Annotated in this window: 432 protein-coding genes, 2 tRNA genes and 1 pseudogene (2 of these 435 only partly in view); 302 read left to right on the forward strand and 133 right to left on the reverse strand. The window is 61.8% G+C overall.

Annotated elements, in window-relative coordinates:
* A protein-coding gene (gene betT, locus BLR71_RS00255) for a choline BCCT transporter BetT (RefSeq protein WP_175491580.1) crosses the window boundary here: on the reverse strand, positions 1–741 show its beginning. Its footprint begins 1,332 nt before the window's first position; only the first 741 of its 2,073 coding nucleotides appear in the window; it begins with the start codon at positions 739–741; its stop codon lies beyond the left edge, outside the window.
* Positions 742–1,136: 395 nt separating this feature from the next.
* Between betT (BLR71_RS00255) and BLR71_RS00260 the strand changes: the two genes are divergently transcribed.
* The 5 genes from BLR71_RS00260 to BLR71_RS00280 all read left to right on the forward strand — a co-directional run bounded on the left by BLR71_RS00260 (position 1,137) and on the right by BLR71_RS00280 (position 6,891).
* On the forward strand, positions 1,137–1,850 hold the full coding sequence (locus tag BLR71_RS00260) for a ZIP family metal transporter (RefSeq protein ID WP_092521938.1): 714 nt from the start codon (positions 1,137–1,139) through the stop codon (positions 1,848–1,850).
* A gap of 101 nt (positions 1,851–1,951) precedes the next feature.
* Complete coding sequence (locus tag BLR71_RS00265; RefSeq protein WP_422730750.1) at positions 1,952–3,433, forward strand: TrkH family potassium uptake protein; 1,482 nt, start codon at positions 1,952–1,954, stop codon at positions 3,431–3,433.
* Positions 3,434–3,606: 173 nt separating this feature from the next.
* A complete protein-coding gene (locus BLR71_RS00270) occupies positions 3,607–4,185 on the forward strand; it encodes an antibiotic biosynthesis monooxygenase (protein WP_175491581.1) in 579 nt (192 codons plus the stop codon).
* 101 nt (positions 4,186–4,286) lie between these two features.
* Positions 4,287–5,486 (forward strand): nitric oxide-sensing protein NosP, encoded by a 1,200-nt coding sequence (gene nosP, locus BLR71_RS00275; RefSeq protein ID WP_092521942.1) that lies wholly within the window; start codon positions 4,287–4,289, stop codon positions 5,484–5,486.
* Entirely contained in the window at positions 5,416–6,891 is a 1,476-nt protein-coding gene (locus BLR71_RS00280) for a hybrid sensor histidine kinase/response regulator (protein WP_092521944.1), read from the forward strand. The genes nosP and BLR71_RS00280 overlap by 71 nt, the downstream gene beginning before the upstream one ends.
* On the opposite strand, the gene BLR71_RS00285 is transcribed toward BLR71_RS00280, so the two are convergent.
* Positions 6,883–7,563 carry a response regulator gene (locus tag BLR71_RS00285; RefSeq protein ID WP_092521946.1) on the reverse strand — a complete coding sequence of 227 codons (681 nt, stop codon included), beginning with the start codon at positions 7,561–7,563 and terminating at the stop codon, positions 6,883–6,885. The two genes, BLR71_RS00280 and BLR71_RS00285, sit on opposite strands and share 9 nt — an antisense overlap.
* A 153-nt stretch (positions 7,564–7,716) precedes the next feature.
* Between BLR71_RS00285 and adhP the strand changes: the two genes are divergently transcribed.
* Complete coding sequence (gene adhP / locus BLR71_RS00290) at positions 7,717–8,745, forward strand: alcohol dehydrogenase AdhP (RefSeq protein WP_175491582.1); 1,029 nt, start codon at positions 7,717–7,719, stop codon at positions 8,743–8,745.
* A 226-nt stretch (positions 8,746–8,971) separates the two neighbouring features.
* Positions 8,972–10,492 (forward strand): acetaldehyde dehydrogenase ExaC, encoded by a 1,521-nt coding sequence (exaC, locus tag BLR71_RS00295; RefSeq protein WP_092521947.1) that lies wholly within the window; start codon positions 8,972–8,974, stop codon positions 10,490–10,492.
* Positions 10,493–10,650: 158 nt separating this feature from the next.
* Here the strand turns inward: exaC and betT (BLR71_RS00300) are convergent, their stop codons facing one another.
* The 14 genes from betT (BLR71_RS00300) to BLR71_RS00365 all read right to left on the reverse strand — a co-directional run bounded on the left by betT (BLR71_RS00300) (position 10,651) and on the right by BLR71_RS00365 (position 29,863).
* The gene (gene betT / locus BLR71_RS00300; protein WP_175491583.1) at positions 10,651–12,687 is read right to left on the reverse strand and encodes a choline BCCT transporter BetT; all 2,037 of its coding nucleotides are present in this window, start codon (positions 12,685–12,687) and stop codon (positions 10,651–10,653) included.
* A 448-nt stretch (positions 12,688–13,135) separates the two neighbouring features.
* The gene (locus tag BLR71_RS00305; RefSeq protein ID WP_092521949.1) at positions 13,136–13,759 is read right to left on the reverse strand and encodes a DNA topoisomerase IV subunit A family protein; all 624 of its coding nucleotides are present in this window, start codon (positions 13,757–13,759) and stop codon (positions 13,136–13,138) included.
* A gap of 174 nt (positions 13,760–13,933) precedes the next feature.
* Positions 13,934–14,653 carry a response regulator gene (locus tag BLR71_RS00310; protein ID WP_092521950.1) on the reverse strand — a complete coding sequence of 240 codons (720 nt, stop codon included), beginning with the start codon at positions 14,651–14,653 and terminating at the stop codon, positions 13,934–13,936.
* A 56-nt stretch (positions 14,654–14,709) separates the two neighbouring features.
* Positions 14,710–16,146 carry an ATP-binding protein gene (locus tag BLR71_RS00315; RefSeq protein WP_092521951.1) on the reverse strand — a complete coding sequence of 479 codons (1,437 nt, stop codon included), beginning with the start codon at positions 16,144–16,146 and terminating at the stop codon, positions 14,710–14,712.
* Positions 16,143–19,316 carry an efflux RND transporter permease subunit gene (locus tag BLR71_RS00320; RefSeq protein WP_092521952.1) on the reverse strand — a complete coding sequence of 1,058 codons (3,174 nt, stop codon included), beginning with the start codon at positions 19,314–19,316 and terminating at the stop codon, positions 16,143–16,145. Before BLR71_RS00320 ends, BLR71_RS00315 begins: the two co-directional genes overlap by 4 nt.
* The gene (locus BLR71_RS00325) at positions 19,313–20,578 is read right to left on the reverse strand and encodes an efflux RND transporter periplasmic adaptor subunit (protein WP_175491584.1); all 1,266 of its coding nucleotides are present in this window, start codon (positions 20,576–20,578) and stop codon (positions 19,313–19,315) included. Before BLR71_RS00325 ends, BLR71_RS00320 begins: the two co-directional genes overlap by 4 nt.
* A 131-nt stretch (positions 20,579–20,709) precedes the next feature.
* Positions 20,710–21,762 carry a LacI family DNA-binding transcriptional regulator gene (locus BLR71_RS00330; protein WP_245696294.1) on the reverse strand — a complete coding sequence of 351 codons (1,053 nt, stop codon included), beginning with the start codon at positions 21,760–21,762 and terminating at the stop codon, positions 20,710–20,712.
* 128 nt (positions 21,763–21,890) lie between these two features.
* Positions 21,891–22,997, reverse strand: coding sequence for an ABC transporter ATP-binding protein (locus BLR71_RS00335; RefSeq protein ID WP_092521957.1), 1,107 nt, complete (start codon positions 22,995–22,997; stop codon positions 21,891–21,893).
* A 47-nt stretch (positions 22,998–23,044) separates the two neighbouring features.
* On the reverse strand, positions 23,045–24,682 hold the full coding sequence (locus BLR71_RS00340) for an alpha-glucosidase (RefSeq protein WP_092522760.1): 1,638 nt from the start codon (positions 24,680–24,682) through the stop codon (positions 23,045–23,047).
* Between the two features lie 26 nt (positions 24,683–24,708).
* Positions 24,709–25,551 carry a carbohydrate ABC transporter permease gene (locus BLR71_RS00345; protein WP_092521959.1) on the reverse strand — a complete coding sequence of 281 codons (843 nt, stop codon included), beginning with the start codon at positions 25,549–25,551 and terminating at the stop codon, positions 24,709–24,711.
* The gene (locus BLR71_RS00350) at positions 25,548–26,525 is read right to left on the reverse strand and encodes a carbohydrate ABC transporter permease (protein ID WP_092521961.1); all 978 of its coding nucleotides are present in this window, start codon (positions 26,523–26,525) and stop codon (positions 25,548–25,550) included. The genes BLR71_RS00345 and BLR71_RS00350 overlap by 4 nt, the downstream gene beginning before the upstream one ends.
* Before the next feature lie 12 nt (positions 26,526–26,537).
* Positions 26,538–27,812, reverse strand: a complete 1,275-nt coding sequence (locus BLR71_RS00355; RefSeq protein WP_092521963.1) for an ABC transporter substrate-binding protein — start codon at positions 27,810–27,812, stop codon at positions 26,538–26,540.
* A gap of 219 nt (positions 27,813–28,031) precedes the next feature.
* The gene (locus BLR71_RS00360) at positions 28,032–28,958 is read right to left on the reverse strand and encodes a LysO family transporter (RefSeq protein ID WP_092521965.1); all 927 of its coding nucleotides are present in this window, start codon (positions 28,956–28,958) and stop codon (positions 28,032–28,034) included.
* A 188-nt stretch (positions 28,959–29,146) separates the two neighbouring features.
* Positions 29,147–29,863: a hypothetical protein gene (locus tag BLR71_RS00365; protein WP_092521966.1), complete on the reverse strand. Its 717-nt coding sequence runs from the start codon at positions 29,861–29,863 to the stop codon at positions 29,147–29,149.
* A gap of 219 nt (positions 29,864–30,082) precedes the next feature.
* On the opposite strand from BLR71_RS00365, the gene BLR71_RS00370 reads away from it, so the two are divergent.
* Together BLR71_RS00370 and BLR71_RS00375 are read left to right on the forward strand one after the other, a co-directional pair.
* On the forward strand, positions 30,083–30,640 hold the full coding sequence (locus BLR71_RS00370) for a DJ-1/PfpI family protein (protein WP_092521967.1): 558 nt from the start codon (positions 30,083–30,085) through the stop codon (positions 30,638–30,640).
* Positions 30,641–30,874: 234 nt separating this feature from the next.
* A complete protein-coding gene (locus tag BLR71_RS00375; protein ID WP_092521973.1) occupies positions 30,875–31,459 on the forward strand; it encodes a TetR/AcrR family transcriptional regulator in 585 nt (194 codons plus the stop codon).
* 131 nt (positions 31,460–31,590) lie between these two features.
* Here the strand turns inward: BLR71_RS00375 and BLR71_RS00380 are convergent, their stop codons facing one another.
* Entirely contained in the window at positions 31,591–32,562 is a 972-nt protein-coding gene (locus BLR71_RS00380; RefSeq protein ID WP_092521975.1) for a 2-hydroxyacid dehydrogenase, read from the reverse strand.
* Between the two features lie 277 nt (positions 32,563–32,839).
* Here BLR71_RS00380 and doeA point away from each other — a divergent pair, with 277 nt between their 5' ends.
* The 12 genes from doeA (at position 32,840) to BLR71_RS00440 (ending at position 48,628) form a co-directional block, all read left to right on the forward strand.
* Entirely contained in the window at positions 32,840–34,039 is a 1,200-nt protein-coding gene (doeA, locus tag BLR71_RS00385) for an ectoine hydrolase DoeA (protein ID WP_092521977.1), read from the forward strand.
* Between the two features lie 10 nt (positions 34,040–34,049).
* A complete protein-coding gene (gene doeB / locus BLR71_RS00390) occupies positions 34,050–35,081 on the forward strand; it encodes a N(2)-acetyl-L-2,4-diaminobutanoate deacetylase DoeB (RefSeq protein WP_092521979.1) in 1,032 nt (343 codons plus the stop codon).
* A gap of 7 nt (positions 35,082–35,088) precedes the next feature.
* A complete protein-coding gene (locus tag BLR71_RS00395) occupies positions 35,089–35,559 on the forward strand; it encodes an Lrp/AsnC family transcriptional regulator (protein ID WP_092521981.1) in 471 nt (156 codons plus the stop codon).
* 153 nt (positions 35,560–35,712) lie between these two features.
* Positions 35,713–36,582, forward strand: coding sequence for a carbon-nitrogen hydrolase family protein (locus tag BLR71_RS00400; protein WP_092521983.1), 870 nt, complete (start codon positions 35,713–35,715; stop codon positions 36,580–36,582).
* A 184-nt stretch (positions 36,583–36,766) separates the two neighbouring features.
* Positions 36,767–38,236 (forward strand): biotin carboxylase, encoded by a 1,470-nt coding sequence (locus BLR71_RS00405; protein ID WP_092521985.1) that lies wholly within the window; start codon positions 36,767–36,769, stop codon positions 38,234–38,236.
* The gene (locus BLR71_RS00410) at positions 38,236–39,282 is read left to right on the forward strand and encodes a C45 family autoproteolytic acyltransferase/hydrolase (RefSeq protein ID WP_245696295.1); all 1,047 of its coding nucleotides are present in this window, start codon (positions 38,236–38,238) and stop codon (positions 39,280–39,282) included. Before BLR71_RS00405 ends, BLR71_RS00410 begins: the two co-directional genes overlap by 1 nt.
* A gap of 77 nt (positions 39,283–39,359) precedes the next feature.
* Positions 39,360–42,149 carry an aminotransferase class I/II-fold pyridoxal phosphate-dependent enzyme gene (locus tag BLR71_RS00415; protein ID WP_092521987.1) on the forward strand — a complete coding sequence of 930 codons (2,790 nt, stop codon included), beginning with the start codon at positions 39,360–39,362 and terminating at the stop codon, positions 42,147–42,149.
* A 312-nt stretch (positions 42,150–42,461) separates the two neighbouring features.
* A complete protein-coding gene (locus BLR71_RS00420) occupies positions 42,462–43,955 on the forward strand; it encodes an NAD-dependent succinate-semialdehyde dehydrogenase (RefSeq protein WP_092521989.1) in 1,494 nt (497 codons plus the stop codon).
* A 219-nt stretch (positions 43,956–44,174) separates the two neighbouring features.
* Positions 44,175–45,581 (forward strand): aspartate aminotransferase family protein, encoded by a 1,407-nt coding sequence (locus BLR71_RS00425; RefSeq protein ID WP_092521991.1) that lies wholly within the window; start codon positions 44,175–44,177, stop codon positions 45,579–45,581.
* Positions 45,582–45,721: 140 nt separating this feature from the next.
* Positions 45,722–46,720, forward strand: coding sequence for a hydroxyectoine utilization dehydratase EutB (gene eutB, locus BLR71_RS00430; protein WP_092521993.1), 999 nt, complete (start codon positions 45,722–45,724; stop codon positions 46,718–46,720).
* Between the two features lie 46 nt (positions 46,721–46,766).
* Complete coding sequence (locus BLR71_RS00435) at positions 46,767–47,738, forward strand: cyclodeaminase (RefSeq protein ID WP_092521995.1); 972 nt, start codon at positions 46,767–46,769, stop codon at positions 47,736–47,738.
* A gap of 218 nt (positions 47,739–47,956) precedes the next feature.
* Positions 47,957–48,628 (forward strand): haloacid dehalogenase type II, encoded by a 672-nt coding sequence (locus tag BLR71_RS00440; RefSeq protein WP_092521997.1) that lies wholly within the window; start codon positions 47,957–47,959, stop codon positions 48,626–48,628.
* 17 nt (positions 48,629–48,645) lie between these two features.
* On the opposite strand, the gene BLR71_RS00445 is transcribed toward BLR71_RS00440, so the two are convergent.
* The 8 genes from BLR71_RS00445 to BLR71_RS00480 form a co-directional block, all read right to left on the reverse strand.
* Complete coding sequence (locus tag BLR71_RS00445) at positions 48,646–48,864, reverse strand: zf-HC2 domain-containing protein (RefSeq protein ID WP_245696296.1); 219 nt, start codon at positions 48,862–48,864, stop codon at positions 48,646–48,648.
* Positions 48,861–49,481 carry a sigma-70 family RNA polymerase sigma factor gene (locus tag BLR71_RS00450; RefSeq protein ID WP_092521999.1) on the reverse strand — a complete coding sequence of 207 codons (621 nt, stop codon included), beginning with the start codon at positions 49,479–49,481 and terminating at the stop codon, positions 48,861–48,863. Before BLR71_RS00450 ends, BLR71_RS00445 begins: the two co-directional genes overlap by 4 nt.
* Before the next feature lie 53 nt (positions 49,482–49,534).
* Positions 49,535–50,161: a TIGR04282 family arsenosugar biosynthesis glycosyltransferase gene (locus BLR71_RS00455; protein WP_092522001.1), complete on the reverse strand. Its 627-nt coding sequence runs from the start codon at positions 50,159–50,161 to the stop codon at positions 49,535–49,537.
* Positions 50,151–50,861, reverse strand: coding sequence for a TIGR04283 family arsenosugar biosynthesis glycosyltransferase (locus BLR71_RS00460; RefSeq protein WP_092522003.1), 711 nt, complete (start codon positions 50,859–50,861; stop codon positions 50,151–50,153). Before BLR71_RS00460 ends, BLR71_RS00455 begins: the two co-directional genes overlap by 11 nt.
* Positions 50,862–50,921: 60 nt before the next feature.
* Positions 50,922–51,587 carry an ATP-binding cassette domain-containing protein gene (locus tag BLR71_RS00465; protein ID WP_245696318.1) on the reverse strand — a complete coding sequence of 222 codons (666 nt, stop codon included), beginning with the start codon at positions 51,585–51,587 and terminating at the stop codon, positions 50,922–50,924.
* Positions 51,588–51,673: 86 nt separating this feature from the next.
* Complete coding sequence (locus BLR71_RS00470; protein ID WP_092522007.1) at positions 51,674–53,371, reverse strand: ABC transporter permease; 1,698 nt, start codon at positions 53,369–53,371, stop codon at positions 51,674–51,676.
* Positions 53,372–53,375: 4 nt separating this feature from the next.
* Positions 53,376–54,647, reverse strand: a complete 1,272-nt coding sequence (locus tag BLR71_RS00475; RefSeq protein WP_092522009.1) for an ABC transporter substrate-binding protein — start codon at positions 54,645–54,647, stop codon at positions 53,376–53,378.
* Between the two features lie 68 nt (positions 54,648–54,715).
* Complete coding sequence (locus tag BLR71_RS00480) at positions 54,716–55,816, reverse strand: phosphotransferase family protein (protein ID WP_092522011.1); 1,101 nt, start codon at positions 55,814–55,816, stop codon at positions 54,716–54,718.
* 222 nt (positions 55,817–56,038) lie between these two features.
* Between BLR71_RS00480 and BLR71_RS00485 the strand changes: the two genes are divergently transcribed.
* From BLR71_RS00485 to BLR71_RS00505, 5 genes are all read left to right on the forward strand, one after another.
* A complete protein-coding gene (locus BLR71_RS00485; RefSeq protein ID WP_092522013.1) occupies positions 56,039–56,836 on the forward strand; it encodes a maleate cis-trans isomerase family protein in 798 nt (265 codons plus the stop codon).
* A gap of 257 nt (positions 56,837–57,093) precedes the next feature.
* Complete coding sequence (locus tag BLR71_RS00490; RefSeq protein WP_092522015.1) at positions 57,094–58,698, forward strand: NfeD family protein; 1,605 nt, start codon at positions 57,094–57,096, stop codon at positions 58,696–58,698.
* 86 nt (positions 58,699–58,784) lie between these two features.
* Positions 58,785–59,597, forward strand: a complete 813-nt coding sequence (locus BLR71_RS00495; protein WP_092522017.1) for a slipin family protein — start codon at positions 58,785–58,787, stop codon at positions 59,595–59,597.
* 474 nt (positions 59,598–60,071) lie between these two features.
* A complete protein-coding gene (locus BLR71_RS00500) occupies positions 60,072–61,562 on the forward strand; it encodes a SulP family inorganic anion transporter (RefSeq protein WP_092522019.1) in 1,491 nt (496 codons plus the stop codon).
* Positions 61,563–61,653: 91 nt separating this feature from the next.
* Complete coding sequence (locus tag BLR71_RS00505) at positions 61,654–62,508, forward strand: universal stress protein (RefSeq protein ID WP_092522021.1); 855 nt, start codon at positions 61,654–61,656, stop codon at positions 62,506–62,508.
* 23 nt (positions 62,509–62,531) lie between these two features.
* Here the strand turns inward: BLR71_RS00505 and BLR71_RS00510 are convergent, their stop codons facing one another.
* Positions 62,532–63,725, reverse strand: coding sequence for an MFS transporter (locus BLR71_RS00510; RefSeq protein WP_092522023.1), 1,194 nt, complete (start codon positions 63,723–63,725; stop codon positions 62,532–62,534).
* A 144-nt stretch (positions 63,726–63,869) separates the two neighbouring features.
* On the opposite strand from BLR71_RS00510, the gene BLR71_RS00515 reads away from it, so the two are divergent.
* On the forward strand, positions 63,870–64,229 hold the full coding sequence (locus BLR71_RS00515; RefSeq protein ID WP_092522025.1) for a RidA family protein: 360 nt from the start codon (positions 63,870–63,872) through the stop codon (positions 64,227–64,229).
* Here the strand turns inward: BLR71_RS00515 and BLR71_RS00520 are convergent.
* Together BLR71_RS00520 and BLR71_RS00525 are read right to left on the reverse strand one after the other, a co-directional pair.
* Complete coding sequence (locus tag BLR71_RS00520) at positions 64,219–64,974, reverse strand: LolA family protein (RefSeq protein WP_092522027.1); 756 nt, start codon at positions 64,972–64,974, stop codon at positions 64,219–64,221. The genes BLR71_RS00515 and BLR71_RS00520 overlap by 11 nt on opposite strands.
* Positions 64,975–65,101: 127 nt before the next feature.
* Positions 65,102–65,968: a MurR/RpiR family transcriptional regulator gene (locus tag BLR71_RS00525; protein ID WP_092522029.1), complete on the reverse strand. Its 867-nt coding sequence runs from the start codon at positions 65,966–65,968 to the stop codon at positions 65,102–65,104.
* Between the two features lie 266 nt (positions 65,969–66,234).
* Here BLR71_RS00525 and zwf point away from each other — a divergent pair, with 266 nt between their 5' ends.
* From zwf to BLR71_RS00540, 3 genes are read left to right on the forward strand one after another with little or no spacing between them, the layout of a single operon-like run.
* A complete protein-coding gene (gene zwf, locus BLR71_RS00530) occupies positions 66,235–67,728 on the forward strand; it encodes a glucose-6-phosphate dehydrogenase (RefSeq protein WP_092522031.1) in 1,494 nt (497 codons plus the stop codon).
* A gap of 49 nt (positions 67,729–67,777) precedes the next feature.
* Positions 67,778–68,443, forward strand: a complete 666-nt coding sequence (pgl, locus tag BLR71_RS00535; RefSeq protein ID WP_092522033.1) for a 6-phosphogluconolactonase — start codon at positions 67,778–67,780, stop codon at positions 68,441–68,443.
* A gap of 48 nt (positions 68,444–68,491) precedes the next feature.
* Positions 68,492–69,154, forward strand: a complete 663-nt coding sequence (locus BLR71_RS00540; RefSeq protein WP_092522035.1) for a bifunctional 4-hydroxy-2-oxoglutarate aldolase/2-dehydro-3-deoxy-phosphogluconate aldolase — start codon at positions 68,492–68,494, stop codon at positions 69,152–69,154.
* 146 nt (positions 69,155–69,300) lie between these two features.
* On the opposite strand, the gene BLR71_RS00545 is transcribed toward BLR71_RS00540, so the two are convergent.
* From BLR71_RS00545 to edd, 8 genes are all read right to left on the reverse strand, one after another.
* Complete coding sequence (locus tag BLR71_RS00545; protein ID WP_245696297.1) at positions 69,301–71,064, reverse strand: putative bifunctional diguanylate cyclase/phosphodiesterase; 1,764 nt, start codon at positions 71,062–71,064, stop codon at positions 69,301–69,303.
* Between the two features lie 77 nt (positions 71,065–71,141).
* The gene (locus tag BLR71_RS00550; RefSeq protein ID WP_092522037.1) at positions 71,142–73,736 is read right to left on the reverse strand and encodes an ATP-binding protein; all 2,595 of its coding nucleotides are present in this window, start codon (positions 73,734–73,736) and stop codon (positions 71,142–71,144) included.
* A 119-nt stretch (positions 73,737–73,855) separates the two neighbouring features.
* Complete coding sequence (locus tag BLR71_RS00555; protein ID WP_092522039.1) at positions 73,856–74,830, reverse strand: carbohydrate kinase family protein; 975 nt, start codon at positions 74,828–74,830, stop codon at positions 73,856–73,858.
* Entirely contained in the window at positions 74,827–76,521 is a 1,695-nt protein-coding gene (gene pgi, locus BLR71_RS00560) for a glucose-6-phosphate isomerase (protein ID WP_092522041.1), read from the reverse strand. The genes BLR71_RS00555 and pgi (BLR71_RS00560) overlap by 4 nt, the downstream gene beginning before the upstream one ends.
* 124 nt (positions 76,522–76,645) lie before the next feature.
* Positions 76,646–77,521, reverse strand: coding sequence for an aldo/keto reductase (locus tag BLR71_RS00565; RefSeq protein ID WP_092522043.1), 876 nt, complete (start codon positions 77,519–77,521; stop codon positions 76,646–76,648).
* Positions 77,521–78,582, reverse strand: a complete 1,062-nt coding sequence (locus BLR71_RS00570; RefSeq protein WP_245696298.1) for an aldose epimerase family protein — start codon at positions 78,580–78,582, stop codon at positions 77,521–77,523. Before BLR71_RS00570 ends, BLR71_RS00565 begins: the two co-directional genes overlap by 1 nt.
* Positions 78,579–79,547 (reverse strand): glucokinase, encoded by a 969-nt coding sequence (gene glk, locus BLR71_RS00575; protein ID WP_092522045.1) that lies wholly within the window; start codon positions 79,545–79,547, stop codon positions 78,579–78,581. The genes BLR71_RS00570 and glk overlap by 4 nt, the downstream gene beginning before the upstream one ends.
* Positions 79,548–79,620: 73 nt before the next feature.
* Positions 79,621–81,507, reverse strand: coding sequence for a phosphogluconate dehydratase (gene edd, locus BLR71_RS00580; RefSeq protein WP_092522047.1), 1,887 nt, complete (start codon positions 81,505–81,507; stop codon positions 79,621–79,623).
* Between the two features lie 221 nt (positions 81,508–81,728).
* Between edd and gap the strand changes: the two genes are divergently transcribed.
* From gap to lpxL, 14 genes are all read left to right on the forward strand, one after another.
* Positions 81,729–82,730 carry a type I glyceraldehyde-3-phosphate dehydrogenase gene (gene gap, locus BLR71_RS00585; RefSeq protein ID WP_092522049.1) on the forward strand — a complete coding sequence of 334 codons (1,002 nt, stop codon included), beginning with the start codon at positions 81,729–81,731 and terminating at the stop codon, positions 82,728–82,730.
* A 235-nt stretch (positions 82,731–82,965) separates the two neighbouring features.
* Positions 82,966–83,409 carry a hypothetical protein gene (locus tag BLR71_RS17335; RefSeq protein ID WP_139172497.1) on the forward strand — a complete coding sequence of 148 codons (444 nt, stop codon included), beginning with the start codon at positions 82,966–82,968 and terminating at the stop codon, positions 83,407–83,409.
* Positions 83,410–83,472: 63 nt separating this feature from the next.
* Positions 83,473–84,630 (forward strand): GNAT family N-acetyltransferase, encoded by a 1,158-nt coding sequence (locus BLR71_RS00590; protein WP_092522051.1) that lies wholly within the window; start codon positions 83,473–83,475, stop codon positions 84,628–84,630.
* An 86-nt stretch (positions 84,631–84,716) separates the two neighbouring features.
* The gene (gene ftsB, locus BLR71_RS00595; protein ID WP_092522053.1) at positions 84,717–85,013 is read left to right on the forward strand and encodes a cell division protein FtsB; all 297 of its coding nucleotides are present in this window, start codon (positions 84,717–84,719) and stop codon (positions 85,011–85,013) included.
* Positions 85,010–85,732, forward strand: a complete 723-nt coding sequence (gene ispD, locus BLR71_RS00600) for a 2-C-methyl-D-erythritol 4-phosphate cytidylyltransferase (RefSeq protein ID WP_092522055.1) — start codon at positions 85,010–85,012, stop codon at positions 85,730–85,732. The genes ftsB and ispD overlap by 4 nt, the downstream gene beginning before the upstream one ends.
* Positions 85,733–85,734: 2 nt before the next feature.
* Positions 85,735–86,235, forward strand: a complete 501-nt coding sequence (gene ispF / locus BLR71_RS00605; RefSeq protein ID WP_092522770.1) for a 2-C-methyl-D-erythritol 2,4-cyclodiphosphate synthase — start codon at positions 85,735–85,737, stop codon at positions 86,233–86,235.
* Complete coding sequence (truD, locus tag BLR71_RS00610; RefSeq protein WP_092522772.1) at positions 86,228–87,301, forward strand: tRNA pseudouridine(13) synthase TruD; 1,074 nt, start codon at positions 86,228–86,230, stop codon at positions 87,299–87,301. Before ispF ends, truD begins: the two co-directional genes overlap by 8 nt.
* An 86-nt stretch (positions 87,302–87,387) precedes the next feature.
* Positions 87,388–88,134 (forward strand): 5'/3'-nucleotidase SurE, encoded by a 747-nt coding sequence (gene surE / locus BLR71_RS00615; protein ID WP_092522057.1) that lies wholly within the window; start codon positions 87,388–87,390, stop codon positions 88,132–88,134.
* Positions 88,121–88,801 (forward strand): protein-L-isoaspartate(D-aspartate) O-methyltransferase, encoded by a 681-nt coding sequence (locus BLR71_RS00620; protein WP_092522059.1) that lies wholly within the window; start codon positions 88,121–88,123, stop codon positions 88,799–88,801. Before surE ends, BLR71_RS00620 begins: the two co-directional genes overlap by 14 nt.
* Positions 88,798–89,730, forward strand: coding sequence for a DUF368 domain-containing protein (locus tag BLR71_RS00625; protein WP_175491587.1), 933 nt, complete (start codon positions 88,798–88,800; stop codon positions 89,728–89,730). Before BLR71_RS00620 ends, BLR71_RS00625 begins: the two co-directional genes overlap by 4 nt.
* A gap of 17 nt (positions 89,731–89,747) precedes the next feature.
* A complete protein-coding gene (locus tag BLR71_RS00630) occupies positions 89,748–90,935 on the forward strand; it encodes a peptidoglycan DD-metalloendopeptidase family protein (RefSeq protein WP_092522063.1) in 1,188 nt (395 codons plus the stop codon).
* A gap of 120 nt (positions 90,936–91,055) precedes the next feature.
* Positions 91,056–92,030 carry an RNA polymerase sigma factor RpoS gene (rpoS, locus tag BLR71_RS00635; RefSeq protein WP_092522065.1) on the forward strand — a complete coding sequence of 325 codons (975 nt, stop codon included), beginning with the start codon at positions 91,056–91,058 and terminating at the stop codon, positions 92,028–92,030.
* A gap of 345 nt (positions 92,031–92,375) precedes the next feature.
* Positions 92,376–93,476, forward strand: a complete 1,101-nt coding sequence (gene alr / locus BLR71_RS00640; protein ID WP_092522067.1) for an alanine racemase — start codon at positions 92,376–92,378, stop codon at positions 93,474–93,476.
* A gap of 24 nt (positions 93,477–93,500) precedes the next feature.
* Positions 93,501–94,439 (forward strand): LpxL/LpxP family Kdo(2)-lipid IV(A) lauroyl/palmitoleoyl acyltransferase, encoded by a 939-nt coding sequence (gene lpxL / locus BLR71_RS00645; RefSeq protein WP_092522069.1) that lies wholly within the window; start codon positions 93,501–93,503, stop codon positions 94,437–94,439.
* A 79-nt stretch (positions 94,440–94,518) separates the two neighbouring features.
* On the opposite strand, the gene BLR71_RS00650 is transcribed toward lpxL, so the two are convergent.
* The 5 genes from BLR71_RS00650 to BLR71_RS00675 all read right to left on the reverse strand — a co-directional run bounded on the left by BLR71_RS00650 (position 94,519) and on the right by BLR71_RS00675 (position 100,229).
* Positions 94,519–95,871, reverse strand: coding sequence for a DUF2254 domain-containing protein (locus tag BLR71_RS00650; RefSeq protein WP_092522071.1), 1,353 nt, complete (start codon positions 95,869–95,871; stop codon positions 94,519–94,521).
* A 263-nt stretch (positions 95,872–96,134) separates the two neighbouring features.
* Entirely contained in the window at positions 96,135–97,796 is a 1,662-nt protein-coding gene (ettA, locus tag BLR71_RS00660; protein ID WP_092522075.1) for an energy-dependent translational throttle protein EttA, read from the reverse strand.
* A gap of 201 nt (positions 97,797–97,997) precedes the next feature.
* Positions 97,998–98,246 (reverse strand): PA3496 family putative envelope integrity protein, encoded by a 249-nt coding sequence (locus BLR71_RS00665; RefSeq protein WP_092522077.1) that lies wholly within the window; start codon positions 98,244–98,246, stop codon positions 97,998–98,000.
* A 131-nt stretch (positions 98,247–98,377) separates the two neighbouring features.
* Positions 98,378–98,809, reverse strand: coding sequence for a PAS domain-containing protein (locus tag BLR71_RS00670; RefSeq protein WP_092522079.1), 432 nt, complete (start codon positions 98,807–98,809; stop codon positions 98,378–98,380).
* 103 nt (positions 98,810–98,912) lie between these two features.
* Positions 98,913–100,229 (reverse strand): MFS transporter, encoded by a 1,317-nt coding sequence (locus tag BLR71_RS00675; protein ID WP_092522081.1) that lies wholly within the window; start codon positions 100,227–100,229, stop codon positions 98,913–98,915.
* 85 nt (positions 100,230–100,314) lie between these two features.
* Here BLR71_RS00675 and BLR71_RS00680 point away from each other — a divergent pair, with 85 nt between their 5' ends.
* Positions 100,315–100,584, forward strand: coding sequence for an Rdx family protein (locus tag BLR71_RS00680; protein ID WP_092522083.1), 270 nt, complete (start codon positions 100,315–100,317; stop codon positions 100,582–100,584).
* 170 nt (positions 100,585–100,754) lie between these two features.
* The gene (locus tag BLR71_RS00685) at positions 100,755–101,645 is read left to right on the forward strand and encodes a DMT family transporter (RefSeq protein ID WP_092522085.1); all 891 of its coding nucleotides are present in this window, start codon (positions 100,755–100,757) and stop codon (positions 101,643–101,645) included.
* Here the strand turns inward: BLR71_RS00685 and BLR71_RS00690 are convergent.
* On the reverse strand, positions 101,636–102,334 hold the full coding sequence (locus BLR71_RS00690) for an arylesterase (protein WP_245696319.1): 699 nt from the start codon (positions 102,332–102,334) through the stop codon (positions 101,636–101,638). The two genes, BLR71_RS00685 and BLR71_RS00690, sit on opposite strands and share 10 nt — an antisense overlap.
* 265 nt (positions 102,335–102,599) lie before the next feature.
* Between BLR71_RS00690 and BLR71_RS00695 the strand changes: the two genes are divergently transcribed.
* From BLR71_RS00695 to BLR71_RS00730, 8 genes are all read left to right on the forward strand, one after another.
* Entirely contained in the window at positions 102,600–103,340 is a 741-nt protein-coding gene (locus BLR71_RS00695; protein WP_092522089.1) for an ABC transporter ATP-binding protein, read from the forward strand.
* A complete protein-coding gene (locus BLR71_RS00700) occupies positions 103,340–105,982 on the forward strand; it encodes an ABC transporter permease (RefSeq protein WP_092522774.1) in 2,643 nt (880 codons plus the stop codon). Before BLR71_RS00695 ends, BLR71_RS00700 begins: the two co-directional genes overlap by 1 nt.
* Before the next feature lie 124 nt (positions 105,983–106,106).
* Complete coding sequence (locus tag BLR71_RS00705) at positions 106,107–107,546, forward strand: hypothetical protein (protein WP_092522091.1); 1,440 nt, start codon at positions 106,107–106,109, stop codon at positions 107,544–107,546.
* Between the two features lie 183 nt (positions 107,547–107,729).
* Positions 107,730–108,995 (forward strand): serine hydroxymethyltransferase, encoded by a 1,266-nt coding sequence (gene glyA, locus BLR71_RS00710; protein WP_092522093.1) that lies wholly within the window; start codon positions 107,730–107,732, stop codon positions 108,993–108,995.
* Between the two features lie 203 nt (positions 108,996–109,198).
* A complete protein-coding gene (locus BLR71_RS00715; RefSeq protein WP_092522095.1) occupies positions 109,199–109,987 on the forward strand; it encodes a FadR/GntR family transcriptional regulator in 789 nt (262 codons plus the stop codon).
* An 81-nt stretch (positions 109,988–110,068) separates the two neighbouring features.
* Positions 110,069–111,118 (forward strand): TRAP transporter substrate-binding protein, encoded by a 1,050-nt coding sequence (locus tag BLR71_RS00720; protein ID WP_092522097.1) that lies wholly within the window; start codon positions 110,069–110,071, stop codon positions 111,116–111,118.
* Positions 111,119–111,220: 102 nt separating this feature from the next.
* Positions 111,221–111,838 (forward strand): TRAP transporter small permease subunit, encoded by a 618-nt coding sequence (locus BLR71_RS00725; protein WP_092522099.1) that lies wholly within the window; start codon positions 111,221–111,223, stop codon positions 111,836–111,838.
* A complete protein-coding gene (locus tag BLR71_RS00730; RefSeq protein WP_092522101.1) occupies positions 111,838–113,139 on the forward strand; it encodes a TRAP transporter large permease in 1,302 nt (433 codons plus the stop codon). Before BLR71_RS00725 ends, BLR71_RS00730 begins: the two co-directional genes overlap by 1 nt.
* A 472-nt stretch (positions 113,140–113,611) precedes the next feature.
* Here BLR71_RS00730 and BLR71_RS00735 read toward each other — a convergent pair whose 3' ends face one another.
* Positions 113,612–114,127, reverse strand: coding sequence for a gluconokinase (locus BLR71_RS00735; protein WP_092522103.1), 516 nt, complete (start codon positions 114,125–114,127; stop codon positions 113,612–113,614).
* Positions 114,128–114,499: 372 nt separating this feature from the next.
* Here BLR71_RS00735 and BLR71_RS00740 point away from each other — a divergent pair, with 372 nt between their 5' ends.
* The 6 genes from BLR71_RS00740 (at position 114,500) to BLR71_RS00765 (ending at position 120,377) form a co-directional block, all read left to right on the forward strand.
* The gene (locus BLR71_RS00740) at positions 114,500–115,360 is read left to right on the forward strand and encodes an HAD-IIB family hydrolase (protein ID WP_092522105.1); all 861 of its coding nucleotides are present in this window, start codon (positions 114,500–114,502) and stop codon (positions 115,358–115,360) included.
* A gap of 98 nt (positions 115,361–115,458) precedes the next feature.
* Positions 115,459–116,679 carry a glycosyltransferase family protein gene (locus BLR71_RS00745; RefSeq protein WP_092522107.1) on the forward strand — a complete coding sequence of 407 codons (1,221 nt, stop codon included), beginning with the start codon at positions 115,459–115,461 and terminating at the stop codon, positions 116,677–116,679.
* Between the two features lie 86 nt (positions 116,680–116,765).
* Complete coding sequence (locus BLR71_RS00750; RefSeq protein WP_092522109.1) at positions 116,766–118,184, forward strand: MBL fold metallo-hydrolase RNA specificity domain-containing protein; 1,419 nt, start codon at positions 116,766–116,768, stop codon at positions 118,182–118,184.
* 277 nt (positions 118,185–118,461) lie between these two features.
* Positions 118,462–119,328, forward strand: coding sequence for an MBL fold metallo-hydrolase (locus BLR71_RS00755; RefSeq protein WP_092522111.1), 867 nt, complete (start codon positions 118,462–118,464; stop codon positions 119,326–119,328).
* A 174-nt stretch (positions 119,329–119,502) separates the two neighbouring features.
* The gene (locus BLR71_RS00760) at positions 119,503–119,961 is read left to right on the forward strand and encodes a YeeE/YedE family protein (RefSeq protein ID WP_092522777.1); all 459 of its coding nucleotides are present in this window, start codon (positions 119,503–119,505) and stop codon (positions 119,959–119,961) included.
* A complete protein-coding gene (locus tag BLR71_RS00765) occupies positions 119,958–120,377 on the forward strand; it encodes a DUF6691 family protein (protein ID WP_092522113.1) in 420 nt (139 codons plus the stop codon). The genes BLR71_RS00760 and BLR71_RS00765 overlap by 4 nt, the downstream gene beginning before the upstream one ends.
* 31 nt (positions 120,378–120,408) lie before the next feature.
* Here the strand turns inward: BLR71_RS00765 and BLR71_RS00770 are convergent, their stop codons facing one another.
* Positions 120,409–122,193, reverse strand: coding sequence for a sugar phosphorylase (locus BLR71_RS00770; protein ID WP_092522779.1), 1,785 nt, complete (start codon positions 122,191–122,193; stop codon positions 120,409–120,411).
* A gap of 163 nt (positions 122,194–122,356) precedes the next feature.
* Here BLR71_RS00770 and nrdR point away from each other — a divergent pair, with 163 nt between their 5' ends.
* The 14 genes from nrdR (at position 122,357) to BLR71_RS00840 (ending at position 139,056) form a co-directional block, all read left to right on the forward strand.
* Positions 122,357–122,836 carry a transcriptional regulator NrdR gene (nrdR, locus tag BLR71_RS00775; protein ID WP_092522115.1) on the forward strand — a complete coding sequence of 160 codons (480 nt, stop codon included), beginning with the start codon at positions 122,357–122,359 and terminating at the stop codon, positions 122,834–122,836.
* A gap of 42 nt (positions 122,837–122,878) precedes the next feature.
* Positions 122,879–124,012: a bifunctional diaminohydroxyphosphoribosylaminopyrimidine deaminase/5-amino-6-(5-phosphoribosylamino)uracil reductase RibD gene (gene ribD, locus BLR71_RS00780; protein WP_092522117.1), complete on the forward strand. Its 1,134-nt coding sequence runs from the start codon at positions 122,879–122,881 to the stop codon at positions 124,010–124,012.
* A 187-nt stretch (positions 124,013–124,199) separates the two neighbouring features.
* Positions 124,200–125,369, forward strand: a complete 1,170-nt coding sequence (ribBA, locus tag BLR71_RS00785; protein WP_092522119.1) for a bifunctional 3,4-dihydroxy-2-butanone-4-phosphate synthase/GTP cyclohydrolase II — start codon at positions 124,200–124,202, stop codon at positions 125,367–125,369.
* Positions 125,370–125,486: 117 nt separating this feature from the next.
* The gene (ribH, locus tag BLR71_RS00790; RefSeq protein ID WP_092522121.1) at positions 125,487–125,969 is read left to right on the forward strand and encodes a 6,7-dimethyl-8-ribityllumazine synthase; all 483 of its coding nucleotides are present in this window, start codon (positions 125,487–125,489) and stop codon (positions 125,967–125,969) included.
* A complete protein-coding gene (gene nusB, locus BLR71_RS00795; RefSeq protein ID WP_092522123.1) occupies positions 125,966–126,475 on the forward strand; it encodes a transcription antitermination factor NusB in 510 nt (169 codons plus the stop codon). Before ribH ends, nusB begins: the two co-directional genes overlap by 4 nt.
* Before the next feature lie 67 nt (positions 126,476–126,542).
* A complete protein-coding gene (gene thiL / locus BLR71_RS00800; protein ID WP_092522125.1) occupies positions 126,543–127,469 on the forward strand; it encodes a thiamine-phosphate kinase in 927 nt (308 codons plus the stop codon).
* Positions 127,466–127,939: a phosphatidylglycerophosphatase A family protein gene (locus BLR71_RS00805; RefSeq protein WP_092522127.1), complete on the forward strand. Its 474-nt coding sequence runs from the start codon at positions 127,466–127,468 to the stop codon at positions 127,937–127,939. The genes thiL and BLR71_RS00805 overlap by 4 nt, the downstream gene beginning before the upstream one ends.
* Before the next feature lie 99 nt (positions 127,940–128,038).
* Entirely contained in the window at positions 128,039–129,286 is a 1,248-nt protein-coding gene (locus BLR71_RS00810; RefSeq protein WP_092522129.1) for a DUF945 family protein, read from the forward strand.
* Between the two features lie 127 nt (positions 129,287–129,413).
* A complete protein-coding gene (gene lon, locus BLR71_RS00815; protein WP_092522131.1) occupies positions 129,414–131,846 on the forward strand; it encodes an endopeptidase La in 2,433 nt (810 codons plus the stop codon).
* Between the two features lie 101 nt (positions 131,847–131,947).
* Positions 131,948–132,961 carry a thiamine ABC transporter substrate binding subunit gene (gene thiB / locus BLR71_RS00820; protein ID WP_092522133.1) on the forward strand — a complete coding sequence of 338 codons (1,014 nt, stop codon included), beginning with the start codon at positions 131,948–131,950 and terminating at the stop codon, positions 132,959–132,961.
* A 45-nt stretch (positions 132,962–133,006) separates the two neighbouring features.
* Positions 133,007–134,725 (forward strand): thiamine/thiamine pyrophosphate ABC transporter permease, encoded by a 1,719-nt coding sequence (gene thiP, locus BLR71_RS00825; protein WP_092522135.1) that lies wholly within the window; start codon positions 133,007–133,009, stop codon positions 134,723–134,725.
* A complete protein-coding gene (locus BLR71_RS00830) occupies positions 134,725–135,471 on the forward strand; it encodes an ATP-binding cassette domain-containing protein (protein ID WP_092522137.1) in 747 nt (248 codons plus the stop codon). The genes thiP and BLR71_RS00830 overlap by 1 nt, the downstream gene beginning before the upstream one ends.
* A 270-nt stretch (positions 135,472–135,741) precedes the next feature.
* Positions 135,742–137,586: a dihydroxy-acid dehydratase gene (gene ilvD, locus BLR71_RS00835; RefSeq protein ID WP_092522781.1), complete on the forward strand. Its 1,845-nt coding sequence runs from the start codon at positions 135,742–135,744 to the stop codon at positions 137,584–137,586.
* A 402-nt stretch (positions 137,587–137,988) separates the two neighbouring features.
* Positions 137,989–139,056, forward strand: coding sequence for an oxidoreductase (locus BLR71_RS00840; RefSeq protein WP_092522139.1), 1,068 nt, complete (start codon positions 137,989–137,991; stop codon positions 139,054–139,056).
* A 35-nt stretch (positions 139,057–139,091) separates the two neighbouring features.
* Here the strand turns inward: BLR71_RS00840 and nudE are convergent, their stop codons facing one another.
* Complete coding sequence (gene nudE, locus BLR71_RS00845; RefSeq protein WP_092522141.1) at positions 139,092–139,682, reverse strand: ADP compounds hydrolase NudE; 591 nt, start codon at positions 139,680–139,682, stop codon at positions 139,092–139,094.
* Positions 139,683–139,755: 73 nt separating this feature from the next.
* On the opposite strand from nudE, the gene yrfG reads away from it, so the two are divergent.
* The 5 genes from yrfG (at position 139,756) to msrB (ending at position 144,373) form a co-directional block, all read left to right on the forward strand.
* Positions 139,756–140,445: a GMP/IMP nucleotidase gene (gene yrfG, locus BLR71_RS00850; protein WP_092522143.1), complete on the forward strand. Its 690-nt coding sequence runs from the start codon at positions 139,756–139,758 to the stop codon at positions 140,443–140,445.
* A complete protein-coding gene (locus BLR71_RS00855; RefSeq protein ID WP_092522145.1) occupies positions 140,442–140,828 on the forward strand; it encodes an RNA-binding S4 domain-containing protein in 387 nt (128 codons plus the stop codon). The genes yrfG and BLR71_RS00855 overlap by 4 nt, the downstream gene beginning before the upstream one ends.
* A 61-nt stretch (positions 140,829–140,889) precedes the next feature.
* On the forward strand, positions 140,890–141,771 hold the full coding sequence (gene hslO, locus BLR71_RS00860; protein ID WP_092522147.1) for an Hsp33 family molecular chaperone HslO: 882 nt from the start codon (positions 140,890–140,892) through the stop codon (positions 141,769–141,771).
* A gap of 241 nt (positions 141,772–142,012) precedes the next feature.
* On the forward strand, positions 142,013–143,593 hold the full coding sequence (locus BLR71_RS00865) for a phosphoenolpyruvate carboxykinase (RefSeq protein ID WP_092522149.1): 1,581 nt from the start codon (positions 142,013–142,015) through the stop codon (positions 143,591–143,593).
* Between the two features lie 282 nt (positions 143,594–143,875).
* The gene (gene msrB / locus BLR71_RS00870; RefSeq protein WP_092522151.1) at positions 143,876–144,373 is read left to right on the forward strand and encodes a peptide-methionine (R)-S-oxide reductase MsrB; all 498 of its coding nucleotides are present in this window, start codon (positions 143,876–143,878) and stop codon (positions 144,371–144,373) included.
* 98 nt (positions 144,374–144,471) lie between these two features.
* Here msrB and BLR71_RS00875 read toward each other — a convergent pair whose 3' ends face one another.
* On the reverse strand, positions 144,472–146,052 hold the full coding sequence (locus tag BLR71_RS00875; RefSeq protein ID WP_245696300.1) for a methyl-accepting chemotaxis protein: 1,581 nt from the start codon (positions 146,050–146,052) through the stop codon (positions 144,472–144,474).
* A 334-nt stretch (positions 146,053–146,386) separates the two neighbouring features.
* Between BLR71_RS00875 and BLR71_RS00880 the strand changes: the two genes are divergently transcribed.
* From BLR71_RS00880 to rsd, 4 genes are all read left to right on the forward strand, one after another.
* On the forward strand, positions 146,387–148,747 hold the full coding sequence (locus tag BLR71_RS00880; RefSeq protein WP_092522155.1) for a Tex family protein: 2,361 nt from the start codon (positions 146,387–146,389) through the stop codon (positions 148,745–148,747).
* A gap of 172 nt (positions 148,748–148,919) precedes the next feature.
* Positions 148,920–150,527 (forward strand): glutamate--cysteine ligase, encoded by a 1,608-nt coding sequence (gshA, locus tag BLR71_RS00885; RefSeq protein WP_092522783.1) that lies wholly within the window; start codon positions 148,920–148,922, stop codon positions 150,525–150,527.
* An 80-nt stretch (positions 150,528–150,607) separates the two neighbouring features.
* The gene (locus BLR71_RS00890; RefSeq protein ID WP_092522157.1) at positions 150,608–151,138 is read left to right on the forward strand and encodes a disulfide bond formation protein B; all 531 of its coding nucleotides are present in this window, start codon (positions 150,608–150,610) and stop codon (positions 151,136–151,138) included.
* Between the two features lie 139 nt (positions 151,139–151,277).
* A complete protein-coding gene (gene rsd, locus BLR71_RS00895; protein WP_092522159.1) occupies positions 151,278–151,784 on the forward strand; it encodes a sigma D regulator in 507 nt (168 codons plus the stop codon).
* 221 nt (positions 151,785–152,005) lie between these two features.
* Here the strand turns inward: rsd and BLR71_RS00900 are convergent, their stop codons facing one another.
* Both BLR71_RS00900 and BLR71_RS00905 read right to left on the reverse strand, forming a co-directional pair.
* Entirely contained in the window at positions 152,006–153,400 is a 1,395-nt protein-coding gene (locus BLR71_RS00900) for an FAD-dependent oxidoreductase (protein WP_092522161.1), read from the reverse strand.
* Between the two features lie 509 nt (positions 153,401–153,909).
* Positions 153,910–154,563 (reverse strand): histidinol-phosphatase, encoded by a 654-nt coding sequence (locus tag BLR71_RS00905; protein ID WP_092522163.1) that lies wholly within the window; start codon positions 154,561–154,563, stop codon positions 153,910–153,912.
* Between the two features lie 224 nt (positions 154,564–154,787).
* On the opposite strand from BLR71_RS00905, the gene BLR71_RS00910 reads away from it, so the two are divergent.
* Both BLR71_RS00910 and ptsP read left to right on the forward strand, forming a co-directional pair.
* Positions 154,788–155,279: an RNA pyrophosphohydrolase gene (locus BLR71_RS00910; protein WP_092522785.1), complete on the forward strand. Its 492-nt coding sequence runs from the start codon at positions 154,788–154,790 to the stop codon at positions 155,277–155,279.
* Between the two features lie 66 nt (positions 155,280–155,345).
* A complete protein-coding gene (gene ptsP / locus BLR71_RS00915) occupies positions 155,346–157,607 on the forward strand; it encodes a phosphoenolpyruvate--protein phosphotransferase (protein ID WP_092522164.1) in 2,262 nt (753 codons plus the stop codon).
* 71 nt (positions 157,608–157,678) lie between these two features.
* Here ptsP and BLR71_RS00920 read toward each other — a convergent pair whose 3' ends face one another.
* Positions 157,679–158,476 (reverse strand): NRDE family protein, encoded by a 798-nt coding sequence (locus BLR71_RS00920; protein WP_092522166.1) that lies wholly within the window; start codon positions 158,474–158,476, stop codon positions 157,679–157,681.
* 328 nt (positions 158,477–158,804) lie between these two features.
* Between BLR71_RS00920 and BLR71_RS00925 the strand changes: the two genes are divergently transcribed.
* From BLR71_RS00925 to BLR71_RS00970, 9 genes are all read left to right on the forward strand, one after another.
* Positions 158,805–160,121 carry an ATP-binding response regulator gene (locus BLR71_RS00925; protein WP_175491589.1) on the forward strand — a complete coding sequence of 439 codons (1,317 nt, stop codon included), beginning with the start codon at positions 158,805–158,807 and terminating at the stop codon, positions 160,119–160,121.
* A gap of 102 nt (positions 160,122–160,223) precedes the next feature.
* The gene (lgt, locus tag BLR71_RS00930) at positions 160,224–161,033 is read left to right on the forward strand and encodes a prolipoprotein diacylglyceryl transferase (RefSeq protein ID WP_092522170.1); all 810 of its coding nucleotides are present in this window, start codon (positions 160,224–160,226) and stop codon (positions 161,031–161,033) included.
* Positions 161,034–161,280: 247 nt separating this feature from the next.
* Positions 161,281–162,054: a thymidylate synthase gene (locus BLR71_RS00935; protein WP_245696320.1), complete on the forward strand. Its 774-nt coding sequence runs from the start codon at positions 161,281–161,283 to the stop codon at positions 162,052–162,054.
* A gap of 5 nt (positions 162,055–162,059) precedes the next feature.
* Positions 162,060–162,608: a dihydrofolate reductase gene (locus BLR71_RS00940; protein WP_092522787.1), complete on the forward strand. Its 549-nt coding sequence runs from the start codon at positions 162,060–162,062 to the stop codon at positions 162,606–162,608.
* 281 nt (positions 162,609–162,889) lie between these two features.
* Positions 162,890–164,098, forward strand: coding sequence for a ProQ/FINO family protein (locus BLR71_RS00950; RefSeq protein ID WP_245696301.1), 1,209 nt, complete (start codon positions 162,890–162,892; stop codon positions 164,096–164,098).
* A gap of 410 nt (positions 164,099–164,508) precedes the next feature.
* Positions 164,509–165,528, forward strand: a complete 1,020-nt coding sequence (locus BLR71_RS00955) for a porin (RefSeq protein ID WP_092522178.1) — start codon at positions 164,509–164,511, stop codon at positions 165,526–165,528.
* A 95-nt stretch (positions 165,529–165,623) separates the two neighbouring features.
* Positions 165,624–166,640, forward strand: coding sequence for a hypothetical protein (locus BLR71_RS00960; protein ID WP_092522180.1), 1,017 nt, complete (start codon positions 165,624–165,626; stop codon positions 166,638–166,640).
* A gap of 307 nt (positions 166,641–166,947) precedes the next feature.
* Positions 166,948–168,909: a diguanylate cyclase domain-containing protein gene (locus tag BLR71_RS00965; RefSeq protein ID WP_139172501.1), complete on the forward strand. Its 1,962-nt coding sequence runs from the start codon at positions 166,948–166,950 to the stop codon at positions 168,907–168,909.
* Positions 168,910–169,024: 115 nt separating this feature from the next.
* The gene (locus tag BLR71_RS00970; protein WP_092522184.1) at positions 169,025–169,228 is read left to right on the forward strand and encodes a hypothetical protein; all 204 of its coding nucleotides are present in this window, start codon (positions 169,025–169,027) and stop codon (positions 169,226–169,228) included.
* A gap of 35 nt (positions 169,229–169,263) precedes the next feature.
* Here BLR71_RS00970 and BLR71_RS00975 read toward each other — a convergent pair.
* Positions 169,264–169,340 (reverse strand) — tRNA-Arg (locus BLR71_RS00975).
* A gap of 59 nt (positions 169,341–169,399) precedes the next feature.
* Complete coding sequence (locus tag BLR71_RS00980) at positions 169,400–171,478, reverse strand: putative bifunctional diguanylate cyclase/phosphodiesterase (RefSeq protein WP_175491590.1); 2,079 nt, start codon at positions 171,476–171,478, stop codon at positions 169,400–169,402.
* Positions 171,479–171,709: 231 nt separating this feature from the next.
* Between BLR71_RS00980 and BLR71_RS00985 the strand changes: the two genes are divergently transcribed.
* The 3 genes from BLR71_RS00985 to BLR71_RS00995 are packed head-to-tail and all read left to right on the forward strand — an operon-like array spanning position 171,710 to position 174,390.
* Entirely contained in the window at positions 171,710–172,597 is an 888-nt protein-coding gene (locus BLR71_RS00985; protein WP_092522188.1) for a methyltransferase domain-containing protein, read from the forward strand.
* A 3-nt stretch (positions 172,598–172,600) separates the two neighbouring features.
* Positions 172,601–173,635, forward strand: coding sequence for a class I SAM-dependent methyltransferase (locus BLR71_RS00990; RefSeq protein ID WP_092522190.1), 1,035 nt, complete (start codon positions 172,601–172,603; stop codon positions 173,633–173,635).
* Between the two features lie 41 nt (positions 173,636–173,676).
* Positions 173,677–174,390, forward strand: a complete 714-nt coding sequence (locus tag BLR71_RS00995; protein WP_217629291.1) for an SIMPL domain-containing protein — start codon at positions 173,677–173,679, stop codon at positions 174,388–174,390.
* Positions 174,391–174,488: 98 nt separating this feature from the next.
* Here the strand turns inward: BLR71_RS00995 and greB are convergent, their stop codons facing one another.
* Positions 174,489–175,031, reverse strand: a complete 543-nt coding sequence (greB, locus tag BLR71_RS01000; RefSeq protein WP_092522193.1) for a transcription elongation factor GreB — start codon at positions 175,029–175,031, stop codon at positions 174,489–174,491.
* Between the two features lie 281 nt (positions 175,032–175,312).
* Here greB and BLR71_RS01005 point away from each other — a divergent pair, with 281 nt between their 5' ends.
* The 8 genes from BLR71_RS01005 (at position 175,313) to cysN (ending at position 183,177) form a co-directional block, all read left to right on the forward strand.
* Positions 175,313–176,035 (forward strand): tetratricopeptide repeat protein, encoded by a 723-nt coding sequence (locus BLR71_RS01005; protein WP_245696302.1) that lies wholly within the window; start codon positions 175,313–175,315, stop codon positions 176,033–176,035.
* A 134-nt stretch (positions 176,036–176,169) separates the two neighbouring features.
* Entirely contained in the window at positions 176,170–178,203 is a 2,034-nt protein-coding gene (locus BLR71_RS01010; protein ID WP_092522793.1) for a metallophosphoesterase family protein, read from the forward strand.
* Positions 178,204–178,288: 85 nt separating this feature from the next.
* Complete coding sequence (locus BLR71_RS01015) at positions 178,289–178,930, forward strand: NUDIX domain-containing protein (RefSeq protein WP_092522195.1); 642 nt, start codon at positions 178,289–178,291, stop codon at positions 178,928–178,930.
* A 4-nt stretch (positions 178,931–178,934) separates the two neighbouring features.
* Positions 178,935–179,381: a DUF1249 domain-containing protein gene (locus BLR71_RS01020; RefSeq protein ID WP_092522197.1), complete on the forward strand. Its 447-nt coding sequence runs from the start codon at positions 178,935–178,937 to the stop codon at positions 179,379–179,381.
* Positions 179,381–180,115, forward strand: a complete 735-nt coding sequence (locus tag BLR71_RS01025) for a metallophosphoesterase (RefSeq protein WP_092522199.1) — start codon at positions 179,381–179,383, stop codon at positions 180,113–180,115. Before BLR71_RS01020 ends, BLR71_RS01025 begins: the two co-directional genes overlap by 1 nt.
* A gap of 233 nt (positions 180,116–180,348) precedes the next feature.
* Positions 180,349–181,266 (forward strand): sulfate adenylyltransferase subunit CysD, encoded by a 918-nt coding sequence (gene cysD, locus BLR71_RS01030; protein WP_092522201.1) that lies wholly within the window; start codon positions 180,349–180,351, stop codon positions 181,264–181,266.
* Positions 181,267–181,322: 56 nt separating this feature from the next.
* The gene (locus BLR71_RS01035) at positions 181,323–181,676 is read left to right on the forward strand and encodes a four helix bundle protein (RefSeq protein WP_092522203.1); all 354 of its coding nucleotides are present in this window, start codon (positions 181,323–181,325) and stop codon (positions 181,674–181,676) included.
* A gap of 58 nt (positions 181,677–181,734) precedes the next feature.
* Entirely contained in the window at positions 181,735–183,177 is a 1,443-nt protein-coding gene (gene cysN / locus BLR71_RS01040; RefSeq protein ID WP_092522205.1) for a sulfate adenylyltransferase subunit CysN, read from the forward strand.
* 90 nt (positions 183,178–183,267) lie between these two features.
* Here the strand turns inward: cysN and norR are convergent, their stop codons facing one another.
* The gene (gene norR, locus BLR71_RS01045) at positions 183,268–184,842 is read right to left on the reverse strand and encodes a nitric oxide reductase transcriptional regulator NorR (protein WP_092522207.1); all 1,575 of its coding nucleotides are present in this window, start codon (positions 184,840–184,842) and stop codon (positions 183,268–183,270) included.
* A gap of 323 nt (positions 184,843–185,165) precedes the next feature.
* Here norR and hmpA point away from each other — a divergent pair, with 323 nt between their 5' ends.
* Positions 185,166–186,344 carry an NO-inducible flavohemoprotein gene (hmpA, locus tag BLR71_RS01050; protein WP_092522209.1) on the forward strand — a complete coding sequence of 393 codons (1,179 nt, stop codon included), beginning with the start codon at positions 185,166–185,168 and terminating at the stop codon, positions 186,342–186,344.
* A 193-nt stretch (positions 186,345–186,537) separates the two neighbouring features.
* Positions 186,538–188,613 (forward strand): LTA synthase family protein, encoded by a 2,076-nt coding sequence (locus BLR71_RS01055; RefSeq protein ID WP_092522211.1) that lies wholly within the window; start codon positions 186,538–186,540, stop codon positions 188,611–188,613.
* Between the two features lie 88 nt (positions 188,614–188,701).
* Here the strand turns inward: BLR71_RS01055 and cmoB are convergent, their stop codons facing one another.
* Entirely contained in the window at positions 188,702–189,694 is a 993-nt protein-coding gene (gene cmoB / locus BLR71_RS01060; protein ID WP_092522213.1) for a tRNA 5-methoxyuridine(34)/uridine 5-oxyacetic acid(34) synthase CmoB, read from the reverse strand.
* Positions 189,695–190,438 carry a carboxy-S-adenosyl-L-methionine synthase CmoA gene (cmoA, locus tag BLR71_RS01065; protein WP_092522215.1) on the reverse strand — a complete coding sequence of 248 codons (744 nt, stop codon included), beginning with the start codon at positions 190,436–190,438 and terminating at the stop codon, positions 189,695–189,697.
* 138 nt (positions 190,439–190,576) lie between these two features.
* On the opposite strand from cmoA, the gene pgi (BLR71_RS01070) reads away from it, so the two are divergent.
* The 5 genes from pgi (BLR71_RS01070) to serB are packed head-to-tail and all read left to right on the forward strand — an operon-like array spanning position 190,577 to position 198,446.
* On the forward strand, positions 190,577–192,334 hold the full coding sequence (pgi, locus tag BLR71_RS01070; RefSeq protein ID WP_092522216.1) for a glucose-6-phosphate isomerase: 1,758 nt from the start codon (positions 190,577–190,579) through the stop codon (positions 192,332–192,334).
* A gap of 28 nt (positions 192,335–192,362) precedes the next feature.
* Positions 192,363–193,013: a YqiA/YcfP family alpha/beta fold hydrolase gene (locus BLR71_RS01075; RefSeq protein WP_092522218.1), complete on the forward strand. Its 651-nt coding sequence runs from the start codon at positions 192,363–192,365 to the stop codon at positions 193,011–193,013.
* A gap of 55 nt (positions 193,014–193,068) precedes the next feature.
* Positions 193,069–194,949, forward strand: coding sequence for a DNA topoisomerase IV subunit B (gene parE / locus BLR71_RS01080; RefSeq protein ID WP_092522220.1), 1,881 nt, complete (start codon positions 193,069–193,071; stop codon positions 194,947–194,949).
* 7 nt (positions 194,950–194,956) lie between these two features.
* Positions 194,957–197,209: a DNA topoisomerase IV subunit A gene (gene parC / locus BLR71_RS01085; protein WP_092522222.1), complete on the forward strand. Its 2,253-nt coding sequence runs from the start codon at positions 194,957–194,959 to the stop codon at positions 197,207–197,209.
* 10 nt (positions 197,210–197,219) lie between these two features.
* Complete coding sequence (gene serB, locus BLR71_RS01090; RefSeq protein WP_092522224.1) at positions 197,220–198,446, forward strand: phosphoserine phosphatase SerB; 1,227 nt, start codon at positions 197,220–197,222, stop codon at positions 198,444–198,446.
* Between the two features lie 148 nt (positions 198,447–198,594).
* On the opposite strand, the gene BLR71_RS01095 is transcribed toward serB, so the two are convergent.
* Entirely contained in the window at positions 198,595–199,980 is a 1,386-nt protein-coding gene (locus BLR71_RS01095) for a sensor domain-containing diguanylate cyclase (protein ID WP_092522226.1), read from the reverse strand.
* A gap of 276 nt (positions 199,981–200,256) precedes the next feature.
* On the opposite strand from BLR71_RS01095, the gene BLR71_RS01100 reads away from it, so the two are divergent.
* Positions 200,257–200,517, forward strand: coding sequence for a TIGR02647 family protein (locus BLR71_RS01100; protein ID WP_092522228.1), 261 nt, complete (start codon positions 200,257–200,259; stop codon positions 200,515–200,517).
* Between the two features lie 549 nt (positions 200,518–201,066).
* Positions 201,067–202,596 carry a hypothetical protein gene (locus BLR71_RS17340; RefSeq protein WP_139172503.1) on the forward strand — a complete coding sequence of 510 codons (1,530 nt, stop codon included), beginning with the start codon at positions 201,067–201,069 and terminating at the stop codon, positions 202,594–202,596.
* Positions 202,597–202,601: 5 nt separating this feature from the next.
* Here the strand turns inward: BLR71_RS17340 and BLR71_RS17855 are convergent, their stop codons facing one another.
* From BLR71_RS17855 to BLR71_RS01165, 13 genes are all read right to left on the reverse strand, one after another.
* The gene (locus BLR71_RS17855; protein ID WP_092522230.1) at positions 202,602–203,762 is read right to left on the reverse strand and encodes a site-specific integrase; all 1,161 of its coding nucleotides are present in this window, start codon (positions 203,760–203,762) and stop codon (positions 202,602–202,604) included.
* Positions 203,759–203,974 carry a DUF4224 domain-containing protein gene (locus BLR71_RS01110; protein WP_092522232.1) on the reverse strand — a complete coding sequence of 72 codons (216 nt, stop codon included), beginning with the start codon at positions 203,972–203,974 and terminating at the stop codon, positions 203,759–203,761. The genes BLR71_RS17855 and BLR71_RS01110 overlap by 4 nt, the downstream gene beginning before the upstream one ends.
* A complete protein-coding gene (locus BLR71_RS01115) occupies positions 203,967–204,317 on the reverse strand; it encodes a hypothetical protein (RefSeq protein WP_092522234.1) in 351 nt (116 codons plus the stop codon). Before BLR71_RS01115 ends, BLR71_RS01110 begins: the two co-directional genes overlap by 8 nt.
* Positions 204,314–204,997 carry a hypothetical protein gene (locus BLR71_RS01120; RefSeq protein WP_092522236.1) on the reverse strand — a complete coding sequence of 228 codons (684 nt, stop codon included), beginning with the start codon at positions 204,995–204,997 and terminating at the stop codon, positions 204,314–204,316. The genes BLR71_RS01115 and BLR71_RS01120 overlap by 4 nt, the downstream gene beginning before the upstream one ends.
* 80 nt (positions 204,998–205,077) lie before the next feature.
* Complete coding sequence (locus tag BLR71_RS01125; RefSeq protein WP_092522238.1) at positions 205,078–205,881, reverse strand: DUF2303 family protein; 804 nt, start codon at positions 205,879–205,881, stop codon at positions 205,078–205,080.
* A 62-nt stretch (positions 205,882–205,943) separates the two neighbouring features.
* Positions 205,944–206,303 (reverse strand): hypothetical protein, encoded by a 360-nt coding sequence (locus tag BLR71_RS01130; RefSeq protein ID WP_092522240.1) that lies wholly within the window; start codon positions 206,301–206,303, stop codon positions 205,944–205,946.
* A 52-nt stretch (positions 206,304–206,355) separates the two neighbouring features.
* Positions 206,356–206,724 (reverse strand): pyocin activator PrtN family protein, encoded by a 369-nt coding sequence (locus tag BLR71_RS01135; RefSeq protein WP_092522242.1) that lies wholly within the window; start codon positions 206,722–206,724, stop codon positions 206,356–206,358.
* A gap of 10 nt (positions 206,725–206,734) precedes the next feature.
* Positions 206,735–207,037, reverse strand: a complete 303-nt coding sequence (locus BLR71_RS01140) for a phage antirepressor KilAC domain-containing protein (RefSeq protein ID WP_092522244.1) — start codon at positions 207,035–207,037, stop codon at positions 206,735–206,737.
* A complete protein-coding gene (locus BLR71_RS01145; protein ID WP_092522246.1) occupies positions 207,034–207,360 on the reverse strand; it encodes a hypothetical protein in 327 nt (108 codons plus the stop codon). The genes BLR71_RS01140 and BLR71_RS01145 overlap by 4 nt, the downstream gene beginning before the upstream one ends.
* Positions 207,357–207,692, reverse strand: a complete 336-nt coding sequence (locus BLR71_RS01150) for a hypothetical protein (protein WP_092522248.1) — start codon at positions 207,690–207,692, stop codon at positions 207,357–207,359. Before BLR71_RS01150 ends, BLR71_RS01145 begins: the two co-directional genes overlap by 4 nt.
* Positions 207,689–207,901 carry a hypothetical protein gene (locus BLR71_RS01155; RefSeq protein WP_092522250.1) on the reverse strand — a complete coding sequence of 71 codons (213 nt, stop codon included), beginning with the start codon at positions 207,899–207,901 and terminating at the stop codon, positions 207,689–207,691. The genes BLR71_RS01150 and BLR71_RS01155 overlap by 4 nt, the downstream gene beginning before the upstream one ends.
* A 91-nt stretch (positions 207,902–207,992) precedes the next feature.
* Positions 207,993–208,607, reverse strand: a complete 615-nt coding sequence (locus BLR71_RS01160; protein ID WP_092522252.1) for a BRCT domain-containing protein — start codon at positions 208,605–208,607, stop codon at positions 207,993–207,995.
* Positions 208,608–208,631: 24 nt separating this feature from the next.
* On the reverse strand, positions 208,632–209,312 hold the full coding sequence (locus BLR71_RS01165; protein WP_092522254.1) for a LexA family protein: 681 nt from the start codon (positions 209,310–209,312) through the stop codon (positions 208,632–208,634).
* Between the two features lie 106 nt (positions 209,313–209,418).
* Between BLR71_RS01165 and BLR71_RS01170 the strand changes: the two genes are divergently transcribed.
* From BLR71_RS01170 to BLR71_RS01180, 3 genes are all read left to right on the forward strand, one after another.
* A complete protein-coding gene (locus tag BLR71_RS01170; protein WP_217629292.1) occupies positions 209,419–209,658 on the forward strand; it encodes a hypothetical protein in 240 nt (79 codons plus the stop codon).
* Positions 209,659–209,841: 183 nt separating this feature from the next.
* Positions 209,842–210,363, forward strand: coding sequence for a phage regulatory CII family protein (locus BLR71_RS01175; protein ID WP_092522256.1), 522 nt, complete (start codon positions 209,842–209,844; stop codon positions 210,361–210,363).
* Complete coding sequence (locus tag BLR71_RS01180) at positions 210,356–210,571, forward strand: TraR/DksA C4-type zinc finger protein (RefSeq protein ID WP_092522258.1); 216 nt, start codon at positions 210,356–210,358, stop codon at positions 210,569–210,571. Before BLR71_RS01175 ends, BLR71_RS01180 begins: the two co-directional genes overlap by 8 nt.
* A 2-nt stretch (positions 210,572–210,573) precedes the next feature.
* Here the strand turns inward: BLR71_RS01180 and BLR71_RS01185 are convergent, their stop codons facing one another.
* Positions 210,574–211,095 (reverse strand): hypothetical protein, encoded by a 522-nt coding sequence (locus BLR71_RS01185; protein ID WP_092522260.1) that lies wholly within the window; start codon positions 211,093–211,095, stop codon positions 210,574–210,576.
* Between the two features lie 12 nt (positions 211,096–211,107).
* A complete protein-coding gene (locus tag BLR71_RS01190) occupies positions 211,108–211,431 on the reverse strand; it encodes a hypothetical protein (protein WP_092522262.1) in 324 nt (107 codons plus the stop codon).
* 34 nt (positions 211,432–211,465) lie between these two features.
* Between BLR71_RS01190 and BLR71_RS01195 the strand changes: the two genes are divergently transcribed.
* The 30 genes from BLR71_RS01195 (at position 211,466) to BLR71_RS01320 (ending at position 230,385) form a co-directional block, all read left to right on the forward strand.
* The gene (locus BLR71_RS01195; protein ID WP_092522264.1) at positions 211,466–211,726 is read left to right on the forward strand and encodes a hypothetical protein; all 261 of its coding nucleotides are present in this window, start codon (positions 211,466–211,468) and stop codon (positions 211,724–211,726) included.
* Between the two features lie 39 nt (positions 211,727–211,765).
* Positions 211,766–212,788, forward strand: coding sequence for a PriCT-2 domain-containing protein (locus BLR71_RS01200; protein WP_092522266.1), 1,023 nt, complete (start codon positions 211,766–211,768; stop codon positions 212,786–212,788).
* A complete protein-coding gene (locus tag BLR71_RS01205; protein ID WP_092522268.1) occupies positions 212,788–214,500 on the forward strand; it encodes a DUF5906 domain-containing protein in 1,713 nt (570 codons plus the stop codon). Before BLR71_RS01200 ends, BLR71_RS01205 begins: the two co-directional genes overlap by 1 nt.
* 353 nt (positions 214,501–214,853) lie before the next feature.
* The gene (locus BLR71_RS01210; protein WP_092522270.1) at positions 214,854–215,234 is read left to right on the forward strand and encodes a hypothetical protein; all 381 of its coding nucleotides are present in this window, start codon (positions 214,854–214,856) and stop codon (positions 215,232–215,234) included.
* Positions 215,235–215,486: 252 nt separating this feature from the next.
* On the forward strand, positions 215,487–216,059 hold the full coding sequence (locus tag BLR71_RS01215; RefSeq protein WP_175491591.1) for an N-acetylmuramoyl-L-alanine amidase: 573 nt from the start codon (positions 215,487–215,489) through the stop codon (positions 216,057–216,059).
* A 39-nt stretch (positions 216,060–216,098) separates the two neighbouring features.
* A complete protein-coding gene (locus BLR71_RS01220; RefSeq protein ID WP_092522274.1) occupies positions 216,099–216,464 on the forward strand; it encodes a phage holin family protein in 366 nt (121 codons plus the stop codon).
* Between the two features lie 294 nt (positions 216,465–216,758).
* The gene (gene lysC / locus BLR71_RS01225) at positions 216,759–217,031 is read left to right on the forward strand and encodes an Rz1-like lysis system protein LysC (RefSeq protein WP_139172505.1); all 273 of its coding nucleotides are present in this window, start codon (positions 216,759–216,761) and stop codon (positions 217,029–217,031) included.
* Positions 217,031–217,192, forward strand: a complete 162-nt coding sequence (locus BLR71_RS17575; RefSeq protein ID WP_175491592.1) for a YebO family protein — start codon at positions 217,031–217,033, stop codon at positions 217,190–217,192. The genes lysC and BLR71_RS17575 overlap by 1 nt, the downstream gene beginning before the upstream one ends.
* Positions 217,189–217,497: an HNH endonuclease gene (locus tag BLR71_RS01230; RefSeq protein WP_092522278.1), complete on the forward strand. Its 309-nt coding sequence runs from the start codon at positions 217,189–217,191 to the stop codon at positions 217,495–217,497. Before BLR71_RS17575 ends, BLR71_RS01230 begins: the two co-directional genes overlap by 4 nt.
* A 7-nt stretch (positions 217,498–217,504) precedes the next feature.
* A complete protein-coding gene (locus BLR71_RS01235; protein WP_092522280.1) occupies positions 217,505–217,690 on the forward strand; it encodes a hypothetical protein in 186 nt (61 codons plus the stop codon).
* A gap of 141 nt (positions 217,691–217,831) precedes the next feature.
* Positions 217,832–218,350, forward strand: coding sequence for a phage terminase small subunit P27 family (locus BLR71_RS01240; protein ID WP_092522283.1), 519 nt, complete (start codon positions 217,832–217,834; stop codon positions 218,348–218,350).
* Positions 218,313–220,046 (forward strand): terminase large subunit, encoded by a 1,734-nt coding sequence (locus BLR71_RS01245; RefSeq protein ID WP_092522285.1) that lies wholly within the window; start codon positions 218,313–218,315, stop codon positions 220,044–220,046. Before BLR71_RS01240 ends, BLR71_RS01245 begins: the two co-directional genes overlap by 38 nt.
* Entirely contained in the window at positions 220,043–221,362 is a 1,320-nt protein-coding gene (locus BLR71_RS01250) for a phage portal protein (RefSeq protein WP_092522287.1), read from the forward strand. Before BLR71_RS01245 ends, BLR71_RS01250 begins: the two co-directional genes overlap by 4 nt.
* Positions 221,363–221,377: 15 nt before the next feature.
* The gene (locus BLR71_RS01255; protein ID WP_092522289.1) at positions 221,378–222,253 is read left to right on the forward strand and encodes a head maturation protease, ClpP-related; all 876 of its coding nucleotides are present in this window, start codon (positions 221,378–221,380) and stop codon (positions 222,251–222,253) included.
* Positions 222,246–223,640 (forward strand): phage major capsid protein, encoded by a 1,395-nt coding sequence (locus BLR71_RS01260; RefSeq protein ID WP_217629293.1) that lies wholly within the window; start codon positions 222,246–222,248, stop codon positions 223,638–223,640. The genes BLR71_RS01255 and BLR71_RS01260 overlap by 8 nt, the downstream gene beginning before the upstream one ends.
* 381 nt (positions 223,641–224,021) lie before the next feature.
* Positions 224,022–224,426 (forward strand): hypothetical protein, encoded by a 405-nt coding sequence (locus tag BLR71_RS01265; RefSeq protein WP_139172507.1) that lies wholly within the window; start codon positions 224,022–224,024, stop codon positions 224,424–224,426.
* Entirely contained in the window at positions 224,398–225,051 is a 654-nt protein-coding gene (locus tag BLR71_RS17580; protein WP_175491593.1) for a glycosyltransferase family protein, read from the forward strand. The genes BLR71_RS01265 and BLR71_RS17580 overlap by 29 nt, the downstream gene beginning before the upstream one ends.
* Positions 225,045–225,365, forward strand: coding sequence for a head-tail connector protein (locus BLR71_RS17585; protein ID WP_175491594.1), 321 nt, complete (start codon positions 225,045–225,047; stop codon positions 225,363–225,365). The genes BLR71_RS17580 and BLR71_RS17585 overlap by 7 nt, the downstream gene beginning before the upstream one ends.
* A gap of 12 nt (positions 225,366–225,377) precedes the next feature.
* The gene (locus tag BLR71_RS01275; protein WP_092522295.1) at positions 225,378–225,659 is read left to right on the forward strand and encodes a hypothetical protein; all 282 of its coding nucleotides are present in this window, start codon (positions 225,378–225,380) and stop codon (positions 225,657–225,659) included.
* Between the two features lies 1 nt (position 225,660).
* On the forward strand, positions 225,661–225,789 hold the full coding sequence (locus BLR71_RS17970; RefSeq protein ID WP_281241742.1) for a hypothetical protein: 129 nt from the start codon (positions 225,661–225,663) through the stop codon (positions 225,787–225,789).
* Positions 225,789–226,124: a phage head closure protein gene (locus BLR71_RS01280; protein WP_092522297.1), complete on the forward strand. Its 336-nt coding sequence runs from the start codon at positions 225,789–225,791 to the stop codon at positions 226,122–226,124. Before BLR71_RS17970 ends, BLR71_RS01280 begins: the two co-directional genes overlap by 1 nt.
* Positions 226,114–226,332, forward strand: a complete 219-nt coding sequence (locus tag BLR71_RS01285) for a hypothetical protein (RefSeq protein WP_092522299.1) — start codon at positions 226,114–226,116, stop codon at positions 226,330–226,332. Before BLR71_RS01280 ends, BLR71_RS01285 begins: the two co-directional genes overlap by 11 nt.
* Positions 226,322–226,636, forward strand: a complete 315-nt coding sequence (locus tag BLR71_RS17725; protein WP_217629294.1) for an HK97-gp10 family putative phage morphogenesis protein — start codon at positions 226,322–226,324, stop codon at positions 226,634–226,636. The genes BLR71_RS01285 and BLR71_RS17725 overlap by 11 nt, the downstream gene beginning before the upstream one ends.
* Positions 226,560–226,808, forward strand: coding sequence for an HK97-gp10 family putative phage morphogenesis protein (locus tag BLR71_RS18050; RefSeq protein ID WP_217629295.1), 249 nt, complete (start codon positions 226,560–226,562; stop codon positions 226,806–226,808). The genes BLR71_RS17725 and BLR71_RS18050 overlap by 77 nt, the downstream gene beginning before the upstream one ends.
* A 1-nt stretch (position 226,809) precedes the next feature.
* Positions 226,810–227,175 (forward strand): DUF3168 domain-containing protein, encoded by a 366-nt coding sequence (locus BLR71_RS01295; protein WP_092522301.1) that lies wholly within the window; start codon positions 226,810–226,812, stop codon positions 227,173–227,175.
* Between the two features lie 71 nt (positions 227,176–227,246).
* Positions 227,247–227,732 (forward strand): phage tail tube protein, encoded by a 486-nt coding sequence (locus tag BLR71_RS01300; RefSeq protein ID WP_092522303.1) that lies wholly within the window; start codon positions 227,247–227,249, stop codon positions 227,730–227,732.
* Positions 227,733–228,170, forward strand: coding sequence for a phage tail assembly chaperone family protein, TAC (locus tag BLR71_RS01305; protein ID WP_092522305.1), 438 nt, complete (start codon positions 227,733–227,735; stop codon positions 228,168–228,170).
* Complete coding sequence (locus tag BLR71_RS18055; protein WP_422730751.1) at positions 228,167–228,385, forward strand: phage tail assembly protein T; 219 nt, start codon at positions 228,167–228,169, stop codon at positions 228,383–228,385. Before BLR71_RS01305 ends, BLR71_RS18055 begins: the two co-directional genes overlap by 4 nt.
* A 3-nt stretch (positions 228,386–228,388) precedes the next feature.
* Positions 228,389–230,113, forward strand: coding sequence for a hypothetical protein (locus BLR71_RS01315; RefSeq protein WP_092522309.1), 1,725 nt, complete (start codon positions 228,389–228,391; stop codon positions 230,111–230,113).
* 8 nt (positions 230,114–230,121) lie between these two features.
* On the forward strand, positions 230,122–230,385 hold the full coding sequence (locus tag BLR71_RS01320; RefSeq protein ID WP_092522311.1) for a hypothetical protein: 264 nt from the start codon (positions 230,122–230,124) through the stop codon (positions 230,383–230,385).
* Here BLR71_RS01320 and BLR71_RS01325 read toward each other — a convergent pair whose 3' ends face one another.
* Positions 230,386–230,691 carry a hypothetical protein gene (locus BLR71_RS01325; RefSeq protein ID WP_092522313.1) on the reverse strand — a complete coding sequence of 102 codons (306 nt, stop codon included), beginning with the start codon at positions 230,689–230,691 and terminating at the stop codon, positions 230,386–230,388.
* Between the two features lie 158 nt (positions 230,692–230,849).
* Between BLR71_RS01325 and BLR71_RS01330 the strand changes: the two genes are divergently transcribed.
* The 6 genes from BLR71_RS01330 to BLR71_RS01350 all read left to right on the forward strand — a co-directional run bounded on the left by BLR71_RS01330 (position 230,850) and on the right by BLR71_RS01350 (position 237,081).
* Positions 230,850–231,437: a DUF6932 family protein gene (locus BLR71_RS01330; RefSeq protein WP_422730745.1), complete on the forward strand. Its 588-nt coding sequence runs from the start codon at positions 230,850–230,852 to the stop codon at positions 231,435–231,437.
* The gene (locus tag BLR71_RS17345) at positions 231,430–232,383 is read left to right on the forward strand and encodes a hypothetical protein (protein WP_139172511.1); all 954 of its coding nucleotides are present in this window, start codon (positions 231,430–231,432) and stop codon (positions 232,381–232,383) included. Before BLR71_RS01330 ends, BLR71_RS17345 begins: the two co-directional genes overlap by 8 nt.
* Before the next feature lie 112 nt (positions 232,384–232,495).
* A complete protein-coding gene (locus BLR71_RS01335) occupies positions 232,496–232,942 on the forward strand; it encodes a hypothetical protein (protein WP_092522317.1) in 447 nt (148 codons plus the stop codon).
* A 9-nt stretch (positions 232,943–232,951) separates the two neighbouring features.
* On the forward strand, positions 232,952–234,952 hold the full coding sequence (locus BLR71_RS01340; protein ID WP_092522319.1) for a hypothetical protein: 2,001 nt from the start codon (positions 232,952–232,954) through the stop codon (positions 234,950–234,952).
* The gene (locus tag BLR71_RS01345; RefSeq protein ID WP_092522321.1) at positions 234,952–235,938 is read left to right on the forward strand and encodes a YncE family protein; all 987 of its coding nucleotides are present in this window, start codon (positions 234,952–234,954) and stop codon (positions 235,936–235,938) included. Before BLR71_RS01340 ends, BLR71_RS01345 begins: the two co-directional genes overlap by 1 nt.
* A gap of 30 nt (positions 235,939–235,968) precedes the next feature.
* Complete coding sequence (locus tag BLR71_RS01350; protein ID WP_092522324.1) at positions 235,969–237,081, forward strand: hypothetical protein; 1,113 nt, start codon at positions 235,969–235,971, stop codon at positions 237,079–237,081.
* A 413-nt stretch (positions 237,082–237,494) separates the two neighbouring features.
* On the opposite strand, the gene BLR71_RS01355 is transcribed toward BLR71_RS01350, so the two are convergent.
* Together BLR71_RS01355 and BLR71_RS17350 are read right to left on the reverse strand one after the other, a co-directional pair.
* The gene (locus BLR71_RS01355; RefSeq protein WP_092522326.1) at positions 237,495–237,791 is read right to left on the reverse strand and encodes a hypothetical protein; all 297 of its coding nucleotides are present in this window, start codon (positions 237,789–237,791) and stop codon (positions 237,495–237,497) included.
* Between the two features lies 1 nt (position 237,792).
* The gene (locus BLR71_RS17350; protein ID WP_139172513.1) at positions 237,793–238,017 is read right to left on the reverse strand and encodes a DUF1654 domain-containing protein; all 225 of its coding nucleotides are present in this window, start codon (positions 238,015–238,017) and stop codon (positions 237,793–237,795) included.
* Between the two features lie 217 nt (positions 238,018–238,234).
* On the opposite strand from BLR71_RS17350, the gene BLR71_RS01360 reads away from it, so the two are divergent.
* Both BLR71_RS01360 and leuA read left to right on the forward strand, forming a co-directional pair.
* Complete coding sequence (locus BLR71_RS01360; protein WP_092522328.1) at positions 238,235–239,062, forward strand: ion transporter; 828 nt, start codon at positions 238,235–238,237, stop codon at positions 239,060–239,062.
* A gap of 349 nt (positions 239,063–239,411) precedes the next feature.
* Positions 239,412–241,118, forward strand: coding sequence for a 2-isopropylmalate synthase (leuA, locus tag BLR71_RS01365; protein ID WP_092522330.1), 1,707 nt, complete (start codon positions 239,412–239,414; stop codon positions 241,116–241,118).
* A gap of 157 nt (positions 241,119–241,275) precedes the next feature.
* Here the strand turns inward: leuA and epmB are convergent, their stop codons facing one another.
* Positions 241,276–242,319, reverse strand: coding sequence for an EF-P beta-lysylation protein EpmB (gene epmB / locus BLR71_RS01375; RefSeq protein WP_092522332.1), 1,044 nt, complete (start codon positions 242,317–242,319; stop codon positions 241,276–241,278).
* 97 nt (positions 242,320–242,416) lie between these two features.
* Between epmB and efp the strand changes: the two genes are divergently transcribed.
* The 33 genes from efp (at position 242,417) to BLR71_RS01535 (ending at position 286,868) form a co-directional block, all read left to right on the forward strand.
* On the forward strand, positions 242,417–242,983 hold the full coding sequence (gene efp / locus BLR71_RS01380) for an elongation factor P (protein WP_092522334.1): 567 nt from the start codon (positions 242,417–242,419) through the stop codon (positions 242,981–242,983).
* A gap of 103 nt (positions 242,984–243,086) precedes the next feature.
* Positions 243,087–244,061, forward strand: coding sequence for an EF-P lysine aminoacylase EpmA (gene epmA, locus BLR71_RS01385; RefSeq protein WP_092522336.1), 975 nt, complete (start codon positions 243,087–243,089; stop codon positions 244,059–244,061).
* A 198-nt stretch (positions 244,062–244,259) separates the two neighbouring features.
* Positions 244,260–244,778, forward strand: coding sequence for an Hcp family type VI secretion system effector (locus BLR71_RS01390; protein ID WP_092522338.1), 519 nt, complete (start codon positions 244,260–244,262; stop codon positions 244,776–244,778).
* 234 nt (positions 244,779–245,012) lie between these two features.
* A complete protein-coding gene (locus BLR71_RS01395; protein ID WP_092522340.1) occupies positions 245,013–247,163 on the forward strand; it encodes a type VI secretion system Vgr family protein in 2,151 nt (716 codons plus the stop codon).
* Entirely contained in the window at positions 247,160–250,534 is a 3,375-nt protein-coding gene (locus BLR71_RS01400) for a toxin VasX (protein WP_092522342.1), read from the forward strand. The genes BLR71_RS01395 and BLR71_RS01400 overlap by 4 nt, the downstream gene beginning before the upstream one ends.
* A complete protein-coding gene (locus BLR71_RS01405; protein ID WP_092522344.1) occupies positions 250,531–251,580 on the forward strand; it encodes a polysaccharide biosynthesis protein in 1,050 nt (349 codons plus the stop codon). Before BLR71_RS01400 ends, BLR71_RS01405 begins: the two co-directional genes overlap by 4 nt.
* A 156-nt stretch (positions 251,581–251,736) precedes the next feature.
* A complete protein-coding gene (locus BLR71_RS01410) occupies positions 251,737–252,168 on the forward strand; it encodes a hypothetical protein (protein WP_139172515.1) in 432 nt (143 codons plus the stop codon).
* A gap of 140 nt (positions 252,169–252,308) precedes the next feature.
* Complete coding sequence (locus BLR71_RS01415; protein WP_092522348.1) at positions 252,309–252,761, forward strand: hypothetical protein; 453 nt, start codon at positions 252,309–252,311, stop codon at positions 252,759–252,761.
* On the forward strand, positions 252,761–253,801 hold the full coding sequence (locus BLR71_RS01420; protein WP_139172517.1) for a hypothetical protein: 1,041 nt from the start codon (positions 252,761–252,763) through the stop codon (positions 253,799–253,801). The genes BLR71_RS01415 and BLR71_RS01420 overlap by 1 nt, the downstream gene beginning before the upstream one ends.
* 22 nt (positions 253,802–253,823) lie before the next feature.
* Positions 253,824–253,979, forward strand: a complete 156-nt coding sequence (locus tag BLR71_RS17590) for a hypothetical protein (RefSeq protein ID WP_175491595.1) — start codon at positions 253,824–253,826, stop codon at positions 253,977–253,979.
* Between the two features lie 802 nt (positions 253,980–254,781).
* Positions 254,782–255,300, forward strand: coding sequence for a type VI secretion system contractile sheath small subunit (gene tssB / locus BLR71_RS01425; protein ID WP_092522352.1), 519 nt, complete (start codon positions 254,782–254,784; stop codon positions 255,298–255,300).
* A 30-nt stretch (positions 255,301–255,330) separates the two neighbouring features.
* A complete protein-coding gene (tssC, locus tag BLR71_RS01430) occupies positions 255,331–256,809 on the forward strand; it encodes a type VI secretion system contractile sheath large subunit (protein ID WP_092522354.1) in 1,479 nt (492 codons plus the stop codon).
* Between the two features lie 4 nt (positions 256,810–256,813).
* Positions 256,814–257,248 (forward strand): type VI secretion system baseplate subunit TssE, encoded by a 435-nt coding sequence (gene tssE / locus BLR71_RS01435; RefSeq protein ID WP_092522356.1) that lies wholly within the window; start codon positions 256,814–256,816, stop codon positions 257,246–257,248.
* 7 nt (positions 257,249–257,255) lie between these two features.
* Positions 257,256–259,019 (forward strand): type VI secretion system baseplate subunit TssF, encoded by a 1,764-nt coding sequence (gene tssF, locus BLR71_RS01440; RefSeq protein ID WP_092522358.1) that lies wholly within the window; start codon positions 257,256–257,258, stop codon positions 259,017–259,019.
* The gene (tssG, locus tag BLR71_RS01445; protein ID WP_092522799.1) at positions 258,983–260,002 is read left to right on the forward strand and encodes a type VI secretion system baseplate subunit TssG; all 1,020 of its coding nucleotides are present in this window, start codon (positions 258,983–258,985) and stop codon (positions 260,000–260,002) included. Before tssF ends, tssG begins: the two co-directional genes overlap by 37 nt.
* Positions 260,003–260,006: 4 nt before the next feature.
* Positions 260,007–261,332, forward strand: coding sequence for a type VI secretion system-associated FHA domain protein TagH (gene tagH, locus BLR71_RS01450; protein WP_092522360.1), 1,326 nt, complete (start codon positions 260,007–260,009; stop codon positions 261,330–261,332).
* Positions 261,329–261,898 (forward strand): type VI secretion system lipoprotein TssJ, encoded by a 570-nt coding sequence (gene tssJ / locus BLR71_RS01455; protein WP_245696303.1) that lies wholly within the window; start codon positions 261,329–261,331, stop codon positions 261,896–261,898. The genes tagH and tssJ overlap by 4 nt, the downstream gene beginning before the upstream one ends.
* Entirely contained in the window at positions 261,898–263,232 is a 1,335-nt protein-coding gene (gene tssK / locus BLR71_RS01460; protein ID WP_092522362.1) for a type VI secretion system baseplate subunit TssK, read from the forward strand. The genes tssJ and tssK overlap by 1 nt, the downstream gene beginning before the upstream one ends.
* Before the next feature lie 3 nt (positions 263,233–263,235).
* Positions 263,236–264,048: a type IVB secretion system protein IcmH/DotU gene (icmH, locus tag BLR71_RS01465; protein ID WP_092522364.1), complete on the forward strand. Its 813-nt coding sequence runs from the start codon at positions 263,236–263,238 to the stop codon at positions 264,046–264,048.
* Positions 264,049–264,089: 41 nt separating this feature from the next.
* The gene (gene tssH, locus BLR71_RS01470) at positions 264,090–266,738 is read left to right on the forward strand and encodes a type VI secretion system ATPase TssH (protein WP_092522366.1); all 2,649 of its coding nucleotides are present in this window, start codon (positions 264,090–264,092) and stop codon (positions 266,736–266,738) included.
* Position 266,739: 1 nt separating this feature from the next.
* Positions 266,740–268,476, forward strand: coding sequence for a sigma-54 interaction domain-containing protein (locus tag BLR71_RS01475; RefSeq protein ID WP_245696304.1), 1,737 nt, complete (start codon positions 266,740–266,742; stop codon positions 268,474–268,476).
* The gene (vasI, locus tag BLR71_RS01480) at positions 268,473–269,210 is read left to right on the forward strand and encodes a type VI secretion system-associated protein VasI (RefSeq protein WP_217629296.1); all 738 of its coding nucleotides are present in this window, start codon (positions 268,473–268,475) and stop codon (positions 269,208–269,210) included. The genes BLR71_RS01475 and vasI overlap by 4 nt, the downstream gene beginning before the upstream one ends.
* Positions 269,211–269,220: 10 nt before the next feature.
* Positions 269,221–270,669: a type VI secretion system protein TssA gene (gene tssA, locus BLR71_RS01485; RefSeq protein ID WP_092522368.1), complete on the forward strand. Its 1,449-nt coding sequence runs from the start codon at positions 269,221–269,223 to the stop codon at positions 270,667–270,669.
* Between the two features lie 46 nt (positions 270,670–270,715).
* Positions 270,716–274,369, forward strand: coding sequence for a type VI secretion system membrane subunit TssM (tssM, locus tag BLR71_RS01490; protein ID WP_092522370.1), 3,654 nt, complete (start codon positions 270,716–270,718; stop codon positions 274,367–274,369).
* Positions 274,353–274,979: a GNAT family N-acetyltransferase gene (locus BLR71_RS01495; RefSeq protein WP_092522372.1), complete on the forward strand. Its 627-nt coding sequence runs from the start codon at positions 274,353–274,355 to the stop codon at positions 274,977–274,979. Before tssM ends, BLR71_RS01495 begins: the two co-directional genes overlap by 17 nt.
* Positions 274,980–275,010: 31 nt before the next feature.
* Positions 275,011–275,298 (forward strand): type VI secretion system PAAR protein, encoded by a 288-nt coding sequence (locus BLR71_RS01500; protein WP_092522374.1) that lies wholly within the window; start codon positions 275,011–275,013, stop codon positions 275,296–275,298.
* 1 nt (position 275,299) lies between these two features.
* Positions 275,300–277,408 (forward strand): type VI secretion system Vgr family protein, encoded by a 2,109-nt coding sequence (locus BLR71_RS01505; RefSeq protein ID WP_092522376.1) that lies wholly within the window; start codon positions 275,300–275,302, stop codon positions 277,406–277,408.
* Entirely contained in the window at positions 277,408–278,211 is an 804-nt protein-coding gene (locus tag BLR71_RS01510) for a DUF4123 domain-containing protein (protein WP_175491596.1), read from the forward strand. The genes BLR71_RS01505 and BLR71_RS01510 overlap by 1 nt, the downstream gene beginning before the upstream one ends.
* 31 nt (positions 278,212–278,242) lie before the next feature.
* Positions 278,243–281,848: a hypothetical protein gene (locus BLR71_RS01515; protein WP_092522380.1), complete on the forward strand. Its 3,606-nt coding sequence runs from the start codon at positions 278,243–278,245 to the stop codon at positions 281,846–281,848.
* Positions 281,845–283,068 (forward strand): hypothetical protein, encoded by a 1,224-nt coding sequence (locus BLR71_RS01520; protein WP_092522382.1) that lies wholly within the window; start codon positions 281,845–281,847, stop codon positions 283,066–283,068. Before BLR71_RS01515 ends, BLR71_RS01520 begins: the two co-directional genes overlap by 4 nt.
* A gap of 308 nt (positions 283,069–283,376) precedes the next feature.
* The gene (locus tag BLR71_RS01525; RefSeq protein ID WP_092522384.1) at positions 283,377–283,961 is read left to right on the forward strand and encodes a sugar dehydrogenase complex small subunit; all 585 of its coding nucleotides are present in this window, start codon (positions 283,377–283,379) and stop codon (positions 283,959–283,961) included.
* Positions 283,962–283,963: 2 nt separating this feature from the next.
* A complete protein-coding gene (locus BLR71_RS01530) occupies positions 283,964–285,565 on the forward strand; it encodes a GMC family oxidoreductase (protein ID WP_092522386.1) in 1,602 nt (533 codons plus the stop codon).
* Position 285,566: 1 nt separating this feature from the next.
* Positions 285,567–286,868, forward strand: coding sequence for a cytochrome c (locus BLR71_RS01535; RefSeq protein WP_092522388.1), 1,302 nt, complete (start codon positions 285,567–285,569; stop codon positions 286,866–286,868).
* Positions 286,869–287,015: 147 nt separating this feature from the next.
* On the opposite strand, the gene asd is transcribed toward BLR71_RS01535, so the two are convergent.
* The 3 genes from asd to rsgA all read right to left on the reverse strand — a co-directional run bounded on the left by asd (position 287,016) and on the right by rsgA (position 289,923).
* A complete protein-coding gene (gene asd, locus BLR71_RS01540) occupies positions 287,016–287,870 on the reverse strand; it encodes an archaetidylserine decarboxylase (protein ID WP_092522390.1) in 855 nt (284 codons plus the stop codon).
* A gap of 66 nt (positions 287,871–287,936) precedes the next feature.
* Positions 287,937–288,767 (reverse strand): sulfurtransferase, encoded by an 831-nt coding sequence (locus BLR71_RS01545; protein ID WP_092522392.1) that lies wholly within the window; start codon positions 288,765–288,767, stop codon positions 287,937–287,939.
* Positions 288,768–288,897: 130 nt separating this feature from the next.
* Positions 288,898–289,923, reverse strand: a complete 1,026-nt coding sequence (rsgA, locus tag BLR71_RS01550; RefSeq protein WP_092522394.1) for a small ribosomal subunit biogenesis GTPase RsgA — start codon at positions 289,921–289,923, stop codon at positions 288,898–288,900.
* A 58-nt stretch (positions 289,924–289,981) separates the two neighbouring features.
* Here rsgA and orn point away from each other — a divergent pair, with 58 nt between their 5' ends.
* Entirely contained in the window at positions 289,982–290,569 is a 588-nt protein-coding gene (orn, locus tag BLR71_RS01555) for an oligoribonuclease (protein ID WP_092522396.1), read from the forward strand.
* A gap of 84 nt (positions 290,570–290,653) precedes the next feature.
* On the opposite strand, the gene queG is transcribed toward orn, so the two are convergent.
* Complete coding sequence (queG, locus tag BLR71_RS01560; RefSeq protein ID WP_092522398.1) at positions 290,654–291,775, reverse strand: tRNA epoxyqueuosine(34) reductase QueG; 1,122 nt, start codon at positions 291,773–291,775, stop codon at positions 290,654–290,656.
* 184 nt (positions 291,776–291,959) lie between these two features.
* On the opposite strand from queG, the gene BLR71_RS01565 reads away from it, so the two are divergent.
* The 18 genes from BLR71_RS01565 (at position 291,960) to BLR71_RS01650 (ending at position 312,493) form a co-directional block, all read left to right on the forward strand.
* Complete coding sequence (locus BLR71_RS01565; RefSeq protein WP_092522400.1) at positions 291,960–293,465, forward strand: NAD(P)H-hydrate dehydratase; 1,506 nt, start codon at positions 291,960–291,962, stop codon at positions 293,463–293,465.
* The gene (tsaE, locus tag BLR71_RS01570; RefSeq protein ID WP_092522402.1) at positions 293,443–293,928 is read left to right on the forward strand and encodes a tRNA (adenosine(37)-N6)-threonylcarbamoyltransferase complex ATPase subunit type 1 TsaE; all 486 of its coding nucleotides are present in this window, start codon (positions 293,443–293,445) and stop codon (positions 293,926–293,928) included. The genes BLR71_RS01565 and tsaE overlap by 23 nt, the downstream gene beginning before the upstream one ends.
* Positions 293,925–295,382 (forward strand): N-acetylmuramoyl-L-alanine amidase, encoded by a 1,458-nt coding sequence (locus tag BLR71_RS01575; protein ID WP_092522404.1) that lies wholly within the window; start codon positions 293,925–293,927, stop codon positions 295,380–295,382. The genes tsaE and BLR71_RS01575 overlap by 4 nt, the downstream gene beginning before the upstream one ends.
* Positions 295,383–295,483: 101 nt before the next feature.
* A complete protein-coding gene (gene mutL / locus BLR71_RS01580) occupies positions 295,484–297,466 on the forward strand; it encodes a DNA mismatch repair endonuclease MutL (RefSeq protein WP_092522406.1) in 1,983 nt (660 codons plus the stop codon).
* Positions 297,466–298,428, forward strand: coding sequence for a tRNA (adenosine(37)-N6)-dimethylallyltransferase MiaA (gene miaA / locus BLR71_RS01585; RefSeq protein WP_245696305.1), 963 nt, complete (start codon positions 297,466–297,468; stop codon positions 298,426–298,428). The genes mutL and miaA overlap by 1 nt, the downstream gene beginning before the upstream one ends.
* A gap of 127 nt (positions 298,429–298,555) precedes the next feature.
* Positions 298,556–298,801, forward strand: coding sequence for an RNA chaperone Hfq (hfq, locus tag BLR71_RS01590; protein ID WP_092522408.1), 246 nt, complete (start codon positions 298,556–298,558; stop codon positions 298,799–298,801).
* Positions 298,802–298,815: 14 nt separating this feature from the next.
* Positions 298,816–300,132, forward strand: coding sequence for a ribosome rescue GTPase HflX (gene hflX / locus BLR71_RS01595; protein ID WP_092522410.1), 1,317 nt, complete (start codon positions 298,816–298,818; stop codon positions 300,130–300,132).
* A 158-nt stretch (positions 300,133–300,290) separates the two neighbouring features.
* On the forward strand, positions 300,291–301,526 hold the full coding sequence (gene hflK / locus BLR71_RS01600) for an FtsH protease activity modulator HflK (protein WP_092522412.1): 1,236 nt from the start codon (positions 300,291–300,293) through the stop codon (positions 301,524–301,526).
* Entirely contained in the window at positions 301,526–302,410 is an 885-nt protein-coding gene (gene hflC, locus BLR71_RS01605; protein WP_092522414.1) for a protease modulator HflC, read from the forward strand. Before hflK ends, hflC begins: the two co-directional genes overlap by 1 nt.
* A 273-nt stretch (positions 302,411–302,683) precedes the next feature.
* Positions 302,684–303,865 carry an ATP phosphoribosyltransferase regulatory subunit gene (locus BLR71_RS01610; protein ID WP_092522416.1) on the forward strand — a complete coding sequence of 394 codons (1,182 nt, stop codon included), beginning with the start codon at positions 302,684–302,686 and terminating at the stop codon, positions 303,863–303,865.
* A 52-nt stretch (positions 303,866–303,917) separates the two neighbouring features.
* Complete coding sequence (locus BLR71_RS01615) at positions 303,918–305,213, forward strand: adenylosuccinate synthase (RefSeq protein WP_092522418.1); 1,296 nt, start codon at positions 303,918–303,920, stop codon at positions 305,211–305,213.
* A 351-nt stretch (positions 305,214–305,564) separates the two neighbouring features.
* A complete protein-coding gene (locus tag BLR71_RS01620; protein WP_092522420.1) occupies positions 305,565–306,032 on the forward strand; it encodes an SUF system Fe-S cluster assembly regulator in 468 nt (155 codons plus the stop codon).
* Between the two features lie 50 nt (positions 306,033–306,082).
* Positions 306,083–307,525, forward strand: a complete 1,443-nt coding sequence (gene sufB, locus BLR71_RS01625) for a Fe-S cluster assembly protein SufB (RefSeq protein WP_092522422.1) — start codon at positions 306,083–306,085, stop codon at positions 307,523–307,525.
* 81 nt (positions 307,526–307,606) lie between these two features.
* Positions 307,607–308,359 (forward strand): Fe-S cluster assembly ATPase SufC, encoded by a 753-nt coding sequence (gene sufC, locus BLR71_RS01630; RefSeq protein ID WP_092522424.1) that lies wholly within the window; start codon positions 307,607–307,609, stop codon positions 308,357–308,359.
* Positions 308,356–309,714: a Fe-S cluster assembly protein SufD gene (gene sufD / locus BLR71_RS01635; RefSeq protein ID WP_092522426.1), complete on the forward strand. Its 1,359-nt coding sequence runs from the start codon at positions 308,356–308,358 to the stop codon at positions 309,712–309,714. The genes sufC and sufD overlap by 4 nt, the downstream gene beginning before the upstream one ends.
* Before the next feature lie 3 nt (positions 309,715–309,717).
* Positions 309,718–310,959: a cysteine desulfurase gene (locus tag BLR71_RS01640; protein ID WP_092522428.1), complete on the forward strand. Its 1,242-nt coding sequence runs from the start codon at positions 309,718–309,720 to the stop codon at positions 310,957–310,959.
* A gap of 28 nt (positions 310,960–310,987) precedes the next feature.
* Positions 310,988–311,551 (forward strand): putative Fe-S cluster assembly protein SufT, encoded by a 564-nt coding sequence (gene sufT, locus BLR71_RS01645; RefSeq protein WP_092522809.1) that lies wholly within the window; start codon positions 310,988–310,990, stop codon positions 311,549–311,551.
* 48 nt (positions 311,552–311,599) lie between these two features.
* On the forward strand, positions 311,600–312,493 hold the full coding sequence (locus BLR71_RS01650) for a SanA/YdcF family protein (protein WP_245696306.1): 894 nt from the start codon (positions 311,600–311,602) through the stop codon (positions 312,491–312,493).
* Here the strand turns inward: BLR71_RS01650 and BLR71_RS01655 are convergent.
* From BLR71_RS01655 to BLR71_RS01670, 4 genes are all read right to left on the reverse strand, one after another.
* A complete protein-coding gene (locus BLR71_RS01655) occupies positions 312,420–312,860 on the reverse strand; it encodes a hypothetical protein (protein WP_092522430.1) in 441 nt (146 codons plus the stop codon). The genes BLR71_RS01650 and BLR71_RS01655 overlap by 74 nt on opposite strands.
* Positions 312,861–312,965: 105 nt before the next feature.
* The gene (gene rimK / locus BLR71_RS01660) at positions 312,966–313,874 is read right to left on the reverse strand and encodes a 30S ribosomal protein S6--L-glutamate ligase (protein ID WP_092522432.1); all 909 of its coding nucleotides are present in this window, start codon (positions 313,872–313,874) and stop codon (positions 312,966–312,968) included.
* 21 nt (positions 313,875–313,895) lie between these two features.
* Complete coding sequence (locus BLR71_RS01665; RefSeq protein ID WP_092522434.1) at positions 313,896–314,333, reverse strand: ATP-dependent zinc protease family protein; 438 nt, start codon at positions 314,331–314,333, stop codon at positions 313,896–313,898.
* A 12-nt stretch (positions 314,334–314,345) separates the two neighbouring features.
* On the reverse strand, positions 314,346–315,401 hold the full coding sequence (locus tag BLR71_RS01670) for a DUF3549 family protein (RefSeq protein WP_092522436.1): 1,056 nt from the start codon (positions 315,399–315,401) through the stop codon (positions 314,346–314,348).
* Positions 315,402–315,860: 459 nt separating this feature from the next.
* Here BLR71_RS01670 and BLR71_RS01675 point away from each other — a divergent pair, with 459 nt between their 5' ends.
* The 6 genes from BLR71_RS01675 to BLR71_RS01700 all read left to right on the forward strand — a co-directional run bounded on the left by BLR71_RS01675 (position 315,861) and on the right by BLR71_RS01700 (position 319,819).
* Positions 315,861–316,610 (forward strand): amino acid ABC transporter substrate-binding protein, encoded by a 750-nt coding sequence (locus BLR71_RS01675; RefSeq protein WP_092522438.1) that lies wholly within the window; start codon positions 315,861–315,863, stop codon positions 316,608–316,610.
* A 12-nt stretch (positions 316,611–316,622) separates the two neighbouring features.
* On the forward strand, positions 316,623–317,297 hold the full coding sequence (locus BLR71_RS01680; RefSeq protein ID WP_092522440.1) for an amino acid ABC transporter permease: 675 nt from the start codon (positions 316,623–316,625) through the stop codon (positions 317,295–317,297).
* A complete protein-coding gene (locus BLR71_RS01685) occupies positions 317,294–318,049 on the forward strand; it encodes an amino acid ABC transporter ATP-binding protein (RefSeq protein WP_092522442.1) in 756 nt (251 codons plus the stop codon). Before BLR71_RS01680 ends, BLR71_RS01685 begins: the two co-directional genes overlap by 4 nt.
* Before the next feature lie 80 nt (positions 318,050–318,129).
* Positions 318,130–318,465, forward strand: coding sequence for a YqcC family protein (locus BLR71_RS01690; protein WP_092522444.1), 336 nt, complete (start codon positions 318,130–318,132; stop codon positions 318,463–318,465).
* A gap of 23 nt (positions 318,466–318,488) precedes the next feature.
* Positions 318,489–318,989 carry a gamma-glutamylcyclotransferase family protein gene (locus BLR71_RS01695; protein ID WP_092522446.1) on the forward strand — a complete coding sequence of 167 codons (501 nt, stop codon included), beginning with the start codon at positions 318,489–318,491 and terminating at the stop codon, positions 318,987–318,989.
* Between the two features lie 191 nt (positions 318,990–319,180).
* Positions 319,181–319,819 carry an OmpW/AlkL family protein gene (locus tag BLR71_RS01700; protein ID WP_092522448.1) on the forward strand — a complete coding sequence of 213 codons (639 nt, stop codon included), beginning with the start codon at positions 319,181–319,183 and terminating at the stop codon, positions 319,817–319,819.
* Between the two features lie 177 nt (positions 319,820–319,996).
* Here BLR71_RS01700 and brnQ read toward each other — a convergent pair whose 3' ends face one another.
* Together brnQ and BLR71_RS01710 are read right to left on the reverse strand one after the other, a co-directional pair.
* Complete coding sequence (brnQ, locus tag BLR71_RS01705; protein ID WP_217629297.1) at positions 319,997–321,331, reverse strand: branched-chain amino acid transport system II carrier protein; 1,335 nt, start codon at positions 321,329–321,331, stop codon at positions 319,997–319,999.
* A 178-nt stretch (positions 321,332–321,509) separates the two neighbouring features.
* Positions 321,510–322,118: an OmpW/AlkL family protein gene (locus BLR71_RS01710; protein WP_092522452.1), complete on the reverse strand. Its 609-nt coding sequence runs from the start codon at positions 322,116–322,118 to the stop codon at positions 321,510–321,512.
* Between the two features lie 317 nt (positions 322,119–322,435).
* On the opposite strand from BLR71_RS01710, the gene BLR71_RS01715 reads away from it, so the two are divergent.
* Complete coding sequence (locus BLR71_RS01715) at positions 322,436–322,726, forward strand: cyd operon YbgE family protein (protein ID WP_092522454.1); 291 nt, start codon at positions 322,436–322,438, stop codon at positions 322,724–322,726.
* 113 nt (positions 322,727–322,839) lie between these two features.
* Here the strand turns inward: BLR71_RS01715 and putP are convergent, their stop codons facing one another.
* The 4 genes from putP to BLR71_RS01735 all read right to left on the reverse strand — a co-directional run bounded on the left by putP (position 322,840) and on the right by BLR71_RS01735 (position 329,368).
* Complete coding sequence (putP, locus tag BLR71_RS01720) at positions 322,840–324,330, reverse strand: sodium/proline symporter PutP (RefSeq protein ID WP_092522456.1); 1,491 nt, start codon at positions 324,328–324,330, stop codon at positions 322,840–322,842.
* Positions 324,331–324,638: 308 nt separating this feature from the next.
* Positions 324,639–327,830, reverse strand: a complete 3,192-nt coding sequence (gene putA, locus BLR71_RS01725) for a bifunctional proline dehydrogenase/L-glutamate gamma-semialdehyde dehydrogenase PutA (RefSeq protein WP_092522458.1) — start codon at positions 327,828–327,830, stop codon at positions 324,639–324,641.
* 258 nt (positions 327,831–328,088) lie between these two features.
* Positions 328,089–328,889 carry an AraC family transcriptional regulator gene (locus BLR71_RS01730; RefSeq protein WP_092522460.1) on the reverse strand — a complete coding sequence of 267 codons (801 nt, stop codon included), beginning with the start codon at positions 328,887–328,889 and terminating at the stop codon, positions 328,089–328,091.
* 107 nt (positions 328,890–328,996) lie between these two features.
* Positions 328,997–329,368, reverse strand: a complete 372-nt coding sequence (locus BLR71_RS01735) for a hypothetical protein (protein ID WP_092522462.1) — start codon at positions 329,366–329,368, stop codon at positions 328,997–328,999.
* 365 nt (positions 329,369–329,733) lie between these two features.
* On the opposite strand from BLR71_RS01735, the gene BLR71_RS01740 reads away from it, so the two are divergent.
* The 5 genes from BLR71_RS01740 (at position 329,734) to BLR71_RS01760 (ending at position 333,520) form a co-directional block, all read left to right on the forward strand.
* The gene (locus BLR71_RS01740) at positions 329,734–330,408 is read left to right on the forward strand and encodes a metallophosphoesterase (RefSeq protein WP_245696307.1); all 675 of its coding nucleotides are present in this window, start codon (positions 329,734–329,736) and stop codon (positions 330,406–330,408) included.
* A gap of 513 nt (positions 330,409–330,921) precedes the next feature.
* A complete protein-coding gene (locus BLR71_RS01745) occupies positions 330,922–331,152 on the forward strand; it encodes a hypothetical protein (RefSeq protein ID WP_217629298.1) in 231 nt (76 codons plus the stop codon).
* Between the two features lie 134 nt (positions 331,153–331,286).
* The gene (locus tag BLR71_RS01750) at positions 331,287–332,336 is read left to right on the forward strand and encodes a hypothetical protein (protein WP_139172519.1); all 1,050 of its coding nucleotides are present in this window, start codon (positions 331,287–331,289) and stop codon (positions 332,334–332,336) included.
* A 249-nt stretch (positions 332,337–332,585) separates the two neighbouring features.
* On the forward strand, positions 332,586–332,819 hold the full coding sequence (locus tag BLR71_RS18035) for a transglutaminase-like domain-containing protein (RefSeq protein ID WP_340147951.1): 234 nt from the start codon (positions 332,586–332,588) through the stop codon (positions 332,817–332,819).
* Between the two features lie 281 nt (positions 332,820–333,100).
* Entirely contained in the window at positions 333,101–333,520 is a 420-nt protein-coding gene (locus tag BLR71_RS01760) for a GNAT family acetyltransferase (RefSeq protein ID WP_092522468.1), read from the forward strand.
* 87 nt (positions 333,521–333,607) lie between these two features.
* On the opposite strand, the gene BLR71_RS01765 is transcribed toward BLR71_RS01760, so the two are convergent.
* From BLR71_RS01765 to BLR71_RS01780, 4 genes are all read right to left on the reverse strand, one after another.
* Complete coding sequence (locus tag BLR71_RS01765; RefSeq protein WP_092522470.1) at positions 333,608–334,696, reverse strand: DUF1513 domain-containing protein; 1,089 nt, start codon at positions 334,694–334,696, stop codon at positions 333,608–333,610.
* Between the two features lies 1 nt (position 334,697).
* Entirely contained in the window at positions 334,698–335,753 is a 1,056-nt protein-coding gene (locus tag BLR71_RS01770; RefSeq protein ID WP_245696308.1) for an imelysin family protein, read from the reverse strand.
* Positions 335,750–337,159 (reverse strand): di-heme oxidoreductase family protein, encoded by a 1,410-nt coding sequence (locus BLR71_RS01775; protein WP_175491597.1) that lies wholly within the window; start codon positions 337,157–337,159, stop codon positions 335,750–335,752. The genes BLR71_RS01770 and BLR71_RS01775 overlap by 4 nt, the downstream gene beginning before the upstream one ends.
* An 88-nt stretch (positions 337,160–337,247) precedes the next feature.
* Complete coding sequence (locus tag BLR71_RS01780; protein WP_092522472.1) at positions 337,248–338,534, reverse strand: imelysin family protein; 1,287 nt, start codon at positions 338,532–338,534, stop codon at positions 337,248–337,250.
* 702 nt (positions 338,535–339,236) lie between these two features.
* On the opposite strand from BLR71_RS01780, the gene BLR71_RS01785 reads away from it, so the two are divergent.
* Positions 339,237–340,016 carry an FRG domain-containing protein gene (locus BLR71_RS01785; RefSeq protein ID WP_092522474.1) on the forward strand — a complete coding sequence of 260 codons (780 nt, stop codon included), beginning with the start codon at positions 339,237–339,239 and terminating at the stop codon, positions 340,014–340,016.
* 79 nt (positions 340,017–340,095) lie between these two features.
* On the forward strand, positions 340,096–340,614 hold the full coding sequence (locus tag BLR71_RS01790) for an AAA family ATPase (protein ID WP_092522476.1): 519 nt from the start codon (positions 340,096–340,098) through the stop codon (positions 340,612–340,614).
* A 464-nt stretch (positions 340,615–341,078) separates the two neighbouring features.
* Here BLR71_RS01790 and BLR71_RS01795 read toward each other — a convergent pair.
* The 18 genes and pseudogenes from BLR71_RS01795 to BLR71_RS01880 form a co-directional block, all read right to left on the reverse strand.
* Positions 341,079–341,152, reverse strand: a tRNA-Gly gene (locus BLR71_RS01795).
* A gap of 137 nt (positions 341,153–341,289) precedes the next feature.
* Positions 341,290–342,300: a tyrosine-type recombinase/integrase gene (locus tag BLR71_RS01800; protein ID WP_092522478.1), complete on the reverse strand. Its 1,011-nt coding sequence runs from the start codon at positions 342,298–342,300 to the stop codon at positions 341,290–341,292.
* A complete protein-coding gene (locus BLR71_RS01805; RefSeq protein WP_092522480.1) occupies positions 342,297–342,521 on the reverse strand; it encodes a DUF4224 domain-containing protein in 225 nt (74 codons plus the stop codon). The genes BLR71_RS01800 and BLR71_RS01805 overlap by 4 nt, the downstream gene beginning before the upstream one ends.
* 1 nt (position 342,522) lies before the next feature.
* Positions 342,523–343,023, reverse strand: a complete 501-nt coding sequence (locus tag BLR71_RS01810) for a hypothetical protein (RefSeq protein ID WP_092522482.1) — start codon at positions 343,021–343,023, stop codon at positions 342,523–342,525.
* Positions 343,020–343,703, reverse strand: a complete 684-nt coding sequence (locus tag BLR71_RS17735) for a dATP/dGTP pyrophosphohydrolase domain-containing protein (RefSeq protein WP_217629299.1) — start codon at positions 343,701–343,703, stop codon at positions 343,020–343,022. Before BLR71_RS17735 ends, BLR71_RS01810 begins: the two co-directional genes overlap by 4 nt.
* Positions 343,700–344,125: a hypothetical protein gene (locus BLR71_RS01820; RefSeq protein WP_092522484.1), complete on the reverse strand. Its 426-nt coding sequence runs from the start codon at positions 344,123–344,125 to the stop codon at positions 343,700–343,702. The genes BLR71_RS17735 and BLR71_RS01820 overlap by 4 nt, the downstream gene beginning before the upstream one ends.
* Complete coding sequence (rdgC, locus tag BLR71_RS01825; protein WP_092522486.1) at positions 344,122–345,024, reverse strand: recombination-associated protein RdgC; 903 nt, start codon at positions 345,022–345,024, stop codon at positions 344,122–344,124. Before rdgC ends, BLR71_RS01820 begins: the two co-directional genes overlap by 4 nt.
* 241 nt (positions 345,025–345,265) lie before the next feature.
* Complete coding sequence (locus BLR71_RS01830; protein WP_092522488.1) at positions 345,266–346,426, reverse strand: hypothetical protein; 1,161 nt, start codon at positions 346,424–346,426, stop codon at positions 345,266–345,268.
* A 34-nt stretch (positions 346,427–346,460) separates the two neighbouring features.
* Positions 346,461–346,784 (reverse strand): hypothetical protein, encoded by a 324-nt coding sequence (locus BLR71_RS01835; protein ID WP_092522490.1) that lies wholly within the window; start codon positions 346,782–346,784, stop codon positions 346,461–346,463.
* Between the two features lie 261 nt (positions 346,785–347,045).
* Positions 347,046–347,318: a hypothetical protein gene (locus tag BLR71_RS01840; RefSeq protein WP_092522492.1), complete on the reverse strand. Its 273-nt coding sequence runs from the start codon at positions 347,316–347,318 to the stop codon at positions 347,046–347,048.
* Positions 347,315–347,653: a hypothetical protein gene (locus tag BLR71_RS01845; protein ID WP_092522494.1), complete on the reverse strand. Its 339-nt coding sequence runs from the start codon at positions 347,651–347,653 to the stop codon at positions 347,315–347,317. Before BLR71_RS01845 ends, BLR71_RS01840 begins: the two co-directional genes overlap by 4 nt.
* A complete protein-coding gene (locus tag BLR71_RS01850) occupies positions 347,650–348,030 on the reverse strand; it encodes a response regulator transcription factor (RefSeq protein WP_092522496.1) in 381 nt (126 codons plus the stop codon). The genes BLR71_RS01845 and BLR71_RS01850 overlap by 4 nt, the downstream gene beginning before the upstream one ends.
* A gap of 148 nt (positions 348,031–348,178) precedes the next feature.
* A complete protein-coding gene (locus BLR71_RS17740; RefSeq protein WP_092522498.1) occupies positions 348,179–348,445 on the reverse strand; it encodes a HigA family addiction module antitoxin in 267 nt (88 codons plus the stop codon).
* Between the two features lie 73 nt (positions 348,446–348,518).
* Positions 348,519–348,683, reverse strand: a pseudogene (locus BLR71_RS17745) (type II toxin-antitoxin system RelE/ParE family toxin); the annotation flags it as partial.
* A 155-nt stretch (positions 348,684–348,838) separates the two neighbouring features.
* Positions 348,839–349,255 carry a hypothetical protein gene (locus BLR71_RS01865; RefSeq protein WP_092522500.1) on the reverse strand — a complete coding sequence of 139 codons (417 nt, stop codon included), beginning with the start codon at positions 349,253–349,255 and terminating at the stop codon, positions 348,839–348,841.
* Positions 349,255–349,731: a helix-turn-helix domain-containing protein gene (locus tag BLR71_RS01870; protein WP_092522502.1), complete on the reverse strand. Its 477-nt coding sequence runs from the start codon at positions 349,729–349,731 to the stop codon at positions 349,255–349,257. Before BLR71_RS01870 ends, BLR71_RS01865 begins: the two co-directional genes overlap by 1 nt.
* Positions 349,676–350,071: a hypothetical protein gene (locus BLR71_RS17600; protein WP_092522504.1), complete on the reverse strand. Its 396-nt coding sequence runs from the start codon at positions 350,069–350,071 to the stop codon at positions 349,676–349,678. The genes BLR71_RS01870 and BLR71_RS17600 overlap by 56 nt, the downstream gene beginning before the upstream one ends.
* A gap of 110 nt (positions 350,072–350,181) precedes the next feature.
* Positions 350,182–350,904, reverse strand: a complete 723-nt coding sequence (locus BLR71_RS01880) for a LexA family protein (protein WP_245696309.1) — start codon at positions 350,902–350,904, stop codon at positions 350,182–350,184.
* A 106-nt stretch (positions 350,905–351,010) separates the two neighbouring features.
* Between BLR71_RS01880 and BLR71_RS18060 the strand changes: the two genes are divergently transcribed.
* Together BLR71_RS18060 and BLR71_RS01890 are read left to right on the forward strand one after the other, a co-directional pair.
* Positions 351,011–351,256 carry a transcriptional regulator gene (locus tag BLR71_RS18060; protein ID WP_092522506.1) on the forward strand — a complete coding sequence of 82 codons (246 nt, stop codon included), beginning with the start codon at positions 351,011–351,013 and terminating at the stop codon, positions 351,254–351,256.
* 47 nt (positions 351,257–351,303) lie between these two features.
* Positions 351,304–351,570 carry a hypothetical protein gene (locus BLR71_RS01890; RefSeq protein ID WP_092522508.1) on the forward strand — a complete coding sequence of 89 codons (267 nt, stop codon included), beginning with the start codon at positions 351,304–351,306 and terminating at the stop codon, positions 351,568–351,570.
* 195 nt (positions 351,571–351,765) lie between these two features.
* Here the strand turns inward: BLR71_RS01890 and BLR71_RS01895 are convergent, their stop codons facing one another.
* On the reverse strand, positions 351,766–352,272 hold the full coding sequence (locus tag BLR71_RS01895; protein WP_092522510.1) for a hypothetical protein: 507 nt from the start codon (positions 352,270–352,272) through the stop codon (positions 351,766–351,768).
* On the opposite strand from BLR71_RS01895, the gene BLR71_RS01900 reads away from it, so the two are divergent.
* Genes BLR71_RS01900 through BLR71_RS01935 form a run of 8 tightly spaced genes read left to right on the forward strand, consistent with a single transcriptional unit; the run spans position 352,271 to position 356,593 of the window.
* Entirely contained in the window at positions 352,271–353,260 is a 990-nt protein-coding gene (locus tag BLR71_RS01900) for a DnaT-like ssDNA-binding domain-containing protein (protein WP_092522512.1), read from the forward strand. The genes BLR71_RS01895 and BLR71_RS01900 overlap by 2 nt on opposite strands.
* On the forward strand, positions 353,244–353,948 hold the full coding sequence (locus tag BLR71_RS01905; RefSeq protein WP_092522514.1) for a hypothetical protein: 705 nt from the start codon (positions 353,244–353,246) through the stop codon (positions 353,946–353,948). The genes BLR71_RS01900 and BLR71_RS01905 overlap by 17 nt, the downstream gene beginning before the upstream one ends.
* A 2-nt stretch (positions 353,949–353,950) precedes the next feature.
* Complete coding sequence (locus BLR71_RS01910) at positions 353,951–354,268, forward strand: helix-turn-helix domain-containing protein (RefSeq protein ID WP_092522516.1); 318 nt, start codon at positions 353,951–353,953, stop codon at positions 354,266–354,268.
* Complete coding sequence (locus tag BLR71_RS01915) at positions 354,261–354,560, forward strand: hypothetical protein (RefSeq protein ID WP_092522518.1); 300 nt, start codon at positions 354,261–354,263, stop codon at positions 354,558–354,560. Before BLR71_RS01910 ends, BLR71_RS01915 begins: the two co-directional genes overlap by 8 nt.
* Entirely contained in the window at positions 354,557–354,823 is a 267-nt protein-coding gene (locus tag BLR71_RS01920) for a hypothetical protein (protein ID WP_092522520.1), read from the forward strand. Before BLR71_RS01915 ends, BLR71_RS01920 begins: the two co-directional genes overlap by 4 nt.
* Positions 354,820–355,500: a metallophosphoesterase gene (locus tag BLR71_RS01925; RefSeq protein WP_245696310.1), complete on the forward strand. Its 681-nt coding sequence runs from the start codon at positions 354,820–354,822 to the stop codon at positions 355,498–355,500. The genes BLR71_RS01920 and BLR71_RS01925 overlap by 4 nt, the downstream gene beginning before the upstream one ends.
* Entirely contained in the window at positions 355,497–356,015 is a 519-nt protein-coding gene (locus tag BLR71_RS01930) for a VRR-NUC domain-containing protein (RefSeq protein ID WP_092522522.1), read from the forward strand. The genes BLR71_RS01925 and BLR71_RS01930 overlap by 4 nt, the downstream gene beginning before the upstream one ends.
* A gap of 8 nt (positions 356,016–356,023) precedes the next feature.
* A complete protein-coding gene (locus BLR71_RS01935) occupies positions 356,024–356,593 on the forward strand; it encodes a hypothetical protein (protein ID WP_139172520.1) in 570 nt (189 codons plus the stop codon).
* 138 nt (positions 356,594–356,731) lie between these two features.
* Here BLR71_RS01935 and BLR71_RS01940 read toward each other — a convergent pair whose 3' ends face one another.
* Positions 356,732–359,014: an nSTAND3 domain-containing NTPase gene (locus BLR71_RS01940; protein ID WP_092522526.1), complete on the reverse strand. Its 2,283-nt coding sequence runs from the start codon at positions 359,012–359,014 to the stop codon at positions 356,732–356,734.
* Positions 359,015–359,671: 657 nt separating this feature from the next.
* On the opposite strand from BLR71_RS01940, the gene BLR71_RS01945 reads away from it, so the two are divergent.
* The 7 genes from BLR71_RS01945 to BLR71_RS01975 all read left to right on the forward strand — a co-directional run bounded on the left by BLR71_RS01945 (position 359,672) and on the right by BLR71_RS01975 (position 364,976).
* Positions 359,672–360,343, forward strand: a complete 672-nt coding sequence (locus BLR71_RS01945) for a DUF4145 domain-containing protein (protein ID WP_092522825.1) — start codon at positions 359,672–359,674, stop codon at positions 360,341–360,343.
* Positions 360,344–360,432: 89 nt separating this feature from the next.
* Positions 360,433–361,728 (forward strand): hypothetical protein, encoded by a 1,296-nt coding sequence (locus BLR71_RS01950; RefSeq protein ID WP_217629300.1) that lies wholly within the window; start codon positions 360,433–360,435, stop codon positions 361,726–361,728.
* A gap of 685 nt (positions 361,729–362,413) precedes the next feature.
* The gene (locus tag BLR71_RS01955; protein ID WP_092522530.1) at positions 362,414–362,680 is read left to right on the forward strand and encodes a hypothetical protein; all 267 of its coding nucleotides are present in this window, start codon (positions 362,414–362,416) and stop codon (positions 362,678–362,680) included.
* Between the two features lie 2 nt (positions 362,681–362,682).
* The gene (locus tag BLR71_RS01960) at positions 362,683–363,195 is read left to right on the forward strand and encodes a lysozyme (RefSeq protein ID WP_245696311.1); all 513 of its coding nucleotides are present in this window, start codon (positions 362,683–362,685) and stop codon (positions 363,193–363,195) included.
* Positions 363,195–363,593 (forward strand): hypothetical protein, encoded by a 399-nt coding sequence (locus tag BLR71_RS01965; protein WP_092522534.1) that lies wholly within the window; start codon positions 363,195–363,197, stop codon positions 363,591–363,593. Before BLR71_RS01960 ends, BLR71_RS01965 begins: the two co-directional genes overlap by 1 nt.
* A gap of 194 nt (positions 363,594–363,787) precedes the next feature.
* Complete coding sequence (locus BLR71_RS01970; protein ID WP_092522536.1) at positions 363,788–364,570, forward strand: DNA adenine methylase; 783 nt, start codon at positions 363,788–363,790, stop codon at positions 364,568–364,570.
* A gap of 133 nt (positions 364,571–364,703) precedes the next feature.
* Entirely contained in the window at positions 364,704–364,976 is a 273-nt protein-coding gene (locus tag BLR71_RS01975; protein ID WP_092522538.1) for a hypothetical protein, read from the forward strand.
* Positions 364,977–365,143: 167 nt separating this feature from the next.
* Here the strand turns inward: BLR71_RS01975 and BLR71_RS01980 are convergent, their stop codons facing one another.
* The gene (locus tag BLR71_RS01980) at positions 365,144–365,518 is read right to left on the reverse strand and encodes a hypothetical protein (RefSeq protein ID WP_092522540.1); all 375 of its coding nucleotides are present in this window, start codon (positions 365,516–365,518) and stop codon (positions 365,144–365,146) included.
* Positions 365,519–366,109: 591 nt separating this feature from the next.
* Between BLR71_RS01980 and BLR71_RS01985 the strand changes: the two genes are divergently transcribed.
* The 15 genes from BLR71_RS01985 (at position 366,110) to BLR71_RS17975 (ending at position 376,872) form a co-directional block, all read left to right on the forward strand.
* Positions 366,110–366,622 (forward strand): DUF1441 family protein, encoded by a 513-nt coding sequence (locus BLR71_RS01985; protein ID WP_092522542.1) that lies wholly within the window; start codon positions 366,110–366,112, stop codon positions 366,620–366,622.
* A complete protein-coding gene (locus BLR71_RS01990) occupies positions 366,606–368,669 on the forward strand; it encodes a phage terminase large subunit family protein (protein ID WP_092522544.1) in 2,064 nt (687 codons plus the stop codon). The genes BLR71_RS01985 and BLR71_RS01990 overlap by 17 nt, the downstream gene beginning before the upstream one ends.
* Positions 368,666–368,890, forward strand: coding sequence for a hypothetical protein (locus BLR71_RS01995; RefSeq protein WP_092522546.1), 225 nt, complete (start codon positions 368,666–368,668; stop codon positions 368,888–368,890). The genes BLR71_RS01990 and BLR71_RS01995 overlap by 4 nt, the downstream gene beginning before the upstream one ends.
* 2 nt (positions 368,891–368,892) lie before the next feature.
* Positions 368,893–370,542 (forward strand): phage portal protein, encoded by a 1,650-nt coding sequence (locus BLR71_RS02000; protein ID WP_092522548.1) that lies wholly within the window; start codon positions 368,893–368,895, stop codon positions 370,540–370,542.
* Positions 370,543–370,579: 37 nt separating this feature from the next.
* Entirely contained in the window at positions 370,580–371,818 is a 1,239-nt protein-coding gene (locus BLR71_RS02005) for a S49 family peptidase (protein WP_092522550.1), read from the forward strand.
* A 41-nt stretch (positions 371,819–371,859) separates the two neighbouring features.
* On the forward strand, positions 371,860–372,213 hold the full coding sequence (locus BLR71_RS02010; protein ID WP_217629301.1) for a head decoration protein: 354 nt from the start codon (positions 371,860–371,862) through the stop codon (positions 372,211–372,213).
* 64 nt (positions 372,214–372,277) lie between these two features.
* A complete protein-coding gene (locus BLR71_RS02015; RefSeq protein ID WP_092522552.1) occupies positions 372,278–373,309 on the forward strand; it encodes a major capsid protein in 1,032 nt (343 codons plus the stop codon).
* Positions 373,310–373,367: 58 nt separating this feature from the next.
* Complete coding sequence (locus BLR71_RS02020; RefSeq protein WP_092522554.1) at positions 373,368–373,571, forward strand: hypothetical protein; 204 nt, start codon at positions 373,368–373,370, stop codon at positions 373,569–373,571.
* Positions 373,568–373,867 (forward strand): head-tail joining protein, encoded by a 300-nt coding sequence (locus BLR71_RS02025; RefSeq protein ID WP_092522556.1) that lies wholly within the window; start codon positions 373,568–373,570, stop codon positions 373,865–373,867. Before BLR71_RS02020 ends, BLR71_RS02025 begins: the two co-directional genes overlap by 4 nt.
* Before the next feature lie 14 nt (positions 373,868–373,881).
* Positions 373,882–374,484 (forward strand): hypothetical protein, encoded by a 603-nt coding sequence (locus BLR71_RS02030; protein ID WP_092522558.1) that lies wholly within the window; start codon positions 373,882–373,884, stop codon positions 374,482–374,484.
* Positions 374,481–374,891, forward strand: a complete 411-nt coding sequence (locus tag BLR71_RS02035; protein WP_092522560.1) for a phage tail terminator protein — start codon at positions 374,481–374,483, stop codon at positions 374,889–374,891. Before BLR71_RS02030 ends, BLR71_RS02035 begins: the two co-directional genes overlap by 4 nt.
* 38 nt (positions 374,892–374,929) lie before the next feature.
* Positions 374,930–375,136 carry a hypothetical protein gene (locus BLR71_RS02040; protein WP_092522562.1) on the forward strand — a complete coding sequence of 69 codons (207 nt, stop codon included), beginning with the start codon at positions 374,930–374,932 and terminating at the stop codon, positions 375,134–375,136.
* Entirely contained in the window at positions 375,117–376,082 is a 966-nt protein-coding gene (locus BLR71_RS02045) for a phage tail tube protein (RefSeq protein WP_092522564.1), read from the forward strand. Before BLR71_RS02040 ends, BLR71_RS02045 begins: the two co-directional genes overlap by 20 nt.
* Positions 376,083–376,192: 110 nt before the next feature.
* Positions 376,193–376,537: a hypothetical protein gene (locus BLR71_RS02050; RefSeq protein ID WP_092522566.1), complete on the forward strand. Its 345-nt coding sequence runs from the start codon at positions 376,193–376,195 to the stop codon at positions 376,535–376,537.
* Positions 376,480–376,872, forward strand: a complete 393-nt coding sequence (locus tag BLR71_RS17975) for a DUF1799 domain-containing protein (protein WP_092522568.1) — start codon at positions 376,480–376,482, stop codon at positions 376,870–376,872. The genes BLR71_RS02050 and BLR71_RS17975 overlap by 58 nt, the downstream gene beginning before the upstream one ends.
* On the opposite strand, the gene BLR71_RS02060 is transcribed toward BLR71_RS17975, so the two are convergent.
* A complete protein-coding gene (locus BLR71_RS02060) occupies positions 376,873–377,136 on the reverse strand; it encodes a hypothetical protein (RefSeq protein ID WP_092522570.1) in 264 nt (87 codons plus the stop codon).
* Between the two features lie 87 nt (positions 377,137–377,223).
* On the opposite strand from BLR71_RS02060, the gene BLR71_RS02065 reads away from it, so the two are divergent.
* The 6 genes from BLR71_RS02065 to BLR71_RS02090 all read left to right on the forward strand — a co-directional run bounded on the left by BLR71_RS02065 (position 377,224) and on the right by BLR71_RS02090 (position 385,431).
* The gene (locus BLR71_RS02065; RefSeq protein WP_092522572.1) at positions 377,224–381,231 is read left to right on the forward strand and encodes a hypothetical protein; all 4,008 of its coding nucleotides are present in this window, start codon (positions 377,224–377,226) and stop codon (positions 381,229–381,231) included.
* Between the two features lie 63 nt (positions 381,232–381,294).
* Entirely contained in the window at positions 381,295–382,647 is a 1,353-nt protein-coding gene (locus BLR71_RS02070) for a hypothetical protein (protein WP_092522574.1), read from the forward strand.
* Positions 382,644–383,462: a hypothetical protein gene (locus tag BLR71_RS02075; protein WP_092522576.1), complete on the forward strand. Its 819-nt coding sequence runs from the start codon at positions 382,644–382,646 to the stop codon at positions 383,460–383,462. Before BLR71_RS02070 ends, BLR71_RS02075 begins: the two co-directional genes overlap by 4 nt.
* Positions 383,463–384,470 carry a phage tail protein gene (locus tag BLR71_RS02080; protein ID WP_092522578.1) on the forward strand — a complete coding sequence of 336 codons (1,008 nt, stop codon included), beginning with the start codon at positions 383,463–383,465 and terminating at the stop codon, positions 384,468–384,470.
* Positions 384,471–384,479: 9 nt separating this feature from the next.
* Positions 384,480–385,103 (forward strand): hypothetical protein, encoded by a 624-nt coding sequence (locus BLR71_RS02085; protein ID WP_092522580.1) that lies wholly within the window; start codon positions 384,480–384,482, stop codon positions 385,101–385,103.
* A 16-nt stretch (positions 385,104–385,119) separates the two neighbouring features.
* Complete coding sequence (locus BLR71_RS02090) at positions 385,120–385,431, forward strand: hypothetical protein (protein ID WP_092522582.1); 312 nt, start codon at positions 385,120–385,122, stop codon at positions 385,429–385,431.
* 463 nt (positions 385,432–385,894) lie between these two features.
* On the opposite strand, the gene BLR71_RS02095 is transcribed toward BLR71_RS02090, so the two are convergent.
* From BLR71_RS02095 to BLR71_RS02115, 5 genes are all read right to left on the reverse strand, one after another.
* Complete coding sequence (locus BLR71_RS02095; protein WP_092522584.1) at positions 385,895–386,314, reverse strand: thermonuclease family protein; 420 nt, start codon at positions 386,312–386,314, stop codon at positions 385,895–385,897.
* A 272-nt stretch (positions 386,315–386,586) separates the two neighbouring features.
* The gene (locus tag BLR71_RS02100) at positions 386,587–387,477 is read right to left on the reverse strand and encodes an alpha/beta hydrolase (RefSeq protein WP_245696312.1); all 891 of its coding nucleotides are present in this window, start codon (positions 387,475–387,477) and stop codon (positions 386,587–386,589) included.
* A 14-nt stretch (positions 387,478–387,491) separates the two neighbouring features.
* Entirely contained in the window at positions 387,492–389,159 is a 1,668-nt protein-coding gene (locus BLR71_RS02105) for an autotransporter family protein (RefSeq protein ID WP_139172522.1), read from the reverse strand.
* 613 nt (positions 389,160–389,772) lie between these two features.
* Positions 389,773–390,186 carry a CBS domain-containing protein gene (locus BLR71_RS02110; protein ID WP_092522588.1) on the reverse strand — a complete coding sequence of 138 codons (414 nt, stop codon included), beginning with the start codon at positions 390,184–390,186 and terminating at the stop codon, positions 389,773–389,775.
* Positions 390,187–390,244: 58 nt separating this feature from the next.
* A complete protein-coding gene (locus BLR71_RS02115; RefSeq protein ID WP_092522590.1) occupies positions 390,245–391,714 on the reverse strand; it encodes a dihydrolipoyl dehydrogenase in 1,470 nt (489 codons plus the stop codon).
* 342 nt (positions 391,715–392,056) lie between these two features.
* Between BLR71_RS02115 and BLR71_RS02120 the strand changes: the two genes are divergently transcribed.
* The 9 genes from BLR71_RS02120 to BLR71_RS02160 all read left to right on the forward strand — a co-directional run bounded on the left by BLR71_RS02120 (position 392,057) and on the right by BLR71_RS02160 (position 402,602).
* A complete protein-coding gene (locus BLR71_RS02120) occupies positions 392,057–392,356 on the forward strand; it encodes a hypothetical protein (RefSeq protein WP_175491599.1) in 300 nt (99 codons plus the stop codon).
* A 705-nt stretch (positions 392,357–393,061) separates the two neighbouring features.
* On the forward strand, positions 393,062–394,150 hold the full coding sequence (locus tag BLR71_RS02125; RefSeq protein WP_092522592.1) for an ABC transporter ATP-binding protein: 1,089 nt from the start codon (positions 393,062–393,064) through the stop codon (positions 394,148–394,150).
* 1 nt (position 394,151) lies between these two features.
* Positions 394,152–395,252, forward strand: a complete 1,101-nt coding sequence (locus tag BLR71_RS02130; RefSeq protein ID WP_092522594.1) for an ABC transporter ATP-binding protein — start codon at positions 394,152–394,154, stop codon at positions 395,250–395,252.
* Complete coding sequence (locus tag BLR71_RS02135) at positions 395,245–396,123, forward strand: carbohydrate ABC transporter permease (RefSeq protein ID WP_092522596.1); 879 nt, start codon at positions 395,245–395,247, stop codon at positions 396,121–396,123. The genes BLR71_RS02130 and BLR71_RS02135 overlap by 8 nt, the downstream gene beginning before the upstream one ends.
* A 1-nt stretch (position 396,124) precedes the next feature.
* The gene (locus BLR71_RS02140) at positions 396,125–397,018 is read left to right on the forward strand and encodes a carbohydrate ABC transporter permease (protein WP_092522598.1); all 894 of its coding nucleotides are present in this window, start codon (positions 396,125–396,127) and stop codon (positions 397,016–397,018) included.
* A gap of 12 nt (positions 397,019–397,030) precedes the next feature.
* A complete protein-coding gene (locus tag BLR71_RS02145; RefSeq protein ID WP_092522600.1) occupies positions 397,031–397,303 on the forward strand; it encodes a DUF2160 domain-containing protein in 273 nt (90 codons plus the stop codon).
* Positions 397,304–397,358: 55 nt separating this feature from the next.
* Positions 397,359–399,086: an ABC transporter substrate-binding protein gene (locus tag BLR71_RS02150; protein ID WP_092522602.1), complete on the forward strand. Its 1,728-nt coding sequence runs from the start codon at positions 397,359–397,361 to the stop codon at positions 399,084–399,086.
* Between the two features lie 130 nt (positions 399,087–399,216).
* Positions 399,217–400,725 carry a glycerol kinase GlpK gene (gene glpK, locus BLR71_RS02155; RefSeq protein WP_092522604.1) on the forward strand — a complete coding sequence of 503 codons (1,509 nt, stop codon included), beginning with the start codon at positions 399,217–399,219 and terminating at the stop codon, positions 400,723–400,725.
* A gap of 176 nt (positions 400,726–400,901) precedes the next feature.
* On the forward strand, positions 400,902–402,602 hold the full coding sequence (locus BLR71_RS02160; protein ID WP_092522606.1) for a glycerol-3-phosphate dehydrogenase/oxidase: 1,701 nt from the start codon (positions 400,902–400,904) through the stop codon (positions 402,600–402,602).
* Positions 402,603–402,700: 98 nt separating this feature from the next.
* On the opposite strand, the gene BLR71_RS02165 is transcribed toward BLR71_RS02160, so the two are convergent.
* Positions 402,701–403,174 (reverse strand): DUF6314 family protein, encoded by a 474-nt coding sequence (locus BLR71_RS02165; protein ID WP_092522608.1) that lies wholly within the window; start codon positions 403,172–403,174, stop codon positions 402,701–402,703.
* Between the two features lie 25 nt (positions 403,175–403,199).
* Between BLR71_RS02165 and BLR71_RS02170 the strand changes: the two genes are divergently transcribed.
* The 6 genes from BLR71_RS02170 to BLR71_RS02195 all read left to right on the forward strand — a co-directional run bounded on the left by BLR71_RS02170 (position 403,200) and on the right by BLR71_RS02195 (position 408,280).
* Complete coding sequence (locus BLR71_RS02170; protein WP_092522609.1) at positions 403,200–404,078, forward strand: carboxylate/amino acid/amine transporter; 879 nt, start codon at positions 403,200–403,202, stop codon at positions 404,076–404,078.
* A 73-nt stretch (positions 404,079–404,151) separates the two neighbouring features.
* Entirely contained in the window at positions 404,152–405,033 is an 882-nt protein-coding gene (locus tag BLR71_RS02175) for an NAD(+) kinase (protein WP_092522611.1), read from the forward strand.
* A gap of 1 nt (position 405,034) precedes the next feature.
* The gene (locus BLR71_RS02180) at positions 405,035–406,030 is read left to right on the forward strand and encodes a metallophosphoesterase (protein WP_175491600.1); all 996 of its coding nucleotides are present in this window, start codon (positions 405,035–405,037) and stop codon (positions 406,028–406,030) included.
* Positions 406,031–406,274: 244 nt separating this feature from the next.
* Positions 406,275–407,126 (forward strand): rhomboid family intramembrane serine protease, encoded by an 852-nt coding sequence (locus tag BLR71_RS02185; protein WP_092522613.1) that lies wholly within the window; start codon positions 406,275–406,277, stop codon positions 407,124–407,126.
* A 42-nt stretch (positions 407,127–407,168) separates the two neighbouring features.
* Complete coding sequence (locus BLR71_RS02190; protein WP_092522615.1) at positions 407,169–407,450, forward strand: YeaC family protein; 282 nt, start codon at positions 407,169–407,171, stop codon at positions 407,448–407,450.
* 32 nt (positions 407,451–407,482) lie between these two features.
* Positions 407,483–408,280 carry a DUF2797 domain-containing protein gene (locus tag BLR71_RS02195; RefSeq protein WP_092522833.1) on the forward strand — a complete coding sequence of 266 codons (798 nt, stop codon included), beginning with the start codon at positions 407,483–407,485 and terminating at the stop codon, positions 408,278–408,280.
* A 29-nt stretch (positions 408,281–408,309) separates the two neighbouring features.
* Here the strand turns inward: BLR71_RS02195 and BLR71_RS02200 are convergent, their stop codons facing one another.
* Positions 408,310–408,702 carry a hypothetical protein gene (locus BLR71_RS02200; RefSeq protein ID WP_092522617.1) on the reverse strand — a complete coding sequence of 131 codons (393 nt, stop codon included), beginning with the start codon at positions 408,700–408,702 and terminating at the stop codon, positions 408,310–408,312.
* An 85-nt stretch (positions 408,703–408,787) separates the two neighbouring features.
* On the reverse strand, positions 408,788–410,290 hold the full coding sequence (locus BLR71_RS02205) for a RimK family protein (protein ID WP_092522619.1): 1,503 nt from the start codon (positions 410,288–410,290) through the stop codon (positions 408,788–408,790).
* A gap of 171 nt (positions 410,291–410,461) precedes the next feature.
* Here BLR71_RS02205 and rimI point away from each other — a divergent pair, with 171 nt between their 5' ends.
* The 4 genes from rimI (at position 410,462) to pepN (ending at position 414,864) form a co-directional block, all read left to right on the forward strand.
* Positions 410,462–410,944, forward strand: a complete 483-nt coding sequence (gene rimI / locus BLR71_RS02210; RefSeq protein WP_092522621.1) for a ribosomal protein S18-alanine N-acetyltransferase — start codon at positions 410,462–410,464, stop codon at positions 410,942–410,944.
* A gap of 83 nt (positions 410,945–411,027) precedes the next feature.
* The gene (locus BLR71_RS02215; protein WP_092522623.1) at positions 411,028–411,513 is read left to right on the forward strand and encodes a YajQ family cyclic di-GMP-binding protein; all 486 of its coding nucleotides are present in this window, start codon (positions 411,028–411,030) and stop codon (positions 411,511–411,513) included.
* Positions 411,514–411,719: 206 nt separating this feature from the next.
* Positions 411,720–412,166, forward strand: coding sequence for a YbaN family protein (locus tag BLR71_RS02220; protein WP_092522625.1), 447 nt, complete (start codon positions 411,720–411,722; stop codon positions 412,164–412,166).
* A gap of 58 nt (positions 412,167–412,224) precedes the next feature.
* On the forward strand, positions 412,225–414,864 hold the full coding sequence (pepN, locus tag BLR71_RS02225) for an aminopeptidase N (protein ID WP_092522627.1): 2,640 nt from the start codon (positions 412,225–412,227) through the stop codon (positions 414,862–414,864).
* A gap of 200 nt (positions 414,865–415,064) precedes the next feature.
* Here the strand turns inward: pepN and BLR71_RS02230 are convergent, their stop codons facing one another.
* Entirely contained in the window at positions 415,065–416,666 is a 1,602-nt protein-coding gene (locus BLR71_RS02230) for a cation:proton antiporter family protein (RefSeq protein WP_175491601.1), read from the reverse strand.
* A gap of 153 nt (positions 416,667–416,819) precedes the next feature.
* On the opposite strand from BLR71_RS02230, the gene yegS reads away from it, so the two are divergent.
* From yegS to BLR71_RS02250, 4 genes are all read left to right on the forward strand, one after another.
* Entirely contained in the window at positions 416,820–417,746 is a 927-nt protein-coding gene (yegS, locus tag BLR71_RS02235; protein ID WP_245696313.1) for a lipid kinase YegS, read from the forward strand.
* 87 nt (positions 417,747–417,833) lie between these two features.
* Positions 417,834–418,253, forward strand: a complete 420-nt coding sequence (locus BLR71_RS02240) for a VOC family protein (RefSeq protein ID WP_092522631.1) — start codon at positions 417,834–417,836, stop codon at positions 418,251–418,253.
* A gap of 40 nt (positions 418,254–418,293) precedes the next feature.
* Positions 418,294–418,731: a nucleoside deaminase gene (locus BLR71_RS02245; RefSeq protein ID WP_092522633.1), complete on the forward strand. Its 438-nt coding sequence runs from the start codon at positions 418,294–418,296 to the stop codon at positions 418,729–418,731.
* Positions 418,732–418,799: 68 nt separating this feature from the next.
* Positions 418,800–419,453 (forward strand): prolipoprotein diacylglyceryl transferase, encoded by a 654-nt coding sequence (locus BLR71_RS02250; protein ID WP_092522635.1) that lies wholly within the window; start codon positions 418,800–418,802, stop codon positions 419,451–419,453.
* Between the two features lie 260 nt (positions 419,454–419,713).
* On the opposite strand, the gene BLR71_RS02255 is transcribed toward BLR71_RS02250, so the two are convergent.
* On the reverse strand, positions 419,714–419,920 hold the full coding sequence (locus BLR71_RS02255) for a cold-shock protein (protein WP_092522637.1): 207 nt from the start codon (positions 419,918–419,920) through the stop codon (positions 419,714–419,716).
* A 207-nt stretch (positions 419,921–420,127) separates the two neighbouring features.
* On the opposite strand from BLR71_RS02255, the gene BLR71_RS02260 reads away from it, so the two are divergent.
* The 3 genes from BLR71_RS02260 (at position 420,128) to BLR71_RS02270 (ending at position 422,186) form a co-directional block, all read left to right on the forward strand.
* Positions 420,128–420,967, forward strand: coding sequence for an isopenicillin N synthase family dioxygenase (locus tag BLR71_RS02260; RefSeq protein ID WP_092522639.1), 840 nt, complete (start codon positions 420,128–420,130; stop codon positions 420,965–420,967).
* A gap of 83 nt (positions 420,968–421,050) precedes the next feature.
* Complete coding sequence (locus tag BLR71_RS02265) at positions 421,051–421,464, forward strand: NINE protein (protein ID WP_092522837.1); 414 nt, start codon at positions 421,051–421,053, stop codon at positions 421,462–421,464.
* Positions 421,465–421,541: 77 nt separating this feature from the next.
* Positions 421,542–422,186, forward strand: coding sequence for a LysE family translocator (locus BLR71_RS02270; protein ID WP_092522641.1), 645 nt, complete (start codon positions 421,542–421,544; stop codon positions 422,184–422,186).
* Positions 422,187–422,393: 207 nt separating this feature from the next.
* On the opposite strand, the gene BLR71_RS02275 is transcribed toward BLR71_RS02270, so the two are convergent.
* Positions 422,394–424,364 (reverse strand): transglycosylase SLT domain-containing protein, encoded by a 1,971-nt coding sequence (locus tag BLR71_RS02275; RefSeq protein WP_092522643.1) that lies wholly within the window; start codon positions 424,362–424,364, stop codon positions 422,394–422,396.
* A gap of 277 nt (positions 424,365–424,641) precedes the next feature.
* On the opposite strand from BLR71_RS02275, the gene BLR71_RS02280 reads away from it, so the two are divergent.
* The 8 genes from BLR71_RS02280 (at position 424,642) to sixA (ending at position 434,041) form a co-directional block, all read left to right on the forward strand.
* Positions 424,642–424,959, forward strand: a complete 318-nt coding sequence (locus tag BLR71_RS02280; protein ID WP_092522839.1) for a YkvA family protein — start codon at positions 424,642–424,644, stop codon at positions 424,957–424,959.
* Between the two features lie 186 nt (positions 424,960–425,145).
* The gene (htpG, locus tag BLR71_RS02285) at positions 425,146–427,050 is read left to right on the forward strand and encodes a molecular chaperone HtpG (RefSeq protein ID WP_092522645.1); all 1,905 of its coding nucleotides are present in this window, start codon (positions 425,146–425,148) and stop codon (positions 427,048–427,050) included.
* Between the two features lie 267 nt (positions 427,051–427,317).
* Entirely contained in the window at positions 427,318–428,103 is a 786-nt protein-coding gene (locus tag BLR71_RS02290) for a glucosaminidase domain-containing protein (RefSeq protein WP_175491602.1), read from the forward strand.
* 252 nt (positions 428,104–428,355) lie between these two features.
* Entirely contained in the window at positions 428,356–428,955 is a 600-nt protein-coding gene (locus tag BLR71_RS02295; protein WP_092522649.1) for an isochorismatase family protein, read from the forward strand.
* Between the two features lie 389 nt (positions 428,956–429,344).
* Positions 429,345–430,916: a Re/Si-specific NAD(P)(+) transhydrogenase subunit alpha gene (locus tag BLR71_RS02300; RefSeq protein WP_092522651.1), complete on the forward strand. Its 1,572-nt coding sequence runs from the start codon at positions 429,345–429,347 to the stop codon at positions 430,914–430,916.
* A gap of 16 nt (positions 430,917–430,932) precedes the next feature.
* On the forward strand, positions 430,933–432,375 hold the full coding sequence (locus tag BLR71_RS02305) for an NAD(P)(+) transhydrogenase (Re/Si-specific) subunit beta (protein ID WP_092522653.1): 1,443 nt from the start codon (positions 430,933–430,935) through the stop codon (positions 432,373–432,375).
* A 116-nt stretch (positions 432,376–432,491) separates the two neighbouring features.
* Positions 432,492–433,547 (forward strand): NAD(P)H-dependent glycerol-3-phosphate dehydrogenase, encoded by a 1,056-nt coding sequence (locus BLR71_RS02310; protein WP_092522655.1) that lies wholly within the window; start codon positions 432,492–432,494, stop codon positions 433,545–433,547.
* 5 nt (positions 433,548–433,552) lie between these two features.
* Positions 433,553–434,041: a phosphohistidine phosphatase SixA gene (gene sixA, locus BLR71_RS02315; RefSeq protein ID WP_092522657.1), complete on the forward strand. Its 489-nt coding sequence runs from the start codon at positions 433,553–433,555 to the stop codon at positions 434,039–434,041.
* 267 nt (positions 434,042–434,308) lie between these two features.
* Here the strand turns inward: sixA and BLR71_RS02320 are convergent, their stop codons facing one another.
* A complete protein-coding gene (locus tag BLR71_RS02320) occupies positions 434,309–435,256 on the reverse strand; it encodes an AEC family transporter (protein ID WP_092522659.1) in 948 nt (315 codons plus the stop codon).
* Positions 435,257–435,536: 280 nt separating this feature from the next.
* Between BLR71_RS02320 and BLR71_RS02325 the strand changes: the two genes are divergently transcribed.
* Genes BLR71_RS02325 through BLR71_RS02335 form a run of 3 tightly spaced genes read left to right on the forward strand, consistent with a single transcriptional unit; the run spans position 435,537 to position 438,431 of the window.
* A complete protein-coding gene (locus tag BLR71_RS02325; RefSeq protein ID WP_092522661.1) occupies positions 435,537–436,394 on the forward strand; it encodes an alpha/beta fold hydrolase in 858 nt (285 codons plus the stop codon).
* The gene (locus tag BLR71_RS02330) at positions 436,394–437,278 is read left to right on the forward strand and encodes an alpha/beta fold hydrolase (protein WP_092522664.1); all 885 of its coding nucleotides are present in this window, start codon (positions 436,394–436,396) and stop codon (positions 437,276–437,278) included. The genes BLR71_RS02325 and BLR71_RS02330 overlap by 1 nt, the downstream gene beginning before the upstream one ends.
* Positions 437,279–437,315: 37 nt before the next feature.
* A complete protein-coding gene (locus tag BLR71_RS02335; protein ID WP_092522666.1) occupies positions 437,316–438,431 on the forward strand; it encodes a patatin-like phospholipase family protein in 1,116 nt (371 codons plus the stop codon).
* 92 nt (positions 438,432–438,523) lie between these two features.
* On the opposite strand, the gene BLR71_RS02340 is transcribed toward BLR71_RS02335, so the two are convergent.
* Positions 438,524–439,108 (reverse strand): Smr/MutS family protein, encoded by a 585-nt coding sequence (locus BLR71_RS02340; protein WP_092522668.1) that lies wholly within the window; start codon positions 439,106–439,108, stop codon positions 438,524–438,526.
* A gap of 170 nt (positions 439,109–439,278) precedes the next feature.
* On the opposite strand from BLR71_RS02340, the gene prmB reads away from it, so the two are divergent.
* The 5 genes from prmB to phaC all read left to right on the forward strand — a co-directional run bounded on the left by prmB (position 439,279) and on the right by phaC (position 444,611).
* Positions 439,279–440,196 (forward strand): 50S ribosomal protein L3 N(5)-glutamine methyltransferase, encoded by a 918-nt coding sequence (gene prmB / locus BLR71_RS02345; RefSeq protein ID WP_092522841.1) that lies wholly within the window; start codon positions 439,279–439,281, stop codon positions 440,194–440,196.
* A 31-nt stretch (positions 440,197–440,227) separates the two neighbouring features.
* Positions 440,228–441,313, forward strand: coding sequence for a chorismate synthase (gene aroC, locus BLR71_RS02350; protein ID WP_092522670.1), 1,086 nt, complete (start codon positions 440,228–440,230; stop codon positions 441,311–441,313).
* Between the two features lie 69 nt (positions 441,314–441,382).
* The gene (locus tag BLR71_RS02355) at positions 441,383–441,781 is read left to right on the forward strand and encodes a hypothetical protein (protein ID WP_092522672.1); all 399 of its coding nucleotides are present in this window, start codon (positions 441,383–441,385) and stop codon (positions 441,779–441,781) included.
* A 97-nt stretch (positions 441,782–441,878) separates the two neighbouring features.
* Complete coding sequence (locus tag BLR71_RS18040; protein ID WP_092522843.1) at positions 441,879–442,493, forward strand: phasin family protein; 615 nt, start codon at positions 441,879–441,881, stop codon at positions 442,491–442,493.
* A 288-nt stretch (positions 442,494–442,781) separates the two neighbouring features.
* The gene (gene phaC / locus BLR71_RS02365; RefSeq protein ID WP_092522674.1) at positions 442,782–444,611 is read left to right on the forward strand and encodes a class I poly(R)-hydroxyalkanoic acid synthase; all 1,830 of its coding nucleotides are present in this window, start codon (positions 442,782–442,784) and stop codon (positions 444,609–444,611) included.
* A gap of 168 nt (positions 444,612–444,779) precedes the next feature.
* Here phaC and lnt read toward each other — a convergent pair whose 3' ends face one another.
* The 5 genes from lnt to miaB form a co-directional block, all read right to left on the reverse strand.
* Positions 444,780–446,252 (reverse strand): apolipoprotein N-acyltransferase, encoded by a 1,473-nt coding sequence (gene lnt, locus BLR71_RS02370; protein ID WP_092522676.1) that lies wholly within the window; start codon positions 446,250–446,252, stop codon positions 444,780–444,782.
* Positions 446,253–446,308: 56 nt separating this feature from the next.
* Positions 446,309–447,190 carry an HlyC/CorC family transporter gene (locus BLR71_RS02375; RefSeq protein ID WP_092522678.1) on the reverse strand — a complete coding sequence of 294 codons (882 nt, stop codon included), beginning with the start codon at positions 447,188–447,190 and terminating at the stop codon, positions 446,309–446,311.
* Positions 447,187–447,714, reverse strand: coding sequence for an rRNA maturation RNase YbeY (gene ybeY, locus BLR71_RS02380; RefSeq protein ID WP_092522680.1), 528 nt, complete (start codon positions 447,712–447,714; stop codon positions 447,187–447,189). Before ybeY ends, BLR71_RS02375 begins: the two co-directional genes overlap by 4 nt.
* Entirely contained in the window at positions 447,711–448,814 is a 1,104-nt protein-coding gene (locus BLR71_RS02385; RefSeq protein ID WP_092522682.1) for a PhoH family protein, read from the reverse strand. Before BLR71_RS02385 ends, ybeY begins: the two co-directional genes overlap by 4 nt.
* A gap of 132 nt (positions 448,815–448,946) precedes the next feature.
* The gene (gene miaB, locus BLR71_RS02390) at positions 448,947–450,296 is read right to left on the reverse strand and encodes a tRNA (N6-isopentenyl adenosine(37)-C2)-methylthiotransferase MiaB (RefSeq protein ID WP_092522684.1); all 1,350 of its coding nucleotides are present in this window, start codon (positions 450,294–450,296) and stop codon (positions 448,947–448,949) included.
* Positions 450,297–450,703: 407 nt separating this feature from the next.
* Here miaB and BLR71_RS02395 point away from each other — a divergent pair, with 407 nt between their 5' ends.
* Positions 450,704–450,753, forward strand: partial view of a TIGR04211 family SH3 domain-containing protein gene (locus tag BLR71_RS02395; RefSeq protein ID WP_092522686.1) — the 5' end (the start) only. Its footprint extends 574 nt past the window's final position; 50 of the gene's 624 nt are visible here — the first part of the coding sequence; its start codon is at positions 450,704–450,706; its stop codon lies beyond the right edge, outside the window.

Below are 450,753 nucleotides of genomic sequence, written 5' to 3' on the forward strand. Positions count from 1 at the left end.
GATCACGATCAGCACCGCCAGCACCGCCTGGGTGGTGGTATTTTCCGGCAGGCCAAACATGTAGCTCAGGCCGAAATTGAGCTGGATAATGCCGATGCCGAGGCTGGTGGCGATACCGAACAGGGTGCCGAGCACGGCGGCGATGTCGACGCTATGGCCGATGGCGCCATGGATGCGCTTGCCGAATATCGGGTATAGCGCGCTGCGAATGGTCAGCGGCAGGCCGTGGCGATAGCTGAAGAAGGCCAATGACATGCCCACCAGCGTGTAGACGCCCCAGCCGGATAGGCCCCAGTGCAGGAAGGTCAGTTCCATGGCGCGTCGTGCCGCCGCCACGGTAGCGGGGTCGCCATCGGGTGGCGCCAGGAACTGGGTCACCGGCTCGGCGATGCAGAAAAAGATCAAGTCGATGCCGATGCCGGCCGAAAACAGCATGGCGGCCCAGGTCACTATGTTGAAGTCTGGTGTGGAGTGCGCCGGGCCGAGTCGCAGCTTGCCCAATCGCGAGGTAGCGATGGCGATCACGAATACCAGATAGGCCACCACCGCGACGAAGTAGAACCAGCCAAAGGTATCCGAGATCCAGCTCAGCACGGCATTGATGGCCGCGCTGGCGGAGTCGGTGAAGAGCATCGTCCACAGCGCGAAGGCCACGATACCGATGGCCGAGCCATAGAAAACGATGGGGTTGATACGGTCCTTGTGAACCTCTGTCTGCACGTCATCCGGGGCGGTTGCCATATTCAACTCCTGGCCGAAGAGGGAATACCCTTCAACAGCGGCGGCAGTGATGCGTTAGTGCCGGTTGGGTAGCCGTGATAACGCATCAAGGCGGCAGTGGTGGCGAAAGGGATGCCGATAAACGCCCGCGTAGCATCACCAAGACAGTGATGCCGCTCGCAGCAGTGGTCGCTCAGTATCCAATGCATCTGGCTGTTATGAGGTATAGATGCTGAGAGTGAGCACGTACAAACGTTGTGACTCTTATTCTTTCAACGTTACTGGCGGGTTCTTGCCATCGCTGTGTTGTATCTGCCATGCGCGTCGCGGCCCGCTGCGTTCGAGGCCTGACGGTGTGCCGTGATGATGTCGTATCATGCTGAAAATTCAGGTACTGCGGCGGACAAGGAAGCCTCATGATCGATTTGCTGCTGTTGGTGGTGGTCACCTTGATGGCGGGTTTGGCCATGCCCTTGGGCGCCTATCTCGCCCGTATCGAACATATCCGGCCAAGCTGGCTGGAGCAGGAGCTTCGCCATAGTGTGCTTGCCTTCGGCGGCGGTACCCTGCTGTCCGCGGTAGCGCTGGTCCTGGTGCCCGATGGCATTGAGTTCACCACCGCGCCACTGGCGGCACTATATCTGTTGCTGGGTGGGGTGATATTCATGCTCATCGACATGGCGATGCTGCGCTGGCAACTGCCGGCCAGTCAGTTTTTGGCCATGCTGTTGGACTTTATTCCAGAGTCGATCGTCGTTGGCGCTATCTTCGCCATCCGGCCAGAAGAGGCCATGCTGATTGCCGCGCTGATCGCCTTGCAGAACCTTCCCGAGGCGTTCAATGCTTATCGAGAGTTCATGCAGTCTGGGCATTTTGGCGCCCGTCGCGTCATCACCATTTTTTCCCTGATGGCGCTGCTAGGCCCGCTGGCGGGGCTTTCAAGCTACCTGTGGCTCGTTGATGATGGAGGCTTCGTGGGCGCCATCATGCTGGTGGCCTCGGGTGGCATCCTCTATTCCATCTTCCAGGACATCGCCCCGGGCGTCAGGCTGGAAAAACACTGGGCGCCGCCGATGGGCGCGGTGCTGGGATTCGTGTTGGGTGTGGTGGGGTTGATGGTGATCAGCTGACCCATAGGGTCACGATGGGCGCTTTGGGGCGGGCATTTCATGGGCGGGCATGTTTATATCGCCCATTGATTCATAAGGAGGTGAAAAGCGTCATGTCCACGATGGCGGGAGCGACCGAAACGATTCGCCAGTGGGGGCGAGGCTGGGCGCCAGTATGCAAGGTCATGGCAGTGCTGTGGCTGGTGTTGGCCGCCTTCATGACGGTGCCCTGGATCGTGCTGCTGTTCGAGCAGGACCCCGACGCCGAGGCCTTTGCGCTATCCATCGGCATCGTGCTTGGCCTGGTGGCGGTGACGGGGTTCGTGACGCGACGCACTCGGGTGTCGCTCAAGACCTGGCAGATGTTCGTGGTGACTACTCTGAGCTGGGCCTCGATCAGCGGCCTAGCCAGTTTACCGCTGGTGCTGGGCGCGCCACAGCTGAGCTTTACCAACGCGGTCTTCGAGTCGGTCTCGGCCATCACCACCACAGGGTCGACGGTGCTGGTGGGCATCGAGGGGCTGTCCGATGGCCTCAAGCTGTGGCGGGGCATCATGCAGTGGCTTGGCGGCATCGGCATCATCGTGATGGGTATCGCCATCCTGCCTTTTCTCAAGGTCGGTGGCATGCGCCTGTTTCATACCGAATCTTCCGACTGGTCGGAGAAGGTCATGCCGCGCACCGGCGGCATCGCCAAGGCAACCCTGGGCGTTTACTGCGGCTTTACCCTGCTGGCCGTGATCAGTTACTGGCTGGGAGGCATGCTGCCGGTGGATGCGGTGGTTCATGCCATGTCATCGATGTCCACGGGGGGCTTTGCCAACTCCGATGCGTCCTTCGGCGCCTATGCCGATCGGCCACTGCTGCTGTGGATGGCCAGTCTGTTCATGCTGTGTGGAGCCTTGCCGTTCGTGCTCTATATCCGCGCCTTGCGCGGCATGCCCATGGCAATGTGGCGTGATCAGCAGGTGCGAGGTCTGCTGGGCTTTCTGACGGCCGTTATTCTGCTGCTGACCGTGTGGCGCGCTTGGCATGGGACGCCGTTTTTCGAATCCTTGACCCAGGTCGCCTTCAACGTGATCTCCGTGGTCACCACCACGGGCTATGCCGCGGATGACTATACCCAGTGGGGGCCGCTGGCGGTGGTCGCCTTCTTCTACCTGACCTTCGTCGGCGGCTGCAGCGGCTCGACCAGCGGTGGACTCAAGATATTTCGCTTTCAGGTGGCAAGCGTGATGCTGCGCAACCAGCTGCGCTTCTTGATCCATGCCAGCGGCGTCTTTGGTTCACGCTACAATGGGCAGGTGCTGACCGATGACATCACCCGCGGCGTGGTCGCCTTCTCGTTTTTCTTCTTCATGACCATCGCCGGCCTGGCGCTGGGGTTGTCGTTGCTGGGACTGGACCTAGTGACGGCGCTCTCCGGGGCGGCGACGGCGGTGGCCAACGTCGGCCCGGGGCTTGGCGATATCATCGGGCCATCGGGCAACTTCGCGTCCCTGCCGGATACCGCCAAATGGCTGCTGTGCCTCGGCATGCTGATGGGGCGCCTGGAAATCCTGACCGTGTTGGTGCTGCTGACGCCGCTATTCTGGCGTGGCTGAGTGGGTAAGACCGGCAGCGAAACCGGGCGACAAACGCGGCAAATGCGTTCTCGCCCGTGGTAATGCCGGGCTTTCGGGTATACCTTTTGCATCTTTCAGGGCATAGGGCCTTACCGGGCCTGAGCTCATGTCGGCATACCCTACCCGGGCAGCCGCGTATCAGGAGATCACCCATGTCTACCGAACCCGTCACCCTGATGGTGGCACGCCGCGTGGCGCGCGGCCGCTACCGTGATTTCACCACCTGGCTCGACGAGGGCCGCGAATTGGCCTGCGACTATCCCGGCTATCTGGGCTCCGGGGTGTTGGCGCCGCCCCATGGCGACGACGAGTATCAGATCATCTTCCGTTTCGCGGATGCCCAGACCATGCGCGCCTGGGAGCACTCGGCATCGCGCCGTGCCTGGCTTGGCCGCGGTGAGGGACTCTATGAGTCGCCCCAGGAATATCGGGCCACCGGGATTGACTCCTGGTTCCAGGACGCCCAGGGCAATACTCCGCCGCGCTGGAAGCAGGCGGTAGCGATCTGGCTGGCGTTCTTCCCGGTGTCGCTGATGTTTCAGGCCTTGTTTGGGCACTGGTTAGCCGGTCTGCCGCTGGTGCCGCGAGTGCTGGTCACAACCCTGTTGCTGACGCCGGTGATGGTGTTTTTGTTCATTCCGCTTTCCACGCGTTTGCTGGCGCCTTGGTTACACGGTGAGGTGACTATAATGGCGCGGCTGGCCCGCTTGTTGCCCCATCACCGCGCATGAAGAGAGGCGGGCGGCTGCGCCATTCCGGGCGAGTTTTCGCATTGTTAGCCTGGCCAGGCGCGGCATACACTCGGGATATATGTGCCTGACGAGTGCCTGCCATGACCGAACTCTCTGTTGATGCTACCGAGGCGCGTCCCCGCTCCGCCGATGAGGAACCTCTGCGGGTTGCCTTCAGTGAGGCCGATGATCCGGGTGCCGCCGCCAACGAGCTGGCGGCGACGCTTCGTCATCCGCAACTGGGCTGCGTGCTGTTCTTTTGTAGCGCCGAGTATGATCTCGACGCGCTAGGGCAGTCCTTGGGCGAGGCCTTCGGCGTGGTGGCTGTGGTCGGCTGTACCACCGCCGGCGAGATTACGCCTCTGGGCTACGGGCGCGGCTGCATCGTGGCGATCGGCTTCGATCAGCGCCACTTTTCGGTATCCCAGGCGTTGATCAGCGATCTTGAAGGCTTCGATTTGATCGGCGCCCAGCGTTTGACGGCCCACTTACTGGATGACTGCCGGCGCCAGGCCTTGGCGCCGGTGGGCGGCCACAGCTTTGCGCTAACGCTGCTCGATGGGCTGTCCAGCAGTGAGGAGCAGGTGTTGGCAAGCCTGGATGCGGCGCTTGGCAGTATTCCGAGTTTTGGCGGCTCGGCCGGGGACGACAATCGGCTGGCGCATACCCATGTCTTCTATCAGGGGCATTTCCACAGTCAGGCGGCGGTGGTAGTGATGATCAACACCCGACTGCCTTTCGAGGTCTTCACCACCCACCATCTGCGGCCGCGAGGCGAGAAGCTCGTGGTGACCCATGCCGATCACGAGTGTCGGCGGGTCATGGAGCTCAATGCCGCACCGGCCGCCGAGGAATACGCGCGGCTGGTCGGATGTGCCGTCGAGGATCTCGACGAGCAGGTGTTCGCCCGCGTGCCCCTGGCGGTGCGTATTGGCGATAGCTACTATGTGCGCTCGATTCAGCGGGTCAACGACGACGGCAGCCTGACCTTCTACTGCGCGGTGGAACACGGCATCGTGCTGACCGCCATGCAGCCCGCACCGATTCTCGAGGACCTGGATGCGGTGTTTGCCGCCTTGCGGGAGCGCCTGGGCGAGCCTCAGCTAATTATCGGCTGCGACTGCTTCTTGCGCCGTCTCGAGATCGAGATGCTCGGCCAGACCGCCTTGGCCTCGCAACGGCTGCGGGAACAGCGGGTGATTGGCTTCAATACCTACGGGGAGCAGCACCATGGCATGCACGTCAACCAGACCTTCACTGGGGTTGTCATTGGGCGATCCGGAGGAACCCGAGGCGTCTGAGCCCGCCACGCCGCGAGAGCGGGCGCTCGCCGAGGAGAATGCGCGCCTGCGCAAGGTCTGTGGCGCGCTGATCGAGCGGGTGGAGTCCAGCGGGGCGGCCGGCGGGGCGCCCTATGCGGCCTTCGAGCATGCGGTGCTGTTGGCCGAGCAAGTGCGTGAGCGCACCGAAACCCTGCACCGCACGCTCGATGAGCTGGGCCAGGTCAACCGCCAACTGCGCGACGAGATCGCGGTGCGGGTCGAGGCCGAGCAGCGCCTGCGCGAGTCCAAGCGTGAGGCCGAGGCGGCCAATCTCTCCAAGACCAAGTTCCTCGCGGCGGTCAGCCATGATCTGATGCAGCCGCTGAATGCCGCGCGTCTGTTCACCAGTGCCCTTGGTGAGCAGGCGGTGCCAGAGGCCTCTCAGCGACTGGTGGGCAATATCGGTCGTTCGCTGCAGGACGTCGAGGCTCTGCTGGGCACCCTGGTCGACATCTCGCGGCTGGATGCCGGGGTGCTGAAGCCGGATGTCGCCGCCTTTCGCGCCGCCGACCTGCTCGACGTGATGGCCGAGGAGTATCGCCAGATCGCCGCGTCACGGGGGCTGACGCTGCATTACGTCGGCACCAGCGCGATCATCGAGTCGGACCTGGCGCTGCTTGCGCGAGTGGTGCGCAACTTCCTGACCAATGCGATTCGCTACACCCGTCAGGGTCATTTGTTGCTGGGCTGTCGACGGCGCCCGGAAGGGCTGGAGATTCTGGTCGGCGATACGGGGGCCGGTATCGACGAGTCACAGCGCGAGGCGATCTTCGTCGAATTCCAGCGAGCCGAGAGTGACCACGATGCCCAGGATCGCGGCTTGGGGTTGGGGTTGGCCATCGTCGACCGGATCGCCTCCATGCTGGATCATCCGCTGCGATTGGCTTCTCAGCCGGGGCGCGGTTCGCTGTTCTCGGTGCGGGTCCCCTATGGGCGACTGCCTGCGGCACCGAGGAGTGCCACGACCGCGGCGGCGTCCTCGCAGCGTGACGCCCTGGCGGGCATGCGGGTCTGGGTCATCGACAATGATCCCGGCATCTGCGAGGGGATGTCGGCGTTACTGGAGGGATGGGGGTGTCGGGTACGGACCGCGACCTCCCTGGCTGCCCTGGAGGCCGGGCTGGATTCGCAGGCGGACCCTGAGGCCGCCGATGTGCTGTTGATCGACTATCACCTGGACGCGTCGAATCCCGATGGACTGGCCGTGGCCGCGCACCTGCGGCGTCGCCAGCCGGGCTTGGCCGTGGTGATGATCACCGCCAATCATGACGCGGCGATCAAGAGCCTGGCCCGTCAGCTAGGCTATGGCTGCCTGCTCAAACCCCTGAAACCGCTGCGACTGCGCATGCAGCTGGTCGGCTTGTTGGGCAATCGCTCAGCGTGAGGGTTCGTGCCGCTCGGCCAGCAGGGCGTCGAGGTCAACCGAGCCGGCGGCGAGGATCGCTTGGACGCGCCCCGTTACACCGAGCTTGCGCAGAATCGCCGAGACATGGGTCTTCACCGTGGTCTCGGCAATATCCAGCTCACGGGCGATCACTTTATTGGAGGCGCCGTGGCTCAGGCGGATCAGCACCTCAAGCTGCTTGCCGGTAAGCTCGCAGAGGCGCCGTTTGGTGTCCTCGTCTACGGATACTGTCCGCTGAGCCTCGGCCGGGGGGCGACGCATGATGTCCGCGGGCAGGTAAAGCTGGCCTTCCAGGATACGGGTCAGCGCGGCGAGCAGGTCTGGGCGCGGTGTGGATTTGGTGATGTACCCCACCGCGCCCAGGTCCAGGGCATCGAGGATGGTGCGTCGGTCCTGATCGGCGGAGAGAATCGCCACCGGCAAGTCGGGGCGCCGCTCACGTAGTTGCCTGAGACCCGAGAGCCCTTCGGCGTCGGGTAAGCCTAGATCCAGTAGCACTAGGTCGACTTCCTCGTGTTGCCCCGCCTTTCGTAGGGCGTCTTCCAGGCTATCCGCCTCCAGCAGCAAGCTGTCGGGTAGTCCGGAGGCGATCACCGCGCCGATGGCCTCGCGAAACAGCGGATGGTCATCGGCGACCATCAGGGTGTACATGGGCAATATCTCCTGGCATCTCTCGCCTCCTCCCGAAGGAGGAGGACGTCTCCTGCCATCAGAGTATGTCGCAGAAGGTCCCGCTGACCAAGACTGGTGAGTGGGTCGCTACAACGACATCACTCTCGCGGCCGATAAAAAAGGAGATTCGTCATGGAAGCAACGATGAGAGCCGCCGTGGTTCGCCAGTTTGGCGAACCGCTGACCATCGAGGAGGTTCAGACTCCTCGCCCCAAACGGGGAGAAATCCTGGTCAAGGTGGCGGCGTCGGGTGTCTGCCATACCGATCTGCACGCCGCCCACGGTGACTGGCCGGTCAAGCCCGAGCCCCCCTTCATTCCTGGACATGAGGGCGTGGGCCATATCGTGGCGGTGGGCGAGGGCGTCACCCACGTCAGGGAGGGGGATCGTGTCGGCGTGCCCTGGCTGTACTCCGCCTGCGGCTGTTGCGAGCACTGCCTGGGCGGCTGGGAAACGCTATGCGAGTCGCAGCAGAACACCGGTTACTCCGTTAACGGCGGTTTCGCCGACTACACCCTGGCGGATGCCGGCTATGTCGGCCGCCTGCCCGATAACGTTGGCTTCATCGAGATCGCCCCCGTGCTATGCGCCGGCGTCACGGTCTACAAAGGGCTGAAGATGACCGACACTCGCCCCGGCCAGTGGGTGGTGATCTCCGGGATCGGCGGTCTGGGGCATATGGCCGTGCAATATGCCAAGGCCATGGGGCTCAACGTGGCGGCCGTGGATATCGATGACGGCAAGCTGGCATTGGCGCAGCGGCTGGGTGCCACGGTAACGGTCAATGCGCTGCAAACCGACCCGGCTGCTTTCCTCAAGCGCGAGATTGGCGGTGCCCATGGAGCCCTGGTGACGGCGGTTTCGCCCAAGGCCTTCGGTCAGGCACAGGGCATGCTGCGGCGCGGCGGCACCCTGGTGCTGAATGGATTGCCGCCTGGAGACTTCCCGCTGCCGATCTTCGATACCGTGCTCAATGGCATCACCATTCGGGGCTCCATCGTCGGTAGCCGCCTAGACCTTCAGGAGTCGCTGGACTTTGCCGGTGATGGCAAGGTCAAGGCGACGGTCAGCACCGACAAGCTGGAGAACATCAACGATGTCTTCCAGCGCATGATCGAGGGGCAGATAGAGGGGCGCGTGGTGCTCGACATGACCAACTGAGCCGCCATCTGCCAGTCGACGAAAAGGCGCGATGCGAATCGCGCCTTTTTTCATGGGACCTGGGGGATGTGACGCGCATTCCTGGCGGTAGCGTCGCGTCTCCTACCGAAGGAGGAGGGCGTCTCCTGCCATTGATGTATGTCGCGCCCGGCCTAAGTGGCCAACACTGAGGGTACGGTATTCACGATCCGTCCATAACGATAATAGTCAGCTCAGGAGTCACGCCATGATCTATGCCAACCCCGGTAGCGCCGACGCACTGGTATCCTTTGCCGAGCGCTACGGCAACTTCATCGACGGTCAGTTCGTGGCCCCCCTCAAGGGCCAGTATTTCGATAATGTCAGCCCGGTGAATGGCCAGGTGTTCTGCCAGATTCCACGCTCCACCGCCGAGGACGTCGACCTGGCGCTGGATGCCGCTCACCGCGCCGCCCCGGCCTGGGGGCGCACCTCGGCAGCCGAGCGCGGCAACATCCTGCTCAAGATCGCCGACCGCATCGAGCAGAATATTGAAGCCCTGGCCGTGGCCGAGACCTGGGACAACGGCAAGGCGGTGCGCGAGACCCTCAATGCCGACTTGCCGCTGGCGGTGGACCACTTCCGCTATTTCGCCGGCTGCATCCGCGCCCAGGAAGGCAGCGCCACGGATATCGACAACAATACCGTCTCCTACCACTTCCACGAGCCGCTGGGAGTGGTGGGGCAGATCATTCCCTGGAACTTCCCGATCCTGATGGCCACCTGGAAACTCGCGCCGGCGCTCGCTGCCGGCAACTGCGTGGTCTTGAAGCCGGCCGAACAGACGCCGGCCTCGATCCTCAAGGTCATGGAGTTGATCCATGACCTGCTGCCGCCAGGCGTGGTCAATATCGTCAATGGCTACGGGGCCGAGGCCGGCCAGGCGCTGGCGGAAAGCAAGCGTATCGCCAAGATCGCCTTCACCGGCTCCACGCCCATCGGCTCGCATATCCTCAAGTGCGCCGCCGAGAACATCATTCCCTCCACCGTGGAGCTTGGCGGCAAGTCGCCGAACATCTACTTCGCCGACATCATGAACGCCGAGCCGGCCTTCATCGACAAGGCGGTGGAAGGGTTGGTGCTAGCCTTCTTCAATCAGGGCGAGGTCTGCACCTGCCCCTCTCGGGCGCTGATTCAGGAGAGCATGTACGACGACTTCATGGCGAAGGTCATGGAACGTACCCTATCCATCAAGCGCGGTAACCCGCTGGACACCGAGGTTCAGGTGGGCGCTCAGGCCTCCAAGGAACAGTTCGACAAGATCCTCTCCTACATGGAGGTGGCCCGCGAAGAAGGCGCCGAGTTCCTGACCGGCGGTCATGTGGAACATGTCGAAGCGGCGTTCGACAAGGGCTTCTACATCCAGCCGACCCTGCTCAAGGGCCACAACAAGATGCGGGTCTTCCAGGAGGAGATCTTTGGCCCGGTGGTGGCAGTGACTACCTTCAAGGACGAAGAAGAGGCGCTGGCGATCGCCAACGACACCGAGTTCGGCCTCGGCGCCGGGGTGTGGAGTCGCGACATGAACGTGGCCTTCCGCATGGGCCGCGGCATTCAGGCCGGTCGCGTGTGGACCAACTGCTACCACCAGTATCCGGCGCATGCCGCCTTCGGTGGCTACAAGAAGTCCGGCGTCGGCCGTGAGACCCATAAGATGGCGCTCGAGCACTATCAGCAGACCAAGAACCTGCTGGTCAGCTACGACATCAACCCGCTTGGGTTCTTCTGAGGTCTTGAACTGCCCCCGTTGATAACGGATCCCAGGGCCGATTCAGACACCTATCGCTAACCATGAAAAACGGCGACTCCATAGAGTCGCCGTTTGGCGTTCCGGGGCTTGGGCCATGGCCCAAGCCCCGGCGTTTATGCCGCACTTGCCCGCTGATCTCAATTGGCGCTGGGCATGCTGTCCATATCGCCGATCGAGCCCGGCATGGCCGGTACGGCACCGGCTTCTCCGGCCGTGCTCAGGAACTGCAGGTGGCGCTCGTACTCGGCGAGCACGTCATGCACGACCTGATTGCGGGTGCAGCCGTTGAGATCCTGGCCCAGAGCACCCTCAGCCAGATAGACGTCCAGACGCAGGTAGTAATCGTCATCCACCTGGAGGAAGCTCGGCGTGCGCAGACGCTGCGAGCGCACCTCGTAGACGAAGCTGGGCGCCTCTTCGAGATCGACCTGCAGGGTGAGACGCGGCAGCGGTTCACCATCGATTTCGGTTTCGCTGACGTAAGCGGTCTGGCCCCGGCTCTTGAGTTCCTCGGCGAGCTGCGTCAGCGCCGGGCGAATGGCGTGCTCGATGGTCGCCGCGGTGCCGGCTCGGTTCGAGGTGTCCAATGCCCGGTCGAGGCGCTCGCGCCAGTCGCCCTGTATGCCACCGCCGCTAACCTGCTGGCGCGCGTCGGCCTTGCGGGTTTCCAGGCGCAGGGCGCGGGTCAGGCCGGCCATGATGGCGAAGATCACCAGCGAGAAGGGTAGGGCGGTGATGACCACGGCACTCTGCAGGGCATCGAGACCGCCGGCCATCAGCAGGGCGATGGTGATCAGGCCGATGACTGCGGACCAGAAGATACGCAGGCGGATCGGCGCGTCATGGTTCACGTCCGACAGGATGGTGGTGAAGTTCGCCAGCACCAGCGCGCCGGAGTCGGCGGAGGTGACGAAGAACACCACGCCCAGCACGGTAACCACCGAGGCGGTGATGCCGATATACGGATACTGCTCAAGGAAGGTATAGATCGTGGTCTGCGGGCTGTTCAGCGCCTGCTGGCCGAGCTCCACGAGCCCCTGATTCGCTACCATCTCGATGCCGCTGTTACCGAAGATCGACATCCAGGCCATCATGAAGCCGAGCGGAATCAGCAGGGCACCGGTGACGAACTCACGAATGGTACGGCCACGGGAGATGCGGGCCAGGAAGAGGCCGACGAACGGCGTCCAGGCGATCCACCAGCCCCAGAAGAAGATCGTCCACCAGCCCATCCACTGCTGAGCATCGTCGCCGGCGAAGGCATAGGTGTCGAAGCTCTTGGCCATAAAGCCGCTCAGGTAGTCACCGGCATTCATCACCAGCGCGTCGAGCAGGTGCAGGGTCTGGCCCTGGAAGAGCACGAACAGCAGCAGCGCAGTGGCCAGCAGCATGTTGAACTCGGACAGACGACGAATGCCCTTCTCGACCCCGGTCACCACCGAGATGGTGGCCAGGATCACCACCAGCACGATCAGCACGATCTGGGTGGCCAGGCTCTCCGGCACGTCGAACAGGAAAGTCAGGCCATAGTTGAGCTGTATGACGCCGATGCCGAGGCTGGTGGCGATACCGAACACCGTGGAAATGACGGCGGTGATATCCACCGCGTTACCGATCGGCCCATTGATACGATTGCCAAGCAGAGGATAGAGCGCACTGCGGATGGCCAGCGGCAGGCGGTGGCGGTAGCTGAAATAGGCAAGCGCCATGCCCATCAGCACGTACATGCCCCAGCCGGTCAGGCCCCAGTGGAAGAAGGTCTGAGGAACGGCGTGACGCAATGCCTCCGCACTCTCCGGCGCCAGGTCGGGCGGCGCGAGGTAGTGCGACAGCGGCTCGGCCACGCAGAAGAACAGCAGGTCGATGCCGATGCCTGCGGCAAACAGCATGGACGCCCAGGAGACCAGAGAAAATTCCGGGCGCGAGTGGTCAGGCCCCAGGCGAATCGAGCCGGCCCGAGAAAAGCCGATCACGACCACGAAGACCAGATAGGCCACGGCGGCCAGCATGTAATACCAGCCGAAGGTGTCGTTGATCCAGGCGAGGCCCGCATTGAAGATGGCACCCGCTTTCTCGGTGAAGGTCATGGTGAAGATCAGAAACAGCAGGATGCCGGCTGCTGACCCCATGAAGACGACGGGGTTGAGGCGATCTCGTCGTTCGGTGGCTTTCATGTCTTGCGCCATAGTGGGCAGACTCCCTTGTGTCGTTGGAGAAGGTGTTTCATTTATTTTGATTGAACGACCAATCAATAAAATAACGATAAACGTGACGTTTCCCACATCCGCGCAAGGGCGGGTGTGTTCTATACGGTTTTCGTCACGGCGTGAGTCATGCCATGACGGTTTTTTATTGATTGGTCGTTCAAATAACTTACAGGCTTATGCCAGAACCTTCAACCGTTGACGGTGACGGGGTTGAGAAATGCCAACTGACCTTGGCCTGGCAGCGGTGCCGCAGGAACGAGACGTCATCCGGCCAGTGGCGCGCTATTGGGAGGAGTGGGATGTGAAACGAGGGGCGTGCAGATGGACCATGCCCGGCCGGAGCCGGGCATCAATGTCAGTGGATATGCGTCGAACTTGCTGGCATCGAGTCGCTTTGGGTTAGCTTTCAGGGTGGCTAGCTGCCCTCGCGTTTACTCCGCCCTTCAGCATGGTGGCCGGGGGCATGCTGGGGCATCATCAAGACGACCAGAGCGTGACGCTGTGCTTCGTTGAGAACGTCGGCCAGCGCCGCTTGATAGTCCTGGCGCAGGTTCTCGACGGCGGCACGCTTATCTTCGCGGTTGTCGAAGGCCTCATCGTGCAGGCCTCGCATCTTGTCCATCAGGGTCTGACGTGCGTCTTTCAGCGTAGCGCGGTCTTCATCGCTGAGTGACCAGCTGTCGAGCAGTGCATCGAGTCTTGCTTGTTGACGCATCTGTCGCTGGTCATGGCGCCCTGCGCCCTGATGCTGCTCACGGGCCTGCATTAGGCTGGCGCGTTGCTCCTCGTTGAGGATGTCATCAATGGCCTCGCGCTCTTGCTCGCGCAGCGCCTGATGTTCTTTGCGGAAGCGCTGGCGTGTCTCCTGCATGGCATTGCGCTGCGCAGCGGTCAGATCTAGCGTTGCCATCATCGCTTGGTGCGGCCCCGGCCCCATTTCCTGAGGTGCATTCGCCGGCATGCCGGCCATGGCGGTCAGCGGCAGGGCGAGACTCGAGATCAGGCTGATGGAGAGCAGGCGGCGTTGGAAAGAGTTCATGTGACACTCCTGTCTTGATGCTGGGCGTTCCGGGCCGACCCTCGGCGCGGATAGGATGAGTATCTGCCGGCATTGTGGCGCCATTGTGCAGCGATCAAGGCAAAAATCAGCATCAGGGTGCGCCGTGCCTGATAGCCGTCTATCCGCGCGTGTCCCCACGCGTTAAGTAACGCCCTAGGGGCCGTCCAAGGGCTCGGGTTCGTATTTGTAGCCCACGCCATAGATCGAGCGGATCACCTCTCGCTCGGGCCAGATACCGGCGATCTTCTTCCTGAGCTTCTTGATATGAGAGTCCACGGTGCGCTCGGACACGATGCGGTGATCCCGGTACATGTGATCCATCAGCTGGTCGCGGGAGAAGATGCGCCCCTGAGCATCCATCATCACCTTGAGCAGCTTGTATTCGACGGCAGTCAGTGCCAGGTCCTGGCCGTCGGCTAGCGCCTGCCAGCCATCTTCGTTGAGTACCAGTTCGCCGGAGGTTCCAGCGGCGCCTGGCCGGTCCTGGGGCAGCGCCTGGCTGCGCCGTAGCACGGCCTTGATGCGGGCGACCACTTCGCGAGGGCTGAAGGGCTTGCAGATGTAGTCGTCGGCGCCGAGCTCTAGGCCCAGCAGGCGGTCGACCTCTTCGACGCGGGCGGTCAGCATGATCACCGGCAGTTGCGGCCAGCGGTCGCGTATCTGGCGGCACAGCACCAGGCCGTCGGTGCCTGGCAGCATTAGATCGAGCAGTACCAAGTCCGGCTGATGGTCGTTGAGCCAGGGGATGACCTCATCGCCGTGATCCAGATGGTCGGGTATGTAGCCGCTGCCGGTCAGATAGTCGCCGATCAGGCGAGCGATCTTGGGTTCGTCTTCGACGATCAGGATGCGGCTGGGAGAAGCCTCAGTCATGCCGGTGTCTCCGGGTTTCTGTGGGTCAATGGGGCTTGGTTCGCAGGCATTAGTGGTCAAGCATTAGGCATCAGGGGAAAGTCGATGGTCCAGCATAGTCCACCAAGGCTAGACGCCGAGGCCTGCAGGGTGCCGCCATGGGCGCTAACCAGCGCCGCGGCGATCGAGAGGCCTAACCCCGAGCCGCCGCTCTTGCGGCTGCGAGAGCCTTCGACGCGATAGAGCCGTTGGGTAAGCCGCTCGAGCTCCGTCGCTGGCACACCGGGCGCGCTGTCTTCCCAGCTGAGGCAGGCCTGTTGACCCTTCATCTTGAGCTGGACGCGTAGCTCACCCGGCGCCGTGGTGTAGGCCAGAGTGTTGTCGATCAGGTTGTTCCATAGCTGGCGCAGCCGCTGGGCATCGCCGCGAATCATCATCGGGCCTTGGATATCGCTCGCAAGGGTGATGCCGTGCTCGGCGATCCAGCCCTTGGCGTCCTCAAGGCGCCCGCTGAGGCTGTCTGCCAGGTCAAGCGGCGCCAGCGAGACCTCCAGAGCCCCGGCATCGCTCTGAGCGAGCAAGCGCAGGTCGCCGACCAGACGTTCGAGTTGGCCGACTTCCTGGGACAGCGAGGTCAGGTTGTCCTGGTCAAGCGGGCGTATGCCATCCTGCATGGCCTCGATCTCGCCGCGCAGCACCGCAAGCGGGGTGCGCAGTTCGTGGGCGATATCCGTCACCCAGCGCTGACGCGACTCGCGGTTGGCCTCCAGCGTTTCGGCCAGCACGTTGAAGTCCTTTGAAAGACGCGATAGCTCATCGCGACCGCGTTCGGTCAGGCGGGCGCCATAGTCACCTTGGGTGAGGCGGCGGGTGGCCAGCGCCATGCTCTGCGTACGCCGCCCTAGCCACCAGGACAAACCGCCGGCCAGCAGCAGGGAGGCCAGCACCAAGGAGGCGACGATGATCCCCAGGTTGCGCTGCTGCTGCTCAAGAAAGATCTTGTCCATCTGCTCCATCAGCTGGTCTGGCGGCACATAGCCCAGGGTGCCGACCTGGCGCCCTTCGTAGCGGATCGCTATCCATTCGAGCCGGGCCGGGTTGTTGTCATGGCGTGGTGGCAGGCCGATCACCGGCAGCCCGTTCTCGTCATGCAGCACGAAATCCCGGGCCCTTGTCATGTCGCGCTGGATACCCACCGGCGGTGGGTGGCCCTCGGGCCATAGCTGGTTACGGACCAGTTCGCGCCAGGCCTGTGGGTCGGTGCGCAGCCACTGCCAGTTGCCTTGGCGCCCCCATTCATCGCCGAGGGCGCTGGCGAGGTTGGTCACCAACTCCGCCTGTGTGGTCTTTAGGTAGTCGATGAAGCCGTCATTGATGCTTCGCGATACCCCGACGAAGACCAGTCCGGAAATCGCCACATTGACGATCAGTATGACCGCGAACAGCTTGAGGCCCAGTATCGAGAGAGCCGGACGCGCTAGGCGGCGTTTGTCAGGGATAGCGTCATCGGTCATGGCGACTCCAGGTAGCGGGTTTCTCCATCGGGCGATTGAGGGGTTGGCTCGTCGCTATTCTCAGCCTCTGCATCAGCGCGTCGGGACATGCCGAGCGCCCGGCGGGCATCCTCGATCAGCAGGTAAAGCGAAGGGATCAGCAGCAGCAGGATCAGGGTGGCGAACAGGATCCCGAAGCCGATCGAGACCGCCATCGGGATCATGAAGCGCGCCTGACGGGAAGTCTCGAAGATCATCGGCGCCAGGCCGAAGAAGGTGGTGAGTGTGGTCAGCAGGATCGGGCGCAGGCGTCGCAGGGCGGCGGCGGTCACCGCGCTGCGCGGATCTTGCCCGGCCCGGCGGTGCCGGTTGGCGGTATCGATCAGTACCAGGGCGTCGTTGATGACGATCCCCGATAGCGCCAGCATGCCGAGCAGGCTGATCACCGACAAGCCATAGCCCATCAGCAGGTGGCCGATCACCGCGCCGATCAAGCCGAAGGGAATCGCCGCCATGACCAGCAGCGGCTGCAGGTAGCTGCGAAAGGGAATCGCCAGCAGCAGATAGAGGGCGGCAAGGGTGAACAGCAGGGAGGTCTGTAGGCTTTTCAGGTTGTCGCTTGTCTCCTGCTGGCGACCGCCGAAGCCAATCCTCAGGCCGGGCATATCGGCGCGTAATTGGGGAAAGACTTCCTCTTCGAGGCTCGTGATCACCTGACTGACCGCCGTCGGCGGGGTGGCGTTGGCGGTGACGTCGATGACCCGCCGCCCGTCGATGCGGGTGATGGTCGATGCGGCGGTGTCGGTGATGACCCGGGCGACCCTCGAGAGGGGAACCTCGACGCCATCCGGCGTCAGCACGCTGAGCCCTTCGAGCTGGGCGAGGCTGGTGCGGTCGCGCTCGGGCAGCAGTACCTTGACCTCGACCTCATTGCGGCCTTGCTGCTGCTTGAGGGCGGTGGCGCCTTGCAGGGGGCCGCGTAGCTGGCTCGCCAGGTCGCTGCCATCGAGTCCCAAAGCACGGCCGGTGGCGGTCAAGGACAGGCGCAGCTCGCGCTTGCCGTTCTCGATGCCGCTGTCGATGTCGGAGAGCGGCTGGTAGTCGGCGAGCCGCTCGGCAACCCGCTTGGCGGCTTCCTCCAGCGAGGCGCTGTCGGCGGCGGACAGGCGTATTGTCAGGCCTGCGCCACGACCGGGGCCGCCTACGTCGGATTCGAACAGCAGGGTGTCGGCGCCGGCCGGATGGCCGACTTCCTCGCGCCAGGCCCGGCTGAGTTGGCCCGTGGACCAGTTATCGTCGACCCCGGTATCGAGAAAGGCCACCACCCTGAGGCTATCGGCATCGATGGTCGCGCTACTGGCGGCCAGTACCGGGCCATCATCGCGCTGTTCCAACCGGTTGAGAGCGCCCAACAACTGGTCCCGCAGCGCCCGGTCATCGCTGATCGGGCTACCCGCCGGCAAGTTGGCGGTCACACCAGCCTGGTGGGACTCCACCCGCGGCATCAGCGTAAAGCCAAGCCGGCCACTGCCCAGCCAGCCGAGTGCCAGAACCAGCATGGCCAGCGCCAGCGCCACGGTCAGCCCGCGGTAGTCGAGGCTTCGTTCGAGCAGCGAGCGAAAGGGGCCCTGAGTAAAACGGTCGAGGCCGCCCTGCACCCGGCGACGCAGCCGGTCCAGCGGGGCTAGTAGGCGGTTGGGCTTGCCACGGGCGTGACTCAAGTGGGCGGGCAGAATGAACACCGCTTCGATCCAGCTCAGGGCGAAGATGCAGATCACGACCAGCGGGATGATGCCGAAAATCAGACCCAGGAAACCCGGCAGGAACAGCAGCGGAAGGAAGGCGACGATATTGGAGAGAATCGCGAAGGCCAGCGGCACGGCAATCTCGCGGGCGCCGAGAATCGCCGCCTCTCGTGGGCTGGCGCCGCGCTCCCGATGAGCGTGGATGTTCTCGCCGACGATGATGGCGTCGTCGACCACGATGCCCAGCGCAATGATGAAGGCGAACATCGAGATCATGTTGATCGAGACATCCATCAGCGGCAGAAACAGCAGCGAACCCAAGAAGGCGGTGGGAATGCCAAGGGTGACCCAGAATGCCAGGCGTGCCTCGAGAAAGAGCCCGAGGAGCACCAGTACCAGCACCAGTCCCAGCCAGGCATTCTTGAGCAGCAGTTCCAGACGGTCCTGATAGACCTCCGAGTCGTCGTCGGCAACGCTCAGCGAGAGCCCTTCGGGAAGGCTCGAGCGCAGGGCGGGCAGGAGTTCGCGGGTCGCTGCCGAGAGCTCGGTGGGGGTCTGGTCACCGACCTGGTAGATATCCAGGCCGATGGCGGGTTGGCCGTCGTAGAGCACTTCGCTATCGCTGTCGGCGAAGCCATCCTTGATGGTGGCGATATCGCCGAGACGGATTACGCTGCCGTCCTGGGTCGACAGCACCGGCAGCCGCGCGAAGTCGGCGGCGCCATCGCGACGCGCCTCGTAGCGCACCATGTACTCGCCGTCCCGGGTGTCGAGACTGCCGCCGGCGAGGTTCAGGGCCTCGTTGCCGATGCGGGCCGCCAGGTCACCATGATCGAGGCCGTAGCGGCTCAGGGCCGTCTGGTCGAGGGTCACCTGTACCTGCCGGTCTCGGATCCCGGATAGCTCGACCTTGGTGATGTCACTGCCCGAGAGCAGTTCGCTGCGCAGTCGCTCGCCCACGTCGCGCAGCGTCAAGTCGTCGCTGTCGCCATGCAGCATCAGTTCGATGACCGCTCTGGAGCGGCCGCTCAGCGAATAGCGTGGCGGGTCCGCCGCGTCCGGCAGGGTGGTCAGGCCGTCGATGGCCTGCTGGATATCCTGATAGGCGCGCATCGTCTCGATGCCGTCCTGTAGCTCGATCGACAGCGAGCCACTGCCTTCCTGAGCGGTGGCGGTGATCTCGTCGGTGCCTTCGACATCCTGCACCGCCGATTCCATCGCCAGCAGCAAGCTCTGCTCGATCTCTTCGGGCGTCGCGCCAGGATAGCTCACCGAGACATTGACGTTCTCCAGCGTGAAGCTCGGAAAGACTTCCTTGGTGATCAGGGTCGAGCTCCACAGGCCACCGAGGATCAAACACAGCATCAGCAGATTGGCGGCAACTCCGTGATCACGCATCCAGGCGATAGGGCCACGAAAGCCGCGCTGAGCAGGCGCATGGCTCATGCCTTGTCCTCCTGGCCGGGGGGCGCTTTCCCAGCGTCGGGGCCGCTACCGCTAGAGTCGGCGATGTCACTGTCACTTTCACGGGCCTTCAAGGCCATGCCGGCCTCGGCATTGGCCAGGTTACCCAGTATCACCCGCTCGCCATCGGCAAGGCCGGCCTCGATCAGCGCGACCTCATCGCCGCGGTGGGCCAGCTCGACGTCACGCATTCGCAGATGATCGCTTTCATCGAGCAGCCAGACCTGGCGGTTGCCGCGCAGGGCCGAGACCGGGAGGCGAATCAGTTGGCGGGTCCGCGCGGGATAGAGCCGCGCTTCCAGCAGGTCGCCCAGACGCAGCGCCGGGGTGCCCTCCTGGTCGAGGGCCAGCGGGTCATTTACCGCCACCATTACCTGTGTCATCAGGCCGTTTTCCTCGAGGCTCGGCAGCACGCTCCACACTTCGCCTTCACGGATCTGGCCCTGAGGCCAGGCGGGGCTGTGCAGCGCCACGCGACTGCCTTGGCCATCGGCACTGTGGGTGTCGAGCCAGCTCAGCGCTTCTTGTGGCAGGTTGAGGCGCACCCAGAAGCGTTCGATGCCGACCAGGCTGAGGATATCGGCATAGGCGCCGAGCCCTGCCCCTTCGCCGACCAGCTTTTCCTGAATCACGGCATCGAAGGGGGCTGTCACTTCGGTGCGTGCCAGGTCGGCCTGAGCCCGGTCGCGCTGGGCACGCGCGGTTTCCACGGCGGCCTTGGCCGCCTTGAGCTGTGGCTCGCGAAGGACCAGGGCGCGCCGGGCCGGGGGCAGGTCGCGGCCAAACGTCTTGTACTCGGCGGCGGCGCGGATCTGCTCGCCCTGTTCGGAGGCAAGGTCCGACTCGGCGCTGGCCAGGGCCGCTTCTGCCTCGCGCAGGGCCAGTTCGTAGTCGGTGCGCTCGAGCCTTGCCAACCACTGCCCCTTGGCGACTCGACGTCCCGGCTCGACCTGGGGCGCGAAGGCCTCGAGGCGGCCGCTGATCGAGGTCGATAGGGTCGTTTCTCGGGCAGCCAACACGCGGCCGTGGGCATTCAGGACGGGGGCTTCGGCCCGATGCTCGACCTTCATCACCTCGACCTGTGGCACCGGGCGTTCGGCCGGCGCGCGCTTGGGAGCCTGGGGCCGATGCGTCAGCCAATAGCCGGCCACGGCGACGGCGACGGCCAGTATCGCGACGGCCGTCAGCCGCGTCAGCCATGGGCGGCGAGGTGGATGAGACGGCGAAGCAGGAGGGGCAGACATGAAGACTCCAATCGGTCTGAAGCGAGCCATCCATGATGCCATGCCCGCTCAAGGGAAGCGGGGAAAGAACGTGCAACCCGATGCGATCCGCAGACGCTGGCGCCATGCTTGGTAAGGCGCCGGTCAGTGTCTTACGGACAGGTTTCGCCGAGGATAAGCTCGGTGAGCAGTTGGCGGTTCTCGCGGGGCGCCAGGCCCAGGATCATGCGCGCGGCGATGCGGCCCTTCTCGACGCTATCCTGACGCACCGTGGTCAGACGCGGCGAACGATACTGGCCCTCGGCGATGCCGTCGAAGCCGGTGATGCGTATATCCTGGGGCACGCGCAGGCCGCGCTGCTCGGCCAGGGTGACCACGGTCAGGGCGATGCGGTCGGACATGCACAGCAGCAGGTCCGGGCGCTGGTCATCCGGCAGGTCGAGAATCTCGGCGATTACCGGGGCGCAGACCTCGAAGGTGTTCTCCTCGATGTTCCACATCGGCACCGTGGCCGGGTCGATGCCCTGCTCCTCGAGGGCGCGATGGAAGCCGGCCAGCCGCGAGCGGGTGATGGTCTGGCCGGCGGCCAGCAGGGTGTACTCGGCGGTGATCTTGCCGTTGCAGGGCGATTCGGTGAGGCGCAGGTTGATGATGCCGGGGCGCTTGGGCGGCGTGGCCAGTGCATGGCGGGCAACGGCGTAACTGGCGGGTTCGTTGTCGACATGCACGCTGGGACGTGACTGGATATTGAAGTCGACTGCCACCATTGGCCGCTGGGCCGGTATGTCGTTCAGCACTTTGAGGCTAGGCATCAGACCGTAGACGATGAAGCCATCTGCGATGTTGGCCGAGCCGGGGGCCTGGGAAACATGCTGTCGGCCTGAGAGTAGCAGCAGAGTATGGCCGTGGACGTCGAGGACCTCGGCGATGCCGGCCAGCAGTTCGCTGGCCACGGCATCATTTAGGCTGTAGGTCAACGTTTCGGCGAGTACCACGGCGATGATCCGCGAGCGCCCGGTGCGCAGACTGCGCGCCTTGGCATCGGGACCCGAGTAGCCGAGTCGCTGCGCTTCGCTGAGAATGCGCTCGCGCAGCTTGGGCGACAGTTGGTCGGGGCGATTGAAAGCGTTGGAGACGCTGGCCGTTGATACGCCAAGCTCCCGAGCCAAGTCTTTCAGAGTGATGCGGGGTGGGACTGCACTCACAGGCGGTTCCATGACGATAGAATCTCGGCTTGATGATACCGCTCGTGACAGTCTGGTGACAGACCGGTGAGAAGAGCGCCCGCCACCGTCAGCCGGTGGCGGGGACGCTATTGGATGGCGGCGAAGTCTCAGGCGGCCTTGGTAGCCTTGGCGAGGCCAAGGGCTCGTTCCCCTGCATCGAATAGGTGCACGTGCTCGAGCTGTGGTACCAGGGCAACCTGCTGGCCAACCTGCCACTGGCTTGGGGCTTCGCTACGATGAATCAGCAGCGTATCGCCGACCTTGGGCTCGAGATAGACGTACACTTCATTGCCAAGGTACTCGACATTGACGATTTCGAAGCGGTTGTCGCCTTGGGCCTCGGCCAGACTCAGGTGCTCGGGGCGCACTCCCAGGGTCAGGGCAGCGCCCTTGGTCTGAGTGCTTGCATCCTGGGGCAGGGTTAGCTCGCCGAGCCCGGGTGTCTTGACCCGGTAGCCGTCGCCATCGTCGCCGACCAGCTCCGCCGGCATGAAATTCATGGTCGGCGAGCCGATGAAGCCTGCAACGAACTTGGTAGCGGGCTGCTGATAGAGGGTCTGGGGACTGCCGACCTGCTCGATGCGGCCATCACGCAGCACCACGATCTTGTCGGCCAGCGTCATGGCTTCCACCTGATCATGGGTGACGTAGATCATGGTCGAGCCGAGGCGATGGTGCAGGCGAGCGATCTCGTTGCGCATTTGCACCCGCAGCGAGGCGTCCAGGTTCGAGAGTGGTTCATCGAACAGCAGGATGCGCGGTTCTCGGGCCATGGCACGGCCCATGGCGACGCGCTGACGCTGGCCGCCGGAGAGCTCCTTGGGCTTGCGCTGTAGAAGCTCCTCGAGCTGCAGGATTCGGGCCGTTTCCATCACCCGCTGCTCGATGCTCTGCTGGTCGGTCTTTGCCAGCTTGAGACCGAAGGCCATGTTCTCGTACACGGTCATGTGCGGGTAGAGAGCATATGACTGAAACACCATGCCCACGCCACGTTCGCGAGGCGGCAGGTCGTTGACTAGGTCGTCGGCGAAGCGCATGTCGCCGTCGGTGATCGACTCGAGGCCGGCGATTAGCCGCAGCAGGGTCGATTTACCACAGCCCGAGGGGCCAACGAAGACCACGAATTCGCCATCGCCGACCTCGAGATCCAGATCCTTGATGATGTGGGTGCTGCCGAAGACCTTGTTGATTTTTGAGAGGTTCACGCTTGCCATCTTGCGACTCCCTGCCGGCGCTCGAGGCGCCGGCATGTGAAAAAGAGTTAATCGAGCGAGATAAAGGCGGCCTGGTAGGCCGGCAATACCAGCTGTGATGCTTCGAGGCTCGCCTGGAAGCCGGGGCCGCCGAGCAGCCGGGCGTTGCCGTCGATGGAGACCGGCAGGGCGGTCTCCTGGGGCTTCCCGGTCAGATTGAAGACACACAGCAGTCGCTCCTGACCCTGCTGGCCGTCGGCCTTGCGGATGAAGCCGAGCAGCTCCTCGCCGACCTCGACCAGCGAGATATCGCCGTCGACCAGCGCCGGATGATCGCGGCGGAACGCCAGGATCGCGCGGGTCGCGTTGAGCACCGAGTTGGCATCATCCTGTTGGCGGGCTACCGAAAGCAGTAGGTGTCGGGTATCTACCGGCAGCCAGGGCTCGACTGGGGAGAAGCCGCCCTGGACGTCATCGCTCCAGGGCATCGGCGTGCGGCAGCCGTCACGCCCCTTGAATTCCGGCCACAGCACCTTGCCGTAGGGGTCTTGAATGCGCTCGAAGGGCACATCGGCCTCCGGCAGCCCCAGCTCCTCGCCCTGGTAGAGGCAGACGCTACCGCGCAGCGACATCACCATGGCCAGTGCCACCTTGGGATAGGCCAGCGGATCCTCATCGGCGCCCCAGCGGGTCGCACTGCGTACCACATCGTGGTTGGACAGCGCCCAGCAGGGCCAGGCATCGCCGGCCAGGCGCTGGAAGCGGTCGATCACCTCGCGGATGTAGCCGGCCGAATGGGGCTCGTTAAGCAGGTCAAAGCCATAGGCCATGTGTAGCTTGTCGCCGCCGGCGGTGTACTCGGCCATGCGTTCGAGCGGCTTGTCGTCACCGATCTCGCCCACCGTGGTGGTGCCAGGGAACTCGTCCATCAGGGCACGCAGGTCCTTGAGGAAGTCCAGGTTCTCCGGGCGGCTCAGGTCATAGACGTGGCGCTGCCAGGTATAGGGGTTGGCATCCGGCGCGCCCAACGTCTTGGCCTCGCCCGCCGGCACGGGCGGGTTGTCGCGCAGCTCGGTATCGTGGAAGTAGAAGTTGACGGTATCCAGGCGGAAGCCATCGACGCCCAGCTCCAGCCAGAAACGCATGTTGTCGAGCTGAGCCTGACGCGCATCCGGGTGGTGAAAGTTAACGTCCGGCTGGCTTTCCAGGAAGTTGTGCAGGTAGTACTGGCGACGTCGGGAGTCGAAGGTCCAGGCCGAGCCGCCGAAGATCGACAGCCAGTTGTTGGGCGGCGTGCCATCGGGCTTGGGGTCCGCCCACACGAACCAGTCGGCCTTGTCGTTGGTGCGGTCCTGGCGGCTTTCCTGGAACCAGGGGTGCTGATCGGAGGTATGGCTGATGACCTGATCGATCATCACCTTGAGGCCCAGCGAATGGGCACGCTCGAGCAGCGTCTTGAAGTCCTCGAGGGTGCCGAACATCGGGTCGACGTCGCGGTAGTCGCTGATGTCGTAACCGAAATCGAGCATCGGTGAGGTAAAGAAGGGCGACAGCCAGATGCCATCGACGTTCAGCGAGGCCACGTAGTCGAGCTTGTCGGTGATGCCCGGCAGATCGCCGATGCCATCGCCGTTGCTGTCCATGAAGCTGCGCGGGTAGATCTGATAGATGACGCCGCCGCGCCACCAGAACGTGGATTCTTGCATCTTGGATTCCATCGATGACATGAGCGTTATCCTTTGACGGCACCGGCGGTGAGGCCGGAGACGATACGGCGCTGGAAGATCATCACCAGGATGACCAGCGGTACGGTGACGGTGACCGACGCCGCCATGATCGGCCCCCAGGGCAGCTCATGCTGGCTCCCGCCGGAGATCAGGGCGATGGCCACCGGCACGGTGCGCTGGCTGTCGGTCAGGGTGAAGGTCAGGGCGAATAGGAACTCGTTCCAGGCGGCGATGAAGGCCAGCAGACCGGTGGTGGCCATGGCCGGCCACATCAGCGGCAGAAACACCTTGGTGAGCGTTACCCAGGGGGTGGCACCGTCCATGATGGCGGCTTCCTCGAGCTCTATGGGCAGCTGACGCATGAAGGTGGTCAGCACCCAGACGGTGAATGGCAGGGTAAAGATGGTGTAACTCAGGATCAGGCCGCCGGGGCTATTGTAGAGGTTCAGGGTGCGGATGACCTCGAAGAGGCCCGAGAGCACTGCGACCTGCGGGAACATCGACACGCCAAGCACTACCAGCATCACCGTGGTGCGGCCGCGAAAGCGCACCCGGCCCAGCGCATAGGAGGCGGTCACGCCCAGCAGCAGGGCGATGAACACCACGCTGATGGCGACCAGGATCGAGTTGCCGATGGCCTGAATGAAGCTGTCCTGAGAGAAGATTTGTGCGTAGTTGCCAAGGTCCACCGAGTACAGCCAGTAATCCACCTGGAACAGTTCGCTCGATGGCTTCAGCGAAGTGATCACCGCGTAATAGAAGGGGAAGATGGCGTAGACCATGATCACCGCAATCAGGGCCCATTTGCCGACTTGCTTGGCGAGCTTGATCTGCTGATAACGATTCATTCGTCGACTCCCAGTTGGCGCCGGCCAAGGTACAGATAGAGAATGGTCACCAGTGCGATGATCAGGAACAGCAGGGTCGAGGCGGCACTGCCGTAGCCCACGTCCTGGAATTCGACCAGCTGTTGGCGGGCGTAGATCGACATGGTCATGGTGTTGGTGGAGTTCGAGGTCAGCACGTAGATGACGTCGAACACGCGCAGGGCGTCGAGCAGGCGGAAGATCACCGCGACCAGCAGGGCGGGGGTGATCAGCGGCAGGGTGACGCGAAAGAACACCTTGACCGGGTGGATGCCATCGACCTCGGCGGCTTCATAGCAGTCCTTGGGCAGCATCTGCAGCGCGGCCAGCACCAGCAGCGCGACGAAGGGAATGGTCTTCCAGACGTCGACCATGATAACCGCCCACATTGACAGGGAGGCATCGGCGGTCCAGGCCAGGGGCGAATCGATCAGGCCAAGGGCCATCAGCAGATGGTTGATGATCCCGAACTGATCATTGAGCATCCAGGCCCACATCTTGGCCGAGACGATAGTGGGGATGGCCCAGGGAATCAGCACCGCGGCGCGCACCAGCATGCGGCCCTTGAATTCGGCGTTGAGCAGTAAGGCGACGATGATGCCGAATACCACTTCGAGGGATACCGATACCACCGAGAAAAACAGGGTGTTCCACACCGACTGCCACCAAACCGGGTCGGTGAGGATGCCGTACCAGTTACCATCATCAAAGACCAGGTAGTTCTCGATGCCGATCCAGGCGGCACCGGCGGTGTCCGACAGTGAGGCGTCGGTAAAGCTGAAGTAGAAGGTCCGCGCCAGTGGCCAGCCGGCGACAAGCGCCAGCGTGATCAGCATTGGAATCAGAAACATCCAAGCGGCGCGAACCCGCTGGCGGCGGACCTTGGTGCCGCGATAGCCCGCCTTGGTGGCGCGCGCCCCCACCCGGGAGGCGCTTTCGGTTGCAGGAGTGGACATCAGGACCTCCGGTTACCAGCGACGACGCTTGATGCGCGACAGCTCGCTATCCAGTTGGGAGACCGCCTCAGCACCGGTCTTGTCACCGGACAGCACGCTATGCGCGGCATTGAAGAAGCTGTTGCTGACGCGGCCGTAGTTGTCGCCGGTGGGGGCGGAGGGGCGAGCGACCGCATTGGTAAAGGTGTCGTAGAGGGTGCCAAAGAAGGGCACGGCCGCCAGCACTTCCTCGTCGTCATAAAGGCTGGCGATGGTCGGGTTGTAGGCGCCCTGGATGGCGCGGCGCTTCTGCTCGGCTTCGCCGGTCAGGAAGGCCACCAGCTCGGCCGCAACCTCGGGGGACTCGGTGTACTTGGAGACCGCCAGATTCCAGCCTCCCAGCGTCGCGGCACTCTCGCCGTCGGCTCCGTGAGGCAGCTTGACCACGCCGACTTTATTGCGCACGTCGCTGTCCTCGCTCTGGGCCAGCGACCAGGCATAGGGCCAGTTGCGCATGAAGACCGCATTGCCGGACTGAAAGACCCCGCGCGCCTCTTCTTCGGTGTAGTTGAGGGCGCCTTCCGGTGAAATGTCGCCGATCCAGCTTGCTGCCAGGTCCAGCGCTTCGGCGGCCTTGGGGTTGTCGATGGTGATCTCGCCGTCGGCATCGACGATGGTGCCGCCGCCGTTGCTCGCCACCCACTCTAGAGCGTTACAGGTCAGACCTTCATAGGCGCGGCCTTGGAATACATAGCCCCAGATTCGCTCGTTGCCTGCGGCCCGCTCGGCGTCCTGGATCTCCTCGGCGATCGCGGTCATCTCTTCCCAGGTCTCGGGCGCCTCATGGCCGTATTTTTCGAGCAGATCCTTGCGGTAGTAGAGCACGCCAGCGTCGGTGAACCAGGGCATGGCCACCAGGCGGTCGTCGATGGTGTTGTTGGCGACGATGGTCTCGAAGTGGCCGGCGGCGGCGTCCTCGCCGAGGACTTTTTTCAGGTCGAGCAGATGGTTGGCGAGTAGGCCCGGCCAGACCACATCGATCTGCATGACGTCGATGTCGCTGGACTGAGCGGACAGGATCTGCTGATAGAGCGAGAGGCGTTCGGTAGAAGAGTTGGGCGTCGAAACGATGTTGACGGTGTGGCCGGTCTTGTCTTCCCAGGCCTTCACGCCTTCCTCGCACAGGGCCAGTTCGGCGCCGACGGCACCGCAGGAGATGGTCAGCTCAGCGGCTTGAGCCTGGGTGGTGGCGGTGCCAGCGATGCTGGATAGGGCGATGGCGGACGTGATCAGGGATTTCTTGAGCATGGCGCTTCCTCGTCGTCTTGTTGTTGTCTGAATGGGCGAATCTTGGGTTAAACCAGGGTGGCTAGCGGCGATTAAATATTAACTTAATCGTTTAAGTTAATCGGTAAACAAACACTAGCCCCGGCGTTGGCCGCCATCAACCTAGACTTTGGGATTACCATGCTGGCCGGACCCTTTGTGGCCCGGCCAAGGAGGGGGAATGCTAGGAGGTAGGGTGGCTCATAGCGACAGCAGAAACAGGATCAGCGGCGGTGAGAGCAGCGACAGGATGAAGCCGCTGACCACGGCGATGGGCACGCAGGCCACGCCGCCATGCTGCTGGATGACTGGCAAGGTGAAGTCCATCGAGGTGGCGCCGCCATAGCCAATGGCGAGCGGTGTGGCACGATGAATCACCAGCGGGATCAGAATGAAGGCCAAGAGTTCCCGGGCCAGATCGTTGAAGAAGGCCACCCCACCGAGCAGCGGCCCCAACTGGTCGCCGATCAAGATGCCCGACAGCGAATACCAGCCGAAGCCGGCGGCCATGGCCAGCCCCTCGTTCCATTCGAGCGACATCAGCGGGGCGGCGATCAAGCCCGCCACCAGCGAGCTCACCGCGACCGTGGTGGCGATCGCCAGGCCATGGCGGTTGAGCAGTATCTGTCGGAGCGACATGCCGGAGTTACGCAGTTGGCAGCCGATCAGGGCCAGCAGAAGATATAGCACCCATTCGGCGAGGGTATCGGCGCCGGCGTGCAGGCCGTCAATGGCCAGCATCTTGCCGCCCAGGCCAATCAGTACGCCTGCGATCACCACCCCGACCAATAGCAGCGAGCCGCCCATGGCGGCCAGCTTGCTGGTGGGGGCGTTTTTCACCACGGGGGCGCCGCTGGCATGCAGGGCGCTACGCCGTGACAGCCACCATAGCGCGGCCAGGTTGCAGCCGGCGGTGATCAGGAACAGCAGCAGGGTCTGGCCTCCCATCCGCGATAGCTGTCCGCCTAGGTTATCCAGGCCGGCGAGACCGACGCCCATCAGCAGCAGGATGACATAGATGGCGCCGTTGACGGCGCGATTGACCGCGCCCAGCAGGCCGTCATGTTTGAGCGGCACCAGGTAGCCGAGAATCAGGGGCAGCAAGACGATAAGCAGGCCGGACAGCATCGGTTCTCCATGCGTAAATGGGTCGCCGATAGGGCAACCAGGAGGCGCTACTGTAACGAGACTCTTATATGAGGAGAAATGATTTTCGCTGATGGGGAATCAGCGAATGTAATGCTCATGGGCGCGACTCGATGCGCTTGCTTGGTCTGCCGTGGGGATTGCCGAGCTGGTCGCCACCGATTGGCGCCCTAGTTTGCCTTGGCCAGGTCATTGAATCGCAAACGCTTAAGGCTCAGGTGGCTGGTGCGCTCACCGTCCTTGAAATAGTCGGCGGCCAGCAGTAGGCCTGGGACCTCAGGCGTGAAGGTCAGTCGCAAGTCGCGATCGGGGTGCTCGCCACGCCACAGCGAAACGGTCACGGCCGAGAAGTTGCCGGCTGGCAGGTCGAGGGTGGTGGTCTCGAGGCGGCGGTAGTAGTAGTGCTTGGTCTCGCCCTTGTAGTTGGTATACGTCAGGGTGCAGGGCGCCACCTGGGGGTGCCAGCAAGAGGCTTGGCTGGCTTGTCGAGACAGTTCGAACAGTGCCGCCTGACGGTCGGGCCAGGCCGTAAGCTCACTCTCCCCGATACGGTAATCCTCGCCGATGCCCAGCAGCGAATAGCCGCCGGCGTAGTCGCTGCTGGTGACGCCGTCTTCAGCAAGGGTGAAGCGGCCACGTTCCCAGCCGTTGGCTACGGCAACGGAGGCGCGCATCTCACTGACCCAATTGCTGCCCTGACGCCTCAGGCTGTGGCTGATGTCGGCATCCGGCCAGCCGTCGATTTCCAGCCGGTAGGTGGCCTCGAAGGGGCGCGGCGCGGCCTCATTATCGGCGGCAACGGCATTGATGGGGGCGATGAGCACTAGGGCGAGGGCGGTCAACAGTCCCGCCAAGCCCGGCTGGCACCTCGCAGTGGCGAGTTTCATCTGCGTCTCTCCCAGGTCGGGTCTTAAGTCGGGGCTCAAGGTGTGATGATCAAGCGTGGTGCTGAAACCCTCATGGCTCAGATAGGCGGCAAGGAGAAAGGTTCCGCTGCTATCGTTGTAATGAATTGCGCGCTAACCTGATGGCTCGGCAACGCCGACCGTTGCGGGTGTCGGCGATTGCGTGAAGCTCTGTCACTTATGGATAAGAGGATGCGTTCTATGGCCAAGCTATTGTTGATTGCCGGCGACTTCGTCGAGGATTACGAGATCATGGTGCCCTTCCAGGCCCTGCAGGCCATGGGGCATCGAGTCGACGCCATCTGTCCGGACAAGCGTGAGGGCGATAGCGTCAAAACCGCGATTCACGACTTCGAGGGCGACCAGACCTATACCGAGAAGCCGGGGCATAATTTCGCGCTTAACGCCACTTTCGCCGAGATCGATCCCGCCGACTACGATGGCCTGGTCGTACCGGGTGGTCGGGCGCCGGAGTATCTGCGCCTGGACGAGCGAGTACTGGACCTGGTGCGCCACTTCTTCGATACCGACAAGCCGGTGGCAGCGATTTGCCACGGTGCCCAGCTGCTGGCAGCGGCGGTATCCCTCGATAAGCGGCGCGTCTCTGCCTACCCGGCCTGTGCCCCCGAGGTTCATCTGGCCGGTGGTGAGTTCGCCGATATCGAGGTAACCGATGCCATTACCTGCGGCAAGCTGGTGACCGCCCCGGCATGGCCCGCACATCCGGAATGGCTCAAGCAGTTCAACGCCCTGCTGTAAATAGGCCAGCGCCGGGCGTCTGCCTTGAGGCCTCTCGCCTCCTAGGTTTCAGACGCTAGGTCCGGTCTAGACGTAATGCCCTGGATCGCCCCGTTGGCACCTAACGACGGGGCGGTTTATTGCTTGCGGTTCCCCCCTCTGCGCTGGCTTGCGTATCATGGTGTCGAACGGTTCATCAGTGCTGTCCCTTTGCGGACATTTCCATTGTTTCACCCTTTCATGATTGCCCGTCCGATGACCTCCAAGCATGCCACTACCCGCGACACCCTGATTCAGGCCGGCGCCGAGTTGATTGCCGAACAGGGCTACCACGCCACCGGCATCAATGCCGTGCTCAAGGCCTCAGGAGTGCCCAAGGGGTCCTTCTATCACTATTTCTCGAGCAAGGAAGATTTTGGCCTTGCGGTGATCGAGGCCTTCGCCGATGCCTATGAGCAACGCCTCGATGAGCTGCTGGATAATGATCTTGCTCCCCTCGAGCGGTTGCGGCGCTTCTTCGCTGCCGGGCGTGCCGATATGTCCGACTGCGACCACAGCCGTGGCTGTCTGATTGGTAACCTTGGCCAGGAACTGTCGGCGCGCAATGCCCTGTTTCGCGAGCAACTGGATGGGATTCTCAAACAGTGGGAGCGGCGGCTCGCGGTCTGCCTGGAGCAGGCCCGCAGCGCCGGCGACATTGCGCCAGATACCGATAGCGAGGCCCTGGCGGGCTTTATCCTGGCCGGCTGGCAGGGGGCGATGCTGCGGGCCAAGACCCTGAAGTCGGTGACGCCCATGCAGCACTTCGAGGATATTCTCATCGCCCGAGTACTGCGCTGATCGCTGTGCTCCCGGGCGCTCCTGGGCGCACGTTGCCACGCCCAGGCTCGGCGGCCCGTTTCTTTCCGCTTCCTTCCTTTAGCTTACTGCCTGCGCCTTGAGGCCTCATGTGCTGGGCGGGGCTGTCTGCCTCAGTAGCCAGCTTTCGGGTCGATGCTTGGCACCTGTTCGCCGGCCAACCAGGCCTTGAGGGTGTCAATGACCTGGTCGAGGGCCGCATCACGCGGCGTGGGGGCGGCCATGTGCGGGGTGATCAGCACGCGGGGGTGTGTCCATAGCGGGTTATCTGCCGGCAACGGCTCCTGGGAAAAGGCGTCCAGCACGGCGCCACGCAGGCGCCCGGTGTCGCCGCTTACGCTTTCGTCTGCGTGCGGGGGCTCGGCGTTGACGGGCCCCAGCGCTTCAAGCAAAGCGGCCTCGTCGATCAGGCTGCCGCGCCCCGGGTTGATCAGGCTGGCGCCATGGGGCAGGGCGGCCAGGGTCTCGGCATTGATGATGCCTCGGGTCGCCGGCGTGTTGGGTAACAGGGTGACGAGGCTTTTGACCTGGCCAAGCAGGGTCGCGAGGCCTTCCTTACCGTGATGACAACGGATGCCTTCGAGCTGCTTGGGGTGGCGGCTCCAGCCGTGAACCGGGAAGCCATCAGCCGCCAGCGCTTGCGCCACTCGCGCGCCGATAGCGCCTAGGCCTAGTACGCCAATGCCCCATTCGGCCTTGGGCGTCACTGGCTGTTCCAGCCATTGGCGGTTGGTCTGCTGGCGGGCGTAGTGGTCGAAGTCGCGCTGGAAGTGCAGGACGCCGTAGCGCACGTAGTCGATCATTGGACTGGCCATGCCGGCATCGCGCAGCTTGACGATGGGGATGTCGGTCGGCAGCGCCGGGTTGTCGAGCAGGGCGTCCACGCCGGCACCGAGGTTGATGATGCCCTTGAGCGCTTGCTGTTCCTCGAACAACCAGCCAGGTGGCTGCCAGGCGACCAGAAAGTCGGCGTTTTGGCGTTCTGCCAAGGCGGCGTCGCTGGTCATTACCTTGGCCTTTGGCAATGCCTTGGCGATGGCAGCTTGCCACTGCTCGGCATCGGCTGAGTGGATGAGGATCTGCATGGTGACCGGCTCCTGTTCGATGGCTCTAATGCGGGGCTTGGCCAGGCTTTCACAATCTGGCAAGAAAAGACAATAAAGGCTTTGACGGAGGGCTCGGCGCCGGTGCTAGTATCAGCATTAGGTCAATGACCGACAGTTGTCATAATCGAGTGTCAAGCACTTGATAGCAATCGTTGTTTATCAATAGCAACGGCATGTTGGTGGCGATAATACGCCCTTTGGTCCCGGCCTTGGTCAGCAAGGCCGGTTTTGGTGATTCTTTGATGGCGAATGGCCCATGATTCAGGTATCCCTGCCCTTCACCCGTGAGGAGTACGCAAGCCGGCTGTGGAAGGTGCGTGCCGAGATGGCCAGCCGTGGTATTGACGTAATAATCGTCAGTGATCCCTCCAATATGGCTTGGCTAACCGGCTATGATGGCTGGTCCTTTTATGTGCACCAGTGCGTGCTGGTAGGGCTCGAGGGCGAGCCGGTCTGGTATGGCCGGCGAATGGACGCCAATGGTGCCCTGCGGACCTGCTGGATCGATCCGGAAAATATTACCTACTACCCGGACTACTACGTTCAGAATCCGGATATGCATCCCATGGACTACCTGGCCCAGACGATCCTGCCGTATTACGGCTGGCATCAGGGCGTGGTGGGCATGGAGATGGACAACTATTACTTCTCGGCCAAGGCCTATCAGAGCTTGCTGCGCGAGCTGCCCCACGCCCGCTTCATCGATGCCAATTCGCTGGTCAACTGGTGTCGCGCTATCAAGTCGCCACAGGAAGTCGAGTACATGCGCGTGGCGGCGCGGATCGTGGAAGGCATGCACTCGCGTATCCTGGAGATGATCGAGCCGGGATTGCCCAAGAGCAAACTGGTCTCCGAAATTTACCGGGTCGGCATCGAAGGTTGGCGCGATGACCAGGGCAAGATCTTCGGTGGCGACTATCCGGCCATCGTGCCGATGCTGCCGACGGGCAGCGATGCCGCAGCCCCCCATTTGACCTGGGACGACACCCCCTTTCGCAAGGGGGAGGGCACCTTCTTCGAAATCGCCGGTGTCTTCAAGCGCTATCACGCGCCGATGTCTCGCACGGTCTACCTGGGCACGCCGCCGCGCGACTTCATTCGCGCCGAGTCGGCATTGCTCGAGGGCATCGAGAATGGTCTGGCCGTCGCCAAGCCCGGCAACCGCTGTGCGGATATTGCCATGGCCCTGGGCTCGGCCATGGATAAGTACGGTTTCGACCGTGGCGGTGCCCGCTGTGGCTATCCTATCGGCATCAGCTATCCGCCGGACTGGGGTGAGCGGACCATGAGTCTGCGTCCGTCCGATGAGACGATCCTCGAGCCTGGCATGACCTTCCATTTCATGCCGGGTATGTGGGATGAGAACTGGGGCCTGGAAATTACCGAAAGTATTCTGATCACCGAGACGGGCTGTGAAACCCTGGCCGACTTCCCTCGCCAGCTGTTCGTCAAATAAGGAGACCTTCATGAGCATGTCAGAGAGCCGAGTGCGGCCTAGTCCCATTTCCGCCACAGTCGACTTCGAGGCCGAGGGCGTTCAGCACGGCTTCCTCAAGCTGCCGATCTCCAACGACGAGTCGGCCTGGGGAGCGGTGATGATCCCGGTGACCGTGATCAAGAACGGTGAAGGTCCCACCGCACTGTTAACCGGTGGCAATCATGGCGATGAGTATGAGGGCATGACAGCGCTGATGAAGCTGGCAAGCGACCTGGATGCCCAGCAGGTCCACGGTCGGGTGATCATCGTGCCGATGATGAATACCCCGGCCGCTCAGGCCGGCCGTCGGACCTCGCCGATGGACAGCGGCAATCTCAATCGCAGCTTTCCGGGCAATCCGGATGGCGGGGTGACGGAGCAGATCGCCGACTACTTCACTCGCTATCTGGTGCCGATGTGCGATGTGGTGCTGGACCTGCACTCCGGTGGCCGGACCCTGGATATCGTGCCGTTTGCCGCCTCGCATCAGCTCGAGGACCGGGACTTGCAGCGCCGGGCTCTCGATGGTGCCAAGGCCTTCGGTGCGCCCACGGCGATGATGATGTTCGAACTGGACGCCGAGAAACTCTTCGACACCGCCGTGGAGCGCCAGGGCAAGGTGTTCGTGGCCACCGAACTGGGCGGTGGCGGCACCACAACCCCCGAGCGCTTGAAGATCGCCGAGCGCGGCGTCAACAACTTCCTGATTCACTTCGGGCTGATCGATGGCGAGCTCGAGGGGCCGGACGAGCCTCAGATCTATGTCGATATGCCGGATGCCTCCTGCTATGTACAGAGCGAGCATCAGGGGCTGCTGGAACTGACGCTGGCGCTGGGTGAACCGGTCCGCGAGGGCGAGGTGATCGCACGGGTCTATGACATGAGCCGCACCGGCACCCCGCCAATCGAGTACCGTGCCGAGCGCAGCGGCCTGCTGGTGGCGAGACGCTTCCCGGCCCAGGTGGGTATGGGCGATACCATCGCGGTCATCGCCGATATCGTCGACGCCCTGGACGGATGAGGCCACGATGAAGCTCGATCGCTATGATCTGAAGATCCTCGAGATTCTGGCCGAGGACGGCCGTATCACCAAGTCGCGACTGGCAGAGGCGATCAACCTTTCTATCAGCCCCTGCTGGGAGCGGGTGCGACGTCTGGAGAAGGCCGGGATCATCGAAGGCTACGGTGCGCGTCTCAATTCGCGAATGGTGGTGCGCCGGACACCGGTCTGGGTGCAAGTCGAGCTGAAGTCACACCATGCAGGCGATTTCCAGCGATTCGAGGCAGAGGTCATGGCCACTCCCGAGGTCACCGAATGCGTGGCCGTTGGGGGTGGGGTCGACTATCTGATCAAGGTCGAAGCCGAAACCATCGATGCCTATCAGCGGTTGGTCGACGCTTGGTTGATGTCGGACATCGGTATTCAGCGCTATTTCACCTATATCGTCACCAAGACCGTCAAGCACACGGTGCCGCCGATTGCCCTTGCGTGTGAATAAATGACGCCCGTGTAAATCTCGTGGATTCCACTTCACGCAAAACTGACATAAGCTGGAACCGTAGCGAGCAGTTTGGCGATATCGCCTACTACGAGGGTGATTGGCGCCCAAGGCGGCCAATCGTTTTTAGGCTATCGCAATGCAGAGGTTCGCATGTCTTATTTCACTATTGCAGGGGTGCAGCTACAGGCACCTCACCACGGTGACAACACCGATGCTATGCGCGCCCGCATCGAAATGCTGGTGGCGCGCTTCCCCCACGTTCAGATGGTGGTCTTCAGCGAGCTGATGGCGCATGGCGCTTCCCCGCTGAACGCCCAGCCCATGCCCAGCGGCACCGAGGCCATGTTCTGTGAGCTGGCCGAGAAACACCGCCTGTGGTTGATTCCGGGCTCAATGTTCGAACAAGTCGGGGAGCTTGTTTACAACACCCTGAGCGTCATCAACCCGCAGGGGCAGGTGGTCAATCGTTTCCGCAAGATGTTCCCCTTCCGCCCCTACGAGGCCGGCGTTGAAAGCGGCACCGAGTTCGTGGTTTTCGACGTGCCCAACATCGGCCGTTTCGGTGTCTCGATCTGCTATGACATGTGGTTCCCGGAAACCACGCGCACCCTGGCCGCCATGGGCGCCGAGGTGATCCTGCATCCAACCATGACCGACACCATCGATCGTGATATCGAGCTGTCCATTGCCCGCACCAATGCGGCGGTCAACCAGTGCTATTTCTTCGATATCAACGGCGCAGGCGCGCTGGGTAACGGCCGTTCGATCGTGGTCGGGCCGTCTGGGGATGTCATCCATCAGGCGGGCATCGGCGAAGAGGTCATGCCGATCGAGATCGACATGAACCGGGTGCGTCGCGAGCGTGAGGCGGGGCTGCGGGGCCTGGGTCAGCCGCTCAAGAGCTTCCGCGACCGTCAGGTGGACTTTTCGCTGTACCGGAGTGAGACCCGTTCTACTCCCTTCCTCGACACCTTGGGTCCGCTTGCGAAGCCGGCGCGTCGGGATATCGAGCCATACTGATCGCCTCTCGTGTTGATGGGCGGCGTTTACTGAAAAGGAGTTCATGGTGGTAACCCCTATTATCCAAGGTTTACGACGTCTGTTTTCTCGCCTGATGAGTCACAAAAGCGCCGCCCAACGTGGTGGCGCTTCCCCCTCCGCCTCGCAAGCAGCGCAGGAACGTCACCCAAAAGGAGCCAGCTCCATGACAACAACACTGACCAGCATCTCCGATGTGCGCCGTTTCTTTCATAACAACAAGGAGCCGATCTACTTCATCTCGGCGACCAACTTCAACCTGCTGGGGATCGGCGACTGGGTGGGGAATTTCCGCCATATCAACTACATCAACTGCTTCGATGACAAGCAGAAGAACGTCTTCGTGCCTAAGGAGAAGTTCCCGCGCGACTTCGAAAGCATCGAGGACATCAACAACTACCTGCTCGAGCATAAGGAAGTCATCGACTATATCCGTTCTCGTGGCGAGCAGGGGGTGGCTGCCTTCCTGATGTTCGACGAGCACACCGAAGAAATTTGCGAACAGCTGGGGCTGCGAGTGGCCTTCCCGCCGGCCAAGCTGCGTTCGCGGATGGACAACAAGATCGAAACGGTGCGTATCGGCAACAAGGTTGGCGTACCCAGCGTGCCCAACGTGCTGGCCAAGGTGGACAGCTATCAGCACCTGATGGAAGTCAGCAAGGAGCTGGGTACCAGCGATCTGGTCATCCAGTCTGCCTATGGCGACTCCGGCCATACCACCTTCTTCGTTTCCAATGAAGATGAGTACTACCGCCACGCCGAAGAGATCGAGGCCGAAGAAGAGGTCAAGATCATGAAGCGCATCAATTGCCGCGGCTCGGCCATCGAGGCCTGTGCAACCCGCTGCGGCACCGTGGTGGGGCCACTGATGACCGAACTGGTTGGCTTCAAGAGCCTGACACCCTACAAAGGCGGCTGGTGCGGCAACGAGATGTTCGCCGGTGCCTTCACTCAAGAAGTGCGTGACAAGGCCCAGGAATACACCAACAAGTTTGGCGAGGCGCTGCGCGAGGAAGGCTACCGTGGTTATTTCGAGCTCGACTTCCTGATCGACATGGACACCAACGATGTCTATCTGGGCGAGCTTAACCCGCGGGTTACCGGTGCCAGCTCGTTGACCAATGTGGCGGCCTTCGCGCATTCGGACGTTCCGCTATTCCTGTTTCACCTGCTCGAATTCTCGGGCCAGGATTTCGATATCGACATCCAGGCCGTCAACGATCGCTGGGCGCACCCGGATAGCATCGACAGCTGGAGCCAGCTAGTGATCAAGCACACCGATGAAACGGTGGATCTGCTGACGCAGGCGCCCCAGTCCGGCGTCTGGCGGATGGCCGTGGATGGCAGTATCGCCTTCGACCACTATGACTCGCATCCGCATGCAGCAGAGAGCGAGCAGGAAGCCTTCTTCATGCGCATCAGCGGCGTTGGCGACTTCCGCTACGAGGGGGCGGATCTCGGCATCCTGATCACCCGTGGTCGTCTGATGGACGATGACTTCCAGCTTACCGAGCGCGCCAAGGCCTGGATCGATGGCATTCGTGGCCAGTATGCCGGCCAGTCGGTGCAGGATCCGGTGGTGGAGCAGGTGGCCGTGAATCATGCGGTGGGCGGCGGCAACTTCAAGATCCTTTGATGAAGAATACCGCTATGGGACGGGCCGGCCGCCAGTGGGACGCTGATTCCCACAAGCAGCTGGCCTTCCGCACCGTCCACGAGCCACAGGCTGGCGCGAAGTGGCAATCGCTTTTCGAACTCCACTGGCCGGCGTACGAGCGCTGGTTCTTGTCGGAAGGCGAGCGGGAGCGGCCAGGTTACCTGGCCGGCTTCAATGCCATACGGCGCCACATGCCCGAGCTGCTGCCGACCTACGAGCATCTTTGTGGACTCGCCGGCGGTGGTGATCTGTCCTCGCGCATGCTGAGCCTGTATCGCCCACCGGCCTACATCACGGGGTGCTCACAGGCCGTGTTGGCCAACGGCAATAGCAATGTGCTGGTGCGCAACTACGATTATCCCCCCGAGCTGTGCGAGGGCACCATTCTTTCCTCGTGCTGGAATGGTCGTCACGTGATCGCCATGACCGACTGCCTGTGGGGCGTGCTCGACGGCATGAACGACAGCGGCTTGGCGGTGTCCTTGGCCTTCGGCGGGCGGACCGTGGTGGGCGATGGCTTCGGTGCGCCCATGATCCTGCGCTATATCCTCGAGTTCTGTGATACCACCCCTGAAGCCGCCGAGGTGTTGGCGCGGGTGCCGACGCACATGGCCTACAACATCACCGTCGATGATGCTCAGGGCCGCTATATCACGGCGATGATCGCGCCTGATCGCAAGGCCTCCATCAAGCGGGTGCCGGTGGCGACCAACCACCAAAAGAAGATCGAGTGGTATGCCCACGCCCTGGCGTCGGAGACGCTGATCCGCGAGCGCCAGCTTTCGATCCTGGTCGATGACGATGCCACCAGCGAGGAACGGCTGATTTCTGCTTTCTTCGCCCCTCCGCTTTATCGCACCGACCATCGCCGTGGATTGGGCACCGTCTATACATCCGTGTACCGGCCATTGCAGGGACGCGTGCAGTTCCATTGGCCGTCGCACCACCTTGATCTGAGTTTCACGCATTTTCCCGAGACCAATTTCATCATTCACTACGGGCCCCGACACCACGGTGCCGGCTAGCCCATCGATTACGTTGCTTGCGGGCTGAAGGCCCGTAGCAGTTGCATAATGACAAGCAGCACTGCTGGGGACGCATCATGAGCGATACGATTGGAACAGACACGCCGTATACGGCTCTGGGGTTCTACCACAAGATCTCCCAGCTTCGTGCAGATACTTGGAACGCGCTCAAGCGTGACCTTGGCAAGCTGGTTAATCTCCAGGATGAGGCCCAGTCGCGTAACCTGGTCAAGGCCGTCGATATCAAGCTGACCCGGCTTGAGATCATCGAGGACTATCACGCCTTCCCCTCCAAGGAAGACTTTCGCCATCTTTGGCACCTGTTCAACCGTCAGGAATATTCGCTGCTCGAGAAAGTGGTCAAGCGCCTCGTACGGGCGATGATCAGCGAGTCCTACCGTCGTCGCCAGGTCGACCTCAGCGAGACCGACGCCGATGCGGAAGACCTCGAGACACTGGATGCCCTGGCGCAGCTGCGTCGCGGTCACCCGACCTCCAATAGCTCTTCGCAGCCTTATTTCGAGGTGTTGATCGTCGACGCCATGTCGCTGCAGGAAGAGGAAGTGGTACGCGAGGCGTTTCATAACCTGCGGCGTCCCGAAGACAAGTTCGTCTACGACGTCGTAACGGTGCGCAGCTTCGAAGATGCGTTGATCGCGATTCTGGTCAACCCGAACATTCAGGCCTGCCTGATTCGCTACGAATTTCCCTACAAGTCGAAGTACAACCTGAGTGCACTGCGCAACTACCTCGAGGGTATCTCCGAGGTCGAGTTGGAGAGCAAGTCGGAGGCCGAACGCAGCATTCTGCTGAGTTCGATGATCCGCGAGATTCGCCCTGAGATCGATCAGTTCTTGGTCACCAGCGGCGATGTAGAGGTGACCGCAAGCCGAGATATCCGTCACTTCAACCGGATTTTCTACCGGGAAACGGATTATATCGAGCAGCATCACACCATCCTGCGTGCCATCGACAACCGCTTCCGCACGCCGTTCTTCGATGCGCTGCGGGAGTATAGCCGCAAGCCCACCGGGGTCTTCCATGCCATGCCGATCTCCCGGGGCAAGTCGATCACCCGCTCCCACTGGGCGGGGCAGATGATCGACTTCTACGGCATCAATATCTTCCTGGCGGAGACCTCGGCGACGTCTGGCGGGCTGGATTCCCTGTTGCAGCCCTATGGGCCGATCAAGAAGGCGCAAGAGTACGCGGCCCGTGCTTTCGGTTCGCGACAGAGCTACTTCGTCACCAACGGCACCTCGACGGCCAACAAGATCGTCGTGCAGGCCCTGGTAAAGCCGCGGGACATCGTGCTGGTCGACCGCGACTGCCACAAGTCGCACCACTACGGCATGGTGTTGAGCGGCGCTCACGTAGCCTACCTGGACTCCTATCCGCTCAACGATTACTCGATGTACGGCGCCGTGCCGCTGCGCGAGATCAAGAAGACCCTGCTGGAATACAAGCGGTCCGGGCAGCTCGACAAGGTCAAGATGCTGCTGCTGACCAACTGTACCTTCGACGGCGTGGTCTACAACGTGCGTCGAGTCATGGAAGAGTGTCTGGCCATCAAGCCTGACTTGGTGTTCCTGTGGGATGAGGCCTGGTTTGCCTTCGCCACCTTCAACCCGACCTACCGCCCACGCACCGCGATGCATGCCGCGCGCTATCTGCGCGATCGCTATCGCAGCGAGGAGTATGCGGCGGAATATGCGGCCTGGAAGGAAGAGTTCGATCAGTTGGACCCGAATGACGATGCCACCTGGCTCGACCGGCCGCTGTTGCCGGACCCCGAAAGCGTGCGGGTGCGCACCTATGCGACCCATTCGACCCACAAGACGCTGACGTCGCTGCGCCAGGGGTCGATGATCCACGTCTATGACCAGGACTACCGCCAGAAGGTCGAGGCGCCGTTCCACGAAGCCTACATGACCCACACCTCGACCTCGCCCAACTATCAGATCCTGGCGTCGCTGGACGTGGGGCGCATGCAGGCCGAGATGGAAGGCTTCGAGCTGGTGCACTCCCAGGTCGAGGCGGCGCTTTCGCTACGCGAGCAGCTCTATACCAACCCGCTGTTGAACAAGTACTTCGAGGTGCTCAAGAACAGTGATCTGGTGCCTGCCGAGTTCCGCCAGTCAGGGGTCGAGACCTATTACGATCCCAATGCAGGCTGGAACAAGATGGAGGAGGCCTGGGCCCAGGATGAATTCGTAGTCGACCCGACGCGTATCACCCTGTCCATCGGCAAGACGGGTATCGACGGCGACGCCTTCAAGAACGACTACCTGATGAACCAGTACGGCATCCAGATCAACAAGACCTCCCGTAATACCGTGTTGTTCATGACCAATATCGGCACCACGCGCGGGGCCATCGCCTACCTGTTGGATGTGTTGATCAAGCTAGCCAAGTCCTTTGATCGCCGCTGGGAGGAAAGCAGTCGTCCGGAGCGCAAGATCATCGAGCATCAGGTCAAGTCCTTGACCCATGATCTGCCGCCGCTGCCGGACTTCAGTCGCTTCCACGATGCCTTCCGGCCACATGTGGATGCCGGCACGCCGGATGGCGATATTCGTCGCGCCTACTTCCTCAGTTACGATGAGGAAAACACCGAGTATCTGCGTTTCGACAATGGCGAGCTGCAGCGGGCCATGAACGCGGGACGTGATGTGGTCTCGGCGAGCTTCGTGATCCCCTATCCGCCGGGCTTCCCGGTACTGGTGCCGGGGCAGGTGATCAGCGAAGAGATCCTCTACTTCCTGCAGGCGCTGGATGTCACCGAGATCCATGGCTATCGCCCGGAGCTAGGCTTGATCGTGTTCACTGAAGAGGCGCTGCTGGCGACCTCGGAGTGTTCTGAGTGACGCCTGAGGGCCGCCCTTAGTTCCATCCTCTACCGTTAAGCATCCCATCGCCCCGGCCATTCGGTCGGGGCGATGGCGTTTATGGAGCCTTCTTTTCGGCTTGACCGCTGCTGACGGTCAGGTTCGCGAGCTCAGTGGACAGAAGAATCTGCAGCTTTCGGCCGGAAGACGAAAAAAACCGCATGTCGATGGCGGCCCAACAAAAAGTCTCGTTCTCCTTGTGGCCGTACCCTGTATGCATCAGACGGCATTGGCCGTCCGGTCGTATTCAAGCGTGAGCGCCCTGGGCGCTGCTTTGCCAGGAGATATTTCATGAAAGTGTCCGCGACGATGACTCAGCGACTCGACGATCCCCGCCTGTTCCGCCAGTACGCCTACGTCGACGGCAAGTGGACCCATGGCGACGCTGGCCGGGAAGAGGCCGTGACCGATCCGGCCACTGGTGAAGTCCTGGGGCACATTCCTTGGTTGGAAGCCGACCAAATCCGCGGCGCTGTGGATGCCGCCGAGCGTGCCTTCGTCCAGTGGCGTGCGCTGCGTGCCGACGAGCGCGCCGACCGCCTGCTGGCCTGGTACGACCTGATTCAAGAGAATCGCGAGGATCTGGCCATCCTGATGTCCATGGAGCAGGGCAAGCCGCTACCGGATGCCCGTGGCGAAGTGGAGTATGGCGCCAGCTTCATCAAGTGGTTCGCCGAGCAGGGCAAGCGCACCTTCGGTGAGACCATTCCCAGCCATATCCCCAATGCGGCCCTTGGCACCATCAAGGAGCCTATCGGTATCGCTGCCCTGATCACGCCCTGGAACTTCCCGCTGGCGATGATCACTCGCAAGGCGGGCGCGGCTATGGCCGCCGGCTGCCCGGTGATCGTCAAGCCGGCCGGTGAGACGCCGTTCTCGGCGCTGGCGCTTGCCGAGCTTGCCGAGCGGGCCAGCATTCCTGCGGGTATCTTCAACGTGGTGCTGGGCGAGCCTGCCGAGGTGTCCTCGATCCTGTGCAAGGAAGAGCGCGTCAAGGCGCTGTCCTTCACCGGTTCCACGCGGGTCGGGCGGCTGTTGCTCGAACAGAGCGCCGGTACCGTCAAGCGTGTCTCGCTGGAGCTTGGCGGCAATGCGCCCTTTATCGTCGGCCCGGACATGGACCCACACGAAGCCGCGCTGGCGGCGGTGGCGGCCAAGTTCCAGACCGCCGGCCAGGATTGCCTGGCGGCCAACCGTATCCTGGTGCACGAGTCGATCCACGACGCCTTCGTCGAGCACTTCGCCGAGCGCATGGCGGCGCTGACCGTGGGCAATGGCCTGCAAAGTGAGGTGGATCTGGGCCCGTTGATTCACGGCCAGGCGGTGGAAAAGGCGTCCAGCATCGTCGACGACGCCATTTCCCGGGGGGCGACCCTGGTGGCCGGCGATCAATCGGCAGCTCCCGGCCCCAATTTCTTCATGCCGGTACTGCTGACCGGTGTGACCCGCGAGATGAAGGTCTGGCGGGAAGAGAACTTCGCGCCGGTGGCCGGTATCACCGCCTATAGCGACGATGATGAAGTCATTGCCATGGCCAACGACACCGAATACGGCCTTGCCGCCTATGTCTACACCCACGACATCCGTCGCATCTGGAAGCTGATGCGGGCGCTGGAATACGGCATGGTCTCGGTCAACTCGGTCAAGATGACTGGGCCGCCGATTCCCTTCGGTGGCGTCAAGCAGTCGGGGCTTGGCCGAGAAGGCGGCGTCAGCGGCATCGATGAATACCTGGAAACCAAGTACTACTGCCTGGGCGCCTTGGGGTCCGTTTCCGGTAGCTGAGCTTTCCACGCAGCGCGGTAAGGTGCCAAGCGAACCGTCTTTTTCAGGGATGAAAAAGCCGAGCCCCCAGGGACGGGTTCATGGCGTGTTCGCGGGCATCTTGCCAGGCGTCATGCGGCGCCACTAATTCAGAACCCCTAATCCAGAACCCTTAATCCAGAACAACACAACGCCACAACCTCCCCTTTATGCAGGGGGGACAAGAAAAGAGAGAACGAGATGAGCCAGCAGCACCAGGACCTGATTGATCGCGACCGCAAGGTCACCTTCCATGCTTCCACGCACCTGCGCGACTTTGCCCATGGCGATGCGCCGGGCCGGGTGATTACCGGAGGCAAAGGCATCAATATCGTCGATATGGACGGTCGCGAATTCATCGACGGCTTTGCCGGCCTGTACTGCGTCAACATCGGTTATGGCCGCACCGAGGTGGCTGACGCCATCTACAAGCAGGCCCTCGAGATGTCCTATTACCACACCTATGTGGGGCACTCTAACCAAGCGCAGGTCGAGCTTTCCGAAAAGATTCTCGAGCTGGCCGGTCCCGGCATGTCCAAGGTCTACTACGGCATGTCAGGCAGTGATGCCAACGAGACGCAGCTCAAGCTGGTGCGTTATTACAACAACGTGCTCGGTCGCCCGCAGAAGAAGAAGGTCATTTCGCGGATGCGTGGCTATCACGGTTCTGGTATCGCATCGGGCTCACTGACCGGCCTGAAGGCATTTCACGATCACTTCGACCTGCCGATCGATACCATCCGCCACACCGAGGCGCCGTATTACTATCACCGCGCCGCCGAGCAGGAAGGCATGAGCGAGCAGGAATTCTCGGCCCACTGCGCTACGCAGCTCGAGGAGATGATTCTCGCCGAAGGCCCCGACACCGTTGCCGCCTTCATCGGTGAGCCGGTGCTCGGCACCGGTGGCATCGTGCCGCCGCCGGAAGGCTACTGGGCAGCGATCCAGGCCGTGCTCGACAAGTACGACGTGCTGCTGATCGCCGACGAGGTGGTCTGTGGCTTCGGGCGTATCGGCACCAACTTCGGCAGCCATCACTACGGCATCAAGCCGGACCTGATCACCGTCGCCAAGGGCCTGACCAGCGCCTATCAGCCACTGTCCGGGGTGATCGTCGGCGACCGCGTATGGAAGGTGCTGGAGCAGGGGACCGGTGAATACGGCCCGATCGGCCACGGCTGGACCTACTCCGGCCATGCGCTGGGCTGTGCGGCGGGTCTTGCCAACCTCGAGATCATCGAGCGCGAGGGCCTGACCGCCAACGCCGCCGAGACCGGTGCCTACCTGCAGCAGCAGATGCAGGCCACCTTCGGGGATCACCCGATCGTCGGGCAGGCGCGTGGTGTGGGCATGCTGGCCTCGCTTGAGTTTTCCGCCAATCCGGCCAAGCGTGCCCACTTCGATCCGAGCCTCAAGGTCGGTCCGCGTATCGCCGCGGCCGCCCTCGAGGAGAACCTGATCGCCCGTGCCATGCCGCAGGGAGACATCCTCGGGTTTGCGCCGCCGCTGATCACCACCCGTGATCAGGTCGACGAGATCATCGCCCGCGCCAAGCGTGCGGTTGACAAGGTGACAGACGAGCTTACCGCATCGGGCGATCTTTGCTGATCGACGATCCGGCAAGCGAAGGCTGAAAGTCGAAGGCGCCGCCCAATGGGCGGCGTCTTTGGTCATGCGCTGGTCATGACGGCGGTTACCGCTATGGTTAGGGTCATCCGCTGAAGAATGCATGCATGAAGGAAGCGCCTATGTCTCACTCTACTCATGGCGTCACCCTGGCCGAACTCTACCGGGCGCGTAAGCGTATCACCGGCCAGGTGGTGCGCTCGCCGCTGGTCCCGTCGGCGGCCCTGTCACGTCGCTTCGATGCCGAGGTGCTGCTCAAGCTCGAGACCTGCCAGCCCACCGGCGCCTTCAAGCTGCGCGGCGCCACCAACATGATCGCCGCCCTGATCGAACGCCATGGCCGCGAGGCCTTGGCCCGCGGCGTCACTACCGCCTCTACCGGCAACCACGGCCGGGCGGTGGCCTTTGCCGCGGCGCGCCTGGGCGTGCCGGCGACCATCTGCCTGTCGACCCTGGTGCCGTCCAACAAGATCGCCACCATCGAAGCCCTGGGCGCCACCGTGACCCGCGTCGGCGCCAGCCAGGACCAGGCCTTCGAGGAAGTGGCGAGGCTGGTCGACGAGGAAGGCATGACCCTGATCCCGCCCTTCGACGATCCATTGATTGCCGCCGGCCAGGGCACCATAGGTCTCGAGTTGATGGAAGATGCACCCCAGCTCGACCGGGTCTTCGTCGGGCTCTCCGGCGGTGGCCTGCTCGGCGGCATCGGGGCGGCTATGAAGGCCATTCGCCCTGAGGTCCAGGTGACCGGGGTCAGCCTCAGTCGCGGGGCGGCGATGTGGAAGAGCCTGGAAGCCGGCCATCCGGTGGCGGTCGAGGAGGCCGAGAGCCTCGGTGATTCGCTGGGCGGCGGCATCGGCCTGGATAACCGCTGCAGCTTTGCCTTGGTCGACGAGGTGATGGACGATCACTACCAGGTCTCCGAGGCGGCCATCGCCCACGCCATGGTCGATATGCTCGAAAACGAGAAACTGTTGGTCGAAGGGGCCGCAGCGGTCGGGCTGGCGGCGATCGAGGAGCACGGTATCGACATCCGCGGCCAGACGGTGGCGCTGATCGTCTCCGGCAACGGGGTGTCCCTCGAGACGCTTGATCGAGCGCGGCACCTCGTAGGACGCTAATACGTCTGATTTGCGCAATACGACATTTTCTTATCAGGAGAGGCTCATGCAGCTATTCGACCGGGCGGCGATCAGCGCGGCCGTGACGCTGGATCAGGAGGCCCTGAACGCCGTGGAAGCGGGCTTCGCGGCCCTGGGACGTGGCGAGGCGGTACAGCCGCCGATTCTGTCCATGGCCATCGAGGAGGCCAACGGCGAGGTCGACGTCAAGACCGCGCACATTCGCGGCTTTTCCCGTTTCGCCATCAAGGTAAGCCCCGGGTTCTTCGACAACCCCAAGCGAGGGCTTCCCAGCCTCAACGGCCTGATGATGGTGTTCTCGGCCCAGACCGGTCTGGTTGAGGCGGTGCTGTTCGACGAGGGCTATCTGACCATGGTGCGCACCGCCCTGGCAGGCGCCATTGCCGCCAAGTACCTGTCCCGGCCAGACAGCCAGCGGGTCGCGGTGCTGGGGGCCGGCGAGCAGGCGCGTCGTCAGGTAGAAGCGCTGCGTCTGGTGCGCGATATAAAGGCCGTGGACCTCTGGGCGCGCCGGCCGCAGGCCGCGCATGACTGCGCCGAGCAACTGCGTGCCCAGGGGCTTGAGGTGACGGTGCATGAAAGCGTCCGTTCCGCCTGTGCCGACGCTGACATCATCGTGACCACCACGCCGTCCCAGCAGCCGATTCTCAGTGCGGCGGACCTGCCCGAGGGCGTGCACGTTACCGCCATGGGCTCGGATAGCCCCGAGAAACGCGAGCTCGAGACCAGCGTACTCACCCGTGCCGATGCCTTCGTATGCGACAGCCGAGCCCAGAGCGAGCGCAACGGCGAGCTCAAGGCCTTCGCCGGGTCCGCTGACGGGGCTGCGGCCGGCGCCGATGGCGAGGTGCCGTTCAAGGTCTTCGAGCTAGGCCGCGTGATTGCCGAAGGCCAGCGCCTGCGGCTGACGCCTGCCACCATCACCGTCTGCGATCTAACCGGCACCGGCGTGCAGGACACCGCCATCGCGGATTTCGCCCTGAGCCGCCTGAGCTGAGCCTTTTGGATCAGCAACTGCGGTGCTGGCCGCCAGCCTGGGCCCTGGGCTTGTCGCTGATGCCAAATGCGGCCAAGCTGTTGATCGGGTAAGCATGCGAGGCACTTTCTACGCCTCGGGGACTCAGTGTTAGGTGCTAGGTTTCAAGCTCTCAGTCTCGAGTACTCATTTATAAGTACTCAGTTATAAGTACTCAGTATCAAGTACAAGGATGCAAGATGAGCAAACGTGTACTGGCCTTCGATGTCTACGGCACCCTGATCGACACCCACGGGGTGATCGCTGAACTGGAAGAAACGCTCGGTGAACGAGCGGCGACTTTTTCTCAGCGCTGGCGTGACAAGCAGTTGGAATACAGCTTCCGGCGAAGCTTGATGGGGGCCTATGCGCCTTTTTCCGACTGCACTCGAGAGGCGCTGGAGTTTACCGACCGGGCCTTGGGGGCGGGCCTTACTGAGGGGCAGAAGGATCGCCTGATGGCCACTTACGGCAAGCTGCCGGCCTTTCCCGACGTTGCCGAGGCGCTGGAGCGCTTTGCCCGCGCCGGTGTGACCTGCGTGGCCTTCTCCAATGGCACCCGTGAGGCGGTCGACGGCCTGCTGAGCCAGGCCGGGCTGAGAGATCATTTCGACGACATCGTCAGCGCCGATGAGGTCAAACGGTTCAAGCCCGACCCTGCGGTCTATTCGCATCTGCGCGACCGTATGGAGAGCGAGGCGCAGGACACCTGGCTGATTTCCAGCAACCCCTTCGATGTCATCGGCGCCCGCCATGCCGGGCTGCATGCCGCCTGGATAAGGCGCAGCGCCGAGGCGCCCTTCGATGCCTGGGGCGGTGAGCCCGACGTTACGGTGGGGGATCTTTGGGAGCTTGCCGATCGGCTCATCTAGGCCTTGTCGGTATGCCGTCATGACCGTGGGGCGTTGTCGCTTTTGTCAGCGTTCGGCTCAGCGTCGAAGTGATGTCCCACCCGATGCAATACATCGAACTGAGCATTGCAGTGCCGACAGGGGCGACACATGCCGAGGTGAAGGCGCAGCGACAAGCGCTCGCCAAGGCCGAGGGGCGCATCCAGGCGCTTGGACATCAGCCGGGTCGCTTCCCGGCACAGCATCATCTTGATCATTTTCCTCGCTCCGACAGGCCGTGCTGGGGGGCATGCTCTGAGAGATAGCCGCGCTCGATGCAGGCGCGCAGGCGCAGGCGAGCACGGTGCAGGATCACCCAGCAGTTATTCTCCTTGAGCCCGGTTTCTTTACAGATATCGGCGGTGGAAAGCCCCATCAGTTCGCGCAGCGAAAACACCCGGGCGATGTTGTCCGGCAGGGCAATCATGCAGGCGTCGAAGACCTGCCAGAAATGCTCGTTGGCGAAGGTGGCTTCCGGGTCACCCCAGTCCGAGGGGCGAGCGGCGACCTGCCAGTGCCCGCTTTGCTGAAACTGTCGATCGATCGCCTCGTTATCGCCGTCGTCGACGAAGGGCTGCCACTTGCCCTGGCGGCGTTGGGCGCGCAGGGCATCGAGGATCTTGTACTTGAGGATGCCGAATACCCAGGTCTCGTAACCGGAGCGCCCCGCAAAGTCGTCATCCTTCTCGATGGCCGTGGCCAGTGCTTCCTGCACGGTATCCTCGGCCAGGGCCGGCTCCCTCAATTGCAGTCTGGCGAAGGACACCAGCCGAGGCCGCACGGCCGCCAGGCGCTGCATCCTTGCATGGGTGTTTTGCGTGGTTTCCGCGGCCATGTGATTCCCTGTCGTTGATAGCGCTTCGTATCATGACCCACTGAGACGAAACATCAAGACGAGGTATCCTGACCCTGCCAGCGGGCCACATCGGCGGGGCGGTCGACGTCCCAGACCTTGGCCGGCTGCGCGATCCGCCATCCCAGGCTGTCCGCTCTGGCAAGCGTCTGGGCAAGCACCTGATCGCTTCCCCAGTCGATATCCGTGAAAAACGCCTGACGGGGCTTGCGTAGCCCTACCAGTGCATAGCCGCCGTCTTCGGCGGGTAGCAGCACGCCGTCGTGATGGGCCAGCGCCGCGTGACAGTTGGCCAGCAACTGGGCGGTCAGCACCGGACAGTCGCTGCCCACCAGCAGCCCCGGTGCGCCCATGGCCTCGAGCGCGGTGAACATGCGCAGACCCAGATCGCCCTCGGGCTGGGGGCGCAGGCCGATGCCGTGGCGCTCGGCAAATTCCACGAACAGCGGATGGTCATGCTCGAGCCCCGTCCACAGCACGATGCGATGGGCCGGGGTGGCGGCCAGCGCGACCGCCAGGGTCTGGCGCAGCAGCGCCTCGTGTAGCCTGGCCGCGGCCTCGGGGGCGAAGGTGGGAGTCAGCCGCGTCTTGACCCGCCCGGGTACCGGGGCCTTGGCGAGAATCGCCAGAGGAAAGCCGTCGTCATGGCGATCAGCGTGCATGGCGGTACTCCTCGGCCAGTCGTTGGCAGTCCTCGCCCCGCCAGTAGCGATAGCGCAGCCGCCACATCAGCAGCATGGTCGCCCAGAGGCCATTGTTCTCCCAGCGTCGCCCGGAGCTTACCACCTGCGCCCTCAGGCAGGCCGGCTTCGACAGATGTTTCAAACGCTTGCTGATCTCGATGTCCTCCATCAGCGGTTGGTCGGGGTAGCCGTCCACGGCCTCGAAGGCGGCGCGGGTCATGAACAGGGCCTGGTCGCCGGTGGCGATGCCGGTGAGTCGCGAGCGCCAGTTCATGCAGAAGGCAATCACCCCCAGCATGCTCTGCTCACCCGATAGGCGAATGTCGAAGCGCCCCCAGCAGCGTGAACCGGACAAGGCCTTGGCGATCAGCCGGTCGGCGCGCCGGGGCAGCTTGGTATCGGCGTGAAGAAACAACAGCTGCTCGCCACGACTGGCTCGGGCGCCCAGGTTCATCTGCCTGGCTCGGCCTGGCTCGCTGGATAGCACCCGGCTGGCATGGTGCTTGGCAATCGCCACGGTGTCATCCTGACTGCCGCCATCGACGACGATGATCTCGACGCCGCACACCCACAAGCCGAGCAGGGCCGTCAGCTGAGCGTCGATGCCGGCCGCTTCGTTCAGGGTGGGAATGATGATGCTCAGGCGCGGCGGATTGGAGAGAGCGGTGGATACGGGCATGGTCACAGGCTTGGATGAGGCATGGGGAGTGCACGGGATAGGGGCGGTTGATGGACTGGGTCAATATTGGGCCCCGAGCTCTATGACCGGACCGCCGGCGGCCTTGGCATCGGCTTCATCGTGGGTAACCATCAGCGTCGGGAGGCCAAGGCGCTGCACCCGCGTGAAGACCAGCGAACGCATCTCGTGGCGAAGCGAGGCATCGAGCTTAGAGAAGGGCTCATCCAGCAGCATGGCACAGGGCCGCGAGAGCAGCACCCGCATCAGTGCCACCCGGGCCCGTTGGCCGCCGGAGAGCGTGGTCGGGTCGCGGTCGGCGAAGCCGGCCAAGCCGATTTCTTCGAGTGCTGCCTCGATCGCCTCGCCGCGTACCTGGCGGGTCGCCTTCCTTTCTCCTTTGAGAGCCTTTTTTCGAGACACGTTACGCGGCATGCCGAAGGCCAGGTTGCCGCCGACACTCAGGTGAGGGAAGAGCAGCGGGTCCTGGAACAATAGGCCCAGCTGGCGCGTCTCGGCCGGCAGGCGAGAAAGGTCCCTGTCGTTGAGCAATACTCGCCCTTGGCCGCTGAAGGCGGGCGCCAGGAAGCCGGCCAGGTAGGCGAGCAGAGTCGACTTGCCGACCCCTGACGGGCCCATCAGCGTCAGCACCTCACCCGGGGCGATACGGGTATTGAGCGACAGCAGCGGGCGACTGCCCTGATCGATACGGATGTTCTCGAGGATCAGGGAATGCCCAGTGGCAAGGTCGTCGCCCGCCGAGTGTTCCGTGCTCGTCTGGGGCGTCCCGCCAGGGGAAAAGGCATCGAGAGAGGTCACGGGTTGAGTACTCCACTTCGGTGACGCATCAGCAGACGCGGCAGGGCCAGCGCCAAAGCGAAGCCCAGGGCCGGCAGCAGCAGCTGCATCAGTGCATAGACGGCGGTCAGACGGCGGTCGCCACCGCTTGCCAGGCTGACCGCCTCGGTGGTCAGCGTGGACAGGCGGCCGGCACTCATCAGTAGGGTTGGCAGATATTGGCCGACGCTGACCGAGAACCCGACCGCCGCAGCGGTGAGAATGGGGACCGTCAGCAGCGGCAGGCGTACGCGCCAGAAGAGGCTGGCCTGAGAATGGCCAAGGCTCGCCGCCACCTGCGCCCAGCGAGGATCCAGGCGCCGATAGCTCTCGGCAAGCGACAGGAAGACATAGGGCAGCACGAAGAGGCTGTGGGCCAGAATCACGGCCAGTGCTCCCGGGGCCAGCCCGGCCTGGACCTGCAGTTGCACCAGGCCGAACAGGAAGGCCACCGGCGGCACGACCAAGGGCAGATACAGCACCAGTTCCGCCCAGGCGGCCATGCCGCGGTGGCGCAGATGCTCGGCTTCCAGGGCACCGACGGTCAATAGCAGCGACAGCCCGGTGGCGGCGAGGCCGATCAGTGCCGTTTGGGTCAGCGGCTCCTTGAGCCCGGGCAGCGCTCCCTGCCAGGCGTGATAGCTCAACGGACTTGGCAGTGCCGCCGGGAAGGGCCACCAGGCCGCCAACGACCACAGCACCAGCCCCATGAGGCTGCCGCCCAGCAGAAGCACGGCCAGCAGGGTGGCGAGGCCGCCGGCACCGGCCCAGAGGCGATCACCGGCCTCACGGCGCCCACCGGTCAGGGCGGTGCGGGAGAGGCTGGCGACCAGCCGTTCGCCGAGCCACCAAAGGCCGAGCGCCGCCAGGGTCACGCCGAGCTGTAACAGCGCCGCCGCCGAGGCGACAAAGCGCATGGAAAGGTCCGGGTCATTGATCCAGCGCACCACCGCCACGGCCAGCGGCGGTGGCGTGGTGGGGCCGAGGATCATGGCCACTTCGACATTGGCGGAGGCGAAGGCTATCACCGCATAGATCGGCAGACGAATCAGCGGGTAGAGCCCCGGCAGCACCGCCTTGGCGAAGGCGGTCACCGGTGCATAGCCCAGCGACCGGGCCAGCCTCAGCCGTGCCTGGGCCTGGCACTGGGGCAGGGCGGCCAGGCTCATCAGCAACAGAAAGGGCACTTCCTTGATGACTAGGCCGATGATCAGGCCCAGTCCCCAGGGGTCGCCGGGGAACAGATAGTCCGGTGGTGTGTCCCAGCCGCTTGGCCAGGGCGAAAGCAGGCGGCTTGCAAGCCCCGAGGGCGCGAGCAGGAAGGCGATGCCGATAGCGGCGGCGGCATGCGGCACCGCCAGCAAAGGGGACAGCAGACGCCGTACCAGGGCCAATGCCCGCGTCTCGGCGAAGGCGCCGAGAAACAGCATGACGATGGCAAGCGAGATCAGCGCACTGGCAAGCCCGGCGCTCAGGCTCAGGCGCACCATATCGGCAAGCCCTGGTGTCGCCACCAGGGTGCGCCAGTGCTCGAGGGTCAGTTCATTGCCGCCGAGCGCCGGCAGCCAGCCCAGTGCCGGGGCCAGCACACCGGCGAGTCCCCCGGCCACCGGCAGGCTGAGCAGGGCCATGGCCAGCCAGGGGATGGTGCGAATGGTCGGTGAGAAGAGGCGCATCGAATCACTGGTTGCCGTAACGCTCGAGCCAGGCTGCCTCGAGGCGTTCCATCCAGCTCGGGTGCGGCTCGGGAAGCGTCTTCGACAAGGCATCGGCGGGCAGGGCGGCCGGGTTGTCACTGTCGTCGATAAAGGTCACCCGCTCCTTGTTGCTCAAGGCGCTCATGTCTAGCACCGTCCGGTCCCCCCACACGGCCGGGTCCTGCTTGTGCGCCTGGGCCTCTGGCGAGAGCAGGAAGTTGGCGGTGACCAGGGCACCGGCCTTGTGGCTGGCATTGAAGGGAATGGCCACGAAGTGGACGTTGCCCAGAGTGCCGCCATCCAGCACATAGCTGCGGGTGGTGGGCGGCAACTGGAAGTCGGCCACGGCTGCCGCAGGCTCGGAGGGAATGAAGGTGAAGGCCAGGCTCAATTCGCCATCACCCATCAGGCGCTTCATTTCGGGGCCACTGGTCGGGAAGTTGCGTCCTTCGCGCCACAGGTAGGGGTGCAGGGTGTCGAGATAGTCCCACAGCGGGGCGGTAATGGCGGCGAAGTCACTCTCCTCGACCGGCTGATAGAGCGGCGCGGTGTCTGGCGTCAGCTCGATAAGCGCCTGCTTGAGGAAGGTGCTGCCGGTAAAGTCGGGCACCAGGGGATAGGTGAAGCGACCCGGATGGGTGCGTGCCCAATCGAGCAGTTCGGTCATGGAGCCCGGTGGGGTCTCGACCCGGGCGCTGTCGTAGTAGAAGGTTAGCTGTGCCTTGCCCCAGGGCGCCTCATAGCCCTCGGTGGGAACCGTGAAGTCGACGCGTACCTCCGGGTTGGCATCGGCACGGGTCAGCGCGTAATTAGGCAGGGCCTCGGCGAAGGGGCCGAACAGCAAGTCGTTGTCCTTCATGGCGGCGAAGTTCTCGCCGTTGATCCAGATCAGATCGATGGCACCCTCATCGAGGTTGCCGGCGGCCTTTTCGGCGATGACCCGCGATACCGCCGTGCTGGTATCGCTGAGCTTGACGTGTACCAGCTCGATATCGTGGCGTGCCTCGAGTTCATCGGCCACCCAGGACAGGTAGTCGTTGGTGCGGCTGTCTCCGCCCCAGGCATTCCAGTAGACCGTCTGACCTTGGGCGGCCTGTTCGATGGCCGCCCAGTCGTCCAGTGCCAGCGCGTCGTCCTGGGCGAGGCTTGGTAGGGCAGTGGCGAGCGCGGCGGCGCAGAGGGCGGCGCTTGCAAGCGAGCGGCCGCAAGAGCGAGTGAAGGCGCCCTGGCGGGCTAAGAGAGCTGTCCGATGCATGGCGAGAGTCCTTGTGATGATCTTGTAGGATGATGAGCATTGCACAGTAAGGCGCTTGAGAAGGCGCGTCAGGCCAGGCCGCTGTCATCGGCCAGTGCCCGCCACTCATGGCGAACCCGGGCAATGACATCTGGCGACAGGTAGTGCTCGACCCGGTCGGCGACGCGCGCGATCAGCGCGGGATCACTGAGTTCCGACGACCAGTCTTCGCCTGCCGCACTGGCATCTCGGGCCCTTTGTTGCTCGACCTGCCACTTGGCGCACCAGGTCACCGACCACAGCCACATGGCGCGGCGACACTGCATCAGTTCCTCGGCATCGGTGCGTGCGTCTTGCTCGGCCATGGCGGCAGCCCAGGCACGGTGAAAGGCACGTACCTGGGCAATGCTCAGTTCGGCATGGCTGTTCGGGTCCCAGGTGGTCGAGGTGTATAAGCTCGCATGGGCTAGGTCGAAGCCGGGCAGGCTGTAGCGGCATTTTTCCAGGTCAACGAGCATCGCGCGACCGTCGTCCTGAATCAGAAAGTTGCCGGGGTGGGCATCGAAACTGATCAGCGACTGACTGGCCGGCGGCGCCTGGCGGCACCATTGCTCGAGGTCTGTTAGGTCACCGGAAAGCTGGCGGTGAACCTCGGGGGCGATCTTGGCTCGGTCGAGATAGACGGCCTGCTGATGAAGCTCCGCAAGCATGGCCGCCCAGGGATCATTCGGCGCCTGCAAGGGCGCTCGCTGAGAGGCCGGTGGCAGCGGCTGTGCGTGCAGGCTGGCAAGGGCCTTGGCGATCGCCGACAGGTCATCGGGCAGCCGGGCGTGGCGGCCGCGGATCGCCGACACCAACAGGCCGCCTCGCGGCAGGGCATCGCTCGTGGGGAGCACCGCCCTGAGGGCCGGCGTATGGCCGCCCTGGCTTGCTCGTGTGAAGCAGGCCGCCTGATAGGTAAGGTTGTCATCACCGGCCAGGCGCATCTGGCTCTGTTTGGGCAGCCGCGCTACCCAGTCCTCGCCGCTGTGGCGGGACAGCCAAAGATGGGCGTGAGCCAGGCCGGTGTCGGCCATCGGGGTCAGAGCCGTTAGCTCACCATCGAGGCCCGCCTCGATGAGGGCCTGATGTAGTGGCTGGCGCAGCGAGGCGATAGCCTCTGTCGAGGCAGCAGTGTCCGTGTCGAGCATGATGGTCTCGGCTCAGGAAAACAAAGGGTGATGGAACTTGGTCGAGCGTCGTCGCCAAAGCTTACAGTCTTTTTGTCACAGTAACTGACTCGGTGTCAGCGGGCTGGGTAGACAGTCACAACCGCTGAATGGAAATAAGTGCGGCGCTGACATGATCGTGGAAGCTTGAGCCGCGTGAAGCGACTAAGGTAATGGCATCCCCTCATGTTGATGGATGTTGCCATGTCGTCAGTCTCTTCAGTGTCTTCACTACCTAACGCTGCCGTCGCCGATGATCGCGCGCTGCCCTTTCAGCGCTATAACCGGCCGGAGCTTTTACGCATCGGCCTGGTGCTGCTCGACACCGATTACACCCTGGAGCGGGACTGGCATCGACTGGTCGGGGACGACATGGAGCTTTTCTGCACGCGCATGCCTACCCATGCCGAGGTGACCCCCGAGGCTCTCAAGGCGCTCGAGGCGGGTATCACCCCAGCGGCGGCGACGCTGGTACCGGGGCTTCCGCTTCATACCCTGGCATTCGGCTGCACCTCGGGGGGATTGTTGATTGGCGATGTGGCGATTGCCGAGCGCCTGCATGCCGTGCGCCCGGAGGTGGCGGTCACTCACCCCTGGCTCGCCATCCGTGCCGCCCTCGAAGCGCTGGAGGCGCGACGTATCGCCGTACTGACGCCCTATGTGCGTGAGGTCGATGATGCCTTCCTTGCCGCCTTCAGCGCGCAAGACATCGAGGTCGCGGCCATCGGCGGCTTCCGTCTCGATCACGATCCGGACATTCCGGCGGTGGACCCCGCCTGCCTGGGGGATGCGCTGGCGACGCTGCTCGAGGGGGCGGGGCCAGTCGATGCGGTGGTCTTGCCCTGTACCAACCTGCGTGCGCTGGATGTGCTCGACGAGCTCGAGCAGCGCTTCGGTGTGCCCTGCGTCTCGAGCAATCAGGCGCTCTATTGGCATGCGCGCTGGATCGCCGGCCGGCCTACCTGCCAGGCAGGCTTCGGCCGGCTTTTGTCTGGAGTTTGAAAGTCCGGTTTTGAAAGTAGGGTTATGAAAGTAGATGAAGGCGAGGCTATGAGGATGAGTCTTTGCAAGAGAGAGGCATGAGGACGGCGGAAATCACGCGGCTATGAGGCTGACTATTCGGCCCGGGTAGGATGGATCTTGACTATGTTGTAAGAGAAAGAGGCTAGCCGGGTCCGCGGCTCAGGCGGGCGGTGAAGGATGCCTTCGCCTGGCACGGCATCTTTGGGTGCCAGCCTACAGGGAAGGGGGCAGATGTCATGCAGGTCATCACATCCCAGCGCATACGACGCCGTTGGCTGTGGCCGAGCCTCACGGCTCTGCTGCTCGGGGTGATGCTTGCCTGGCTGGGGCCGGTTCTTGCCCAGCAGGATGCGCGTGATCGTTTGGGCCTGGTGATGACCCTGGATGGCGCCGTTGGGCCCGCCACCGCTGACTACTTCATTCGTGGCCTGCACCGGGCCCGGGACGCCCAGGCGGAACTCGCGATTCTTATCCTGGATACGCCCGGCGGGCTCGATGCCTCGATGCGCGACATGATCAGTGAGATGCTCGCTTCACCGGTCCCGGTGGTGGTCTATGTTGCACCCGACGGCGCGCGAGCGGCCAGTGCCGGCACTTATCTCTTGTATGCCAGCCATGTGGCGGCCATGGCCCCCTCGACGCACCTGGGGTCGGCCACTCCGGTGAGTATGGGCGGTGGCGGTCTGCCCGGCCTTGGCGACGAGGCCCCCGCGACCGATGAGGAAGATGCAGGGAATGCGGCGCCGGACAAGACCAAGGGCGGCGAGGCCGCGACGAGCGCCGATGCGTCCGGCGGTGCTGGTGCTGCCAAGAGCACCGATACTCAGGTTGTAGACGCCCGGGCTTCAGGCTCTGTGACTTCGAACTCTGTGACTTCGGACTCTCAGGCTTCAGGTTCTCAGTCGGCAGACGACCCCGCCGCCGACGCCCCGAAACGACGGGGTACTACCGCGATGGAGCGCAAGGTACTCGAGGATGCGGTGGCCTATATCCGCAGCCTCGCCGCGCGACACGGGCGTAACGCCGACTGGGCCGAACTCGCCGTGCGAGAGGCGCGCACTCTGACGTCTCGAGAGGCCCTCGAGCAGGGCGTGATCGATGTGCTGGCCCGCGACCTCGACGATCTGCTGATTCAGGTCGATGGTCGGACCGTGGTCATGGCCAGCGGTGAACGGGTGCTGGACAGCGCCGGCCTGACCCTCGAGCGCTTTGCCCCGGACTGGCGCACTGAGCTCTTGTCGGTAATCAGCGACCCCAACGTTGCCTACTTCCTGATGATCATCGGCTTCTACGGGCTGATCTTCGAACTGGCCAACCCCGGCAGTCTGGTGCCCGGCACCATTGGCGTGATCTCACTGTTGCTGGCGTTGTTTGCTTTTCAGGTGCTGCCGGTCAACTTTGCCGGCCTGGCGCTGATCCTGGTCGGCCTGGGGCTGATTGCCGGGGAGGCGCTGATGCCCAGCTTCGGCATTCTCGGCATCGGCGGTATCGTGGCCTTCGTGATTGGCTCGGTGATCCTGATGGATGCCGAGAATCTGAGTGTTTCGCTGCCGCTGATCGGTGGTGTGGCAGGACTCGCTGCGGCCCTGCTGCTGTGGATGATGGTCCATTTCATGCGTCTGCGCCGGCGCCCCGCGCGGACCGGAAAGGAAGAGATGCTGGGCACCGAGGCCAGAGCGCTGGAGGACTTCGACGGCGATGGTCATGTATGGCTGCACAACGAACGCTGGCGGGCTCATGCTTGCGAGCCGGTGCGTAAGGGGCAGGCCCTCAGAGTGGTGCGCCTTGAGGGCCTGACCGTTGAGGTCGAACCGATCGAGGAATCATCACCAGAGACTTAGGTGTGGTCTGAGGGGACGTCGAGCCTAGGCATTCATCAGATGAAGCCGAGCCATTGGGGCCGCTTTCATCCAAGGAGGTGTGAGCCATGTGGATTTCCTATCTAGTGCCGGTGGTGTTGCTGATCATGCTGCTGGCGGCATCGATTCGCATCCTGCCGGAATACAAGCGCGGCGTGGTGTTCTTCCTGGGGCGCTTCCAACGGGTCATGGGGCCGGGGCTGGTATTCATTATTCCCGCCGTTCAGCGGATGCAGGTGGTCGATCTCCGTGTGATCACCATGGATGTGCCGGGGCAGGATGTGATTTCTCAGGACAACGTCACCGTCAGGGTCAATGCGGTGCTGTACTTCCGGGTAGTCGATCCGGAGAAGGCCATCATCCAGGTCGAGCACTATGTCAATGCCACCAGCCAACTGGCCCAGACCACCCTGCGCTCGGTGCTTGGCAAGCACGAGCTCGACGAAATGCTTTCCGAGCGTGACAAGCTCAATAAGGACATTCAGGAGATCATCGATAGCTCCGCCGAAGGGTGGGGCATCAAGGTCGCCAACGTCGAGATCAAGCACGTCGATCTCGACGAGAGTATGATCCGCGCCATCGCCCGCCAGGCGGAGGCGGAGCGCGAGCGGCGCGCCAAGGTCATCCATGCCGAAGGCGAGCTGCAGGCCTCGAAGAAACTGGTCGAAGCCGCCAATGTGATGTCTGAAAACTCGGCAGCGCTGCAACTGCGTTACCTGCAGACCATGAGCGACATGAGTAACAAGAATGCCTCAACCATCTTCTTCCCGCTGCCCATGGATGTCATGCAGGCTTTCCGGGACATGGGCGAGTACCGACGGTCTCCGTCGCCTCGGTCCGATTCCAGGGGCGATGACAGTAGTGACGAGGTAAGTGGCTAGTAACTGATGAGTCAATCGTGAGGTTGCCCTGGCAGTCACCTTAGCCCCATCGTCGCTTCTCCCGGGGGTGCAGGCCGCACAGCCAGCTGTTAGAATTCTGCGCTTGTCGAAAAGACGTTGATAACACCAAGGTCGAGGGTCGCCGTGACGGTCCTGGCCTGCAAGTTACGGGATGATTCTCTGTGGCAGCAGATATGATAGTTACTACTTGGCATTGCCTGCCGGTCACTGGCAGTACCCCGCCCTAGCGCTCCCTTCCCATCCTGTCGCTGTCTTCATGGCAGCGTCATCGCTTGGCGTCATCCTGGCGCCAACCGTGCTGATTAGCGACACGCTTTGCTGCGTCTCCGGTCTGCCTGTGCTGGCAGGCTGAAACTAGTGTCGCGCTTAACGCAGCTCCCATATCTCGACGTCATCGCGCGCCACGCGCTTCGCGCCTCCGGGCATGACATGGACCTACGACTGGACCGCAGAATGATCCGATCAATCAAGCAAGACTGGTTTTCCAACATCAAGGGCGATTCGCTATCGGGAATCGTGGTGGCGCTGGCGCTGATTCCGGAGGCCATTGCCTTCTCGATCATCGCGGGTGTCGACCCCAAGGTCGGCCTCTATGCTTCCTTCTGTATTGCCGTGATCATCGCCTTCACCGGCGGGCGGCCGGGCATGATCTCGGCGGCGACCGGCGCCATGGCGCTGCTGATGGTGACCCTGGTCAAGGAGCATGGGCTCGAATACCTGCTGGCGGCGACCCTTTTGACCGGGGTGTTGCAGATCGTGGCTGGCTACTTGCGGCTCGCCGACCTGATGCGCTTCGTGTCGCGCTCGGTGGTCACCGGCTTCGTCAATGCCCTGGCGATCCTGATCTTCATGGCCCAGTTGCCCGAGCTCACTGACGTGACCTGGCATGTCTACGCCATGACGGCCGCTGGGCTCGGCATCATCTACCTGTTCCCGCTGGTCCCGGTAATCGGTAAGGCCCTGCCGTCTCCGCTGGTGTGCATCCTGGTGCTGACGGCGGTGTATATCATCTCGGGCATGGATATCCGCACCGTCGGTGATATGGGCGAGCTGCCGGATACCCTGCCGGTCTTCCTGTGGCCGGACGTGCCGCTGAACCTCGAGACCCTCTGGATCATCCTGCCCTACTCGGTGATGCTGACCGTGGTGGGCCTGCTCGAGTCGATGATGACCGCGACCATCGTCGATGACCTGACCGATACGCCTTCCAACAAGAACCGCGAGTGCAAGGGCCAGGGTGTTGCCAACATCGGCGCCGGCCTGCTCGGCGGCATGGCGGGCTGCGCGATGATCGGCCAGTCGGTGATCAACATCAAATCCGGTGGGCGCGGTCGCCTGTCGACCTTGGTGGCCGGCGTGGTGCTGCTGCTGATGGTGGTCTTCCTGTCCGACTGGGTCTCGCAGATTCCCATGGCCGCGCTGGTAGCGGTGATGATCATGGTTTCCATCGGTACCTTCAGCTGGGCCTCGATCCGTGATCTGAAGAAGCATCCGCTGAGCACCAATATCGTCATGCTGACCACCGTGGTGGTGACCGTCAGCACCCATAACCTGGCGATGGGGGTCTTCGTCGGTGTGCTGCTGGCCTCGCTGTTCTTCGCCAACAAGGTCGGCAATATTCTCTATATCGGCTCCGAGGCTACCGAAGACGGTCGCGGCCGTCGTTATCAGGTCGTCGGGCAGGTGTTCTTCGCCTCCGGGGAGCGCTTCATGGGCGCCTTCGACTTCAAGGAAAGCGTCGAGCGCGTGGTGGTCGATCTATCTCGGGCACATTTCTGGGATATCACCGCCGTCGAGGCGCTGGACAAGGCGGTGCTCAAGTTCCGCCGTGAAGGCACCGAGGTCGAGGTGATCGGCCTCAATGAAGCCAGCGCGACCATCGTCGACCGCTTCGCGGTCCACGACAAGCCGGACGCCGTCGACAAGCTGATGGGCGGCCACTGAGCCGCGAAGTGCGCCGGTGCTATTCAGCGCCGGCGCATTGCGGTAGAAAGGCGATAAGCCAGACGCCACACACCTGCCAAGGACCTGCACCATGACCGATCAAGTGATGGCAGCCATCGACGGCTCTCACTTCTCCACCGGCGTATGCGATTACGCCGCCTGGGCGAGCCTTGCCATGGCTGCGCCGCTGACTTTTCTGCATGTGGTCGACAATCACCCGCAGGTGGCCGAAGCCAACCTGACCGGCAATATTGGCCTGGGCTCTCGGGAGCACTTGCTCGAGGAACTGACGAGCCTGGATGAACAGCGTGCGCGGCTGGCCCAGGAGCACGGCCGTGTGACACTCGAGGCCGCCAAGGCCCGCGCCGTCGAAGACGGTGTGACGGAGCCTTCCTCACGCCAGCGCAATGGCGAGCTGGTCGAGACCCTGACCGAGCTCGAAAACGACATCCGCCTGCTGGTGATTGGCAAGCGCGGCGAAGCCGCCCATCAGGCGCCCGAGCACCTGGGGTCCAACCTCGAGCGGGTGGTGCGCAGCCTGCATCGCCCGATTCTGATGGTGCCCGATGAGTTTCGTGCCCCCAAGCGCGTGATGATTGCCTTCGATGGCAGCAAGACCACCCGCAAGGGCGTTGAAATGATCGCCCAGAGCCCTTTGTTCAAGGGCATCGACTGTCACGTGGTGATGGTTGGAGCAGAGGTGGCCGATGTGCGCTCGCAGCTCGACTGGGCCTTGAAGACTCTCTCGGATGCTGGCTTCGAAGCCCACGGCGAGATTCGCGCCGGTGAGGTGGAAGCGAGCCTGCGCGGCTACGCCGAAGAGCACGACATCGACATGCTGGTGATGGGCGCCTATGGCCACTCGCGGGTGCGCCATCTGCTGGTGGGGAGTACGACCACCACCATGCTGCGTCGCGCCAGCCTGCCGGTGCTGCTGTTGCGTTAACGGCGCTGCGCGGATTGAGAAGCTCAGGGCGTGTCGGTACCTGCCGGTAAGGCGCCCTGAGCCAGCCACCAGCCGGCCATCAGCAAAGCCAGCATGGCCCCCAGCACGCCCTCGAAGGTGACGCCGGCATCCAGCGCGAAGCCAAGTAGCGCCGGCGCAATGCCAGTGGAGAACACCATGGCGGCGCTGAGCGTCGCGCGCACGGTGCCCAGGTGCTCGCTACCCCATATGCTGACCAGCAGGCTGGTGGCGATCGGCTGTTGAGTGCCCATCGCCAGGCCTCCACCGACCATCAGCGCCCATACCCCGAGATCGCCGCCTACCAGTATGGCCAGCAGCAGCGCCAGAGCGAACGGCAGCAGGTAGAGGCGGGCAAGCAGTATGGGGCCGATATGATCGACCAAGCGTCCACCCAACAAGGCACCGGGTAGTTTGGCGAGCCCCATGCCGGTTAGTGCCAGGGCGTAGGTCGCCAGGGTGCTGCCGAGGTCTTCGGTCATGCGCGCCTGGTAGATGAAGAGTCCGGTCATCGAGACCGGCATCGTCATCAGCAAGGGCAGCAGCCGCCAGAAGCGCGTCTCGCGAAACGGGCGTGGCCCTTGGCGGCCCTCTTGAGCGGTCGGACGCACGCCCGGCGCCTGCGGCCAGGGGCCGCACAAGAGCAACGGCAGCCACAGGGCCGCAAGTGTCAGGCCAAACAGCCACCACAGTTCCTGCCAGCCGAACCATACCAGCAGCATGGCGATCAGCGGGGGCAGGGCGCTCTCACCCAGCATCACCCCCACGCTGATCAGCCCCAGTGCGCGCCCGCGTTCGGCCACGAATTCGCGCCCAGCCAGCGTATTGCCCAGATGCGTCATCATTCCCTGACCGCACAGGCGCACCAGCCCCAGGCCAACCAGGCCCAGCAGCCACCAGGGGGATAGGGTGAGCAGGGCAACGCCAAGGGTCAGGCTTGCCAGCACGAGGAGGGTGAAGCGTCGCGGTGGAATCCAGTCGATGCTCGGACCCAGTCTCAGCATGGCGAAGCCCGCGACCAGGGTGACCAGCGCATAGGCGCTGCCGAATTCGCCGGCCGTCAGGCCCAGTCGTGTACTGATGGGTGCCTGGAAGAGCCCGATGAAGAAGCTCTGCCCGAAGCTCGATGAGAACATCGCCAGAAAGGCGATGGACAGCAGGCCGCGATGATGACGCAGCAAGTCTCGATATCCCGCCATGATGACCAAAGTCCCTATCGGCTGGCACGGCGCCGAGTCACTGCACCGTGCTGAAGTAAAGTGTTTTACGCCCTGTCGCGCTGTATTAGGATGCCGTTTGGATTCGTTACTCACTTACTCACAAACTCAAGCAGCGAGACACTCATGACCATCGTTCGACATGACACCAAGGCACGCATGAGCCGCGCCGTGATCCACAATGGAGTGGGCTATCTATGCGGCCAGGTGGCTGGCCCCGACGCCCGTCACGGCGATATTGCCGAACAGACCCGCAGCATGCTCGAGCGGGTCGAGGCACTGCTCGAGGAAGTGGGCTCTGACCGTGAGCATCTACTCTCGGCGACCATTTATCTCAAGGAAGGCCAGGATTTTGCCGCCATGAACGCGGTCTGGGACGCCTGGGTGCCCGAAGGCCATGCTCCGGCGCGGACCTGCATCACGGCACCGATGCCAGCCGATGAGCTCAAGGTCGAGATCACCGTTACCTGCGCCATCAAGGGCTGAGCGACGCCTCGTCCTTCTGGGGAGCGTCTTCTTCGCTCCCCGTCTCCTCTTCCTGCTCCACTGCCGAATGGCTGGCGTCATCGCCTGTGGTTGTCGTGGCGGGCGTTTGCCCCGATGTTGCGGGCTCATTGCCTAGCCAATCCACCAGCCAGTGCACCAAGCCTTCGTTGACCACTTCCTCGGCGTCAGTCAGCCGGATGGTGAGGGTGTCGCCGCTGGAGATGGCCATGTCCAGACGTTTGACGCGCTCGCCGCCCGTCAGGGTCAGGGTCGTCAGCGGTAGCTCCATGCCCAGGGCCCGGGGATAAAGCGACACCTGCCAGGCGTCACTGTCGCCGGAAAGGTCGAGCCGATAGTCCTCGGCAAGCGCCGAAAAGTGCCCGCCGATCAGATCGCCCAAATGACGCTGAAAGCTATCCCGCTCGGGTAGCAGCGCCTCAATATCGGTGTCCACGTCCTTTGCGTCGGCTGTTGGCCCATAAGCTACCTGGCCTGGCGTGAAAGTCAGGACCTGGCGATTGGGAGAGGTGAACAGCCAGATCAGTTGGCGGTCACGCTGATACAGAAAGCGACCCTGGCTGTGCAGGCGGACTTCGGGTTCGGCGAGCCAATGGAGCTGACGGAAGTGGCCTTGCATCTGCTCGGGCGTGGTCAGGCGCGTTTCCAGTTCAACGAGGTCGAAGGCGTTTGCCGGCAGGCTTGCAAGTCCCAGAGGCAACAGCAGGGCGAGTGCTCTAACATTCATGATCTTTTCCCGGGCACGGCGTAGTTCATCGGGCGCTCTCTTTGCATCTATATTCGCAGGGCGAACAGTGTAACGCAGCAGATGCCCAACGGCCGCCTTTGGCTAGAGCAGGCATCCCGTGTGGGTCTCAGGAAGTGCCCATATCGGTCGGGAAGCGGGTCGGCTGCAGGCTTTCCTTGATCTTCTTCAGGTGGTCGAGAAAGTCCTCGCCGCGGCGAAGGGTCACGCCGGTGGCCAGCACGTCGATCAGCGCCAGGTGGATCATGCGCGAGGTCATCGGCATGTAGACATCGGTATCCTCTGGCGTGGTGACCTCGAGGGTCTCGGTGCATTCTCTGGCGAGCGGCGAGTCAGGGGCGGTAATGCCCAGCACCACGGCATTGTTGTCCCGGGCTAGCCGGGCGATTTCGACTAGCTCTCTGGTGCGCCCGGTATAGGAGATGATCACAACCACGTCGCCGGTATGGCAGGAGGCGGCGACCATGCGCTGCATCAGCACGTCTTCGTAGGCCATCACCGGCAGGTTGAAGCGAAAGAACTTGTGCTGGGCATCCTGGGCCACCGGGCCCGAGGCTCCTAAGCCGAAGAAGTGGATCTGCTTGGCCTGGATCAGGTAATCGACGGCTCGCTCGACGCGCTTGGCATCGAGCCCGCGGCGGGCTTCATCAAGCGCGGCGATGGTGGCACCGAAGATCTTGTCACCGTAGTGGGCAGCATCGTCGTCGCGCTCGACGTTGCGACTGACGTAGGGTGTACCGCCGGCCAGGCTCTGTGCCAGTTTGATCTTGAAATCTGGGTAGCCCTTGGCCTCGAAGTTGCGGCAGAAGCGGTTAACGGTCGGTTCGCTGACCGAGGCAGTCTGCGCCAGGGTGGCGATGCTCATGCCGGTGGCAGAGGCCGGGTCCTGAAGGATGACGTCGGCCACCTTGCGCTCGGAGCGATTGAGCTCGTCCAGGCGAGCGCGGATGCGGGCGATCAGATCGTGACTGGCCATGCTGAGGAAATCTCTCCGTAGCGACGAACATGACGAGGCGGCAGGATGGGATGGCGGTGCCGAACTGGCGACGTGATTCGCGGCCGTTCTCGTCATGTAGTGATTTAACTACATTATGCAGGATATGCTAGCGTGAGGGGCAGGTGCGCGCCAAATCATCCCGGTTGCCATGCTGCTCAAGTGGTAAAGTTACATATAAACGTTGCTTTTTGTCGCACGAATAACGTATTTTGTGCGTAAGTTAACCATATTTCAGGGGGCGAGGCATGACCCGCGATACCCGTTCTCAGAACACTGACCGTCTGGACGTCGACCTGGCCCTGTTCGGTGCTTTGGGCGATCTTGCCCTGCGCAAGCTGTTTCCAGCGCTCTATCAGCTCGATCGCGAGGGATTGATGCCCGCCGATACCCGCGTGCTGGGTCTGGCGCGCCATGAGCTGGCTGTTAGCGATTTCCGCGACAAGGTGTCCGCGGCCCTGAAGAAACGCGTCAAGCCCAAGGAGCAGGACGCCGAGAGCATGGCTCGCTTTCTTGAGCGCATCGATTACGCCAAGGTCGATTTCGCCCAGCCCGACGATTACCAGGCCGTGCGCGCCTGGCGAGAGGGATCGCCCCGGCCGATGGTGGTTTATCTGTCGGTGCCGGCGAAAATCTATGGCGACATCTGCCGCAACCTAGAGGCCAGCGACAGCCTCGATGACGAGTCGCGGGTGGTGGTCGAAAAGCCGATCGGTTATGACCTGGTGTCGTCTCAGGAAATCAATGACGTCATCGGCGAAGTGTTCCCGGAATCGCGGATCTATCGCATCGATCACTACCTGGGCAAGGAAACCGTTCAGAACCTGATTGCGCTGCGTTTCGCCAACCCGCTGTTCGGCACCCAGTGGAACCAGAACCATATCTCCCACGTCGAGATCACCGTCGCCGAGCAGGTGGGTATCGAAGGGCGCTGGGGCTACTTCGACCAGGCCGGCCAGCTACGCGACATGGTGCAGAACCATTTGCTGCAGCTGCTCTGCCTGACGGCCATGGATCCGCCCTCGAACCTCGACGCCGATTCCATCCGTGACGAGAAGGTCAAGGTGCTCAAGGCGCTGAAGCCTTTCACCCATGAGTCACTGGATCGGGATGTTGTGCGCGGCCAGTACACGGCGGGCACCAGTGCCGGCCAGGCAGTGCCCGGTTACCTCGAGGAAGAGGGCGCCAATACCGACAGCCATACCGAGACCTTCGTGGCCATGAAGACCGAAGTGTCCAACTGGCGCTGGGCAGGGGTGCCGTTCTATCTGCGCACCGGCAAGCGCCTGCCGGACAAGCTGTCGCAGATCGTGATTCACTTCCGCCAGCAGCCCCACTATATCTTCGACCCGGACCAGCGCAGCTTGGCCGCCAACAAGCTAGTCATCCGCTTGCAGCCGGAAGAAGGCATTGCCCTGCAGGTGCTGACCAAGGACGCTGGGCTCGACAAGGGCATGCGCCTGCGCACCGGCCCGCTGCATCTGGATTTCAACAGTGCCTTCCCCAAGACGCGGATTCCCGATGCCTACGAGCGTCTGTTGCTCGAGGTGATGAAGGGGCAGCAGTACCTGTTCGTGCGTCGCGACGAGATCGAATATGCCTGGCGCTGGTGCGATCAGCTGATCGCCGGCTGGGAAGACCGGGGTACGCCGCCTCGCCGCTATCCGGCAGGTTCCTGGGGGCCGGTGGCCTCGATCGCCATGATCACCCAGGACGGCCGTAGCTGGTACGAAGACTATTGATCTGATGCCTCGCGAGCGGGGCATTCCCTTCACTGCACGAGGATGCAACATGAGCACCAGTCGCGAACATCTGGCCCAGCAGTTGGCAGAGGCCGTGGCCGAAGCGCTGCGCGCCGATCTCGCACATCAGGATCGGGCCTTGCTGGTGGTCTCCGGCGGTTCCACCCCGGTGCCGTTCTTTCATGCGCTGGCCGCCAAGTCGCTGCCCTGGGCGCGTGTCGATGTGACCCTGGCCGACGAACGCTGGGTCGACGAGTCTGCCTCTGATAGCAATGCCCGGCTGGTGCGCGAGCATCTCCTCACGGCCGAGGCGGCTGCTGCCAATTTCGTGCCGCTGACCACCGACGATGACACCCCTGAGCAGGGCGCGGCGGCCGTCGGCGAGCGCCTGGCAGGGCTTAGCTGGCCGGCGAGCGTGGTCATTCTCGGTATGGGTGACGATGGTCATACGGCCTCGCTGTTCCCAGATAGCCAGGAGCTTCCACTGGCGTTGAGCACCGAGGCAACGGTGGTTGCTGTTCGCACTCCCAGCCAGCCCCAGGCGCGGATCACGCTGAGCGCCGACCGCCTGCATCAGGCCAAGCGCCACGTGCTGCATATCAATGGCGAGGGCAAGCGTTCCAAGCTGGCCGCGGCCCTGGGCGGCGACGATGTGCAAGCGCTGCCGATTCGCGCCTTCCTTGCCTGCCCGCTGGCGATCTACTGGGCGCCCTAGGAAACACTGAAACCGTTTCAGCGCTTCCTTGAATTTTTGGAGACCAACATGACCATCGACAAACAGCTGCCTTCTACCCGCACGACCGAACTCGACAGCATCTGTCTCAAGGCGGAGGTGATCCCGGTGATCACCATCGAACGCATCGAGGATGCCGTGCCTTTGGCCCGTGCTCTGGTCGAGGGCGGTTTGCCGGTGCTGGAGATCACCCTGCGTACCGACTGCGCGCTCGAAGCCATCCGTCGCATGCGCGAAGCCTTGCCCGGTGCCAGCATCGGCGTGGGTACCGTGCTGACGCCGGCTCAGTATCGTCAGGCCGAACAGATCGGGGCCGATTTTGTGGTGACGCCTGGAGCAACCGAAGCGCTGTATCGCTACGGCGTCGAAAGCTCGGTCCCGATGCTGCCCGGCATCTCCACCATCTCCGAGCTGATGACCGGCTGGCAGTATGGCTACCGTCGCTTCAAGTTCTTCCCGGCGGAGTCCAGTGGTGGTGCCAAGGCCATCAAGTCCTTTGGCGGGCCGATTCCTGAGGCGCGCTTCTGCCCGACCGGCGGCATCACCGTCGACAATGCCGAGGACTATCTCAAGCTGCCTAACGTGATGTGCGTCGGTGGCTCCTGGCTGACGCCCCAGGCGCTGGTCGAGGCCGAGGACTGGGACGGCATCCGCGAGCTGGCCCGTCAGGCCGCCGAGCGTTTTCACCACTGAGCCGTCCTCGCCAGAGTGCTTGATCGCTTAACGTTTCTCTCTCGACAGCTCAGCTGTTGTTCGACCCGCCGCCGGCGGGTCTTTTTTTGTCTAGCGAATCGCCTTACATCGCTATCGATAGCGACGGAGTGCCTTGCCCGGGAGAACTATCCGTAGGAGAGTTGAGCCGGCGTTGCCTGCTGCTGGCGATACCAGTCGGTGAAGGCCTCAGGCGGCAGTGGGCGAGAATAGTAGTAGCCCTGAGCGGTTTCACAGCCAAGGTCGCGGAGCAGGTCGGCCTGGGCGGCGTGCTCGATGCCCTCGGCGACCACGTCGCAACCAAAGCTGTGCGCCATGGCGATGACGGTGGCAGCGAGGTTACGGTCCTCTTCACTATCGGGCAGCGGGCTGACGAAGGCGCGATCGATCTTCAGGGTGCTGACCGGCAGGGTCTTCAAGTAGGCAAGCGACGAGTAGCCGGTCCCGAAGTCGTCGATGGCGATACGAATGCCGGCGCGACCGAGAAGAGTGAGCTGTTCACGAGCCAGGTCGACATCCAGCATCAAGCCCGATTCGGTGACTTCGAGTCCCAGCCGTGCGCCTGACAGGTCGCAACGGTTCAATCTTTCCAGCAGCCGCTCGGCGAAGCCCTGTCGTGACAGCTGCCGTGCCGCCACGTTGATAGCGAGGTGGAAGTCTTGATCGATCCGGTCTTCCCGGTGCCACGCCTTGAGGTGCTTGAGCGCTTCGTCGATTACCCAGTCGCCGATGGCGAGAATATCGCCGCTGGCTTCGGCCAGGGGGATGAAGTCAGTCGGCGAGACCGTCCCGAACTCGGGGTGATGCCAGCGCAGCAGCGCTTCGGCACCGATTGCCCGCCCGCTGGCAAGGTCGACCTTGGGTTGGAAGACCAGTGTGAGTTCCTCCCTGGCCCCCGCGCCCCGCAGAGCCTGCTGCAGTTTCAAGCGATGGCGTTGTTCTTGCTCGAGGGCTTCGGAATAGTACTGCACCATCGGTGCGTAACCAGGCGGAAGGGCTAGTGCCGCTTGGTGGACTAGGCGTTCGGGGTCGAAGCGGCTAGCCTGGCAGATGCCGACTCGTGCCTTGATGGGCAGCAACAGATCGGCGACGGGATGATCCTGGTGAATCAGGCGGCACAGCAGGTTGGCCAGGTCGACGAGCGTCGCGGTATTCACGGCATCGGGGCAAATCACCAGCCATTCCGAGCCTCCCCAAGGGCCGATCATATGAGACGGCGGCAGCGCCGCCGACAGCTGTTGGCTGAGGTGGCTGAGCAGCGCCTCTATGGTGCCGTAGCCATGCAGTCGCATGATGTCGTCGAGCCCGTCCAGGGCGATGAAGAGGATACCCGTGGAGTCGCCCTGCTGCGATAGCTCATCGAGGATCAGGGTCAGTCCATGGCGGTTGGGTAGGCCGGTCGTGGGGTTGGTGCGCGATTGCTGCTCTAGTGCCTGGGTGCGTTGTGCGACCAGGTGTTCGAGGGCTTGTGCCTGTTGGTCTCGGACTTGGAAGCGGTGATGAACCGAGAGCGCGTTGTTGATGCGCTGCAAGACCTCGTCGTGGCGAAAGGGCTTGGTCAGGAAGTCGCGTGCGCCCAGCGACAGGGCCGTTTGGCGCGTCTCATGGTCGTGCTGAGCGGTGAGTACGATCACCGGTGGCGCTTGGGCGCCGAAGCGTTCTGTGAGCGCGCTCATCACGCCATGGCCGTCGAGGCCTGGCATGCGGATGTCGAGAAGAATCAGGTCCGGACAGTCGGTCTCGCATAGCGACACCACCCGAGTGCTGTCGCTGGTACTGGTGACGTTCTCGAAACCATGCTCGTCAAGCAGGTCGAGGAGCAGCTCGATATTGGTTGGATTATCGTCAACCACCAGCAGGCGCTTATGGGTCAGGGCGGCTTCGTCCGTCAATGTAGGACTCCTTGCATGGCGGGCATCGCGTGGGCTTTGAGTATCGAGCGTCGGTGTTAAATAGCGGGAATCACGTCTCAGGGCAGTAGGCGAGCCAAGGTCTCAATGAAGCGACTTATCTTGATCGGCTTGGTGAGATAGGCATCGAACCCAGTGTTTTGACCGCCTTTGCGGTCGTCGTCGGCAGTATTGGCCGACAATGCGATCACCGGCAGGTCGGCGTTCGAAGTCGATCGGCGCAGCGTGTCCAGTGCCTGATAGCCGTCCATGCCCGGCAGATGCAGGTCCATCAGCACTAAATCCGGGGGCGAGTGGCGGATCAGTTCGAGGCCGACTTCAGCACTGGGTACTACCTGCAGCGTGAAACCCTCGAGGTCCTCGATGATGTCCTCCATGAGGCGCTGGTTGGCCGGATTGTCTTCGATATAGAGCAGCCGGCGACCTGTCTGGCGGGGAGGCGTCGGTTGTTCATGGGGCGAAGTGCGATGCGCCTGTGTCGCGTCGTTTGCCGCCAGCGGCAGCTCGAACCAGAAGTCGCTGCCCTGGCCGGGGGTGCTGTCGACACCGATGGTGCCCTGCATGTGCTCGATGAGTTCGCGGCTGATGGCCAGGCCAATCCCGGAGCCTTCTATGGTGCTATGTTCGGCGGCAAGTCGTTGAAAGGGTTCGAATAACTCTGTTTGGTGCTCAGCGGTAATACCGGGGCCGGTGTCACGGACCGTGATGCGAACGCGAGCGTCTGTCAGTGTCGCGTATAGGCTCACTGTTCCAGCTTCGCGATTGTACTTAATGGCGTTGGACACCAGGTTCAAGAGCACCTGTTTGGTGCGGGTGTAGTCGGCGAACACGGCAATATCTGGCTCGGGAGGCCTGGTTTTCAGGGTGATGCCGGCGTTCTCGGCGATCCCTGCCAGGATGTCACTGGCGTCCTTGAGAAGACTGCTAATCGAGAGAGGCTCCAGGGAAAGCTGCAGGTGTCCGGCTTCGATCTTGGCAAGATCCAGTACCTCATTGATCAGACCAAGCAGATGATGTCCGCTCTTGTCGATCTGGTGGACCTGACGCTGCTGGCGCTGGTTGAGCGGCGCCTTGCGGCTGTTGGTCAGTAGCTGAGCGAAGCCGAGAATCGCGTTGAGCGGGGTGCGCAGCTCATGGCTCATCGAAGAAAGAAATTCGCTTTTGGCCAGGTTGGCTTTTTCCGCCTGATCCCTGGCTGCGGCCAGTTCGGCGATGATGTTCTCGCGCTGTGCTTGCTGGCGATAGAAGTTGATCAAGAGGGCACAGGTCGCCGTAAAGGGCTCGATCCAGTCGAGTAGCGCCTTGTCGAAACGCTGGGGGCTGTTGGCGATGGCGTACATGCCGATCACCTTGTCGCCATCGCGAATCGGCACCCCCAGATAGTTGTGGATGTCGGGATGACCGTGAGGAAAGCCGCCGCTATGCGTGCGCTCAGCCAGGTCATTGGTCATCACCGTTTCGCCGTGGGCGAATACCTGTCCCAGCAGGCTATCGGGGTTATCGAGCGTCATGTCGCCGTTGCGCAGCTGCACCATCAGCTCACGTGACTCCTCGCTCCAGCTCAGGTCGGTGATGGCATGAATCTTCAGTGCGTGACGCTCATCGACGTCGATGACCTCGCCGATCAGCGCATAGTCGCTGCCGGTGAGTACCTGCAGGCCTTCCATCAGAAATTCCCAGAGCTGCTCTCCCGACATCAGTGCCTGGTAATCGGTGATGCCCTGGTGAAGCACCTGAAGCAGTGCCGCCTGACGCTGAGTGGACGTGATGTCGTGGGCAACGCCGACGGTGCCGCGAATCTCGCCCTTTGAGTCGCGCAATGGCGAGATGGTCACATCGAACACGACGTCGTTGAAGGGGGGGAGGATGAAGCGTTCAGGCTCACCCAGCTGGATGACGGACTGCTCTGCGGCGGCAAGGCGCTCGGCGATGGGAGCAGGTAGATGATCTTGGATAGTGCTTGCTTCGATAGTGCTTGCTTCGATAGTGCCTGGAGTCAAGGGCCCGTCATCGAGCTTGAGCGCATTCAAACAGGCGCGGTTGGCCGTGAGATAGCGACCGCTGAGGCTGCGGGCGTAGATCGGATCGCGACTACTTTCGAGAATGCCTCGCAAGAGGCTGCTGAGATGCTTGATTTCGGCATTTTTCTCCGCCTCCTCGACACGCAGCAGGTGCAAGCGAAGTAATTCATCGGCTTGGGCGGCCAGCATGGCCAGGTGCCGCTGCTGGTTGGGTCCGAAGGTGCGGGGGCGGGTGTCGATCAAACACAGGGTGCCGATCGGCATGGCATCCTGAGGGCGTAGCGGGTGACCGGCGTAGAAGCGGATATACGGGTAGCCGGTGACCAGAGGGTTATCGGCAAAGTCTGGATGGCTGGCGGCATCTTCGATGACAAAGGAAGCGTCATTGGCGATGGCATGGCCACAGAAGGAAATATCGCGGTGCGTTTCGCGGACATCGAGGCCGTAGCATGACTTGAACCACTGCCGCTGGTCGTCGACCAGCGTAATCAAGGCGATGGGAACGTCGAAGATTGCCTGGGCCAAGCGCGTCAGGCCATCAAGACCGTCCTCGGCGGGGGTATCCAGGACCTGGAGCGTTTCTAAGGCGGCGAGCCGGCGCGCTTCTTCTGGATGTTTACCAGGTGTTTTCATGGCCCAGCTCCGAGCAAGAGTTGCCAAGGGCAGAACCCCTAACAATATTATCGGAGGGGCCGTGAAAAACTTTAGGACATTTGCCTAATGTAAACGCTTTGCGTGTTCGACCCCTAGAATCAGGACCGCCAGGCGGCAAGCTCTTCCGGCCCTGGCAAGGCTTGATAGGCGCCAGGGCGAGTGACCGCATGGGCGCCGCAGCGACAGGCGATATCCACGGCGTGGCGCAGCAGGGTTTCCTCGTGCCACCAGTCATTGCCGGTGCCTTGGGCTTGCAGATTCTGCTCGGCAAGGGTGGCTAGCAGTCCGCCAATAAAGGCATCGCCACCGGCAGTCGTGTCCACTGCGGTGACAGAAGGCGGGGTGACCGTGAAACAGTCATTCACCGTGCGTACTTCGACAGCACCGGGTCCATCGGTGATCAAGATGAGCCGCACGCCGGCGCTCAGGCGTTCGGCCAGCCAGTCCTCGACGGGATGATCGCCGCGCAGGTAGTCGAGTTCCTCGCGGGCCAGCTTGACCAGCACTGCGCGATCGATCAGCTGCGTTACCAGGCCGATCTCGGCCTGGCCGGTCGGCCAGAGATTGTGCCGCAGGTTGGCATCGACGCTGACCAGGCTGCCGCTTTTGGCCGCCATGTCGGCGATGCTTAGGGTGGTCTCGGCGATACCGTCTTCGGTCAGGCTGTTACTGCACAGGTGCAGGATCGCTGGCGATTCGAAAACGCCGGCAGGCAGGTGTTCGAGGCGATACAGCAGATCCGCGGCCGGCGGGCGGTAGAAATCGAAGGTGCGCTCGCCTGCGGCGTCGCGGGAGACGAAGGCAAGTGCGGTGCGTGCCTCACGGGTGCGCACCACGCCCGAGGTGTCGACGCCATGGTGCTCGAGCTCTGCGGCCAGGAAGTCGCCGAAGTGGTCGTCGCCGAGCATGCCGAGAAACCGGCTTGGCACGCCCAGGCGTGCGCAGGCCACGGCGACATTGGCCGGCGCACCGCCGGCATAGGGAGTGAAGGTCTCGGGGCCTTGGGTATCGTCGCCAAGACGGCTTGAGAGCATATCGACGAGGGCCTCGCCGAAGGCAATGATGGGCGTCATGAGGAAGTATCCTGCTTAGCCGATGACGGGGTGGTTTTGGCCTTGGCGGTCGCTTTCTTGGCGCCTTCGGCGGCCTTGGCCTTTGCGCCGGCTCCGCTCTGGCGTTCGCCGAAGTGAGCGCGCACCAGGGCCAGCAGCCCCTGGGTCGAGGCATCGAAGTCCTGGCTGTTCTCGTCGATGCGTTCGCTGATTTCGCCGGCGATGCGTTTGCCGAGCTGAACGCCCCACTGGTCGAAGGAGTTGATGTTCCAGATCACGCCCTGCACGAACACCTTGTGTTCGTAGAGCGCAATCAGCGCGCCGAGGTTCTTCGGCGTCAGTTCATCCATCAGTAGGGTGCTCGACGGGCGGTTGCCCGGGCAACTGTAGGGGTCAAGCTGGCTGCTGTCCTGGCTGCCTTCCATGAAGGCATTGGCCTGGGCGAGCATGTTGGTCAGCAGCGCGAAGTGGTGATCCTCGAAGCCGGCTTCAGGCTTCAGCGAGGCGATGAAGTCGATCGGCACGTAGCGCGTGCCCTGATGCAACAGCTGGAAGAAGGCGTGCTGGCCGTTGGAGCCGGTCTCGCCCCAGACGATCGGCCCGGTCTTGTAGTTGACCGGCTGGCCGAAGATATCCACCGATTTGCCGTTGGACTCCATATCCAGTTGCTGCAGGAAGGCGGGCAACTGATGCAGGGCCTGGTCGTAGGGCACGATGGCCTGCGTCTCGGCACCGTGGAAGTTGATGTACCAGATGCCGATCAGCGCCATCAGCACCGGCATGTTTTCGGCGAAGGGGGCCTCGATGAAGTGCTTGTCCATTTCTTGGGCGCCCTCGAGGAGCTCGATGAAGCCCTCGAAGCCGATAGACAGTGCGATGGGCAGGCCGATCGAGGACCACATCGAATAACGTCCGCCGACCCAGGCCCAGAACTCGAAGACGTTTTCTTCGCGAATGCCAAATTCCATCGCCGCCTTGCGGTTGGTCGAAGCCGCGATGAAGTGAGCGCCCACATCGGCGTCTTCACCGGCGCCGTCGAGGAACCAGCGTCTGGCGGTCTTGGCGTTGAGCAGCGTCTCCTGGGTCGAGAACGTCTTGGTCGAGACGATAAACAGGGTGGTCGCCGGGTCGAGGCGCTTCAACACCTTCTGGATATGGGTGCCATCGACGTTGGAAACGAAGTGGAAGTTCAGCTCGGGGTGGCGATGCTTGAGGAGCGCCCGGCAGGCCATGTTGGGACCGAGATCCGAGCCGCCGATGCCGATGTTGACCACGTCCTTGATGCGCTCGCCGCTGTAGCCTTTCCACTCGCCGCTGCGCACCTCTTCCGAGAAGCGCTTGATCTGCTCGCGGGTCTGATGAATTTCCGGCATCACGTTCTTGCCATCCACGTAGACCGGCTCATCGCTCAAGTTGCGCAGGGCGGTATGCAGCACTGGACGGTCTTCGGTGACGTTGATGATGTCGCCGGAGAACATCTGCGCGCGGCGCTGCACCAAGGCGGAATGGTCGGCAAGCTCCAGCAGCGTCTTGAGCACCTCGTCGGATACCTGGTGCTTGGAGTAGTCGAGGAAGAGGCCTCCGACGCGCAGGCTCATCTTTTCGAAGCGCTTCGGGTCAGCGGTGAAGTAGTCGCTGATGCGGTCATTGGCGGTCTGCCGGTGCAGGCGTTCGAGGGCCTGCCAGGTGACGCTGCGGGTCAGTTGGAACATGCCGTCCTCCGGGGTCGTGGGTGGCGTCATTGTTGTGATGTTGGCTTGTTATCAGGGTCGCCGATTGGATGAATCGAGTCACCTGTGGCGTATGCATATGGTCGCCTGGCAGCCGACTGGCGGCTCAGGCGACGCGGTGGCTGCGCGCCTCCTCGAGCAGGGCGAACCAGGTGGGGCGCTCCAGGTTCAGGTTGGCGCCGGTCAGTAATTCTTCGATGCGGCTTGGTCTCAGCGTGCCGATCACCGGCACCGGACGCTGGGGTAGAGCCCTGAGCCAGGCGAGGGCGAGGCCGGCGGAACTAGTCTCGAGCTCTTCGGCGATCCTTGAGAGCGACTCGCCAAGCACGTCCTCGAAGACGATGCCTCCACCCAGTGGCGACCAAGCCATGGGCTGCAGGTTATCGGCGACCAGGGCGTCATAGCGTCCGTCGAACAGCGGGTCGGGATGGGCCAGCGACAGCTGCAGTTGATGGCCGACCAGCTTGTGCTGCATGGCGCGCTGCAGGCGACGCCACTGTTCGGGCAGGAAGTTCGACACGCCGGCGGCGCCGATCTTGCCGGCGTCGATCGCGGCGTCCAGTGCGCGAGCGGTGGCCTCGGCATTCATCAGCGGGTCGGGGCGATGCAGCAAGAAGTGCTCGATGCGTTTGACCCCCAGGCGTTCCAGCGCATCGTCGATGGCCTGGGTGATGTACTCGGGCGAGCTGTCGTAGTGCTTGACGCCCATCGGCGACAGGTCGCGCCCGGGCGTGACGATACTCGCCTTGGTGACGATCTTGACCCGCTTGGCTAGCGCCGGGCGGGCGCGCAGCGCCTGTCCGAACAGGATTTCGCCCTGACGGTCGCCATAGATGTCGGCATGGTCGAACCAGTGGAGTCCCTGGTCGAGGCGCGCCTCGATCCAGTCTGCCATGGCGCCGGGGCGATGCAGCGGCTCGTGTTCATGCAGCCGCATCATGCCTAGCAGGAAAGGGGCATCGCGAAAAAACTCGGTGCTCATCAATCGCTCTCCGCACGTGACAGGGTAGTACCCAGCAGGTGCTGGGCGCCGGGAACCAGCCAAACCGGGTCGAGGCGCGTGAAGGCTGATTCGACGCACAGGAAGTGGCGGCCAGCATCCGCCGAGGTATCGGCCGGCAGATCATCGCCTGGATGCCAGACCACCGTCGAGTCGCTGCCCTGCTTGGCGATGGTGAGCTGGCGCTCGCCGTCATCGAGTACCAGCGGCCGGTTGGAATGATAGATGCGATCCAGCGGCCCGCGGATGCCAAGCTCGCCTTGCTGTTCACGTTCGGCGAAGTCGGCGCGCTTGTCGAGATAGCGTGCGCCCGCCAGGCCAGTCAGGCGGCAGCCCTGTACGTCGGCCACGGCCAGGTAGCTGTGCAGGGCGGCGGTCAGCTTGACCGGCGTTTCACCGACATGCTCGCTGATCAGCTCTACGTGCAGGCGCTTGGCATTGGCCTGGACGACCGCTCGCACCAGCAGCTGAGAGTGCAGCCGCTGGGTGGGCGAGAGGTGCAACTCGACGCCTTCCTCATGTTCGTCCACGGCGTCCAGGTGCCAGTCCGTCAGCCGTGCCGGGCCATGCATGGGGCCTGAACGGTCCGGCGATTCATCGGCGGTATGCTCATCGGCGAACCAGGGCCAGCAAAGCGGAATGCCCCCGCGAATCGCCCCCGGCCGCTGCTGGGGTGTGGGCGTGACCCACAGCCAGCCACCGGGCACTAGGCCGCTGTCATCGGCTTCGGACGCGTTAGAACGCGACGCGGTTGAAGCGCCTGCGGCTTGCCCGGTTTCGGGCTGCTGAGTGGCGGGTGCTTGTCGCGCGGCATCGGGCGCGGTTGACGCGCCTGTGGCTCGCCCGGCTTCGGGCGGCTGAGTGGTGGGTGCTTGTCGCGCGGCATCGGGCGCGGTTAAAAAGTGCAGCACCTGGGCGCCTTGCAGCGATACCACAAGCTCCCCCCAAGGCTCGCGAGCCAGCCACAGGGTGCGCCCCTGCCATTCGGCTTGGCGCTGTCCATGGGTGGCGTCCAGCAGTTCGCGCAGGGACCTTGGAATCATTCGACCTCCTCGTTGTGCAATGCCTCGGCGGCTCCCAGCAGCCCTGTCCAGGGTGCGGTCACCACCCAGCTTGGGATGTCGGCATTGTAAGCGCTCATGCGGCCCTTGTCGGCAAAGGCGGCGCGAAAGCGGCTATCCGGCAGCCAGTCGAGCAGCCTAGGCAGGATGCCGCCGCACAGGTAGACGCCGCCACGGGCGCCGGTGGTCAAGGCCGCATCGCCGCAGACGTCACCGAGGATCTTGAGGAAGCGCTGAACGGTGTCCACGGCGATGGCATCGCCTTCGGCGGCACCGGTCGTGACTTCGGCAGGGCTTTGGTAGCGCGGGTTGGCACCCTTCAATGAGGCATGAGCGCAATACAGATCGAGCAGCCCCTGCCCACAGAGGATGCGTTCCACCGACACCCGGCCATAGCGTGTATGGAAATAGCGCAGCAGGTTCTGCTCCCGCTCGTCGGTGGGGGCGAAGGTCACATGCCCCCCTTCGGTAGGCAGCGGAATCCAGGCGTGCTGGCCGGGGAATACTGCGGCTACCCCGAGGCCGGTGCCGGGGCCGATCACTAGCCGGATGCTGTGTGCCTGAGCCGTGCCGCCGCCCACCGGGACGAGGTCCTCGGCCGCGACATGAGGCACCCCCAGCGCCTGGGCGGTGAAGTCGTTGATGACCTTGAACAGCTCAAGGTTGAGCGTCCGCTGTACCTCGGTCTTCGAAAAGGCCCAAGCATTGTTGGTCATCTTCACCCAGTCGTCGTGCACCGGGCAGGCAAATGCCAGGCAGGCTTCCCTTGGGGCCTGCTCGCCACTCTGTCCGACGCGGGCCAGGTAATCCTCGACGGCATCCACTAGGCTCGGGTAGTCGGCGCAGGGCAGGCTCAGAATGTCCTGGGGGGCGAAACTGCCTGGCGTCACCAGCGCAAAACGCGCATTGGTGCCGCCAATATCACCAATCAGGGCAGGGCGGGTCATGTGTCTGCCTCCGGCGTTCGAAAAAGGGTGCCGCCGTTTGCGGCGACGGCATCCATCAAGGCTGGACGAGTCACTAGGCGTCCTCTTCCTGGATCTGCTGTTGCTGGCGCGCTAGGTCGTCGGCCTCGAAGCCGCCGAAAACGCCTGCGCCTTCTTCGGCGCCCATGGCCAGGTGGCGGAAGCCGGCAAAGAGCTCACGGCCAAGGCCGTAGTGATAGTGATCCAGGTTGGCATCCGCCAGGGGGCGCTTGGCCAGCTCATCGGCTTTTATCAGCACGCTTAGCTCGCCGCGGTTGGCGTCAAGGCGTACTACGTCGCCTTCCTTGAGCTTGGCCAGCGGCCCACCGTCGATGGCTTCCGGGGTCATATGGATGGCCGCCGGCACCTTGCCCGAGGCACCCGACATGCGCCCATCGGTGACCAGGGCGACCTTGAAGCCACGGTCCTGCAGCACGCCGAGGAAAGGCGTGAGCTTGTGCAGCTCCGGCATGCCGTTGGCCTTCGGCCCCTGGAAGCGCACCACGACCACCACGTCGCGGTCGAGTTCGCCGGATTCGAAGGCGGCCTTGAGCTGATTCTGGTCATCGAAGATCCGCACCGGCGCTTCGACCAGCCGGTGCTCGGCTTCCACGGCAGACACCTTGATCACGCCGCGGCCCAGGTTGCCGTCGAGCACGGTCAGGCCGCCGGTCGGGGCGAAGGCCTCGGATACCGGACGCAGCACATCGAGGTCGTGGCTCTCGGTGGGGCCCTCGCGCCAAACGAGCTTGCCGTCCTCGAGGAAGGGCTCCTGGGTGTAGGCGCTCATGTCGCTGCCGAATACGGTGGCGATGTCCTGGTGGATCAGGCCAGCCCCGAGCAGTTCGCGAATCAGTAGGCTCATGCCACCGGCGGCCTGGAAATGATTGATATCGGCCTGCCCGTTGGGATAGATGCGCGTCATGCTGGGCACGACGGCGGAAAGGGCGGTGAAGTCGTCCCAGGTGATGGTCAGGCCCGCCGCCGCGGCCATGGCCACCAGGTGCAGGGTATGGTTGGTCGAGCCGCCGGAGGCCAGCAGGCCGACCATGGCGTTGACAATCGCCTTCTCATCGACTTGCTTGTAGAAGGGACGGTAGTCGCCGCCGGCCTCTGTGTTGCGGATCGTCTGCTCGGCCGCGTAGCGGGTCAGCGCCTCGCGCAGTGCAGTGCCCGGGTTGACGAAGGAAGCGCCGGGCAGGTGAAGCCCCATGATCTCCATCATCAACTGGTTGGAGTTGGCGGTGCCGTAGAAGGTGCAGGTGCCCGGGCCATGGTAGGACTCGGATTCGGCCTCCAAGAGGGCGTCGCGGCCGACCTTGCCTTCGGCAAACAGCTGGCGGATGCGGGCCTTTTCCTTGTTGGGCAGGCCGCTGGTCATCGGGCCTGCCGGCACGAAGGTCGACGGCAGGTGACCGAAGCGCGCGGCGCTGATGAACAGTCCCGGCACGATCTTGTCACATACACCGAGGAAGATGGCGCCGTCGAACATGTTGTGCGACAGCCCCACGGCGGCGGCCATCGCGATCACCTCACGAGAGTAAAGCGATAGCTCCATGCCCGGCTGGCCCTGGGTAACGCCGTCGCACATGGCCGGTACGCCACCGGCAAACTGGGCGGTCGAGCCCATGGCGCGGGCGGCGTCCTTGATGGTTTCCGGGAAGGATTCCAGCGGCTGATGTGCCGACAGCATGTCGTTATATGACGAAATGATGCCGAGGTTGGCACTGTTCATCATCTTGAGCCGGCCCTTGTCGGTTTCACCGCAGGCAGCGAAGCCATGTGCCAGGTTGCCGCAGGATAGCTCGCCGCGATGCACGCCCCGGCCATGCTGGTCGGCCATGCGGCGCTCATAGAGAGCCCGCCGCTCCTGAGAGCGTTCGCGAATACGCTCGGTGACCTGGCGGACGACGTCGTTCAGAGGGGTATCTTGAGTAGCCATGGGCAGCCTCGCTGAGGGGTGGTGGGTGGCAATGTTTGTAAATTTAGCAAAAAATTGCCTTGAATGTCGTCATGCTTTGGGCCAAATTGGGGCACAAATGTAAGATTACTTCACCGGGGGCGCGGCGGAATTTGACCGTCTCTCGTATGCTTCGGGCAATGTTCCTGCATATGACCCTCGATTCCAGCAGACGCCAGTAGAGTCAGTGTGAGGATGCCGTCATGACGTTACGAGTAGCTATCAATGGTTTCGGCCGCATCGGCCGCAATGTGCTGCGCGCACTCTACGAAAACGGTTACAGCGATCGCATCGAGGTCGTTGCCATCAATGATCTGGGTGATCCGTCGCTCAACGCTCACCTTCTCAAGCACGATAGCGTGCATGGGCATTTCCCGCATCAGGTCGAGCACGACGACGAAAGCATCAGCATCGATGGTCAGCGCATCAGCATCTACGCTCAGCGCGATCCGGCTCAGTTGCCGTGGAAATCCCTGAACGTCGATCTGGTCATGGAGTGTACCGGTCTGTTCGTCAAGAAGGCCGATGCCGGCAAGCACCTCGAAGCCGGTGCCGGTCGCGTGCTGATTTCCGCGCCGAGCCCGGATGCCGACGCCACTGTGGTGTTTGGCGTCAACGATGACGTGCTGACCGCCGAACACAAGGTCGTGTCCAACGCCTCCTGCACCACCAACTGCCTGGCGCCGGTGGCCAAGGCCCTGAACGATGCCGTGGGCATCGAGAACGGCCTGATGACCACCGTGCATGCCTATACCAATGACCAGAACCTGTCTGACGTCTACCACAAGGATCCGTACCGGGCGCGCAGCGCAACCCAGTCGATGATTCCGACCAAGACCGGTGCGGCGGCGGCGGTAGGCCTGGTGCTGCCGGAGCTCGAAGGCAAGTTCGATGGCCTGGCGGTGCGCGTGCCGGTGATCAACGTCTCGCTGGTCGACCTGGTGTTCACGGCGAGCCGCGATACCACCAAGGACGAGATCAACGAGATCGTCGCCAAGGCGGCGGAAGGCTCCAAGGTGCTGGCCGTCAATGCCCAGCCGCTGGTGTCGATCGACTTCAATCATGACCCCAATTCCTCCACCTTCGATGCCAACCACACGCGGGTTAACGGTCGCCTGGTCAAGGTAATGGCCTGGTATGACAACGAGTGGGGCTTCTCCAACCGCATGCTGGACACTGCGCTGGCCATGCACGCCGCCTCGTGAGGCGGTAAAGGGTACGGACATCGCGTCATCCTGCGGTTCCGGCGATCTCACGGCTCCGCTCGTGCTCGCAGGCCGGCGGGATGTCCTACTTGCAGCAGAGGGTGCCGAAAGGCACCCTTTTTTGTTGCCTTTCTTCATGACTAGGCGCTAATGGGGTCTCGCACTGGCGGCTTAGCTGCTAAGCTCTTACTTATCAAGCTCAATCATCTTCCTCAGCTTCAGGAAGCCAGTCATCATGGACAAGGCAGTAGCAGACACACATTGCCTCTTGGGGTCACGGCTGCGTGACCCGGACAGCGGGCGCCAGGGGCGCATCGTGGGTATCGATCAGTCCCGCGAGACCCCAGCGCTGCTGGTCAATTGGGGCCAGTCGGGCGTAGAGCGAGTCTCGCTCAGCACCGCCGAACTGTCTGATCTGGTCACGGCGAGCCTTGCCCATGAGCGCAATACGCGGGGAAGCGTCCGCGAAAGCGGTAGCTCTCGCGCGGACGCGGAGAGCGCCGGGTCGGAGCGACAGCCTTCCCGAGGTGCTTCTCAGGCCTCCGGGCGCTCGCGCGCTGCGGGGTCGGTGGGGCGCACGCGAGATGGCGATGCTGCCCCCGGTGTATCATCTTCATCGACGGCCTCCGGCTCGACCGATTATCGCCCTCTGGCGACCGGCAGTGGTGGTCGGCACTGAGGCGACGCGATACCTCGGCCTTTCACTTCTTCAATCGCCACTCCCTTTATTTCTGAGGTCACGATGACCGTTCCTTCCCGGTCCGATCAGACGGGCCTGTCGCTTTCCTGTGTCGATGCCGTGTCTGCTATCCCGCGTGATGACTGGAATGCCCTGGTGGGGGATGATCACCCCTTTCTGCGCCACGAGTTTCTGTGTGCCCTGGAAGCCAGCGGCGCGGTGACGCCGGAGACCGGTTGGGCACCCAGGCACCTGACGCTGTGGCGGAATGGGGCGCTGGTCGGGGTGCTGCCCAGCTATGACAAGGCACACTCCTACGGGGAATACGTCTTCGATTGGGGGTGGGCGGATGCCTGGGAGCGCGCCGGCGGGGCCTACTACCCCAAGGCGTTGTCGGCCATTCCCTTTACACCGGCTCCGGGCCCCCGGCTAGCCCTGGCAGCGGGCGAGGATCGACAGGCGGCCATGCAGCTGCTGGCGAGTAGTTGGGAGGGCCGTGATATGCTTTCCTGGCATCTGCTGTTCGCCGAAGATGCCGAAGTCGATGACTGGTGCGCCGCTCGTCCCGAGCTCATCGAGCGGCGTGGCGTGCAGTTCCAGTGGCAGGATGCGGGCTACCGGGACTTCAACGGCTTTCTTGCGGCCATGACGTCGCGCCGGCGCAAGGAAATTCGCCGCGAGCGGCGCATCGTCGCCGATCAGGGGCTGAGTCTGCATCGCCTGGAAGGCGAGGCCATCGATGCGCACGCCCTCGAGCACTTTTACCGCTGCTATCAAATGACCTATCTGGAGCGAGGCCGGCAGGGCTATCTAAATGCGGACTTCTTCCAGCGCCTGCGGGAAAGCATGCCTGAGGCACTGGTGCTGATCCAAGCCCGGCTAGAAGGCAAGCCGGTGGCGGCGGCACTGTGCCTGCAGGGGCGTCATACCCTCTACGGGCGCTACTGGGGCAGTGAGGTCATGGCGGATTGCTTGCACTTCGAAGCCTGCTACTACCAGGGCATCGAGCATTGCCTGGAACGAGGGCTCAGTCGCTTCGACCCCGGTACTCAAGGTGAGCACAAGCTGACCCGAGGCTTCGCCCCCCGCCAGTTGCGCTCGCTGCACTACATTGCCGACCCTCGCCTGCATGACGCCGTGGCTCGCTTCTGCCACGAGGAAGCGGCTCAGGTCGAGGCCTACTGCCAGCAGGCCGAGGCGGCGCTTCCGTTCAAGCATTGATCTTATTGGGCGGGCGGCGCCGCTCGCCGCTGGTCAGGAGATGATGGCATAATGCGTGCCATCGAACCCTCCTGACAGGACCCTTCATGCTCAAGTGGTTGGCCATCGTGCTGGTTGCCCTGATGATGCTGCTGCAGTACCGACTGTGGTTCGGCGAAGGCGGGCTCAAGGAATATTCCCAGATCCGGGCTCGCGCCGATGCCATGGAAGAGCAGAACCAGCCGATGCGCGCGCGTAACGAGCGGCTTGCCGCCGAGGTGGTCGACCTCAAGAAGGGGTTGGACGCCATCGAAGAGCGAGCGCGTAGCGATATCGGTATGGTGCGTCGCGACGAGCAGTTCTACTGGGTGCCGGACGTCAATGCCGGCGGGGAGCAGCCATGAGCCGCCTGTGGTTGATCGTGCCGGCTGCCGGCCAGGGAAGGCGCATGGGGGCCGACCGCCCCAAGCAGTATCTGGAGCTAGACGGTCGTCCGGTATTGGCGCATACCCTGTCACGCCTGTATCAGGCCTTTCCAGAGGCCGGTCTCTGCCTTTGCCTGGATGACGATGACCGCTGGTTCGATCCGGCCTGGGTGCCCTTTGCCGACTGGCTGCGCAGCTCTGGTGGCATAGAACGGGCCGATACCGTGAGCCTGGCCCTTGCCAGGCTCGGTGATCAGGCCGGTGACGATGACCTGGTACTGGTTCATGACGTGGCCAGGCCCTGTGTGTCCCTCGATGACCTGACCCGATTAAGGGCGGCTCTCGAGCAAGAGCCGGCCGGTGCGCTGCTGGCGACGCCGGTGGCCGACACCATGAAGCGCGCCGACGCTGCCGGGCGGATTGCCACCACCGAGCCGCGCAGCGGCCTGTGGCACGCCCAGACGCCCCAGGGCTTTCGCGTCGGCCTGCTGAGAAAAGCCCTCGAGGCTGCTCGCTTGCGGGGCGTGACTGTCACCGACGAGGCCTCCGCCGTCGAAGCGCTGGGGCTCGCACCGCGTCTGGTCATGGGCCGTCGCGATAACTTCAAGATCACTCATCCCGAAGACCTGGCACTGGCGGCTCATGTACTGGCCGCTCAGGCCGCGTCTTCGCAAGCTTTCGGGAATAGCATCACATGACGCTGCGAATCGGCCACGGTTTCGACGTTCATCGCTTCGGCGAGGGCGACCACCTGATGCTCGGCGGAGTGCGAGTCCCCTTCGAACACGGCTTCGTTGCCCACTCCGACGGCGACGTGCTGCTGCATGCGGTTTGCGATGCCCTGCTCGGCGCCTGTGCCCTTGGCGATATCGGCCGCCACTTCCCCGATACCGACCCGGCCTGGTCTGGGGCCGATAGCCGCGCGCTGCTGCGCCATGTCACGACCCTGGTGCAGGGCAAGGACCTCAAGGTCGGCAATCTGGACGTCACGCTAATCGCCCAGGCGCCGAAGATGGCGCCTCATCTGGCGGCCATGATCGACCACCTGGCTGCCGATCTCGACGTGGCGCCCGATGCCGTCAACGTCAAGGCTACGACCACGGAAAGGCTTGGCTTCACCGGGCGCGGCGAGGGTATCGCCGCCGAGGCGGTGGTGTTGCTCGAGGCCTGCCCAGCGTCCGGGGTCCGCCATGATGGTTGAAGCGACACCCTGGCCCCCGGCCTGGCCGCGAGCGCTGAGCTCGGCACCTGACACGCTGCCGGCCGGCGATTATCGCGCCGTACCCGAGGATTTCGTGGTCGAGGAATGCCTGGGGTTCAGCCCGGAAGGCGAGGGCGAGCACCTCTGGCTGTGGATCGAAAAACGCGCCCTGACGACTCACGAGCTGGCGCGGCTATTGGCCAAGCTGTGCGGCGTGAAGGAGCGCGATATCGGCTACGCCGGCATGAAGGACCGCCAGGCGGTGACGCGCCAGTGGTTCTCGGTGCATTTGCCTGGCCGTGAAGCTCCCGAGGGCATCCAGGCGGCGCTGGATACCCGCTTTGCAAGCGACGATGAGCGCTCGGTGCGCCTGCTCGATCGGGCCCGCCATTCACGCAAACTCAAGCGGGGCGTGCATCGGGGCAACCGTTTCCTGCTCCGCCTGAGTGGCGATGTCGTCGATGACCCAGCGCTCGAATCGCGCTGGCAGGGGCTGATCGACGGCGGAGTGCCCAACTATTTCGGCCCGCAGCGCTTCGGTCCCGAGGGACGCAACCTGGCCCGAGCGCGGGCGTTGCTGGCGCGGGGCTGGCGCAAGCGGGACGACCGCCAGGGCATGCTACTGTCGGCCGCCCGCAGCTATCTGTTCAACCAGCTCCTGGCCGCGCGCATCCTGGATAATAGCTGGGCCACGCCGCTGCAGGGCGAGCTTGTCATGCTCGAGGGCACCGCCAGCCAGTTTCTGGCTGAGGACGTCGACGATGCATTGCGGGAGCGGGCCGCGCGTCTGGATGTGCATCCCAGCGGCGTGCTGTGGGGGGCTGGTCGCCTAGCCAGCCAGGACCAGGCGGCAAAGCGGGAGCAGGCAATGATTGCAGCGGAGCCGGAGCTTGCTGCCGGGCTCGAGGCGGCCGAGGTGCGCATGGGGCGTCGCCCGCTGCGCCTGTGTCTCGACGAGCCGCGCCTGACGCGGGACGGCCATGCGCTTCGGCTGGCTTTCGGCCTGCCGCGGGGCGCCTTCGCCACGGCGGTGCTTCGCGAATTGATGACACACCCGACGCTTTAGGGTGGGCCAAGGATAGGAGCGGCTGTCTAGCGGCTGCTCTCTCGCCGGCGATCGCCGGTCAGATGATGGTAAGGCAAGGAGATCGGATGCATCGTTTGTTGCTGTCCAATGATGATGGCGTCCATGCCCCGGGGCTTCGGGCGCTGTATGACGCCCTGAGTGATCATGCCCACCTGCGGGTGGTGGCGCCTGATCGTGACAAGAGTGGGGCGAGTAATTCGTTGACCCTGAGTCGGCCACTGATGCTATCGGGGCTGGATAACGGCTTCTATAGCGTCGATGGCACGCCGGCCGACTGCGTCTACCTTGGCGTCAATGGCGTCTGGGACGAGCGTCCGGATCTGGTCATTTCCGGCATCAACCATGGCGCCAATCTGGGCGATGATGTCCTCTACTCCGGTACCGTGGCCGCGGCCATGGAGGGGCGCAACCTGGGCATGTCGGCGATCGCCATGTCGCTGGTCGGTCAGCGCTATTTCGAGACCGCTGGGCGGGTGGCGGCAAGCCTGGTCGGCGCCGCTTCCTCCCTGTCACTACCGCCCCGCAGCCTGCTCAACGTCAATGTGCCGGACCTGCCCTGGGAGCAGATCCGTGGCTTCAAGGTCACCAGGATGGGATATCGTGGTCCCGCCGCCAAGCCGATGAAAGTGCTCGACCCGCGCGGTCGCGAGCGTTACTGGATCGCCGCCGTTGGCGAGAATGCCGACGATGGCCCGGATACCGACTTCGCTGCCGTGGAGGCCGGATTCGTGTCGATCACGCCATTGCAGACCGATCTAACGCGCCATGCGGCGCTGGGAGACGTTCAGGGGTGGCTGGATGCCTTTGCGTGAGTTGAAAGATCCGGCCTTGCTCGGGGTCGGCATGACCTCTCAGCGCACCCGGGATCGTATGGCCGGGCGCCTGGAAGAGGCCGGCATCACCGATGAGCGTGTGCTGGATACGCTGCGCCGGGAGCCACGTCACCTGTTTCTCGACGAGGCGCTGTCGCACCGCGCCTACGAGGACAGCTCCCTGCCCATCGGCCATGGTCAGACCCTGTCTCAGCCGTGGATCGTCGCGCGGATGAGCGAGCTGGTGGTGGCCGAAGCACCGCAGCGCGTGCTCGAGGTTGGCACCGGCTCAGGCTATCAGACCCTGGTTCTCTCGCGGTTGGTGCCGCGGGTGTTCTCCGTCGAGCGTATCGCCGCCCTCAAGGAGCGGGCCGCAGAGCGACTTCGTCGTCTGTCGGCGCATAATGTCACGCTGCGCCTGGCCGACGGCGGGCACGGCTGGCGAGAGGCCGGGCCCTTCGACGTGATCCTGCTGACAGCCTGCGCCAGCGAGCTGCCATCGGCGTTGCTCGATCAACTGGCGGACGGCGGTGTCCTGATTACGCCCCTCGAGGATGATACCGGCCAGCAATGGCTGACCCGAGTGCGCCGACAGGGGCAGCATTTTGAATATCAGCGGCTGGAGCCCGTGCGCTTCGTGCCGCTCTTACAGGGAGTCATACGTTGAAGCGGTCCTATTCAGTTTTCCTAAAGGGTGCCGGCATGGGGGCCGCCGATGCGGTGCCTGGAGTCTCCGGCGGCACCATCGCCTTTATCACCGGCATCTATGAGGAATTGATCAATTCCATCAAGAATTTCGGGCCCAGTGTCTGGGGCGCCTGGCGGCGTGGTGGCCTCAAGGGGGCGGCGGTTCATCTCAATCTTGGTTTCGTGATTCCACTGGTCCTGGGGATCGGCGTCAGCCTGGTGAGCGTGGCGCACCTGGTGACCTACCTGCTCGACAATCAGCGCTTGCTGCTCGATGCCTTCTTCTTTGGCCTGGTCGCCGCCTCGGCCTGGATGGTGAGCCGTCGCCTGACCGACTGGCGAATCTGGCATGTGCTGCCATTGGTGGCAGGCCTCTTGCTGGCGGACGGCCTGCCAGCGCTGATGCCGCTGGTCAGCGGTTTGGGCAGCGAGGGCTTAATGTTTGCCGTAGCGGGGGCGATCGCCATCAGTGCCATGCTCCTGCCGGGCATTTCGGGAAGTTTTCTGCTGCTGACCATGGGGCTCTATAGCAACGTGATGGAGGGTATCAAGTCCTTCGACGTGGTGCTGATGGCGCAGTTCGGGTTGGGCTGTTTGGTGGGGCTGATGACCTTCTCCCGGCTGCTTTCCTGGTTGCTTTCGCGTTTCCATACCGGGACCCTGCAACTGCTGATCGGTTTTATTCTCGGCTCCTTGCCTTTGCTATGGCCATGGCGGGAGTTGGTCAGCTACCGTTTGGGGCCCGATGCGCAGATCATTCCCATGGAATACCGATATCTGCTACCCAATGACTATGCCCAGCTGACAGGTGATCCGTCGGCTCTATTACCGGCCGTGGCGTTGATGCTGGGCGGCCTGATTCTGGTGTTGGCGGTGGGGCGTTTCGCGTCGCCGGCCGGCAGCCACTGACAAGGAGGAAGTTTGTGATGCGCAAGGCTCTGTTGGCCTCTGCCGTGACGTTGTCCCTGGCCGCCTGTGCGGCCCAGCCCCCGGAGGGGGCGAATGGCGTACAGGTTCAGGATCTCTCGCTGACCCGTAAGCAGGCGACTACCGGCACCTATACCGTTGAACCCGGCGATACCCTTTATGGCATCGCCTGGCGTTACGAGATGGATTTTCGCGATCTGGCCCAGCGCAACGGCATTACGCCGCCTTATCGCATTCAACCTGGCCAGCAATTGAGCCTGTCAGGCAGCCAAGGCAACAATCTGCAGGGGGCGGCCATCGCTCAGGCCGAAACCGCAGGTGGGGCCCAGGCCAGCCCGGCTGGCAGTGGCGGCGGTGAAAGCCCGGATTGGCTGGCGCCGGATACCTCGGCCATCGAACGTAATCGCCGGCTGACCTCCGCGCCGCTATCCGACGCTTCGGGTGAGCAGGCCGGTCAGCAGTCCCAGGCGTCAGCGGCCGATAGTGGCCAAGGAATTGATCAAGGCAGCGCAGTGGCAGCTGAGGGCGAGCAAGGCCCTGGCCCCGTCTACAACTACGAAAGCCCAGGCGCCGATGGTGAACTTAGCGCTGCCGATCGCGCCGAGCGGCAGGCCCGTGAGAAGGCAGAGGCCGCTGAACAGCAGCAAGCTGCCAGCACCGCGGAGACCGAAACGCAAACGGCTTCAACCCAGTCTGCCCAGCAAAGCCAGTCGTCACAGCAAAGCCAGCCTTCATCTCAGCAGGCTGACGCCGGTGCCGCAGTGGCCGGGGAAAGTGAGCCGGCTTCCGAGCGGCGCACCTATCAGCCCGTCGACGAGGTGCCTTGGCAGTGGCCCGCCGACGGCGAGGTGATCAATGGCTTCGGCGAAGGATCGAGCATTACGGCAGGCATTGATATCGCAGGTCAAAAGGGTCAATCTGTCAAGGCGGCTGGCCCAGGAATTGTGGTCTACGCAGGAAATGGCGTACGGGGGTACGGCAACCTGATCCTGCTCAAGCACAATAATCAGTTCCTCAGTGCCTATGCCCACAATGATAGCCTGCAGGTGAAGGAAAACGACGTGGTCGAAGCCGGTGAAGTGATCGCCACCATGGGCGACACCGATGCCGATACCGTCAAACTGCACTTCGAGGTGCGCAAGGATGGGCAGCCCAAGGATCCCCTAGACTTCCTTCCTGGGCGGTGACCCGCAGCGCTTGACGCAGGCGCAAGCCTACGACAGAAGCTTAATGGTCAGGTCTTCGCTATCGCAGTATAAGTGCTTGGGGCGGCCTGGCCATGGCTAAGAAGATAGTGGGGTAGCGAGATGAGCATGCTTGAACGGGATATTCAGGATGTCGAGATAGAGGATGTCGACACGACAGTTGACGATGAAGTCGAAGAGGCACAAGAGAAAGATGAACGGGCGTTCGAGAAGGCCCTGAATCGGGAAGAGAACACCTATCATCATAGTCTCGATGCTACTCAGATCTATCTCAACGAAATCGGTTTCTCGCCGCTGCTGAGTCCCGAAGAAGAAGTGCATTTTGGTCGTCTCGCCCAAGCCGGCGACCCTGCCGGCCGCTCGCGGATGATCGAGTCCAATCTACGGCTCGTGGTCAAGATCGCCAGGCGCTACCTGAACCGGGGGCTATCGCTGCTTGACCTGATCGAGGAGGGCAATCTGGGCCTCATCCGTGCCGTGGAAAAATTCGATCCCGAACGTGGTTTTCGCTTCTCCACTTACGCGACCTGGTGGATTCGTCAGACCATCGAGCGGGCGCTGATGAATCAGACGCGCACCATTCGACTCCCGATTCACGTGGTCAAGGAACTCAATATCTATCTGCGTGCAGCCCGTGAGCTGACCCAGAAACTCGATCACGAGGCCACCGCCGAGGAGATCGCCGACTTCCTCGACAAGCCGGTGGCGACGGTCAAGAAGATGATGGGGCTCAATGAGCGGGTGTCTTCGGTGGATTATCCGATGGGCGGCGAGAGCGACAAGCCGCTGATCGAGACCCTGGCCGATGACAATGATCATGGCCCCGAGTCCTCGTTGGTCGATGGCGATGTCAAACAGCACGTGGACGATTGGCTGGCCGAACTCACCGAGAAGCAGATGGAAGTCGTGGTCAGGCGCTTTGGCCTGCGCGGCCATGAGGCGGCAACGCTCGAAGAGGTCGGTGAAGAAATTGGCCTGACCCGTGAGCGGGTTCGTCAGATTCAAGTCGAGGCGCTAAAGAAGCTGCGACGTGTCCTCGAAAAGCAGGGACTATCGCTGGACGCCATCTTCGAGTGACCTTGCCATTATCCGCCGCGATGCCCGCATCGCGGCGTTTTCGTATCTGCTAAGTCTTCCCCATCTGAGGGCGCATGATCCTATCGCCGTTATTGCTGGCAATCCCTTGCCAAGCACTCTCCTGACTCACTCTTTGTCCATTACCGCGCGGTTTTTGGGGTTGCCATGGTGGCTGAACGCCCCGGTGCAATATCTTTGGGCTAATGGTCTGTAATGGCGTTATTTAGTGGTTTTTTTAAGTGTTTTTAGAGCTAAAAATGGTCAAAAAATCCGTGAAAAAGCCTGCTGGATGACAAATAATCTTAGCCTCTTTTTTTGTCCTCTCTTACCTGGCCGGAGACCCCCATGGCTCGCCCCCTGATCGCCGACATCGACCTCAATGCCTTGCGTCATAACTATTGCCTGGCAAGAGACCTGGCGCCGCATAGCCAGTCGGTGGCGGTACTCAAGGCCGACGCCTACGGCCACGGTGCCGTGGCCTGTGCGCGGGCGCTCGAGGATCTGGCGCCGGCCTTCGCGGTGGCCTGCCTCGAAGAGGCGGAAACGCTGCGCGCGGCGGGGATCGAGGCGCCGATCGTGCTGCTCGAGGGCATCTTCGAGGCGCCGGAGCTTGAGCGAGTGGATGCCCTCGGCCTGTGGGTGGCGGTGCATAGCGAATGGCAGATCGAAGCGCTGCTTTCGTTCACGCCTCGTCGCCCCATTCCTGTATGGCTAAAGGTCGACTCCGGTATGCACCGCCTGGGCTTTCCCCCGGCTCAGGCCGCCGATATCTGGGCGCGCCTGCAGGCGGCGCCCGACCATGTCGCCGACCTTCATCTGATGAGCCATTTCGCTACCGCCGACGCTCTCGAGCCGGGCTATTTCCGCCGCCAGCTCGATTTGCTCAATGCGCTGGCTAAGTCCCTCGATGCGCCGACCTGTCTGGCCAACTCGCCTGCCACCCTGGCTTGGCCCGAGGCCCATGGTGCCTGGAATCGCCCCGGAGTGATGCTCTATGGAAGCGATCCCCTGGAGGGCGCCAATGACGCCAGCCGTTCTCTGGTGCCGGTGATGACGCTGCGTTCCGAGATCATCGCCGTGCGTGAGATCGATGCCGGCGAGCCGGTGGGCTATGGCGGGCGTTTCAAGGCGCCGCGCCCGACTCGCATCGGCGTGGTGGCCTGTGGCTATGGCGATGGCTATGATCGCCATGCGGTGGATGGCACCCCGTTACTGGTGGACGGCCAGCGTGTGGGGCTGGCCGGCAAGGTGTCGATGGATATGCTGATCGTGGATATCACCGATCTCCCGTCTGCCGGTATCGGCAGCGAGGTGGTGCTATGGGGCCAAGCGGCCAACGGTGAGGTGCTATCGGTGGATGAGGTCGCCCGTTACTGCGATACCATCAGCTATACGCTGCTTACCGGGGTGCTGCCGCGGGCGCCGAGGCGGTATCATGGTGGCTGATCCGCCCCTGAACTAGAGAAATGCATGTCACAGGACGACACCAAAACCGATACCAAGACCGGCACCCAGGCCTCCTTCGCCCATCCTCGCTACTGGCCGACCTGGCTGTCGATTGGGCTGATGCGCCTGATCGCCTGGCTGCCCTGGTGCCTGAAGCTCGCCATCGGTCGCCTGATCGGTCTCTTGGCCTGGCGTTTTGCCAAGCGCCGTCGGCACATCACCGAGACCAACATCCGGCTGTGCTTTCCCGAGCGGGATGAAAAGGCCCAGGCTCGTCTGGTGCGCGAGGCCTTCATCGCCAATGGCATGGGGCTGGTCGAGACCGCCACCGGCTGGTGCCGAGACCCGGAGCATCTTCGCCACCGCGTCACCTTCAAGGGCCAAGAGCACATGGTGCGTGCACAGGCCCAGGGCAAGGGAGTGCTGATTATCGGCGTGCATTTCTCGACCCTGGACCTGGGCGGGGCTTTGCACTCACTGTTCTTCCCTGCCGATGTGGTCTATCGCCCGCATGACAATCCGCTATTCGAACGTTTCATGACCAAGGCGCGCAACCGGATCTTCGGCCGAGCCATCGATCGACACGACCTGCGTGGCGTGGTGCGCCGGATCAAGGCCGGGAACAACGTCTGGTATTCGCCGGACCAGGATTTCGGGCGTGACGCCAGTGTCTTCGCGCCCTTCTTCGGTATCAATGCGGCGACCATCAAGCTCACCGCCAAGATCGCACGCATGACCGGGGCGCCGGTCATGCCGCTGATTTTCCATCGCAACCCCGACAACCGCACCTACACCCTCGAATACCTGCCGGCATTGGAGAACTTCCCGAGCGGCGACGAGGTGGCCGACGCCACCCAGGTCAATGCCGTCATCGAGGCGGCGATCCGCCGCCATCCCGAGCAGTATCTGTGGCTGCATCGTCGCTTCAAGACGCGCCCACGGGGCGAGGCGGGCTTCTACTGAGCGTTTGGTGGCTCAGCTGATGGCGTGAGTCATGCACTCCCTTGACTCATGCCCACCGCTGGATGCCGCCAGAGGCGTCTCAAGACGGCGTTACCGGTTTCTCCTTGGGCGTTGGCAGTTCGGCGGGAAGCGACAGGCGGTGCTCGCCGCTGGCCAGCCGCTCGCCGATAAATTGCCGATCCAGGATATGAGTGTCGCGCTCGGCAAGGGTGGCAATCACCCGCTCGGCATGGCGTTGGATGGTGGTGAGCTCGGCGTCTTCCGCGAACAGCGACAGTGTCTTCAGCGACTTGAGCAGCGCCAGGCCGATGCTTACATCGTCCTTGCCGTAGTGCAGGATCGGGTTGACCAGCCGGTAAAGCAGGCTGTCGAAGCGTTCGGTCTTCCAGACCACGCGCCGCTTTCCCTGCTGGTCGGTAAAGGTGTTGCAAGGATGAAACTGCAGGCGTCGGCACAGCAACTCGGTTAGCTGATGCAGGCAGAGTCGTGCCGTACCCGGGTCATTGATGCCTGGCGACAGCGCTTTGACGGCGACTTCCATCAGCTGCGTCATGCCGTTGACATAGAGATCCTCGGCGACTTCTCCCTCCACGTAGACCAGCAGCCCCAGCGCCGATGCCTCGAAGCGCTCACCGGGCGCCTCTGCGGCCTCGATCGTGAACAGGGGAAAGCCTTCCACCGTGTAGTCACCGAAGCTGAAGTTCAAATGCACCACCACATCGGCCTCGATGGCCAGGCGTGCCAACGCCTCGATATCGGCGTTCTGGATGTAGCCGCTGCGGCGGGCCTTGATCCGCGGCCAATGAGCTTGCAGCGGCTGTGATGACGGCCGGTGACACCAGCCTGGACGTTGCTGACGCGTCTCTAGCTTGGCCAGCGACTTGCGGGTGGCCTGGTGCAGGCCGCTATTCACGGCATTGATCTGCACGGATTGCGAGGCGTTATGAATGAAGTAGACGAAAAGCGCCAAGCAGTGGGTGACCATGGCCACGCCCAGGTAGGTGCTCAGCGAACGCCAGGTGCTGGGTACATCACCGCTCACGGGGACCATCAACAGCATAAGGATGAACAGGATGGTGCCGAGGTAGTGGCCGAGCACCCGCTGATGGTGACGTTCGGTGATCAGCCCGAAGACCAGCTTGTGAGAAAAGTTGCCGCCGGCCTGGGTCAGCACCGACATCACCATGGAAAAGCTGAACACGGTCAGCGAGATCATGGCGGCAATCAGCGTCGACAGCAGAGTGCGCGGCGTTTCTATATCGGCGAAGCGAATGCCTGCCAGAAGGCCCGGTAGCGGCAAGCGCTCGCCCAGCGGAAGAACGGCCAGAAGTCCTAGCACCAGGTAGAGCATGGCCAGCAGGGTCGGCAGAAAGGCAATGCTCTGTCGGAAGCTCAGAACGCGATTGATAAGCCAGCGCATGGGGGTCGTCATGAACACATCCCTATGAAGATCATGCTTGAGTTATCCCCCTTGTGCGTCTGCCATGCAAGGTCGATGAGGGGCTTAACGACGTCACGCAGCAACACCGAGCCCTGGTAGCCAGGTGAGCAGGGCTGGCGGTGGTCGAGAAGGGGGAGGACAGAGAAGGAAATGGCCCGAAGTGGCGCCAAGAATGACCTAGGGAGCATCAGCCGAGCATGAAAAACGGGCGGTGTCGCCACCGCCCGTCGGATCATCGCGCAAAGCCCTTGGCGTCAGGCGTCGATGCGCTTGTACTTCATGCGATGCGGCGTGTCGTTACCGACGCGCTTCTTGTGATCCGCTTCGTACTCGGTGTAATTGCCTTCGAAGAACACCACCTTGGAATCGCCCTCGTAAGCGAGGATGTGGGTGGCAATACGGTCGAGGAACCAGCGGTCGTGGGAGATCACCATGGCGCAGCCCGGGAAGGCCAGCAGGGCGTCTTCCAGGGCGCGCAGGGTCTCGATGTCCAGGTCGTTCGAGGGCTCATCGAGTAGCAGCACGTTGGCGCCCTGCTTGAGGGTCTGCGCCAGCTGCAGGCGGCCACGTTCGCCGCCGGAGAGCTCCGAGAGGCGCTTCTGCTGGTCATTGCCCTTGAAGTTGAAGCGACCCACGTAGGCCCGCGAGGACACCTCGTAGCCATTGATGTTGAGCATGTCCTGGCCGTCGGATACCGCTTCCCACACCGTCTGCTTGTCGTCGAGGGCATCGCGCAGCTGCTCGACGTAGGCGATGTCGACGGTGTCGCCGAGTACCACTTCGCCGGCATCGGGCTGTTCTTTGCCGGTGATCAGCTTGAACAGCGTGGACTTGCCCGCGCCGTTGCCGCCGACGATGCCGACGATGGCACCCTTGGGCACGCTGAACGACAGGTCCTCGTAGAGCAGCCGGCCGTCGAAGGCCTTGGCCACGTCGTGGAACTCAATGACCTTGTCACCAAGCCGCGGACCGGGCGGAATGTAGATTTCGTTGGTCTCGTTGCGCTTCTGGAAGTCGCCGGACTGCATTTCCTCGAAGCGATTGAGGCGCGCCTTGCTCTTGGCCTGACGGCCCTTGGCATTGCTGCGCACCCACTCGAGTTCCTGCTTGATGGCCTTGTTCTTCGAGGCTTCCTGTTTGGACTCCTGCTCGAGGCGCTTCTCCTTGGCTTCCAGCCAGCCGGAGTAGTTGCCTTCGAAGGGGATGCCCTGGCCGCGGTCGAGCTCGAGGATCCAGCCGGCCACGTTATCGAGGAAGTAACGGTCGTGGGTGATCGCTACCACGGTGCCGCTGTAGTCATGCAGGAAGCGTTCGAGCCAGGCCACGGACTCGGCGTCCAGGTGGTTGGTGGGCTCGTCCAGCAGCAGCATGTCCGGGCTCGACAGCAGCAGGCGGCACAGCGCCACGCGGCGACGCTCGCCGCCGGACAGGTGACCGACACGGGCGTCCCAGGGCGGCAACCGCAGCGCTTCGGCGGCGACTTCCAGTTTGCGCTCGAGGTTGTGCGCGTCGGCGGCCTCGATGATGTTCTCCAGACGCGCCTGCTCGCTTGCTAGGGCGTCGAAGTCGGCGTCGGGCTCGGCGTAGGCGGTATAGACGGCCTCGAGTTGCTCCTGGGCTTCCTTGATGCCGGACAGCGCTTCCTCGACGGTCTCACGCACGCTCTTGTCGTCGTCGAGTTCCGGCTCCTGGGGCAGGTAGCCGACGTTGATGCCCGGCATGGGGCGCGCTTCGCCTTCGAACTCGGTGTCGACCCCGGCCATGATGCGCAGCAGCGTTGACTTGCCGGCGCCGTTCAGACCGAGCACGCCAATCTTGGCGCCCGGGAAGAAGGAAAGCGAAATATCCTTGAGGATCTGACGCTTGGGAGGGACGACCTTGCCCACCCGGTTCATGGTGTAGACGTATTGCGCCATGGATATCCATTGGGTTGAGGGTTTCGGCACGATGATAGTGGCCGCACCCGCGAAAGGCCAGCGCTGGGCGGTGATTGAGGCGATGAGATGAGTACTTGCTGACGGTGGCGCGGGCGATGGTGCCCGCGACTTGATGTGCGTTCTGGGGCTTGCTGTTCTGTCGGTGGCTGTTATGCGGTGACTGGGCAATCGCCGGCGGTTTTATTCTTCCTCTTCCTCTTCCTCTTCCTCGCCGTCGAGCCCCCAGTCATCGTCGATGACCTGTTTGAGGCGACGTTCTTCCAGCAGGCTCTCGAGGCGGCGCCTTGCCTGCAGATTGTCTGAGCGTGACGAACGGCGGTTGTACTGGCTGTCGTTGACGGCGTCCATGAAGGCGTCGACATCCCCGTCATAGATCACATCATCCGGGGCGTCGTCTGATGTGTCGTGCACTTGGTGTTTGCGGCTCATGCGATGTCCTCCCATGACCCCATGTAAAAATGGCGACTGATGCTCGACTCAGCGAGCATCGTGCAACGCGGGTGCGTTGCTGGCTATATAACGCCAGTTGAGGATGAGGACAAGAGGGGGAAGGGAAAAAATCAGTCTGTGGCAGTGCCCCTTATGCGCTCGAGTTCGGCGATGGCCTCGACGCGTTCGGTGACATCCTTCTGCACGCCGAGATAATAGGTGATGTCTTCCCGTTCGTCGTACATCGGGGTAATCGACAGCTCGTTGTAGAACAGGGTGCCGTCTTTCTTGTAGTTGCGAAGGATCTCGCGGCAGGGCCGGTTGTCGACCAGGGCTTCACGTATGCGAGCAAGGCCGGGCTGGTCGCGGTCGTCATTCTGCAGGAAGCGGCAGTCACGGTAGAGAATCTCGTCGGTGCTGTAGCCAGTCATCCGCTCGAACCCCTGATTGACGTAAATCAGGATGTGTTCATCACCCTCACGTTCGGCAACGACAATACCGTCCTCCGAGGCGTCGATAATGCGTTCCAGAAGCTCGGAGCTGATCATGGGCGGTCTTTTCATGCGAAGCGTTCCTGTCGCGACCCTTAAGGGAGTAGGTATGGCCTAGCCACGGTGTAATGGCTCTATCATGGCTAGGCGGTCGCCAGATTTCAATGTGTTGCGCTCATTCCTCGACCTCTGGCAGCCCCTGTGCGGTGAGCGCGGCGGCAAGCGCACAGGCGGCAAGCAGGCCAAGCAGTACGGCGCTGCCGAACCACTGCGCGAGGGCGCCGACCAAACCGCCGACCAACAGCATCAAAAAGCCGGTCAGAGTATTGGACAGGGCCACATAGAGGGCGCGTTGATCGCTTCCGGCGAGATCCACCACGTAGGTCTTGCGGCCCAGGCGCACGCCGGCGTGGGCAATCACCAGCATTCCGTAGAGCAGGGCGTAGGGCCAGGGAGTGGTGGTCCAGGCGCCGGGAATACTGCCCGCCAGCGCCGCTAGGGTGCAGCATATCGCCGCGGCCAGGCCGGCATCGCGCATTACCCGGCGGCTGGAGCTGTCGGCCCGCTTGCCCCAAATGGGGCTCGCCAGCATGCCGGCAAGCCCTGAAACGATGATCAGAAGCCCCAGATCGCCCAGGTTCGAGCCGCTGCGCTGCTGAGCCAGCAAGGCAATATAGGGCAGTGCCAGGGCACTGGAAAGGAGTAGGGCGCGTGCCAGGTTGAAGCGTAGAAAGGCCTTGTCTTCGCGCAGCAGGTGAAGCCCCTGGCGCACGCTGTCCCAGGCGTTTTCACCACCTTCCACGGCCCCCGGCGTCTCCTCGATCCGCGCGGCACACAGGGCATTAAGGCCCCAGCCCAGAGCCGCCACGCTCATCAGGACCGCCAGGGCCAGCTCGCTGGGGCGATCGTCGAAAAAGACCAGCACGATACCGGCGGCCAGGGTCACGCCACCGGCGATGCTGCCGCTCCAGCCCATCAGAGTGCCGCGGCGCTGCTTGGCGATGGTCTTGCCCAGCACGTCCTTGGTGGCGATCGACGACAGGCCGCGAGCCAGGGATAGGGCGACAAGCACCACCAGCACCAGGCTGCCGCCGACACCACCCTGGCCCCACAGGGCGAGGGCGACCAGTAGCAGGGCGGCCGCGGTCTGAATCAGCCCGCCGGCCACCCAGGTCCATTTGCGCTGCGCCTGGTGGCGAATGAAACCGGCCACGAACACCTGTGGCAGCAGGGCGCCGGCCTCGCGAATTGGCACCAGCAGGCCCACCATCCACAGCGGTGCGCCGATTGCCCCCATCAACCAGGGCAGCACCAGGCGGGCGCTGGACAGCTCGTCGGCTAGCTTGTTGCCTAGCGAGGCGATCAGTTGGCGCAGAAAATTCTTGGGTTGCACCTGGCAGGCGGAGTCGGGAATATCCTTGCACATCCGGCTGTCTTCATCGCCGGTTAGCCACTCGTAGAGGCGGGTTTGTGAAATCTCGTTTGGTGGCATCTAGTGGGCTCCCTGTGCGCGCATTCCAGCCGCCATGATGCCTCAGTTATGATGCCGGGCAAATGTCCAACAGGGAGAGGGCTTCATGGCAAGCGTGCGTATCCACTTCTGTACTCAATGCCACTGGCTGCTGCGCGCCGCTTGGTATGCTCAGGAATTGCTGTCGACCTTCGGTGAGGAGCTCGATGACGTCGCGCTGGTGCCCAGTCACGGCGGACACTTCGAGATTACCTTTGACGGCGAGCAGCTGTGGGAGCGCAAGCGCGATGATGGCTTCCCGGAGATCAAGGTGATCAAGCAACGGGTGCGTGATCGGCTCGACCCCTCGCGGGATCTGGGGCATCTGGATCGCTGAGTGCTGATTTCTGCGCTGCCGGTGCTTGATCGACAGCCGGGATTTTTCAATCTAAGGGACAAGCCGAGTGGCGGCGTCTAGCGAATGACCGATGGCTCTGCATCGCCGGCCTGCTGACCGCCGCGCCGCTGCCGTACCGTCCTGGGCACATCCAACACAAGGAAGGGAGCATGACACAGGAACGTTACGCCATGCTGTGCGGCCTGGGCGCTGTCGGCCTCTGGTCCACGGTGGCCACAGCCTTCAAGGTGGCGCTTGGCGAAATGTCGCCGCTGGAACTGATGTGGATCGCCGCCCTGGTTTCCTGGGCGCTGATGGGGGTTCTGGTATGGCGCAAGGGGCTAATGCGCCAGGCGCTGGGGAGGGGTTGGCGCACGGCGCTATGGGCCGGGATGATGAATCCGGTCGCCTACTACCTGGTGCTGTTCGCGGCCTATGATCGCCTGCCGGGGCAGGAGGCGATGGCGCTCAACTACACCTGGGCACTTGCCATGGCCTTTCTCGCCGTGCCGATTCTCGGCCAGCGATTGACCCGCATCGATATCATCGCCGGCTTGATTGCCTATGCCGGTGTCTGGACCATCGCCACCCGTGGCGCGGTGCTCGATGTGGCCTTTGCCGACCCGCTGGGCGTGGGGCTGGCGCTGGCCTCGACCCTGCTATGGGCGCTCTATTGGCTGCTCAATGCCCGCGACAGTCGGCCCCCGCTCGTCGCACAGTGGCAGAATTTCAGCGTTGGCTTGCCGGTGTTCACGCTGCTGATCGCGCTGGGGTCGGGGTTCGAATGGTACGGCTGGAAGGGCGTGGGTGCCGGCATCTATGTAGGGCTCTTCGAGATGGGGATCGCCTTCGTGCTTTGGCAGTTGGCCGTGCGGGGAATTTCCCGCACGGCCAAGGTGGCCAATCTGATCTTTCTGTCGCCGCCGATCTCCCTGCTGCTGCTGCATCTGGTGATCGGCGAGCCAATCCTGATCTCGACGCTGGTGGGGCTGATGCTGATTCTCGGCGGCCTCGGTCTTCAACAGTGGCAGAAGGCCGCCGAGCCGGCACCTCAGGCCTGAGCGGGCAGAGCCCCGGGTACCGGCTGGGAAGGAGAGACGGCCGCTGAGCTATCGGGCGAGATGGCCTCTTTACCCGCCGCCGCCTCAGGCTTGGCCTGCTCGAGCAAGGGCGCCAGGGTCGGCCATACATTATCCAGAATGATTGGCTGAGCCTCGGCGGTCGGGTGCAGGCCGTCGTCCTGCATCAGCGCATCTTGCAAAGCGACTCCCTCGAGCAGGAAGGGTACCAGCGGCAGCTCATGGCGCTCGGCCAGGTCGTCGAATACGCCGGTGAACGCTTGTCGATAGGCGTCGCCGTAATTGGGCGGAATATCGATGCCCAACAGCATTACCCGGGCGCCGCTGGCCTGACTTTTCTCGATCATCGACTCGAGATTGCGGCGCATCTGGCTCGGTGCCAGGCCGCGCAAGCCATCGTTGGCGCCAAGCTCCAATAGCACTATGTCGGGAGAATGCTGTCCTAACAGCTTAGGCAGGCGTGTGGCGCCACCGGCGGATGTCTCACCGCTGATGCTGGCATTGACGACCCGCGCCTCGCCCTCGAGCCTCATGGCCAACAGACTGACCCAGCCGTCCTCCGGCCGTTCAAGCCCATAGGCTGCGCTCAGACTGTCTCCCATCACCAAGAGCGTGGGGCGGTCGGTGCGGGAGTCGGCCGAGGAGGCATCGGCCAGAGCCGGAGCCGCCATGCAAAGCGCGGCCAGCCCCATGCAGAGACCAGCCATGAGCCCGGCTAGCGGCTCGCGACGCATTGTGAGGGTGGATGTCGCCACGGATTTTTTTGCTGGGGCCGTTGCCAGTAGGCAACGGCCTAGCCTTTGCACCAGATGACTTGCGTACTGGGCGTACCGCCTCTTCCAGGCGCTCGGCTCGGCGCTCAGCGCAGCTTTTCGCTCAGCGGGGCCCTTGGCGCCGCGTTTCGACCTCTTCAGGCCAACAGGGAATCCCGTCACTATGCCTTCCACTAAGTCCTCCACTGCGTCCACCTCCTCGCATCATGATCTTGCGCCCATCCTACAGGCTAGCCGGCTTGGCAAGCAGGTCAGGAGTGGCGATCGGTCGCTAACCATTCTGAGTGATCTTTCGCTTACGGTGTTCCCCGGAGAAACGGTGGCGATTCTCGGCGAGAGCGGCGCCGGCAAGTCGACCCTGCTGGGGTTGCTGGCCGGGCTCGATGCGCCAAGCAGCGGTGAGCTCAAGCTGTTTGGTGAGTCGCTGGCCGCATTGGACGAGGACGGACGCGCCGAGCTTAGGGCCGGGCGGGTGGGGTTCGTGTTCCAGAACTTCCAACTGCTGCCGACCCTCACCGCGCTCGAAAACGTGCTGCTGCCACTCGAGCTGGCGCCTGCCGCCGACAACGATGCCCGGGCCCGGGACTGGCTGACCCGGGTGGGGCTTGGCGAGCGCCTCGATCACCTGCCCAAGCAGCTCTCCGGTGGCGAGCAGCAGCGGGTGGCGCTGGCCCGTGCCTTCGTCACCGGTGCCGAGCTGGTGTTTGCCGATGAACCTACCGGCAACCTTGACCCGGCCACCGGCGAGCGCATCATCGAGCGGCTCTTCGCTCTCAACCGTGAAGCCGGCACTACCCTGATGCTGGTGACCCACGACCATGCCCTGGCCCGCCGCTGTGATCGCTGTCTGCGGCTCATCGACGGCCAACTGGTGGACATGACCCCAGAGGAGGTCAGCGCATGATGGCAAGCGGTGATTCACGGCGCGATACGCGCCGCATCCCAGGCAATGGCCTGCACTGGCTGGGGCTCGCGGCTCGTGGCCTCAAACGCGATCTGCGCGCCGCCGACGTACGGGCACTGTTCGTGGCGCTGGCGCTGGCGGTGGCGGCATCGACCATGATCGGCTTCTTCCTCGATCGCCTCGAACGCGGCCTGACACGCCAGGCCGGTCAGATGCTGGGGGGCGACCTGGTGCTGGAGCAGGGCGAGCCTTTCTCCAGCGAGCTGAAAAGCACCCTGCGAGAGGCCGGCATGACCCTCTCGGATCAGGTCGACTTGGTGTCGATGATCAGTCGCGGCGAGCGCTTCCAGCCGGCCAGCCTCAAGGTGGTCGACAGCGCTTACCCGCTGTATGGCGCCTCACGGGTCGATGTGGGCAACGGCGTCGAGCCGCTGGCCCGCGGGCCAGGGCCTGGCGAGGCCTGGGTCGACCCGAGGCTCGAGTCGCTGATTGATCTTCAGCTAGGCGATGAGGTAAGGGTAGGCCGCACCACCCTCACCGTGAGCGGCATCATCGAGCGGGAGGCCGACCAGTCTGGCGGCTTCTCGAGCTTCAATCCGCGGCTGATGATGCACGTCGATGATCTGGCGGCTACCGGCCTGGTGCAGCCGGGCTCGCGGATCGAGTATGAGATTCTCGCCGCCGGGCCGCCGGCGGCGGTGTCGAGCCTCGATGCCCGCCTCGAGGCGCTCAAGCGCGATGGGGTCGAGGTGCGGGATGTCCGGGTCGATCGACCGGGCCTTGGGCGCGCTCTGGAGCGTGCCGAGAAGTATCTGGCCCTGGCCGGGCTTGCCGCAGTGCTGCTGGCCGGCGTGGCGGTGGCCATGGCCACTCGGCGCTATGTGGATCGCCACCTGGATACCGCCGCCTTGCTGCGCTGTTTCGGCGCCTCACAGCGTCAGCTCACCCGCCTATTCGCCCTGCAGCTCGGCTGGCTGGCGCTGGCGGCATCGGTGTGTGGTGCCTTGCTGGGCCTGGCCGGTCAGGCGGGGCTGCTGGCATTGCTGACCGCTTTTCTGCCGCTCGAACTGCCACCGCCTGGCCCGCTGCCGCTGGCACTCGGGGTGCTCACGGCGCTTGCCGTGTTGGTCGGCTTCGCCGGCCCGACGCTGCTGCGTCTAAAGCGGGTCAGCGCCCTGAAGGTGCTGCGGCGTGAACTCGATCCGCTGCCCGCCTCGGCCTGGCTGGTGGTGGCCATGGCGAGCCTGGTGTTCGGCGGCCTGATGTGGCTCTACTCCGGCGATCTCTGGCTGTCCGTGGCGCTGCTGGTCGGTGGCCTGGTGATGCTGGTGATTCTTGGTGGGGTCGGCACGCTGATCTTGAGCGGGGTGCTGCGCCTGGCCGCGCTGCTGCCCCAGGGGGCCCATGGCGCCTCATCGACCCGGGCACTGCGGCTCGGTGCCCGCCAGCTGGGCCGCCGTCGGCAGGCGAGTCTCGGCCAGCTACTGGCCTTTGCGGTGACCTTCGCGGCGATGGCGATGATCGGCCTGGTGCGCGGCGACCTGCTCACCGCCTGGCAGGACCAATTGCCCGAGGATACCCCCAACTACTTCGCCATCAACATTCAGCCCCAAGAGCGCGACGCCTTCGTCGAGACCCTGGCCGGGGCGGTGGACGACCGCACCGCGCTCTATCCGATGGTGCGCGGGCGTATCACCGCGCTTAACGGCCAACCGCCCCTGGAGGCGGTGCCCGAGAGCGGCCGGGGCAGCAATGCCCTGCGCCGCGAGCTCAATCTGACCTGGCGCGACACCTTACCGGAGGGCAACCGGTTGGTGGCAGGCGAGTGGTTCGCAGCGGGCGATAGGGTGTCGGAGGCAGAAGCGTCTTTCAGCGAGGCAGCGAATGCCGGCGGCGTGGGAGCCACTGAGCCGTCCGACGAGATCGTGCCGATATCGCTCGAAGCCGAACTGGCCGGCCGTCTCGGCTTGGGGCTTGGCGATACCATGAGCTTTACCATCGGTGCCGACACGCTCACCGGGCGAATCACCAGTCTTCGCGATCTCGACTGGGACAGCTTCCGTCCCAACTTCTATGTGATCTTCCCGCCGGGTGTGCTGGAGCGCTTCGGCCATACTTATATCACCGCCTTCCACCTGGGGGATGAGCAGAGCTCGCTGCCCGGTCAGATCGTCAAGAACTTCCCGGCCGTATCGCTGCTCAACGTCGAGGCGATCCTCGGTCAGGTACGCGATCTTCTGACCCAGGTCACCCGCTCGGTGGAGCTGGTACTTGGCTTCGTACTCTTGGCCGGTATCAGCGTGCTCTATGCGGCGCTGATCGCCAGCCGTCCGCTGCGTGCCCATGAAAGTGGCCTGCTGCGAGTGTTCGGTGCCAGTGACCGGCTGATTTCACGGGTGCAGGGCGCCGAGTTTGCCATCCTGGGCCTGGCGAGTGGTCTGATGGGCGCGCTGCTCGCCGAGCTTGCCGCTGCCGGGATCTATGCCGGCTGGCTGGATCTGGCGCCGCGCCTGCACCCTTGGCTGTGGATAGGACTGCCGCTGGGGGGCGCCCTGTTGGTGGGCCTGATTGGTCATGGCCTGTCGCGCAGCCTGCGCCGCCAGACCCCCATGGCCAGCCTTGGCCTGCTCGGTGAGGCATGAAGGTGAGACGTAAGATAGGGGCTGACCGGCCATTCACCGCAATCGGGCAACTGCTCGTCGGGCCCGGTGCTGGCAAGGGACTGCCGGCTCACAGGGAAAGCATCACACGGATGAAGGCCGACAGATGAAAACAGAGACCCTGCGCTATCAATTGCTACAAGCCCAGCTGCAGATGGCCAAGCGCGAGAACCGGGCCCTGGTGCTGATGCTAAGCGGCCAGGCGGCGAGCTATATGCATCCCATGCTCAACACGCTCAATCACTGGCTGGAGAACCGCCGCACCGAGGTTCATGCTTTGGAGCCCAGCGGCGAGGATGCCAAGCGGCCGGCACTGTGGCGCTACTGGCGGCGGATGCCGGCTCGTGGCACGACCGGCATTTTCGTCCACGGCTGGTACGGCGATGCGCTCTTCGCCCGCGCCGAGCGTCGCATCGGCGCCGGTGCTTTCGAGGATCGCCTGGCGATGATTCGCGAGTTCGAGGCCGAACTTGCCGCCGAAAATGTGGCGCTGGTCAAGATCTGGTTGGATATCGACCGCAAGACCCAGGGCGAGCGCCTGAGTGCCATGCAGGAGGATCCGAGTCGGGCATGGCAGCTCGATCCCGCCGACTGGCAGCGCCATCTCCAGCATCCGCTGATCAAGGCGCTAGGCAAGCCGCTACGCGAGATCACCCATACCGATTGGGCGCCCTGGCACTGCATTACCGGTGATGATCCGGAAGACCTGGTTCATCAGGTGGCCGAGCGGCTGCTCGATACCGCGAGGCAGCCGACGGTTGATCCCGAGGCGCCCTGGGCAAGCTGTCACCTGGCGCCGGCGGCCAAGGATGCCCCCACGGTAACAAAGCCTGACCCCGCCTCTCGGTCGGCAGGGCGCCTGAAAAAGGACGACTACCAGCAGCGGCTGGTCGAGCAGCAGGCGCGGCTGTCGCATAACAGCCGCGAGGCGGCCCGGCGCGGTATCCCGGTGGTGCTGGTCTTCGAGGGCCATGACGCCGCCGGCAAGGGCGGCAGTATTCACCGGGTGACCACGGCGCTGGATGCGCGGCACTATCGCGTGCACAGCATTGCGGCGCCTAGCGACGAGGAGCGTCTGCACCCTTGGGCGTGGCGCTTCTGGCGACGGCTGCCCGTCGATGGGCGCTTCGCGATCTTCGATCGTTCCTGGTACGGGCGAGTGCTGGTCGAACGCGTGGAGGGCTTTGCCGCTCCAGCGCAATGGCGCCGCGCCTATGGCGAGATTCGCCACTTCGAGAAACGCCTGCTCGAACACGGCACGGTGCTTGGCAAGTTCTTCCTGTCGATCAGCAAGGATGAGCAGCTCAAGCGTTTCGAGGCGCGAGCCAACACCCCGCGCAAGCAATACAAGCTGACCGAGGAAGACTGGCGTAATCGCGCTCGCTGGGACGACTACGAGGTCGCCATCGATGAGATGTTCGAGCAGACCCACCGGACGCATGCCCCCTGGTCGTTGATTAGCTGTGACGACAAGCGTCAGGCGCGCCTCGAGGTGATCGAGCGGGTCAATGAGCTGCTCGAGCGTCGCCTGGACGGGGCGCTCTAAAGCTGGCTGATAGGTGAGCCCGCCTGGTCGTCTTCTTGGTGAGGCGCACCTTGGCTTTAGTGTGACTAAAGCCAAGGTGAGAAATTATCGAGTACGGGATGACCGCCTTTCATGTGAAAGGCACCCCGGGCTGCGGTATTATGACGCCATCGTTTCACCCCCCTAGCTCGAGGACCACCGACGATGTTCAGCCGTGACATGCAGATTGCCGGATTCGATGATGCTCTGCTCGAGGCGATGCAGAAGGAAGCTGCTCGCCAGGAAGCGCATATCGAACTGATTGCTTCCGAAAACTACGCCAGCCCGCGAGTGATGGAAGCGCAGGGCTCGCAGCTGACCAACAAGTACGCGGAAGGCTATCCGGGCAAGCGCTACTATGGCGGCTGCGAGTATGTCGACATCGTCGAGCAGCTGGCCATCGATTACGCCAAGGAGCTGTTCGGGGCGAGCTATGCCAACGTTCAGCCGCACTCCGGCTCACAGGCCAACGGCGCGGTCTTTCAGGCGCTGGTCAAGCCGGGCGACACCGTGCTGGGCATGAGCCTCGACGCCGGCGGCCACCTGACTCACGGTGCCAAGCCGAACTTCTCGGGCAAGCACTACGAAGCCATCCAGTACGGCCTCGACGATCGCGGCCTGATCGACTACGAAGAAGTCGCGCGCCTGGCTCGCGAGCACCAGCCGAAGATGATCATCGCCGGCTTCTCCGCCTATTCCCAGATCATCGACTGGGCCAAGTTCCGCGAGATCGCCGACGAAGTGGGCGCCTACCTGTTGGTCGACATGGCCCACGTGGCGGGTCTGGTCGCTGCCGGTGTCTACCCGACGCCGCTGCCCCACGCCCATGTGGTCACTACCACGACCCACAAGACCCTGCGCGGCCCGCGCGGCGGCCTGATCCTGTCTGCCGAAGGCAGTGAAGAGATCGAGAAGAAGCTGCAGTCAGCCGTCTTCCCGGGCGGCCAGGGTGGCCCGCTGGAGCACGTCATTGCCGCCAAGGCGATCTGCTTCAAGGAAGCCATGGAGCCGGAGTTCAAGGCCTACCAGCAGCAGGTGGTCAAGAACGCCCAAGTCATGGCCAAGGTCTTCATCGAGCGGGGCTTCGACATCGTCTCTGGCGGTACCGAAGATCACCTCTTCCTGCTGTCGCTGATCAAGCAGGGCCTGACCGGCAAGGACGCGGACGCCGCTCTGGGCCGCGCCCATATCACCGTCAACAAGAACGCCGTGCCGGGCGACCCGCAGAGCCCGTTCGTCACCTCCGGCCTGCGCATTGGCACCCCGGCGGTCACGACTCGCGGCTTTGGTGAGACCGAATGCCGTGACCTGGCTACCTGGATCTGCGATCTGCTCGACGCCATGGCCAGCGGTGATTCCAGCGCCGCCGAAGCCGAGATCAAGACCAAGGTCGAAGCGGTTTGCGCCCGTTTCCCGGTCTATCGCGACTGAGCCTGCCCCTTGCCGACTAACTGACGGCAGCTAAAAACGCCTCGGCCATCACTGGCCGGGGCGTTTTTTTATGCCTGCGAGTCGCGTTTGGTCGCACCCAATGACAAAACGCGACCATGGTCTAAAGGCGTTATGTCCGTTGTTGGTTGATCCTATGTCAGACATAGCGATTCAACAAACAGACACGCCGGGCAGGTTCCCCAATGGGCCAAGCACCTTCCACAACAAGCAGTCGCGCCACGCGGCCGGATATTGCCGAACAGCTGGCCGAAGCCATCTTCGGCGGTGTCTATGCGCCGGGCGACTTCGTGCCCAAGGAACTCGACCTCTGTGAGACCTATGGGGTGAGCCGCAGCACGGTGCGCAGCGCTCTGCAGTCGCTTGTCGCCGCCGGCATGATCAAGCGCATCTCGGGGCAGGGCAGCCGGGTCCAGGAGCTGGCGCAGTGGCATCTGCTCGACCCAAGGGTCAGCGACTGGATGGCGCGGTTCGCCCAGCCCAATCCGCGTATTCGCCAGGAAATTTTCGCTTTCCGGGTGGCGGTGGAGCCTTTCGTGGCTCGCCTGGCCGCAGAGCACGCCACCGCCGCCGACCTCAACGAGATCGAGACCGCGTACCTGGGCATGATCAAGGCGCTGGAGTCGTCCGATCAGTGCCATCAGGACGTCAGTCATGACGATTACGACGTGGCCTTCCACGAAGCGATCTTCTCGGCCACCCACAACCTGCTCTGGTCGCAGATCAGCCATGTGCTCAAGCCGGCGATTGCGCTACTGGTCGAGACCTCGAATCACAGCGCAGACGAATTGCAGGACAGCATGGAGCGCCACCGCCAGTTGATGGAGGCCATTCGTCTGCGGCGCCCCGAAGAGGCCGAGCAGGCCGCGCTGCGCGTTCTCGAACGCACCGGGCTCGACCTGGGCATCGACAGCATATTCGCTACACCGCTTTCTCATTTGCGCCTTCCGGGTGCATTGCCGCCCGCGTCATGACGACGTGATCTGGCCGTCCGCGGTGCCTTCGCGTACCGGTAACAACAACCTCACACTCAACCGATGACGAGGAAATGCACCATGAAAAACGTCACGTCTATCAAGTCTTCCGCTCTGAAGCCTTTCGCTCTCAAGGCCCTGACGGCTGCCGTGCTCGGCTCCATGGCGTTCGGCGCCCAGGCGGCAGAATACGAATGGACCTTCCAGACCTCTGAGACCTCAGGTGAGCCGCAGTTCGAGCTCAAGAAAGCGTGGGCCGAGAACGTCAACACCATGTCTGGCGGGCGTATCGAAATCGAGATCCTGCCGGTCAACGCCGTGGTCGGCGCGACCGAAACCCTGCAGGCGGTGAGCGCCAACATCCTTCAGGGCCATATGACCGATCCCAGCTACTTCTCCGGCCAGAATCCGGCCTTCGGCATGATGGGCAACCTGGTGGGCGCCTGGGGCGACCCGGTCGAGTTTCTCGACTACATGAATTACGCCGGCGGCGAGGACATCTACAACGAGTTGGCCGAGCCCTACGGTGTGCACCTGATCGGTGCTGCCGCCACTGGCCTCGAGGCGCTGCCCTCCAAGCGTCCGATTCGCACCGTCGAGGACCTTGAAGGGCTCAAGCTGCGTGCCCCCCAGGGCATGGTGTACAACATCTTCGAGAAGGCCGGCGCCACACCGGTCAACCTGCCGGGCTCCGAGGTCTATACCGCCCTCGAGAAGGGCGTGATCGATGCCGCCGACTACACGGTCTTCGCCACCAACTATGACCAGGGGCTCTACGAGTTCGCGCCTTACCCCAACTATCCGGGCTTCCACTCGCTGCCGATGGTGGCGATTTCGCTCAACAAGGGCATCTGGGACGGTCTGCCGGATGACCTGAAGGCCATTCTCGAGACCTCCGTCGACAGCATGTCCTATGAAATGGTGGCCATGCTCAAGGCACGGGATCTCGCGGCAGTGAAAGAGGTGAACGAGGATCCGAACATCGAGATCATCGACATGCCGGCCGAAGAGCGCGCCAAGTTCCGCAACATCGCCAAGGAAGAGTGGGCGGTCTGGGCCGAGAAGAATGAGATCACCCAGAAGTACTACGACTCCGTGGTCGGCTATCTGCAGGACCATAACCTGATGTAACCCGTCCGGGGCCGGCTCTGAGTGCCGGCCCCGCGTCGACGGCATCGCCACCGAGCGCCCGGTGGTGATGCCGTCGTCCCTATTGATTTGAGAGGAAACGTCATGTCTCGACAATCCCAACGCCACGAGGCAGCCGGCGTGACGCGCGACGACGAGCTGGTCGCCGCCACCGCAGGGGAGCCCGAGCCGAGTGACCCGACCCGCAGCGCCTTCGATCGCGGCGTGACCTGGTGCGCCCGCGGGGCCGCCTGGCTGGTCTTCATCGCCATGGGCATCAGTGTCTTCGAGGTCATCATGCGCTACGGCTTCGATTCGCCGACCTCCTGGGTGCATGAGACCGTGGTCATGCTGGTGGCCGTGAGCTTTGCCCTGGGTGGTCCCGCGGCATTGGCCGGTAATCAGCATATTCGCGTGCGCGTGCTCTATGACCATGCCGGTCCGCGGCTCAAGGTCTGGCTGGATCGCTTCAATGATCTGGTGACCCTGGGCTTTTGCGTGGCGATGAGCTATGCCGCCTTCGTGATGTTCTGGGATGCCTCCCACAACCCGCTCGGCGACTGGTCGCTGGAGCGTTCGGGTACCTCCTGGAACCCGCCGTTTCCGGCCCTGGTCAAGGGCATCATCATGGTCTCTCTGATGATCATGAGCATTCAGGCGCTGATTCACTGCATTCAGTCGCTGCGTGCCAAGCCGACCACCAACGCTGAGAGGAGCCGGTAATGGATATCGCTGACGGAACGCTGTTATTGGTTACCGCCATCTTTGCGCTGCTGGTGACGGGCCTGCCGCTGGCTTTCATCACTGGTCTAGTGGCCCTGGTATTCACCTTCGGCTGGTTTGGCAGCAACGCCTTGCCGTTGGTTACCAGCCGCGTATTTGGCTTCGTGACCGAGTATTCGCTGGTGGCGGTGCCGATGTTCGTGTTGATGGCCTCGTTACTCGACCGATCGGGGATCGCCAAGGATCTCTTCAACGCCATGCGCGTCTTTGCCGGCCGTTTGCCTGGCGGTGTCGCCGTGCAGACCATCGTGGTGGCCTTCTTCCTGGCGGCGCTATCCGGCATTATCGGCGGCGAGATCGTGCTGCTGGGCATCTTGGCACTGCCGCAGATGCTGCGACTGGGCTATGACAAGCACCTCTCGATTGGTGTGGTCTGCGCGGGCGGTGCCCTCGGCACCATGATGCCGCCCTCGATCGTACTGATCATTTACGGCCTGATTGCCAGCGTGTCGATCGCCGATCTGTTCACGGCGGCCATTACGCCCGCGGTGATCCTGATGGGCTCCTACATCGCCTATGTACTGGTGCGCTGCATGCGTAATCCGGCGATGGGACCGCCGATGACCGATGCTGATCGTGAAGACGGTTTCTCCAACCGCTGGCAGGCGCTCAAAGCCATCATCGTGCCCGGACTGATCGCCTTCATGGTGTTGGGGTCTATCTACGGCGGTGTGGCCTCGGTGACCGAAGCGGCGGCAATGGGCGTGTTCGGTGTACTGCTGGCTATCTTGCTGCGCGGCGAGTTTTCCTTCAAGACGCTGCATGCAAGCCTCGGTCAGACCATGACGACCTGCGGCATGATCATCTGGATCGGTATCGGTGCCGCGGCATTGGTCGGGGTCTACAACCTGATGGGAGGCAACCGTTTCATCTCGCAGGTGATTCTCGGTATGGACGTTGAGCCGATCGTGATTCTGCTGGTGATGATGGCGATACTGCTGGTGCTTGGCATGTTCCTCGACTGGATTGGCGTGGCGATGCTGGCGCTGCCGATCTTCGTGCCGATCGTGGTGCAGTTGGGCTATAGCCCGATCTGGTTCGGCATCCTGTTCGCGGTCAACATGCAGGTCTCCTTCCTGTCGCCACCCTTTGGCCCCGCCGCCTTCTACTTGAAGGGCGTGGCGCCACCCAGTATCAGCCTCAAGGATATCTTCGTATCGCTGCTGCCGTTTATCGCTATTCAGCTCTGCGTCTTGTTCCTGCTGCTGTTCTTCCCCGATCTGGCCATGTGGCTGGTCTGATTCATGACACTGCGTTCATGAAAAACGCCTGATCGAACGCCCCAATCATGCGAATGGTTGGGGCGTTTTTTTGATTTGAATGCCTGCGGGTCGAATCAGCAGGGCAATTCTTTCTAGCGACGGCCATGATGGTCAGCCGTGGATACACCGCTCATGAAAAGTGGCATCACACCCTATGAAAAGGCTTGGCTGAGAGAAGTTAAGAAATGACAGCCCAAATGGCGAGTGATAACTGAAGCGATGATAAGAGCCAGGGAGAGCCAGATGTTGAGAGGGCACAGTGGCTATGAAAGGGGGGATGATAAGAGAAACATCAGCACATAAGAAAGGAATAGTGACGGTGGTGGCGGGAATTTAAGGCAAGCGCCACTTAGAGATTCATGGCGCTAATTGCTTGAGGCTTTCTGAGATGCCTGTCCCCGATGCTCTTCTTTTAGGTATTTTTTATAAGCGCTTCTCTCGGGATGGCCTGTCAGCGCTGAATGCCAGATCGTGAGAGAAAGTCTGCCACAATCTGTTCCGGAGGCTGGCGGATATCGAGGCGAACGGCTTCGGTTTCGTCTGGCATCTCAAGATCGGTAAGCTGGCTATTCAGCATATGTTCGCCGGTAAAGAAGTGGCCGCTACGACCGCCTAGGCGCTCCAGCAATACGGTCCGGGAGCCGTGTAGATACAGGATGTGGAGCTCGGGAGCCCCTTGTCGCAGTACATCACGGTAGCGATGCTTCAGCGCCGAGCAGCCGATGACGATATCCTTGCCCTGGGCGCGATAGTCGCGATACAGGTCGGCAAGGGTCAAAAGCCAGCCTTGACGGTCGCTATCGTTCAGCGGCTCCCCTCGCGCCATCTTGGCGATACTGTTTTCGCTGTGATGATCATCGGCATCGATAAATTCGGCATGGACCGCCTGTGCCAGCAGTTTTCCGATGTGTGATTTACCCGAACCGGAAACGCCCATAACGAGTAGAGTGAGTGGCGAGGTATTCATGCGCTTTTCTCGATAAATAATGCGGTGAACTTGAGGGAATAATAGCGAAAATTAGCCGTTGGTGGCCAGTGATAATACGACGATTTCAAGGGGTGACGCTCTGTCGCCATATTGGCTATTCAACTCCTCATATAGGCGCATGACCGGGCCTCATTTTTTTAGGAAAGCGGCACTTTGTTGTGCGGTGAACCAAAATGGTGCGCGGTGTTGCCGTATTGCAAAAAGGTCGCCTCTTTGTGGTGCTCTGGACCGCTGTCGGGTCCCGCGACAACCAGCGTTGCGCCATGCGTCATGGCGAATGCATCGGTCTGGCACGCTGCGTGCTAGGGTTTTCCATATCGGCACGCTCATGCCAGCCAGCAGGTAACGCCCATGTCACCCGTTTCGCCTTCCTTGCCTCGCCTGGTCTTCACCGATCTCGACGGCACCCTGCTAGACCACGACAACTATGGGTGGAAGCCGGCCGCCCCTTGGCTCAAACGGCTTCATCACGCAGGAGTGCTGGTGATTCCGGTGACCAGCAAGACGCGTGCCGAGCTAATGCCGCTGCGTCGCGAGCTGGGCCTGCAAGATATTCCTTTCATTGCCGAAAACGGAGCGGTAATTGGGCTTCCACCCGCCTGGCAGCATGCTCGCCTGGATCGTAATCCGAACTTTGTCGACGGTCTGGCAATCAAGACGCCGGGAATCGATATCGGTTTTCTTCGCACTCGGCTTGGCGTGATGCGCGAGCGCCTTGGCGTTCGCTTTCGTGGCATGGGGGAGCTCGGCATAGACGAAATCATGTCGCTGACCGGCCTGCCGGAGCCACAGGCCCGTCTGGCCCGGGTGCGGGAAGGCTGCGAGCCGCTGATTTGGGATGACTCCGAGGCGGCGCTAGTGGACTTTCGTCAGGCGCTGGAGGCGGACGGGCTATGCCTGCTGCGCGGCGGGCGTTTCTGGCATGCCATGGGCCAGCTCGACAAGGGCGACGGCGTTCGCTGGCTGGTCGAGCGCTATCAGGCGCTGCGGGGCCATCGCCCCCTGACCCTGGGGCTTGGCGACGGGCCCAACGACGTACCGCTGCTCGAGGCGGTGGATCGCGCCGTGCTGATTCCTGGCCGCCATGACCACTCGGTGCGGCTTACCAATGCCCATCAATATCATGCCCGACACCCGGGACCCTCGGGCTGGGCCGAAGGGCTGGATTACTGGTGGGGAAAGGAGCTGACCGCGCCGGCCAAGGAATCCTAGCCGCCCTGGCACTACACCGCACGACACGATCACCAAGCACCATGACAAGACTGATGCATTAGCCATAGTCACCAGCAGGATGATCAGGAGAATCTCGGATGAGCGACTTTTACCAGAACGGCATCATCACCAATTTTCACAACCTGATGCGGCGTCCGGTAGAGGACATCGAGGCCGATCTGGTGCGCTTTTCCCGGCGGCGTCCGATGGGCCTTATCTTGCCCTCGCTGTATTCCGAACTCGAAGGGCCGGCGCTCTCGCATATCGTCGATGAACTGGCCAAGGTGCCTTATCTCTCCGAGATCGTGATCGGGCTTGATCGGGCGGATCGAGAGCAGTTTCTGCACGCCCGGGAGTTCTTCTCCCGCCTACCTCAGCACCACCGCATCTTGTGGAACGATGGGCCACGGCTGAAGTCGCTGGACGCCGAGCTGTCGGAGGAGGGGATCTCGCCCCAGGAGCCCGGCAAGGGGCGCAACGTCTGGTTCTGTGGTGGCTATGTCCAGGCTTCTCGCCGCACCGAGGCGATCGCCCTGCACGATTGCGACATCGTCACCTATGATCGCGGTCTGCTGGCGCGCCTGATCTATCCGGTGGCTCATCCGCAGTTCAATTATGAGTTCTGCAAGGGCTACTACTCGCGCATCGCCTCGGGCAAGCTCAATGGCCGGGTCGCGCGGCTGATGGTCACGCCACTGATCCGAGCCCTGAAGAAGATCTATGGCCCTTTGCCCTATCTCGATTACCTCGACAGCTACCGCTATCCGCTGTCCGGGGAGTTCTCGATGCGCACCGACGTGCTCGATGGCATTCGCATTCCCAGCGACTGGGGGCTCGAAATCGGCGTGCTCTCCGAAGTGCACCGCAACTACTCCACCAAGCAGCTTTGTCAGGTCGACATCGCCGATGTCTACGACCACAAGCATCAGTCTGTCTCGGAAGAGGATGCCACGACCGGACTCAACCGCATGAGCCTGGATATCGCCAAGGCGCTATATCGCAAGCTGGCGACCCTGGGCATCGAGATTCATGCCGAGACCTTCCGTACCATCAAGGCGACCTATTATCGCATCGCCCTGGACCTGATCGAGGCCTACGACAACGATGCCACCATGAACGGCCTGAAACTCGACCGGCACAGCGAGGAACAGGCGGTGGAACTGTTTGCCTCCAACATCATGGAGGCGGGGGCCGCCTTCCTCGACAATCCCCGTGACAAGCCATTCATCCCCAGCTGGAACCGGGTGCAGGCGGCGATTCCCGATCTGCTCGAGCGTATGCATGCGGCAGTGGAGCTCGACAATCAGGGCAAGGTCTAGCCGCGTCAAGGCGGTTGACTGACCTGGCCTGGCGGCGCCCTCCGACTATGCTGAAGGCGTGACCCCAGCAGTTGGAGGCAGGCCCGATGTCGACACTGACGTTTCTGGGTGCGGTCGGTGAGGTGACCGGCTCGCGCTATCTGATCGAAGTCGATGCTGACGGCGAGGGCGTGCCGGCCCGGCGTGTGCTGCTCGAGTGCGGCATGCATCAGGGCGGCGAGGACGCCGAGCGCATCAATGCGGAACCCTTCGGCCGTCTGGCCGACACCCTCGATGAGGTCGTGATTTCCCACGGCCACCTGGATCACTGCGGTCTCTTGCCCAAGCTGGTGCGCGAGGGCTATCGAGGCGCCATCCACTGCACGCCCGGCACCAAGGCGCTGCTCGAGATCACGCTGGCCGACTCCGCCTTCATCATGGCCAAGGATGTCGAATGGGAGAACCGCTGGCGGCATCGGGCTGGCAAGCCGCTTCTCAAGCCGCTCTATGATATCGATGACGTCGAGAGGACGCTCGATCTCTGCCAGATCCATCCTTTCGGTCAGCCGGCGACGCTCGCCGGCGGCGTCGTCCTCGTGTATCACGATGCCGGCCATATCCTCGGCTCGGCGATCGTCGAGCTGGCGATTCCCTCGGGTGGGCGCACTCGGCGCCTGGTGTTTTCCGGAGACCTCGGCAATCCTGAATCGGCGCTGATGAAGGACCCAGACATTCAGCGTGACGCCGATCTGGTGTTGTTGGAAAGCACCTATGGAGACCGCGATCACCGTCCGCTCAAGGAGACCATCGAGGAATTCGCCGAGGTGCTCGATGCGGCCTTCGAGGATGGCGGCAATGTGCTGATTCCCGCTTTCGCCATCGGTCGCACCCAGGAAATCCTCTATCATCTCAGTATGCTCTACCATCAGGGGCGGCTGCGCCAGCAGCGCATCTTCCTGGATAGCCCGATGGCGATTCGAGTGACCGAGCTCTACGAGCGCCGTCGCTCGACCCTCGATCCCGAGGACCTGCACGCGCTCAACGTGGCGGCCCATGGCGACCCCGAACAATACTTGCCAGGGCTGCGGCTGACGCGCAGCGTCGAGGAGTCCATGGCGATCAACCGGATTCGGGGCGGGGCGGTCATCATCGCCGGTGCTGGAATGTGCAACGGTGGCCGCATCCTGCATCACTTTCGCTACAACCTTGAACACCCCAGCACCCGAGTCGTCATCGTCGGCTTTCAGGCCGCGGGGACCAACGGCCGGCGACTGGTCGATGGCGCTTCCCACCTCAAAGTGTTGGGGCGCGAGCTGAAGGTGAAGGCGCATATCCACACCATTGGCGGCTTTTCAGCCCATGCCGGCCAGACCGAGCTGGTCGCTTGGGCCGGCGCCTTTCGCGATTGTCCACGGTTCTATCTGGTGCACGGCGAGCCGGCGGCACAGCTGGCCTTGCAGCAGGTACTTGCCACCAGCGGCATTGAAGCCGAGATTCCCGTCTACCAGCAGTGCATTGAGCTTTAGCGCTGCGCACTCATGCCGTCTGTCCGTGCACTCCCTGTGCACTCCGCCGCTTGACGCAGGTCAAGCGGTGCTTGGTTATTGCCCCGTGATGTCGCCACTGGTGCCTATGCTGGTAGAAGGCGCTCGTCTTTGCCGTTGGTCGCAGCTCGGGTAGTCTTCTTTCTAATATGCCAAAAAGGTATAACGTTAGAATATTTTTTGCGTTATGCTGAGGCCAGTGACGCTAACCAGGCGCTGCCGGTTTCCCCGTGTCTTTTTGGTTGTAGAGGTATCCGCGATGAAAAGCCCGATCGTCACGTCTTTCTTTGACGAACCTACCAATACCTTTAGCTACGTGGTTCAGGACCCGGCGAGTCGGACCTGTGCGATTCTCGACTCGGTGCTGGATTTCGATTATGCCGCCGGGCACACCGATGTGAAGAGTGCCGATGCGATCATCGCTTTCATCCGGGAGCATGAGCTCGAGGTTGCCTGGGTTTTGGAGACCCATGTCCACGCCGATCACCTCTCGGCGGCGCCTTATCTGCACCAGAAGCTTGGCGGCCAGACCGGCATCGGTGCCCGCATTACCGAGGTGCAGGAGATCTTCGGCAAGGCCTTCAATGCCGGAACCGATTTCGCTCGGGACGGCAGCCAGTTCGATCGCCTCTTCGAGGAGGGCGACACCTTCGCCATCGGCGGCCTCGAGGGGCGGGTGCTGCACACCCCGGGACACACGCCGGCCTGCCTGACCTATGTGATAGGCGATGCTGCCTTCGTCGGCGACACCCTGTTCATGCCCGATTACGGCACGGCCCGCTGCGACTTTCCCGGCGGCGATGCCGCCACGCTCTTCCGTTCGATCCAGAAGGTGCTGGCCCTGCCTAGTGAGACGCGGCTTTTCCTTTGTCATGACTACAAGAGCCCAGATCGCGACACCTATCACCACGAGACCTCGGTGGCCGAGCAGCGCGCCGATAATATTCATGTCCATGAGGGCGTGAGCGAGGAAGACTTCGTCAAGCTGCGCACCGAGCGTGACGCCACCCTGGGCATGCCACGCCTGATCCTGCCTTCTGTTCAGGTCAATATGCGCGCGGGCGAGATGCCGCCCGCCGAGGAGAATGGCCAGGTCTACCTCAAGGTGCCGATCAACCTGTTGTGAGGCGGCTGATCAACGGTCTGCTGGCTATCTTGCTCTTGCAGCGGCGTGCATGGCCGCCAAGCGCGCCTAGGTTGAGTGGCATATTTGAGGGTCGACGTTGAGAACCAAGGTTGAGAACCGCAGCAGCGTAATCGCATGGGTAACGCTTTGACGAGAATCATGGAGGAGACGATGTTGGATTGGAGTTCGAGTCTGCAGGGCCTGGCCGGTGGCGTATTGATCGGTCTCTCGGCGGTGTGGCTGATGGCCGCCCTTGGCCGTATCGCCGGGATCAGCGGCATTCTCTCGGCGCTGGTGCTGGAACGGCCCAAGGGGGATACCGCTTGGCGCCTGACCTTTCTGCTGGGGCTGATCAGTGGTCCCTTGCTGTTAACGGCGCTGGGAGCCTTTGGCAACGTCGCGGGGCAGCCGGGCGCCGTGATTGGCGCACCCGCCGGCGGCGTGGGGCTGATGCTGGTTGCTGGGCTGCTGGTGGGGGTGGGGACCGGTATCGGTAGCGGCTGCACCAGTGGCCATGGCGTTTGCGGCCTGTCGCGGCTCTCTCCACGGTCATTGGCGGCCACGGTGACCTTTCTAGCCACCGGCATCGTGACCGTGTTCGTAGTGCGCCATCTGCTGGGAGGTGGCGCATGACGTCAGCGATGCTCAAGCCCATCGCGGGCTACCTTGCCGGCCTGCTGTTCGGTCTCGGGTTGGCACTCGGCGGCATGACGGATCCTGCCCGGGTGATCGGTTTTCTCGATCTGGCGGGGGCCTGGGACCCGACGCTAATGTTCGTGCTCGGCGGCGCCGTGGTGACCACCTTCGTCGGCTACCGCTGGGTGCTACGCCGCCGTGCGCCACTCTTTGCGGGCGCCTTCCAACTGCCGACCCGCCGCGACCTGGATGCCAAGTTGCTAGGCGGGGCGGCGCTGTTCGGCATCGGCTGGGGACTCTCCGGCTACTGCCCGGGGCCGGCAGTCGCCTCGCTTTCAGGTCTGAGCCTGCCGCTTGCCGCCATGCTGACCGCAATGGTGGGCGGTTGGTGGTTGGCTCGGCGCCTGGGATGAAGCGCACCGGGACGTTCCGGCCTGGCCCGGATCAGGCAAGGCCCGGCTGCACCAGCCATAGGCTGCGGTAGGGGCGCAGTATCTCGCGCTCATCCGGTGCCCAGACGTTGCCGTCGGCGAGCACGTCGAGCCATTGGCCCTGATCCAGCTCGGGCATGCTGAGCGGCTGGCGCTGGTCGCTGATGTTATAGATCGCCAGCAGTCGGCGGCCATCCGGCAGCGGGCCGCGCTCAATGGCAAAGAGCCCCGGTGGCGTCTCGAGCACCCGCTGAGGCGCCTCGGGGTGAAAGCAGGGCTCCGCGGCGCGCTGCTTGAGACGCTCCTTGAGCGAGCCGAAGGCCTCGCGGGTCGGGGTGCTGCGGCTGTCGATCAGCTCGTTGAGTTCGCAAAGCTGCCAGCGACGGCGGTTGATGGCGCGCAGCTGGCCCCTGCGCTCAACGCCCTCGTGGTCATTGAGCGTCGCGGTCAACGAATGCAGGTAGATGCCGGGAATGCCTTGGAGGGCCAGCAGCAGATTCTGGCTCAGTAGGAAGCGTTCGACCTGCCAGGCGTCGGCGCCGCGCCGGGTGCCCTTCATGGCATCGAAGTAGGCGATATTGATCTCGTAGGGCGAGTCCTGGCCGTCCGGGTTGGTCTTCATGCTGACGAAGCCGCCGAAGCGATGCATCAAATCGAGCATCACGTCGACTTCATGCTGCGGCAGCAGTCCTTCCAGGGCCCTCACGCCGATGCCGTCGTGGCTGGCCGTGAAGTTGAAATAGCTGCAGCCCGGCGGCAGGGCAGGCAGGCTCCTGGCCCATTGCGTCAGCGCCGTGGCATCGCCGCTGGTCAAGGTATGCACCAGCAGCGGTGGCAGGGTGAACTGATAGATCAGGTGCGCCTCGTCCGGCGCCGTTCCCTCCATGGCGGCTCGCTCGAGCCCCAGATAGCTCATGTTCTCGCGGTGTGGCACATTGGTTTCGGTGATCAGGCGAGTGCCTGGGGCCACGTAATCGACGATTGCCCGCAGCAGACGCACGATGGCATGGGTCTGGGGCAGGTGAATGCAGGAGGTGCCGACTTCCTTCCACAGGTAGGCAATGGCATCCAGGCGGATGGTGCGGGCCCCCTGCTGGAGATAGAAGAGCAGGATGCCGACGAATTCGATCAGTACATCCGGGTTGTCGAAGTTAAGATCGATCTGGTCTTCCGAGAAGGTGGCCCATAGGTGGCGGGTGCCGCGCCGGGTACTGACCGGCACCAGCAGCGGTGAGTTGCGTGGCCGCGTGACCTGAGACAGGTCGGTCGCCGGGTCCATCTCGATGAAGTAGTTACGTCCGGGCTGGCTGTCGGCCAGATAGTCGACGAACCACAGCGAGTCTCGCGATACGTGGTTGATCACCAGGTCGACCATCAGGTCCCGGCGATCGGCCAGCGCGCGGATATCCGGCCAGTCGCCGAGTTCCGGGTTGACCTCCCGGTAGTGCACCACCGAGAAGCCATCGTCGCTGCTCCAGGGAAAGAAGGGCAGCACATGCACGCCGCTGAAGATGTCTTCCGTTCGCTCATCCAGAAAACCCTTCAACACTTCCAGTGGCGCACGATCACCGTCGAGCAGGCTGTCGCCATAGGTGATCAGCCACTGGTCGCGCTCGCTCCACAATGGACGTGGAGTGGCGTCGATGGCACCACGCTGGTGCGAAATCAAGGTGACCAGGCGGCGCAGGATCGCGTCGCTGCGGGGCCCGTAGACTTCCTCCAGGCGTGCGCGGGCGGCATCGATGAAGCCGGTTTCGTCCAACTGGCGTGGGGGTGTGGGAGGTAGAGATGAGCTCATGGGCAATTCCTCGGAGGCCGAAATGCGCACCTGGCGGGCGGTGAGGCATATCCTTGGCTTCATGCAGGCCTCGTGCCAAACGCGAAGTGTGGCTGGGCGCCATGCGGCCAAATCGTTACAATAGAGCAAGAGTTGTTGTGTCGAACAGGCCGGAATCCAGCCGATGCATTGTCCTTTCTGCGGTACCCATGACACCAAGGTCACCGATTCGCGCCTGGTCGTCGAGGGCGACCAAGTTCGTCGTCGACGTCAGTGCGCCGCCTGCGGTGAACGCTTCACGACCTATGAGACCGCTGAGTTGGTCATGCCGCGGGTCGTCAAGGCGGACGGTTCGCGGGAAAGCTTCGATGAGGCCAAGCTGCGTGCCGGCATGCTGCGGGCGCTGGAGAAGCGCCCGGTGAGCGCCGAATCGATCGAGGCCGCCGTCGAGCGGATTCGCCAGCGCCTGCGGGCGCGGGGCGAGCGAGAGATCAAGGCGATCGAAGTGGGCCAGGAAGTGATGGATGCGCTCAAGCGTCTGGATCAGATCGCCTATATTCGCTTCGCTTCGGTCTACCGTCGCTTTCAGGATATCGACGAGTTTCGTGCCGAAATCGACCGCCTGGCCCAGGAGCCGAGCTTCTCGCCCCAGGACGATCACTGACGCTGCACTCGCCTCTTGCCTGCTCAACTGCCTAGGATGCCCATGGCCACTGCGACCCCGGAAGCCTTCATGGCCCGTGCCCTGACCCTGGCACGCCGCGGCCTCTACACCACCGACCCGAACCCGCGAGTCGGCTGCGTGCTGGTCAAACGCCGCCAGATCGTTGGCGAGGGCTACCATGTCCGCGCCGGCGAGCCCCATGCCGAGATCCATGCCCTGTCTGATGCCGGCGGTGCCGCTAAGGGCGCTACTGCCTACGTGACCCTCGAACCCTGCGCGCATCACGGTCGTACCGGACCCTGCGCCCAGGCGCTGGTCGATGCCGGCGTCAAGAAGGTGGTGGCCGCCATGCAGGACCCCCACGCGGCGGTGGCGGGGAAGGGCTTCGCCATGCTGCGTGAGGCCGGGATCGAAGTGGAATGCGGGCTGCTCGAGGATGAGGCCAGGGCCCTGAACCCGGGGTTTCTGTCGCGCATGACCCGTGGGAGGCCCTTCGTGCGCATGAAGATGGCGATGAGCCTCGATGGACGCACCGCGATGCGCTCCGGTGAATCGCAATGGATCACCGGGCCACGGGCGCGCACCGAGGTACAGCGTCTGCGAGCCCGTTCCAGTGCGGTGATCAGCGGCGTCGACTCGATCATCTTCGACAATTCGCGGCTGACGGTGCGCGCCTCCCAGCTCGATCTCGAGGATGGCGAGGCGATCGCCCGCCGCCAGCCGCTTAGAGTGATCGTCGACAGTACCCTGCGCCTGCCGCTGGCCGCGGCCTGCCTGAGTGAGCCGGGACGCACCCTGATCGCCAGCTGTTCCCGGGACGCCGAGCGCCGCACCAGGCTCGAGGCGGCCGGCGCCGAGGTGCTGTGCTTGCCGTCGGGCGCCGATGGGCGAGTCGACCTGGTGGCGCTGCTCGAGTATCTGGCCCGCGAGGAGCAGACCAACGAGGTGCTGCTCGAGACCGGGGCGACGCTTGCCGGCGGCATGCTCGATGCCGAGCTCGTCGATGAGATGCAGCTGTTCGTTGCGCCGACCTTGCTCGGCGGCGAGGCACGCCCGCTGGTGGCACTGCCCGGGCTCGAGCGTATGGCGCAGCAGCGGCCGCTGGATATACTCGACATGCGGGCCGTGGGGCGTGACTGGCGAATCATCGCGCGACCCCAGCGCCAGTCGCCCTAAAGGTCGCTTTGAGAGTGGTGGCAGGACGGCCCAGTGCTGGCGCCGCGCGGCTTGCCAAGGTACCCTGAGCGCCGATCAGCTGCCGGCATCAAGCCTCGGCAGCCCGTCGGCGCCCGTTTTTTTCAGCGGCGCCCCGGTATGCGGCGCCTACCGTTGACGCCAGCACGCACAGTAATTCGGAGACCCCATGGCGCTTTCCAATGACCTGTCTTCCCAAACCGCGGACGACCAGCACGACACCGCCAGCGACCTGGCGCGTATCGAGGACCTGATCGAGGATATCCGTCAGGGCAAGATGGTGATCCTCATGGACGATGAGGACCGCGAGAATGAAGGCGACATCATCATGGCCGCCGAGAAGGTCGAGGCCGAGCACATCAACTTCATGGCTCGCCACGCCCGCGGCCTGATTTGTTTGCCGATGACCCGCGAACGCTGCGAGCGCCTGCAGCTGCCGCTGATGGTGCAGGACAACGGCTCTGGCTTTGGCACCAAGTTCACGCTGTCCATCGAGGCCGCCGAGGGCGTATCCACCGGGATCTCTGCCGCCGATCGCGCCCGCACCGTGCGCGCCGCTTCGGCGCGTGACGCCAAGCCCTCCGATATCGTCCAGCCGGGCCATATCTTCCCGCTGATGGCCGAGCCAGGCGGCGTGCTGCGCCGCGCCGGCCACACCGAAGCAGCCTGTGACCTCGCCGCGATGGCTGGGCTCGATCCCAGCGGCGTGATCTGCGAAGTCATGAACGACGACGGCAGCATGGCGCGTCGCCCGGAACTCGAGCGCTTCGCCGCCGAGCACGGCCTGAAGATGGGCACCATCGCCGACCTGATCCACTATCGCATTCACAACGAGCAGACCGTCGATCACCTCGAGGCAACGCCCGTGGAGACCGCCTACGGTGAGCTCATCCTGCATGTGTTCCGCGACAGCATTCAGGGTGCCCATCACCTGGCGCTGGTCAAGGGCACGCCCCGCCCGGAGGAGTTGACCACGGTGCGCGTGCACCTGGCCGATACCCTGCGGGATATCCTGACGTTGATCCGCCTGGAGAGTCAGAGCTGGACTGCCCAGCAGGCACTGGCCGAGATCGCCAATGCCGACAGCGGCGTCTTCGTGCTGCTCGACGATGCCCGCCATGCAAGCGATCTCAAGGATCAGCTCGATATACTGCTCGAGCGCAAGCGCGCGCCCCGCACCAGCGACTCCGACGGCGCCGGCAACTACCTGACCATCGGCACCGGCTCGCAGATTCTGCGTCACCTGGGCGTCGGCAAGATGCGTCTCTTAAGCTCGCCCTGGAAGTTCTCGGCCCTTTCCGGCTTCGACCTGGAAGTGGTCGAACGGTTGAGCCCCTGAGCGACTGATATCGTAATATCCGGGGCGCCGCTCCAGGCGAGTGGCGCCCCGGCGATGAACGCAACATCCGAGAAGCGTCCTTCCGGACGCGTAGAAGATTCAAGCAGGAAGACAAGCATGCAACCGATCTCCCAAGTCGAAGGTAACTTCACCGATGTCGATGGCCGCTACGTGATCGTGGTCGGTCGCTTCAACCACCATGTGGTTGACAGCCTGGTCGAAGGTGCCGTGGACAGCCTGGTTCGCCATGGCGTGGACGCCGAACATATCGACATCGTCCATGTGCCGGGCGCCTGGGAGCTGCCGCTGGCGGTCAAGCGCGCCCTCCAGGTGGCGAGCCCGGATGCGGTGATCGCTCTCGGCGCGGTGATTCGTGGCGGCACCCCGCACTTCGAGCATGTCGCCGGCAGCTGCAACACCGCACTTGGCTCCTTGCAGCTACAGTTCGATACCCCGATCGCCAACGGCGTGCTGACCGTCAACTCCATTGAGCAGGCCATCGAGCGAGCCGGCACCAAGGCCGGCAACAAGGGGGCCGAGGCCGCCATGGCTGCCATGGAAATGGTCTCGCTGCTCAAGCATTTCGGAGGTGAAGAATGAGCCGTTCCTCGGATAACGAGCGTCGGGCACCGTCGAAGGGCCAGGTCGCTCGCCATGCGGCGCGCGAGCTGGCGGTTCAGGCCATCTATACCTGGCAAATGACCGGTAAGCCGGTCAGTACCATCGAGGCCGAGTTTCGCAGCCAGGTCGCCGATGAGGATCTCGAGGACCACGAAAACTGGCACAAGGTCATGCAGGTCGCCGATCTGGCGCTTTTCCATGAGCTGGTCCACAACGTGGTGCGCTTCCAGGCGGACCTTGATGCATCCCTGAGCCCGCTGCTGGATCGTCGCCTCGAGGATCTCGATAGCGTCGAATTGGCCATCCTGCGTTTAGGTACCTACGAGCTGTCCCGTCGCCTCGAGGTCCCTTATCGCGCCGTGATCAACGAAGGCGTAGAGCTCGCCAAGTCCTTCGGGGCCACCGACGGTCACAAGTACATCAACGGTCTGCTCGACAAGCTCGCGGCGCGCCTGCGCTATGCCGAGGTCAGCGCCCGTCGCTGACATGTCACTCGCGATGCAAAAGCCCACGCAACGCCTGTCCAGGGATGGCTCGCCGAGCGAGTTTGACATGATCGCCCGCCATTTCACGCGCCCCGCACGCCACACCGGCGTGATGCTGGGCGTGGGCGATGACTGTACCTTGCTGGCGCCCACCCCTGGCCATCAGTTGGCGGTCAGCGTCGACACCTCATTGGCCGAGGTGCACTTTCCCCATGCAGCGCCCGCGGCGGCTATTGGCCACCGGGCGCTGGCGGTCAGCCTGAGCGATCTGGCAGCCATGGGCGCCACTCCCCGCTGGTGCCTGATGGCGCTGACTCTCGATGACGCCGACGATGCCTGGCTCGAGCCTTTTGCACAGGGCTTCGATACGCTGTGTGCCCGCGCCGGAATCGATCTGGTCGGCGGGGATGTGACCCGTGGCCCGCTGTCGGTTAGCGTCACCGTGCACGGGGAGGTTCCTCCCGGCGAAGCCCTGACCCGTCATGGCGCCCATGAGGGCGACTTGCTCGCCGTCACTGGCTCGCTGGGCGGCGGTGCCGGGGGCCTGGCCGCCTGGCAGTCCGGCGAACGCTCGCTGGATGATCCACTCCTGGCCGCCTACCTGCTGCCCGAGCCGCGCCTCGCCGCCGGGCAGGCGCTGCGTGGCCTGGCCAGTGCGGCAATCGACGTCTCCGATGGCCTGCTCGCCGATCTGCAACACCTCTGCGATGCCTCGGGGCTTGGCGCGGCGCTGGAACTCGAAGCGCTGCCGCTGGCCCAAGGTCTTGTCGAGCGGTTGGGGGAGGGCGCCCTTCAGGCGGCGCTTAGCGGCGGAGACGACTACGAGCTGCTGGTCGGCCTGCCGGAAGGTGCCCTCGAGTCGGCCCAGCGGGCGCTCGGCGCTCTCGGAGTGCCGCTGACGGTCATCGGGCGCTTCACTGCTACGCCCGGCATTCAGGGTGTGGAAGCGAACGGCCCCGGGGGCTGGCAACACTTTTCAGGAGCAACGCCATGAATCGTGCACCGGGCAGCGTCTGGCGACGCCCCAGCCATTTCCTGGCTTTTGGCTTGGGCAGCGGCGTCGTCCCCTTCGCTCCAGGCACCTTTGGGACCCTGGCGGCGATCCCTTTCTATTGGTTGATGACGGATCTGCCGCTGTCCTGGTATCTGGGCGTGGTGGTGGTGGCCTATTTTCTGGGAATTTGGCTGTGTGATCGCACCTCGCGGGATCTTGGCGTCCACGACCATTCCGGTATCGTCTGGGACGAGTTCGTTGGCTACTGGATTACCATGGCGGCGGTGCCGTTTTCCTGGGAGGCGGCGCTTTGGGGCTTTGTCATCTTTCGGGTCTTCGATATCTACAAGCCCTGGCCGATTCGCTGGGCCGACCGACGTGTGGCCGGTGGCTTCGGCATCATGATCGATGACGTGCTGGCCGGCATTTATGCCTGGAGTACCATCCACCTTTGGCTGTGGTTGCATTAGGCGAGTAAGGCAGTTGGCCAGAGTAGGGCGCCGTTCTAGCGCTCGATGAACATTCATTCGTCATCGCCAAGCGATGACCATTGCCAGTGAGGGAACACAATGCGCAAGGGACTGTTGGCCGTGACGGCTGTCGTACTAGTGGGGGGAGGTTATCTTGCCGCTCAGGCCTACTCCAGCGAACGCTTCGACGACGAGCTGACGCGGGGCCTGAACAACCTCGAGGAAAACGAGGATCTCACGGTCGAGCGTCAGGACATCAAGAAGGGCTGGTTTACCTCCAGCGGCGAGATCATCCTCACCGCCAAACGTGACGAGCGCTTTAGCGTGAGTTTCCCCTACACGGCCAACCACGGGCTTACCAGCACGCGGCTTTCTGGCGAGATGGAAGTCGTTGCGGACGACCAGGCATTGTTCGCCGATAAGCTCGAAGTGGCACCTCCGCGCTGGCACGCTGAGATCGAGACCCTGAGCGGTGACTTCACCGGGCGTCTCGACGTCTCCGCCATGGACATCCAGGATGCCGATAATCGGCTGACCAGTGAAGGTGGCTTTTTCACCATCAAGGGCCAACCTGACGACGCGCGTCTGGACGGTGAGATTGCGCCCTGGGAGTTTCGTAACGAGGAGGGAAGCCTCGAGGTGGGGCGCCTGACGCTGACTTCTCGCTACCAGCAGGACGAAGCGGGCCAGCAGCGTGATCAGCAGGCGAGCATCTCCCTGGATAGCCTGGTCGTCGCGCGTGACTACAACCCCACGGTTGAACTCGCCGACATGGGGTATGAGGGCAACCTGAGTCTCGGTGCCGACGAGTTGCAGCTGGGCGGCACCCTCAAGCTCGGTGAAGCACGGGTCGACGATGAGCCACTGCTTTCCGGTGAACTCGCTTTCTCGCTGTCGCAGATCAATGCTGACGCGGTTCGCACGCTCGAGACGGCCATCGATGAGGCAACATCGGGCGGCACGCCCATTGAAGAGCTCAACGATGAAGAACTCGCCGCCTTGATCGAGCGTCTCGAGCCTCAGGTGTTGGCGCTGTTCGCTGACTCGCCGAAGCTGACCCTCGAGCACCTCGCCGTTAAGAGCGACTTGCTCTCCATGGACACCGACCTGAGCGGTGAACTGACCTTCGATGGTGACGGCGTCGAGAACCTGTCGCTCGATGATTTGGATAAGCCCAAGCAGCGCCTGCGTTGGATGCGTCGACTCGATGGCGAGTTCGACTGGCAGGGCGTGCCGCCGATGGCGCTGATGCAGTTGGGTCTGCCGATGACCACCGAGCGCCTGGAGATCCTCATCGAAAACGGCCGACCGAGCGTCAATGGTCAACCCCTCCCGCCGCTTCTGTAAGACATCCGGGCCCAGCAAAATGCTGGGCCCGGTTGGTTTTGGGCATAGCCTACGACTTGAAGTTCGTCGCCGCCGCCCGCATTCCATGGCCTAGGGTCATATGGCCAACTGGATCACAGGATGGATCATGAGCGAGCGCGACGACGATCTCCAGCAAGTCTTTTACGAACGCGATGACCGGGCCTCCGATCAGGAGACCCCGGATGAAGATGCTCACATCGAGAGTGGCGCTGTGGTGCCTACCCGGGACTATCTCCCCGAGCGTATCTACCTGCTGCCGATCCACAACCGCCCCTTCTTCCCGGCACAGGTACAGCCGCTGGTGATTCATCGCCCGCGCTGGGAAGAGACCATCAAGCGCGTGGGCAATACGCCGCATCATACGGTTGGCCTTGCCTATGTGGGCGATACCGAGATCGACGAGCTGGATTATAGCCACTTTCCGGTCACCGGCACCGCCGTGCGCATGCACAAGGTGCAGGGCGAGGATGATCAGATTCAGTTCATCGCCCAGGGCATGCGGCGCTTTCGCATCCAGCGCTGGCTATCGAAAAAGCCGCCCTATCTGGTCGAAGTCAGCTATCCCAAGGAGCCGGTCGACGCAGACGAGGACGAGACCCGCGCCTACGCCATGGCGATGATCAACGGCATCAAGGAATTGTTGCCCATCAACCCGCTGTACGGCGAAGAACTCAAGCACTACCTGAACCGCTTCAGCCCCCATGAGCCGGGGCCGCTGACCGATTTCGCCGCCGCCATGACCTCCGCCAAGGGCCCAGAGCTGCAGTCCATTCTCGAGACCTGGCCAGTGATGGAGCGCATGCAGAAGGTGCTGCCGCTGCTGCGCAAGGAGATCGAGGTCGCCCAGCTTCAGAGCGAGATCAGCGATCAGGTCAACGCCCAGATGCAGGACCGGCAGCGCGAGTTCTTCCTGCGCGAGCAGTTGAAGGTCATCCAGCGCGAGCTCGGCATCTCCAAGGACGACCGCGACAATGACGTCGACACCTTCAAGAAGCGTCTCACCGAGCTCGAGGTACCCGAGCGGGTGATGAGCCGCATCGAGGACGAGCTCGATAAGCTCTCGGTACTCGAGACCGGCTCGCCGGAGTACGGCACCACCCGCAACTATCTCGACTGGCTGACCTCGCTGCCCTGGGGCATCACCAGCCAGGATCAACTCGATCTCAAGCACGCCCGGACGGTGCTGGATCGCGACCATGACGGCCTCGCTGATGTGAAAGAACGCATCGTCGAATTCCTCGCCGAGGGCACCTTCAAGGGCGACGTGGGCGGCTCGATCCTGCTGCTGGTGGGTCCGCCCGGGGTCGGCAAGACCTCGGTGGGGCGCTCGATCGCCGAGGCACTCGGCCGCGAGTTCTACCGCTTCTCGGTGGGCGGCATGCGCGATGAGGCCGAAATCAAGGGTCATCGGCGCACCTATGTGGGGGCCATGCCGGGCAAGCTGGTCCAGGCGCTCAAGGAAGTGGAAGTCGAGAACCCGGTGATCATGCTCGACGAGATCGACAAGCTCGGGCAGTCGTTTCAGGGCGATCCGGCCTCGGCGCTGCTCGAGGTCCTCGACCCCGAGCAGAACGTCGATTTCCTCGACCACTACCTGGACGTGCGGCTGGACCTGTCGAAGGTGCTGTTCGTCTGCACCGCCAATACCCTGGACTCGATTCCCGGCGCGCTGCTCGACCGCATGGAGCAGATTCGGCTGTCCGGTTACATTGCCGAAGAGAAGGTGGCCATCGCCAAGCATCACCTGTGGCCGAAGCTTCTCAAGCGCGACAAGATTCCCAAGAAGCGTATCAATCTGACCGATGCGGCGCTGCGCCAGGTGATCGAGGGCTATGCCCGCGAGGCTGGCGTGCGGCAATTGGAGAAACAGCTGCACCGCATCGTGCGTAAGGCGGCGGTCAAGCTGCTCGAGCACGACCAGCAGACGGTCAAGGTCTCGGTCAACAACCTCGAGGAATTCCTCGGCGCGCCACCGTTCCGCAAGGAGACGGTGCTGAAGGGGGAAGGCGTGGTCACCGGGCTTGCCTGGACCTCGATGGGTGGCGCGACCCTGCCGGTGGAGGCCGGCAAGGTGCATGCCCTGGATCGTGGCTTCAAGCTCACCGGTCAGCTCGGCGATGTGATGAAGGAGTCTGCCAACATTGCTTACAGCTATGTGCAGGGGCATTTGGGCGAGTTCGGCGCCGATGCCGACTTCTTCAACGACGCCTTCATTCACCTGCATGTGCCGGAGGGGGCGACGCCCAAGGACGGCCCCTCGGCGGGGGTGACCATGGCCACGACGCTGCTCTCGCTGGCACGTCATCAGTCCATCGATCGCTCGCTGGCCATGACCGGTGAGCTGACCCTGACCGGCCAGGTGTTGCCGGTAGGCGGTATCCGCGAGAAGATCATCGCCGCCCGGCGCAGCGATATCTTCGAGGTGATCCTGCCCGAGGCCAATCGTCGCGACTACGACGAGCTGCCGGACTACCTGCGCGAAGGCATGACGGTGCACTTCGCCAAGCAGTACAAGGACGTGGCCAAGGTCGTCTTCTAGAAATCGGCCTGCCATCAAGCGGCCGCGGGCAACCGTCGGCCGCACTATCACCATGAGAGGGGCCCCGATTGGGGCCCTACGCATGAGGAAACGACACCATCATGAATGCCAAGCCGATCCGCACGGCGCTGGGGCTGGTGGCCGGGCTCGCCGCCGCGTCCGCGATGGCCGACGAGCCGCGCACCCTGACGGTCTACACCTACGATTCTTTCGTCGCCGAATGGGGGCCTGGGCCCGGCATCAAAAAGGCCTTCGAGGCGCGCTGCGGCGACTGCCGACTAGAATTCGTGGCGCTCTCGGGCGGGGTCGACCTGCTGCAGCGGCTGCGCCTGGAAGGCGAAGACAGTGCCGCCGACCTGTTGCTGGGCCTCGACATGAACCTGATGGCCGATGCCCGCGACCTGGATCTTCTGGCCCCGCACCAGGCGGATCTGTCGCGCCTGGCGCTGCCGATCGATTGGGACGATCCTGTCTTCCTGCCCTATGACTGGGGGCGCTTCGCCTTCGTCTATGACAGCGAGGCCCTACCCAACCCGCCCAAGAGCTTCGCCGAGCTACTGGCAGCACCGGATGATCTCAAGGTGATCATTCAGGACCCACGCACCAGCATAACCGGCCTCGGGCTCCTTTTGTGGATGAAGCGAGTCTACGGTGACGAGGCCCCGGCGGCCTGGGAAAAGCTCAACGACCATGTGCTGACCGTCACCGGGGGCTGGAGCCAGGCCTACTTCTCGCTGTTCATGAACGGCGAGGCGCCGATGGTGCTGTCCTACAGTACCTCGCCGGCCTATCACATGGCCGTCGAGAATACCGAGCGCTACCAGGCCGCCGAGTTCGCCGAGGGCCACTACCTGCAGGTGGAGACCGCAGCGATGCTCAAGTCCAGCGAGCACCCGGCGCTGGCGAGAGACTTTCTCGATTTCGTGCTGAGCCCCGACTTTCAGCGCCATATTCCGCTGGGCAACGTCATGTATCCGGCCATCGATCTCGGCGAGGAGCGTCCAGCGGTCTTCGATCGGCTGATCGAACCCGAGAGCTTCACCTTCAGTCCCGAGGAGGTGCAGGCGCATCGGCGCGAGTGGATCCGTGAATGGCTCAATGCCAGTGCCCGGTGATGTGGCCAAAGAAGACCAGGCTCCTCCAGGCCTTGGCCGCGTGCCATGGCTTCTGAGGCGATAACGGCGGGCAAGGCCCCGCCTCATGACCGGCGGCGGCTGACTCATCTGCCGCTATGGGCGGGACTTGCGGCGCTGACGGCACTGGTTGGGCTGGGGCTTGGCAGCCTAGGTGCGCTGCTGGTTCAGGCGCCCGGCGTCTCGCCGTCGGGCCTGTGGCGGGAACCCTATCTGGCCGGCGTGCTACGCTTCAGTCTTTGGCAGGCGAGCCTCTCGACCCTGGCCTCGCTGGGTCTGGCGGTACCGGTGGCGCTGGCCCTGGCCCGTCGGCCCAGTTTCGTCGGTCGCCGCTTGCTGCTGCGTGCCATGGAGCTGTCGCTGGTGATCCCCAGCCTGATCGCCCTGTTCGGGTTGGTGGCCGTGCATGGCCGTCAGGGCTGGGCGGCGCCGCTGTGGGAGGCGTTGACGGGCACGCCGGCGGGCTATCTCTATGGCCTCTCCGGCATCGTGCTGGCTCACGTCTTCTACAACCTGCCGCTGGCCGCGCGACTGCTGCTGCAGGAACTCGAGCGCGCCCCCGCCGCCCACTGGCGGCTGGCAGCACAGCTTGGCCTGTCGCGCCGGGCCATTTGGGGCACGCTCGAATGGCCGGCGGTCAAGCGGCTGCTACCGCGACTGGCGGCACTGATCTTCACCCTGTGCTTCACCAGCTTTGCCATTGTCATGACCCTGGGCGGTGGGCCCGCCTCGACGACCCTCGAGGTGGCGCTCTATCAGGCGCTGAAATTCGATAACGATCTGGCGCTGGCCGCCCTCTTGGCGCTGGCTCAACTGACGATCTGCCTGGGGCTCTGGGCCCTGGCGCTGAGCCGCGGCGGAGCCCCCTCGCTGGTAGCCGGCGACGGCACCATGCCAATCAAGGGGCGCTGGCAGCGCCGCGATGCCCTGGGTGTTTCCCAAATCACGGACAGTCTCTGGCTGGTGGCCCTGGCGCTGCTGCTGTTGCCTCCCCTGGTGGCGGTGGTGGTGGCGGGCCTTGGCGGTGTGACCGATCTCGCCGCTCAGGCGAGCCTGTGGCCGGCGCTGCTGCGCAGTCTGGTGATGGCGGCCGGGGCCGGGGGGCTGGCACTGGTGTTAGGGCTTGCCTTGCTTGCCGGCCGGGGTTGGCTGGCCGCTCGCGGGCGGCGCTTGGCGGCGGGGCTGATGGAGGGCAGCGGCCAACTGATCCTGGTGCTTCCGGCGCTGGTGCTGGGGACCGGGCTCTTCCTGCTGCTGCGCCCGCGCCTTGGCGGCGGCTGGCAGGGCTATGGCCTGGTGGTGCTGGTCAATGCCTTCATGGCCCTACCATTCGTCATGCAGGTGCTGCGCGGGGCGCTGCTTGGCCTGCCGTTGGCGCAGCGGCGGCTCGCGGATCAGCTCGATATTCAAGGCCTGGCGCGTTTTCGCTGGTTACTCTGGCCGCGGCTGCGACGCCCTGTGGCGCTGGCCCTGGCCTATGCCATGACCCTGTCGCTGGGGGACTTCAGCGTTATCGCCCTGTTTGGCAGCCCGTCGGCGCCGACGCTGCCGATGCTGCTCTACCAGCAGCTTGGCAGCTACCGCTGGCAGACCGCGGCGGCCACTGCGCTGGTGCTATTGGCAACGGTGGCGGCGCTATTCATGCTCTTGGCCTGGCTGACCCGCCAGCTGCCGCATTACCCCCTCTCTAACTCGCATCGCCCGGGGGCTTTTTGGTCCCATGCGGACGACCGCCAGGAGCCTTGATGCTTGTCGCCGATCATCTGAGTTTTCACTACAGCCGCTGCGACCCGGGGGAGACGCCGGACTTCTCCTTTACCTTCCGTTTGGCGCCTGGCGAGTGCCTGGCGGTATCCGGGCCCTCGGGGGCGGGGAAGAGCACTTTGCTTAACCTCCTCGCCGGCTTCCTGACGCCGAGCGCGGGCAGGCTCTGCTGGTTAGGTGATGAGCTATGTGAGGGGCCATCAGAGGAGCCATCAGAGGAGCTGTGTGAGGAGCTTGGTGACAGGCCGGGCGAGAACGAGGCTCAAAGGGAAAGCGAAGACTTGGTCGCGCAACCGCCCTGGGCTCGCGGCATGACCACGGTCTTTCAGGATCATAACCTCTTCGAGCACCTGCCGGTCTGGATCAACGTCGGCCTGGGGCTTGCGCCGGACCTCAAGCTATCGGACGCCCAGCGAGCGCGCATTGTCGATGGCCTGGCCGACGTCGGCCTGGGCGGGCTGCATGATCGCTTGCCCGGCGAGCTCTCTGGCGGGCAGCAGCAGCGGGTGGCGCTGTTGCGCTCGCTGCTGCGCGAGACCCGAGTGCTGCTGCTCGATGAGCCATTCAGCGGCCTGGATCGCGACAATCGCGAGGCGCTTTGGGGCCTGGTGCGCCGCCAGCAGGCGGCGGGGGTCGCGGTCCTGCTCGTCAGCCACGATCCGGAAGACGTCGACGCCCTGGCCCAGCGTCGTCTGCAGTTGCTGGATGGTCGGCTGGTGGCGACCTAGCAACCTAGCAATGGCTGCAGGTCGTGTTTGCCAAGGCCGTTGAGCAGCCTGGTTGATACCGTCGTTAAGAGCGTCGTTGAGACCATCGTTGAGCGCGCACTGGAGAGTGCCGTAGAAAGGGGCGGGGGGCTCCCTGCGGCTTCCATGCGCTCCGGGGTCATGTAAGAATTGATGGTTCACTGGACACCGAGCGCCCGGCAACGACCGTGGCGCCAGGACGACGAAAACGACGTCTCGACACACGAGATGCGCAAGAAGACAGAGGACCGCATGCCCGAATATCGCTCACGTACCACCACTGCCGGCCGCAATATGGCGGGCGCCCGAGCCCTGTGGCGCGCCACCGGCATGAAGGACGACGACTTCCACAAGCCGATAATCGCCGTCGCCAACTCCTTTACCCAGTTCGTGCCGGGCCATGTGCACCTCAAGGACATGGGGCAGCTGGTGGCTCGCGAGATCGAGAAGGCCGGGGGTGTGGCCAAGGAATTCAATACCATCGCGGTGGATGACGGCATCGCCATGGGCCACGACGGCATGCTCTATTCATTGCCGAGCCGCGACATCATCGCGGATAGCGTCGAGTACATGGTCAACGCCCACTGTGCCGATGCCCTGGTGTGTATCTCCAACTGCGACAAGATCACGCCGGGAATGTTGATGGCCGCCATGCGCCTCAACGTGCCGGTGATCTTCGTCTCCGGTGGCCCCATGGAGGCCGGCAAGACGAAGCTTCTGGATCACGGCCTGGATCTCGTCGATGCGATGGTCATGGCCGCCGATGACAGCGTTGACGACGAGACCTTAAGCGAGGTCGAGCGCAGCGCCTGCCCGACCTGTGGCAGCTGCTCGGGCATGTTTACCGCCAACTCCATGAACTGTCTGACCGAAGCACTTGGCCTGGCGCTGCCCGGCAACGGCACGGTTCTGGCCACCCACGCCGACCGCCGCCGCCTGTTCGAGACTGCGGGCCACCGCATCGTCGAGCTGGCCAAGCGCTACTACGAGGGTGACGAGGCGCATCTGTTGCCGCGCGCCATCGGTGCCAAGGCCGCGTTCAAGAACGCCATGACCCTGGATATCGCCATGGGCGGCTCTACTAACACCATCTTGCATCTGCTGGCGGCAGCGCAGGAAGCCGAGATCGATTTCACCATGGACGATATCGACCGGCTGTCCCGAGAAGTGCCGCAGCTGTGTAAGGTGGCGCCCAACACCCAGAAGTACCATATCGAGGACGTGCACCGGGCCGGCGGCATCATGGCGATTCTCGGTGAGCTGGACCGGGCCGGGGTGCTCGATACCCGTGTGCCGACCGTCTACGGCGACAGCCTGGCCGAAGCCCTCGAGGAATGGGACATCATGCGCGCCCCGAGCCCGGAGGTCGTGGAGTTCTTCCGCGCCGGCCCCGGCGGTATTCCCACTCAGACCGCGTTTTCGCAGAGTGCCCGCTGGCCGAGCCTGGATGGCGATCGCGCCACTGGCTGCATTCGCGATCTCGCCCATGCCTTCTCGACCCAGGGCGGGCTTGCGGTCCTCAAGGGCAACATCGCCGTCGATGGTTGCGTGGTCAAGACCGCCGGCGTCGATGATTCGATCCTGGTCTTCGAGGGCCGCGCCCATGTGGTCGAGTCCCAGGATCAGGCGGTCGAACACATCCTTGCCGACAAGGTCAGCGAGGGTGATGTGGTGGTGATTCGCTACGAGGGACCCAAGGGTGGGCCGGGCATGCAGGAAATGCTCTATCCGACCTCGTATCTGAAATCCAAGGGGCTGGGCAAGGCCTGTGCGCTGCTGACCGACGGGCGCTTCTCCGGCGGGACCTCGGGCCTCTCCATCGGTCACGTCTCCCCTGAGGCGGCGGCCGGTGGCGCCATCGGTTTGGTCGAGCAGGGCGACCCGATCCGCATCGATATCCCCAATCGCCGCATCGATGTGCTGCTGGATGATGCCACTCTGGCATCGCGTCGCGAGGCCATGGAGGCGCGCGGTAAGCAGGCCTGGAAGCCGGCCATCGAGCGGGTGCGTAAGGTCTCGGCGGCGCTCAAGGCCTATGCGCTGCTGGCCACGTCAGCCGACAAGGGGGCGGTGCGCGACCTCGACAAGCTCGACTGAGACCCTCGCCATTCCTGAATGATAAGGCCCGCGCCGGAAGACGCGGGCCTTAATGAAATTCGCCCTATGCTGGGGTTCACCGCCGGACTGTCGTTTACGCCGCCTCGGCAATCTTCTCTTCCGTTTCCGGTGGCGCATACTGCTCAGATTCCAGTTCAAACCACAGCACAAGCAGTGAAAGACTTTCCTCGCTATAGCACATCAAACTCGCCTCCCTCGATCATGGAACACCACGATGGTGGATAAGAACCGCCACTCTTCAGTATGGTTGACTCGACCAAGGTCGATATGACGTTTCTCTGACCGTTTGATGATATGCATGGGCGCGATGGCTCTATACAGTCGCGACCTCTTCAGGCCCATAAGGGCGCTTATCTTCCCGACATACTCCAAGGATTCTCGATGAAGCAGAAGTTTGCGGTCGGCGTGGTGGGCTTCGGCTTTGCCAGTCAGACCTTTCACGTGCCATTGATCCAGGCCACGCCCAATCTCGAACTGGTGGCGATTTCCTCGAGTGACGCTGACAAGGTGCACGCAAGCCTGCCCGAGATGGACGTGGAGGCGAAGCCTCAGGCGCTGTTTTCGCGCGCTGACATCGATCTGGTGGTGATTCCGACCCCCAATCAAAGCCACTTTCCGCTAGCCAAGGCAGCACTCGCCGCCGGCAAGCATGTGGTCGTCGACAAGCCATTCACGGTGACGCTGTCCGAGGCGAAGGCGTTGCGTGGCTTGGCTGACGAGAGCGGTCGGCTGCTGTCGGTATTTCATAACCGCCGCTGGGATAGCGACTATCTGACCCTGAAGGCGCTGCTGGAATCTGGCGACCTGGGCCGCCTGGTATCACTCGAATCACGCTTCGACCGCTTTCGTCCCGAAGTGCGCGATCGTTGGCGGGAGCAGGCCCAGCCCGGCGGTGGTATTTGGTATGACCTAGGACCGCACCTATTGGACCAGGCGCTGGAGCTGTTTGGCATGCCGCGGCGCATCCTGCTCGACCTGGCGGTGAGCCGTGACGGTGCTCAGACCGATGATGATTTCGTGGCCCTGCTCGACTATGAGGAGCGCCGCGTGACGCTCAAGGCCAGTGCCTTGATCGCCGAGCCGACGCCGCGCTTCGCCGCCCACGGAACCCAGGGCAGCTACCTCAAGTATGGGCTCGACCCACAGGAAGATCGCCTCAAGGCCGGCGAAACGCCTGGGCCAGCGTGGGGCGTCGATACCAACCACGGCACGCTGCGCACATGGGATCAAGCATCGCAGGCACTGGTGGCCCAGGAGCATCCGACGCAGCCCGGTGACTATCTGGCCTATTATCAGGGCATCGCTGATGCGCTGGCGGGCCAGGCGGAGAACCCTGTTGATGCCGGCTCGGCCATCAAGGTGATGATGCTGCTGGAAGCGGGCCTCGACAGCTATCGCCAGCAGCGCTGGGTCAAATTGCGCGAGGGCACTGGCATGCGTCAGCGCTAGTCTACGGGCAGCTACGCCGTCCTGAGGCGTCAGGGCTACCAGAGGTCCATCGACGGGCTGTCGTCGCGCAGCCGGTCTCTGGCAATGTACAGCGCGGCGATGGCGCGGGCTTCATGAAAATCCTCTCGGGCGAGCAGGCTGGGCAGTGATTCGATGGCGTGTGTCTCGACCATCAGCGGCTCCGGCTCGTCGCCGGGCAAGCGGTGGGGGTAAAGGTCGCTCGCCAGCATCACCTGCATGCGGTGATGCATGTAGTTGGGCGCCAGCGACAACTCGACCAGCGGTTCGAGGCGACGAGCCCCAAAGCCGCATTCCTCCATCAGCTCGCGATTGGCCGCCCCGACGATATCCTCGCCGGGGTCGACGACCCCTTTCGGCAGCGTTAGCACGTAATCGTCGAATCCGGCGGCATATTCGCGAATCAGCAGTACATGCTCGGGATCGGGCATGGCCACGATCATCACCGCGCCTATACCGTTGCCGCGTGGCATCAGTCGCTCGAAGGTGCGTTCGGCGCCGTTGGAAAATCGCAGCTCCATTTCCTCGATGGCGAACAGTCGGCTCCTGGCCACCTCGCGGTGTGCCAGAGTGCGGGGTTTCTGTTGCCGGTCGGCGTCTTGTGGCATGGGGGCTCCGTGGGCAGCGGTGGCATGAAGGGGTACAATAGCACTCTATTCATTGCTGCGGAGCCCTTGGCCGATGATCGACTGGCGCGCCATCGATACCGTGTTGCTGGACATGGACGGTACCCTGCTAGATTTGCATTTCGACAGCCATTTCTGGCTTGAGCATCTGCCGCGGCGCTATGTCGAGTTGCATCGCTTGGATGCCGCCAGCCAGGAAGACATTCGCGCGCGCATCATCTCCGAGCAGGGCACGCTCAACTGGTACAGCCTGGCCTACTGGAGCCGTGAGCTGGGCGTCGATATCGTGGCGTTAAAGCGTGAGGTGCAGCACCTGATCGGGCTGCGCAGCGACGCGCTGGACTTCCTCACTTGGCTCAAACAGGCCCACCCGCGGGTGGTGCTGGCGACCAATGCCGACCGCGAGAGCCTGGCGCTGAAGCTGCCGCTGACCGGGCTCGAGGATTTTCTCGACGCCATTGTGTCCTCGGCGGATGTCGGCGTTCCCAAGGAGGCGCAGGAATTCTGGTTCGCCCTGCAGGAGGTCGAGCCCTTCGATCCCGCCCGGACGCTCTTCATTGATGACAACCCGGCGGTGCTGGAAAGCGCGCGTGAGTTCGGCATCCGTCACCTGCTGGGCATCAAACAGCCCGACAGCCGCCGCCCGGAGCGCGACCTCGAGGAATTTATCGCCCTGGACCGCTTCGCGAGCATCCTGCCAGGTGAGCGGCCCGACGATCAGCAAGATCAGGAGGGGCGAGCATGAGCGACGTACGACTCGATAAATGGCTGTGGGCGGCGCGCTTCTTCAAGACTCGCCAGCTCGCCAAGAAAGCGATCGAGGGCGGCAAGGTGCATTACAACGGTGGCCGCGCCAAGACCAGCAAGACGGTGGAGGTGGGCGCCCTGATTCGCGTGCCGCAGGGCTTCGACACCTATGAGGTCGAAGTGCTCGAGCTCTCCGGTCAGCGTCGTGGCGCCCCAGAGGCACGCACCCTCTACCGCGAGACCGAAGAGAGCGCTGCGCGCCGTGCCAAGGAAACCGAACAGCGCCGGCTGGCCAATCAGGCCATGCAGCACCCCCTCAAGCGGCCCGACCGGCGAGATCGGCGCGAGATCAAGCGCTTTATGCGCGACTCCGGCGACTGAGCGGCGCCAGCCCTCGCCATCGCCCGTATTCCCCAGATTCGACGTTACCGGAATTCTTCATATGACCGACCAGATACAACGCTTCTTGCTCGACGGCACCAACGTTCGCGGCGAGCTGATGACCCTCGATGCGGCCTACGCGGCAGTGCTCGATACCCAGGCCTATCCAGCGCCGGTTGCCCGGCTACTGGGTGAGCTACTGAGTGCCGCTGCGCTGCTTACCGAGACCGTCAAACTCGACGGCACGCTGAGCCTCGAGGTGCGCGGTGACGGCCCGCTAGGCCTCTTGATGGCCGAGTCCAACCCAGGCGGCGAGCTGCGCGGTATTGCGCGCCTGGCCGAGGACCAGCCTCTTCCCGATGACGGTTCGGGTTTCCGCGAGCTGCTGGGCAGCGGTCGCATCGTGATCACCCTCGACCCGAAAGAGGGTAACCGCTACCAGGGCATTGTCGAGCTGAGCGAAGACAGCCTGGCCGGCTGTCTGGAAGATTACTTCGCCCGCTCCGAACAACTGCCGACCAAGCTCTGGCTGGCGGCGGATGCCGAGCAGCACCGTGCTGGTGGGCTCTTGCTGCAGCGCCTGCCCGATGAAAGCCAGAACCAGGACCAAGACGCCTGGGAGCGCTCCGTGCATCTGGCCAGCACCCTCAAGGATGAAGAGCTTCTCGGCCTCGAGCAGCGTGAGCTGCTGCATCGGCTCTATCACGAGGAAACCGTGCGGGTCTTCGATCCCAAACCCTTGTATTTCGCCTGCAGCTGTTCTCGGGAGCGCATTGCGCGGGCTCTCCACAACCTGGGTGAGGAGGAGCTGCGCAGCATCCTCGAGGAGCAGCAGGCCGTCGACACCCAGTGCCATTTCTGCCATACCCGCTATCATTTTGGTGCCGCAGAAATCGAGGCGTTGATCGAGTCGCCTGACGCTCCTGCGCCGACCCTGCACTGAGCGATACGCGCCATCGTCGTATAAGTGCCTCTATGTAGTAGAAAAACTACACGAAAGATGGCGAAACGGGACGTTTTCCCAGGCGTCCCTTTTTGCCATAATACCCGCCCATTCAAACCGCCCGGCGCCGCTTCCCTAAAAGAACAGGCCCACCTGTCATCGGCGCTGGCGCGAATACAGAGGGCGCGTCATTACGCGCCGGCCATCGAGAGAGAAACGCCTTCGGGCCCAGGACACCTAAATGACCACGAACCAAGCCGCCCCTCGCGTCGACGCGACCGTCAACAATCAGCAATTCACTAACCTGAGCAGCGCTGAACTGGTTGAGCATGCCCTGCTTCGCGGTGAGGGGCGCCTGGCCGACAACGGCGCTCTGGTGGTGAATACCGGAGCGCGCACCGGTCGCTCACCGGCGGATCGCTTCATCGTCGACGAGCCCTCGACCAGCACGCAGATTGATTGGGGTAGCGTCAACCGCCCCTTCGATGCGGCTGCCTTCGAGGCGCTGTGGCAGCGGGTCGAGACCTATCTGGGCGAGCGTGACAGCTTCTTCGCCGAGCTGCACGTGGGGGCCGATCCGCAGTACTACCTGCCGGTGCGCATGACCACCGAAACGGCTTGGCAGAATCTTTTCGGTCGTACCATGTTCGTGCGTCCCGAGGGCTATAACCCGGCCGCCAAAGCAGAGTGGACCATCCTCAATGCGGCTCACTTCGCTTGCGACCCCGCGCGGGACGGCACGAACTCCGAAGCGGCGGTGATTCTGGATTTCGCCAATCGTCGGGTGCTGATCGCGGGCATGCACTATGCCGGCGAAATGAAGAAAGCCATGTTCTCGGTCCAGAACTTCCTGCTGCCGGCCCATGATGTGCTGCCGATGCACTGCAGCGCCAACGTGGGTGAAGACGGCGAGACCACGCTGTTCTTTGGCCTGTCCGGCACCGGCAAGACCACTCTATCAGCCGACCCGGCGCGCTATCTGATCGGCGATGACGAGCATGGCTGGGGCAAGGGCACGGTGTTCAACATCGAGGGCGGCTGCTATGCCAAGTGCATCGATCTTTCCGAGAAGAACGAGCCGGTCATCTGGCAGGCCATTCAGTTCGGTGCGGTGCTCGAGAACGTGGTGCTCGATGACCGTCGCGCCCCGGACTATGCCGATGACGGCCTGACCCAGAACTCTCGTGCCGCCTATCCGCTTGAGCACATCGAGAAGCGCGTGCCGGAGAACCGGGCCGGCGAGCCCAATGCCATCATCTTCCTGACCTGCGACATGTCTGGCGTGCTGCCGCCGGTGTCGCTGCTGTCCAAGGAAGCCGCAGCCTACCACTTCCTGTCTGGCTACACCGCCAAGGTCGGCTCGACCGAGATGGGCTCTTCGGCAGGCCTGGAAGCGACCTTCTCGACCTGCTTCGGTGCGCCTTTCTTCCCGCGTCCGGCTCGCGAGTACGCCGACCTGCTGATCAAGCGTGTCGAAGAGAATGACGCGCGTGTCTACCTGGTCAACACCGGCTGGACCGGCGGTGCTTATGGCGAGGGCGGTTCGCGCTTCGCGATCCCCACTACTCGCGGCATCATCAGCGCCATTCAGTCCGGCGTACTGCGCGACGTCGAGACTCGCACCGTCGAGGGCCTGAACCTCGAGGTGCCGCTGGCCGTACCGGGCGTCGACTCCAGCCTGCTCGACCCGCGCCAGACCTGGGAAGATCGCGCCGCCTATGATCGTCACATGCAGGACCTGGTGGCCAAGTTCGTCGATAACTTCAAGAAGTTCGCCGGCGTTGATGAGGCGATCGTGAAGGCTGGCCCCAAACTGGCGTAAGTGTCCATAGGGTCAAGCGATAGGCTTGAAAGGTCGGCTCGAAAGGTCGGCTCGGAAGGTCGGCTCGGAAGACAGTGCGCTGGGGCGAACCCCGGCGCGTATCGAGAGTCAGAGAAGGGAAGCCGCGGCTTCCCTTTTTTGTGGGTGCCGCCTTTCTGGCAGCAGTAGTTGGATGCCCGTCTTCAAGTGCTGACTCATATTCAGGCACTCGAGTTAAGCACCGGCTCTACCTGGCGAACCGTCGCCATCTTGGGTGAACCGGTGCCATCAGTGGAGGTAGTGATGAAACGTCGACACTTTATCGGTCTGCTTGGCGCCGGCGGCATGGCAAGCCTGTTTCCCGCTCTGGCCAATGCCAGGCCCAAACCGAACCTAGAGCGCGCTCCGGGCCTCGAGGTGCTCGAGCTCAGCGAGGCGCAGTGGCGTGAGCGGCTCAGTGAAGCGCAGTTTCATGTGCTGCGGGAGGCGGGTACCGAGCCTGCGCATTCGAGTCCCTTGGACAAGGAGACCCGAAAAGGGGAGTTTCGCTGTGCGGGGTGCGAGCTGCTGCTCTTCAATAGCGACATGAAGTATGACTCCGGCACCGGCTGGCCGAGCTTCTTCACGCATGTGGAAGGCCATCTGCTCACCGAGGTCGACTATTCAGCGATCTGGCCGCGCACCGAGTATCATTGCGCCCGTTGCGGTGGGCATCAGGGGCACGTATTCGATGATGGCCCAGAGCCGACTGGCTTGCGCTGGTGCAACAACGGCCTGGCGCTGACCTTCGTTGCAGCTTGAAAAGGCCAGTGTGACGCAGGAGGCTGAGAGCGGAGTATGGGTCTGAGACAAGACGGCCAGAGCCAATGGCTCTGGCCGTTTTTTGGCTAGGCGGGTGGTTAGAATTCCTCCCATTCCTCGGCCGGCATTCTGGTCGGCGCCGGTGATGTCGTTTGCGCTGACCGGGTGATGGAGGGCGGAGCCGGGGAGTGAGCCGTCTTGGCTTCGTTAGCCGAGCGAGAAGGCAAGCCCTCGCTCAGATCATTGCCCAATCGGAATGAGGCGATCAGCTCGTTTAGGCGTTCGGCTTGCTCCTGCATGCCGGTTGCGGCGGCGTTGCTCTGCGCAACCATCGATGCGTTTTGCTGAGTCATGGCATCGAGTTCACTCACTGCCGTGTTGACTTGGCCAACGCCGATACTCTGCTCCTTGGCACCGGCGCTGATGTCGCCGATCACATCGTTCACGCGGCTGATGCTGTTGACGATCTCCTCCATGGTCTTGCCCGTTTTCTTGACCAGGTCGGCACCGTGCTGAGTGTGCGCGACCGAGGTGTCGATCAACTCGCGGATGCTTTGAGACGCATCGCTTGAACGGCTGGCCAGGGTGCGAACTTCCTGGGCCACGACGGCGAAACCCCGGCCGTGCTCGCCGGCGCGCGCCGCTTCGACAGAGGCATTGAGTGCCAGGATGTTGGTCTGGAAGGCGATCCCATCGATCAGGGCAATAATGTCCTTGATCTGAGCCGATGAGGCGCTGATCTCGTCCATGGTCTGCTCGACCTGGCTCATCGCTTGCTGACCCTCATGGGCGACGTTCGACGTTGACTGTACGAGCTGATTGGCCTGCTGTGCTGAGTCCGCGGTGTTGTTGACGGTGGAGGTGATCTCTTCCATCGAGGCGGATGTTTGCTGCAGGTTGGCGGCCGCTTGCTGACTGCGCGAGGCCAGATCATGGCTACCCCTGGTGATCTCCTTGGAGGCCTGTTGCACGCTATGGGTGTTGGCGCGAACCGCCTGCAGGGTCCGGTCGATGCGGGTCACGAAGGCATTGAATTGAGAGGCGAGCTCGCCAATTTCGTCTTTGCGTTTGGAATTGATGCGTGCGGTCAAATCGCCATCGCCTTCGGCAATCTCCTTGATGCGATGCGTGATCTGGCGGATCGCCCTGGACATCATCAGCGGCCCTCCTAGCGCAATGGCGATGGCGACGATGGCGACCAGCAGCGTAAATATCATGACCGCAAATTGCTGCGCTTTGACGTCTTCGAGGGTCGCCGCTTCAAGCGCTTGGGTCTTGTTGGCGATTGCCTCTCCACCCACATCATAGACATCGCGCAGAGCGCCGAAAGCCGCACTCATGGGGCCGTTCAATTGGGCTTCTGCGTCATTCTGTTGGCCGCTGTCGTGCAGGGCGATGGCTTGATCAGCCTCACCTTGCCAACTGCTGAAAAGCTGCTCGAACCCATCCAGCTTGGCGATGATATCGGGGTAGTTGGCCAGCAATTCCTGGGCGCGGTGCATGCGGTCATAGGCCTGCTGGGCATTTTCACGATAATCGCCGAGTTGGGCCTCGGCTGATGTAGTGCCCGGCTCCTCGCCAAGGTACTCCAGGATGGCGACATGCGCTTGATAGAGGTCGCGGTCGGCGTTGAGTACATTAGACGTTGCTTTGTTGAAGGTACTGCTGAATTCGGTCATGCGCTCCTTGACCGTATTGACAAGCAAAGAGTCGATCGTAACCACGACGATCAACGACAGCGCCACGCCGATGAAAGCAATCGCGTACTTTATGCTTATTTTATTCAGTCGCTCTAACATAGGCTTATGCATCCTGAACCGACAGGGGAAGGGATATGTGGAAGGCTCGACCACATATCAATTCGTATCGGCCTGCCCCGTGCCAGCTAAAGGATGTCTTTAGTCGCATAGCACCCTCGAGGCGTCATCCGACTTGGGGCGCCGGATCTCAGCGATGTCCAAGCGTTTATGATACCTTGTCGCGATCTTTCGTCGGTCGAACGTCAAGGACTCCATGGACGCACAAGCCAAGATCAATGCTCGCCTCGCCGAAGAACTCGCCGTTCGCCCCCAGCAGGTGGCGGCCACGGTGGAGCTGCTCGACGGCGGGGCCAGCGTGCCCTTCATCTCCCGCTACCGCAAGGAAGTCACCGGCGGGCTGGACGACACCCAACTGCGCCAGCTCGACGAGCGCCTGCGCTATTGTCGCGAGCTAGAAGAGCGCCGCGAGGCGGTGATGGCCGCCATCGATGAACAGGGCAAGCTCGATCCCTCGCTTGCCAAGCAGATTCGCGATGCCGATACCAAGCAGCGACTCGAAGACCTCTACCTGCCCTATCGCAAGAAGCGCCGCACCAAGGCGCAGATCGCCCTCGAGGCCGGTCTGGAGCCGCTGGCGGATGCGCTGCTGGCTGATCCGTCTCTCGACCCTCAGCAGGAAGCCCAGGGCTACCTGCGAGCCGCCGAGGGCGATACCCCGGCCATCGAGGATGCCAAGGCGGCCCTCGACGGCGCCAAGCAGATTCTCATGGAGCGCTTCGCCGAGGATGCCGAGCTGGTCGGGCGCCTGCGCGAACGGTTCTGGGAAGAAGGCGAGCTCAGCTCTCGCTTGATCGAGGGCAAGGCCGAGGAGGGCGCCAAGTTCTCCGATTACTTCGAACATGATGAGCGGCTGGTGAAAGTGCCATCGCATCGCGCGCTGGCGATGTTCCGTGGCCGCAACGAGGGCGTACTGGCACTGGCCCTCAAGCTGCCTGGCGAGGATGAGGCGCCGGTACACCCGGCCGAAGTGGCGATCGCTCGCCAGGCCGGTATCCAGGACCATGGCCGCCCGGCAGACCGCTGGCTGCGCGAGGTGGTGCGCTGGACCTGGCGGGTCAAGCTCTATACGCACCTCGAGACCGAGCTGATGGGGCGGCTGCGCGAGCGCGCCGAGCTCGAGGCGATCAACGTCTTCGCCGCCAACCTGAAGGACCTGCTGCTGGCGGCCCCGGCGGGCCCGAAGGCCACCTTGGCCCTCGACCCTGGCCTGCGCACCGGCTGTAAGGTGGCGGTGGTAGATGCCACCGGGCAGTTTCTCGAGCATGCCACCATCTATCCCCATGCGCCCCAGAACCGCTGGGATGAGTCGCTTGGAGTGCTGGGCAAGCTAGTCCAGAAGCACGACGTCGAGCTGATCGCGGTTGGCAACGGCACGGCCAGTCGTGAAAGCGACAAGCTGGCCGGCGAGCTGATCAGCCGCCTGGGCGGCCAGGGAGGCCGCAAGATCAGCAAGGTGATGGTCAGCGAGGCCGGCGCTTCGGTGTATTCGGCCTCCGAGTATGCGGCGCGCGAGTTCCCGGATCTCGATGTCACCATCCGTGGTGCCGTCTCGATCGCCCGTCGTCTGCAGGACCCGCTGGCCGAGCTGGTCAAGATCGAGCCCAAGTCGATCGGTGTCGGCCAGTATCAGCACGACGTCTCTCAGGTTCAGCTCTCCCGCAGTCTCGAGGCGGTGATCGAGGACTGCGTCAACGCCGTCGGCGTCGACCTCAACATGGCGTCCAGCGCGCTGCTATCGCGGGTCTCGGGGCTCAACCCTGGGCTTGCCGAGAACATCGTCGCTCGCCGCAACGCGGAAGGCGCCTTTACCAGCCGTCAGGCACTGCTTGAGGTCAGCCGGCTGGGGCCCAAGACCTTCGAGCAGTGTGCCGGCTTTTTGCGCATCATGAACGGCGACAACCCGCTGGATGCCAGCGCCGTGCACCCTGAGGCCTATCCGCTGGTCGAGCGCATCGCCAAGGCCGGGCGTCGCGAGGTGGCGAGCCTGATCGGTGACAGCGCGACACTCAAGGCGATCAAGCCCGCCGAGTATGCTGATGAGCGCTTCGGTGTGCCGACCATCAGCGATATCCTCAAGGAACTCGACAAGCCCGGCCGCGATCCGCGCCCGGAGTTCAAGGCCGCTGAGTTCCGGGAGGGCGTCGAGACCCTCAAGGATCTCACGCCCGGCATGTTGCTCGAGGGCACGGTAACCAACGTCACCCACTTTGGCGCCTTCGTCGATATCGGTGTGCATCAGGATGGCCTGGTGCATATTTCGGCGCTGTCGCACAGCTTCGTCGAGGATCCGCGCAGCGTGGTCAAGGCCGGCGACATCGTGCGGGTCAAGGTGATGGCGGTGGATATCCCGCGCAAGCGCATCGGTCTGTCGATGCGGCTGGACGATGAGCCAGAAGCGGCCGACGCGGAAAGCAGCGGCGGACGCGGCAGTGATTCGCGGCGCAGCAGCCGTGAGCGCAAGCCTCGTCGCCAGGGCGGAGAGGCGTCGCGCAGCGAACAGCCGGTGGGCGCATTGGGTGCGGCCCTCCTGCAGGCCAAGCACAAGACCAAGTGATGGCCGCATGACGGCGCCTTGAAAGCTGCCGTCGAGGCCGCATAATTAGTTGTTTATGCCCCCGATTGTGGCAATCCGTATCGTGCGAGCGCCAGGCCTATGGCGCTCGCCCCGTTATCCAGAGCGAAGAGAGGGGCCCGGCCCCGCCCTTCCATGACATGGGGTGTTCACCTTGTCCGAGCAACTCGCCACCGTTCTCTCCCGTCTCAAGGGGCCTGCCCGCAAAGGGCTGATCGGCCGACTGCGTCGTGGTATCGAGAAAGAGGGCCTGCGCGCCGATGCCAGCGGCATGATCGCCGCGACGCCACATCCCCGTCGCCTAGGGTCCAAGCTGACGCATCCGTACATCACCACCGATTACTCCGAGGCGCTGCTCGAGTACATCACACCGGTTCATTGTCGGCCGGCGGATGCACTGGCCTTTCTCGGTGACTTGCATCGCTATAGCTATCGCTATCTTGGCGAAGAACTGATCTGGCCGGCCAGCATGCCCTCACGGCTCGATGGTAACGATAGCGTGCCCATCGCCGACTATGGAGACTCCAACGTCGGCACCATGAAGCATGTCTATCGCAAGGGCTTGGACGTGCGTTACGGCCGGATCATGCAGGCCATTGCCGGGCTGCACTACAACGTCTCGCTGCCGGATAACCTTTGGCCACTGCTCAAGGAACTCGACCGCCAGGCGGGCCGCGACACCGAAGGGGATTATCAGTCTCTGCGCTACTTCGGTCTGATTCGACATTTTCGCCGCAACAGCTGGCTCTTGATGTATCTGTTCGGTGCGTCGCCGGCCATCGATGAGAGCTTCCTCGACGGGCGTCCCGCCTCTGACAAGCTCCATCGGCATGGCCGCCATACGCTGCTGTCCGACTACGCGACGACGCTGCGCATGTCCGATCTGGGCTATCAGAACAAGGTGCAGGAACAGCTCAAGATCTGCTTCAACTCGCTGTCGAACTATGTCGGTACGCTTCGCCATGCCATTTCGACGCCCTGGCCTGCCTATCAGGAAAAGGGCGTGAAGGTGGACGGTGAATGGCGGCAGTTGAATGCCAACATTCTGCAGATCGAAAATGAGTACTACAGCGACATTCGCCCCAAGCGGGTGGCGCGCCACGACGAGACCCCGACCCAGGCCCTCGAGGCGCGGGGCGTCGAGTACATCGAGGTCCGCTGTCTCGACCTCAATCCCTTCATGGCACTGGGCGTCGACGAGACGCAGATGCGCTTCCTCGATACTTTCCTGATGTGGTGTCTGCTGGCCGAAAGCCCGTGGATTTCCGATGAAGAGTGCGATCGGCTCGATGACAATCGCCGGCTCGTCGTCGAGCGCGGCCGTGACCCCGAGCTGCGCTTGACCATCGACGGCCAGCCTCAGCGTCTTAGCGAGCGTGGTCACGAGATCTTCTCGGAGCTCAGCGGCGTGGCCGAGTTGCTCGATATCATCGAAGGTGGCGATGCACATGCTCAGGCGCTGAGTGCGATGAAGCCGCGGCTCGACGATCCGAGCCTGACGCCTTCCGGCCAGCTGGCGGCGCGTTTGCGCGATAACGACGAAGACTTCGTCGAGGCGATTCTCGAGCTGGCCCGTGAGCAAGCAGAAGCCTGGCGCGCCGAGCCGATGGACCGCGCCCGCGACGCGCTGCTCGAAGAGCTTCGCGAGACCTCTCTGCAGCAGCAGGGCGACATCGAGGCCGCCGAAGTGGAAAGCTTCGACGACTTTTTGGCTCACTATTTCGCCCGGGCGCGGGAACCTCGCCCGATCGGTGAGGCCTGACTCCTGTTGGGGCGCGCCATCTCTGCATGTAGAGCGGGCGAGCCCCTTGGTCTCTGATTCTCTTTAAGGATGTTGTCTGCATGATGCGATCACTCGAGGCGTGGACGCCGCGTCGCTTTGCGTTGGTAGGGCTGGGGTTTTGTGTGCTGATGATGGGCGTTGCGCTGTTTCTTGAGCACGTCATGGGGCTCGAACCCTGTCCGCTGTGCATCTTCCAGCGTGTCGCGGTAATGGCCACTGCGCTGGTGCTGGCACTGGCCGCACTGCATGGGCCGCGGGGGTGGGGAGGCATCGTCTACGGAGTGCTGGGACTTCTTACGGTGGCCGCCGGAATAGGGCTTGCCGGTCGCCATCTGTGGCTCCAGTCGCTGCCGCCCAGCGAAGTGCCCAGCTGTGGCCCAGGGCTTGATTACATGCTGGAGATTCTGCCGCTGCAGAAGGTGTTGAGCATGGTGCTGGTAGGTTCTGGCGAATGTGCGGAAGTGGGTGGGCGCTTGCTTGGCCTCTCGCTGCCGGGCTGGACCCTGATCGGCTTTGTCGTGCTGGCACTGTCGCCGCTTGGCATGCTGCGCGCCGCCTTGAACGGGCGTCGTCGTCAAGTGGCTGCTTGAAACGCTCGTACGTTGACTAAGAGTTGTTCTGGATCAAAAGGCGCGGCATCTTTGCATTGACAGGCAATCCGCGGAAGCGGAGTCTTGCTCACAACGGAGTTACGTCAGTGGGCATAGAGCCCGGGCTTGGGAGGCCACTATGCTGGAAGATTGCCAAACCGCACTGGAGCGATGGGGGGGAGTCCATCGGTTGATCGATCGGTGGCTCGAAGAGCGTCGGGTGATGCTCAATAGCTTCGTCGCGCTCAGAAAAGATTGCGACGACGCTCTCGAGTCGGTTGAAAAGTCTCAGATCGATGGCTTCAGCGAGCTGCTCATGGACTACATCAGCGCCGGCCATTTCGAGATTTACCCGCAGCTGCGCGAGGAGGCCAAGGCCTTCAGCGACGACGAGGCGCTGACCATTGCCGATCAGTTGCTCGAGCGTCTCGAGATGTCCACTGAGCTGGTGCTGTCATTCGATGCTGACTACGCCACTCCGGATCGCTGCGAGTACTATCTGTGTCGCTTGCCGGCTTGGTTAGACCGCTTGGCAAAGGGGTTGGAGTCGCGGTTCGACCTGGAAGACCAGCTCATTGGTCGCCTGCACGCCGCGCACTCGCCGCCAACAGAGGTTCAGCGCTCTATCGGCATGACCAGCTCCTGAGCCTGATATTGAGTGAGCCTGTCGGCTGGCCTTGCGCTGGCCGCGATATCTTGGTTCGGGTGCCTGCGGGGACCGTCTCACTGTCAGCAGGCCCCTCTTGATTTCAGGTCATTGGCTCAACATCGCTCAACGTCTGAAGCCAACGCAAACGCCCCGGCCTATGACCGGGGCGTTTTGCGTTCTGGGCTTGTTGTCCAGAGACTGATGTCCAGAGCGATGGCTTACATCAGCGACGTGGCTTCGGGGCGCTCGATATCCGTCAACGGCACTTCGCCGGTCAGCAAGTCACGCTCGAAGGCCTCAGTATCGATGTTGAAACCGAGGAATTCCTGGGCCAGGAACATGTCTTTCTCGGCATTGCCAAGGCAGCTGGTGCCGCCGGGTGAAGGTGTCATATTGAAGACGATACCGGTACCCGGGTTGATCTTGGCCTCGCCCATGACCAGCTTCTGCTTCTCCTTGTCGATCAGCTGTGGCCGCACGCCACCGAAGCCCTTGGCAAAGCTCACGTCCTTGACGGTCAGGCTAGGCACGATCTTCTGCACGTCCTTGAGGAACAGGCGCTCGCGCAGCCAGGGCACCTCGAACATGAAGTTCTTGAAGATGTAGTTGCGAATGTCGCGCACCTTGAGCAGATCCCACAAAGCCTTGACCACGTTCTGATCCAGGCGCAGCACCTTCAGAAACTCGATGAACGTCTTGCCGTTGTAGCGCTCGAGCAGCGGCAGCATCAGGGCGGTAGGGCCGAAGCGGGTCTTGTTCTCGACCAGTACATCCGGGTCGCCGTGCACGGCGGCGAAGGGCAGGTTCTCGTTCTGGACGGTGTAGACCTTGCCGTTGAGCACCTTGGGCGTGAAGTAGAAGGAGCCGGCCATCGGCAGGCAGGACTTGTCCAGGCCATAGCCCATCTGATGGGCGAACAATAGCGAGTGGCCGCCGGCGCTTACCACCACGTAGCGGGCCGTGAGGGTGCCCTTGTTGGGCGTCTCTATCTTGAAGAGATCCCCTTCCTTATGGATCTTCTCGACGGCGGTCGAGAGGTGCACGTCGAAGTCCATGCCCTTCTCGTCGGCGGCCTTCTGGCCTTCTTCAACGAAGGCTTCGGAAAGGGTGGTGTAGTTGACCGCGGTATATTCGCCGGTAGAGCCCATGGCCACGATCGGCTCTTCCGGGCGACGGCCTTCCACCAGCTTGGGCTCGAGCTCGGCGATGTCGTCGCGCTCGAGCAGCCTCATGTTGGGGAAGAGTTCGGAGAACTTGGTGAAGCGGTTGCGCAGGAAGTCGACTTCGCGGTCGCCCACGCCCAGCACCATCTTCGGATACTTGTAGACGACCTTGTCGCGCTTAACCGGGGTCAGCTTGGTGGCGAAATTGATCACCATGCCGGCGGTCCGCTTGGTCACCTTGGCTTTCTCGAGGGTGTAATTGGTTTCGATATCGCCGCAGTGAATGGTCTGGCTGTTGTTGCGACCGTGGGAGTTGACGATCGCCACATGATCGTACTTCTCGACCAGACCGACGGCCTTGAGGTCGGTGTAACGGGCCAGTTCATATAGCAGGGCGGTGCCGGAAACGCCGCCTCCTACAATTAGCACATCGTAGGTCGGGGTAGTCATGGGGTCTCTCGCTTGTCTTGGTGCGGGACGAACCCTCCGAGACGGTCTCGGAGGCCCTGAGCCTGCAGGCGAGGCGCTGTCGCCGGCAGGGTCGACATGAAGCATTGCGCGCATTATAGCGCCTTCGTGGACAAATAAAATCCATCCCAAAGCTCGACTTTATGCTGAAGGAGAACCCCATAAGGAATTCCTTGGGTATGTGGGGCGTCATTTATTGCATAAAAATCAATGATTTGGATGGATGTCGCGATTGGCAATATTTGCTGCGTTGCACCAATGGATAAGATCCATCATAGCCATGAATTGTCGAAATGCCATGCCGGTTGGCGTCATCTGAGGCCGGGGAGGGGGCTGGGGGCACCTGAGCGTCGGGGCGAGCTAGGGCCTGAGGGGTGAGGCGGGGCTTGATCTTGTTGCGTGCCCATTAGCGGATAACACCCTGTTTGGCCAGTGAGTGGAATCATGGCCGAACAGGGCGGAGGGGAAAGGTTATTGAGGGTGGCGTAGGCTCAGCGCAGGCTGATCAGGCGCCAGCCATTATCCAGGGCGTGTTGGCGCAGCTTGGGGTCGGGGTCGACGGCCACCGGGTGGTCCACCAGCTCCAACAGGGGGAGGTCGTTATGCGAGTCGCTATAGAACCAGGCGCCATCCATGGTCACACCGCGCCCTTCGAGCCACTGCTCTAGACGCACGACCTTGCCTTCTCGATAGCTTGGCGTGCCGGTGACGCGGCCGGTGTAGCGCCCTTCGTGAACTTCCGGCTCGACGGCTATCAGGTTGTCGATCCCCAGCCGCTCGGCGATAGGGCCGGTAATGAAGCGGTTGGTCGCTGTAATGATCAGCAGGGTGTCGCCCCGCGTGCGGTGACGTGCCACCAGTTCCTCGCCCCGCGTCAGAATGGCCGGCTCGATCTTGCTGGCCATGAACTGCTGGTGCCAGGCGACCAGTTGCTCGGGGGTGTTTTCGGCCAACGGTTTTAGCGCGACTTCGAGAAAGGCATGCATGTCGAGCGTGCCGTTCTCGTAATCGCGCATGAAGCGCTCGTTGGCCTCCCGGTAGGCAACCGGATCGACCGCGCCCTGTTCGAGCAGGAACTCTCCCCAGGCATGATCGCTGTCGATGCCGATCAGAGTATTGTCGAGATCGAAGATGGCCAGGCTCAAGGCACACTCCTTGTAGTGTTGGCAATGGACGTCAGGATCTGCGCCATAAGGGCTTGTGCCGCAGGTCATAAAGCTGTCGCCGGAAGGCGACTGGATCAGAGGCGAATTATTGCAGAGTGGTTTGGCGTTGAACACCGCTGCAGGCAGGCGCTGTGAAGTGTATTGATGCCCTTTCCAGCTTTGTGGAAGAATGGCTTCAATATTGGATTCATAAGGTGATGTCCGTGATCGACGCTGACGGCTTTCGCCCCAATGTTGGCATTATCATTGCCAACCATGAGGGCCAGCTGCTTTGGGCGCGTCGGGTAGGACAGAATGCGTGGCAGTTTCCCCAGGGAGGCATCCAGGCCAACGAGACACCGCAACAGGCCCTGTACCGGGAGCTGGAAGAAGAGATCGGCCTTACCGAGGCCGATGTCGAACTGCTCGCCTGTACCCGAGGGTGGCTGCGCTACCGTCTGCCACGACGCATGATACGAACCCATTCACGGCCGGTATGCATCGGCCAGAAACAGAAATGGTTTTTGCTGAGAATTCGCTGTACCGACAGTCGGGTCTGCATGGATACCACCCCCAAGCCTGAGTTCGATGGTTGGCGCTGGGTGAGCTACTGGTATCCCTTGGGGCAGGTGGTGCCCTTCAAGCGAGAGGTCTATCGCCGTGCCCTGCGTGAGCTGGCCCCACGCGCGCAGCGACTGGCCCTGGGGGGTGATTGACCCCGGGTCGGGCGCCGACACTCAAGCCGGCTGCAATTCAAACCGACAATGACAAGAAGAACGCTCATGCTCGACGTGTTACGTCGTATCGTCCAAGAGGTCAACGAGGCGCGCAATCTGGATGCGGCGCTCTCGACTATGGTGCGCCGCATTCGCAAAGCGATGCGTACTGACGTCTGTTCTTTCTATCTCTACGACGTCGAGCTGGAACGCCTGGTGCTGATGGAGACCATCGGCCTGCATTCGCGTGCCGTGAAGCAGGTCAGCATGCCCCTGGGTGAAGGCTTGGTAGGGCTGGTCGGTCAGCGTGAGGAGCCGCTTAACTTGGAAGATGCGCCGGCGCATCCGCACTTTCGCTATTTCGAGGAAACCGGTGAAGAGCGCTTTTCGAGTTTTCTCGGTGTGCCTATCATCCACCAGCGACGCATGCTGGGTGTGTTGGTCGTACAGCAGCAAGACAAGCGGCGCTATGACGAGGGCGATGAAGCCTTTCTGGTAACCATGGCCGCGCAGCTGGGCGGGGTGCTGGCCCATGCATTGGCCACCGGCGCCTTGAGTAGCCCGGTGAGGGCCGATGGCCAGGCCGTTTTTACGGGGGTTGCCGCTTCGCCGGGCATGGTGATCGGCGACGCCGTGGTGATTGCCCCACCTGCTGACCTGGACAGCGTGCCCGACCTGATTCCTACCGATATCGGCTACGAAATCGACAGGCTCAAGGAAGCGATTCTCAAGGTGCGCGATGAACTGCGTGCCACGGGGGAACGCCTGGCCAGCCGGATCAGCGCTCAGGAGCTGGCGCTGTTCGAGGTCTACCAGCAGATGCTCAGCGAGGCGGCTCTTGGGCAAGAAGTCGAAAAGCGCATCCGCGAAGGGCAGTGGGCGCCCGGCGCGCTGGCCGACGTGGTGCGCCGCCACGTGCAGTACCTCGAGCGAGTCGACGACAACTATTTGCGTGAGCGCGCGGCAGACGTGCGCGACTTGGGGCGGCGGGTGCTGGCGCATCTTCAGGAAGAGAGTGCCGAGACACCCTCTACGTATCCCGAGCGGACCATCCTGGTCGGTGACGAGATCAGTGTGGCGACCCTCGGTGAAGTGCCTCGCGACAAGCTTGCCGGTCTGGTATCGATTCGCGGGTCCAGTACCTCCCACGTAGCGATCTTGGCCCGGGCGATGGGCGTGCCGACGGTACTCGGCATGGTCGATTTGCCATTGACGCGCCTCAACGGGGCGCCGGTGATTCTCGACGGCCATCGTGGCCGACTGTTCGTGCGTCCCGGCGAAGAACTCAAGCGGCACTACCAGATACTGATTGCCGAGGAGGATGCGCTGGCCGAGGTGCTCGAATATGAGCAGGATCTGCCCAGTGAGACGCCTGATGCCCATGTGATGAAGCTCATGGTCAACACCGGCTTGGCCGTGGATGCGGTAGCGTCACTCAAGCCACGTGTCAGCGGGGTGGGGCTCTATCGCACCGAAGTGCCGTTCATGATCACCGAGCGATTCCCCGGCGAGCAAGAGCAGACCCGCTTGTACCGCGACCAGTTGGAGAGCTTTGCGCCGCTACCGGTGGTGATGCGCACCCTGGATATCGGTGGCGACAAGGATTTGCCCTATTTCCCTATCGAGGAAGCCAACCCCTTCCTCGGTTGGCGTGGCATTCGCGTGACGCTGGATCATCCCGAGGTGCTGATGGTCCAGCTGCGGGCCATGCTTCGGGCGTCCCATGGTCTGGATAATTTGCAGATCCTGTTGCCGATGATCACCAATATCGAGGAGGTCGACAGCGCCCTGCGTCTGATCGATCGAGCTCAGGCCGAGCTGGAAGAGGATGGCATGCTGATCGAACGCCCGAAGATTGGCGTGATGATCGAAGTGCCGGCCACGCTCTTCCAGCTTGGGGCGCTGGCGGGGCGCGTGGATTTCTTCTCGGTGGGCAGCAATGACCTGACTCAGTACCTGCTGGCGGTAGACCGCAACAACCCTCGAGTGGCTGAGCTCTATGACCCTTGCCATCCGGGGGTCTTGTCCGCGCTGGCACGCTTGGCCGATGAAACCGCTGCGCTTGCCGTCCCGACGTCGGTATGTGGCGAGCTGGCGGGTGACCCGGCCGGTGCACTGCTGTTGATGGGGATGGGCTTCGATACCCTGTCGATGAATGCCCCCAGTTTGCCGCGTGTGCGCGCCGCCATTCGCCGCGTGTCTTTACCGGCGGCCCGTGAGCTGGTTCAGGAAACGCTGACGCTGTCGACACCGTCGGCGGTGCGTGCCCATCTCAATGCCCGGCTAGGTGAGTGGCAGCTTGCTCACCTGCTTCCCCCCAGAGACTGACTCGGCTTGTCGAGTGGATAACGAAGTATCCTGTCGCGCCAGGCAGTGTGGTGCTTCCTGGGCGCAAGCTTCTATGTCTGCCGCGTGCTGTCCCAGTTCCCGTTAAAGAGCGAGAGGTGTGTCACGCCCAGATCGCTGGCGTTGGCGCCAAAGCGACGTTCGCTTAATTCGAGTGGGCCATTCTGGCGCCATTCCAGCCAGGTGGTGGCCCGGGTGCCATAGGTCTCGCCGCGAATGAAGGGAGGTGCCAGTTGGCGCTCCAGGGCGAGGCCGACGCCGGTATCGGGTAGAGCCTGGTCGTCGATATCGAGGCCTGGTTGGAGCATCGCCGCCAGTGCCGATTGTGGCCACCTGTCAGCAGCTAGGCTGTCGGCCAGGCCCTGGCGCGCAAAGGTTAGCTTGGGCCAAGGGGTGTCGAGCGTCGCATTGGAAAGGCCGTAAAGGCCTGCACTCAGGCGCTTGAGCTCAATGGCATCTCTGCCGCGATGCAGGTGCCAAAGCGCGGAGTGATCGCCTACTAACAGATTGAAGCCCGCATAACGATAGGCTTTGCCACCCGCCAGAGTCTCCAGCCAGGCCGATAGATCATCGGCCTTGAGTGCCTCGGGGATCAGGTGGCCTCGGCTAGGGCCGTCGGGTGGGGCGTCGATGGCGGGGTCGCGGACATTGGTGACGGCGGCAAAGCGTCCTCGGCGATGCACCGCTAGCCAACTGCCACCGGCGACCAAATCGCGGCCGCCAATGATGTCTGGCTCGTCGGTCCACGCTCCCAGGGGCGCACTTTGTCGCGCAAAGAATTCATCCCGGTTGGCCACCAGGCGCAACCAAGCGGCGGTATGGGGTCGGTAGTCGAAAACGATCAAGCACATTGCGCTACCTTACCCTTCGGTGTCGAAGCCGCAAAGCCTGATACGCGCATGGCGAGCTTGTTATCGCAGCGCAGACTCTGCTCCCCAACGTAACCTTAGCGGTGATTGGCAAAGGCAAAGAGGGCAGGAGTCGCTCATTGGATGTAGGCGATTGCCGACAGCATCGCTCGGTTTCATGACAGGGTTCCCGCAGCCACGTACACTCACCCTATCTTGGTCAGACGAACCGAAAAGGCAGTCAATGCGAGTGGAAACGCGCCCAGATAGCTTGTGGCGGCGGCTGATATGGCCGGTGTTATGGCCACTGTTGCTAGCAGAAGCATCATTGGTGACGCTATGTGCCGTGGCTTGGTTCACGATATGGCCTGCATCGCTCTCGGTGCAGAATACGTCGCTTGCCTTAACCGTATTGCTGCTGGTGCTGTTGGTGGGCACTGGGCTTATCGTCAGTATTTTTCTCGTCATGATTCGCCACCGTCTGCAGCGCTGGGAAACCCATCTCAGCGTGCCCTATGAGCGCCTCGAAAGGCTGCTACGCGAAGTCCAGAAAGAGCTACCTAACTGGCTCAAGCCCAAGCGCGTCCGCTTGGGGGCTGTGCCGGCGGGAAGCCCTGTGACGCGTTTGGAATCCCTTCTCGATAGCCTCGATACCTTGCTGAGCAGGCTGACCGAGCGCCCTCAATTGGAGCAGATGTTGGCAGGCTTGTCGGTCCCGGCCTTCATGATGCGTAATGATGTATTGGTAGATGCCAATACGGCCTTTGAGCAACTGATGGGGTGTAGTAAGAGCGATATCAAGGGCCTGAGCGCCCAGTGCATGTTGCGCTGCGAAGCCTCCAGTGCCGGCTGGGCCAAGGTGCGGCTGCATGATAGCAAGGGCGGTTGGCATGGCCTGCGCATGCTGTCACTGCGCGACCATCATGACCATGAACTATGCATGCTCGAGCCCCTGGATAGTGCGCCGGACTATGCCGGTCAATTGGTCCAGGCGCGTGACCGCGCCCGCGAAGACTCGCGACTCAAGTCGACCTATATGACCTTGTTGCAGCGTGAGCTCGAGCCCATGATTCAGGAGCTCAATCAGTACTTCAGCGACGCTGGCGCGCCTCCGGGGCAGGAGAGCTTGCGTGAGCGCTTGGCCGATATTACCGCCTTGGTCACGAGCCTTTCGGAACCAATGGCGGAGTTGTTGGGTCAGCCTGCTGGGTCCGCTGAAAAAAATGACAAGGGGCCGCATTGGCCCAAGGTACTGGTCGTCGATGATGGCCCGGTTAATAGCATGCTGGCGCGTAATGTGCTCGAGGCCGAGGGCTTCGACGTCGATGTGGCCGAGAGCGGCGAAGAGGCGCTAAAACTTGCCGCCGAGCGGTTCTACGACCTGGTGTTCATGGATATCTACATGCCGTCGCTCGATGGCTTGGAGACCAGCCGTCGCTGGCGAGCACGTGAGACGCTACGCGAGACCGAAAGTGGCGAGAGTGAGCGAAGCGTATTGATCGCCCTGACGGCAAATGCCAGCGAGGCCGACTGCAAGAACTTTAAATCCGCCGGCATGGACGACTACCTGGCCAAGCCCTATCGTCCGCAGGCCCTGGTCAAGATGATCCGGCGCTGGCTGCCGGAGCTGGGTCGAGCGTCTGGCTGACGTGCCATTCACTCTCCGGCCTTTCTCTGATATCAAGCCCTGATATCAACTCCTGATAACCACGCCCTGACACATCACTCCCTTAATTCACCTGGATGCATGATGCTGAATTACCCCTCGATCGACCCAGTCGCCATCGCCCTAGGCCCTTTCAAGGTTCACTGGTACGGCCTTATGTATGTGATCGGCTTTATTGCCGCCTGGTGGTTAGGCCGCCGTCGTGCCAGCCGAGTAGGACTGACCGGTGATGATGTGGGTGATCTGATCTTCTATGCCGCCATCGGTGTCGTGGTGGGTGGTCGACTGGGGTATGCCTTCTTCTATGGCCTTGATCGGCTGCTCGCCGACCCGCTTTGGCTGTTCCAGGTCTGGGACGGCGGTATGAGCTTCCACGGCGGACTGCTTGGCGTACTCGTGGCGGCCTTGTTGTTTGCCCGCAAGCACCGTCTGGCCTTCTTCCAGCTGACCGATTTTGTCGCGCCGCTGGTGCCGATTGGCCTTGGTGCCGGGCGCATCGGTAACTTCATCAATGCCGAGCTCCCCGGTCGCTTGACCGACCTCCCCTGGGGGATGCCTTTCCCCGGCATGGGGCCGGCGCCTCGTCACCCTTCGTCTCTCTACGAGGCCCTTCTCGAAGGGGCGGTGCTGTTTGCCATCATGTGGTGGGTGTCGGCGACACCGCGTCGTCGCGGCCTGGTGTCGGGACTCTTCCTGGCCTGCTACGGCTGTTTCCGCTTCCTGGTCGAGTTCGTGCGGCTACCCGACCCACAGCTTGGCTTCATTGCCTGGAACTGGCTGACCATGGGGATGCTGCTGTCGTTGCCGATGATCCTGGCCGGCGGGTTGCTGATGCTGTGGTCACGCCATCGCCCGGTGGATGATGCCCGCCAGACCGAGCCGGCGAGCGCCTGAGTGGCGTGCGCCTTAACCTAGGTGCAGCCGCGAAGGTGCTTCATTCTGGCGAGGCTGCTTGCCCTGGGGTTGGCGGCGGATTCGCGGACTCAGTACACTACGCCCTTTTGTCACAACCTTTGGCGATACCGTGATGTCAGACGACGCGCATGAGCCGGCTCTTCAGACTGAGCCGAACGATCAAGCACAACCGCACGATCCAACCGGCGGTGGCCCCGTGGCGCTCGAGCAGCCTTACCTGGATTTGATGCGTCACGTGCTCGATCATGGCGCCATCAAACATGACCGAACCGGCGTGGGCACCAGGAGCGTTTTTGGCCATCAGATGCGTTTCGATCTGGCCCGCGGCTTCCCGCTGCTGACGACCAAGAAACTTCATCTGCGCTCGATCATTCACGAGCTACTTTGGTTCCTGGCCGGCGACACCAACATCGCCTATCTGAAAGAGAATGGCGTACGGATCTGGGACGAGTGGGCCGATGAGAACGGCGACCTGGGCCCGGTCTATGGCTACCAATGGCGCAGCTGGCCGCATCCCGAAGGAGGGCACGTCGATCAGATCGCCAAGGTGATCGAGCAGATCAAGCATAACCCTGACTCGCGCCGCCTGATCGTCTCGGCATGGAACCCGGCGCTGGTCGATGAGATGGCCTTGCCACCCTGCCATGCGCTCTTCCAGTTTTATGTCAGTAATGGCCGCCTGTCCTGCCAGCTCTATCAGCGCAGCGCCGATATTTTCCTGGGGGTACCCTTCAATATCGCCAGCTACGCGCTGCTAACCCAGATGATGGCCCAGGTCTGCGGCCTGGCGCCGGGAGAGTTCGTGCATACCCTGGGGGATGCCCACCTGTATTCGAATCATCTAGAGCAGGCCGAGCTGCAGCTGTCCCGCACGCCCTTGGCTGCTCCCACCTTATGGCTCAACCCCGAGATCGATGACCTGTTCGCCTTCCGCTTCGAGGACATTCGCATCGATGGCTATGAGGCACACTCCCATATCAAGGCCAAGGTGGCAGTATGAGCGATATGGCCAACAATGACGCCAGCAAGGCGGTAGACCCCATCGATACGGTAGTGCCGATTGCGATGATCGCGGCCATGTCCCGTAACCGGGTCATCGGCGTCGATAACCAACTGCCCTGGTACTTGCCTGAGGACCTCAAGTTCTTCAAGGCCATGACTCAGGGTAAGCCGTTGGTCATGGGCCGCAAGACCTTCGAGTCGATAGGTCGGCCGCTGCCGGGGCGTCGCAATATCGTGATTACCCGCGACCCGTCCTTCGAGCATCCCGGGGTGAGCGTCTGTCATGACTTGGCCAGTGCCCTGGACCTCGCCGACCAGCAGGCGATCATCGATGGCGTTGAGGAAATCATGGTGATGGGCGGCGCCCAGATCTATGCTCAGGCTCTGCCGTACGCCAGTCGGCTCTACCTGACCGAAGTCGATATCGTTCTCGAGGGCGACGCCATCTTTCCCGAGTTCGAGGGGCCTTCGTGGCGGCGGGAGCAGACTGTCGAGGGCACGCCTGCAGAAGGGCAGCCGGCCTATGCCTTCTGCGAGTATCGGCGCGTCTAGCGCTGCCGTTCAGTGTCAGCACCTGCCAGCGCGGGCATTGTCGGTGTAAGGCTGGCATGGCAGAGCCTGACGATTAGCTGTGAGAACGCGTGCATCGGCTTGTCGTCGAGCCCTGCATCGTTTGTCAGAAAGGCCAGGGTGGCACACACTTGCCCAGAGTGGCCCTGGTCAGCGTCGGGCCGGGTTTTCCAGGTCCGCCTTCGAGCGGCCGGCATACGGCCTCTCTGGTCGGGTCAAGTGAACTGGCCCATTACCGTGAGCCGCGCATGGAGGGGCATGCCTTGAACAATGAACGTACCGCCACCTTGCTGGCGACGCTTGAAGCCTGTGCCACAGCCCAGGCCAACGAGTTGGCGAGCGCGCGAGGTCGGGTGGCGGCGCTTCGGGAGCAGAATCGCCGGCTCGAAGCTCGCAATCGTGAGCTCGAAGATTACAGCCATGAGCTTGAGCGCCAAGCTCATGAGCTGGAACAGCAGCACCATGAGTTAGCCCTCAAGCACCAGGCGCTTGAGGCCAAGTGTCGCGAGCTGGAAGAGAAGTTTGCGCGCGCACCGCACACCGCCGATGGCCATGCGCACCCCCGCAGCCAGGGGTTGGCCGCCTTGCTTTCCCACCGCGTTCGGCCGGCGCCCCAAGAACCACCTTCACAGGAAGCGGCTTTCCAGGAGCCGTCCTTCCAAGAAGAGGCGCCTTCGCCGGTCTTTCATGCGACACCTGGTCGAGCCGCTTCATCTGGCGGTGCTCCTGACGTCTCCGACACTTTTCCTTCAAAGCAAGAGCCAGCCGCGGAAGAAGTCGACGCAGCTGACCAAGTTGGCGATGCGCAAGCCGACGATGGGAGTGCTCAGACCTCTCTGCCGATTGGCGAGGCTCCATCCCCTCAAGCGCTTCTGAGTCAATGGTACCGCCGCTACCCGGATGCCTTTTTCAAAGGCCACACCCGGCCTCTGAAGGTCGGTATTCACGAAGATCTGCTGGACCGCGAGCCCTGGCCGGAAAAGTTGGTGCGTCGCGCACTGGCTTGCTACGTGCATCTGCCCCGCTATCTCAAGGCGGTGCGAGAAGGCGCCGAGCGGGCCGGGCTTGACGGCGAGGCCGCAGGCCCGGTTTCCGAAGGCGAGGCCCGCTATGCGCGCAAGAAGCTCGAAGAACTACGCGCTCAGCAGCAGGCAGAGCGCTCAGGCAAAGCCATGTCGTCTGACGGCAAGCCGCGGGTCGATAAGAAGGGTGCTGATAACAAGCGTGCCGATAAGAATGGCGCCAACAAGAAAGGTGGCGGGAAAAAGCGCCAGCCGCCAGGGCGCCAGCAGGGGGGGGCGGGCCTAGGAAGCGCGCCGGCCGGCGACGCTGCTTCACACCAGGGCGCCCCGCGCCAAGAGGTTGCTGCGGCGTCATCTGAAACCGCCGTTGCCGGCTCATCATCAGAGGCTCCCGCCGAGCGCCTGGAGCGCAAGCTGGGGGCGCTGCTTGCCAAGCACTCTTCACGCTAAAGTCCCGCGAGCCCGTGAAAAAAGTCCCGCGCAAAGTCGATAAAGCGTTGATGAGCACGACTTTGCGTTGACGTGATCCCTGTGCATGATGGGCGCCGCTGAACGTCATCGGGTTGTCACATCGGCGTGCCACCCTCAAGCCGCTGAATGACCCGCGAGAGGACAGCAGTCAGCAGAAAGCGTTCCATATACTTTGTGCATCGAGATTAAAAACAGTGTTTTTTCTTGTTGCACTCCGCAAAATCCCGGTATATGGTTTGCCTGCGAGCATTGGATTATAACAAGGCCAATATCGGATAGACGCTTGGTGTTTGAGCAATAAGCCCGGGCGAAAAAAACCGAAAGGCCGGCTGCATTAAGCAGCACTCACGATCGAAACCTGAAGCTAGTCACACAAAGGACTTATCGCGATGAAAAAGACACTCTTAGCGACTGCTATCGCCGGCGCCATGGTAGTTTCCGCCTCTGCCTCCGCTGCTACCGTCTACAACCAGGACGGCACCAAGCTGGACATCTACGGCAACATCCAGATGGTTTACACCAACATCAATGATGCTGCTGGCGATTCTGAAGACGAAATCACCGATAACGGCACCACTTTTGGCTTTGCCGCCGAGCACGCCATCACCAGCGACGTGACCGGCTACATGAAGCTCGAGTTTGACGGCATCCAGGCAGACGAGAAGAAGACCACTGGCTTTGACGATGGCGGCGACCAGGCCTACGTCGGTGCCAAGGGTTCCTTCGGTGATGTGCGTCTCGGCTCCTACGATCAGCTGATCGACGACTGGATCCAGGATCCGATCACCAACAACGAATACTTCGACGCCTCTGACTCTACTTACGACCGCACTAACGACAATAATGTCGGCAGCATTCGTGAGACCGATAAGGTTACCTACACCTCTCCGTCCTTCGGCGGTCTGCAGTTCGCCGTTGGTAGTCAGTACAAGGGTGACGCAGAAGACGAGAACGTCACCGATTCCGGTGAAGCTTCCTTCTTCGGCGGCGCCAAGTACACCGTTGGCGCCTTCTCCATCGCGGCTGTCTACGACAACTTGGATACCTTCGACGCTACCACTACTCCGGAAACCGATTTTGGTGACCAGTATGGTGTGACCGCTCAGTACACCGCTGGTGCGCTGCGCCTCTCTGCCAAGTACGAGAAGTTCGACGATGGCAGCTCCGCTGAAAATGATGTCGATTTCGCCGCTCTGGGCGCGCGTTACGGCTACGGCATGGGCGACGTCTACGGCGCCGTGCAGGAAGTCAGCTACGACGAATCTGGTCGTGATGACCGTACCGAAGTTATCGTCGGCGGCACCTATAACATCTCCAGCGCCATGTACACCTACATCGAAGTGGCAAACTACGATGCAGATGAAGACGCTTACGACGGCGTTGCTACCGGTATCACCTACCTGTTCTAAGTCTTTGGCTTTTGGGGTTTGACCCCGCAGCCTCAGGCTTATATAACGAAAGCCGGCCCCTTGGGCCGGCTTTTTTCGTCTTGATGAGAGGTTCCATGAAACAGCCCATTGTCAGCGGGGTGCTGGTCGCCCTTGGCCTTTCGCTGATCAGCAGTGTCAGCCTGGCCAGCGCCGTCGAAGATCGCTTTCGTGAGGAAGGCAAAGCGATGGATTTGACCGGTTTCCTGCAGTCGGAGAGCGACGCTCGCAGCCAGAGTTTTCAATATGACCGCGTGTACGAGCATGCCTTCAGCGTCGATACGGCCGGCGACTATCGGTTCGAGAGCGATGTGCCCGGTGGCCAGTCGGAAGACTATCGGCTCGAGGCGACGTTGCTCGATAGCGATGGGGGGGTGATTGCCCGCGCCGATGCCCTGGGCCAGAACGGTGGCTTGGACATGCGCAAGCGTCTCGAGCCCGGTGACTATGTGCTGCGGGTCGAAGGGCAGAAGTATGGGTCCAAGAGCTCTCGGGGCAACAGCTACTATGTCACCGTGGTCGGTATCGACGATCAGGGCAATCGCACCAATGTGCTGGATGATGGCGGCACGGTCACGACGAGCGTCGATCGCGATGGCAATCGCAGTGCCTTCGTGAATGACGATGATGCGGTGACTGCCCTGGCGGCGCCAGCCGCGACGGCTGCTAGCCAAGCGGGCCGGCCGAGCCAGCCTGAAGCCCCGGAAGCTTCCGCGACGCCTGAAGCGGCGTCAGAGCCGGCTGAGCCTGCTAAAGCTGCCCAGGCACAAAGCTTTCAGACCATCGTCACCGACGTGAAGATTCGCGCCCGCGGTGAGGTGCTGTCGTTCGAAGTGCAGAACGCGGGTGCCGTTGCGATTACCACCTCGACCTATCCGACCGGTTATGAAGGCACCTATCGGATCGAGCTCGAGGTGCGGGATCAGGCCGGTAACGTGGTGGTTCGTGATGCGGGAGAGGGTTTCGATGGCGATGTCGATCTCGAAACGCGCCTCGAGCCCGGCCAGTACCGTATTTGGGTCAATGGCCAGAAGTTTGGCTCGGCGATGACCGGCGTCAACAACTACGAGCTGCGCGTCAAGCAGCTCGACTGAAGCCCAGTCGATGCATCTTGCGCTGATTTATAGTGCATCAAGGTGAATGCAGTGAAAGATTAAGGCCTGCCATAGTGGCAGGCCTTTTTATATGACAAGCACCCAGCATGTGGCGAAGGCGTTTAGTCAGCCATGCTCTTTATGGTAGCTAAGGCGCCATTAGGTTACTCGAAGTGTCAGCCTTTCAGCAGGAAGGCGGTATTTCATCTGCGCTCTCATCAGCTAGCATGAGGTTGTGGGAGAATATTTCATGATGGTGTTCATGATAAAGTGCCAGTTTGATTGATGATTTGTGGGTGGTGCCGGCATGATGCGAATCCTAGCTACGCTTCATTCCCGCCTCATGCTGTGGATTGGCATTGGCTGGAGTGTTCTTGTTATTGCGACGCTGGCGTTCACTTATCTGACCGGTAGTGAGCTAATTCGTCAGGCCAATATCAGCCACCTCAACTATGAAGCCAGTTTGATCGCGCGTCAGGTCGACCGCTCGATTGAGCAGCGTATCGAGGCGCTGCAACATCTTGCCGATCAGGTCAGTCCTCACCTTCCCGCTCGGTCAGACGAGTCCTTGATTGCCAATCCGCCGCTGTTGGCCTTGTTCGACCGACTGGCCCTTATCTCGCGCGACGGCAAGATCACCGCCAGTTATCCCCACCTTGAAAGCCTGAGCGATGTCGACGTCACCGATCGTGAATATTTTCGCTTTGCACGCGCTCTGGGTAGGCCCTATGTCAGCGATCCTCTAGTCAGCCGCGGCTCGGGTAGGCCCTTCGTGATGGTGACCGTGCCCATTAAAGATGCCGAGGGTCGTTTCAACGGCCAGCTCGTGGGTGCTGTAAGCGTCGAGACCAGCAGCTTCTTCGATAGCCTCAGGCATATCCGCATCGGCACTGACGGCTTTGCTTCCCTGATCAGTGCCTCAGGCACCGTGCTGTCGCATCCAAAGAATAGCCGGCTCATGGATGTATACGAGAATCAGAATGGGGAAGGGCTTCTCGACATGGCGCTGTTGGGCTGGCAAGGCGCCGGCCAGGGCGTCATGGCCGATGGCCGGCAATCCCTCGAGGCCTATGCCCAGGCATGGAATGCGGGGTGGGTCGTCAAGGTTGTCCGGCCGATGTCTCAGGTGCAGGCACCCATTGGGCAACTGGTGGAAAAACTATGGTGGGTGGGCCTGGTGACCATCTTGCTGATGCTGCCACTGCTGTGGTGGTTGCTGAAGCTGGCGCTGGGTTCCCTGCATCGTCTGGAGCATCAAATCGGCCAGGTAGCCTCGGGTGACCGCAAGCGGGTTGATATTCATACCCGCATGAGCGAGCTCAGCCAGTTGGCCACGACCTTCAATCGGCTCGAGGTTCAGCGAGAAGAGGCGACGGCCAGTCTGAGCGAGCGCCAAGCTTTCCTAGATGCGGTGCTGGCTTCGTCACCGGTGGGTATGTTCGTGGCGTCTCCCGCTGGCGAGATCCAGTACATCAATCCCGCGCTGGCCGACTTGATTGGCTATGAGGGCGAGAATCATCCGGATATCGATTGGGTGAGTCATATTCATGCTGAGGACCGCAACGACTTCGTCGATCTATGGCGCGATGCCATACGTTACGGGCGTGATTTTTTGCGCCAGGTGCGTTACCTGCCATCTCAGGGTGAAGTGCTCTGGCTCGAGGTCCATGTCGGCCAGGTGCTCAAGCAGGGAGCTTTGCTTGGCCATGTGGGTACGGTCAAGGATATTACCCTGCGCCGCGAGCAGGAGGCGTTACAGCTATGGGAAGCCGAGCATGACCCCTTGACGGGGCTGCTCAACCGGCGTGGCTTCGAGCGTCGCCTTGAAGAGGCCTTTATTGAATGGCAGCAGCGTGATCAGCAGTCTGTGCTGATGATTTTCGATCTCGACCACTTCAAGCCGATCAATGACGAAGGCGGGCATGCGTTAGGCGACGAGATGCTGAGGGCCATTGCTAATGCGATAACGCCGCTGGTGCGCAAGAATGATTATGTGGCGCGCCAGGGCGGGGATGAGTTCGCCATCCTGATGCCGAGCTGCACCCTTGTTCAGGCCAGGACGGTGTCAGGGCGGCTGCTGCAAACGGTCTCTGATCTCTACGTATCGGCGGAGGGTAAAGACTACCGTGTCACCTTGAGTCTGGGCGCTGCTTCCTTCCTTGACACCGATGCGGCGATCGATGAGATTCTGGTGCGTGCCGATGATGCTAGCTATGAGGCCAAGCGCAAGGGGCGCAACCAGATCATTGAGAGCCTTGCATCAGCCTGATTGGCCAAGTTGAGGTGATGTCGTTGAGCTGACTTCGTTGAGTTGAATGAATGAGGCTCAGGCGGCATCGCCTGCCATACTGGTATCGAGAGTTCAGCCGCTAGGGACGTATTCAATGCCTGAGTACACCAGTATTGAGCCGCTGCCCGACGGTAGCTATCGCATCACCTGCCGAAACGATCACCACGGCCACCCTGTCGTTGAACGTATACACGACATAGATGGCGGTGAGACGCCGGGATTCATGATCAAGAACGAAGACGGCCAGCGCTGGGTTCAGTGCAAAGAATGCCAGCGAGGCAATTACTGCGATATTTGAGGCGGGTATCAGGATGAGGGCTCTGAGAGCATAAGTGGCGCCCCCTGAAGGATTCGAACCTTCGACCTATCCCTTAGGAGGGGATTGCTCTATCCAGCTGAGCTAAGGGGGCGTCGTTAGAGCGATCATTATAAGCGTCTGATGGCACGAGATAAACCCGTATCTTGAGGCTCATAGCTTGCGCAGCGGGTAGCGGGGCGAGGCCGTTTCACTCAAGTAGCTTTGATGTAACTCGTCGAGCGGCATCGGCTTGCCAATCAGGTAGCCTTGGGCCATGTCGCAGCCTAATTCTCGAATGCTGCTCAGTTGAGCTTCGGTTTCGATGCCCTCAGCCAGTACTTCGCGCTGCATGGCGTGACCCATGGCTACAATCCCGCTAATGAACAGGCGTTGCTCGGGGCGCGTATCCAGGTGTTTCACTGCGCTGCGATCGATCTTGATGGTGTGCAGAGGCAACTGGCTGGCGTAGGTGGTCGAGGAAATGCCGGAGCCGAAGTCGTCCAGGGCAATGTGTGCCCTTTGATTGCGTGCTTCGTTCAGCAGGCTGCACGCCAGGTCCAGGTCATGGAAATGGGTGGATTCGAGTACTTCGGCAATCAGGAATGGCGCGCTGAGGTCATAGCGTTGGCGAGTGGCCGCCAAGGCTTCAATGAAGGCTCCTGTTTCAATCTGATCCTGACTCAGGTTGACCCCGATCAAGGCATGACATCCTCGGCGACGCAACATGCTGGCCATTTGGCCCGCTTGGTCGATCAGCCAGCGTCCGAAAGGCAAGCTCATCGATGAATGGATGATAGTGTCGATAAAGTGCTCGGGGCCGAGAATGCCTTTTTCGGGGTGTCGCCAACGGGCCAAGGCCTCGAAGCTGATGATCTCATTCGTCGCTAGAGAGAGAACGGGCTGGAAAAAAAGCTCGATTTCGCCTCGCTCGAAGGCGGCTTTGATCCGCATATGCGCATCTTCGGCTATTGCTTCGGTGAGCTGTGTGTCGGCGATAGCAATGCGGTTCTTGCCCTGCTGCTTCGCGTCATACATGGCGGCATCGGCGGCGTCTAACAGCGCCGAGCTTGTCGTTTCGCTACTGGTCGTAAAGGCGATGCCCACCGATGCGGAGATCGTTACCTGTTCGCCGCTCTCGAGAACATGGGGTTGGACAATATCGTCGAGCACCTTTTTAGCGACCTTGCGCGCCTTTTCGGCCGTGCCGAGCCCGCTCAGCGCAATGACGAATTCGTCACCGCCGAAGCGGGCCGTCAGGTCATTGGCGCGCATGAGGTGCTTGAGCCGACGGCTGATCTCCACCAGCAGTTCGTCACCGCTGGCATGGCCAAAGGTGTCGTTGATTGGCTTGAAGTCATCGAGGTCAAGAAACAAAACGGCAATGCCGGTTTGGGTGAACTCCAGGCTCGCGAGTTGGCGCTCCAGCAAGATATTGAAATGGCCGCGATTGAACAGGCCCGTCAGGGTGTCGTAGCTTGCCATGCGCTCCAAGCGTGCCTGGTTCAAACGACGCTGGGTAATATCGCGGAACACGCCTATGTAGTTGATGATCTCGCCATCGTCATTGTGAATAGCCGAGATAGTGGTGTTCTCGATCAGTTGGCTGCCATCCTTGCGCGTATTCCAGATGTCTCCGGTCCAGAAGCCTCGCTCTTCGACGGCGGCAAACATGCTTTGATAGAAGCCCGAGTCGTGCTTGCCCGACGACAGCAAGTTGGGGCGCTTGCCCAATACCTCTGCCTGGGTATAACCGGTCAGGCGAGTGAAGGCAGGGTTGGTATCGATGATGCGCTTGTCGGCATCAGTGACCAGAATGCCGTCGTGAGTGTTATGAAAGACCGCCTGCGTCAGCTCCATTTGCTTCCAGGCCAGTTCGCGATGACTGACATCGCGCTGAACTCCCACCACGTAGCGACGACCCGACTCGGTGTGTATCGTCGAAAGGCTAAGCTCGTTCCAGAACTCCGTTTTGTCTTTGCGCCTGTTTTTCAACGTCAGCGTGATCGGAGTGCCTCGTTCAATGGCGATGCTTAGCTGTTTGATCGCTTCCGGATCGGTATCAGTGGCTTGCAGAAACCGGCAGGAGTGGCCAATTACTTCGTCGCGATGAAATCCGGTCAGGCATTCGAAAGCGTCGTTGACGTAAATCAAGGGGTTATCCTGCACGTCGCCGTCGGCTACTGAAATGGCCAGGCTAGGCAGTTCCAGCAGCTTGGTCAGTTGGTCGGGCAGGGTGGCAAGCTGAGTCAATGGTGGTGTTCCCGGCGTAGGAAAGCACATCGATCCCTTGCCCTTAGTGCAAGCGATTGATGATTATTGATTGTTAGCTAATTAAAAAATATGAGGTTTTGGTTATAATTAATCAGTGCCCGAATCATATCGCATCCCGTAGATGTCGACCATGTATGTCATCCAGTGCGATGAGTCAGTGGGCGTTTCCAGATAGAATGAGCGTCTGATTTCTTCTTGTTCGGAGCCCTGATGGTCGCCAACTCTTCCTCTCATCCCCCGGCGGCGTATCTGTCCGAGCATGGTGATCGCTACTTTGACGGTTTGGCCGATAAGTTCGCTGCAGGGCTATACGGCAGCGTACGGGGCGATATTCGCCTCGCCGTGCTTGACCATTGGCTACCACGCCATCTCGAGCTCGCTCGCCAACCGGTGCTGGATGTAGGCGGGGGGCTTGGGCAGATGGCGCGCTGGTTCGCTCAGCGCAACCATCCGGTAACGCTGCTCGAGCCGTCCAGAGAAATGCTGGCACACGCTCGGCAAGCATTGGCAGACACCCAAGTCGAACTGATCCAGGCCCCGCTGCAGGCCCTCTCCGAGCGGGCGCCAGGCCCCTGGGGCTTGATCGCCTGTCATGCGGTGCTCGAGTGGCTGTCCGATCCCCATGACGCCTTCATGCGCTTGGCGAGGGCGCTTGCTCCCGGTGGCCAGCTATCGTTGATGGTCTTCAATCGTGATGCCCTGCGACTCTCCAACGTGGTCAAGGGCAATCTCGACAAGGCGTTGGCGGATCGCCTCGCCGGTACCGGCCAGCGGCAGCGCCTTACACCGATTTCACCACTGACGAATGAGCAGATAGAGGCCTGGGCGAGCGAAGCGGGGCTCGACATCCAGGCTCGTGCCGGCGTACGTGTCTTTCATGATTACCTCAAGACGCGCGAGTTAGCGCCCGAGGCCTTGGACAAACTGGTAGAGCTCGAGCGTCGCTACTGCGACGCAGAGCCCCACTGGCGACTGGGCCGCTACCTGCTTTACACCCTGACTCGGCCGATCGCTGACGTCGACACCATTTCAACTTCCTCTTCATCACACTCTTCATCACCTTCTTCATTACCCTCTTTATCACCCCAGGGAGCCTGACAGATGCCTGCCGAGACTGCTGTTTGCCAGCTGCTGGAACGCCAACGCATGGATTATCGTGACTGGCTGTGGGTGGCGCCCCCCAGGGATGCTTGGCTGGAAGGCGGGGAAGGGCGTCTGCTGTCGGCCGACCATGGCGTCGTGGAAGCCTGGCGGCAAGGCGGCAAGATGGCGTCACCGCCCTTCGCGGAGACCCTGGATGCGCCGCCTGGCGCCGTGCTGTTCTGGCCCAAGAGCCATGCGCTGGGGGAATGGTGGCTACTCAGGCTCTGTGACGCCCTGCCGGCTGGCACGCCTTTGCAGGTCGTGGGCGAGAACAACGGCGGTATCAAGCGCGTTCTGAAGGTGCTGGCGTCTCTGGGGCTTGGCTGTCGCAAGCGCGATAGTGCTCGGCGCTGCACCGTGTTTGAAACGCGAGTCGAGCCGGTCGGTATCGACCCGGACCTGGCGTGGACGCGTTTCGAGGCCGAGGGGCTGACGCTTGCCAGCCACCCCGGCGTGTTTGGTCATGGCAAGCTCGATGATGGCACTCGGCTGCTGCTCGAGACCCTGCCGGAGGTGTTGCCGGCTATTGGCGTCGACGCCAATAGCCAGAGCATGGCAGAAACAGCAGGCTCGGTGCTCGACGTGGGCTGTGGCGACGGCATCCTGTCTGCCTGGCTGGCACGTCGCGGCGCGACAGTCACCGCGGTGGATGTCAACGCCTTTGCCGTGGAAGCAACCCGCCGCACGCTTGCTGCCAATCACCTGAGCGGTGAAGCGCTCGAGAGCGATGTTTACTCCCGGCTCGAAGGTCGGTGCTTCGATACCATCGTCAGCAATCCACCCTTTCATCAGGAGCGGGCCATTGACTATGGCCCGGCGGCGCGGTTGATCCGCGAGGCGCCGGCGCATCTGGCCGCCGGTGGGCGACTGGTGTTGGTTGCCAATGCTTTTTTGCCTTATCCGGACCTGCTCGAGGCCGCTTTCGGCAACTTCCAGATTCTCGCCGGTGACCGGCGGTTTCGGGTTTATCTGGCGAAAAAAGCCAGCGGGTAGCATGCTTAGGCGATCCGTTTATCGTGCAAGGAGTGCTCGTCATGACCATGGGTCGGATCATTGGGGCCTTGATTCTAGGCTGCCTGTTGATGCTGGGGCTGGTGTGGGGTGGCAGTTATATTCGCGCCGCCGCTCAGGTGTGGAAACAGGCCGATCGCGTCGTGACGGTCAAGGGGCTGGCCGAGCGGCAGGTACCCGCCGATCTCGCCCTGTGGCCGCTGCACTTCAGCGTAACGGGCGATCAACTGGGGCCCTTGCAGGCGGAAATGGCGGCCTCTGAGCGGCGCATCCGTGACTTCCTGGTCGCCGAAGGGTTTGACGCCGGCAACATCAGTGTCACGCCGCCCAATGTGCGCGACCTGCAGGCCGAGAGCTACGGTCAGCCGCCTCCCGAGGAGCGCTATCGCGGTGAGGCCACCGTGCTGCTGCGCACGCCCAAGGTGGCAAGGGTCAAGGCTGCCATGCCCAAGACCGGCACCCTGGTGGGCAACGGGGTGTTGTTGTCACCCAACTACGAGTATCGCATCGAGTTCTTGTTTACCGGGCTTGAGGCCATCAAGCCCGAGATGATCGCCGCTGCTACCCAGGATGCACGGCGTGCCGCCGAGCAGTTCGCCAACGATGCTGGCAGCGCCGTGGGGCACATTCGAAGTGCAAGCCAGGGGTATTTCTCCATCAACGACCTGGACAGCTATACCCCGGATATCAAGCGGATCCGGGTGGTCACGACGATCGATTACGCCTTGGACGACTGAGGCACCCGATCAAGTCGTTAATACGACCTGCAAAGCAAGGCTGAGCGCTTCAAGGAGCGCCCCATTTCAGTGGTAGAGGGCGCCGTTTCGCAGGCGCCCTAGCTTGGCTTGGGCGTGCGGTACTGGATCGCGGTGATGACATAGGTGGTCTGGCCAGCGGGGGCGGCTACCGTTGCTTCATCGTCCAGCGACTTGCCGATCAGCGCCTTGGCCAGCGGGGCGTCGACGCTGATCCAGCGCAGGTCGCTGCGGGTTTCGTCGTGGCCGACGATGCGAATCTCGAGCTCCTCTCCCTGCTCATCTTCCAGGGTCACGAAGGCCCCGAAATAGACCTTGTTGGTATCGGCCGGCAGGCGATCGACCACCTGCAGCTCATCCAGCCGTTTGGTGAGGTAGCGGATACGCGCAATGACGCGGTTCAATTCCTTCTTGTTGTAGGTGTAGTCGGCGTTCTCGCTGCGATCGCCGAGCGCTGCCGCTTCGCCGACCTTGGCCGAAAGTTCAGGGCGCTTGACTCGCGAGAGATGATCGAGGATGCCCTTCAGGCGGGCATGACCCTCGGCGGTGATCAGTTGGCTCTTGGGTTCCTGCCGCGGATCCTTGGCAGGGTCCCGCCAGCGCGTCATATTGCGACCCTTCATGGCATGGCTCTCTTCAGGTCTAGCTTCAGATGCCTCTTCATCTCTTTCTCCATTGCTAGCTACACGGCTCTCTATTGGAAATAGTGCTCGTGGGTAGGCTCTCGGGCACCCTAATCATGACATGTCGATACGCCAAGCCTCGTTTAGCTTAGGCCCGGGGGCAGACAATGCCATGCAAAGAGCGCGACTACGACGCAAGTCGAGCAGGCATAAAATCAAACGTTCGTTAGAATGCAGTGAAGACAGTATCCCCGCCATCTGCTCGTTTGAGGATGTTTGCCATGCTAGCTCGATCGTCTCGCTTTGCCGCCCTGCTACTGTGTGGCTGTCTGGTTGCACCGCAGCTTGCCCAGGCCGACGTCGTTACTCAAGACCCAATGGCGGCCAGTAGTACCAGTACGCAGGCATCCCAGCTCGATACTCAAGCGACAGCTGATACCTGGAAAGCCGACTTGAGTGCGTTGGTCGAACGCTTCGAGCGTGTCAGTACCGAATTGCCCGAGTCAGAGCAGGCCAAGGCCCTCGAGAGCCTTGCCGCCGATGCCCGAGCGCTGAGTGAGCGCTACCCCAACCAAGCCGAGCCGCTGGTATGGCAGGGGATCATCCTGGCGTCCCAGGCGCGCGCCGAGGGCGGACTTTCGGCTCTGGGGCTTGCCAAGGACGCCCGAGCGGTGCTCGAGCGCGCCGTCGCGCTGGACCCAGATGGGCTCCAGGGCTCGGCCTATGTGACGCTGGGAGCGCTCTATGATCGGGCGCCGGGCTGGCCGCTGGCCTTTGGCGATGACGCCACCGCCGAGCGCATGTTCAAGCGTGCGCTGACCATTCGTCCCCAGGGCATCGACGTGCATTTCTACTTTGCCACCTTCCTTGAGGACCAGGGGCGCATGGATGCTGCCCGCATGCATCTCGAGCAAGCCGTCAATGGCCAGGCTCGTCCGGCGCGCGCCGCCACGGATGCGGCCCTGCGCGAAAAGGCCCGCCGCCTGCTTGCCGATCTGGGATAGCAAGTTGAGATGGTGAGTTGAAATAGCGAGTTGGGATAGCAAGCAGCACCCGGGGCATGATCTAGGCAACAAGGTGTAAACGCCATTGCGGGCAAGACGCGGTGCCAGTGGCTGCGCTACTCTTGGTGCCCATGATGACGACTGATGACCAACCCCCTTTGCCTGATGTACTCGCCGGCCCGCTGCTGCGTCGCTCTAGCCCTGAGCGGCTGGTGCTGTGGTTGGTGGGCAGTCGTGAGTTGCCCCTAGAACTCATCCTGATTCCATCCGACGAGAGCGAAGAGCGGCGGCTGCTGCTCAATGAATCCTGCTGCCGCTGCCTGCCGGTGGGCCGCCATGCAGTCGTGCACCTGATCGACGTGACGCTCGTGACGCCACTGCCACAGGACGTGCGCATCGACTACGACCTGGTGATTCGGGATGCGCCGGCCAACGCCCGCAGTATCACCGAGTGGGCGCCTCACCTCGGTTATGAAGATACCCGTTGTGCAGCTGCCGGCCATCGAGGTAGTCGTGATGGAGCCGGGCTGCCCGGCTTCGTGATCGCGTCCCGTATTCGTCAGCTGCTGCACGGTTCCTGTCGCAAGCCTCACCATCCTGGCGGTGACGGTCTCGTGCGTGCCGATGAGTGGCTGGGCGAGCGCTGGAATGAGGCCGACGAGCGGCCGGCCTGGCTGTTGATGACCGGCGACCAGATATATGCCGACGATGTCGCGGGGCCCATGCTCGCCGCCATTCATGCGCTGATCGCACGTCTGGGGCTGGTCGATGAGACCCTTGAAGGCGCCGAGGTGAAAAACAGTGAGGATCTCTATGCCTCGTCCAAGGGCTACTATGCCCGCGAAGCGCTGCTGCCCGACGTTTACGCTACCGAGGCTCTGCGAGAGCGCTTCTTCGGTGGGGTGCGCAAGCCGATCTTTACGACCGCGAATGCGCACAATCATCTGATCACCTTCGCCGAAATGCTGGCCATGTACCTGCTGGCCTGGTCGCCGGTGCCCTGGCGGTTGATCACTCCGGCCGTGCCAGCCCTCGAGGCAAGTAACCGCGAGCAGTACGACCAGGAAGCGTCAGTGATCGAGTCGTTCGTGGCGGGTTTACCGTCGGTGGCACGGTTAATGGCCAATGTGCCGACCCTGATGATCTTTGACGATCATGACGTCACCGATGACTGGAACCTCACGGCGGCCTGGGAAGAAACCGCTTACGGCCATGACTTCTCGCGTCGCATCATCGGTAACGCGCTGCTGGCCTATTTGCTCTGCCAGGGCTGGGGAAATGACCCTGACCGGATGGCGACGCCAGTCGATGACCTAGCCAATCTGCTGGCCAAGGCAGAGACGCCAGGCGACGGCCAGGATGCAAGCCCTGGGGTATCAACCGAGATACCGGCAAGCGCTAGCGTGGGCTGGCTGGAGGCCGCGTCTCAGGATGCGGTCATCGCGCGCTTGCTGCGCTTCGAGGGCTGGGAGGTGATCGTTCCCGGTACGCCGAAGCTTCTGATGCTCGACACCCGCACCCGGCGCTGGCGCAGCGAGGTGCGTCGCCACCGTCCCTCGGGGCTGATGGACTGGGAAGCCCTGTGCGATCTGCAGCAGGAACTGCTTGATGAACCCTCGGTATTGATCGTGTCGCCGGCGCCGATGTTCGGCGTCAAACTCATCGAGGCGGTACAGAAACTCTTTGCGCTGGCCGGCAAACCACTGCTGGTGGATGCCGAGAATTGGATGGCCCATCGCGGGGCGGCCAGCGTCATGCTCAACATCTTCCGCCATTCGCGCACGCCGGGTAACTACGTGATTCTTTCCGGCGACGTGCACTACTCCTTTGCCTACGATATCGAAGTGAGGCATCGCCAGCGCGGGCCGCAGCTTTGGCAGATCACCTCGAGCGGGTTGAAGAACACCTTCCCCGATACGTTGCTCGACTGGTTCGACCGCCTGAATCGCTGGCTATATGCGCCGTACTCGCCGCTCAATCGACTCACTAAGCGTCGTGCGCTGCGGATTCGTCCTCGCGATCCAGACCGCGCCAAAGCCGGCGAGCGGCTGTGGAACGGCGCCGGCATTGGCCTGGTTCGCCTCGATGACCAAGGGCGTCCCCAAGAGGTCCGCCAGCTCGATGCCCGCGGCTTCGACGTGCGCTTTCCACCTCGCGACGAGCGCTGAATGGCGTCGCTTAGGTCATGACCAAGGTTGGCAGGGCGTGGTCGGGTCAGGATAATGGCATCTTTGATTTCAACGTGGAGGCCTAATGGGCGAGCGTCATGACCCGACTCCCGAGCTCGACCCGCCGCGCTTCGGCCCGGCCGACGTCGAGCGACTGGAAGACGAATGCCTCCACCAGGGCTTCTTTCGCCTCGAACGCCGGCGCCTGCGCCATCGGCAATTCGAAGGTGGCTGGAGCCAGGAAGTGGTGCGCGAGGTGCATGTGCGCTTCGATGCCGTGGGCGTGTTGCTTTACGATGTCGAGCGCGATGCCGTGGTACTGGTCGAGCAGATACGCGCTGGTGCCCTGGACGATGCGGTCAGCCCCTGGAAGCTGGAGCCGGTAGCGGGGCTGATCAAGCCGGGGGAAAGCCCGGCCGAGGTGGCCAGGCGCGAAGCCATCGAGGAGGCCAATTGCCCGATCGGCGAGCTGATCGAACTCCATAGCTATTACCCGAGCCCTGGCGCCTGCAACGAGCGAGTCACCCTGTTCTGCGGCCTGGTGGATAGCTCGGGACTTGGCGGGGTGCATGGCCTCGACGAGGAACATGAGGATATTCAGGTGCATGTGATACCGTATCTGAAGGCGTGGGAACTGCTCGATGCCGGCCGACTCGACAATGCCATGTGCCTGATCGCCTTCCATTGGTTGGCGCGCGAGCGAGCCTCACTGCGCGCACGGAGGTAACCCTGTGGCCAGAACCGCTTATGTCACCGATCTGAAGACCCTGCAGGGCGAATGCAGCGCCAACTACCTGCGGCTCAGCCGCCTGCTGGGCGAGCTGGGTGCCGGGGAGCGCCGCGAGGTCGCCCTGTCCGGTCGCGAGCAGCGGTTTGGCACCCTGCACCTGGAGGTGCTCGAGTGCGCTCCCTACACCACCATCGTGCGTGTCAGCCAGTCGGGTGTACTCGACGCCGTCATCGACCCGCCCTGCATGCGGGTTCACCTCTACCATGACGTGCGCATGGCCGAAGTCACCGATTTCCAGCGTCATCGCCATTTCCATGGCCGCTATCGCTACCCCAACGCGCGCATGCACCAGCCCGACGAAAAGCTCCAGCTCAATCGCTTCCTGGGTGAATGGCTCGAGCACGGCATGGCGCACGGCCACTCCCTGGATGCGACGGTGCTGCGCTGATGCGACTGGTTCAGGTCACCGATACCCACCTTCACGCCGATCCCGGGGCGCGTTCACGCACCGGCTTCCCGCTGCGCCAGCTGCATACGGTGCTTGAGCATGCCCGCACAAAGCGTCCGGACGTGCTCTTGGTGACCGGTGATGTCAGCCAGGATGAAACCCTCAAGTCCTATGAGCATGCCCAGCAGGCCTTCGCGTCTATGGGCTGCCCCTGGTTCTGGTTGCCCGGCAATCATGACCAGCCTGAGCTGATGGCCGAGCATCGCGAGCTCAACGTTGAAGTCGATTTGGGCCACTGGCGCTTGCTGCTGCTGGACACGCGGGTCAACGGTCAGCCCCACGGCGAGCTCGGTCAGGCCAAGCTTAAGGCCCTGGCGGAACAGTTAGAGGGGGACGACCGTCCCACCATGTTGGTGATGCACCATCCGCCGGTGGCCATCGGCTCAGAGTGGATGGATGCCATCGGCCTGCATGATCGTGAGGCGCTATGGCAGACCCTCGCCGCCTATGGGCAGGTGCGGGCCATCCTTTGTGGCCACATTCATCAGGCCTTTGCCAGTCGCGAGTCGCTGGCCGAGGGCGAAGTGGCCGTATTCGGTTGCCCGTCCACGACCGACCAGTTCCTCGGCGGCTCGCCGCATTTCGCCGTGGATGAGGCCTCTCGGCCCGGCTATCGAGTGGTCGACTTCCACGGTGGTGAGCTGACCACCTGGATCGAGCGGGTCGACCTGTAAGTCTCAATCTCTCGTCTTATGTCGTTGCCTCCTCTATGAGCGGCCGCTCATGGGGTCGCGCAAGGTGGGGCGTGCGAATCTCTTTATAGCGAATAAAGCTTAAAAGATAGTTCTTCATTCTTTGACGTTATCAGCGTCGCCTCGTTACCCTAGCGCTATTACGCTGCCGCGAGTCCGCCACAAGCGGAGCTTTACCGGCCGTTCGTCTGCCATCAATAGAGCCCGAAACGCCGATGACTGAGTTAACCCCTGAACGCTTGACCCATCTGAAGCAGCTCGAAGCCGAGTCGATTCATATCATCCGTGAGGTGGCTGCCGAGTTCGCCAACCCGGTAATGCTCTACTCGATCGGCAAGGACTCCTCGGTGATGCTGCATCTGGCGCGCAAGGCCTTCTATCCGGGCACGCCGCCGTTTCCGCTGATGCACGTCAATACCACCTGGAAGTTTCGCGAGATGATCAAGTTCCGCGACCGCATGGCGGAAGAGGCGGGCATGGAGTTGATCGAGCACATCAACCAGGAAGGCGTCGCGGCGAACATCAACCCGTTCGATCACGGCAGCTCCAAGTACACCGACATCATGAAGACCCAGTCGCTGAAGATGGCGCTCGACAAGTACGGCTTCGACGCCGCTTTCGGCGGTGCGCGTCGCGACGAGGAAGCCAGTCGCGCCAAGGAGCGTGTCTACTCCTTCCGTGACAAGTTCCACCGCTGGGACCCCAAGAAGCAGCGTCCCGAGCTTTGGAACATCTACAACGCCAAGGTCAACAAGGGCGAGTCGATCCGCGTCTTCCCGCTCTCCAATTGGACCGAGCTCGACATCTGGCAGTACATCTATCTGGAGTCGATCCCCATCGTGCCGCTGTACTTCTCCGCGCCGCGCCCGGTGGTGCATCGCGATGGCATGGACATCATGGTCGATGATGATCGCCTGCCGCTCGAAGAAGGCGAAGTGCCCGAAGAGAAGTGGGTGCGCTTCCGGACCCTGGGCTGCTACCCGCTGACCGGCGCCGTGGAATCAAAGGCCACCACGCTGCCCGAGATCATTCAGGAGATGCTCTTGACCCGCACCTCCGAGCGCTCGGGGCGTGCTATTGACCACGACCAGGCCGGCTCGATGGAGAAGAAGAAGCGCGAGGGGTACTTCTAACGCGCTGGAAGCGCGTTAGGAAGACGGAAGAGGGAAGTTGGAAGAGGGAAGAAAGCATGGACTTTGAGCAGCTTGATGTCTGGAAGCGGTCGGCACGGTTGTCGGCATCGTTGTACCGGCATTTTGCTGATTCCCGGGATTTCGGCTTCAAAGATCAGATCACGCGATCCGGCTTGTCGGTGCCTAGCAATATTGCCGAGGGCATGACGAGGCCTTCCGTCAAGGACCGAACCAAGTTTCTCTATATCGCCAAAGGGTCTTGTGCCGAACTCCGGACGCAGATCTATATCGGCGTCGAAATTGGCTACATCGAACGCGAGAAGGGGCATGATTGGGTTAAAGAAACCAAAGAGATCGCTGCCATGCTAACCGGGCTGATTCGCAAGCAGGGTGACTTCGGCACCAGGTAAGCGGGTTTCCTTCCTTCTTCTTTCTTTCTTCTTCACTCTAATATCTACAGGCTTTGTCATGTCTCACCAATCAACTCTGATCGCCGACAACATCGAGCAGTACTTGCAGGAGCACGAGAACAAGGATCTCTTGCGCTTCATCACCTGCGGCAGCGTCGATGACGGCAAGTCCACCCTGATCGGTCGGCTGCTGCACGACTCCAAGATGATCTACGAGGATCAGTTGGCCGCCATCACCCAGGCCTCCAAGACCAGCGGCACCACCGGCGATCAGGTCGACCTGGCGCTGCTGGTCGACGGCCTGCAGTCCGAGCGGGAGCAGGGCATTACCATCGATGTGGCCTATCGTTTCTTCTCCACCGATCGGCGCAAGTTCATCATCGCCGATACGCCGGGCCACGAGCAGTACACTCGCAACATGGCCACCGGTGCCTCCACCGCGAGCCTGGCGGTGATCCTGATCGACGCCCGTTACGGCGTGCAGACCCAGACCCGCCGCCACAGCTATATCGCCGACCTGCTGGGTATTCAGCACCTGGTGATCGCGGTCAACAAGATGGACCTGGTCGACTACTCCGAAGAGCGCTTCAACGAGATCGTCGCCGAGTACCAGGCCTTCGCCGAAAACCTCAACGCCCCGGACATCCGCTTCGTGCCGTTGTCGGCGCTGACCGGCGACAACGTGGTCAACGCAAGCGACAACATGCCTTGGTACCGTGTTGATGGAGAGCCGGGCACACCGCTGCTCTCGTTGCTGGAAACCGTCGAGGTCGCCCACGACTCGAACCTTAGTGATCTGCGTCTGCCGGTGCAGTACGTCAACCGCCCGAACCTCGACTTCCGTGGCTACTGCGGCACGCTTTCCGCCGGTATCCTGCGCCCCGGCCAGGCCGTTAAGGCGCTGCCCTCGAACAAGACGAGCAAGATCGAGCGCATCGTCACCTTCGACGGCGATCTGGAAGCGGCCTATCCGGGACAGGCGATTACCGTGACCCTGGAAGACGAGATCGATATCTCTCGCGGCGACTGGATCGTTGCCGCCGATGCCGAGGTGCCGATGTCCAACGCCTTCGAGGCCGACATCGTCTGGATGCACGAGACGCCGCTCGAAACCGGCCGCCCCTATGATCTCAAGCTCGCGACTCGCGATCTGACCGGTCAGGTGAGCCATATCGACTATCAGGTTGACGTCAACACCCTTGAGCACAAGGATGCCGAGCACCTGGAGCTCAACGCTATCGGTCGCTGCCAGGTGGAGCTGACCGCCGAGGTGCCGGTGGATGACTATCGCAAGAGCCCGGGCACCGGCAGCTTCATCGTCATCGATCGTCTGACCAATGTCACCATTGGGGCCGGCATGATTCGCGGCACGGCCAAGGGCAGCGGTCAGATCGGCGGCGACGTTGACTGGAAAGGCTTCGAAGTCGAGCTCAACGCCCTGGTGCGCAAGTATTTCCCGCATTGGGAAGCCAAGGATGTGAGCAAGCTGCTGAATCGCTGAGGCGTCGCCAAGGCCAGCATCCTGCCAGCCAGAAGCCCCGTCACCCTTGGGTGGCGGGGTTTTTTCATGCCCTATTCGTGCCCTTGGAAGCTAGTCCTTCAAGCCCAGGCGCCTGGCCAGGCGGTGCAGGTTGCCGGGATCTATGCAAAGCCCGCGGGCGGTGGCTGCCCAGTTACCGGACTTCGCCTCGAGATGGGCCTTAATGTGGCGACGTTGGAAGTCATCGGTCGCTTCGCGCAAGGGAGTCGTGTCCGCCGAGCTGTACGCAGATTCTAGGTAAGCAGCAGGGGAGGTGAGTGTCTCGCCGGTAGGAATCGGGGATGTGTTCATGCCGGGCAGCGCCAGATGATAGGGCGAAAGGCGTAGCACCGTCTGTCGCCTCACCTGGGGGCTGATGACACCCTGCTCGCCAAGGGCCCTAAGTGCAGCTCTGCCCAGGGTGTGTTCGAGCTCGCGTATATTGCCAGGCCACTGCCAAGCCGTCAGCGCGGCCATGGCGTCGGCATCGAGGCGCAGGTTGGCAATACCGAGCCGTATCCGGTTGTCCTCGAGGAAATGGCCGGCCAGCAGCGAGATGTCTTCGGGCCGCTCGCGCAGCGGCGGAACGGCAAGCGGAAAGGCATTCAAACGGTGGTAGAGGTCCTCGCGGAAGCGGCCCGCTGCGACCTCGCTCGACAGATCGCGATTGGTGACCGCGACGATACGCACGTCGATACGCTCAGCGCGTTCGCTGCCCAGCGGTTGAATCTCGCCTTCTTGAAGCGCTCTCAGCAGCTTGGGTTGAAGCGCCAGTGGCAGCTCGCCGACCTCATCGAGCATCAGGGTGCCGCCATCGGCCATGGCGAAGTGGCCACGGCGCTCGGCGTGTGCGCCCGAAAAGGCGCCGCGCCGGTGGCCAAACAGCTCGCTTTCGATCAGGTGCTCGGGGAGTGCCGCACAGTTGACCTGTACGAGTGGGCCGCGATGGCGTTGAGAGCGGGCATGCAGGGCGCGCGCCACGGCTTCCTTGCCGACGCCGGTTTCGCCATGCAGCAGCACGCTCATATCGGTAGGTGCCACCAGTGAAAGCGCATTCATCAGACGCTCCATGGCGGGGCTGTGCCACTGTTGCAGCGGAGCGCTACGCTGCTCTTCTTCCAAGGCTTCGCTGAGTTGCAGGCGGGTGGTGCTGAGCTGTTCGGCCACGCGTAGGCAGGTGCCTAACAGGCGCGCGGCGGCCAGCAGTTCACCCTCATCCAGGCTCGCCAGCCCCTGAACGTTCAGCGCGTCGAGGGTCAGCAAGCCGATGAGCCGGTCGCCGTCTCTCAGCGCGACGCCAAGGCAGTCATGGACCTGGCTCATGTCCTCGTCGAGCAAGCCATCGAAGGGGTCGGGAAGTTCGCTGTCTGGCGGAAAGCGACAGACCCCGGGGTGGGCGGCGATGGCCGCCAGCCGAGGGTGGTCCTGCAGGCGAAAGGGGCGGCCGCGAACGTCACCGGGCAGTCCCAAGACCGCCACCGGTCGCAGGCTACCCTGGTCCATCACCATCAAGGTGCTGGCATCGGCTTGGGTATCCCCCACCAGCGTGTGTAGCAGCCTGGTCCAATCATCATGATAGCTATCCTCGCCACCGCCTTTGGAAAGCCGAGCAAGCAGGTCGCGAAGAGCGTCGAGGAAGTCAGCCATGACGATGTCCTTATGACACGTTAATTGTCATAAGGACATCATTGGTACTGTCAAAATGTCAATGACGGCCGGTGTCTAGCATGCCTGGAATCTGCATCGAGCAGGGCTGCGGCATGGCAGATAGTGCCGCAGGCGGCTTGGGGCCTGGCCGGCGAAGGCGAGAGTAAGGTCGGGCGCACTTCTGGCGCACTTTTGGCACGCGGCTTGCTCATTGATAAAGGAGGAGGGCGCGGCGTGTTGCCTCGATGCCCTCGCCAGGCGGTAAACAGCGGATTACCGCCAAACATTGTTATCAACCGCCTTTATCAAGAGTGAGAGCCTGCATGCTGACGAAAGACCAGGAACGTCTGATCGATGCGACTGCGCCGGTGGTAGCCGAGCACCTCAATACGATTACATCACGCTTCTACCCGTTGATGTTCGAGCGTTACCCGGACGTTGCGCCACTATTCAACCAGACCCATCAGACCAATGGAGCGCAGCCGCAGGCGCTTGCCGGGGCGGTGCTGGCCTATGTGCAACTGCGCCGCGAGCCGGCTCGTGCCCGCCAGGTGTTGGCCACGGTGGTCAGCAAGCATGTGTCGCTGGGTATTCGGCCCGACCAGTACCCGATCGTCGGCGAGTGCCTGATGGCAGCCATCGGCGAGGTGTTGGGCGATGCCGTGACGCCGGAAATCGCCGATGCCTGGGGGGCGCTATACGAGGAACTGGCAGGGCTGCTGATCGAGCTCGAGGACCATCGCTATCAGGAGTTTGCTCAGCGTGAGGGCGGTTGGCGCGGCACGCGTACTTTCCGCATCGACACGACACACCAGGAGAGCTCGGTGATTCGCTCCTTCGTGCTCGTACCTGAGGATGGCGAGCCCGTGGCCGATTTCACGCCTGGGCAGTACATCGGGGTGAGGCTCATGATCGAGGGCGTACCTGTCTATCGTCATTACAGCCTTTCAGCCTCGCCCAACGGCAAATATTATCGGCTATCGATCAAGCGCGAGCCTGAGGGACGGGTCAGCCGGCATCTGCACGATGTGCTTGGTGTCGGTGACACCCTCGAGTTGCTGCCGCCGGCGGGGGAACTGACCCTCGGCGAGGGCAATGCGCCGCTGATGCTGATCAGTGGCGGTGTCGGCCAGACGCCGATGTTGCCGCTGGCAGCGCAGGCGCTGGAGCAGGGGCGTGAAGTCGTCTATCTGCACGCCGCCCAGGAGCGCGCCCAGCATGCCTTCGCCGATGAGCTGGCGTCGTTGCAGGCGAGCTATCCGGAGCATTTGACCAGTGCGGTCGTTTGCGAGCGTGTCGAACCGGGTGATACCACCGCCGATCATGTCGGCCGTATCGATCGCGACTTGCTGGCTCGTTACCTGCCGGCGGGGCAGCCGCACTGCTTTTTCGTCGGTCCCCAGGGCTTCATGACGGCAATGGACCAGTCGCTTTCATCACTAGGGGTTGGCGTTGACCGTCGCCACTATGAGCACTTCGGGCCTTCTCGCCCACTGAAATAGCTGATCAGTCTTTGGCGGGGCGAGGTGATTGCCTTGCCTACTTCCCATCGTGTGTTGGCCGGCCTGCGTTGATCACGGCTTTTCGTTAGGCCTTTCGAAGGGGCTCTCGAAGAGGCTTTCGAGAGCCCTTGAGGATCGTCAGGCCTTAAGTGGGCCGTTATAGTACGCGTCGCCTAACACGATGGGATGACAAATGATTGACACTGGAATGACCGTCTCGCGCTGGGAACATTGGCGCGAGATCAATCGCCAGCTATGGCGCCTTGGGCTGATCGGGGTGGCAACCTTGACCCTGATGCGTGGCCTGCTGCTATGGATGAATGTCCCGACGCCCCTTACCGCTCCTACCTCAGACCTGCTGCAGGCGTTCTGGATGGGCCTGCGCTTCGACGCCAAGATCATGGCGGTGTTGCTCGGCCCCTGGCTGCTGATCGCGACCCTGCTGTTGGCGCTGCCGCGTCCCTTCATCGCCCTATGGCGGCGGCTGTGGTTGCCCTGGGCACTGGTGTGCATGGTGCTGGTCAACTTGTTGTCGCTGGTCAATCACTTCTTCTTCAGCTTCTATCAGGGGCCGATCAATTCACTGATCTTTGGCCTGTTCGAGGACGACACTCGGGCGGTGATCGATACGGTGTGGAGCGATTACCCCCTGCTGGCATTGCTGGTGGCGCTGGCTGGCATGACCGGCGCCCAGCTGGCCTGGATGCGCCGTGGCGGTCGTCGCGCCTCGCATCGCCTCGGCTGGCCGCGAGCGAGTGCGCTGGTCGCCGTGAGCCTGATCGCCCTCATCGGGCTGGGGCGCGGAAGTCTCGGCACCTTCCCGCTGCGTGAAATGAACATGGCCGTTTCGGCCAATGCCTTCGTCAATGATCTGGTGCCAAGCGGCCCGCAGGCGCTTTACTTGGCATGGCAGGAACGCGAACTCAATAATATCGGTGACAACCCTCAGTCAGGGCTCGAGCACTACGGCTTCTCATCTCCGGTCGAGGCGGCTCGGGCGCTGGGCTGGACGGAGGTCGACGATGCCGAGGATGTGCTTGAGCGCATGACGCTGACCACGCCTCGCCGTTCGGCGGCCGAAGAGGCTCCGCCCCATGTGGTCGTCAGCCTGATGGAAAGCTGGGGACGCCGACCGTTGGATTTCGATGATCCCAATAACAACGACCTGCTGGGCCGTTTGCGGCCCTGGCTCGAGGGTAAAGCAGACTATTTCCCCCACGCCCTGTCGTCCGAGAATGGCACCCATCCGAGCCTCGAAGGGTTGCTGTTGGATACGCCGATCAGCCCGCTGACCCAGAGTCGCTATGGCTATCGGCGCTTCTCGACCTCGGCGGCCTTACCCTACCAGCGAGCCGGTTACCGCACGGTGTTTCTGACTGCGGGTTCGGTGCAGTGGCGGGACCTCGACGATGCGCTCAAGCGTCAGGGCTTCGATGAGGTGCTCGGTTCCAGTGCGATTCGCGAGCGCTTCCCCGAGGCGACCGGAGGTACCTGGGGGCTGGACGACGAGTGGATGTTCCGCACCGGCGCCGAGCTCTTGCGCGAGGCAGACGCCAGGGGCGAGAAGGTGATGCTGGTGATGCTCTCGATCACCAATCACCCTCCCTATCATGTGCCCGATCACTATGCGCCGGCGCCGCTGGATGTCTCGGCGCTGGGGGATGCGTTGGCGGTATCGCCCGAATTTGGCACTTCAATTCTCGAAACCTACCAATACGCCAACGATGCCATGGGCGGCTTTCTGAATCGTCTCGAATCACAGGGATTGCTGGACCACACGCTATTCGCTGCCACCGGCGATCACAATTCGCGCTCGATCATCCAGTACCCGGATGCCCATGATCTGTTTGATCAGTTCGGGGTGCCGATTCTGATGTGGCTGCCGCCGCGCTATCGCGAGGGTGGCACCGCTCAGCGCGATGACTGGACCAGTCATCGGGATATCTTTCCCACCCTGTGGGCGCATTCGCTCTCCCAGGCCGAGATTCCCTGGGAAGGGCGTGATCTCTTCGCCGCGGCCGAGTCGCCAATGGCGTTGTCGTTCAATCGCCAGGACGGCGGCGCGGGCATGATGGTGAGCGAGCAGGGCGCCGCGACCAACCTGGCACAGCCGACCTTTTACGCCTGGCAGGATGGGCGCGAGCTTGCCGCCACCGAGACACCTGCCGATGCCCTGCGTGAGCAAGCGCGTCAGGCCCGGGCGGTGCTGGCGCTGAAAGATTGGCGAATTCGCCGTCAGGCCTTGGGCGAGGCCGGCCCCGCAGACTGAATAGCTTGGGCACCCGGCCCCTGTGCGTCGACGGGGCCGGGGTAAGCACTATGCGTGTTGGGCGGAGGCTTGACGATAGCGCGGCGTATCAGGCCGGCTTGGTGGCGATCAGCACGGCGCGTCTTGGGGCCGGATAGCCCTCGATGGTGCGGCGCCGATCCTCAGGGTCGAGGAAGTCGGCCAGCGATTGGAAGGTCATCCACTCGGTCGAGCGCTGCTCGTCGAGGCTGGTCATGGATTCGTCGACCACCCGCACGTCCCGAAAGCCGCAGCGTTCCAGCCAGTGGCTCAAGGCGGCGGAAGAGGGCAGAAAGTAGACGTTGGGCATCGCCGCGTAGCGCTCGCCGGGCATGAACACGGTCGTGGCATCGCCCTCCACCACCAGGGTCTCCAGCACCAGCTCGCCGCCGGGTCGCAGGGCATCCTTCAACTGCTGAAGATGCTCGAGAGGCGAGGGGCGGTGATAGAACACCCCCATCGAAAACACGGTATCGAAGGCCTCGATCCGCTCGGGCACGTCCTCGATGCCCACCGGCAGGAAGTGGGTGCGGCCGCCATCGGCGTCGCCGACAAAGTGACGCACCGCCTGGAACTGGTAGAAGAAGCGCGGCGAGGGATCGATCACCAACACGAAGGCGGCGCCGGCCCCGGCCATCCGCCAGGCGTGGTAACCACTGCCGCCGCCCACATCGAGTACCCGGCGACCGGCCAGCGGCGAGAGGTGCGGCGCGACTCTCTGCCACTTCCAGTCCGAGCGCCATTCGGTATCGATATGGATGCCGCCTAGCGCATAGGGGCCCTTGCGCCAGGGCGCGAGTTTCTTCAGCAGGTTATGGCATTGGCGTTGTTGAGGCTCGGTCAGCGCCACCTCAACGCTGACCGTGTCGCGGTCCAGGTCTGCCCGGCGTTCATCGGGCAGCGTGGGCAGTTTGGCCACTGCCTTTTCCCAGGCGGGCAGGTCGCCGTGGCGCTTGCGGTCAAGGCCACGGGCCAGCTGTTCGGGGAGGCGGGCCAGCCAGGGCTCCAGGCCTTGGTCAATGAAAGCGTGATAGAGGCGGCGATGGGAATCCGGTGACAACACTCAGGCGTCCTTGAAAGCGATGATCGAGGCGAAGTTCAGGTACTGGAACCAGGTGTGGCTGCGCTGGAAGCCGGCGCGGGCCAGGCGCTGGTGGTGGGCGGCGAGGGTATCCGGCACCAGCACGTTTTCAAGCGCGGTACGTTTCTGGCTGATTTCCATGTCGCTGTAGCCGTTGGCGCGTTTGAAGTCGTGGTAGCGTTCCACCAGCCAGGCGTTTTCCTGCTCGTCATCGGCGACGATCTTTTCGGAGAGTACCAGCACACCGCCGGGCTCCAAGGCATCGAAAAGCGCCTTGATCACCGCTTCACGGTCGGCGGGTGGCAGAAACTGCAGGGTGAAGTTGAGCACTATCATGCCCGAGGGTCGGTAGTCCAGGGTGCGGATGTCGCCCTCGACGACCTCGATGGCATGCTCGGGGCACTCGGTGGCGAAGGTCTCGCCGGCGCGGCTGACCATCGCCGGCGACAGGTCGACGCCGGTCAGGCGGAAGGCGTCCGCCGGCAGGCGCCCGGCCAGCGCCAGGCCTACCGCGCCCAGCGAGCAGCCCAGGTCATAGACATGGGCGCCATGGCGCAGATGGCGCTCGGCGATCACCCCGAGCATGCCAAGTATCTGGCCATAGCCCGGCACTGAGCGACGGATCATGTCGGGGAAGCAGGCCACCACCTGTTCGTCGAAGGAGAAGCGGGCCACCCGGTCCAGGGGTGTCGAAAAGATCGCGTCACGGTAAGATGCGTCACTCATGGCGTCATGTCAGGGTCATAGCGGAATTTCCGGCATTCTACGCCCCGCGCCGCCCGGCTGCACCCGCTGCACCGGGAGGTTGCTGTGTTCGTCAACGGTGTTCGTCAAGGCGCCGCGCTCGTCAAGGAGAGAGAGTTCATGAGCCACCCGACCCCGATCGATCAGCGGCCCGCCTGGAAGGCACTGGCGGAGCATGCGCGGCAGATGCGCCAGGTGCATCTGAAGACCCTGTTTCAAGAGGCCGCGACGACGGGTGAGCCCCGCTATCCGCGCTTCTGCCGTCGGGCCACGGGCCTGACGCTCGACCTTTCCAAGCAGCGCTTCAGCAACGCGACCTTCGAGGGGCTGATGGCGCTGGCCCGCGAGGCGGATCTGCCGGCAGCCATCACGCGGCTACTGGCCGGCGAAAAGGTCAACCATTCTGAAGATCGCCCGGCGCTGCACACCGCTTTGCGCCTGCCGGCGGACGCCCATCTGGAGGTCGATGGCCAGGATCTGGTGCCCGCCGTGCACGAAACGCTCGACCGCATGGAGGCGATCGTCAACAAGTTCCACGCCGGCCAGTGGCGTGGCGCCACCGGCAAGGCGGTCAGCGATGTCGTCAATTTGGGGGTCGGCGGGTCGGACCTGGGTCCTCTCATGGTCACCCATGCGCTGGCCGACTATCGGCCCCGCGACGTGCACGAGGTCAAGGTGCATTTCGCCTCGACCATGGATGGCTCACAGCTTGCCGATTACCTGACGCGGCTGAATCCCGAGACCACCCTGTTCGTGCTGTCATCGAAGTCCTTCACTACCATCGATACCCTGTCGAATGCCCGCACGGCGCGGGATTGGCTGCTGACCCGGCTGGTCCATGACGATCACGAGGAGCCCAGTGCCATCGACCGAGCCCTGGTAATGCGGCAGCACTTTATCGGCGTTTCGGCGAGCCCCGAGAAAATGGCCGAGTGGGGCATTGCGCCGGCCAATCAGCTCGAGTTCTGGGAGTGGGTCGGCGGGCGTTATTCGCTGTGGGGCGCCATCGGGCTGCCCATTGCGCTGGTGGTTGGCATGGCAAACTTCCGCGCCCTGCTGGGCGGCGCCCACGCCATGGATTGCCACTTTCAGGAGGCGCCACTCGAAGACAACCTGCCGGTGCTGCTGGGCCTCGCCGGCATCTGGAACGTCAACTTTCTGGATATCCGCGCGCACTCGATCCTGCCCTACGACGGTCGGCTCGAGTATTTCGCGAGCTATCTCGAACAGCTCGAGATGGAGTCCAACGGCAAGTCGGTGACCAACGAAGGCCAGGTGACCGCTTACTCCACCTGCCCGGTACTCTGGGGCCAGCTCGGGCCCAATGCCCAGCATGCCTTCTATCAGCTACTTCACCAGGGCACCCAGGCCGTCGAGTGCGATTTCATCGCGCCGCTACGTCGCTATGACCGCGTCGAGGACGCCGAGACCCGCGCGCACCTCAAGGCCCAGCACCGCCTGACGCTTGCCAACTGTTTCGCCCAGTCGCGGCTGTTGATGCTGGGCGATGATGCCATCGAGGATGATGCCCCCCGACCTAGCCACAAGCGCTATCGCGGTAATCAGCCTTCCAGCACCGTGCTGCTCGACCGCCTGACGCCTCATACACTGGGTGCGCTGATTGCTCTGTATGAGCACAAGGTGTTCGTGCAGGCCACCGTCTGGGACATCAACCCCTTCGACCAGTGGGGCGTGGAGCTTGGCAAGCAGATCGCCGGCGAGACCGAGCGTATCCTGGGCTCCCGCGAAGGCCTGGAGACCATGGACGATTCCAGCCAGGGGCTGATTCAAGCACTGTGGGCCGCCGAGGACCAGGCGAGCAGCGAAGCCAAGTCAGCAACCTCAACGGCAGGCACGACTCGGCGCGAGGTGTCTTGATGCTGGATGTGTATACAGGATCTGCGTTATGCTGAGCCTCGTCATCGACCGAGAGGCGGCCCCGGCCAGTGGCTTGCTTTACCTGCATGGCTTCAACAGTGGCGTCAGTTCACCCAAGTCGCGGTTGATGCGTGCGGCCTGCGAGGCCGTGGAGGGCGCGCCGCTGCCCTGTGAGGCGCCGCAGCTCTCGCACCGCCCCGACGAAGCCCTGGCTACCGCCATGGCGTCACTCGACGTCTTGGGCCCACGGCCATTACTGGTGGGCAGCTCCATGGGTGGGTTCCTGGTCAGTTGCCTTGCCGAGCGGCTGGGGCTGCCGGCGGTGGTCATCAACCCGGCGGTGCGCCCGGCGCGGTTGATGCAGAGCTGGATCGGCATGGACTTCGTCAACGACGACACCGGCGAGCGCTTCGTCATCGACCGTCGTCACCATGAGGCGCTCGAGGCCCTGACGCCGCTCCGGCTGACCCCTGCGCATTATCTGCTGCTGCTGGGCACTGCCGACGAGACGCTGGACTGCCGGGATGCCTTCGCGGCCTACGCGGGGTGCACAACGATACTGCATCCCGGCGGCGATCACGGCTTCAGTGCCCTGGCCGACTACCTGCCGGCGGTGCTGGCCCATGGCGGTCGCCGCCTGCTACCGGGCCGGGTGACCACGATCTTTCATCACGCGTGACGAAGTCTGGCGGTGTGCCGTCCGCCTCGTTCACTGCCAAACACCTGGACAACGCATGACGCAATACAGTGCTAGTTCCATCGAGGTTCTTTCCGGTCTCGAACCGGTGCGAAAGCGCCCGGGGATGTACACGGATACCTCGCGACCCAATCATCTAGCTCAGGAAGTCATCGATAACAGCGTCGACGAAGCCCTGGCCGAGCATGCCCGCCATATTCAGCTGCGCCTGTTGCCCGATGGTGGCATCGAGGTCTCCGACGATGGCCGCGGCATGCCCATCGATATCCATCCCGAGCACGGTGTCTCGGGTATCGAGCTGATCCTTACCAAGCTGCATGCCGGCGGTAAGTTCTCCCAGTCCAGCTACCGTTTCTCCGGTGGTTTGCACGGCGTCGGCGTGTCGGTGGTCAACGCCCTATCGCGACGCCTCGAGGTCGAGGTCTGCCGTGATGGCAGCCGCCACGCCATCGCCTTTGAGCACGGCGAGAAAGTCTCGGACCTGGCCGTTATCGGCAGCTGCGCCAAGCGTGCCACCGGCACCCTGGTGCGCTTCTGGCCTGACGAGAGCTATTTTGATAGCCCCAAGCTGGCCCTGCCGCGCCTCAAGCATCTGTTGCGTGCCAAGGCAGTGCTCTGCCCGGGGCTCAAGGTGACGCTTACCGAGACCGACGGTAGCCAGAGCGAGTGGCAGTACGAAGATGGCCTGCGTGACTATCTGGCCCAGGCCACCGATGGCTTCGAGGTATTGCCGGCCTCGCCGTTCGTTGGCCACTTCGCCGACGACGAGCAGGGCGTCGACTGGGCGCTGCAGTGGCTGCCGGAGGGCGGCGAGCCGCTGATGGAATCCTACGTCAACCTGATTCCCACGCCACTCGGCGGCACCCATGTCAATGGTCTGCGCTCGGGGCTGCTCGAGGCATTGCGAGAATTCTGCGAGTACCGGAGCCTGCTGCCCCGGGGCGTGAAGCTGACCGCCGACGATTTGTGGGAGCGGGTCAGCTATGTGTTCTCGGTGAAAATGCTCGACCCACAGTTCGCCGGCCAGACCAAGGAGCGGCTGTCCTCTCGGGCGGTGGCGGCCTTCGTCTCTGGCGTGGTCAAGGATGCCTTCTCGCTGTGGCTTAACCACCATGTCGATCAGGCCGAGGCCCTGGCGGAGCTGGTGATCAGCGCCGCCCAGCGCCGCCAGAAAAGCGCCAAGAAGGTTGCCCGCAAGAAGGTTACCTCCGGCCCGGCGCTGCCGGGCAAGCTTGCCGACTGTGCGGGTCAGGACCCGGCCGCCAGCGAGCTGTTCCTGGTCGAGGGCGACTCCGCCGGGGGCAGCGCCAAGCAGGCCCGCGATCGCGAAACCCAGGCGATCCTGCCGCTGCGCGGCAAGATCCTCAACACCTGGGAGGTGGAGTCCCACGATATCTACGGCTCCCAGGAGGTTCACGACATCGCCGTGGCCATCGGCATCGATCCGGGCAGCGATGACCTCTCGAAGCTGCGCTATCACAAGATCTGCATCCTCGCCGATGCCGACTCCGACGGCCTGCATATCGCCACCTTGCTCTGCGCGCTCTTCGTGCGCCATTTCCCAGCGCTGGTGGCTGCCGGCCACGTCTTCGTCGCCATGCCGCCGCTGTATCGCATCGACCTGGGCAAGGAGGTCCACTATGCCCTCGATGAAAGCGAGAAAGCGGCGATTCTCAAGCGCCTGGAAGGCAAGCGCGGCACCGTCAACGTCCAGCGCTTCAAGGGCCTGGGCGAGATGAGTCCGCTGCAGCTGCGCGAGACCACCATGGCCGCCGACACGCGCCGCCTGGTGCAGCTGACTCGTGAGGATGACGACGGCACCCTCGAGATGATGGACATGCTGCTCGCCCGCAAACGCGCCAGCGATCGCAAGAGCTGGCTCGAGGACTACGGCAATCTCGCAGACATAGAGGTTTGATTCCCCGATGACCATGGATATTCAGGTGGCGGAGGGGGACGTCGAGCGTCTGTCCCTTCGCGAGTACACCGAAAAGGCGTACCTCGACTACTCGATGTACGTGATTCTCGACCGTGCGCTGCCCCACATCGGCGACGGCATGAAGCCGGTGCAGCGGCGCATCGTCTACGCCATGCGCGAGCTGTCGCTAAATGCCAACGCCAAGTACAAGAAGTCGGCGCGTACCGTCGGCGACGTACTGGGTAAGTTCCACCCCCACGGTGACAGCGCCTGCTACGAGGCGATGGTGCTGATGGCGCAGCCGTTCAGCTATCGCTACCCATTGGTGGATGGCCAGGGCAACTGGGGTAGCCCCGACGATCCCAAGTCCTTCGCCGCCATGCGCTATACCGAGGCGCGTCTGTCCAAGTTTTCCGAGGTGCTGCTCAGTGAGTTGGGGCAGGGCACCGTCGACTGGACGCCCAACTTCGATGGCACCATGAACGAGCCGGTGGTGCTGCCGGCCAAGTTACCCCATGTGCTGCTCAACGGCGGTACCGGCATCGCGGTGGGCATGGCCACCGATATTCCGCCCCATAACGTCAACGAAGTGGTCGAGGCGACTTGCCACCTGCTGCGCAACCCAGAGGCGACTACGGCCGACCTGCTCGAATACGTGCCGGCGCCGGACTTTCCCTCCGCTGCTGAGATCATCACCCCGCGTTCCGACCTGCGTAAGCTCTATGAGAGCGGCCGTGGCTCGGTGAAGCTGCGCGCCCGCTATAGCCTGGAAGAGGGCAAGGTGGTGATTACCGCGCTGCCCTACCAGGTCAGCGGCGCCAAGGTGCTCGAGCAGATCGCCGCGCAGATGCAGGCCAAGAAGCTGCCGATGGTCGCCGACCTGCGCGACGAGTCGACCCACGAGACCCCGACCCGGCTGGTCATCGAGCCGCGCTCCAACCGGGTCGATATCGAGTCGCTGATGGCGCACCTGTTCGCCACCAGCGATCTCGAGAAGAACATCCGCGTCAATATGAACGTGATCGGCCTCGACGGTCGGCCACGGGTCATGCCGTTGCCGGCCATGCTCGGTGAATGGCTTAACTTCCGGCGCGTCACGGTGCGCCGGCGTCTCGAGCATCGCCTGGGCAAGGTCGAGGATCGCCTGCATATCCTCGAGGGCCTGCTGACGGCCTACCTCAATATCGACGAGGTGATCCGCATCATCCGCGAGGAGGACGAGCCCAAGGCCGCCTTGATCAGCGCCTTCGATCTCTCCGAGCGCCAGGCAGAAGCCATCCTCGAGCTGCGCTTGCGCCACTTGGCGAAGCTCGAGGAATTCAAGATCCGTGGCGAGCAGGACGAGCTGGCCGCCGAGCGCAAGCAGCTCAAGACGTTGCTGGGCAGCGAGGAAGCGCTCACCGACCTGATCGAGGATGAGCTGCGCGCGGCGGCCAAGGAACATGGCGATGAGCGTCGTGCGCCGTTGGTCGAGCGCACCGAGGCCAAGGCGCTGTCCGAGGTCGAACTTCTCGGCGCCGACCCGATCACGGTGGTGCTGTCCGAGAAGGGCTGGATTCGCTCGGCCAAAGGGCACGAGATCGACCCCGCCGGCCTCAGCTACAAGTCCGGCGACCGCTTCCATTTGGCGGCCCGCGGCAAGACCAATCAGCCATTGGTACTGCTTGACGATACCGGGCGTGCCTATACCCTGGCCGCGCATAACCTGCCCAGCGCCAGGAGCCAGGGCGAGCCGATTACCGGGCGCGTCAACACCACTGCCGGAGCACATATGGCCGGGCTGATGCTGGCTCCGCCCGAGACTCGCTACCTGCTGGCCTCCGACGGCGGCTATGGCTTCATCGCCCGCCTCGAAGACCTGATCGGCAAGAACAAGGCCGGTAAGGCCGTGCTTTCGGTGCCCAAGGGTTGCGCCGTGGTTCCGCCGCTGCCGGTGCCGAGCGGCGAGGGAGTGAAGGTGGCCGCCGTCTCCAACGAAGGGCGCCTTTTGGTGTTTGCCCTCGAACAGCTACCGGAAATGGCCAAGGGCAAGGGCAACAAGATGCTCGATATTCCCGGCACCCGAGCCGCCCAGCGCGAAGAGTTCATGCGCGACCTGGTGATGCTGCCGGAAGGGGCCGCGCTGGTGGTGCATGCCGGCAAGCGCAAGCTGACGCTAAAGCCGAGCGATCTCGATTACTATAGCGGTGAACGCGGCCGTCGCGGCAGCAAGCTGCCTCGCGGCTTCCAGAAGGTCGACCAACTCGCCATTGAAGACTGAGGGAAGACTCATGACACGACGACTTTTGATTCGCGCCACGGGTCAGTCCCATCCCGGCCAGCTCGCCGGTCTCGGAAGCGCCCTGGCTCGCGCTGGGGCGCGACTGCTGGACATCAATCAGAGCGTGACTTTCGATATCCTGTCGCTTGAGGCGCTGGTTGGGCTTGATCATGACAGCGACCTGGAGGCGATTCTCGCTGAGGCCGGCGATGCCCTGGGGCTAGACGTTCAAGCGGTCCAGGTCGGCGCCGAGGACTATCAGCGCTGGAGTGCCCAGGAAAGTCGGCCGCGGCTGATCCTGACGCTATTGGCGCCGCACCTGCCTGCGGGCATACTCGCCGAGGTCGGTGCGCTGACCGCCGAACATGGCCTGACCGTCGAGCTGATCCATCGTCTATCAGGACGTGAACCGTTGGATGGCAGTGTGGCCGGCGAGGGCGATGATCGCCATCCCATGGGCGCCTGCGTCGAGTGCTGGCTGCGCGGAGACGATATCGACCTACCGGCCTTGCGCGAGAAGGCCCTGGCACTGGGCGCCATGCATGGCGTGGATATCGCCATTCAGGAAGACTCAATCTGGCGTCGCCACCGCCGGTTGGTGTGTTTCGATATGGACTCGACGCTGATCCAGACCGAGGTGATCGATGAGCTGGCTCGGCGCCATGGGGTGGGCGACGAAGTGGCAGCGGTCACCGAACGGGCGATGCGCGGCGAGCTGGATTTCCAGCAGAGCTTTCGCGAGCGGATGAGCAAGTTGAAGGGCCTGGACGAGGCGGTGCTCGCCGACATTGCCGAGAATCTGCCGCTGATGGACGGCGTCGAACGCTTGATGGGCCATCTCAAGCGGCTGGGGTATCGCACCGCCATCCTCTCCGGCGGCTTCACCTACTTTGCCGATTACCTTCAGCAACGGCTTGGCTTCGATGAAGTGCATGCCAACGAGTTGGTCATCGAGAATGGCAAGGTCACTGGGGAAGTACGCGAGCCGATCCTTGATGCCGAGCGCAAAGCCTATCTGCTGCGCGAGATCGCCAAACGCGAAGGGCTGACGCTTGAGCAGACCATTGCCGTAGGCGATGGCGCCAACGATTTGAAAATGCTGGCGACAGCAGGGCTCGGTATTGCATTTCGCGCCAAGCCATTGGTCCGCGAGCAGGCTAGCCATTCGATCTCGACCCTGGGGCTCGATGCGGTGCTTTATCTGATCGGCTACCGGCAGAGCGATCTTGAGGAGTGAGGCTAGGGGGTAGAAGGTTGGGGCGTCGGGCGCGAGCCCCATCCTTTTATGTGTCATGGCTAAGCCGCTCGGTTGGCGGTTAACGAGACCCTTATCCTAGACAGTCATGCCTGAGCTTTCAGGCTCGACTCAGCTCCCAATAGGACCATCAGGCGCCGTCGGAAAAGCTCTCCACGCGATTTCGCCCCCGCCGTTTGGCTCGATAGAGTGCCTCATCCACGGCTTTCAAGGACTCCGCTAGTGTCATGCCGCGCTGGAACTGGGCCACCCCCAGGCTGACGGTCAGATTGCCGATGACATCGAAGGCTGTCGCTTCGACGCTGGCGCGGATCCGCTCCGCCAGCGCGACAGCGCCCTCCAGCTGAGTGTGGCCGGTCAGCAGCATGAATTCATCTCCTCCCCAGCGACCGACTTTATCGCTGTTACGCAACTGGCGGGTGATGACATCGCTGAGCGCCTTGAGCACGTTATCGCCGGTATCGTGGCCGTGCGCATCATTGATGTGCTTGAAGCGGTCGATATCGAGCATGATCAGTGAAAAAGGCGTGTCGTAGCGCTCGAGGTCGGTGATGGCCTGTTCCTGCAGTCGCGAGAGCCGAGTGCGGTTGCAGATGCCGGTCAACCGGTCGTGTTCGGCGAGGTGCTTGAGTTCTTCTTCCAGCATTTTCTGCTTGCGGATGTCATGGAAAACGTAGATGTAGTGCTCGATCTGGTCTTGGCTATTGTTCAGCGTCGAGATCGACTGCCATAAAGGCAGCGTTTCGCCGTTCTGATGTCGGTACCAGTACTCGCCCTCCCAGTATCCGCTGACCGACAGGGTGAATTGGATGCGCTGGTAGAAGGTGGCATCGTGCTGATCGGATTGCAGCAGCTGAGCAGGCTCGCCAACTACTGCTTGCTGCGGATAGCCCGTAATCGTGGTGAAGGCGTCGTTGACGCGTTCGATGATTTGTTGCCGGTTGACGATCATGACCCCTTGGCCAGTATGAAACGCCGCAGCCATCAGTTGATATTCGGCGTCGTGGGCGGCCAGTTGGGCTTCTGCGTTGGTACGCTGGGACACATCATGGATGATGGAATGCAGCAACTGGCAACCGTCGCGCATTATCGGACTCGTGTACACCTCGACATCGCGCACCTCGCCGCAGGCCAGACGATGCTGGAAACAGAAAAAGCCCCGCTCTCCGCGCTGCACTGATTGTCGTTTTCGCCTAAGGACCTCTTCATCCAGCGTATTGATGTCACCAATATTCAGGCGCTTGATCTCTTGTAGAGAATAGCCGTAGAAGGTAAGTGCCGAATCATTGGCATCGACGATCCGACCGCTATCGGCCTCTATCAATAGTTTGGGTGCCGTATTTTGTCGGAACATGGCGTCGAAGAGCTGATTCGACTCCTTCTGGCAGGTGTCGCGCTCATGTTTTGTATCTTCGAGGGCAACTTGCAGCCGCCGTAGCCGACTCTCATCATCGTGCTGGTCTGCGTCGACGAAAGCGCCATTGCCTCGGTTCTCGTGTTTCCCTGGGGGTTGCACGGCACCCTCCTTGATATCAGGTTCGCCTCGGCATCGTCGTTTTTTCTATTTCCAATGCGTTGCCGGCATGCTTCAAGTGGACATCTTCATACAGATAGCTTGGCGCATTCCGTACATCTTTACCTGCATAGCGTGTCTATTGCGTTGAAGGTTAGTCTGCGAGTAATGGCGATCTTGAGCGATGTCAGGATTACGGCATCTGAATATCATCTGGCTCTGGTGCCGCGACGGAAGGCAGGCTAGGTTGTGAGGGTCACTTACCTTTATGAGGTCGCCATGCCCACATCCCGTTTCTCGCCGGAACTGTTCGAGGAAGTGAAGATCCTTGGCCTGTTTAACCTGACTACGACCCAAGAGGGCATCAAGGTACATTCGAATGCTGCGCCGGAGGCCATTGCGGCTGCCCGCCGACTTCATGACAAGGGCCTGATTACTCAGGATGACGGCGGCTATCTGACCAGTCTTGGCCACGAAGCCGCCCAGCACGCCCAGGACTTGTTGACCATCCTCGTGACCGAGAAGCAGCTGGCAAGCTAGTTCGCTTCAGGTGTCTCCATGCGCCCCGCCCTGCCACGCTGCAGGGTGGGGCGTTTGGTTGTGATCGCGGCATCTTCAGGCCTGCAGCCGGCTGTGACTCTCTTGCTTGGCATCGCTTGGCCATGCGCAGCAGCTGATTAGTTCGCTTGGAAAGACGTCGATATCGTCGTCCTGTCGTCGAGGTAGGACCTGCTCGCCATTAAGCCGCCGTGCTATGCTCGCGTGCGTTCTGCCCAAGGCCGGTTGGCCTGGTCGATGATGACGCCGATGCATGATGCCAAGGCCCGTTCGAGCCGATCGCCTTGGCAAGAACCGCCGATATTGCGTTACCAAGAAAGAGTCCCCGGAAAGAGATCCCATTCCCGATGAGCGAACCCTTCATCACCTGGCAGGCCCGCTTCGAGCGGCTGCGCGCCAATAAAATATCTTCCTCATATAAAACAGAAGGTTATGTTTTTTTATTGTATGCATGAGAACCCACTCATTTTTTTTCATATCAACATATTATACCCTCTTTGTACGTCGTATTTTCCACGTTGAGGAGCAGTTATGGACGACATGCTTTTATACCCCACTTATGAGGAAGTGGTGGGGGCTTTGGGAGAAAAAGGAATTCATCACAAGTTGATGGAGTTTGTCGAGCCAGTACGTGAAGATGAGAGTCCTATATCTCTAGTTGCTAGAAATTGCAGAATTTCAGGTAAGCTTTCTTTTGTCCTAGGAGCGCCAGGAAAAGGTAAGTCAACATTTATAAATTCACTTCAGTGGAAGAGGCATGTCCGTATATCTTCCGTTGTTAATATTGACGCAACTGATTGTTTTGAGAGTCTGGCTGGCTTGTTTCAGAAAATCAGAGAATTTGGTGGCCAAGCTAAAAGTGAATCTTGGAAAGGGCCGCTATGTATATCCATTGATTATCTGGAAGATTTGAGTGGTTTTGATGAAGGCGAGATTCGTTCTTTTTTTAGAAATTTGAATGGTTTTTTGCGGAATCATCCAGTCATGATGTTGTGGCCGGTTACGGAAGAAGATGCGGCGCGTGAGATGGTTAGGTATACGCAAGAGATTTCCGGGACTCTTTTTGTTCAAGGGCAAGAGGTTACACGTTTAAATGGTCCAAGTTTTTATAATTTTCCAGAAATAGTTTCGCGAAGTATATCGATACTTAACGATGGGAGAGATCTCTCCGATTTTGGTTTGACTTTTGATGATCTAGTTGATGTTCAGGAACAGGTGATGAATGATTATCCTTATCAAAAGCGTACGATGAGGCTTTATATACATCATGTGATTCAAAGGTGGCAAAAAAATAGTGAATACCATCAAAGGGTTAAATCGAAGCTACCCAAGCCGACAGAGATATGGTTCGTTTTCCCTTACCCTGATGCGGAGAAGGTGGTTGGTGGGTTCGTGAAGCGCTCCAAACGAGTGCAAGATAATTGGGGGGTTGTATTTGACAAGCTTTATGAATATTCGGTTGATGGTCAGCGGAGTAGAGATTGGACCCCTAGCCGTCTTCAGATGGCTATATCTGGTGCATTTAAAACACGTATAATGTATCTACCAACTAACGCAATTGTTTCATGTGTATATGCTTATTCTCCTTCGGAGGCGTTGAAGAGAGAAATTTCTTTTCCGAGCACACCACGGCAATGGGCTCAAAAGGGTCAGGCGAAAAAATTTTTCAAAAACACTCCTGTCTATAAACAATTGATCGATGAGCCAATTACAGCCGGTATGAGGCGAAGTGGCCCAGCTCTCAAAGCAGTAGAGCTGTCAAGTACTGGGTACGATAAATTAGTTTCATGGGCTGCTTCTGGGAGCTCTGGGAGTGATAAACATATTAATTGGGCTGTTGCCTCTTTGCTCTCTGATATTGTCGGTCACCCTATGTCTAGTGATAAGGCTCATCCTTGGCTGGATAATATAATTCCTGATATTTTTGTTGACCTTCCCGATAAGCAGGTGTGCATTGAGTTCCACTATACTGGTAAAGATGCTTCTCATGTTATTGCCAATTATGTATTGAAAAAGCTTCATGTCTATATGAAAGAAATTGAGGCTTTGTCCGCAGAATAGGCCCTTTATATTGCGGATGGATCCACTTTCGGAATGCTCAGGTCATACACATCCAGCATTCTCGCACTCCGGTGCCCACTGGCTTCCTGCTTATCATGCCGGTTGCCTTGGGTGTCGGTGATCCCCCGGCGCTTCAGATCGTGAAGCCCGAATTTCTCCTCAGCGGTAATGACACCGCTTTCCACCGCAGCTTTCATCATTCGGAACCAGGCGCTATCCAGCCCGTAACGGGTCAAGGCGTCGCCGCCCTGGGCAACGAATAATGGTCGGTACTCTGCTGATAGCGGTACCGCGCGGCCGCGCTTTTCCCACCGGGCGTTGCGAACTGCGACGGCTGCATCCCATGCCGCGCGCAATCGTGGCGACCAGCGCACGACGTTATCCCGTGACCCTTTCCTGCGGTTGGTCAGAATGCCTTCTTCCAGGGCGTTGGCGTCTGTGAGGGTGATCACCTCGATCGCGCGTAGGCGACAGAGGTAGGCGATCTCGATCAATGGCCACATAAACGGGGCGACTGCACCGGTTTCTGTGCTGCGGCCTTGGCTGCGTTCTTGGCAAAAGGCCGTGATGCGGGAAAGGGTCAGCTTCTCTGGTAGGCGCCGGCGCTTTCTCTCTTGAGCCGATTCAACGGTGGTGGCTGGATTCGACTGGCAGTGACCACGATTGATGCCCCAGCGATATACACGTCTCAGGTAGGCGGCGACATGGTTGGCGGTTGAGGGCGTGCCCTTATCAGCGAGCGAGTCGACCAGCCGTTGGACAACGGGGGCGGTGATCTTTCTGCGCTCGAGGTCGACAAAAGGCATGCCGAGCCGAGTGGTGGTCTTTTCCAGTACAGAGAACGAGTATTCGTAACTCTTGCGGGTCTTCACCGCCAAGCGCTTGAACTGGACGCTGGCATGGAACTGCTCACACAGCCAGCGCAGCGTGTGGTGCCCGGTATTCTTCCGTTCCTGCATGATCTGATGCAGGTCGGCGAGGGTGGCCCGGTGGGTCGCTACGTTGCTGCGACGCCGGCGGCCTGTCTCATCGGTGGAGAGGGTGTACCAATTGCCGCGCCCACGGTGATCGAAATAGACCGAATCCGGCAGCTTGGTCTGATCGATGTGGCTGGGTATATGGGGGTTGTGGCCGCGCTTACGGCCACGTTTGGCGGGTGGTTTCATAGGATGGTGTCGGGATCATAGACGTTGTCATTCTGCGCCTGTGGTGTCAGGCCGCCGGCCTTATTTATCAGGTCCAGCGTCGTCCAGGGACCAAGGCGCCCCCGAAAGACCGTTACCCCCTGTTCAACCAGGCAGCGTTCGATGTCGGCCGCGCGCTGGTAGCCCGTAATCGTGCGCAGCTCTTCACAGCTTAATACAGATGAATTAGCCACGGCTTGGCATCTCCTGTGCCGTAATGCCAACGCAGATCCTGTTCCCGTAATCCTTGAATAGTGCGCAGCTAAGCCGCCCGGCGGGGGTGGCATGTAGCTGCGCAATCACGGCACGGCGCTCGGTGTCGGTCAGCGGCCTGGCTTTCGGGCGACGGCTAGCGGCACGGCGGCAGCCTTCCTGACGCGCGGCGTTGACAGGCTTGACCAGGTCGGCACCGCGCAAGCCTTTGCCATAGCGGGTGCGCAGCACGCTCACCTCGAAGTCGTGGCGGTCGGCAAGCTCGGGGATCGAGACCTGGTCGCCGGTCTCAGGGTCGACGACGAAGATGCGAGCGGTGGTCATGCAGCACCTCCGACGTCACTTGCCCCGACCGGGATTTCGCCCCCGGAAAGTTTCGTGTCCGCGCGATCGAGCCGCTCGATTTCGGCGAGGATCAGAGCGCCGGCTTTTACCAGGTTGCGGCGAGGGTCGCTGGGCTTCCACCAATTCTTGTCCCACGGCCAATGCTCGTGGCCTGGGCCGTAGCTAGCTTCAGCAAATTTCCTATCTAGGGATTGGCATGCCGCCATTTCGGCATAGCAGCATGCCGCTATGGCTATATCACCATCGCGGTACCCATCATCCCGCTCGCGGCTGAATCCCTCGGTGGAGAGCTGCCGCATGCGTTCCTTGTAGACGTCGATATAGGAACGGCTGGTGTTGCTGGATGGGCCGGCAAACGACGAGTCGGCGCACAGCAGTAGTTGGGCAAAAGCCGTCTTGGCGCGAACGGCGACCAGCACGATCTCCGAGTCTTCGGTATCGAACCGTGCTATTTCGGTGAAGCCCTGGAGGATATCGAACTCTAGGCCGTCCAGGTAGGCGGATGGGGTCTTCTCGAAGGCCTCGAATCCCACAGGGTCTTCGTGTGGGCAGGGCAGGTCGAGGATCTCGGTATGCACCTCGAAGCCGAACGGCTCAAGGACCTGATCAATGCGGGTTTCCTCGAATAACGGGTGTTCGAGTAGTTGGTGGGTTTGCATGTGGTTGCTCCTGTGGTGAGCCCCGCCGCCGTGGTGGGCGGCGGCGGGGTGAAGTGGTAAGCGTTGCTTACAGGTTGAGGTCAGCCTTTGCTGAAGTTGCCGAGTAGCAGGGTTGCATGCTCGAGCAGTTGGCCTTCGAGCACCTGCTTGAACTCGGTGGCCATCTCTTCCTGGATGCCCTCAAGACCGATGATGCGAAGCTTGATCTTCGGCTTGGTGTCGTCGGTGAGGATCGAGACGCGCAGCTCGAAGCTGCGCACGCTTAGCCCTTCATAGGGCAGGCAGTGGAAGCGGATAAACGCGGGCGTGGCCTGGCCGGCGCTCGCGTCCAGGGCGTCGAGGCCGCTGCGCTTGGTGTTCCAGTCGCCTTCCTCGTGGGTGCGTTCGCTTGTCGCTTTTACCTCGATGCGGCGCACGGCGTTGGCGAGCTGCTTGGCAGTCATTTCCTGGCCATTGCTGTCCTCGCCGGTGATGGCGTGGTGCCAGTCCTCGATGAAGTGGGCGAGGTCTTTCTGGCCGAAGGCGGTGCCGTGGGCCTGCAGGCAGGCAGCGTAGGGCGCGGTTTTTTCGAGCTTTAGGCGGGCGCGATGCTCGCCGTGACCGGGCTGGTCGGCGCTGCCCAGGTCGAAGTAGGCCATGGCGTCCATGTCGTCGGTGTCGACGAAGACCTGGGCCGCAGCCTGGGTGTTGATATACGCCGCGTAGTCGGTGATGGACTGGGTAACGTAGGTGCCGCGAAAGCGGCTGGGGGTGGCCTCGTACTTCTCAAGCGATTCAAGCGAGTAGCCTTGCGGGACCAGCATGGTTGGCACGTCGGTACCGGGGTGGCCGATGGCACCGGCGTGGGTGAGGGCGATGATCTTCTCGAGTGCTTGGGCTTCCATTTTGATTCCTTATCGCGTGTGGTTGCGGTGTTTCGTGGTGAAGGTACGTGGTGTGGGCGCGCTTAGGCGCCCTGGGTGGATCGTTGCTCCTGGCTGTCGAACTCGAACTTGCCCTGGTTCTCGGGGAACAGGCTCAGCTTGCCGCCACGGCCGACATATAGCGGGGTCTTGGTGGTGTTCTCCTCGCTGCGCTTGCCCTTGGCGGTGGGCTGCACATAGCTGAGCTTGTGGGCGACATCGACCTGGCGGCTGTCGGCGATCTGCTTGAGGTCCAGGGTGATGTTCACCTTGCCGGCTTTGCCGGTCTGGACGACGCCGGCGGCCACGTCGGACAGTGCGCGTCCGATCTTCTCGGCAAAGACGCCGGCGTCCATATCCGGCAGCAGGTCGGCGAACTGAGTGGTGGTGGGTTGATCACTCATGGTCTTGCTCCTTGTGGTTGCATCGTGGTGTTGGCCGGTAGTTCCGGCCGGGTCAGCCAGACGAGGCGTCTGGATAGTGAGTGGTCGGTACCGCCGCGATCAGGCGGCGGCGAAGCTGGATGTCGCTATTCGAGGTGGTAATCATCACGTCTCGCTGGGCGGCGGCTTCGCGGGCCTGGTGCTCAATGAAAGCGGCAAGCTGATAGATGCATACATATCCCTGGCCTTTGGCGCTGTCGTCGAGCCGCACCACTGGCAGCGGGATCACTCCCTCGCGTAAGCCGCGCCGGAAACGCTCGCTCGAGCGGTTGCGGAAGTAGGCTTTTCGCACGGCCTCGAGCTCTATCAGCACGTCGCCAAACTGCTGATAGAGCAGGGCGACGGTGCTGGTGTCCGGCGCCTCGTCGCCCCATGCAGGCATTGGCGCTGCCTCAGGCATGGCGGGCTACCTCGTCGTTTGCCGCCTCGCGGTGGGTGACGATCTCTTTCTTGAGCACGTTGGCCAGCCACAGCAAGCCCCGGTCGGTGACTAATGTCTTGCCGTAGGGCTGTTCCTCGCCGAGTCCGGGGTGCTTGAAGGCCTTGAGCTGTACGTGAAAGCGCCCGGCCGTGACGTGGTGCCGAAGCGGCAAGTTGTTGGCGTCGAAGATGCCTTGCTCGCGTAGCTCGGCGCACAGGGTCGTGCGGCCGGTGCCGAGCAGGGTGGCGGCTTGTTGCAGGCTGTAGCGGTTCATGAAGCCTCCTGTTGCAGGTCGTCGATCAGGCTCACCAGCGCCTGGAATACCTCGGCGAGGCGCGCGGCGGTGGCGTTGATTCGCTGCTCGCTCTGGGCATCGATCATGTGTAGGTGATAGCCGGTGGTGGTCAGCTCCACATAGCCGCTGGCCAGGGGCGTATCACTTGCGGGCGACACGATGCGCAGCGGGTGATAGGTGCCGTGGCGCAGCGGCTCGAGCAGCTGGGCCACTGTTGTGTGGGCGTGGCCGTGCACCGGCAGTTGGCGGGCTGGCCCCTCGCGGCTGAATAGCGAATCGGGATAGGCGATGGCGGCAGTCATGCAGCACCTCCTGCGGGAGGTAGTAGCCCCTCGAGGTGCTCGGCGGCGGCGGTGAGTTGCCGCAGGCTGTCAGGCTGAGCGTTTTTAGATGGCGGTAGATAGATCTCGCCGCTGCGCCAAGTCGAGGTGTAGTCGCCGCGCTCGACCGACTCGCGGGAATACAGGCTGATGCTGACCGTATGCACGTGCCCTGAGTACATGCTCATGGCATAGAACTCGGTGCGCTGACTGACGTCGATGCACAGGTCTTGGATACGGGCAATTAAGCAGCGATGGGCTGAGGTGAGACGCTGATGTTTAGGCTGGGCGGATGGCAGGAGGATAACGCTCATGCCGACACCTCCTGCCCGGCATTCTGCTGGGCATAGAGGTGATGGGCTTCGCGCTCAGTGATCAGGCGAATCCCGCAAGCAGGCCGCTCACGGTGGGCTAGTCGGCCGGTAACGCGCTCGATAGCACGCACGGCGATGACGCTGGTGGCGGCGGCCGGGTGCAGATACACCCGCGCCGGCCGGGGTGATGCAGTGGTGTGTGGTTGCATTGTCCATACTCCGTGGTGGGCGGGTATGGCAATGATCTTTGAACACCTATAGGTGTTTGTCAACCTCTCAGGTGAAAACCTTTAGGTGTTATTAAAGTGCGAATCTCATGAAATGGTCTTCATTCACGATCGCAATGTTATGGCCTTGGTCGCGCAACTCGACGGCCCGCTGAATCTTTCGGCCGTAGCTGCTGTATAGCCAGTGCTCGTTTGCGATAGTGCCGATCACGAGGTAATTGACCTTCTTTGACGGTCCTCCTTTGCTGAATCCACCGAGGTCGGCAACTAGCTGCTGACACTCTTTTCGAGGGCCGTAGGCCATCACGCCCGTGAAAACGAAACCACGATCAGCGATTGAGATATCAGGTAAAGGGTTGTCCAAAGGTAGATCAGACGGGCGTTTGTAGTGGTGAATTTTCCCATCTTCGCCCGTCAGGGCCTGGAGCATCTGCAGTAGTTCGGCGGACTCATCTTGATCTAGCACGCCATCTTCCATCATGTCGCCAATGCGGCTGACCATCATTTTGAAAATAGGATCTTCACCCATGCTGCTGGCTTGCTCGATCCAGCGCAGTAAAAACTCAGCCTCGGCCTGTACGATCTGCCCGTCAGCAATGAGGCCTCGAGAGATGCCGATCAGTTCATCCATGTTCCGGTCGTTGACACGGGCTTGGCTAAAACGGCGTAGATGTGCGAACTCATCCATGATTTTCTCCGTCGTTGTCTTACCTCAAAGAATCTTCACCTGATAACGGGCCTTACCCACAACCTGCCAGTCCCCGTTGAGTCGCGTATATCGTGGGGTCCAGTCTCTGTTAATCGCGCACAAGTAATATTCGCCTTCCTCATACACGATCTTTTTGAAGGTGCCAGCTGGCAGTCCGGTTGCAGTGTTGGTGCATCGGGCAAAGACGTAGTCGCCACTGACCCAGTCAATCTCTGGGTCAATGACAATGCGGTCACCCGAGTGGAACTCGGGTTCCATGCTTACCCCTTCTAGTCTCAGCACGAAGGCTCTTGCGCTGCAAGGGCCGGGGGCTGGGACGAATTCTTCGATTTCGGCGTCTGCAATGTTGTCGATGAGCTTCCCTGCTGTCGTCATTCCCACGACTGGCAACAGGTGCTGAATGTCGCCGAGTACGGAGGCGTTCTCTTGTTCCGGTGGATGGTCGAAAGGGGCCCTGTTATCGCTTAGGTGGCGAGGATCGTCTAGGTAATGGGGGGGGAGCTTTAGGCTCGCTTCGATATGGCGGGCCATGCGCTCACCGATGTTTTTAGAAGGGTTGGCACCGGCGAAACTGCTGACCTGGCTCTCGCTGCGGTCGATGGCATTCGCCAGACCTCTGAGATTGAGGTGCCGGTCTGCCATGGTGGCTTGCAGGATGCGGTAGCGCGTCGAGTGGATATCCATATCCCGATTATCTGTGCCTTAACCTCTCAGGTGAATCACCTGATAGGTGTTGCAAATAACACCTGCGGGTGTAATCTGTGGGGTGAAACAGCATAGAGAGATCGCCATGATGAAACTGCGCGACTACCTGAAGTCATTGAGCGATAGCCAGATCGAGGGATACGCGGATCGTGTTGGCACTTCCTCTAAGTATCTCAGAAGCCATGTGATGGGAGCATCCCGCGGAGCGAGCCTGAAGTTCATGCGTGCGTTGGCTAATGAGAGCGGAGGGAAAGTACAGTTGCTCGAAGTGCTCGAGCACTACGGCGTGCCACCTGAAGAACTAGGAAAGGGGCAGGCCGCCTGACGCGCTAACGTCGGCGGCCTGCAGGGTGCCGGGGTCTGCCCACCACAGACTGAGCCCCGGCGGTGTCGAGGAGTTACGCCCACCACAGGCCTCCTCGACGTGTGACGCAACCACATGCGGTCACGTTGATGATCTTAACTGATCCATCGGCGCGACGCATGGCAACGTTGGGAGCTTAATGCCATGTCGAAACGCTGGCCCACCTCTCTTGAGCGCGCGCAGCGGGAAGTTCTTCCCCTGCATCTGGCGCTCTACCACGCTGCACGGGAGTATCCCGGCGGTACCAAGGCCGTCGCGGCTGTGCACGGCATCAATGCGACGACCCTTCAACACAAGCTGAGCCCCACCCACGAGCACCATCGCGCCAACATCGACGACCTGGAGGCGGTGCTTGCCGCCACACGCGATCCCCGCATTCTCGACAGCCTCGGCGAAATCGCCGGTGGCTGCTTGTGGGTGTGTCCTGTCGACCGCCGCCATGCAAGCCGCGACGATGATCAGCGCGATGTGCTGGAAACATTGGCCAGCCTGCATGAACGCCTGGGCGAGATGATCACCAGCGTACGGACCAGCATCGAGGATGGCGTCGTCGACGAGCGTGAGCAGGCCGAGTTGCGCCTGCGCGCTCGCCGGCTGATGGAGACGGTGCTGGTCCTCGAGCATTCCGCGTGCCACGTCGGGGAAGGGGAGGCGTGCCATGGATAAGGCGGATATAGCGCAGGATTACATCGACTGGCGGATGGAGCAGGCGCTGGCCGCTCGCCAGAGGGCGGCGGATATCAATACTCAGTCGGTTGGTGAGTGTCAGGAGTGCGTAGACTGCGGTGGCGAGATCCCCGCCGCCCGGCGCGAACGCCTGCCGGGCGTGCGCACCTGCGTGCCGTGTCAGACGGCAAGGGAGGCGCGGCGATGATGTTAGCTCAACATTTGCAGCAAGCTCTGCCAGGCGCCAGGCGCGCTGGACAGGCCCTCATCAATGAGTCTGGTGGAAAGCCGCTTGAGACCCTCTTCTGGCATTCTCTTGAGGGCATCCAGCAGCCTTCTCTTCTCCGACGGCGGTGTGTCGCTATCCGCGATCTTTGCGGCAACCAGGTCTCTTATGGTGTCGGCATGCAAGCGAACAGTGACGGTGCCGAGGATCGCCGAGAGACCACCATCGTCCTCGAGGAAGTCTATGCCGGCTGCTGTGATGGTTCCTTGGACTCTAGGTCCAAAAGGTTCATCTGGTGGCTCATCGTCCATAAGATCAACAATAGATGTGAACAACAGCCCATCTTTTATGAGCCCAAGCTCGTTCAAATATGCCAAGTTAAATTTAAGGCTCCTTTGGTCTGCGTTGAAGCCTATGTGGTCATGTCGAACCGAAAGTTGATCGGGAAACTCATCTCGCATGAGCTTCAACAGGTGTCGTTGCAGGTCTCGGTTGAGCAGGTTCATGGGGCAGCTACCTTATCTCTCGATTTTCAGGCTCATGAGCACCGCCAGGCGCTCGAAGTAGGCCTGTGCCTCCGCTTTGCCACGTTCCGGATTACTACCATCGCCATAGAGAAAAATGGCATCCAGGTCGTCGCGGCCGCGATGGTCGAGCTTGCTGGCAACCTTGGGTGTCAGGTTTTTGATGCTAACGCTGACTGGGTAGTCCTCGTAATGGACGAACTGGCCGGTCATAAAGCCAATGGGCTCGTAGTTGCGGTTGGTGATGACGTACCCCCCGTCTTCCTGGCGCTTGAGGCAGTAGGGAAGATGGGTCTGTCGAAGAGTGTCGGCCAGCATGCTGGTCTCCCGTTCTATGTGAGAGGTGAAGGCAATGAGCGTAGTGATTGTGTATGGCGAGCAGGGTTCCGGCAAATCGCCGTTGACCGAGTCGCTGACCCGATTGTATCGGTTGGCGAATGTGGTGGACGAATGGGACGGGAAGTCGCCTTCGGTGACGGATATGGGAAATCTACCCGGTGGGTGCTTGGTACTGACCAACGCCGAGGTTGCTGTGTGCCAGGAACACAGCACGATTTATCTGCACGTCGAACAGGCAAAGGCGCTAGTGGCCAAAGTTCGGTCGGCGGCGTAACGCTGGCGGAATGCTCAATGATGGGGCCGGAGGTGCGAGATGCAGCATGACCCTTTGACCCATGACGAGTTGCGCCTGGCGCTCTCCTATATCCCCGCCGATGATCGCGAGACCTGGATCAATATCGGCAATGCGCTCAAGACCGAATACGGTGATGAAGGCTTTCCGGCCTGGGATAAGTGGAGCCAGGGCGGCCAGAGCTACAACGCTGCCGATGCCAAGTCAGTATGGCGCAGCCTTAGCCCTGGGCATGTGAGCATGGGCACGGTGATCAAGCTAGCGACCGATGCCGGCTGGACGCGGGCTAAGCATGAGTTGAGCGCGGAAGACCGCTGCCGGCTCAAGGCTGAGGCGGAAGAGCGGCGTCGCCGGTTGGCCGAGCAGGTGGAGGCCGATCAGGCGAAGCTGGCCCGCATGCAGGCGGCGGTGGCCGATGCGTGTGAGAAGGTGCTGGCCCTGCACCTGACGGATCAGGGCAGCTCCAGTTATCTCGATCGCAAGGGAGTCGGCGCCTACGGAGTGCTGTTCCCCAAGCGCTCGGTATTGATTAGCATCGATGCTCAGCGGGAACGAGCAGATGTGTGGGTCGGTAGCGAAGTGCGTGACTGGTTCGCGCAGCTGCCGACCCCTCGACCGGATCACCTGCATATGTTCCACCTCAAGACCGGAAGCGTGGTTCTGCCGTTGCGCGATTACCAGGGCAAGCTGTGGGCCTTCCAGTCGATCCTGCCCAACGGTACCAAGCTGTTCCCCCGCTTCGGCCGCAAGGCCGGGTGCTGCCATATCATTCCGGGATCTCGGGAGGTGATTGGTATTGCTGAAGGCTATGCGACCGGCGCAAGCGTTCATGAGGCAATGGGATGGACTGTTGCCGTGGCGTTGGACGTAGGCAACATGACTCGCGTGGTGCCGCAGGTTCAGCAGTGCTGGCCGGATGCTCGCCTGGTTATCTGTGGCGATGACGACCCGGAAACCGAGGGTAATCCGGGGCGGGCCAAGTCGGAGGCGCTGGCAACCGAGCATGGCTGCCTGCCGGCGTTCGCTGATCTGGAGGCGAGCTAATGGCTGACTGGAACGATCTGCATCAGACCCGTGGTCTGGACGAGGTTCGCAGGCAACTTAATGCCGCCTTGGAGGCGGCGAACGATGGACATCTCTCCCCGGTCCCCTCTGGGTGGGAGCCGCCCGCCCCGGCGGTGGCTGCAGCTTCGGGGGGCGCGGGGGAGGGCCAGGAATGGACCGAGGTCGCGCTGCACCAGCGTTTCGCGCTGCTTGAGGGCGAGAAGAAGGTGTTCGACCTGGTGAAGCGCAAGATCATCAACTGGGGGGCGTTCGAGGCGCTCGTCACCAAGGCCAAGGCACGCGACTGGCTGGATCGCGACGACAAGAAGTTGATCGATGCCGAGGAAGCGCGCCACCAAGTCGCCGAGGTGAAGCTTTCCCACAAGCTGAAGGGTGAGCGCGGCACCATCGGCATGGCGCCCACCGAGCGCTATGTGTACCTGGACGGCACACAAGACATCTGGGATCGCCAGCTCAAGCAGCGGCTGCCGTCCCGTGCCGTGCAGCTGGCCTTGGGCGATGCATGGTCGTTGTGGGTCAACTCGCCGGATCGCCGGCAGGTGCCCTATGACCGGCTGGTGTTCGACCCGAGCATGACGCTGGACCCTAGCGAGTACATCAACACCTTCGAGGGCCTGCCCCTGACGCCGATCGACGACCCGGAGCGGTGCAAGTGCATTCGCTACCTGATCGATTGGCTGTGCAGCTTCGACAAGGATGCCATGCACTGGCTGACGTGCTGGCTGGCGTACCCGCTGCAGCACATGGGCGCCAAGCTGGATACGGCGGTGCTGGCTCACTCGACCATCGAGGGCTCGGGCAAGTCGCTGCTGCTCTCCGACATCATGGGTGAGGTATACGGTGCCTATGGCGCGACGGTTGGCCAGACGCAGCTAGAGTCCAACTGGAACCAGTGGCAGGAAAGCAAGTTGTGGGGCGTGTTCGAGGAAGTGGTCAGCCGGGACCAGCGCTACAACCAGGTCGGTAAGATCAAGCACATGATCACCGGCAAGACGATGCAGGTAGAAGCGAAGTTCATGAACGGCTGGGAGCAGGCCAACTACATGAACGCGGCCTTCCTCTCGAACGAAATCATGCCCTGGCCGATCAGCGAGCACGATCGACGCATGCTGGTCATCTGGCCAGAGAAGACGCTACCACCTGAGGCCAGCAAGCAGCTGGGTCAGGAGCTGATTAATGGCGGCGTGGCGGCGTTCTATCACTACCTGTTGAGCTACGACACCGGTGACTTCGACGAGCGCACGCGGCCACCAAAGACGAAGGCTCGCGAGCGCTTGGTGGCCCTTAGCCGGTCGGCCTGGGAGAACTTCCTAGTGGCCTGGCGAGAGGGCTTGCTGGGGGTGCCATTCACTGTGGCGCGCACTCAGGACGTGCACGACCTGTTCCTAGAGTGGTGCAGCAAGAACCGTGAGCACGCCATGAGCGAGACGAAGTTTTCGCTGTTCCTGAGTACCCAGGTGCCGAAGTCTGCCCAGCAACTGGGTTGGTACGACATGGAGGAGCGACGAAAGCGCTCGATGTTTTTCCTCCCCGACCCACCTGGTGACCTGGACCTTAGCGACGGCAAGGCGTTGGGTGCAGCGGTGAAGGCATTCCGCGACGCGGCATTCGAGGCCGACTGGAACCCGCTGGGATGGGATAAGTGCAAGGGCTGGATGAAGCCCATGGGCGGTTCGCCCACCGACGACTGAGGTGTCTAGGGTGTCTAGGCGCTGGATAGGGTCATTTTCCAAGGGGTAGACAATGCAATTCCATGAAATGAAAGGGAGTTTTTGCCCTTGTCTAGGGTGTCTAGGGTTGTTCGCGCCCGCGCGCGCCTCCGTGCCTCACTACTGTGCCTATTCTTTCTCGACGGCTAAAAAATCTCTTACGCGTAATAAACCCCTAGTAACCCTAGACACCCTAGACACAACAAAATAAATAACTGAGATATATAAGGTTTTTAGTGTCTAGGGTGTGGTTAGGGTAAGGCGTTTTCTGTCTAGGGTTGGTTTACCAGTCCATCAGGCCCCCACCAGGCCTGACCACCACGAGGAGCAACCACATGATCAAAGAAATGGACGAGCTGCTGCAGCATTGGGCCGATCAACACCGCCGGCGGGGCGGGCGGCAGAGCTCGCCGCTGGGTCAGGTGGCAGAGTGGGGCGGCATTCCGCCCCGTGGTACCGGACCCAAGGGCAGCCGTGACCCGCTAGGCCTGGGCGAAATGGACGATGCTGCATGGCAGGTAGAGTGCGCCCTCAAGCGGCTCGGCGATCGCCACCAGGTGATGGCACATGAGCACTATCGGCATCATGGCTACAACGATCAGAAAGCGCAGCGGCTGGGGATGGCTCGCCAGACCTATTACGATGCGCTGGATCGGCTGCACAAGCTGCTGAAAGCTGAATTGCGAGAGGTCTATCGCCGTCGGCGTAGTGCGTAACCCTGTGTATTGAGGCGCCCTGCCGGTCGATCACCCCAACATTACGGCGGTGGCATTACCAACGCGTTGATGCCACCGGAGTCGAGGACCATCATTCCGATACCGTCAAACAGTTGCGCCTGGTCTCGACCGTTCCCTTGCTTACCCCGGCCCCGTGCCGGGGTTTTTTATGGCCACTCTGACGCACCTTGTTGCTCCCGCCGTGGTGGGCGGCGCCCGGCCTGGCCGGGCACTTTTTTTGGAGGGGTCGCGATGCGCTGGATCACTGAAGTTGACGCGGTCCCGCAGGCGGCCCCTCAGGCGCGAACTGTTATGGTCTCGGCGGGCCACAGCGACACCACGCCGGGTGCTGCCGCCAATGGGTACCGCGAGGCTGACCTGGTCTGCGAGTTTCGTTCCCTGACCAGCCAGGCGCTGGCCAAGCGTGGCATCCGCCACCTGACCGATGGCGAGGGCATGATCAATCTGCCGTTGCGTGAGGCGGTCGACATTGCCCGCCGGGCTGATATCGCCATCGAGTTCCACTGCAACGCTGGTGGCCCGAAGGCATCCGGCGTTGAGACGTTATCGCGGCCTGAGCATTACCGGCTCGGCGAAGCGCTGTGTGCGGTGACTGCCGACGTGTTGGGCATTGCGAATCGTGGTGCCAAGCCTGAAGACGCTGGCCCACATTCGCGGCTGGCGTTCGTCAGCGATGGCGGTGGGCTGATCCTGGAGCTGTGCTTCATCACGTCAAAGCATGACCTAGCGTCGTTCCTCTCTGGAAAGCGCGGGCTGGCTGACGAGATCGCCCGCGTGGTTGCCGATGCTGCTCGCATCCAATAACGAGAATCCTTATTCGCAGGGTGGCCTAACGAGGTGCCCATGACCCGACGTCACAAACCGAGCGCTGATATGCCGACTCGAGACCCCAACAATTGGCAGCGACTGATCGAGCTGTGCATTGCGTATGCGCCAAATGTGCTCGGCGCGCTGCTGACTTTTGCTATCGCCCTGGCGCGTGGTCTTCAGGATGGCGGTCCATGGCGTAAGGCACTGCTGGGTGCGCTGGTGTGTACCTTGCTGGGCATTGGGCTGTTCCCGCTGTTCCAGGCACTGGCCGTTCGCTATGAGCTTCCAGGGTCGGTGGCCTTCGCGCCTTGCGTGTTCTTAGCGTTCCTGGGCACCGAATGGCTGCGCAATAAAGCTGATGACATCTATGAGTTGATCATCGGCAGGTGGCGCCCATGATCTCGTGGCTGAGGGTATTACCGGCTTGGCTATGGCCTCTGGTTGCCGCCGTTGGCTTCGGCGGCTGGCAATGGTGGCAGGCCAGTCATATGGAGGATGCCCTTACAGTCAGCCAGGCCGAGACTGCTCGGCAAGAGCAGCGTGCCGAGGCATTCGGTGAGGTGATGGATTGGCAGCGTGACCAGATGCGCCGGCTGTCCTCAGCATTGGCAGAGCGTGAGCAACAGCTAGCCGATGATGATCAGGCCATCGACCAGCGCCGCCAATCAGCCCGTGCATTGGAGAGCAACGATGATGAGACGAGTGATTGGGCTGGCCAGCCTATTCCTGGTGGTGTCCGCCAGTGGCTGCGCGACCTCACAACCGACGCCACCACCGGAAGTGGTGACGGCAGAGGTGCCGAGTTACCTGCTGCATCCGCTGCCAGCCCCGCCGGTTCAGGTAAAGCACAACCGGGATCTGCTGCAGCTGCTGGCGGACTATGAGTCGCTGCGCCGGCGAGCCAATGCTGACCGGGCGGCTGTCGTCGATCTGCTGGGTCAGCCGCGTTCTGCTGGAGATATGTGATGGCTGGCAACAGCGTGCATGACGATGGGTTGCTCCAGCAGCTTTTGGAAGAGCAGCGCAGGACCAACCACCTGCTGGTAATCCTAATTGAGGCACTGGCAGAGGATGAGGGCGACGAGGACAGCATTCCTGCCACCTACCTCGACGGTGCGTCGCGATGAAGGCTCGTCCGTGGCGTCGGCTCTACAACACCAAGCGCTGGCATCGAATGAGGACGGCGCAGCTACGCGACGAGCCGCTGTGCCGTTATTGCAAGGCCTTGGGTAGGGTAACGCCGGCAACGATAGCCGATCACATTAAGCCTCATAAAGGCGACGAAGACCTGTTCTTCGATCCGGAAAATCTTCAGTCCTTGTGTAAGCTGTGCCACGACTCGGCCAAGCAGTCGCAAGAACGTACCGGCAAGCTCCCGGGGTGCGGCTCCGACGGCTGGCCGCTCGACCCCAACCACCACTGGTCAAAGTGAGAATGGAATGAATAAGGCAAAGGTCGCGGCGGCATTCAACCGCTGGATGGATGAATACATTGCGGATCCCCAGGCGTTCGAGCAGGAGGTCGCCACCGTTCTTCGACACCAGAAGGAGAGGTCAGGCGATGGTGCCCCGACCTATGGCGACGACTGCGCTGCTCTCCTCGAGCACTACATGGATGCCGAATAGGGGAGGGGTGGGTCCAAACCTCAGCACTACCCCGCGAAGACCGCTGCCATATCTTTCCTTGTTAAAGCGGGAAAAATGGGAGGGGGGTACCTCAATGCCAGAGGTGCCCATGACGATTGATTGAACCAACTGGAGGTTCGCATGGCTGGCAACCGGAACTCCGGACGTAAGGCGTTGCCGGCGAACGTCCACGCACTGCGCGGCAACCCGAGCAAGAAGGCATCGCACGAGCTGACCGGCGGGCATGGCGACCAGCCCCAGGTCGCGGCGGAGATTCCGCCGTGCCCGGCGTTCCTGACCAAGGACGCTAAGGGCGAGTGGAAGCGAATAGCCAAGGATCTGCAGACCCTTGGCCTGATAAGCAAGCTCGATCGCGGCGAGCTGGCCGTCTACTGCCAGGCCTGGGCTGACTGGAAGGTCGCCCGGGAGAAGATCGCCGCATTGGAAGACTCTGGCTTCGTCGAGACAACTCCCAGCGGCTACAAGCAGATGAGCGCCTGGATGCAGCTGGCGAACCGTGCCGAAGAACGCATGCGCAAAGCGGGTAACAGCTTCGGCCTGAACCCGTCGGCCCGAGCCAGCCTGGGCGCCGGTACGGTGACACAAGGAGAGCTGTTCCCCAATGAGCAAGCGGAGACCGCCCGAAAGTACGGCCTGTGATGACCGTGTCACAGCCTACGCCCAGGCGGTGGTGGCCGGTGAGTTGATTGCCGGTCACCAGGTTCGCGATGCCTGCGCTCGCCACCTGCGCGACCTGGAAAATGGCCCGGATCGTGGCCTGCATTGGGACCTCGACGCTGCCAACCATGCCATCGGTTTCTTCGAGGACATCCTGCGACTCAACGGCGGCCAGTACGAGGGCCAGCCGTTCGAGGTGCTGCCCTGGCAGGCGTTCATCGTCGGCAGCCTGTTCGGCTGGATGGGCGAAGATGGGTATCGCCGCTTCCGCGTCGCCTACGTGGAAACGGCCAAGGGCTCCGGAAAGTCGCCGCTCGCAGCCGGGATCGGCCTCTACGGCCTGGTCGCAGACAACGAGCAGCGCGCCGAGATCTACGCCGCGGCCACCAAGAAGGACCAGGCCCAGATCCTGTTCCGTGATGCGGTGGCCATGGTGGACCAGTCGCCGTACCTGGCACCGGTGGTCCCCAAGAGCGGGGCCACTGGCAAGGAATACAACCTCGCTTTCCACAAAACTGGGTCGTTCTTCCGCACGGTGAGCGCCGACGACGGCCAGTCTGGGCCTCGGCCGCACATCGCGCTGCTAGATGAGATTCACGAGCACAAGACCCCGCTGGTCGTGGAGATGATGCGGGCCGGTACAAAAAGCCGGCAGCAAGCGCTGATCTTCATGATCACCAACAGTGGCACCGACCGCCTCACGGTGTGTTGGGACTACCACGACTACGCCTGCAAGGTGGCCAACGGTGGACTGGAAGACGACAGCTTCTTCGGCTTTGTCTGTGCACTAGATCAGGGCGACGACCCCTTCGAGGATGAGCAGTGCTGGTACAAGGCCAATCCGTCGCTTGCCTATGGCATCCCCGGCCTGAAGTACCTGCGCGAGCAGGTCACCCAGGCGAGAGGCATGCCCAGCAAGGAAGCCACTGTCCGGCGCTTGAATTTCTGTCAGTGGGTGCAGGCCGACAACCCGGCAATAAGCCGCGATGCCTGGCTAGCCACCCAGGACGCCGACTTTGATGTCGCGCTGCTGGCGGGCCGACGCTGCTGGGCCGGGCTAGACCTCTCCAGCACCCAGGACCTCACGGCCCTGGTGCTGATGTTCGAGCCCTGCGAGCACGACCCGGTGTGGCGCATGGTGCCCTGGTTCTGGCTGCCCGAGGAGGGCCTGGCCAAGAAAGGCGAACAGGACCGCGTGCCCTACCTAGCCTGGCTGAAAGCCGGCCACCTTGACACCACCCCAGGCCGCGCGATCAACAAGCGACACGTGCTGCATCAGCTGGTCGACGTTGCCGAGCGCTTCGACCTACAAGGGATCGGCTTCGATCGCTGGCGGGTCGAGGACCTGATCGCCCTGATCGACGACGAAGGCCTGAGCCTGCCCCCGCTGGTACCCGTGGGGCAGGGCTTCAAGGACATGAGCCCGGCGGTCGACGAGTTCGAGCGCCGGCTGATCAACGCGGAGCTGCATCACCAGGGGCACCCGGTGCTGACCTGGTGCGCCGCCAACGCCATTTACTCCGAAGATCCTGCTGGCAATCGCAAGGTGGATAAGAAGAAAGCCACCGGCCGCGTCGACGGGGTCGTCGCTGCGTTGATGGCAACGGCACTGACGCTGGGCGAGCAGATTGATAACGACGACATCACCGACTTCCTAAGGGCGCCGATCATCGCATGAGCACTCAGACGAAAAAGCCGGGCCGTGTGAAGTCGGCAATCTTGGGCTGGTTGGGCGTGCCGCTCGATCTGACCAACGACGCCTTCTGGAAAGCGTGGGCCGGTAGCGCTAACGCCGCTGGCCAGACGGTCAATCAGGAAACCGTGATGTCGCTCTCGGCGGCCTGGGCCTGTACCCGGCTGATTTCCGAAACGGTCGGCACACTACCGCTGCATCTTTACGAACGCACCTCGAGCGGCCGGCGTCGCGCAGTGAACCATCCGCTCTACTCAGTATTGAATCGCAGCCCCAATGCCGAATCCACGCCGGCCACGTTATGGGAGTCGATGACCGCCTCGATTCTCCTGCGAGGCAACGGCTTCGGCGAAAAGCAGCGGCTGGGTAACCGGGTGGTTGGCATCCGATTTCTGACGCCGAGCCGTCTGGGGGCCCAGAGACTGGCCAACGGCGACTATCGCCTCCATTACACCGAGGAAGGCGGTAGGCCGAGGCCTGTAGCGGAGCGCGACCTAGTCCACATTCCTGGCTTCTCGCTGGACGGCAAGTGGGGGCTCTCCGCTATTCAGTACGGCGCCGGCGTGTTCGGCAGCGCATTGGCCGCCAACAACGCCGCCAACAGCACCTTCGAGAAAGGGCTGTCGCCGACTGTAGCCTTCAGCATGGACAAGGTGCTGAACAAAGAGCAGCGGGCCGAATTCCGCGAGAATCTTCAGGACATCACCGGCGCCATCAACGCCGGCAAGAGCCCGCTGCTCGAGGGTGGCATGAAGGCCGATACCATCGGCATCAAGCCAAGCGATGCCCAGTTGCTGGAGAGTCGGTCCTTCTCGGTCGAGGAAGTCTGTCGCTGGTTTCGCGTCGACCCCTCGATGGTTGGCCACGGCAGCAAGGACAGTAACTGGGGCACCGGCCTCGAGCAGAAGCTGATTGCCTTCCTAACCTTCACACTGAGGCCCTGGCTGACGCGCATTGAGCAGGCCATCAACAAATACCTGCTTAGCCCGCAGGACCAGCTGCGCTATTACGCCGAGTTCTCCATCGAGGGACTGCTGAGGGCTGATAGTGCTGCTCGGGCCAGCTTCTACTCGGTGATGGTCAACAACGGGATCATGACCCGCGACGAGGTTCGACAGTTGGAGAACCTGCCGATCATGGGCGGCAACGCCGACGTGCTCACCGTGCAGACCGCGATGGCACCGCTCGACAGTCTTGGCCAAGCCAACGACGGCGATACCGCACGCGCCGCCCTGGCGGCCTGGCTCAACCAGGGCCAGCACGCTCAGCCGAGCCAGCACGACAACACCGATAACGACTGACCTCCGGAGTTACCCATGACGCTCAAGACGCTGCCCACTCTGCCGGCGGCTCGCCCGCGCGCGAACGTCCAATTCGACCTCTCGCCCCGGGCGATGCAGGCCTGGAACCCCGGCATTCGCTCGGCGATGGATGACGAAGAATCCACCATCACCATCTACGACCCCATCGGTGAAGACATGTGGGGTGACGGTGTCACCGCCAAGCGCATCGCCGGCGCTCTGCGCCGCATCGGCAGCGGCAACGACGTCACCGTCAACATCAATAGCCCGGGCGGTAACTACTTCGAGGGTCTGGCCATCTACAACCTGCTGCGCGAGCACCAGGGCCGCGTGGTCGTCAACGTTATGGGCATTGCCGCCTCGGCAGCCTCGGTGATCGCCATGGGTAGCGACGAGCTGCGCATCGGTCGCGCCGCCTTCTTGATGGTGCACAACGCCTGGGTCGGGGTGATGGGTAACCGCCTCGAGCTGCGCGAAGTCGCCGATTGGCTCGAGCCTTTCGACGCTGCGGCCGCCGATCTTTATCACGTTCGTACTGGAATACCGCAGGAGTCCATCGTCGCTCAGCTCGACGCCGAGACATGGATCGGCGGCGGTGAGGCCGTGACCGCCGGCTGGGCCGATGGACTTCTTACGGCGGACGAGGTCGAGGAAGGCGGCGCCCAGGCATCCCATCGCCTCGCTGCAAAGGAGCTGGACTTGGCCATGGCCAAGGCCGGCATCCCGCGCAGCCGCCGTCGCGAGCTGATGCAAGAGTTCAAGTCCGGCACGCCTAGCGCTGCCGGCGGCGGTACGCCGCGCGCTACCGCGACCGATACGCCCAGCGCTGTCGAACACGACCTGGAGCCACTCCCGAAACTGGAATTCCCTGGAGGAATGTCTAATGCGTAACCTGAAACTCACCCCGGCTCTGGTGCTGGGTATCCTCGCGCTGGCGGCCGCCATCCCCATGGCCTTCGGCGTTTCCCTGCCTACCGTCGGCGGGGCGGCCGCGCTGGTCGCCCTGACCGGCCTGCTGGTCGAGCCCGGCCAAGCCCGTTACCACGGCATGCGCGGCCAGCTCGGGCAGGTCGGTGGCGCCAATGTCGAGCAGGAATATAAGAAGGTCCAGCAGGATCTGAAGGACGTCGGCGACCAGCTCAAGCAGTTCGCCGAGCAGTCTCAGGCCGACCTCAAGCAGCATCGGCAACTGTCCGAGGAGTCCAAGGAGAAGGTCGATCAGCTGCTGACCACCCAGGGCGAACTGAACGCACGCCTCGAGGCCGCCGAGCAGGCCATGGCCAACAACCGCGGCGGCGCCCCTGCATCCATCCTGACCATGGGCGCCCGTGTGGCCCAGAGCGAGGAGTTCACCACACGCGCAGCTCAGTTGGCGCAGGGCGGCAGGGGGTCGTTCAGCGTCGGCGTGCAGCAAGCGCTTACCACCGCCGAGGCCGGCGGTGAGCTTAGCCAGCCCGAGCGTGTACCCGGCATGGTCACTCCACCGCAGCAGCGACTGTTCCTGCGCGACCTGCTCAACTGGGGCGACACCGCCTCCAACTCAGTGGAGTTCGTGCGCGAAACCGGCTTCACCAACGCTGCTGATGTGGTCTCTGAGAACCCCTCCGCCGGCAAACCGGAGAGCAGCATCCAGTTCGAGATGGCCCAGGCGTCCGTGGCGACCATTGCCCACTGGATTCCCGCCTCGCGTCAGGTGCTGTCCGACGCCGGCATGCTGCAGAGCTACATCGATGGCCGCCTGCGCTATGGGCTCAAGCTCAAGGAAGAGGCGCAGTTGCTCAAGGGCAGCGGCGTGGGGCTTAACATCAACGGCCTCTACACCCAGGCGTCTCAGTACGCCAACCCCGGTGTCACGGTCAGCGATGACTCGATGATTGATCGTCTGCGCATCGCCATGTTGCAGGTGCAGCTGGCCGAGTATGCCGCCGACGGCATCGTGCTCAACCCCATCGATTGGACCAGCATCGAGCTGACCAAGGATAGCCAGGGCCGCTACATCTGGGCTAACCCCAACGCCGTGAACGGCCCGACTCTGTGGGGCATGCCGGTGGTGGCCACTCAGTCGCTGGACCAGGACGAGTTCATGACCGGGGCTTTCCAGATGGCGGCGCAAGGCTGGGATCGCGAGGATACCACCGTCACCGTCTCCACCGAGGACCGGGACAACTTCATCAAAAACATGGTCACCATCCTCTGTGAAGAGCGTGTGGCGCTGACCGTGTATCGCCCCGAGGCCTTCGTGAAGGGTGACTTCACCATTGGCTCATCCGGCGCCTGATCCGGTGAAATAGGCAACCCACCGGGGCCCGTCGACAGTCAGGCCCCGGCTTTTTGAGGATGACTCCATGCCAACTCAAGTTGAAGCCCTGACAGGGTTTGATCACCACGGCAGTCGTCGCCGGGGTGACAAGTTTCCCACGTCTGACCAGACGGCAAAGGATCTAGTACGTGCGGGCCTGGTTCGGATTGTCACCGACCGCCCCGAGAAGGCCGCGGGCAAACCGTCGTCTGCATCGCCAGCGGCCCAAGCCTCACCGCAGAAGACGTCCAGCTCGTCAAAAGGTGGCGGGAAAAAGCAGCCGCAGAAGCCGGCGGGCGCTGCGTCATAGTCACCAACAACACCTATCGGATGTGCCCCTGGGCCGATGTGCTCTACGCCATGGATCGTAAGTGGTGGCAGGTGATGCAGCCGGTATTCCACGGCGAATGCGTCAGCATCGCCGGCAACATCATCGGGGTGCAAAAGACCCGCGCCCCCAAGGGCGGCAACAGCGGCGCCGGCGCGATGCTGCTGGCCCGACACCGGGGGGCCTCGCGCATCATTCTGCTGGGTTACGACTGCCAGTATGGGCGGGATGGCAAACGCCATTGGCACGGCGACCACTGCAAGGGGCTCGGCAATGCCAACAGCCTACCTAAGTTCTACGGCCAATTTCAGGAAGCCGCCGGCATGCTGGCCGACGTTGAGGTGATCAATGCCAGCCGGGAGACGGCGTTGGATTTGTGGCCGCGTATGAGTCTGGAGGAGGCCCTGGATGGTGAGGCGCGTGTGTGTGCTGCGTAGTGGCGGCGAGTTCGGCCCCGAGCATGTGCAGTGGCTGGCCGGCAGGGTCGACTTGAACCACTGGCTGGCCCGGCACGACGACAATGACATTCAGTGCCTGAGCGACGTGGAAGTTCGCGGCGTGCCTACGATCCCGCTGGCCCATGGCTGGCCGGGATGGTGGGCCAAGATGGAGCTGTTCCGGCCTGACCTGCCCGGCGACCTGATCTACCTAGACCTGGATACCGTGGTGCTGTACGACCTTGAGCCGCTTATCGCCGCCGCCGCCGGGCGCACCACGCTGCTCTCTGACTTCTACCGCCCGGCCCAGCCGGCCAGCGGGCTGATGTACATCGCCGAGCGCGATAAGGCGCGGGTATGGGCGCACTGGATGCGCGACCCCGCCGGCCACATGGCTCGGGCGCGCACCACCGCCTGCTGGGGCGACCAGGGCATCCTGCGCCAAGTGCTGGGCGATGGCGTGCAGCGTTGGCAGGACGTGGCCCAGGGCCAGGTGGTCAGCTACAAGGCGCATTGCCGCCAGGGCATCCCAGCCGCCGCCCGCGTCGTCTGCTTTCACGGCAACCCGCGGCCCTGGGCCGCCCGAGACAGCAACCGGAACAACTGGATACCGCCGCTATGCTGATTCCACTTTCGACCATCAAGACGCATCTGCGGCTCGACCCAGACCCAGACTCCGAGTTGGATCCCGAGCTCGAGCGGCTGCTGGCCGTGGCCATCGACCACGCCTCGCAGTACCTCGGCCGCTCGATACCCTGGGATGACCCGGCCACCAGCAGTTCCGAATCCATTCTGCCGGCTAGCGTCGAGCAAGCCCTGCTAATCCTGGTCGCCGAGTATTTCGAGAACCGCGAGCAGCACGTGACCGGAACCATCGTGCAGGAGAACCCCACCGTAGAGCGGCTTCTGCACTTCTACCGCATCGGGCTGGGCATCTAAGGAGACCGACCCATGGCACAAGCCACCGTATTGGCCGCCGGCACCGCCGCGGCCACGTCCTCCGATATTGTCGTCGCCGCAGGCGAGAGCGTGACCGTGGCGATCTTCGCGGCCAGCGGTCGCCTACCGACCAGCGTGGCCTTCGCCGTCAAGCAGGACACCCCCGGCGGCGACAACGTGGTGGCCCGGTTGACCAACGTCGACCGGGCCACCGTGCTGGCCGGCCCAGGCACCTACCGCGTGCAGCGCCCGGCTTACGCGGGTACCGCCTTCGGCGTGTTCACGGAGACCTGACATGGTGACTCGCAAGCCAACTCGCAAGCTGGCCAATCGCCCCGCGCACCGCCCCCCGGGGCCGGCCCGTAAGATCAGCGTGCCGGTGGTGCTGGCCAAGCCGACCAACCTGCAGGCCGAGGTCATCTGATGCAGACCGGCAAGCTACGCCACCGGGTGACGATCGAGCGCCCCATGAGAACCCAGGACCCGACAACGGGCGAGATGGTCTCCGGATGGTCAGCGGTGGCCACGGTTTGGGCGTCGATCGATCCGCTCAGCGCTCGCGAGTTCATCGCCGCACAGGCGGGGCAGTCGGAGATCTCGGCGCGCATCATCATCCGCCACCGCGAGGGCCTCGATGCCAGCATGCGCGTGGTCCAAGGCACGCGGATTTACAACATCCAGGGCGTGTTGGCCGACCCAAAGAGTGGCCGACACTACATTACCCTGCCAGTGAGTGAGGGCGTTACCGATGGAATCTGATCACATACACGTGCCGGAAGATGGACGTGGCCCGCGAGAGGTGTTCGTTGATGGTCACAAGATAGACAAGGTCTGCTATGCCGACACCCGCCGCGGAATCGTCGATTACTATCCGCAGCCCATCAAGGTCGACAAGTGGGGTAAGCGTGTCATCTCGCGGCGGATGCGTGGACGGGTCGAAGTCGTTCAGGTGAGCCATGGCAACTGACGGCCTGGCCGGCGATATCCAGGGCCTCGAGGAAGTGCTGGGCAAGCTCAACGCTCTGGAGCAAGAACCTCGCAAGAAGTCGACGCGATTTGCCCTGCGCAAAGCGGCCAACATAGTCCGCGATAGCGTGCAGTCGCGAGCTCGCGAACTCGATGATCCCAATACATCGGAAAGCATCGCCGACAACGTCGTGGTGCGCTTCGACGGCAAGCACTTCCGGCAGACCGGTGACCTCAAGATGCGCGTCGGTATCCGCGGGGGGGGCTGCCTCCAAGGCCAAGAACGCCAAGAACCCGGGCGGTGATACCTACTACTGGCGCTTCCTGGAGTTCGGCACCGAGCATATGGCCGCCCAGCCCTTCATGCGGCCCGGCATGGACGAGAGTGTCGCCCCGGCGACTGATGAATTCGTCACGCAATTCGATAAGGCCATCGTCCGCGCGATACGCCGGGCGAACAAGACGCTAGCGAGGTGACATGCTGCCACCCATCTTCACTATATGCGCCGCCGATGCGGCGGTCACGGCCCTGCTGGGCAGCGATCCGACGCGGCTCCACCCGTTTGGTAAGGCGCCCCAGCGGGTGGCCTTGCCCTATGCCGTGTGGCGCATCCCCACCGGTGCGCCGGAGAACTACCTGGACAGCGCCCCGGACGTGGATCGCTGGCGGTTGCAGGTGGACGTGTACGCCGGGAATGGTAACGACGCCACGGCGGTGACCGAAGCCCTGCGCGATGCCATCGAGCCCCATGCTCACATCGTGCGCTGGGGGGATACGGACACCGACCCCGAGACCGGCAATCGCCATATCAGTTTTGACGTGAGCTGGCACGTGCCGCGCTAACCAGCCGCTGACCCGAGCCCATTTGCCCGCCATCGCGCGGGCTTTTCTATGCCTGCAGTAGGAGCAACACAATGAGCGTACTGGCCCAAGGCACCCACGTGTTTTTCATCGACGACAGCGGCAGCGTTCCTGTTGTGGTGAGACTCAAAAAGGTGACCGCCCTAAACCCTGGCACTGCGCCGGCGGCGCAACTCGACAAAACCAGCCTAGAGGACGAGCTCTATCGCCAATACCGTGCGGGCCTGCGCAACCCCGGCCAGGGCAGCATGTCGATCAATGCCGACCCGTCCGAAGACAGCCACATCATCCTACACGGCCTCAGTGAGATGACCCCCTCGCCGACACTCAAGTGGGCCATCGGCTGGTCGGATGGCACGGGCGAACCGAGCGTGGACAGCGCCGGCGACTTCGACCTTCCCACGTCCCGCACCTGGTGCTCTTACGAAGCCTATGTGTCGGACTTCCCATTCGACTTCCAGCTCGACGCGCTGGTCGCCACCGAGGTCGGCCTGCAGCGCTCTGGCGGTTTGACCTGGCAAAAAAAGGAAGTCGCTTAAATGAGCACCCTCAGTCTCGACTCCCTTCAGCAGCAGGGCGCCTTCACCGGCGCCCCGGTGGCGAAGACGATCACCTGGATGGTCGACGATCAGGAATACACCGCCACCGTCTACGTGCGCCGGCTAAGTTACCAGGCCGCCGTCCAGGACGTGCGTGCCTACAATGGCCAGGTGGACGGCATCGCCGGGCGCATCGCGTCCTGCATCTGCGACGAGCACGGCGCGTCGATCTTCACCCCCGAGGACATTACCGGTGAGGCCGACCCCGAGCGGGGCCCCCTGGGTCGCAGCCTGACGCTGGCCCTGCTCGGTGTTATCGGCGAGGTGAACCCGTCGGGAAAGACGCCGAGCCGCTCAGCGACGAAGAGGAAATCTGGCACGAGCTCGTCCTCAACGGCATCGGCGGGCGCACGATCGCCGAGGCGCAAGCGCGACTGAGCTATGTCGAATTCCTGCGCTGGGCGGCTTACCGCCGCAAGCGCGGCAGCTTGCACCCAGGGCTGCGCGCCGACCGAGCCACTGCACCACTGACTCTGATGTACGCCAACACCCACCGCAATAAGGGTACCAGCGCGCACCAGATATGGGACTTCCTACCCCATGAGGAAGAACCGCCGATCACGATGGAACGGGCGATGGAAGCCTGGAGGTAGCCGATGAGCACGAAGTCGCTGGGCACGTTGACGCTAGACCTGGTGGCCAAGACTGGCTCATTCGTGCAGGGCATGACCAAGAGCCAGCGCAGTGCCCAGAAGTGGCGGCGCGGCGTGGAGCGCGACATCCAGCGCGTGGGTACGGCGATGGCCGGGCTGGCCACGGTTGGGGCGGGCGTCTTTTCGGCCATGGTGGTACAGACCGTTAACCAGGCCCACGAGCTTGAGAACCTCGCAGACATCTCCGACGCCAGCAACCAGAGCTTCCAGCGCCTGGCCTACGGCGCATCGCGGTTTCGCATCGACCAGGAGAAGCTTGGCGAGATACTGAAGACTGTCAATGAGCGCATTGGCGAGTTTCAGCGCGACGGCAGCGGTGAAATGGCCGCCTTCTTCGAGAATATCGCTCCCCGGGTCGGGGTGACCGCCGACCAGTTCGCCAGGCTGTCCGGTCCCGAGGCTCTCCAGCTCTACGTGAGCAGCCTGGAAAATGCCGGTGTATCTCAGAAAGAGATGATCTCCTACATGGAGGATCTGGCGTCAGACAGCTCGGCACTGATCCCCCTGCTGGCCAACAATGGCGAGGAGATGCACCGGCTCGGTGACGAAGCCGAGCGCACCGGCAACGTCTTCTCCGAGCTGGAATTCGAGCAGCTAGCAGCCATTAAGCAGGGCATGGATGAGCTGACCGGGGCGGCCACCGGCATGAAGAATGAGATGGTGGTGGCCGCGCTGCCAGCCATCGAAGACATGGTGGACCTTCTCAGCGACCCCGAGACGCTGGCCGCCGCTCAGGAACTGGGCCGAGCCATTGTCACCGCAATGGAATGGGCGGTTGAGGGCATCAGGGACACGATCAGCTTCGCCCGCAACCTCGGCACCGAGCTGGGTGTGATCACCGCCGGCATCGGCGGGCTGGAACTAGACGAACAGCGCCGCCGCATCATGAGCGCGCTGGAGAATCCCAGCGAGCGGATGCGCTTCTTCGGCCCTGGCGGCGTGGTGGAATACTTCAGCGAGGCCGAATTGCGCGCCGAGCTCGAGCGCATCAATGGGTTGATCGAGCAGAACGCCGCCAGCCTCTCGGTTGACATGGAGCGCCGCGAATCCGGAGACCTCACCCTGGGCGGGGCGATCTCTCAACAGGCGCTGGACGCCGCGGAGACGGTATCCAACGGCCTCACGCGTGTCGCCGAGTCTGCCAACGATGCCGCCAATGCCCTAGACGGCTTTAACCCATCGATGAGCGACGAGGTGCAAGCCATCCTCGATCGCGCCGGGGATGGTGCCACCATCGACGCCCAGGGCCAGATCCGCGATGCCTGGGGTAATACTCTTCCCAGCCTGCAGCGCGAGCTGGATGCCGAGCTCAAGCAGCAGATCGCCGATTTCCAGAGTGCCGAGAACCTGCAGGCCGGCCTGGACGCGGCGGCCCAGGCATTCACCGATGGAGCCGGTGCCGCTGCCAAGGCCGCCTGGCAGAGCATCCAGCCGGCCAACGCCGGAACGTCCGGCCAGCCCAGCCGCGGCGCGACGGGCTGGAGTACCGACCTGGGAGCAGAGAAAGTCAGCCAGGCCGCCGGCCAGGTTGGCGGCGGAGCCGGCCGGCACCTAGGCACACTGACGCTGACCAGCGAGAAGGGCGGTGGCGTCGAGGTGCAGGGTGATGAGAACGAACTCACTCAGTGGCTGACGAACACCCTCAGTGGTGTGGCGTCCGCGGTATAGGAGGCATCATGGCCTGGACCCGCGACAAGGCCGAGCATGGCCGGCGCCTGGCGATCTGTGCCGAATGCCCGCATGCCGTCCTGACCATCGTCGGCAAATGCAGCCAGTGCCACGTCCCCGGCGTCGTCACCGCCCAGCGCGACGACGACGCCCGATGCAAGCGCCGAAGCTGCAGCGGCACGATGCAGGGTAAGGAGATCGCCCGCTGCGGCGCATGCGGCTGCCCACTGGCGAGCCGTGTCTATGCGAGTTGCCCCAAGGGCAATTGGTGATCAGCGAGGCATGTTGGCGTAATCCTCGCGGGCGCACGCGGTCTGCATAGAAGCAATGACGCCTGACGGGTTCATCGGGCTGCCGCTGTAGTATTGCCGAACGGCTTCATGCCAGGCGGCACGTATGGGGGAAGGCGAGTCGCTGAAGGTATTCATCAACTGTCGCTCATCCATCCCATTCTGTTTTGCCTTTTCTGCTGTGGCGGACATCTCCGCAAACGCCTCCCATAGCGTAACGCTGTAGCAGTCGCTCTGACCCCACGCCACAGCCGGCAACAGCGCCAGGGCTGCAATCCAATTGCGCATAAGAACCTCCTTTTGAACCTGGAGGGTAGCACGTCATTTCGCCCGGTAATGCCGGGCTTCTTTGCGCTCAACCATAGAAGGCTATAACCTGAGCTGCTAATGGAAGCCGCCCGCTAGAGGCGGCTATGCTTTAGGTGCATGCAGAGGCAGGGAAAGGAATGACGGTACCAGCATGGGATAGCAGGGGAGTGTTGCCGCCGGTGTACCCTGGTGAGCGTGGCGGTAGCCGTTCACGATCACCTTACAGGTGCTCACTCGAAGAATTGATTAACCTTTTTGGCTTCAGCAGTCCTAGGCTCTTGTTGCTGAAAGGTTTTTTGGACTATCGAGCTGCACTGCATCGTGCTGGAGTTGTGAGGGGTTTCCAATGGATCAACGGTAGCTTTGTTCAAAATATCGAGAACACTGAGTCTAGGAACCCAAGAGACATTGACATTGTTTCTCACTTCCACCTCCCCCAAGGCGAAACTCAGCTGACATTCATGTCTAAACACCATGATATTATCGCCCCTCAAAAGGTTAAAGCCGTTTACGGAATGGATGCCTTCCCCAACATCCTAGGAGGAGAAGCTGACGAAAGCTTTACTCAAGAAATAACCTATTGGTATAGCATGTGGTCTCACCGAAGATCTGACAACATTTGGAAAGGGTTCCTCGAAGTCGATCTCGCGCCTTCAGATGATGTGAGTGCATTGGGCGTCCTGCGCAATGCTCTCGCAGAGAAGGGAGGGGAAAGTGATGAGTAATGAACACTTTTCTCTTCAGGCAGAAATAGCAGAGCTTGAAAACATACTCCGCACAATACCTGAAGAAAAAGCAATATCTCGACTAAGTTTCGAGAGCAGGTTGGAAGAAGCAAGGTCTCGCCTAGCCGAGCTTGGTGAGCCAGTAGTCAAAGAAAAACTGCAGCTAACTTTCCGTGGACAACCAGTAGATGGAACCAGCGGAATACTTGCCGATTTTGGTGGCAAGGCAGTCGAGGTATTTTCAAGCGCAGTAAGCACAGTCATGGCATCAATCAACGGCGATATAGGTGAGAGAGGACCTGTTGCTAAAAAAGATGCTGATAAACTTATGATAACAGGAACTGCTGTTGGCTCCTTTGGCTTTGAGTTAGAAGTGGCTGGAAACTCTAACCCTCTTTTCGAGGAAGATGACGTAACCGCTGGCGGTGTCGTGGAAATTATACAAGACCTGCTGGAAACAGCTGCTACTGGCACGGATGATGAAATCACAGAGGTTGTGGATGTTATACATCCCCGTGCGTTAAAAAAAGTCTCAGAGTTTCTTGGCTTCTTAGAAAGTCAGAAAGCTTCATGCGGTATATCATTTAAAGGAAAAAGCTTTAAGTTTAGCAATAACTCCCAGCTTTCAAACGCAGCACTTAAGTTAAAAGATCAAAATGTTAAAGAAAGGCCGGTAGAGTTTGAGGGTAAGTTCGTAGGATTTCTTCCGCATAGCCGAATGTTTGAATTCTCTATCAGGGAGACTGGGGAAATAATTAAAGGAAAGATTGGATCTAAGAAAATTGACATAGAACAATTATCTGACAACTTCCTCAAAGCCCCTGTTGGTGTGACGTTGAACTCGGTAAGTGTTGGTGAAGGCAAGCCAAAATATACTCTTACTTCTGCCAGTGACATCAGAGCAAAAGCAGGTGGAGGCTCGCAGCCGCCATTAACACAAGAGTAGCCGTACGGCCCTGATGCATATTTCCATCAGGGAGATTGACGCAGAACAACCATCATTACTCTTTCAGCCCCGCCACCGTGCGGGGTTTTTTCATGCCTGAACGGAGGCCCCCATGGCCGGATGGAAGCTCTACACCGACGCCGCCTGCACCAACGAGTTCGGCGGCACCTTGCAACTCGTCCATCGAACCGACCTTTCAGATAACCCTCAAGACAAGCTGCTCTATTACGCGAACATCGACGACGATCCTGGGGATAACGGCGTCATTCAAAAGCAAGCCGAGTCGAACCCTGGCACCGACAACATCACCCTTGCGATTGCCGACACCGACGTGGGCTCAGGCCACGAGGCCAGCGAGATCACCCTCGCGACCAGCGCCGCTGACCTCGATACCAATACTTCCGGCGCCTCGCTGTCGCTGGGCACGCAACTGCTCTCAGGCGTCAGCAACAAGCAAGAGATTCATATTCGCGTCGAAAATGCAGTTACCACTGTTGGCACAAGCACCGAGCTATCAGTCGACATTGTTGCGACCGTCGACTCGACCGTAACCGTATAAGAGGCTGACATGGCGCTATCCGCACCCACTAACTTGGCGGTGCAGGTGCTTGAGACGCTGCTACCGGTGGCGCAGACCACTGAGCGCCAGGTCGACGCCGGCCCGCTGGTCACACTTGAGCAATGGACCGGCGGCGCCAACCCGCCTCAGGCGCTCTTCATAGTTGAGCAGCAGACAGAATCGCACCATGTTGCTGGCCCGCTGATTCCGCTCGACCAGGGCGTCTATCTCTATTACCCGCCGGCCACTCTGGTCACGTTCGACCAGGCGACGATCTACCGGGTCAACAACGTCGCGCAAACGCTGGCCACGATCAGCCAGACCGCCGAGGCGCACCGCTCGGCCCGCTCTCTGGTCCGCGCCCGCCAGACGGTGCAGACGGCCTCCCGGGCGGCGCAGCCGCGCACCCTGGTCTATCTCGACGGCGCGGACGTGACAGCCCAGACTGCCCGCGCCATGTCGATCACCGCCAGCGAGGGCGACAATCGCACGGCCTCTATCGCCCTTATGCTGCCGCCCGGCCCGGTCAACGTCACCGCCTACCAGGGTCGTGGCGTGGAAATCGTGCGCCTGATCAATGGCGCCCCGGTGCCTCTGTTCACCGGCAGCGTGGATCGCCCGGTCTATGACCACCAGGCTCGGCGTCTGCGCCTGGAGTGCTCCGACCTGCGTAGCGAGCGCCTCAATGGCGAGGATGCGGCGCAGATCCAGGCAATGACTGGTGGGCTCTACTCGCCGATTACCCAGCGCGAGGACGTCAGTGGCGCTGATTACGTCGCCGAGCTGATGAAGACCGTGGCCGGCACGCTCGACTACGGCGGCGATGGGGGGCTGCGCTATCGGTCGTGGGCTGCCGGCCCGCCCCGCTACACCCTGACCGATGCCGACGTGCATCACCAGGGCGTGCGCCTGGAGTTCGCCACCCGCTCGGAGATCATCAACACCATTACGGGCACGCTCGAGTATCGCTATTACCAGCGTAATGATTTCTCAGAGTCGATAACGGTGCAGGTTGAGCAGAACGCCTACGGCCTGCCGGCCTCTCAGGTGGTTGATCCCGAGACGGCGGTGATTGGTCGCACAGGTAGAGTCAGCGGTACCAAGGTGGCGCAGATCCTGCCCACCAAGGAGGCTCTGCTGTCGGCTGCCAACGGCGTCGAGAATTGGGAGCTGCTCGACTTCGAGTTTATCGAGCTACCCGCCAACGGCTGGTACCGAGCGAATGCGGGCAGTAGCCCAGTGGCCTATTCAGCCAGTCAAGTCGTGCGAGAAACGCGCGCAATGGGGGCCAGTGCAGAGCTGGTGCGCTACGTCAGCCAGCCGAAGCGTGAGCGGTATCAGCTCACAATCTCAGCCCCTGAATCTGTCGACCAGTTCGGCGAGGTGCGAGGTTCATCGTTTCGCCATGCGGTCGAGACGCGTGTGGACCCATCAGTATTCGAAGAGCGTGGCTGCGCGGTGATCGCAGATCCTGACGACCGCCGTACCGATGTCGATCGTGCAATCCAGTGCCTGCAGCGCATTGCTGAGCGGGAAATTCTGAAAGGGCATAGGCAGAACTACGTCGAGCTCGTCTACAAAGCCGACCTATTGCCGGTCGAAATCGGCGACACCATCGGCGTGAACACAGCCCCGATCAGCGCCGTCGGGAACGTTGCCGAGCTATCTCATACTCTTACCCGCGAGGGTGACTACTACACGACGCTAAAACTGGCCGTTAGCCGCGTGGATTCGGCCGTCAGCGTTAGCGAGAACTGGGCCCTGCCGGCAGCGCCGGCCCGCTGGGTACTTAACCCTGATAGTCAGGTGCTGCCCGAGACGCCTTCATGTCCGTTGCCCACGGCGACGCTGGGCACAAATGCTGGTCAGTCGCGCATCGAGCCCGACGGCACGGTGGTGATGACCGCACCGAGTATCGGGCGGGGCAAGATCGACGAAATCATCGGCACGCGAGTGCACCGCTACGACATCGCTATTCCGACCAATCCATTTAATATAACGGTGACATGATGAGCGTTCGACTGACCTGGACAAACAACTCGAGCGGACACGACGGCACGCGCATTTATCGTGACGCAGCGCCCCTCGAACCCGAGGCACTGCCTATGCCGATTGGCGAGGTGGCGGCAGGCGTGGAGGAGTATATTGATACCGGGATGGCTGCTAGCACTACCTATTACTACCGCGCCGCCGCTTATCGCGGTGGCGAGGAGTCGGTGAGCGAGGAGATTAGTGCGACGACCGAGGAGGAGCCAGCGGAGATTGACGAGATGTCACCTTCGGGCTCGACGTTTGCCCATCCTGATCCCTATAACGGCACCATTGCGTTCAGCTCAGATGGATTGCAGCTCTATGTGTTCGGGAAGAACCTGTTGCGCCAGTATGAACTGAGTGCGCCATGGGACATCACTACGGCATCGCAGAGGGCCACGGTAGAGTCGCCTTACCTCGCATACGGAGGGTGTTTTTCATCAGATGGGCTTTCCCTCCTGTTCGCCGAGACAGGGTTGTCGGCTGTGAAGAAATATAACTTGGCAAGCGCCTGGGATGTGTCGAGCATCACCGGCTCTGATGCTAAGGAGGATCTTCCCGGCATGGGCAGGCTTCGCCACATTGAGCTAAGCGACGACGGCAGCAAGCTCTATGCCTTAGATTACAATGGCACAAATTCGGTTGTTGAATACGATCTGGCATCTCCGCTGGATTTCGGCACGGCAACAAAATCATCATCGCTACCACTTACGGGCGATCCGCGCGTTTTCGCCATCTATGACGGCGGCACCAGGCTGGTGACGGCAAACAAGGAAAACTCCGTGTTAACCGAGTGGGTTATGTCAACCCCTTGGGACTTGTCTACCGCGACTGAGTCGGGCGCCTCTCTCGACGTAAAAGCCGTACAGGATGATGTTTATGGCCTGGTATTTGTTGATAGCGGCCAGCGCATGTTCGTTTCTGGCTATACCCCTGCCGAGATCGCTGAATACACGCGAGCCTGAATGATGTGTTTATGATGGAGATATAAGAGCATGAGCGCAGACAGGCAGCGGTTAGTGGCCGCCATCCGCCGAATCGCCAAGACCGATCCCGAGATCAGCAGTGCCTTGGCGGCCACAGGGGTCCGCGGCGATCAGCCTGCGACCTCCGGTATCGGCGTGTCGTCAGGTGCAGATAGCCGGCAATGCTGCGGCGGCAGCGAGGCATCAGGGGGTGGTGATGGTGACGCCAACCCTGGAACTGAGCAGACCGACTCGGGCGCAGGCGGGCAGTCTGGTGGCCTGGATAGCGACGACCCGGCGCGACTGAGCGGTGAGGATGGCAAGCCCGCGACCTCGCTCGATGGACTGACCGACTGCGCCACCGGGCAGCCGGTCAGCATGCAAATGGGTGGCGGAGATTGGGTGCCGCCCGAGGGTTGGGGTGACGCTAGCCAGCCTCCAGCATCATACAAGCCTATGGATTACGGTGACGCCTACGAGGAGGGAATGACCGGCTATGTGGACGACCTTTCAGACCCAGGCCTAAACACTGTCAACCCGATTTATGGCTGGATCGGAAGTGTCGGCGATGTAAAAGGCGGAACGGCTGCCGAAGCACTGGCGCGCCTGCCTTCGACTTATGTTTCGGAAAGCGGTTGGAAAACATTTGTGTGCTCGATTAGTGCATCAGAATATGAGGTGCAGAGGTATGGCGCTATAGTCGATGAGGACGGAGAACTGAGGGTCGAGTGCCCTGGAGCCGGTGCTTTTTATAAGGTGGTGCGCGTCCTGTGTTCTAACTACTCCCCGGAAGAGTTCCCCAACTGCGGGCAGGCGTTCGACTGGCCTACTGAGGAGGCTTGGCCCGAGGATGGCGCCGTGAACCTGGCGATCAAGAGCGGTAGCATTGTCGGAAGCAAGTACGACCCCGAGAATGATGGGTCATACTCGATGCCGCGCAACTCAATAGAGCTCTGCGATGGCGACGGGAACTCGATACTGCTTGAGCCCACGCAGAGTGGCGGTTGGCGTTCAATCAAATCCCTGGGCGGCGAGCCCGACCCCGACACCGTAGGCTATGAGTACAACGGACGGGGCGAGATCGTGCGCGTCCTATCGACAGGAGAGTGGAAAGCTACTGGTCAAGATCCGCGCAATTTCTAGTGGCTATCCATTCATCGCTTGCTGCTGCACGCCGCGATCGGTGACGTGCCCACACTCTAGGCACATTAGCCGATAGTGGCGCTTGTCTAGCCAGCGCAACTCGAATGTTTTCCAACGTGTTGCTTGCCTTCCGTGAATCTCTTTTGCCCCACATGGACATATCATAATCCAGCCGCCGGATGGCTCTGGATACATATCTATCTCTTCCATAGCTCTGGCCTCCTTGCCTTAAGTGCACTTTAGGCATAGGTAAGCCAAACGCGATGTAAGCGAATTACCACAATAGCTGTGCGGTTTTGGCCTCACTGTCAGGCCTTGGCACTTATTAAATCGCCCCATTGTGTCGTCCAGTGGGGAGAAGCCCGCAGCTTGAGGATGTCACGGTGGAGGTGTGAGGTAGGCAGGTAGTCTCGTCAGTAATCCGGGGTCGAATCTTGGGGCATTGGGCGAATGGCTCGCCGATCCACCTTTCTCCATACCACCTCCTGCACGTTATGCCTCCGCAGTAGCAGATACACATGGGTACCGGGGCGCCACCAATCCGTATGATCGTAGTCAGCTAACCGGCCGCGCCCGCTGTAGATGCGCCCTTTCCATACGGCGTGGTACTCGACCATCTCGTGCTTAGGTGGCGAGAATCTATTGCCGTTGTACCAGCCGCGCCGCTCGAGGCGTTTTCGCCACTGAGTGATATCCAAACGCGTGGCCACCTCAGGCCTCCACTGGCACCCAACTGACGAGCCATCCGGTATCGGAGCGTGTGATGTCCACGTTCTCGTTTTCGTCGATCTCGGAGATGATGCGATGCCAAGCGTCGATGTTGTCGCCGTCTTCCGGCCGCAGGTGCACCTGGCGGCATTTCCTACGGTTTGCTCCTTGTATAGCAGTTTGGATGCGTTGCGACAGTTGATAGTAGCTACTAAATGGGTTTGGCATGACAGATCTTTGATTTCTGTAATTTTATACAGTATCAGGTAGAGGGATGCGGGCTGCAAGGCCTGGATGGCGTGGTACTATCGGCGCGACTCAGTGGCTGGTTTGTACGTCTAATTGTACGTGTTGGATCAGGCCCTTCCTTTATTTAGATGCGCGGTTACCTTGAGTTCGTCGCGAAAATTGCGGTGCATCAGATAGTTGTGAGAGAAATAGGAACATGAGCGAACCCTTCATCACCTGGCAGGCCCGCTTCGAGCGGCTGCGCGCCAACAAGCTGTTCGAAGCCTGCGTAATCGCCATCATTCTCGTCTCGGCCTTGTTGATCGGTGCCAAGACCTACGAAGAACAGACGAGCCGCTTCGAGCAGGCGCTGTATTATTTCGATTGGGCGGTGACACTGTTCTTTCTTGTCGAGATACTGATTCGCCTGGCCGCCGAGCGGTCGATCAAGGATTTCTTCAAGAATGGCTGGAACGTCTTCGACACCGTGATCGTGGTGGCGAGCCTGATTCCGCTGGATGACTCGGAGATGGTGCTGCTGGCGCGCCTGCTGCGGGTCTTCAGGGTGTTACGACTGGTCTCGCTGATTCCCGAGCTGCGCATTCTGTTGGCGGCGCTGATCAAGTCGATTCCCCGCATGGGCTACGTGGCCCTGCTGATGTTCATCATTTTCTACATCTATGCCGCGCTTGGCAGCTTCCTCTTCCATGAGGTTGATCCCTTCCTGTGGGATAACATCTCGGTTGCCATGCTGACGCTGTTTCGTATCGCTACCTTCGAGGACTGGACCGATGTCATGTATGCGACCCAAGAGCTATATGCCTGGAGCTGGATTTACTATCTGACCTTTATCTTCCTGACGGCATTCATCTTTCTCAATATGATGATCGGTATCGTGCTTGACGTGATGCAGAAGGAAAGCGTGCAGATGGAGATCGAGAATGGCACTGGCGAGGCCGGTGAACTGCATGCCTTGCGGCGTGATGTCAGGGCGCTGAGCGAGCAGATCACTCGCCTGGAGGAGGGGTTATACCGAGACCGCTAGTTGACAAGCGCTCGCCAGGCTGATTTGCTATGGGCATGAATAAGATATCTTTTGCCCTTCGACTAGACCTACGACTACTACTAGCAGGCCTTTGAGCCCGCCGGGCGACGCCGCGCGTCGCAATGTAGAGTCCAGAAAGTTCAGGTCGTTGAGGTAGCAAGATGTCATCCAGTCACATGTTTTCAAGCGTATGCGTTATCCCGTCCTCTTGGGGCTCTTTCCCTCGAGGCCAGCGCATCGCATCTGTACCTCATTACCCATATGAGACCGACGCCCCGGCTTGCCCACAGCAGCCGGGGCGTCGTCGTTTGTGCACGCCATCACCCACCCCGCGCCAGGAGTTCACGCCATGATGCTCGCCGACCCGTCCAGTAAATATCGTCCTTTTGTTGCCGTCGATCTGCCCGATCGCCAGTGGCCCAGCAAGCGCATCGAGACACCGCCGCTGTGGTGCAGCGTCGACCTGCGCGATGGCAATCAGGCACTGATTGATCCGATGGATCTCGAGCGCAAGAGGCGTTTCTTCGATCTGCTGGTTCAGGTGGGTTTCAAGCAGATCGAGATCGGTTTCCCGTCCGCCTCGCAGATCGACTTCGATTTCGCCCGCGAGCTGATCGAGGATGACCTGGTGCCGGACGACGTGACCATCCAGGTGTTGACCCAGGCGCGCCCGCACCTGATCGATCGCACCTTCGAGGCCCTCAAGGGCGCGAAGAAAGCCATCGTGCACGTCTACAACGCCACCGATCCGGTATTCCGCCGCGTGGTGTTCAACGTCGACAAGAGCGACTGCATCAAGATTGCCTGCGACGCCACCGCGCTGATTCGCCAGCGCATGGAAGAGGCGCCGGAGACCGACTGGACTTTCCAGTACTCGCCGGAGCTGTTTACTACCACCGAGATGGATTTCGCCGTTGAGATCGTCGATGCGGTCATGGAAACCTATGGCGCCACGGCCGAGAAGCCGATGATCGTCAACCTGCCGGCAACCGTGGAGTGTGCGACGCCCAACAACTACGCCGATCAGGTGGAGTGGTTCTGCCGACACATCAGCCATCGTGATCATCTGATCGTCAGCGTGCATCCGCACAACGACCGGGGGACCGGCGTGGCCGCCGCCGAGCTGACCGTGATGGCCGGTGCAGACCGGGTCGAGGGCACCCTGTTTGGCAACGGCGAGCGGACCGGTAACGTCGATATCGTTACCCTGGCCATGAACCTCTACACCCAGGGCGTGCATCCGGCACTCGATTTCTCCAACATCACGCCGATCATGCGTGAGGTCGAGCACTGCAACCAACTGCCGGTGCACCCGCGCCACCCCTATGTCGGCGACCTGGTGTTCACCGCCTTTTCCGGGTCCCACCAGGACGCGATCAAGAAGGGCATGGCCGTGCGCCGCGACAACCCCGACGCGGTCTGGGAAGTGCCTTACCTGCCGATCGATCCGATGGATGTCGGCCGCAGCTACGAGGCGGTGATCCGCGTCAACAGCCAGTCAGGCAAGGGCGGCATCTCCTATCTGCTCGAGCAGGAACACGGCATCGAGCTGCCGCGTCGCCTGTCCATCGAGTTCAGCCAGGTGGTGCAGGAAGTGGCCGACCGCACCGGTCGCGAGATTACGTCCCAGATGATCTACCAGGCCTTCAGCGACGAGTACCTGGACAAGACCGCGCCTTTTGCCCTGATCAATCATCGCCTGTCGTCCGAGCCGGATAGTCCGCGGGTACATCTGGAAGCGGTGATCGAGCACAAGGGGCAGCGTCAGACCATTCAAGGCGAAGGTAACGGGCCGCTGGCCGCCTTTATCAAGGCGCTCGTGGCATACGGCGTGGATGTCGAGATCATCGACTATCACGAGCACTCCCGCGGCCAGGGCGCCGACGCCGAGGCCATCGCCTACGTCGAAGTGCGGGCTGGCGAGGAGTCGATCTTCGGTGTCGGCATCGACGAGAGCATCACCTCCGCCTCCATGAAAGGCGTGATGGGCGCGCTCAACCGTCACCTGGACGATGAGCCGGTAGCGGCTAACGTCACCGCTGAGAGCTTGGCTTGAAGCCTGAAGCCTGAAGCTTGAAGAAGAGACACCCCCATCGAAGGCCTCGGTGGGGGTGTCTTCATTGATTCTGACCTCAGGCTGTGATTCGAGCTTCGAGCTTCGAGCTTCGAGCTTCGAGCTTCGAGCTTCGAGCTTCGAGCTTCGAGCTTCGAGCTTACAAGGGCGTCTTGCTAGCCGCGCCGGGTACTTCGCGCACCAGTCGCGGCATCAAGAAGCCGGGTAGGCGATCCCGCAAGGCGTCCACCAGCGAGCGCGCTTCCTCATCGGGCACGTCAAAGTGGGCGGCCCCGCTCACCGGGTCGAGCACATGCAGGTAGTAAGGCAGCACGCCGGCCTCGAAGAGTCGCTCCGAGAGATCGGCCAGGGCCGATACGCGGTCGTTGACGCCGCGCAGCAGTACGCTCTGGTTGAGCAGAGTGACGCCGGCCGCCTTGAGTCGCGCACAGGCTGCCGCCACTTCCCCGTCGATCTCCTGGGCATGGTTGGCGTGTAGCACCACCACCTTCTGCAGCCGGCTGCTACCCAGCCATTCGAGTAGTGCGTCATCGATGCGGGCGGGGATCACTACCGGCAGCCGGGTGTGAATACGCAGCCGCTTGAGATGCGGGATCTCCTCGAGGCGTGCCACCAGCCAGGCGAGTTGGCGGTCGCTGGCGGCCAGCGGGTCGCCGCCAGAGAGAATGACTTCCTGAATCGAGGTATCGTCGCGCAGGTAGTCTAGCGTCGCCTGCCACTGCGCCCGGGAGGGCGAGTTTTCCTGGTAGGGGAAGTGGCGGCGAAAGCAGTAGCGGCAGTTGATGGCGCAGGCGGGGCTGGCGATCAGCAGCACGCGGCCTGCATATTTGTGTATCAGCCCCCGGCGCGGGGTGTGGTCCGCTTCCTCGAGGGGGTCAGCGACGAAGCCGTCCACGGCATCGGTCTCGGCGACCAGCGGTAGGACCTGACGCAGCAGCGGGTCGTCGGGGTCGCCGGGACGGATGCGAGAAAGATAGGCCTCGGGGACGCGCACCTCGAACAGGGCGTGACCGTCTCGGGCGCCGGGCAGGGCGCTCTCGCCAAGCCCTAGCCGGCGGCATAGCTCGACGGGATCGCGGACCACCTCGGCCAGCTGGCGCTGCCATGCAGGCGCGCTGGATGAAGATGAGGGCGGGGAGAGATCGCTTGCAATCTGCACATTGGCAGGGCTTCGGGTTATCATGCGCGCACACTATCATAGGGCGAGGGTCTGAGCCCGCGTCACATTTTCGATTCACGCCCGCCTCGTGGCCAGCGTGACCAACTATCGGTGAGGAATCATGGCGAACTATTCTACCAACGAATTCAAGGGCGGTCTGAAGGTGATGCTCGATGGCGACCCCTGCGCGATCGTTGAGAACGACTTCGTCAAGCCGGGCAAGGGCCAGGCCTTCAACCGGGTCAAACTGCGTAACCTGATGACCGGTCGCGTCTGGGAGCGCACCTTCAAGTCTGGTGATTCCCTAGAGGGTGCCGACGTACTCGAGCTGGAAATGGAGTACCTCTACTCCGACGGCGACATGTGGTACTTCATGAAGACCGACGGCTCCTTCGAGCAGTATGCGGTCGAGAAGCGTGCCCTGGCAGACACCGAGAAGTGGCTCAAGGAGCAGGTGCCCTACACCGTTACGCTGTGGAACGACAACGCCATCAGCGTAACGCCGCCGAACTTTATCGAGCTCGAAGTCACCGAGACCGATCCCGGCCTCAAGGGTGATACCGCCCAGGGCGGCTCCAAGCCGGCGACACTGTCTTCCGGCGCCGTGGTGCGCGTGCCGCTGTTCATCAACGAAGGCGAGGTGCTGAAGATCGATACCCGCTCCGGCGAGTACGTCTCCCGCGCTTGATGTCGAGCTCTGCCTGCGCTCGTAGCGGGCGCCAGGTTAGTGAGCCGCGTCCATTAAAGGCCACACTCTCGGGTGTGGCCTTTTGTTGTCTGGAGAACTATCGATGAGCATTGATTGGCAGCCTACCGCCGAGATCGCGACCCTACGCGAGCGAGCCCGTCTGACAGGGCAGGTGCGGGCCTTCTTCGCCGCCCGCCAGGTGCTCGAAGTCGAGACCCCGATGCTTGGCCATGGCGGCAGCACCGACGTACACCTTGACTCTTTGTCCTGTGAGGCGACGACGCCCTCAGGCCAAGAACGACTATGGCTGCAGACTTCTCCGGAATTCCATATGAAGCGGCTGCTGGCGGCCGGCAGTGGGCCAATCTTCCAGCTCGCCCGCAGCTTTCGCGATGGCGAGGTGGGCAGCCGCCATAACCTCGAGTTCACCATGCTCGAGTGGTATCGCCCGGGCTTCTCGCTTGGCGCCTTGATCGATGAGACCGATGCCTTGATTCGCGAGGTGCTGCCGGGTGATCCCGGTCCGCAGCGCCGTCACCGCTATCGCGATCTGTTTCGCGAGCGGCTTTCCATCGACCCCTTCACAGAAGCGCTCGATGGGCTGCGCAGGATGGCCAGTGATAAAGGTGGGCTCGACATGGAGGATGCGCAGAGAGATGACTGTCTGGACCTGCTAATGAGCCTGGTCATCGAGCCGACCCTGGGCCGCGAAGGGCTTGACGTGGTGATTGACTACCCGGCCAGCCAGGCCGCGCTTGCCAGGCGCCACCAGGACCCGGAAGACGGTGCTTGGGTGGCCTCGCGCTTCGAGGTCTATCGTAACGGGCTGGAACTCGCCAATGGTTATGACGAGTTGACCGACGCCAGCGAACAGCAGGCGCGTTTTCACGAGGACAATAGCACCCGCCGGGCGCTTGGCAAGCCAGAGGTGAATGTCGATGAGCGCCTTCTGGCGGCACTTCGCGCAGGCATGCCCTCGGGCAGCGGAGTGGCTCTGGGCCTTGATCGGCTAATTCAGCTGGCGCTTGGCAAGGGTAGCGTTGCCGACGTAATGGCATTTGCCGCGCCTCGCGCTTGACGGCGAGCGGGCAAGATCTTGCCCGCTGGGCAACTTCTTGCTCGATTCCAGGCAAGATCTTGCCCGCTCTTGTCATGGGTTAATTGGCTGAATTTTAATAAATGATTGATTCCTAAGGGTTGTCTTTAGTATGGCATTGGGGTTGCTCTAATCTGGCTGTCCACCGGACATCGCCACTCAACGTCAAGGAGCAGACACATGCCTACACCATGTTATATCAGCATCGAAGGCCAGACTCAGGGCAACATCACCGCCGGTGCCTTCACCCCTGAGTCCGTCGGCAACATCTATGTCGAAGGTCACGAAGACCAGATGCTGGTGCAAGAATTCAAGCACATCGTCACTGTGCCGACCGACCCGCAGTCCGGTCAGCCTTCCGGTCAGCGCGCTCACAAGCCGTTCATCTTCACCGTGGCCCTCAACAAGGCCGTGCCGCTGATGTACAACGCCCTGGCCTCCGGCGAAATGCTGCCCAACGTCGAGCTGAAGTGGTACCGCACCTCTGTTGAGGGCAAGCAGGAGCACTTCTTCACCACCAGCCTGACCGACGCCACCATCGTCGACATCAACCTGCGCATGCCCCACGCCCAGGACACCAACAAGTCTGAGTTCACTCAGCTGATGGATGTGTCGCTTGCGTACCGCAAGATCGATTGGGAACACACCGTCGCCGGCACCTCCGGTTCTGACGACTGGCGCGCCCCGGTCGAGGCCTAAGGCCTTGCTCTGACGGTGCCTCTCCAATGCTCGCGCCGGCGGGCACCGTCTTCGTCGCCAGGGCCTTGGCCCTGGCGGCGGCATAGGTAAGCGTTTGCCTATAGATGTTGTCAGCGATCACTTACATATGCCGTCGACGCCTTGTCATGGCGAACCGCACGCGTAACCTATTGCTGCCGCCAGCCATTTGCGCTGGCGGTCTGCGTAACGGACACGGCCTCCAGGAGGGATGCCATGCGTCAGCCCAAGGGACTCCAGTTTACTCTGAGCCTTGCCGGTCTTCCCCGCGAGCCGGGCCAGGCCGAGCTTGCGGTAATCGACTTCGCTTTTGAAGAAGCGCTCTCGGCGCCTTTCCATTTGCGGGTGCGCTTTGCCAGTCGTGCCGCCGATCTTTCCCCCGAATCACTGCTGGATCGCCCGGCGAGCCTCACCGTGTGGCAGGATGGCGAGGCCCAGCGCCGCGTCCACGGCATCATCAGTGAGTTTGGCCGTGGCGACCGTGGCCATCGCCGAAGCCACTACGAAGCGATCATTCGTCCCTCGCTGTGGCGCCTCTCGCTGCGTCAGAACTCGCGCATCTTCCAACACGTCTCGCCGCTGACCATCATCAACACCCTATGCGAAGAGCACGGCCTGACCGACGTGGCCTTCGCCGTGACTCGCGAGCCCGAAGAGCGCGAATTCTGCGTGCAGTATCGCGAGACCGATCTGGAACTCATCGAGCGCCTGGCTGCCGAGGAAGGGTTGTTCTACTTCCATGAATTTGAAGATTCTGACCTTGGCGCCCATCGGCTGGTGTTCGCCGACGACCCCCAGGTGCTCACCGGGCTTGGCGAGCGCAGCTATCACCATCGCGCTGGCGGCAGCGCGCCCAAGCGCCACCTGCGGCGGCTGACCCAGACCGCCCGGGTGCGCCCGGCCCGCGCCCAGCTCAAGGACTATTCGTTCAAGCAGCCGGCTTACGCCCAGCTCCACGACCACCAGGGCCAGGGGTTGGAGCAGCACAGCCAGCGGTCGGACTACGAGCACTACGATTATCCCGGCCGCTACAAGGCCGACGCCTCCGGCCAGGCTTTCACCCGCCACCGCCTCGAGCACCTGCGCCACGACGCCTTGACCCTGGATGGCGAGAGCGACCTGCCCGAGCTTTCCCCGGGCGCGCGCTTCACCCTGGCCGATCATGACGTCGGCGAGTTCAATCGCGGCTGGCAGGTCATCAAGGTGGTCCACGAGGGCGAGCAGCCCCAGGCGCTGGGCGAAGATGCCGCTCAGGCTCAAGGCCGGCAGTCAGGCGCGCAAGCCATGACGCGCTACCACAATACCCTGAGCCTGACCCCTGACGACGCCGCCTGGCGCCCCGCGCCCCAGCCCAAGCCGCGAGTCGACGGCCCCCAAGTGGCTTTCGTGGTCGGCCCCGAAGGCGAAGAGATCCACTGCGACGAACACGGCCGGGTGCGCTGCCAGTTCCCCTGGGATCGCTACGCCGAGCCCAACGAGACGGCCAGCGCCTGGCTACGGGTCAGCCAGGACTGGGCCGGCGGCGGCTACGGCATGATGGCGATTCCGCGTATCGGCCACGAGGTGATCGTCTCCTTCCTGGAAGGCGACCCCGACCAGCCGCTGATTACTGGCCGCACCTACCACGCCGTCAACACTCCACCGTATTCGCTGCCGGAGCACAAGACACGCACCGTGCTGCGCACCCAGACCCACCAGGGCGAGGGCTTCAACGAACTGCGTTTCGAGGACCAGCACGACCAGGAACAGATCTGGTGGCATGCCCAGAAGGACCTGGAACTGCTGACCGAGAACGACCGCACCGAAGAGGTCCGCCGCGACAGCGATCTCAAGGTCAAGCGCGACCGCATCGCCGAGATCGACCGCGACGATCACCACAGTGTGCACGGCGAGCGCCGCGAGAAGAGCGACGGCGCCCAGCACCTGACCATCGACGGCAGCCTGCACCTCAGCGCCGGCCAAGCCTGGCTCACCGAGAGCGGCCGCGAGCTGCACATCAAGGCAGGCCAGAAGGTGGTCATGGAAGCCGGCAGCGAACTAACTCTTAAGGCCGGTGGCAGCTTCCTCAAGATCGATGGCAGCGGCATCACCATCGTCGGCCCCAGCATTAAGGTCAACGCCGGTGGCAGCCCGGGTAGCGGCACCGGCCAGGGCGCCCAGGCGCCGCTGTTGCCGGAGGAAGCCACTGAGGTCGGACACAATCGCATAACGGCGTATCGCCAGTCGCCAACTGAGGAAAGTGAGTTGGTTCCCTTCGAGGAGTTGGGGCCGAAAGAATTGATTGTCGACGTGATTGGTGGTGGCGAACCGGCCGGACAAGTACGGCTGCACAAGGGCCGCTCGCATAGCGAAGGAGAGCCGACATGAGCGAAGAGCTGAAATCGCTCGAGGACGAAGAGATCGACCTCGGCACTCGCCGTCGCACCGAATACAGTGATGATGAGAACGGCTCCCTGGTACTGATGATCCCCAAGCGCCAGGGAGGTGAGATTCTTATTCCCTTGCTGGAAGGGGCCAGAACCACCCAAGAAAAAGGCAGCTACCAGGACAATACACTGATACGTGTGCGTCCCCTGGCCGAGCTGAACGGGGAAGTGCCATCTAAGCAACAGGGCGTCACGACCTATACCGGTAAGTCAGTGGCCATGCTGCGGCCTGGATTTCTCTATGTCTTCTTTCGTGGCAAGCTGTGGAGAGAGCTGGAAGTCGATGACATGGGGCAACTGAGCGATGTCGATGTCTCAAGGTATCGCCGTGAGGCTGAGAACGGGGCGGTGCCCAACGACCGCGACAGTGAGGGGCAATGGCTCTCCGACATACTGCTACCGGTGCTGCTGCAGGGCCAGTCGACGCTTCAGGAGGTGCGCTTTGCCTATAGTGAGATCGCCTGGAGTTGGCCGCGAATTGAATGGCTTGAGCAGCATGAAGGCGATTTGACGAAACGCACTGATTCTGTGGGTCAGGCTTACGCTGCCGCTCTTGCGCCATCTCTTACCTTTGCCAACGGTTCTTCCGCGCAACGTGTCGAGTCGGCCCCAGAGGTACGGCAGCGTGACCTGGGCATCGAGTTAATGCTTGCCGACCCTGCGAATTTCACACCGGACTATACCGCTCCGAATGACGATGATCTCTGCCAGCGTCTGAAGATGCTTTGGGCGCAAGCCGGTGAAACCCAGCGTTCTGAGACCCTGACTCTCGAGGCCGAAGGCGGTGAAGATCTGCTTGAGAGCCTGCGCTCCACGCACGGCATAGTGGCGTTGGCCTTGCCTGACCCTTTGTTCGAGCTGCGCCATGCCTTGGTCCAACTCCACCTGGCCATGCACTATCTGGACGGTCTGGACAGCACCCTACAGGACAAACCGCTAGGTCACTCGGCCAAGCTGGTTCGGCAGGCGCTCTTCGAGGAGCGTCCGAATGGCCAAGCGAGTGAGCTTGAGAAGTATCGAGAGGCCATAGATCAAGCCGAACTGGATAAGGTGCTTGATCAGGCAGAGCGCGAACAGGCACTAGCCAGCATCAAGCAACGAATCGATGCTATCGAAATGCTGGTTCAGGGGCGTCAGCTAACATCCATACTGCGCGACTTCACCAGTCACGAGGGGCTTGGGGTTTGTGAAAGCTATGCCCTCTGTGGAGACCTGCTCGGCGTCCTGCAGCAACTTCCCGGTATCCTGCGTGATCAAGGAGATCGAGATATCGCAGGAAGGATACCTGACCTCCTCAATAGATTGCTGACCGATGAAGAGATGCTTGCCCTGTGGAGTGAGGCTGAGGCATCCCGGGGCGGTTCTGATGCGGCTAACGCCAACGATGGCAGTGGTCGTTTCCGTCAAGATTTCCTTGAGACGTTGGCCAATGATGATAGCGAGATAGATGACCAGCAGATCGAGGGGCTTGGCCTACAGTCACTCGGCATCATCGCGCAGTCAACCGAGGATGAAGGCTCATCTGCTTCTCCTTTGGCACATGTTTCCGTGGTTTATGCAGGCAGGGTCAGTGGGCTGCTAAACAATGTGCTGGACAAGTGGAGCCAGGCAGTGCTGAAGGCCGCCAGTCAACTTGCGGAAGATGTAGAGGTCATCAAGTTTCAGCGTGTTTTCACGGCCGTCGGGTTACATGCCAACCTGATCAATCGTAACCTGAACGGTGAGCTTCGGGTTATGCCTCGCGGTGCCGTGGATCATTCGCGGTATGTCATCGTGGGGGTGCACGGCAAGAATTTGCGTTGGGGGCTTACGCCCTCTGATCGTCAGAGCAGTGCAATGACCCGCAACCAGCACTATCTGTATGCCGATCAGCGTGGAGCAGGAGGCAGGCTGCTGGCTTCCACCAGCCCTTCACGTATGGCTGATGAACTTGAGGAAGCCATTCGCAGAGCGGCGGGTCATACCCTGGTATTTGTGCTGCCGGTAGAGCACCCAGAGGCGCTAAAATTCAGTGCCTTACGCTTACACTTGGCTGAGGGCGCCAGGACTGTGGTCGATGGCCCGGCGATGTCTGGAGTGCTGGTGGGGCTAGCAATTTATAATCTTATCGTTGAATCAACTCTCACGATAAAAGCATTGCGCGACGATAAGTTTACCGCATTACAAGGCACCAAGAGCTTTGGCGCATTAGTTGATCTCAGTGCCGCGACAATGAAATTACATACAGTTCTCTATCCAGAAGCGAGCTCGGCGGCAGGACACTTTGTCCAGCGAACTTGGTTCGATTTGAAGCGTTGGCCATTGATCGGCGCCAGGCTGGCTAGGGTCGGTGCCGGTACTATTGCCAAAACTATTGGCTTGGTCAATTTTGGTGCCGGTTTGATCACAGTTGGCCTCAGCGGTTGGGAGCTTCGCAACAGCCTCGTCCGGGGAGATATTGACGCTGCCTTAGGACATGGCATCGCCATGGCGGGTGGGGCTCTCTTCCTGGCCGCTCCATTGATGGCTGGCTTGTTAATGGTGCCAGGCTGGGGTTGGGTGTTGCTTGGGCTTGGGATGGCCCTAGGCGGTGGTAGTTATGCCAGCTTTGCTCAAGATGATCCCTTGGAGCGACTACTCAAGCAGGGGCCGCTTGGCACCTACCCTGATCAAGACGTCGTGGGCGTTGATGATCAGACTTATTATCCACAGCTACTGACTCGGTTCTGTCCGATTCGGATACAGGCACAGAGTGTTGCCAATATGCCTAGAGACGAGGTTGACGCCCTGCGCCATGATGGTGCCAGACCGGCAGATGATATCTCGCCTCAGGATTATGTGGTGACGGTGACCACGCCGCTGATCAGTCGTTTTCGTATTGGCGAGTCTATGCGTCTGCAGGTTCAAGAGTTGGAGTACAGCCTGAGTACTACCAGTGCTGGCGGTAGCTCCACCAGCTCGCTGTTCGTCGACAAGGTGCGGGAGTTGCGCCGTGTCGAGAAACGGCAGGTGTTACCCGAAAAAAGTGCCGTACGCTTTCTTGCGCGTCGCGAGGTGATGCCCTCGCATAGTTCCGGTATCTTTGGCAGTAAGATGAGCAATGGCGCACTTAGAGTAGCCGTGCAGGCTCATATCGATACTGAACTGGGCTCAATGGTATTGCCGACACCCTCTCTGGAGAAATATGAAACTTTTCAAGCAGGAGATCATGGCCAGCCGCCTGAAGTCGAAACCGGCTACCAAAACCCGATAATAGACATGATGGCATCAATGTTTATGGGCCAAGATACGACTCCTTATTGGTCGATCACTGAGGTAGAGGTAAGGCTATGAGTCTACAAGCATCGTCCTATGAGACGGCGCCCTATCGTGCCGATGCTGTACCGCCGTTGCCCGCACCTCAAAAGGCCCGAGAACGGGTAGGAGAGGATCTGCTTCCATTTGGTGATTACGCGAGCATAAATCCCTACCAGCAGATCTGCGACGATGCGGAATTGGTGCAGCATCAGGAAAATGAGGAACCGAATTTTTATAAATCCCAAGATTGGTGGTGGGACCATCAGCGAATTCGGTTTCTTAAGAGCCAGACAGGATTATCCATTCTCCTTATGACTGTTCCTTTTATATGGTTCTTTATTTTGCTTGTTTCTGTGCTAATGATTGGTCTAGAGGCTGCGTTTTTTTTTGAAAATGAATATGTTGCAACATTTTCAATGATGGCGATTTTTGTGCTTGGTTTGTTTTTAGTTTTTCTCTATGGACCGACTTCAACTCAGTGGATAATGAGTAAAATGGCTTGGCTTATTAAGCCATTAAGGTCTTTTGTTGAGCAACGCTTAGATCACTACACTGAGGATCGCTGCAGTGAATTTAGCCGCCAAACTGGGTTTGTCAGCATGGCCCAAGGAAAAAAGAAAGCTCCTCTTGTGGCCCCCTTTATAGAGTTCGATGGTTATGTCGAGCGCGTTATTCAGCGTGGCGGGGTGTTCTACAAGCTAATGCTGGTACATCGCTACACAGGGAAAGAGTTCCACCATACGTCGTTCAGCCAGACGGTGATGCACAAGCAGGAAGTGCACGCCCAGTGGGATATGCTGCAACGCTACATGGATGTCTCACAGCCCCTGCCTGATGTGCCGCGCCTGGAGCCCTTCCGGGATCGCGACCCCGTGACCGCAGAGCATGACCGCAAGACGGGGCGTAACCCGCGTTACTGGCGTGATCTGGATATCGAGGCCTGGAAAGAAGGAGAGGGTGCCGACCTGCTCAAGGCTCAGATGGACTACCCCTGGCAAAAGCAGCAGTGCCGGTTGACGCCGATGCTTGGGAAAATCGAGATGTCACAGTATCGCGAGCAATTTGCCGAGGGGGCGGTATAACGGCTTCAGCTTCTACACCTGCTTCTGGCGCCTATTGCGCGAAGGACTTTCCTGCGCCTTTGACCGACCCAAGCGATATCCCGGCCGGAGCACGTAACGTGCCTGATTTTACCGAGGTCGACCAGACCTACTGGGCCGACGAGACGAACGATAAGGATGAAGCTGAAGATGGCTGAGACGCCCCAGTACTATGCCGAAGACGCCTATACCCCGGATCGCCTTCGGCGGCGCCTCGAAGGCGAGTGCCAGCACTCCCGCAAGTTTCGCACCTTCGCTGCTGGCGGCGAACGCCTGGCGCACCGCAATCCCAGTGTAGATATCAGCCCGATGCACGAGTGGCAGCACAATAGCCCGCAAAAGCTGCGTGAATACGAGGCTGATCCGACCGTAGCCAAACTCAAGGATCCTGAATATCGGGTCGATCAGCCGTTGCGTTGGGATGAGGAGTGTATTCGCTTTACCAGCCATACCAAGCGGGCCTTTATCTTTGGCATGGCAAGAGCCTTTGGGTTGTGCCATTGTTTTTTGTTGGTTCTATTATTTTCGCTTCCATCGATGCTAACAATGCTAGGTATGGGGGTTGGGTAAGTAATTTTTTTAAATTTTTTGATTTGTTTTTCCCCATCCTGTTTTTTTTGGTTTTTTTTGGTTTTTTTTGTTTTGTGGGGGGAGCATCGCTAGTACAGCGCCTTGCCCCCAACTTCGCCGCCGGCATGCAGCCTGGCCCTATGTGGGAACTGAATCGTCGCACCGGCCTGGTGACCGTCTTCACCGATCCCAGCAAGAAGCGCACCGCCTGGCAGGTCGCGGATGTGCGGCCTTTTTACGAGTTCGACTGCCACCTGCTGAGCACTCCGGACCCGCAGGGCTCGCCCCAGTACTCGCTAAGCCTGGTGCACCATCTCGACGAGGTGCAGGTGCGACTGGTGGGGATGTTCGGTGCCACCCAGAGCCACCTCGAGCAGCGCGCCAACTGGGACATGCTGCAGCGCTATATGGACGTGTCCCAGCCGCTGCCGGACTTCCCCATGCTGGAGCAGGATAGACCGGCCGACCCCACCACCCGCGAGCATGACAGCGAAGCCGGTCGCGACCCGCGCTTCTGGCGTGACATGGACGACGCCACCTATGAGCGTTACGTCGAGGATCAGCAGGGCAAGATCAACGCGGTCTATCTGTGATGGTGCCTAAGGAAGCGATAGCGGTGCCGGAGGAGGCCTATGCCGAAGTCGCCTATACCCCGGATCGCCTTCGCCGGCGCTCCGAAGGCGAGTGCCACCACTCCCGCAAGTTTCGCACCTTCGCCGCCGGCGGCGAGAGCCTGGTGTATCGCAACCCCAGCGTGGATATCAGCCCGATGCATGGCTGGCAGCACAACACGCCGAAAGAACTGCGTGAGCGCGAGGCAGATCCAGCCATGGCGAGGTTCGAGGATCCCGAATACCGGGTCGATCAGCCGTTGCGTTGGGACGAGGAGTGTATTCGCTTTACCAGCCATACCAAGCGGGCTTTTTTCTTTGGCATGGCAAGAGTATTAGGTCTAGGAGGGTTGTTTTTTGCTTTTCCGGTTTTTTTAGCCACCACAACATTCTTGGCTATTGATATGGCTAATCAGGCGAGGTACGGAGGTTTTTTCTCCAACTTTTTTAGTTTTCATGGCTGGTTAATTCCCTTTATTGCGTTTGCTATTTCTTTCATTCTCTGGAGTGGGGCTGCGCTGGTACAGCGCTTTTCACCCTATTTCGCCGCTGGTATGCAGCCAGGCCCCATGTGGGAACTGAATCGCCGCACCGGTGAGGTGACTGTCTTCACTGATCCCAGCAAGAAGCGCACTGCTTGGCAGGTCGAGGATGTGCGGCCCTTTTACGAGTTCGACTGCTATCTGCTTAGCACCCCGGACCCGCAGGGCTCGCCTCAGTACTCGCTAAGCCTGGTGCACCATCTCGACGAGGTGCAGGTGCGCCTGGTGGGGATGTTCGGTGCCACCCAGAGCCACCTCGAACAGCGTGCCAACTGGGATATGCTGCAGCGCTATATGGACGTGTCCCAGCCGCTGCCGGACTTCCCCATGCTAGAGCAGGATAGACCAGCCGACCCCACCACCCGGGAGCATGACCGCTACACCGGCCGCGACCCACGCTTCTGGCGAGACATGGACGACGCCACCTATGAGCGTTACGTCGAGGCTCAGCAGGGCAAGATCAATGCGCTCTATCTGTGATGGGACGAGGGAGTTGGTGACGATGCCGGAGGAGATCTATGCCGAAGACGCCTATATCCCGGATCGCCTTCGGCGGCGCTCCGAAGGCGAGTGCCGGTACTCGCGCAAGTTTCGCACCTTCGCCGCTGGCGGCGAGCGCCTGGCGCACCGCAATCCCAACGTGGATATCAGCTCATAGGCAACTCTAAGGCTTGCTGGATAGAAAGCCTTAGAGGTGCACTTAGCCCAAGTGATGTTCGCTTTGATATTGCCGTCCCTTCCCGGCGTCTCCGTTGGCGAATACCTGGAGCATGATGTGGATGGCGGTGATAGGTTCGCCATCTAGAGCCGTCATCCCTCAGCACCACTAATCCCCTTCCTTACACCGCCGATTTAAGCACGTTGGCTGAGATCGTTTGCTGGTCTCTTCCGTTTATTCACTGGTCCCCCATGGCGCAGTCTGTTGCCTCAAGCTCCCAGGCGCTGCCTTTGAGTGGCCAGCAGGCCCAAGCAGAACGTGAATGCAGCACAGAGCACATCTGTCGTGTTGCTTGGCTTTCCACTCTATAACGTGCGGCCTTGAAGACCCTGAGGGCACTTCTCATTCGCGAACGTCCTACATTTAGATTATCTCATGTGCGACGTTTCAGTCACTTGGCGTGAGATATCTCTTACAAAAAGGCATGGCGCTTACAAACGCAGCTGCTTATCCAGTCGGTTTTTTAGGAGTTCGTGAGCGTTGGAGGATTTTCGATCTCATGGTGTGGTTTGCTGGAGCCAGGAATTCCTGCTGCAAGTGGATTAGGCGCCCTCGACAGTTAGTCGAATGATGGTAGCCTCGCGCCACTTATTTGGGCCTGTCGAGCGAAACATCTTCGCCATTCGACGGGCAGAGGTACGTTTGCTGTGGCTCGTGCGCCTTGATTCGGTGAGTTGCCGTATCGAGGGGCTAGCTCTAGCAACCTCAACTTGAGTCGCCATTCGTAGGGAGAAGCTTCGCCATGTCCAAGGAAGGGTCCGTCGCGCCTAAAGAGCGCATTAATATCAAGTACGTTCCTGCCACCGGTGATCAGCAGGCTGAGACCGAGCTGCCGCAGAAGTTGCTGGTGGTTGGCGACTTCAAGGGCGGTGCCGAAGAGACGCCGATTGAAGAGCGCGAAGCGGTCTCGGTAGACAAGAATAACTTTCAGTCGGTGATGCGCGAGGCCGGTCTTGGCCTGCAGACCAGTGTGCCGAATCGTCTTGAAGAGGGTGCCGAAGAAGAAGGCCGTGACCTGGCAGTGGAGCTCAAGTTCAACTCCTTGCAGGATTTCGCGCCGGATAACGTGGCGCGCCAGGTGCCCGAGCTTCGCAAGCTGGTTGAACTGCGCGAAGCCTTGGTGGCACTGAAAGGCCCGCTCGGCAATGTGCCGGCTTTCCGCGAGCGCTTGCAAGCGCTTATCGAAAGCCCCGAGGCTCGGGATCAACTGTTGAGCGAGCTCGAGCTGTTCGACAACGACGCTTCTTCAGACGAAACCTGATAACCCACGCACGGAGGCGAGGCATCCATCATGACCGAATCCACACTTTCCAAGTCCCAGGCCACTGAAAGCACCGAGGAAGCCTCCCTGCTCGATCAGGTGATGGCGCAGACGCGCATGGCTCCTGCCGATGAAGGCTACGATGTGGCCAAGCAGGGCGTGGCAGCCTTCATTGGTGAGTTGCTCAAGAGCGATGATAAGCAGCAGGTCAATAAGTCGGTTGTCGACCGGATGATTGTAGAGCTGGATCGCAAGATTGGCCATCAGGTCGATGAAGTCCTGCACGACAAGGAATTTCAGCAGCTGGAATCGGCCTGGCGTGGCCTCAAACTGCTGGTTGATCGCACCGATTTTCGTGAGAACATCAAGCTCAACGTGTTGCACGCCACCAAGGAAGAGCTTCTCGAGGACTTCGAGTTTGCCCCCGAAATCGGCCAGAGCGGGCTGTACCAGCACGTCTATGCCGCCGAGTACGGCCAGTTCGGCGGCGAGCCGGTAGCGGCGATGATTGGGCACTATGAATTCACGCCCTCCACACCGGACATCAAGCTGCTGCAGTACACCGCGTCAGTAGGGGCCATGGCTCATGCGCCTTTCCTCTCTTCGGTGGATCCGAGCTTCTTCGGCATCGACAGCTTCGAAGAACTGCCCAACATCAAAGACTTCAAGTCGATTTTCGAAGGGCCCAAGTACGCTCGCTGGCGCAGCCTGCGCGAGTCCGAAGACGCTCGCTACCTGGGCCTGACCGCGCCACGTTTCCTGCTGCGCATGCCCTATGACCCGGTGGAGAACCCGGTCAAATCCTTCCACTACGAGGAATCGGTCAGCGAGAGCCACGAGCATTACCTGTGGGGCAATACCGCGAACCTGCTTGCTGAACGCCTCAATGACAGCTTCGCCAAGTACCGCTGGTGCCCGAATATCATCGGCCCGCAAAGCGGCGGGGCAGTAGAAAACCTGCCGGTACATACCTTCGAAGCACTGGGCCAGGTGCAGAGCAAGATTCCGACCGAGGTGCTGATCACCGACCGTCGTGAGTTCGAGATGGCCGAAGAGGGCTTCATTTCGTTGACCATGCGTAAGGGTAGCGACAACGCCGCCTTCTTCTCGGCCAACTCGGTGCAGAAGCCCAAGACCTTCCCCAACACGCCAGAAGGGCGCGAAGCCGAGACCAACTACAAGCTCGGCACTCAGCTGCCCTACATGTTCATCGTCAATCGCCTGGCCCACTACATCAAGGTGCTGCAGCGCGAGCAGATCGGTTCCTGGAAGGAACGCCAGGACCTCGAGCGCGAGCTCAACACCTGGATCCGCCAGTACGTTGCTGACCAGGAGAACCCGCCGGCAGACGTGCGCAGCCGCCGTCCGCTGCGTGCCGCTTCGGTGAAGGTCTCTGACGTCGAGGGCGACCCGGGCTGGTATCAGGTGTCGCTGGCGGTGCGTCCGCACTTCAAGTACATGGGCGCCAACTTCGAACTGTCGCTGGTGGGACGCCTCGACAAGGACTGAGCCCATGACCGCCTTCAGGGATCGAAGCGGACCACTCGGCGCCCGGTTGTTCGAGCGCCTGTCGGCACCGGGGCGTCCGGTGCCGACAGGCGACGAAGCCATCGAGGCCACCCTGGTCTCGATCAAGCGTCACTTGGTCGACCTGCTCAACAGCCATCCGGGGCACAGCGAATCCGCTCCGGCGCTGGGGTTGCTCGACTTCAACGATGCCACCCTTGGCGTGCTGGACCTGGAACTCAAGGTCGAGCGCGCCATTCGTGAGTGCATCGAGCGATTCGAGCCCCGTGTAAGCCAGGTCGATGTCGAGACGATGCCCAACGAGGGCGCGCCGCTTCAACTGCGTTTCCAGGTCCATGCCACCTTGGCGCTGGGCCGCGACTCGACGCAGACCACCATCGATCTGCTGCTCAATGACAAGCGCTACCAGTGCCTGAACTGAGACCGATATGCTGAACCGCTACTACCGGGACGAACTGGACTTCCTGAAGCGTCAGGGCCGGGAATTTGCCGAGAGCAATCCTGGGCTTAGCCGTTTCCTGTCCGAGCAGAGCACCGATCCCGACGTTGAACGTCTGCTCGAAGGCTTCGCCTTCTTGTCCGGGCGGTTGCGCGAGAAGGTCGACGATGAATTCCCTGAACTGACTCACTCGTTGATCGGCATGCTGTGGCCTAACTACCTGCGCCCAGTGCCGAGCATGACGGTCGTGCAGTTCACTCCGCACTGGCACAGCCTGAGCGGCGCCCAGGCCGTGCCCCGCGGTACCACGCTTGCGAGTCGTGAAGTGGAAGGCACGGCCTGCGGCTTTCGCACTTGCCACGAGCTGGCGCTGTATCCGCTGGCCCATGACGGTGTCTCTGCGCGCCATTCCCGCGAGGCGTCGGTGGTCGAGCTGGATTTAGCGGTTCACAGTGATCAGCCTCTGGATGCGCTGGGTGTCGACGACCTTCGCCTACACCTGGGTGGCAACGGTTATACGGCGCGCACCCTTTATCTGTGGCTCAGTCATTATCTGGCCGGAATTGAGCTTGAGATCGACGGCCAACCCCTGTCGCTGCCCACCCGCCTGCTGGCGCCAGTGGGGTTTGGCGCAGAGGATGCGCTGCTGCCGTATCCGCGCAACGTCTATCAGGGCTATCGGATCCTGCAGGAATACCTGTGTTTTCCCGAGGCCTTCCATTTCTTTGATCTCAAGCGTCTTGGCGATTTCCTGCCCGCGCATGCGGCCGAACGGATCACGCTGCGTTTTACCTTTTCGCGCACCCTGCCGGCGGATGCCCGAGTGGGCGATGAGAATCTGGCGCTGTATTGCGCGCCGGCGATCAACCTCTTTGACCATGATGCCGACCCGGTCGATCTGAGCGGTGAGCGCAGCGAATACCGTATCCGGCCGAGTAGCCGCTTTCCCGCTCACTTTGAGGTGTTCAGCGTCGACAGCGTGGAGGGCTGGCTTGAGAGCAGCAGTGGTCGCATTCGCGGTGAGCCGCGTCGCTACGTGCCCTTCGAAAGCTTCGAGCATCAAATCGAGCGTGACCGGGGCCGTGAGGCCCGTTACTACCGAGTGCGCGTCCGCGACAGCCTGCGCGGCGACGGCTTCGATCACGATATCGCCTTCGTGCGGGGCGACGAGAAGGCGTGCCTGGGGCTGCGCGAAACTATCTCGTTGAGCCTGACCTGTTCCAACCGGGAGTTGCCCGAGCGACTAGCGGTCGGGGATATCTGCGTGCCCACTGAAGATAGCCCGGCCTTCGCCGAATTTCGCAACATCACCCGGCCGACGCCCGCCATGCGGCCGACGCTCGACGGCAGCCTGCTGTGGACGCTGATCTCCAACCTGTCGCTGAACTATCTGTCGCTGCTCGACCGGGATGCGCTTTGCTCGGTGCTGCGGGTCTACGACTTCCGCGCCCTGGTCGACCGCCAAGCCGAACGCATCGCCCAGAAGCGTCTGGCTGGCATTATCGATATCCAGACTCAGCCGGTGGACCGGCTACATCGGGGCCTGCCGGTGCGCGGTCTGCGTTCCGAGATGACGCTGGACCAGGAAGCCTTCGGCGATGAGGGCAGCCTGTTCTTGTTCTCGAGCGTGCTGTCTCGGTTCTTCTCGCTTTATGCCAGCATCAACTCCTTTCACGAGTTGCGTGTCACCAATCTTCATAACCGCGAGCGCTACACATGGACCTTACAGTCGGGCCAGCAGCCCCTGATGTAGCGCTCGCCCCCCTTGTCGACGGGGCTCGGCGCTACGATTTCTATCAGCTGGTGGAGCTGCTCCACCGGCACCACGGCGATGACCTGGAGGGCGACCGCGAGGCCGACCCCGGCGCCGAGCGTGTGCGTTTGCAAGCCTCGGCGTCGCTGGGTTTTCCGGGCAGCGATATCGTCGCCCTAAAGCCCCGGGAAGCCGGGCGCTATGACATGCGGGTCAGCTTCTTGGGGCTGCAGGGCGCCCAGTCGCCGCTACCGGGCTACTACCTGGAATCCATGGCTCACGCCGAAGCTCATGGCGAAGGTGCCGCCGGCGACTTTCTGAACGTCTTCAACCACCGGGTGCTGTCGTTACTGCATCGCGGCTGGCGTAAGTATCGCCATCACGTGCGCTATCAGGACGGTGCGGAGGACGGGTTTTCGGCGGCCATCTTTGCCCTGGTAGGCCTTGCCGATGAGCGGCTTCGCGGCGATACGCCGATCAACTGGAGCAAGATGCTGGCCTTCGCAGGCCTGCTGGCCGGCCGCTCACGCTCGCCGGATGTGGTGTCGGGCATCGTCGGTCACTGCTTCGATCTCGATGGGGTCGAAGTCGAGTCCTGGGTGCACCGGCAGGTCGAGATTCCGCCCGACCAGCGCAGCCGCAGCGGCCTTGGCGGCGTGACGCTCGGCGAAGACATGGTCATCGGCAGCAGGGTCGATGACATCAGCGGCAAATTCGCGCTCTGCCTGCGGGGCCTGGACTTGCCCCGTTTTAGGGACTTCCTGCCCGATGGCCGCGACCACCAGGCGCTGCGCACCCTGATGGAGTTCGTGCTGCGCGAGCCCCTGGCCTATGACCTGGAGCTCGAACTGCTGGAGCGCGAAGTCCGCCCCATGCGCCTGGGCGAAGGGGGCAGTTGCCAGTTGGGCTGGACCACCTTCGTTCAGCCCGAGGCCGACGGCGAGGCCCGGCGTCGCCGGGTACGTATTCAGATGACACGGTGAACCCATGAACGTGACGCTCTCCCAGCAGCAGGCCATCACCCTGGTGGTCACCAACAGCGAACGGCTCGAGGGCCGCTCGACCAGCAGCCACGTCTTTTCCGCCGGGGGCGGCACCCTGGGCAGTGCGGCAACCGATGACTGGCTGCTGCAGGATCACGCCGGCCGGGTGCGTCCCGGGCACGCCGAGATCCAGCGCCTCGACGGTCGCTTCTGCCTGATTGACCGCTGCGGCCAGACCTTCGTCAATCGCGCCACTCTGCCCATCGGTCGTGAACGCCGGGTGGCCCTGCGTGACGGCGATGAACTGCAGGTGGGTGAGTACCTGCTGCGGGCGCACCTCGGCGATCGTCAGGCCGATACCGCCGGCGTCCAGCCGCTGGCGACCCTGGTCGACGAAGAGCACGAGGCGCTCGAGGACGCAGAGCTGGCGCCGACGCCGGCCAGGGTGACCCGCCCACAGCATGACCCGCTTGAAGCGCTGGGCGAGGCTTCGCCGGCACAGCGCCATCAGGACCCCATGGCCGCTCTGGCTGACGATGCCATTGCTGGCGAGAACGATCACCACGAACTGCTCGATGCCCTGGACGGGCAGGGCGGACCGGCCAGTGAGCCGGCCGCACCGAGGAACCGCCGCTACGAGGAACCTGACATGGATGAACGCTTGTTGAACGACCTGGAACGCTCCGTCGGCGAGCAGCTCGAAGATCGCTGGCAAGATGAGCCGGCGGTAGCGGATGCCAGCCACATCGGCGCTTCGCCGCTGCTGCAGACCCTGGGTGGTGAGCTGCGTTTTCGCGACAGCGCCGAACAGCATGCTTTTCTGGAAGAAGCCGGGCGCACGCTCAAGGCCGCGGTGGATGGCCTGCTGACGCTGCATCAGGCCCATGACGGCAGCCGTTATCCGTTGCGCGACCGTCGCCTGCAGCCTATCGAGGATAACCCGCTGCGCCTCGGCCAATCCTACGAGCAGACCCTGACCACGCTGTTCTCCGCCCAGCGCAGCCCGGTGCACCTTTCGGCGCCGGCGGCGGTAGCGGAATGTCTCGAGCATCAGCACCAGCACCAGGCCGCGGTGGAAGAGGCCATTGGTGTTGGTCTCAAGTCGATTCTCGATGCCTTCTCACCGGATGCCCTGCTCAAGCGCTTCAATGCTTACCGTGGTGCCGGGCGTCAGGGCGAGGACGAGGGCGGCTGGGCCTGGGAGATGTATCGCCATTACTACCAGGAGCTCAACTCCGGCCGTCAACAGGGCTTCGAGAAGCTGTTCTGGGAAGTCTTCGAACAGGCCTACGACCAGTCGGTCCGTCGCCAGCAGCGGGAGGAGGCATGAGGCGCTCCTTTTCCATGGCGGCCTGGCTGGTCCGAGGCCTGCCGTTACGTTGTCTGGTGCTGGGTGTGCTGCTGATGGCACTTTCCGGTTGCGCCTCGACCTTCGAGGCCGCCGGCAAGACCTATCAAGTGATGAAGGATCCCTCGATCCCGGTGGGTTACCCGGAAGACCGTCCGTCGCAGGTCGACTTGAGCATGCTGGCCGAAGCCAACATCAACCCCAACGCCGAGGGGGAGGGCACGCCAGTGCGCTTCCAGATCCTGCAGCTCAAGGACGATTCGATGTTGATGTCGGCCGACTATCGCCAGCTGCGCGATGATCTCGAGGAAGCGCTGGGCACCAACTACCTGACCCACGACGATTTCACCCTGCTGCCCGATCAATTCAAGTTCTATGAGCCCTTCGAGGTCGAAGAGGACACCCGCTATATCGGCATCATCGCCTTCTATGCCGAACCGAACCAGGCTCAGTGGAAGAAAGTGTTGCCGATTGACGCCCAAGGACGCGATTACCACCTGCTGGTGCATTTACTGGAGCGCGAAGCCGTGCTGAGGAAGGAGACCTGATGGCCAGTCGTAACCCTGTCGTCTGGAGCGAAGGGCTGTTTATCAAGCCCCAGCATTTCCAGCAGCAACAGCGCAGTATCGAGGGGCTGGTCGACACCCGCCTTCGCGGCGTCGGCGGCCATCTGCATGGTTTTTTGACCCTGACGCTCAACACCGAGTATCTGAGCTTCGGTCGCATCGCTCTGAGCCAGGCCAGCGGGGTCATGCCCGACGGCACGCCTTTCCGCCTGCCTGACGATGACCTGGAGCCGCCGGCCCTGGAAATTTCCGACGCCTCGGTCGCCAACCAGGTGGTCTTTCTCGGTGTGCCCCTGGCAACCGACGGGGTCGCCGAGGTGAGCTGGGAGGCCTCGTCGCTGTCTTCGCGCTACCGGGCCGCGCAGCGCGGCGTGCGCGACCTGCATTCGCGGGCCGGCGACCTGGCCGACCTGGACTTGGCGCGGGTGGCCCCACGACTATTGCTCGAGAACGAGGATCGCAGTGCCTATGCCTGCCTAGCCGTGGCGCGTGTCCTCGAGCGGCGGCCGGATGGCAGCCTGGTGCTCGATGAGGAATTCCTGCCGACCCTGCTCAATGTGCAGACGGCCCCAGTCCTGCAGCGTTTCGTCGGCGAAATGGCCGGGCTGATGCGCGAGCGTGCTCGCAACCTGGCCCAGCGCCTGGCAACTCCCAGCCAGTCCGGCGTCGCCGACGTGTCCGACTTCATGCTGCTGCAGTCGCTCAACCGCGCTCAGCCACGCTTTCAGCACCTGGCGCGGCTCGGTCATCTGCATCCCGAGCGCCTCTATGCCGACATGCTCGAGACCTGCTGCGAGCTGACCACCTTCACCGCCGAGTCGCGGCTGCCGCCGGAATTCCCGGCCTACGATCACGACCGGCCCGAGTCCGCCTTCCGGCCGCTGATGGAGAGCCTGCGCCAATCGCTGTCCACGGTGCTCGAGCCCCGTGCCATGGCCATCGAGCTGCAGTCGCGGCGCTTCGGCCTCAAGGTCGCCACCCTGGCCGACCGCAGCCTGCTCGACGATGCCGACTTCATTCTGGCGGTGCGCGCCGACCTACCGCCGGAGCGACTGCGCAAGCTGTTCGTGCAGCAGACCAAGGTGGCGAGCGTCGAGCGTATTCGCGACCTCATCAGCCTCCAGTTGCCGGGTATTCCGCTCGAGCCGCTGCCGGTGGCGCCGCGCCAGTTGCCGTTCCATGCCGGTTACACCTACTTCCGCCTGGACCGCCAGAGCGAAGCCTGGAGCATGCTACGCGGCGCCAGCGGCTTCGCTTTCCACGTCGCCGGCGATTTCCCGGGACTTGCCATGCAGTTTTGGGCGATCAGGAGCTAAGCCATGAACGAACTTGCCAACCGCGACGATACCCGTCGTCACGAGGACAGCATCGACGTCCAGGGGCTGGATCGGCTGATCCACAGCCATGCCGGCCACCTGGATGCCGACGAGGATTACTGGTTCCGCCTGCGTGGCCACAACCTCAATCCGCTGGTCGACGCCTCCGGTTCTCTGTTGGGCATGGTGGTGCGGGTTCGCCAGCTCGACCGGCTCGACGACATCGACCGGCTCTACCGCCAGGTGGTCGACGAGATTGCGGCCATCGAGATCGAGCTGACCGAGCAAGGCTACGACCGTCCGACCCTGCTGGCCTATCGCTATGTGCTCTGCTCGTTCATCGACGAAGCGGTGATGAGCACCGACTGGGGCCAGCAGAGCCAGTGGGCGGGCCACTCCTTGCTGACGCGCTTTCACAACGAGACCTGGGGCGGCGAGAAGGTCTTCTCGATTCTCGCCCGGCTGCGACAGGAACCGCGTCGCTATCGCGACCTGCTGTCCTTTATCTACCTCTGCCTGTGTCTGGGCTTCGAGGGCCGCTACAAGGTGATGCCGCATGGCCGCGAGGAATACGAGCAGATGCTGCGCGAGCTTGGCGATCAACTGAGTTCGCTGGATGACCCCGTCGAGGACAGCCTGACTCATCCGCTGGACAATGTGCTCGTCGCCGCGCGCCGGAAGGGTGACGGCATGCCGCTGTGGGGCATCTTTGCGCTATTCGCGCTGGCCGTGGCCGCCATCTATACCGGCTTCTCCTGGTCGCTGGAAGAGCAGGCCGACCAGGTCGGCGTGCTGCTGGAACGCATCATTAACTGACCGCTCAACACGAATTTTCGGACAACATTCAGGGAGAGATCATGCTCAGGGTAGAGCTACCGGCACTGATCGGCCGACTCAACGCCATCGCCCGCCAGGGATTGGAAGGCGCCGCAGGGCTGTGCGCCGAGCAGCAGGCGCCCGAGGTGGGCGTATCCCATCTGCTGATGGCCTTTCTCGACCAGCCGCTGTGCGATTTGCGGGTATTGCTCGACGCCGAGAATATCGAGCCGGAAGCGCTGCGGCGTGCACTGGCCGAAGATGCGCGGCCGCCGCGCGATCTCGAAGTAAGCACCCCGAGCTTCTCGCCGCTGCTGGTCGAACTGCTGCAGGATGCTTGGTTGCTGGCGAGTGCCGAGCTTGAGCATCGCGAGCTGCGTAGCGGCGTGATCTTCACTGCCATGCTGCACCATGCCGGGCGGTATCTGGGGCCGCGCGGCGAGCGCATGCTGGCCGGTATCAATCGCGAGCGGCTGCGTCGCGACTTTACCCGGCTGACTCGTGATTCGGCCGAGGCCGGAGCGCCGGAAGGCGAACGGTCAGCGCCTACCCGCGCCGCTAGCGGCGACGAGAGCGCCCTGGCACGTTTTGCCACTTCGCTGACCGAACAGGCCCGCCGCGGTGAACTCGACCCGGTGCTGTGCCGCGACCCCGAGATCGATCAGATGCTGGATATTCTCGGCCGTCGTCGCAAGAACAACCCCATCGTGGTCGGCGAAGCCGGCGTGGGTAAGAGCGCCGTCGTCGAGGGCCTGGCGTTGCGCATCGTCGAAGGCCGCGTGCCTGCGGCGCTGGCCGGCGTGGAGCTCGTTTCGCTGGATCTTGGCGCCCTGCAGGCTGGGGCCTCGGTCAAGGGCGAATTCGAGAAGCGTCTCAAGGCGGTGATCGAAGAGGTCAAGGAAGCCGCTACCCCGACGCTTTTGTTTATCGACGAGGCCCATACGCTGATCGGTGCCGGCAACCCGGAGGGCGGCGCCGATGCCGCCAACCTGCTCAAGCCGGCGCTGGCGCGTGGTGAACTGCGCACCATCGGTGCCACCACCTGGCGCGAATACAAGAAGCACATCGAGAAGGACCCGGCGCTCTCGCGGCGTTTCCAACCGGTGGCCCTGGACGAGCCGAGCGTCGAGCAGGCACTGGTGATCCTGCGCGGCCTGCGCGATGTTTATGAGTCGACCCACGGCGTATTGATCGGCGACAGCGGCTTGCGCGCCGCCGCCGAGCTCTCGGCTCGCTACCTGGCCGGACGTCAGTTGCCCGACAAGGCCATCGACGTGCTCGATACCGCCGGCACCCGGCTGGCTCAGGCATTGGATACGCCGCCGCGCCGGCTGAGCCACTTGATGAGTGAACAGCTGGCGGCGCAGCGCGAGCACGACCAGCTCGAGCGCGAATTGCTGCTGGGTCGCACCCCCGATGCCCACCACCGCGACGCCCTTGCCGAGCGCCTGGCGTGGCTTGGAGACGAGCGCGAGACCCTGGAAGCCGCTTGGCAGGAACAGCGCGACTGCGTCGAGGCCATTCTGTCGCTGCACCGCGAGCTGCTCGATGGCGAGCCCGAAGGCACCGATGCCGACCAGCAGGACGACGTCGATGTCGTCGACAGCACCGAGGAGCGCGAGCGGCGGACCTCGGAACTCGCCACACACGAGGCGCGCCTCGCAGAGCTGCAACGCGAATTCTCGCTGGTCAACGCAAGCGTCGAGGAAGCCCAGGTCGCCCAGGTGATCGGCGACTGGACCGGTGTGCCGGTGGAGCGCATGACCCGCGACGAGCTGGCGCGGCTCACCGAACTGCCTGAAGAGCTGGGGGGGCTGGTCAAGGGCCAGGATATCGCCATCGAACGCCTGCACCGCCACCTGCTCACCGCCCGGGCCGACCTGCGTCGCCCCGGCCGCCCACTGGGCGCCTTCCTGCTGGTCGGCCCCAGCGGGGTCGGCAAGACCGAGACCGTGGTGCAGATCGCCGAGAGCCTCTACGGCGGCCGTCAGTTCCTTACCACCATCAACATGTCCGAGTATCAGGAGAAGCACACCGTCTCGCGGCTGATCGGCTCACCGCCTGGCTACGTGGGCTTCGGCGAGGGCGGCCTGCTGACCGAGGCGATCCGCCAGCGGCCCTATTCCGTGGTGTTGCTCGATGAGGTCGAAAAAGCCCACCCGGACGTGCTCAACCTCTTCTATCAGGCCTTCGACAAGGGCGAGCTGGCCGACGGCGAGGGGCGCTCGATCGATTGCCGCAACGTGCTGTTCTTCATGACCTCCAACCTGGGTTATGAAGCCATCGTGCACCACGCCAACGACCGTGAGGCCATGGACGAGGCGCTGTATCCGGTACTGGCGGACTTCTTCAAGCCGGCGCTGCTGGCGCGCATGGAAGTGGTGCCTTACCTGCCGCTGTCGCGGGAGATTCTCAACGACATCGTCACCGCCAAGCTCGAGACCCTGGCCGGCCGCATCCGCGATCGCCACCGTCAAGCCGAGGTGGTATTGGACCCGGCGCTGGCCGAGGCCATCTGTGCCCGGGCCACCCGCAGCGAGAATGGCGCCAGGATGCTCGAATCGGTGATCGACGGCGAGCTGCTGCCGCCGGTGTCACGGGCACTGCTCGAACGGATGGCACGACAGGAACCGGTGACCCGGGTGCTGCTGGGTGTCGATGACCACGGCTTTACCGCCGAGGTGGCATGACGTGAGGGATGACGGCGTGCTCGACATGGGGAGGGCGGCTGCACCTGTTTCAGGTCCGGCATCGGCTCAATCCCCTGACTCGATCTCCGACCCTGGCACGGCGTTGGCCGGCATGGCCGAGGCCATGCGATTGGTCGAGGGGCACTCGCCCAGCGAACTGCGCTGCCGAGGCCTCGCGCTGCTGCGCGAGCGCCTGGCGCTGCCCTGGGCACGCTGTCTGGCGCTGGACCTCAGCGGCCGCTGGCTAAGCGATGACGAAGCCGAGGATCGCGCCGAGGGCCATGACGATAGCAGCGTCCAAGCGCTGCGGTTGGCCTGCGACGACTTCCGCCATCCCTATGCTCATGCCATCCGTCGTGGCGAGTCGTTGTCCATGGGGCTCGGCGAGGCTCGCTCGCGCCTGGACCATCCGGTCTTCCAGGCATCGATCGCCGGGCTGCCTGCCGCTTGGCGGCTGGCGGTGCGCCCGCTGCGTGCCAGGGACGGCCGGTGCGAGTGGCTCGGCGTGCTGGCCTTTGCCGGCCCCGCCGAGCGCCTCGACTCGCTCAGCGCCTGCGACGACTTCATGGCCTTCGAGGCCTTGCTGTGCAGGCTCTGGGCCTGGCTTGCCCGCCAGCACGATGAGCGTCGCGACCAGGCTCGGTTGCGCGACTCTCTGGCCAAGCTCAACGATGGCGCCCGGCGACGCACCCTCAGCGAGCGGCTGGGCCAGCGCATCCTGGGCGACTCGCCGGCCATTCGCAGCTTGCGCAGCCAGATGGTGCGTGCCGCCGAAACCAATCTGGCGGTGTTGCTACAGGGCGAGACCGGTACCGGCAAGGAACTGGTGGCACGCGGCATCCACGAGGTGTCGGCGCGCCATGAGGGCCCGTTTCTGGCTATCAACTGCGCGGCCATTCCCGAGACGCTGCTCGAGGCCGAGCTGTTCGGTCACGTGCGGGGGGCTTTCTCCGGCGCTGAGCGCGCCCGAGAGGGGCTGTTCGGCGAGGCCAATGGCGGCACCCTGTTTCTCGACGAGGTCGGTGACATGCCGCTGGCGCTCCAGGCCAAGCTGTTGCGGGTGCTGGAATCGGGCCGCTATCGGCCGCTGGGCGGTGATCAGGAGCGCCAGGTCGACCTGCGGCTGGTGGCGGCGACCCATCAGCCCTTGCATCGGCGCATTCGTGAGGGCGCCTTCCGTGCCGATCTTTACTATCGGCTCGGCCAGTTCCCGATCACGCTGCCTGCGCTGGGCGAGCGTCGCGAGGATATTCCGCTGTTGTCGCAAGCCTTTATCGATGACTTCTGTCGGCGCGAGGGACGTGAGGATATCGGCCTTGGCCGTGCCACGCTGCGTGCCCTTGCCGAGCGCGATTTTCCTGGCAACGTGCGCGAACTCAAAAACCTGATCGACTATGCCTGCGCCATGACCCGCGACGGTGAGGATATCGTCCCGGACGTCCTGCCCACCGCCAGCGTCGAAGAACAGGTTGAAGAGCAGGTCGACGAGAAGGGCGAAGAGGGCGACCCGGAGGCCGCTTCACAGGCAGGTGCAGAGAATGGCGCCGGCAAGGCGCAAGGTACGCAGGTCGACGACGTCGTCGACCTGCGCCGGGCGCTGCGTGACTACGAGGCGACGCTGATCCGTCAGCGCCTGGTCCGCTACGACGGCAACCGAACCCTGGCGGCCGAGAGCCTGGGACTGCCCAAGCGCACCCTGGCCCACAAGTGCCGACAGCTTGAATTGGATACTCCATGAACGCGATTGACATCATCCGTGCCTTCGAATGCAAAGCCGCGCGGTCGGCCCGTCACGGGTCAGGCGCCAGGCTGCTGATGCTGGCCCTGGTGGTTGGACTTGCCGCTGCGCCTGCGTCGGCTCAGGTAACGACCCAGGATCGACCCCAAACGCAGTTGCCGCATCAGACTCAGGCCGCGCGGCTCAAGGCCGCTGAAGCCTGTGCCGACTCACCCTCGCGGCTAGGGCGCCTCGAGTGCTACGACCGTCTGTTTCGCGATCAGGAGGCGGCCGAGACGGAGCAGACGCGCTCGCCGCTTTGGCAGGCCGTGGCGGCTCAGGAGGCCGAACGCAGTGCCGAGGATTTCGGTATCCGGGTGCGCGAAATGCCGGACTCGGTGCTGATGAGCGCGCCGGCGCTGGGCACGCTGCCGCCGCGCCCGCTGTTGGTGATCAGCTGCGACAACGCCATCACCCGATTCCAGCTGCATTTGAGTAAGCCGCTCGAAGCCACGAGAGCCCCGCTCGAGCTGCATGGTGGCGGTGTCACTCTAGAGCAGACCTGGCGAGTGCTGGATGACGGCCACGTGGTCAGTGGCGGTCGCGGCCTGCCGGCGATTGGCACCTTGAAGCGCCTGCTGAGGGGCGAAGAACTGCGCCTGACCAGCGAGCGGCCCGCCATCAATGGCCTGCGTTTCGATCTCGAAGGCTGGCGCACGGCCATCGAGCCGTTGCGCGCCATGTGCCGCTGGTAGCGAGGAGCCTATGCAGATTACCCAGTCCGTCCATCTCAAGCCGGTGCTCGCCCTTATCGATGAAGGGGTCGGCCAGCCGGTCACGGACCGTCAGGATTATGACTGGCTCGACGAGGAGATGATGAAGGTCGGCTCGCTGCAGCATGGCGAGGTGAACTGGCATGAGGCCGAAACCCGCGCTGCAGGGCTGCTCAGCACAACGGGTAAGGACCTGAAGGTGCTTGGCCACCTGCTGCATTGCTTGCAGCACGACGGCGACCCGGCACGCTTCGCGCTGTCGCTCGAGCTGCTGGCCGGCACCCTGGATACCTGGTGGGCCGAGGCGTATCCCTTTGCCGGGCCGCGTGGCAAAAGAGCCAGGCCCAAGCTGTTTCAGCAGTTTGCCCAGCGGGCGGTCAAGCTGGCCGGCGCCCTGGACTTCATCGGTGCCGCCGAGGCGCACACTGCCTGCCACGAGGCGCTGGAGGGCCTGCGCAAGCGCGCCGCCGACCATGAGCTTTCTGACGAGTCTCTGGCCGAACTCGCGCGGTTGCTCAAACAGGTCACACCCACCGCCGATTCGCCGTCGTCGTCCGGCACATCCCGGGGGAGTAGAGGCGGTGGCAGCGATGGTGATACGACCCGCTCGGGGGCATCGGCTACCGAGGCCGAGCCCAGCGCTCCGCGAGCGCCGGAGGCGCGTCTCGAGAGCGGCAACGATCGCAGCAACCGCCAGGCGCTGTTGAAGATGGCCGACTTTCTCAACGAGCAGTCTCCCGGCGAGGCGCTGGGCTATCGACTGAGGCGGCATGCCGTTTGGCACGCCATTCATAGCCTGCCCTTGACCCGAGATGGCCAGCGTACCGAGCTGGCGCCGGTATCCGCCGACCGCGCCGCCGAATATCGCGAGGCGGCGGCGGGCCGGCCTACCCATGAACACTGGCGGCGCATCGAGAACAGCCTGGCGCTGAGCCCTTATTGGCTCGAGGGGCACCGCTTGAGCGCCGAGGTCGCCCGCCGGCTCGAGCATCCACGCTGCGCCGAAGCGATTCGCGATGAGGCGGCGCGCTTCGTTGAGCGATTGCCAAGCATCGAGGCGCTGACTTTCAGCGATGGCACGGCCTTCCTCGATGCGGAAACCCGCACCTGGCTCGCCGACAAACCCGGGCCTGGAGCGCCGGGTGGCGCCATGGGGGGCGGCGATCCCTGGCAGGAAGGCCTGGAAACCGCGCGCGAACGCTTGGAAGAAGAGGGCTTGGCGCCGGCACTTGCGGTGCTGGACGAGGGGCTGGCGTCTGCGGACTCACCCCGCGAGAGCGTCTATTGGCGACTGGCCAGCGCCGATCTGCTGTATGACGCCGGTCTCGCCGCCCTGGCCCGGCAGCACTATCAGGCATTGCATGACGCCGTCGAGAGCCTCGAGTTGGAACACTGGGAGCCGGCGTTGCCGGCCCGGTTAGCGGCAGCACTCGACGCTTAGAGCATGGCGATATGAAGGAATCGACAGGAACGAGGGAGCAAGGCGCATGTGGAAACAACTGAAGGCTGGACTGAGCCGCTGGATGCCGGGCATGTCCCAGGCTGACAGCCAGCTCAACCAGGCACGCGGACACGCCAACAAGGCGAAGGGTCTGAAGCGCCTGGGTGTCTGGCTGTGGTGGCTGCTGGTGGTCGCCCTGCTGGTGGCAATCTGGTGGCTGGGGCCGCAGTGGCAGGCATTCGGCGGTCGTCCGCTCGAATCATGGGTCAACCGGCTGCTGGCAAGCCTGGCGCTGCTCGGGGTCGTGGCCGTGGTATGGGGCATTCGTCTGGCCCGGCGCCTGCGCTCCCTCAATGACGAGCGTCAGCACGAGACGCAGCGCCAGCTCGACCCGGTGCTCGGTCAGATCGAGCGCCAGGAGGAAAGCCTGGATGCCACGCTGCATGAGATCACCGACAGCCTGGGTGGCGGCAACAACGCGCGCTACAAGCTGCCTTGGTACCTGATCATGGGCGTCGAGAACGCCGGCAAGACCAGCCTGGTCAACCGTTCCGGACAGGATTTCTCGCTGACTCATGTCATGAAAGCCTCCGGCCAGGGCAAGCGTGGCCGGCTGGGCTTCGACTGGTGGATCGGCGACAAGGCGGTGCTGATCGACCCTGACGGCGAGCTGCTGACGCAAGGGGCGCTGCAGGGCGGCGAGCCCGCTGAGCTTGAAAGCCGGCTGTGGGATCACTTCGTGAGCTGGCTCGAGCGCAACCGCTCGCGCCGCCCGTTGGATGGGGTGGTGCTGGTGCTCGATCTAGCCCGGCTCAGCGATGCCCAGGTGGCGGTGCGCAAGGCCTATGCCTCGCTGCTGCGTGCGCGACTGCGCGAGCTGATGGAGCGCCACGGCAGCCGGCTGCCGGTCTACGTCACCTTCAGCAAGATGGACCTGCTGCACGGCTTCGACGATTTCTTCCGCCATTACTCTCGTGCCGCCCGGCGGGCACCGCTTGGCTTCACCTTCTCGGCGGCTTCTCTCGACCACCCGGGACGCTGGGAAGAAGAGTTCGCCGACGCCTATGACGGCATGCTCGAGCGGCTCAACCAGACCATGCCCAGCCTGCTCGCCGAATGCCGCGATCGAGAGGAGCGTGAGGCGGTGTTCCGCTTCGTGCGCCAACTCGCCGGCCTGCGCGACGTGCTGCTTGGCTTCCTCGGCGAGGCGCTATCCAGCGACCGTTTCTCCACGGCCGCCATGGTTCGCGGTGCATACTTCACCTCGGTCTATCAGCAGGGCGTGCCGGAAGATCCCTTCGTCGATGCCGCCGCGCGGCGCTATGGCATGACCGATGGCGTGCAGCCGGCACACCGAGCGACGCGCTCGGCGCTCTATTTCACCGAGGAGCTATTCGAACGCGTCATCTATCCCGAGTCGGGGCTTGCCGGCGACAACGCTCGGGCAGCGCGGCGCCAGCGTCGCGTGCGCCGTGCCAGCGCGCTGGGCTGTGTCCTCGTCGGTACGGCCTTGACCGGCGGCTGGTATCACTTCTACGAGAAGAATACTCAGGCGCTGGCGGCGGTCGAGGACAAGGCCGAGGCCTTCCTCGACGTGCGCCCCAGCCATTGGAATAGCGACGACCCCACCGGCTATTCACTGCTCGAGCCACTGGATCGCCTGCTCAGCGCCACCAGCGAGTTTGGTGACTACCGGTCGCGGCCCTGGTTGCTGGCCGATATGGGCCTCTATCAAGGCCACGCCCTGGGTGTCGAAGTCGATAACGCCTATCTGCGGCTGCTCGAGGAGCAGTTCCTGCCGGCGCTGATGGTCGGCATCATGGATGACATGAACCAGGCCCCGGCGGGCAGCAACGAAAAGCTCGCCCTGCTGCGCATCCTGCGCATGATGTCTGACGCCAGCGGTCGACAGCCCGAGCGCGTGCATGACTTCATGGAAGAGCGCTGGCAAGAAGACTTCCCGGGTCGCGGCGACGTGCAGCGCCGCCTGCTCGGGCATCTCGATTACGCCATGGAGTATACCGACCTGGCCGGCCACGCCGAGGCCGGCAAGCCGGGCGCCCGTCAGGCCATGGCGCCGATGCAGGGCAGCATCGAAGCCGCTCAGCAGGAACTGGCCCGCCAGCCCATGTACGAGCGAGTCTACGCCACGCTCAAGGCCGGTATTGCCCGGCGCAGTGCGGCGGTGCTGGACCTGCGCTCGAGCGTTGGCCCGGCCTTCAATCTGGTCTTCATGGCCAGCAACGACAACCCGGACAATGTGCGCATTCCCCCGCTGCTGACCCGCACTGGCTTCGAGGGCTATTTCCTCGACAAGCTGGATCAGGCCACGCAGCTGGCGCTGGTCGATACCTGGGTGCTGGGGCAGCGTGACGATATTGACTTCAGTGATGCCGATCGTCGCCGGCTGCAGAATGCCCTGCGTGAGCGCTATATCAGCGACTACCATGTCACTTGGCGCGAAGCGCTGGCCGATATTCATCTGGTGCCGCTGCCCGATATTCATCAGGCCGTAGTGGTCGCCGATGGGCTGCTCGGTGCCAGCCGTCCGCTGGATCGCCTGCTTGGCGAGGTCTCTCAGCAGACCCAGCTCTATCCTGAGCTGCCCGAAGGCGATGATGCGGCTCGACAGGCCCTGCAGCGCTCGCCGCGCTATAAGCTTGCCAGCGAGATCGAGCGCCACTTCGCCGCACTCAATGAGCTGACCAAAAAGCGGGGCGACAACCCCTCTAACCTCGACGAGATCAAGATCGCCATTGCCGATCTGCGTGACTACCTGCGCCAGGTGGACGAAGCCAGCGATCGTGGCAGCCGCGCCTTCCTGCTGGCCCGCGACCGTCTGTCTCTGCAGGGCGAGGATCCGATCGCCCGGCTCAAGCGCATCGCCGAGGATACCCCAGCGCCGGTGGGCGGCATGCTCGAGAGCCTGGCCGATCAGAGCTGGCAGTTGCTGATGGCCAGTGCGGTTCGCCACCTGGAAAGCCAGTGGATCGACGAGGTCGTGACACCCTTCCAGCAGCGCCTGGCCGGTCGCTATCCGCTGGCGCCCCAGGCGTCCCGCGAGGTGGCACTAACCGACTTCGAGGCCTTCTTCGCTCCGGATGGCATCCTCGATGCCTTCTACCAGCGCAACCTCAAGCCCTTCATCGAAGGCGCGCCTGAGGCGCTGCGCAGTGAAGAAGGCGACTCGCTGCTGCGGCAGGGCGTTCTCGATGCCATGCAGCGCGCCGAGCGGATTCGTGAAGCCTATCTCAACCGCGACGGCGTGCTGGATGTGCCCTTCAGCCTGGAGCCGATCAGCCTCAGTGCCGACAAGCGTCGCGGGGTGATCAGCGTCGACGGTCAGTTGATCGACTATGCCCATGGCGCCAGCCGCCGGGTGCCGATGATCTGGCCCAACGGCCTGCGCGACAGCAACGAGAGCCGAGTCACCCTGGTGCCAAGCGAGGTCAACCGCTCGCCGCGCACTCTTCGCGAGGATGGTCCCTGGGCCTGGTTCCGTCTGCTGGACGACGCCCAGTTGACTGGCGCTGGCGAACGCGAGCTGGAACTCAGCTTCAATGTCGATGGCGGCAGCATGCGCTATCGCCTGGTCGCCGATGGACCCCGTAACCCCTTCACTCGGTCACTGGTGGCGGGCTTTAGCCTGCCCACGGCCCTGTACGCCGAAGGAGAGCAGCACGATGCTGGCGACACTTAAACGATGGATGGGCGCGGCACCCACCCAGCCGGCGACAAAAGACGCTGGCGAAACGCCGCAGGATGACAGCTCACGGCAGGAGGCACCCGCGCTGGTGCCCGCCGGCCCCGACGATATTGCGTTGCTGCTCGATGCGGCGGAGCGCGCCGAGCGAGAAGGGCTTTCGCCTTGGGTACTTCGTGACGAGGCGCGTCTTGAGACTCTGCGCCGCTCGCTGGAGTTCGTGGTCCACCGTGGGCTCTGGCTGCAGCGCGAAGATGGCAAGGTGGCGCATTGGCAGGGCCGGCTACTGGCCCTGCGCCACGGCGATGGGCCAGTGCTTGGCATGGTGCTGGTATGTCGGCGTGACGACGAGGCCGCCTGGCAACTGCGTTTCTTCTTCATCGCCCCGGAATGGCAGGGCCGTGGCCACGGTGCGCGGTTGCTGATGGCCGCCCGTCGCGAGCTGATGGGAACGCCGCTGCAGACCCGCCTGCCGCTGGTCGGCGCGGCGCCTGCGAGCCTTGAGGCGGCGGGGTTTCGGCGCATGCACATGGATGCCGGCGGGGTGGTGAGTTTCGAGGCCCCGGCCCAATGGAACGATCAACGCGAATGCACAAGCGGCGCCTGAACGGCGACGCCTATTGGCAGGAGGACGACGCATGGGAAGCAAGTTCGTATTGCTGGGAGACAAGGGGACCGACCACGAAGGCTTTCCCCCCACACCGGTGACCGCCGGCAGCCCGACGGTCACCATGGATGGCAAACCCGTGGCACGCCAGGGCGACCCTCTGGCGCCTCATGACAAGCCGAACCATGGCCCCCACCCACGTGCCATCGCCGGTGGCTCGGGCAGCATCCTGGTCGACGGCAAGCCGGTGGCACTCACCGGCCACGCTGTGGATTGCGGCGGCGTGGTCATTGGCAGTGGCAGTGGGGAGGGCAGCTGACATGGCCGATCAAACTGGACTGCAGTTTACCCTGAGCCTGACGGGAGCCGCCGAGGTTGACCTGGCCGTCGTCGACTTCACTCATGAAGAAGCGCTTTCAGCGCCCTTCGCACTGCGGGTGCGGTTCGCCAGCCGTGCCGCCGATCTCTCCCCCGAGGCGCTGCTGGATCGCCCGGCGAGCCTTACTGTGTGGCAGGACGGCGTGGCCCAGCGTCGCGTCCACGGCATTATCAGTGAGTTCGGTCGCGGTGATCGCGGCCATCGCCGCAGCTTTTACGAAGTGGTGATCCGCCCGTCGCTGTGGCGGCTCTCGCTGCGCCAGAACTCGCGCATCTTCCAGCGCGTCTCGCCGCTGACCATCCTCAACACCCTGTGCGAGGAGCGTGGCCTGACCGACGTGGCCTTCGCGGTGAGTCGCGAGCCCGTCGAGCGCGAGTACTGCGTACAGTATCGCGAGACCGATCTCGAGTTCCTCGAGCGCCTCGCCGCCGAGGAAGGGCTGTTCTACTTCCACGAGTTCGAGGACAGCGACCTGGGTGCCCATCGGCTGGTGTTCGCCGACGACCCCCAGGTGCTCACCGGGCTTGGCGAGCGCACCTATCACCATCGCGCCGGTGGCAGCGCACCCAAGCGCCACCTGCGCCGCCTGACTCAGACCGCCCGGGTGCGCCCGGCCCGTGCCCAGCTCAAGGACTATTCGTTCAAGCAGCCGGCATACGCCCAGCTCCACGATCAGCAGGGCAAAGGGCTGGAGCAGCACAGCCAGCGTGAGGACTATGAGCACTACGACTACCCGGGCCGCTACAAGGCCGATGCCTCGGGTCAGCCCTTTACCCGCCACCGGCTGGAGCACCTGCGTCACGACGCCTTAACGCTCGATGGCGAGAGCGATCTGCCCGAGCTTTCCCCGGGCGCGCGCTTCACCCTGGCCGATCACGATGTCGGCGAGTTCAATCGTGGCTGGCAGGTCATCAAGGTGGTCCACGAAGGGGAACAGCCCCAGGCGCTGGGCGAAGATGCCGCTCAGGCTCAAGGCCGGCAGTCAGGCGCGCAAGCCATGACCCGCTACCACAATACCCTGAGCCTGACCCCTGACGACGCTGCCTGGCGCCCCGCGCCCCAGCCCAAACCGCGAGTCGACGGCCCCCAGGTGGCCTTCGTGGTCGGCCCCGAAGGCGAAGAGATCCACTGCGACGAACATGGCCGGGTGCGCTGCCAGTTCCCCTGGGACCGCTACGCAGAGCCCAACGAGACGGCCAGCGCCTGGCTACGGGTCAGCCAGGGCTGGGCCGGTGGCGGCTACGGCATGATGGCGATTCCGCGCATCGGCCACGAGGTGATCGTCTCCTTCCTGGAAGGTGACCCGGACCAGCCGCTGATTACCGGCCGCACCTACCACGCCGTGAATACCCCGCCGTATTCGCTGCCGGAGCACAAGACCCGCACCGTGCTGCGCACCCAGACCCACCAAGGCGAGGGCTTTAACGAACTGCGCTTCGAGGATCAGCACGACCAGGAACAGATCTGGGTGCACGCCCAGAAGGACCTGGAACTGCTGACCGAGAACGACCGCACCGAAGAGATCCGCCGCGACAGCCACCTCAAGGTCAAGCGCGACCGTATCGAAGAGCTCGACCGCGACGACCACCTCACCGTGCACGGCGAACGCCGCAGCCAGATCGACGGCGACGACCACCTCAGCGTGGGCCAGACCCGCCACGAGAAGATCGGCCGTTCCCAGCTCGTCGAGGCCGGCAGCGAGGTCCACCACAAGGCCGGCATGAAGGTGGTGGTCGAGGCCGGCGCCGAGATCACCCTCAAGGCCGGCGGCAGCTTCGTGAAGCTCGACCCCAGCGGGGTGACCATCGTCGGCCCGAGTGTGAAGATCAACTCCGGCGGCAGCCCGGGCAGCGGCACCGGCCAGAGCGCCCAGGCGCCGAAGTTGCCGGGGGAGGTCACGGAGGAGAGCCATGAGGCAATCGAGCCCGTCAGCCACGAGGCGCTGCTGTCGGCATCGGCCGAGGAGGCCAGCGTCGTGCAGCTTTGCCAGAAGCAGACCGACGGCAGTTGCCCCTTGTCGGATTGCCCGTGTCGTAACAGGGCAGGATGATGCGCTACTCGCTGGGTCTGCCAGAGTCGTCAGGTCAGCGTTATTGGCTGTTGGAGACCGCCAGCCTACCGGAGCATGAGGTGCTGCGGCGATGCTACGAGGCGATCGAGAATCCTGAGTTTCGCTGGCTCTATGAGGCAACGGCTCACGATGCCTTGAAGAGCGCTGGCCCGGTACTACTGGACGTGACCGAAACACCGGATTTCCTGGCCGAGCGGCTGGATGCCTGGGGGGATCTAGCGATGGTCGTCATCGATACGCCGCTGTCGATCGACGAGGTTCAGGCCCATCTGGCTAGTTTCGTTACGGCACGACTCGAACCAGAGGGCGAGGGACTATGGCGCTTTCATGAGCCGATGGCCTTGCACCTCTTGCTGGGTGAGGGACTGTTGAGCCACGGGCAACAGGCCGCCATCTTGGGGCGCGAGACGCGCTGGCATTGGCCGATCTGCCGTTGCCGTGATGGCTGGCTGTTCGAGTCTGCTGAGTCGGGCCAGGCAGAGACGACAAGCGTGCCCTTGCCACTGACGATTGACCCAGAAACGGCAAGAAGACTGTCCGGCCTTCAGCAGTTGAAACGCCTCATGCCGGTGCTGGCTGGGGCGCTGGACCGCCATGCGCTTCACGATGATCACGATAGCATCTCCGCGCTGTGGCGAGAGCTGGAAAGCTATTGGCACAACGTGAGTGCAAAACGCCTTCCATCACGCAAGGCGGCTCAAGCGCTGGCCGAGGCCGAGCGAGACGCTGCCACGCTGCACGAATTTCGCGATTGCATGCAACGGCTGGCATCCACGGAATAGCCAGACCATCAGGGAATGAGGGAAACAGGGAATGTCATCGAACCACGCCTGCCGGCCCCGCAAGCTCTATCTCGAGATCACCGGGCATCACGGAGATAACGATCAGAACGCCTATGCGCTCTACCGCGACGATCAACTCGTCGAAGCTCTAGCCGAAGACAGCGCCTCCGAGGGGCGCTACGGACCCATCGTCGAGACCGCCGCCGAGTATCTGGAAGACGAGCTGGCCGATGTCCGCCTGGTTCAGAGCGTCGGCGAGATCGAGATCGAGCTGTTGTCAGAGGGAGAGGTCACCCGGACCGGGCTCGTCCCCAAGCAGCGGGACTTTCAGCATCACCTGATGGTCTCCTGCGTGCCGATGCAGTACCTGGATCACGAAGAAATCGCGGCTGGCCCCTGCCGAGGCGGCTTCCTGTACGTGTTCCTCAACGGGCGACTGATCCGCGAATTGGCCGTTAGCGTCGCGCCGGGCAAGGCGCCGGTGTTTGTCGACAGCGACGTGGCGAGCTATCGCGAGCAGGGAGAGGTGCCGGTGGTGCGCGAGTACACCGGGCCGGAGCTGGCCAGCCTGCACCTGCCGCTGCGGTTGGATGGCGAAGCCGCCGACGTGCGCCTGGCCTATTCGGATCACCCCTGGCCCTGGTCGCACGTCATCGAGCTCGAGGCCGAGCCGGCGCGCATCCAGCAGCGTGCCCAGCCGCTGCCGCTGAATACCGCCGCCGTGACGGCCATGCTAGACGGTCATCTGCGTAACCAGTACGCGCATGGTCTGGAGATGGGCCGCGATGAGACGCAGGGCAAGGCGGCCCTGGAATGGCTACCGCCCATGCGCGATCGCGATCCGCTCTATGAGCAGGCCCGAGGCAGCGCGCGTGACTATCTGGAAGACGTCTCGGGTGAGCAGTGGGCCGGATTGGTCCAGCAGCTGCAGGATGAACGGGGCTTCTTCGAGTCCGACGAGCAAGAGGCGTCGGTGCCGGATCTCGATATGCGCCGCCGTCAGCGGGACTTTGCCCCGGCTCTGCGGACGACCCTGGTACAGCAGTGGAATAATCCTCGTCGCAGTGACGAGGATCGCGCGGATGACGCGCTGCTCGAGCTGATCCCGGCGCCGGCCGCCGGTGAGGACGTTCTAGCTTCGCTCAAGGATCAGCAGCTATGCGCGATCTTCCTGCGCGATCCCAAGCGGGCGGTCGATCAACTGATCGACGACATCCAGGCGAACCAGGAACTGCTCTGGGTGCTTTCCGAAGGCATGAAGTACCATCCTCATGGCAAGTCGGCGGAACTGGTGCTGGCCAACTGCTTCATGCCAACTGGCCCCGATGGCCAGGAGAACCCGGTCTATCTCGACGAGTGGTTCGACCGTCGCCTCGACCGTTCCCGGGAGAGCCTGTTCGCGCGCTTGATCAAGGAAGAGGAGCGTCGTCTGGCCCGGCTGCGCCTGGACGAGCGACTGACGTCGCTGGCCGAGATGCTCGAGGACGCCTCCCCCGGCGCCTTTGGTGCGGCGCTGCGCGATGCCATGCCGTTCGACGACCTTAACCACCTGGAGCCCTATGCTCTGCTGTCGCAGTGCCTCGAGCCGCTGATGGCGGGCATGGGCTGCCTCGACCCCAAGGCCACGCCCGCAGAAGCCCAGCAGCTCCAGGCGCCAGCCAGATGTCGCCAGACCCTGGATGCCTTGTTTATCGAGGCCTCTCATCCCTTGGCTTATCTGCTGTATGCGCCTGAGCATCGAGAAGATGATGGCTGGGGCGAGAGTCATGCCCGCGATCTGGCTAAGATCACTCAAGGCGGTACCCGAGTGGCCGACCAGGCGAGCAAGGTGGCCACGCACACCGGCGATATGTTGATAGCCCAACAGCAGCGCCTCGACGAGGAGGAAGAAGGGCTGGAACTTGGGGATGCCATGGGACTGTGGCGTATGGCCATGAATGGAATGGAAGCCTTGGCCAGCAGCGTTTTGCCCAGCCTCCTTAATATATGGTCTCTTAACAAGCTGGGCGAAGACCGTATTTCGCTGATATTGGCCTCGGATCTTGCTGATCTCGAGGGAGCGATGATGGGTAAGCCCATTCGGGTGACTGACCAAAATGGCCGTATCATGATGATATTGCCCGACGAGGTTCTCCCGCTGACTCACGAAATGGCCGCGGGAGGTGTCGCCCTTCAGGTAGCCGCGTCGGCGGAAAATGCCATGGGTGGCGAAGCCGTCGCGAGTAGTTCTGCCACGGCACAGAAATATCGCGTATCGGGGCAGGTTACCACTGAACGAGCCTTTCGCTGGACCCAGAGTAGTTATATGGGACTCTGGTCGGCATTGGCCGGGCTTGAGCTATGGAATCTTTATAAGAATGTTCCAAAAGTCTTTGCTGAAGATAGTAGTGAACTCGATTATTACAATGCTGGTAGTGCGTTAATTGATGCTTCGCTACTCACCCTGCAAGGTCTCAAGTTGGCTAATGTGCGTTGGGGGTTGGCCACAAAGTTCAATCAGTTTCTAGATATACGCATGATAAAAAGCCCAGGGTGGAAGGAAGCCTTGGGCGAGGCGGGCCAGGTTCGAGGTTTTGCGGGACTTAGTGCTGGGCTCTTTACCTCAGGTTTGGTGGCGATCGAGGGGTTACAGCTTTACCAGAAGGGCTTGAAGCATGCGGCCTTGTGGAAATGGGGCGCCAGCGGCAGCATCGCCGTGGGAGCCTATGTGGGGACCGGTTATGGTCAGGCGGCGGCCAATATCGCGGCAGCCAATCTGGCACGAAACCGCTTTCTGAATGGCCTGCTTGGTCTGATAGGCACCCCGAGACCGGTGCCCGTGATGGTGGGCAGCCTCGTGGTGGCACTGGTCTGCCAGTATATGGCTTCTGAGGCGCGTGACGATCGCTTCTCGCTCTGGGTGCACTATGGTCCCTTCGGACATGATCGAGACAGTCTCGGTAATCGACTCGAAGACTTGACGGAAGAGGCCGAGGAAGATGCCACAATGGTGGACAAGCGGGATTATCTTGATTCTCTCCGCTCGTCCTCGCCCGAAGAGGCCTATTTCCAGTTACTGCAGGGGATCTTCAAGGCACATTTCGACCTGGTGACGCCCGGCAGCCTGCTCGATATTGATCCCAGGTTCCGCGATTGCGATATTGCCGTTCGCATGACCTGTCCCGCCTTGCGTCATGGCGAATTTACCCTGCCGATCCCTAACCTGATGGCAGAGCATTTGGCGCCGGTACCGGATATGGTGCACTTTTCTCAGTATGCGCCCATGGATCGGCGGCGACTGCTGGTGCGACCCGATGCTAGAGACCCGGAGGACAGTGCAATTCGCTATCTAGGTCTGCAACTGCATGACGGATGGGGGCGAATGGCAGTGCCTGAGGTCTCTGGGCAAGACGTCGTACCAGCCGACTGGTACCTGGCAAACAAGGACTCGTTCCGAGATATGCCTGGGTTCTCCCGTGCCCATGCCCGAGGAGAGCATCTGGTGCGGCTGGAACTGGAGGCCATCAACGGTGAGGGAAGCATCGCTTACTGGGACGCCGCCGAGCGCAAGAATCGACAATTTAATGATCAGGTCAGTCTGCTGGTGAAGCCGACGGCCCTGATCTGGCCCTGGAACAAGCAAGGAGGCAGGACATGAGCGACGCTGAGCAACCGGAACAGCAGGATGGGTACGAAGACACGGCCTTCACGGCCGAACGCATTCCGCATCAGGCACCGGCGCCTCCCAAGAGCACGCTCGGCAAGCTGGGTGACGCCTTCGATATGGCGCGCCTACCATGGGGGAATTATATCGGCATCAATCCGTCGGAATTCGAATATGAATATTCCGGAGGGTGGTATCGTGACTACGAGTACATGGGCGAGAAAGATTTTCATGATTACAATCACCTAAATGAAGTGCGCTGGTCGAAATTCGTCGATGAAGATGTCAGTCTGATTTACCGTTTTTTTCGCTTCTGGTTCGTTATTTTTAGTCACGGCTTTAGTTTTATTGGACCTGGCGGAGGAAAGGGGGGGGGGTGGTTTTTCTCTGGAATTGCTTTTGTTTTGTTTTTGTTTGTTGTCATTGGCCAGGTTTTACATCCAGAGCGAGATGATTTTTTTGATCTGGCCTCTGTCCCTTTTTCGTTTTTTGCAGTTTGTGGAGTGGCTACGATATTTAAGTGGCTGTTTGAGAAATACAGCATTCGTTTTTACAAGAGTAACCAGAACTGGTCCGATGATATCGCTTTCTGCCGCCGCTCCGGGTTGGTGAAGACCTTCCGTGGCAACTTTCCCTTCTATGAGTTCGATGCCTTCATCGAGATGGCAGCGGACATGAAGGGCAACCAGCGTCATACCCTCAAGGTACGCCATCGCTATCCCCAGCACAGCCCGCATCCAAACACGGCGGTCAAGGGGCCATTGGAGTTCACTTTTTCCACCGATACCGGCAGCATCGCCGAGCGCTATGCCATGTGGGATATGCTGAGCCGCTTCATGGACGTCAGCCAGCCGCTACCGGACATTCCTCGGCTCGAGCCCTTCCGTCATCTCGACCCGACCACCAGGGCTTTCGACGAGGCTGGCAAGCGCGGCCGCCCGGCCACCTACTGGCGCGACCTCTACGCCAAGGTGGACGAGAAGGAATTGAACCGACTGCGTGATGAGCATCACGAGAAGGTGAACGCCGCCCCATGGGGCAGCCGCCCTGATCTGATGGCCCAGTCGGTGCCGGGCTATGAGGGCAGCTACACCGCCGAACCCGAAGACGTGAACGCCTACGCCCATGCACCCACAAAAAACGTGCGCTTTGTGGAGCGCCCCGCGGCGGCATCTTCGAATGAGGCTTCGGAACGAGACGATACCCAACGCTGAGTTTCGTGTGTCTCGGCGGATGCCTGTTGTCGAGGCACTGATTGAGTTAGACGATATAGCGCACGGCAAGGATGCCGTGCCTGCATATTCTCGCTAGGGAAGGCGCGCTGGCATCTATCCGACTATTTTTAGCTGGCGCATGGCAATTACTTGGCATGCTCGTACGTCCTACCACTGAGCGCCTTGCAGCAGAGAAGAGTCATGGAAGTTCACCACTTACTCTGATAGCATGCTAACGACTAATGCTTTAGTCGTATGTGCCTTCCCGGCGTGAACTCCCCACCGCATCTCAAATAGAGGACGACAGGATGACGACCTCGACTGGCTATATGCCGCCTGCCTCGAGCGACGGCTCCGCATCGCGGTTCGTGCTAAGCCGCCGTAGCCTGCTCAAGCATTCTCTCGGTGTCGGCGCCATTCCCCTGATGCCCGGCCTGGCGCTGGCTCAGCAGGGGAATGAGGCGGATGCCCCCTTTGAACGCTTCATGCGCTTGTCGCGCCAACTGACGACCCGTGCTGGGCTCGATGAAGAGCAGGGCAAACGGCTCTTCGAAGTGCTGTCGCGTCACTGGGTCACACTCGATGACGATCTCGCTTACCTGGATGAGGCCTTTCAGGCCGACACGGTAAGCCTGACAACGGCGCATCGCAGCGTGGCCAATCGTCTGCTTTCGGCATGGTATACCGGCGTGGTCGGCCAGGTGCCGAAGGCCGAACTGGTCACCTACCAGCGGTCGCTGATGTTCGATGCCGTTTCCGATGTCTTGGTGATTCGCAGTTATTGCCCCAACCGGCCGGGTTATTGGGCCGAAGAACCGCCATCGGCAGCCCTGAGTGCCAGTGCAACGACCGCCTCGACCACTATCTCGACCACCACCAAGCAGGGAGCCTGAGCATGGCTGAAACAGCATCCGCCGATGTCGTCGTGATCGGCTCTGGCGTGGCCGGGGCGCTGATCGCCCATCGCATGGCCGAAGCCGGCAAGTCGGTGATCATGCTCGAGGCGGGGCCGCGCATGCCGCGCTGGCAGATTGTCGAGCGCTTTCGCAACCAGCCCGACAAGATGGACTTCATGGCGCCTTATCCGTCCAGTGATTATGCGCCGCATCCGATGGCGAGCCCCGACAACGGCTACCTGGTGCAGAAGGGCGAGCAGGCCTACGACGCTCAGTACATCCGCGCCGTCGGCGGTACGACCTGGCATTGGGCCGCAGCGGCCTGGCGCTTTCTGCCAAGCGACCTGAAGCTCAAGAGTCTGTATGGCGTCGGTCGAGACTGGCCAATCGATTACGACACCCTGGAGCCTTACTACCAGCGGGCCGAGGAGGCACTTGGCGTTTGGGGGCCCAACGATATCGACCTGGGTTCGCCGCGGAGCGCTCCCTACCCGATGGAACCGCTGCCGTTGTCCTACAACGATCAGCGGGTGTCCGCCGTGCTGAACGGCAATGGCTTCAATATGGTCACCGAGCCGGTGGCGCGTAACAGCCGACCCTATGACGGCAGGCCGACCTGCTGCGGCAACAACAACTGCATGCCGATCTGCCCGATCGGGGCCATGTACAACGGCATCTTCCATGTCGAAAAGGCCGAACGTGCTGGGGCCCAGTTGATCGACCAGGCGGTGGTGCATCGTATCGAGGCGGGCGATAACGGCCGCATCACGGCGGTGCATTACAAGGATCCGCAGGGTGCTGAACACCGCGTGGAAGGCAGCGAGTTCGTGCTGGCCGCCAACGGCATCGAGATTCCCAAGCTGATGTTGATCTCGACCAGTGCCGCCTACCCGGATGGCATCGGCAATTCTTCCGGTATGGTCGGCCGCAATCTGATGGACCACCCGGGCACCGGGGTGCGTTTCTTCGCCAACGAGAAGCTGTGGGCGGGGCGTGGCCCGCAGGAAATGACCTCGATCGTCAGCTGGCGCGATGGCGATTTCCGCAGTGACTTCGCCGCCAAGAAACTGCATATGTCGAACATCTCGCGCACGACGCCGATGACCAAAGAGATCCTCGCCGAGGACACCCTGCGCCTGGGGCCGGAACTTGATCAGGAGATCCGTGATCGGGCCTCGCGCTATGTGCAGTTCGACAGCTTCCACGAGCTACTGCCGCATCCTGAAAATCGCATTGTGCCGAGCAGCGAGACGGACGCATTGGGCATTCCCAAACCGGAATTCCACTACGCCATCGATGATTACGTGAAGCGCAGTGCTGCGCATACCCGCGAGCAGTACGCCCGTATCGCTGAGCTGATGGGGGGTACCGATGTGCAGTTCCGTGACGACTATTCGAACAACCAGCACATCTGCGGCACCGTGCTGATGGGTGATGACCCCTCGGATTCAGTGGTCGACGGTGACTGCCGTTGCCACGATCACGAGAATCTGTCGATCGCCAGCAGCGGCACCATGCCGACGGTGGGCTCGGTGAACTGCACCCTGACCATCGCCGCGCTGGCCCTGCGCATCGCCGACCGTCTGCAAGGGGAGGTATGACATGACGCGCTTTGCCAAGTGGAGCTCCGTCCTGCCGCCCCTGGCGCTGGCCGTAACGACCGCTCACGCCCAGCAACCGGTCGATGATGCCCAGGTCAAAAAAGGCGCCTACCTTGCCAAGGCCGGCGACTGTACGGCCTGCCATACGGCGCCGGAGGGTGAGCCTTTCGCCGGTGGCCTGCCGATGTCGACCCCTATCGGCACCATTTATTCGACCAACATCACGCCGGACAACGAGACCGGCATCGGCCGCTATACGGTGGAAGACTTTGCCAACGCCTTGCGTAACGGCGAGGCAAAGGACGGTCATCAGCTCTATCCGGCCATGCCTTATCCTTCCTTTTCGACCCTCACCGACGAGGATGTCGAGGCGCTTTATGCCTATTTCCAGCATGGCGTCGAGCCGGTGGCAAAAGAGAACCGCGACAGCGATATCTCCTGGCCGCTGAACATGCGCTGGCCGCTGAATATCTGGGCTTGGATGTTTGCCCCGGATGAGGTCGGCTTCACGCCGGACGACTCGCAGAGCGATGAGTGGAATCGCGGCGCCTATCTGGTCGAAGGGTTAGGCCACTGCGGCACCTGCCATACCCCGCGTGGTATGGCCTTTCAGGAGAAAGGCTATGAGGCCGGGGATGAAGACTACCTCGCCGGCGCCGAGCTTGACGGCTGGTATGCCTTCAATATCACCGGTGACGAGGACCATGGGGTGGGGGGCTGGAGCGACGAGCAGCTGGTCACCTATCTCGAGTCTGGCAGCGTGCCCGGCAAGGCTCAGGCGGCTGGGCCCATGGGCGAAGCCATCGAGCACAGCCTGCGTTTCCTGACGCGCGATGATTTAAAGGCCATCGCCACCTACCTCAAGTCGGTGCCGGCCGTCAGCGAGCCAGGGCCGAGCCGCTTTGCGCAGGGAACGCCAGCCGATGACGTCGATAGGCTGCGCGGTGTCGCGCTTACTGAGGATGCACCGCAGGACCAGGCGGCGCGGCTCTATCTGGGCGCCTGCGCAAGCTGTCATGGAGCCTTGGGGCAGGGGTCCCAGGATGGGCATTATCCGCCGCTGATCAACAACAGCGTGATGGGCAGTACGCAGCTGGGCAATCTGACCCAGGTGGTGCTGCACGGCATTCATCGCGAGACCAATGAGGGCGAATTGCTGATGCCGGCGCTGGATCAGGACATCAGCAATGATGAGGCGGCAAGCCTGATGGCGTACTTGGTCGAGCAGTTCGGTCATCCGGATGCGCAGGCGCCGTCGGCAGAACGAATCGCCGAGTTGCGTGGTCCGAATCCGGAGCACTAGGCGCTTCTTCCAGGCCAGCAACTTCCTGGCCAGCAACGAAACGCCCCCGCAGATGCCTCTGCGGGGGCGTTTTTGATGATTATGGCGATGCTTCACCAAGCTGCGCCAGGGTGCGTCGGCACGCCCGGCAGTCTCACCGGGGCGTCTTCAGGAGGTCTGAGTCGCGTGATGCGGAATCTCGCCGAGACGCTCGCCCATGCGCACGCTGGCATCGAACCCGGCCGCATCGAAGCTGGCCTCGTGGCCGAAGCACATCACGACCGTCGAGCCGAGCTTGAAGCGGCCCATCTCGGCACCTTTTTGCAGGGTGATCGGTTCATCGAAGCGGATGCTTTGCACCTGATCGCTCTGCGGGGTGATCTGGCCGGCCCAGACCGTCTCGATGGCCGCAACGATCATCGCGCCCACCAGCACCATGGCCAGCGGCCCTTCTTCGGTATCGAAGATGCACACCAGCCGTTCGTTGCGGGCGAAGAGCCCCGGTACATGGTCGGCGGTGGCCTGATTGACCGAGAAAATACGTCCCGGCACATAGACCATCTCCCGCAGGGTGCCGGTCAGCGGCATATGCACGCGATGATAGTCGCTGGGCGACAGGTAGACGGTGGCAAAGCTGCCCTGGCGGAAGGGCGCCGCCAGGTGGGTGTCGCCGCCCAGCAGGCTCGTCAGCGAATAGGCCTGGCCCTTGGCCTGAATCAAGGTGCCGTGATGGATGCGACCGAACTGCGATAGGGTGCCATCGGCGGGCGAGACCAGCCCTTCGGCCACCGGGCGTGCGCCCTTGCGCAGTGCGCGGGTGAAGAAGTCGTTGAAGCAGGCATAGGCGGTCGGATCTGGCTCAGCCGCCTCGTCCATGTCGACCTTGAAGCGCTTGATGAAGGCGCGGATCAGGGCATTCTTAAGCCAGCTCAGGCGAGTCTCGGCAAACCAGCCCACCACCCGGGAAATCAGGTGGTGGGGCAGGGGGTACTGAATAAGGGCAAACAGCTTGTCGCGTGTCACGTAGGGCGTCCGTTGGTGTTCGATAAGGCGTTGATCAGGCTTTGATCGGTCCCCTAAGGGGATAGATCAGTGCTCGATCGGGGTGTCGTCGCGATTGCCCCAGTCCTTCCAAGAACCGGGATAGGCACGAATCTTGGTAAAGCCCAGGGCTCTGCCGGCAAGCCAGGTCAGGCCGCTGCGGTGATGGCTCTGGCAGTGGGTCACAATGTCCATGTCGGGCGTCAGGCCCAGGGCCTCGAGCTCGGTGACAAGCTCCGCATAGTCGCGGATGCGCAGCGCGTTGTCGCGATCCATGACATCCAGCCAGTCCAGGTTGACCGCGCCGGGAATATGGCCCAAGTGCTTGTTCTGGCCCTTTTCACCGTCATATTCGGCGCGGGAGCGGGCATCCCAGACGGCGAAATTCCTGTCGTTCAGACGCTCTTGGATTCCCTCGGCGTCGATGCTCACCTCGGGGTGGCGTATCTCGGCCTCATAATCGCTAAGCCGGGGCTCGTTGGGGGTGCTCTCGGTGTCCAGGCCCTCTTGGCGCCAGGCATGGATGCCGCCGTTGAGATAGGAATAGCGGCTGTGGCCGATCAGCTCCAGGGTCCACAGCAGGCGTCCGGCCCAGCCGCCGCCCTCATCGTCGTAGGCCACCACATGGGTGTCGCGATCAAGGCCCAGCGAGGAGAACAATGCCGATAGCTGCTCGACGCTCGGGGTGTCGTTGGGCACCTCACCGCTGCCTAGCAGCAGGTGTTGGAAATCGAGAAAGACCGCGCCGGGCACATGGCCTTCCAGGTAGCTCTCTGCCTTCGACGCAACATCGATGATCAATAAATCCGGGTGGCCAAGCCGCGCCTCGAGTTGCTCGGGTTCGACGATCAACGGCAGCAGGTTGTCTTCGGAGCTCATGGGTCACGCCTCATGGTGAATTAGGGAATGCCAGGATCATGTCACAGCCGCGGGGCCAGTTTCTAATGGCGCGACGGGCAAGCGGGCTCACCCAGTTCATTGCATCGGTCTGTTTCCTTGGTCAGTGGCGCTAGGTACTGAGGCTGGCAAGGATACGTCGGTAGCTGTCGAAGCGCGCCGCGTCTATATCGCCGCGCTCAACGGCGGCCAGCAGGGCACAACCGGGCTCCTGGCGGTGGCGGCAGTCACGAAAGCGGCAGTGGCCGAGATGGTCGCGAAACTCGATGAACCCTTGGGTGACCTCGTCCTCGCTCAGGTGACCCAGGCCAAATTCGCGAATGCCCGGCGAGTCGATCAATTCGCCGCCGTCATCCGCGACAGGTGAGGGCAGCCGATATAGGCGGGCGGTGGTCGTGGTATGGGTGCCCTTGCGGGAATCCTCGGACAGGGCGCCGATACGCAAGGCTTCATCGGGCAGCAGACGGTCAATGAGCGAGGACTTGCCGACCCCGCTCTGGCCGACGAATACCGAGGTTCGCTCGGTCAAACGGGCGTGTAGGGCATCCAGCCCGTCCTGGCGCTGGGTGGTTGCCTCGACCACCGGATAGCCCAGTGCTTCATAGCGGTCAAGCAGTGCCTTGAGCTCGCCGCCGTCGTCGGGCAGCAGGTCGATCTTGTTGAGTACCAACACCGGGGTTATGCCGGTGGCCTCGGCGGCGACCAGGTAGCGGTCGATCAGGTTGGCATGTGGCGCGGGCTCGACGGCAAAGACGATCAGGATCTGGTCGATATTGGCCGCCACTGGCTTGAGCAAGCCGCGGGCATCCGGGCGTTCGAGGACGTTTTCCCGCTCGCGCCGGGCGACCACCACGCCACTGCCTTCCTCTCCCAGGCGCCAGATCACCCGGTCGCCGGTGACCAGGCTTTCCAAGTTGGCGCGCAGGTGGCAGCGGGTGTGAGTGCCGTCTTCGCTAGCAGCGACATCGAGGCTGCGACCGAAGTGGGCGATTACCCGGCCTTCGCGCTCGGGGCCGTATTCGCCGGCGCCTAGGGCGGCGTCGTCATCGACGTCGTGGCGACTGGCACGCTTGGTGCGCTCGGCCTGGATCTTCTCGATGCGCCAGCGCTGCTGGCGGGTTAACTTGCGTTTGCTCATGCGGGCCCATGGGTCTGTACAATGGCCTTCATTGTACCCACCCAGGAGACACCCCACCATGGCCGATGAGCAAGGCGCGCCGCGTAATGACCTCTTGATCTGGATCGATCTGGAAATGACCGGTCTGGACCCTAATCGTGAGCGCATCATCGAGATCGCCACCCTGATCACCGACAGCGAACTGAACCTGATCGCCGAGGGCCCGGCTTTGGCCGTTCATCAGCCGGATGCCTTGCTGAACGGCATGGATGACTGGAACCAGAAGACCCATGGCGCCTCGGGGCTGATCGAGCGCGTCAAGCAGAGCCCGGTCGATACCGCCGCCGCCGAGCGCCAGACGCTTGAATTCCTGGCCGCCCACGTGGTGCCGGGCAGTTCGCCGATGTGTGGCAACAGCGTGCATCAGGACCGGCGTTTTCTGGAGCGCGAGATGCCCGAGCTGCTGGCCTTCTTCCACTATCGCAATATCGATCCCTCGACCCTGAAGGAACTGGCCAAGCGCTGGAATCCGGGCGCGCTTGCCGGTTTCGAGAAGAAGGGGACTCATCAGGCGCTGGATGACATTCGTGAATCCGTCGCCGAGCTCGCCCACTATCGCCGGACCTTCTTGCAGCCGCCGAACCTGGTGCGGGACGAAGAAGAGTAACCGGATATCCGGCAAGCATTCAGCGCCGCCCTAGGGCGGCGCTTTTGGATTCCTGTGGCGAGTGCAGGTGGTTTCGTGCGGAGCCTAGATAATGCGTTGAGCGCGCTTGTCACGCTGGCGCTCTAGCGCCCAGCGCACATGCTCACGCACCAGGTCCGAGGGGTAGGCCAGCCGCGCCTTGAGTGCGGCTTCCACGGTCTCGCTCCAGGGCGCGTTGCCGAGCCCCACGGCCAGGTTGCGCAGCCAGCGCTCGTAGCCGATGCGGCGAATCGCGCTGCCGGTGGTCTTGTCCAGAAACTCTTCCTCGCTCCAGGCGAACAGCCGCGTCAGTTCGATGCGGTCGAGGTCATGGCGGGGGGCGAAGTCCTCTTCCTGACTGATCCGGGTGAAGCGGGTGAACGGGCATACCAGCTGGCAGTCGTCGCAGCCGTAGACCCGGTTGCCCATCGCCTCCCGGTATTGCTCGGGAATCGCGCCGTGCAGCTCGATGGTCAGGTAGGAAATGCAGCGCCGGGAGTCGACGACCTTGTCCTCGACGATGGCGCCGGTGGGGCAAGCGGTGCGACAGGATGAGCACTTGCCGCAATGTTCGCTCTCGAAGGGCTCGTCGGCCGGCAGCGGCAGGTCGGTATAGAGCTCGCCAAGGAAGAACAGCGAGCCCGCCTTGGGGTTGAGCAGCATGGCATTCTTGCCGAACCAGCCGAGCCCGGCCTTCCGCGCCAGGGCGCGCTCCATCACTGGAGCCGAATCGACGAAAGCGCGGTAACCGAAGGTTCCCACTTCGGCCTCGATGCGCTTGGCAAGGGTCGCCAGGCGCTTTCTGATCAACTTGTGATAGTCCCGACCCAGCGCATAACGCGATACATAGGCAGTGTCCGGCTGGCCCAGCACCTTGGTGGTCTCGACCTCTGGGGGCAGGTAGTCCATACGGGCGCTGATCACCCGCAGCGTGCCGGGCACCAGCTCTGCCGGGCGGGTGCGCTTGGTGCCGTGCTTCTCCATGAAGCCCATCTCGCCGTGATAGCCCGCTGCCAGCCAGCGCTCCAGATAGCGCTCGTGGTTCGAGAGATCCGTATCGGTGATGCCGAGCTCCTGAAAGCCCAGTTCACGGCCCCAGACCTTGATCTTGGCGGCGAGTGCAGCCAAATCGGTATCGGATAGCGCCTGTGGGGCTGATGGCGCTTGCGGGGAGGCAGTGGTCGACATGAGAGCCTTTGTCACGGCTGAATGAAGGGCTGAACTAGGGCGAATAACGAGGCCAGCACCTGCGCTGATCGAGCGCCGGGCCCGCGATGAATCTGGCGGCTCGAAGGGCGGCGTAAGCACCTATGGGGCGACAGGCGCCCACACCCTACACTAGTCTCTGTGAGTCGTCATCGAGGAGCCAAGCATGCAGACCGATGCAGGACGCCCGCTTTATCGGGCCGCTCAGGTAAGAGAGTTGGACAAGCGCACCATCGCGGCGGGCATCGAAGGGTTTGCGCTGATGCAGCGCGCTGCCATGGCGGCCTATCGCGGTATGCGACAGCGCTGGCCGGCGGCCAGGCATTTGAGCGTGCTGTGTGGCGCTGGCAACAATGCCGGCGACGGCTATGTCATCGCCGCGCTGGCGGCTCTCGATGGACTCCAGGTGCAACTCTATAGCCTGCGCGATCCGGCGTCGCTCGAGGGGGATGCCGGCCGGGCGGTGACGATGGCCCGCCAGGCCGGCGTTAGCTTCAGCGCCTGGCAGCCCCAGGCCGCACTCGACGGCGACCTGATCGTCGATGCGCTGCTGGGTACCGGGCTTGCCGGCGAGGTGCGCGAGCCCTTCGTCTCGGCCATCGCGGCGATCAATGCAAGCAAGCGACCGGTGCTGTCGGTGGATATTCCCTCCGGGCTCTCGGCAGACACCGGTGCGGTGCTGGGCTCTGCTGTGCGGGCCAGTCTGACCATCACTTTTATTGCCGACAAGCTGGGGTTACAGACCGGTGCCGGCCTGGCCTGCTGCGGTGAGCTGCAATTCGAGTCGCTGGGCATCGCGTCACTTGATCATGGCGATATCGAGCCGGCGGCCTGGCGGCTGGGTGTCGAGGCAGCCCTGCCGCCTCGTGCCCCGGATAGCCATAAGGGCGATTTTGGCCATGTGCTGGTGATCGGCGGGGCGCCGGGCTTCGGCGGGGCTGCGCTGCTGGCCAGTCAAACCGCGGCGCGGCTGGGAGCCGGCAAGGTGAGCCTGGCCACGGCCCCTGAGCACGTCACGGCGAGTCTTGCGCGCTGCCCGGAGGTCATGGTGCATGGCATTCACAGCGCCAACGATCTGGGCGAGCTTCTGAATGCTGCCACGGTATTGGTTGTGGGCCCAGGGCTTGGCGTGGGCGCCTGGGGGCAGGCCATGCTGCGGGTGGCGCTGGATGCTGGCAAGCCGATGGTGCTGGATGCCGATGCCTTGACCCTGCTGGTCAGCCGTTGGCCCATGCTGAGGCGAGAGGACTGGATGTTGACACCGCACCCCGGCGAGGCGGCGAGGCTACTTGAAAGCAGCGGGGCAGAGGTCCAGGCCGACCGCCCCGCGGCGGCACGGGCCCTGGTCGATCGCTATGGCGGCGTGGTGGTGCTCAAGGGCTCCGGCAGTCTGGTCGACGATGGCAACGGCTTGGCGGTGTGTCCCTTCGGCAACCCCGGCATGGCCAGTGGCGGTATGGGAGATGCGCTATCCGGCATGCTGGGGGCCTTGGTCGCCCAGGGGCTCACTCTGCCTGCGGCTGCGCAACTTGGCGTGGTGGTGCACGCCCGCGCCGCCGACCAGGCCGCGGCGGCCGGCGGGGAGCGTGGTTTGCTGGCCGGTGATCTGGCATCCTATGCGCGACGATTGATCAATGGCAGGACAGACGATGCACGTGATACTTCCGGATGAACAGACGCAGGTCGCCTTCGGCGAGGCCCTGGGGTTGGCTCTCAAGGGCCGTGGGCAGGTGCATCTGGAAGGTGAGCTGGGTGCCGGCAAGACGACTTTGACGCGTGGCGTACTGCGTGCATACGGCCATCAGGGAGCCGTCAAGAGCCCGACTTATACCCTTGTCGAACCCTATGAGCTCGGCGACGTCCATATACAGCACTTCGACCTTTACCGGCTGGGCGATCCCGAAGAGCTCGAATTCATGGGTGCCCGAGATCTCTTGGGCGATGATCAGTTGAGCCTGATCGAGTGGCCGAGTCGCGGCGCGGGCTGGCTGCCGGCGCCTGATCTGCGCATCCGTCTCGAGGTGTTGCCCGCCGGTCGCAGCGCTTCGCTCGAGGCCGGCAGTGAGATAGGCCGAGCGGTGCTTGAGCGACTCGCTGATTGGGCCACTAATAAGGATGTTTCGACGACACCATGAATGTGATTGCTACCCTTTCAGGCGTCGGGCGGCGCTACCTGAAGCGCACGGCCAGTACCGCGAAGCGCATCACCAGTAGTGCGCTGCTCCTGGCTGTGGTCTGGTGCGTCCAGACGGGCTCGGCCTTGGCCGCCGACGTCGACAACATGCGTCTCTGGGCGGCACCCGATCATGCCCGGCTGGTGTTCGATCTGTCCTCGCCGGTCGATGCGAACGTTTTCACCTTGGAAAACCCCGACCGCCTGGTGATCGATCTTGCTGACAGCAAGCTCCAGACCGACAGCGCGTCGCTGAACCTTGACGGCAGTGCCATCACGTCGGTGCGCACGGGGGTTCGTGGCGGTAACGACCTGCGCGTGGTGCTGGACCTCGAGCGTCGCGTCGAGCCGCGCCATTTTTCCCTGAGCCCCAACGACCAGTATGGCAACCGCCTGGTGGTGGATCTCGAGTACCCGGGCGAGAGCGCCGTCAAGGACCCGATCGAGGACATGATTCGCGCTCAGGAGCAGGGCGCCCAGCAGCCTGAGGCGACGGCTCAGGCCAAGGCCACGCCGCATCCCAAGCGCGACATCATCATCGCGGTGGATGCCGGTCACGGCGGGGAAGATCCGGGCGCGATCGGCAGTCGTGGCACACGCGAGAAGGATGTCGTGCTGGATATCGCCCGTTCCCTGAAGCGCATTATCGATGCAACGCCAGGGTTCCGTGCGGTGATGATCCGCGACGGCGACTATTATGTCGGCCTCAGAGAGCGGACGCGTATCGCCCGCGAACAGAAGGCCGACTTCTTCGTCTCGATTCACGCCGATGCCTTCTCGAGTGCCAGGCCCAATGGCAGCTCGGTGTTTGCGTTGTCCCAGCGTGGCGCGACGTCCGAGACCGCCAAATGGCTCGCCAACAGCGAGAACCGTGCCGACTTGATCGGCGGGGTCGACGGCAACCTGTCGCTGCGCGACAAGGACGAAGTCCTGCGTGGCGTGCTGCTCGACCTGACCATGACGGCGACGCTCAATGACTCCCTGTCCATCGGGGGCCAGGTGCTCGATCGCCTCAAACAGGTCAATCCTCTGCATAAGCCCCGGGTCGAGCAGGCGGGTTTCGTGGTGCTGAAGTCGCCGGATATCCCGTCGCTATTGGTCGAAACGGGCTTCATCTCGAACCCTCAGGAAGAGCGCCGATTGAGTGACGCTTCGCACCAACGCAAGCTGGCGCAGGCCGTCTTCTCCGGGATCGAGGCGCACTTCACCCGTAACCCGCCACCGGGCAGCCTGCTGGCCTGGCAACGCGACCAGGGGCGGGGGCAGGCCAGTAACGAGTACCGCATCCAGCCCGGCGATACCCTCTCGGAAATCGCCGCCCGCCATCAGGTGCCGGTTGCCATGCTCAAGCAGGTCAACCAGATCGACGGCGATAATATCCGGGTGGGCCAGGTGCTGCGCATTCCGCGTTCATGAGGCGCCAGGTGGCGGTGCAAGGCGACCCTTTCCAGATATTCCAGATACTGAAAGACATGTACTAAAAGACATGTACTGAATATGCGTACTGAAGAGAGGCTATGACAGACAGGCATGCCATCCAGGTGCTCGATCCGCGCCTGGCCAACCAGATTTCCGCCGGTGAGGTGGTCGAGCGCCCGGCTTCGGTGATCAAGGAGCTCGTCGAGAACGCCATCGATGCCGGCAGCCGTCGTATCGAACTGGAGCTAGAGGCGGGCGGCGCGCGGCTGATCAAGGTGCGCGACGATGGCTCGGGCATCGGCGAGGGTGACTTGCCGCTGGCGCTGGCACGCCATGCGACCAGCAAGATCACCTCGCTCGATGACCTGGAAGGGGTGGCGAGCCTGGGGTTTCGCGGCGAGGCGCTGGCGTCGATCAGCGCGGTGTCGCGGCTGGAGCTGACCTCGAACGTCACCGACGATCCGCGCGAGGGCTGGCGGGTCGTGGCCGAGGGGCGGCGCATGGAGCCTCGGGTTACGCCGGCGCCGCATCCTCGCGGTACCTCGGTCATCGTCCGCGACCTGTTCTTCAACACCCCGGCGCGGCGCAAGTTCCTGCGCACCGAAAAGACCGAGTTCGGGCACGTGGAAGAAAGTTTCCGCCGCCTGGCCCTGTCGCGCTTCGACATTGGCTGGACGCTGCGGCATAACCAGAAGACCCTGCATCAGCTTCGCCCCGGCGATGACGGGGCGTCACGGGAGCGTCGCATCGGCGCGCTGCTTGGCAACAAGTTCCTGGAAAACGCCCTGCATCTGGATATTGAGGCCAGCGGCCTGCGGCTGTGGGGCTGGGTGGGGCTGCCAACGCATTCCCGCGCCCAGGCCGATCAGCAGTATTTTTTCGTCAATGGCCGAGTGGTGCGCGATCGCCTGGTGGCCCACGCGGTTCGTCAGGCTTATCGCGACGTGCTCTTCCACGGTCGCCACCCGGTGTTCGTGCTCTATCTGGAGCTCGACCCCTCGGTGGTCGATGTCAATGTGCACCCCACCAAGCACGAGGTGCGCTTCCGCGATGGCCGGCTGGTGCATGATTTCCTGTTCTCGAGCCTGCACCGGGCGCTGGGTGAAGTGCGCCCCAACAGCGATGCCGCCGGTGCCGATGAAGCGGCGACAGAGACAGGCGCTGCGTCGGCAGTGGGCACTGAGAACGGCGCCCTGGGAGCCCCTCAGGCGGGCCCAGGGGAAGGCGCGGCGAGCGGGCCTGGTGATGCCGGCCGTTGGCAGCAGCAGCCCATGGCGCTGCGCCCATCAAGCGACGAGCGCCACCCCGGCGCCAACAAGGTGCGCGAGTTCATGGCGGGCTACCACGCCCTGCACCCGGATCACGAAGAGAGCCTCTTGACCCCGCAGACCACGCCGCCGGGCGGCGTGGCCGCCGGTACGGCACTCGCCGAGCGAGAAGAGGCCAAGGCCTCGCGAGCGCCGGCACCGCCGATGCCCGACGACGATGCCACCCAGGCGCCGCCCATGGGCTATGCCGTGGCTCAACTTCACGGCGTTTATATTCTCTCTCAGACCGAGCGGGGCATGGTGGTCGTGGACATGCATGCGGCCCATGAGCGCATCACCTATGAGCGCATGAAGACGCAGGTGCACGGCGATGCCATCGAGGCGCAGCCGCTGCTGGTGCCGGTCTCGCTGGCGGCGAGTCCCGCCGAGGTGGCCACCGCGGAATCGGAGCGTGAGGCCTTTGCGCGGCTGGGCGTGGAACTGGACGTTGCTGGCCCCGAGACGCTGCTGGTGCGCCAGGTGCCGACCCTGCTCGCCGATGCCGATGTCGAGCCGCTGATTCGCGACATGCTGGGCGATCTCGAGCGCTACGGCCGTTCGGATCGCCTCGAGGCCCATATCAACGAGCTGCTCTCGACCATGGCCTGCCATGGCAGCGTGCGCGCCAACCGGCGGCTGTCGATCGCCGAAATGAACGCCCTGCTGCGAGACATGGAGCGCACCGAGCGCAGCGGTCAGTGCAATCACGGTCGCCCGACCTGGTTCGAAATGTCGATGCACGAGCTCGACAAGCGTTTCCTGCGGGGGCAATGATGAGCGCCATGACACCGGCCGGCGAGGTGGACAACCGCCCGCTGGCGATTCTGCTGATGGGCCCCACCGCCGCCGGCAAGACCGATCTCGCCATCGAGTTGCACGAGCGCCTGGGCTGCGAGCTGATCAGCGTCGATTCGGCGATGGTCTATCGTGGCATGGATATCGGCACCGCCAAGCCCTGCGCCGAGGAACTCGCTCGCGCGCCGCATCGGTTGATCGATATTCGTGACCCGGCCGATCCCTATTCGGCGGAGGATTTTCGCCAGGATGCCCTGCGCGAAATGGCCGCCATCAGCGCGGCCGGCAGTATCCCGCTGCTGGTCGGCGGCACCATGATGTATTACAAGCATCTAACCGAGGGGGTGGCCAACCTGCCGAGCAGCGACCCCGAGGTGCGCGCCGGCATCGAGGCACTGGCCGCCGAGGGTGGGCTTGCCGCCGTGCATGCGGCGCTCGCCGAGGTGGACCCGGCATCGGCGCAGCGCATCCATGTCAACGATCCCCAGCGGCTGATGCGGGCGCTGGAGGTGCAGCGCATCAGCGGTCGTGCGATGACGGAGCTCTGGGATGAGCAGCGTCGTGAAACCTTTCCCTACCGTACGTTGTCAATCGCCGTGGCGCCCGGCGATCGTGCCGTGCTCCATGCCCGCATCGCCGAGCGTTTCGATGCCATGCTGGCGGGCGATTTTCTCAACGAGGTTGCTGCCCTGCGCGAGCGGGGCGACCTGCACCCGGGGCTGCCGTCGATGAAAAGCGTCGGCTACCGGCAGGCCTGGGAGCATCTGGACGGTTGCTACGGCTGGGACGCGTTTCGCGAGCGAGGTGTGATTGCCACCCGTCAGTTGGCCAAGCGTCAGCTGACTTGGCTGCGCCGCTGGCCCGACCTGCATTGGGTCGATAGCCAGGGCGCCGACCCGCTCGAAGAGGTTCTGAATCTCGTGCGCCAGTGCAGGACATAGCGTAAGATAGACGGTTGGATTGGTTCGCACTTTTCGAACCGCACACTATCCGTGCCGAGGAACGGCAAACGCCGTGCCGAAGCCGATAAAAATGACATCAGTTAAGAGACAGATTAGGGAGAGCAAAATGTCCAAGGGGCAATCCCTCCAAGACCCGTACCTGAATATTCTGCGCAAGGAGCGCATTCCGGTATCGATCTTTTTGGTCAACGGTATCAAGCTGCAGGGACAGATCGAGTCCTTCGATCAGTTTGTGATCCTGCTGCGCAATACCGTTAGCCAGATGGTATACAAGCACGCAATCTCGACGGTCGTGCCGTCGCGCAACGTGCGCCTGCCCGCCCAAGATACTGCGGTGGCCCAGGAAAGCTGATCACGAGGTATTGATTGTTTTTCGAACGTCCCGACGCCGGAGAGACGGCGATCCTCGTCCATGTAGACTTCCAGGACGAGAAGGAGCGCGAAGACCCGGGAGAATTTCTCGAGCTTGTGCGCTCCGCTGGCGCCGAGCCGGCTACCCTGATGCAGGGCAGCCGGAGTCGGCCTGATTCCCGCACCTTCATCGGTAGTGGCAAGCTCGAGGAGCTCAAGGAGCTACGCGAGATTCACCACGCCGAACTGGTGATCTTCAACCATGCTTTGAGCCCTTCCCAGCAGCGCAATGTCGAGCAGGCATTGAAGTGCCGGGTGCTCGATCGTACTGGGCTGATTCTCGATATCTTCGCCCAGCGCGCGCGCACTCATGAAGGCAAGCTGCAGGTCGAGCTGGCCCAGCTCGAGTACATGTCCACGCGCCTGGTGCGCGGCTGGACCCACCTCGAGCGCCAGAAGGGCGGTATCGGTCTGCGCGGGCCGGGTGAAACCCAGCTCGAGACCGACCGTCGCCTGCTGCGCGGGCGTATCAAGTCGATCCATAAACGGCTCGACAAGGTGCGCTCCCAGCGCGAGCAGAATCGCCGCGCGCGCGCCAGGGCAGAGATCCCCAGCGTTTCCCTGGTGGGCTACACCAACGCCGGTAAGTCCACGCTGTTCAATAGCGTGACCGAGTCCAGCGTCTATGCGGCCGACCAGCTCTTCGCCACGCTCGACCCGACCCTGCGCCGGCTCGAGATCGACGATGTGGGGCCGGTGGTGCTCGCCGATACCGTTGGCTTCATCCGCCACCTGCCGCACAAGCTGGTCGAAGCCTTTCGTGCCACCCTGCAGGAGGCCGCCGAGGCCAGCCTGCTGGTGCATGTGATCGATGCCGCCGACCCGGACCGTGAACTCAACGTGTCCCAGGTCGAAGAAGTGCTCGAGGAAATCGGTGCCGACGAGGTGCCGTGCCTGAAGGTGATGAACAAGATCGACCTGTTCGACAGCGCACCCCGCATCGAGCGCGACGGCGAGGGGCGTCCGATATCGGTCTGGGTCTCGGCGCAGAAGGGCCTGGGGCTCGATCTGTTGCAGCAGGCGCTTTCCGAGTGTCTCGCCGAGGACGTGCTGGATACCTCTCTGGCGCTCTCGCCAGAACAAGGCAAGCTGCGTGCCGGCCTGCATGAGCTGGGTGCCGTGCGCGAGGAGCATTTCGATGAGCAGGGGCGCTCGCTGCTCGATATCCGCCTCCCCAGGCGCGAATTCATGCAGCTGATGGCCCGCCTCGGCGAGAAAGCCGATGCCTATCTGCCTCCCGAAGAGCAGGAAAAGCCGGTCTGGGAGCCTTGAGGGTTTTCTGATACCCGCCATTGAGGGCAAGATGGCGGTTTGACGCTGCCGGCAGGATGGCCGGGGCACCGAACAGGACATGACGATCCCATCGCATGTCGGGTCGAGGCGTGAACGCCTCGACCCTCGACGCAGTCAACGCAGAGTGGAGAATACGTATGGCTTGGAATGAGCCTGGTGGCGGCAAGCAGCATGACCCCTGGAGTGGGGGCGGCCGACGCGGCGGTAATGGCGGCGGCAATAATGGTGGTGGGGGCAACAATCAGGGGCCTCCCGACCTCGATGAAGCCCTGAAGAAATTCCAGGACAAGATCAATAGCCTGCTCGGCGGCCGCGGCAAGCGCAGCGGTGGCGGCGGTGGCAAGCCAGGTGGCGGTCGTCGTAACACCTTCGCTCTGCCTGGGCTTCTGATCGTGATCGCGTTGGCCGTATGGGCAGCCTCCGGGTTCTATCTGGTCGACCAGTCCGAGCGTGGCGTGGTGCTGCGTTTCGGCAAGTTCCAGGAGATCGTCACTCCCGGTCTGCACTGGAATCCGCCGCTGGTGGATGACGTGCGCATGGTCAACGTGACCCGCGTGCGTTCACTGACTCAGACCCAGTCGATGCTGACCGAGGACGAGAACATCGTCTCTGTCGAGATCTCGGCCCAGTATCAAGTCGCCAATCCGCGCGACTTCGTGCTCAATGTCCGCAACCCCGAGGTGAGCCTCGAGAATGCGTTGGATTCCGCTCTGCGCCATGTGGTTGGCGGCACCGAGATGATCGATATCCTGACCTCCGGTCGTGAGATTCTCGGCAGTGCGGTAAGCAGCCGTCTGCAGTCCTACCTGGACAGCTATGGCACCGGTCTGCTCTTGCAGACCATCAACATCGAATCGACTGCGCCGCCCGATGCTGTGCAGGACGCCTTCGATGACGTTATCCGTGCTCGCGAGGACCGCCAGCGCACCATCAACGAAGCCATGGCGTATGCCAATGCGATCATTCCCGCCGCTCAGGGTCAGGCGCAGCGCCTGATCGAACAGGGCCAGGGGTATCGCGAATCGGTCGTAGCCGAGGCGCAAGGTAAGGCCAACCGCTTCAACTCGCTGCTGACCCAGTACGAGGGTGCGCCGGGCGTGATGCGTGAGCGTCTCTACCTGGATACCATGAGCGAGGTCTTGGGCCGTACCGACAAGGTGCTGGTCGATGCCGAATCGAGCCCGATGATGTACTTGCCGCTGGATAAACTGCGCTCGAACCAGTCGGGGCAGAACGGCCAGAACAATCAGGATGCCAATGCTCAGGAAGTCGACCCTCAGCTGCTGGATCGCCTGCGCAGCCAGGGCCAGCAGTCCAATCGCAGTTCAAGTTCCAGCAATAGCACCAGCGGTATCCAGAGGGAGGGCCGGTAATGATCAATAATCGCTCCCTGCTGATCGTCGGCGGTCTCGCTGCCGTCGCCTGGTTGGCCAGTAATAGCCTGTACATCGTCGATGAAACCGAACGTGCCGTGAAGCTGCGCTTTGGTGAGGTCGTCGAGGAGAATATTCAGCCTGGCCTGCACGTGAAGGTGCCGATCACCCAAACGGTGCGGACCTTCGATACCCGTGTGCTGACGCTGGATACCGACGCCAGCCGCTATCTGACACTCGAGCAGAAAGCGGTCATCGTCGACTCCTACGTGAAGTGGCAGGTGGTCAACCCGACCCGCTACTACGAGGCCACTGCCGGTGACGAGATGATGGCCGTGCGCCTGATTCAGCCTCGCGTCGACGAGAGCCTACGTAACGAGTTCGGTCGCTTGAACCTGCAGCAGATTATCTCCGAGCGTCGCGATGACCTGATGACCACGCCGACCGAGGAGCTCGACAAGCTGATGCGCGAAGAGCTGGGTGTGGCGATTCGCGACATTCGCGTCAAGCGTATCGACCTGCCGGAAGACGTCTCGTCGGCGGTCTATTCGCGCATGCGCTCCGAGCGTGAGCGTCAGGCGCGGGAATGGCGCGCACAGGGTCAGGAAGAGGCCGAGCGTATTCGCGCCAATGCCGACCGTCGTCGCCAGGTGCTCTTGGCGCAGGCCCAGTCGCGCTCTGAAACCCTGCGCGGTGAGGGTGATGCCGAGGCCGCTGCGATCTACTCGGATGCCTATCAGCAGGACGAGGAGTTCTACTCCTTCTGGCGCAGCCTCGATGCCTATCGCCAGAGCTTCAGCGGCGGTGGAAACATGATGGTGCTCGACCCGTCGAGCGATTTCTTCCGCTATCTGAAGAGCCCGTCACCGCAAGGCGGGGAATGATAGCGCTGGCGTGAAGCCACGCTAGCGTGATCCTGCATGCACAGTGCAGTGAGCGGGGCGATCTGTGCCCCGCTCAGGGTTCATCACACAGGCAAACGTGGTAGAATCCCTATACCGGGCGTTGCCCGGTTTTTTTGTGGGCGTTTCCACGGGGCATGCGACGCCGCTTGCCTGGATCATGCGATCCAAGAGGCGCGGAAGTCGTGGCCTGCATAAGGCTTCGTGATCCCGGTCGACGCCCGGATAGGCCATTCAACCTTGGCAGGACAGAACATGACCATCGCTGACCGCTGGTTGCTCCCCGACGGCATGGATGAAGTGTTGCCGCCCCAGGCGGCGCGCATGGAAGAGCTGCGTCGGGCGTTGCTCGACCTCTACCATCGCTGGGGGTATGACCAGGTGATGCCGCCCCCCCTCGAGTTTCTGGACTCGTTGCTGACCGGCACCGGTACCGACCTCGACCTGCAGACTTTCAAGCTGACCGACCAGCTCACCGGACGCATGATGGGCGCCAGTGCCGACGTCACGCCTCAGGTGGCGCGCATGGACGCCCACTCGTTGAAGCGCCAGGGCCCCGTGCGACTTTGCTATTGCACCAACGTGCTGCGGGCCAAGTCCGACCAGCACCAGGGAAGCCGCAGCCCGGTGCAGGTAGGCGTCGAACTGTTCGGCCATGCCGGCCTCGAGGCGGACCTGGAAATCCTTCGCCTGGCGCTGGGTAGCGTCAAGGCGGCCGGCGCCGCTGAAGTCCACCTGGCGCTTGGCCATATCGGCCTCTATCGCAGCCTGGTGCAGGCCGCCGAACTCGGGCATGCCGAGGAGCGCGCTATCTTCGCGGCCCTGGAGCTCAAGTCGCCGGGTGAGCTTGCCGCCTGCGTCGAATCAAGCGTCAAGGACCCGGCCCTGGCCGAGATGTTCCTGGCGCTGGTCGAGCTGCACGGCGGTCGCGAAGTGCTCGATGAGGCGCGCAGCGCTTTCGCCGAGGCGCCGGCGTCAGTCGGCGCTGCCCTCGACCAACTGGCGGCGCTGTGCGAAGGCGTGGCGGCGGCCGACCCGCAGCTCGATATCTACATCGACCTTGCCGAGCTGCGCGGCTATGAATACCACACCGGCATGATGTTCGCCGCCTATGTGCCGGGCTACGGCCAGGCGTTGGCCAAGGGCGGCCGCTATGACGATACGGGGCGGGCCTTTGGGCGTGCGCGTCCGGCCACCGGTTTCTCGATGGACCTCAAGCTACTGGCGACCCTGGATGAGCAGCAGCCTCCCTGCGACGGTATCTGGGCGCCGGCCGACGATGCGCCGGGCCTAGCCCAGGCGGTGCAAGGCTTGCGCGAAGCCGGCGAGCGTGTCGTGCAGGCCCTGCCAGGTCAGCGTACCGGGCCGGCCGAGCACCGCTGCGATCGCCAACTGGTGCGCATGGGCGATGACTGGCAGGTGTCTCACCTGGCTTGAGGCCGGCGATGAGGCTTCGATTGACGGATTCTTTGATCAAGAGACGAGAGCAATGGGCAAGAACGTAGTCGTACTGGGCACCCAGTGGGGTGACGAAGGCAAGGGCAAGGTCGTCGACCTGCTGACCGAATCGGCCGCTGCGGTGGTGCGCTTCCAAGGCGGTCACAATGCCGGCCATACGCTGGTCATCGACGGTGAAAAAACCGTCCTGCACCTGATTCCGTCGGGTATTCTGCGGGACGACAAGACCTGTGTGATCGGCAACGGCGTCGTGCTGTCGCCGGAGGCGCTGATCAAGGAAATCCGCGAACTGGAAGCCAAGGGCGTTCCGGTGCGCGAGCGCCTGCGTCTGTCGCCGGCCTGCCCGCTGATCCTGTCCTATCACGTACGCTTGGATCAGGCTCGCGAGAAGGCGCGCGGCGTGGCCAAGATCGGCACCACCGGTCGCGGTATCGGCCCGGCCTATGAAGACAAGGTCGCACGTCGCGGTCTGCGTCTGGGCGATCTGCAGCACCGTGAGCGCTTCGCGTCAAAGCTCGGCGAGGTGCTGGACTATCACAACTTCGTGCTGACCAAGTATCACGGTGAAGAGCCGGTCAATTTCCAGGAAGTCCTCGACGAGGCCATGCAGATGGGCGAAGACCTGCGCCCGATGGTCTGCGACACCGTTGGCTTGGTCCACGACTTCCGCAAGGCCGGCGAGAACATTCTCTTCGAGGGTGCTCAGGGCTCGCTGCTGGATATCGACCACGGCACCTATCCATTCGTGACCAGCTCCAACACCACGGCTGGCGGCACCGCCACCGGCTCCGGCGTTGGCCCGCTGTATCTCGATTACGTGCTGGGTATCACCAAGGCCTACACCACGCGTGTCGGTTCCGGTCCGTTCCCCACCGAGCTCTTCGATGATCACGGTCGCCACCTGGCCGAGAAAGGTCACGAATTCGGCGCGACCACCGGCCGCGCGCGCCGCTGCGGCTGGTTCGATGCCGTTGCGCTGCGCCATGCGGTGCAGATCAACTCGGTGTCTGGCCTCTGCCTGACCAAGCTCGACGTGCTCGATGGCCTGGAGAACATCCGCGTCTGCATCGGCTATCGCAGCAAAGATGGCGACGTGCTGGACACGCCGGTGGACTCCGAAGGCTATGAAGCCATCGAGCCGCTCTACCACGATCTGCCGGGCTGGAGCGAGTCGACCCTGGGCATCAAGCGTGTCGAGGATCTGCCGGACAATGCCCGTGGCTATATCCGCTTCCTGGAAGAGCAGGTGGGCACGCCTATCGATATCATCTCTACCGGACCGGATCGTAACGAGACCATCGTTCTGCGTAACCCGTTCGACGCCTGATCGATTGCGCTTGACCAAGCGCTGATCGAGCGATGACACCCTCGCCGGGCTTCCTGGCGGGGGTGTTTGCGTTTCATGTCTGGGCACTTGGGATAGGTGTGGCTGTGAGGGCGGTCAAACGGGGCGGGTGAGAAAGCCTTCCTGTGCAGGGCAGGGCGGATTCGCCACAAATGATAATAATTGTCATTATTGATGCCATCGGTGCCGATCGTGCTGCGATCCGCCGATAAGCCTGCGAAGACGGATGGGGAGGCTTCACATCGGGATTATACAGGACTAAAATGGTCCTCAATCCGAGGTTACCTCGCCAGGCAGACCGCCACCGCGCTTTTGCGCACAAGGAGTGCCGCCATGCTGAAACTGTCCCGTTTGACCGATTACGCCGCCGTGGTCATGGCGCAGATCGCTCGTCATCCGGAGCAGCCGCATGCCGCAGCGGAGTTGGCCGAGGCGGTTCAACTGCCGCACCCGACGGTGAGCAAGACCCTGAAGATGCTGGTTCGCGCCGGGCTTTTGCTGTCTCAGCGCGGCTCCCAGGGCGGCTATCGCCTGGCGCGGCCCGCGTCCCAGATTAGCGCCATCGATATCATCACCGCGATCGAAGGCCCGGTAGCGATGACCGAGTGCAGCCAGGACGACGGCGACTGCGAGTTGGCCGCGACCTGCGGGGTGTCCGACAACTGGCAGCGGGTGTCACTCGCCGTACGCACCCTGCTCGACAGCGTGACCCTGGCGCATCTGGCCGAAACCACGCCGATCAAGTTACCGGTCAGGCTTCCCATTCAATCCGTGACCCTGGCCAGCGAGGCCGGTCGCTAACGTAAAACGCCCGGATCCCTCGATTCCAATTGCCCGGGAGGAGACAGACCATGGCAAGTGAAGAAATGGAGCAGCTTGTCCGTCGCGAATATACCCAAGGGTTCGTGACTGACATCGAAAGCGACACGATGCCGCCTGGCCTCGATGAGAACACCATCGCCTTCATCTCGAAGAAGAAAGGCGAGCCGGATTGGATGCTCGAGTGGCGCCTCAAGGCCTACCATCAGTGGCTGAAGATGACGACGCCTTCCTGGGCGCATCTGGATTATCCGCCTATCGACTATCAGGCGATCTCCTACTACAGCGCACCTAAGAAGGACGAAGATCGCCCGCAGAGCCTGGATGAGGTCGATCCCAAACTGCTCGAAACCTACGAGAAGTTGGGCATTCCGCTGCACGAGCGGGCCGCACTGGCCGGCGTCGCCGTGGATGCGGTCTTCGACTCGGTATCCGTGACCACCACCTTCAAAGACAAGCTGGCCGAAGCCGGCGTGATCTTCTGCTCGATCTCCGAGGCGATTCGCGATTACCCGGAACTGATCAAGCAGTATCTGGGCAGCGTCGTGCCGGCCGCCGATAACTACTTCGCGGCGCTCAACTCGGCCGTCTTCACCGATGGCTCCTTCGTCTTCGTGCCGGAAGGCGTGACCTGCCCGATGGAGCTTTCCACCTATTTTCGCATCAACGCCGCCAACACCGGCCAGTTCGAGCGCACCCTGATCGTCTGCGAGAAGCAGGCCCAGGTCTCCTATCTCGAGGGCTGCACCGCGCCTCAGCGTGACGAGAACCAGCTGCACGCTGCGGTAGTCGAGCTGGTGGCGCTGGAAGACGCCTACATCAAGTACTCTACGGTGCAGAACTGGTACCCGGGCGACGAAGATGGCAAGGGCGGTATCTACAACTTCGTGACCAAGCGCGGTGATTGCCGCGGTGACCGCTCGCGGATCAGCTGGACCCAGGTCGAGACCGGCTCGGCGATCACCTGGAAGTACCCGTCCTGCGTGCTGCGCGGCCGCGACAGCATCGGTGAGTTCTATTCGGTCGCCGTAACCAACGGCCGCCAGCAGGCCGATACCGGTACCAAGATGATTCACATCGGCGAGGGCACCCGCTCTAGCATCATTTCCAAGGGGATTTCCGCCGGGCGCAGTAACCAGTCCTATCGTGGCTTGGTCAAGATCGGCCCGCGGGCCAAGGGCGCGCGCAACTTCACCCAGTGCGATTCGCTGCTGATCGGCGATCAGTGTGGCGCTCACACCTTCCCCTATCAGGAAATTGGCAATAGCTCCGCCACCGTCGAGCACGAGGCGACCACCTCGAAGATCGGCGAGGATCAGCTGTTCTACTGCCAGAGCCGGGGTATCTCCGAGGAAGACGCGGTCAGCATGATCGTCAACGGTTTCTGCAAGGACGTCTTCCAGGAGCTGCCGATGGAGTTCGCCGTCGAAGCCGAAGCGCTGCTCAACGTGACATTGGAAGGTGCCGTCGGCTAAGTGCCGCACGCCTAGTGATACGTCATCCGTCATCGAATTTTACAGGCCGCGTGGCGGCCCGAACCGAATCAAGGTGTCAACATGCTCGAAGTCAAGGACCTGCACGTCACGGTGGAAGGCAAGGAAATCCTCAAGGGTCTGTCGCTGACCATCAACCCCGGTGAGGTGCATGCCATCATGGGCCCCAACGGGGCCGGCAAGTCGACCCTATCGGCGGTCATCGCCGGTAAGGACGGCTATGAGGTCACCAGCGGCACGATCACCTTCGAAGGCAAGGACGTGCTGGAGATGGATATCGAGGAGCGTGCCTGTGCCGGCCTGCTGCTCGGCTTCCAGTATCCGGTCGAGATCCCCGGGGTGAAGAACATCTACCTGCTCAAGGCGGCGCTTAACGCACAGCGTGCGGCTCGCGGCGAAGATGAGATGCCAGCACCGGAATTCATGAAGTTGGTGCGGGAAAAGATCAAGTTCATGAAGATGGACTCGAGCTTCCTGCAGCGCGCCGTCAACGAAGGTTTCTCCGGTGGCGAGAAGAAGCGCAACGAGATCCTGCAGATGCTGCTACTCCAGCCCAAGCTCGCCATGCTCGACGAGATCGACTCCGGGCTGGATATCGACGCCATGAAGGTGGTCGCCGACGGCGTCAACTCACTGCGTGATGCTAATCGCGCCATCCTGATGGTCACCCACTACCAGCGCTTGCTCGATCATATCGTGCCGGACGTGGTGCATGTGCTGGTCGACGGTCGCATCGTCAAGACCGGCGGCAAGGACTTGGCCCTGGAACTCGAATCTCGCGGCTACGAATGGGTCCTGGAGGAATCCGCGGCATGAGCGACGAACAGACTTTTCTCGATGCACTGAGCGCACGCGGCACACGCCGTGGCGCCGAGCCGACCTGGATCGCTGCCCGCCGTCAGGCTGGCGCGGCGCGCTTCGAAGCGCTGGGCTTCCCGACCCGGCGCGACGAGGCCTTCAAGTACACCGACGTGCGTGCCATCGCCCGGGGCGACTTCACCCTGGCCCAGGATGCGCAGGATCTGACGCCACTGTCGCCCGCGACCGCGGCGGCCCTGACGCTGCCCCTGGAAGCGCTGCGTTTGACCTTCGTCGATGGCATCTTCGCGCCCGAATTGTCTGACCTGGCGGCCTTGCCGTCCGGCGTCAGCGTCGAGCCGCTGTCTCAGGCCCTGGCCGATAACCACGAGGCCGTGGGTGGCGCCCTGGGTCGCCTGGCCGGCGTCGATTTCTCGCCGTTCACGGCGCTCAATACGTCTTTCGCCGAAGAGGGCGCAGTGATTCGCCTGGCGCCGGGTACGGTGGTCGAGGCGCCGATCCTGGTGCAGTTCCTGTCCCGGGCCAATGCCACGCCGCTGATGAGCCATCCTCGGGTGCTGATCGAGGCCGGTGCACGCAGTCAGGCCACCGTGATCGAGCATCAGGTGGGCGAGGAAGAGGCTGCCAACTTCTCCAACCTGGTGTCCGAGGTGATGCTGGAGCGCGGCGCTATCCTGACGCACTATAAGCTGCAGGAAGCATCGCTCAAGGACCTGCATGTCTCGAGCCTGCATATCGACCAGGGTCGCGACAGTCGCTTCACCTCCTTCAACCTGAACCTGGGCGGTTCGCTGGTGCGCAACGACATCGTCGCCGAGCTCAACGCCCAGGGCGCCGAGGCCAACTACTACGGTCTGTTCTTCGCTCAGGGTCGCCAGCACGTCGATAACCACACCCTGGTCAATCACAACGCGCCCCACACTTTCTCCAACGAGAATTACAAGGGCATCCTCGGCGACCGGGCTCATGGTGTCTTCAATGGCAAGGTGATCGTGCGCCGCGAAAGCCAGAAGATCGAGGCGCACCAGAGCAACGCCAACCTGCTGCTCTCCGACCGTGCCGAGATCGACACCAAGCCGGAACTCGAGATCTACGCCGACGACGTCAAGTGCTCCCATGGCGCCACCACCGGCCAGCTGGACGAAGAGGCCATCTTCGCCCTGCGGGCTCGCGGTATCGACGAAGAGACGGCCCGCGGCTTGCTGACGCTGGCCTTCGCCGGCGAGGTGATGGAGCAGGTGTCGCTGGACGCCGTGGCCGAGCGCGTCGAGCGCACGGTGGCAGGCAAGCTGCCGGAGCGGTTCAATCTGGCCGGGCTGGTCGAGGTTGCCGCCGCCCTGGACGAGGAGTAAGTCATGACCGACTTCAGTGACCTGATGCTGGACGTGGCCAAGGTACGCAGCGACTTCCCGATCCTTGACCGAGAGGTTCACGGCAAGCCGTTGGTGTATCTCGACAACGCCGCCACCTGCCAGACGCCTCGGCAGGTGATTGAGGTCTTCGACGACTACTACCGGCGCTACAACGCCAATATTCATCGCGGGCTGCATACCCTGTCCGACGAGGCGACGTCTGCCTTCGAGCGGTCCCGTGACAAGGTGCGGGCCTTCATCAATGCCCGCGAGATCCGCGAGATCATCTTTACCCGGGGCACCACCGAGGCCATCAACCTGGTGGCCAATACCTGGGGGCGGGCCAATCTCAAGGCCGGCGATGAGGTGTTGGTCTCGCAGCTTGAGCACCACTCCAACATCGTGCCCTGGCAGCTGCTGGCCAAGGAAATCGGCTTCACCATCAAGGTGATCCCGGTCGATGAGCGCGGCGTGCTCGATCAGGCCGCCTATCGCGACCTCTTCACCGAGCGGACGCGTCTGGTGGCGGTGAACCACGTGTCCAATGCCTTCGGCACCGTTAACCCGGTGTCCGAGATGGCAAGCGTGGCGCACTCCCACGGCGCCCTCATCCTGGTCGACGGCGCCCAGGCGGCGCCCCATGAGCAGGTGGATGTGGTGGCCATGGATGCCGACTTCTATGCCTTTTCCGGCCACAAGGTCTACGGGCCAACGGGCGTGGGGGTGCTCTATGGCAAAGCTGCATTGCTAGAAGCCATGCCGCCCTGGCAGGGCGGTGGCGAGATGATCAAGACCGTGTCCTTCGAGGCCGGCAGCACCTTCGCCGATATCCCTCACAAGTTCGAGGCTGGGACCCCGGCGATTGCCGAGGTGATCGCGCTGGGCTCGGCGCTCGATTGGGTATCCGGCATCGGCCTGCCGCTGATCCGTGCCTGGGAGCATCGTCTCACCGAGCATGCCACCAAGGAGCTCTCGCGCATCGATGGCCTGCGGATTCTGGGGACCGCGCCGGGCAAGGCAGCCGTCATGTCCTTCGTGGTCGAGGGCGCCCACAGTCAGGACATCGGCCTGCTGATCGATCAGCTCGGCGTGGCGATTCGTACCGGCCACCACTGTGCCCAGCCGTTGCTCGCACACTTCGGTGTCGATGCCACCTGCCGCGCCTCATTTGCTGCCTACAACACCCCCGAGGAGATCGACATCTTCGTCGAGTCTCTGGAGCGGGTGATCGGCATGGTGCGCTAACTGACCCCGGAGGAGTGAAATGTCGGCCATGGAACAAGTGGATGCGCTCTATAAGGGACAGGAAATGCCCCTGCAGCGGGATGTGGAGGTCATCTCCATTCCCTTCGGCAAGACCGTGACACTGACCGAGGACAGCATCGTCTCGGTGATGCAGGCCAAGGGCAGTACCGTCAGCGTGGCCTTCGAGGGCCGCCTGTTTCTGATCGAGGGCGCCAACCTGGATGCCCTGGGTCTCGAATCGTTGCCGCGCCCGACGCTGCCCGAAGATGCCAGTGAAGAGGAAATCGAGCAGTTCGTCTGGGATCAGCTGCGCACCTGCTTCGACCCGGAAATCCCGGTCGATATCGTCGAACTGGGGCTGGTCTATGGCTGTCGCATCGAGCGGTTGCTCTCCGGCGAACGCCTCGTCACCATTCGCATGACTCTCACCGCGCCGGGCTGCGGCATGGGCGACGTGATCGCCGCCGACGCCCGCAACAAGATCCTCGGCGCCCCGCAGATCAGCAAGGTCCATGTCGACATCGTCTTCGACCCGCCCTGGAGCCGTGAGATGATGAGCGAGGAAGCCCGGCTCGAGCTGGGCATGTTCTGAGGCCTCACTGACGGCTCGGGTGGCATAGACAGCAAAGGGTAAGTTTGCATGTACCGGAAATGGGGGGTGGGCCTCAGGGCCCTCCTGATGACGCTGGGCGCCTTGGTGATAGGCCTGATCATCGCTGGGGTGGCAGCCAATCTGTGGATGGTCGAGCGCACGCGTGGCCGTATCGACCATCAGCTGTCGCAGTGTGCCAAAGCGCCGGTCGGCATCGTCTTCGGCACCTCGCTGTGGAGCCGGCAGGGCGGACGCAACCCCTATTTCGCCGCGCGGATCGAAGCCGCCGCCAAGCTGATGCGCGACCGGCGCGTCGATCACCTGCTGCTGTCCGGTGACAACCGCACTCGCTACTACAACGAGCCGGTAAGCATGTGGCGGGAGCTTCGTGAGCAGCGTGTGCGCGATGTCGACATGACGCTGGATTACGCGGGCTTCAGCACCTTCGATACCCTAGTGCGCGCTCAGGCGGTCTTCGACGTCGAACGCGCGCTGTTGATCAGTCAGGCCTGGCACCTTCCCAGGGCCATGTTCATCGCCGATGCGCTGGGGCTCAAGGTCGAAGGCTGTGCGGTGCAGAGCGAAGAGGCCGACGGTATCTGGCGGCTGCGAGCCCGTGAGTGGTTGGCGCGACTGGCTACGCTCGGTGATCTGTATCTTTGGGGGCGGGAAGCCTACTTCCTGGGGCCGGAAGAGCCGCTGGTGATTGCCGAGCCGCCACGGGTATCGGCTCAGGCGGTGGCGGCATCGCTTGAGCTGCAGGCGCGAGAGAAGCGGCCGGAAGAGCAAGAAGGGCAGAGAGGCACGCCAGGGGACGTCGACGCTGAGGTGACATCCCCCGAGGAAGAGACTGGCGGCGGAGAGGGGGCTAGCGGTTCTCTTTCTGCAGCTGATACAGCTCGCGAATCAGCTTACGACAGCCCTTCCAGCAGCGCTCCATGACTGGCTCGATCGACTCGGGCAACGGATGCGTGTGCAGGGTGGCTAGGGCCTGCATCAGCACACGCTCCTGTTCGAGAAGCTCACCGATCAGCACCTGACTGTCGTTGCCGACGAAGCTCTTCAGCCGGCTCCATAGCCACATGTAGTCGTCGCGTTCGACATCGGCGTCCCTGGGCAGCAGCTTGAGGTGACGCTTGGCCAAGGTCTGCAGCTTTTGCATGTCCTTGCTGCGCGCCTCGTAGTGCGGCTTCAGTACTTCGCGCAGCGACGGGCGCAGGCGTTCGATATTGTCCTGAAAGTAGTCGAGGCTATCGGCCAGCGCTTCGAGCAAGCTGTCCATCGCCACTTGGCGATTATCGAGAAACATGAGCAGTCACCTCCTCCGGTGACGCAGATTGTGCGTGGGGAAACAGTGTTTTGCTACCCCCGGGCGATAAAAAACTCTCGGACGGGCTAGCCCGAGAGTGCCACCTTAGCCCTTGGGCTTGGGTGGGGCCTTGCGTTTCGGGGCGGCATGCTTTTCTAGGTGCTCGACGATCTGGCCGGCAATGTCCTTGCCGGTGGCCGTTTCGATGCCCTGAAGGCCTGGCGACGAGTTGACTTCCATGATCACTGGCCCGTGATTGGACCGCAACAAGTCGACCCCGGCCACGTGTAGCCCCATGGCCTTGGCCGCGCGGATCGCCGTGGAGCGTTCCTCAGGCGTGATGCGGATCACGCTGGCGCTGCCGCCCCGGTGCAGGTTGGAACGAAACTCGCCTTCCGCGGCTTGACGCTTCATCGCCGCTACCACCTTGTCGCCGATCACCAGGCAGCGGATATCGGCGCCCTTGGCTTCCTTGATGTACTCCTGAACCATGATGTTGGCCTTCATGCCCATGAAGGCTTGGATCACGCTCTCTGCCGCCTGGTTGGTCTCGGCGAGCACCACACCAATGCCCTGGGTGCCTTCCAGCAGCTTGATGACCAGCGGGGCGCCCTTGACCATGGTGATCAGGTCGGGGATGTCGTCTGGGGAGTGGGCAAAGCCGGTGACTGGCAGGCCGACACCCTTGCGCGACAATAGCTGCAGCGAGCGCAGCTTGTCGCGAGAGCGCGTGATGGCCACGTTGTCGTTGAGCACATAGGTGCCCATCATTTCGAACTGGCGCAGCACCGCGCAGCCGTAGAAGGTCACCGACGAACCGATACGCGGAATCACCGCGTCGAAGGGCTCCAGCTCCGCGCCCTTGTAGTGAATCGAGGGGCGATGCGAGGTGATGTTCATGTAGCAGCGCAGGGTGTCGACAACCCGGATGGTATGTCCACGTTGCTCTGCTGCCTCAATCAGGCGGCGAGTGGAATACAGGTGGCGATTGCGGGAAAGCAGGGCAATATGCATGCATCGGGTCCTTGTAAAAAGTCAGGGCTCGCCGTGAAGGAAAGCGGCACCGGGCGCAACCAGCAGGCGGCGCATGGCGCGACGGCCAAGCAGCATGGGGTGGCGCATATCGCCGCGGTGCGTCAGGCTCAGCTCCGCCATGAAGCTGAGCTCACCCATCTGCACGCGCGTACGCACCACATAGCGCCATTCGGATTGGCCGTTGGAGCTGGTAATCATTCGACGGTCGTGCAGATGCAAGCGCACGGGGTGGGCCGGGCTCTCGGGTCCGCCGCCTCGGGTCACGAAGCTGACCCAGACGTGTCCATCTTCCTCATAGGTCTCGATGTCTTCGGCATGCAGGGCCGAGGTGCGAGCGCCGGTGTCGGCTTTGCAGCACAGGGTCAGCCCCAGTTCTGGAAGCGTGACCATCTCGCGCCGACCGATGACCGCCTTGGCCTGATAGGGCAATGCTTTCATGACCCCTCCGCGTCAGTGGTGTAGATGGGCGAGCCGTTGGCCGACCGGAGACTCGGCCGGCGCATCGCGCAACTGCATCAGCAGCGGCAGGCGTAGCCGGGGAATCAACGCCAAGTCCTTGACCATCGCCGTGAAGTCGACCGTCGGTTGCTCGGCCAGGCGTTCGAGATAGCGCGGCAGGCGCTGCGCGTCTTCCAGGTGCTCCCAGCCACGGGCGGCGATCGCTGCAAGCAAGTCCGGGCCGCAGGCGGCTGGATCATCGAGCAGCTTGCCATACCAGGCGCCGACGCTGTCATCCCGGCTTGCGCCCACCGCTCGTACGCAGGCGCAGAAGGTTTCGATGTCCCCCGTGCTTGCCGCCTGCTCGCCGCGGGCGCGTAGCGCCTGAATCAGTTCGGCATCAAGGCTGACATGCTCTAGGCAGTAACACAGCGAACGCACGACTTCGTCGGGCAGCCTTGGCAGACGCTGGGCCAGAGCATGGGCCTGGTCGCTGTCGTGGCGGGTCGCGAAGTCAGCCAGGCCCTGCAGACCAAGCGCTTGCCACTGATTGTCCTGCGGGTCCTCGCCGTGCTCTGATGCAGCGTCGTCCTGGGCGCCGGTCAGGTAGTCTTCCGCGAAATCGAGATGCTGGCTGGCCGGGCGGTCCATATCCAGGTTGGCGCGGGCGTGCAGCATTGCCTGAAGCTGTAATGGGGGCGTGAAGGCCAGCGGATTGTCCTTCATCAGGTTGTCGACCTGGTGCTCCTTGCCAAGCGTCGAGACGCTGTAGCCGAGGGTCTCGAGCAGCCGCTGGATGAAGGCATCCCGGGGTGCCGCCACCAGATATCCCTGCTCGTCCAGCGGCAGCGACAGAAACCAGATCAGCGGCTCTTCGGCGTCGCCAAGCGTGAAGAGGCAGGCCAGTCGGGCCTGCTCCTTCCAGGGGCTCGACCAGGGCTGCTGTTGGGCCTCGAAGGCCGCCAGCTCGTCGAGCGAGCAGGGCGCCAAGCGTCGGCCCAGATGATAGAGCCGAACCTGGGCACCGCTGCGTGTGAAGAAGTCGTGAAGCGTCAAAATTGGCTGCATGGCACCTTCCCATAATTAAGCGGCCACTCTATCACTTATGCCGCTTCCCTTGGCAGTCCTGAGCTGAGGAGAAATTCCGGGTTGTATAAAAATCACCCAACCATCGCTAGGTCCCATGACGTCCCGGTAATCCGCGCTTGTCCAATGGTTATCCACAGTTCTTTTCAGTGTTTCTGTGCATGACAATAGCGTGACGCATAGATGTCATTGCGCGGTGGAAAAGTGGAGGGCCTAGCCGCTGTTTTCTGGAAAGGCACTATGTGGCGTGGGCTGGTCGTTGAGGCGGTGTTGCGGGTATGAAGCGTGAATGCTGATGGAGAGCAAGCGGAGGCGCCTTACCGTTAGCGGTAGCGGTAAAATCCAGTAGCCAAGCCTTACTGGTCTATGTTCCAAAGGGTAATAAGTTTTATAATGGCTTATTACTTAATGATCTTTTTAGACTCGATTCAGGAGAGCTCCATGCTGCGTTCATTCACTCTTTCTCTGTTGGGTGCTGCGGCACTCGCTACAGCCGGGCTGGCCCAGGCCGACGATCCGCTCAAGGTCGGTATGTCCGGTGGGTACTTCCCCTTCACCTTCGTCGAACAGGATGAGCTCAAGGGCTTCGAGGTCGATGTGCTTGAGGCCGTCGCCGAGCAGATGGGCGTCGAGGTGGAATTCGTGACCGCCAACTTCTCCGGCCTGTTCGGCATGCTCGAGTCGGGACGCATCGACACCATTGCCAACCAGATCACCATCACCGACGAGCGTGAGGCGAAGTATCTCTTCACCGACCCCTACGTCTATGACGGCGCTCAAGTGGTGGTCAAGCGCGGCAACGACAGCATTCATGGCGTCGAGGACCTGCGCGGCAAGTCGGTGGCGGTCAACCTGGGCTCCAACTACGAAGCCCTGCTCGAGGAGCTGCCCTACGCCGACGAGATCGACATTCGCACCTACGAGAGCAATATCGAACAGGACACGGCGCTGGGTCGGGTCGATGCCTTCGTCATGGACCGGGTCAGTGCCAGTCAGGTGATCAAGGAAAAACCGCTGCCGCTGGCGCTCGCCGGTCAGCCGTTCTCCCAGATCCGCAATGCGCTGCCGTTCCGCGAGGACGACGCCGAACTGCGGGACCGGGTCAACGCGGCGCTGTCGGAACTGCGCAGCGACGGCACGCTGAGCGAGATTTCCGAGCGCTGGTTCGGTACCGATATCACCCGCCCGTAATCGGGAGTCATGATGAACGTGCTCGACGTTGATTACATGCTTCAGCTGGTGCCGGTCCTGCTGAGCTATTTGCCGCTGACCCTGGAGATGGCCGGGGCCGGCATGGTGCTGGCCCTGATACTGGCCTGCCTGCTGGCCGTGATCCGGGTGCTGGCGATTCCCGGTTTGAATGCGCTCACGCTGCTGTTCATCTCGTTCTTTCGCGGCACGCCACTGCTGGTCCAGCTTTTCCTGTTCTATTACGGGCTGCCCCAGTTGTTCAGTGCGCTGACCGAGATCAATGGTATTACCGCCACCATCCTCGGCCTGACCTTGCACTTTTCCGCCTACATGGCGGAATCGATCCGTGCGGCGATCGTCGGGGTGGATCGCAGCCAGACCGAGGCGGCGCTGTCGATCGGCATGACCAATGGGCAGCTGATGCGGCGCATCGTGCTGCCCCAGGCGACCCGCATCGCCGTGCCGACCCTGATGAACTACTTCATTGACATGATCAAGGCCACCTCGCTGGCCTTCACCCTGGGCGTCACGGAGCTGATGGGGGCTACTCAGAAGGAGGCCGCCGGCAGTTTCCTTTACTTCGAGGCCTTCATTACGGTCGCGGTGATCTATTGGGGGATCGTCGAGCTGTTGGCCTGGCTGCAGCGGCGCCTGGAGGCACGATTCAACGAGGCCTATCAACGATGATAAGGGTAGAAGGACTGATCAAGCGCTTTCAGGGCAACGCGGTACTCAGCGGTATCGACCTGGAAATTCAGCAGGGTGAAATCATCGTAGTGATCGGCCCGTCCGGTACCGGGAAGTCGACGCTGCTGCGCTGCCTGAACTTTCTCGAACGGCCGGATGCCGGGCGGATTCGTATCGGCAATCTCGACGTTGACGCCGCCCGTCCGCGCAAGGCGGATATTCTGGCGCTGCGCCGGGCGACGGCCTTCGTGTTTCAGAACTATGCCCTGTTCGCTAACAAGACGGCGCTTGAAAACATTAGCGAGGGCCTGATCGTGGTCAACCGCTGGCCCAAGGACAAGGCGTACGCTCGCGGGCGGGAGATTCTCGAGCGCATCGGGCTTGCCGACAAGGCGGATGCCTATCCTGCCTCGCTCTCCGGTGGACAGCAGCAGCGCGTCGGCATAGGTCGCGCCATGGCGGCTCAGGCCGAGGTGATCCTGTTCGATGAGCCGACCTCGTCGCTGGACCCGGAGTGGGTCGAAGAGGTGCTGGGGCTGATGAAGCAGCTGGCCGAGGAGCGTCAGACCATGCTGGTGGTGACTCACGAGATGGCATTTGCCCGCGACGTGGCCGACCGGGTGATCTTCATGGAAGGCGGGCGCATTGTCGAACAGGGGCCACCCTCCGAGCTGTTTTCGGCGCCTCGTGACCCGCGGACCCGAGACTTTCTGCGCAAGGTGCTGGCCAATCAGGCGTCACTGCAGAGCTAAAGCGCTAGGCCTGTCACGGCTGGCCAAGGCGAGCCTTGGCCGGGATAATGGTGCGTTTTGGTTTTGATTGGGGAAAGACTATGAGCGTTCACCAACAACTCGATCAGGCGGTTCGCCGTCTGGAAGCGACCCTCAAGGCGTCAGACCTGTGGCGCGTGGAAGAGCCTTCAGCCGAGGCGATGGCCAGCCAGCAGCCGTTCTGTGTCGACAGCATGTCGCTGCCCCAGTGGCTGCGCTTCGTGTTCATTGCACGTCTCGACGCCATGACGGCTGCGCAGTCGCCACTCCCAGCCAGCTGCAATGTGGCACCGGCGGCGGATCTGTATCTCAAGCAGGAACAGGCCCGCGCCGGGGATCGTCTGCTGGTGGTCAAGGCCATCGAGGAAGTCGATCAGGTGATCAACGAAGCTCCCTGAACGTCACGCACGGCGAGGTTTCCATGCCCTATTACTTTGCCTATGGCAGCAACATGAACGTGGCGCGGGTCGATGCACGGATCGGTGAGACCCGTCGCGCCCTAGCTGGGGTACTGGAGGGTTATCGACTCAGCTTCGACAAGGCCTCCAAGGTGCCGGGAGTGGCGCATGCAAATGTCCATCCGGCCCAGGGGCAGCGAGTCGAGGGCGCGCTCTTCGAGCTGACCCACCCTGACCAGATCACGCTGATGGACCCCTTCGAAGGGCATCCGCACGATTACACCCGCGTTCGCGAGTCGGTGCTCACCGACGAAGGTCCCATCGAGGCCTGGGTGTACGTCGCCCAGCCGCAGCGAACCGCTGAGTCCTTGCGGCCGGCGCAAGAGTATCTTGCTCACCTGCTGGCGGGAAAGCCCTTCCTGTCGGCGCAATATCACGCCGAGCTGGCGCGAGTCGAGGCCATAGAGTCGCTCGATGATGACAGCCTGGCGGCGCTTGGCTTGCACCGACATACACCGCGGTGATGGCGCCTAACGCTAATGGCTGAGTGGTAGAACGGATGAAGGAGGCGTGTGAGGTGGGGCGCATTGTCGCAGGCTGCGCTGTGAGCCGCTCAGCCTTGCGCTGAGTCAATATTTATCCTTCGCACGCTGAGTAGACTGAAGGTGTCTTTTCCGGCAGCCATCTCTGCCTCGACATCAAAAGGAAACGTGTCATGCGCCATTCAGTCCTCACTGCCGTTCTTGCCTCTGGCCTGGTCGCTGCCAGCGCTGTTCACTCAGGCGATGCTCTCGCTGCCGATCTCCAGTATGGCGCCGGGGACATCTTCACCCGTATTGGCGTGGCCAAGGTCTCACCGAAGAGCGACAATGGTTCCCTCGCCAGCGGCAGCATCGATGTGGACGTTCAGAGTGAAAGTGGTCCTGCCTTCACTCTGGGCTATCGGTTTACCGACAAGCTGGGTGTCGAGCTGCTGGCCGCCAAGCCTTTTGAGCACGACATCAAGCTGAATGGGGCCAACCAGGCGTCCACCAAGCATCTGCCGCCGACCCTGACCCTGCAATACTATCCGCTGGGGGGCACCCAGGCCCGCGTACAGCCGTATGCCGGTCTGGGCGTCAATTACACCACCTTCAGCGATGAAAAGGTCGATGGCTCTAGCCTGGAGCTCGATGATTCCTGGGGCGCTGCGGGTCAGGTGGGTGTCGATCTGGTCATCGACGACCATTGGGCGCTTAACGCCGCCGCCTGGTATCTGGATATCGACACCGACGCCAAAGTCGGTGGCAACGATGTCGGCACTGTGGAGATCGACCCGGTGGTCGTGATGGCAGGCCTGAGCTATCGCTTCTGAGCTATCGTTTCTGAGTTACCTTGCCTAGTGTCACCTAGTGCCCGGCTTTAACGACGACGCCCGCTTCCCAAGGGAAGCGGGCGTCTTGCGTTGGGCCTCTTTGGCACGCTTGCTTGGCGCTATGGTGCTATCAGTGCCTGGGCATGTCGCATGTGCCTAAAGGCCCGTTTGATGGCATCAGTCGGCGAGTGCCGGATCCAGGGAGTCACCTTGGCGGCGACTCAAGGCCAGGCCCAGTAGCAGGCCAGCGGCGGCCGGCAGTATCCAGCCGAAACTCGTCTCCCCGAGCGGCAGCATCGCCTGCATAGCGCTGGCGGGTTTCACCAGTGCCTCGATGCCGCTGGCCGCCAGGCCGTCAAGCAGGCTGGCGGCGAAGGTCAGGCCCATCGTGCAGGAGAAGACCCGCGGCGCATCCGCTAACTGTCGGCGCAGCATCGACAGGGCGATCAGCGCGATGGCCGGTGGATAGAGGGCCACCAAAACCGGCACCGAGATGCGGATCAGACTATCGAGCCCTTGATTGGCCACCAGGGCGGCAAAAGCCCCCATGATGATGACCATCGCCCGGTAGGGTAGGCGGGGGAAGAGGCGCTGGAAATACTCGCCGCAGGCGGTCAGCAGACCGACCGCGGTGGTCAGGCAGGCCAGGGTGATGATCACCGCCAGCAATACAGGGCCGGCCGGGCCGAACAGCGCTTGCACATAGCTAGGAATCAGCGTGCCGTTATCGGCGCCGGGTGCCACTTCATGACTGGTAGCGCCCATGTAGGCCAGGGGCAGGTATACCGCGGCCAGGCAGGTGGCGGCGATCACGCCCGTCATGAGGGTGTAGCGCATCAGGATGCGGCGATCCTCGATGCCGCGTTCGCGGATGGCGCTGACGATCAGGATGCCGAAGACCAGCGAGGCCAGGGTGTCCATGGTTAGGTAGCCGTTTTCGAAGCCCTGAGCGAAGGGGGCGTCGGCCCAGCTCTCGCTGACGGGCCCCAGCGGTCCTTGCGGAAAGAGCAAGGTGGCACCGGCAATCACCAACAGCAGGAAGATCAGCAGTGGGGTGATCCACTTGCCAATCACGTCCACCAGCCGGCCGGGCGACAGTGCCAGCAGCGTGGCGAGGCCAAAGAAAAGTACCGAGTGAATGGCCAGGCCGGTGGCGGGAGCCGAGTCGATGAAGGGGCGCATGCCCATCTCGAAGGCCACGGTGCCGGTGCGGGGCAGCGCGAACAAGGGGCCAATCGACAGATAGATGCCTAGTCCGAAGAGTAGCGCGGCCGCCTTGGGCAGGGGAGAGGTTAGCCGGTCCAGTCCGCCGCCGACGATGGCGACCGCGACGATGCCCAGCAATGGCATCCCCACGCCGGTGACCAGAAAGCCAATTGCCGCGGGCCAGAAGGCAACACCGGCGCCTTGGCCGACCTGTGGGGGGAAGATGATGTTGCCGGCACCGAGGAAGAGCGCGAAGGTCATGAAGCCCATCGCGAGTACCTCGAAGCCGGAAAGACGCGTTTTCACGAAGAATACCTGCGAGTTGATAGTGGAACGCTGGAAGCAGCGTGGGTTTTTCGGCGCGGTATTATCGTCGATACGTCTTCTTGCAGCAAAAAAAACGCCGGGCGCTAGGCCCGGCGCTGGATGCTTCTGCTCTTGATGGTCAGTGACTGATCAGAAGCCTGAGACTGGGTTCCCCCGCTTAGAAGCGCAGGGTGATACCGCCGCCGATGGTCACAGGGTCGACATCGGCTGTACCGATGCCATTGCCGTTCAGGCTGGCGTCGGCTTCGACATCGGAATAGCTCACCGAGCCGTTGAGCAGCAGATAGTCGGTGAGGGCTAGGTCGACGCCGACCTGGCCAATCGCGCCCCAGGAATCGTCGATATCCAGGCCACTCAACTCCTCATCGGAGTAGGTGGTGTAGTTGACGCCGACCCCGACGTAGGGCTGTACCTTGCCGCCGGTGCCGCCCAGCGGGTAATAGTTCGCCAGCAGGTTGACCGGGGTGCGATCCACGCTACCTATGCCAGTGCCACCCAGGCTCAACTGGTGTTCGAAGGGCTCGCTGCTGTTGAGTTCGACCCCTACCTTGTCGGTGAGCAGGTAGCCAAAGCCGTAGGTGAAGCCATTCTCGTCGGAAACATCGACGTCGGCCCCATTGAGCTTGCCGTTGTCGGAAGTGGGTTCGACCTGAGCGACACCGCCGCGCACGAAGATATCACCGGCCTGATAGGCCAGGGCGCTCTGAGCAGCCATCAAGCTGCTGGTGGCGATAAGAGCTGCGGAAATAAGCGTTGCCTTGTTCATGTAAGCCTCCTGATTGCTTTTGCTGGATCGACGTTAGCGGCCACTGGCCGATGCCGGTTCCTAGTTTGACAAACGCAGTATAGGAAACAGTGTTTCCTTTGGCATTACAATTTTTCCAATGACGCTGATAGTTATGATTGCAGAAGAATATTGATCCATGGAGTTAGCGATCCCTCATGAAGGATGCTTTTTTGTATAAGTCCTGTAGATGTCGTGCGCTGCCCATGGGTGATGGCGGCTCGCCAAGTCACCTGAATTGGTCTTGACTGGCTATCAGAAGATGTTGCTCGATTCCCGTGGGTTCGCCAGGAGGAGATATGAATTCACGCATGTTACGCCACGTCTGGCTGCCCTTTGCCGGTCTAGTGCTGTCGTCGGTTATCTCGGTGGCGCTTTTGTGGCGGCCCGAGGCGCTAAGTGACTTGTCCTGGCAGTGGCGCCTGCCGATGGTGTTGCTAGGGCTTTGGGCTCTCGGGTCAGGTTTCATGCACGGGGTGGGAGTGACGGCATCTCGCCGTTGGCTGCGTCAGCTGATGGCAGCGCCCGCCTGTTGGTGGGGGCTCGTGGTGTTCGCGTTGTTCGTATTTGGCCGAATGATGGTGGCCTGAGCGGGGGCGGCAGGCAATGAAAAGGGCTCCCGAGGGAGCCCTTTCACTAGTCCTGTCATGATATGCCATTCACAACGCTCTTCTGCTGCGATGCTTGCGGCATAGGCGCGCTGTTAGCGGGTAATGTGCTGGTATTCGCCAGCATCAGCCGTAACGCTGCTCACCACCAGGATGGCAAGCATGGAGGCGATGAAGCCAGGGATAATCTCGTAGACGCCCGGGCCACCCATGAAGGATGCGTTCCAGCCCAGAGAGATCCAGATGATGACGGTGAGGGCACCGACCACCATGCCCGCAATGGCGCCAGCGCCGTTAGTGCGCTGCCACATCAGCGACAGGATGATCAAAGGACCAAACGCCGAGCCGAAGCCTGCCCAGGCGTTACTGACCAGCCCCAGAACCTGAGAGTTCGGGTCAGAGGCGATGACCAGAGCCACCAGGCCCACCAGCACTACGCAGATACGGCCAACGTTCACACACTCACGATCCGTGGCTTCTTTGCGCAGGAAGAGGCGATAGAAGTCTTCGGTCAGTGAGGAGGAAGACACCAGCAGCTGGCTGGAGATGGTGCTCATGACCGCCGCCAGCAGTGCCGCATAGAGGAAGCCGGTAATCAGCGGGTGGAACAGCAGGTTGGACAGAACGATGAAGATGGTTTCCGGATCTTCAATGTCCAGGCCGTTGCGAACTGCATAAGCACGACCAAAGATGCCCAGTGATACGGCACCAATCAGAGAGATAGCCATCCAGCCCATGCCGATGTTTCGGGCAGTGGGGACTTCCTTCAGCGTGCGGATCGCCATGAAACGCACGATGATGTGCGGTTGGCCGAAATAGCCCAGACCCCAGGTAACCGCAGACAGCCAGCCGATGAAGGTCAGGCCATTGGTCCAGGAGAGCAGGTTAGGATCGACTCCATTCAGGGTCTGCGTCGCCTGTGAGAAGCCGCCGCCACCTTCGCCGAAGAGTACCACCGCTGGCATGATGATCAGGGCCAGCATCATGATGCAGCCCTGCACGAAGTCCGTCATGCTCACGGCCAGGAAGCCGCCGACTACCGTGTAGGCAAGGACCACGCCCAAGGTGATGATGAGACCGGCGGAGTAGTCGCTCAGGCCACCGAAGTTGAAGATCCCGGCAAACGCGCTTTCAAACAGCTTGCCGCCTGCAACCAGGCCAGATGCTGTATAAACCGCGAAGAAGATCACGATGACGATGGCGGATACCGTTCTCAGCGACAGGGCCCGCGTCGGGAATCGATTGGCCAAGAAAGACGGAATGGTAATCGCATTGCCATAGTGAACGGTCTGTTCACGAAGGCGGGGTGCGACCAGTGTCCAGTTGAAGAAGGCACCGACCAGCAGGCCGATACCAATCCAGGCTGAGCCAAGACCCGATGCAAAGAGCGCACCCGGCAGACCCAAGAGTAACCAACCACTCATGTCCGATGCACCGGCGGATAACGCCGCTACCTTCGGACTGAGAGATCGTCCCCCCAGCATGTAGTCTTCAGAAGAAGACGTGGCTTTGCGCATCGCATAAACGCCGATAGCAACCATGAGCGCAAAGTAAGCAAAAAGGCTGATCCAAACACCTATAGCCATGGAACATCTCCAGATTATTATGACGGAACTCGTTCCGACCGGTTAGTGCCTTTACCGTACAGAATCCGGTAGTGGCACGCATTGTTTTTGTAACGCTTTTCTCTTCACCTGCTTTAGGTAGAGCGCGAAGGTAAAGCCGGGGGCTAGTTTTTTTCCATCATGTTGCGTCGTCCTTCTTGCAGTTTTTTTGTTGTCCAACGCCGAAAGGGCCCTGCGTCACTTACAGACTAGACGATCGACAAGGCCTTTTCGTACGTTTCCGCCATGCGAGGTGTCATCACCCCGCATGGCAGACTACTCAACTCGGGTTATTCGTCACCCATCGCGAGTAGCGACGCGTTGCCGCCAAGGGCGGCGGTATTGATGGTCAGGGTCTTTTCTGTGGCGAAACGCAACAGATAATTCGGCCCACCCGCCTTAGGACCGGTGCCCGAAAGCCCCTGACCACCAAAGGGCTGAACGCCGACTACGGCGCCTATGATATTACGATTTACGTATACATTGCCTACCCGAATCTTCTCGGCGATTTCTTCGGCGAAGGATTCGTTGCGGCTGTGCACGCCGAAAGTCAGGCCATATCGGCGATCGTTAATGGATTGAATCACCTTGTCAATCTCGCTGGCCTTGTAGCGAACGATATGCAGGATCGGGCCGAATTGTTCGCGCTCCAGCGCATCGATGCTGTCGATCTCGAAGGCGACCGGTGCAACGAAGGTGCCCTCGGCGGTATGCGCAGGATCGAGCTTGGTTTCGGCAACCAGGCGGCCCTCGCCCTTGAGCTTCTCGATGTGCGCCATCAGGCCTTTGCGTGCGTCCTCATCGATGACCGGACCCACATCGGTACCCAGGTTGCGCGGATCGCCCACATGCAGCTCGTCCATGGCGCCCTTCAGGATCTCGATGACCCGGTCGGCCACGTCTTCCTGGAGGTAAAGTACGCGAAGTGCGGAGCAGCGCTGACCGGCGCTCTGGAAGGCGGACTGCACCACATCGGCCACGACCTGCTCGGGCAGGGCGGTGGAGTCGACGATCATGGCGTTCATGCCGCCGGTCTCGGCGATCAGTGTCGGCAGAGCGGCGCCTTCACGGGCGGCCAGCGCACGGTTGATGATCTGAGCGGTGTCGGTGCCACCGGTGAAGACCACGCCGGTGATGCGCGGGTCGCCGCTGAGCACGCTGCCCACGGTGGGGCCATCGCCCGGCAGCAACTGCACGACGTCGCGCGGCATGCCGGCTTCGTAAAGCAGCTCGATGACGCGATTGGCCGCCAGCGAGGTCTGCTCGGCCGGTTTGGCCAGCACCGGGTTGCCGGCAACCGCCGCCGCCACGACCTGACCGCAGAAGATGGCGATCGGGAAGTTCCAGGGGCTGATGGCGGCAAACACGCCCTTGCCGGACAGCATCAGCTCGTTGGACTCGCCGGTGGGCCCCGGCAGGGTGGTGGCGTTTCCAAATAGCTCTTCGGCACGGGTCGCGTAGTAGCGGCAGAAGTCGACGGCCTCGCGGATCTCGTCGACGCCATCGGTCAGCAGCTTGCCGCCCTCGCGGGAGCACAGCGCCATCAGCTCGGCGAGGTTGTCTTCCATCAGGTCGCCCAGGCGGCGAATGATGGCGGCACGCTCGGCAACCGGCGTGTTCTCCCAGCGCGGGAAAGCCGCCCAGGCGGCGTCGACGGCCTTGGCGGCCTGATCCTTGCTGGTCCACTGCACGCTGCCCACCTTGACCTTGCGATCAAACGGACAGAGGACGTCATGACGGGCACTGCTGTCATCGGCAACATCGAAGGCCAGGAGCGGCTTAGCGTTGTACTCCTTGTCCATGAATGTCGCCATCTCATCCATGAGCGGCTGGTACTGACTATTGATGTTCAAGTTCACTCCCTTCGAGTTCAAGCGGTTAGGGCCGTAGATATCCTTGGGCAAAGGAATCCGATTATTGGCGTAGGTCTTGTACTGCTTGAGCGTCTCTACCGGGTGCACGCAAAGCGACTCGACCGGTACGCGCGGGTCCACCAACTGGTGAACGAAGGAGGAGTTGGCTCCGTTCTCGAGTAGGCGGCGAACCAGGTAAGGCAGTAGGTCCTTGTGCGCGCCTACCGGCGCATAGATACGGCAGTAGGTGCCCTGAGGTGCACGCTTGAGCGCGGCGTCATACAGCGCCTCGCCCATGCCGTGCAGGCGCTGGAATTCGAAGGGGCGGCTGGCGTCGTTGGCCAGCTCCAGGATGGTGCTGATGGTGTGCGCGTTATGGGTCGCGAACTGCGGGAAAATACGCCCGCGGGTGCTCTCGGACAGCAGAAAGCTGGCACAGACCAGGTAGGCAACGTCGGTGCTGGCCTTGCGGGTATAAACCGGATAGCCATCGACGCCGATCTGCTGGCATTCCTTGACTTCGGTATCCCAGTAGGCGCCCTTGACCAGGCGCAACGGAATTTCGTCGCCCTGCTGGTCGGACAGGCGATTGATGTAATGCAGTACCGGTAGGGCGCGCTTGGAGTACGCCTGCACGACCAGGCCGAAGTGGCCCCAGCCCTTGCAGGTCTCGCTTTCATAGACAGCACGGAAGACTTCCAGCGACAGCTCCAGGCGGTCGACTTCCTCGGCGTCGATGGTCATGGCCACATCGCGATCGCGGGCCATTGCCGCCAGTTCGCGCACGGTGCCGACCAGCTCTTCGAGGATCTGCTCGCGCCGACCGAATTCATAGCGCGGATGCAGCGCGGAGAGCTTGATGGAGATCGACGGTGACGGTGTCTTGGATGACAGGCGCTGGCTGGTCTTGCCCACACTCTTGATGGCGTCGGCATAGGAGTCGAAATAGCGCTTGGCGTCCGCGCGGGTACGCGCCGCCTCACCGAGCATGTCGTAGGAGTAGGTGTAGCCTTTATCGAATAGCGGCTTGGAGCGCTTGAGCGCTTCTTCGATGTCGCGGCCCAGCACGAACTGCTTGCCCATGATCTTCATCGCTTCATACATGGCGCGACGAATGACCGGCTCGCCCATGCGGTTGACGAGCTTATTGATGAAGTGGGCGGGCTTGCCTTCCTTGGGCTTATCCAGGTTGATGACGCGACCGGTCATCAGCAGGCCCCAGGTGGAGGCATTGACGAACCAGGACTCGCTCTTGCCGACATGGGCCTTCCAGTCTGCCGGGCCAAGCTTGTCTTCGATCAGGGCATCTGCAGTGGCTTTATCCGGAATGCGCAGCATCGCCTCGGCGAGGCACATCAGCATCAGGCCTTCATTGGTATCGAGGCTGTACTGTTGGAGCAGTTCATCGATGGAATCTACCGCTGTATCCATCTCCCGGACTTCACGCACCAGCTCGGCGGCCTGGTTTGCTGTCCGCTTGAACTCTTCTTCATCGGCGGACAGGAAGTCGACGAGTTCGCCTACGAAGGTTTCTTCATCAACGACGTAATGATCGCTGATGCGGGCAAACAGCGTATCCAGGTCCTGCTTCCAAATGGTGCTATCCAGCATGTTGTTAGCGTCTAGCATTATGAATACCCCATGACAATGCGTGACCGGGCGACATTGCCGACATGACGTCAGTGGCCTGCGACGGTGGCAGGAACCCGGCTGGTGAAGCGTGGCCCAGGAAACGTCAGGGCAGGCACGAACTGCCCGTGGTCGTTTCATGACTGGACGAATGTAGTGATGTGCGCGGCATGCGTCTTGCGAATTTCCCGGCTTGATTTGTCAAAAAACGGGAAAGATTTTGAATGTGAGTCGGTATTTAGACTTTCGGATAACGCCTTAGGGAGCGTTATTCAGCATGGTGGGCTGTGTAGGGCGGCGCAAGGCGCTGGGAGGGTGGCCGAAGCTGCGGCGAAAGGCGTGTGATAGCGAGCTTTGCGAGGAAAAGCCAGTCTGATCGGCAATTTCCGACAAGGGGAGCCGCGTTGAAAGGAGTAGATGCTGAACCGTGCGCAGGCGTTTGTTCAGCAGATACTGATAAGGAGTGACGCCCGCCTGCTGACGGAAGCAGTCCGTGAAGTGGGCCTCGCTCAGGCAAGCATGGCGTGCCAAATCGGCCACGCTGAGGCGTTGCGACAGGCGCTGCTGAATATAGCGATCCAACGAGGCCAAATTAATGCGCTGCTGCCCACTGGGCACCACCTGAGCCGGCTGCAGGCGCACGCTCAGGCAAGACAGAAAGGTGGTCGCCATCAGCTCGTGATGCGCCAGGGGCAGTGACGTTTCGTCTACCCTATGGCTGAGCTCCTGCACCAGGAAGTCGAGGTAGTGGGTGAGCGAGGTATCCAGCGAGAAGAACAGTGGCGCATCGAACAGCCTTGCGAACTCACGGTGCTGGCCTGCCAAGGGGAAGGCATCGGATGGCAGGTTCATGATGAGGTGACGATTGACGCCCACCCCTTCGTAATAATGCACGTGATTGGCTGGAACGATGCATCCAGAGAGAGGGGCGATCGAGCCTCCCAGACCTTCGATCTCGAACTCGGCATTACCATCCACCCCGATCACGATCTGGTGGTAGTCGTGATCATGGTGCTTGGTAGTGGTATCGAGCGGAAAAAGATGAAGGGCGCTGGGCATTGGGTTGCCACTCCCGGCACATTAATTCGGACAGGTGGCCATTGTACGCCGCTGCCAAGCGAAAGACAGCGGCCAGAGGCTTACTAAAGTGCTGCGATAAAGCACTTCTAAGAGTGTCCGCGTGCCTCGCGTAGCGCCGTTCTGGAAGCGAGGTGATCACGCAGCGCCTGAAGGTCTTCACGCCCACTGCGGGAAAACAGCGATCCACCCTGAGCGGCCTGCCAGGGGCGGCCGTGCTCCTCCATCAGGTGCTGGGCGCGGCGGCGAACGCCTTCCAGGAACTCATCATGACGCACCGGGTAGCCAATGATGGTATTCCATTCGGTCTCGGTCAGGGTGCCGGAGAGCGCCTTGTCGAACAGCGCAATCAGATCATGCGCCTCCGTGCGGTAGCGCGGCGTACGCGACATCATCATGATCCCGACCATACTGCCGATGATCAGGAAGCAAACAGCAAAGATCAGTAAAAAGGTAGCCATGCGAGCCACTCACCGATAAGGAATAGACATGCGAACACTGCACCTGCTAAGCGGATACGGCAGGTAAAGCGCCCTCAGCAGGCCGTGAGGGCACCTGCGGCGATGGCACAAGCCCTATCGCCAGCCTTCTCTGCCAACACCCACGTTTGTCAGCACCTTATCATGGCCGGGCAACCCTATAGTAGAAGAGCCTGGGGTGCGGAAGAGAGAGGAAGCAGAAGCGCACTGCATGTCGCTACTCAGCCGAGCTAGCACTGCTTGATGGCGAAGAGGCTCTTTGTTGTGCTGACCCTGCGAGGTAGCGTGTTGCAATAGAGGCATTCGCAGCCCGAAGCGGAAGTGCCCGAGCAGAAGGAGCCCCAGCCGTGAGCTTTCTTGAACAGCATGCCGCCAATACGCAAGGCCGCGACTTCTTTGTTGGCGATATTCATGGCCAGTATCGCCTGCTGATGAAAGCCTTGAATAACGTGGCGTTCGATAGAGGCCGGGACCGCTTATTCAGCGTGGGCGATCTGATCGACCGAGGCGAGCAGTCGCTCGAGTGTCTCTCGTTACCGTTCGAGCCCTGGTTCTTTGGCGTGCGCGGTAACCACGAAATGCTGGCCTACGATGCCCTGTTCAGCACCGCCGGGGAGGAGTGGCGCAAACGAGAGTTGTGGATGATCAACGGCGGTACCTGGTCGCTGAGGGAAGATGCCAGCGACGTGAAGATGGTGCTCAGGGAGGCCATGCGCCGTCTGCCTTATGCGAGAGAAGTTAGCGTTGCCGGTAAGCGTATCGGCATCGTGCATGCCGAACCGCCTGATGACTGGTCACAGCTTGAGCTTGAAGACAACCACGCCGGCCACGAGCGACTTATCTGGCGCCGCTCGCGCATAAAGGCGGGGGACACGACACCCGTCGATGGCATTGATGCGGTGGTAGTCGGGCACAGCATCGTTGGCAACCTGACCACCCTTGGCAATGTTCACTATATCGACACCGGCGCCTTTATGACCGGCCGCCTGACCGTGATCGAAGCAACCGAGTTGCTGGAGTGAACAAACCGCAATCAACACACCGAGCTGCGCTTTTTGCCTGCATCCAGTTTTAAAGCGAAGCCAAGAAGGACGCTTTACGGATTCTACGACCAAAAACGCATCATTTCTTTCGCCAGTTAGGGTGACAGCCAAGAGGGAGCCCGATAGTCTGGACGGACTACCGACGGCGCAAGGATGCTGCCCAATGGCCAACCCCACCATAGCCAGTTACCTTGCCTTTGCCCTTTCTAGGGCATGCGCCTCTGCTGGTTTGTCGCTTTCAGCTTCCATCCAAAAGCAGCCATGGCGACGAAGACAGCACGCGAGTTCATTGAGGTTATGCAGCGCGGACGATGTGTTGTGTGGGGCAGCCAAACTTTACTTAATTCAGCTAAAATTCAGTGCCTTAGCGGCTTTGTGTGCGGTCGACAAAACATTCTTGAACGCGCTCGCTAATGTTAGAAAACGCGCGTTTTTTTGCAGGTTAAATGATTTTAGCCCTAGATAAAAGTGGTGCCAACAAAAGAGGAAGCGATGATGGAGCGTTATAAAAATTTAGGTTGTAACTCGAATGTGGTTGCATACGAAATTGGATCAGGCGAAATCACCGTCCAGTTCGGTGATGGCTCCGTCTATCTATACACGAATCAAAGTGCCGGTGCTGGCAGCATCAACGAAATGCATAGGCTAGCAAGAGCCGGGCAAGGCTTAAATAGCTATATCGGCAGAGTGGTAAAAAAGGGGTATGCTAGGAAGATAAGGTAATTATCCCTTGATGGACGCAGTCGCGGCGAAGTGGGCGCTGCGACTGTGCCTTTACTACGAAAAAACCACGCTTCTTGCGGGTGTTGAATTTTATAAAGATCTACGATAGCTATTTTGCCAAATAGGAGCGCTCTGTGAACTTTAACTCTCCACCCGAGATTTATGAACCACCGGCGAAGAGAAGGTATTGGGTGGTGAAGGCGGACTCCGGGAAGTATTATGAAGCTTTTGTTAGTAACTCTTTAATAGCTATCGGGCATTTAGATGAGTTTTTCGGAGGCTCTTCTTTTTCCAGTCCTTTTGTCAGGTCACCGTCTTTGTTAAGAATGCTGATGACGAAATCATTAGCTGATGGTAGGAGTTATTTTAATTCAAATAATTACGGCCAAGTGAACTCGTTTGTAAATGAAATGGCAGTTGGTGACTGGGTGCTCACAAAGGGCCAAAGGCATGTTCGGGTTGGGGTGATAACTTCTCCTTCGAGAATAGATGATCAAATAGTTAGGTACAAGGCTGATAAAGAGGATCTTTTCGAGAGAGAGGCTGGGCTAAGTTTTAAGCTTAGGCGGGATGTGCTCTGGGGCCCGGAAATATTGTTGAGTAATCTTCCAGCAGACATATACTACAGCCTGCGGGCCCCAATGACAGTATATACTGTTGATCAGTATGTTGAAAGCATATGCTTTACTTTATACCCTTGCTTTAAAGTGGGTGAGACTCTTCATTTGTCAATAAATATAAACAAAAAGGAAGAGATTTCAAATTACTACTTATCGAAAGTTTTTGAATATTTAAACGAGCTGGATTTTTTGTCTCAAGTCGATATTCATGGAGATGATTTAGAGTCGGCGCACCATTCGTTTGTTGAAAAAGGTTTGTTTGCTTTGTCAACACAGGCTAGCTTCCACTCTCCTGGAGAAATCTGGGTTAAGTTGGTGCTTGCTGGTAAGAAATCTAAAATGTTGCAAGCCGTTACAATATATTCCATGCTATTCGGTAACGCTCACATGGGGGTAGATGGAATTCTCGACTTAGAAAGTAGGCAGGAGTTATGGAGTGTATTGATAGAGCGCATAAATATGAACCATGTTGAGAAGGCGTCAAACGAGTTGCAGTTAAAGATGCCAGAGTATGATACTAAAGGGATTGAGTCTGTGTCTGTGGCTAGGCAGGGCAATGATTGACTTTACTTTCAGGCTTCGCATGGGAAATCCATTCATAAGAACGATAACTCTGCGCTGCGCTCCGATTTTCCGCTTTTGATGGCAAGCTTTAGGAGCAACAGAGGGTGAAATTTTTTATCAATATCTAGAGTCGATAGAATATATAGACTGGGATGCACCAGAGGTGTTGGCTAAGGTGGAGTTATTAGCCGCTGGCGCTTACAGCCCCGAGATGGTTGCAAAGACATTTTTGTCTTCGTCCGAGACCAGATCAAGCATAATTGGGATTACGAGTGTGGTCCTGTCACATGTAAGGCATCCGACGTGTTGAAACACGGAACAGGTTACTGTTACGCGAAGAGCCACCTGCTGGCAGCATTGCTACGAGCAAATGGAATACCGGCAGGCCTTTGCTATCAACGGTTAACCATCAGTGATGATGGTGATGGGCCCTCTTTTTTCCTGCATGGCTTAAATGCTCTGTACCTTGAGCATCACGGCTAGTATCGAATTGACGCTCGAGGAAACAAGGAAGGAGTCTCGGCTGATTTCTGTCCTCCGGTTGAGCGCTTGGCATTCCCGATAATTGCTGAGGGGGAAGCTTATCTTCCGGAGATATGGGCAAAGCCCATACTGCCTGTTATGGAGGTCCTTCTAGGTAGGAAGACTTATAAAGAGGTGGCAGACAACCTGCCGGATTTTTAGTTAGCGTTTACTTGCAAAACAGTGTGCGCTGAAAACGCGTAATTGCGACGTCAACGCTCAATAAAATTATCGAGAAAAGAATGGAAATTAAGGCACTCGAAGACAGGTACATAGACGAGGTCGTGGAGCTTTGGCGGGAGTGCGGTTTAGTCGTCCCTCACAATGACCCGGTCAAAGACATCGAGAGAAAGCTCAAAGTCGATCCTGAGCTTTTCTTGGTCGGCGTTGTGGGCGGGGCCGTTGTTGGGACGGTAATGGGCGGCTATGAAGGGCACCGAGGTTGGATTAACTACTTGGCGGTGAAGCCTTCACAGCAGCGCAAGGGCTACGGTCAAGGCATGATGCGGGCGGTTGAAACCTTGCTCCGGCAGAAAGGCTGTCCAAAAATCAATCTACAGGTTCGCTCTGCCAACAAGGCCGTTATCGAGTTCTACTCTTCCCTGGGGTACGGCAATGATGATGTCGTGAGTTTGGGTAAACGCCTGGAAGATGATTCCTAACCTAGTGCTCGCGGAAGCCACCTGACACATGCCTCCCCTGGGCCCTTTCTTGGCGAATGGGGCCCGTTCTGTCAAAGGCGTAGTGGGTCAGCTCAAATGGTTGTCCCAGCGTAAGTCGAGGGCGTCGAGCCGCTGCGGTTGCGAGCCATCACCCGGAACGCGGAAGATCTCTCCCTCGCCTGATGATACCCAGAAGCCGCCGTTGCCGTCGGGCAGGGCGCCGGCGGCATCAGGGAGGTGATGGCTTGCGATCAAGCGTCTTTCGTTGCGATCCAGTAGCAGCACTCGGTGGCCGCGTGGCGCGGTGATCAAGGCAAGGGGTGCATCGGGTGCCATGGCGATACTGGCAATGTAGTGGCGAAGTGTGTCGGTGAGGTCGTCCGGCAGGGCCATCTCGGCAAAGCTGCCATCAGGTTCGCGAAACGCCAGCAGTGGCTGCTGTTCCCAGGCGGGGCCCTGGAACTGATACCCCGCCAACACGCTGCCGTCAGGCGCGACATCCAGGTGGCGGCAGCTAAGCTGATGATGGCTGGGGGCATGTCGCTCGAGGATAGCGCCGCTCAGCCGGTCCACCAGCAAGAGTGCCGGTGCCATATCATCCAGGTTGAGTTTCACGCGGCCGTAGTCAGGGTGAGTGCGGATGCCACCAAGCCCAACGGCCAGTGTCTGGCCATCCGGCATCAGGCGCAGCTCATGGGGGCCGATGCCGGCGAGGTCGATTTCGCCTTCCAGAGCGTAGTCGTTCTCGGCATTGAAGACGCGTATCACCCCCGCGCTATCCTTGATCCGGTTGGCGGTGGCATAGAGAAGCCGGCCGTCTGGAGAGTAAGCGCCGTGCCCATAGAAGTGATGGTCAGGCCCGGCGGTAATACGGGTAACCTCGCGTTGCTCGTTGCCATCCAGTACATGCGCCAACCGGCCCGGACGCCTGGAGAATAGTGCTATCTGAGGCTGCCCCGGCCGGCGACAGCCGCCGTGGCAGCGTTCCGGCACAGGGGCGCGGAAACGGTTGCCGGTGGACGGCTGATAGCCGAGGAGCTGGTGGCCCTGGGCATCATCGATGGCGCTCCACAACCAGGCGTCCTGGTGTTCACCCTGTGCCCAGCAAAGCGCCGGTAGGCCGAGGGAGCCTAGCCCGAGCATGGCCGCTTTTAGGAACTCACGTCGCTGCCACATGTTAGTCACCATCGGTGGCGTTGAAGCCTCGGGTGATCCCCAGCGCGATCAGGATCTTGCTTCCTAGCCAATTCAACTGGCTAATCTGGACATAAAGCCCCTGCACCGCAGAGCGGGCTGCCGGCTCTTCCAGCGCGTTGGCGATACCTCCCTCCATGCCGTCAACTTCATCCATCGCTTCGTCGAGCGTGGCCGCGAAGTCATCGTATAGCGCTTGCTGATCTGCCTGCTGCAGCAGTAACCGTAACCCCGGCAGGTAGTCCTCTTGCAGCCCGGATAGGCTGGCGGTGATCAGGGGGATCGATTGCTGGCTGCGCCATGCCTCGGCAAGGTAAGCGTTCGGCGCTCCGCCTGTCATCCCCAGGGGCGCGGCAAGCCGCTTGGCTTCCACGAGTTCCAGGGCTTGCAGGCCGGCTTCCAGAGTGGCCCGGGTATAGCTGTCGGTTTCCCGGTAGTGATCACCGAAGGCTTGCCAGTCGTCATTTAGCTGGCGCGTCGTGGCTTCAAGATGCTGGGTAATCGCTGCTAGCAGGCCACATGCCTGGGGTTCCGTCAGGGCTTCAGGCGCGCCCAGAGCCTCATCGAAGAGCAGATATTCAATGGCCGGAAACCCCTGAATCGCGACGCTGCCATCGGCGATGGACTGCATGCTTGGGGCTGTATCAGCCTTCAGCCAGGCGGAGACCTTGTGGCCCACCAGGTTCTTGCGATCCGGCCAGAACTGCAGTTGCCATGCGCGACTTTGTTGCTCGATGGGGCCGAAGTTGACGAAGCGCACCGCCTGCCATGCCTCATAAGCATAGAGCCACTGGTTCGCCAGGGCTTCGCGTTCTTCCGCTGACGGCGACTGGCAATAGTCGCTGGCCTGCTCGGCGAGTCGCTGCGTATCGCTGGCAAGCGCAGCGTAGCCGTCACCAATGGCCTGGTACCAGATATCACGAGGGGTGGGCGGCTCATCGGTATTCGCTGCCAGTAAGGGCGTGGCCACCGTAAGGGCCAGCAGGCCGGCGAACCACTGATGGCGCATGAAGGCGGTTGAGGTGAGTTTAGGTATCACAGCGACTCCAGAAAGCGAAGTAGGTCTAGGCGGTTGGACTTGGATAGGGCCCTGTAGCCAGCGGCGGCGGGCTCGGCTTCACCCCCGTGCCACAGAATCGCCTCTTCCAGCGTGCGGGCTCGGCCATCATGCAGGAAGCCAGCCTGTGGGTTGACCTGTTGGGCGAGCCCGATGCCCCACAGCGGTGGCGTGCGCCACTCCGTGCCGGTTGCCTCGAATTCCGGACGCCCATCGGCAAGCCCTTCACCCATGTCATGCAGCAGAAGGTCGCTGTAAGGCCAAATCGTCTGGTTGGCGAGCTCTGGCCGTGTGGCATGCGGGCCCGAACGCTGCCGAGGTGTATGGCAGGCGGCGCAGCCCAGTTCATTGAAGGTCTCGGCACCGGCCTTCACCTGCGGGTCGTCCATATGGCGACGCTTGGGCACGGCAAGACTGGCGGCATAGAAGGAGACGAAGTCGGCCACATCGTCGCTCACTTCCAGGCTTCCGCCGTTGGGCATCGACTCGCAATTCTGGCTTGGCCTGCAGTCGGTGTGCGGGAAAAGGCTCGATGTCAGCCCCATGTCATCGGCAAACGCACGCAGGCTCTGTTGTTCGACGGTTGGCTGTCCGGCCTTCCAGCCGAAGCGACCCAGCACCGTCTCATTGCGTTGTGCATCCCAGACCCGATTGATGCGCCCTGAGATTCCATCGCCGTCTCGGTCTTCGGGGTCGGCGCGTTCCGCGATGCGCTCGGCCGGTATGGTGTCGAGAAGCCCCAGGCCGATCATGGGCGGAGCGACACGCGGAGAAGTCAGCAGGTCGTCAGGCAGGGGGCCATAGGCCGGGTCGATGATCCGGTATTCAGGCACCTGTAGCGAGACAACCTCGCCATCATCGAGTGTGACGGCCTTCTCGGTATAGCTGACCTGCATGTCGGCCTCGGCCTTGAAGCCGCTGATGGCCGCTGTTTGCAGTTGGCCACCGTAGTAGGGAAGGGGATTGACCCCCTGGCGCTTAAGCGTTTCTGGATCGGCACCTTGCGATGGCAAGGATAGCCGCAGGAACAGGGACACGGCGCGCTCTTGCCCGCTCGGCGGATGGCCGCGGCCATCCTTGATGTGACACCCCTGACAGCTATTGGTATTGATCAGTGGGCCTAGGCCGTCACGCGCATCGGTACTGGCCGGCGCTTCCACCCAGGGGTTGCGGAAGAAGCTATTGCCGACGCTGAAATCCAGACGCTTCGTCATCGACATATTGCCCAGAGGAAGCGAATAGGCATTGTGGTCAAATTGGGCCACCGAGCCCTCACCACCACTGTCCGGTGTCGTTTGTACCGGGTAGGCGGCCTGTGCCGGCAGTGCCATCAAGCTGATCAGGGCGCTGCCGAGCATGACAGCAGCAGAAGAGGAATGTCGGAACATCGGAAGGCCTTGAAGTGACGAAGTTTTTTAACGGCGAAGGCCGCCACCAGCGAGGCTGGCGGCGGCCATCATTAGGGATTAGCCGTGATCAGAACGAGTGGCCAGCATCGTCCGGCTGCAGGCTGGTGACCCCAAGGCTTCCCGCCGCCTTCTCGATAGAGACCGTCTGGGTGACCAGCGCCAGGATGGCCTCGTTGATCATCTCGGCGCCCTGCTCATTACCGGGAGCGATCATCATGTCGAAGGCCATTGGCGAGTCCTCTGCTTCGGCCGCCTCCTTCAGGTCTGCCAACTCGGCCATGGACGCTTCGAGCTCATGGCGAAGCGTGGCGTCAAGCTCGGGGTCCTGCTGAGCGACCAGGTCCGAGAGGGAAGGGCCCTGGGTGATGCTGCCATCCAGGCTTTCGTAGTGGCCGAGATAGACGTTCTGCACGCCCAGGCCGTTATAGAAGTGCGAGTTGTGGGTGTTGTCGCTGAAGCAGTCGTGCTCGTCTTCGTAGGAGTTAGCCTCCAGTGCGACTTTCATGCGCTCGCCAGCAAGCTCACCCAGTGACAGCGAGCCCATGCCGAACAGGATTCGCCGCAGGCCTTCCTTGGCAGGCTCAGAAAGCAATTCCTGGCGATAGTTGTCCTGCTGATCGGGGGACCACTGCGCGACCATCCACTCTAGGTCGTCTACCAGCAGGTCAGAGGCTGCACCGAGATAGGCCCGCCTGCGATCACAGTGTCCATGGGTGCAGTCATCACCGCTCATGTAGTCGCTGGCCGGCCGCTCACCGTTGCCGCTTTCGAAACCATTGAGATCCTGACCCCAGAGCAGGAATTCCAGTGCGTGATACCCGGTCGCCACATTGGCTTCTGAACCGCCTATCTCGTTCAGGCCGGCCAGCAGTTCCGGCGTGATATCGCTGACGTCGAGCGTTTCTCCACCTACCTGAATAGACGTGTTGGCCACGATGTTGGCGGTTGCACCGCTGTTACCCAGCTCATGCTGGTAATCGTCACTGGCGACGTAATCGATCATGCCTTCATCGAGTGGCCACGCATTGAGCTGGCCTTCCCAGTCATCGACGACCGGGTTGCCGAAGCGGAAGACCTCGCTTTGCTGATAAGGAACACGCGCTTCGATCCAGGCTTCGCGTGCTGCCATCAGGGTCTCGTCCGAGGGTGCCTCTAGAAAGGCCTCGATGCGCTCGTCGAGCTGCTCAGCGGCTGACAGGGCATCGGCATAGGTGGCTTGGGCAACGTCGGCATAGCTGCTGACGACCGACTCTGGGGTAACCGTGTCCTGCGCAGCGAGAGCGCTCATTGGGAGCATCGCGGCGGCCAGGGCGATGGCGTTGGTCAGTGGCAGGCGAGAGGGCAGGGAAGTCATAGGGTTCCTGTCGGGGTTGGCAGTTGGTGACGAATCGGTTTCGTTTCTTAACGTAAGTTAATGCTCAGATTTATGCAAATGGGAATTGGTCGCGCTTCTAAGTGCATTTCATCTGAGGAGCCGAATCGGCCCCCCCGCCCGGCAGGCAGCTTCATCGCGCTCCACTCGGCGCTTCGTGTTCTTGAATGGACCTCGACATGGAGGTGGGGCACTGGGCATGCACGACAGCAGACTGCAGGACTATGAAAGAGTTGGCCCTACAGCACAACTTGGGGAGCTCTGCGGTGGTGGCTCTACTGACAAAGTAATCATCATCCTTTCCCGAACCTACTACCAAAAGCCGATTAGTTCTTGCGCCATCTAGGGTGACAGCCAGGTATGGGCCCGATAGGCTGGGTTAAGTCTCGATGGCGCAAGGATGCTGCCCAATGGTCAACCATTTCCTAGCAAGCCATGTTTCCTCTGCATTTTCTCGTGAATGTGTCCGTGGGGATCACCCATCTGCTTCTGACCCGAAGCCGACATGACGGCAAAGGCAGCAGACGCGTTTATTGGCGTTATATAGCCATGCCAACGAAAGTACACTGAAAAATCAATGGGTTGGTGTGGCATCATAAGAATGTTGAATGCGCGCTCGTTCAAGTCAATAAACGAGCGCGCTGTCTAATACCTGTTAAGCACCTATATGGCGTAGTTATAACTATGAATGAAACCGCTTTCGACTCAATTCAGGAATACTTGGAAATTGTTCGGCGTCTTCCTCATGCATGGAACCTACACCCCAGTGGTGTCTGGTTTCGTGGGGTGAAAGAGTCAGGTTACTCACTAGTTCCCGGATGTGTCTGGAAAAAAATAGATCTTGATTTAGAAGAGTCATGCGTTGGTGAATTTCTGATTTATTACCGCTCTTTTTATTCAGAAGCGATTAAAGATCCGTTGGAGCTTTATGCGCTGATGCAGCACTATGGTTTGCCGACGAGATTGTTGGATTGGACAACCTCTCCATTGATTGCTCTCTACTTTGCTATGGAAAAAGAGTCAGAAACATCGAATGCTGTATGGGCTATGTCTCCTACCGATCTCAACAAAATTACAACTGGCTTTGAAAGCAATATTGTGCCAAAGACCAATCTGGATCATTGCCCAACGAAATCCTGGCTCCCTGGCATGCTGCGCGAGGGGCTCACTAGCGAAGTTCCGGCGAACCCTTTTGCTTTTAAGCACCCTCTAGTTAATCCAAGGATTTCTGCCCAGAAAGGTTGCTTCACATTTCATGGGAAGGAACTGAAAGGCATTGAAGAATATTTTGGTAGTGCAACAAGTGAATGCATTACGAAGCTCGTGCTTAAAAGTCCTTCCAAAAGAGCCGAAATCCTTGAGCAACTTTACTCGCTTGGGTTTAAGGAAGACGATATCTATCGCGACTTGAATGCGCTCACGAGGAGAATCGTCCGTGAACAGGCATTGCTTATCAATGCTTAACAAGGGGCTGTTGTCGGACGCTTGCTCCGTCGCTTCACTCCTCCACAACCGCCGCAAAGCCCGGCGTTAGGTCTCTATCATGCATATTCTCATTACTGGCGCGGCAGGCTCTGGAACAAGCACACTCGGTAAGGCTGTCGCCAAGGAGATGAATGCCTCTTTTTTGGAAGCTGATGACTTCTATTGGTTAGAAACCAATCCGCCGTTCACGCAGAAAAGACCTGTAGAGGAAAGGCGTAGACTAATGATGTCGAGCTTGGAAAGCTGTCCGAACGCAGTTGTCTCTGGGTCTGTGATGCAATGGGGAGAGCAGGTTGAGAATGCTTTTGATGTGATTATCTTTCTTTATGTGGAAACCCATATCCGCTTGAAGAGGTTACGGGAAAGAGAGGTCTATCTTTTCGGCGCTGCAGATCCCGATTTCCTGGAGTGGGCAGCACAGTATGATCAAGGTGCTGTACCAGGAAGAAGTCTCGCTAGGCACCGGTCATGGCTAGAACAGCGGCCATGTCCCGTCATAAAGCTAGAGGGGGCTATGTCAGTATCTGATCAATTAGAAGCTTTAAGGTGTAAAGGGCTGACTAATCACTTCAGTTGACCGTCCATGGCGCTTCTGAGCTTCGGCGTTATCTGCTCTGGCTGAACATCTGCTCATGGCCGTGTGCTGCCGATGCTCTGGACAAATACAAATACCCACTCTTGGGGTGGCTTACTGTGCCGCTTGGCGAGAGTTACGCCGGGCGCCACACAACATCACGCCGCGCCGACCTCCCGGCGGGGCGTTTTGCTTTGACGCAGGCGAGACGGACGGCAAGTCGCTGGAATCATCACCCAGAGATACCGTGTTCGGCTCTTGGGCCTGCTACCACTTCAACGGTTGGGGGCGGTGCATTTGTTTGGGGCGTGGGAGGTGGATGTCACGTCATGACCAAACCTTGCCAAGCCATACACAGCATTCGTCACTGCGCTTGATGATGATCAGGCAGTGAGATAGATGATGTTCAGGAAAAACAGATGGTTACGAGGAGGGCAGGGCAAGCCGGACAGGATGATGCGGACTTTTGGAGCGGGTGAAGGGAATCGAACCCTCGTCTTAAGCTTGGGAAGCTTCTGCTCTACCATTGAGCTACACCCGCGAGCCGATTTGTATAGTAAACTCAATCCCTTGTGCGTTGCAAGCCGCAAAAAACTGTCTAATTTTTTTAGCCATTTTCCCCGTTTAAGTGCTTGTTTTGCGGTTTTCCGGGTAGTTTCCGTTAGACAGTTTTTGGGATCATTTCACAGGCCGTATGGCGCGTTTTTTGCGGCGGTAGTGCTGGCGCGTTGTGCTCGGGCTGGTGTGGTCGAGAAGCTCTTGTGCGCGGCGTTCATCTTCTGCATCTGAGCCAACCTTTGCTCGCAGGTCGTGCCGGGTGAAACCTTCCTCGAGGTCAGACAACTCGATGGCGCGCGTCATGCTTCGGCGCCAGCTCTTGTCCCATGGTTTGCTCTCGCCGCGCTCGTTGACGTAGCACTCGCCCTTGCTGTTTGGCAGCAGATAGAGCGACCGAGTCGGCTTGCAAGCGCGTGCTTCCTCGATGGCAGCTTGCAGGGCGTCGGTCATTTCGAAAACAACCGGCCGCTTGTTCTTTGTAACGTCGACCATCAGCGTGGTCTCGCTGACGTGCGCTTCCATGATGCGCAGGCAATCTGACTTGCGAATGCCGGTGAGCATGACGATGGCGGCGAACGCTCGCTGCTGGCGCGTTGCAACGGTTTGCCAGGCGGCAAGCTCCCAGTCTTCGACGTAACGATCGCGCGCTTTGGCCAGACCATCGCGCTTCCCGAAATACTTCACTGTGCCCTTTAGCGGGTTGCGCTCTATCACACCCCAGCGCACCGCAGCGTTCATCACCTGGTTGATCACCTTTAGATCGGTGTTCGCCACCTGCATGCCTTTCTTTTTCGTCAGTGCATCCATGTAACGGTACATCAGCTTGGGGGAGATGCTGCCGGCAGGGTTGTGACCAAGGCCTTTACGCAGCCGGCGCAGTGCGACCTTATAGCCATTCTGGGTGCTGATCCCTCTTGTGGGGAGCACCTCGGTTTCGTAGCGATCGATCAAGCTTGCGAGCTTCTCGGTCAGCTGTAGATCCTGAATTTCGGCGAATGCCCGCAGTGCCTCGCTGTAGGTTTTGCCCAGCCGGTACCAGGTCTTGCCATCGAACATCTCTCGTTCGTGCAAGCGAGGCAGGTAATAGTAGGCCCCGTGCTTGTACTGCCAACGCTTCGGCATGTCCTTCATGAGTCAAGGAACCCCATATCGATGCTAGCTTCTTCATTATGGGCATCGTTTGCCGCATCCCCTCCGAGCGCCTCAATCGCTGCCTGGCGCAGTACCACTGGCCACCCATCTGCTTTGACCCGATAGGGAATGCCTAGTGCATCCAGGTGCTGGCGCTGACTAGCGCGTCTGGCGCAGCCGGTCAGCTCTTTCAGTTCCACCCTTGAAAGTACCAGTCCCATATCAGTCTCCTGTATGCCTGCGCCCACCGTGGCCACGGCCCGGGCCCGCTCGCCATTGTTGTTCCTGTTCCCCAATAGCCTCGTTCTGCTGGCGCTTCAGTAGTGCCTGGACTGCTGGGTTGGCATCCAGGGTGGCCAGCCTTTGCAGTTCTGTTCGCTGGCGCTGAATGATCCGCATGGCCACGTCTGCCAGCTGCCAGCGGTCCTCTGGCGTTCCGCCGTCCATCCGTACTTTCCCGAGCCCGTAGCAGCCGCCGCAGGGGTTGGCCTTGTTGCCCTTGATGGCGTCACGGCCGCTGCCAAGGCAGAGGGCGCAGTCGTCCAGGGCGATTTCTTTCCAATGTTGGCGCCAGTCGTCCTTGGTGGTAGCACTCGATACTTCTTTGTCGAGATCGAGGTACACCACCAGGACCTGGCCCTCGAGTGGGCCAGACCCCGGCGTCTCCGCCTGCACGACGAATCGACCGCCTTCGGTTTTGTGAGTGTGTGAGGCCCTGGTCACTCGGCTCGCTCCCTGTCTTTTGTACGGTCGTGTTCGATGGCTTTTGTGCGATCAGACGTACGCCAGTCTGGCCACTCCCGCTGCTCGTTCTTGCTCAATTTGGCATCTAGCCCGGCGACAACTTCCGCGGCGGTGTGACCGGAACGCCAAGCGCCATCTAACGCAAGCAGAACGACGTCGATCCACTCCTCGAGGTCGTTGGGAGCATCCTCTATTTCGCGCAACTCTTTGCGGATGTGGTCGATGACGCCTTGCTGGCGTTCACCTGGCCCGAATGTGCGGGTCGAGAAAGCGATTTGGCGGTGCATGTGAGCAACCATGTCTAGATGATTGCCGCGGGCGAAGCGCTCGGCCACCAGCTCTCTGATCGGCTTGACGCCATGCCAGTCGCCTGGCTCTCCACTGGCCCCGGTGACTAGCTGATAGATTTCATGCACGGTGGAACGCTGTGTGCGGGCTTCCTGTGCGTGCGTCTTGGCCTCTAGGCGGACAGCTTCAAGCTTCTCCGCCAGTGCGTCGTACTTGTCTCGCCGCACGTACTCAACCGCTTCGTCCTGATCCATGCCGTATGCCGGTGCCGGATCGTCACACCAGACATAGCGAAGCCGTCCTTCATCGCGGTCGGGTATCAAGTAGATACGCTCTACCGCTTCTTGTTTGAGTTCGTCCATTTCAGTCATGCCGCCTCCTTATGCTTCAGTTGCTGGCGCCGACGCATGCGAGCGGCCACGGCTGATCGGCGTGCGGCACCGTTGGCCCTGGCGCGCTCGCGGATCCAGTGGGGCATGCCGGCCACGCGGCGATAGACAGACTGGGACGAGACCGGTTTTCCGATGGCGGTGAGGTGTGCGGCCACCTGGGCGATGGTCATCAGCTGCGCCTCGAGGCAGTCGACGACGGCTTGGTCTATGTCATCCCAGTCGATCCGCCGCCAGCCCTGACGATCATGTCGCATGAGCCCGATGCGTTGGGCTGCGCCTTGAACTTCGATGATCCCACGACCCAGATCGGCAGCTATGTCGGCATACCGCCAGCCAGCTTTGACCAGTTCATCGAGGCGGTCGTACTCTTCGCGGGACCATTTCCGGTGCTTGCGTGTCATGCCGCCACCTCCTCTTCCTTGTACTCCAGAAGTTGGCATAGTTCGGCAACGATGCCGGCAATCGCCTGCGTCTCTTCGTGAGCCTGCATGCGCCACTGGTGCGCATGATCGTCATCATCTTCGTCGCTATCGATTGGCTCCCGCTTGATGCACTTGAGGCGGAACTCGCTGGTCAGGCGAAAGTGGGTGCGATCGAAGATCATGCCCAAGTCCTCGACCCGGTACCCGGCGCGCAGCTGATCGAGCAGCTCTTGGTTGCCGGTGATGTCGACGCCTGCATAGGTAACTTTCTCGACCTCTTCGAAGCGGCGCACCAGCAGGGCGTGGTCATCAACATCGAGTTGGCCGAAGGCTTGGTCGTCTTCTCCCTCGATTAGCTTCTGGAGTCGACTGGTTATGCCATGCTTGATGTCGCTGATATGAATCGTCTGTGTCTTGACGCTTCCAGCAGCAGAGATCAGGGAATTCACTAGCGCGTCAGCTTTCGACTTTCCGCCGGTATTGACGATCAGTAGCTGATGCTCCTGGTGGTAGAACGCCCATGTGTAGGAGGTGCTTACCAGCGCTTGCTCGCACAGGGCGAAGAAGATTTCTTCCTTAATGGCCTGCCGAGTCTTGCGCGGCACCTTAGTGCCTTGCGCTTCCTCGATATTGGTGACTTCCTTGTCGGTTTCCGCCTGCAGCACCTTCGGCGGGATGACCTTCTCGTCAGTGCGAAGGCAAATGGCAAAGCCGCCTGGGAAATCTGTCACCAAGTCGCCTGTCACCTCGTTCATCACGAAGCAGTGACGCTTGTACTCCGTATCGCTTAATTCTCGATAGGCGAGCTCTGCGAAGTGCTGGCGCAGGCTCTCAATGCTAGGAAGCTCTGCTTTGAAAACGATGGCATTACTGATCATGTCTTACTCCCTATCCGGCGTTGCCGATCAGTGCGTGTTGTCTTGTTCGTTCAGCCGATAACAGGCGATGCCGTCGCCGAGCAGGTCGCTACCTGCCGGCTTGAGCAGGCCCTTGCCTGCCAGGGACTCGACCGTGCGGTAGTGAACGGGTGTGCCGTCGAAGAGCCGCCCCCCCCATGCATCAGATGGGCGACTTGTCCGGTCTGGCGCATGGTGTCGATCAAGCGTTGCTGTGGTTTCGTCAGTTGCATGTCGAGTCCTCGTGTCTTCCAAGACACTGGTTAGGCTGCCGACCGCGCTGGCGGTAGCTTTCCAGGTGTAATGGGGGTTGCGCGGCCACCTGCTGCAGGTCGAGAGGCACGATCCGGCTTAGGCTGTCTTCCATGCCTTGATCGGGCCGGAATCGCCCCAGCTCCTCCCATGTGAACTTGCCGGCCTCGACGGGATCGGGCGTGTAGCCACAGGCGCCGGGGCGGTGGTAGGCGCTATGCCCCTTATGCCAGATGAGATAAAGCGGTTCGTCAGCGGGAAACAGGACTCCCTTGAGGGTCTCAGCCCGCAGGAAGTCCATAGCCTTCACGGCTTTGGCCAGCTCGATCTCGAGGCGCTGGCGGCGAAGTCCCTCGTTACGCTTGCGGCGAAGTTCGCCTGGGTTGTCGACGTATAGGGCGAAGCTGGCTTCGTTGCTGACTCCGTACTTGCCTGTAACCACCCACCACATGTTGTTGATGTTGTAGTAGGCAAAGCCGGTGCTCATTCGGCCTTTCCTGTCAGCGAAGTAGACGCGCTGTCCGTGCTCGATCAGCTTTCCGTCGGCAGATTTTCTGTTGCAGTCACTGATCGTGTAGTTGCTGATGTCGCCCTTGAAATGCCAGCTAGTACGCCAGCACCCTTCGACCCATTCCATTGCGGTCAGCGCACTCGTACCGCACTTCGCGTTGCGACCATCACGCGGCTCGTCGTTGAATTCGTAACCGGCGAAGATGTTGCATAGATAGGCGCGAAGCCGCCGCCGTGTGCGCTCCATCTCAAGCCACAGCAGATAGGGCATCCGCTTCTCTTTGCCGAAGTCGTAGCGACCGCCATTAGGGTTATCTCCGTTAGCTACGTCTTGCCACATCGCGAACTCGATGTGGCGGCCGCTTAAGCCAAGAAACCCCTGTAGGTCCCCCTTGCGACAGTAGCGATGGTTCTCAGCGAAGGAGCGGCTGTACTGCTTGATCATTTCCGCCGGCACCTCGGTGCGCCATCCCATGCGGCGCAGCTGCTGTGCCATGCGCAGGAAAACGTCTTTCTTGAACTGGTGCTCCCACTCATAGAGCGCTGGGCCTTCCGGCTCTTCCCATACGTGAAGGCTAGCGTCGTGTAAACTGACGACTCCCTCGCGATTGATCTGTGGCATATATCGCTCCTTGGCCCGTGGGCCAGTGTGGGTGTCAGGAGGCGTCCGCAGCTTCCGGCGCCGGGGCCATTAGCGCTTCAGCCAGGGGTGTGGTCGGTTTCACCGCCAGCATCACGATCTCGGCATCTTCGTTGCTCCAGCGGCCCAGCTCTGCAAAGCCTTCCGGTGGGGCGAATGGCAGCACGTCGATGTAGGCCTCGATGTCAGCCAGGTAGCGCTCGCTCTCTTCCGGCTGCTCGTCTGGATCTGGCTCATAGACGACGTCGAGATACACCTCGAAACCCATCGGTTCGAAGATGTCCTTCACGGGACGCTCCTCAAGCAGCGGATGGTTCGTCAGTTGGTCGATCAGTCGCATGTCGATCTCCTTTTTCTCTTCCAAGCCACTGGCCAATCCACTGAACGCATGTATGCGTTGAATGGGCTGGCCACTGCCCTGGTCGGGTAAAAAGCCCCGCCCGCAGGCGGGGAATGCAGGGAATTCGAGGCTGGCGCCCGGGGCATGTCGGGGTGGACCCCGTCACCAGCTGCTGGCGTTTTGCTCGTGTTCTACCTGGCACAGGCCAGCGATACCGGTAGCGAGCCCCACCATTCCCGCCGTGGGGTGGGCGGCGTCTATTCAGTTGGCGGCGAGCCCGATGCCGGCGGTCACCGTGATGCTGGCGCCCTCAGTAGGCGGGCAGCGGTGTGCCTTGCCGTCGTAGTCCGGATGCCCGAAGCGTTCACTGGCTGGCACGCCCTGGTTGGCTTCGCTCTGCCATTGCGCCACTCCCTGGCAGTAGTCCCGCCACATTGCGGATTCGAGCTGGCGCTGGTCGTCGGGTAGGGCGGCGAGTAGTAACCCAAGAATGGTGCCGCTCAGAATCGCGGGACCGATCAGTCGAGTGTTCATGCCGGCTTTCCCCCTTCGAGCAGGTTGGAGAGCGCATTAACGGCCTCGCCGAGCTGGCGCAGAGAAGCTAGCCGTTGTTCTGGAGAGCTGGCGGCGCCAGGCAGTGCAATTGCTTGGCGAACACCCCATCCCTCGGTCCAGCATTCGTTAGGCTTCTTGGTGTCTACGCTCAGCTCATGGCCTCCGTGGGTATGGATGCTGGCGCGGTACTGGACGATGGCCTGATGGTTGCCCTGCATGTTCAGCGCCATGGCTTGCAAATGGATGCGACTGATCAGCAACTGCAGATCATCGCTAAGGCGGTGATGTTTGAGGATTTGAAGCTCGGTTTTCATGCCATCACCTCGGCTTCACGACGCTGTATCCGCACGATGCGCACCGGCTGGCGCACACGCTGTGCCGGCTGCTGGGGAGCCATCGCGCTGACGATCAGCGCCAGCAGCAGCGGCGCAATCCAGCCACGGCGAATGCCTTTGACTATGGCGTCAGCGGCCCGGCTAGCGCTTAGCCGGTAGTAGAGGGTTTCGGCGGTGCTCTTCACGGTGGCCGGGCTGATGCCACGCTCCCGGGCGATTTCCTTCTGGGTCATCCCGCTGGCCAGGCCGGCCAGCACCATGGCCTGTTTGGCGGTGGGCCAGTCCGATCCCCGCTTGCCGATGCGGCAGCGGAAGCCGGCGAAATCGATGGTCTGCGGTGGCGGTGTGTGTTCCATGAGAGGCTGCCCATCCGTGTTGCGATCCGATGGGGTAGAGTAAAGCAATGCTTTCTTTACTAGTCAAGCGTGGCTTTATTGTTTGAGTGTGCAGGCACAAAAAACCCGCCTCGAGGGCGGGTTAGGTAGTGATGGTAGAGGGCCGACCTCAGGCGGTGTGGGGGGAGATGCCCGAGTACTTGTCGCTGCGCCGTGCCTCTTCCAGGTCATAGGCGTTCTGCAGGCGTAGCCAGTAGCCATCGCTGGCACCGAAGTAGCGTGACAACCTCAGTTTGGTGTCGGCGCTTATAGCGCGCGCTCCACGGGTGATTTCGCCGATCTCCGTGGCCAGGACATTCTTGGTCAGCCCCATGGGCTCGATGAATTCCTCGAACAGGATCTCGCCAGGGTGGATGTTGGGAAGCTGTTCGGTCATGACTTCCTCCCCAGTGGTAGTCGACGATCTCGACGTCTAGGGCGCTGCCTTCTTCGAAGCGGAAGCGCAGCCGCCATTGGTCATTGGGGCGGATGCTGTGCCGGCCGGCACGATTGCCCTGCAGCGCCTCGAGGCGCTGCAGGGGGGGGCGCAGGTCATCCAGGGATGCGGCGGCCTCGAGCTGACGCAGTTTCTTCAAGGCATTGCGCTGAATGTCGCCGGGCAGCTTGCGCGTCACTCGCCCTCGGGCGATGGCACGCGGAGTGCTTGTCCTTGAAGCTCTTGATCATCCGGTGCTCGCCCTCTAACGCTATGCGTTATATGACTCATAGCGTTATGTCGGCCACAAAAAACCCGCCTTGAGGGCGGGGTTTGCCTTGCGCTATTCAGCGGCTACGGCTTGGCTTGATCGGCCTGGATGATATTAAGAGGCAAGCCGTAGTGAACCTCGCCATCAGCGTTGACTTTTACTCGAATGGCCTTGGGTTCACTGATCTCCAGCGGAGAGAAAACAAAGTTGGCTTGTATCACGCCTGGATGGTCGTTAGTGGCGTTGCCATTTGTGGGCATTTCCTCAGGAGAAAAGGTAGCGTTTGCTATCGTATCATCACCTAGAAATACCTCTATACCAATCTCTTTGGGTGGTTGGTCTTTGTCATGCACGCAAAAGACAGTTGCGCAAATCTTGGATAGCGTTGAGGGGATTTTCGTGACGTGCATGCTTCCAGTGTAAGTGCCAACGTAGGTGAGCTTATTGCCCACTTCTTGCCGGATGTCGTCACTATAGAGCGTAAAAATACTGTGGATCATCAGTTAGATCCCTCAAAAATATGGCGCTGGCGGGTCAGCATTTCATCCATGGTGTTCATGTCGACTTGAAGCGCTTTGCATAGCTTTTTCATGGTTTCCCAGGCGACGTTCTCCGAGCCTCGCTCAATTCTAGCGACATGAGACTGACTGCTACCCAGCAAGTCAGCCAATTTAGCCTGTGACCAGCCAAGGCGCAGGCGAACAGTGCGAATGGTGTCACCCTCGTCGCCTTGTAGCTTGCCGGCGAGTTTAGCTCTAGCACGTGCAAGCGCAGCTTTTTTACGAGGATTGCTCTCAGACTTGGCAACGACATCTTCAATGGCCGTATAACCCGCTGGAGCAGAGATAGACGGATACCTGTGCTTTTCGAAGCTGATGATCTTCCCAGGAGCGCTGGACGTGGTCGCAGCGTTCGACTGATCAAAGGTCTTCGTAGGCGGCCAAGATGCGTTGTGATAGCGGATGGTTGGGGTCATAGTCAAACTCCCTAGGGGCGATGCCCAAGACGTAGTACCGAGACTCTGTAGGAATATAGGCGTAGATCACTCGCCAACGCTTTCTCTCATCTTCGAGCTCCCACACTTTGAGCCTCCATAGATCCTTGCCTTGGCGCCATAGCTGGACCCACTTATTGACGTGGAATGAGGCCCCATCCCCTCGCTTGCCAAAGTCGTGCTCAAGCATGGCTTCAAGCAGGGCCTCGTTACCTCGTATCTCCTCGAGGGTGGCCACGATGAGTGCTGCTGCATCCTCATCTGACTCCCAGAGCTCATCCAAGTCTTGTTGAGCGTCATGATGTACGAAAAGATGCAGCATCATATCTACCTAGGTATACACCGTCAATTTAGGCCGTCTATAGGTCTGTGTAAATCTGTCTATCTATACAGATCTCAGACTCTATGGCTGTCACATGATGCCAAGTCTAATCACAGCCGCGTCTTGGCCTCCACGGCCACGCCAAGGATTCGGCAGTTGCCATTGATGGGGATCAGCGGGTAGGCCGGATTCAGGGCGCGTAGGTAGCGCCTACCGCCGTCCTCGATCAGCTGCTTGAACGTCGCCTCGTTGCTGTCGTCCAGCTGGGCGGCCACCAGCTTTCCCGGCACGGCTTCAATGCCGGTGTCGAATAGCACCAGTGTGCCCTCTGGGATGCTGGGGCGGCTGCTTGCAGGCGCCGTCATCGAGTCGCCCTGCACCTCGAGCCAGAAGGCACGGCCCTGGGCACGATAGTCGGTGGCTTCCTCTTGGGGTTCGGCGCCGGGCTCATAGGGGGTCACGCATTCCGTCCAGGCGCCGGCCTGAACGCGGCTGATCACTGGATAACGGTAGTAGCGGATAGGCTGCGGAGCTTCTTGGGCATTGAGGGCCCCGCGAACGGTATCGCCGCGGTTGGCATCCCCTACACGCGGGCCGCTTGGCGCTACCTCGTCTACCTTTGGTGATTGGTAGAACCAATCCAGGCTCAGGCCTGAAAGCCTTGCCAAGACCGCCAGATTAGCTGACGACACCTTGCCAGAACGCGCCCATTGGCCCACCGCCTGGGGGGATACGCCGGCTTCCTCGCCAATCCTCGCCTGGGTGCACCCGTTCTCTTTGGCGAGCCTGATCGCCTCCTTCACGCGCGCCTTGAAAACCTCAATGTCTTTCACGGCGTTCGCCTCTGTTAAGCACTGCTTTAATTATCGCAGGGGTAGGCAGTGTCTAGAAAGCAAGCTATGCTTTCGCATAAATAAAGCCATGCTTTAGGTTTGCGACATGATTGAGAAAGCGATCGACCACTTCCATGGGTCTCGCTCTGCACTTTGCAAAGCCATCGGAATGACCCCGCAGTTCTTGTCTCAAGTCTGTACCGGCAAGCGGCCTCTTCCGCCGCGTTATGCCGTTCTCATTGAAGAGGTCACAGGGGGAGAAGTGACGGCGTCTGATCTTCTGCCTGATGTCTTTTCCCCTCGCTCTACCCCAAAGCTTATCCCCGATCGGGTTCCCGCAACGACCACCTGAACGGGGTGGATAGTCATACAGGTATTTATCAGGGGGAGGGGCGCGAGATGCCGGAAGTCACCGCCAAGCAGGATGCCGCCGATCAGCGTCGACATGAGCTCATTATCGAGTCAGCGCGACTGGCGCTTCAGATAGAGGATGCCGAGAACCGTGGCAATGCTGTCGCTGAAGCACGCCGTCGGATGACCTATCACACCGGTCAGGCAGAACTGACCGGATTGACCAAGGGCGGGTCGCTTGCTGCCCAGGAGAATCATCTGGTGCTGGCGCGAACGTATCAACGCGAACTGTATCGGCTTGGAGGAGAAGAGTGATGAATCAGGGTATTTCAACGCTGGAGCATTGGCAGGTAGAGCCTGAGCTTGGGGGGGGGATTGGTCAACTTCAGCGCGTGTGCTGCGAAGCCGCTGAGCTAAGGAGGAAGGATAACGAAGCTCAGGCTCATGAGACGGAGCTGCTGGCGGAAATTAGCGAATGCCGCCAGCAGCTAGGCATTCCTCATTCGTCGATTAGGCGCCCTGGCGAAGATGGGGCTGGATCATTGGATACAAGCCGTTATCTGACAGATCGAAGCGGCAGGCCTCCGCAGCCTGCTCAGGAAGAGTGAAGCCATGGAGTTCCCGATGCAGAACATGTGCCAGCGTCTGGTTATCCAACTCCCGCGCCTCAAGCGGCATCAGGCGCATCTTTTCCATGGCAATCAGCCGCGCGCCTTCCAGTCCTTCAAGTGGAGCCCATTCTGTGCCCAGTTCAAGCCTAACGCTCTCCGAGTAGCAGAGAAGCAAGTAGTCCCGGAAAGCTTCCTTGAGGGCTGTTTGGAGATGCTTCGTTCGCCTCGAGCTTCCAGTGAAGGCCTCATGAAAGTCGGCAGCCTCGTCACGGAGGTTTTTCCAAGTTTTTTGATAAGGAAGTCGATTGTCTTCGTTGTAGGTCACGGTGCTGCTCCATTGAGTTTTGTGGCAATTCCTAATGTAGCGGGTGAAACCGTGGCCATCTATCTCGTTGGAGGTGTCCATGTCAGTTGAAGCCACCACCTGGGCCCTCCACCAGCAGGCCGTCACGGATCCCGGTGCCCGGGCGGTGCTGTTCGGCCTGGCCAACCATGCCAACCACGAAGGTCGGCATGCCTTTCCGAGCGTGGAGCTGCTGCGCCGCTATACCGGTCTGGGGCGTCGCACGGTGATCGCCAAGCTCAAGCTGCTCCAAGAGGAGGGGGTGATCCGCAAGGGCAATCAGCGAGTAGCCGCGGCGATCATCGACCGCGCCGACCGTCGCCCCACGGTATACGACCTGGCCTTGGGCATGGGGCTCGAGGGTGTCGCCCCGATCGGTGACGAGCAGGAGCCGGATATGCAGACCAAGCCGGGTGCAATTATTGCACCCCGTGGGAATGGCTCACGGGATGCAGATAGTGCACCCCGTGAAGGTAGCGGGGTGCAGGATTCTGCCAACGGGGTGCAAATGACGACGCCACGGGGTGCAGGAGCTGCACCCGAACCGTCCTTAACCAACCCCTACTCTCTCTCTGTTGAGGGTGGCGAGCCTAGCGAGCATCCGATTTTCGAGCAGGCTGTTGGCCGTGGCGACGACGGCCAGCCCTTGGCTAGTGATCACCGCTTCGCCATGACCCTTGATTGGCAGCCCGAGCCCGAGGCATTCGCCATGGCCTGCCAGCGCGCCGCCCTGGCGACTGATACCGAGTACACCCCGGCGCAACTCGCCAAGTTCACCGCTCACCACGCCGATTCTCCAGGCCGTTGTCATGGTCAGGCAGCCTGGGTCGCCAAGTTCGTCGACTGGATTCGAAACGATAATCGCCGCACCAAGGCGGCAAGCGCCACCACAGGAGACCGCCATGCAAACCGCACAGGACATGCTGGCCAGCCCCACGCCCAGCTCAGCGCCGGTGAGGCTCGTCGCAGGGCTCAACAACAGCGCCAAGGCCAAGCGGCAGGAGCGCCAGCAGGGTCGGTCTACGACGGGGACTATGCCCCCGGTCACTGAGGACACCATCGACTGGCTGTTCGATGCCCTGTGCCAGTTGCATGGCGCACTCTGGCGCCGCCGTGCCAGCGAGGCCGGCTGGGGCGACACCATCGACGGACAGTTCGTCCCTTTCGATGCCACCGGCGAGTGGCTGCGGGCGCTGCAGCACCTGAGCGTGGTGCATGTTCGGTGTGGCCTTGAGACGCTCAACGAGAGCGCCGCCGAAGCGGTAGCTAAGGGCGTGACCGCCTGGCCACCGGAGAGCGCGATGCTGTTCGCCAAGGCCTGTCGCCTGCGGCCTGAGCCGCTGGGTCTGCCGAGCCTCGAGGACGCCTGGCGCAACCTGCAGGACCACGTCTTTGCCGGTCAGCCGTACTTGCATGAGGGCGTTGAGGCCGCTGCCCAGCACACGGACCTGCACAACCTGCGCCGCGCCAGCTATTGGGAGCTCGCCGAGCATCGTCGAGCCTTCGCCCACTACTACGCCAGCGGGAATGCCCAGTGCGTAGTTGAGCGGGCAGCGCGGGGCGAGAGCCTGCGCCCCCGCGCCGCCATCGGACACGACAGCCAACTGAGCCCAGCCGATCGTGCGGCCCGTGCTGGCGCCGAGAGAGCTGCGCAGCAGGCCGAGGCCGCCGGCATGCCGCATGCCATGAATGCACACCAGGGCCTCGCTGCTCTGAAAGCCGCAACGGGGAGGGCGTGATCATGACTGCAGTGATGCAACCGACAGGCCGCGAAGTGTCCTGCGAGGGCTATGACGACGTGAGCCGCTCAGGCCGCGCCAGCCGTCAGCAGGAGGCCGTACTCAATGACGTGGCCACCCATGGGCCATCGACCCGGCACGCGATCGCTGAGCGTGTGGATCTGCCGGTCTCGACCATCTGTGGCCGCTGCAAAGAGCTGCTCGATGCTGGGGAACTGGAGGTGGTCGGCACAGTGGGCAAGCCGGCTCGGCAGGTGCTGGGCGCAAGGGCGGGTAGGGCGGAACTAACCGAGATCCACAAAGGAGGTGCTCATGTCTGATACCCGGCTCCCTGGAGGGCTACAAGCTCGTCGTGCGGCGATGCTGTGCCAGAACGAGAGGTTCTGCCTGTATCTGGATGCCAAGCGCAGGGCCGCGTATGACCTGACTTATGACGAGCTACCCGACGGCACGCATACCGAGACCGACGCGGCGGACGCTATCAGGAAGGCATGTGGAGTATCTAGCCGAGCCGAGATCGATCATAACGACCGCGCCCGGGCGATGCTTGATCGAATCGCCGCTGACTATCAGCGCTGGGAGCGCCAGCAATTGCAGTGGAGGAGCGCATGAGCGAGAACAAGCACCCCGCCGAGACGGAGGAGCTGGCGCTTACTGAGGATGGCGGATTCTGCGAGTGGTTGGATCTTGTCGCACCCAACCAGGTGGCCGGCGGGTGGCCGCATAACGCGACTACCGCAACACGATGGTTATGCCAGGAGTGTGGCGTCGAGTCGCTCGCGGATCTTTCGACCAGCGCAACAGGCTGGCGCGAGTTTCGTGACATCGTGCGCCGGTACCGGCTCTGGGCGGATCAGATGGAGCTTGAGCTATGACGATGATCGAGAAGCATGACGCCAACACCGGCGGGCGTGACTTCCTGGTCGGCGACATCCATGGCCAGTACGACCTGCTCATGGCAGCCATGGCCCGCGTGGAGTTCGACAAGACTCGGGATCGGCTATTCAGCGTGGGCGATCTGATCGATCGAGGCGCGCAGTCCTTCGACTGCCTGTCCCTCCCGTTCGAGCCCTGGTTCTTCGGAGTCCGCGGCAACCACGAGATGCTGGCGCATGATGCGCTGATCGGAGATGGCGCCCCGGGGGACGATTGGCTCAAGCATGAGCTATGGATGAACAACGGCGGCATCTGGGCACTGAGCGAGAACCTCAAGGAAGTGAAGGTGATCTTGGGGGAGGCGCTGCGCTACCTACCTTATGCCCGGGAACTGCGCGTGGCCGGCAAGCGTATCGGCATCGTGCACGCCGAGCCGCCCGGTGACTGGCAGCTGCTCGAGCTAGAGGACCACCCGGCCGGGCGTGAGCGCCTGGTGTGGGGGCGGTCTCGGATCAAGGAGGGAGACGCAACACCAGTCGCGAGCATCGATGCCGTGGTAGTGGGGCACACCATCGTTGGCGCCACGACCACTCTGGGCAATGTCCACTACATCGACACGGGGGCTTTCGTGACCGGCAACCTGACATTGATCGATGCGCGCGAGGTGTTGGGATGAGCTGGCGCCAACCAACACGCCGGGCCGTGCCGGCCCGAAAGCCTCGAGTCAATAAAAGCGGTTCACCGCGCAAGAAGCCTGTCGATTGGGAAGGCCAGGAGCAGGCCGCGCTGATGCTGTGGCTGCAGGGTGAGTTGCACCGGCAGACGGCCGTTGCACCGGCACATGAGCATACCTATGCGGTACCCAATGGCGGCAGCCGCCACGGCAAGGAGGCTGCAAAACTCAAGGCGCAGGGCGTGCGTTCAGGTGTCAGTGACCTGGTGATTGCGGTACCGAGAGGCGGGCATCACGGGCTCTACCTGGAGCTCAAGGCGACACCCCCGCGCGATGCGGGCCTGGCTGAGTCGCAACGGGAGTGGCTGGCGCGGATGGAAGAGGCCGGTTATTGCGCAGTGCTGGCGCTGGGGCTGGATCAGGCCAAGGCGGCAATTCGGGAATACATGAGCATGCCGGCCACCCAGGTGATGGGGGACCGGGAAGAAATCACACACGGCAGCGATTGGAGACGTTGAGCATGGGAATGGCAGCACTGGAACTGATCGCACGAGGGGGCAACGTGGACTATCAGCGTCTCAGCATTGGAGATCTGCGCAAGATCGCACGTCAGGAGCATCCAGAACACACTGACGAGGCGGCGCGGGTGTTTGTCGAGCGGATCGTCGACATGGAGGTGGAGCGGCGCACACAGCATGATGATCGCCTGCAGGGCTATGGCAACGTTAGCCCTACGGCGCTGCTGGGTGAGCTGCCTGGAGGTAGCGGCAAGGCCCGTGAGCCATTGGCGGCAATGTATGACCGCGGTATCAAGACGCATCGCAGCCATGAGGAAGCCAAGCGCTTCATCCAGGCGGCATGCCTGCCCGATAGACAACTGCTGGCGTTGCTCATCCAGGCCCGTAAGTTAGATCGGCGTGTAAAAGGGCAGTGGGGTAAGAGCTACGATCAGATTGCCGCTAATACTGGCCCCTATGCACAGCAACTCGGGTGGCCGCCAGGGATGGCATCAGGGCTGTACCGAAAGGGGCAGGCAATCAAGGACGCGGCGAAAGCAGCTCGGGCTGCGTTGATCTTTCAGTCCAGGCATTGGTAATCGGGCTCTCTTGATTGGCCCATTGTGTTTAAAGTGTGCGACTCTAAATATCTTCCTTGCAATTTTTTGGCAGATTTGCAAAGCCGCCAGCTTTGGCGGCGTTGTAATTTTTTGGACATGTTATGGTTGTGTGGTGCTTTAGTCCAGTAGTGAGTCAAAAAGGTCGTCAAGGCCTTGGTCTTTATTTTTTCTATCATGCCTGGTTTCTTTCCAAGCTTCATACATGTGGTCCTCGTATGCCATTTCATGTTCTTCTATCTCGGATATTTTCTCAGTAATGCTCTGGAATTCAGGGGAAAAGTCGAATCCTGATTTGTCGGCTATTGTGGATAGCGATGCCTTTAGAGTTTCGTAGTCAGACGTTGAGTTGCAGTCTTTAAGTTCATCGTAAAAGAATTCGTCGCGGTATGTGTCTATTAGGTTTTCAATTTCATCATGGAGTTCGTTGCTTTCTTTCTCAAAGGGAGTTGTTTCAAGTAGATTCTCAATCTCATTAGATGAGCAGACTTTCATGGCTTCTTCTATTATGGCTTTAGAAATTTTTGATTGAAGCTCTTCTTTTTTATTGGCGAATGTTAGTGTGCTGTTTGAAACTGTATTAAGTAATACGATGCCGCCATCAACATCGAAAGAGTTAGATGTCAACTCATCGATAGTAGCATCGATTTTTGATCTTGCTAATTCACAGATCACACCGGATTGAAGTCGTTCTGCGGTTTCGATGATGGTGGTAATTATTCTTTCTATGTTGCTGTAGAATATTAAGCCGCCGTAATTAGGCGAGGGTTTTTTTCTGTCATTAAAAAGTCTTTCAAGAGAATTTGCAACTTTTGATTCGTTGGTTGATAGTTGTCTCAGTATATTTTCGTTTTCTGGGTTAAGTGAAAATTTTATAATTTTGTTTGCTTGTTTAAAATCAATGGCTCCCTCGATCATATCGACTGCATTTAGTGTGTCTTGACGGATGACTGAGTTTAGCATGTCAAGAACAGACGGATCGATAACTTTGATTTTTTCTCCAGGGTGTATAAACGATCCATTGAGTTCGTGGAGGGCTCGTCGCCAATTTGAGGGTTCAGTAGAAAACCCATAGCGTTGAGCACGAAGGTAGTGAAGCTTGTTGAATGCTTGCTCTAAGTTAGTCGGATCGCAGGTTCCACTATAGGTATATAGTGAAAGCAAAACACTCCGCCCTGCATCGCTAATTTGTTGCTCGTAGGCATGCCTCCATATCTCTGCAGGGTCTGCAAGCAAGTTGCGGACGAAATCTTGATAGTTCTGAGGGTCTATTGACTTTATGCGTTGAAATGTTGACAGCCATTCAATAAGTCTTGGGTTGAATTTGTTGTGTGTTACAATTTCCTTATAAAATTTATTAGCTAGTAGTGCTGAGCGGTATCCTTTAGGAAGTTGACTGAAGTATATGTGGTTGTAGAGTATTTCTGCCCGCTGCTTCAGGCTGTAAGCGCCAATTTCCAACACGAATCGACTATCAATAATATTTGAATGTTTTAGTTTTTCAGAGGTGGCAATAGCCTGGCGGAGTATGTGTTCGCGTGTAGTCATGACTAATCGCGCACTGGGTGAGGATTGAACCATATCAATAAAATCTAGAATTGCACGATCTTCATTTCTAGTAAATTCTGTGGCGCGCTCGCCAAGGAATGTTGCACCCATGAAGTCATCAAAATAAAATATTTGTTTTTTATCTCTTTGATAGCGTTCTCGGCCAGTTTGGAAGTCATTCATTATCGAAATGATTTCGTAGCCACGCTCAAGGTGTGCATACAGCAGCATTTTAGCGAGAGATGTTTTCCCAACTCCGGGAACTCCGGAAATTATTACAACTCTTTCAGAGTCGAGCATATGAAGAGCTTTAGGGTAGGCATTGCTCATCACATATCGCTGGATGTCTCGATGAATTCGGTAAATTTCAAATTCACTTTGTGTAATAGAGTTGTTGTGAATTACTCGATCAAGTACTGCTCTGCTTGCGAGCCAGAGTTTGTAATACTTTCTTTCTATTGATGGGTATTTCCCGAGTAAATTGTTTAAGTCATCAGCTCCAATTATGTCACCACTTTTTATTTTTGAGCCAAAAATATCCTGTATTTTTGATTTATTGGCTGGAGTTAGACCTACGGAAGTCGTTAATATGTAGCGATTGATGTTTATTCTTGTCTGTTCTATTTTTTCTGCTTCTTTTATAAGGCTGCTTATTAAGCCGGAAAATCCAGTTCCAGCATAATGCTTGCACTGAACTATAATGTCACCATCTGCATGAGAATGCCGAAAGTCTATCCCTTGGTCACGACCGGTCTTAAAAGACTCAAGTTCTATGTTGTCACGCTCTTGGATTAAGTCTCTAGACAAGTTTTCGAAGTCATTTGGAGAAAGCTGTTTGAAGTCGTAGTGAGGCATCTCTAAGCCTATGCGGGTTTTTAAGTGTAGTTTATTTTTTCATCTTAACAGATCCATCAGCCTGTTGGGATGTAGGAAAACGCTGAGCTTTCTGCCTACAACTTATGTCTTAACATTTCGCGCTATACAGATTTTCTGATGGCTTCGTAAGGAGAGCTGGACATCAGAGATGTATCACAGCCATGAGGGAGCCCGGCCCCTCATTCAGGCGGCTGCTGGTGCTGCTCATCCAGGCCCGAGAGCTAGGCCGGCGTGTAAAAGGGGAACGGGGTAGAAGCTACGACCAGATTGCCGCCAATACTGTTCCCTATGCACAGCAGTTGGGGGGCCGCCGGGGATGGCATCAGGGCTGTGGCGAAAGTGGCAGGCGATCAAGGACGCGGCAAAAGCAGCTCGGGCCTCGCCGGTTCTACTGGCAAAGCTATAATTCCTCCCATCCCGAATCTACTACCAAAAGCTCAAGAGTTCTTGCGTCAGTCGGGGGTGACAGCCTGGAAAGAGGCCTATAGGCTGGACTGAGTCCCGGTGGAGCAAGGATGCTGCCAAAGTGAACAATTTTATTGTGGCTGATAGCGTTTTCTTACATTTCTGTGGAAATTTTTCGACAGGTAAATCGCCATATTTTAATAATTTCGCGCAATATATTGAGTTTATATGATGAGTTACGTGACCCCAGAGATAAGTAAAAAATCTTTTAATTGCCCACTGTGTGGCGTACATGCGCATATGTTGTGGTATCAATTTTCAAGGCAGCAAAGCGCAAGGCCTTATACTGAAGCTAAGTGTTCTCACTGTGATGAATCTTCATTATGGCGAATAGATGAAACGCAGGAGACCGTGTATGGTGAGATTATTCCGTTGCGTGGAACTATGTTGTTTCCTGATACTGGCGTTGCCCCGCTTCCTGATAAAGATATGCCAGACGATGTGAAATCAGAGTATCAAGAGGCAGCAAGGATTTCAGGGAAATCACCTCGAGGAGCTGCAGCTTTACTGCGGCTGGGGTTACAGAAATTATGTAGGCACCTTGGAAAAGATGGGAAGAACATAAATTCTGACATTCGATCTCTTTCTGAAGATAATATTCTTCCTCCGATGGTTATTAAAGTTGCTGACACGGTGAGGATTACTGGAAATAATGCGGTGCACCCAGGTGAGATGTCAGAAGAAGACTTTGATCATGTTTCTTTAAGTCTTTTTGATTTGCTTAACTTTATAGTAAGGAAGGCTATTACTGAACCCAGAGAGCTGGAATCTATATATCAGAGAATTCCAGAAAACCCCAGGGCTGCAGCAGAAAAGGAAGATGCAAAGCGTAGAGGGGAGTGATAAGAAATACCACGTACATCGCATCAGTTGGCGGAAGGTTTTCTCTGCAAATTGCGATGGAGTTAATCTAAATATGAAAGAGTTTGTCTGTGAATACAAATATGGTGGTTACTTGTTCCACTTGTGAGCAAGATATTGATTGTCGCATTGGGTACTCGAATCGTACTGTCCAGCCATTAAGCTTTGGGTGTCCGGTTTGTGGTTCGCTTCTCGAAATAACTTTGGATATATCTTGTGCGCCGCAATCAGGTTTTTCATTTAAAGGTTGTCAACCTTGTGAAGATAGAGCTCAAGGTTCATTCGGCAGCGGCAACCCCTTTGTTAATCTCCATCTTGATTTCCCAGTTAGAGAAGGGGGTTATAGAATGGGTGAAACTCCATATTTAATGGCTTTCGAAGAGGTTGAGAAGAACTCAGAAGACCATGTGGTTGCTCAGAGGAAAATGCATGATTTTACGATGAAGCTGGACATTTTAAATGAAATGCACGAGAAAGCCGATGAAGTCAGGCGACTTATAAACTTATATAGCGGGAAAAATAAGCAGCTTTTTCAATTGCGCGCATCTCAGTTTCTGGAGAAGCCGGAAAACAAGTCGCTGCTTCCTCAGGATGTTAATGCTACGCTTTATTTGGTTATAGCAAAGGCATTTTTCCCTTTTACTGTTTTTGGTCAGGGGAAAGAAATATCATCGGCTATGCCGCGCTTAATGAATGGTCTTGATCAAGATAAGCTGGATGAGTTCGTTCTAAGCTTGGAGCAGTCTTCTTTTTTGCCGACTCTTCATCGGGATTGTATTAAATTATATCCAAGGATATTTTACGCGGAGCTTCCTCTCCGTCCGGCTTTGTTTTTGGATATGACTAGGCATGCTGGCACTGAGAAAGTCGCCACTAAAATATCATCACAAGATTTTTTGACTTTAAAAGATCTGTACAAAGATATTATCGAGGTTGTTAATCGTCAGCTTGTTCTAGTTGCGGGGCTGAATAATCTTCAGCACCGAGGTGGTGCTGATTCCTTCAAGGCCATAGACGGCGGCTCTCTTAGTAGCCTTAGAAAATTCTCTGAAAAGACACTTTCGAACAAGTTTAAATATTTGGATGATTGTTGGTTTAATCTGTCCGGCGAGGTTTTTAATCTCGGTCTTCGAAATGCAATAGCACATAATAACATTGATTACGATGTCTCTTCGCAAGTTATCACCTACTACCCTGAGGGCGGCAGGCTGGAGGAGCCGATAGCTCGTAAAATGGTTTTTCTAGACTTTATGCAGTTGTTGCTCGATTCTTTTCGAGAGATGCATAATCTTAATCATGTTATGAAGAGTATCTTGTACTATAAGTATTTGGTTTATGACCGTCGCTATTCCAGTAGTGGGGATTAAACGTCTAATGTGGTGAACCTGGCTTTGCCGAGTGGGCACTACTACTTAAGTTGGGCAAATATCCACTATTGAGGTGGGTTGGCGGAACTTACGCCGAGCGCCATACACCATAAGCCTCGCTGGCCACTAGGCGGGGCGTTTTGCTTTGACGCAGGCGGGAAAGACGGCAAGTCGCTGGGCTCATAATCCAGATATACTGGGCTTGACTCCCGTACCTGCTACCGCTAACGCGCCCTGGTCTTGTGCTGGAACGCTTACGCTTTTGCCGTATCGACCCACTTTCATCCTAGCCCCCGGCTAGTGGGCATGAACTGCCTTAATGCTGGACAAATATCCACTTTTGAAGTAACTTATATGTAGCTTGGCGATAGTTACGCCGGGCGACATACAACATCACGCCTCGCCGATTTCCCGGTGAGGCGTTTTGCTTTGACGCAGGCGGGACAGACGGCAAGTCGCTGGGCTCATAACCCCAGGGATACCGGGCCCAACTCCCAGGCCTATTACCACTTTAACGCCCTGGCCATGTGCCGGGGCGTTTGTGTTTATGCTGCCTCACTCGTCCCCCCCGAATCCAGTTCTCCAGCTGGTGGGGTGGCGACGTCTGTTGATCATGCGCCGCCAGGCGCATTGCCCGCCGTACCGGGCTTTTCTTTAGCCAACGCAATGACGAGCCGAGTCCGCCATGTCTTCACGAGTCGCCATCGAAGAGGGCGCCCGCATCGCCCCGGTCGGCTTCGGCTGGGCGACGATCATGAATGCCGATCCTGCTACTCAGGTGGGTCTGGGCGCCGGCATTCTGACCTGCCTCTACATGCTGGGGCAGCTGTGGTGGATATGGCGCCGTGCGCGTATCGAAGACGAGAAGCTAAAGATGCTTAAGCGCGAGCATCTGGCCGAGCTTGCCGCCAAGCGCGACACAGGATCATCTCAGTCAGTGGGTGAGTCATGAGAATGCTCAAGCGCATCGGCATTGCAGCCCTGGGTAGTTCGACGGCCATGGGGCTGGCACTGAGTACGGTGAGCCACTTCGAAGGCAAGGAGAACGCGGCCTACGTCGACCCAGTAGGCGTAGTGACCATCTGCTATGGCCACACCGCTACCGCCCGAATAGGCCAGACACACAGTGATATGCAATGCCAGGAGCTGCTGGCCAACGACCTGGGCGATGCATTCGACGCTCTCGACCGCTATGTCGATGTCGATCTGCCGCCTGCGCGCGAGGCGGCGCTGGCGTCGTTCGTCTACAACGTCGGCGTCGGTGCCTTCCAGCGCTCGACCCTGCTGCGTAAGCTCAATGCGGGGCAGGTGGTCGAGGCATGCAACGAACTGAGCCGCTGGGTATATGCCGGCGGCAAGCATCTGGCCGGGCTGGTGCGGCGCCGAGCAGTCGAGCGTGAGCTCTGCCTCTATCAGCCGCCTGACGAAGCCATGCTGGCCGGCGATGCCGATAAGGGTGAGGGCTGATGGTTTCGACCATTCGCTGGGTGCCGGGCTGGGTGTGGCTGCTACTGGCTGGCCTTGCCGCTGCGGTGACTGGTTGGCTGCATTTGGAGACGGTGACCGCCGAGCGGGAGGCGGCGCTAGCTGATCTACGAGCGGCGCGGATTGAGAACACTGCACTGGTGGCGACTCTTGAATGGCGTCGGCAGCAAGCTGAGCGGAAGGACGCGGCGCTAGCGGAACGAACACGCGCCTTGGAGGCAGCTAATGACGAAACCGCCACCGCTCGCGCTGCGCTGACCCGACTCGAGCGAGATGATGCCGAGACCGCTGACTGGTCGAGCACTGCTGTGCCAGAGGCAGTGATCGCTTGGGTAAAAAAGAATATCGGAAGTACGGCTGCTAGCAGCGCTTCCCAGTGAAATATGAGAAATGCCTGCCTGAATGCGGGCAGTGAACCGAACAGAGAGAGAAAAGCATAAAGGCGGGCGAGCCATTGGTGTTGGAGCACCAAAGGCTCCCCGGCCAACGATGTCTAGGATCGTGAGCCGAGCGCGGCCCGCCCCCCGTGCACGGGAGCGGGCATGTTATCACGTTGATTCCGTTAAGGATGCTCATGACCGCGAAACCCATTATCCCCTGGATCGGCGGCAAGCGACGCCTTGCCAAGCACATCTTGCCGCTGTTCCCGGAACACGTCTGCTACGTCGAACCCTTTGTGGGGGCAGGGGCGCTGTTCTTCATGAAGGAACCGTCGAAATCGGAGGTACTCAACGACATCAACGGCGAGCTGATCAATCTGTACCGCATCGCCAAATACCACCTCGAGGAACTGTACAAAGAGTTCAAGTGGGCGATGAGCAGTCGACAGCAATGGGACTGGTTACAAGTAACGCCACCTGAAACGCTGACTGATGTTCAGCGTGCCGCTCGCTTCCTGTATCTGCAGAAACTGGCCTTCGGGGGCAAGGTCAATGGTCAGAGCTTTGGCTCTGATACCACGTCGCGCCCTCGCTTCAACCTGTTTTCGCTTGAGCATGACCTGTCTGAAGCACACATGCGGCTAGCTGAGGCCACGCTTGAGCACCTGTCCTGGGAGCGAGCGATAGCTAAGTATGCCCGACCGCACACGCTGTTCTATTGCGATCCACCTTACTGGAAGACCGAAGGCTACGGTGTTGAGTTTGGTTTCGAGCACTACGAGCGCCTTGCGGAGCTGATGGCCACGGTGAAAGGCAAGATCCTGGTCAGTATCAATGACCATCCAGATATTCGCCGAGTATTCGCAGGCTTCGATAAGAAGCCGCTACGCATCACTTATACCGCCGGGGGAGGCAAAAAGGCCAAGCCAGCCGGCGAGCTGCTGATTGCGAACTTCGAGCTTGAATGCGCGGCGTAGGGCCGCTGGGCTGCTTATCGGGCAGAAATTGAGATCGTCTCTTGAGATGGCGAGGATTGAATGGCACCCCCGGGCTGGGGGTGCCTGGATCTTCATCAACCTGTTTTCTGGTTAACCATGCAGGAGCGTGACGATGCCAATACCGCTGATTGCTCCTGCACTGCTGTGCCTGATGCTGTGGCTTGGGGGCTGCGCGGCACCTGAACCTATGATGGTGCCGGTGATCATGAAGCCGGAGCTGCCGGCACACCTAACTGATCCCCTCGGGCGCCCCGAGCGCCCTGTGGCTCAGAATCGCGACCTGCTTCAGCTGCTCGCTGACTATGAAGAGTTGCGGCGGAGGGCCAATGCAGATCGCTCCGCGGTTGTGGAGATTATCGACACCAATGAAGGAAGCGAGCTATGAGACTCGCCACCCATTGATCCAGAGGATCTAAAAATCCTGGGCCTCTGTTTGGCGAGAATCTCGCAACTGCTGAGAGTGAGCTCTTCCACATTTTTATACCGCATGATATGTGGCTAGGGCTAACCGGTATCAGCTGGCAAGCACAGAATAGTGATCTTGTCGTTCAGTCAGGTCCCAAAGTTTATGGTCGCCTCAGGTCCAGTGGCACCCTTTGCTTCCATACAGTCAAACCAGAATGAGCCAGGGTTACCTTCGTCCAGGTAGGTAGACGTGATGTATGGGATATTCTTAACCCGAGAATGAGAGGTCTTGCTATCTCCAGCGACTACGCTCCTCGTTACACTTAAGGGAATCGATGTTGTTACCACCTTTCCGTCTTGCTGATATGACTCGTCTTGCGGGTCTAGGTAAGGCTCTGTCTTTTCGAGAGTTAGTGTCAGGCACTCATCGCCAGCCTGAGCAACATTATCTAGATAATCTGCATTCACATTCGTTGCTACGATCGTTCCAAACATCGTTGCAATAAGTGCGATCTTCTTCATTGACAGCTCCGATTTAAAGGTTTTTTGCAACATGATTCTCACCGACGCAGGCTGAGCAAAACAACGAATAGTCCCGAAGGCCTCGGTTACTCGGTGCTCCAGCTACAGGGCTATGTAGTCTGTGAGATGGTGGCAGAACCCACTATTCATAAGTCTAATCTAAATCGCAAGGTGCTGAAGCCTTAGGGTGCGAGAACTAGGCGCATATCAATAAGTTGCTGCTGCCCATAAGTGAGCACTTAAGAGCAACTACATCGGCATCGGTGCTCATCACCTAGTGGATGATGCGCCTGAACCTAGCGTTGTTCGTAACTTTGCTGATTGAGTCTGAAGGCGTTGGGGCCTCCTGCCCACAATCGAATTGCTGAAAATCGCGGGTCCTTCCCGGCAGGGTAAGGCCGGCCACGGGGACGCGCAGGCGCGGTGTTCGGGAAATTTTCGGGGTTCCAGGGTGCTCCGCCGCAGGTGGCAAAGATCTACCGCGGTTGAGCGGCTCGTGAGCTGTGCGACCTGAGCATTCGCAATATGAATTTTCGACCGTCTATGTACGGGTCGGGAGGGAGCAGTTTAGACGTGTGAGGTAGGCCATTCATGGGGGAGGTGATCAACAGCCAGGATGCCTACAACTGGTCTATTAGCCGGATAGCGGACGCATTCGGCAAGGATCGTCGAACCGTTGGTAAGCGTCTCCAAGAGGTCGGGGTTAAGCCGGCGGGTAAGCGGCGCGGTAGCCCCGTTTATGCCCTGTCTGATGTTGGCCCTGCACTTTTCAACGAGGCACGGCGCGGCACAGGCGAGGGTATCAACTTCGATGATTTCCCCGATGCTCGCAAAGCCTGGTATCAGTCTGAAAACGAGCGGCTCAAGTTTGAGGAGCGTACACGCCAACTGATACCTGAAGATGAGTTTGCCCGCGAACTCAGTTTCTTGGCCAAGACAATGGCGGCAGGCCTGGACTCTTTGCCGGATATGCTCGAGCGCGATGCTGGTTTGTCGCCGGAGGCCATTGAGCGCGCCCAGGTGGTTATCGACGGGCTGCGTGAACAGATGTACCAGGCCGCGATCGGTGATAGTGGGGGTGGCGTCGATGACACATACCGCTGACGCTGCCGCTATTCGTCGGGACGTTGCCAGCCTGATAAGGCCGCCCCGGCGTGTGCGGGTCAGCGATTCGGTAGCCGAGTCGATGTATGTGGTGCATGGCAACGGCACTAAGTCGCTATGGGACCCCAATAGCGCCCCCTATATGGCCGAGCCCATGGACTGCATGGGCTCACGGCTCTATGACGCGGTGATTTTTATTGGCCCCGCCAGGACGGGAAAAACGATCGGCCTGATTGATGGCTTCGTCACCTACAAGATTATCAACGACCCAGCCGATGGGCTGATCGTGCAAATCAGCGAGGAAAAAGCGCGCGAGTACAGCAAAAAGCGCCTAGAGCGGAGCTTCAATGCCTCACCGGAGGTGGCAAAACGCCTTAGTCCGCGCGGCCACGATAACAACGTCCACGACAAGACGTTTCGAGCCGGCAACTACCTGGCGATTAAGCACCCCAGCAAGAACGTTTTTGCATCGTCGGATTATCAGTTTGTGCTGCTAACCGACTATGACCGCATGGTGCAGGACGTGGGCGGCGAGGGCTCAGGGTGGATTCTGGCCAGCAAGCGTACCCAGTCGTTTGGATCTACGGGGATGACGTTGGTGGAGACCTCGCCGGGTCGCCCGATCATAGATATGGATTGGGAAACACCGGCCGACGAACCCCACCGGGCACCGCCGACGACCGGCGGGCTGGATCTTTACAATCAGGGCGACCGCCGGCGTCTCTATTGGCAGTGCCCCGAGCGTCGTTGCAGGCGCTGGTTCCAGCCGATTCAAGAGCATTTCAACATGCTGAGCGGCCGGGTTTTTTGCCCGCACTGCTCGGCTGAGGTCGACCCAAAGGCCAAGCGTGCCCTTAACCTGGGTGGCCGTTGGGTACCGGAGGGCTGCGAGCTGACGCTTGAGGGCGAGTTGCTTGGTCAGCGCCGAGATACGCGCATTGCGTCGTTCTGGATGGAAGGGCCGGCGGCGGCCTACCAAACGTGGGCGTCACTGGTGGCCAAGTTGACCGCTGCTGAGGAAACCTACAACACCACCGGCAGTGAGAAAGACTTACAGTCGGTCACGAACGTCGACTGGGGCCGGCCTTACAAGAGCAAGGTTCAAGTCGAGCGCCGGTCAAGCATTGGCTTGATGGGACGCGCCGAGAAGGTCGAGCGGCGCACCGTACCGCGCGGGGTGCGATTTCTCACCGCGACGGTCGACGTTCAGGCCGGGAAGCGGCGCGGCTTTGTCGTTCAGGTGCAGGGCACCGGCGTTAACCGTGAGAAATGGATCGTTGACCGCTTCAACATCACCGAAGATCGCGGCCCGAAAAACGACCAGGAACCCCGCGCGATCGATCCGGCCAGGCATCCCGAGGATTGGGACCTGCTGACGCGCGACGTGTTGCATCGAACCTATCGGCTAGCGGACGACAGCGGCCGGCGTATGCCGATCTTGGCGCTCGGTGTCGATACCGGCGGCGAGAAGGGCGACGGCGATGAGTCAGTCACGAGCCAGGCTTACAACTGGTATCGGGGCTTGAGAAAGCATGGCTTGCAGGCCCGCGTGTCGCTCTTAAAGGGCGGCAGTTCTGACACCGCGAACCGAGTGCGTCGGACAGAACCGGACAACACCGGCCGCAAGAACCGTCACAGCGGCGCCAAGGGCGACGTTCCGCTTTATATCCTCGGCACCAATATTTTGAAAGATACCGTAGCCGCGATGATGGATCGCGAGCGGCCGGGCGCTTGGTATTTGCACACGCCGGATTGGCTCGGCCGTTGGTGGTATGACGAGCTGACTTATGAGGTACGAGACCCCGCGACAGGCAAATGGAAAAAGCCGGGTAAAAAGGCCAACGAGGCGTTCGATCTGCTGGCTTATGACTTGGCGCTGGCCATCATCCTGGGCGTCGAAAAAATCAATTGGGACGCGCCCACGCCTTGGGCGACTGATTGGGATAAAAACCCGTTGATCATCCATTCGGATCAGCAGCGCCCGGCGTCGCCGCCAGCGACCAAGCGGCGCCGTCGCAGCCACATGATAAGGAACCGAAGCGTATGACCGACGAGACCTACACCGCTCGCCTGGCTAAGGTGCGCGAGGCTATCGATAAGATCCTCGAAGGCTCCCAGTCTTGGACGTTTGGGAACCGCCAGTACACCCGTGCCGACCTGCCCACACTCCACAAAATGGAGCAGCGTTACGAGCGGCTAGCTAGCCGGGAGAAAAAAGCGGCCGCCGGAAAAAACGGCCGTAATCGCGTCCGCTACATCGGGTTTTGATTATGCGCCTACCGTTTTTCCCCAAGCCCGAGGCTAGTCTGGCCAGCGAGCGTGAGCGCTTCGCGCGTGATGAAATTTCGCGGCTACGGCAGAGCCAGCAGAGCACTACAGCCAATGTAGGCAGTGAGACGCGCCATCGCGGTGCCAGTCAAATGGTCCGTTCGATGCTTAGCTGGCTGCCGGGGCTTGGCAGCCCTCGACAGGACGCGCCCACCGGCGAGCGCGAGATGCTGATAAGCCGTTCGCGAGACGCCTATCGCAACCACATGCTGGGGCGCGCGGCCATCAATCGGGCGGCTACTAACGTGGTAGGCATGGGGCTATCAGTGCGACCCAACGTCGACGCCGAGGCGCTGGGCTTAAAAGATGATGAAGCCAATGCCATTAACGGTGAGCTGGCGCGGGGCTTTCGGCTATGGGCTGAGAATCCGCTTGAGTGCGACGCAGAGGGCGCGCTTGATTTCTACATGCTGCAGCGTTTGGCCTTCATTAGCGCCATGGTTAGCGGTGACGTGCTAGGGATGACCCCCTATAGCCGGCTCCCTGGCCACATTTTCGGTACCAAGCTGCAGCTCATCGAGGCCGAGCGCGTCAGTAATGGACTGGGGCAGAGGGATAAGCCCGACGAAATAGACGGAGTACGTATCGACGGCCTCGGCCGCGCCACCCATTACCGGGTATGTCGTGGCTACCCCAGCGACCACACTACGCCCCAGGATTTCGATTGGGTCCCGGTCTATGGCGAACGGACCGGCCGGCGGCGGGTGCTTCACCTGATGAACGAGAAAGGGCGCCCCGGCGAAGTGCGCGGCGTGCCCTATTTGGCGCCGATTCTGGAAGCGCTGCAAAAGTTGGAGCGCTTTAGCCAAGCCGAGCTGACCGCCGCCGTTATATCGGCGATGTTTACCGTCGCCATTAAGCATGACCGCAGCGAAGACCCCGAGGACCTTGGCACTAAAGCTTGGGACAGCTTTAGCGATGATCCCAATAAGGCCAATCCAGTAGTCAGTTCCAGCGGCGGCGGAAAAGGTGAGGGAGACAATTTAACCCTTGGCGAGGGTGCCATATGGAACCTCGATGAAGGCGCCGAGCCAGTGGCGATTAGCCCTAATCGGCCCAATGCACAGTTCGACCCCTTCTTTATGGCCATCGTGAAGGAGATCGGCGCCGCTCTTGAGCAGCCATCCGAAGTGCTGTTGATGCACTTCAGTACCAGTTACACGGCGGCCCGGGCGGCATTTAATCAGCTGTGGAAGTTCATCAAGCAGCGGCGGCATCACCTGGGGGTGCAGTTCTGCCAGCCGACTTATGAGCTGGTGATCGACGAGCTGGTGGCGCGTGGGATGGTGAAGCTTCCGGGCTATCGCGATCCGGCCAAGCGCCGCGCCTATGTACGGGCGCTGTGGGTCGGCGAGCCGCTGGGCGCGTTGAATGAACAGGTCGAGGCTCGAGCTGCCACTGAGCGCATCGCCAACGGCACCAGTAATGAAACGCTCGAGACGATGGCGCTACACGGCGAGGACTGGTTAGACGTCGCCCAGGATCGTGCTCGCGAGATCCGGTGGAAGCGAAATAACGGCGTGCCAGTCTTCGTCGGCGGCAAGGTTCATGATTCGCCTAACCCTGATGATGTCGACAAAGAAACCGAATGACCCGCCAATCCGGCGGGTCTTTTCGTAGGAGACCCCAATGCATCCTACCGCCTATGAGCTGGCGGCCAGCCGCCCCTGGCTGATGACCGCTGAGGCCCTGGATAGCGTCATGGCAGTGGCCGACCGCCAGGGCGATGTCGAGGCCCTGGAGGCTCGGTTGGGCCGCCCGCTGGATAATACCCATGCCGTCACCGTGCGCGACGGCGTGGCGGTGATCCCGGTGACCGGGCCGATGATGCGCTACGCCAACCTGTTCACCAAGATCAGCGGCGCCACCAGCACCGAGGTGCTGGCCACCGACTTCCAGACTGCCTTAGACGATCCGAACATTAAGGCGATCATCCCCTTGTATGACACCCCGGGCGGCGAGGCCACCGGCATCAACGAGCTCGGCGACCTGATCTACAACGCCCGGGGCCAGAAACCGATCATCGCCTATGTCAGCGGCATGGCGGCCAGCGCGGGCTACTGGACGGCCAGCGCCGCCGAGGAGGTGGTGGTCGACGACACCGCTCAGCTTGGCAGCGTCGGCGTGGTGCTGAGCCTGCGCACACGAGAGGACCGCCCTGGCGAAAAGAGCTACGAGGTCGTGTCCAGCAACGCGCCGAACAAGCGGCCCGACGTCGAGACCGAGGCCGGCCGCGCCCAGCTGCAGACCCGCGTCGACGAGCTGGCCAACGTGTTCCTGGACAAGGTGGCGCGCAACCGCGGGATTCCGCGCGACCAGATCAACGACCGTTTCCGCCAGGGCGGCATGGCCACCGGGGCCATCGCTGTGGAGCTCGGCATGGCCGATCGCCTCGGCTCCCTGGAATCCCTCATCGCCGAGCTGGCCGGCTCTCCCGCCAGTAGCCAACGAAGGAGTCCCTCCATGACCACCGTGAAGACCACGGCCGAGCTGCACGCTGCTCTCGATGCGGGCGCCGACCCCAAGAGTATTCAGGTCGCCGCCCCCGAGGCTGTAGATACCAGCCAGATTAAACAGTCGGCGGCCGAAGAAGCCACCACCGCTGAGCGCGCCCGCTGCAAGGGCATTCTCGAGCTGGCGTCTGCCGGCTATGAGGAGGAGGTCGCCGCCGCGATCGACGATGGCACAAGCGTTGAGGCTACAGGCCTGAAGCTTTTCAAGGCCGCCCAAGAACGGGGTATTGGCTTGTCCGATATTGCTGCCGATGGCCAGGGCGTAGCGGCGGCACGCCCACCCCAGCAGGACCAGGAGGAAAGCGACCGTAGTTCTGTCGTCTCGGCTGTCAGTTCCGCCTGGAAGACTAAATAACGGCGGGTGCCCCGCTAACACCAGCGATAGAGGATAACGCCATGCCAGGCATGACCCAGACCAACCACCCTGACCGTAACGGCATCACAGCGGGCAGCTTCCCGCGCCGCTTCATGACCGTGACTATCGAAGCCGGCCAGGTGCAGCCCGCCGGTGCCGTACTCGGCAAGGTGTCGGCTAGCAGCAAATACAAATTATCGGCCACCGCCGCCGGTGATGGCAGCGAATCACCCGTCGTGGTGCTTTTCGAGGACGTCGACGCCACCGATGGCGCCGTTGACGCCGAGGCGATGATCAGCGGCGACGTCCGCGCCGACAAGCTGAAAATCGGCACAGGCCATACCCTCGAAACCGTACGCGATGCCTTGCGGCCCCTGTCCCTGTTCATCGACTAACCGCAACGATCAACGGCGGCCCCGGCCTGCGCCTCACTAATACTTACCCGACAGGAAACACCCAATGCCTGTGAATCTTTTTGATACCCGCACCATGCTGGAGTCGGTGGAGCAGATGAAGCGCGCACGCCGCTTCCTGACTACGACGTTTTTTGGTGCCACTCCGCGAAACTTCACCACCAAGCATGTCGACATCGACATCATTAAGGGGCAGCGCAAGATGGCGCCCTTCGTGCGCCCCAATCGTAAGGGGCGCCTCGTCGATCGCTCTGGCAACGTGATGCGTTCCTATACACCGGCCTACATCAAGCCAAAACTCGAGACTACCGCCGGGCTGCTGCTCAACCAGCGTTCGCCGGGTGAGGCCATCTACTCCGCGCGCACACCGCTGCAGCGCGCGGGTGAGCAGATGGCTCGGGATTACGAGGATCTGGATGACCAGATCAGCCGCCGCGAAGAATGGATGGTGGCTCAAGCGCTGACCAGTGGTCAGGTCAATGTGGTGGGCGACGGCGTCGATGATGTTGTCGACTTTCAAATGTCTTCCAGTCACATCATCACCGAGGTCACGGCCTGGAATGAAGCCGGTGGCGACCCGATTGGCAATCTTCGCAAGTACAAGCGTCTGGCCGCCAAGGACTCCGGCCGCACCGCTGGCGCGGCGGTGCTCAGCGTCGAGGCGGCCGATGCCATGCTAGATAACGAGGATTTCCGTAAGAAGCTCGACACCCGCCGCATCGACCTTGGCATGGTTCGCCCCGAGGAATTGCCGGACGGCGTGACTTATATCGGCTATCTGCGCGATCCGGGAATGGACCTCTACGTCTATGAGGAGTGGTACATCGATGACGGCGGCGATGAGCAGCCGATGATCCCGGCCGGTGGCCTGGTCGTCGGCCCGACTACCAGCCGCTGCTCGATGCTCTATGGCGCTATTCAGGATGTGAAGGCGATCGAGGGCGGGCTGTTCGACGTCGACCGCTACCCGAAAAGCTGGATCGAAGAAGATGAGGGCGTGCGCTTCCTATCGATGCAGTCTGCGCCGATGCCGGGCTTCCATGAGCCTGACGCCTTCGTCTTCGCCACTGTCGCTTAATCTCACCCCGCTGCGGCGGGGTGAGCCGTTTTCAAATTCTTTCGTATAGGAGGCCATCATGGCCGCTAAACAATATTTCGTCGCGCGCGGTGAGATTCATCGCGATGGCAAAGTAATCGCCCGCGAGGGTGACTCATACACGCCGAAGAATGCCGCCGAAGAAAAGCGCCTGCTGTCGCGTGGCGTGATTATGGAAGACGTCGAAGACGACCAAGACAGCGAGGACGACGATTCCGGCGCCGGCGGCGGCGCCAAAAAGTGAGCGTCTTTGACGACGAGGTCGCGGCGGATCTTCCCGGCATTTTAAGCGATGCCGGGGACCCGGCAGATTATGTTGGTGATGCGTTCACAGCCGAAGGGATTATGGTTGTGATCGACCGTGACTGGACAGTCTATGACCAAGATCAGCTGCCCATGAGCGTGAACACGATCAGCGTGATGTTGGCCGATGTGCCGACCTCAAGCCGCGAAGACACTATCACCATCGGCGAGAAGACCTGGAAGGTGTGGCGCATCCTCGAGGATGACGGGCATGTGCGGCGCCTAGAGGTCGGCTAACCAAGGGGGGGCCCATGTTGCAGTTTCGCCACGATATTCGCGATCTGCAGCGCCTCAAGGATCGGCATGATCCTGCATTGGTGGAACGGGCGTTGCGTCGTTCGCTGGACGCCACCAGCCGCAAAGCGGCGACGCATATCTCACGCGACCTGCGCGGCACTTACGCCATCAAGGCCAGGGACGTGCAGCGGCGACTGAAAATCGAAAGGGTGCGCCGGGATGCTACGCGGGCCTTGGTCTACGTCGGCCGGCGGTTGCCGCTCGAGCAGTTCAACCCCAAGCGGCGCTGGGTCAGCGTTGAGCCACGCCGCAAGGTCAAAAGCGGCCCGCGCAAGGGTTCGCTTGCCCGCCGGCGCGGGGCGACGGTTCGGGTTCGCAAGGATAAGGGCCGTCAGGTCGTGCCGGGCGGTTGGTACGCGAAGGACCACATTCTGAGGCGTGCCGACGCCGACGATAACGCCAGTGATCCGCGCATTCAGTTCGGCCCCTCAATTCCGGGGATGGTCGCGCATCCTGCAACGATCAACAGCGCTCAAGAGCTGGTGCGCCGAGAGCTGCAGCGCGAGTTCAACGGACGCCTTGAGCACCTGCTACAGCAGAAAACGGGGCAGAAATGAACGATCCCGATATTACCCAGCTGCTAATCGGTCGCATCAAGGACCAGTGCCCCGGCTTCGCCACCGTAGAGGAAGCCTGGTTTGCCGCGCCGATTGACGATTTCGACGCGGCAACGCCGGCTGTGCTGCCCTACCTCGCTGACGATGGAGCGGCGGGCGAGGTAGAGACGCTACGACCCAAACAAAAAATCTCGATGACCTATGGCGTGTGGCTGGTGTGTAAGCGTGCCGAGTTCAAGGCCCAGCGACAGGCGCTGCGCGAGGCGCTTTTCGGTTACGGCTTTAGCGAAATGCACGATCCCATCGCCTACCGGGGAGGCGAGACAACCGACATTCGCGGCGACCTGATCTGGTGGCGGGAGTTTTGGACGGTCGGCACCTGGTTGAGCAAGTCGCCCAACGCATAACCCCCGTTACGCGGGGTTTTATCTCTAAGGAGGATCTGATGGCTACCCGTCAGGGCGGCGTCTATCGCCGCAAAAATGGCAAGACAGCCCGCGTTGTCGAGCCGGCCGCCGACCAGCGGCTGGGCGCTCATGCTGTGCATCCCATCACAGGGAATGCCAAGCCGGATTCTGTCAAAGGCGCCGCCACCGGCGGCACTAAATCCACACAGCTAAAGGGTGGTAGCGATGCCGACGCCAATTCTTGAGCGCAAAAAAGCCGTTGTTGCGGTGATCGAGCCGGCTTATGGGCAGTCGCCGGAAATTGATACCGGCACGCTGATTTTGGCCACCGATTTTTCGGTAACCCGGTACGAAGGTGATAACGTCGAGCGTCGCCGGATGCGCGATCATTTGGGTGGCTATGCGCAGATCAATACCGGCCCCAATGCTAGCCTAGACATCACCGTGCCCTGGAGCGGCAGCGGCACGCCGCCCCAGGTCGGCACATCGGTAACGGCCCCGGCGCTCGGCGTATTGCTGCGCGGCTGTAAAATGGCCGAGTTGGAAGACCTCGACACTGGCGAGGTGAGCTATGCACCGATCAGCGATGGCGAGGGCGAATCGCTGACATTGTATTATCTGCACGATGGCCAGTTGCAGCGACTGAGCGGCGCGCGTGGCACGGTAAAGGGGCAGGGGCAAACGGGTAACCTGCCAACAATCACCATGTCATTTACCGGGCTCTACAACCGCCCTGTTACCGCCTCGCCGATCACCTTGACGGTTAAAAATCAGGCCGATGAAGTGCCGGTCAATTTCCAGAACACCACCAAGTTCTCGGTGCTGGGATATGATGCCATTGGCCAGAATTTCGCGTTTGACCTGGGCAATACCGTCAGCCATCGCAACCTCGTCAACTATGAGGGGGTGTTGATCACCGACCGGGCCGCGACGGGTACTATCGCGTTTCAAGCGCCGCGCCTCGCCGATTTCGACGTGTTCGAGAAAATCGAATCGCACCAAGGGGTGACCGCCGGGGCTATCGAATTCACGCACGGCACCACCCCGGGCAACATCGTGGGCATGCGCACGGTGAATTCGCAGCTGACCGGCTTGAGCGAGCAGGGCGAGGACGAGATTACCCACTACCAAACCAATGCACGCCATCTGCCGAAAAATGGCGATGATGAAATGGTGCTTTTCTTCAAATAGCCCATTATCGGTAACGCAACAAATAACGCAATAAAGAAATAACGCAATGACGACAGCGCCCGCTTATCGCGGGCGTCGTCGTTTCTGACCTTTAAAAAGGAGCTGAAAACATGGCCGCATCTTTCAAAATTGGCGTGGCGTCCGTCACTAAAACTATCGATATTCACCGTCCTGGCATGGAACCCGAGCAGTTTACGGCCGAAATTCGCGTGCGCTCGCTGGATGATCAAGAGGCACTCGATAAGAAGCTCAAGGCGGCAGAAACCCATAACACCAAGCATGTGCGGGAAGACTTGCTGGCCCTGGGCGGCATTGTTGGGGCCGACGACAAACCGGCCGAGAGTTCCAAAGAGCTGCTCGATGCCGTTTACAAAGACCCCTATGCACACGTCGCCCTGTGCAAAGCCTGGGGCGAGGTGCAGCGGGGCGTGTCGGAGCATGTCGCAAAAAACTAAACGACCTCGGCCGTGCCTGGGCGCGCGGCCGGGGTGGCGCCAAGAATGAGCTAAAAAGCGACCTGGAAGCCTGGGGGGTCGAGGCACCCCAGCGCCTGCAGCAGCCGAGCCACAACATTATCTGGCCCGAAAACGCCCAGGCGTTCGAGGTGTTTCGCGACTGCGCAAGCCAATGGCGCTATATCACCCCGGTTGGTGCCGCACCGGTGCCGACCGGCATAGAGCGCACGGCATTGGCCAGCTCAATGCAGATGCTGGGCATAGACGATACCCGCGACACCCTGAAACGGGTGCAGCACATCGAGGCCGGGGCCTTGGCGGTAATGCGGGAGTGATTACAGCGGGTCGTTGGGGTCCAGCCCGCAGCGTTTCAGGTAGCGCCGGCGCTGGGCGTCGGGGCTATTCCACGCATCAATCGCGAACAGTGCTGCAATGCTGATAGCTACTCCACCCAGCGCGGCCGCCCAGCCAATCATCGTAAAAATGGCAATGATAACGGCGAGGCTTAATAGCGAGCCGATGGCCCGCATCACGCCAGGCATCAAACCGCTGACGATGAGCAACACCACCAGGATGGCGAATAACAGTAGTCCAATCATATTTGTCGTCCCTGCATTGATTCTTGATTAGCCATTATCAGCATACATCCCGCGCGGCGGGGTGGCATTTCTCAGTCGGGTGATTTTATGGCGAAGCAGTTTAAAACCACGTTCGTGATCGATGGTGACAGTCGCGGCGCCGTGGCTGCCCAGCGTGACGCTCGCCAGGAAACCGAAGCCCTAAGCCGCGAGATGGCCCTGGCCGAGCAGCGCGGTCAGGAAATGGCCGCGAGTTTCGAGACGGTAAAAAGCCGCGCCGCTGGATTCGCCACCGTGGTGGGCGCCTCGGCGGTTTCGCTGGGGGCGATTAGCACCGCGCAGATTCAGGCGACGCAGCAGGCCGGCATTATGGCCGATGCGCTGGGCATGAGCGTGCAGCGCCTGCAGGAATTGCAGTATGCCGCGAAACAAAAGGGTATCGACGATATTGGCGATACCCTCAAGGACGTTTCGGACAAGATCGGCGACGCCTTTGCTAACGGCGGCGGCGAGGCAATGGATGCCCTCGACAACCTCAATTTGTCAGCCGAGCGGCTGATTGAGCTACGCCCCGATGAGCAGTTGCTGGCGATCGCCCAGGGCCTGAAAGACCTGCCAAAGGGTGAGCAGGTCAACGTGATGGAGTCGTTGGGCAACGATGCCATCAAGCTGCTGCCGCTGCTGGAGGACAACGGCCGGCTGCTCGAGCAGCTGGCCGTGCAGGCGCATGATGCCGGCGTCGCGCTTAGCGACGTCGACAACCAGACACTGCTGGCGGCCGGCGATGCGCTGGGAGAAATGCAGGGCTACGCCGAAGGCCTGGCCAATCAGCTGGCGCTCAAGGTCGCGCCCTCGATTACCGAAACCACCGAGCGTGTCGGTGAGCTGGTCGATGACCTCGGTGGAATGGAAAGCGTGGCCACCGGGCTGATCAATACCGCCGGTGGCCTGGCGGCCGTGATGGGTACGAGGTTGGCGGTATCGCTTGCGTCGGCGACAGCGGAAGCGGCGAAGAAAATCGCCGCCGACATCGCGGCAGCGCGCGCAGAGCTTAGGGTAACCCAGCAAACGGCGCGGCGAGCCGCTGCCGAGCTACAGACAGCGCGCACCTTGCAGGCTCGCGCTGTCGCTGATGCCAAAGCCCTCGCCGGCACCAATGCCCACGCCTTGGCGATGGATAACCTGGCGCGGGCCAGCGCGCGCACCACCGCCGCCCAGGCGGCTAACACCCAGGCGGCCAATGCCCAGGCCGCCGCGATGAAACGGGCCAGCGGCATGGCGCGGGGGCTTTCTGGGGCGATGGCGCTCGTGGGCGGCCCAGCTGGCGCGGCGATCCTGGCTGCTGGTGCCCTTTATACCTATCGCGAGGAATTGGGCCTAGTCTCGAAAGAGGCCGTCATAACAACCCAGCGCATCGATAGCCTGACCGATGCTATCAACCTCAACAACAAATCGGCGGTTGAGGCGGGCATCGTCCAGCTTAGCGCCGAGTATTTCCAGCTCGGCCAGGATGCAGCGGCGGCTCAGGCGCGCATCGATGAGCTAACGGCGGCCCAGCAGAATGACACGCGCGGGGCGCGTCAGAACCTGCAAAACATGATGCGGCTCGAGGATGCCGAGAACAGTCTCAAGAGGATACAGGCCGAGCAAAAAGCAGCAGGAGAAGGCGCCGACGAGCTGCGCGAGGTGCTGGCTAGCGTCGGGGATCAGACCGTAAAAACGGCCGATTCGACCCGCACCCTGGCGAAAGAATCAGACGAGCAGACGACGGCATTCAGTGACCAAGCCAACGCCGCGCGAAGCCTGGTCGATGAGCTCTACCCCCTGCAAGCCGCGCAGCGCGAGTATGCCGACGATAAAGCGGCGCTGATTCAGTACGCGCTGCGCGAGGACAAGAGCAACGAGTGGCTGGCCGAGTCGATGCGCCGGCTTGAGCGGCAGTACAGTAATGCCGGCAGCGCCGCCGAGACCTACGGTCTCGAGGCCGCGCGCGCCGCAGAGGGCACCGAGACCGCGTTTGATGCCACGGTGGTGGCCATGGAGCGCGGCGTCGAGCGAATGGATGATGCGTTTGTCGATTCGTGGCGCTCGCTGCTCGACGGCTCAGAAAACGCTTTCGACGCTTTTAAGAACATCGCGCTGGACACCCTGGCCGAGGTTATCCACGCCTACACCACCCGTCAGATTACCGCCTCGCTCGGCGCCTCGTTCAGCGGCGGCGCGACTGGTGGCATGGGTATGGGCAGCCAGGGCGGCGGCTACGGCAGCCTGCTGAGCACCGGCAAGCAACTGTACAACGGATTTTCGAGCGGTTTCGGCAATGTTGCATGGACCGGGGCGAGCAATACCGCGTATGCCGGCGGCTGGGCAGGCAGTGCGACTGGCGGCGTTGGTCAGTCGGGCCTGTGGGGCGGCTCAACGTCGAATTTCAGCGGAATGCAGGGTGTTTACTCTGCTGGCGCTGGGTATATCGGCGGCAAAGCCGGGCAGGCAGTGTGGGGCAGCGATCGCGCTAACTCGAACTATGGGCAGATGGCCGGCACCGCCATCGGTACCTATTTCGGCGGCCCCATCGGCGCCGGTATCGGCTCGTTCCTGGGGAGTGGTGTCGATCAACTGTTTGGATCTGGCCGCAGCTCATATGGCCAGATTGGCCAGGAGCTCAACGCAAAGGTCGACGCTCACGGCGTTTATCGCTATGACCGGCTCGACAAGTACCAGAACTACGCCCGCGACTCGGCATTTGGCACGATCGGCATCACGAAGAAGCAGAAGACCGACGATGCCGCACTGAAAAAAATGGTCAAGCAGTTCGTCGAGATCGACAACGCTGTTGCTGCCGTCATGACCGCCAGTCAGCTTAAACATACGCAGAAGGCCTTGGATGGCTGGAAGTCGAGCAAAACCGGGGACATCGGTTCGATCGTTGGCCAGCGCCTGAATGCGGTGGCCGGCGCAGCAGGCACGCCATTTACGCGCTCATTGCGGCGCCTGAGCGGCGAAGACCTGGTGCAGGGCATTATCGGCGGCCTACAAATCGAGAACGTCGGGGCCGAAATGGCCCGCGCGGTTGCCCGCGACATGAACGCCGAGTTCCGCGATGCGCTGCGGAGTGGCGATGATATTAGCGCCGCCACCCAGTCCATCCTGACCGCTGCCAATGCGGTCAGCCTGATGGCTGACAGCGCGGAACGTCTCGGGCTTGAGTTCGATGCAACCGTGACCGGCGCACTGGCGGCGGCCGATGATTTGCAGGAGCTGGCCGGCGGCGTCAGCAATCTATCATCGCAGCAGCAGGCGTATTATCAGGCGTTCTTTAGTGACCAGGAAAAGTTCGCCTATCTTGCCGATAACCTGGCTGATCGTTTCGATGACCTGAACCTTGCGATGCCTGATACCGCGTCCGGTTTTCGCGACCTGGTCGAAGCGCAAAACCTGATGAGCGAGGCTGGGCGCGAGCAGTACGCTGTACTGATGCAGCTTGTGCCCAGCATGTCACAGTACCTTGACGTAATGGATCGGCAGCATAGCCAGCTACAGAGCTGGATCGATTCGCTGCTGCTCTCTGATCAGTCGACCCTCGACCCGAGTGAGCGGCTGCAGGAATCTCAAACGCAGTATGCGTCGCTGCTGGTGCAAGCGGAAAATGGCGACGCCCAGGCGATGGGTGACCTGGGCAACGTGGCACAGCAGTATCTGCGCGAGGCGGCCAGCTACTACGGCCAAGCCTCTGGCCAGTACGGCTCGCTGTTTGACGAGATCCTTGACGCGGCCCGCGGGCTCGGTGTGGAGGTTGACGGCTCGCACGCCAACGGGCTCGCCTCAGTGCCCTTTGACGGCTACCGCGCAGAGCTTCACCAGGGCGAAACGGTGTTGCCAGCACCGATTGCCCAGCTCTACCGCGATAGTGCCCCAGGCGGCGGGCAGCGTGACGCCGACCTGTTGCGCGAGCTGCAAGCGTTGCGGCGGGAGTCTGAGGCCCTGCGCGACGAGGTCCGACAGCTACGCGGCGACAGCGCCCGTAACGCGGATCGTGCGGCCGCCCAGCGCGACCGCCAGTTGCGCGAGCAGCAGGGCATCCACCGCAATACCCGCACCCCGGTAACGACCGTCTGATCCGGGGCCTCACCACCCAACCCGAACCCGCCACCCGGCGGGTTCTTTAGTTTAGGAGGGTCGATGACCGACGCGGCCTTTCAGGCCTGGCTTGATGACCACGCCGCCACCCGCATCGTGCTAGCCGAGCTGGACCATGCCGCCGGCACCGAGTACGTGGCCACCCACCCCTATATCTCGCGGCCGGGCGATAGCGACCCTAATCGCATTCACGACGATCTACTCGCCGAGGCGATTGACATCGAGACCCGCATCGATGCCCGGCTGACCTTCGGCCAGGTGCGGCTGATCAACGACGGTGAGCTCGACGACTGGCTGGGCTATGCCTGGGCGGGCCACGAGATCCGCTTGTATCTCGGCGGGCCGGATTGGTCGCGTGACGATTTCCGGCTGCATGCCCGGGGTATCAACCAGGGTATCACCGGCGCCCGGCGCGGCGAGCTGGCGTTTGGCATGCTCGATCAGTCGGCGCCGCTCGACGAGCCTATCGACACCGGCAGCCTGCCGCTGGATGGCGGGCCGGTGCCGCTGGCGCTGGGCAGCGTCTACAACGCCCCGGCGTTTCGAGTGTCGACCTCGGCGCTGAGATACCGGGCCTCTTATCTCGCGGCGGCCACGTTTACGCCCAAGGAGCTGGGCAATGGTGTGCCGCATACCGACGACCTGGTCGGCGGCGAATTCACCCTCGATAACGCCCCGGGCGGGGCGTTGACCGTCGACATCGACGAGGCCCACAACACCCCGGCTCAGGTCGTTAGCTGGGTGGCAGCGCAGTACGGCATCACCGTGGCCGAAAGCGGCCTGCCGGCCTACGCGGTGGGGCTTTACTACGCCGATGCGGTGAGTGGGCGACAGATCCTCGATGACCTGTGTGTAGGCATGGGCGGCTACTGGTATCTCAATGCGTTGGGCGAGCTTGTAATCAAGCAGCACATCGAGCCGTCTGGCGTCGATCTGACGCTCTACGCCGACGACATCATTGCCAGCACCCTTGAGCTTATCGAGACGCAGGCGCCCTGGTCGGCGCTAACGCTTCGCTGGGGCCGCAATTTCTCGCCACTGAGCACTGTTGCCGGGACGATCGAGGACAACGACGCCACCGAGGCTGAGCGGCTAAAACGGCAGTGGCGCGAGTCTACCGCCGCGCAATCATTGCCCGGCTACCCGCAAGCCGAGGGGGCGAGCCGAGAAAGCGCTTTAACGACTAGCGCCGACGCGGACACCGAGCGCGACCGGCTGCTGGCCATGCGCGCGGTGCGGCGTGATGTCTGGCGCATGGATGCCTTTCTGCCCGAGTCGAGCGTCGGCCAGGCCGTCACCGTCGATGTGGCGCCATTGGCGGGGCGGGCCGGCCGCATCATTTCCGTGAACCGCGCCCCGACGCGTGGCATCACCACGCTGGAGATATGGTTGTGAGCAAAAACCTGCGCATGATCGTCGACAACCTGCACGACACCGCTACGCTGACCGCGACCTCAGAAGCGCTGGCGGTGGAAAATACGCAGCGCACCGGCCGTGCCTACCCCTGGCGTTCGACGGACCTCGCCGAGCAGGTGATTACCGCCACACTGCCGACGCCTAACTTTATCGATGCTCTTGTGCTCTACCGGCACAACTTGTCGTCAACCTCGACCGTTCGTCTCGAGCTTCTCAATGCCGGTGAGGTTGTTTATGACACCGGTGCGGTTACCGTCTCAGGGCTTATACCTCTTGGCGACTTTCGCTTTGGCGTTGACCCCTGGGGGGCCACGCTGACTAGGGATCTGCCAATTAAACAGGCGCCTTTCTGGTTCCCGGCAACGGCGATTACTGGTTATCGACTGACATTTAACGACCCCGACAATCTCGACGGCGTGATGGAGGTTGGGCGAATTATTACGGGTCAGGTGGTTAGTCCGCAGTTTAATGCCAGCTATGGCGTCGAGCTTGAATGGAAAGAAGCCGCCGAGCATATACGCAGCGAAGGCGGCTCATTGCGCACGCTAGGGGGCGGTATTGCGCGCCGTCTGTCCTTCAATCTGGACTTTATGGACGCACGCGGCCGCGCGACGCTGACACGGGCATTTCTGAGAGGTGGTAAGGGGCGTGATATTTACGTGTCGCTTTACCCCGAGGCTGGCGGACTAGAAGAAGCCGAGCATGCGTTTGTTGGTCGACGTGAGGGCAACTACGGACACCAGCATAACTTCTACGCCAACTGGCGCAGTTCATACACCCTCGTGGAGGTTTAAATGGCCCACGTCCCTACAGTGCCAAATTTCGCCCAATTTAACTTCGAGCTAGGCGACACCGATGACGCACTGATTAAGCAGAACGGGCAGAACGCTGCGCTGGTCACGTTCGGCAATCAGTTGCGCCAAACGATGACGACATTAAACACCGACATCGAACAAGTAGCATCTGACAAACAAGCCGCTGCGGAGTCGGCCAACGATGCCAAGAACTTCCGCGACGAGACCCAGGAAATCAGCGAAAGCGGCCTTCCGCCAAAGGCGGGCAATGCTAAGAAAGTGCTGCGTGTCGCCGACGATGAGCAGGGCTACGAGCTGGATGGCCTACTGCGTTTCCTGTTGCCGGCCGGCGCAGTGATGAGCTTCCCCAGCACCAAGGCGCCGGCGGGCTGGCTCAAGCTCAACGGCGCCGAGCTATCGCGCACCGCCTACGCCGATCTATGGGCCTTTGCCCAGGCCAGCGGCAACCTGGCCGAGACAGAGGACGGAAAAGACCCGCTACAGTTTGGGCCGGGGGATGGTGCTACTAAATTCACCATCCCCGACCGGCGCGGTGTATTTCCGCGCGCCTGGGACGATGGGCGTGGTATCGATCCAGGGCGCGGCATCGGCGAGTCTCAGGGCGACCAGAACAAGGCTCACGACCATGGCGGGAGTGTTGGAAGTGACAGCCACAGCCACGATGGAACAACCCAAGCGGGCGGCGGGCACTCACACGGCGGCAGCATCGGATCTGGCGGCAACCATCGACACTCCATTACCACATATGGCGATAGTGGGGCGGATTACCGGAGTCGCGTTAGTAACTATGCAACGCTGCGGCATAGCGGGACGGGCCACACGAATTATGCAGGGAATCACTCGCACCCTCTGACGATTAACGCAACTGCGGATCATGAGCACACGTTTAATACGTCGACTTATACCCATGACCACACCATATCCCTGGACGGTGGCGCTGAAGGGCGCCCCATTAACGGCCCGCTGCTGGAATGCATCCGCTACTGAGGTAACGACATGACCGATACGCTGCCTATCTATCACTATCACCCCTATACTGGCGAATACATGGGCCAGGGTGAGGCCGACCCGTCGCCCATGGAGCCCGGCGAGTACCTAATCCCCGCCCACGCCACGCCAATCGCGCCGCCCGAGCCCCAGGCAGGCTTTCGCCGCATTTTCCGCGCTGGCGCCTGGGCGCTGGTGGAGATCGAGCCGGCCGATCGCGAGCCGATGCATGAGACAGAACCGGACCCCGAGCCGGAAGCGCCGCCCGCCGAGGTCACTCACGATGATCTGCGCGCCGATTTATCACGCGTGCATGACTCATACTGCAATGGGACTACGTCACATCGAGGGGTGGTAATCGCCATCGACGTTGAAGCGCGGATCAATGCCCAGGGCACGCTTGATGCCGTCAAGCGCGGCGTGAAAAAACTGCCATTCCAGTGGTTCGCTGGCAACGAGTCGATCAGCGTCGAGAGCGTCGACGATATGCAGGGCATATTCGACGCCATTTTTGGCGCGCTTGATTGTGCCTATGACGCTAAGAGCGTGGTATTGGCCAAGATCCCAGGCATCCAAGCGCCGGAAGATTACAGTGTTGAGACCGCCTACAACGTAGCCCTAAGCAACGTCTGAATGACCGAGGAACCCCATGCGCCTGATCGGTACTCTCTACAATGCAAGTGGCCCATTGGCGAACGCTACCATCTCATTCGAGGCCACCACCACCACAATGAATGGGGTGCTAGCCGGCTCTGATGCGCATTTCACCACTCAGGAAGACGGCACATATCTTATCGACCTTGAGGCGGGGTTTTACAACGTCCACTGGATCGAGAGTGGCCACCGCGTGCGCCTAGGCAGTGTGACCGCTGACTCGTTCAGCGAAGCCACGCTTCCCGAGGTGCTGCAGGCGGCACTGGTGCCGGTGGATTCAAGCGCGATACAGGACGAGATCGTCTAAGCGCTCGCACTGGTGCGTGCCGAGGCAGCCGAATCGGCCTCACTTCGTGACGAAACCGCGACTATACGCGATTCTGGACAGCAGGCGGCCTGCGACGCCTAGGACTACCGCGCCGCCGCCGCTGGCTTCCTGACGCCGCTTTAAAATGACAGCGCCCCGGCCTTAATGGCAGGGGCGTTTTTGCGTTCCGGGTATCAGCATGACTTAACCCTTCGCCATAATGCTTCACTGACATCGAGTTCTAGCCCGCGGCTCAGCAGGTAGACGTGGCTACCGGGTCGCCAGTAGTCGTCGGCATTGCATTCGGAAAGGCGACAGCGCCCGCTAAAGATCTTTCCATTCCATACGGCGTGATATTCGATCAGTTCGTATCTGGGGGGCGAGAAGCGTCTACCGTTGTACCAACCACGCCGCTCAAGGCGCTTTCGCCACTGCAGTATCTGATAGGTAGTTTGCATGGTGCTTAACCACACCAGGTCGACTTTGTACCGCCTCCGTAGTGCACGCCCATACCCTCGTCGATCAGCATTTCTCCAAGATCCTTCCCATCGACTATTACGTGCGCCACCACCCGGAAATACTTGCCTCGCTCAATTTCCTCGAGAGTGATGCTATTGGCCTCTCGCAGTCTAGCTACGGTGAACTGCTTGGCCCGACGAGCTGCTCGCTTCTCTGCCTCACATGACCCGCGGATCTCCGGAGTGTCGACACCGGCAACCCTAACCGGGATTCGCTCTCCGATGACATCAGGCCAACCGGCGATGTCTGCACGAAATGTGTCCCCGTCATAGATCGAGGTTACACGATCGACATCGGCAGAGCCGTACTCGGCTAGGGCTAAGCTGGGCGCTAGGGTGAGGGCCGCTATAAAGGTCCGAATCATGTCTCCGAGTCACTCCCAATACTGACCAAAGAATGCGGCTATGGTGCGCATACCGTCTGATGCTTGGGAAGGCGGAGGCCGTAATTCGTTAGACAGTTAGGAATATGTCAGACAGACAAAGGGGTAGGGCTTTGATTTGCAGGCATAATTTGGATGGGTTCGGCTCTACCATTGAGCTACACCCGCGAGCCGATTTCGATAGTAAATCCAAATAGTTAGGCGTTGCAAGCTGTCTCGCGTTATTCTTTCCTTTTGCCCTATAAGTGCTTGTTTTACCGTTTTTCGGCGGGATGGCGTGAGACAGGCCCCACGTCGCCCAACAGCTCTTCCCAGACGTTGGCCCAGCAGCAGGAATGCGTGAAGCCGTCCAGGGTGACCAAGTGAACATTGCGTGTGTCCGGAAAGCTCGCGGCGAAGCTTTTAGCGATGTCGGCTGGGACAATTCGGTCGTTACCACCAATAAAATGCCATTGGGGGAGGTCGGCAATTTCGCCTGTGACGTCGGCTGGGTTTAGCGAGCCTTCTAGTGGCGTAATGCGGTGCTGGCGCGCCCATGCCTCTGGGTCCAGGTTGCCGGCTACGGTGATCAGGCGGGCCACATCATCTCTGCTGGCGGCCACGAGGCTTGCTATCGCGCCTCCGCCGGAGTAACCGACCAGTACCAGGGTGTTGGCCTTGAAGGTCGTCTTGAGCAGGTCGATGGCATTGTTGGTGCTATCTACCACCTCCTGTGAGAATCGGCGCCCAGTCCAGTAGGCCGGATCGCAGCCGGCCGTCTGGCCAACTGCAAACATGCATGGCCTAGCAAGGTAAGCGGCCTTGCCATGGGGGTGATGCAATGCCAGCTTGAGGGCGACTGGCTCCAAAGGCGTTGGGTTGCGCGAAGGAGAGGTCGGTGTGCGCCAGGCGAAACCATCCCCCTCTATATAAATAGTGAGAGATTCGTCTGCGCCGATCACCGACGGTTGATAGGTGGCAAGCGCAAAGGGGCGGGAAGGCACGACTATCCTGTGCCATTGCCGGGCATTGGCGAGGGCGTCGGCATGCTGCTGACGCTCCTCCCAGGAAGGCGCGCCAGCACACCCTGCCAGCGCAATCAGCAGAATGTACAGCCCCTTTCTTGCCAGCGTTGTCGCCAAGTGACGGTTCGGGTTTCCACTCATGTCCATCGTGAAGATCAGAGCGGCCAGCGGAGCCGGAGAGAGGCCGTCTGGTTGCGGAAATCGGAGCGATGTTCCGTCTGGTATTGAGCGCTGATGTCGACACCGTTTACGGCCAGATAGGTAAGGCCGGCACCCGCCTGAGCCGTCCAGGGATCTAGATCAAGGCCCTCGGTCGTAAACGTGGATGAGGATGCACCGGCGTAGGCTGAAGTAATGGCGGCATCTTCATCAATAAGGTCGTAACCGCCACCAAGGCTTGCATTGAGGCGGACGTTTGCGGTTAGCTCATGGATCAGCTCTCCACGCAGCCCCACGACCAATGCCTCTGTCGTTCGGCTGCCGACATCCAGGTTCAAGTCACCGGCACCGCTTTCACGATAATCGTCGTCGTGGATCCAGGTGTAGTCAGCAAGTGCTGAGGCAACTACCAGGTTAGCGTCGCTGATACGATAGTTTTGGTGTAGCCCTAGCCCCAGGTGAGCGGTGTGACTGTCATAGTCAGCTTCAGCCGTGTTACCGGTGAAAGCGAGGGTGCGGCTGCTTTCATTTTTGTTCAGGCCGGTATCAACCTGGAAGGTGACGTCGGTGTCGGCCGCCAGCGTATAGGTGCCGTAGCCGATCAATTGGTAGCTCTCCACGTCCAGGCTTTGTGGTACCTGGTGCGAGTTGCTGTCTACATCACTGGATGCGTAGGCAAAGGCACCGCCTACCCGCAAATACTGGTTGGCATCGGCATCTATGCCTAGCATCAGGCCGGCAGTATTGGCGTCGTAGCCCGAGACGCCGTTGCGGTCGTCCTGACGTACCCAAGAGCCGAATGGCTTCACCCACAGTTGCCGGTCACTAAGAATGCCATCGCCCGATGACAGGCCGCGTAGCTCTGCCTGACGAGTTCCAACGGTGCGATTCATGGCCGCCAGTGTGCCCTGAGTCACTTGATAGCTGCTGGCGCCGAGCAGTGGCAGGGTCTGGCTCGCGGCGGTGGAGACCTGCGTATCGCCTTCTAGCTCCGAGAAGAGAGTTCGCAGTGCTGGGTTGGAGTCGATGATCCTGGCGGCATCGTAGGCGGTAAAGTTCTTCAACGACGAGGCACTGTCAAATACGCTGAGCTCTTCGGCAGTATTGAGCTCTTCGGCAGTATAAAGCGTGAAGAGCACGTTTCCGGGGCCGATGGCGTAGGCCGAGATTGGCAGGATGAGGCTATCGCCGGTAGCGGGGTTGTAAGTTGAAATCACTAGCGTGTTGCGCTGGCCTTCAACCAACTCAGCGGTAACCTGAGGGCAACGATAACCACCGCATTGCTTGCTTGAATCCGAGCCATCGTCATTGTAGGCGTCGGCATCCACCAGGTCGTTCAGATCGAAGGCGTCGTTGTAGTAGACCGCCATGGTGGTATCGATGGGATATGCGTTTTGCCCGAAGGTGAAGCTGCCGGTGGCGTTAGTGGTGAAGTTAATGGCGACATAGCGATACGTAGAAGGCGTACTGCCTGACGCCGTGCCGGCATTTCTCCAGCCATTAGTAGCGCTATTGATAACGATGCTCTGAATGTCGCCCATATCGGCGGTGACATTGAAGTTGGTCTCTATGCTAGGTGCAGCCAGAGCCTGAGAAGATAGTGCGCCCATGCCGAAAACCAGCAGCGAAGTGGTGCCGAGGAAGCGCATATCAATAGTTTTCACGTTGTTGACCTCAGGAAAGCCTTGTTGCGTTATGTAATTTTTTTAGCGGCACGGGTAGTACCAGGCTGGTAACGCTTTAATACCACAAAAAGATGAGATGCTTGGCAAAAAAGCATGCTAGCTGACGATACTTTTTTTCTTCCTCATGTAAGCTGATCTGTGACAAGCAAACTGCTGGTGCCTACTGCACAGAAGCAGCCACCGAGTGGATGCCGAGCGATGCTGGTCGAGTGATAGCGATCAGTCCCTGGGCATGGCATTCGCTAAGGCACCAGTGCGAGCATTCGCACGACGGTCGTGGCGGGTCAAAGACCCCTCGAGGTCGGCGACCTCGAGGCAGCCTCAGAATTTTTTCCATCAGGATGGATAGTTTTCGCCAGGGCGTGGTCACAGATGGTGAGTACGAATTCCTTGGCGATAGCAGTCGCTGCGAGGAGTGACCTACTCAGGTTCCGATCCTTACCGCCATGTGTCCTCACATGGCGTTTTTTTTGTCCGTACGGTGGGGCTGGTGCGCTCGGCCATCCAGGCGCAACGAGCACGGCCCGGCCTTGAATAAAGGCCGGGCCGCGTTGTTCCGTGGTGATGCTGGGGAAGGGGTGGCAGCGGCCGTCTAGTGGGGGCCGCCGCGCATTTGCAGAATGGCGCTGAGGATGTCACGGCGGGTGACGATGCCCACCAGCCGCTCCTGTTCCACGACCGGATAGACCTTGGGCTTGGTGCCGAGCATTTCCTGGGCAAGGTCGGTGATGCTCTTGGCAGGCGTCACCGACAGCACTTCGTGGCGCATCAACTCCCTGACCAGTGGCGCCTCGTCGTTGAGATAGGCGCTCTGCAAGAGCTTGCCGAGCACGTCCTGTTCGGAGATGAAGCCGATCAGGTGGTCCCGGTCATCGACGACCGGAACGCCTGGCAGCCGGTGCAGCGCAAGGCCTTTGACCAGTTGGGTGACCGAGGTGTTACCGGTCACCCGGTAGCAATCGCGGGACATGATATCGCGTACGATACTGGGAGCGGTCTGTGGCATCGTCAGTCTCCTCGCTTCAACGGTAGTGACCCGTTGCCTCACTGGGTTCCGGGATGGGTCAGTCGCCCGGTCCACACTCCATGCAGCGCTCGATGATCCGAGAGCCAAGCTGCAGATTGGCGTTCAGGTCACGAAGAGCGGTACGCAGACCTTCTTCGATGACCGGGTGATAGAACGGCATCTCCAGCATTTGGGCGACGGTCATGCGCTGTTGCTGTGCCCAGGCCAGCAAGTGGGCCAGGTGCTCGGCTCGGGGGCCAAAGATCTCGGCGCCAAGGAAGAGCCCGCTGCCCTGTTCGGCATAAACCCGCAACAGCCCCTTGTTGACGCGCATCACCCGCGAGCGGCCCTGGCCTTCGAAAGACACTTCGCCGCTGGCCAGGCAGTCACATCCGCCGTAACGCCTTTCGAGTTCAGCATAGCTGAGCCCGACCGTTGCCATCTGTGGATCGCTAAACACTACCGCCAACGGTGTGCGGCGCTGGCCGGCACGCATTTCCGGGTAGCGCCCGGCGTTGTCGCCGGCGATGCGCCCTTCGTCGCTGGCTTCGTGCAGCAGCGGCAGGTCTTGGTCGGCGTCGCCGGCGATGAAGATATGGCTGGGGCTGCCGTTGGCATTGCGACACTGCAGGGTAAAGCTGTTGTAGCTCGGCACGCCCTTGTCGTTGAGCGTCAGGTTGGCGTTCTCGATCCCGAGCCGGTCGACGTTGGGACGACGCCCGGTTGCCGCGAGCAGGTAGTCGAAGCGCTCGGTCAGTCGCTCGCCGCTGTGGCGCTCGATGAAGGTCACCACCACGCTGTCGCCGTCACGCTCGATGGCCTCGACCTTGGCATCGGGGTCGACGTAGAGCTCTTGATTGAAGGTGCGATCCGCGACCTCGCGCACGGCCTCATCTTGCAGAGGGCCCAAGGCGCCGCCGACGCCGAACACTCTCAGCCGCACGCCAAGGCGGTGCAATGCCTGGCCGAGCTCGAGGCCGATGACGCCGGGGCCAAAGACGGCAACCGACTCCGGCAGGCTGTCCCATTCGAAGACGTCGTCGTTGATGACCAGGCGGTCGCCGGCCGCCTCGAAGAAGCCGGGGTAGCTGGGACGTGAACCGCTGGCGATCACCACCCGTTTGGCGTGTACGCGGGTGTGGTCATCGACGACCAGCGTATTGGGGCCTTCAAAGCGGGCATAGCCAGTGAGCTTGTCGCCGGCGGGGATGCGCTGGACCGAGTCGAGCACGAAGCCGACGAAGCGATCGCGTTCGCTTTTCACGCGTGCCATGACCGCTTCACCATCGACGCTGATCTCGCCATTGATGCGGATGCCGAAGGCGTCGGTATCGGCGGCCTGGTGGGCGGCCTCGGCAGCGGCGATCAAGAGTTTCGAAGGCATGCAGCCCACGCGGGCGCAGGTAGTACCGTAAGGCCCACCTTCGATCATGACCACGGAATCGGTGTGCTGCTTGGCGGCTCGGTAGGCGCCAAGGCCAGCGGTGCCGGCCCCGATGATGGCGACATCAACCTGACGTTCTTGCATATCCAGCTTCCATTTCCTATTGAGTGAGCGAGCAGCGGCGCGGCTGAGGGGCGAAACTGGCAGCATTTACCATGCGCCAGGTCGGCAAGGTCGACGATGACTCGAGCCTCAGGTGCCGCTGCCTGATGCGAAACGCCTACCAGTATCCAGATGCGTCAGTAAGAGAGGAATTTGATTGATTTGAAGTTCGCGATAGTTTTCGATGATGAAACACCCGTCACTGACTTGAGTCATGAAGAGTAGAATGGTTCCAGTCCGGCCAGTTCCGGCACGGTTGCGGCTGGTTTGTCAGGGTAGGCCCTGATAGCCGCAACCTCGATAAGAGTTAACAGGAGAGACCCTATGGACGCTCGCCAATATCTTGCCAAGAAAGGTATCGATCTGGACAAGGATGAGGAAAAACCCAATACCCTCGAGGAGTTGGCCTGGTCCAGGGCGATCGAGGCCGGGCAGCATCGCCCGCGCAGTGGCACCCCGCACGATTGGGAGGACTGGTCTCGCTACCACGAATCCTTAGCTGAAGGCGCCGAGGAGCTTGGGCAGAAAATCGATCCCAAGGCGCACGGCAAGGCAAAGGCAGGCGATAGTCAGTCGAAGCCATCAGGCGAGCAGGGTGATGAGAGCGCTATGAGCGGACGTTAGGCCGGTAGGGGAGGGCCGGTGAAAAAGGGAGCCCCTGACGCACGCAAGTCTCTCGGCTCGCTCTCACTCACTTAACAATACGGCTCACTACCTCCAGCGCACTACACCCAAGCCTGCTTGATTTAACTTGCCCAAATCCGAGCCCTGCCGGACTCACCCGCCCCCTGGGGCTCGCCGATCGGCGCTATTCAGCTAACACGCTTGAAAGGCTGGCTTGGATGGCTGGCTTTTCACTCGCTGCCAAGCGCCGCCTCCCGCCTACTTGTCCTGATGCGATGTTTCTCCGCCTTGACCCATCCACGCTTCGGTGGCGCTGTCATGTGCCGTCGAATGTTCGCTTCGTCTTCTTCTTCGTGATCGAAAGCGAAAATGTCTTGCCGCTCTGGTATTTTTCTCGCGACTTTCGATCATTTTACTGATTTTTAGGGCCTTGTAGACCAAGGTATAAGCTATGGGCGGCCAGTTTGCGTTGCCGCCATATCCCCTCTCGACTAGTCTGAGCACTGAAACGAACATCCTCGAGTGTTCGTATGTTTGTAAGCGAACATCAAGATGCGCTGATGTGCACTTGTCCTCCTGAATCGCTTCTTACAACAACAAAACAGGAGCTCGTCTGGTGTTATTGATCTCTCCGCTGCCATGTCGCGCGACGTCTGCTCGCAGGCTGTCTCGCGCTGATTCACCCCTGCTGCCCATGAGAACGACATGTCCCTGATCCTTGAGAACATCGACCACGTGGTCAACGGCGCCACCCATATCGATGGCGTCAATATGGAGTTGGCCCCGGGGTCGTTCAACGTGCTGCTAGGTCGCACCCTGGCAGGCAAGACAACGCTGATGCGCCTGATGGCGGGTCTGGAAGTCCCGACCCGCGGGCGCATCATGATGGACGGTCGTGACGTGACCGGCGTTTCCGTGCGCCGCCGCAATGTCTCGATGGTGTACCAGCAGTTCATCAACTACCCGGCGCTGAGCGTCTTCGAGAACATTGCTTCACCGCTCAGGCTGGCCAAGGTCGCCAACGCTGAAATCGATCGCCGCGTGCGTGAGACCGCTGAGATGCTGCGCATCGATCATCTGCTGGACCGCTTTCCGCTGGAACTGTCCGGTGGCCAGCAGCAGCGCACCGCCATGGGCCGTGCGCTGGTCAAGGAAGCCGACGTCATTCTTTTCGACGAGCCCCTGGTCAACCTGGATTACAAGCTGCGTGAAGAACTGCGGGACGAACTGCGCACCTTGTTCAGCGAACGCCACTGCATCGCGGTCTATGCGACCACCGAGCCCGGCGAGGCGCTGGCGCTGGGGGGCAATACCGCCGTGCTGCACGAGGGGCGCCTGCTGCAGTACGGTCCGACCGAAGAGGTCTATCACCGTCCGCAGGACATTCTTGCCGCCGAGATGTTTTCGGAGCCGCCGATCAATATCGTCGATGGGCGCATCGCCGGGCGCGAGGTGCAGCTCGATGGTGGCATCCAGTTCCCGCTCAATGACGACCTTCGCACGCTGGGCGAGGGGGATTTTCGCTTCGGCATTCGCGCCTCGCACATCGCGCTGCATCCTCAGGCAGACGACGATCTGGCGCTCGAGATGCGCGTCGACCTGGCCGAGCTAAGCGGCTCGGAAACCTTCCTCCACGTGCATAACGAGCGCTTCGAAATGACGGTGCTGCTGGAAGGCGTTCACGAGTTCGACCCTGACGACCGGGTCACTCTCTACGTGCCCACGCACAAGGTCTATGCCTTCGATCGGCAGGGCGGCGTGGTGCATATTCCGGCGCATTTGGGAGGCCTCTAAGATGGCTGAAATTACCCTGCGGCAACTCGCCCATTCCTATCTGCCGTCGCCGTCCGGGCCGGAAGATTATGCGATCCGCGAGATGGATCATGTCTGGCACCAGGGCGGCGCCTATGCCTTGCTGGGGCCATCCGGCTGTGGCAAGTCGACCTTGCTCAACATCATCTCCGGTCTGCTCGAGCCTTCCAGCGGTGAAGTGCTGTTCGACGGCGAACGCGTTAATTCGCTGCCACCCGAGCAGCGCAACATCGCCCAGGTTTTCCAGTTCCCGGTGGTGTACGACACCATGACGGTCTTCGACAACCTGGCGTTCCCGCTGCGTAACGCCGGCATGAGTGAAACGCAGATCCGCGAGAAGGTGCTCGAGGTGGCCGACGTGCTGGAGCTGACGCCCCAGCTCAAGCGCAAGGCCAAGAACCTGACCGCCGATGAAAAGCAGAAGGTCTCCATGGGCCGCGGCCTGGTGCGCGAAGACGTCTCGGCGATTCTCTTCGACGAGCCGCTGACCGTGATCGACCCGCAGCTCAAGTGGAAGCTGCGCCGCAAGCTCAAGGAGATTCACCGGCGCTTCAACATCACCATGGTCTATGTGACCCACGATCAGTTGGAAGCCTCGACCTTCGCCGACAAGATAGCGGTGATGTACGAAGGCCAGGTGGTGCAGTTCGGCACGCCTCGTGAGCTTTACGAGCGCCCGGCGCATACCTTCGTGGGCTACTTCATCGGCAGCCCCGGCATGAATCTGCTCGATGTCTCGGTGAAGGACGACCAGGTTCGCTGTGGCGAGGTGGTCGTGCCGGTTGCCCCCAAGGTGCGGGACATCATCGCCCGCAGTTCCTCCGACAACATTCGCCTCGGTATCCGCCCGGACTTCGTGGAGGTCTTCGAGACCGCCCAGGAAGACTCGCTGGCGGTCGAGGTGGTGAACGCCCAGGACCTGGGAACCTATTCGATCCTGACGCTGGCGCTTGGCGATGTGACCCTCAAGGCGCGTATCGACGAGGATCAGGCCACGCCCAAGGGCAAGGCTTATATCCGCTTCCCGCAGGCGCGCCTGGGCGTCTATATCGACGAATACCGTGTGGAGACCGACCATGAATAAGGTCTACGACAACAAGGCCTGGCTGCTGATCCTGCCGATGCTGGCGCTGGTGGCCTTCTCGGCGATCATTCCGTTGATGACCGTCGTCAACTATTCGGTGCAGGACGTTTTCGACGCCAATACCCGCTTCTTCACGGGCACGGAATGGTTCGTGCAGATGCTCAACGATCCGGCCCTGCAGTCGGCGTTGCTGCGCCAGTTCGCCTTCTCGCTGACGGTGCTGTGCATCGAGGTGCCGCTGGGTATCGGCATCGCCCTATTGATGCCCAAGAAGGGCTGGCAGGCCTCGGCGGTGCTGATCCTGGTGACGCTGCCGCTGCTGATCCCCTGGAACGTGGTGGGTAGCATCTGGCAGATCTTTACCCGCGGCGATATCGGCCTGATGGGCTGGGGGCTTCGCGAGCTGGGCTATGAGTACAACATCACCCGCAGCGCCGTGGATGCCTGGGGCACCATCATCATCATGGATGTCTGGCACTGGACGCCGCTGATCGCGCTTTTGTGCTACAGCGGTCTGCGCTCGATTCCGGAAGCCTACTATCAGGCGGCACGTATCGACCGCGCCTCGCGCTGGGCGGTGTTTCGCTTCATCCAACTGCCCAAGCTGACCAATGTGCTGGTGATCGGAGTGCTGCTGCGCTTCATGCACTCTTTCATGATCTACGCCGAGCCTTTCGTGCTGACCGGCGGCGGGCCAGGAAGCTCGACCACTTTCCTCAGCCAGTCGCTGACCACCATGGCGATCGGCCAGCAGGACCTGGGGCCTTCCGCCGCCTTCTCGTTGATCTACTTCCTGATCATCCTGCTGGTCAGCTGGGTGTTCTACACCGCGATCATGAACATGCAGAAAGACAAAGAGGGGGGCGCCTAAGATGAGTCAGTCCAAGCCCACGACTCCTAGCGAAGTGCGCCAGCGGGCCGCCGTTGAAGACAAGCGGCGCCGCCGCAAGGCGCGGGCCGTGCCGGGGCGCCTGCGTCCCAAGCTGCTGCTGTGCCTGTATCTGCTGTTCGTCCTGCTGCCGATCTATTGGCTGATGAACATGTCGTTCCAGTCCAATACTGAGATTCTCGGTGGCCTAACCCTGTGGCCGGATAACTTCACCCTCGAGCACTACACCAAGATCTTTACCACTGAGACTTGGTACATGGGCTATGTGAACTCGATCACCTATGTGGCGATGAACATGGTGATCAGTATTCTGGTGGCATTGCCGGCGGCCTATGCGTTCAGTCGTTACCACTTCATCGGCGACAAGCACCTGTTCTTCTGGCTGCTGACCAATCTGATGGCGCCGCCCGCCGTCTTCCTGCTGCCGTATTTCCAGCTCTATTACACCGTTGGGCTCTTCGATACCCATATCGCGGTGGCGCTGGCGCACTGTCTGTTCAACATTCCCCTGGCGATCTGGATTCTAGAAGGCTTCATGAGCAGCGTGCCCAAGGAAATCGACGAGACCGCCTTCATCGATGGCTACAGCTTCCCGCGCTTCTTCGTGCGGATCTTCATCCCGATGATTCGCTCGGGGATCGGCGTGACGCTGTTCTTCCTGTTTATGTTCTCGTGGGTCGAGCTGCTGCTGGCCAGCACGCTGACCTCGACCAACGCGCAGCCGATTGCCTCGGTGATGACCAGCACCTCGACGGCCTCCGGGATCGACTGGGGCACGCTGGCCGCGGCCGGTGTGCTGACCATCGTGCCCGGCATCCTGGTGGTCTACTTCGTTCGCAATCACATCGCCAAGGGCTTCGCCCTGGGCCGCACCTGAGGAGGGCGCGTCATGGAATGGATGGTATGGACGCTGCCGACCACGGTCTTCTTTTCCGTCATTGCGGCGATGCTCGTGGGTATGACGGTTTGGGAGGTGGTGCAGCCAACGGTCGAGCGCAAGGGCTTTCTGCCGATCTCGACTACGCGCGGCGATCGTCTCTTTATCGGGCTGCTGTCCGCTGCCTATCTGCACTTGATGGTGGTGGGCTTCACGCCTCTGAGTATCTGGTGGGCCCTTGCAGGTTCGGTACTGTGGTTGCTGGTACTGATCCGTTGGGGGTGATCTGGGTGGAAGGAGCGACTCCTTCAAGTAAGCACTTCAATAAGAAGAGGTCATTATGATACCGACAAGAATGCGACTCTCTGTGCTGGCGGCTGGCGTAATGCTAGCCAGTGGCTCAGCGCACGCCGACAATCCCGACACTCAGGCTGTCATCGACCGGCTGATCGACGAGAACTTTCAGCACTCGACGTTGAGCCGAGAGCAGCAAGAAGCCGAACTCGAGTGGTTCGCCAAGGCCGCCGAGCCCTTCCGCGGCATGGAGATCAACGTGGTCTCCGAAGGCTTGACCACTCACGTCTACGAGCGTGATGTGCTGTCCAAGGCCTTCACGGAACTGACCGGCATCGAACTCACCCACAACATCATTGGCGAGGGTGACGTCGTCAACAACATGCAGACCCAGATGCAGTCGGGTCGCAACATCTACGATGGCTACGTCAACGATTCGGACTCCATCGGCACGCATATTCGCTATGGCACCACTATTAACCTGTCCAAAGCGATGGAGAACGAGTGGGCCGATTACACCTTGCCGACCCTGGATCTGGACGACTTCATCGGCATCCAGTACACCACTGGGCCGGATGGTGATATCTATCAGTTGCCCGACCAGCAGTTCGCCAACCTGTACTGGTTCCGCTATGACTGGTTCCAGCGCGAGGACCTGCAGAAGCAATTCCGTGAGAAATACGGCTATGAGCTTGGGGTGCCGACCAACTGGACCGCCTATCAAGACATCGCCGAGTTCTTTACCAACGATGTCGGCGAGCTCGACGGCCAGAAGGTCTACGGCCATATGGACTACGGGCGTCGCGATCCGTCGCTTGGCTGGCGCTTCCATGACTCCTGGCTGTCGATGGCCGGTATGGGCAGCCCGGGCGTGCCCTTCGGTAATCCGGTGGATGACTGGGGTATCCGCGTCGACGAAGACAGCCGTCCGGTGGGGGCCAGCGTGAGCCGCGGTGGTGCCACCAACTCGCCGGCCTCGATATTCGCCGTCACCAAGATGGTCGACTGGCTGCGTGACTATGCGCCGCCCGAAGCTCAGGGCATGACGTTCGGTGAGGCTGGCCCAGTACCTGCACAGGGCCAGATCGCCCAGCAGATGTTCTGGTACACCGCCTTCACCGCCGATATGACCAGTCCCGATGTGCCGGTCACCGATGACGAGGGCAACCCGAAGTGGCGCATGGCGCCTTCGCCGACCGGCCCGTACTGGGAGGAAGGCATGAAGGTTGGCTATCAGGATGTGGGTTCCTGGACCTTCTTCGATTCCACGCCCGAGGACCGTCGCACTGCGGCCTGGCTGTACGCCCAGTTCACTACCTCCAAGACGGTATCGCTCGAGAAGCTGATGGCTGGCCTGACGCCGATTCGCCGTTCCGACGTCTTCTCCGAGGAGATGACCGAAATGGCGCCCAAGTTGGGTGGCCTGGTGGAGTTCTATCGCAGCCCGGAGCAGGCCAAGTGGAGCCCGTCGAGCACCAACGTGCCTGACTATCCACGCATGGCACCGCTGTGGTGGCAGAACCTGGCGCCGGCGGTCAGCGGTGATATTTCCCCCAAGGAAGCCCTGGACAACCTGGCTGGCGATCTCGACAACATCATGTCGCGGCTGGCGCGTGCCAAGGTGTTCGCTACCTTCGAGCCCAAGCTCAACGAAGAGCGTGACCCGGAGTACTGGCTGAGCCAGCCCGGCTCGCCGAAGGCCAAGCTCGACAACGAAATGCCTACGGGCACTACCGTTCCCTACGACGAGCTGATCCAGTCCTGGCAGCAGTAAGGCTCCATCGCCAAAGGGCGGCCACAGCGGCCGCCCAATTTCTACCGGACTATGGACCATCGGACTATCGTCAACCGGCAAGGTACTGCCTCGTCCCCTTCGCGGGCCGAGGTGATGCCAAGGTGATTGCATGAACAAGGGCTATATCCTGGCCATCGACCAGGGCACCACGGGCTCGACGGTGCTGGTCTTCGACCACGACGGCATCGCCCGGGGCCGGGCCTACCGGGAGTTTCAGCAGTACTACCCCAAGCCTGGCTGGGTCGAGCACGATGCACAGATGATCTGGAGCGTCACGCATCAGGTTGTCCAGGAGGCGCTCAATCGCGCCGATATTCTTCCCCAACACATTGTCGGCATCGGTATCGCCAATCAACGCGAGACCACACTGCTTTGGGATCGCGAAACCGGCGAGCCGGTTCACCGCGCCATTGTCTGGCAGGACCGCCGTGCGGCAGGTATCTGCGAGACGCTACGCGAGGAGGGGCATGAAGCCACCTTCCGCGACAAGACCGGGTTGGTTTGCGACCCCTATTTTTCCGGTACCAAGGTGCGCTGGCTGTTAGACAACGTCAGCGGCCTGCGTGAGCGCGCCGAACGCGGCGAGCTTGCCTTTGGCACCATCGACAGCTGGCTGGTCCACAAGCTGACCGGCGGGCGAGTGCATGTCACCGATGTATCCAATGCCTCGCGTACCCTGATGTACAACATACATCGCCTCGAATGGGACCAGGAGCTGTTGGACCTGCTCAGGGTGCCGGCGGGGATCCTGCCCGAGGTCAAATCCTCCGCCGAGGTCTTCGGTGAAACCGACCCAGAGGCCTTCTTCGGCGCCCGCGTGCCGGTGGCCGGTATCGCCGGCGACCAGCAGGCGGCGCTATTCGGCGAAGCCTGCCACGGCGAGGGCATGGCCAAGAACACCTATGGCACCGGAAGCTTCCTGCTGATGAATACCGGCACCCAGCCGGTGGCCAGCCAGCACGGGCTGCTTTCGACCATCGCTTGGCGCATCGGCGATGAGCCGGTGGAATACGCCCTGGAAGGGGCGATCTTCGTCACCGGCGCGGCGGTGCAGTGGCTGCGTGACGAGCTCAATATCATCGACGATGCCGCCGACACCGAGCGTATGGCGCTATCGCTGTCGGGCAATGACAACGTCTATTTCGTGCCGGCCCTGACCGGGCTAGGCGCGCCGCACTGGGACCCCTATGCGCGGGGCACCCTGCTTGGGGTCACCCGGGGCACGACCAAGGCACATATCGCCCGGGCGGTGCTGGAGAGCATTGCCTACCAGACGCGGGATATCGTCGAGATCATGGTCGATGAGTCCGGCATCCCTCTCAAGGAGCTGCGCGCCGATGGCGGCGGGGCGGTGAATACCTTCCTGATGCAGTTCCAGGCCGACACCTTGGGCGTGCCGGTCAAGGTGCCGCGGATCACCGAGACCACGGCGCTGGGCGCTGCCTATCTCGCGGGCTTGGCGACCGGCTTCTGGAAGGATCGCGCCGAGATCGATGCCAAGTGGCAGCTCGCCCAGTGTTACCAGCCGGGCATGCCTGAGGCGGATCGTACCGCTCTCTATCGGCGCTGGCATCGGGCGGTGGAGCTATCCAAGGCCTGGGACGCGCCGCTCGAGTAGGCCTGCGTTGCTCGCTATGACGCGTTATTAAAAGAAGGAGGGGGGTACGAGGAGAGGGCTCTTGCGTCTTCACTGAGTCCTAATGGCCGAGTCATCTCATAAAGATCATTTCACAAAGGCCACGCCTCAAAGATGACTCGACAAAGAGAAAGGCCACTTCACAAAGGCACGGCATCATGCAATTGCGCAAACATAATCTCGACCGTCAGCGGCAAGAAGACTTCGATGTCCTGGTGATCGGGGGCGGCATCAACGGCGCGGCTTCGGCGGCGGCGCTGGCGGGCAAGGGCGTCAAGGTGGCGCTGATTGATCGCGGCGACTTTGCTAGCAGCACCAGCATGCATTCATCGAACCTGGTGTGGGGCGGCATCAAGTACATGGAAAGCCATGACTTTCCGCTGGTCCGCAAGCTGTGTAAGAGTCGCAACCATCTGATCAAGCACTTCCCGTCGACGGTCAAGGAGATTCGTTTCCTGACCACCATCGCCAGCGGTTTCCGCTATCACCCGCGCTACCTGTGGGCGGGTAGCTGGCTTTATTGGTTCATCGGCAACGGCTTCACCAAGATCCCGCACTACCTGTCACCGGCGGGTATCAAGGCCCGGGAGCCGATCGTCGATATCGCCGGCAGCGTGGGCGGCTTCGAGTATTCCGATGCCTACCTGCACGACAATGATGCGCGCTTTGTCTTCAACTTCGTGCGCAGCGCCATGGACCGAGGCTGCGCGGCGACCAACTATGTCGAGTCGTTAGGTGCCAAGCGGGAAGGGCAGCGCTGGATCACCCAGGCCCGTGACGTGATGACCGGCGATACCTTCGAGATTCGCGCCAAGGTGGTGGTCAATGCCGCCGGGCCCTATGTGGATCAGCACAACTCCTTGAGCGGCGAGCGCACCGAGCATCAGCACGTCTATTCCAAGGGCATTCATCTGATCGTGCCGCAGCTCAGCGAGCATCAGCGAGTGCTGGCCTTCTTCGCCGATGATGGTCGGCTGTTCTTCGTCATTCCCATGGGCAGAAGAACCTGTATCGGCACCACCGACACCCGGGTCGAGACCCCCGAGGTGCAGGTCAGCGAAGACGACATTCGCTTCGTGCTGGATAACATCAACAAGCGGCTAACCCTGGATGCACCGCTGACCCAGGACGACATCATTTCGACCCGCTGCGGCGTGCGGCCCTTGGCGGTCAAGGCGAGCTCGGGGGGCGATCGGGACTTCCTGCAGCTCTCGCGCAAGCATGTCATCGATACCGACGCCGCTACCCATCACTTGAGCATCTTCGGCGGCAAGCTGACTGACTGTCTCAATGTCGGTGACGAGATCGTCGCGGCGGTCAAGGAACTGGGCGTAGACGTGCCCTATGCCGATTACGTCTGGTATGGCGAGCCGGGGCCTGCGGTGCGCGAGGAGTTCTTTCATCAGGCGCGCCTGATGGGGCTGGACGCCATGGCGCCTCATCATCACGAGCCCTTGAGCACGCGGCTCTGGCGGCGTTATGGCGCCCAGGCGTTGGACATGCTGGAGGAAATTCGCGAAGACCCGCGTCAGGCCGAGGTGCTGATCGAGGGTACCGAGTACCTGCGCTGTGAGATTCGCCAGGCGCAGCGCCGCGAGATGATCACCCGCCTCGAGGACTTCCTGCGCAGGCGCTCGAAGATATCGCTGGTGGTAAGTGCCGAAGAGATCCGTCAGGCGCAAGGGCTCAGGGAAGCCTGCGAGATCCTGTTTGGCGATGAAGCCGAGGCCAAGCTCGAGGAGTATCTGGTGAGCGCCCACGCTCAGAGCGTCGGCGAGGTGCTGAGTGCCGGTACCAACGCTAATGCCGGCCCTAGTTCCGACAACCCGGCCCGTTCAGAGTCACTCAAATGGCGCTGAGACCGTCATAGGAAACGGGGTGGTGAGTCGGTCTAGTGAGTCGGTATATAGAACCGTTCTAGATAACCGGTCTAGAGAGCCGGCGAGGGCGGACGGGCTTAGCTGACGAAATAGCGGTAGGCGATCGATTCATCCTTGCGCGGGCCCTGGATGCGCCAGTCGAGCGCGAAGCCGTCGGCGTTCACTTCAAGTCGTGCCGTGTAGCGATCCTCGCCGCACAGGTGCGCCTCGGCGGCCACCAGAGCGCTGCCATGCTTGGCCTCGACCAGGTCGAACAGCCAGACGGCGGCCTCGCGACCGCGGCGCTCGTGGAAGAGGCGCAAGCGGTCTTCTGCCAGCTCCCAGCGGTAGACATTGCGAAACGCCACTTCCCGGGATTGTCCGGCGAGCGCGAAGTGGCCCTGCTCATGGAAGCGTAATGGTGCGCATCGTGCCTGATCGTCCTCGCTCACCGTGACGCTGCCATATCCTTCGCCGGACCATTCGCACTGCGAGGCGCTGCCGGAGCGCGAGGAAAATTTCAGACGAGTGATGGTTGGTAGCAGGGCGCGCACGCGTATAATGCTTGTCAACTTTCTTTCCTTGTGGAGTTAACCAATGGGCTATCTGGTGGGCGTCACGGCCCTGTGGGCGTTTTCGTTCTCGCTGATCGGCGCCTATTTGTCCGGTCAGGTCGACAGCTACTTTGCGGTGCTGGTGCGTATCGTGCTGGCGACGCTGGTGTTCTTGCCGTTTCTCAAGCCGCGACTGCTGGCGAATCGACACAAGCTGGCGCTGATGGCGATCGGCGCCGTGCAGCTGGGGTTGATGTACATCTTCTTCTATCAGTCGTTCCTGCTGCTGTCGGTGCCGGAGGTGCTGCTGTTCACCATCTTCACGCCGCTCTACGTCACCCTGATCGACGATGCCTTGGCCGGGCGTTTCACGCCATTCTACCTGCTCAGTGCCTTGCTTGCCGTGATCGGCGCGGCGGTGATTCGCTACCAGGGCGTGGATAGCGGTTTCTGGGTGGGGTTCCTGGTGGTGCAGGGCGCCAACCTGTGCTTCGCGCTGGGTCAGGTGGCCTATCGCCACCTGGCGGTGCGTCTGGAAAATGAAGTGCCCCAATACAGCATCTTCGGCTGGTTCTACCTGGGCGCACTGGCGCTGGTCGTGGTGGCCTTCGCGCTGTTTGGCAATCCTGCCAAGCTGCCGACCACCGGCCTGCAGTGGGGCGTGTTGGCGTGGCTTGGCCTGGTCGCTTCCGGGCTTGGCTATTTCCTGTGGAACAAGGGCGCGACCCGGGTCGATGCGGGAGCGCTTGCCATCATGAACAATGCGCTGGTGCCGGCTGGCCTGCTGGTCAACCTGGCGCTCTGGAACCGGGATGCCGATCTGCTGCGCCTGGCGCTGGGCGGGGCTATCCTCGTGGCGTCGCTTGCCATCAACGAGTGGTGGGTGCGTCGGCGTCGCCTGCCGGTCTCGCCGCTGGCGTGAGGTATGCGGTAGGCCGGTTTGCCGCTCCCGACGGGAGTCCGCATAATGGCGGCTCGATGAGGCGGGAGCGCGCATGACAACCTTCAAGAACATTGGCCTGATCGGCCGCATGGGCAGTGCCAAGGTAGTGGAAACGCTCAAGCGGCTGATCCGCTTTCTCGATGAAGGCGGCTATCACGTCATTCTCGAGGACCGCACGGCCACCGTGATGTTGGATCACGGCCAGCAGGAAGCCAGCCGGCGGATGCTCGGCGAGATCTGCGATCTGGTGATCGTGATCGGAGGCGATGGCAGCCTGCTGGGCGCGGCGCGAGCGCTGTGCAAGAGCGGCACGCCGGTGCTGGGGGTCAACCGTGGCCGGCTGGGCTTCTTGACCGATATTTCGCCGAGCGATCTGGAGGCCAAGGTCGGCGATGTGCTGGCCGGCCGCTACATGATCGAAGAACGCTTCCTGCTCGATGCCGAGGTCTATCGTAACGATACGCTGGTCGGCAGCGCCGAATCCCTCAACGACGTGGTCATGCATCCCGGCAAGGCGGTGCGCATGATCGAGTTCGAGCTCTTCATCGACGACCAGTTCGTCTACAGCCAGCGCAGCGATGGCCTGATCATCGCCACCCCGACGGGCTCCACCGCCTACGCGCTCTCCGGTGGCGGCCCTATCGTGCACCCCAGCATTGAAGCCATCACCCTGGTGCCGATGTTCCCGCATACTCTGTCCAGCCGTCCCATCGTGGTGGATGCCAGCTCCGAAATCCGCATTCATATCGGCGAGACCAACGAAGCCTATCCCCACGTCAGCTGTGACGGTCAAACCCGGGTCGTATCCAAACCCGACGACATTCTCTATGTGCGCAGGAAGCCCGAGCGGCTGAAACTGGTGCATCCACTGGGCCACAATTTCTATGAGGTCTGCCGCAGCAAGCTCGGCTGGAGCAGCAGGCTGGGAGATTGAGATGGCCATGAGCGACGGCATCGAAGGCTATGATCTGATCGGCGACGTGCACGGCTGCGGCGCCACCCTGGCCGCGCTGCTCGAGAAACTCGGCTATCACTTGCGCCAAGGCGTCTATCGCCATCCGCGACGGCGGGTAATCTTCCTGGGGGATTTGATCGACCGCGGCCCGCGCATTCGCCTGGCCGTCAACATCGCTCGGCGCATGGTCGAGGCCGGCGAAGCGCATATCGTCTTGGGCAATCACGAATACAACGCCCTGGCGTATTGCGGGCGTGATCCGGAAGGGGGCTTCCTGCGGGCCCATACACCGCGTCATAACCGCATCATCAAGGATACCCTCGAGCAGTACAGCGATCACCTGAACGAGTGGGACGATACGCTGGCCTGGTTCATGCAGATTCCGCTGTTTTTGGAGCGAGATGGTCTGCGGGTGGTGCACGCCTGTTGGGATCAGTCGTTGATCGATGCCTTTCGGCTCGAGCGCCCTGACGGGCGCATGGATGAGGCCTTCCTGCGCGAGTCAGCGAAGCACGGCACCAAGGCCTTCGCGATCATGGACCGGCTGACCCGCGGTAGCCATTTGATGCTGCCCGATAACCTGGAGATTCATTCCGGGGACGGTTTCCGGCGCCGCAGCTTTCGCACCCACTTCTGGGCCCGGGACCCGCATACCTACGGCGATGTGGTCTTCCAGCCGGACAACCTGCCCGGTGATCTTGAGCTTCGGGCCTTGAGCGATAGCGAGCGTGCCCGGCTGAGCTACTACGGACCCGACGAACCGCCGCTGTTTATCGGCCACTACTGGTGCGAGGGCATCCCGGCACTGCCGGCCCCCAACGTGGCCTGTCTCGATTACAGCGCGGTGAAGTTCGGCCGCCTGGTGGCCTATCGCTGGAGCGGCGAAGCTCAATTGAATGCCAATCACTTCGTCTGGCTCAAGGTGCCCAGAGACGAGCAGGCGATGCCACGGCCCTGGGAAATCGATTTCGATTGAGCGGCCATGATGGCGGGGTGAACAATTCGTCACTGTAAGCACACAAACTTTTACATCATTTTAGGCAACGCGCATGAACTTCTTCGCCAAAGACGCATCAGATTAAGTGTTCCCTTGAATGATCCCTTGCTCTTATCCGGCGGCCCCCTCCGCCGGATTTTTCTTTGTGGAATTCGTTACACTGGCGTTTAGGCGCCTATCGTGGCGTACGCCCCCATTACATCGGCATGAAAAGGAACCCCGCATGTTGAAGGTGCTCATGCTGCCCCGAGACACCAATACCCGCGAGCTGCGCCAGGCACTCTGGGCGCACCGCATTGGCCACCGCTTCACCGAAAACGAAGAGGGCTACACCCTGTGGCTCGCCGATCCCGCGCAGTTGGATGCGCTCAACGAGCTACTTGAACGCTGGCGGCGCGGCGAGCCGCTGATGCCCAGCGGCCATGCACCGCGAGCCACGTTCAATGCCTCGCCGCTGTTGCGTCCCTTCGCGCTGGCCCCGGTGACCGCCAGCCTGCTGGCGGCTTGCCTGATGGTGTTTGGCCTGATGTGGCTGCTTGGCGATATCGTGGTGGCGATGTTGACCATCGTGCCGGTGGCCGTGGCGGGCGGTAGTCTGAGTCTGGGCAGCCTGGCCGATACCCTGAGCTCCGGGCAGGTATGGCGGTTCTTTTCGCCGGCTCTTTTGCACTTCGGCTGGATGCACCTGACCTTCAATCTGCTGTGGCTGTGGTATTTCGGCCGTCAGATCGAGGCGCTGCGGGGCGGTAAGCTGATGCTGGTCCTGACGATCGCCAGCGCTATCGTCGGCAACCTAGCCCAGTACGCCACCGGTACGGTGCTGTTCGGCGGCATGTCCGGCGTGGTCTATGCGCTGCTGGGCTACGTCTGGCTGATGTCGCGACTCGCGCCCAGCAGCGGCTTCTTCGTTCCCCAGATGCTGGTGGTGTTCATGCTGGGCTGGATGGTCTTCACCATGACCGAGATGGCCGGCATGGTCGGGTTTGGCAACGTGGCCAATGAGGCCCATCTGGGCGGCCTGGTCGTGGGGTTGGCGCTGGGCTGGTATGATGCGCGCCGTGCCCGCAGGGCCTGATGCGATGGTGATGACATCCCATGTCACGAAAGGGAGACTGAAATGAGCGAGATGACCTTCGACAAGATGGTCCAGCAGATGACGCCGGACATCTATGAAAGCCTCAAGCAGGCGGTGTCGCTGCGCAAATGGCCCGACGGGCGAGTGCTGAGCGCTGAGCAGGTCGAGCTGTGCCTCGAGGCCGTGATCAAGTACGAGGCCGAGCATGGCGTGTCTCCCGACCAGCGGGTCGGCTACCTGGATCGCACCAGCTGTGGCAGCGATGCCGACAGTGCTCAGGGGAGTGCCAGCAACGGCGAGGAAAGCCTCAAGTGGGTGAATTGATCGACACTGCCGCTCGCGGCTGCCTGAGCAAGATGGCCATCTCGCCGGGAAAGACCGGGGAGGCGGCGGATTACGCACTCTGCCTCGATGAGACGCGCCTGCCCCTCAATGCGCGCCTCGGGCAGCCGTTGCGGCTTAGCTGGACCGGCGCCATTGCCTGCACGAACTGCGGCCGAGCCACCAAGAAAAGCTTCGCCCAGGGCCATTGTTACCCCTGCTTCAAGCGCCTGGCCAGCTGTGATACCTGCATCATGAAGCCTGAGACCTGCCACTTCTTCGCCGGCACCTGCCGCGAGCCGGAATGGGGCGAGCGTCACTGCTTCCAGCCCCATGTGGTCTATCTGGCCAACTCATCGGGGCTCAAGGTGGGCATCACCCGGCGTACCCAGGTGCCGACGCGTTGGCTCGATCAGGGCGCCATCCAGGCCCTGCCGATTATCGAGGTCGACACCCGTCAGCAGTCTGGCTTCGTCGAGATGCTGTTCAAGGAAGAGGTCAGCGACCGCACCAACTGGCGCGCGATGCTCAAGGGTGACGTTGAATCGATGGATCTAGTCGCTGAGCGTGACCGGCTGTTGGCCAAGCTCGAGGGCGGGCTTAGCGGCTTGCGCGAGCGTTTCGGCGCTGATGCCATCCGCGTGCTGGATGACGCGCCTCGTCACCTCGATTACCCGGTGCTCGAGTTCCCGCGCAAGATCGTGTCCCACAACTTCGACAAGGTCGCCGAGGTCGAAGGCACCCTGATGGGGCTCAAGGGCCAGTACCTGATTCTCGATACCGGCGTCATCAACCTGCGCAAGTTTACCGGCTACGAAATTCAAGTCGCCTGATGCGACTGCCAGCCTGTTTCAGCCTCTACTCAACCATAGTGCGCTAGCGCGGCCGCCAGTTCCTGCTCGTGAAAGCGCCTGGCGGCCTCACTTCCTGCTGTATCGCTGGGCTCGCTTTTCCCATCGCCGTTCGCCTCGCCGGTGAGGCGACCCAGACGCTGTGCCTCATCGAAAAAGCCTGAAGCCGGTAGGCCTCGGCGCTCTCTGGATTGGCTGACGACCAGGGCCGCCAGGAAGGGCCGGCCAGCCGCCGCATCATCACGCATGCTGTCTTCCAGCAGCCGCGCCAGGGCCTGAATCATGCCGGGTGGGGATAGCCCCAGGGCTTCACAGGCTTGGCGGTAGGTGACGGTCTGGCCCTGGCGAGCGACCTGCACCAGGTAATGACGTAGCAGCGTCTGGGTAGACGAAGTGTCGGTCATGCGGGGCTTTCCTTGACGGGGTTGGTAGACGGGCCTTAAACATATGGGCCTAGGGCAAAAGACGCCCATTCTAGCAGCCGTTGCCTCAAGCGCCGACGCGACGGTTGGCCTCCATGCGCTTGAGGAACACCTCGAGGATTCGGCTATAGAGGGCTCGCCCCAGCAGGGTATCTTCCACGCCGGCGTCGATGTTGGGGTTGTCGTTGATCTCGATGACCACGACTCGGTCGCCAACCTGCTTCAGGTCGACGCCATACAGGCCGTTGCCGATCAGCCGGGTCGCCTTCAGTGCCGCCTTGATGACGGCGGGGGGCACGTCCTCGGGCGCGTGTGTGCTGAAGCCGCCGCTTCTGGTCTTGCCCTTGGAGTGATCGTAGATCTGCCAGTGGCCGCGGGCCATATAGTAGCGGCTGGCGAACAGGGGCTTGCCGTCGAGCACGCCGATGCGCCAGTCGAATTCCGTGGGCAGCCATTCCTGCAGCAACAGCAGGGCCGAGGAGGCGAATAGCCGCTCGGCTTCGGGCAATAGCGCCTCGGCGGAGGTGATCTTGACGATGCCCCGTGAAAAGGAGCCGTCGGGCACCTTGAGTACCATGGGGAAGCTGAGTCCCGCCGCTTTTTCCGTCAAGTGGGGCAGGTCGCTGCGATTCAGCAGCACGCCCTCGGGCGTCGCGATGCCTCGCGTTCGCAGCAGGGTATGCAAATACACCTTGTTGGTGCAGCGCAGAATCGAGCGTGGATCATCGATGACCACCAGGCCCTCGTGCTCGGCGCGTCGCGCCATGCGATAGGTATGATGATCGAGGCTGGTTGTCTCACGAATGAAGAGCCCATCGAACTCGGCCAGCCGGCCTGCGTCACGCTTGGTGATCAGCGAGACATCGATGCCCAGCTTGCGTCCGGCACGAATGAATTCCTTCAATGCACCGCGGTTGCTGGGGGGCAGAGCCTCCTGGGGGTCGACCAGCATGGCCAGGTCGAAGCGATAGCGCCGTCGGGCCTTCGGGGTGCGCCAGACCTTTCGCGAGTGCCGGTTCAAGGCGCTGGCGAACAGGTCTTGCTCTTCCTGCGAGAGTGCGGTGAGCCGCAATGGCTTGAGCCGCGACAGTCGCCACAGGTCGTGGCGTCGCGTGAAGCGTGCCTCGAGCAGCGGGCAGGGCAGGCGCTCGAAGAGTTTGCGAGCAAGCTTGGATAGCTCCGGCTGTAGGCTTTCGCCGAACATCACCCGCAGGGTGATGCTGTCGCCGGTCAGCGAGCCGCGCTTGGCCAGTTCATTGAGCAGGGGGCTTAGGGCCTCGAGCTGCAGGTCGACCAGTGCCTTGCGCGACAGTTGATTGAGCGTCTCGACGCTGGGTAGCACTCGCTGGCCACGGGCCTGTGCCAGCAGCGACACATAGTAGCCGCTCTCCAGGTAGTCGAGCTCACCGGACAGGTTGATGACGTGGGTGGCCGCGTCTTGCTCCTGTTCTTTTTCCGGGGCCTGAGCCGGCCGCTCTTCTGCCAGGTAGTCATTGGCCGTGATCAAGTCTTCGCTTGGGAAGTAGGGGCGCCAGTCGATGAGACGATCGACGACGATTTGCAGAGGCATTGAAGGGCTCTCCTTGAGCTCGGTCAAAGATAATTCCTGACCGTCAGCATGCGCGTGCAGACAGATCAAGACAATATGCGGATATGGTGAAATAAATTCATCATCCCAGGCGGTGACACTGGGTTACATGCATCGCAGAATCCTCATCACATTCTCAAGGTAGCCGTCGACATGACCGCCCTGTTGCGCTCGGCCCAGCCGGGTGACCTCGCAGCACTCTGCCAGCTCGAACAGCTCTGTTTCACGACCGATCATTTCAATCGACGCCAGCTGTGGCACTTATTGAACCGCGCTCACGCCATCACCTGGGTGGCCGAAGATGAAGCACGGCAATTGGTGGGCTATGCGACCCTGCTGTTACGTCGCAATAGCCTGGCGGCGAGGCTCTATTCGTTCTGCGTGCATCCCGAGGTTCAGGGGCAAGGCGTCGGGCGTCGACTGTTGAGTACCCTGGAAAGCGAGGCACGGGACCGTGGTTGCGAGTCGCTGACCCTTGAGGTGCGCGCCGATAATCGACGCGCCCGGGCACTCTATCGGCGCATGGGCTTCGGTCTGCGGCGCTGGCTCGATGACTATTATGCCGATGGCTGCGCGGCCTGGCAGATGGAGAAGTCGCTGCTCGCCTCTGACACGGGACAAGTGGTGAACGCTTGATGACCAAAGCAAGGCCGACGGGTGAAATGCCCGTCGCGGTGCTCTAGAATCGCATTCCATTTCCACTTCGTCAGGAACGCCCCATGCCCTCCTTCGATATCGTCTCTGAGTTTGACAAGCACGAAGCCATGAATGCCGTTGACCAGGCCAATCGCGAAGTACAGACGCGTTTCGACTTTCGCGGCGTCGATGCCAGCTTCACGCTCAATGACGACACTGTTGCGCTCGAGGCCGATGCCGACTTCCAGCTCAAGCAGATGGTCGACGTGCTGCGGGCCAAGCTGATCGCACGGGGTATCGATGCCCGCTGCATGGATGAGCAGGACCCTGAGCTGAGTGGTGTCAAAGCCCGCCAGGAAATCAAGCTGAAGCAAGGGCTCGAGCAGCCGGACTGCAAGGCCATCGTCAAGCAGATCAAGGATGCCAAGCTCAAGGTCCAGGCCCAGATCCAAGGCGACAAGGTGCGCGTCACGGGCAAGAAACGCGATGACCTGCAGCAGACCATCGCCTTGCTCAAGAGCGAGCAGGGGCCCGATCTGGCGTTGCAATACAACAATTTCCGCGATTGACCCAACGCAATAATATGGGGCCTAGCTTGGGTTACCATGAGTGGGTACGAGGCGGCGCCATGCGCCCGCCTCGAAAAGAATGCCTCATTGAGCGACGCTAGGCGTCATATAGCGCAAAGCGATTTCCGTTCCATGCGTTGTTGCGGTTCAATGAGGACATGGATGCTAAGCTTTAGCTAGACGCCGCCGTTATCAGGAGAACGGAGATGCCTCGAACCACCGTGACCCGCACCGCCTATCGCCTGCTGGCGATGGTGAGCTTCGCGCTCGGTGTGATCGGTGCCTTTCTGCCGCTGATGCCGACCACCTGCTTCATGCTGGTGGCGGTATGGGCTGCTTCGAAGGGGTCGCCCCGTTTTGCCGCCTGGATTCGCCGGCACCCGCGTTTCGGTCCGCCTCTGCAGGCCTGGGAACGTGAGCGAGCGATTCCGCGGCATGCCAAGCGGCTGGCTGTGCTGATGCTGGCGCTCTCGATCGGTGTGCTGGTGTTTAGCCCGGTTCCCCTGGGCATCAAGCTCGTGGTGATCGTGTCGCTGGCATGCCTCGGGGCCTGGATCGTCACCCGCCCCGAGCCCCGTACCTTCCCGACCTTCACCCTTAGCTCCCAGGCTCTTTCGCCCCGGGTCATGCACTCGAATCACCGCCGACTTTGAGATGGCTGCCGCTGGCGCCGTACAATGATCGGCGATTTCAGAACAGGAGCCTTCCTCGATGTCTGCGATGCAGCCGACTTACCTGCATGATTACCAACCGCCCGCCTACCGGGTGACTCATACCGAGCTGAAATTCGACCTGTCGTCATCTGCGACTCGCGTCACCGCCCGCCTGCATGTGGAGCGCCACCCCGCGCACCAGGATGCAGGCGCGCTGCCGCTGGTGCTGAACGGCGAGCAGCTCACGCTGAAGCGTATCGCCGTCGACGGTGAAGAGCTCGAGGCCGATGAGTACGCGCAGGACGATGCCACGCTGACCGTACATCGAGTGCCGGAAAGCTTCCTGCTCGACACCGAGGTCGAGATCGATCCGGCGGCCAATACCGCCCTGTCAGGTCTCTACCAGTCCAGCGGCATGTTCTGCACCCAGTGTGAGGCGGAAGGCTTTCGCCGCATCACCTTCTACCCGGACCGTCCGGATGTGATGGCGACCTTCTCGACCACGGTGATCGGCGACCGGGCGACGCTGCCGGTGCTGCTATCCAACGGCAACCCGGTGGAATCTGGCGAGCTGCCGGACGATCGCCACTTCGTTACCTGGGAAGACCCGCACCCCAAGCCCAGCTATCTGTTCGCCCTGGTGGCCGGTGACCTGAAGAAGGTCGAGGATCGTTTCACCACCCAGAGTGGTCGCGACGTTACCCTGCAGGTATGGGTCGAGGAAGAGAACCTTTCGAAGACCGATCACGCCATGGCGTCGCTAAAGCGGGCCATGAAGTGGGACGAAGAAACCTATGGTCGTGAGTATGACCTCGATCTGTTCATGATCGTGGCCGTCAACGACTTCAACATGGGCGCCATGGAGAACAAGGGCCTCAACATCTTCAACTCGGCGGCGGTGCTGACGCATCCGCATACCGCCACCGATGCGGCCTTCCAGCGCGTCGAGAGCATCGTTGCTCACGAGTACTTCCACAACTGGTCGGGCAACCGCGTAACCTGCCGCGACTGGTTCCAGCTGTCGCTCAAGGAAGGCTTCACGGTGTTCCGCGATCAAAGCTTCTCCGCGGATACCAACTCGGCGCCGGTCAAGCGCATCGAGGATGTCTCGATGTTCCGTACGGCCCAGTTCGCCGAGGATGCCGGGCCGACTGCCCACCCGATTCGCCCGGATCACTACATTGAGATTGGCAACTTTTACACCCTGACCATCTATGAAAAGGGTGCCGAAGTGGTCCGCATGCTGCGAAACCTGCTGGGCTGGGAGCTGTTCCGTCGTGGCTCGGACCTGTATTTCGAACGCCTGGATGGCCAGGCCGCCACCATCGAGGACTTCGTCGGCTGCATGAGCGAGGTCTCGGGGCTCGACCTGACCCAGTTCATGCACTGGTATTCCCAGGCCGGCACCCCGGAGATCGACGCCCACGGTGAATACGACTATGCCAAGTCCGAGTATCACCTGACGCTGCGCCAGCGCACGGCGCCGACACCGGGGCAGCCGGACAAGGTCGCCCTGCATATTCCGATCCGCATGGGCCTGGTGGGTACTAAGTCCGGACAGGATCTCAAGATGACCGTCGACGGTGAGTCGGTGGGTACCGACACCGTGATTCACCTGCGGGAATACGAGCAGCACTTCGTGTTCACCGACCTGGCCGAGGCCCCGGTGCCGTCGCTGCTGCGTGGCTTCTCGGCGCCGGTCAAGCTGCGCTTCCCGTATGGCCGTGAAGACCTGGCCTTCCTGCTGCAGCATGACTCCGATGGTTTCAACCGCTGGGATGCCGGCCAGCGCCTGGCGATGCTGGCCCTCGAAGACCTGATCGCGGCGCATCGCAATGGCGTTGAGAAGGTCATGGACGTTCGCGTTGTCGAGGCCTTCCGGACCCTGCTGACCGGTGAGACCGACGACAAGGCGGTACTCGCCGAGATGCTGACGCTGCCCTCGGAGGCCTACATCGCCGAGCAGCAACCGGTGGTCGATGTCGATGCCATCCATGCCGCTCGAACCTTCGTCAAGCAGTCGCTGGCCTATGCCCTGCGTGACGAATTCATGGCGGTCTACCGCGCCAACCAGCTCGACGCGCCCTACGCGCCGGAGCCCCAGCAGATTGCCGCCCGTAGCCTCAAGAACGTGGCGCTGTCCTATCTGGTGGCGATCGAGGACGAAGAGGCACTGTCCCTCGCCCAGGCGCAGTTCGATGCCGATCACAACATGACCGATGTGCGTTCGGCGCTGACGTTGTTGACCCACAGCTCGCGTAATGATCTGGCCGACCCGGCGCTGCGCGCCTTCGGCGAGAAGTGGTCTCACGACCCGCTGGTCATGGATCAGTGGTTCAGCATCCAGGTCACCCGCCCGCAGGCCGATGCCCTGGACCGCGTCAAGTTCCTGATGGAGCACCCGAAGTTCTCGCTGAAGAACCCCAACAAGGTGCGTGCCTTGATCGGTGCCTTCGCCAGCAACCGGGTCAACTTCCACCGCATCGACGGTGCCGGCTATCGGCTGCTGAGCGACGTGGTGATCGAGCTCAACAAGCTCAACCCGGAAATCGCCGCGCGCCTCGTCACGCCGCTGACGCGCTGGCAGCGCTTTGACGAGGCGCGCCAGGAACTGATGAAGGCCGAACTTGAGCGCATCCGCGCTGAGGACCTCTCGCCGAACGTCTATGAAGTGATCGAAAAAGCGCTGGCCGATTGACGCCTCGGCCGGTGGCGCCCTCGGCGTCGCCGACCTGAGCGTGCTTGTCGATCTTGTGACGGGCCTGACAGCGAAAGGCGAAACGGGCCGCCCCCATCGGGGCGGCCCGTTTTTTTTGAGAGCTTTTACGAGAACTCTTCCGAGAACTTTTGTGAGCCCTTCATTGAAAACGCTTTTCGAGGGCAAGTCGCTTCAATGATCTAGCCCAACTGTTCGATATCGGTGACCAGGCCGGCTTCCTTGGCGGCGCTGTCGGCCAGCGCTCGGCCGGCCTCGTCGTAGATATGATAGACGGCGTTCGCGCCCAGGGCTTGGATCGGTTCGATCTCATCGGGATACTCGACGATGGCGGTGATCTGGCCCTTGAATTCGTCCCGGTCATGGAGCTGCTTGAGGGCGAAGAGGTTACCGGCATGGTGCGGCATCGCCAGTACTACCAGCTTCAGCGACGGCGACATCATCAGCTTGTCCCAGAAGTCCGAATCCAGCGCATCGCCCTCGAGCAGGTTATAGCCCTGCTCCTGGAGGTGCTTGACGCTTTGCGGATTGCTGTCGATACCGAGCACCTTGAGGCCGTATTGCTTCTGCAGTCGTTTGTAGGTGCTGCGGCCGATACGCCCCATCCCCATGACCACCGCTTCAGCATTGCCGACCTCGAGGGAACGCTCGACTTCGTCCGACCCGCTGCTCATGCGTGCCGGCAGCAGATTGGCGAAGCGGCGATAGAGGGTCTCGCTGGCGCCATTGAGCAATGAGGACAGCACGAAGCTGATCGCCACGGCCAGCGACATCACCACCAGCCACTTGTCGTCGAGCCAGCCCTGGCCGGTCGCCAGGGCGCCGACGATAAGGCCGAACTCGGAGTAGTTGGCGAGTCCCAATGAGGCCAGCACCGAGGTGCGCAGGCGAAGCCTGAAGCCCATGAAGATCACCTGATAGAGCAGCGCCTTGAGCGGCACCACGGCCACCAGCAGCAGTGCCAGGCCGAGCATTTCGGCATCGGGCATGGCGGTCAGGCCGATGGTCAGGAAAAAGCCGACCAGCAGCAGCTCCTTCAGGTTGAACATTGAGCGTGCCAGGTTCTGGGCGGCGGGGTGGGGCGCCAACAGCAAGCCTACGATCAGCGCGCCGAGATCGCCCTTGATGCCCATGAGATCGAAAAGGCCGTAGCCGAGCACCAGCGCCATCAGCATGCCGCACAGCATCTGCATCTCGCCGTGCCCCATGCGATCGAGTAGCCGCTGCAGCAGCGGCGCCGCCGGAATCAGCAGCAGCAAGAGCAGTGCCCAGGGGCTCGGCAGCTCACCGGTGGAGGCGGTCAGGAACACCACGGCGAAGATGTCCTGCATGATCAGCACGCCGATCGCCAGGCGGCCATAGCTGGTCTGCGTTTCGCTACGCTTGTCCAGCACCTTGATCACGAACACGGTGCTCGAGAACGACAGGGCGAAACCCAGCAGGGCCAGGGTTTGCCAGGGCACGCCGTCGAGCAGGGTGAAGCCTGCCAGTTCGAACAGGCCCAGTGCTGCGCTGAGCAGCAGCGTCGAACCGACCAGGTGCAAGGATGCCCCGCCCCAGACTTCCTTGCGCAGCAGGGTGCGTACATCGAGCTTGAGGCCGATGGTGAACAGCAAGAGCGTTACGCCAATGTTGGCCAGTGTGGTCAGTAGTGGCGTCTCTTCATAACCCAGTGCGTTGAGCACGAAACCGCCGGCCAGAAAGCCGACCAGTGGTGGAAGCCTGAGTGCTAGGGCGCCCAGGCCTCCTAGAAAAGCGACCAGCAGGAAAGCCGGTTCGATCATGATGTCTCCTCGTCTGTACGTCCTTGTTCGGGGCGGGGTGCTGCTCGAGCGCTAGCGTCTATGCCTCATGGTTTCCTATCGGCTAGCCTTTGCCAACCTTTTGCACAGTCCATGCGTCGCCGATACCCAGGGCAACGGTGTAAGATAAGCGCCATGAATGCTAACCGTTTAATGTTACGCCTGCTGATCAATGGCAAATCGGCCCAATCACCGGTCCTACGAGAGGCCGTGAACGCCGTGCGCGAGCAGGGCGTCCGGCTCGAGGTTCAGGTGACCTGGGAAGCCGGGGATGCCGCCATGCTCGCCGAACAGGCAGGCGAGGCCGGGGTGTCACGACTGATCGTCGCCGGTGGCGACGGCACCGTGAACGAGGCGGTCAATGGCCTGATGCGTCTGCCACGGGATGCGCGGCCAGCCTTGGGCATATTGCCCATGGGCACGGCCAATGACCTTGCCTGCGGCCTGGGCATTCCCGAAGAGCTTGAGGCCGCACTGAAGCTGGCGCTAAAGGCAGCGCCTAGAGCCGTGGATGTACTGCGAGTCGGCGATCAGCACTTCCTGAACATGCTGTCGGCTGGCTTCGGGGCCGAGATCACGGCCTCTACGCCCAAGACGCTCAAGCGTTTGCTCGGCGGCGGTGCCTATTCGCTGATGGGAGCCCTGAAGGCCTGGCGCTTCCACGCCTGCCCGGCCCGGCTCGAGTGGCCGGGAGGCGAGGGGGATCGTGATCTCTTCCTGTTGGCGATTGGCAATGGCGCCCAGGCGGGCGGTGGCCAGCAGCTTAGCCCCATGGCTCGCCTCGATGATGGCCTGATGGAGGTGCTGGCGGTTCGCCAGTCCTCTTCGCTCTCGGGGATGCGTCAGATGCTCACCGAACTCAAGCGCCTTCCCGCCAACGGCGAGTACGTGGAGTATTGGCAGACCGACCGTATTCGGGTGACGGCCGATAAGCCGCTGCCGCTGACCCTGGATGGCGAGCCGCACCACCTGGATCACCTGGATGTGGAACTGGTGCAAGAGGCGATCGACTTGCTGGCGCCGGACGACTGCCCATTGCTGGAGCGTGCGGCGCCAGCATGAGGATGGCGGTCCATAACGACGCGACATGACCATGCTTGATGACGGCTCATCATAACGATCCATGATAACGACAAGGAGCAATGTTCGATGTTGACCCCATTCCATTTGGCTGTGCAGGTTCGCGATCTTGCCGAGGCGCGTGGCTTCTATGCTGACCTGCTGGGCTGCCCGGAGGGGCGCTCCAGCGATACCTGGATCGATTTCAATCTCTTCGGCCACCAGTTCGTCTGTCATCTCAACCCTGACATGACGCCACAGCGGCATCATAATGCGGTGGACGGTCATGGCGTGCCGGTGCCGCACTTTGGTGTGGTGCTGCAAATGACCGATTGGGAAGCGCTGGTCGATCGTCTGACCGAGGCCGGGGTGCGTTTCGAGATCGAGCCTTATGTACGCTTCCAGGGTCAACCCGGCGAGCAGGCCACCATGTTTTTCTATGATCCCAGCGGTAACGCCTTGGAGTTCAAGGCGTTTCGCGATATCGACGGTCAGCTGTTTGCCACCTGATCGACGCTACATCTGCCACAGCCCGACGAGAGACAGACCAATGGATGAATTCATGCAGGCGGCGATCGACGAGGCGAGGTTGGGCCTGGAGGAGGGCGGTGTGCCGATCGGCTCGGTGCTGGTGCATCGCGGGCGCATCATCGGACGTGGCCACAACCAGCGCCAGCAGCGCGGCAGCGTCGTGCTCCATGGTGAGATGGATGCCCTCGAGAATGCCGGGCGTCAGCCGGCATCGGTGTATCGTGACTCGGTGCTCTACACCACTCTCTCGCCCTGTCCGATGTGCAGCGGTGCCATCCTGCTTTATGGCATTCCCAAGGTGGTGATCGGCGAGAACCGGACCTTCCTTGGCGCCGAGGACACCCTGCGTCAGGCTGGCGTCGAACTCGAGCTGCGTGACGATGTCCAGTGCCGTGAGCTGATGAACACCTTTATTGATCGCCACCCCGAGGTCTGGGCCGAAGATATCGGCGAGTGACCCGGCGCCTTGCGTGCGCGTAAGCGCTTTGCTGGAATGGCACCACACATGATGCGAGGAACTACGAGATGACGAAGACGCCATATGGAGCCCTGCTGCTGGCTCTGGTCCTGAGCCTGGGGCTGGCGGGATGTGGCAACGGTGATGATCCTGCGGCCGGCGACCCGGCGGCCGGCGACCCGGCGGCCAGCGATCAGTCGACCAGTGATCAGTCGACCAGTGATCAAGCGGCCGGCGATCCGGCGGCCAGTGACCCGGCGGCAAGCGACACGGCATCGAATGCGTCGGCGGCTGACGAGACGACCACGGCCGAGACCTCGGATCAGGCCGCCTCGCAGAGCAGTTCTGCCACCACGATCAGCAATGACCCCGAGGCTTCAGTCGATGGTGCGGCTACGGCCGAGGGCGGCGATACAGGCGCCATGAGCCAAGACTCCATGGCCGACGAGTCTCAACTCGGCGAGCCTCTGGATAGTTCAGCCGGTGAATTGGCACCTAGCGAGCCGAGCGAGTCCGAGATCGACGCCATGATCAGCGATGGCGATAATCTGGAAGTAACGCCTGGTGAGACCAGTGAGTCTGAAATCGAAGCCTTCATGGCGGAGACCGAGCGTCGCTTCGAGGAAGCCCAGCAGGAGATCGATCAGCAGTTCAAGGAAGCGGAGAGCAAGACGCCTGATGAGATGCTGAACGAAGTCGATAAAGAGCTCGGTCAGCCCTGACGTTTCGCCCTAGCGGTTAAGCCTGAGTAAGACAGCGGCCGTTCGGCGCTCAATGGCGCCTGACGAAATCGGGTTTAAGGCGTAGCGCCACCTAATAAAAAGGTCCACCTCGGTGGACCTTCGCTTAGGCATTGAGTGCTTGGGCATACACTGCGCTCACAGTCCATGTGAGCACTCGATGCTACAACCCTCTGCTGCTTTCTGCCGTGGAGCGCTAGCAACTGGCGAGGGGCAGGCGCGTCTATAGACTGATCGGCTGATCAGCTGACGGGCTTGATATTGGCGGCCTGGAGGCCTTTCTTGCCCTGAGTGACGTCGAAGCTGACCTTCTGACCGTCCTGCAGAGACTTGAAGCCCTCGGCCTGGATCTCGGAGAAGTGGGCGAAGAGATCGTCGCCGCCATCATCCGGAGAAATGAAGCCGTAGCCCTTGGTGTCGTTGAACCACTTGACAGTGCCAGTTGCCATCTTTGTTTTCCTTACCTTACGTAATGATCATGCTGAGGACGTCATGCCCGTAGGCGGGCAAGCCCTCTCTGTATATGGGTTATGTAGAGAAGAACCGCTCTGGCTAACCCACTTGGCGGATAGATGCATCGGCAGCCGAGTTGGGTCAATATAACCCGCGAAGTGGCATGCCTGAATGCCCGCAAAATCACTTTAGATGGAAATATCATGGCCGTCCAGAACGTCGATTTCACTGCCGCCGACGCCCCCCAACGCTTCGTTGCCTCGCTGCGCGAGACGGGGTTCGGCGTGCTGCGCAACCATCCGATTTCATCCGAGCTGGTGGAATCCATCTATTGCCAGTGGCAGGCCTTCTTCGAAGGGCAGGACAAGCACGAGTTTCGGTTCGACCCTGAGCGCCAGGATGGTTACTTCCCGCCCTCGGTGTCCGAGACCGCCAAGGGCCAGACGGTCAAGGACCTCAAGGAGTATTATCACGTTTACCCCTGGGGCCGGATTCCCGACGCCCTGGCCGGGAACATCATGGAATACTATCGTCGCGCCGAGTCGCTGGCGGCGACGCTGCTCGGCTGGATCGAGGCCCAAACGCCGCCCGAGGTCGCGGCACTCTATCGCGAGCCGCTGTCGCGGATGATCGCTGACAGCGGCCAGACCCTGCTGCGGGTGCTGCACTATCCGCCGCTCTCCGGCGACGAGGTGCCCGGCGCGGTGCGCGCCGCGGCCCATGAAGATATCAACCTGATCACCGTGCTGCCGGCCTCCAATGAGCCTGGCCTAGAGGTGAAGACCCGCGAGGGCGAATGGCTGGCGGTTCCCTGCGACCCGGGCCAACTGATCATCAATGTCGGCGATATGCTGCAGGAGGCCTCGGGGGGTTACTTCCCCTCGACGTCTCATCGCGTGGTCAACCCCAGCGGGCCGGCGCGTTTCCACTCGCGGCTATCGCTGCCGCTGTTTCTGCATCCGCGGCCGGAAGTGGTGCTGTCCGACCGCCATACGGCTGACAGCTATCTGAAGGAGCGCCTGCGCGAGCTGGGCGTCATCTGAACAACGCTATCGGCGGAGCGCTGACGGGCTCTCCGCTAGGTCACTTCGCTACACGTCTAGACGAGGTTTTTGATATGACGGCAATGAGCAGTGCGTCCAGCGACACTCACAGCAAGGTGATGGGCTACCTGCTGTGGATTTTCGGTTTCCTCGGCGCCCATCGCTTCTATTACGGCAAGCCGGTCACCGGCACCATCTGGTTCTTTACCCTGGGCTTGCTGGGGATTGGCTGGCTGATCGATTTGTTTCTGATACCCGGTATGGACCGTGACGCGGACTTCCGCTATCAGGCCGGGCCGATCAACTATTCACTGGCCTGGGTGCTGCTGACCTTCCTTGGGGTATTCGGCCTGCACCGTTTCTATATGGGGAAGTGGCTGACCGGCCTCATTTACCTGGTGACGGGCGGCTTCTTCCTGCTGGGCGTGCTCTACGACTTCTGGACGCTCAATGACCAGATCTCGATGAAGCACGCCAAGCGCGGCATCTTCAACTGATTGACGGCCGGGCAGGCCCGGCCTTAGTCCACTCGCGCTAGGCGAGCGATTTTGCACGGCAAGGAGGCCTGCCGCTGATGTTCTTCGATGCCCAGTTCTGGCCCTTTCTGGTGGCCATCACGCTGCTGACGCTGAGTCCCGGGGTGGATACCCTCCTGGTGATTCGCAACACCACGCGAGGGGGCCGGCGCGATGGGATACTGACCAGCCTGGCGATCTGCTCGGGGCTCTTCGTGCATGCCGCCGTCTCGGCGCTGGGCATCTCGGTCATCCTGCTGCAGTCGGCCTGGGCCTTTTCGGCGCTTAAGCTGGTCGGTGCTGCTTATATGATATGGCTTGGCCTGCAGAGCCTGGCGAGCGCGCGGCGGGGCACGCCGCTGCCGGTCGCCGGCTGTGAGGTCGAGCGCCAGGCGGTATCGTGCTGGGTGCCGCTGCGCGAAGGCTTTCTCTCCAATGTGCTCAACCCCAAGACGGTCGTGTTCTACATGGCCTTTCTTCCGCAGTTCATCGCCCCGGGCGACCCGGCCTTGGCCAAGTCACTGTGGTTGGCCGGGGTGCACTTCCTGATCGCCAACCTATGGCAGATCGGTATCGTGCTGATGCTGGGGCGGGCCGGCCACTGGCTGGCCCGCCGCTCGGTGTCGCGCACCCTGGACGGTGCCACCGGGATGGTAATGGTGGCCTTTGGCCTCAAGCTTGCGCTGTCCCAGCGCCCCGTCTGAATGCCGCCGCGTCGGCGTCGAGCCGAGCGGTTGCGGGGCCAGGGGTAAGCTCGGTCGCGCCTTACCCACTCGGCCATACTCACGCACTATGTTAACCCGCACCGGAAAGCACCAAGGGCCCGCTAAGCGAGCCCTTGGTGTGTTGGTCTCTGTGTGTCTGTGTCTCCTTCACCTGGCTAGCGCTTGCCGCAGGGAGCGGCAAGCGCTCTATTGCTGAGCCATCAGCGAGGTGTCGTAACGCTCGTTTCGCTCCGCCTGTGTCAGCAGCGACACGTCCTGAGTGTTGCCGCCCTTGGCGAGACTCTCGAAGATCACCCGGTAGGCCATCACGGCCTGGACGTATTGGCGAGTCTCGTGGAAGGGAATGCTCTCCACGAACAGATCGAATTCCCGTGGGGCATTCTTGAGCCAGCGGTCGACCCGGTTCGGCCCGGCGTTATAGGCAGCGGTGGCGGCCAGCCGGTTGCCGCGGTAGCGCTCGATCATGTCCTGGATATAGCGGCTTCCCAGGCGGATATTGGTTTCCGGCTGGAGTACGCCATAGAGGCCAGGATCCTCGAGCCCCAGTTGGCGACTCACGTGGCGCGCGGTAGCCGGCATCAGCTGCATCAGGCCCCGGGCGCCGGCCGGTGACACCACCGTTGGATTGTAGGCACTTTCGCGGCGGGCGATGGCCATCAAGAGGTAGGGGTCGACGCCGCGGCGATTGCCCCATTGCAGGAAATCGTCGCGATAGGCCTCGGGAAAGCGCCAGTCCAGCGCATCCCAAAGGCCGGCGGCAATTGTGGTCTGCACCGCACGGGCATGCCAGCCACGGTAAGCGGCGTAGTCCGCCAGTGCCCGGGCCTTGTCAGCATCGGCACGGGCTGCGGCGGTGTACCACTCGCTATTGGCAAGCCCGGGCTCGCCGATGCGAATCAGCGCCTCGGTGCGCTGCACGACCGGCCATTCGGCGATGCGCTCGCGGTAGGCCGCGTTATAGCTGACACGCTCCAGGTTCAAGGCATAGGGGACATCGAGACGGTCGGCGGCGGCGAAGCCGAAGAAGCTGCGCTCGCCGGCGGCAGCCCGGAAGGCCTCGGCGGCTCCGCTGGGGTTGCCGAGCTGCTTGAGGGCGCGGCCCACCCAGTATTGCCAGCGGGCTTCGCGGCGCGGCTCGTCCGGCATGCGGTGTACCCAGTCGATCACGCCGCTCCAGTCACGTTGGTCGAGTGCCCGGCGTACCCTGAGCTCCAGCAGGTCGGTGTCGTGAAAGTCGGGGAGGGTGGCATCGACCCAGCCGCGGTTATTGGCGACTTCGCGAACCATCGAATAGAACATCAGATCGTGTTCGATTTCCCGGCGCGCACCGGCACCGAGATCGACGTGGGGCGCGATCTTGCGCCAAGCTTCCAGGGCCGCTTCGGTATCGGCGCGGGTGAAGCCGTGCATGGCAGCCTCGAAGAGTGCGTCGGTGCCGCGTCCCTGGGGGCCGATGCGCGTGGGCACCTGGGTGATGGCCGAGAAGTCCTGCTGCAACCGGTCCAGGGCGTCTAGCCCGGGCTGCCAGGCGCTGCCCAACTGACGGCCTAGATAGCTCACCATGCCTGTTTCACCGTCCTGCCAGGCCAGGGTCAGGCGCTCCCATATCTCGGGGGCGCCGATCTCGCCACGCTCGCGAAGGGTGCGAAACAGCGGGTCACAGGCGTCGGGCTGAGAGTGACCGACACGCCACAGGTCGCGCCCGCCGTTGGCGGCATCCACGGGGCGGGTATCCAGCAAGGCGGTATAGTAGTAGCAGCGGCGCTGGGCGCCACGCGGCTCGCCGTTGCTGATCTCGCGCAGGCTTTCAAAGCGCCCGGCCTTGCCGTAACGGCTTATGGCTTCGCCGCGCATCCAGTCGGCCAGCGGCGAGTCGTCGTATCGGGCCATGAAGTCTTGCACCTGCGATGCCGGCGCATTGGGCAGGCGTGACAGCAGGCGGTGATATTCCACGTAGCCCTCGAGGACATGGCCATCGATGGCCGCCTGGTCAATACGCGAGAATTCCTTTGCCCTGGCGGCCTCCAGGGCATCACGCATGGCCATATCCTGTGTTTCATCGGCCTTGGCCGCATCGACTGACAGACCGAGTGGCAGGCTGAGCGCCAGGCTTGCCAGCAGGGCCGGCCAATGCCGGGAGATGAGGAAGCGTCGCATTGAGGATTCTCCAGAGTCGCGCCATGCATTACCGCCATTTTCGCCGATGCATGAGGCGTTGAGTAGTGTCGCCAGCTTTCGACAGGTGGTGATGGCTCAGGTGTCTAGGGCATCGTTGCCAGAAGTGGTTGTCAGGAGCGAAAGCGCTTTGACAGTCCGCCTAACCCTGGCGGCAGTTTAAGCGGGTGACACTTGGGGAGGGCAAGAGGTCTAATGAACGAGCATGCGCACCAAGTATGCCGCAAACAGCAACCGGGGCGGTCAGGAGGAGAGCAACATGGCAGGATCATCGTCAGGAGGCAAGGGCTGGCTTGGCCGGCGTGGCCGATCACTTGCGCGCATTGGGCGGGCCTTGCGCTCGTTCGTGCCCATGCTTGGCGATGTGCTAGCCGGGCGCTATCGACCGGTGCCCTGGCGAGCCATCGGCTGCATGACGGCTGCAGTGGCCTATCTGCTTTCCCCCCTGGACCTGATTCCCGATGTCTTTCTGGTGTTGGGGCTGGCTGATGACGCCCTGATCGTCGGCTGGCTGCTATCTCGGGTCGACCACCATCTGGCGCCTTATCATGCTTGGCGGGCGGGCCGTAACGACTAGCTGCCGGCCTGGCCGCTTAGACCCGTCGCCATTTCCCTCTCCCGCCTTTACCAACTCCATGCCATCCAGTTGATTCGGTAGGCTTGAAAAGCCCGTACAGGGCCCCATATTTCGATCACGTTACCGATACAGGCGCGTTGCCTCGGCAGCCGCCCCCAATGCTGAGATCGATGAGGGACTCGTTACATGTCTACCGTCACCCATGAAGAAACCCTGGGCTTCCAGACCGAAGTCAAACAGCTATTGAATCTGATGATTCACTCCCTGTATTCCAACCGGGAGATCTTCCTGCGTGAGATGATTTCCAACGCCGCCGATGCCTGCGACAAGCTGCGCTATCAGGCGTTGGATAACGATGCGCTCTACGAAGGCGACAGCGAACTGCGTATCGAGATCGAGCACGATGCCAAGGCCGGCACCGTCACCGTGCGCGATAACGGCATTGGCATGAGCCGTGAAGACGTGATCCAGAACCTCGGTACCATCGCCAAGAGCGGTACCGCCGACTTTCTGCAGCAGCTCTCCGGCGAGCAGCAGAAAGATGCTCGCCTGATCGGTCAGTTTGGCGTTGGCTTCTATTCCGGCTTCATCGTTGCCGATGAGGTCACCGTGCGCACGCGTCGCGCCGACCTGCCCAAGGACGCCGGCGTCGAGTGGCGTTCGAAAGGCGAGGGCGAATTCACCATCGCCGACATCGACCGTGAGGTGCGCGGCACCGAGATCGTGCTGCATCTCAAGGAAGACGCTCAGGAGTACGCCGACGACTTCCGTCTCAAGAACCTGGTGCGCAAGTATTCCGACCACATCGAAGTGCCGGTGCGCATGCCCAAGACCGAGACGGCCAAGGACGATGAAGGCAACGAGATCGAAGGCAGCGAGGTCGAGACCTGGGAAACCGTCAACGAAGCGACCGCGCTCTGGGTGCGTCCCAAGGCCGAGATCAGCGACGATGAGTATAAGGCGTTCTACAAGCACGTCTCCCACGATTTCAGCGATCCGCTGACCTGGAGCCACAACCGGGTCGAAGGCAAGCTCGAGTATACCAGCCTGCTCTATGTGCCGGGTCGCGCGCCCTTCGATCTCTACGAGCGTGACGGTGCCCGTGGCCTCAAGCTCTATGTGCAGCGCGTCTTCATCATGGACGACGCCGAGCAGTTCCTGCCGCTATACCTGCGCTTCATCAAGGGTGTGATCGACACCAAGGACCTGTCGCTGAACGTGTCCCGCGAGCTGCTCCAGCAGGACCCGCAGGTCGACAAGATGAAGGCGGCCCTGACCAAGCGCGGCCTGGACATGCTCAAGAAGCTGGCCAAGGACGACGAACAGTATCAGACCTTCTGGAACACCTTCGGCACCGTGCTGAAGGAGGGCCCGGCCGAGGATCACGCCAACCGCGACAAGATCGCCGGCCTGCTGCGCTTCGCCTCGACCCATACCGACAGCTCGACTCAGGATCAGTCGCTGGCGTCTTACGTCGAGCGCATGAAGGAAGGCCAGCAGAAGATCTATTACATCGTGGCCGACAGCTTCAATGCGGCCAAGCACAGCCCGCACCTGGAGATCTTCCGCAAGAAGGGCATCGAGGTGCTGCTGCTCTCCGATCGTATCGATGAGTGGCTGATGAGCCACCTCACCGAGTTCGACGGCAAGTCCATGGTCGACGTCGCCAAGGGCGATCTTGATCTGGGTGAGATCGAAGACGAAGAAGAGAAGAAGGCACAGGAAGAGACCGCCAAGTCCAAGGAAGACCTGGTCAAGCGCGTCAAGGAAGCGCTGGGTGAAGAGGTTCAGGAAGTCAAGGTGACCCATCGCCTGACCGATTCTCCGGCCTGCGTGGTGCTGCCGGAGCACGAGATGGGCTTCCAGATGCGCCGCATCATGGAGGCCGCTGGCCAGCCGATGCCGGAGGTCAAGCCGATCCTCGAGCTCAACCCGGATCACGTGCTGGTCGGCCGTCTCGAGAGCGCCGATGGCGAGGCCTTCAGCGACCTGTCGCGTATCCTGCTCGATCAGGCGATCATCGCCGAGGGCGGTCATCTCGATGATCCGGCCGCTTACGTCAAGCGTCTCAATACGCTGCTGATGGCATAAGCGTCATGCGCTGATATCGGCTCGCCGCGCTTCCCGCGGTGAGTCGCTGCCAGCCCCGTCAGGTTCGCCTGGCGGGGTTTTCTGTTTGTGCGGTGCAAAATAGCTCGGTGATTCGGCCAATGCCTGATAATCTTGCCCGCTGATTACCAGTGGGCCTTTGGGCATACCTGCCCGCGGCCTTTTATGCGCCTTGATAGTGGATGAGAGGCATCCTCGTACGACCTTCAAGCAGGATGGCCCTCACCCCCCGTTAGCGGAGTCCTGATGATGCGCTATTTACCTCTCTGGTGTTTGCTGTCGTCGCCCTCGCGCGCTCGACGCCTGCCGGCTGCGTTACTGGCAGTGAGTCTTTTGGTTGCCCTGGTGGCCATGCCGCCGGTAGCGGTGTCCCAGCCCGCTGAGGCTCGTCCCGTTGTCGAGGCGCAAACGGCCGAGGCGGTAACGCTGCCGGACCTGCGGCAACTGCCGGCAGGGCCTCGGCGCAAGGATGCGTTCCTTCAGGTGCTGGTGCCCATCGTCGAGGCCGAGAACTCCCAGCTCGCCGCCCGTCGAGAGTGGCTGCTGGCGCTCGCCGAGCGCGACACGCCTTGGACCTCCGCCGAGCGTGAACGAGTAGCGGCGCTGTGTAAGGACTATGCGCTGGACTGTGCGCCCGGCGAGATCAATGCCCTGCTGCTCAAGCGGGTCGCGCCGGTGCCGCTGGAAATGGTCGCCGTGCAGGCGGTGGAAGAGTCCGGCTGGGGAACGTCGCGGCTGGCACGCCAGAACAACAACCTCTTTGGCATGCGCACCAGCAGCGGCCGCTACCGGTCCTTCGATAGTCTTCAGGACGCCGTGCGGGCCTATCTCAAGAATCTGAATACCCATCGCGCTTACGCGGCCCTGCGCTCGCGTCGTGCCCAGTTGTCGGCGCAAGGCGAGGTGCCCCCGGAGGCGCTGATCGCCACCCTCAAAGACTATGCGACCCGTGCCGACTATCAGCACGTGCTGCTGTCGCTGCTGCGCACCAATGCCGAGCGAATTCGCCGCCATGCGGGCGACACGCCGGCCTGACGAGACGCTTTGGCCCTTGGCCTGAGCGTGCCGATATCAGCCTGTCGAACAGCATCATGACGCCTTCCCGGCTTATGCCGCGGGAGGCGTCGTCGTTTACGGCTCAAGTGCAACCGAGCGTTGAGCGTCGCGGCCTTTGTCTCAGCAGCAAGCCAAGCAAACGCCTATGCTTGCATGAATAGGTGCCGGATATCGGCCCGTGGAGCGTGCTGGTCGAGGTAACTTTTTTCAGGACAGGCGACGGAGGTAGTGATGGTGCGCCAGTCAAGCAATGCACGGTTGCGTCTCTATGATGCCAGGGATGATGCGGCGGCTCTGCTGCTGATCGATCTTCAGAAGGCCGTCGATGATGTCGATCACAATGGCATCCATAGCAATCCAGTTCTCGACGACCGAGTGGATGAACTATTGAGGTGCTGGCGGGGTGGCAACGGACACATCGTGCATGTCCGGCATTTTTCCCATACACCCGGGTCCCTGTATCGCTCCGGCCATGCCGGGGCCGAATTCAAGGCCTCGGCGATGCCCCTTGCCGGCGAGCGTATCGTCACCAAGCACGTCGAAAGCCCCTTCATCGGCACGGATCTCGATATCTGGTTGAGGCGTCATGGCATATCGCGGCTGGTGGTGGCGGGTGTATCTACCGGCCATGCCGTGTCGACCGCTGCTCGCCATGCCCACTGCCTGGATTTTGGCGTGGTCGTGGTCGCGGATGCCTGTGCAAGCTTTGCCATCGACGATCTCGACGGGCAACCCTTGGCCGCAGAGGACGTGCAGCGTTTCAGCTTGGCGTTGCTGGGAAGCCACTACGCGCGGATCAGCTCGACCCAGGAAGTGGTGCAGCAGTTTTGATTCGCCACGTTTTTAGGCGCGCTTTTTGCTGGCGATAAATCGGCGAGAGGGGAAGGAAAAGCAGCAATAACGCTTTCATTATGGCACTCATAACGATTATGCCAGGTTGGTGAGTCCGGTTTTTTCATTATTTATCAATTAGTTGGGCAGAACTACTAACATAACAAGTACGTTATGGATGCCATAACTGTATATTTATAAAGGATTTTTTCTCGTAACCCCTTGCCTTTGCGTTGTTTTCTCCAAACACTGCTGTATCGCAAAGGGTGACCAAGGGCTGATCGGACTGACGTGTTACCCCGGATATCCATACCCATATCGACTCATTCCCGCCGTTTTTTCGGATGGCGGCCAGTTTCGCGGCGAGCGTCGCGACAGGGAGGCATAGAGTGAAGATCGGAGCACCAAAGGAGCGAGCCCCGGGCGAGGCGCGGGTAGCGCTGACGCCGGAGAGCGCGCAGCAGATTCAGAAACTAGGCCATGAATGCCTGATAGAAACAGGCGCCGGTGTGGCGGCAGGCTTCGCCGATGCGGCCTATCGTGATGCCGGCGTCAGCGTGGTCGAGGATGCCAAGGCGCTCTGGGAGCAGGCCGATACCGTCATCAAGGTGCGCGAGCCCAGCGACGAGGAAGCAGACCTTCTGCACGATGGCCAGACGCTGATTTCGTTCTTCTGGCCGGCCCAGAATGAGGCGCTGCTGGAGCGCTGCCGGGCTAATGGTGCCACCGTCGTTGCCATGGATATGGTGCCGCGTATCTCCAGGGCACAGAAGATGGATGCCCTGTCGAGTACGGCCAATATCGCCGGTTACCGCGCGGTGATCGAGGCAGGTAACCAGTTCGGGCGTTTCTTCACCGGTCAGGTCACCGCCGCCGGCAAGGTGCCGCCGGCCAAGGTGTTGGTCGTCGGCGCCGGGGTGGCGGGGCTTGCCGCCATCGGCACAGCCACCAGCCTCGGCGCTGTGGTGCGGGCCTTCGACGTGCGCCCCGAAGTGGCCGAGCAAATCGAGTCCATGGGCGCTGAGTTCTTGTTTCTCGACTTCGAGGACAGCCAGGACGGTTCCGAGAGTGGCGGCTATGCGGCCCCTTCCAGTCCGGAGTTTCGCGAAAAGCAGCTGGCCTGTTTCCGCGAGCAGGCGCCGGACGTGGATATCGTCATCACCACCGCGCTGATCCCCGGCAAACCGGCGCCCAAACTGTGGCTCGAGGACATGGTCGAGGCCATGAAACCGGGCTCGGTGATCGTCGACCTGGCCGCCGAGAAGGGCGGTAACTGTGACCTGACCGTGCCGGACGAACGCATCGTCACCGATAAAGGCGTGATCGTGGTCGGCTATACCGATTTCCCGTCACGCATGGCGACGCAGTCCTCACTGCTTTATGCCACCAATATTCGCCACATGTTGACCGACCTGACCCCTGAGAAAGACGGCGTGGTCAATCACAACATGGAGGATGATGTTATCCGCGGGTCCACGGTGACCCACGCCGGTGAAATCACATTCCCGCCGCCGCCGCCCAAGGTCAAGGCGATCGGCGCGTCCAAGCCCAAGCAGAAGGAAAAAGAGCCCACTCACGAGGAGAAAAAGGCCGCCGAACATGCCGCCTTCGTCACTCAGACCAAGCGCCAGGTAGGCATGCTGGCGGTGGGCGGCGCTGTGATGTGGCTGCTTGGCCAGGTGGCGCCGGCCTCCTTTATGCAGCATTTCATCGTCTTCGCCCTGGCTTGCTTCGTGGGTTTTCAGGTGATTTGGAACGTCAGCCATTCGCTGCACACCCCGCTGATGGCGGTGACCAATGCGATCTCCGGCATCGTCATTCTCGGCGCCGTGCTACAGATCGGCTCCGGCAACTGGCTGGTAGGACTGCTCGCCAGTATTTCGGTGCTGATCGCCTCCATCAATATCGTGGGCGGCTTCCAGGTGACACGCCGGATGCTGGCCATGTTCCAGAAATCCTGAATCGCGGAGAATCGAAATGTTGGGTCAAGAAGTCGTTTCTGCCGCGGCGATCGCGGCAAGTGTGTTGTTCATCCTCTCGCTTGGGGGCTTGAGCAATCAGGAAAAGGCCAAGCGAGCGGTGTGGTATGGCATCGTCGGCATGGCGTTGGGGGTCGGCGCTACGATGTTCGGTCCGGGCATCGGTGGCTATGGCTGGATGATTCCGATGATGTTGATCGGTGCCGCTATCGGCACGGTGGTGGCCAGAAGGGTCGACATGACCGAGATGCCGCAACTCGTGGCGGCGCTGCATTCCTTCGTCGGCTTGGCCGCGGTATTCGTCGGCTGGAACGCCGACCTGGAGCGGCGTCGCGTGCTGGCGGCACAGCTCGCCGAGTCCGGCACCGATGGCTTCTCCGCCTTCGCCGCCACCCTGGCGTTGAAGACGCCGGCCGAGTTGACCTTTCTGCAGGTCGAGGTGGTGCTTGGTGTCTTCATCGGTGCGGTGACCTTCACCGGTTCGGTGATCGCCTTCGGTAAGCTCGCCGGCAAGGTCGACGGCAAGCCGCGCCAGTTCCCCGGCGGCCACTGGCTGAATGCCGGGGCGGCGATCCTGTCGCTGCTGCTGGCCATCGCCTACCTCAACGGGGCCGGCTTCTGGACCCTGCTAGTGCTGGCGCTGCTGGCCTTCTTCATCGGCTGGCACCTGATCATGGGTATCGGCGGCGCCGACATGCCGGTAGTCGTCTCCATGCTCAACAGCTATTCCGGCTGGGCGGCGGCGGCCATCGGCTTCACGCTCTCCAATGATCTGCTGATCGTCACCGGTGCCCTGGTGGGCTCGTCGGGGGCCATTCTGTCCTACATCATGTGCAAGGCGATGAACCGCAACTTCATCAACGTGATCCTGGGCGGTTTCGGGGGCAGCAAGGGCGAGGCGGCCGAGATCGAGGGCGAGCAGGTGTCCATCGATACCGGCGGCGTGGCCAGCGCGCTGAACGATGCCGATAGCGTCATCATCGTGCCGGGTTACGGCATGGCGGTGGCCCAGGCGCAGAACGCGGTCAGCGAACTGACCCGCAAGCTGCGCAGCGCCGGCAAGAATGTGCGCTTCGGCATCCATCCGGTGGCCGGGCGACTGCCGGGGCACATGAACGTGCTGCTTGCTGAAGCGCGGGTGCCCTATGACATCGTCATGGAGATGGACGAGATCAACGATGACTTCGCCGAGACCGACGTGGTGATCGTCATCGGCTCCAACGACATCGTCAATCCGGCCGCGCAGGAAGATCCGGCAAGCCCCATCGCCGGTATGCCGGTGCTCAAGGTGTGGGAGGCCAAGCAGGTCTTTGTCTGCAAGCGTGGGCAGGGCACCGGCTACTCCGGCATCGAGAACCCGCTGTTCTTCAAGGAGAACACTCGGATGCTGTTTGGCGATGCCCGTTCGAGCATCGACACCCTGGTGCCGATGATCGACTGAGCTTCTTGATCGACCGGGCCTCGCGCCCGTCTCAGTCAGCCCATAGCGGAGAGGCATTTCGGCCTCTCCGCTTTTCGTTACAATGAAGGGGTCTATCACTCGTCAATGGATCGAGAATGTCTGATGATCGCTTGAAGGTCGCCGTGCTGGGTGGCGGCAGTTTCGGCACGGCGCTTGCCAGTATCGCGGCCGACAATGGAGCCCGTGTACACCAGTGGATGCGCGATGCCAGTCTGGCGAATGAGATCAACCGGGACCATCGCAACAGCCATTATCTGCCGGATTACGCCATCAACCCGGCCGTGACGGCCGCAACCGACATGCGCGAGGTGCTCACCGGCGCGGAGTTGGTGCTGGTGGCGATTCCTTCCCAGGCCTTCCGCAGCGTGGTGCGCCAGGCGAGGCCCTGGCTGACCGCCGGCCAGATACTGGTCAGCACCACCAAGGGCATTCAGGCAGAAGGCTTCAAGCTGATGAGCGAGATCCTCGAGGAGGAGACCGGCTTTCCCCATATTGGCGTGATTTCCGGCCCCAACCTTGCCTCCGAGGTTGCCGACAAGCAGCTCACGGCCACCGTGATCGCCAGTGACGACCCCTTGACGCGCACCCGGGTACAGAGCGCGCTGGGCTGCGACTATTTCCGGGTCTATGCCAGCAACGACCGTTTCGGCGTTGAGCTTGGCGGCGCACTGAAGAACATCTATGCCATCGCCGCCGGTATGGCGGCGGCCCTAGGAATGGGGGAAAACACCCGCAGCATGCTGATGACCCGGGCGCTGGCGGAAATGAGCCGTTTTGCCGTGCATCTGGGGGCCAACCCCATGACCTTTCTCGGCCTTTCCGGCGTCGGCGATTTGATCGTTACCTGCTCATCGAAGCTTTCTCGCAATTACCGCGTCGGCTACGCCCTTGGCGAGGGGCGAACCCTCGAAGAGGCCGTCGAGGCCCTGGGGCAGGTCGCCGAAGGCGTCAACACCGTGCACCTAGTTCATGACAAGTCCTCAGAGGAGGGCGTCTATATGCCCCTCGCCGAGGGGCTCTATCAGGTACTCTTCAATCAGGTGCCGGCCCGTGACATGGCCAAGCTGCTCATGCAGGGCGAGCAGAGTAGCGATGTGGAATTCACCCTGTCCCGCGAGGACGTCAAGGCCGCCCGGCGCCTGGAGGATTGAACGCGATGCGAGAGACGCTTTGGATCATGCGCCACGGCCAGGCCGGCCCCGGACGGCCGGATGCCGAGCGCTCGCTCACCGACGAAGGTCGGCGCGAGGCCAGCGACATGGCCGAATGGCTGGCGCAGCGCCTGGCCGATGAGGGGCTACCTACCCCAAGAGTGCTGGCGAGCCCCTATCGCCGCGCCCAGCAGACCGCGACCCTGATGGCCGAGCGCCTGGGCGTGGCGATCGAGACGCTGCCGATCATTACGCCGGACGACCCGATAGGCCCGATTCTCGACTGGCTGATCGAGACTCAGGAAGCGTCGCCGGGGCCGCTGCTGTTGGTGAGTCATATGCCCTTGGTCGGCGTGCTGACAGCCCAACTGACCGATGGGCCCAGAGCGTTGGGGCTGGGATTTCCTACTGCTGCCATCGCTCGACTGGAGAGTGATGTCTTCGCTGCAGGCTGTGCACGCTTGGTCGGCCTGGAAGCGCCCGGGTCTCGCTGAGCTCTCTTAAACGCTTCCTCTTAAACGCTACCTCTTCCGCACTGTCGTGCGCTGCGCCATCCAACCTGGCAGATCGCTCGCGCCGCCCAGGCGGCGCCATAGGGATTGCCGGGAATTACCCTTAGCCAGTTTCAGGAGTCCCTATGACGTATATGGTCAATAACCGCATCCACGTCACGCCGGGTTATGAGGAAGAGTTCGAGGTGGTGATTCGCGCCGACACCGCCAAGGCATCCCCGGCGAGCTGAGGGCCTGGGAGACGTCTGGCTAGATCAGTCCGGCGACGCGCAGGCCAAACACCCCGCCGGTAATGGTCAGGCTGGCCAGCAGGGTACTGATCGCGATGATGTTGGCGGCCAGCTTGGCATTCCCGTTCATCGCCTTGACCATTACGAAGCTGGCGGCCGCGGTTGGGCTTGCAAAGAACAGGAATAGCACGCCCAGTTCGCGCCCCGTGAAGCCTGCAAGCCAGGCCCCGGCGGTGGCGAGCGCCGGCAGAATGGCCATCTTCATCAGGCTGGCGCTGACGGCGGTGGTGCTGTCGTTGCGCAGGGCTTTGACCGATAGCGTCGCACCCACACAAATGAGAGCCAGCGGCAGGGTCAGGGAAGCGAAGTAGTCGCCGGTGGTCAGCAGCCAGCCCGGCAGAGGCACGCCGGAGAGGGCGACAGGCAATGCGGCCACTACGGCAAGAATCAGCGGATTCTTGGTGATATGACCTAGAATGCTGCGCCAGTCCGTTGCCTGACCCTCCTGAAAGGTGCTTAGGGCGACCACCGAAAGAGCGTTATAGCTAACGATCACCACCCCCAGCAGCAAGCCACCCGCCGATAGGCCATAGTCGCCGTACATGCTGGCGGCCAGGGCCAGGCCGACGATGCCACAGTTGCCGCGAAAGGCGCCCTGGATATAGACGCCGCGATCCTCTCGCGGCACGCGCCAGTTGGCCCAACCCCAGCTAAACGCGAAGCTTGCCAGGGTGGCGAGTGCGAAAAAAACCAGCATGCCGGGATTCAGGCTCGCCTCGAGGTCGGCCTGAACGATGCTCAAGAAGACCAGGGTTGGCAAGGTGGCCTTGAACACCAGTTTCGATGCGGTGGAAACGAAGGCCGCATCGATCCAGCCCCAGCGTTTCAGACCAATGCCGATGAACACCATGGCAAAGACTGGCAGGGTGACGTTGAGGGTGTGCTGGAAAACCGCGAGAAGGTTCATACCTGTCAGTGCTCCCTAGAGCGTCAGCCAGCGGCCGACGACGATTGCTGCGACCACGGCAGTAAAGAAGAGCGCATTGCGCAGGCGGGTGTCGCGAGGGGGGCGCGGCTTTGACACGGTGGTCTCCAGAATGAGGTGAGCGGCGAGCGCGCCTGACCGTCCAGTATTGACTAATGGATGCTTTGAAAATCAAACAGTCGTTTTATACTGGCTTGGTGGCGGTTAAGCGGAGTATGGTAATCCCGTTAGCCTGCTAGTTTCCACTGACTAGGATGATTTCATGCCCCAGCGACATGCTTCCGACTGGGCTGGCAACGCCTCTCCCGTCGCTTCCAGCGAGCGCTCTCCTAAGCTGCCGCTGGTCTTCGCTCACGCTAACGGTTTTACCGGACGCAGCTACCAGAGTTTCTTGGCACCGCTGGATGAGCGCTTCGCCCTTCATCCTCTTGATCAGCTCGGTCATCACCCGCGCTTTCCGGTCGGCAATAACTGGCTTTCGCTGCGCGATGAACTGCTGTCACGTTTGCCGGAAGGCGACACCCAGGTGATCGGCGTCGGGCATTCGCTGGGCGGCATGCTGATGGCAATGGCGGCAGAGAAGGCACCGGAGCGTTTTCGCTGTGTGGTCGCCATGGATCCGCCATGGATGCTGGGTCTCGATGCACTGGCCATCAAGCTTGCCAAGCGTACCGGTCTTGTCGATCGCATCACGCCGGCGGGGCGCAGCCGGGGGCGGCGGGCGCATTGGCCGGATCATCAGGCGATGAGCGAAGACCTGCGGCGCAAGGGCCTTTTTCGAAATTTCACCTCAGAAGCCTTCAGTGACTACCTGGCGGGTGCCGTGCGCCAGCATGAGGGTGGCGGCGTCGGCCTGGCCTTTTCCCCCGAGACCGAAGTGGCGATCTTTCGCCATCTGCCTGACCATCTTTGGGGGCTTCCCAAACGTTTGAAGGTGCCGTTGGCGCTGTTGGTTGGCCGAGAGACGGACCTGCTGACGGCACGCCGCCGGCGACGGTTTGCACGCCTGGGCGTGCCTGTGGAGTTGGTGCCTGGAGGCCACATGTTTCCCATGGAGCACCCCGAGGCCTGCCGGCAGGCACTGTGCGCCACGCTCGATCGTCTCTTGGAGCCTTCCTGATGACCCCGACCGAACTGCACTTGGCCGATGGCCGCCTGGCGGCGTTGGCCTGGGGAGCGCCTGGTGCGCCGACTTGGCTTGCCTTACATGGCTGGCTCGACAACGCGGCGAGCTTTTCGCGGCTGGCGCCCTTGCTGGTCGAGCGGCTCGGCATACGAATCGTGGCGCTGGATTTCGCCGGCCATGGTCGCTCCCGGCGACATCCGCCCGGCGTCGACTATGCGATTTGGGATTACTGCCATGACATGCTGGATGCCCTGGCCAGCCTGGAGCTCGAGTCGGCTCCCTTGCTGGCCCACTCGATGGGCGCGGGCGTGGCCTGTCTGGTGGCGTCGGCGCTTCCTGAACGGGTCGAGCGGCTGATGCTGATCGATGGCCTTGGCGCGCTCACTACGCCGGCAGAAGATACCGCGCAGCAGTTGCGGCGTGGCCTGCTGGGGCATCGGCGGCGCAGCTCACCGTCTCCGCGCTATGCTGATGTTGACAGTGCTGTGGCGGCCAGGGTGGCGGGCGGCGTGACGCCTATCGATGCCGACTCGGCTCGGCCGCTGGTGGAGCGTAATCTGGAGCCGTTGGAGGATGGTCATGTGCGGCTGCGCACCGATGGTCGTCTAATGCGCCCTTCACTGGTGCGCTTTTGCCCTGAGCAAGTGGTGGGCATGCTGGCGGCGATTGAGGCGCCTACGCTACTGCTCGAAGGTGAGAGCGGCATTCTGGGCGAGCGTAAGGGTGCCAAGCAGGCTCGAGAGGCGCTGAAGGGACTCGAGCGGCGGGTATTGAAAGGCGGACATCATCTGCACCTGGAGCGCGAAGCGCTGGCCGAGGTGGCCGACAGCATCGCACAATGGTGGCAGGTAGCTGAGTGCCGTGGAGTCGAAAAGTGAGGCGTGCCAGATCAACACCTGGTACGGAGGGGGAGTGATGAGCGGTAAGGCAAAAGCAGGGAAGCGTGTCGCCCTAGTGCTTGGCAGCGGTGGAGCAAGAGGCTATGCGCATATTGGCGTCATCGAGGAGCTCGAGGCGCGTGGCTACGAGATCGTGGCGATCTCGGGCTGCTCGATGGGCGCCTTGGTGGGGGGCATCTATGCCGCTGGTCAGCTGCCGGCGTATCGTGACTGGGTGTGCCAGCTGGATTATTTCGATGTGCTCAAGCTGGTGGATGTCACCTGGAGCCCGATGGGCGCCATGCGCGCCAACAAGGTGATGAGCAAGCTGGGGAGCCTGATCGGCGATACCCTCATGGAGGACCTGCCGCTGCCGGTGACGACCGTGGCGACCGACCTGGTTCGCCAGCGGGAAGTGTGGTTCCAGAGCGGCTCACTGTTACAGGCTATCCGCGCTTCGATTGCCGTGCCCGGCATCATCACGCCTGTCCATGTGGGTGATCAGGTGCTGGTGGATGGCGGCTTGATGAACCCCCTGCCGATCATTCCCACTGTCTCTGCCCAGGCCGACCTGGTGGTGGCGGTCAACGCCACCGCCCACAGCCCGAGGCCGGTCACCCTGGAAGAGTTGTTGCCGGCAGAAGAGGTGGCTGAGGAACTGGCCCGTGAAGAGGCGCTGGAAGCCGAGGGGCGTGGCTTTTCAGGCTGGGTGGCCGGGGTGCGTGGGCGCGCGCAACGGCTGTTCAATTCTGGCAGCGGAAACGACAACGGCAATGGCCTCGAGGAGGGTGAAGAACCCCAGAGCCCTCAGGTGGCCAGCCAGCGGGCCTGGGGCAAGCTCGATATGATGCTGGCCTCCTTCGATATCACCCAGGCTGCCTTGGCCAAGTACAAGGTGGCGGGGTATCCGCCGGATGTGCTGATCGAGATCCCCAAAACGGTGTGTGGCGCCTATGAGTTTCATCGCGCCGAGGCTCTGATCAAGCTGGGCCAGCATCTGGCGTCTCAGGCCATCGATCGGCTCGAAGGGCCGGCAGCGAGCCGTGCCGGCGCTCGCCGCGCATCGCTGGTTGAGACCCCGGTGGTATCGCCGGTGATCGGTTCCTCGACTGATCAACCGCGACCCGAGAACAGCGAGCCCGCCGCGCCATAAGAGGCGGATATTGATAAGGTGGGGATATCGCCTAGGGGATATCGCCTAGCGCACTTTAGGCTCTCGACCCCAGTCAATAGACAGGCATCCGACTAGAGGCTCTCGCCACGGCGACGTAGCAGCACATAGACTGCGCCGCTGCCGCCATCCAGTTCCCGCGCCGAGCAGAAGGCCAGCACGCTTGGCCATTCCCGAAGCCAGGCGTTCACATGGCTCTTGATTACCGGGTAGGCGTCGGAGCCGCTGATGCTGCGCGCCTTGCCGTGAACCACCAATACGCAGCGGGCGCGCTGGGCGCGGGCCTCAGCAAGGAAGCTTTCGAGCTCTGCACGGGCCTCGTCGACGGTGTAGCCATGCAGATCAAGCCCTGCTTCCCAGGCGATGCTGCCGCGCTTCAACTGGCTGCGGGTTCGCTGGGGCAGATCGGGGACGCTGAAATCCAGCCACTCGGAAGGCCTGACGGGCTCGACCCGGCCATCGCTGGTGCGACTGCTCAACTGATGGCTGCCGGCTTCGAGGGCGGCGGCACGGCGTTCGGCCAAGGCCTCCTGGCGGCGCTGTTTCGGCTTGCCCGGGTCGGCCCGGTTCGAGGAAATCGGTTTGACGCCTGCGTCGGCCAGGGCCTGGCGAAACAGCGAAACCTCACTATCATCCGGGTGTCCGCGGCGCTGGCTCATGGTGCTCCCCGTGGATTTGGTTGCATGGATAAATGACGAGCCAGTATAGCGGCTTGGCCGTGGCTGTGAACCGGGCGTTGGGGCGGGTACAATCAAGGATTTGAATATCAATCCGATAAACCACAGGACGACGCGTGGCCGCTTCCCGACCCGATGCCGATTCGACCCTGATGCTCGACGATACGAAGATCGCCGAGGATCTCTTCACCCTGCGTGATTGTCTGCGCTGGGCGACCAGTGAATTTTACACCCATGGCCTGCATTTTGGACATGGCACCGCCTCTCCCTGGGACGAGGCGGTGGCGTTGACGCTGGGTGCCTTGCATTTGCCCTGGGACGTGGATCCTTCGGTGCTGGAGGCGCGTTTGCTGCCCATGGAGCGCCTTCGCATCGTCGGCCTGGTGCGCTCCCGTATCGAAACGCGCCGGCCGTTGCCCTATCTGCTGGGAGAGGCCTTCTTTGCCGGTGCCGCTTTCCACGTCGACGAGCGGGTGCTGATTCCTCGTTCGCCGATCGCCGAGCTGATCGAGGACGGATTCGCCGCCTGGTTCCCCGAAGAACCACCGGCGCGGGTGCTGGATCTTTGCTGTGGCTCGGGCTGCATCGGTATCGCCACCGCTCTGCACCTGCCTACCGCCGAGGTCGATCTGGCCGATATCAGTACCGATGCGCTCGAGGTGGCCAAGGCCAATATCACGCGCCACGACGTCGGGGCGCGGGTGAGGGCCGTGGCGTCCGATGTGTTCGATAGCCTGGTGGGGCAACGCTATGACCTGATCGTCTCCAATCCCCCCTATGTGGATGCTCGCGACCTGGCCACCATGCCGGCCGAATACGGCCATGAGCCGACCCTGGCGCTGGGCGCCGGGGCCGATGGTCTGGACATCGTGCGCCGCATCCTGCGCGAGGCGAGAAGCCTGCTCAGCGATGACGGCGTGCTGATCGTCGAGGTCGGTAACTCCGATCATCATCTGGAGGCGGCTTTCCCAGAGGTGCCCTTCCTGTGGCTGGAGTTCGAACGCGGCGGGCAGGGCGTCTTCGTGCTGACCGCCCAGGAACTCGACGCCTACGCGGCATCTTTCGCCTGAACTGCTGATACCAGAGCCCTGAGGAACGTCAATGTCCGGTAATACCTTCGGCAAGCTGTTTACTGTCACCACCTTCGGCGAGAGCCATGGCCCGGCGCTGGGCGCCATCGTCGACGGCTGCCCGCCGGGTATCCCCCTCAGTGAGGCCGACCTGCAGCGCGATCTCGATCGCCGCCGCCCCGGCACCTCGCGCCATACCACCCAGCGTCGCGAGCCGGACCAGGTGCGGATCCTGTCAGGGGTCTTCGAGGGCGTCACCACCGGTACCGCTATCGGCTTGATGATCGAGAATACCGATCAGCGCTCCAAGGACTACTCCAAGATCAAGGACCAGTTTCGTCCGGCCCATGCCGACTACACCTACCATCACAAGTATGGTCGGCGTGACTATCGGGGCGGCGGGCGCTCCAGCGCGCGGGAAACCGCCATGCGCGTGGCGGCCGGTGCCATTGCCAAGGCTTATCTGTCGGCTCAGGGCATCAGCGTGCGCGGCTACATGAGCCAGCTCGGCCCGCTGACCATGGAGTTCAAGGACTGGGCGTCGGTCGAAGACAACGCCTTTTTCTGCCCTGATCCCGAGCGGGTGCCGGAGCTCGAAGCCTACATGGACCAGCTGCGTCGCGATCAGGACTCGGTAGGCGCCAAGATCACCGTGGTGGCCGAGGGCGTGCCGGCCGGGCTCGGCGAGCCGGTCTTCGATCGTCTCGATGCCGAACTCGCCCATGGCCTGATGAGCATCAATGCGGTCAAGGGCGTGGAGATCGGTGATGGCTTCGCGGCCGTTGCCCAGCGAGGCAGCGAGCACCGCGACGAGATGACGCCGGAAGGCTTTCTGTCCAACCACGCCGGTGGCGTGCTGGGCGGTATTTCCTCGGGCCAGACGATCATCGCTCATCTGGCGCTCAAGCCGACCTCCAGCGTTACCCTACCGGGCCGCTCCATCGACATTCACGGCAACCCGGTGGAAGTGGTCACCAAGGGGCGTCATGATCCCTGCGTGGGCATTCGTGCCACCCCGATCGCCGAGGCCATGATGGCGCTGACGCTGATCGATCACCTGATGCGTCACCGGGCGCAGAACCTCGACGTCAGCGTCGACACCCCTCAGCTGCGTTGATCTGACGGGGCCGCGTGTTGGCCCCCCGGCTGCTAGACTGAGGTGAAATACCTCAGTCTGGCTATGCCCATGAAGATAAACCTCGAGTTTGACCTCACGCCTGCCGAATTTCGCCAGTCTCTTGGCCTTCCGGATGTCGAGGCGTTCCATAACGAGCTGATGTCACGCATCCAGCAGCAGATGGACGCTGGCGTCGAGGGCTATGACCCCATGAGCCTGCTCCAGCCCTTCCTCAAGACCCCCTTCATGCCGACGGCTTTCCAGGATTCGCTCAAGGGCAATTTCCAGGACAACCTGTCTCAGGGCATGACCAGTTTCGGTCACTATCAGCAGATGATGCTCGACATGCTGCGTCAGGCTCAGGCGGCTGCCAGCAAGTCGCAAAAAACCGATGACGGTGAAAAAACTGGCAAGGGCAAGTCGGCCGATGAGCCGGCCAGTGCCAGCTCGCGGTCGCACCGCAAGTAGCGCGGCCTATTGCATAGGCGTGCGTCCGGGGCTACGCTTTGTGCAGTGCAGCAAGGAGGGCTCGCGCCCACATTCATGACCCTTGGAGGGTGATGCCATGCAGGACAAGATGTTTCACGAGTTCACGGAGCAGGCCGAAGGGTTCTTCGCGCCGATGCGCAAGCTCAATGGCCTGATGCTCGACAACATGGAGAAGCTGACGCAGTTCCAGCTCGAGTCCATGAAGCGCTACAGCCAGTTGGGCACCGAGCGGCTAAGAGATGCCACCGAAGCCAAGGATCCAGAGGCAATGCGCGACTTTGGCACTCGGCAGGCAGAGATGATGAATGAACTCTCCACCCAGCTGCTCAAGGACGCCGAGGCCATGACCGAGCTGAGCCTCGAGTTCAAGCGCGAGATGGAAAAGGTCTTGACCGAGGTCTCCGAGACCGCCGGCAAGCAGGCAGCCTCTGCGACACAGTCCGCACACGAACAGGTGACCGCCGCCACCGAGCAGGCCGTCGCGTCTACCCAGCAGTTTGCTGAACAGGCCACCAAGCAGGCGACTCAGGCCACGCAGCAGGCGGCACAAGCGGCAAAACAGGCGACAGAATCCGCCCCTCAGGCAGCCAAGTCGTCTTCCAGCGCAACCAGCCGCCGCAGCTCCTCCAGTGCTTCCAAGAGCTCGTCAGCGAGCAAGTCAGGCGGCACCGGTGGTAGCAAGAGTTCTTGATAGTAGTTCCTGATAGAAGCACGCGGCCAGCTGCGCTGGCCGCCCGTCGCCCATGGCCGGGAAATGCACGAGCTTCCCGGCCATGGGCGTATCGTATATAGACCCCTCATGACATGACGGACGTGTTATATAGGCATCAGCGATGTCAGCATGAGCGGTACACGTCAGGGAAGGTGGCTGCCATTGTCGGCCGTTGGCAGCCAGGTGGTTTGACCGGTAGGTTTAGGAGCGCACGGGGCCAGTGATACTAAGGCTTCGATCGCAAGGCTTCGATCACAGGAGTGGGCAATGCAGTCAGGTTTTCATACACCATCGGCGTCCGAGCTTCAGGAATGGACCGAGCAGCTGGAAGTGATGGGGCAGGAATATCAGGCGCTGATGCAGGACATGTTGGCGCGGATGCTGCCCGGTGAGGCCGGCAAGACCATTTATGATGACATGCGCGAGAGCTTTCGGGCCGGCGTCGAGGCCTTGGTGAGCGATCCTGAGACGCTCATCAATGCTCAACTGCAGCTCGCTCAGGATCAGATGCTGCTCTGGCAGCAGGGTCTGCGCGACATGAGTGGCGAAGAGAGCGAGCTTTTGATCGAGCCTGCCCGCCATGATCGTCGCTTCAAGGACGAAGCCTGGCGTCACGAACCCTTCTATCGGGGACTGCTAGAGCAGTACCTGCTGTTCTCGCGGCTGGTCGAAGATATGATCGGTAGCCTCGATCATTTGCCGCCGGACCAGAAACGCAATTTGGCGTTCTATGCGCGCCAGTACGTGAGTGCCATCTCGCCGTCGAACTTCGCCTCCACCAACCCGGAGGTGATGCGCCTGACCTTGGAGACCAAGGGGCAGAACCTCATCGAGGGGCTCGCCCAGCTGCGCGAGGATCTGGCCAACTCGGCGGAAGGCATCAACGTCAAGATGACCGATCGCAGCGCCTTCACCATCGGTGAAAACGTGGCGGCGACACCGGGCTCGGTGGTCTTCGAGAACGAATTGATGCAGCTGATCCAGTACACGCCGAGCACCGAGCAGACGTTCAAAACGCCGCTGCTGATCGTGCCGCCCTGGATCAACAAGTACTACATACTCGACCTGCGTCAGGACAATTCGCTGGTGAAGTGGCTGGTCGATCAGGGGCACACCGTCTTCCTGATTTCCTGGCGTAACCCGGGGCCAGAGCAACGTGACCTGACCTGGGCCGATTACATGCAGCTTGGCCCCATCGAGGCCATGGCCGCCATCGAGCGAGCCTGCGGCGAGAAGTCGGTGAACCTGCTGAGTTACTGCATCGGCGGGACCCTGACCGCCTCGACGGTGGCCTATCTGACCAGCACACGCCGCGGGCGCAAGGTTCGCTCGGTGACCTACATGGCCACGCTGCAGGACTTCAGCGACCCCGGCGAGATCGGTGTCTTCCTCAACGAGCCCGTGCTGCAGGGCATCGAGCGCCAGTTGGAAGCCGATGGCTATCTGGATGGCCGGGTCATGGCCTTCTCGTTCAATCTGCTGCGGGAAAACGATCTGTTCTGGTCGTTCTATATCAGCAACTACCTGAAAGGCGAGAAGCCGGCGGCCTTCGACCTGCTGTACTGGAACACCGATGGCACCAACCTGCCGGCCGGTACCCATGGCTGGTACTTGCGCAACATGTATCTGGAAAATCGCCTGATAGAGCCCGGCGGTATCGAACTGGACGGGGTCAAGATCGACCTGCGCAAGATCTCCACCCCCAGCTATTTCGTTTCCACTCGTGAAGATCATATCGCCAAGTGGAACAGCACCTACGGCGGCACTCAGCTGCCCAAGGGGCCGGTGACCTTCGTGCTCGGTGGCTCAGGCCATATCGCCGGGATCGTCAACCCGCCGCACAAGAACAAGTACGGCTTCTGGACCAACGCCGAGCTGCCGGCCGACCCGGACGCCTGGCTAGAGGGGGCAACCTTCAACGAAGGCTCCTGGTGGCCGCACTGGCAGGCCTGGATGACCGATAACGGCTATGCGGATACCGGCAAGATGGTGGCGGCAAGACAGCCAGGCGAGGGCGAGCTCTCAATTATCGAGCCGGCGCCGGGGCGCTACGTGTGTCAGACCATTCCCGAGGTGTTAGGCCACAACCAGGCCTGAAGCTGGTCAAGTCTGAAGCTGGTATAGCGCCGCTTCATGGCGGAAAGCTCGAAGAATAACGCCCCCGCAGTCATTGAGCTGCGGGGGCGTTTGCGTTGAGCGAGGCTGACTCTGCTGCTGGGTAGCTTCCAACTTCCAACTTCCAACTTCCAGCTTCCAGCTTCCAGCTTACGCCTTGCGACGCCGACTCGATAGGCTCAGCCCCGGCAGAACCAGCAGGGTGGCGGCGAGCCAGGCAGGCCAGCTGCCGGTGCGGGTAAAGGGCGTTGTGCCCTGCATGGCGTACACTTCGCCGCTGAGGGCGGTGGCGGTGAACTGCGGGGCGCGTGCGGTGATGTGGCCCTGGTCATCGATGATGGCGGTAACGCCGTTGCTGGTGGCACGCATCACGTAGCGTCCATTCTCCAGCGCCCTGAGCCGGGCCATCTGCAGGTGCTGAAGCGGGCCCAGTGAGTCGCCGAACCAGGTGTCATTGGAGACCGTCAGCAGGATCTCGGCATCCCGGGCGCGTGACGCCACCAGGTCGGCAAAGATGATTTCATAGCAGATGGCGCTACCGATAGAGAGCCCGTCCGCCTGGATGGGCGACTGCGGGCCCTTGGCCGGCGTCATCGTCGGCGCTGGCAGGTCGAAAAAGGCCACCACGCCTCTCAACAGACTCTCCAGTGGCAGGTATTCGCCGAAGGGCACCAGGTGGGCCTTGCGGTAGGCGCCGCTGGCATTGCCAAGTCCAATCACGCTATTGAAATAGCCGCCCGCGTCGCGTTGAAGAATCCCGGTGAGGAGCGCCGTATCGGGAGCAATACCGGCCTGCAGGCGTTCGAGCAGCGGCATGGCCTGGTCTTCGAACATGGGCAGGGCGGCTTCGGGCCAGACGATCAGGTCGGTATCATCCGCGACGCCGGAGGTCATGGTGCTGTAGGTGTTCCAGGCGTCCCGCTGTCCTTCGGCGCTCCACTTGGTCAGCTGCGACAGGTTGCCCTGTAACAGCGCCACACGAGTGGGATCTTCCGACTGGCGCGTCCACTGCCCCGGAAGCGCCAGGGGCACCAGCCATAGCACGACAATGATCGCGGCCGGCGCCAAGCGGCGGCGCAGCGCCTCGACCCCCAGGGTGCCGGTCAGCGCGGTGATCAGCGACAGCAGGTAGACGCCGCCCACCGGCGCCCAGGGAGCAAGGGGCGAATCCACCATGGAGGTGCCGCTGAGCAGCCAGGGGAAGCCGGTAAACAGGTAGGTGCGAAGCACCTCGCCCAGCACCCAGGCACCTGCGAAGCTGAGTGCCGCAAGCCTGGGCCCGGTGAGGCGCCGATAGAGCCACAGGGTGACGGCAGGAAAGAGGGCCAGTGCCGCGACGAAGAGGGCGGTGAGCATCCCCGCTACCGGCATGCTGGTGTAGCCGTAGTCATGGATCGATATGTAGACCCAGGTCGCGCCGCTACCGAACAGGCCAAGGCCGTAGCACCAGCCCTTAAGAGCCGCTTGCAGCGGGCTTAGGGCCTGTATGCCCAGATACATCAGGCCAATCGCGACCGGGGCTAGCCACCAGAGGGAGAAGGGGGCGGCGGACAGGGTCGTCAGTCCGCCGGCAATCACCGCGAGCAGATAGCCGATCGCGGGGCTCAGGTGTCGTTCACTCATTATCAGTCTCTTATGGCGTCCATGCGGCGCACCTTCAGGCTCGGTTTCGACCTGCGTCAGGTGCGGCTCTCCTCGGCTTGTTGCGTCTCGGCCTGTTCGGCTTGCAGCAAGCGGATGCGACGATTGTCGGCGTTGAGCACCGTGAAACGCCATTCGCCGAGCTCGGCGAACTCACCGCGCCTGGGGAGATGGCCGAAGCTCTGCATCACCAGGCCGCCTAGGGTATCGAATTCCTCATCGGAGAAATCGGTATCGAAGCGCTCGTTGAAATCCTCGATCGGGGTCAGGGCGCGGATCGCGTAGCAGCCGTCTCCCAGGTCGCGGATGTCCTCTTCCTCGTCGATATCATGCTCGTCTTCGATATCGCCGACGATCTGCTCGAGAATATCCTCGATGGTGACGATACCGGCGGTGCCGCCGTACTCGTCGACCACCACGGCCATATGGTTATGGGTCTCGCGGAATTCCTTGAGCAGGCTGTTCAGGCGCTTGGACTCGGGCACGAACATGGCCGTGCGCAGGATATTGGTGAGATCAAAGCTGTCGCGATTCTCCTGGCTCTTCATGAGTAGCGGCAGCAGATCCTTGGCCAGCAGGATGCCCTTCACCTCGTCCAGATTCTCGCCGATCACCGGATAGCGCGAGTGGCCGGTCTCGAGAATCACCGACAGGTAATCCTCCGGCGGCTGGTCGGCGGCGATGGCCGTGACCTGGGAGCGGGGAATCAGCACTTCTCGGACCTGCTGATCGCTGATTTGCAGGGCGCCTTCGATAATGGTCAGGGCGTCCTGATCGAGACGCAGGCGTGGGCCGGCCTCGCGAAGGAATTCCCTCAGCTCATCCCGTGAGCTGGGTTCTTCGGAGTCGGAGCTGAAAGCGGTGAACAGTTTTTCGAGCCAGGATTTGTTGCTCTGACTACTCGATCGATCTTCGCTCATGCGTAGGGTCTCTTTTCCTCGGAACCAAGGTCGAGATGGTCGGTGGCATACGGATCTTGGATAGCAAAGCCAGCGAGGATGACCCTCTCCAGGTCCTCCATGCGCTCGGCTTCATCATCCTCGATATGGTCATGCCCCAGCAGATGCAAGGTGCCATGCACCACCATGTGAGCGTAGTGAGCCGACAGCGACTTTTCCTGCTCTTGGGCTTCACGGACCACTACGGCATGGCAGATGACCAGGTCGCCGAGCAATGGCAAGGTCAGGCCCGGCGGTGATTCGAAGGGAAAGGAAAGTACATTGGTCGGGCGGTCGCGGTCGCGATAGTCGCGATTGAGGGTCTGACTCTCCTCGGCCTCGACGAAACGCACCGTCACTTCCTGGCGCGTTTCGCCCTCATGCTGGTCAAGCGTGGCGCTGATCCAGTGCTCCAGTTCGTCCTGGCTGGGCAGTGCCGCGATGTCGTTGTCAGCCTCGAGAGCGATCTGTCGGTCGACGATGACTGGCGGAGGTTCACTGATCATGATGATTCCCCGTAGTCGGCTGGGCCCTGGCTCTGACTCTTGCGTATCTGACGCTCCTCGGCCTGTGCTTCACGGCGGGCATCGCGCTGTTCGCGACGCGCGCGCTCGGCGTCTTCCTGCTCGGCCTCGAAATGATCGTATGCCTCGATGATCCGCTGTACCAGCGGATGGCGCACCACGTCCTTGGCGGCGAAGTGAGTGACGCCAATGCCCTGCGTATCCTTGAGGACGTCGAGCACCTGGATGAGCCCCGAGCTCTGCCCTCTGGGCAGGTCGACCTGGGTCACGTCGCCCGTGATCACCGCCGTCGAGCCGAAGCCGATACGGGTCAGGAACATCTTCATCTGTTCGCGAGTGGTGTTTTGGCTCTCGTCGAGGATGATGTAGGCATTGTTAAGCGTACGGCCGCGCATATAGGCAAGCGGCGCGATCTCGATCACCTGACGCTCGATCAGCTTGTTGACCTGCTCGAAGCCGATCATCTCGTACAGGGCGTCGTACAGCGGCCGCAGATAGGGGTCGATTTTCTGGGCCAGGTCGCCCGGCAGGAAGCCGAGCTTCTCGCCGGCTTCGACGGCGGGGCGCACCAGCAGAATGCGGCGCACTTCCTGGCGATTGAGGGCTTCCACGGCGGCGGCGACGGCCAGATAGGTCTTGCCGGTACCGGCCGGCCCGATGCCAAAGTTGATGTCGTGAGCCCGAATGCTGGCGACATAGCTCTGCTGATTCTGCCCCCGCGGCTTGATCAGCGCCTTGGGGGTGCGCATCAGCAGATCGCTGTCGCCGATGGCATCCTCTTCTTCCTCGATGGCCTCGAGGCCAGATTCCTGCAGGAAGAGGTGGACCATGTCTGGCGTCAGGTCGCTGGCCTCGGTTTCACGGTACAGACGCTCGAGCACGTTGGCAGCCGCCTTGGACCTGGCGCCAGGACCGGCCAGTTGGAAGGTGTTGCCGCGGTTGCGCAGGGTCACGCCCAGGCGCTCTTCGATCAGCTTGAAGTGTTCGTCACGCTGGCCGCTCAAGTTAGCCAGGCGACGTGGGTCATTGGGCTCGAGGGTCAGTGTGATGATGCGGTTGGCCTGAGAGGTTGTCTGGCTCAAGTCGAGAGGATCCCGTGCGTTGGAGGTGGATGACGGCAGCTTACTGCCCGGGGCCTGCTGGGGGCAATGCCCGTGACGACGCCAGTGCAGGGCAGGGCGTCGTCAGCGGCTCACAATGGGAGCGGATGGGGCCTAGTAGCAGGCGGGGGATGCCAATTCGCCGCGCAGCGAGTTGGGCAGTGCCTCGGTGATTTCCACGTCGACGAAGTGGCCGATCAACTCGGCCGGGTTGGGGGCGCGGAAATTGACCACCCGGTTGTTCTCGGTGCGCCCGGTCAGCTGTCCCGGGTCTCGCGGCGAGAAGCCGGTGACCAGGATGCGCTCGACGTTGCCGACCATGCGCCGGCTGATCTGCATCACATTCTGGTTGAGGCGCTCCTGGAGAATCGCCAGGCGCTCCTTCTTGACCGACTCCGGTGTCTCGTCCTCGAGCTCGGTGGCAGGGGTGCCCGGCCGTGCCGAATAGACGAAGCTGAAGGAGTGATCGAAGCCGATGCGATGGATCAGGTCCATGGTGGCTTCGAAGTCGGCCTCGGTTTCTCCCGGGAAGCCGATGATGAAGTCCGAGGAGAAGCTGATTTCCGGACGCAGCTCGCGGATCCGCTCGAGCTTGTCGACATATTCCTCGACCGTATGGCCACGCTTCATGGCCGCAAGGATACGATCCGAGCCTGCCTGGACGGGCAGGTGCAGGTGGCTGACCAGTTCGGGAATCTCGCCGTAGGCGTCGATCAGCGAGTCCGAGAACTCCACCGGATGCGATGTGGTGAAACGGATGCGGTCGATGCCTTCGACGGCGGCCACGCAGGCGATCAGTTCGGCCAGGTCGATCTCGTCGCCGAGCTGGTTTTCACCGCGGTAGGCGTTGACGTTCTGCCCCAGCAGGTTGATCTCGCGCACGCCCTGGTCGGCCAGGTGAATGACCTCGTCCATCACCGACTCGAACGGCCGCGAGATTTCCTCGCCGCGGGTGTAGGGCACCACGCAGAAGGTGCAATACTTGGAGCAGCCTTCCATGATCGAGACGAAGGCGGTGGCGCCATCCGAGCTTGGCTTGGGCAGGTGGTCGAACTTCTCGATTTCCGGGAAGGTCACGTCGACTACCGAGATCGGGTCGGCGCTCTTGTTGCGGGCATCGAGCATGGTCGGTAGGCGGTGCAAGGTCTGGGGGCCAAACACCATATCGACGTAGGGCGCCCGCTTGCGCAGGGCTTCGCCTTCTTGGCTGGCCACGCAGCCGCCGACGCCGATCACCAGGTCCGGGTTCTTTTCCTTGAGCTTCTTCCAGCGGCCGAGCTGGTGAAAGACCTTTTCCTGCGCCTTCTCACGGATCGAACAGGTGTTGAGCAGGATGACGTCGGCATCACGCTCGTCGTCGGTCATTTCCAGCTTGTGGGAGTCACCGAGCAGGTCCGCCATGCGGGCGGAGTCATACTCGTTCATCTGGCAGCCGTGGGTCTTGATGAAGAGTTTCTTCGTCATAACAATGGGCCGAGACTGGGTGCGTCTCGGCGCGTCCGTCACCGAAATTGGGAATGAGGTCGGGCAGGGCCCGAGGCCGGGCGGCCCTTTCTATAGATGCGTAGATTATACGTATCCAGCGGCGGCGCGGCCAGCGCACCAAGGCTGTGGTATTCTGGCTGCCGTTGGGAAATCCGGCGCGCATCGTGGTGTGACAGCTAGGTTAAAAATTGAACAATCCGTGGCAATTCCAGGCCTTGCGCCGATTACCACGCGATCACGGTCGGTTTTCCCAAGACTTATCCACAGAAAGTGTGGATGGGATAAGGTCTCATCGCAGTGCCATCGCACAGGACGTGCGGTGGCCGGAGCAACTTCGCGTGGGCAGGCACCTAGGAGCCTCCATCGCCCTGAAAGACGGCAGACTTATGCGAACATTCAACTCTGTGATGCTGGGGATTTCCCTGGCCACTTTGAC

This window comes from Onishia taeanensis, from assembly GCF_900100755.1.
GTDB classification, from domain to species: Bacteria; Pseudomonadota; Gammaproteobacteria; order Pseudomonadales; family Halomonadaceae; genus Onishia; species Onishia taeanensis.

Excerpts from the sequence above, each read along its gene's own strand:
- BLR71_RS01325 (WP_092522313.1), bottom strand. The coding sequence starts at position 230,691 with ATGCGCAATTGGATTGCAGCCCTGGCGCTGTTGCCGGCTGTGGCGTGG.
- BLR71_RS01350 (WP_092522324.1), top strand. The coding sequence starts at position 235,969 with ATGAGCGCAGACAGGCAGCGGTTAGTGGCCGCCATCCGCCGAATCGCC.
- BLR71_RS01175 (WP_092522256.1), top strand. The coding sequence starts at position 209,842 with ATGTCGAAACGCTGGCCCACCTCTCTTGAGCGCGCGCAGCGGGAAGTT.
- gap (WP_092522049.1), top strand. The coding sequence starts at position 81,729 with ATGACGTTACGAGTAGCTATCAATGGTTTCGGCCGCATCGGCCGCAAT.
- rpoS (WP_092522065.1), top strand. The coding sequence starts at position 91,056 with ATGAGCATGCTTGAACGGGATATTCAGGATGTCGAGATAGAGGATGTC.
- BLR71_RS01670 (WP_092522436.1), bottom strand. The coding sequence starts at position 315,401 with ATGCAGCCAATTTTGACGCTTCACGACTTCTTCACACGCAGCGGTGCC.
- BLR71_RS01400 (WP_092522342.1), top strand. The coding sequence starts at position 247,160 with ATGAGCGAAGAGCTGAAATCGCTCGAGGACGAAGAGATCGACCTCGGC.
- eutB (WP_092521993.1), top strand. The coding sequence starts at position 45,722 with ATGTCTCACTCTACTCATGGCGTCACCCTGGCCGAACTCTACCGGGCG.
- BLR71_RS00340 (WP_092522760.1), bottom strand. The coding sequence starts at position 24,682 with ATGCAAGAATCCACGTTCTGGTGGCGCGGCGGCGTCATCTATCAGATC.
- BLR71_RS00315 (WP_092521951.1), bottom strand. The coding sequence starts at position 16,146 with ATGACCGATGACGCTATCCCTGACAAACGCCGCCTAGCGCGTCCGGCT.
- betT (WP_175491583.1), bottom strand. The coding sequence starts at position 12,687 with ATGAAAGCCACCGAACGACGAGATCGCCTCAACCCCGTCGTCTTCATG.
- BLR71_RS00955 (WP_092522178.1), top strand. The coding sequence starts at position 164,509 with ATGAAAAAGACACTCTTAGCGACTGCTATCGCCGGCGCCATGGTAGTT.
- BLR71_RS01955 (WP_092522530.1), top strand. The coding sequence starts at position 362,414 with ATGTCTTCACGAGTCGCCATCGAAGAGGGCGCCCGCATCGCCCCGGTC.
- yrfG (WP_092522143.1), top strand. The coding sequence starts at position 139,756 with ATGATCGACTGGCGCGCCATCGATACCGTGTTGCTGGACATGGACGGT.
- BLR71_RS01360 (WP_092522328.1), top strand. The coding sequence starts at position 238,235 with ATGAGCGAACCCTTCATCACCTGGCAGGCCCGCTTCGAGCGGCTGCGC.
- BLR71_RS01905 (WP_092522514.1), top strand. The coding sequence starts at position 353,244 with ATGCCCCCGGTCACTGAGGACACCATCGACTGGCTGTTCGATGCCCTG.
- BLR71_RS00970 (WP_092522184.1), top strand. The coding sequence starts at position 169,025 with ATGCCTGAGTACACCAGTATTGAGCCGCTGCCCGACGGTAGCTATCGC.
- BLR71_RS01965 (WP_092522534.1), top strand. The coding sequence starts at position 363,195 with ATGGTTTCGACCATTCGCTGGGTGCCGGGCTGGGTGTGGCTGCTACTG.
- BLR71_RS01680 (WP_092522440.1), top strand. The coding sequence starts at position 316,623 with ATGAACGTGCTCGACGTTGATTACATGCTTCAGCTGGTGCCGGTCCTG.
- leuA (WP_092522330.1), top strand. The coding sequence starts at position 239,412 with ATGATGCTCGCCGACCCGTCCAGTAAATATCGTCCTTTTGTTGCCGTC.
- tagH (WP_092522360.1), top strand. The coding sequence starts at position 260,007 with ATGAACGTGACGCTCTCCCAGCAGCAGGCCATCACCCTGGTGGTCACC.
- BLR71_RS00550 (WP_092522037.1), bottom strand. The coding sequence starts at position 73,736 with ATGAAAACACCTGGTAAACATCCAGAAGAAGCGCGCCGGCTCGCCGCC.
- BLR71_RS00495 (WP_092522017.1), top strand. The coding sequence starts at position 58,785 with ATGTGGATTTCCTATCTAGTGCCGGTGGTGTTGCTGATCATGCTGCTG.
- BLR71_RS02005 (WP_092522550.1), top strand. The coding sequence starts at position 370,580 with ATGCATCCTACCGCCTATGAGCTGGCGGCCAGCCGCCCCTGGCTGATG.
- greB (WP_092522193.1), bottom strand. The coding sequence starts at position 175,031 with ATGAAGGGTCGCAATATGACGCGCTGGCGGGACCCTGCCAAGGATCCG.
- BLR71_RS01330 (WP_422730745.1), top strand. The coding sequence starts at position 230,850 with ATGACGGTACCAGCATGGGATAGCAGGGGAGTGTTGCCGCCGGTGTAC.
- BLR71_RS00570 (WP_245696298.1), bottom strand. The coding sequence starts at position 78,582 with ATGATTCCAAGGTCCCTGCGCGAACTGCTGGACGCCACCCATGGACAG.
- BLR71_RS01530 (WP_092522386.1), top strand. The coding sequence starts at position 283,964 with ATGGCTGAAACAGCATCCGCCGATGTCGTCGTGATCGGCTCTGGCGTG.
- BLR71_RS00500 (WP_092522019.1), top strand. The coding sequence starts at position 60,072 with ATGATCCGATCAATCAAGCAAGACTGGTTTTCCAACATCAAGGGCGAT.
- BLR71_RS00475 (WP_092522009.1), bottom strand. The coding sequence starts at position 54,647 with ATGCATCGGACAGCTCTCTTAGCCCGCCAGGGCGCCTTCACTCGCTCT.
- BLR71_RS00865 (WP_092522149.1), top strand. The coding sequence starts at position 142,013 with ATGACCACGAACCAAGCCGCCCCTCGCGTCGACGCGACCGTCAACAAT.
- BLR71_RS01170 (WP_217629292.1), top strand. The coding sequence starts at position 209,419 with ATGATGAAACTGCGCGACTACCTGAAGTCATTGAGCGATAGCCAGATC.
- BLR71_RS01515 (WP_092522380.1), top strand. The coding sequence starts at position 278,243 with ATGTCATCGAACCACGCCTGCCGGCCCCGCAAGCTCTATCTCGAGATC.
- BLR71_RS00985 (WP_092522188.1), top strand. The coding sequence starts at position 171,710 with ATGGTCGCCAACTCTTCCTCTCATCCCCCGGCGGCGTATCTGTCCGAG.
- BLR71_RS00880 (WP_092522155.1), top strand. The coding sequence starts at position 146,387 with ATGGACGCACAAGCCAAGATCAATGCTCGCCTCGCCGAAGAACTCGCC.
- prmB (WP_092522841.1), top strand. The coding sequence starts at position 439,279 with ATGCTCGACGATACGAAGATCGCCGAGGATCTCTTCACCCTGCGTGAT.
- BLR71_RS02250 (WP_092522635.1), top strand. The coding sequence starts at position 418,800 with ATGACGAAGACGCCATATGGAGCCCTGCTGCTGGCTCTGGTCCTGAGC.
- mutL (WP_092522406.1), top strand. The coding sequence starts at position 295,484 with ATGACAGACAGGCATGCCATCCAGGTGCTCGATCCGCGCCTGGCCAAC.
- BLR71_RS00740 (WP_092522105.1), top strand. The coding sequence starts at position 114,500 with ATGTCACCCGTTTCGCCTTCCTTGCCTCGCCTGGTCTTCACCGATCTC.
- BLR71_RS01565 (WP_092522400.1), top strand. The coding sequence starts at position 291,960 with ATGCAGACCGATGCAGGACGCCCGCTTTATCGGGCCGCTCAGGTAAGA.
- alr (WP_092522067.1), top strand. The coding sequence starts at position 92,376 with ATGGCTCGCCCCCTGATCGCCGACATCGACCTCAATGCCTTGCGTCAT.
- BLR71_RS01505 (WP_092522376.1), top strand. The coding sequence starts at position 275,300 with ATGGCCGATCAAACTGGACTGCAGTTTACCCTGAGCCTGACGGGAGCC.
- BLR71_RS00745 (WP_092522107.1), top strand. The coding sequence starts at position 115,459 with ATGAGCGACTTTTACCAGAACGGCATCATCACCAATTTTCACAACCTG.
- BLR71_RS02060 (WP_092522570.1), bottom strand. The coding sequence starts at position 377,136 with ATGATTGGACTACTGTTATTCGCCATCCTGGTGGTGTTGCTCATCGTC.
- BLR71_RS02185 (WP_092522613.1), top strand. The coding sequence starts at position 406,275 with ATGTTGAAGGTGCTCATGCTGCCCCGAGACACCAATACCCGCGAGCTG.
- BLR71_RS18040 (WP_092522843.1), top strand. The coding sequence starts at position 441,879 with ATGCAGGACAAGATGTTTCACGAGTTCACGGAGCAGGCCGAAGGGTTC.
- BLR71_RS00435 (WP_092521995.1), top strand. The coding sequence starts at position 46,767 with ATGCAGCTATTCGACCGGGCGGCGATCAGCGCGGCCGTGACGCTGGAT.
- BLR71_RS01015 (WP_092522195.1), top strand. The coding sequence starts at position 178,289 with ATGGGCGAGCGTCATGACCCGACTCCCGAGCTCGACCCGCCGCGCTTC.
- nudE (WP_092522141.1), bottom strand. The coding sequence starts at position 139,682 with ATGCCACAAGACGCCGACCGGCAACAGAAACCCCGCACTCTGGCACAC.
- BLR71_RS00670 (WP_092522079.1), bottom strand. The coding sequence starts at position 98,809 with ATGAAAAGACCGCCCATGATCAGCTCCGAGCTTCTGGAACGCATTATC.
- ribBA (WP_092522119.1), top strand. The coding sequence starts at position 124,200 with ATGGCGCTTTCCAATGACCTGTCTTCCCAAACCGCGGACGACCAGCAC.
- BLR71_RS01140 (WP_092522244.1), bottom strand. The coding sequence starts at position 207,037 with ATGAACCGCTACAGCCTGCAACAAGCCGCCACCCTGCTCGGCACCGGC.
- BLR71_RS00990 (WP_092522190.1), top strand. The coding sequence starts at position 172,601 with ATGCCTGCCGAGACTGCTGTTTGCCAGCTGCTGGAACGCCAACGCATG.
- BLR71_RS01160 (WP_092522252.1), bottom strand. The coding sequence starts at position 208,607 with ATGGATGAGTTCGCACATCTACGCCGTTTTAGCCAAGCCCGTGTCAAC.
- BLR71_RS00480 (WP_092522011.1), bottom strand. The coding sequence starts at position 55,816 with ATGCTCGACACGGACACTGCTGCCTCGACAGAGGCTATCGCCTCGCTG.
- BLR71_RS02015 (WP_092522552.1), top strand. The coding sequence starts at position 372,278 with ATGCCTGTGAATCTTTTTGATACCCGCACCATGCTGGAGTCGGTGGAG.
- efp (WP_092522334.1), top strand. The coding sequence starts at position 242,417 with ATGGCGAACTATTCTACCAACGAATTCAAGGGCGGTCTGAAGGTGATG.
- BLR71_RS00755 (WP_092522111.1), top strand. The coding sequence starts at position 118,462 with ATGAAAAGCCCGATCGTCACGTCTTTCTTTGACGAACCTACCAATACC.
- ftsB (WP_092522053.1), top strand. The coding sequence starts at position 84,717 with ATGCTCAAGTGGTTGGCCATCGTGCTGGTTGCCCTGATGATGCTGCTG.
- BLR71_RS00490 (WP_092522015.1), top strand. The coding sequence starts at position 57,094 with ATGCAGGTCATCACATCCCAGCGCATACGACGCCGTTGGCTGTGGCCG.
- BLR71_RS00705 (WP_092522091.1), top strand. The coding sequence starts at position 106,107 with ATGAAAACAGAGACCCTGCGCTATCAATTGCTACAAGCCCAGCTGCAG.
- BLR71_RS00855 (WP_092522145.1), top strand. The coding sequence starts at position 140,442 with ATGAGCGACGTACGACTCGATAAATGGCTGTGGGCGGCGCGCTTCTTC.
- tssE (WP_092522356.1), top strand. The coding sequence starts at position 256,814 with ATGACCGCCTTCAGGGATCGAAGCGGACCACTCGGCGCCCGGTTGTTC.
- BLR71_RS02150 (WP_092522602.1), top strand. The coding sequence starts at position 397,359 with ATGATACCGACAAGAATGCGACTCTCTGTGCTGGCGGCTGGCGTAATG.
- ilvD (WP_092522781.1), top strand. The coding sequence starts at position 135,742 with ATGCCCGAATATCGCTCACGTACCACCACTGCCGGCCGCAATATGGCG.
- BLR71_RS00365 (WP_092521966.1), bottom strand. The coding sequence starts at position 29,863 with ATGAAACTCGCCACTGCGAGGTGCCAGCCGGGCTTGGCGGGACTGTTG.
- exaC (WP_092521947.1), top strand. The coding sequence starts at position 8,972 with ATGATCTATGCCAACCCCGGTAGCGCCGACGCACTGGTATCCTTTGCC.
- BLR71_RS01785 (WP_092522474.1), top strand. The coding sequence starts at position 339,237 with ATGAATGAAACCGCTTTCGACTCAATTCAGGAATACTTGGAAATTGTT.
- BLR71_RS01245 (WP_092522285.1), top strand. The coding sequence starts at position 218,313 with ATGAGCAAGCGGAGACCGCCCGAAAGTACGGCCTGTGATGACCGTGTC.
- BLR71_RS02310 (WP_092522655.1), top strand. The coding sequence starts at position 432,492 with ATGTCTGATGATCGCTTGAAGGTCGCCGTGCTGGGTGGCGGCAGTTTC.
- tssF (WP_092522358.1), top strand. The coding sequence starts at position 257,256 with ATGCTGAACCGCTACTACCGGGACGAACTGGACTTCCTGAAGCGTCAG.
- BLR71_RS17350 (WP_139172513.1), bottom strand. The coding sequence starts at position 238,017 with ATGCCAAACCCATTTAGTAGCTACTATCAACTGTCGCAACGCATCCAA.
- BLR71_RS01075 (WP_092522218.1), top strand. The coding sequence starts at position 192,363 with ATGCTGAGCCTCGTCATCGACCGAGAGGCGGCCCCGGCCAGTGGCTTG.
- pgl (WP_092522033.1), top strand. The coding sequence starts at position 67,778 with ATGAGCACCAGTCGCGAACATCTGGCCCAGCAGTTGGCAGAGGCCGTG.
- BLR71_RS01710 (WP_092522452.1), bottom strand. The coding sequence starts at position 322,118 with ATGAACAAGGCAACGCTTATTTCCGCAGCTCTTATCGCCACCAGCAGC.
- tssB (WP_092522352.1), top strand. The coding sequence starts at position 254,782 with ATGTCCAAGGAAGGGTCCGTCGCGCCTAAAGAGCGCATTAATATCAAG.
- BLR71_RS02335 (WP_092522666.1), top strand. The coding sequence starts at position 437,316 with ATGAGCGGTAAGGCAAAAGCAGGGAAGCGTGTCGCCCTAGTGCTTGGC.
- BLR71_RS00410 (WP_245696295.1), top strand. The coding sequence starts at position 38,236 with ATGAAGAATACCGCTATGGGACGGGCCGGCCGCCAGTGGGACGCTGAT.
- truD (WP_092522772.1), top strand. The coding sequence starts at position 86,228 with ATGGTTGAAGCGACACCCTGGCCCCCGGCCTGGCCGCGAGCGCTGAGC.
- BLR71_RS00890 (WP_092522157.1), top strand. The coding sequence starts at position 150,608 with ATGATGCGATCACTCGAGGCGTGGACGCCGCGTCGCTTTGCGTTGGTA.
- rdgC (WP_092522486.1), bottom strand. The coding sequence starts at position 345,024 with ATGATCAGTAATGCCATCGTTTTCAAAGCAGAGCTTCCTAGCATTGAG.
- BLR71_RS00375 (WP_092521973.1), top strand. The coding sequence starts at position 30,875 with ATGACCTCCAAGCATGCCACTACCCGCGACACCCTGATTCAGGCCGGC.
- BLR71_RS00765 (WP_092522113.1), top strand. The coding sequence starts at position 119,958 with ATGACGTCAGCGATGCTCAAGCCCATCGCGGGCTACCTTGCCGGCCTG.
- BLR71_RS00770 (WP_092522779.1), bottom strand. The coding sequence starts at position 122,193 with ATGAGCTCATCTCTACCTCCCACACCCCCACGCCAGTTGGACGAAACC.
- BLR71_RS01120 (WP_092522236.1), bottom strand. The coding sequence starts at position 204,997 with ATGCAAACCCACCAACTACTCGAACACCCGTTATTCGAGGAAACCCGC.
- lon (WP_092522131.1), top strand. The coding sequence starts at position 129,414 with ATGAGCGAGCGCGACGACGATCTCCAGCAAGTCTTTTACGAACGCGAT.
- pepN (WP_092522627.1), top strand. The coding sequence starts at position 412,225 with ATGTCTGCGATGCAGCCGACTTACCTGCATGATTACCAACCGCCCGCC.
- BLR71_RS01230 (WP_092522278.1), top strand. The coding sequence starts at position 217,189 with ATGAAGGCTCGTCCGTGGCGTCGGCTCTACAACACCAAGCGCTGGCAT.
- BLR71_RS01005 (WP_245696302.1), top strand. The coding sequence starts at position 175,313 with ATGCTAGCTCGATCGTCTCGCTTTGCCGCCCTGCTACTGTGTGGCTGT.
- BLR71_RS00810 (WP_092522129.1), top strand. The coding sequence starts at position 128,039 with ATGCGCAAGGGACTGTTGGCCGTGACGGCTGTCGTACTAGTGGGGGGA.
- tssG (WP_092522799.1), top strand. The coding sequence starts at position 258,983 with ATGGACCTTACAGTCGGGCCAGCAGCCCCTGATGTAGCGCTCGCCCCC.
- sufB (WP_092522422.1), top strand. The coding sequence starts at position 306,083 with ATGGCAAGTGAAGAAATGGAGCAGCTTGTCCGTCGCGAATATACCCAA.
- BLR71_RS01640 (WP_092522428.1), top strand. The coding sequence starts at position 309,718 with ATGACCGACTTCAGTGACCTGATGCTGGACGTGGCCAAGGTACGCAGC.
- BLR71_RS01840 (WP_092522492.1), bottom strand. The coding sequence starts at position 347,318 with ATGAACACTCGACTGATCGGTCCCGCGATTCTGAGCGGCACCATTCTT.
- BLR71_RS01255 (WP_092522289.1), top strand. The coding sequence starts at position 221,378 with ATGACGCTCAAGACGCTGCCCACTCTGCCGGCGGCTCGCCCGCGCGCG.
- BLR71_RS00285 (WP_092521946.1), bottom strand. The coding sequence starts at position 7,563 with ATGTACACCCTGATGGTCGCCGATGACCATCCGCTGTTTCGCGAGGCC.
- rimK (WP_092522432.1), bottom strand. The coding sequence starts at position 313,874 with ATGCATATTGCCCTGCTTTCCCGCAATCGCCACCTGTATTCCACTCGC.
- BLR71_RS18060 (WP_092522506.1), top strand. The coding sequence starts at position 351,011 with ATGATTGAGAAAGCGATCGACCACTTCCATGGGTCTCGCTCTGCACTT.
- BLR71_RS01890 (WP_092522508.1), top strand. The coding sequence starts at position 351,304 with ATGCCGGAAGTCACCGCCAAGCAGGATGCCGCCGATCAGCGTCGACAT.
- BLR71_RS02110 (WP_092522588.1), bottom strand. The coding sequence starts at position 390,186 with ATGCCACAGACCGCTCCCAGTATCGTACGCGATATCATGTCCCGCGAT.
- BLR71_RS01920 (WP_092522520.1), top strand. The coding sequence starts at position 354,557 with ATGAGCGAGAACAAGCACCCCGCCGAGACGGAGGAGCTGGCGCTTACT.
- BLR71_RS00540 (WP_092522035.1), top strand. The coding sequence starts at position 68,492 with ATGACCATCGACAAACAGCTGCCTTCTACCCGCACGACCGAACTCGAC.
- BLR71_RS02240 (WP_092522631.1), top strand. The coding sequence starts at position 417,834 with ATGTTGACCCCATTCCATTTGGCTGTGCAGGTTCGCGATCTTGCCGAG.
- BLR71_RS17585 (WP_175491594.1), top strand. The coding sequence starts at position 225,045 with ATGCTGATTCCACTTTCGACCATCAAGACGCATCTGCGGCTCGACCCA.
- tssH (WP_092522366.1), top strand. The coding sequence starts at position 264,090 with ATGCTCAGGGTAGAGCTACCGGCACTGATCGGCCGACTCAACGCCATC.
- BLR71_RS00695 (WP_092522089.1), top strand. The coding sequence starts at position 102,600 with ATGCCTTCCACTAAGTCCTCCACTGCGTCCACCTCCTCGCATCATGAT.
- BLR71_RS00940 (WP_092522787.1), top strand. The coding sequence starts at position 162,060 with ATGGCCAACAATGACGCCAGCAAGGCGGTAGACCCCATCGATACGGTA.
- BLR71_RS00725 (WP_092522099.1), top strand. The coding sequence starts at position 111,221 with ATGTCTCGACAATCCCAACGCCACGAGGCAGCCGGCGTGACGCGCGAC.
- BLR71_RS01195 (WP_092522264.1), top strand. The coding sequence starts at position 211,466 with ATGAGCGTAGTGATTGTGTATGGCGAGCAGGGTTCCGGCAAATCGCCG.
- ettA (WP_092522075.1), bottom strand. The coding sequence starts at position 97,796 with ATGGCGCAATACGTCTACACCATGAACCGGGTGGGCAAGGTCGTCCCT.
- glpK (WP_092522604.1), top strand. The coding sequence starts at position 399,217 with ATGAACAAGGGCTATATCCTGGCCATCGACCAGGGCACCACGGGCTCG.
- BLR71_RS01300 (WP_092522303.1), top strand. The coding sequence starts at position 227,247 with ATGAGCGTACTGGCCCAAGGCACCCACGTGTTTTTCATCGACGACAGC.
- BLR71_RS02120 (WP_175491599.1), top strand. The coding sequence starts at position 392,057 with ATGGACGCTCGCCAATATCTTGCCAAGAAAGGTATCGATCTGGACAAG.
- BLR71_RS02295 (WP_092522649.1), top strand. The coding sequence starts at position 428,356 with ATGGTGCGCCAGTCAAGCAATGCACGGTTGCGTCTCTATGATGCCAGG.
- BLR71_RS01850 (WP_092522496.1), bottom strand. The coding sequence starts at position 348,030 with ATGGAACACACACCGCCACCGCAGACCATCGATTTCGCCGGCTTCCGC.
- sufD (WP_092522426.1), top strand. The coding sequence starts at position 308,356 with ATGAGCGACGAACAGACTTTTCTCGATGCACTGAGCGCACGCGGCACA.
- BLR71_RS01775 (WP_175491597.1), bottom strand. The coding sequence starts at position 337,159 with ATGTTCCGACATTCCTCTTCTGCTGCTGTCATGCTCGGCAGCGCCCTG.
- BLR71_RS00345 (WP_092521959.1), bottom strand. The coding sequence starts at position 25,551 with ATGAATCGTTATCAGCAGATCAAGCTCGCCAAGCAAGTCGGCAAATGG.
- thiB (WP_092522133.1), top strand. The coding sequence starts at position 131,948 with ATGAATGCCAAGCCGATCCGCACGGCGCTGGGGCTGGTGGCCGGGCTC.
- lnt (WP_092522676.1), bottom strand. The coding sequence starts at position 446,252 with ATGAGTGAACGACACCTGAGCCCCGCGATCGGCTATCTGCTCGCGGTG.
- surE (WP_092522057.1), top strand. The coding sequence starts at position 87,388 with ATGCATCGTTTGTTGCTGTCCAATGATGATGGCGTCCATGCCCCGGGG.
- BLR71_RS01935 (WP_139172520.1), top strand. The coding sequence starts at position 356,024 with ATGGCAGCACTGGAACTGATCGCACGAGGGGGCAACGTGGACTATCAG.
- thiL (WP_092522125.1), top strand. The coding sequence starts at position 126,543 with ATGATCGCCCGCCATTTCACGCGCCCCGCACGCCACACCGGCGTGATG.
- BLR71_RS00960 (WP_092522180.1), top strand. The coding sequence starts at position 165,624 with ATGAAACAGCCCATTGTCAGCGGGGTGCTGGTCGCCCTTGGCCTTTCG.
- nosP (WP_092521942.1), top strand. The coding sequence starts at position 4,287 with ATGACCGAACTCTCTGTTGATGCTACCGAGGCGCGTCCCCGCTCCGCC.
- BLR71_RS02260 (WP_092522639.1), top strand. The coding sequence starts at position 420,128 with ATGGCCGTCCAGAACGTCGATTTCACTGCCGCCGACGCCCCCCAACGC.
- pgi (WP_092522041.1), bottom strand. The coding sequence starts at position 76,521 with ATGTTCCAACTGACCCGCAGCGTCACCTGGCAGGCCCTCGAACGCCTG.
- BLR71_RS00415 (WP_092521987.1), top strand. The coding sequence starts at position 39,360 with ATGAGCGATACGATTGGAACAGACACGCCGTATACGGCTCTGGGGTTC.
- thiP (WP_092522135.1), top strand. The coding sequence starts at position 133,007 with ATGGCTTCTGAGGCGATAACGGCGGGCAAGGCCCCGCCTCATGACCGG.
- BLR71_RS01180 (WP_092522258.1), top strand. The coding sequence starts at position 210,356 with ATGGATAAGGCGGATATAGCGCAGGATTACATCGACTGGCGGATGGAG.
- BLR71_RS17740 (WP_092522498.1), bottom strand. The coding sequence starts at position 348,445 with ATGACCGAACAGCTTCCCAACATCCACCCTGGCGAGATCCTGTTCGAG.
- yegS (WP_245696313.1), top strand. The coding sequence starts at position 416,820 with ATGAATGCTAACCGTTTAATGTTACGCCTGCTGATCAATGGCAAATCG.
- BLR71_RS02270 (WP_092522641.1), top strand. The coding sequence starts at position 421,542 with ATGTTCTTCGATGCCCAGTTCTGGCCCTTTCTGGTGGCCATCACGCTG.
- BLR71_RS02340 (WP_092522668.1), bottom strand. The coding sequence starts at position 439,108 with ATGAGCCAGCGCCGCGGACACCCGGATGATAGTGAGGTTTCGCTGTTT.
- BLR71_RS02205 (WP_092522619.1), bottom strand. The coding sequence starts at position 410,290 with ATGCCTCTGCAAATCGTCGTCGATCGTCTCATCGACTGGCGCCCCTAC.
- BLR71_RS00720 (WP_092522097.1), top strand. The coding sequence starts at position 110,069 with ATGAAAAACGTCACGTCTATCAAGTCTTCCGCTCTGAAGCCTTTCGCT.
- BLR71_RS02070 (WP_092522574.1), top strand. The coding sequence starts at position 381,295 with ATGACCGACGCGGCCTTTCAGGCCTGGCTTGATGACCACGCCGCCACC.
- epmB (WP_092522332.1), bottom strand. The coding sequence starts at position 242,319 with ATGATAACCCGAAGCCCTGCCAATGTGCAGATTGCAAGCGATCTCTCC.
- BLR71_RS17970 (WP_281241742.1), top strand. The coding sequence starts at position 225,661 with ATGGTGACTCGCAAGCCAACTCGCAAGCTGGCCAATCGCCCCGCGCAC.
- BLR71_RS02080 (WP_092522578.1), top strand. The coding sequence starts at position 383,463 with ATGGCCCACGTCCCTACAGTGCCAAATTTCGCCCAATTTAACTTCGAG.
- BLR71_RS01665 (WP_092522434.1), bottom strand. The coding sequence starts at position 314,333 with ATGAAAGCATTGCCCTATCAGGCCAAGGCGGTCATCGGTCGGCGCGAG.
- BLR71_RS01280 (WP_092522297.1), top strand. The coding sequence starts at position 225,789 with ATGCAGACCGGCAAGCTACGCCACCGGGTGACGATCGAGCGCCCCATG.
- BLR71_RS01790 (WP_092522476.1), top strand. The coding sequence starts at position 340,096 with ATGCATATTCTCATTACTGGCGCGGCAGGCTCTGGAACAAGCACACTC.
- BLR71_RS01130 (WP_092522240.1), bottom strand. The coding sequence starts at position 206,303 with ATGAGTGATCAACCCACCACCACTCAGTTCGCCGACCTGCTGCCGGAT.
- tssJ (WP_245696303.1), top strand. The coding sequence starts at position 261,329 with ATGAGGCGCTCCTTTTCCATGGCGGCCTGGCTGGTCCGAGGCCTGCCG.
- BLR71_RS01035 (WP_092522203.1), top strand. The coding sequence starts at position 181,323 with ATGGACTTTGAGCAGCTTGATGTCTGGAAGCGGTCGGCACGGTTGTCG.
- BLR71_RS01345 (WP_092522321.1), top strand. The coding sequence starts at position 234,952 with ATGAGCGTTCGACTGACCTGGACAAACAACTCGAGCGGACACGACGGC.
- BLR71_RS00920 (WP_092522166.1), bottom strand. The coding sequence starts at position 158,476 with ATGTGCTTGATCGTTTTCGACTACCGACCCCATACCGCCGCTTGGTTG.
- BLR71_RS00460 (WP_092522003.1), bottom strand. The coding sequence starts at position 50,861 with ATGCCCGTATCCACCGCTCTCTCCAATCCGCCGCGCCTGAGCATCATC.
- putA (WP_092522458.1), bottom strand. The coding sequence starts at position 327,830 with ATGCTAGACGCTAACAACATGCTGGATAGCACCATTTGGAAGCAGGAC.
- tssK (WP_092522362.1), top strand. The coding sequence starts at position 261,898 with ATGGCCAGTCGTAACCCTGTCGTCTGGAGCGAAGGGCTGTTTATCAAG.
- BLR71_RS00715 (WP_092522095.1), top strand. The coding sequence starts at position 109,199 with ATGGGCCAAGCACCTTCCACAACAAGCAGTCGCGCCACGCGGCCGGAT.
- BLR71_RS00510 (WP_092522023.1), bottom strand. The coding sequence starts at position 63,725 with ATGGCGGGATATCGAGACTTGCTGCGTCATCATCGCGGCCTGCTGTCC.
- BLR71_RS01995 (WP_092522546.1), top strand. The coding sequence starts at position 368,666 with ATGACCGACGAGACCTACACCGCTCGCCTGGCTAAGGTGCGCGAGGCT.
- BLR71_RS01275 (WP_092522295.1), top strand. The coding sequence starts at position 225,378 with ATGGCACAAGCCACCGTATTGGCCGCCGGCACCGCCGCGGCCACGTCC.
- BLR71_RS00830 (WP_092522137.1), top strand. The coding sequence starts at position 134,725 with ATGCTTGTCGCCGATCATCTGAGTTTTCACTACAGCCGCTGCGACCCG.
- BLR71_RS01695 (WP_092522446.1), top strand. The coding sequence starts at position 318,489 with ATGCCCTATTACTTTGCCTATGGCAGCAACATGAACGTGGCGCGGGTC.
- BLR71_RS02255 (WP_092522637.1), bottom strand. The coding sequence starts at position 419,920 with ATGGCAACTGGCACTGTCAAGTGGTTCAACGACACCAAGGGCTACGGC.
- BLR71_RS02135 (WP_092522596.1), top strand. The coding sequence starts at position 395,245 with ATGAATAAGGTCTACGACAACAAGGCCTGGCTGCTGATCCTGCCGATG.
- BLR71_RS00355 (WP_092521963.1), bottom strand. The coding sequence starts at position 27,812 with ATGCTCAAGAAATCCCTGATCACGTCCGCCATCGCCCTATCCAGCATC.
- BLR71_RS01700 (WP_092522448.1), top strand. The coding sequence starts at position 319,181 with ATGCGCCATTCAGTCCTCACTGCCGTTCTTGCCTCTGGCCTGGTCGCT.
- BLR71_RS02045 (WP_092522564.1), top strand. The coding sequence starts at position 375,117 with ATGCCGACGCCAATTCTTGAGCGCAAAAAAGCCGTTGTTGCGGTGATC.
- BLR71_RS00515 (WP_092522025.1), top strand. The coding sequence starts at position 63,870 with ATGACCATCGTTCGACATGACACCAAGGCACGCATGAGCCGCGCCGTG.
- lysC (WP_139172505.1), top strand. The coding sequence starts at position 216,759 with ATGAGACGAGTGATTGGGCTGGCCAGCCTATTCCTGGTGGTGTCCGCC.
- BLR71_RS02245 (WP_092522633.1), top strand. The coding sequence starts at position 418,294 with ATGGATGAATTCATGCAGGCGGCGATCGACGAGGCGAGGTTGGGCCTG.
- BLR71_RS00735 (WP_092522103.1), bottom strand. The coding sequence starts at position 114,127 with ATGAATACCTCGCCACTCACTCTACTCGTTATGGGCGTTTCCGGTTCG.
- BLR71_RS02355 (WP_092522672.1), top strand. The coding sequence starts at position 441,383 with ATGAAGATAAACCTCGAGTTTGACCTCACGCCTGCCGAATTTCGCCAG.
- BLR71_RS01910 (WP_092522516.1), top strand. The coding sequence starts at position 353,951 with ATGACTGCAGTGATGCAACCGACAGGCCGCGAAGTGTCCTGCGAGGGC.
- BLR71_RS01820 (WP_092522484.1), bottom strand. The coding sequence starts at position 344,125 with ATGACACGCAAGCACCGGAAATGGTCCCGCGAAGAGTACGACCGCCTC.
- BLR71_RS02115 (WP_092522590.1), bottom strand. The coding sequence starts at position 391,714 with ATGCAAGAACGTCAGGTTGATGTCGCCATCATCGGGGCCGGCACCGCT.
- htpG (WP_092522645.1), top strand. The coding sequence starts at position 425,146 with ATGTCTACCGTCACCCATGAAGAAACCCTGGGCTTCCAGACCGAAGTC.
- BLR71_RS02040 (WP_092522562.1), top strand. The coding sequence starts at position 374,930 with ATGGCTACCCGTCAGGGCGGCGTCTATCGCCGCAAAAATGGCAAGACA.
- tsaE (WP_092522402.1), top strand. The coding sequence starts at position 293,443 with ATGCACGTGATACTTCCGGATGAACAGACGCAGGTCGCCTTCGGCGAG.
- BLR71_RS01990 (WP_092522544.1), top strand. The coding sequence starts at position 366,606 with ATGACACATACCGCTGACGCTGCCGCTATTCGTCGGGACGTTGCCAGC.
- BLR71_RS01405 (WP_092522344.1), top strand. The coding sequence starts at position 250,531 with ATGAGTCTACAAGCATCGTCCTATGAGACGGCGCCCTATCGTGCCGAT.
- nrdR (WP_092522115.1), top strand. The coding sequence starts at position 122,357 with ATGCATTGTCCTTTCTGCGGTACCCATGACACCAAGGTCACCGATTCG.
- BLR71_RS00520 (WP_092522027.1), bottom strand. The coding sequence starts at position 64,974 with ATGAATGTTAGAGCACTCGCCCTGCTGTTGCCTCTGGGACTTGCAAGC.
- BLR71_RS01675 (WP_092522438.1), top strand. The coding sequence starts at position 315,861 with ATGCTGCGTTCATTCACTCTTTCTCTGTTGGGTGCTGCGGCACTCGCT.
- BLR71_RS01055 (WP_092522211.1), top strand. The coding sequence starts at position 186,538 with ATGATTGACACTGGAATGACCGTCTCGCGCTGGGAACATTGGCGCGAG.
- BLR71_RS01985 (WP_092522542.1), top strand. The coding sequence starts at position 366,110 with ATGGGGGAGGTGATCAACAGCCAGGATGCCTACAACTGGTCTATTAGC.
- queG (WP_092522398.1), bottom strand. The coding sequence starts at position 291,775 with ATGTCGACCACTGCCTCCCCGCAAGCGCCATCAGCCCCACAGGCGCTA.
- BLR71_RS02030 (WP_092522558.1), top strand. The coding sequence starts at position 373,882 with ATGTTGCAGTTTCGCCACGATATTCGCGATCTGCAGCGCCTCAAGGAT.
- BLR71_RS00485 (WP_092522013.1), top strand. The coding sequence starts at position 56,039 with ATGTCGTCAGTCTCTTCAGTGTCTTCACTACCTAACGCTGCCGTCGCC.
- BLR71_RS00730 (WP_092522101.1), top strand. The coding sequence starts at position 111,838 with ATGGATATCGCTGACGGAACGCTGTTATTGGTTACCGCCATCTTTGCG.
- BLR71_RS00425 (WP_092521991.1), top strand. The coding sequence starts at position 44,175 with ATGAGCCAGCAGCACCAGGACCTGATTGATCGCGACCGCAAGGTCACC.
- miaA (WP_245696305.1), top strand. The coding sequence starts at position 297,466 with ATGAGCGCCATGACACCGGCCGGCGAGGTGGACAACCGCCCGCTGGCG.
- glyA (WP_092522093.1), top strand. The coding sequence starts at position 107,730 with ATGTTCAGCCGTGACATGCAGATTGCCGGATTCGATGATGCTCTGCTC.
- BLR71_RS00805 (WP_092522127.1), top strand. The coding sequence starts at position 127,466 with ATGAATCGTGCACCGGGCAGCGTCTGGCGACGCCCCAGCCATTTCCTG.
- BLR71_RS01865 (WP_092522500.1), bottom strand. The coding sequence starts at position 349,255 with ATGATCCACAGTATTTTTACGCTCTATAGTGACGACATCCGGCAAGAA.
- BLR71_RS02190 (WP_092522615.1), top strand. The coding sequence starts at position 407,169 with ATGAGCGAGATGACCTTCGACAAGATGGTCCAGCAGATGACGCCGGAC.
- parC (WP_092522222.1), top strand. The coding sequence starts at position 194,957 with ATGACCATGGATATTCAGGTGGCGGAGGGGGACGTCGAGCGTCTGTCC.
- sufT (WP_092522809.1), top strand. The coding sequence starts at position 310,988 with ATGGAACAAGTGGATGCGCTCTATAAGGGACAGGAAATGCCCCTGCAG.
- hslO (WP_092522147.1), top strand. The coding sequence starts at position 140,890 with ATGACCGACCAGATACAACGCTTCTTGCTCGACGGCACCAACGTTCGC.
- BLR71_RS02290 (WP_175491602.1), top strand. The coding sequence starts at position 427,318 with ATGCGCTATTTACCTCTCTGGTGTTTGCTGTCGTCGCCCTCGCGCGCT.
- BLR71_RS01745 (WP_217629298.1), top strand. The coding sequence starts at position 330,922 with ATGATGGAGCGTTATAAAAATTTAGGTTGTAACTCGAATGTGGTTGCA.
- BLR71_RS00590 (WP_092522051.1), top strand. The coding sequence starts at position 83,473 with ATGACCGTTCCTTCCCGGTCCGATCAGACGGGCCTGTCGCTTTCCTGT.
- hflK (WP_092522412.1), top strand. The coding sequence starts at position 300,291 with ATGGCTTGGAATGAGCCTGGTGGCGGCAAGCAGCATGACCCCTGGAGT.
- BLR71_RS01575 (WP_092522404.1), top strand. The coding sequence starts at position 293,925 with ATGAATGTGATTGCTACCCTTTCAGGCGTCGGGCGGCGCTACCTGAAG.
- BLR71_RS01135 (WP_092522242.1), bottom strand. The coding sequence starts at position 206,724 with ATGCCTGCATGGGGCGACGAGGCGCCGGACACCAGCACCGTCGCCCTG.
- BLR71_RS02275 (WP_092522643.1), bottom strand. The coding sequence starts at position 424,364 with ATGCGACGCTTCCTCATCTCCCGGCATTGGCCGGCCCTGCTGGCAAGC.
- BLR71_RS02050 (WP_092522566.1), top strand. The coding sequence starts at position 376,193 with ATGGCCGCATCTTTCAAAATTGGCGTGGCGTCCGTCACTAAAACTATC.
- BLR71_RS01510 (WP_175491596.1), top strand. The coding sequence starts at position 277,408 with ATGCGCTACTCGCTGGGTCTGCCAGAGTCGTCAGGTCAGCGTTATTGG.
- BLR71_RS02035 (WP_092522560.1), top strand. The coding sequence starts at position 374,481 with ATGAACGATCCCGATATTACCCAGCTGCTAATCGGTCGCATCAAGGAC.
- BLR71_RS01210 (WP_092522270.1), top strand. The coding sequence starts at position 214,854 with ATGATCAAAGAAATGGACGAGCTGCTGCAGCATTGGGCCGATCAACAC.
- serB (WP_092522224.1), top strand. The coding sequence starts at position 197,220 with ATGACACGACGACTTTTGATTCGCGCCACGGGTCAGTCCCATCCCGGC.
- msrB (WP_092522151.1), top strand. The coding sequence starts at position 143,876 with ATGAAACGTCGACACTTTATCGGTCTGCTTGGCGCCGGCGGCATGGCA.
- BLR71_RS00405 (WP_092521985.1), top strand. The coding sequence starts at position 36,767 with ATGACAACAACACTGACCAGCATCTCCGATGTGCGCCGTTTCTTTCAT.
- BLR71_RS00260 (WP_092521938.1), top strand. The coding sequence starts at position 1,137 with ATGATCGATTTGCTGCTGTTGGTGGTGGTCACCTTGATGGCGGGTTTG.
- BLR71_RS01525 (WP_092522384.1), top strand. The coding sequence starts at position 283,377 with ATGACGACCTCGACTGGCTATATGCCGCCTGCCTCGAGCGACGGCTCC.
- glk (WP_092522045.1), bottom strand. The coding sequence starts at position 79,547 with ATGACCCGCCCTGCCCTGATTGGTGATATTGGCGGCACCAATGCGCGT.
- BLR71_RS02215 (WP_092522623.1), top strand. The coding sequence starts at position 411,028 with ATGCCCTCCTTCGATATCGTCTCTGAGTTTGACAAGCACGAAGCCATG.
- BLR71_RS02180 (WP_175491600.1), top strand. The coding sequence starts at position 405,035 with ATGGCCATGAGCGACGGCATCGAAGGCTATGATCTGATCGGCGACGTG.
- BLR71_RS02305 (WP_092522653.1), top strand. The coding sequence starts at position 430,933 with ATGTTGGGTCAAGAAGTCGTTTCTGCCGCGGCGATCGCGGCAAGTGTG.
- BLR71_RS01960 (WP_245696311.1), top strand. The coding sequence starts at position 362,683 with ATGCTCAAGCGCATCGGCATTGCAGCCCTGGGTAGTTCGACGGCCATG.
- BLR71_RS02330 (WP_092522664.1), top strand. The coding sequence starts at position 436,394 with ATGACCCCGACCGAACTGCACTTGGCCGATGGCCGCCTGGCGGCGTTG.
- tssA (WP_092522368.1), top strand. The coding sequence starts at position 269,221 with ATGCAGATTACCCAGTCCGTCCATCTCAAGCCGGTGCTCGCCCTTATC.
- BLR71_RS01735 (WP_092522462.1), bottom strand. The coding sequence starts at position 329,368 with ATGGCTACCTTTTTACTGATCTTTGCTGTTTGCTTCCTGATCATCGGC.
- BLR71_RS01410 (WP_139172515.1), top strand. The coding sequence starts at position 251,737 with ATGAAGCTGAAGATGGCTGAGACGCCCCAGTACTATGCCGAAGACGCC.
- BLR71_RS01620 (WP_092522420.1), top strand. The coding sequence starts at position 305,565 with ATGCTGAAACTGTCCCGTTTGACCGATTACGCCGCCGTGGTCATGGCG.
- BLR71_RS17855 (WP_092522230.1), bottom strand. The coding sequence starts at position 203,762 with ATGAAACCACCCGCCAAACGTGGCCGTAAGCGCGGCCACAACCCCCAT.
- putP (WP_092522456.1), bottom strand. The coding sequence starts at position 324,330 with ATGGCTATAGGTGTTTGGATCAGCCTTTTTGCTTACTTTGCGCTCATG.
- BLR71_RS02160 (WP_092522606.1), top strand. The coding sequence starts at position 400,902 with ATGCAATTGCGCAAACATAATCTCGACCGTCAGCGGCAAGAAGACTTC.
- BLR71_RS00380 (WP_092521975.1), bottom strand. The coding sequence starts at position 32,562 with ATGCAGATCCTCATCCACTCAGCCGATGCCGAGCAGTGGCAAGCTGCC.
- BLR71_RS00395 (WP_092521981.1), top strand. The coding sequence starts at position 35,089 with ATGAAGCTCGATCGCTATGATCTGAAGATCCTCGAGATTCTGGCCGAG.
- BLR71_RS00690 (WP_245696319.1), bottom strand. The coding sequence starts at position 102,334 with ATGGCGGCTCCGGCTCTGGCCGATGCCTCCTCGGCCGACTCCCGCACC.
- BLR71_RS00675 (WP_092522081.1), bottom strand. The coding sequence starts at position 100,229 with ATGCCACCAAACGAGATTTCACAAACCCGCCTCTACGAGTGGCTAACC.
- BLR71_RS01165 (WP_092522254.1), bottom strand. The coding sequence starts at position 209,312 with ATGGATATCCACTCGACGCGCTACCGCATCCTGCAAGCCACCATGGCA.
- BLR71_RS02320 (WP_092522659.1), bottom strand. The coding sequence starts at position 435,256 with ATGAACCTTCTCGCGGTTTTCCAGCACACCCTCAACGTCACCCTGCCA.
- BLR71_RS01190 (WP_092522262.1), bottom strand. The coding sequence starts at position 211,431 with ATGCTGGCCGACACTCTTCGACAGACCCATCTTCCCTACTGCCTCAAG.
- sufC (WP_092522424.1), top strand. The coding sequence starts at position 307,607 with ATGCTCGAAGTCAAGGACCTGCACGTCACGGTGGAAGGCAAGGAAATC.
- doeB (WP_092521979.1), top strand. The coding sequence starts at position 34,050 with ATGAGCATGTCAGAGAGCCGAGTGCGGCCTAGTCCCATTTCCGCCACA.
- BLR71_RS00965 (WP_139172501.1), top strand. The coding sequence starts at position 166,948 with ATGATGCGAATCCTAGCTACGCTTCATTCCCGCCTCATGCTGTGGATT.
- BLR71_RS00700 (WP_092522774.1), top strand. The coding sequence starts at position 103,340 with ATGGCAAGCGGTGATTCACGGCGCGATACGCGCCGCATCCCAGGCAAT.
- BLR71_RS00310 (WP_092521950.1), bottom strand. The coding sequence starts at position 14,653 with ATGACTGAGGCTTCTCCCAGCCGCATCCTGATCGTCGAAGACGAACCC.
- BLR71_RS01265 (WP_139172507.1), top strand. The coding sequence starts at position 224,022 with ATGGATCGTAAGTGGTGGCAGGTGATGCAGCCGGTATTCCACGGCGAA.
- BLR71_RS00630 (WP_092522063.1), top strand. The coding sequence starts at position 89,748 with ATGCGCAAGGCTCTGTTGGCCTCTGCCGTGACGTTGTCCCTGGCCGCC.
- BLR71_RS02170 (WP_092522609.1), top strand. The coding sequence starts at position 403,200 with ATGGGCTATCTGGTGGGCGTCACGGCCCTGTGGGCGTTTTCGTTCTCG.
- norR (WP_092522207.1), bottom strand. The coding sequence starts at position 184,842 with ATGGCTGACTTCCTCGACGCTCTTCGCGACCTGCTTGCTCGGCTTTCC.
- cysD (WP_092522201.1), top strand. The coding sequence starts at position 180,349 with ATGACTGAGTTAACCCCTGAACGCTTGACCCATCTGAAGCAGCTCGAA.
- BLR71_RS01930 (WP_092522522.1), top strand. The coding sequence starts at position 355,497 with ATGAGCTGGCGCCAACCAACACGCCGGGCCGTGCCGGCCCGAAAGCCT.
- BLR71_RS01125 (WP_092522238.1), bottom strand. The coding sequence starts at position 205,881 with ATGGAAGCCCAAGCACTCGAGAAGATCATCGCCCTCACCCACGCCGGT.
- BLR71_RS01715 (WP_092522454.1), top strand. The coding sequence starts at position 322,436 with ATGAATTCACGCATGTTACGCCACGTCTGGCTGCCCTTTGCCGGTCTA.
- BLR71_RS17580 (WP_175491593.1), top strand. The coding sequence starts at position 224,398 with ATGGTGAGGCGCGTGTGTGTGCTGCGTAGTGGCGGCGAGTTCGGCCCC.
- BLR71_RS00335 (WP_092521957.1), bottom strand. The coding sequence starts at position 22,997 with ATGGCAAGCGTGAACCTCTCAAAAATCAACAAGGTCTTCGGCAGCACC.
- zwf (WP_092522031.1), top strand. The coding sequence starts at position 66,235 with ATGACCCGCGATACCCGTTCTCAGAACACTGACCGTCTGGACGTCGAC.
- BLR71_RS01805 (WP_092522480.1), bottom strand. The coding sequence starts at position 342,521 with ATGGGACTGGTACTTTCAAGGGTGGAACTGAAAGAGCTGACCGGCTGC.
- BLR71_RS00305 (WP_092521949.1), bottom strand. The coding sequence starts at position 13,759 with ATGAACTCTTTCCAACGCCGCCTGCTCTCCATCAGCCTGATCTCGAGT.
- ribH (WP_092522121.1), top strand. The coding sequence starts at position 125,487 with ATGCAACCGATCTCCCAAGTCGAAGGTAACTTCACCGATGTCGATGGC.
- rsgA (WP_092522394.1), bottom strand. The coding sequence starts at position 289,923 with ATGAGCAAACGCAAGTTAACCCGCCAGCAGCGCTGGCGCATCGAGAAG.
- BLR71_RS01730 (WP_092522460.1), bottom strand. The coding sequence starts at position 328,889 with ATGCCCAGCGCCCTTCATCTTTTTCCGCTCGATACCACTACCAAGCAC.
- BLR71_RS01390 (WP_092522338.1), top strand. The coding sequence starts at position 244,260 with ATGCCTACACCATGTTATATCAGCATCGAAGGCCAGACTCAGGGCAAC.
- ribD (WP_092522117.1), top strand. The coding sequence starts at position 122,879 with ATGGCCACTGCGACCCCGGAAGCCTTCATGGCCCGTGCCCTGACCCTG.
- BLR71_RS00420 (WP_092521989.1), top strand. The coding sequence starts at position 42,462 with ATGAAAGTGTCCGCGACGATGACTCAGCGACTCGACGATCCCCGCCTG.
- BLR71_RS01155 (WP_092522250.1), bottom strand. The coding sequence starts at position 207,901 with ATGCAACCACACACCACTGCATCACCCCGGCCGGCGCGGGTGTATCTG.
- BLR71_RS00665 (WP_092522077.1), bottom strand. The coding sequence starts at position 98,246 with ATGAGCCGCAAACACCAAGTGCACGACACATCAGACGACGCCCCGGAT.
- BLR71_RS00935 (WP_245696320.1), top strand. The coding sequence starts at position 161,281 with ATGCGTCACGTGCTCGATCATGGCGCCATCAAACATGACCGAACCGGC.
- BLR71_RS00455 (WP_092522001.1), bottom strand. The coding sequence starts at position 50,161 with ATGCACGCTGATCGCCATGACGACGGCTTTCCTCTGGCGATTCTCGCC.
- BLR71_RS01520 (WP_092522382.1), top strand. The coding sequence starts at position 281,845 with ATGAGCGACGCTGAGCAACCGGAACAGCAGGATGGGTACGAAGACACG.
- BLR71_RS02230 (WP_175491601.1), bottom strand. The coding sequence starts at position 416,666 with ATGATCGAACCGGCTTTCCTGCTGGTCGCTTTTCTAGGAGGCCTGGGC.
- BLR71_RS01900 (WP_092522512.1), top strand. The coding sequence starts at position 352,271 with ATGTCAGTTGAAGCCACCACCTGGGCCCTCCACCAGCAGGCCGTCACG.
- BLR71_RS00900 (WP_092522161.1), bottom strand. The coding sequence starts at position 153,400 with ATGACTACCCCGACCTACGATGTGCTAATTGTAGGAGGCGGCGTTTCC.
- BLR71_RS01420 (WP_139172517.1), top strand. The coding sequence starts at position 252,761 with ATGGTGCCTAAGGAAGCGATAGCGGTGCCGGAGGAGGCCTATGCCGAA.
- BLR71_RS01150 (WP_092522248.1), bottom strand. The coding sequence starts at position 207,692 with ATGAGCGTTATCCTCCTGCCATCCGCCCAGCCTAAACATCAGCGTCTC.
- BLR71_RS00350 (WP_092521961.1), bottom strand. The coding sequence starts at position 26,525 with ATGTCCACTCCTGCAACCGAAAGCGCCTCCCGGGTGGGGGCGCGCGCC.
- BLR71_RS02090 (WP_092522582.1), top strand. The coding sequence starts at position 385,120 with ATGCGCCTGATCGGTACTCTCTACAATGCAAGTGGCCCATTGGCGAAC.
- aroC (WP_092522670.1), top strand. The coding sequence starts at position 440,228 with ATGTCCGGTAATACCTTCGGCAAGCTGTTTACTGTCACCACCTTCGGC.
- BLR71_RS17335 (WP_139172497.1), top strand. The coding sequence starts at position 82,966 with ATGGACAAGGCAGTAGCAGACACACATTGCCTCTTGGGGTCACGGCTG.
- BLR71_RS01395 (WP_092522340.1), top strand. The coding sequence starts at position 245,013 with ATGCGTCAGCCCAAGGGACTCCAGTTTACTCTGAGCCTTGCCGGTCTT.
- hfq (WP_092522408.1), top strand. The coding sequence starts at position 298,556 with ATGTCCAAGGGGCAATCCCTCCAAGACCCGTACCTGAATATTCTGCGC.
- phaC (WP_092522674.1), top strand. The coding sequence starts at position 442,782 with ATGCAGTCAGGTTTTCATACACCATCGGCGTCCGAGCTTCAGGAATGG.
- hmpA (WP_092522209.1), top strand. The coding sequence starts at position 185,166 with ATGCTGACGAAAGACCAGGAACGTCTGATCGATGCGACTGCGCCGGTG.
- BLR71_RS01800 (WP_092522478.1), bottom strand. The coding sequence starts at position 342,300 with ATGAAGGACATGCCGAAGCGTTGGCAGTACAAGCACGGGGCCTACTAT.
- BLR71_RS00270 (WP_175491581.1), top strand. The coding sequence starts at position 3,607 with ATGTCTACCGAACCCGTCACCCTGATGGTGGCACGCCGCGTGGCGCGC.
- BLR71_RS01010 (WP_092522793.1), top strand. The coding sequence starts at position 176,170 with ATGACGACTGATGACCAACCCCCTTTGCCTGATGTACTCGCCGGCCCG.
- BLR71_RS01320 (WP_092522311.1), top strand. The coding sequence starts at position 230,122 with ATGGCCTGGACCCGCGACAAGGCCGAGCATGGCCGGCGCCTGGCGATC.
- BLR71_RS01780 (WP_092522472.1), bottom strand. The coding sequence starts at position 338,534 with ATGACTTCCCTGCCCTCTCGCCTGCCACTGACCAACGCCATCGCCCTG.
- BLR71_RS01295 (WP_092522301.1), top strand. The coding sequence starts at position 226,810 with ATGCTGCCACCCATCTTCACTATATGCGCCGCCGATGCGGCGGTCACG.
- BLR71_RS00470 (WP_092522007.1), bottom strand. The coding sequence starts at position 53,371 with ATGCGCCTCTTCTCACCGACCATTCGCACCATCCCCTGGCTGGCCATG.
- BLR71_RS01765 (WP_092522470.1), bottom strand. The coding sequence starts at position 334,696 with ATGTGGCAGCGACGTGAGTTCCTAAAAGCGGCCATGCTCGGGCTAGGC.
- BLR71_RS02065 (WP_092522572.1), top strand. The coding sequence starts at position 377,224 with ATGGCGAAGCAGTTTAAAACCACGTTCGTGATCGATGGTGACAGTCGC.
- BLR71_RS17590 (WP_175491595.1), top strand. The coding sequence starts at position 253,824 with ATGCCGGAGGAGATCTATGCCGAAGACGCCTATATCCCGGATCGCCTT.
- BLR71_RS01240 (WP_092522283.1), top strand. The coding sequence starts at position 217,832 with ATGGCTGGCAACCGGAACTCCGGACGTAAGGCGTTGCCGGCGAACGTC.
- BLR71_RS00320 (WP_092521952.1), bottom strand. The coding sequence starts at position 19,316 with ATGAGCCATGCGCCTGCTCAGCGCGGCTTTCGTGGCCCTATCGCCTGG.
- BLR71_RS01285 (WP_092522299.1), top strand. The coding sequence starts at position 226,114 with ATGGAATCTGATCACATACACGTGCCGGAAGATGGACGTGGCCCGCGA.
- BLR71_RS00750 (WP_092522109.1), top strand. The coding sequence starts at position 116,766 with ATGTCGACACTGACGTTTCTGGGTGCGGTCGGTGAGGTGACCGGCTCG.
- BLR71_RS01760 (WP_092522468.1), top strand. The coding sequence starts at position 333,101 with ATGGAAATTAAGGCACTCGAAGACAGGTACATAGACGAGGTCGTGGAG.
- BLR71_RS02095 (WP_092522584.1), bottom strand. The coding sequence starts at position 386,314 with ATGATTCGGACCTTTATAGCGGCCCTCACCCTAGCGCCCAGCTTAGCC.
- BLR71_RS00840 (WP_092522139.1), top strand. The coding sequence starts at position 137,989 with ATGAAGCAGAAGTTTGCGGTCGGCGTGGTGGGCTTCGGCTTTGCCAGT.
- BLR71_RS02125 (WP_092522592.1), top strand. The coding sequence starts at position 393,062 with ATGTCCCTGATCCTTGAGAACATCGACCACGTGGTCAACGGCGCCACC.
- BLR71_RS17575 (WP_175491592.1), top strand. The coding sequence starts at position 217,031 with ATGGCTGGCAACAGCGTGCATGACGATGGGTTGCTCCAGCAGCTTTTG.
- BLR71_RS01915 (WP_092522518.1), top strand. The coding sequence starts at position 354,261 with ATGTCTGATACCCGGCTCCCTGGAGGGCTACAAGCTCGTCGTGCGGCG.
- BLR71_RS00995 (WP_217629291.1), top strand. The coding sequence starts at position 173,677 with ATGACCATGGGTCGGATCATTGGGGCCTTGATTCTAGGCTGCCTGTTG.
- BLR71_RS01200 (WP_092522266.1), top strand. The coding sequence starts at position 211,766 with ATGCAGCATGACCCTTTGACCCATGACGAGTTGCGCCTGGCGCTCTCC.
- tssM (WP_092522370.1), top strand. The coding sequence starts at position 270,716 with ATGTGGAAACAACTGAAGGCTGGACTGAGCCGCTGGATGCCGGGCATG.
- BLR71_RS01535 (WP_092522388.1), top strand. The coding sequence starts at position 285,567 with ATGACGCGCTTTGCCAAGTGGAGCTCCGTCCTGCCGCCCCTGGCGCTG.
- BLR71_RS01335 (WP_092522317.1), top strand. The coding sequence starts at position 232,496 with ATGGCCGGATGGAAGCTCTACACCGACGCCGCCTGCACCAACGAGTTC.
- BLR71_RS01945 (WP_092522825.1), top strand. The coding sequence starts at position 359,672 with ATGAGTTACGTGACCCCAGAGATAAGTAAAAAATCTTTTAATTGCCCA.
- BLR71_RS01975 (WP_092522538.1), top strand. The coding sequence starts at position 364,704 with ATGCCAATACCGCTGATTGCTCCTGCACTGCTGTGCCTGATGCTGTGG.
- BLR71_RS01305 (WP_092522305.1), top strand. The coding sequence starts at position 227,733 with ATGAGCACCCTCAGTCTCGACTCCCTTCAGCAGCAGGGCGCCTTCACC.
- BLR71_RS01220 (WP_092522274.1), top strand. The coding sequence starts at position 216,099 with ATGACCCGACGTCACAAACCGAGCGCTGATATGCCGACTCGAGACCCC.
- BLR71_RS00525 (WP_092522029.1), bottom strand. The coding sequence starts at position 65,968 with ATGGCCAGTCACGATCTGATCGCCCGCATCCGCGCTCGCCTGGACGAG.
- BLR71_RS01215 (WP_175491591.1), top strand. The coding sequence starts at position 215,487 with ATGCGCTGGATCACTGAAGTTGACGCGGTCCCGCAGGCGGCCCCTCAG.
- BLR71_RS00450 (WP_092521999.1), bottom strand. The coding sequence starts at position 49,481 with ATGGCCGCGGAAACCACGCAAAACACCCATGCAAGGATGCAGCGCCTG.
- BLR71_RS02100 (WP_245696312.1), bottom strand. The coding sequence starts at position 387,477 with ATGAGTGGAAACCCGAACCGTCACTTGGCGACAACGCTGGCAAGAAAG.
- cysN (WP_092522205.1), top strand. The coding sequence starts at position 181,735 with ATGTCTCACCAATCAACTCTGATCGCCGACAACATCGAGCAGTACTTG.
- BLR71_RS01970 (WP_092522536.1), top strand. The coding sequence starts at position 363,788 with ATGACCGCGAAACCCATTATCCCCTGGATCGGCGGCAAGCGACGCCTT.
- tssC (WP_092522354.1), top strand. The coding sequence starts at position 255,331 with ATGACCGAATCCACACTTTCCAAGTCCCAGGCCACTGAAAGCACCGAG.
- BLR71_RS17735 (WP_217629299.1), bottom strand. The coding sequence starts at position 343,703 with ATGACTGAAATGGACGAACTCAAACAAGAAGCGGTAGAGCGTATCTAC.
- BLR71_RS01235 (WP_092522280.1), top strand. The coding sequence starts at position 217,505 with ATGAATAAGGCAAAGGTCGCGGCGGCATTCAACCGCTGGATGGATGAA.
- sixA (WP_092522657.1), top strand. The coding sequence starts at position 433,553 with ATGCGAGAGACGCTTTGGATCATGCGCCACGGCCAGGCCGGCCCCGGA.
- BLR71_RS01690 (WP_092522444.1), top strand. The coding sequence starts at position 318,130 with ATGAGCGTTCACCAACAACTCGATCAGGCGGTTCGCCGTCTGGAAGCG.
- lgt (WP_092522170.1), top strand. The coding sequence starts at position 160,224 with ATGCTGAATTACCCCTCGATCGACCCAGTCGCCATCGCCCTAGGCCCT.
- BLR71_RS01615 (WP_092522418.1), top strand. The coding sequence starts at position 303,918 with ATGGGCAAGAACGTAGTCGTACTGGGCACCCAGTGGGGTGACGAAGGC.
- BLR71_RS01655 (WP_092522430.1), bottom strand. The coding sequence starts at position 312,860 with ATGTTTCTCGATAATCGCCAAGTGGCGATGGACAGCTTGCTCGAAGCG.
- BLR71_RS00680 (WP_092522083.1), top strand. The coding sequence starts at position 100,315 with ATGGCAAGCGTGCGTATCCACTTCTGTACTCAATGCCACTGGCTGCTG.
- doeA (WP_092521977.1), top strand. The coding sequence starts at position 32,840 with ATGATTCAGGTATCCCTGCCCTTCACCCGTGAGGAGTACGCAAGCCGG.
- BLR71_RS00650 (WP_092522071.1), bottom strand. The coding sequence starts at position 95,871 with ATGACGACCCCCATGCGCTGGCTTATCAATCGCGTTCTGAGCTTCCGA.
- epmA (WP_092522336.1), top strand. The coding sequence starts at position 243,087 with ATGAGCATTGATTGGCAGCCTACCGCCGAGATCGCGACCCTACGCGAG.
- BLR71_RS00875 (WP_245696300.1), bottom strand. The coding sequence starts at position 146,052 with ATGACCGAATTCAGCAGTACCTTCAACAAAGCAACGTCTAATGTACTC.
- vasI (WP_217629296.1), top strand. The coding sequence starts at position 268,473 with ATGAACGCGATTGACATCATCCGTGCCTTCGAATGCAAAGCCGCGCGG.
- BLR71_RS01115 (WP_092522234.1), bottom strand. The coding sequence starts at position 204,317 with ATGACCACCGCTCGCATCTTCGTCGTCGACCCTGAGACCGGCGACCAG.
- BLR71_RS01415 (WP_092522348.1), top strand. The coding sequence starts at position 252,309 with ATGTGGGAACTGAATCGTCGCACCGGCCTGGTGACCGTCTTCACCGAT.
- BLR71_RS00505 (WP_092522021.1), top strand. The coding sequence starts at position 61,654 with ATGACCGATCAAGTGATGGCAGCCATCGACGGCTCTCACTTCTCCACC.
- BLR71_RS01340 (WP_092522319.1), top strand. The coding sequence starts at position 232,952 with ATGGCGCTATCCGCACCCACTAACTTGGCGGTGCAGGTGCTTGAGACG.
- BLR71_RS01205 (WP_092522268.1), top strand. The coding sequence starts at position 212,788 with ATGGCTGACTGGAACGATCTGCATCAGACCCGTGGTCTGGACGAGGTT.
- BLR71_RS01500 (WP_092522374.1), top strand. The coding sequence starts at position 275,011 with ATGGGAAGCAAGTTCGTATTGCTGGGAGACAAGGGGACCGACCACGAA.
- parE (WP_092522220.1), top strand. The coding sequence starts at position 193,069 with ATGACGCAATACAGTGCTAGTTCCATCGAGGTTCTTTCCGGTCTCGAA.
- ybeY (WP_092522680.1), bottom strand. The coding sequence starts at position 447,714 with ATGATCAGTGAACCTCCGCCAGTCATCGTCGACCGACAGATCGCTCTC.
- BLR71_RS01980 (WP_092522540.1), bottom strand. The coding sequence starts at position 365,518 with ATGAAGAAGATCGCACTTATTGCAACGATGTTTGGAACGATCGTAGCA.
- BLR71_RS02265 (WP_092522837.1), top strand. The coding sequence starts at position 421,051 with ATGAGCAGTGCGTCCAGCGACACTCACAGCAAGGTGATGGGCTACCTG.
- BLR71_RS17345 (WP_139172511.1), top strand. The coding sequence starts at position 231,430 with ATGAGTAATGAACACTTTTCTCTTCAGGCAGAAATAGCAGAGCTTGAA.
- BLR71_RS01830 (WP_092522488.1), bottom strand. The coding sequence starts at position 346,426 with ATGCCACAGATCAATCGCGAGGGAGTCGTCAGTTTACACGACGCTAGC.
- BLR71_RS00370 (WP_092521967.1), top strand. The coding sequence starts at position 30,083 with ATGGCCAAGCTATTGTTGATTGCCGGCGACTTCGTCGAGGATTACGAG.
- BLR71_RS02175 (WP_092522611.1), top strand. The coding sequence starts at position 404,152 with ATGACAACCTTCAAGAACATTGGCCTGATCGGCCGCATGGGCAGTGCC.
- BLR71_RS02375 (WP_092522678.1), bottom strand. The coding sequence starts at position 447,190 with ATGAGCGAAGATCGATCGAGTAGTCAGAGCAACAAATCCTGGCTCGAA.
- icmH (WP_092522364.1), top strand. The coding sequence starts at position 263,236 with ATGAACGAACTTGCCAACCGCGACGATACCCGTCGTCACGAGGACAGC.
- miaB (WP_092522684.1), bottom strand. The coding sequence starts at position 450,296 with ATGACGAAGAAACTCTTCATCAAGACCCACGGCTGCCAGATGAACGAG.
- BLR71_RS01185 (WP_092522260.1), bottom strand. The coding sequence starts at position 211,095 with ATGAACCTGCTCAACCGAGACCTGCAACGACACCTGTTGAAGCTCATG.
- BLR71_RS00565 (WP_092522043.1), bottom strand. The coding sequence starts at position 77,521 with ATGAGCACCGAGTTTTTTCGCGATGCCCCTTTCCTGCTAGGCATGATG.
- BLR71_RS17340 (WP_139172503.1), top strand. The coding sequence starts at position 201,067 with ATGGACGACATGCTTTTATACCCCACTTATGAGGAAGTGGTGGGGGCT.
- BLR71_RS00445 (WP_245696296.1), bottom strand. The coding sequence starts at position 48,864 with ATGATCAAGATGATGCTGTGCCGGGAAGCGACCCGGCTGATGTCCAAG.
- pgi (WP_092522216.1), top strand. The coding sequence starts at position 190,577 with ATGAGCCACCCGACCCCGATCGATCAGCGGCCCGCCTGGAAGGCACTG.
- BLR71_RS01610 (WP_092522416.1), top strand. The coding sequence starts at position 302,684 with ATGACCATCGCTGACCGCTGGTTGCTCCCCGACGGCATGGATGAAGTG.
- adhP (WP_175491582.1), top strand. The coding sequence starts at position 7,717 with ATGGAAGCAACGATGAGAGCCGCCGTGGTTCGCCAGTTTGGCGAACCG.
- BLR71_RS00440 (WP_092521997.1), top strand. The coding sequence starts at position 47,957 with ATGAGCAAACGTGTACTGGCCTTCGATGTCTACGGCACCCTGATCGAC.
- BLR71_RS17725 (WP_217629294.1), top strand. The coding sequence starts at position 226,322 with ATGGCAACTGACGGCCTGGCCGGCGATATCCAGGGCCTCGAGGAAGTG.
- BLR71_RS01315 (WP_092522309.1), top strand. The coding sequence starts at position 228,389 with ATGAGCACGAAGTCGCTGGGCACGTTGACGCTAGACCTGGTGGCCAAG.
- BLR71_RS02325 (WP_092522661.1), top strand. The coding sequence starts at position 435,537 with ATGCCCCAGCGACATGCTTCCGACTGGGCTGGCAACGCCTCTCCCGTC.
- ispD (WP_092522055.1), top strand. The coding sequence starts at position 85,010 with ATGAGCCGCCTGTGGTTGATCGTGCCGGCTGCCGGCCAGGGAAGGCGC.
- BLR71_RS00400 (WP_092521983.1), top strand. The coding sequence starts at position 35,713 with ATGTCTTATTTCACTATTGCAGGGGTGCAGCTACAGGCACCTCACCAC.
- BLR71_RS01650 (WP_245696306.1), top strand. The coding sequence starts at position 311,600 with ATGTACCGGAAATGGGGGGTGGGCCTCAGGGCCCTCCTGATGACGCTG.
- BLR71_RS02145 (WP_092522600.1), top strand. The coding sequence starts at position 397,031 with ATGGAATGGATGGTATGGACGCTGCCGACCACGGTCTTCTTTTCCGTC.
- BLR71_RS02195 (WP_092522833.1), top strand. The coding sequence starts at position 407,483 with ATGGCCATCTCGCCGGGAAAGACCGGGGAGGCGGCGGATTACGCACTC.
- BLR71_RS00325 (WP_175491584.1), bottom strand. The coding sequence starts at position 20,578 with ATGTCTGCCCCTCCTGCTTCGCCGTCTCATCCACCTCGCCGCCCATGG.
- BLR71_RS00555 (WP_092522039.1), bottom strand. The coding sequence starts at position 74,830 with ATGACGCCCATCATTGCCTTCGGCGAGGCCCTCGTCGATATGCTCTCA.
- BLR71_RS02085 (WP_092522580.1), top strand. The coding sequence starts at position 384,480 with ATGACCGATACGCTGCCTATCTATCACTATCACCCCTATACTGGCGAA.
- BLR71_RS02220 (WP_092522625.1), top strand. The coding sequence starts at position 411,720 with ATGCCTCGAACCACCGTGACCCGCACCGCCTATCGCCTGCTGGCGATG.
- BLR71_RS00360 (WP_092521965.1), bottom strand. The coding sequence starts at position 28,958 with ATGCTGTCCGGCCTGCTTATCGTCTTGCTGCCCCTGATTCTCGGCTAC.
- cmoA (WP_092522215.1), bottom strand. The coding sequence starts at position 190,438 with ATGAGTGACGCATCTTACCGTGACGCGATCTTTTCGACACCCCTGGAC.
- BLR71_RS01025 (WP_092522199.1), top strand. The coding sequence starts at position 179,381 with ATGCGACTGGTTCAGGTCACCGATACCCACCTTCACGCCGATCCCGGG.
- BLR71_RS02200 (WP_092522617.1), bottom strand. The coding sequence starts at position 408,702 with ATGACCGACACTTCGTCTACCCAGACGCTGCTACGTCATTACCTGGTG.
- nusB (WP_092522123.1), top strand. The coding sequence starts at position 125,966 with ATGAGCCGTTCCTCGGATAACGAGCGTCGGGCACCGTCGAAGGGCCAG.
- rsd (WP_092522159.1), top strand. The coding sequence starts at position 151,278 with ATGCTGGAAGATTGCCAAACCGCACTGGAGCGATGGGGGGGAGTCCAT.
- BLR71_RS02020 (WP_092522554.1), top strand. The coding sequence starts at position 373,368 with ATGGCCGCTAAACAATATTTCGTCGCGCGCGGTGAGATTCATCGCGAT.
- BLR71_RS01895 (WP_092522510.1), bottom strand. The coding sequence starts at position 352,272 with ATGGACACCTCCAACGAGATAGATGGCCACGGTTTCACCCGCTACATT.
- BLR71_RS02140 (WP_092522598.1), top strand. The coding sequence starts at position 396,125 with ATGAGTCAGTCCAAGCCCACGACTCCTAGCGAAGTGCGCCAGCGGGCC.
- BLR71_RS01250 (WP_092522287.1), top strand. The coding sequence starts at position 220,043 with ATGAGCACTCAGACGAAAAAGCCGGGCCGTGTGAAGTCGGCAATCTTG.
- orn (WP_092522396.1), top strand. The coding sequence starts at position 289,982 with ATGGCCGATGAGCAAGGCGCGCCGCGTAATGACCTCTTGATCTGGATC.
- BLR71_RS01495 (WP_092522372.1), top strand. The coding sequence starts at position 274,353 with ATGCTGGCGACACTTAAACGATGGATGGGCGCGGCACCCACCCAGCCG.
- BLR71_RS01145 (WP_092522246.1), bottom strand. The coding sequence starts at position 207,360 with ATGACTGCCGCCATCGCCTATCCCGATTCGCTATTCAGCCGCGAGGGG.
- BLR71_RS00685 (WP_092522085.1), top strand. The coding sequence starts at position 100,755 with ATGACACAGGAACGTTACGCCATGCTGTGCGGCCTGGGCGCTGTCGGC.
- hflC (WP_092522414.1), top strand. The coding sequence starts at position 301,526 with ATGATCAATAATCGCTCCCTGCTGATCGTCGGCGGTCTCGCTGCCGTC.
- BLR71_RS17600 (WP_092522504.1), bottom strand. The coding sequence starts at position 350,071 with ATGCTGCATCTTTTCGTACATCATGACGCTCAACAAGACTTGGATGAG.
- BLR71_RS01925 (WP_245696310.1), top strand. The coding sequence starts at position 354,820 with ATGACGATGATCGAGAAGCATGACGCCAACACCGGCGGGCGTGACTTC.
- ptsP (WP_092522164.1), top strand. The coding sequence starts at position 155,346 with ATGCTCGACGTGTTACGTCGTATCGTCCAAGAGGTCAACGAGGCGCGC.
- BLR71_RS01545 (WP_092522392.1), bottom strand. The coding sequence starts at position 288,767 with ATGAGCTCCGAAGACAACCTGCTGCCGTTGATCGTCGAACCCGAGCAA.
- BLR71_RS01940 (WP_092522526.1), bottom strand. The coding sequence starts at position 359,014 with ATGCCTCACTACGACTTCAAACAGCTTTCTCCAAATGACTTCGAAAAC.
- rimI (WP_092522621.1), top strand. The coding sequence starts at position 410,462 with ATGACCGCCCTGTTGCGCTCGGCCCAGCCGGGTGACCTCGCAGCACTC.
- BLR71_RS00280 (WP_092521944.1), top strand. The coding sequence starts at position 5,416 with ATGGCATGCACGTCAACCAGACCTTCACTGGGGTTGTCATTGGGCGAT.
- BLR71_RS01835 (WP_092522490.1), bottom strand. The coding sequence starts at position 346,784 with ATGCGACTGATCGACCAACTGACGAACCATCCGCTGCTTGAGGAGCGT.
- edd (WP_092522047.1), bottom strand. The coding sequence starts at position 81,507 with ATGGCTACTCAAGATACCCCTCTGAACGACGTCGTCCGCCAGGTCACC.
- BLR71_RS01870 (WP_092522502.1), bottom strand. The coding sequence starts at position 349,731 with ATGACCCCAACCATCCGCTATCACAACGCATCTTGGCCGCCTACGAAG.
- BLR71_RS00620 (WP_092522059.1), top strand. The coding sequence starts at position 88,121 with ATGCCTTTGCGTGAGTTGAAAGATCCGGCCTTGCTCGGGGTCGGCATG.
- BLR71_RS02000 (WP_092522548.1), top strand. The coding sequence starts at position 368,893 with ATGCGCCTACCGTTTTTCCCCAAGCCCGAGGCTAGTCTGGCCAGCGAG.
- BLR71_RS00265 (WP_422730750.1), top strand. The coding sequence starts at position 1,952 with ATGGCGGGAGCGACCGAAACGATTCGCCAGTGGGGGCGAGGCTGGGCG.
- BLR71_RS01100 (WP_092522228.1), top strand. The coding sequence starts at position 200,257 with ATGCCCACATCCCGTTTCTCGCCGGAACTGTTCGAGGAAGTGAAGATC.
- BLR71_RS01260 (WP_217629293.1), top strand. The coding sequence starts at position 222,246 with ATGCGTAACCTGAAACTCACCCCGGCTCTGGTGCTGGGTATCCTCGCG.
- BLR71_RS01685 (WP_092522442.1), top strand. The coding sequence starts at position 317,294 with ATGATAAGGGTAGAAGGACTGATCAAGCGCTTTCAGGGCAACGCGGTA.
- BLR71_RS02010 (WP_217629301.1), top strand. The coding sequence starts at position 371,860 with ATGCCAGGCATGACCCAGACCAACCACCCTGACCGTAACGGCATCACA.
- BLR71_RS01845 (WP_092522494.1), bottom strand. The coding sequence starts at position 347,653 with ATGAAAACCGAGCTTCAAATCCTCAAACATCACCGCCTTAGCGATGAT.
- BLR71_RS02130 (WP_092522594.1), top strand. The coding sequence starts at position 394,152 with ATGGCTGAAATTACCCTGCGGCAACTCGCCCATTCCTATCTGCCGTCG.
- BLR71_RS02280 (WP_092522839.1), top strand. The coding sequence starts at position 424,642 with ATGGCAGGATCATCGTCAGGAGGCAAGGGCTGGCTTGGCCGGCGTGGC.
- lpxL (WP_092522069.1), top strand. The coding sequence starts at position 93,501 with ATGTCACAGGACGACACCAAAACCGATACCAAGACCGGCACCCAGGCC.